Annotated in this window: 417 protein-coding genes, 13 tRNA genes, 1 other RNA gene, 4 pseudogenes and 1 riboswitch (2 of these 436 cut by a window edge); of the genes and pseudogenes, 161 read left to right on the top strand and 274 right to left on the bottom strand. The window is 63.6% G+C overall.

Annotation, left to right across the window (positions count from 1 at the left end; all coding sequences use genetic code 11):
- The 37 genes from pnp to EYV96_RS02845 all read right to left on the bottom strand — a co-directional run.
- Positions 1–1764 carry the 5' portion of a polyribonucleotide nucleotidyltransferase gene (pnp, locus tag EYV96_RS03025; protein WP_131150024.1) on the bottom strand. 342 nt of this gene lie to the left of the window's left edge, so 1764 of the gene's 2106 nt are visible here — the first part of the coding sequence; it begins with the start codon at positions 1762–1764; its stop codon lies off the left edge, out of view.
- Between the two features lie 18 nt (positions 1765–1782).
- On the bottom strand, positions 1783–2052 hold the full coding sequence (gene rpsO, locus EYV96_RS03020; protein ID WP_131150023.1) for a 30S ribosomal protein S15: 270 nt from the start codon (positions 2050–2052) through the stop codon (positions 1783–1785).
- A 210-nt stretch (positions 2053–2262) separates the two neighbouring features.
- Positions 2263–3201 carry a tRNA pseudouridine(55) synthase TruB gene (gene truB, locus EYV96_RS03015; protein WP_131150022.1) on the bottom strand — a complete coding sequence of 313 codons (939 nt, stop codon included), beginning with the start codon at positions 3199–3201 and terminating at the stop codon, positions 2263–2265.
- Between the two features lie 136 nt (positions 3202–3337).
- Positions 3338–3706 carry a 30S ribosome-binding factor RbfA gene (gene rbfA / locus EYV96_RS03010; RefSeq protein WP_131150021.1) on the bottom strand — a complete coding sequence of 123 codons (369 nt, stop codon included), beginning with the start codon at positions 3704–3706 and terminating at the stop codon, positions 3338–3340.
- Positions 3707–3875: 169 nt separating this feature from the next.
- Complete coding sequence (infB, locus tag EYV96_RS03005; protein ID WP_131150020.1) at positions 3876–6680, bottom strand: translation initiation factor IF-2; 2805 nt, start codon at positions 6678–6680, stop codon at positions 3876–3878.
- A 130-nt stretch (positions 6681–6810) separates the two neighbouring features.
- Positions 6811–8316 carry a transcription termination factor NusA gene (gene nusA, locus EYV96_RS03000; protein WP_131150019.1) on the bottom strand — a complete coding sequence of 502 codons (1506 nt, stop codon included), beginning with the start codon at positions 8314–8316 and terminating at the stop codon, positions 6811–6813.
- A 48-nt stretch (positions 8317–8364) separates the two neighbouring features.
- Complete coding sequence (locus tag EYV96_RS02995) at positions 8365–8883, bottom strand: ribosome maturation factor RimP (RefSeq protein WP_165488566.1); 519 nt, start codon at positions 8881–8883, stop codon at positions 8365–8367.
- Between the two features lie 224 nt (positions 8884–9107).
- Positions 9108–9184 (bottom strand) — tRNA-Met (locus EYV96_RS02990).
- A 150-nt stretch (positions 9185–9334) separates the two neighbouring features.
- Positions 9335–10777, bottom strand: coding sequence for an NADH-quinone oxidoreductase subunit NuoN (gene nuoN / locus EYV96_RS02985; RefSeq protein ID WP_131151470.1), 1443 nt, complete (start codon positions 10775–10777; stop codon positions 9335–9337).
- An 8-nt stretch (positions 10778–10785) separates the two neighbouring features.
- Positions 10786–12294 carry an NADH-quinone oxidoreductase subunit M gene (locus EYV96_RS02980; protein WP_131150017.1) on the bottom strand — a complete coding sequence of 503 codons (1509 nt, stop codon included), beginning with the start codon at positions 12292–12294 and terminating at the stop codon, positions 10786–10788.
- Between the two features lie 14 nt (positions 12295–12308).
- Positions 12309–14360, bottom strand: coding sequence for an NADH-quinone oxidoreductase subunit L (nuoL, locus tag EYV96_RS02975; protein ID WP_131150016.1), 2052 nt, complete (start codon positions 14358–14360; stop codon positions 12309–12311).
- A gap of 4 nt (positions 14361–14364) precedes the next feature.
- A complete protein-coding gene (gene nuoK, locus EYV96_RS02970; protein WP_131150015.1) occupies positions 14365–14670 on the bottom strand; it encodes an NADH-quinone oxidoreductase subunit NuoK in 306 nt (101 codons plus the stop codon).
- Positions 14667–15320: an NADH-quinone oxidoreductase subunit J gene (locus EYV96_RS02965; protein ID WP_165488658.1), complete on the bottom strand. Its 654-nt coding sequence runs from the start codon at positions 15318–15320 to the stop codon at positions 14667–14669. Before EYV96_RS02965 ends, nuoK begins: the two co-directional genes overlap by 4 nt.
- Positions 15321–15333: 13 nt before the next feature.
- Positions 15334–15825: an NADH-quinone oxidoreductase subunit NuoI gene (gene nuoI / locus EYV96_RS02960; RefSeq protein ID WP_131150013.1), complete on the bottom strand. Its 492-nt coding sequence runs from the start codon at positions 15823–15825 to the stop codon at positions 15334–15336.
- Between the two features lie 7 nt (positions 15826–15832).
- Positions 15833–16861 (bottom strand): NADH-quinone oxidoreductase subunit NuoH, encoded by a 1029-nt coding sequence (gene nuoH, locus EYV96_RS02955; RefSeq protein ID WP_131150012.1) that lies wholly within the window; start codon positions 16859–16861, stop codon positions 15833–15835.
- 4 nt (positions 16862–16865) lie between these two features.
- Positions 16866–19193: an NADH-quinone oxidoreductase subunit NuoG gene (nuoG, locus tag EYV96_RS02950; RefSeq protein WP_131150011.1), complete on the bottom strand. Its 2328-nt coding sequence runs from the start codon at positions 19191–19193 to the stop codon at positions 16866–16868.
- A complete protein-coding gene (gene nuoF, locus EYV96_RS02945) occupies positions 19190–20500 on the bottom strand; it encodes an NADH-quinone oxidoreductase subunit NuoF (RefSeq protein WP_131150010.1) in 1311 nt (436 codons plus the stop codon). Before nuoF ends, nuoG begins: the two co-directional genes overlap by 4 nt.
- A 12-nt stretch (positions 20501–20512) precedes the next feature.
- The gene (gene nuoE, locus EYV96_RS02940) at positions 20513–21040 is read right to left on the bottom strand and encodes an NADH-quinone oxidoreductase subunit NuoE (RefSeq protein ID WP_131150009.1); all 528 of its coding nucleotides are present in this window, start codon (positions 21038–21040) and stop codon (positions 20513–20515) included.
- 19 nt (positions 21041–21059) lie between these two features.
- Positions 21060–22313 carry an NADH-quinone oxidoreductase subunit D gene (locus EYV96_RS02935; RefSeq protein ID WP_131150008.1) on the bottom strand — a complete coding sequence of 418 codons (1254 nt, stop codon included), beginning with the start codon at positions 22311–22313 and terminating at the stop codon, positions 21060–21062.
- Between the two features lie 2 nt (positions 22314–22315).
- On the bottom strand, positions 22316–23044 hold the full coding sequence (locus EYV96_RS02930; RefSeq protein ID WP_131150007.1) for an NADH-quinone oxidoreductase subunit C: 729 nt from the start codon (positions 23042–23044) through the stop codon (positions 22316–22318).
- A gap of 11 nt (positions 23045–23055) precedes the next feature.
- Positions 23056–23613: a NuoB/complex I 20 kDa subunit family protein gene (locus EYV96_RS02925; protein ID WP_131150006.1), complete on the bottom strand. Its 558-nt coding sequence runs from the start codon at positions 23611–23613 to the stop codon at positions 23056–23058.
- Complete coding sequence (locus EYV96_RS02920) at positions 23604–23960, bottom strand: NADH-quinone oxidoreductase subunit A (protein WP_131151469.1); 357 nt, start codon at positions 23958–23960, stop codon at positions 23604–23606. The genes EYV96_RS02925 and EYV96_RS02920 overlap by 10 nt, the downstream gene beginning before the upstream one ends.
- Before the next feature lie 379 nt (positions 23961–24339).
- Entirely contained in the window at positions 24340–24696 is a 357-nt protein-coding gene (locus EYV96_RS02915) for a PilZ domain-containing protein (protein ID WP_131150005.1), read from the bottom strand.
- Positions 24697–24855: 159 nt separating this feature from the next.
- A complete protein-coding gene (locus tag EYV96_RS02910) occupies positions 24856–25779 on the bottom strand; it encodes a PIG-L deacetylase family protein (RefSeq protein ID WP_165488565.1) in 924 nt (307 codons plus the stop codon).
- On the bottom strand, positions 25770–27425 hold the full coding sequence (locus EYV96_RS02905; RefSeq protein WP_131150003.1) for an ArnT family glycosyltransferase: 1656 nt from the start codon (positions 27423–27425) through the stop codon (positions 25770–25772). Before EYV96_RS02905 ends, EYV96_RS02910 begins: the two co-directional genes overlap by 10 nt.
- Positions 27426–27493: 68 nt before the next feature.
- Complete coding sequence (gene holB, locus EYV96_RS02900) at positions 27494–28429, bottom strand: DNA polymerase III subunit delta' (RefSeq protein ID WP_131150002.1); 936 nt, start codon at positions 28427–28429, stop codon at positions 27494–27496.
- Positions 28426–29064 carry a dTMP kinase gene (tmk, locus tag EYV96_RS02895; protein ID WP_131150001.1) on the bottom strand — a complete coding sequence of 213 codons (639 nt, stop codon included), beginning with the start codon at positions 29062–29064 and terminating at the stop codon, positions 28426–28428. The genes holB and tmk overlap by 4 nt, the downstream gene beginning before the upstream one ends.
- On the bottom strand, positions 29061–30098 hold the full coding sequence (mltG, locus tag EYV96_RS02890; protein ID WP_131150000.1) for an endolytic transglycosylase MltG: 1038 nt from the start codon (positions 30096–30098) through the stop codon (positions 29061–29063). The genes tmk and mltG overlap by 4 nt, the downstream gene beginning before the upstream one ends.
- Positions 30095–30919: an aminodeoxychorismate lyase gene (gene pabC / locus EYV96_RS02885; protein ID WP_131149999.1), complete on the bottom strand. Its 825-nt coding sequence runs from the start codon at positions 30917–30919 to the stop codon at positions 30095–30097. Before pabC ends, mltG begins: the two co-directional genes overlap by 4 nt.
- Complete coding sequence (locus tag EYV96_RS02880; RefSeq protein WP_131149998.1) at positions 30919–32268, bottom strand: aminodeoxychorismate synthase component I; 1350 nt, start codon at positions 32266–32268, stop codon at positions 30919–30921. Before EYV96_RS02880 ends, pabC begins: the two co-directional genes overlap by 1 nt.
- Positions 32269–32275: 7 nt before the next feature.
- Positions 32276–33514 carry a beta-ketoacyl-ACP synthase II gene (fabF, locus tag EYV96_RS02875; RefSeq protein WP_131149997.1) on the bottom strand — a complete coding sequence of 413 codons (1239 nt, stop codon included), beginning with the start codon at positions 33512–33514 and terminating at the stop codon, positions 32276–32278.
- 219 nt (positions 33515–33733) lie between these two features.
- Positions 33734–33973, bottom strand: coding sequence for an acyl carrier protein (gene acpP, locus EYV96_RS02870; RefSeq protein WP_114823364.1), 240 nt, complete (start codon positions 33971–33973; stop codon positions 33734–33736).
- A 378-nt stretch (positions 33974–34351) separates the two neighbouring features.
- Complete coding sequence (gene fabG, locus EYV96_RS02865) at positions 34352–35095, bottom strand: 3-oxoacyl-ACP reductase FabG (RefSeq protein ID WP_131149996.1); 744 nt, start codon at positions 35093–35095, stop codon at positions 34352–34354.
- Between the two features lie 40 nt (positions 35096–35135).
- Positions 35136–36083, bottom strand: a complete 948-nt coding sequence (gene fabD, locus EYV96_RS02860) for an ACP S-malonyltransferase (RefSeq protein ID WP_131149995.1) — start codon at positions 36081–36083, stop codon at positions 35136–35138.
- 451 nt (positions 36084–36534) lie between these two features.
- The gene (locus EYV96_RS02855) at positions 36535–37509 is read right to left on the bottom strand and encodes a beta-ketoacyl-ACP synthase III (RefSeq protein WP_131149994.1); all 975 of its coding nucleotides are present in this window, start codon (positions 37507–37509) and stop codon (positions 36535–36537) included.
- Positions 37510–37668: 159 nt separating this feature from the next.
- Positions 37669–37863, bottom strand: a complete 195-nt coding sequence (rpmF, locus tag EYV96_RS02850; protein ID WP_131149993.1) for a 50S ribosomal protein L32 — start codon at positions 37861–37863, stop codon at positions 37669–37671.
- Positions 37864–37884: 21 nt separating this feature from the next.
- Positions 37885–38364, bottom strand: coding sequence for a YceD family protein (locus EYV96_RS02845; protein WP_131151468.1), 480 nt, complete (start codon positions 38362–38364; stop codon positions 37885–37887).
- Positions 38365–38552: 188 nt separating this feature from the next.
- Between EYV96_RS02845 and EYV96_RS02840 the strand changes: the two genes are divergently transcribed.
- The 3 genes from EYV96_RS02840 to EYV96_RS19015 are packed head-to-tail and all read left to right on the top strand — an operon-like array spanning position 38553 to position 40839.
- Complete coding sequence (locus EYV96_RS02840; RefSeq protein WP_131149992.1) at positions 38553–39002, top strand: RND family efflux transporter; 450 nt, start codon at positions 38553–38555, stop codon at positions 39000–39002.
- Positions 39002–39583: a Maf family protein gene (locus tag EYV96_RS02835; RefSeq protein WP_131149991.1), complete on the top strand. Its 582-nt coding sequence runs from the start codon at positions 39002–39004 to the stop codon at positions 39581–39583. Before EYV96_RS02840 ends, EYV96_RS02835 begins: the two co-directional genes overlap by 1 nt.
- Before the next feature lie 59 nt (positions 39584–39642).
- A complete protein-coding gene (locus tag EYV96_RS19015; RefSeq protein WP_131149990.1) occupies positions 39643–40839 on the top strand; it encodes an RDD family protein in 1197 nt (398 codons plus the stop codon).
- On the opposite strand, the gene EYV96_RS02825 is transcribed toward EYV96_RS19015, so the two are convergent.
- Positions 40827–42368: an ArnT family glycosyltransferase gene (locus tag EYV96_RS02825; protein WP_240732325.1), complete on the bottom strand. Its 1542-nt coding sequence runs from the start codon at positions 42366–42368 to the stop codon at positions 40827–40829. The two genes, EYV96_RS19015 and EYV96_RS02825, sit on opposite strands and share 13 nt — an antisense overlap.
- A 98-nt stretch (positions 42369–42466) precedes the next feature.
- Here EYV96_RS02825 and EYV96_RS02820 point away from each other — a divergent pair, with 98 nt between their 5' ends.
- Genes EYV96_RS02820 through EYV96_RS02805 form a run of 4 tightly spaced genes read left to right on the top strand, consistent with a single transcriptional unit; the run spans position 42467 to position 46987 of the window.
- On the top strand, positions 42467–43408 hold the full coding sequence (locus tag EYV96_RS02820) for an AAA family ATPase (protein ID WP_131149988.1): 942 nt from the start codon (positions 42467–42469) through the stop codon (positions 43406–43408).
- A complete protein-coding gene (locus EYV96_RS02815; RefSeq protein ID WP_131149987.1) occupies positions 43408–44373 on the top strand; it encodes a DUF58 domain-containing protein in 966 nt (321 codons plus the stop codon). The genes EYV96_RS02820 and EYV96_RS02815 overlap by 1 nt, the downstream gene beginning before the upstream one ends.
- A complete protein-coding gene (locus EYV96_RS02810; RefSeq protein ID WP_131149986.1) occupies positions 44370–46337 on the top strand; it encodes a transglutaminase TgpA family protein in 1968 nt (655 codons plus the stop codon). Before EYV96_RS02815 ends, EYV96_RS02810 begins: the two co-directional genes overlap by 4 nt.
- A gap of 59 nt (positions 46338–46396) precedes the next feature.
- Positions 46397–46987: a Slp family lipoprotein gene (locus tag EYV96_RS02805; RefSeq protein WP_131149985.1), complete on the top strand. Its 591-nt coding sequence runs from the start codon at positions 46397–46399 to the stop codon at positions 46985–46987.
- Positions 46988–47058: 71 nt separating this feature from the next.
- Here the strand turns inward: EYV96_RS02805 and EYV96_RS02800 are convergent, their stop codons facing one another.
- The 9 genes from EYV96_RS02800 to EYV96_RS02760 all read right to left on the bottom strand — a co-directional run bounded on the left by EYV96_RS02800 (position 47059) and on the right by EYV96_RS02760 (position 52572).
- On the bottom strand, positions 47059–47403 hold the full coding sequence (locus EYV96_RS02800; RefSeq protein WP_131149984.1) for a histidine triad nucleotide-binding protein: 345 nt from the start codon (positions 47401–47403) through the stop codon (positions 47059–47061).
- A 17-nt stretch (positions 47404–47420) separates the two neighbouring features.
- Positions 47421–47837, bottom strand: coding sequence for a GNAT family N-acetyltransferase (locus tag EYV96_RS02795; RefSeq protein WP_131149983.1), 417 nt, complete (start codon positions 47835–47837; stop codon positions 47421–47423).
- Between the two features lie 2 nt (positions 47838–47839).
- Positions 47840–48433: a recombination mediator RecR gene (gene recR, locus EYV96_RS02790; protein WP_131149982.1), complete on the bottom strand. Its 594-nt coding sequence runs from the start codon at positions 48431–48433 to the stop codon at positions 47840–47842.
- Between the two features lie 49 nt (positions 48434–48482).
- On the bottom strand, positions 48483–48806 hold the full coding sequence (locus EYV96_RS02785) for a YbaB/EbfC family nucleoid-associated protein (RefSeq protein WP_131149981.1): 324 nt from the start codon (positions 48804–48806) through the stop codon (positions 48483–48485).
- Between the two features lie 29 nt (positions 48807–48835).
- Positions 48836–50500 (bottom strand): DNA polymerase III subunit gamma/tau, encoded by a 1665-nt coding sequence (dnaX, locus tag EYV96_RS02780; protein ID WP_131149980.1) that lies wholly within the window; start codon positions 50498–50500, stop codon positions 48836–48838.
- Positions 50501–50672: 172 nt separating this feature from the next.
- Positions 50673–50769: signal recognition particle sRNA small type (gene ffs, locus EYV96_RS02775), an RNA gene on the bottom strand.
- A 69-nt stretch (positions 50770–50838) separates the two neighbouring features.
- Positions 50839–50931: transfer RNA gene (locus EYV96_RS02770), tRNA-Ser, on the bottom strand.
- Positions 50932–51040: 109 nt separating this feature from the next.
- On the bottom strand, positions 51041–51799 hold the full coding sequence (locus EYV96_RS02765) for an MBL fold metallo-hydrolase (RefSeq protein ID WP_131149979.1): 759 nt from the start codon (positions 51797–51799) through the stop codon (positions 51041–51043).
- A 23-nt stretch (positions 51800–51822) separates the two neighbouring features.
- Positions 51823–52572 (bottom strand): 3-deoxy-D-manno-octulosonic acid kinase, encoded by a 750-nt coding sequence (locus EYV96_RS02760; RefSeq protein WP_131149978.1) that lies wholly within the window; start codon positions 52570–52572, stop codon positions 51823–51825.
- A gap of 57 nt (positions 52573–52629) precedes the next feature.
- Here EYV96_RS02760 and EYV96_RS02755 point away from each other — a divergent pair, with 57 nt between their 5' ends.
- Positions 52630–53670 carry a glycosyltransferase family 9 protein gene (locus EYV96_RS02755; protein WP_131151467.1) on the top strand — a complete coding sequence of 347 codons (1041 nt, stop codon included), beginning with the start codon at positions 52630–52632 and terminating at the stop codon, positions 53668–53670.
- Positions 53671–53748: 78 nt separating this feature from the next.
- Here EYV96_RS02755 and EYV96_RS02750 read toward each other — a convergent pair whose 3' ends face one another.
- Entirely contained in the window at positions 53749–54147 is a 399-nt protein-coding gene (locus tag EYV96_RS02750) for a DUF6165 family protein (RefSeq protein ID WP_131149977.1), read from the bottom strand.
- A 238-nt stretch (positions 54148–54385) separates the two neighbouring features.
- On the opposite strand from EYV96_RS02750, the gene EYV96_RS19010 reads away from it, so the two are divergent.
- Complete coding sequence (locus EYV96_RS19010; RefSeq protein WP_131149976.1) at positions 54386–54880, top strand: glycine zipper 2TM domain-containing protein; 495 nt, start codon at positions 54386–54388, stop codon at positions 54878–54880.
- Positions 54881–55005: 125 nt separating this feature from the next.
- On the opposite strand, the gene lpxK is transcribed toward EYV96_RS19010, so the two are convergent.
- From lpxK to EYV96_RS02675, 14 genes are all read right to left on the bottom strand, one after another.
- Complete coding sequence (lpxK, locus tag EYV96_RS02740) at positions 55006–56001, bottom strand: tetraacyldisaccharide 4'-kinase (protein WP_131149975.1); 996 nt, start codon at positions 55999–56001, stop codon at positions 55006–55008.
- 9 nt (positions 56002–56010) lie between these two features.
- The gene (gene msbA / locus EYV96_RS02735) at positions 56011–57783 is read right to left on the bottom strand and encodes a lipid A export permease/ATP-binding protein MsbA (RefSeq protein WP_131149974.1); all 1773 of its coding nucleotides are present in this window, start codon (positions 57781–57783) and stop codon (positions 56011–56013) included.
- Positions 57780–58211, bottom strand: coding sequence for an ExbD/TolR family protein (locus EYV96_RS02730; protein WP_131149973.1), 432 nt, complete (start codon positions 58209–58211; stop codon positions 57780–57782). The genes msbA and EYV96_RS02730 overlap by 4 nt, the downstream gene beginning before the upstream one ends.
- Before the next feature lie 6 nt (positions 58212–58217).
- Positions 58218–58871, bottom strand: coding sequence for a MotA/TolQ/ExbB proton channel family protein (locus EYV96_RS02725; RefSeq protein ID WP_131151466.1), 654 nt, complete (start codon positions 58869–58871; stop codon positions 58218–58220).
- A 296-nt stretch (positions 58872–59167) separates the two neighbouring features.
- Entirely contained in the window at positions 59168–61471 is a 2304-nt protein-coding gene (locus EYV96_RS02720) for a DNA internalization-related competence protein ComEC/Rec2 (protein WP_131149972.1), read from the bottom strand.
- 155 nt (positions 61472–61626) lie between these two features.
- Positions 61627–62325, bottom strand: a complete 699-nt coding sequence (lolD, locus tag EYV96_RS02715; protein WP_240732324.1) for a lipoprotein-releasing ABC transporter ATP-binding protein LolD — start codon at positions 62323–62325, stop codon at positions 61627–61629.
- A 4-nt stretch (positions 62326–62329) separates the two neighbouring features.
- On the bottom strand, positions 62330–63574 hold the full coding sequence (locus EYV96_RS02710) for a lipoprotein-releasing ABC transporter permease subunit (protein WP_131149970.1): 1245 nt from the start codon (positions 63572–63574) through the stop codon (positions 62330–62332).
- 122 nt (positions 63575–63696) lie between these two features.
- A complete protein-coding gene (locus EYV96_RS02705) occupies positions 63697–64143 on the bottom strand; it encodes a protein YgfX (RefSeq protein WP_131149969.1) in 447 nt (148 codons plus the stop codon).
- A complete protein-coding gene (locus EYV96_RS02700) occupies positions 64115–64363 on the bottom strand; it encodes an FAD assembly factor SdhE (RefSeq protein WP_131149968.1) in 249 nt (82 codons plus the stop codon). The genes EYV96_RS02705 and EYV96_RS02700 overlap by 29 nt, the downstream gene beginning before the upstream one ends.
- Before the next feature lie 277 nt (positions 64364–64640).
- Positions 64641–65426, bottom strand: coding sequence for a succinate dehydrogenase iron-sulfur subunit (locus EYV96_RS02695; RefSeq protein WP_131149967.1), 786 nt, complete (start codon positions 65424–65426; stop codon positions 64641–64643).
- Positions 65427–65450: 24 nt separating this feature from the next.
- Positions 65451–67238, bottom strand: coding sequence for a succinate dehydrogenase flavoprotein subunit (gene sdhA / locus EYV96_RS02690; RefSeq protein WP_131149966.1), 1788 nt, complete (start codon positions 67236–67238; stop codon positions 65451–65453).
- A gap of 5 nt (positions 67239–67243) precedes the next feature.
- Positions 67244–67636 carry a succinate dehydrogenase, hydrophobic membrane anchor protein gene (sdhD, locus tag EYV96_RS02685; protein ID WP_131149965.1) on the bottom strand — a complete coding sequence of 131 codons (393 nt, stop codon included), beginning with the start codon at positions 67634–67636 and terminating at the stop codon, positions 67244–67246.
- On the bottom strand, positions 67633–68028 hold the full coding sequence (gene sdhC / locus EYV96_RS02680; RefSeq protein WP_131149964.1) for a succinate dehydrogenase, cytochrome b556 subunit: 396 nt from the start codon (positions 68026–68028) through the stop codon (positions 67633–67635). The genes sdhD and sdhC overlap by 4 nt, the downstream gene beginning before the upstream one ends.
- Before the next feature lie 79 nt (positions 68029–68107).
- Positions 68108–68275 (bottom strand): DUF1674 domain-containing protein, encoded by a 168-nt coding sequence (locus EYV96_RS02675; protein ID WP_131149963.1) that lies wholly within the window; start codon positions 68273–68275, stop codon positions 68108–68110.
- A gap of 211 nt (positions 68276–68486) precedes the next feature.
- On the opposite strand from EYV96_RS02675, the gene ygfZ reads away from it, so the two are divergent.
- Both ygfZ and EYV96_RS02665 read left to right on the top strand, forming a co-directional pair.
- On the top strand, positions 68487–69194 hold the full coding sequence (ygfZ, locus tag EYV96_RS02670; RefSeq protein ID WP_240732323.1) for a CAF17-like 4Fe-4S cluster assembly/insertion protein YgfZ: 708 nt from the start codon (positions 68487–68489) through the stop codon (positions 69192–69194).
- Positions 69195–69651: 457 nt separating this feature from the next.
- Positions 69652–70086, top strand: coding sequence for a cell wall hydrolase (locus EYV96_RS02665; protein WP_240732322.1), 435 nt, complete (start codon positions 69652–69654; stop codon positions 70084–70086).
- Positions 70087–70187: 101 nt separating this feature from the next.
- Here EYV96_RS02665 and EYV96_RS02660 read toward each other — a convergent pair whose 3' ends face one another.
- The gene (locus EYV96_RS02660; RefSeq protein WP_425478691.1) at positions 70188–70667 is read right to left on the bottom strand and encodes an outer membrane lipoprotein; all 480 of its coding nucleotides are present in this window, start codon (positions 70665–70667) and stop codon (positions 70188–70190) included.
- A gap of 22 nt (positions 70668–70689) precedes the next feature.
- The gene (locus EYV96_RS02655; protein WP_131149962.1) at positions 70690–71268 is read right to left on the bottom strand and encodes a glycine zipper 2TM domain-containing protein; all 579 of its coding nucleotides are present in this window, start codon (positions 71266–71268) and stop codon (positions 70690–70692) included.
- Positions 71269–71407: 139 nt separating this feature from the next.
- Here EYV96_RS02655 and EYV96_RS02650 point away from each other — a divergent pair, with 139 nt between their 5' ends.
- The 21 genes from EYV96_RS02650 to EYV96_RS02550 all read left to right on the top strand — a co-directional run bounded on the left by EYV96_RS02650 (position 71408) and on the right by EYV96_RS02550 (position 89219).
- Positions 71408–72172: a TatD family hydrolase gene (locus tag EYV96_RS02650; protein WP_205746074.1), complete on the top strand. Its 765-nt coding sequence runs from the start codon at positions 71408–71410 to the stop codon at positions 72170–72172.
- Between the two features lie 158 nt (positions 72173–72330).
- Entirely contained in the window at positions 72331–72795 is a 465-nt protein-coding gene (locus tag EYV96_RS02645; RefSeq protein WP_240732321.1) for a MarR family winged helix-turn-helix transcriptional regulator, read from the top strand.
- Positions 72792–74309, top strand: coding sequence for an efflux transporter outer membrane subunit (locus EYV96_RS02640; protein ID WP_131149960.1), 1518 nt, complete (start codon positions 72792–72794; stop codon positions 74307–74309). Before EYV96_RS02645 ends, EYV96_RS02640 begins: the two co-directional genes overlap by 4 nt.
- Entirely contained in the window at positions 74296–75495 is a 1200-nt protein-coding gene (locus EYV96_RS02635; RefSeq protein WP_131149959.1) for an HlyD/EmrA/EmrK family protein, read from the top strand. The genes EYV96_RS02640 and EYV96_RS02635 overlap by 14 nt, the downstream gene beginning before the upstream one ends.
- 11 nt (positions 75496–75506) lie before the next feature.
- The gene (locus EYV96_RS02630) at positions 75507–77060 is read left to right on the top strand and encodes a DHA2 family efflux MFS transporter permease subunit (protein WP_131149958.1); all 1554 of its coding nucleotides are present in this window, start codon (positions 75507–75509) and stop codon (positions 77058–77060) included.
- 101 nt (positions 77061–77161) lie between these two features.
- Positions 77162–77647, top strand: a complete 486-nt coding sequence (phaR, locus tag EYV96_RS02625) for a polyhydroxyalkanoate synthesis repressor PhaR (protein WP_131149957.1) — start codon at positions 77162–77164, stop codon at positions 77645–77647.
- Positions 77648–77755: 108 nt separating this feature from the next.
- Complete coding sequence (phbB, locus tag EYV96_RS02620) at positions 77756–78502, top strand: acetoacetyl-CoA reductase (protein ID WP_131149956.1); 747 nt, start codon at positions 77756–77758, stop codon at positions 78500–78502.
- Between the two features lie 108 nt (positions 78503–78610).
- Positions 78611–80005, top strand: a complete 1395-nt coding sequence (locus tag EYV96_RS02615; RefSeq protein WP_131149955.1) for an FAD-dependent oxidoreductase — start codon at positions 78611–78613, stop codon at positions 80003–80005.
- Entirely contained in the window at positions 79998–80393 is a 396-nt protein-coding gene (locus EYV96_RS02610) for a DUF3293 domain-containing protein (protein WP_131149954.1), read from the top strand. Before EYV96_RS02615 ends, EYV96_RS02610 begins: the two co-directional genes overlap by 8 nt.
- Before the next feature lie 69 nt (positions 80394–80462).
- Entirely contained in the window at positions 80463–81101 is a 639-nt protein-coding gene (gene ccmA, locus EYV96_RS02605) for a cytochrome c biogenesis heme-transporting ATPase CcmA (RefSeq protein WP_131149953.1), read from the top strand.
- Entirely contained in the window at positions 81098–81784 is a 687-nt protein-coding gene (ccmB, locus tag EYV96_RS02600; protein ID WP_131149952.1) for a heme exporter protein CcmB, read from the top strand. The genes ccmA and ccmB overlap by 4 nt, the downstream gene beginning before the upstream one ends.
- Positions 81785–81926: 142 nt before the next feature.
- The gene (locus EYV96_RS02595) at positions 81927–82685 is read left to right on the top strand and encodes a heme ABC transporter permease (RefSeq protein ID WP_131149951.1); all 759 of its coding nucleotides are present in this window, start codon (positions 81927–81929) and stop codon (positions 82683–82685) included.
- Positions 82682–82867, top strand: a complete 186-nt coding sequence (ccmD, locus tag EYV96_RS02590; protein WP_131149950.1) for a heme exporter protein CcmD — start codon at positions 82682–82684, stop codon at positions 82865–82867. Before EYV96_RS02595 ends, ccmD begins: the two co-directional genes overlap by 4 nt.
- A gap of 21 nt (positions 82868–82888) precedes the next feature.
- Complete coding sequence (gene ccmE / locus EYV96_RS02585; protein WP_131149949.1) at positions 82889–83353, top strand: cytochrome c maturation protein CcmE; 465 nt, start codon at positions 82889–82891, stop codon at positions 83351–83353.
- Positions 83350–85332 (top strand): heme lyase CcmF/NrfE family subunit, encoded by a 1983-nt coding sequence (locus EYV96_RS02580; RefSeq protein ID WP_131149948.1) that lies wholly within the window; start codon positions 83350–83352, stop codon positions 85330–85332. Before ccmE ends, EYV96_RS02580 begins: the two co-directional genes overlap by 4 nt.
- Positions 85329–85871, top strand: a complete 543-nt coding sequence (locus tag EYV96_RS02575) for a DsbE family thiol:disulfide interchange protein (RefSeq protein ID WP_131149947.1) — start codon at positions 85329–85331, stop codon at positions 85869–85871. Before EYV96_RS02580 ends, EYV96_RS02575 begins: the two co-directional genes overlap by 4 nt.
- Positions 85871–86314, top strand: coding sequence for a cytochrome c-type biogenesis protein (locus EYV96_RS02570; RefSeq protein ID WP_131149946.1), 444 nt, complete (start codon positions 85871–85873; stop codon positions 86312–86314). Before EYV96_RS02575 ends, EYV96_RS02570 begins: the two co-directional genes overlap by 1 nt.
- The gene (locus EYV96_RS02565) at positions 86311–87354 is read left to right on the top strand and encodes a tetratricopeptide repeat protein (protein ID WP_131149945.1); all 1044 of its coding nucleotides are present in this window, start codon (positions 86311–86313) and stop codon (positions 87352–87354) included. Before EYV96_RS02570 ends, EYV96_RS02565 begins: the two co-directional genes overlap by 4 nt.
- The gene (gene metX, locus EYV96_RS02560) at positions 87355–88458 is read left to right on the top strand and encodes a homoserine O-acetyltransferase MetX (RefSeq protein ID WP_131149944.1); all 1104 of its coding nucleotides are present in this window, start codon (positions 87355–87357) and stop codon (positions 88456–88458) included.
- 67 nt (positions 88459–88525) lie between these two features.
- Complete coding sequence (locus EYV96_RS02555) at positions 88526–89107, top strand: cysteine dioxygenase family protein (protein WP_131149943.1); 582 nt, start codon at positions 88526–88528, stop codon at positions 89105–89107.
- A 26-nt stretch (positions 89108–89133) separates the two neighbouring features.
- A tRNA-Leu gene (locus EYV96_RS02550) sits at positions 89134–89219 on the top strand.
- Between the two features lie 87 nt (positions 89220–89306).
- Here the strand turns inward: EYV96_RS02550 and EYV96_RS02545 are convergent.
- From EYV96_RS02545 to rlmE, 8 genes are all read right to left on the bottom strand, one after another.
- Entirely contained in the window at positions 89307–90068 is a 762-nt protein-coding gene (locus EYV96_RS02545) for a DoxX family protein (protein ID WP_131149942.1), read from the bottom strand.
- Positions 90069–90238: 170 nt separating this feature from the next.
- A tRNA-Lys gene (locus tag EYV96_RS02540) sits at positions 90239–90314 on the bottom strand.
- A gap of 15 nt (positions 90315–90329) precedes the next feature.
- Positions 90330–90406: transfer RNA gene (locus tag EYV96_RS02535), tRNA-His, on the bottom strand.
- A gap of 18 nt (positions 90407–90424) precedes the next feature.
- A tRNA-Arg gene (locus EYV96_RS02530) sits at positions 90425–90501 on the bottom strand.
- Between the two features lie 26 nt (positions 90502–90527).
- Positions 90528–90604: transfer RNA gene (locus EYV96_RS02525), tRNA-Pro, on the bottom strand.
- Positions 90605–90776: 172 nt separating this feature from the next.
- Positions 90777–90853, bottom strand: a tRNA-Arg gene (locus EYV96_RS02520).
- Positions 90854–91170: 317 nt separating this feature from the next.
- Positions 91171–93117 carry an ATP-dependent zinc metalloprotease FtsH gene (gene ftsH, locus EYV96_RS02515; RefSeq protein ID WP_205746073.1) on the bottom strand — a complete coding sequence of 649 codons (1947 nt, stop codon included), beginning with the start codon at positions 93115–93117 and terminating at the stop codon, positions 91171–91173.
- Positions 93114–93764: a 23S rRNA (uridine(2552)-2'-O)-methyltransferase RlmE gene (rlmE, locus tag EYV96_RS02510; protein WP_131149941.1), complete on the bottom strand. Its 651-nt coding sequence runs from the start codon at positions 93762–93764 to the stop codon at positions 93114–93116. The genes ftsH and rlmE overlap by 4 nt, the downstream gene beginning before the upstream one ends.
- Before the next feature lie 84 nt (positions 93765–93848).
- Here rlmE and yhbY point away from each other — a divergent pair, with 84 nt between their 5' ends.
- Entirely contained in the window at positions 93849–94145 is a 297-nt protein-coding gene (gene yhbY / locus EYV96_RS02505; protein WP_131149940.1) for a ribosome assembly RNA-binding protein YhbY, read from the top strand.
- Between the two features lie 9 nt (positions 94146–94154).
- Positions 94155–94529, top strand: a complete 375-nt coding sequence (locus tag EYV96_RS02500) for an Mth938-like domain-containing protein (RefSeq protein ID WP_131149939.1) — start codon at positions 94155–94157, stop codon at positions 94527–94529.
- A gap of 49 nt (positions 94530–94578) precedes the next feature.
- Here the strand turns inward: EYV96_RS02500 and EYV96_RS02495 are convergent, their stop codons facing one another.
- The 4 genes from EYV96_RS02495 to surE are packed head-to-tail and all read right to left on the bottom strand — an operon-like array spanning position 94579 to position 97734.
- The gene (locus EYV96_RS02495; protein ID WP_131149938.1) at positions 94579–95577 is read right to left on the bottom strand and encodes a peptidoglycan DD-metalloendopeptidase family protein; all 999 of its coding nucleotides are present in this window, start codon (positions 95575–95577) and stop codon (positions 94579–94581) included.
- A 49-nt stretch (positions 95578–95626) separates the two neighbouring features.
- Complete coding sequence (locus tag EYV96_RS02490; protein WP_131149937.1) at positions 95627–96235, bottom strand: YqaA family protein; 609 nt, start codon at positions 96233–96235, stop codon at positions 95627–95629.
- Positions 96236–96260: 25 nt separating this feature from the next.
- Entirely contained in the window at positions 96261–96896 is a 636-nt protein-coding gene (locus EYV96_RS02485; protein WP_425478690.1) for a protein-L-isoaspartate(D-aspartate) O-methyltransferase, read from the bottom strand.
- A gap of 46 nt (positions 96897–96942) precedes the next feature.
- Positions 96943–97734 carry a 5'/3'-nucleotidase SurE gene (surE, locus tag EYV96_RS02480; RefSeq protein ID WP_131149935.1) on the bottom strand — a complete coding sequence of 264 codons (792 nt, stop codon included), beginning with the start codon at positions 97732–97734 and terminating at the stop codon, positions 96943–96945.
- A gap of 219 nt (positions 97735–97953) precedes the next feature.
- Here surE and EYV96_RS02475 point away from each other — a divergent pair, with 219 nt between their 5' ends.
- The gene (locus tag EYV96_RS02475) at positions 97954–98499 is read left to right on the top strand and encodes a Smr/MutS family protein (protein WP_131149934.1); all 546 of its coding nucleotides are present in this window, start codon (positions 97954–97956) and stop codon (positions 98497–98499) included.
- Positions 98500–98734: 235 nt separating this feature from the next.
- On the opposite strand, the gene truD is transcribed toward EYV96_RS02475, so the two are convergent.
- The 8 genes from truD to pyrG all read right to left on the bottom strand — a co-directional run bounded on the left by truD (position 98735) and on the right by pyrG (position 106642).
- Positions 98735–99742: a tRNA pseudouridine(13) synthase TruD gene (truD, locus tag EYV96_RS02470; RefSeq protein ID WP_131149933.1), complete on the bottom strand. Its 1008-nt coding sequence runs from the start codon at positions 99740–99742 to the stop codon at positions 98735–98737.
- Between the two features lie 57 nt (positions 99743–99799).
- Positions 99800–101242, bottom strand: coding sequence for a magnesium transporter (gene mgtE, locus EYV96_RS02465; protein WP_131149932.1), 1443 nt, complete (start codon positions 101240–101242; stop codon positions 99800–99802).
- Complete coding sequence (gene ispF, locus EYV96_RS02460) at positions 101239–101712, bottom strand: 2-C-methyl-D-erythritol 2,4-cyclodiphosphate synthase (protein ID WP_131151460.1); 474 nt, start codon at positions 101710–101712, stop codon at positions 101239–101241. Before ispF ends, mgtE begins: the two co-directional genes overlap by 4 nt.
- Before the next feature lie 18 nt (positions 101713–101730).
- Entirely contained in the window at positions 101731–102420 is a 690-nt protein-coding gene (gene ispD, locus EYV96_RS02455; protein WP_205746071.1) for a 2-C-methyl-D-erythritol 4-phosphate cytidylyltransferase, read from the bottom strand.
- Positions 102421–102422: 2 nt separating this feature from the next.
- Entirely contained in the window at positions 102423–102755 is a 333-nt protein-coding gene (ftsB, locus tag EYV96_RS02450) for a cell division protein FtsB (protein WP_131149930.1), read from the bottom strand.
- Positions 102756–102773: 18 nt separating this feature from the next.
- A complete protein-coding gene (gene eno / locus EYV96_RS02445; protein ID WP_131149929.1) occupies positions 102774–104072 on the bottom strand; it encodes a phosphopyruvate hydratase in 1299 nt (432 codons plus the stop codon).
- 69 nt (positions 104073–104141) lie between these two features.
- A complete protein-coding gene (gene kdsA, locus EYV96_RS02440) occupies positions 104142–104975 on the bottom strand; it encodes a 3-deoxy-8-phosphooctulonate synthase (RefSeq protein ID WP_131149928.1) in 834 nt (277 codons plus the stop codon).
- Positions 104972–106642 carry a CTP synthase gene (gene pyrG / locus EYV96_RS02435; protein ID WP_131149927.1) on the bottom strand — a complete coding sequence of 557 codons (1671 nt, stop codon included), beginning with the start codon at positions 106640–106642 and terminating at the stop codon, positions 104972–104974. Before pyrG ends, kdsA begins: the two co-directional genes overlap by 4 nt.
- A 144-nt stretch (positions 106643–106786) precedes the next feature.
- Here pyrG and EYV96_RS02430 point away from each other — a divergent pair, with 144 nt between their 5' ends.
- The 4 genes from EYV96_RS02430 (at position 106787) to EYV96_RS02415 (ending at position 112442) form a co-directional block, all read left to right on the top strand.
- Positions 106787–108586 (top strand): aminopeptidase P family protein, encoded by a 1800-nt coding sequence (locus tag EYV96_RS02430; protein ID WP_131149926.1) that lies wholly within the window; start codon positions 106787–106789, stop codon positions 108584–108586.
- A gap of 154 nt (positions 108587–108740) precedes the next feature.
- Positions 108741–110630, top strand: coding sequence for a DNA topoisomerase IV subunit B (gene parE / locus EYV96_RS02425; RefSeq protein WP_131149925.1), 1890 nt, complete (start codon positions 108741–108743; stop codon positions 110628–110630).
- Positions 110631–110727: 97 nt separating this feature from the next.
- The gene (locus EYV96_RS02420) at positions 110728–111255 is read left to right on the top strand and encodes a 3-hydroxyanthranilate 3,4-dioxygenase (protein WP_131149924.1); all 528 of its coding nucleotides are present in this window, start codon (positions 110728–110730) and stop codon (positions 111253–111255) included.
- A gap of 293 nt (positions 111256–111548) precedes the next feature.
- Positions 111549–112442, top strand: coding sequence for a hypothetical protein (locus EYV96_RS02415; protein WP_165488564.1), 894 nt, complete (start codon positions 111549–111551; stop codon positions 112440–112442).
- A 29-nt stretch (positions 112443–112471) separates the two neighbouring features.
- On the opposite strand, the gene EYV96_RS02410 is transcribed toward EYV96_RS02415, so the two are convergent.
- Positions 112472–113026: an NUDIX hydrolase gene (locus EYV96_RS02410; RefSeq protein WP_205746070.1), complete on the bottom strand. Its 555-nt coding sequence runs from the start codon at positions 113024–113026 to the stop codon at positions 112472–112474.
- 168 nt (positions 113027–113194) lie between these two features.
- Here EYV96_RS02410 and EYV96_RS02405 point away from each other — a divergent pair, with 168 nt between their 5' ends.
- Both EYV96_RS02405 and EYV96_RS02400 read left to right on the top strand, forming a co-directional pair.
- Positions 113195–114676 carry an amino acid permease gene (locus tag EYV96_RS02405; RefSeq protein WP_131149922.1) on the top strand — a complete coding sequence of 494 codons (1482 nt, stop codon included), beginning with the start codon at positions 113195–113197 and terminating at the stop codon, positions 114674–114676.
- Positions 114677–114763: 87 nt separating this feature from the next.
- A complete protein-coding gene (locus EYV96_RS02400; RefSeq protein ID WP_131149921.1) occupies positions 114764–116206 on the top strand; it encodes an amino acid permease in 1443 nt (480 codons plus the stop codon).
- Positions 116207–116710: 504 nt separating this feature from the next.
- Here the strand turns inward: EYV96_RS02400 and EYV96_RS02395 are convergent.
- On the bottom strand, positions 116711–117043 hold the full coding sequence (locus tag EYV96_RS02395) for a high-potential iron-sulfur protein (RefSeq protein ID WP_131149920.1): 333 nt from the start codon (positions 117041–117043) through the stop codon (positions 116711–116713).
- Positions 117044–117264: 221 nt separating this feature from the next.
- On the opposite strand from EYV96_RS02395, the gene EYV96_RS02390 reads away from it, so the two are divergent.
- From EYV96_RS02390 to EYV96_RS02375, 4 genes are all read left to right on the top strand, one after another.
- Complete coding sequence (locus tag EYV96_RS02390) at positions 117265–117912, top strand: methylthioribulose 1-phosphate dehydratase (RefSeq protein WP_131149919.1); 648 nt, start codon at positions 117265–117267, stop codon at positions 117910–117912.
- Positions 117909–118475 carry a 1,2-dihydroxy-3-keto-5-methylthiopentene dioxygenase gene (locus tag EYV96_RS02385; protein WP_131149918.1) on the top strand — a complete coding sequence of 189 codons (567 nt, stop codon included), beginning with the start codon at positions 117909–117911 and terminating at the stop codon, positions 118473–118475. The genes EYV96_RS02390 and EYV96_RS02385 overlap by 4 nt, the downstream gene beginning before the upstream one ends.
- Before the next feature lie 129 nt (positions 118476–118604).
- Positions 118605–119291 carry an acireductone synthase gene (gene mtnC, locus EYV96_RS02380; protein WP_131149917.1) on the top strand — a complete coding sequence of 229 codons (687 nt, stop codon included), beginning with the start codon at positions 118605–118607 and terminating at the stop codon, positions 119289–119291.
- A gap of 10 nt (positions 119292–119301) precedes the next feature.
- The gene (locus EYV96_RS02375; protein ID WP_131149916.1) at positions 119302–120300 is read left to right on the top strand and encodes a C13 family peptidase; all 999 of its coding nucleotides are present in this window, start codon (positions 119302–119304) and stop codon (positions 120298–120300) included.
- Between the two features lie 6 nt (positions 120301–120306).
- On the opposite strand, the gene hisIE is transcribed toward EYV96_RS02375, so the two are convergent.
- From hisIE to EYV96_RS02330, 9 genes are read right to left on the bottom strand one after another with little or no spacing between them, the layout of a single operon-like run.
- Positions 120307–120951 carry a bifunctional phosphoribosyl-AMP cyclohydrolase/phosphoribosyl-ATP diphosphatase HisIE gene (gene hisIE, locus EYV96_RS02370; RefSeq protein ID WP_131149915.1) on the bottom strand — a complete coding sequence of 215 codons (645 nt, stop codon included), beginning with the start codon at positions 120949–120951 and terminating at the stop codon, positions 120307–120309.
- Positions 120948–121739, bottom strand: a complete 792-nt coding sequence (gene hisF, locus EYV96_RS02365) for an imidazole glycerol phosphate synthase subunit HisF (protein ID WP_131149914.1) — start codon at positions 121737–121739, stop codon at positions 120948–120950. The genes hisIE and hisF overlap by 4 nt, the downstream gene beginning before the upstream one ends.
- Positions 121733–122461, bottom strand: coding sequence for a 1-(5-phosphoribosyl)-5-[(5-phosphoribosylamino)methylideneamino]imidazole-4-carboxamide isomerase (gene hisA / locus EYV96_RS02360; protein WP_131149913.1), 729 nt, complete (start codon positions 122459–122461; stop codon positions 121733–121735). The genes hisF and hisA overlap by 7 nt, the downstream gene beginning before the upstream one ends.
- A complete protein-coding gene (gene hisH, locus EYV96_RS02355; protein WP_131149912.1) occupies positions 122458–123048 on the bottom strand; it encodes an imidazole glycerol phosphate synthase subunit HisH in 591 nt (196 codons plus the stop codon). The genes hisA and hisH overlap by 4 nt, the downstream gene beginning before the upstream one ends.
- Complete coding sequence (hisB, locus tag EYV96_RS02350; RefSeq protein ID WP_131149911.1) at positions 123048–124112, bottom strand: bifunctional histidinol-phosphatase/imidazoleglycerol-phosphate dehydratase HisB; 1065 nt, start codon at positions 124110–124112, stop codon at positions 123048–123050. The genes hisH and hisB overlap by 1 nt, the downstream gene beginning before the upstream one ends.
- Positions 124109–125170: a histidinol-phosphate transaminase gene (gene hisC / locus EYV96_RS02345; RefSeq protein ID WP_131149910.1), complete on the bottom strand. Its 1062-nt coding sequence runs from the start codon at positions 125168–125170 to the stop codon at positions 124109–124111. The genes hisB and hisC overlap by 4 nt, the downstream gene beginning before the upstream one ends.
- Entirely contained in the window at positions 125167–126474 is a 1308-nt protein-coding gene (gene hisD, locus EYV96_RS02340) for a histidinol dehydrogenase (protein WP_131149909.1), read from the bottom strand. Before hisD ends, hisC begins: the two co-directional genes overlap by 4 nt.
- The gene (gene hisG, locus EYV96_RS02335; protein WP_131149908.1) at positions 126471–127364 is read right to left on the bottom strand and encodes an ATP phosphoribosyltransferase; all 894 of its coding nucleotides are present in this window, start codon (positions 127362–127364) and stop codon (positions 126471–126473) included. The genes hisD and hisG overlap by 4 nt, the downstream gene beginning before the upstream one ends.
- The gene (locus EYV96_RS02330) at positions 127361–127699 is read right to left on the bottom strand and encodes a YerC/YecD family TrpR-related protein (protein WP_131149907.1); all 339 of its coding nucleotides are present in this window, start codon (positions 127697–127699) and stop codon (positions 127361–127363) included. The genes hisG and EYV96_RS02330 overlap by 4 nt, the downstream gene beginning before the upstream one ends.
- Positions 127700–127903: 204 nt before the next feature.
- On the opposite strand from EYV96_RS02330, the gene EYV96_RS02325 reads away from it, so the two are divergent.
- Positions 127904–128536, top strand: coding sequence for a DUF998 domain-containing protein (locus EYV96_RS02325; RefSeq protein WP_165488563.1), 633 nt, complete (start codon positions 127904–127906; stop codon positions 128534–128536).
- On the opposite strand, the gene EYV96_RS02320 is transcribed toward EYV96_RS02325, so the two are convergent.
- Both EYV96_RS02320 and hisS read right to left on the bottom strand, forming a co-directional pair.
- The gene (locus tag EYV96_RS02320) at positions 128521–130407 is read right to left on the bottom strand and encodes an HAL/PAL/TAL family ammonia-lyase (protein ID WP_131149905.1); all 1887 of its coding nucleotides are present in this window, start codon (positions 130405–130407) and stop codon (positions 128521–128523) included. The genes EYV96_RS02325 and EYV96_RS02320 overlap by 16 nt on opposite strands.
- Before the next feature lie 106 nt (positions 130408–130513).
- The gene (gene hisS, locus EYV96_RS02315; protein WP_131149904.1) at positions 130514–131887 is read right to left on the bottom strand and encodes a histidine--tRNA ligase; all 1374 of its coding nucleotides are present in this window, start codon (positions 131885–131887) and stop codon (positions 130514–130516) included.
- A gap of 166 nt (positions 131888–132053) precedes the next feature.
- Here hisS and EYV96_RS02310 point away from each other — a divergent pair.
- Positions 132054–132130, top strand: a tRNA-Pro gene (locus EYV96_RS02310).
- A gap of 148 nt (positions 132131–132278) precedes the next feature.
- On the opposite strand, the gene EYV96_RS02305 is transcribed toward EYV96_RS02310, so the two are convergent.
- The gene (locus EYV96_RS02305) at positions 132279–132737 is read right to left on the bottom strand and encodes a response regulator transcription factor (protein WP_131149903.1); all 459 of its coding nucleotides are present in this window, start codon (positions 132735–132737) and stop codon (positions 132279–132281) included.
- Positions 132738–132963: 226 nt separating this feature from the next.
- The gene (locus tag EYV96_RS02300) at positions 132964–135459 is read right to left on the bottom strand and encodes an autotransporter family protein (protein WP_131149902.1); all 2496 of its coding nucleotides are present in this window, start codon (positions 135457–135459) and stop codon (positions 132964–132966) included.
- A gap of 644 nt (positions 135460–136103) precedes the next feature.
- Here EYV96_RS02300 and EYV96_RS02295 point away from each other — a divergent pair.
- The 3 genes from EYV96_RS02295 (at position 136104) to EYV96_RS02285 (ending at position 141523) form a co-directional block, all read left to right on the top strand.
- Positions 136104–137870, top strand: a complete 1767-nt coding sequence (locus EYV96_RS02295) for a hypothetical protein (protein ID WP_131149901.1) — start codon at positions 136104–136106, stop codon at positions 137868–137870.
- The gene (locus EYV96_RS02290; protein ID WP_131149900.1) at positions 137867–138760 is read left to right on the top strand and encodes a hypothetical protein; all 894 of its coding nucleotides are present in this window, start codon (positions 137867–137869) and stop codon (positions 138758–138760) included. The genes EYV96_RS02295 and EYV96_RS02290 overlap by 4 nt, the downstream gene beginning before the upstream one ends.
- Positions 138761–138928: 168 nt before the next feature.
- Positions 138929–141523: a hypothetical protein gene (locus EYV96_RS02285; RefSeq protein ID WP_131149899.1), complete on the top strand. Its 2595-nt coding sequence runs from the start codon at positions 138929–138931 to the stop codon at positions 141521–141523.
- A 40-nt stretch (positions 141524–141563) separates the two neighbouring features.
- Here EYV96_RS02285 and EYV96_RS02280 read toward each other — a convergent pair whose 3' ends face one another.
- The 9 genes from EYV96_RS02280 to EYV96_RS02240 form a co-directional block, all read right to left on the bottom strand.
- Entirely contained in the window at positions 141564–142211 is a 648-nt protein-coding gene (locus EYV96_RS02280; protein WP_165488562.1) for a response regulator, read from the bottom strand.
- Between the two features lie 164 nt (positions 142212–142375).
- Positions 142376–143140: an N-acetylmuramoyl-L-alanine amidase gene (locus tag EYV96_RS02275; RefSeq protein WP_131151458.1), complete on the bottom strand. Its 765-nt coding sequence runs from the start codon at positions 143138–143140 to the stop codon at positions 142376–142378.
- Positions 143141–143238: 98 nt separating this feature from the next.
- Positions 143239–144048: a ferritin-like domain-containing protein gene (locus EYV96_RS02270; RefSeq protein ID WP_131149897.1), complete on the bottom strand. Its 810-nt coding sequence runs from the start codon at positions 144046–144048 to the stop codon at positions 143239–143241.
- 48 nt (positions 144049–144096) lie between these two features.
- Positions 144097–145572: an amidophosphoribosyltransferase gene (purF, locus tag EYV96_RS02265; RefSeq protein ID WP_131149896.1), complete on the bottom strand. Its 1476-nt coding sequence runs from the start codon at positions 145570–145572 to the stop codon at positions 144097–144099.
- Between the two features lie 17 nt (positions 145573–145589).
- Positions 145590–146198 carry a CvpA family protein gene (locus EYV96_RS02260; protein WP_131149895.1) on the bottom strand — a complete coding sequence of 203 codons (609 nt, stop codon included), beginning with the start codon at positions 146196–146198 and terminating at the stop codon, positions 145590–145592.
- A 16-nt stretch (positions 146199–146214) separates the two neighbouring features.
- Positions 146215–147267, bottom strand: coding sequence for an SPOR domain-containing protein (locus tag EYV96_RS02255; RefSeq protein ID WP_131149894.1), 1053 nt, complete (start codon positions 147265–147267; stop codon positions 146215–146217).
- A 77-nt stretch (positions 147268–147344) separates the two neighbouring features.
- Entirely contained in the window at positions 147345–148622 is a 1278-nt protein-coding gene (folC, locus tag EYV96_RS02250; protein ID WP_131149893.1) for a bifunctional tetrahydrofolate synthase/dihydrofolate synthase, read from the bottom strand.
- A gap of 62 nt (positions 148623–148684) precedes the next feature.
- Complete coding sequence (locus tag EYV96_RS02245) at positions 148685–149155, bottom strand: hypothetical protein (protein WP_131149892.1); 471 nt, start codon at positions 149153–149155, stop codon at positions 148685–148687.
- A 101-nt stretch (positions 149156–149256) separates the two neighbouring features.
- Positions 149257–151242 carry an acetyl-CoA hydrolase/transferase C-terminal domain-containing protein gene (locus tag EYV96_RS02240; RefSeq protein WP_131149891.1) on the bottom strand — a complete coding sequence of 662 codons (1986 nt, stop codon included), beginning with the start codon at positions 151240–151242 and terminating at the stop codon, positions 149257–149259.
- 134 nt (positions 151243–151376) lie between these two features.
- Between EYV96_RS02240 and EYV96_RS02235 the strand changes: the two genes are divergently transcribed.
- From EYV96_RS02235 to EYV96_RS02220, 4 genes are all read left to right on the top strand, one after another.
- Complete coding sequence (locus EYV96_RS02235; protein ID WP_131149890.1) at positions 151377–152852, top strand: phospholipase D-like domain-containing protein; 1476 nt, start codon at positions 151377–151379, stop codon at positions 152850–152852.
- 114 nt (positions 152853–152966) lie between these two features.
- Positions 152967–154325 (top strand): exodeoxyribonuclease VII large subunit, encoded by a 1359-nt coding sequence (gene xseA / locus EYV96_RS02230; RefSeq protein WP_131149889.1) that lies wholly within the window; start codon positions 152967–152969, stop codon positions 154323–154325.
- Positions 154326–154439: 114 nt separating this feature from the next.
- Positions 154440–156086 (top strand): acetolactate synthase large subunit, encoded by a 1647-nt coding sequence (locus tag EYV96_RS02225; RefSeq protein WP_131149888.1) that lies wholly within the window; start codon positions 154440–154442, stop codon positions 156084–156086.
- An 11-nt stretch (positions 156087–156097) separates the two neighbouring features.
- A complete protein-coding gene (locus EYV96_RS02220) occupies positions 156098–157528 on the top strand; it encodes an aldehyde dehydrogenase family protein (RefSeq protein ID WP_131149887.1) in 1431 nt (476 codons plus the stop codon).
- 38 nt (positions 157529–157566) lie between these two features.
- Here EYV96_RS02220 and EYV96_RS02215 read toward each other — a convergent pair whose 3' ends face one another.
- The gene (locus EYV96_RS02215) at positions 157567–158490 is read right to left on the bottom strand and encodes an AraC family transcriptional regulator (RefSeq protein WP_131149886.1); all 924 of its coding nucleotides are present in this window, start codon (positions 158488–158490) and stop codon (positions 157567–157569) included.
- A gap of 180 nt (positions 158491–158670) precedes the next feature.
- Here EYV96_RS02215 and EYV96_RS02210 point away from each other — a divergent pair, with 180 nt between their 5' ends.
- The gene (locus EYV96_RS02210; RefSeq protein WP_131149885.1) at positions 158671–159732 is read left to right on the top strand and encodes an NAD(P)-dependent alcohol dehydrogenase; all 1062 of its coding nucleotides are present in this window, start codon (positions 158671–158673) and stop codon (positions 159730–159732) included.
- Positions 159733–159843: 111 nt separating this feature from the next.
- Here EYV96_RS02210 and EYV96_RS02205 read toward each other — a convergent pair whose 3' ends face one another.
- Positions 159844–160602, bottom strand: a complete 759-nt coding sequence (locus tag EYV96_RS02205) for a YdcF family protein (protein ID WP_131149884.1) — start codon at positions 160600–160602, stop codon at positions 159844–159846.
- Between the two features lie 196 nt (positions 160603–160798).
- On the opposite strand from EYV96_RS02205, the gene EYV96_RS02200 reads away from it, so the two are divergent.
- A complete protein-coding gene (locus tag EYV96_RS02200) occupies positions 160799–162217 on the top strand; it encodes a sugar porter family MFS transporter (protein ID WP_131149883.1) in 1419 nt (472 codons plus the stop codon).
- Positions 162218–162305: 88 nt separating this feature from the next.
- Complete coding sequence (locus EYV96_RS02195) at positions 162306–163742, top strand: lipase family protein (protein ID WP_131149882.1); 1437 nt, start codon at positions 162306–162308, stop codon at positions 163740–163742.
- A 4-nt stretch (positions 163743–163746) separates the two neighbouring features.
- Here EYV96_RS02195 and EYV96_RS02190 read toward each other — a convergent pair whose 3' ends face one another.
- Both EYV96_RS02190 and EYV96_RS02185 read right to left on the bottom strand, forming a co-directional pair.
- Positions 163747–166053: a heavy metal translocating P-type ATPase gene (locus EYV96_RS02190; protein ID WP_276320316.1), complete on the bottom strand. Its 2307-nt coding sequence runs from the start codon at positions 166051–166053 to the stop codon at positions 163747–163749.
- A gap of 149 nt (positions 166054–166202) precedes the next feature.
- Entirely contained in the window at positions 166203–166628 is a 426-nt protein-coding gene (locus EYV96_RS02185) for a heavy metal-responsive transcriptional regulator (protein WP_131149880.1), read from the bottom strand.
- 475 nt (positions 166629–167103) lie between these two features.
- Here EYV96_RS02185 and EYV96_RS02180 point away from each other — a divergent pair, with 475 nt between their 5' ends.
- Entirely contained in the window at positions 167104–167781 is a 678-nt protein-coding gene (locus EYV96_RS02180; protein ID WP_131149879.1) for a hypothetical protein, read from the top strand.
- Between the two features lie 1351 nt (positions 167782–169132).
- On the opposite strand, the pseudogene EYV96_RS02175 reads toward EYV96_RS02180, so the two are convergent.
- A pseudogene (locus EYV96_RS02175) lies at positions 169133–169864 on the bottom strand (HlyD family type I secretion periplasmic adaptor subunit); the annotation flags it as partial.
- A pseudogene (locus EYV96_RS02170) lies at positions 169860–170240 on the bottom strand (ATP-binding cassette domain-containing protein); the annotation flags it as partial. The pseudogenes EYV96_RS02170 and EYV96_RS02175, both read right to left, overlap by 5 nt.
- 959 nt (positions 170241–171199) lie before the next feature.
- On the opposite strand from EYV96_RS02170, the gene EYV96_RS02165 reads away from it, so the two are divergent.
- Positions 171200–174259, top strand: a complete 3060-nt coding sequence (locus EYV96_RS02165) for an autotransporter outer membrane beta-barrel domain-containing protein (RefSeq protein WP_165488561.1) — start codon at positions 171200–171202, stop codon at positions 174257–174259.
- A gap of 70 nt (positions 174260–174329) precedes the next feature.
- Here the strand turns inward: EYV96_RS02165 and EYV96_RS02160 are convergent, their stop codons facing one another.
- The 3 genes from EYV96_RS02160 to EYV96_RS02150 all read right to left on the bottom strand — a co-directional run bounded on the left by EYV96_RS02160 (position 174330) and on the right by EYV96_RS02150 (position 177028).
- On the bottom strand, positions 174330–175505 hold the full coding sequence (locus tag EYV96_RS02160; protein ID WP_131149876.1) for a helix-turn-helix transcriptional regulator: 1176 nt from the start codon (positions 175503–175505) through the stop codon (positions 174330–174332).
- A 626-nt stretch (positions 175506–176131) separates the two neighbouring features.
- A complete protein-coding gene (locus EYV96_RS19060; RefSeq protein WP_165488560.1) occupies positions 176132–176536 on the bottom strand; it encodes a pyridoxamine 5'-phosphate oxidase family protein in 405 nt (134 codons plus the stop codon).
- Between the two features lie 105 nt (positions 176537–176641).
- The gene (locus EYV96_RS02150; RefSeq protein ID WP_131149874.1) at positions 176642–177028 is read right to left on the bottom strand and encodes a hypothetical protein; all 387 of its coding nucleotides are present in this window, start codon (positions 177026–177028) and stop codon (positions 176642–176644) included.
- Between the two features lie 337 nt (positions 177029–177365).
- On the opposite strand from EYV96_RS02150, the gene EYV96_RS02145 reads away from it, so the two are divergent.
- Complete coding sequence (locus tag EYV96_RS02145) at positions 177366–177929, top strand: OmpA/MotB family protein (protein ID WP_131149873.1); 564 nt, start codon at positions 177366–177368, stop codon at positions 177927–177929.
- Positions 177930–178068: 139 nt separating this feature from the next.
- On the opposite strand, the gene EYV96_RS02140 is transcribed toward EYV96_RS02145, so the two are convergent.
- The 3 genes from EYV96_RS02140 to EYV96_RS02130 form a co-directional block, all read right to left on the bottom strand.
- Complete coding sequence (locus EYV96_RS02140) at positions 178069–181470, bottom strand: autotransporter family protein (RefSeq protein WP_165488559.1); 3402 nt, start codon at positions 181468–181470, stop codon at positions 178069–178071.
- 315 nt (positions 181471–181785) lie between these two features.
- Complete coding sequence (locus EYV96_RS02135; RefSeq protein WP_131149871.1) at positions 181786–182364, bottom strand: OmpA family protein; 579 nt, start codon at positions 182362–182364, stop codon at positions 181786–181788.
- Positions 182365–182644: 280 nt separating this feature from the next.
- Entirely contained in the window at positions 182645–184360 is a 1716-nt protein-coding gene (locus EYV96_RS02130; protein WP_131149870.1) for a SulP family inorganic anion transporter, read from the bottom strand.
- 318 nt (positions 184361–184678) lie between these two features.
- On the opposite strand from EYV96_RS02130, the gene EYV96_RS02125 reads away from it, so the two are divergent.
- On the top strand, positions 184679–185812 hold the full coding sequence (locus EYV96_RS02125; RefSeq protein ID WP_131149869.1) for an alpha/beta fold hydrolase: 1134 nt from the start codon (positions 184679–184681) through the stop codon (positions 185810–185812).
- A gap of 20 nt (positions 185813–185832) precedes the next feature.
- Here the strand turns inward: EYV96_RS02125 and EYV96_RS02120 are convergent, their stop codons facing one another.
- The 4 genes from EYV96_RS02120 to EYV96_RS02105 all read right to left on the bottom strand — a co-directional run bounded on the left by EYV96_RS02120 (position 185833) and on the right by EYV96_RS02105 (position 189477).
- The gene (locus EYV96_RS02120) at positions 185833–186528 is read right to left on the bottom strand and encodes a VIT1/CCC1 transporter family protein (protein ID WP_131149868.1); all 696 of its coding nucleotides are present in this window, start codon (positions 186526–186528) and stop codon (positions 185833–185835) included.
- A 21-nt stretch (positions 186529–186549) separates the two neighbouring features.
- Positions 186550–187089, bottom strand: a complete 540-nt coding sequence (locus tag EYV96_RS02115; RefSeq protein ID WP_205746068.1) for a cytochrome b — start codon at positions 187087–187089, stop codon at positions 186550–186552.
- A 163-nt stretch (positions 187090–187252) separates the two neighbouring features.
- On the bottom strand, positions 187253–188380 hold the full coding sequence (locus tag EYV96_RS02110; protein WP_131149867.1) for a fatty acid desaturase family protein: 1128 nt from the start codon (positions 188378–188380) through the stop codon (positions 187253–187255).
- Between the two features lie 5 nt (positions 188381–188385).
- Complete coding sequence (locus EYV96_RS02105; RefSeq protein ID WP_131149866.1) at positions 188386–189477, bottom strand: flavin reductase family protein; 1092 nt, start codon at positions 189475–189477, stop codon at positions 188386–188388.
- An 89-nt stretch (positions 189478–189566) separates the two neighbouring features.
- Between EYV96_RS02105 and fabR the strand changes: the two genes are divergently transcribed.
- From fabR to EYV96_RS02085, 4 genes are all read left to right on the top strand, one after another.
- Positions 189567–190211, top strand: coding sequence for an HTH-type transcriptional repressor FabR (gene fabR / locus EYV96_RS02100; RefSeq protein WP_131149865.1), 645 nt, complete (start codon positions 189567–189569; stop codon positions 190209–190211).
- Between the two features lie 120 nt (positions 190212–190331).
- A complete protein-coding gene (locus EYV96_RS02095) occupies positions 190332–190997 on the top strand; it encodes a hypothetical protein (protein ID WP_131149864.1) in 666 nt (221 codons plus the stop codon).
- 2 nt (positions 190998–190999) lie between these two features.
- Complete coding sequence (locus EYV96_RS02090) at positions 191000–191650, top strand: helix-turn-helix transcriptional regulator (RefSeq protein ID WP_131149863.1); 651 nt, start codon at positions 191000–191002, stop codon at positions 191648–191650.
- A 125-nt stretch (positions 191651–191775) separates the two neighbouring features.
- On the top strand, positions 191776–194601 hold the full coding sequence (locus EYV96_RS02085; protein WP_131149862.1) for a ThuA domain-containing protein: 2826 nt from the start codon (positions 191776–191778) through the stop codon (positions 194599–194601).
- Positions 194602–194626: 25 nt separating this feature from the next.
- Here the strand turns inward: EYV96_RS02085 and EYV96_RS02080 are convergent, their stop codons facing one another.
- A complete protein-coding gene (locus EYV96_RS02080; protein ID WP_131149861.1) occupies positions 194627–196297 on the bottom strand; it encodes a HEAT repeat domain-containing protein in 1671 nt (556 codons plus the stop codon).
- A gap of 405 nt (positions 196298–196702) precedes the next feature.
- Here EYV96_RS02080 and EYV96_RS02075 point away from each other — a divergent pair, with 405 nt between their 5' ends.
- Positions 196703–197887 (top strand): glycoside hydrolase, encoded by a 1185-nt coding sequence (locus EYV96_RS02075; RefSeq protein WP_131149860.1) that lies wholly within the window; start codon positions 196703–196705, stop codon positions 197885–197887.
- 58 nt (positions 197888–197945) lie between these two features.
- Here the strand turns inward: EYV96_RS02075 and EYV96_RS02070 are convergent, their stop codons facing one another.
- Both EYV96_RS02070 and EYV96_RS02065 read right to left on the bottom strand, forming a co-directional pair.
- Positions 197946–199640, bottom strand: coding sequence for a hypothetical protein (locus EYV96_RS02070; RefSeq protein ID WP_240732315.1), 1695 nt, complete (start codon positions 199638–199640; stop codon positions 197946–197948).
- A 598-nt stretch (positions 199641–200238) separates the two neighbouring features.
- Positions 200239–201717, bottom strand: a complete 1479-nt coding sequence (locus EYV96_RS02065; RefSeq protein WP_165488557.1) for an alpha/beta hydrolase — start codon at positions 201715–201717, stop codon at positions 200239–200241.
- A gap of 227 nt (positions 201718–201944) precedes the next feature.
- Here EYV96_RS02065 and EYV96_RS02060 point away from each other — a divergent pair, with 227 nt between their 5' ends.
- The gene (locus EYV96_RS02060) at positions 201945–202676 is read left to right on the top strand and encodes a YoaK family protein (RefSeq protein WP_205746067.1); all 732 of its coding nucleotides are present in this window, start codon (positions 201945–201947) and stop codon (positions 202674–202676) included.
- A gap of 239 nt (positions 202677–202915) precedes the next feature.
- Positions 202916–204937, top strand: coding sequence for a BCCT family transporter (locus EYV96_RS02055; RefSeq protein ID WP_131149857.1), 2022 nt, complete (start codon positions 202916–202918; stop codon positions 204935–204937).
- Between the two features lie 9 nt (positions 204938–204946).
- On the opposite strand, the gene bla is transcribed toward EYV96_RS02055, so the two are convergent.
- From bla to EYV96_RS02025, 6 genes are all read right to left on the bottom strand, one after another.
- Positions 204947–205813: a class A beta-lactamase gene (bla, locus tag EYV96_RS02050; protein WP_131149856.1), complete on the bottom strand. Its 867-nt coding sequence runs from the start codon at positions 205811–205813 to the stop codon at positions 204947–204949.
- 123 nt (positions 205814–205936) lie between these two features.
- The gene (locus EYV96_RS02045; RefSeq protein ID WP_165488556.1) at positions 205937–206977 is read right to left on the bottom strand and encodes an alpha/beta hydrolase; all 1041 of its coding nucleotides are present in this window, start codon (positions 206975–206977) and stop codon (positions 205937–205939) included.
- 73 nt (positions 206978–207050) lie between these two features.
- Positions 207051–207791 (bottom strand): 4'-phosphopantetheinyl transferase family protein, encoded by a 741-nt coding sequence (locus tag EYV96_RS02040; RefSeq protein WP_131149854.1) that lies wholly within the window; start codon positions 207789–207791, stop codon positions 207051–207053.
- A 15-nt stretch (positions 207792–207806) separates the two neighbouring features.
- Positions 207807–210119 carry a putative bifunctional diguanylate cyclase/phosphodiesterase gene (locus tag EYV96_RS02035; protein WP_131149853.1) on the bottom strand — a complete coding sequence of 771 codons (2313 nt, stop codon included), beginning with the start codon at positions 210117–210119 and terminating at the stop codon, positions 207807–207809.
- Positions 210120–210410: 291 nt separating this feature from the next.
- A complete protein-coding gene (locus tag EYV96_RS02030) occupies positions 210411–211367 on the bottom strand; it encodes an alpha/beta hydrolase (protein ID WP_240732314.1) in 957 nt (318 codons plus the stop codon).
- A gap of 63 nt (positions 211368–211430) precedes the next feature.
- Complete coding sequence (locus EYV96_RS02025; protein WP_131149852.1) at positions 211431–212300, bottom strand: aldo/keto reductase family oxidoreductase; 870 nt, start codon at positions 212298–212300, stop codon at positions 211431–211433.
- A gap of 110 nt (positions 212301–212410) precedes the next feature.
- Between EYV96_RS02025 and EYV96_RS02020 the strand changes: the two genes are divergently transcribed.
- On the top strand, positions 212411–213310 hold the full coding sequence (locus tag EYV96_RS02020) for a LysR family transcriptional regulator (RefSeq protein WP_131149851.1): 900 nt from the start codon (positions 212411–212413) through the stop codon (positions 213308–213310).
- 93 nt (positions 213311–213403) lie between these two features.
- Here EYV96_RS02020 and EYV96_RS02015 read toward each other — a convergent pair whose 3' ends face one another.
- The 3 genes from EYV96_RS02015 to EYV96_RS18700 form a co-directional block, all read right to left on the bottom strand.
- Positions 213404–214033 carry a response regulator transcription factor gene (locus EYV96_RS02015; protein ID WP_131149850.1) on the bottom strand — a complete coding sequence of 210 codons (630 nt, stop codon included), beginning with the start codon at positions 214031–214033 and terminating at the stop codon, positions 213404–213406.
- 97 nt (positions 214034–214130) lie between these two features.
- The gene (locus tag EYV96_RS02010) at positions 214131–214769 is read right to left on the bottom strand and encodes a response regulator (protein ID WP_131149849.1); all 639 of its coding nucleotides are present in this window, start codon (positions 214767–214769) and stop codon (positions 214131–214133) included.
- A 206-nt stretch (positions 214770–214975) separates the two neighbouring features.
- Positions 214976–216646, bottom strand: coding sequence for a response regulator (locus EYV96_RS18700; protein WP_165488555.1), 1671 nt, complete (start codon positions 216644–216646; stop codon positions 214976–214978).
- A 646-nt stretch (positions 216647–217292) separates the two neighbouring features.
- Between EYV96_RS18700 and EYV96_RS18695 the strand changes: the two genes are divergently transcribed.
- Both EYV96_RS18695 and EYV96_RS02000 read left to right on the top strand, forming a co-directional pair.
- Positions 217293–217478, top strand: coding sequence for a hypothetical protein (locus tag EYV96_RS18695; RefSeq protein WP_165488554.1), 186 nt, complete (start codon positions 217293–217295; stop codon positions 217476–217478).
- A 448-nt stretch (positions 217479–217926) separates the two neighbouring features.
- Positions 217927–218002: transfer RNA gene (locus EYV96_RS02000), tRNA-Thr, on the top strand.
- A gap of 75 nt (positions 218003–218077) precedes the next feature.
- Here EYV96_RS02000 and ispH read toward each other — a convergent pair.
- The 5 genes from ispH to murJ all read right to left on the bottom strand — a co-directional run bounded on the left by ispH (position 218078) and on the right by murJ (position 225236).
- Positions 218078–219040: a 4-hydroxy-3-methylbut-2-enyl diphosphate reductase gene (ispH, locus tag EYV96_RS01995; RefSeq protein WP_131149847.1), complete on the bottom strand. Its 963-nt coding sequence runs from the start codon at positions 219038–219040 to the stop codon at positions 218078–218080.
- Positions 219041–219093: 53 nt separating this feature from the next.
- Positions 219094–219594, bottom strand: a complete 501-nt coding sequence (gene lspA, locus EYV96_RS01990; RefSeq protein WP_131149846.1) for a signal peptidase II — start codon at positions 219592–219594, stop codon at positions 219094–219096.
- A 76-nt stretch (positions 219595–219670) separates the two neighbouring features.
- Positions 219671–222532, bottom strand: coding sequence for an isoleucine--tRNA ligase (gene ileS, locus EYV96_RS01985; protein ID WP_131149845.1), 2862 nt, complete (start codon positions 222530–222532; stop codon positions 219671–219673).
- Between the two features lie 105 nt (positions 222533–222637).
- Complete coding sequence (locus EYV96_RS01980) at positions 222638–223591, bottom strand: bifunctional riboflavin kinase/FAD synthetase (protein ID WP_131149844.1); 954 nt, start codon at positions 223589–223591, stop codon at positions 222638–222640.
- Positions 223592–223628: 37 nt separating this feature from the next.
- The gene (gene murJ, locus EYV96_RS01975; protein ID WP_131149843.1) at positions 223629–225236 is read right to left on the bottom strand and encodes a murein biosynthesis integral membrane protein MurJ; all 1608 of its coding nucleotides are present in this window, start codon (positions 225234–225236) and stop codon (positions 223629–223631) included.
- Positions 225237–225494: 258 nt separating this feature from the next.
- On the opposite strand from murJ, the gene rpsT reads away from it, so the two are divergent.
- Entirely contained in the window at positions 225495–225758 is a 264-nt protein-coding gene (gene rpsT / locus EYV96_RS01970; protein ID WP_017460878.1) for a 30S ribosomal protein S20, read from the top strand.
- 167 nt (positions 225759–225925) lie between these two features.
- Here the strand turns inward: rpsT and EYV96_RS01965 are convergent.
- The 7 genes and pseudogenes from EYV96_RS01965 to EYV96_RS18840 form a co-directional block, all read right to left on the bottom strand.
- Positions 225926–229324, bottom strand: a pseudogene (locus EYV96_RS01965) (ATP-binding protein); the annotation flags it as partial.
- A gap of 214 nt (positions 229325–229538) precedes the next feature.
- On the bottom strand, positions 229539–230207 hold the full coding sequence (locus EYV96_RS01960; RefSeq protein ID WP_131149842.1) for a DUF4194 domain-containing protein: 669 nt from the start codon (positions 230205–230207) through the stop codon (positions 229539–229541).
- Positions 230194–231663 (bottom strand): DUF3375 domain-containing protein, encoded by a 1470-nt coding sequence (locus tag EYV96_RS01955; protein ID WP_131149841.1) that lies wholly within the window; start codon positions 231661–231663, stop codon positions 230194–230196. Before EYV96_RS01955 ends, EYV96_RS01960 begins: the two co-directional genes overlap by 14 nt.
- 46 nt (positions 231664–231709) lie before the next feature.
- The gene (cgtA, locus tag EYV96_RS01950) at positions 231710–232789 is read right to left on the bottom strand and encodes an Obg family GTPase CgtA (protein WP_131149840.1); all 1080 of its coding nucleotides are present in this window, start codon (positions 232787–232789) and stop codon (positions 231710–231712) included.
- A gap of 173 nt (positions 232790–232962) precedes the next feature.
- Positions 232963–233220, bottom strand: coding sequence for a 50S ribosomal protein L27 (rpmA, locus tag EYV96_RS01945; RefSeq protein WP_131149839.1), 258 nt, complete (start codon positions 233218–233220; stop codon positions 232963–232965).
- A gap of 20 nt (positions 233221–233240) precedes the next feature.
- The gene (gene rplU / locus EYV96_RS01940) at positions 233241–233555 is read right to left on the bottom strand and encodes a 50S ribosomal protein L21 (protein ID WP_131149838.1); all 315 of its coding nucleotides are present in this window, start codon (positions 233553–233555) and stop codon (positions 233241–233243) included.
- 130 nt (positions 233556–233685) lie between these two features.
- Positions 233686–234453 (bottom strand): DUF2059 domain-containing protein, encoded by a 768-nt coding sequence (locus EYV96_RS18840; protein WP_240732313.1) that lies wholly within the window; start codon positions 234451–234453, stop codon positions 233686–233688.
- Between the two features lie 178 nt (positions 234454–234631).
- On the opposite strand from EYV96_RS18840, the gene uvrA reads away from it, so the two are divergent.
- The 4 genes from uvrA to EYV96_RS01915 all read left to right on the top strand — a co-directional run bounded on the left by uvrA (position 234632) and on the right by EYV96_RS01915 (position 240366).
- A complete protein-coding gene (gene uvrA / locus EYV96_RS01930) occupies positions 234632–237523 on the top strand; it encodes an excinuclease ABC subunit UvrA (protein WP_131149837.1) in 2892 nt (963 codons plus the stop codon).
- Positions 237520–237969 carry an acyl-CoA thioesterase gene (locus EYV96_RS01925; protein WP_131149836.1) on the top strand — a complete coding sequence of 150 codons (450 nt, stop codon included), beginning with the start codon at positions 237520–237522 and terminating at the stop codon, positions 237967–237969. Before uvrA ends, EYV96_RS01925 begins: the two co-directional genes overlap by 4 nt.
- A 112-nt stretch (positions 237970–238081) precedes the next feature.
- Complete coding sequence (locus tag EYV96_RS01920; protein WP_338068481.1) at positions 238082–239545, top strand: DUF4139 domain-containing protein; 1464 nt, start codon at positions 238082–238084, stop codon at positions 239543–239545.
- 65 nt (positions 239546–239610) lie between these two features.
- Entirely contained in the window at positions 239611–240366 is a 756-nt protein-coding gene (locus tag EYV96_RS01915) for an enoyl-CoA hydratase/isomerase family protein (RefSeq protein WP_131149834.1), read from the top strand.
- A gap of 36 nt (positions 240367–240402) precedes the next feature.
- Here EYV96_RS01915 and EYV96_RS01910 read toward each other — a convergent pair whose 3' ends face one another.
- The 3 genes and pseudogenes from EYV96_RS01910 to bamJ all read right to left on the bottom strand — a co-directional run bounded on the left by EYV96_RS01910 (position 240403) and on the right by bamJ (position 242815).
- Entirely contained in the window at positions 240403–241251 is an 849-nt protein-coding gene (locus EYV96_RS01910; RefSeq protein WP_131149833.1) for a sulfurtransferase, read from the bottom strand.
- Positions 241248–242041: pseudogene (locus EYV96_RS01905) on the bottom strand (NUDIX hydrolase). Before EYV96_RS01905 ends, EYV96_RS01910 begins: the two are co-directional and overlap by 4 nt.
- 57 nt (positions 242042–242098) lie before the next feature.
- A complete protein-coding gene (gene bamJ, locus EYV96_RS01895) occupies positions 242099–242815 on the bottom strand; it encodes a BamJ family beta-barrel-assembly machinery protein (protein WP_131149830.1) in 717 nt (238 codons plus the stop codon).
- A gap of 231 nt (positions 242816–243046) precedes the next feature.
- On the opposite strand from bamJ, the gene EYV96_RS01890 reads away from it, so the two are divergent.
- Positions 243047–243829: an enoyl-CoA hydratase/isomerase family protein gene (locus EYV96_RS01890; RefSeq protein WP_131149829.1), complete on the top strand. Its 783-nt coding sequence runs from the start codon at positions 243047–243049 to the stop codon at positions 243827–243829.
- Between the two features lie 65 nt (positions 243830–243894).
- On the opposite strand, the gene EYV96_RS01885 is transcribed toward EYV96_RS01890, so the two are convergent.
- The 5 genes from EYV96_RS01885 to EYV96_RS01865 all read right to left on the bottom strand — a co-directional run bounded on the left by EYV96_RS01885 (position 243895) and on the right by EYV96_RS01865 (position 250447).
- A complete protein-coding gene (locus EYV96_RS01885) occupies positions 243895–244806 on the bottom strand; it encodes a DUF1684 domain-containing protein (protein WP_131149828.1) in 912 nt (303 codons plus the stop codon).
- Positions 244807–244870: 64 nt separating this feature from the next.
- Complete coding sequence (mutL, locus tag EYV96_RS01880; RefSeq protein WP_131149827.1) at positions 244871–246697, bottom strand: DNA mismatch repair endonuclease MutL; 1827 nt, start codon at positions 246695–246697, stop codon at positions 244871–244873.
- Positions 246698–246755: 58 nt separating this feature from the next.
- Complete coding sequence (locus tag EYV96_RS01875) at positions 246756–248333, bottom strand: N-acetylmuramoyl-L-alanine amidase (RefSeq protein ID WP_131149826.1); 1578 nt, start codon at positions 248331–248333, stop codon at positions 246756–246758.
- 171 nt (positions 248334–248504) lie between these two features.
- The gene (gene tsaE, locus EYV96_RS01870) at positions 248505–248969 is read right to left on the bottom strand and encodes a tRNA (adenosine(37)-N6)-threonylcarbamoyltransferase complex ATPase subunit type 1 TsaE (protein WP_131149825.1); all 465 of its coding nucleotides are present in this window, start codon (positions 248967–248969) and stop codon (positions 248505–248507) included.
- Positions 248966–250447 (bottom strand): NAD(P)H-hydrate dehydratase, encoded by a 1482-nt coding sequence (locus EYV96_RS01865; protein WP_131151453.1) that lies wholly within the window; start codon positions 250445–250447, stop codon positions 248966–248968. The genes tsaE and EYV96_RS01865 overlap by 4 nt, the downstream gene beginning before the upstream one ends.
- A gap of 57 nt (positions 250448–250504) precedes the next feature.
- On the opposite strand from EYV96_RS01865, the gene queG reads away from it, so the two are divergent.
- Positions 250505–251578, top strand: a complete 1074-nt coding sequence (gene queG, locus EYV96_RS01860; protein WP_131149824.1) for a tRNA epoxyqueuosine(34) reductase QueG — start codon at positions 250505–250507, stop codon at positions 251576–251578.
- A gap of 12 nt (positions 251579–251590) precedes the next feature.
- Here queG and pgi read toward each other — a convergent pair whose 3' ends face one another.
- The 6 genes from pgi to pcnB all read right to left on the bottom strand — a co-directional run bounded on the left by pgi (position 251591) and on the right by pcnB (position 257502).
- A complete protein-coding gene (gene pgi / locus EYV96_RS01855) occupies positions 251591–253219 on the bottom strand; it encodes a glucose-6-phosphate isomerase (protein WP_131149823.1) in 1629 nt (542 codons plus the stop codon).
- 218 nt (positions 253220–253437) lie between these two features.
- Positions 253438–253824, bottom strand: a complete 387-nt coding sequence (gene panD, locus EYV96_RS01850) for an aspartate 1-decarboxylase (RefSeq protein WP_131149822.1) — start codon at positions 253822–253824, stop codon at positions 253438–253440.
- Between the two features lie 101 nt (positions 253825–253925).
- Positions 253926–254771, bottom strand: coding sequence for a pantoate--beta-alanine ligase (panC, locus tag EYV96_RS01845; RefSeq protein ID WP_131149821.1), 846 nt, complete (start codon positions 254769–254771; stop codon positions 253926–253928).
- 9 nt (positions 254772–254780) lie between these two features.
- Positions 254781–255611, bottom strand: coding sequence for a 3-methyl-2-oxobutanoate hydroxymethyltransferase (gene panB, locus EYV96_RS01840; RefSeq protein ID WP_131149820.1), 831 nt, complete (start codon positions 255609–255611; stop codon positions 254781–254783).
- Positions 255612–255667: 56 nt separating this feature from the next.
- A complete protein-coding gene (gene folK / locus EYV96_RS01835) occupies positions 255668–256147 on the bottom strand; it encodes a 2-amino-4-hydroxy-6-hydroxymethyldihydropteridine diphosphokinase (RefSeq protein WP_131149819.1) in 480 nt (159 codons plus the stop codon).
- The gene (gene pcnB, locus EYV96_RS01830; protein ID WP_131149818.1) at positions 256144–257502 is read right to left on the bottom strand and encodes a polynucleotide adenylyltransferase PcnB; all 1359 of its coding nucleotides are present in this window, start codon (positions 257500–257502) and stop codon (positions 256144–256146) included. Before pcnB ends, folK begins: the two co-directional genes overlap by 4 nt.
- A 156-nt stretch (positions 257503–257658) precedes the next feature.
- Between pcnB and EYV96_RS01825 the strand changes: the two genes are divergently transcribed.
- Positions 257659–257734, top strand: a tRNA-Glu gene (locus tag EYV96_RS01825).
- Between the two features lie 58 nt (positions 257735–257792).
- Positions 257793–258116: a ferredoxin FdxA gene (gene fdxA / locus EYV96_RS01820; protein WP_131149817.1), complete on the top strand. Its 324-nt coding sequence runs from the start codon at positions 257793–257795 to the stop codon at positions 258114–258116.
- A gap of 77 nt (positions 258117–258193) precedes the next feature.
- Here fdxA and EYV96_RS01815 read toward each other — a convergent pair whose 3' ends face one another.
- The 4 genes from EYV96_RS01815 to dapA form a co-directional block, all read right to left on the bottom strand.
- Positions 258194–259195, bottom strand: coding sequence for an NAD-dependent epimerase/dehydratase family protein (locus EYV96_RS01815; protein ID WP_131149816.1), 1002 nt, complete (start codon positions 259193–259195; stop codon positions 258194–258196).
- 69 nt (positions 259196–259264) lie between these two features.
- Positions 259265–259810 carry a helix-turn-helix domain-containing protein gene (locus EYV96_RS01810; RefSeq protein ID WP_131149815.1) on the bottom strand — a complete coding sequence of 182 codons (546 nt, stop codon included), beginning with the start codon at positions 259808–259810 and terminating at the stop codon, positions 259265–259267.
- Positions 259811–259907: 97 nt separating this feature from the next.
- The gene (locus EYV96_RS01805; RefSeq protein ID WP_131149814.1) at positions 259908–260540 is read right to left on the bottom strand and encodes a hypothetical protein; all 633 of its coding nucleotides are present in this window, start codon (positions 260538–260540) and stop codon (positions 259908–259910) included.
- Between the two features lie 36 nt (positions 260541–260576).
- Positions 260577–261470, bottom strand: coding sequence for a 4-hydroxy-tetrahydrodipicolinate synthase (gene dapA, locus EYV96_RS01800; RefSeq protein ID WP_131149813.1), 894 nt, complete (start codon positions 261468–261470; stop codon positions 260577–260579).
- Positions 261471–261643: 173 nt separating this feature from the next.
- Here dapA and EYV96_RS01795 point away from each other — a divergent pair, with 173 nt between their 5' ends.
- The 7 genes from EYV96_RS01795 to EYV96_RS01765 all read left to right on the top strand — a co-directional run bounded on the left by EYV96_RS01795 (position 261644) and on the right by EYV96_RS01765 (position 267869).
- Positions 261644–262186, top strand: a complete 543-nt coding sequence (locus EYV96_RS01795; protein ID WP_240732311.1) for a glycine cleavage system transcriptional repressor — start codon at positions 261644–261646, stop codon at positions 262184–262186.
- Between the two features lie 279 nt (positions 262187–262465).
- On the top strand, positions 262466–262927 hold the full coding sequence (locus EYV96_RS01790) for a peroxiredoxin (protein WP_131149812.1): 462 nt from the start codon (positions 262466–262468) through the stop codon (positions 262925–262927).
- A 151-nt stretch (positions 262928–263078) separates the two neighbouring features.
- The gene (locus EYV96_RS01785) at positions 263079–264458 is read left to right on the top strand and encodes a PhoH family protein (protein ID WP_131149811.1); all 1380 of its coding nucleotides are present in this window, start codon (positions 263079–263081) and stop codon (positions 264456–264458) included.
- 126 nt (positions 264459–264584) lie between these two features.
- Positions 264585–265367 carry a bifunctional hydroxymethylpyrimidine kinase/phosphomethylpyrimidine kinase gene (gene thiD, locus EYV96_RS01780; RefSeq protein WP_131149810.1) on the top strand — a complete coding sequence of 261 codons (783 nt, stop codon included), beginning with the start codon at positions 264585–264587 and terminating at the stop codon, positions 265365–265367.
- Positions 265368–265458: 91 nt separating this feature from the next.
- The gene (locus tag EYV96_RS01775; protein WP_425478727.1) at positions 265459–266385 is read left to right on the top strand and encodes an aspartyl/asparaginyl beta-hydroxylase domain-containing protein; all 927 of its coding nucleotides are present in this window, start codon (positions 265459–265461) and stop codon (positions 266383–266385) included.
- A 73-nt stretch (positions 266386–266458) separates the two neighbouring features.
- Positions 266459–267373, top strand: a complete 915-nt coding sequence (gene sigJ, locus EYV96_RS01770) for an RNA polymerase sigma factor SigJ (RefSeq protein WP_131149808.1) — start codon at positions 266459–266461, stop codon at positions 267371–267373.
- A 37-nt stretch (positions 267374–267410) separates the two neighbouring features.
- Positions 267411–267869, top strand: a complete 459-nt coding sequence (locus EYV96_RS01765; RefSeq protein WP_131149807.1) for a carboxymuconolactone decarboxylase family protein — start codon at positions 267411–267413, stop codon at positions 267867–267869.
- 68 nt (positions 267870–267937) lie between these two features.
- Here EYV96_RS01765 and EYV96_RS01760 read toward each other — a convergent pair whose 3' ends face one another.
- From EYV96_RS01760 to grxC, 3 genes are all read right to left on the bottom strand, one after another.
- On the bottom strand, positions 267938–268951 hold the full coding sequence (locus EYV96_RS01760; RefSeq protein WP_131149806.1) for an isocitrate dehydrogenase: 1014 nt from the start codon (positions 268949–268951) through the stop codon (positions 267938–267940).
- A 219-nt stretch (positions 268952–269170) separates the two neighbouring features.
- Entirely contained in the window at positions 269171–269566 is a 396-nt protein-coding gene (locus EYV96_RS01755) for a carboxymuconolactone decarboxylase family protein (RefSeq protein WP_131149805.1), read from the bottom strand.
- The gene (grxC, locus tag EYV96_RS01750) at positions 269563–269838 is read right to left on the bottom strand and encodes a glutaredoxin 3 (RefSeq protein ID WP_131149804.1); all 276 of its coding nucleotides are present in this window, start codon (positions 269836–269838) and stop codon (positions 269563–269565) included. The genes EYV96_RS01755 and grxC overlap by 4 nt, the downstream gene beginning before the upstream one ends.
- Before the next feature lie 125 nt (positions 269839–269963).
- Between grxC and EYV96_RS01745 the strand changes: the two genes are divergently transcribed.
- From EYV96_RS01745 to EYV96_RS01715, 7 genes are all read left to right on the top strand, one after another.
- Positions 269964–271652, top strand: a complete 1689-nt coding sequence (locus EYV96_RS01745; protein ID WP_131149803.1) for a M48 family metalloprotease — start codon at positions 269964–269966, stop codon at positions 271650–271652.
- A 139-nt stretch (positions 271653–271791) separates the two neighbouring features.
- Positions 271792–272481, top strand: a complete 690-nt coding sequence (gene phoB, locus EYV96_RS01740) for a phosphate regulon transcriptional regulator PhoB (RefSeq protein WP_131149802.1) — start codon at positions 271792–271794, stop codon at positions 272479–272481.
- A 95-nt stretch (positions 272482–272576) separates the two neighbouring features.
- A complete protein-coding gene (gene phoR, locus EYV96_RS01735; RefSeq protein WP_131149801.1) occupies positions 272577–273839 on the top strand; it encodes a phosphate regulon sensor histidine kinase PhoR in 1263 nt (420 codons plus the stop codon).
- 231 nt (positions 273840–274070) lie between these two features.
- On the top strand, positions 274071–276173 hold the full coding sequence (gene ppk1, locus EYV96_RS01730) for a polyphosphate kinase 1 (RefSeq protein WP_131149800.1): 2103 nt from the start codon (positions 274071–274073) through the stop codon (positions 276171–276173).
- A 93-nt stretch (positions 276174–276266) separates the two neighbouring features.
- Positions 276267–277784, top strand: a complete 1518-nt coding sequence (locus EYV96_RS01725; protein ID WP_131149799.1) for a Ppx/GppA phosphatase family protein — start codon at positions 276267–276269, stop codon at positions 277782–277784.
- An 87-nt stretch (positions 277785–277871) separates the two neighbouring features.
- Entirely contained in the window at positions 277872–278588 is a 717-nt protein-coding gene (locus EYV96_RS01720; protein ID WP_131149798.1) for a peptidylprolyl isomerase, read from the top strand.
- A gap of 7 nt (positions 278589–278595) precedes the next feature.
- Complete coding sequence (locus tag EYV96_RS01715) at positions 278596–279327, top strand: UDP-2,3-diacylglucosamine diphosphatase (RefSeq protein ID WP_131149797.1); 732 nt, start codon at positions 278596–278598, stop codon at positions 279325–279327.
- Positions 279328–279382: 55 nt separating this feature from the next.
- Here the strand turns inward: EYV96_RS01715 and EYV96_RS01710 are convergent, their stop codons facing one another.
- Positions 279383–279793 carry a hypothetical protein gene (locus tag EYV96_RS01710; RefSeq protein WP_131149796.1) on the bottom strand — a complete coding sequence of 137 codons (411 nt, stop codon included), beginning with the start codon at positions 279791–279793 and terminating at the stop codon, positions 279383–279385.
- 88 nt (positions 279794–279881) lie between these two features.
- Entirely contained in the window at positions 279882–280148 is a 267-nt protein-coding gene (locus tag EYV96_RS01705) for a metal/formaldehyde-sensitive transcriptional repressor (RefSeq protein ID WP_131149795.1), read from the bottom strand.
- Positions 280149–280207: 59 nt separating this feature from the next.
- On the opposite strand from EYV96_RS01705, the gene dmeF reads away from it, so the two are divergent.
- On the top strand, positions 280208–281209 hold the full coding sequence (gene dmeF, locus EYV96_RS01700; protein WP_131151451.1) for a CDF family Co(II)/Ni(II) efflux transporter DmeF: 1002 nt from the start codon (positions 280208–280210) through the stop codon (positions 281207–281209).
- Positions 281210–281817: 608 nt separating this feature from the next.
- Here the strand turns inward: dmeF and EYV96_RS01695 are convergent.
- The 6 genes from EYV96_RS01695 to EYV96_RS01670 all read right to left on the bottom strand — a co-directional run bounded on the left by EYV96_RS01695 (position 281818) and on the right by EYV96_RS01670 (position 287477).
- A tRNA-Ser gene (locus tag EYV96_RS01695) sits at positions 281818–281910 on the bottom strand.
- 76 nt (positions 281911–281986) lie between these two features.
- The gene (gene csrA, locus EYV96_RS01690) at positions 281987–282193 is read right to left on the bottom strand and encodes a carbon storage regulator CsrA (RefSeq protein ID WP_131149794.1); all 207 of its coding nucleotides are present in this window, start codon (positions 282191–282193) and stop codon (positions 281987–281989) included.
- 258 nt (positions 282194–282451) lie between these two features.
- A complete protein-coding gene (gene alaS / locus EYV96_RS01685; protein ID WP_131149793.1) occupies positions 282452–285088 on the bottom strand; it encodes an alanine--tRNA ligase in 2637 nt (878 codons plus the stop codon).
- 51 nt (positions 285089–285139) lie between these two features.
- Positions 285140–285646 carry a regulatory protein RecX gene (locus EYV96_RS01680; protein WP_205746064.1) on the bottom strand — a complete coding sequence of 169 codons (507 nt, stop codon included), beginning with the start codon at positions 285644–285646 and terminating at the stop codon, positions 285140–285142.
- A gap of 148 nt (positions 285647–285794) precedes the next feature.
- A complete protein-coding gene (gene recA, locus EYV96_RS01675; RefSeq protein WP_131149791.1) occupies positions 285795–286835 on the bottom strand; it encodes a recombinase RecA in 1041 nt (346 codons plus the stop codon).
- Between the two features lie 132 nt (positions 286836–286967).
- A complete protein-coding gene (locus tag EYV96_RS01670; RefSeq protein ID WP_131149790.1) occupies positions 286968–287477 on the bottom strand; it encodes a CinA family protein in 510 nt (169 codons plus the stop codon).
- A gap of 92 nt (positions 287478–287569) precedes the next feature.
- On the opposite strand from EYV96_RS01670, the gene mutS reads away from it, so the two are divergent.
- On the top strand, positions 287570–290146 hold the full coding sequence (gene mutS, locus EYV96_RS01665) for a DNA mismatch repair protein MutS (protein WP_131149789.1): 2577 nt from the start codon (positions 287570–287572) through the stop codon (positions 290144–290146).
- 66 nt (positions 290147–290212) lie between these two features.
- On the opposite strand, the gene EYV96_RS01660 is transcribed toward mutS, so the two are convergent.
- Positions 290213–290842 (bottom strand): glutathione S-transferase family protein, encoded by a 630-nt coding sequence (locus EYV96_RS01660; protein WP_131149788.1) that lies wholly within the window; start codon positions 290840–290842, stop codon positions 290213–290215.
- 148 nt (positions 290843–290990) lie between these two features.
- On the opposite strand from EYV96_RS01660, the gene EYV96_RS01655 reads away from it, so the two are divergent.
- Positions 290991–291578 (top strand): TetR/AcrR family transcriptional regulator, encoded by a 588-nt coding sequence (locus EYV96_RS01655; RefSeq protein ID WP_131149787.1) that lies wholly within the window; start codon positions 290991–290993, stop codon positions 291576–291578.
- Positions 291579–291592: 14 nt separating this feature from the next.
- On the opposite strand, the gene EYV96_RS01650 is transcribed toward EYV96_RS01655, so the two are convergent.
- The 5 genes from EYV96_RS01650 to htpX form a co-directional block, all read right to left on the bottom strand.
- Positions 291593–292147: a response regulator gene (locus tag EYV96_RS01650; RefSeq protein WP_131149786.1), complete on the bottom strand. Its 555-nt coding sequence runs from the start codon at positions 292145–292147 to the stop codon at positions 291593–291595.
- 96 nt (positions 292148–292243) lie between these two features.
- Complete coding sequence (locus EYV96_RS01645) at positions 292244–292633, bottom strand: RNA-binding S4 domain-containing protein (protein WP_131149785.1); 390 nt, start codon at positions 292631–292633, stop codon at positions 292244–292246.
- A gap of 45 nt (positions 292634–292678) precedes the next feature.
- Positions 292679–293578, bottom strand: a complete 900-nt coding sequence (locus EYV96_RS01640) for an AEC family transporter (protein ID WP_205746063.1) — start codon at positions 293576–293578, stop codon at positions 292679–292681.
- A 73-nt stretch (positions 293579–293651) separates the two neighbouring features.
- Positions 293652–295520, bottom strand: a complete 1869-nt coding sequence (htpG, locus tag EYV96_RS01635) for a molecular chaperone HtpG (protein WP_131149784.1) — start codon at positions 295518–295520, stop codon at positions 293652–293654.
- A 113-nt stretch (positions 295521–295633) separates the two neighbouring features.
- Positions 295634–296533, bottom strand: a complete 900-nt coding sequence (htpX, locus tag EYV96_RS01630; RefSeq protein ID WP_131149783.1) for a protease HtpX — start codon at positions 296531–296533, stop codon at positions 295634–295636.
- A gap of 162 nt (positions 296534–296695) precedes the next feature.
- Here htpX and gluQRS point away from each other — a divergent pair, with 162 nt between their 5' ends.
- Together gluQRS and phbB (EYV96_RS01620) are read left to right on the top strand one after the other, a co-directional pair.
- Positions 296696–297571 carry a tRNA glutamyl-Q(34) synthetase GluQRS gene (gene gluQRS / locus EYV96_RS01625; RefSeq protein ID WP_131149782.1) on the top strand — a complete coding sequence of 292 codons (876 nt, stop codon included), beginning with the start codon at positions 296696–296698 and terminating at the stop codon, positions 297569–297571.
- A 139-nt stretch (positions 297572–297710) separates the two neighbouring features.
- Positions 297711–298451 (top strand): acetoacetyl-CoA reductase, encoded by a 741-nt coding sequence (gene phbB / locus EYV96_RS01620; RefSeq protein WP_131149781.1) that lies wholly within the window; start codon positions 297711–297713, stop codon positions 298449–298451.
- A gap of 56 nt (positions 298452–298507) precedes the next feature.
- Here phbB (EYV96_RS01620) and EYV96_RS01615 read toward each other — a convergent pair whose 3' ends face one another.
- Complete coding sequence (locus EYV96_RS01615) at positions 298508–299302, bottom strand: tRNA threonylcarbamoyladenosine dehydratase (RefSeq protein WP_131149780.1); 795 nt, start codon at positions 299300–299302, stop codon at positions 298508–298510.
- Between the two features lie 175 nt (positions 299303–299477).
- Between EYV96_RS01615 and EYV96_RS01610 the strand changes: the two genes are divergently transcribed.
- Positions 299478–299867, top strand: a complete 390-nt coding sequence (locus tag EYV96_RS01610) for a cytochrome c (protein ID WP_131149779.1) — start codon at positions 299478–299480, stop codon at positions 299865–299867.
- A gap of 50 nt (positions 299868–299917) precedes the next feature.
- On the opposite strand, the gene EYV96_RS01605 is transcribed toward EYV96_RS01610, so the two are convergent.
- The 6 genes from EYV96_RS01605 to EYV96_RS01580 form a co-directional block, all read right to left on the bottom strand.
- Positions 299918–300220 (bottom strand): Mpo1-like protein, encoded by a 303-nt coding sequence (locus EYV96_RS01605; RefSeq protein ID WP_131149778.1) that lies wholly within the window; start codon positions 300218–300220, stop codon positions 299918–299920.
- Positions 300221–300264: 44 nt separating this feature from the next.
- Complete coding sequence (locus tag EYV96_RS01600) at positions 300265–301125, bottom strand: pirin family protein (protein ID WP_131151449.1); 861 nt, start codon at positions 301123–301125, stop codon at positions 300265–300267.
- 34 nt (positions 301126–301159) lie between these two features.
- Complete coding sequence (locus tag EYV96_RS01595; RefSeq protein WP_131149777.1) at positions 301160–302218, bottom strand: NADH:flavin oxidoreductase/NADH oxidase; 1059 nt, start codon at positions 302216–302218, stop codon at positions 301160–301162.
- Between the two features lie 63 nt (positions 302219–302281).
- The gene (locus EYV96_RS01590; RefSeq protein WP_240732310.1) at positions 302282–303157 is read right to left on the bottom strand and encodes an alpha/beta hydrolase family protein; all 876 of its coding nucleotides are present in this window, start codon (positions 303155–303157) and stop codon (positions 302282–302284) included.
- Between the two features lie 111 nt (positions 303158–303268).
- Entirely contained in the window at positions 303269–303478 is a 210-nt protein-coding gene (locus EYV96_RS01585) for a cold-shock protein (protein WP_131149776.1), read from the bottom strand.
- A 271-nt stretch (positions 303479–303749) separates the two neighbouring features.
- Entirely contained in the window at positions 303750–303959 is a 210-nt protein-coding gene (locus EYV96_RS01580) for a cold-shock protein (RefSeq protein WP_131149775.1), read from the bottom strand.
- 407 nt (positions 303960–304366) lie between these two features.
- Between EYV96_RS01580 and EYV96_RS01575 the strand changes: the two genes are divergently transcribed.
- The gene (locus EYV96_RS01575) at positions 304367–304834 is read left to right on the top strand and encodes a hypothetical protein (protein ID WP_131149774.1); all 468 of its coding nucleotides are present in this window, start codon (positions 304367–304369) and stop codon (positions 304832–304834) included.
- Between the two features lie 9 nt (positions 304835–304843).
- On the opposite strand, the gene EYV96_RS01570 is transcribed toward EYV96_RS01575, so the two are convergent.
- Positions 304844–306142 carry a winged helix-turn-helix domain-containing protein gene (locus tag EYV96_RS01570; protein ID WP_338068480.1) on the bottom strand — a complete coding sequence of 433 codons (1299 nt, stop codon included), beginning with the start codon at positions 306140–306142 and terminating at the stop codon, positions 304844–304846.
- 115 nt (positions 306143–306257) lie between these two features.
- Between EYV96_RS01570 and EYV96_RS01565 the strand changes: the two genes are divergently transcribed.
- Positions 306258–306674, top strand: a complete 417-nt coding sequence (locus tag EYV96_RS01565) for a hypothetical protein (protein WP_240732309.1) — start codon at positions 306258–306260, stop codon at positions 306672–306674.
- Between the two features lie 187 nt (positions 306675–306861).
- The gene (locus EYV96_RS01560; RefSeq protein WP_131149773.1) at positions 306862–307947 is read left to right on the top strand and encodes a phospholipase A; all 1086 of its coding nucleotides are present in this window, start codon (positions 306862–306864) and stop codon (positions 307945–307947) included.
- Positions 307948–307961: 14 nt separating this feature from the next.
- Here EYV96_RS01560 and EYV96_RS01555 read toward each other — a convergent pair whose 3' ends face one another.
- Positions 307962–309146: an FAD-dependent oxidoreductase gene (locus EYV96_RS01555; RefSeq protein WP_131149772.1), complete on the bottom strand. Its 1185-nt coding sequence runs from the start codon at positions 309144–309146 to the stop codon at positions 307962–307964.
- Positions 309147–309226: 80 nt separating this feature from the next.
- Complete coding sequence (locus EYV96_RS01550) at positions 309227–309709, bottom strand: FKBP-type peptidyl-prolyl cis-trans isomerase (RefSeq protein ID WP_131149771.1); 483 nt, start codon at positions 309707–309709, stop codon at positions 309227–309229.
- Positions 309710–309846: 137 nt separating this feature from the next.
- On the opposite strand from EYV96_RS01550, the gene EYV96_RS01545 reads away from it, so the two are divergent.
- Both EYV96_RS01545 and dacB read left to right on the top strand, forming a co-directional pair.
- Entirely contained in the window at positions 309847–311202 is a 1356-nt protein-coding gene (locus EYV96_RS01545) for an MATE family efflux transporter (RefSeq protein ID WP_131149770.1), read from the top strand.
- A gap of 50 nt (positions 311203–311252) precedes the next feature.
- The gene (gene dacB, locus EYV96_RS01540) at positions 311253–312743 is read left to right on the top strand and encodes a D-alanyl-D-alanine carboxypeptidase/D-alanyl-D-alanine endopeptidase (protein WP_165488552.1); all 1491 of its coding nucleotides are present in this window, start codon (positions 311253–311255) and stop codon (positions 312741–312743) included.
- On the opposite strand, the gene EYV96_RS01535 is transcribed toward dacB, so the two are convergent.
- Positions 312740–313219 carry a glutathione peroxidase gene (locus tag EYV96_RS01535; RefSeq protein WP_131149768.1) on the bottom strand — a complete coding sequence of 160 codons (480 nt, stop codon included), beginning with the start codon at positions 313217–313219 and terminating at the stop codon, positions 312740–312742. The genes dacB and EYV96_RS01535 overlap by 4 nt on opposite strands.
- A gap of 102 nt (positions 313220–313321) precedes the next feature.
- Between EYV96_RS01535 and EYV96_RS01530 the strand changes: the two genes are divergently transcribed.
- The 3 genes from EYV96_RS01530 (at position 313322) to EYV96_RS01520 (ending at position 315909) form a co-directional block, all read left to right on the top strand.
- Entirely contained in the window at positions 313322–314332 is a 1011-nt protein-coding gene (locus tag EYV96_RS01530; protein ID WP_131149767.1) for a methionine ABC transporter ATP-binding protein, read from the top strand.
- Positions 314329–315012 (top strand): methionine ABC transporter permease, encoded by a 684-nt coding sequence (locus tag EYV96_RS01525; protein WP_131149766.1) that lies wholly within the window; start codon positions 314329–314331, stop codon positions 315010–315012. The genes EYV96_RS01530 and EYV96_RS01525 overlap by 4 nt, the downstream gene beginning before the upstream one ends.
- 90 nt (positions 315013–315102) lie before the next feature.
- Complete coding sequence (locus EYV96_RS01520) at positions 315103–315909, top strand: MetQ/NlpA family ABC transporter substrate-binding protein (RefSeq protein ID WP_131149765.1); 807 nt, start codon at positions 315103–315105, stop codon at positions 315907–315909.
- A gap of 58 nt (positions 315910–315967) precedes the next feature.
- On the opposite strand, the gene pncB is transcribed toward EYV96_RS01520, so the two are convergent.
- The gene (gene pncB / locus EYV96_RS01515) at positions 315968–317161 is read right to left on the bottom strand and encodes a nicotinate phosphoribosyltransferase (RefSeq protein ID WP_131149764.1); all 1194 of its coding nucleotides are present in this window, start codon (positions 317159–317161) and stop codon (positions 315968–315970) included.
- A 353-nt stretch (positions 317162–317514) separates the two neighbouring features.
- Between pncB and EYV96_RS01510 the strand changes: the two genes are divergently transcribed.
- Positions 317515–318312 carry a c-type cytochrome gene (locus EYV96_RS01510; protein ID WP_131149763.1) on the top strand — a complete coding sequence of 266 codons (798 nt, stop codon included), beginning with the start codon at positions 317515–317517 and terminating at the stop codon, positions 318310–318312.
- A 3-nt stretch (positions 318313–318315) separates the two neighbouring features.
- On the opposite strand, the gene EYV96_RS01505 is transcribed toward EYV96_RS01510, so the two are convergent.
- The 5 genes from EYV96_RS01505 to EYV96_RS01485 all read right to left on the bottom strand — a co-directional run bounded on the left by EYV96_RS01505 (position 318316) and on the right by EYV96_RS01485 (position 322861).
- The gene (locus EYV96_RS01505) at positions 318316–319593 is read right to left on the bottom strand and encodes a dicarboxylate/amino acid:cation symporter (RefSeq protein ID WP_131149762.1); all 1278 of its coding nucleotides are present in this window, start codon (positions 319591–319593) and stop codon (positions 318316–318318) included.
- Between the two features lie 124 nt (positions 319594–319717).
- Positions 319718–320782, bottom strand: a complete 1065-nt coding sequence (locus tag EYV96_RS01500) for an aminopeptidase (RefSeq protein ID WP_240732308.1) — start codon at positions 320780–320782, stop codon at positions 319718–319720.
- Positions 320783–320819: 37 nt separating this feature from the next.
- A complete protein-coding gene (locus tag EYV96_RS01495) occupies positions 320820–321188 on the bottom strand; it encodes a hypothetical protein (RefSeq protein WP_131149761.1) in 369 nt (122 codons plus the stop codon).
- Between the two features lie 135 nt (positions 321189–321323).
- Complete coding sequence (locus tag EYV96_RS01490) at positions 321324–321962, bottom strand: histone H1-like repetitive region-containing protein (RefSeq protein ID WP_205746061.1); 639 nt, start codon at positions 321960–321962, stop codon at positions 321324–321326.
- Positions 321963–322255: 293 nt separating this feature from the next.
- On the bottom strand, positions 322256–322861 hold the full coding sequence (locus tag EYV96_RS01485; protein ID WP_131149759.1) for a rhomboid family intramembrane serine protease: 606 nt from the start codon (positions 322859–322861) through the stop codon (positions 322256–322258).
- 161 nt (positions 322862–323022) lie between these two features.
- On the opposite strand from EYV96_RS01485, the gene EYV96_RS01480 reads away from it, so the two are divergent.
- Both EYV96_RS01480 and EYV96_RS01475 read left to right on the top strand, forming a co-directional pair.
- Positions 323023–323907: a PhzF family phenazine biosynthesis protein gene (locus EYV96_RS01480; RefSeq protein WP_131149758.1), complete on the top strand. Its 885-nt coding sequence runs from the start codon at positions 323023–323025 to the stop codon at positions 323905–323907.
- Complete coding sequence (locus EYV96_RS01475; protein ID WP_131149757.1) at positions 323904–324371, top strand: YaiI/YqxD family protein; 468 nt, start codon at positions 323904–323906, stop codon at positions 324369–324371. Before EYV96_RS01480 ends, EYV96_RS01475 begins: the two co-directional genes overlap by 4 nt.
- A gap of 6 nt (positions 324372–324377) precedes the next feature.
- Here EYV96_RS01475 and EYV96_RS01470 read toward each other — a convergent pair whose 3' ends face one another.
- From EYV96_RS01470 to EYV96_RS01460, 3 genes are all read right to left on the bottom strand, one after another.
- Entirely contained in the window at positions 324378–324665 is a 288-nt protein-coding gene (locus tag EYV96_RS01470) for a hypothetical protein (protein ID WP_131149756.1), read from the bottom strand.
- Positions 324666–324740: 75 nt separating this feature from the next.
- The gene (locus EYV96_RS01465) at positions 324741–325622 is read right to left on the bottom strand and encodes an NAD(P)-dependent oxidoreductase (RefSeq protein ID WP_131149755.1); all 882 of its coding nucleotides are present in this window, start codon (positions 325620–325622) and stop codon (positions 324741–324743) included.
- 70 nt (positions 325623–325692) lie between these two features.
- Entirely contained in the window at positions 325693–326871 is a 1179-nt protein-coding gene (locus EYV96_RS01460; protein WP_131149754.1) for a BaiN/RdsA family NAD(P)/FAD-dependent oxidoreductase, read from the bottom strand.
- A gap of 114 nt (positions 326872–326985) precedes the next feature.
- Here EYV96_RS01460 and EYV96_RS01455 point away from each other — a divergent pair, with 114 nt between their 5' ends.
- The gene (locus EYV96_RS01455) at positions 326986–327468 is read left to right on the top strand and encodes a YajQ family cyclic di-GMP-binding protein (protein ID WP_131149753.1); all 483 of its coding nucleotides are present in this window, start codon (positions 326986–326988) and stop codon (positions 327466–327468) included.
- A 158-nt stretch (positions 327469–327626) separates the two neighbouring features.
- Here the strand turns inward: EYV96_RS01455 and EYV96_RS01450 are convergent, their stop codons facing one another.
- Positions 327627–328295, bottom strand: coding sequence for a DUF1345 domain-containing protein (locus EYV96_RS01450; RefSeq protein WP_131149752.1), 669 nt, complete (start codon positions 328293–328295; stop codon positions 327627–327629).
- Positions 328296–328309: 14 nt separating this feature from the next.
- Positions 328310–328594, bottom strand: a complete 285-nt coding sequence (locus EYV96_RS01445; RefSeq protein ID WP_131149751.1) for a GNAT family N-acetyltransferase — start codon at positions 328592–328594, stop codon at positions 328310–328312.
- Positions 328595–328736: 142 nt separating this feature from the next.
- On the opposite strand from EYV96_RS01445, the gene EYV96_RS01440 reads away from it, so the two are divergent.
- The gene (locus EYV96_RS01440) at positions 328737–329159 is read left to right on the top strand and encodes an OsmC family protein (RefSeq protein ID WP_131149750.1); all 423 of its coding nucleotides are present in this window, start codon (positions 328737–328739) and stop codon (positions 329157–329159) included.
- Here the strand turns inward: EYV96_RS01440 and EYV96_RS01435 are convergent.
- Positions 329156–330250 carry a 3-deoxy-7-phosphoheptulonate synthase gene (locus EYV96_RS01435; protein WP_131149749.1) on the bottom strand — a complete coding sequence of 365 codons (1095 nt, stop codon included), beginning with the start codon at positions 330248–330250 and terminating at the stop codon, positions 329156–329158. The genes EYV96_RS01440 and EYV96_RS01435 overlap by 4 nt on opposite strands.
- Positions 330251–330500: 250 nt before the next feature.
- On the opposite strand from EYV96_RS01435, the gene EYV96_RS01430 reads away from it, so the two are divergent.
- Complete coding sequence (locus EYV96_RS01430) at positions 330501–331421, top strand: oxygenase MpaB family protein (RefSeq protein WP_131149748.1); 921 nt, start codon at positions 330501–330503, stop codon at positions 331419–331421.
- 3 nt (positions 331422–331424) lie between these two features.
- On the opposite strand, the gene EYV96_RS01425 is transcribed toward EYV96_RS01430, so the two are convergent.
- On the bottom strand, positions 331425–331889 hold the full coding sequence (locus tag EYV96_RS01425) for a VOC family protein (RefSeq protein ID WP_131149747.1): 465 nt from the start codon (positions 331887–331889) through the stop codon (positions 331425–331427).
- Between the two features lie 190 nt (positions 331890–332079).
- Here EYV96_RS01425 and EYV96_RS01420 point away from each other — a divergent pair, with 190 nt between their 5' ends.
- Entirely contained in the window at positions 332080–333951 is a 1872-nt protein-coding gene (locus tag EYV96_RS01420) for a 3'-5' exonuclease (protein WP_131149746.1), read from the top strand.
- A 106-nt stretch (positions 333952–334057) separates the two neighbouring features.
- On the top strand, positions 334058–334828 hold the full coding sequence (locus EYV96_RS01415; protein ID WP_131149745.1) for an SH3 domain-containing protein: 771 nt from the start codon (positions 334058–334060) through the stop codon (positions 334826–334828).
- Between the two features lies 1 nt (position 334829).
- Here EYV96_RS01415 and EYV96_RS01410 read toward each other — a convergent pair whose 3' ends face one another.
- On the bottom strand, positions 334830–335366 hold the full coding sequence (locus tag EYV96_RS01410; protein ID WP_240732307.1) for a hypothetical protein: 537 nt from the start codon (positions 335364–335366) through the stop codon (positions 334830–334832).
- On the opposite strand from EYV96_RS01410, the gene trxC reads away from it, so the two are divergent.
- Complete coding sequence (gene trxC / locus EYV96_RS01405) at positions 335365–335808, top strand: thioredoxin TrxC (RefSeq protein WP_131149744.1); 444 nt, start codon at positions 335365–335367, stop codon at positions 335806–335808. The two genes, EYV96_RS01410 and trxC, sit on opposite strands and share 2 nt — an antisense overlap.
- A gap of 6 nt (positions 335809–335814) precedes the next feature.
- On the opposite strand, the gene EYV96_RS01400 is transcribed toward trxC, so the two are convergent.
- Positions 335815–337371 (bottom strand): protein adenylyltransferase SelO, encoded by a 1557-nt coding sequence (locus EYV96_RS01400; protein ID WP_131149743.1) that lies wholly within the window; start codon positions 337369–337371, stop codon positions 335815–335817.
- A 294-nt stretch (positions 337372–337665) separates the two neighbouring features.
- Between EYV96_RS01400 and EYV96_RS18690 the strand changes: the two genes are divergently transcribed.
- Positions 337666–337803 carry a hypothetical protein gene (locus tag EYV96_RS18690; RefSeq protein WP_165488551.1) on the top strand — a complete coding sequence of 46 codons (138 nt, stop codon included), beginning with the start codon at positions 337666–337668 and terminating at the stop codon, positions 337801–337803.
- An 18-nt stretch (positions 337804–337821) separates the two neighbouring features.
- Here EYV96_RS18690 and EYV96_RS01395 read toward each other — a convergent pair whose 3' ends face one another.
- From EYV96_RS01395 to EYV96_RS01385, 3 genes are read right to left on the bottom strand one after another with little or no spacing between them, the layout of a single operon-like run.
- Entirely contained in the window at positions 337822–338526 is a 705-nt protein-coding gene (locus tag EYV96_RS01395; RefSeq protein WP_131149742.1) for a pseudouridine synthase, read from the bottom strand.
- Positions 338523–339587 (bottom strand): class I SAM-dependent methyltransferase, encoded by a 1065-nt coding sequence (locus EYV96_RS01390; protein WP_131149741.1) that lies wholly within the window; start codon positions 339585–339587, stop codon positions 338523–338525. Before EYV96_RS01390 ends, EYV96_RS01395 begins: the two co-directional genes overlap by 4 nt.
- Positions 339588–339642: 55 nt before the next feature.
- On the bottom strand, positions 339643–340548 hold the full coding sequence (locus EYV96_RS01385) for a pseudouridine synthase (RefSeq protein ID WP_131149740.1): 906 nt from the start codon (positions 340546–340548) through the stop codon (positions 339643–339645).
- Positions 340549–340671: 123 nt separating this feature from the next.
- Here EYV96_RS01385 and EYV96_RS01380 point away from each other — a divergent pair, with 123 nt between their 5' ends.
- The 3 genes from EYV96_RS01380 to EYV96_RS01370 are packed head-to-tail and all read left to right on the top strand — an operon-like array spanning position 340672 to position 342969.
- Positions 340672–341127: a ribonuclease domain-containing protein gene (locus EYV96_RS01380; RefSeq protein WP_165488550.1), complete on the top strand. Its 456-nt coding sequence runs from the start codon at positions 340672–340674 to the stop codon at positions 341125–341127.
- A 47-nt stretch (positions 341128–341174) separates the two neighbouring features.
- Complete coding sequence (locus tag EYV96_RS01375; RefSeq protein ID WP_131149738.1) at positions 341175–341723, top strand: YaeQ family protein; 549 nt, start codon at positions 341175–341177, stop codon at positions 341721–341723.
- Positions 341724–341727: 4 nt separating this feature from the next.
- On the top strand, positions 341728–342969 hold the full coding sequence (locus EYV96_RS01370; RefSeq protein WP_131149737.1) for a TIGR03862 family flavoprotein: 1242 nt from the start codon (positions 341728–341730) through the stop codon (positions 342967–342969).
- 426 nt (positions 342970–343395) lie between these two features.
- Here EYV96_RS01370 and EYV96_RS01365 read toward each other — a convergent pair whose 3' ends face one another.
- Both EYV96_RS01365 and EYV96_RS01360 read right to left on the bottom strand, forming a co-directional pair.
- On the bottom strand, positions 343396–343926 hold the full coding sequence (locus EYV96_RS01365; RefSeq protein ID WP_131149736.1) for a hypothetical protein: 531 nt from the start codon (positions 343924–343926) through the stop codon (positions 343396–343398).
- 130 nt (positions 343927–344056) lie between these two features.
- The gene (locus EYV96_RS01360) at positions 344057–345607 is read right to left on the bottom strand and encodes a POT-type proton-dependent oligopeptide transporter (protein ID WP_131149735.1); all 1551 of its coding nucleotides are present in this window, start codon (positions 345605–345607) and stop codon (positions 344057–344059) included.
- A 128-nt stretch (positions 345608–345735) separates the two neighbouring features.
- Here EYV96_RS01360 and EYV96_RS01355 point away from each other — a divergent pair, with 128 nt between their 5' ends.
- The 3 genes from EYV96_RS01355 to EYV96_RS01345 are packed head-to-tail and all read left to right on the top strand — an operon-like array spanning position 345736 to position 346863.
- Positions 345736–346179 carry a guanyl-specific ribonuclease gene (locus EYV96_RS01355; protein WP_131149734.1) on the top strand — a complete coding sequence of 148 codons (444 nt, stop codon included), beginning with the start codon at positions 345736–345738 and terminating at the stop codon, positions 346177–346179.
- Positions 346176–346625 carry a barstar family protein gene (locus tag EYV96_RS01350; protein WP_131149733.1) on the top strand — a complete coding sequence of 150 codons (450 nt, stop codon included), beginning with the start codon at positions 346176–346178 and terminating at the stop codon, positions 346623–346625. The genes EYV96_RS01355 and EYV96_RS01350 overlap by 4 nt, the downstream gene beginning before the upstream one ends.
- A gap of 7 nt (positions 346626–346632) precedes the next feature.
- Entirely contained in the window at positions 346633–346863 is a 231-nt protein-coding gene (locus EYV96_RS01345; protein ID WP_131149732.1) for an RNA-binding S4 domain-containing protein, read from the top strand.
- Here the strand turns inward: EYV96_RS01345 and EYV96_RS01340 are convergent.
- Positions 346860–347681: an arylamine N-acetyltransferase family protein gene (locus EYV96_RS01340; RefSeq protein ID WP_131149731.1), complete on the bottom strand. Its 822-nt coding sequence runs from the start codon at positions 347679–347681 to the stop codon at positions 346860–346862. The two genes, EYV96_RS01345 and EYV96_RS01340, sit on opposite strands and share 4 nt — an antisense overlap.
- A gap of 201 nt (positions 347682–347882) precedes the next feature.
- Here EYV96_RS01340 and msrA point away from each other — a divergent pair, with 201 nt between their 5' ends.
- Complete coding sequence (gene msrA, locus EYV96_RS01335; protein WP_131149730.1) at positions 347883–348593, top strand: peptide-methionine (S)-S-oxide reductase MsrA; 711 nt, start codon at positions 347883–347885, stop codon at positions 348591–348593.
- 15 nt (positions 348594–348608) lie between these two features.
- On the opposite strand, the gene EYV96_RS01330 is transcribed toward msrA, so the two are convergent.
- Both EYV96_RS01330 and EYV96_RS01325 read right to left on the bottom strand, forming a co-directional pair.
- Entirely contained in the window at positions 348609–351335 is a 2727-nt protein-coding gene (locus EYV96_RS01330; protein ID WP_338068479.1) for a putative bifunctional diguanylate cyclase/phosphodiesterase, read from the bottom strand.
- An 89-nt stretch (positions 351336–351424) separates the two neighbouring features.
- The gene (locus EYV96_RS01325; RefSeq protein WP_131149729.1) at positions 351425–352201 is read right to left on the bottom strand and encodes an iron-containing redox enzyme family protein; all 777 of its coding nucleotides are present in this window, start codon (positions 352199–352201) and stop codon (positions 351425–351427) included.
- Between the two features lie 115 nt (positions 352202–352316).
- Here EYV96_RS01325 and EYV96_RS01320 point away from each other — a divergent pair, with 115 nt between their 5' ends.
- On the top strand, positions 352317–352742 hold the full coding sequence (locus EYV96_RS01320; protein ID WP_240732306.1) for a DUF1428 domain-containing protein: 426 nt from the start codon (positions 352317–352319) through the stop codon (positions 352740–352742).
- A gap of 57 nt (positions 352743–352799) precedes the next feature.
- Here the strand turns inward: EYV96_RS01320 and hutU are convergent, their stop codons facing one another.
- Positions 352800–354470 (bottom strand): urocanate hydratase, encoded by a 1671-nt coding sequence (gene hutU / locus EYV96_RS01315; protein ID WP_131149728.1) that lies wholly within the window; start codon positions 354468–354470, stop codon positions 352800–352802.
- Positions 354471–354613: 143 nt separating this feature from the next.
- Between hutU and EYV96_RS01310 the strand changes: the two genes are divergently transcribed.
- Together EYV96_RS01310 and EYV96_RS01305 are read left to right on the top strand one after the other, a co-directional pair.
- Positions 354614–356116, top strand: a complete 1503-nt coding sequence (locus EYV96_RS01310) for a DNA-3-methyladenine glycosylase 2 (RefSeq protein WP_131149727.1) — start codon at positions 354614–354616, stop codon at positions 356114–356116.
- Positions 356113–356616 carry a methylated-DNA--[protein]-cysteine S-methyltransferase gene (locus tag EYV96_RS01305; protein WP_131149726.1) on the top strand — a complete coding sequence of 168 codons (504 nt, stop codon included), beginning with the start codon at positions 356113–356115 and terminating at the stop codon, positions 356614–356616. The genes EYV96_RS01310 and EYV96_RS01305 overlap by 4 nt, the downstream gene beginning before the upstream one ends.
- Positions 356617–356622: 6 nt before the next feature.
- On the opposite strand, the gene EYV96_RS01300 is transcribed toward EYV96_RS01305, so the two are convergent.
- Positions 356623–357093 carry a hypothetical protein gene (locus EYV96_RS01300; protein ID WP_131149725.1) on the bottom strand — a complete coding sequence of 157 codons (471 nt, stop codon included), beginning with the start codon at positions 357091–357093 and terminating at the stop codon, positions 356623–356625.
- 52 nt (positions 357094–357145) lie between these two features.
- Here EYV96_RS01300 and EYV96_RS01295 point away from each other — a divergent pair, with 52 nt between their 5' ends.
- Positions 357146–358429: an alkaline phosphatase family protein gene (locus EYV96_RS01295; RefSeq protein WP_131149724.1), complete on the top strand. Its 1284-nt coding sequence runs from the start codon at positions 357146–357148 to the stop codon at positions 358427–358429.
- A 42-nt stretch (positions 358430–358471) separates the two neighbouring features.
- Here EYV96_RS01295 and EYV96_RS01290 read toward each other — a convergent pair whose 3' ends face one another.
- The 5 genes from EYV96_RS01290 to EYV96_RS01270 form a co-directional block, all read right to left on the bottom strand.
- Positions 358472–359737, bottom strand: coding sequence for an MFS transporter (locus tag EYV96_RS01290; RefSeq protein ID WP_131149723.1), 1266 nt, complete (start codon positions 359735–359737; stop codon positions 358472–358474).
- A 156-nt stretch (positions 359738–359893) separates the two neighbouring features.
- Positions 359894–362899, bottom strand: a complete 3006-nt coding sequence (locus EYV96_RS01285) for a glycoside hydrolase domain-containing protein (protein WP_131149722.1) — start codon at positions 362897–362899, stop codon at positions 359894–359896.
- Positions 362900–363164: 265 nt separating this feature from the next.
- A complete protein-coding gene (locus EYV96_RS01280; RefSeq protein ID WP_131149721.1) occupies positions 363165–364151 on the bottom strand; it encodes a multidrug resistance efflux transporter family protein in 987 nt (328 codons plus the stop codon).
- Between the two features lie 129 nt (positions 364152–364280).
- Positions 364281–365630 carry a sensor histidine kinase gene (locus EYV96_RS01275; protein WP_131149720.1) on the bottom strand — a complete coding sequence of 450 codons (1350 nt, stop codon included), beginning with the start codon at positions 365628–365630 and terminating at the stop codon, positions 364281–364283.
- A complete protein-coding gene (locus tag EYV96_RS01270; RefSeq protein WP_131149719.1) occupies positions 365627–366310 on the bottom strand; it encodes a response regulator in 684 nt (227 codons plus the stop codon). Before EYV96_RS01270 ends, EYV96_RS01275 begins: the two co-directional genes overlap by 4 nt.
- Before the next feature lie 150 nt (positions 366311–366460).
- Between EYV96_RS01270 and EYV96_RS01265 the strand changes: the two genes are divergently transcribed.
- A complete protein-coding gene (locus tag EYV96_RS01265; protein WP_131149718.1) occupies positions 366461–366961 on the top strand; it encodes a Spy/CpxP family protein refolding chaperone in 501 nt (166 codons plus the stop codon).
- Positions 366962–367017: 56 nt separating this feature from the next.
- Here the strand turns inward: EYV96_RS01265 and EYV96_RS01260 are convergent, their stop codons facing one another.
- Entirely contained in the window at positions 367018–368133 is a 1116-nt protein-coding gene (locus tag EYV96_RS01260) for an aldo/keto reductase (protein ID WP_131149717.1), read from the bottom strand.
- 95 nt (positions 368134–368228) lie between these two features.
- Here EYV96_RS01260 and EYV96_RS01255 point away from each other — a divergent pair, with 95 nt between their 5' ends.
- Complete coding sequence (locus EYV96_RS01255; protein ID WP_131149716.1) at positions 368229–369128, top strand: LysR family transcriptional regulator; 900 nt, start codon at positions 368229–368231, stop codon at positions 369126–369128.
- 40 nt (positions 369129–369168) lie between these two features.
- Here EYV96_RS01255 and EYV96_RS01250 read toward each other — a convergent pair whose 3' ends face one another.
- On the bottom strand, positions 369169–369570 hold the full coding sequence (locus tag EYV96_RS01250; protein ID WP_131149715.1) for a DoxX family protein: 402 nt from the start codon (positions 369568–369570) through the stop codon (positions 369169–369171).
- Positions 369571–369632: 62 nt separating this feature from the next.
- The gene (locus EYV96_RS01245; protein ID WP_131149714.1) at positions 369633–370994 is read right to left on the bottom strand and encodes a formimidoylglutamate deiminase; all 1362 of its coding nucleotides are present in this window, start codon (positions 370992–370994) and stop codon (positions 369633–369635) included.
- A gap of 132 nt (positions 370995–371126) precedes the next feature.
- Between EYV96_RS01245 and EYV96_RS01240 the strand changes: the two genes are divergently transcribed.
- The 3 genes from EYV96_RS01240 to hutI are packed head-to-tail and all read left to right on the top strand — an operon-like array spanning position 371127 to position 375321.
- Entirely contained in the window at positions 371127–372701 is a 1575-nt protein-coding gene (locus tag EYV96_RS01240) for a carbon-nitrogen hydrolase family protein (protein ID WP_131149713.1), read from the top strand.
- Positions 372698–374095 carry a chloride channel protein gene (locus EYV96_RS01235; protein ID WP_131149712.1) on the top strand — a complete coding sequence of 466 codons (1398 nt, stop codon included), beginning with the start codon at positions 372698–372700 and terminating at the stop codon, positions 374093–374095. The genes EYV96_RS01240 and EYV96_RS01235 overlap by 4 nt, the downstream gene beginning before the upstream one ends.
- Positions 374092–375321: an imidazolonepropionase gene (gene hutI / locus EYV96_RS01230; RefSeq protein ID WP_131149711.1), complete on the top strand. Its 1230-nt coding sequence runs from the start codon at positions 374092–374094 to the stop codon at positions 375319–375321. Before EYV96_RS01235 ends, hutI begins: the two co-directional genes overlap by 4 nt.
- A 6-nt stretch (positions 375322–375327) precedes the next feature.
- On the opposite strand, the gene EYV96_RS01225 is transcribed toward hutI, so the two are convergent.
- The 4 genes from EYV96_RS01225 to EYV96_RS01210 all read right to left on the bottom strand — a co-directional run bounded on the left by EYV96_RS01225 (position 375328) and on the right by EYV96_RS01210 (position 377578).
- Positions 375328–375660, bottom strand: coding sequence for a YegP family protein (locus tag EYV96_RS01225; protein WP_131149710.1), 333 nt, complete (start codon positions 375658–375660; stop codon positions 375328–375330).
- A gap of 195 nt (positions 375661–375855) precedes the next feature.
- Positions 375856–376017: a 30S ribosomal protein THX gene (locus EYV96_RS01220; protein ID WP_131149709.1), complete on the bottom strand. Its 162-nt coding sequence runs from the start codon at positions 376015–376017 to the stop codon at positions 375856–375858.
- Between the two features lie 116 nt (positions 376018–376133).
- Entirely contained in the window at positions 376134–377096 is a 963-nt protein-coding gene (locus EYV96_RS01215; RefSeq protein WP_131149708.1) for a cation diffusion facilitator family transporter, read from the bottom strand.
- A gap of 53 nt (positions 377097–377149) precedes the next feature.
- Positions 377150–377578 carry a MerC domain-containing protein gene (locus EYV96_RS01210; protein ID WP_131149707.1) on the bottom strand — a complete coding sequence of 143 codons (429 nt, stop codon included), beginning with the start codon at positions 377576–377578 and terminating at the stop codon, positions 377150–377152.
- A 128-nt stretch (positions 377579–377706) separates the two neighbouring features.
- Between EYV96_RS01210 and EYV96_RS01205 the strand changes: the two genes are divergently transcribed.
- Complete coding sequence (locus EYV96_RS01205) at positions 377707–379761, top strand: TonB-dependent receptor domain-containing protein (protein WP_131149706.1); 2055 nt, start codon at positions 377707–377709, stop codon at positions 379759–379761.
- A gap of 46 nt (positions 379762–379807) precedes the next feature.
- Here the strand turns inward: EYV96_RS01205 and EYV96_RS01200 are convergent, their stop codons facing one another.
- The 3 genes from EYV96_RS01200 to gltX are packed head-to-tail and all read right to left on the bottom strand — an operon-like array spanning position 379808 to position 382037.
- Positions 379808–380323 (bottom strand): transcriptional repressor, encoded by a 516-nt coding sequence (locus EYV96_RS01200; protein WP_131149705.1) that lies wholly within the window; start codon positions 380321–380323, stop codon positions 379808–379810.
- Positions 380324–380348: 25 nt separating this feature from the next.
- Positions 380349–380627, bottom strand: coding sequence for a hypothetical protein (locus tag EYV96_RS01195; RefSeq protein WP_131149704.1), 279 nt, complete (start codon positions 380625–380627; stop codon positions 380349–380351).
- A 9-nt stretch (positions 380628–380636) separates the two neighbouring features.
- On the bottom strand, positions 380637–382037 hold the full coding sequence (gene gltX, locus EYV96_RS01190) for a glutamate--tRNA ligase (RefSeq protein ID WP_131149703.1): 1401 nt from the start codon (positions 382035–382037) through the stop codon (positions 380637–380639).
- Positions 382038–382513: 476 nt separating this feature from the next.
- Between gltX and EYV96_RS01180 the strand changes: the two genes are divergently transcribed.
- On the top strand, positions 382514–383044 hold the full coding sequence (locus EYV96_RS01180; RefSeq protein WP_131149701.1) for a helix-turn-helix transcriptional regulator: 531 nt from the start codon (positions 382514–382516) through the stop codon (positions 383042–383044).
- Positions 383045–383101: 57 nt separating this feature from the next.
- On the opposite strand, the gene EYV96_RS01175 is transcribed toward EYV96_RS01180, so the two are convergent.
- Complete coding sequence (locus tag EYV96_RS01175) at positions 383102–383536, bottom strand: DUF4399 domain-containing protein (protein ID WP_131149700.1); 435 nt, start codon at positions 383534–383536, stop codon at positions 383102–383104.
- A gap of 166 nt (positions 383537–383702) precedes the next feature.
- Here EYV96_RS01175 and EYV96_RS01170 point away from each other — a divergent pair, with 166 nt between their 5' ends.
- Together EYV96_RS01170 and EYV96_RS01165 are read left to right on the top strand one after the other, a co-directional pair.
- Positions 383703–384863 carry a glycosyltransferase family 4 protein gene (locus EYV96_RS01170; protein ID WP_131149699.1) on the top strand — a complete coding sequence of 387 codons (1161 nt, stop codon included), beginning with the start codon at positions 383703–383705 and terminating at the stop codon, positions 384861–384863.
- Positions 384832–385392: a phosphatase PAP2 family protein gene (locus EYV96_RS01165; protein ID WP_131149698.1), complete on the top strand. Its 561-nt coding sequence runs from the start codon at positions 384832–384834 to the stop codon at positions 385390–385392. Before EYV96_RS01170 ends, EYV96_RS01165 begins: the two co-directional genes overlap by 32 nt.
- 719 nt (positions 385393–386111) lie before the next feature.
- Here the strand turns inward: EYV96_RS01165 and accD are convergent.
- Genes accD through trpB form a run of 3 tightly spaced genes read right to left on the bottom strand, consistent with a single transcriptional unit; the run spans position 386112 to position 389037 of the window.
- Entirely contained in the window at positions 386112–386984 is an 873-nt protein-coding gene (accD, locus tag EYV96_RS01160) for an acetyl-CoA carboxylase, carboxyltransferase subunit beta (RefSeq protein ID WP_131149697.1), read from the bottom strand.
- A gap of 44 nt (positions 386985–387028) precedes the next feature.
- Positions 387029–387829: a tryptophan synthase subunit alpha gene (trpA, locus tag EYV96_RS01155; protein ID WP_131149696.1), complete on the bottom strand. Its 801-nt coding sequence runs from the start codon at positions 387827–387829 to the stop codon at positions 387029–387031.
- Positions 387826–389037 (bottom strand): tryptophan synthase subunit beta, encoded by a 1212-nt coding sequence (gene trpB / locus EYV96_RS01150; protein WP_131149695.1) that lies wholly within the window; start codon positions 389035–389037, stop codon positions 387826–387828. Before trpB ends, trpA begins: the two co-directional genes overlap by 4 nt.
- Before the next feature lie 131 nt (positions 389038–389168).
- On the opposite strand from trpB, the gene EYV96_RS01145 reads away from it, so the two are divergent.
- Complete coding sequence (locus EYV96_RS01145; protein WP_131149694.1) at positions 389169–390095, top strand: LysR family transcriptional regulator; 927 nt, start codon at positions 389169–389171, stop codon at positions 390093–390095.
- Here the strand turns inward: EYV96_RS01145 and EYV96_RS01140 are convergent.
- The 9 genes from EYV96_RS01140 to prmB all read right to left on the bottom strand — a co-directional run bounded on the left by EYV96_RS01140 (position 390067) and on the right by prmB (position 399248).
- Entirely contained in the window at positions 390067–390684 is a 618-nt protein-coding gene (locus EYV96_RS01140) for a phosphoribosylanthranilate isomerase (RefSeq protein WP_131149693.1), read from the bottom strand. The two genes, EYV96_RS01145 and EYV96_RS01140, sit on opposite strands and share 29 nt — an antisense overlap.
- Positions 390681–391448: a tRNA pseudouridine(38-40) synthase TruA gene (gene truA / locus EYV96_RS01135; RefSeq protein WP_131149692.1), complete on the bottom strand. Its 768-nt coding sequence runs from the start codon at positions 391446–391448 to the stop codon at positions 390681–390683. The genes EYV96_RS01140 and truA overlap by 4 nt, the downstream gene beginning before the upstream one ends.
- A gap of 141 nt (positions 391449–391589) precedes the next feature.
- Positions 391590–393962 carry a motility hub landmark protein FimV gene (locus EYV96_RS01130; RefSeq protein ID WP_131149691.1) on the bottom strand — a complete coding sequence of 791 codons (2373 nt, stop codon included), beginning with the start codon at positions 393960–393962 and terminating at the stop codon, positions 391590–391592.
- A 166-nt stretch (positions 393963–394128) separates the two neighbouring features.
- On the bottom strand, positions 394129–394371 hold the full coding sequence (locus EYV96_RS01125; protein ID WP_131149690.1) for a hypothetical protein: 243 nt from the start codon (positions 394369–394371) through the stop codon (positions 394129–394131).
- A 35-nt stretch (positions 394372–394406) separates the two neighbouring features.
- A complete protein-coding gene (locus EYV96_RS01120) occupies positions 394407–395435 on the bottom strand; it encodes an aspartate-semialdehyde dehydrogenase (protein WP_131149689.1) in 1029 nt (342 codons plus the stop codon).
- A 136-nt stretch (positions 395436–395571) separates the two neighbouring features.
- A complete protein-coding gene (locus tag EYV96_RS01115; protein WP_131149688.1) occupies positions 395572–396591 on the bottom strand; it encodes a 2-hydroxyacid dehydrogenase in 1020 nt (339 codons plus the stop codon).
- 35 nt (positions 396592–396626) lie between these two features.
- Positions 396627–397715, bottom strand: coding sequence for a chorismate synthase (gene aroC, locus EYV96_RS01110; RefSeq protein ID WP_131149687.1), 1089 nt, complete (start codon positions 397713–397715; stop codon positions 396627–396629).
- 31 nt (positions 397716–397746) lie between these two features.
- The gene (locus EYV96_RS01105) at positions 397747–398322 is read right to left on the bottom strand and encodes a GNAT family N-acetyltransferase (RefSeq protein ID WP_131149686.1); all 576 of its coding nucleotides are present in this window, start codon (positions 398320–398322) and stop codon (positions 397747–397749) included.
- A 2-nt stretch (positions 398323–398324) separates the two neighbouring features.
- Positions 398325–399248: a 50S ribosomal protein L3 N(5)-glutamine methyltransferase gene (gene prmB, locus EYV96_RS01100; RefSeq protein ID WP_131149685.1), complete on the bottom strand. Its 924-nt coding sequence runs from the start codon at positions 399246–399248 to the stop codon at positions 398325–398327.
- 135 nt (positions 399249–399383) lie between these two features.
- On the opposite strand from prmB, the gene asd reads away from it, so the two are divergent.
- On the top strand, positions 399384–400232 hold the full coding sequence (gene asd, locus EYV96_RS01095; RefSeq protein ID WP_131149684.1) for an archaetidylserine decarboxylase: 849 nt from the start codon (positions 399384–399386) through the stop codon (positions 400230–400232).
- A gap of 158 nt (positions 400233–400390) precedes the next feature.
- Positions 400391–400825, top strand: coding sequence for a hypothetical protein (locus EYV96_RS01090; RefSeq protein WP_240732304.1), 435 nt, complete (start codon positions 400391–400393; stop codon positions 400823–400825).
- Positions 400826–400878: 53 nt separating this feature from the next.
- Here EYV96_RS01090 and EYV96_RS01085 read toward each other — a convergent pair whose 3' ends face one another.
- The gene (locus EYV96_RS01085; RefSeq protein WP_131149683.1) at positions 400879–402393 is read right to left on the bottom strand and encodes a transglycosylase SLT domain-containing protein; all 1515 of its coding nucleotides are present in this window, start codon (positions 402391–402393) and stop codon (positions 400879–400881) included.
- 134 nt (positions 402394–402527) lie between these two features.
- On the opposite strand from EYV96_RS01085, the gene EYV96_RS01080 reads away from it, so the two are divergent.
- Both EYV96_RS01080 and greB read left to right on the top strand, forming a co-directional pair.
- Positions 402528–404033: a helicase HerA-like domain-containing protein gene (locus tag EYV96_RS01080; RefSeq protein WP_131149682.1), complete on the top strand. Its 1506-nt coding sequence runs from the start codon at positions 402528–402530 to the stop codon at positions 404031–404033.
- An 18-nt stretch (positions 404034–404051) separates the two neighbouring features.
- A complete protein-coding gene (gene greB / locus EYV96_RS01075) occupies positions 404052–404549 on the top strand; it encodes a transcription elongation factor GreB (RefSeq protein WP_131149681.1) in 498 nt (165 codons plus the stop codon).
- Between the two features lie 54 nt (positions 404550–404603).
- Here the strand turns inward: greB and EYV96_RS01070 are convergent, their stop codons facing one another.
- From EYV96_RS01070 to rimO, 4 genes are all read right to left on the bottom strand, one after another.
- On the bottom strand, positions 404604–405104 hold the full coding sequence (locus tag EYV96_RS01070; RefSeq protein WP_131149680.1) for a hypothetical protein: 501 nt from the start codon (positions 405102–405104) through the stop codon (positions 404604–404606).
- A gap of 65 nt (positions 405105–405169) precedes the next feature.
- A complete protein-coding gene (gene phnD, locus EYV96_RS01065) occupies positions 405170–406174 on the bottom strand; it encodes a phosphate/phosphite/phosphonate ABC transporter substrate-binding protein (RefSeq protein WP_240732303.1) in 1005 nt (334 codons plus the stop codon).
- A gap of 184 nt (positions 406175–406358) precedes the next feature.
- A complete protein-coding gene (locus EYV96_RS01060) occupies positions 406359–407165 on the bottom strand; it encodes a DUF3025 domain-containing protein (protein ID WP_131151439.1) in 807 nt (268 codons plus the stop codon).
- An 18-nt stretch (positions 407166–407183) separates the two neighbouring features.
- Positions 407184–408503 (bottom strand): 30S ribosomal protein S12 methylthiotransferase RimO, encoded by a 1320-nt coding sequence (rimO, locus tag EYV96_RS01055; RefSeq protein WP_131149679.1) that lies wholly within the window; start codon positions 408501–408503, stop codon positions 407184–407186.
- Positions 408504–408610: 107 nt separating this feature from the next.
- Between rimO and EYV96_RS01050 the strand changes: the two genes are divergently transcribed.
- Together EYV96_RS01050 and EYV96_RS01045 are read left to right on the top strand one after the other, a co-directional pair.
- On the top strand, positions 408611–409273 hold the full coding sequence (locus EYV96_RS01050) for a dienelactone hydrolase family protein (protein WP_131149678.1): 663 nt from the start codon (positions 408611–408613) through the stop codon (positions 409271–409273).
- Positions 409270–409686, top strand: coding sequence for an HIT domain-containing protein (locus EYV96_RS01045; RefSeq protein ID WP_131149677.1), 417 nt, complete (start codon positions 409270–409272; stop codon positions 409684–409686). The genes EYV96_RS01050 and EYV96_RS01045 overlap by 4 nt, the downstream gene beginning before the upstream one ends.
- 47 nt (positions 409687–409733) lie before the next feature.
- On the opposite strand, the gene EYV96_RS01040 is transcribed toward EYV96_RS01045, so the two are convergent.
- The gene (locus EYV96_RS01040) at positions 409734–410237 is read right to left on the bottom strand and encodes a hypothetical protein (protein ID WP_131149676.1); all 504 of its coding nucleotides are present in this window, start codon (positions 410235–410237) and stop codon (positions 409734–409736) included.
- A gap of 133 nt (positions 410238–410370) precedes the next feature.
- Positions 410371–410937, bottom strand: a complete 567-nt coding sequence (gene dcd / locus EYV96_RS01035) for a dCTP deaminase (RefSeq protein ID WP_131149675.1) — start codon at positions 410935–410937, stop codon at positions 410371–410373.
- Between the two features lie 356 nt (positions 410938–411293).
- Between dcd and EYV96_RS01030 the strand changes: the two genes are divergently transcribed.
- On the top strand, positions 411294–411899 hold the full coding sequence (locus tag EYV96_RS01030; protein ID WP_205746060.1) for a hypothetical protein: 606 nt from the start codon (positions 411294–411296) through the stop codon (positions 411897–411899).
- A gap of 72 nt (positions 411900–411971) precedes the next feature.
- Here the strand turns inward: EYV96_RS01030 and apbC are convergent, their stop codons facing one another.
- Positions 411972–413066, bottom strand: a complete 1095-nt coding sequence (apbC, locus tag EYV96_RS01025; protein WP_131149674.1) for an iron-sulfur cluster carrier protein ApbC — start codon at positions 413064–413066, stop codon at positions 411972–411974.
- A 137-nt stretch (positions 413067–413203) separates the two neighbouring features.
- On the opposite strand from apbC, the gene EYV96_RS01020 reads away from it, so the two are divergent.
- Positions 413204–413650, top strand: a complete 447-nt coding sequence (locus EYV96_RS01020) for a DUF2147 domain-containing protein (RefSeq protein ID WP_131149673.1) — start codon at positions 413204–413206, stop codon at positions 413648–413650.
- Positions 413651–413697: 47 nt separating this feature from the next.
- Here EYV96_RS01020 and EYV96_RS01015 read toward each other — a convergent pair whose 3' ends face one another.
- The 6 genes from EYV96_RS01015 to EYV96_RS00995 all read right to left on the bottom strand — a co-directional run bounded on the left by EYV96_RS01015 (position 413698) and on the right by EYV96_RS00995 (position 418682).
- Entirely contained in the window at positions 413698–414579 is an 882-nt protein-coding gene (locus tag EYV96_RS01015; RefSeq protein ID WP_165488548.1) for a class I SAM-dependent methyltransferase, read from the bottom strand.
- A gap of 37 nt (positions 414580–414616) precedes the next feature.
- A complete protein-coding gene (locus tag EYV96_RS01010) occupies positions 414617–415822 on the bottom strand; it encodes a YcaO-like family protein (RefSeq protein ID WP_131149671.1) in 1206 nt (401 codons plus the stop codon).
- 72 nt (positions 415823–415894) lie between these two features.
- A complete protein-coding gene (locus EYV96_RS19000; protein WP_276320303.1) occupies positions 415895–416020 on the bottom strand; it encodes a hypothetical protein in 126 nt (41 codons plus the stop codon).
- Between the two features lie 114 nt (positions 416021–416134).
- On the bottom strand, positions 416135–416917 hold the full coding sequence (locus EYV96_RS01005; protein ID WP_131149670.1) for a DeoR/GlpR family DNA-binding transcription regulator: 783 nt from the start codon (positions 416915–416917) through the stop codon (positions 416135–416137).
- Positions 416914–417537 carry an HAD family hydrolase gene (locus EYV96_RS01000; protein ID WP_131149669.1) on the bottom strand — a complete coding sequence of 208 codons (624 nt, stop codon included), beginning with the start codon at positions 417535–417537 and terminating at the stop codon, positions 416914–416916. The genes EYV96_RS01005 and EYV96_RS01000 overlap by 4 nt, the downstream gene beginning before the upstream one ends.
- Positions 417534–418682 carry an MFS transporter gene (locus tag EYV96_RS00995; RefSeq protein ID WP_240732302.1) on the bottom strand — a complete coding sequence of 383 codons (1149 nt, stop codon included), beginning with the start codon at positions 418680–418682 and terminating at the stop codon, positions 417534–417536. The genes EYV96_RS01000 and EYV96_RS00995 overlap by 4 nt, the downstream gene beginning before the upstream one ends.
- A 223-nt stretch (positions 418683–418905) precedes the next feature.
- On the opposite strand from EYV96_RS00995, the gene EYV96_RS00990 reads away from it, so the two are divergent.
- The 4 genes from EYV96_RS00990 to nth all read left to right on the top strand — a co-directional run bounded on the left by EYV96_RS00990 (position 418906) and on the right by nth (position 422951).
- Positions 418906–419433, top strand: a complete 528-nt coding sequence (locus EYV96_RS00990; protein WP_131149667.1) for a metal-dependent hydrolase — start codon at positions 418906–418908, stop codon at positions 419431–419433.
- A gap of 57 nt (positions 419434–419490) precedes the next feature.
- Positions 419491–421587, top strand: coding sequence for a methionine--tRNA ligase (gene metG / locus EYV96_RS00985; protein ID WP_131149666.1), 2097 nt, complete (start codon positions 419491–419493; stop codon positions 421585–421587).
- A 108-nt stretch (positions 421588–421695) separates the two neighbouring features.
- The gene (locus EYV96_RS00980) at positions 421696–422313 is read left to right on the top strand and encodes an RnfABCDGE type electron transport complex subunit B (RefSeq protein ID WP_131149665.1); all 618 of its coding nucleotides are present in this window, start codon (positions 421696–421698) and stop codon (positions 422311–422313) included.
- Entirely contained in the window at positions 422310–422951 is a 642-nt protein-coding gene (gene nth, locus EYV96_RS00975; RefSeq protein WP_131149664.1) for an endonuclease III, read from the top strand. Before EYV96_RS00980 ends, nth begins: the two co-directional genes overlap by 4 nt.
- Positions 422952–423594: 643 nt before the next feature.
- On the opposite strand, the gene EYV96_RS00970 is transcribed toward nth, so the two are convergent.
- The 3 genes from EYV96_RS00970 to EYV96_RS00960 all read right to left on the bottom strand — a co-directional run bounded on the left by EYV96_RS00970 (position 423595) and on the right by EYV96_RS00960 (position 426294).
- Positions 423595–425118: a SulP family inorganic anion transporter gene (locus EYV96_RS00970; protein WP_131149663.1), complete on the bottom strand. Its 1524-nt coding sequence runs from the start codon at positions 425116–425118 to the stop codon at positions 423595–423597.
- 12 nt (positions 425119–425130) lie between these two features.
- Positions 425131–425808 (bottom strand): carbonic anhydrase, encoded by a 678-nt coding sequence (locus EYV96_RS00965; RefSeq protein WP_131149662.1) that lies wholly within the window; start codon positions 425806–425808, stop codon positions 425131–425133.
- 186 nt (positions 425809–425994) lie between these two features.
- Positions 425995–426294 (bottom strand): hypothetical protein, encoded by a 300-nt coding sequence (locus tag EYV96_RS00960; protein ID WP_131149661.1) that lies wholly within the window; start codon positions 426292–426294, stop codon positions 425995–425997.
- Positions 426295–426720: 426 nt separating this feature from the next.
- Between EYV96_RS00960 and EYV96_RS00955 the strand changes: the two genes are divergently transcribed.
- Complete coding sequence (locus tag EYV96_RS00955; RefSeq protein WP_131149660.1) at positions 426721–428142, top strand: porin; 1422 nt, start codon at positions 426721–426723, stop codon at positions 428140–428142.
- Positions 428143–428303: 161 nt separating this feature from the next.
- Here EYV96_RS00955 and EYV96_RS00950 read toward each other — a convergent pair whose 3' ends face one another.
- Entirely contained in the window at positions 428304–429668 is a 1365-nt protein-coding gene (locus EYV96_RS00950) for a carbohydrate porin (RefSeq protein WP_131149659.1), read from the bottom strand.
- Positions 429669–429878: 210 nt separating this feature from the next.
- On the opposite strand from EYV96_RS00950, the gene rnt reads away from it, so the two are divergent.
- From rnt to phoU, 6 genes are all read left to right on the top strand, one after another.
- Positions 429879–430538, top strand: a complete 660-nt coding sequence (rnt, locus tag EYV96_RS00945) for a ribonuclease T (protein WP_131149658.1) — start codon at positions 429879–429881, stop codon at positions 430536–430538.
- 297 nt (positions 430539–430835) lie between these two features.
- Positions 430836–431870 (top strand): phosphate ABC transporter substrate-binding protein PstS, encoded by a 1035-nt coding sequence (gene pstS, locus EYV96_RS00940; RefSeq protein WP_425478688.1) that lies wholly within the window; start codon positions 430836–430838, stop codon positions 431868–431870.
- 166 nt (positions 431871–432036) lie between these two features.
- Entirely contained in the window at positions 432037–433050 is a 1014-nt protein-coding gene (gene pstC / locus EYV96_RS00935; protein ID WP_131149657.1) for a phosphate ABC transporter permease subunit PstC, read from the top strand.
- Positions 433050–433922 (top strand): phosphate ABC transporter permease PstA, encoded by an 873-nt coding sequence (pstA, locus tag EYV96_RS00930; RefSeq protein WP_131149656.1) that lies wholly within the window; start codon positions 433050–433052, stop codon positions 433920–433922. The genes pstC and pstA overlap by 1 nt, the downstream gene beginning before the upstream one ends.
- A complete protein-coding gene (gene pstB / locus EYV96_RS00925) occupies positions 433915–434730 on the top strand; it encodes a phosphate ABC transporter ATP-binding protein PstB (protein ID WP_131149655.1) in 816 nt (271 codons plus the stop codon). The genes pstA and pstB overlap by 8 nt, the downstream gene beginning before the upstream one ends.
- A gap of 96 nt (positions 434731–434826) precedes the next feature.
- Positions 434827–435558 (top strand): phosphate signaling complex protein PhoU, encoded by a 732-nt coding sequence (gene phoU, locus EYV96_RS00920; protein WP_131149654.1) that lies wholly within the window; start codon positions 434827–434829, stop codon positions 435556–435558.
- 55 nt (positions 435559–435613) lie between these two features.
- On the opposite strand, the gene sugE is transcribed toward phoU, so the two are convergent.
- The 4 genes from sugE to rnr form a co-directional block, all read right to left on the bottom strand.
- Positions 435614–435931, bottom strand: a complete 318-nt coding sequence (sugE, locus tag EYV96_RS00915; protein ID WP_131149653.1) for a quaternary ammonium compound efflux SMR transporter SugE — start codon at positions 435929–435931, stop codon at positions 435614–435616.
- A gap of 186 nt (positions 435932–436117) precedes the next feature.
- Positions 436118–436402: a CBU_0592 family membrane protein gene (locus EYV96_RS00910; protein WP_131149652.1), complete on the bottom strand. Its 285-nt coding sequence runs from the start codon at positions 436400–436402 to the stop codon at positions 436118–436120.
- On the bottom strand, positions 436399–437145 hold the full coding sequence (gene rlmB / locus EYV96_RS00905) for a 23S rRNA (guanosine(2251)-2'-O)-methyltransferase RlmB (RefSeq protein ID WP_131149651.1): 747 nt from the start codon (positions 437143–437145) through the stop codon (positions 436399–436401). The genes EYV96_RS00910 and rlmB overlap by 4 nt, the downstream gene beginning before the upstream one ends.
- On the bottom strand, positions 437142–439604 hold the full coding sequence (gene rnr / locus EYV96_RS00900) for a ribonuclease R (RefSeq protein ID WP_131151436.1): 2463 nt from the start codon (positions 439602–439604) through the stop codon (positions 437142–437144). The genes rlmB and rnr overlap by 4 nt, the downstream gene beginning before the upstream one ends.
- Before the next feature lie 316 nt (positions 439605–439920).
- On the opposite strand from rnr, the gene EYV96_RS00895 reads away from it, so the two are divergent.
- Positions 439921–440005 (top strand) — tRNA-Leu (locus EYV96_RS00895).
- A 55-nt stretch (positions 440006–440060) separates the two neighbouring features.
- On the opposite strand, the gene EYV96_RS00890 is transcribed toward EYV96_RS00895, so the two are convergent.
- Both EYV96_RS00890 and EYV96_RS00885 read right to left on the bottom strand, forming a co-directional pair.
- On the bottom strand, positions 440061–440831 hold the full coding sequence (locus EYV96_RS00890) for a bestrophin-like domain (RefSeq protein ID WP_131149650.1): 771 nt from the start codon (positions 440829–440831) through the stop codon (positions 440061–440063).
- Positions 440832–440945: 114 nt separating this feature from the next.
- Positions 440946–441365 carry a VOC family protein gene (locus tag EYV96_RS00885; protein ID WP_131149649.1) on the bottom strand — a complete coding sequence of 140 codons (420 nt, stop codon included), beginning with the start codon at positions 441363–441365 and terminating at the stop codon, positions 440946–440948.
- A gap of 223 nt (positions 441366–441588) precedes the next feature.
- Positions 441589–441683: riboswitch (glycine riboswitch) on the top strand.
- Between the two features lie 53 nt (positions 441684–441736).
- On the opposite strand from EYV96_RS00885, the gene gcvP reads away from it, so the two are divergent.
- The gene (gene gcvP, locus EYV96_RS00880; RefSeq protein ID WP_131149648.1) at positions 441737–444607 is read left to right on the top strand and encodes an aminomethyl-transferring glycine dehydrogenase; all 2871 of its coding nucleotides are present in this window, start codon (positions 441737–441739) and stop codon (positions 444605–444607) included.
- Between the two features lie 51 nt (positions 444608–444658).
- On the opposite strand, the gene EYV96_RS00875 is transcribed toward gcvP, so the two are convergent.
- Complete coding sequence (locus tag EYV96_RS00875; protein ID WP_131406529.1) at positions 444659–449470, bottom strand: DUF6543 domain-containing protein; 4812 nt, start codon at positions 449468–449470, stop codon at positions 444659–444661.
- Positions 449471–450224: 754 nt separating this feature from the next.
- On the opposite strand from EYV96_RS00875, the gene EYV96_RS00870 reads away from it, so the two are divergent.
- Complete coding sequence (locus tag EYV96_RS00870) at positions 450225–451979, top strand: chloride channel protein (protein WP_131151435.1); 1755 nt, start codon at positions 450225–450227, stop codon at positions 451977–451979.
- 73 nt (positions 451980–452052) lie between these two features.
- Here the strand turns inward: EYV96_RS00870 and EYV96_RS00865 are convergent, their stop codons facing one another.
- Entirely contained in the window at positions 452053–454716 is a 2664-nt protein-coding gene (locus EYV96_RS00865; protein WP_131149646.1) for a M1 family metallopeptidase, read from the bottom strand.
- Positions 454717–455356: 640 nt separating this feature from the next.
- Positions 455357–456041, bottom strand: partial view of an adenylosuccinate synthase gene (locus tag EYV96_RS00860; protein WP_131149645.1) — the 3' portion only. It continues 608 nt past the right edge of the window; only the last 685 of its 1293 coding nucleotides appear in the window; its start codon lies beyond the right edge, outside the window; its stop codon occupies positions 455357–455359.

Below are 456041 nucleotides of genomic sequence, written 5' to 3'. Positions count from 1 at the left end.
GATGGTGGTGCCGGTTTCTTCGGTGATCGAACGGATGGTCGCGCCACCCTTGCCGATGACTTCGCGGATCTTGTCCGGATGGATCTTGATGGTGAGCAGGCGCGGGGCGTACTCGCTCATCTCCGAACGCGGCGTGCTGATGACCTTGGCCATCTCACCGAGGATATGCAGACGACCACGCTTGGCCTGCTCCAGCGCCACCTTCATGATCTCTTCGGTGATGCCGTCGATCTTGATGTCCATCTGCAGCGCGGAGATACCGTCGGCGCTACCGGCCACCTTGAAGTCCATGTCGCCGAGGTGATCTTCATCACCCAGGATGTCGGACAGCACGACGAAGTCGCTGCCCTCCTTGACCAGGCCCATGGCGATACCGGCCACCGGAGCCTTCAGCGGCACGCCGGCGTCCATCATGGCCAGCGAGGAACCGCAGACCGAGGCCATCGACGAGGAACCGTTGGATTCGGTGATTTCCGAGACCACGCGCAGCACGTACGGGAACTCTTCGATGCTCGGCTTCACAGCCTGCACGCCGCGCTTGGCGAGGCGGCCGTGGCCGATTTCGCGACGCTTCGGCGCGCCGAAGCGGCCCGCTTCACCGACCGAGAAGGGCGGGAAGTTGTAATGGAACAGGAAGGGATCCTTCGACTCGCCTTCCGGCGCATCGATGATCTGCGAGTCACGCGTGGTGCCCAGCGTGGCAACGACCAGCGCCTGGGTTTCGCCACGGGTGAACAGCGCCGAACCGTGGGTACGCGGCAGAACGCCGACGCGCACGGTGATCGGACGGACGTCGTCCAGGTTGCGGCCGTCGATGCGGACCTTGGTCTTCAGCACGGAGTCGCGCATGGTGCGGTACTCGAGCTCGGCGAATTCCTTCGCGAGATCGGCAACCACCCAGCCCTTCTCTTCAGCCTGCGGCTTCAGCACGTCCAGGACGTCGGACTTGATCGCGGCGATCGCATCGCGGCGCTGGATCTTGTCGCGGATCTGGAAAGCCTCGTCGAGCTTGCTGCCGACTTCACCCTTCAGCGCGGCGATCAGCGACTCGTTGCGCTCCGGGGCAACCCAGCCGGACGACGGCTTGGCGGCTTCGGTGGCAAGTTCGGCGATGGCGCGAATGGCAGCCTGCAGCTGCTGGTGACCAAACACCACGGCACCCAGCATCACTTCTTCGCTGAGCAGCTTGGCTTCGGATTCCACCATCAGCACGGCGTTGGCGGTACCGGCGACGACCAGGTCCAGGTCCGAGGTCTTGAGCTCGGTCGCGGACGGGTTCAGCAGGTACTGGCCATTGACGTAGCCAATGCGCGCGGCGCCGATCGGACCCTTGAACGGGATGCCGGCGAGCGACAGCGCAGCGGAAGCACCGAGCATCGCGGGGATGTCGCCATCAACCTCGGGGTTGAGCGACAGCACCTGGGCGATGATCTGGACTTCGTTCTTGTACTCCTCCGGGAACAGCGGACGCACCGGACGGTCGATCAGGCGCGAGGTCAGCGTTTCCTTTTCGGTCGGACGGCCTTCGCGCTTGAAGAAACCACCGGGAATGCGACCGGCGGAGTAGAACTTTTCCTGGTAGTCGACGGTGAGGGGGAAGAAATCCTGACCCTCGCGCGCCTTGGCCGCAGCCACGGCCGTCACCAGGACGACCGTGCCGCCCATCGAGACGACAACGGCACCGGAAGCCTGGCGGGCGATTTCGCCCGTCTCCAGTGTGACTTCGTGATTACCGTACTGGAATGACTTGGTTACTTTCGCCACTGTGGTGTCCTTGTCCGATTAACGGCGCAGGCCGAGGCGTTCGATGAGGGCCTGGTAGCGGGCCAGATCGTTCTTCTTGAGGTAGGCCAGCAGGCTCTTGCGCTGATTGACCAGCTTAAGCAGACCACGACGCGAGTGATGATCCTGCTTGTGGGCCTTGAAATGGTCGGTCAGGTGCTCGATGCGGGCGGACAGCAGGGCAACCTGCACTTCCGGCGAACCGGTATCGTTCGGGACGCGGCCGAAGTCAGCAATGATCTTGCCGGTCTGTTCTGCGGTGAGGGACATGGGTATCTCTTCCTTAAAAACGGGTGCGAAGCTTGCGCAACGTCACCAATGGATGACGTTGCGCAAGCTTCGCCTGGATGAATGATTACTTTGGATCAAGCGCCCTATTGTACCGAGGCATGGCGCGCTACAACAAGACCATGACAATCACGCCATTAGGGCGCTGACCTCACGGTTTTCATGGGTCCTGCGACCCTGTGGAACGGCTTTTCACTCCACCGCCCCCGTCTCTGCCGGAGAAACCTTCGGCAAATTGAAGCCGCGCTGGATGAGGAGCTTTCCGTCGGAATTGACTTCACACAGTGCCAGCGGACGACCGTCATCGGCATAGGCGACGCAGGGGCCTTCCGCTGCGCCTTCCGGGAAAATCTGGCGCCCCTGTGAGACGCCGTGACTCTGTTCCGCATCCAGGTGCAAGGCTGGCCAGTCGACCAGGCCTGCCGCCAGCGGCAACAGGAGCGGCAAAAGTGCGGCATCACCCTGCTCCCTGGCCGCCGCAAGCTGATCAAGGGTCACCATGGCAACGGGCTCGCGGAACGGTTCTACCCAGAGCCGGCGCAGGCCCGTCAGGTGGGCGCCACAGCCAAGGTTGTCGCCGAAATCCACCGCCAGACTGCGCACATAGGTACCGGATCCGCATTCGACGTGAAGGCGGACGCTGTCGGCTGTACGGGACATGACCTCAAGCCTGAACACTTCCACCTCACGCGGCGGTACATCGACCACCTCGCCGCGCCGTGCCTTCACATACAACGGCTCCCCGCCCTGCTTGAGCGCAGAGTAAACCGGAGGCACCTGCAGGATGCGCCCCCGTAACGGAGCCAGCGCACGCTCGATCTCCCCGTCGCTGAACGAAGGTACGGGCCGCGTCTCGACGACATCCCCCTCCAGGTCGGCCGTCGTGGTCGTCACGCCGAGTCGGCAATCCGCTACGTACGCCTTCCGGGAACCGAGCAGGCTGCCCGCGATTTTGGTGGCTTCGCCAAGACACAGCGGCAACAACCCCGTTGCCAGGGGATCGAGCGCGCCAGTGTGACCGCCCTTTTCCGCACGGAACATACGCCGCGCCGCCTGCAAGGCCTGGTTGGAGCTCATGCCCAGGGGCTTGTCGAGCAGGACGATGCCGTGGAGGGCGCGGAAATGTTTCATGCGTGAAGCGAACAGCCGTTGGAAGATAAGGACGAGCGGGAGCCGGGATGACGCACCGGTGGGCTATGGCGGAAGCGTCCATGCGCCGCCAGCGCACGAACGCCTCTGCGCAGTGGCGCCATGGCATTCAGCTACGTTACTCGTTTTCAGGCTCGGCCGAGGTCGGGTTCTCGCGAAGCAATTGCTCGATTCGCTCGCCCTTGTCGACCGAGTCGTCGTACTTGAAGCGCAGTTCGGGGACGCGACGCAGCCGCATGGAGCGGGACAGTTCGCGGCGGAACTCCACGGCGAGGCCCTTGAGCTCCTTCACCAGTTCGGCGGATTTTTCCGGCATGAGGGCCGTGACCCAAACCGTAGCGACGTCGAGATCGCGAGTCACTTCGACGTCCGAAACGCTTGACGATGGCAAGCCGTGATCGCGCACGGCGGCGTGTACCAGCAAGCCGATTTCGCGGCGCAGCTCGGCGCCCACGCGGTCGGTTCGCTTGAAATCACGTGATGGCATGGGAGAACTCCTTTCGCGCCCCGTCATGCCCGGGACGATGAGCGGCCGGCCCGATGCCGGCGGCGATGTATTTCAAGCAAAAAGGCCCGGACAAGGTTGCTGTCCGGGCCCCTGCAAGTCCAGACGAAGGATGTTCGCGGCAACGCCACTCATCCCTCGCCTCGTGTCATTACAGCGTACGGGCCACTTCGATACGCTCGAAGCACTCGATCTGGTCGCCGACCTTGACGTCGTTGTACTGCTTCACGGCGATACCGCATTCCATGCCGTTGCGGACTTCGTCGACGAGGTCCTTGAAGCGGCGCAGCGACTCCAGTTCGCCCTGGAAGATCACCGTGTTGTCACGCAGCACGCGGATCGGCTTGCTGCGCTTGACCGTACCTTCGACGACCATGCAACCGGCCACGGCGCCGAACTTGGAGCTGCGGAAGACCTCGCGGACCTGCGCCACGCCAATGATCTCTTCGCGCACTTCCTTGCCCAGAAGACCCGAAGCGGCCTGCTTCACCTGGTCGATCACGTCATAGATGATCGAGAAGTAACGAACGTCGAGACCGGCCGTGTCGATGACCTTGCGGGCCGAGGCGTCGGCACGGACGTTGAAGCCGATGACCAGCGCCTTGGAGGCGGCAGCCAGCGTGGCGTCCGATTCGGTGATGCCGCCCACGCCCGAAGCGATGACGTTCACCTTGACGTTCTCGTTGCCGATCTGGCTCAGCGACTCGCGCAGTGCCTGCACCGAACCCTGCACGTCGGCCTTGACCAGGATGTTGAGCGTCTGCTGCTCAGCACCCTGGCTCATCAGGGCCATGATGTCTTCAAGGCGGTTCGCCTTGCTGACCATGCGGGTTTCACGACGCTTCAGCTGACGCTCGGCAGCCACTTCGCGCGCCAGGCGCTCGTCGGCCACGACGACGAAGTCGTCACCCGATTCCGGCACGCCGGACAAGCCGAGCACCTGCACCGGGATCGACGGACCAGCGGACTGCACGGTCTTGCCACTCTCGTCGACCAGCGCACGCATGCGACCGTATTCGATGCCGCACACGACGAAGTCGCCGCGCTTGAGCGTGCCCTGCTGGACCAGCACGGTCGCCACCGGACCACGACCGCGGTCGAGGCTCGATTCGATGACCACACCGGAGGCCGGACCGTCTTCGACGGCCTTCAGCTCCATCACTTCAGCCTGCACCGAGATGGCATCGAGCAGATCGTCGATACCCATGCCGGTCTTGGCCGACACCGGGACGAACGGCGTGTCACCACCCCACTCTTCCGGAATCACTTCCAGGTTGCCGAGGCCCTGCTTGACGTGGTCGGGATTGGCGTCCGACTTGTCCATCTTGTTGAGCGCGACGATGAGCGGCACCTTCGCGGCACGGGCATGCTGCACGGCTTCGGCCGTCTGCGGCATGACGCCGTCGTCAGCGGCCACCACCAGCACCACGATATCCGTCGACTGCGCACCGCGGGCACGCATCGAGGTAAACGCGGCATGGCCGGGGGTATCCAGGAACGTAATCACGCCCTTGGGCGTGTCCACGTGGTAGGCACCGATGTGCTGCGTGATGCCACCGGCTTCACCCGACGCCACCTTGGTGCGACGGATGTAGTCGAGCAGCGAGGTCTTGCCGTGGTCGACGTGACCCATGATGGTCACGACCGGCGGACGCGACTTCTTCTCGCCCTCGAGCTCGGCGTTCTGCGTGTGGGCAGCCAGCGCGGCTTCGGCGTTGTCGTTGCTTGCGGCAACGGCGGTATGGCCGAGTTCTTCAATCACCAGCACCGCAGTGTCATGGTCGATCGTCTGGTTGATGGTGGCCATCACGCCCATCTTGAAGAGGGCCTTGACCACTTCCGAACCCTTGACCGCCATCTTCTGCGCGAGATCGGCGACGACGTTGGCATCACCCACCACCACTTCACGCACCACCGGTGCGGTAGGACGGGAGAAGCCATGCGGGCCGGAGGACGCCGCACTGCTCGAACTGCGACCAGTGTCGCGCACGTTGCCACGGCCACTCTTGCCACCGCGCTTGTTGCGACGGGCACGGTCGGCATCGGACAGATGCAGTTCGCCGGCAGCGAAACGCTTACCGCCAGCGACTTCCTCGCGATCACGGCCAAACTTCGGCTTGTTGCGATCGCCAGCGGCGGCGGCAGCAGCCGCCGGGGCGGGTGCCGGAGCGGGCGCGGGCGCCGGGGCGGGCGCAGCGACGGGCTTTTCACGACGACGCGGCTCATGAATGCGCGGCAGAATCATGCCCAGCGCATTCGGATCAATCTTCTGTACGGTCGGCTGCACGGGTGCGGCCTTCTCCTTCGGTGCTTCAACTTCGGTTGCCGGCGCCGGGGTAGCGGCGACCTGCTCGACCACGCGCGTGGCGGCTTCTTCGGCCGCTGCGCGCTGCGCCGCTTCGGCCGCTGCCTGCGCAGCTTGTTCTTCAGCCTGGCGCTGACGCTCGTCAGCCTCGTCCTGCTTGCGCTGCTCGGCCTCGGCGTGCAGGCGTGCTTCTTCCTGGCGACGCTCTTCGGCTTCGACGCGCTGGGTTTCTTCATTGTCGCGCTGCTGCTGCGACTCCTGCAGCTTGCGCACGGCGTCTTCGCGCTCGTGATCGGCACCGGCCTCTTCGGCGATGACGCTGCGCTTGACGTAGGTGCGCTTGGCGCGGACCTCGACATTGACGGTCTTGGCGCCCGCAGCACCGCGGCCGCCCGGCGTGGCGACCTTCAGTTCGCTGACCTTGCGGCGCTTGAGGGTGATCTGGCGCGGCGAGCTGTCATCAGCATCCGTCGCTTCTTCGGCCTTGCCATGCGTACGACGCAGGAAGCCGAGCAGCTTCACCTTTTCGGTGCTGCTGATGACCTGCTCCGGGTCCGAGAAACTCATACCTGCATTGGCAAGCTGACCGAGCAGCTTGTCCACCGGCATGCCAAGGACCTTGGCGAGTTGTGAAATGGTTACGTCCGACATCGTGTTCTTTCTCCGCCGTTCCCGCGCTTATCGTGCGTACGGGGCCACCCCGTACGACTACCCCCGTCCCTGGTGGGAAACCGGTGAAGGTTTCCCTCGGCGCGCCCATCCAGGGCGCCGCCGCCCGCGGTTAGCCGCCCTTCTCCAGACGCGCAATCATCGGCGCGCGTGCAGCCATGATCAGCGCCGCAGCGCGTTCTTCGTCCATGCCTTCAATATCGATCAGATCGTCGACCGCCAAATCCGCCAGGTCGTCCGCCGTGGTGACGCCACGGGAAGCCAGCGCGTAAGCGGTGGACTCATCCATGCCGTCAAGACCGAGCAGCTCGTCCGACGGCTGATGCTCGTCAATGCCCTCTTCCACGGCCAGCGCCTCGGTAAGCAGCGCATCGCGGGCGCGGGCGCGCAGTTCCTCGACGATGTCTTCGTCGAAGCCTTCGACGGCGAGCAGTTCGGCGCTCGGCACGTAGGCGATTTCTTCGACGCTGGAGAAGCCTTCCTGCACCAGGATGTTGGCGATTTCCTGGTCCACTTCCAGCTTGTCCATGAACAGCTGGCGGGCCGCTTCCTGCTCGGCTTCGCTCTTGGCGGTGACCTGGTCCTGCGTCATCACGTTGAGCTGCCAGCCGGTGAGCTTGCTGGCCAGACGCACGTTCTGGCCGCCGCGGCCAATGGCCTGCGAGAGCTTGTCTTCTGCGACCGCGATGTCCATCGAGTGCTTTTCTTCGTCCATGATGATGGACTGCACTTCGGCGGGCGCCATGGCGTTGATGACGTACTGGGCCTGGTTTTCGTGCCACAGGATGATGTCCACGCGCTCGCCATTGAGCTCGTTGGACACGGCCTGGACGCGCGAACCACGCATGCCGATACAGGCGCCGATGGGATCGGTGCGGCTGTCATGGGCCACCACGGCAATCTTGGCGCGGTCGCCCGGGTCGCGGGCACAGCCCTTGATCTCGACCAGGCCCTGGCCGACTTCCGGCACTTCGAGCTTGAACAGCTCGATCATGAATTCCGGTGCCGCGCGCGACACGAACAGCTGCGGGCCACGCACTTCCGAGCGCACTTCGTAGAGATAGCCGCGAACGCGGTCGCCCACGCGGGCCGACTCACGCGGAATCGTCTTGTCGCGCGGAATGAACGCCTCGGCGTTGCCGCCCAGGTCCAGATAGACGTTGCCACGCTCGACGCGCTTCACGATGCCGGTGATCAGCTCACCCACGCGATCCTGGAAGGCATCCACGACCTGCTGGCGCTCGGCTTCGCGCACGCGCTGCACGATCACCTGCTTGGCGGCCTGCGCTGCAATACGGCCGAATTCGGCGTTTTCGATCTGGGCCTCGATGTAGTCGCCCACGACCGAGCCTTCACGCTCGTCGATGGCATCCATGAGACGCAGCTGGTGGAACGGCGACTCCATCTCGCCGTCGTCAGCGATGACTTCCCAACGACGATAGGTCTCGTACTCGCCGCTCTGGCGATCGATGGTCACGCGGATATCCGGATCTTCGTCCGGGTAGCGCTTCTTGGCAGCCGAAGCCAGGGCGGCTTCCATCGCCTGGAAGATCACTTCGCGCGACACGCCCTTTTCGTTGGCAACTGCGTCGACGACCAGCAACAGTTCTTTGCTCATTGCAGAAACTCCGTAGACACCATCCGGCGTCCGAATCGGTCTGATGAATTACTTGGCGGCTTTCTTGCCGGCCGGCTTCTTGCCCGGCTTGGGCTGCGGCTGATAACCCAGCGCTGCCCAGTCCGGCACGATGCGCGCGGTTTCCACGGCGTCGTGATCGAAATCGAATGTCTTGCCTTCGGCTTCCAGCGAAATACGCTCGCCTTCCACTGCCAGCACCTTGCCCTTGAGACGACGGCGACCTTCGATCGGCGCCTTCAATAGCACTTTCACTTCCTGGCCCGTGACCCTGCCGAACTGCTCAGCCGTGAAAAGTGGACGATCCATGCCGGGCGACGACACTTCAAGCAGGTAATGCCCCGGAATCGGGTCTTCCACGTCCAGCATGGCGGACAGTTCGCGGCTCGCGGCCTCGCAATCGTCGAGGGTGACTTCGCGGCCTTCCACGTCCAGGTAGATGCGCAGGGTACTCTGGCCCTGCGATGGGGAGAACTCCACGCCGAGGCATGACAGGCCCAGATCGGCCAGTACGTCGGTGAAGCGTTGTGCGAGTGCCTGCGTATCCATAAGAGCCTGTGTACCGTCTGCAGAAACAAAAAATGGGCTCAAGCGGCCCATTCCCTGCTCTCTTAACGAGAGCTGCCTCGCCGATGTCCCGACCCTTCCAGGCTCTTTCCGGGCACGTTCGGCAACTTTGAAGCTGTAGCAGCCAAAGCGTGACGAATGTGCGACGCATCCTTGCGCCCAACAAAAAAGCCTCACGAGGAGGCTTTCTTGTTCTAAGAAAGATCTGGTAGCGGGGGTAGGATTCGAACCTACGACCTTCGGGTTATGAGCCCGACGAGCTGCCAGACTGCTCCACCCCGCATCAGAGTTTGAAAAGTTTAACGAGGTGGCCGATTTCTTGCAAGCACCTTGTAGCAATTAATTTCACAGTACTTGAGAAAAAAGCCAAAAATCCCTGCGAAATCACAGGAATCGCAGGCATGGGCTCGTCATCCATGCCTGCGTAAATCGATCAGCCGCCGGGGAATACGCTCTTGCACCAGCCCAGCAGCGGGCCCCATGCGAAGCCCAGCACCAGCAGGGACAATGCATTGAGCGACAGCACCAGGCGCACCGACGGATCGGAGGTCAGCCTGGGCTCGACGCCCTCGCCCGGCTTGTCGAAATACATGACCTTGACCACGCGCAGGTAGTAGTAGATGCCGATGATGGCGAACACGGCACCCACAATGGCCAGCCACAGCATGCCCGCGTGAATGGCCGACTGCAGCACCAGGAACTTGGCGAAGAAGCCGAACAGCGGCGGGACGCCAGCCAGCGAGAACATCACCAGCAGCATGAGGAAGGCCATCCACGGCGAACGCTGGTTCAGGCCCTTGAGATCGTCGATCTCTTCGCACTCGAAACCGGCACGAGCCAGAGCCAGGATCACGCCGAACGCGGCGGTACCCATGAGCGCGTAGCTGATCGCGTAGAACAGGGCCGAGGCGTAGCCTTCCGGACCGGCGTTGACCAGACCCAGCAGCAGGTAACCCATGTGGGAGATGGTCGAGTACGCCAGCAGGCGCTTGAGGTTCGTCTGGACGATGGCGACCAGGTTACCGATGGCCAGCGACAGCACCGCCAGCACGGCCAGCATTTGCTGCCAGTGCGCCGACAGGTCGCCCAGGCCAGTTTCCAGCAGGCGATACGCCATGCCGAAAGCAGCCAGCTTCGGGGCCGAACCGATGAAGATGGTCACGGCCGTCGGCGAGCCCTGGTACACGTCCGGGATCCACATGTGGAACGGAGCCGCACCGATCTTGAAGCCGATGCCGACGATCATGAAGATCAGGCCGAAAATCAGCAGGTTCGGCATGCTGGTGCGCGCGGCAGCACCGTGCAGCATGGCCAGGTCCAGCGTGCTGGTGGCGCCATAGACCATCGACATGCCGTACAGCAGCATGCCCGAAGCCAGTGCACCCAGCACGAAGTACTTGATGGCGGCTTCGGACGAGAGCTTCGAATCGCGGTTCAGCGCCACCAGGGCGTACGAGGACAAGGTCAGCAGTTCGAGGCCAAGGTACACGGTGACCAGGCTACCGGCCGAAACCAACAACATGATGCCGATGACGGCGAAGATCATCAGCGTGTAGAACTCGCCGACGAACAAGCCGCGATCGGTCAGGTACGGACGACCGTAGACAAACACCAGGGCGGTGCTGAGCAGCGCGAAGACCTTGAGGATCTCGGCCACGCCGTCACGGACAAACATGCCACCGAAGGCGGTGACCGGCTGGCTGGGCTGCCCTGCCACGACCAGGTAGATGGCGATCAGCAGCACGGCGATCGAGAGCCAGTGCAGCATGCCGCGCTGTTCGGGCTTCATGAAGGCGTCGAGCAGCAACAGGAAGCATGCCGCCACTACCAGATACAGCTCCGGCAGCATGATCAGAATGTCATTGATATTCGGCATGGTCATTCTCAGATCTTGTGGTTGCCAAGCTGCTGCACGAGCTGCGTCACCGAGCTGTCCATCAGATGGATCAGCGGTTGCGGCCACACGCCCAGGATCAGCACGGCGGCAGCGAAGGCACCGAGCACGAACCACTCGCGGCCGTTGATGTCCTTCATTTCGGCCACGTGCGGGTTGGTGATGTCACCCCACAGCACGCGCTTGACCATCCACAGCGTGTAGGCGGCGCCGATGATCAGCGTGAAGGCGGCGAACAGCGCAATCCACGGATTGGCACTGAAGCTGGCCAGGATCACGAAGAACTCACCCACGAAACCGCTGGTGCCCGGCAGGCCGCTGTTGGCCATGGCGAACAGCACGTAGAAGAAACCGAACCAGGGCATGACGTTGATCACGCCGCCGTAGTCCTTGATCTGGCGCGAATGCAGGCGGTCGTACAGCACGCCGATGCACGAGAACATCGCGCCCGACACGAAGCCATGCGAAATCATCTGCACCATGGCGCCCTGCATGCCCAGCTTGGCTGCATCGGCGTTGTTGGCATCACGCACGAGCATGAAGGCGATGAAGATACCCAGGGTGACGAAGCCCATATGCGCGACCGAGGAGTACGCGACCAGCTTCTTCATGTCTTCCTGTACCAGCGCCACGTAGCCGATGTAGACCACAGCCACCAGGCTCAGGCCAATCACCAGCCAGGCATAGGCTTCGGACGCGTCCGGCACGATGGGCAGCGAGAAACGGAGGAAACCGTAGCCACCGATCTTCAGCATCACGGCCGCCAGCACCACCGAACCACCCGTAGGCGCTTCCACGTGGGCATCCGGCAACCAGGTGTGGACCGGCACCATCGGAACCTTCACCGCAAACGCGATGAGGAAGGCGAAGAACAACCAGGTCTGCTCCTGCAGCGTCAGCGGCAGCGCCGCCAGCGTGTTCAGGTCGAACGAACCGGCCTTCAGGTACAGGTAGATCAGGCCCACCAGCATGAAGATGGAGCCGAAGAACGTATAGATGAAGAACTTGAGGGTGGCGTAGACACGACGCGGACCGCCCCACATACCGATGAGGATGAACATCGGGATGAGCATGGCTTCGAAGAACACGTAGAACAGCAACGCGTCCGTAGCGCAGAACACGCCGATCATCAGGCCTTCGAGCACCAGCATGGCGGCCATGTACTGGTGCGGCTTGTCCTGGATGACTTCCCAGGCACCCACGATGACCAGGATGCCGACGAAGGTCGTCAGCAGGATCAGTGCGACCGAGATGCCGTCGACAGCAAGACCGTAGTGGACGCCGAGCGACGAGATCCACAGGTAGCTTTCGGTCAGCTGCTTCGCCGGGTCAACCGGGTTGTACTGCGTAAGCAGGAACAGGCTGAGGACGAAGGTGAGCACGGCCACCGCCAGCGCAAGCCAGCGCGCGGTGTTCGGACGACCGGACCCGGCCATCAGCACCGGGATGGCGCCAACGACAGGTAGCCAGATCAGCAGGCTGAGCAAGTGATTGAACATGGATCTGGGTTCCCTTATTGCCCGACCAGCCAGTACCCGCCAAGTAGCAGGATCAGGCCGAGAATCATCGCGAAGGCATAGTGATAGAGGTAGCCGGACTGCAGCGCGCGGAACATGCTCGCAATGCGCTTAACCAGCGACGCCGAGCCATTGACCATGGCACCGTCGATCACCGCGGCATCACCGCCCTTCCAGAACGCGCGGCCAAGCTTCACACCACCCTTGGCAAACACTGCGAAATAAACGTCGTCCACCCAGTACTTGCGGTCGAGGATCGTCCAGAGCGGCTTGAGGGCCGACTTGATGCGATCGGCCAGCGCCGGGTTGAACAGATAGATGTAGGTCTGGATGGCGAAGGCCGCCAGGACCAGGAAGAACGGCCACTGCGTAAAGCCGTGCAGCGCCATGGCAACGGCACCGTGGAACTCATGGGCCAGCTCACCGAGCACATTGTTCGACTCATGCACGGTAATCGCACTGCCGAACCAGCCGCCAAACAGCATCGGCTCGATCGCCAGGAAACCGATGATGACCGACGGAATCGCCAGCAGCACCAGCGGCAGCGTCACCACCCACGGCGATTCCTTCGGCGCGTGATGCAGCACGCCGGACTCATGGTGACCATGATCGTCGTGGTGATCGTCATGATGGTCATCGTGATGACCATGGCCGTGGCCGTGATCCGACACCACCGTGAAGCGCTCCTTGCCGTGGAACGTCAGGTACATCTGGCGGAAGGTGTACAGCGCGGTGACAAAGGCACCGGCCAGCACGCAGAAGTAAGCGTAGTTCGCACCCCAGCGATGGGACTCGCCCACGGCCTCGATGATGGCGTCCTTCGAGTAGAAGCCGGCGAAGAACGGCACGCCGCACAGGGCCAGCGAACCGATCCACATGGTGATCCAGGTCACCGGCATGTACTTGCGCAGGCCACCCATGTAGCGCATGTCCTGCTCATGGTGCATGGCGATGATGACCGAGCCGGCACCCAGGAACAGCAGGGCCTTGAAGAACGCATGGGTCATCAGGTGGAACACGGCACCGGCATAGGCGGACACGCCCAGGGCGACCGTCATGTAGCCGAGCTGCGACAGCGTCGAATAGGCGACCACGCGCTTGATGTCGTTCTGCACGATGCCGATCAGGCCGGTGAACAGGGCGCCGGTGGCACCGATGATCATCACGAAGCTCAGCGCGGACTCGGACAGTTCGAAGATCGGCGACATGCGCGCGACCATGAAGATGCCCGCGGTCACCATCGTCGCGGCGTGGATCAGTGCGGAGATCGGCGTCGGGCCTTCCATCGAGTCCGGCAGCCACACATGCAGCGGCACCTGCGCCGACTTACCCATGGCGCCGATGAACAGCAGGATGCTGATCACGGTCGCGGCATCCCAATGGGTGTTCGCGGTGATCTGCAGCGTGCGGCCGATCAGGCTGTCGGAATTGGAGAACGCCGTGGCGTAGTCCAGCGTGCCCAGGAAGTACAGGATCGCCGCAATACCCAGCAGGAAGCCAAAGTCGCCGACGCGGTTGACCAGGAATGCCTTGAGGTTGGCGAAGATCGCCGTCGGACGCTTGTACCAGAAGCCGATCAGCAGGTACGACACCAGGCCCACCGCCTCCCAGCCGAAGAACAGCTGCATGAAGTTGTTGCTCATGACGAGCATCAACATCGAGAAGGTGAAGAGCGAGATGTAGCTGAAGAAGCGCTGGTAGCCGTCGTCTTCGGCCATGTAGCCGATGGTGTAGATGTGCACCAGCAGCGACACGAAGGTGACCACCACCATCATCATGGCGGTGAGCTTGTCGACCAGGAAGCCGACGCTGGCGCTGAACTTGCCGATTTCGAACCAGGTGTAGATGTTCTGGTTATAGACCGGCACCGCGCCTGTGCAGAGCTGGTAAAGCACGTAGATCGACAGGGCGCAGGCGACGCCAACACCAAGGATGGTAGCGGTGTGTGCCCCTGCCCGGCCGATGAAGCGACCGAGGAAGCCGGCCAGCAAGCAGCCGACGAGTGGCGCCAGCGCGATGGTCAGCAGAATGGAAGTGGACATACCCATCGGCTCAACCCTTCATGCTGTCGATTTGGGCGATGTTGATCGTGCTGCGATTACGGAACAGCAACACGAGGATCGCCAGGCCGATAGCGGTTTCCGCCGCGGCCACAGTGAGAATGAAGAACACGAACACCTGGCCGGCCACGTCGCCGAGGAAGCGCGAGAAGGCCACGAAGTTGATGTTCACGGCCAGCAGCATCAGCTCGATCGACATCAGGAGGACGATGACGTTCTTGCGGTTGATGAACAAGCTGGCCACTGCGATGCAGAACAGCACCGCGCCAAGCACGATGAAGTGCGAAAGCGTGATCATGGCGTGGTCTCCTGATTCGGGGCCTGGCCGGCGACGTCAGCCGGTTGCTCGCTCGCCATCTTGACGAGGCGGACGCGATCGCTGGCCTGGACGCGGACCTGCTGGCTGGCGGCCTGATGACGCGCACCCTTGCGCTGACGCAGGGTCAGGGCGACGGCGGCGACGACACCGACCGTGAGGATCAGTGCGGCGATTTCGAACGGCAGCAGGAACTGGGTGTAAAGCGCATGACCCAGCCACTCGGTGTTGGAACCGGCCGACACGAGGGCCGGATCGGCGCCCATGACTTGGGAATGCATGGCACGCACGCCGATCATGGCAAGCATTTCGCCCAGCATGACCAGGGCGACGATGATGCCGACCGGCAGGTACTTGATGAACCCTTCGCGGACCTGCTCCTGCTTGATGTCGAGCATCATCACGACGAACAGGAACAGCACCATCACCGCACCGACGTACACGACGATCAGCGCAATGGCGAGGAACTCCGCTTCGGCCAGCATCCAGATGCAAGCAGTACTGAAGAAGGTCAGCACCAGCGAAAGCACGGCATGCACGGTGTTGCGCAGCGAAATCACGCCCAGCGCAGCGACCACCGTCACCGCGGCGAAGGCGTAGAAGCAAACGAGTTGGAACACAGACGGATCAATCACAGTTGTGTCCTCAGCGATACGCGGCGTCTTGAGTGCGGGCGGCAGCGATGTCCTGCTCGAAACGGTCGCCGATGGCGAGCAGCTGCGACTTGGTCACCACGTTTTCACCACGCTGTTCAAAGTGGTATTCGTGCACGTGCGTCTCGACGATGGAATCCACCGGGCAGCTTTCTTCGCAGAAGCCGCAGAAGATGCACTTGAACAGATCGATGTCGTAGCGCGTGGTACGGCGCTGGCCATCGCTCTCACGCGGGGCGGAGTCGATGGTGATCGCCAGTGCCGGGCACACGGCCTCGCACAGCTTGCATGCGATGCAACGTTCTTCGCCGTTGGCGTAGCGGCGCAGCGCATGCAGACCGCGGAAGCGGTTGGACTTGGGGATGTGCTCCATCGGGTAGCGCATCGTGTACTTCGGGCTGAACATGTAGCGCATGGTCAGACCCATGCCCTTCAGCAGCTCGATCAGGAGCAGGCTTTTGAAATAGTGCGTAACGCGTGACATGGTTTGCTCAGCCTCCCGTGCCGATGCTGACCCAGCCGAAATACTTCATGCAGCCGGCGACGAGGACCCAGACGATGGTGATGGGAATGAAGACCTTCCAGCCCAGACGCATGATCTGGTCATAGCGGTAACGCGGGAAGCTGGCGCGGAACCACAGGAACATGAAGGCGAAGGCGAAGGCCTTGACGAACAGCCACCAGAAGCTGCCCTGCCCCAGGAAACCCCAGGACGCCGGGAACGGCGAGAGCCAGCCACCGAGGAACAGGATCGCGGCCAGGAAGCTGACCAGGATCATGTTGGCGTATTCGGCCAGGAAGAAGATCGCGAAGGCCGAGCCCGAATACTCCACGTGGAAACCAGCGACGATTTCCGATTCGCCTTCGGCCACGTCGAACGGTGCGCGGTTGGTTTCGGCAACGCCCGAGATGAAGTAGATGACGAAGACCGGCAGCAGCGGCAGCCAGAACCAGTCGAAGATACCCTTGGCACCGGCCTGGGCATGCACGATCTCGGACAGGTTCAGCGAACCGGCGAGCACCAGCACGCAAACCAGGCACAGGCCCATGGCCAGCTCATACGAAATGACCTGCGCGGCCGAGCGCATCGCACCCAGCAGCGCGTAGCGCGAGTTCGATGCCCAGCCGGCGAGGATGATGCCGTACACGCCCAGCGAGGTCATCGCCAGCAGGTACAGCACGCCGGCGTTGACGTTCGCCAGCACCATCTTGTCGTTGAACGGGATCACGGCCCACGCGGCGAACGCCGGCACCAGGGCCAGCATCGGTGCCAGGTAATACAGGAACTTGTTCGCGTTGGTCGGAAGGATGACTTCCTTGATGAGCAGCTTCACCACGTCGGCGAAGGCCTGCAGCAAGCCCAGGGGACCGACCTTGTTCGGTCCCATGCGCACGTGCATCCAGCCGATGACCTTGCGCTCCCAGTACACGAACATCGCCACCGCGAGGATCACCGGAACGGCGATACACAGGATGTAGATGATCGGCCAGACGAGCTGGTTGAGGATCTGTTCGCCCATGTGCTTACGCCTTGCTCAGGGTGATGGCTGCGCCGTAAGGCGGCAGCGTGGCAGTGAGGTCGTGCGCGGCCTCGATCCACACCGCGCCATCGGGCACGGATGCATCGATGACCAGCGGCAGCGAGACGTTGGCAACACGCACCGAGGCGCCTTCGGCCAGACCCTGGCGCCCTGCCTCGTCCGCGTTCAGGCGCACGGCCGGAGCACGGTTGAGCGGGTGCGAGCTGAGTGCCGTGGCACGACGCAGCACGGCATCGGTACGGTAGATCGGCCACGTGGCGACGCGGGTCAGGCTAGCGACGTCGCCGCGGGCGGCCAGGCCGTCACGCACCGGTGCGTTGCGATCGGCGATGCCTTCGCGCAGACCGGACAGGTCATCGAACTCGAAACCGCCGAGCTTGAGCGCGCCGCCGAGGGCACGCAGGACCTTCCAACCCGGGCGCGCGTCGCCTGGTGCCTTCGAACCGGCCGCAACGCTCTGCGCCAGGCCATCGACGTTCACCAGGGTGCCGTCCATTTCCGGCAGCAGCGCGATCGGCAGGATCACGTCGGCCACTTCGCGCAGCGCAGCGCTGGCGAACGCGGTGAAAGCCACCACGCGCTCGGCAGCGTGCAGCGCCTTGATGGCGGCAGCACCGTCGGCGACGTCGTGCGGAATTTCCACGCCGTAAAGCAGGTAACCCTTGCGCGGCTGGGCCAGCATGGCCTGCGCGTCGAGGCCGCCATTGCCAGGGACTACGCCAACGCGAGCCAGGCCCAGCGCATTCGCGCCCACCGGAATCTCGTTGAAGCCAGCACCAGTCGCCTGCGCGATGAAGCGGGCGATGGCGCGCAGCCACGAAGCCTGCGGATGGGTGGCCGCCGCTTCGCCGAAGATCACGACCGCCTTGCCGTCCTTCAGCGTGGCAATGGCCTCTGCGTCACCCGCGTCAGCCGAAGCCGAACCGATGGCGTCAGCCAGCGCGCCCGGGGCCGAGGCACCGGCATCGACAGCGGCCTTGGCCAGGGCCAGCAGCGCGCCGACCATCGCCTGCGGTGCGACGACTTCTTGGCCGGCAAGCGCGTAGTTGAACGCGAAACGTGCCGGATTGACCGCGTAGACCTTGGCGCCCTTCTTGGTCGCCTGGTGCACGCGATGGTTGAGCAGCGGCATTTCGTGGCGCAGGTCGGAACCGACCAGCAATGCCGACTTGACCTTGTCGACGTCCGCAACCGGCAGACCAAAGGTCTGGGCGACGGCGCCGTCGGCGAAATCAAGCTGACGCAGGCGATGATCGATGTGTGCGCTGCCAAGGCCACGGGCAAGACGAACCAGCAGGTCGCCCTCTTCCGTGGTCGTGGCCGGATGCACCAGCACGCCGAGCTCATTACCCGGCGTGCGGGTCAGCGCTTCGCCGGCAACCGTCAACGCGTCTTCCCACGTCGTGGTCTGCCACTGGCCGTTGCGCTTGACCTGCGGGGCCGACACGCGATCAGCGGCGTACAAACCCTGGTGGCTGTAGCGATCACGATCCGACAGCCAGCACTCGTTGATCGACTCGTTGTCGCGCGGCACGGTACGCAGCACTTCGCCGCGGCGCGTATGCAGCCACAGGTTCGAGCCCAGCGCATCGTGGTAGGCGACGGACGGCTTGGCCACCAGCTCCCAGGCGCGCGCCTGGAACTGGAACGGCTTGTTGGTCAGGGCACCCACCGGGCAGACGTCGATGATGTTGCCCGACAGTTCCGTCTCGATGGTCTTGCCGATGTAGGTACCGATCTGCAGATTGTCGCCACGGCTCATGCCGCCGAGTTCGTACGTACCGGCGATTTCGCTGGTGAAACGGACGCAGCGCGTGCACTGGATGCAACGCGTCATCTCGGTGGCAACCAGCGGGCCGAGGTTCTCGTCGGCGATGGTGCGCTTGCGCTCGGTGTAACGCGACACGCTGCGGCCGTAGCCCAGGGCCACGTCCTGCAGTTCGCATTCGCCGCCCTGATCGCAGATCGGGCAGTCGAGCGGGTGGTTGATCAGCAGGAATTCCATCACGTCGCGCTGGAACTTCAGCGCGGTGTTGGTACGCGTCTGCACCTTCATGCCATCGGCCACCGGAGTGGCGCAGGCCGGCTGCGGCTTGGGCATGGGCTTGCCGCCCATTTCCACTTCCACCAGGCACATGCGGCAGTTGGCAGCGATCGGGAGCTTGCGGTGATAGCAGAAACGCGGGATGGCGACGCCGATGGCGTCAGCCGCCTCGATGATCATCGCACCCTTGCGGATCTGCGTCGGCTTGCCGTCGATCTCGATGTTGATCAGATCGGGGGCCGTGTGGTTGGCGGGCTGCGCACTCATGCGGCGGCTCCAAGCTTGTCGTCGACAATGGAGCGACCATTGACGATGTAGTACTCGAATTCATCCCAGAACTGGCGCAGGAAGCCCTGCACCGGCCACGCCGCGGCTTCACCGAAGGCGCAGATGGTGTGGCCTTCGATCTGGCCGGCAATGGCCTTCAGGCGATGGAGATCGTCCATGGTGCCCTGACCGTCCACGATGCGCGTCAGCACGCGGTGCATCCAGCCGGTGCCTTCACGGCACGGCGTGCACTGGCCGCAGGATTCCTTGTGGAAGAACTGCGAGATGCGACGGGTGAAGCGCACGGTGCAGACGGTGTCATCCAGCACCACGATGGCGCCCGAACCCAGACCTGTCTTGAGATCGCGCAGGGTGTCGTAATCAAACGGCAGCCCCTTGAGCTGTTCGGCGCGCAACACCGGCATGGACACGCCACCGGGAATCGCGCCCTTCAGCGTACGACCCGGACGCAGGCCACCGGCCATTTCCAGCAGTTCGTCGAAAGTGGTGCCGAGCGGCACTTCGAAGTTGCCGCCCTTCTGCACGCAGCCGGAGACCGAGAAGATCTTCGGGCCACCGTTCTTGGTCTTGCTCTGTGCCAGGAACCAGTCCGCACCCTTGCGCAGGATGGCCGGCACCGAGGCGTAGGTTTCGGTGTTGTTGATGGTCGACGGCTTGCCGTACAGGCCGAAATTGGCCGGGAACGGCGGCTTGAAGCGCGGCTGGCCCTTCTTGCCTTCCAGCGATTCCATGAGCGCGGTTTCTTCGCCACAGATGTAGGCACCGGCGCCCAGGGCGCCATAGATGTCGACATCAAGGCCGGTGCCCTGAATGTTCTTGCCCAGCAGGCCGGCGGCATAGGCTTCCTTGAGCGCTTCTTCGAAATGTTCGAAGGGCTCATGGTGGAACTCGCCACGCAGGTAGTTGTAGGCGACGGTCGAGCCGGTGCAGTAGCACGCGATGGCCATGCCTTCAATCACCGCATGGGGATTGAAGCGCAGGATGTCGCGGTCCTTGCAGGTACCGGGCTCCGATTCATCGGAGTTGCAGAGGATGTACTTCTGCATGTTGCCCTTGGGCATGAAGGACCACTTCAGACCCGTCGGGAAGCCCGCGCCGCCACGGCCGCGCAGGTTGCTCTTCTTGAGCTCTTCGATAAGCGTGTTCGGATCGGGCTTCTCGGCGAGGATTTTCTTCCACGCTTCGTAGCCACCGACCTGGGTGTAGCTGTCCATCGCCCACGGCTTGTCGAAATGCAGCGTGGTGTAGACGACCTGATGTTCCTGGGGTGCCGGACCGTATGCCATGACGCCCTGCCCTTACTTGAGACCGTCGAGGATCTCGTCGACCTTTTCGGTCGTGAGACGCTCGTGGTAATGACCATTCACCGTCATCGCCGGCGCGCAGGCGCAGGCAGCGATGCATTCTTCTTCGCGCTTGAGATAGACGCGGCCATCGGCGGTGCTTTCGCCCAGCTTGATGCCCAGCTTCTTCTCGCAGTGCTTGACCAGATCTTCCGCACCGTTCAGCCAGCACGAGATGTTCGTGCAGATGGCGACGTTGTTGCGGCCGACCGGCTTGGTTTCGAGCATCGAATAGAAGCTCGCCACCTCGTAGGCCCACACGGCCGGGATGTCCAGGTACTTGGCGACGGCGGTGATCAGCTCGTCGGTCAGGAAGCCCTGGTTCTGTTCCTGCGCGGCGAACAGGCCCTGGATGACGGCCGAGCGCTTGCGGTCAGGCGGAAAACGCGCAACCCACTCATCGATGTGATGGCGGGTGTGCTCGTTGAGGACGGCGAGCGGGTCGACGTTCTTGACCTGCTCGTAATTTCCGGTGGCTTTCATTGCGTATGCTCCCGTCGGCTCAGCGATCGACTTCGCCGAACACGAGGTCATAGGTGCCGATCATCGCCACCACGTCAGCCAGCATGTGGCCGCGCACGATGGGATCGATCGACGACAGGTGGGCGAAGCCCGGCGCGCGAAGGTGCACGCGGAACGGCTTGTTGGCGCCATCGGAAACCAGATAGCAACCGAACTCGCCCTTGGGTGCCTCGACGGCGCAGTACGTCTCGCCGGCCGGCACACCGTAGCCTTCGGTGAACAGCTTGAAGTGATGGATCAGGGCTTCCATGTCCTCCTTCATGGCCTCGCGCTTGGGCGGCGCGACCTTGAAGTTTTCCACCATCACCGGACCCGGGTTGGCCCGCAGCCACTTCACGCACTGCTGGATGATGCGGTTGGACTGGCGCATCTCTTCGACGCGCACCAGGTAACGGTCGTAGCAGTCGCCGTTGACGCCCACCGGGATGTCGAAATCCATCTCGGCGTACTTGGCGTATGGCTGCTTCTTGCGCAAATCCCAGGCCAGGCCCGAACCGCGCAGCATCGCGCCGGTCATGCCCCACTGCTGCGCCAGCTCCGGCGAGATCACGCCAATGCCGACCGTACGCTGCTTCCAGATGCGGTTATTGGTGAGCAGCTCCTCGTACTCATCCACCTTCGACGGGAAGTCGGCGGTGAAGGCTTCGAGGTAATCGAGCATGGAACCCTCACGCCACGCATTGAGGCGCTTGAGGTCGTTGCCCTTGTGCCAGGGCGACTCACGGTACTGGGACATCTTGCCCGGCAGGTCGCGGTACACGCCGCCCGGACGGTAGTAGGTGGCGTGCATGCGCGCGCCCGACACCGCCTCGTAGACGTCCATGAGCTCTTCGCGCTCACGGAAGGCGTACAGGAACACCGCCATGGCACCGAGATCGAGCGCGTTGGAACCGATCCACATGAGGTGGTTCAGGATGCGGGTGATCTCGTCGAACATGGTGCGGATGTACTGCGCACGCTCCGGCGCCTCGATCCCCATCAGGGTTTCGATCGCGCGCACGTAAGCGTGCTCGTTGCACATCATGGATACGTAATCCAGGCGATCCATGTAGCCGATCGACTGGTTGAACGGCTTGGCTTCGGCCAGCTTCTCGGTACCACGGTGCAGCAGGCCCACGTGCGGATCGGCACGGACGATGGTCTCGCCGTCCATTTCCAGCACCAGGCGCAGCACGCCGTGCGCAGCCGGATGCTGCGGGCCGAAGTTCATCGTGTAATTGCGGATCTCTTGCATGATCAGTTGTTCCGCCAGTTATCGGCCGCTTCGGCCTTCGCCTGCAGCAGGTCGGCGTCGTCACGGATGACGCGCGGCACCAGCACGCGCGGCTCGATCGACACGGGTTCGTACACCACGCGCTTCTGCTCGGGGTCGTAGCGCACTTCGACGTTGCCGATCAGCGGGAAGTCCTTGCGGAACGGATGGCCGACGAAACCGTAATCGGTCAGCAGGCGGCGCAGGTCCGGATGGCCCTCGTAGATGATGCCGTACAGGTCGAACGCTTCACGCTCGAACCAGTTGGCGCCAGCCCACACGCCCGTCAGCGAGGGCACCACCGGCAGCGAGTCGTCTTCGCAGAACACGCGCAGGCGAATGCGCTGGTTGTTCTCGAGCGACAGCAGGTGGACCACGGAAGCAAAGCGGCGCGGCTGGTCGACGTCACGCGGGCGATTGGCCCAGGTGAAACGCCCCATGGCCTCGCCTTCCACACCGCGTGAGAAGCCGGTACCGGATACGGACTCGGTATCCCATTCGGTCTGGCCGTAGCCGAGGTAGTCGACGCCGCAGATGTCGATGAAGACGCCAAAACGGAACGGCGCCTCGTCACGCAGCGCGGTAGCGACAGCGATCAGATCGGCAGCCGCCAGCTCGGCGGTGATTTCATTGCGAACAATGGAGAGCTTGAGCGTGTCGCCGAATCGCGCGGTGAGGCGCCCGGCCAGCGAGTTCGATTGCGTATCGGTCATGAGCGACGCCTTCAGGAACGCGCAATGGTGCTGGTGCGGCGGATCTTCTTCTGCAACTGCAGGATGCCGTGGATCAACGCTTCAGCCGTCGGCGGGCAGCCCGGCACGTAGATATCCACCGGCACGATGCGGTCGCAGCCGCGCACCACGGAGTACGAGTAGTGGTAATAGCCGCCGCCATTGGCGCAGCTACCCATGGAGATGACCCACTTCGGATCCGGCATCTGGTCGTAGACCTTGCGCAGCGCCGGGGCCATCTTGTTGACCAGGGTGCCGGCCACGATCATCACGTCAGACTGACGCGGGCTCGGGCGGAAGATCACGCCATAACGGTCAAGATCCAGACGCGCGGCGCCAGCGTGCATCATTTCCACGGCGCAGCAAGCGAGACCGAAGGTCATCGGCCACATCGAACCAGTACGCGCCCAGTTCATCAGGGCGTCGACGCTGGTGGTCACGAAACCGCGCTGGATGACGGGGTTGTCGCCAGCCGGACGAAGGATGTCGTCAACCAGGTTCAACGGCTGCGGGTTGTGCATCACCCGGTCAAGTGAGGAGATCACTCCCATTCCAGCGCTCCCTTCTTCCACACGTAGGCAAAACCGATCACCAAGAGCAGCAGGAACAGCGCCATTTCAATCAGCGCGATGATGCCGATCTTGTCGAAAACAACCGCCCACGGGAAAAGAAAGGCGATTTCCAGATCGAAGATGATGAAAAGAATGGCCAGCAGGTAATAGCGCACGTCGAAGCGCATGCGCGCGTCCTCGAACGCCTCGAAACCGCACTCGTACGGCGAGAGCTTTTCCGATTCGGGACGGCGGGGGCCGGCAAGAAGACCGATGATCAACAGCACCACACCGAGACCGGTGGCGACGCCGATGAACAGCAAGATGGGCCAATATTCGGCAAGCACGGTGTTTCGTACCTCCGCGCCGTCGAGGCGCATCAGTGACCGTTCGGGGAAACGGTCCGGCAACTAGGATCGGCAGGCCATCAGGCCATGGGCACCCGCCACGATCGCATGCGTTTTGTCGCCACGAACGTCCGACTTTCCGCGCTTCGTGCACGGCAATCGCGACATTGTATCAGTGCGCTTAACAACAACAAGCCTTGACGGCTATTTTGCAGGGCTGCGGCATTGATATTGCAGAATCAAAGCCCATGGCCGCGAGGCGTGCCCGAGCCCGCTCAGTGGCACGCCGCCCGACCTTTTCGCGCAGGGCGTGGCAAGGGGACGTCAACAGGGGTATCGAACCGTGATCGCGGTCACCGCTCGGGACCGCAGGCCGCCCTCACATCGTGTGGGTCGGACGCTCCGAACCGGCCATGCCGGCGAGAATGTTCTCAATGCGGGCACGCGCGACTTCGCCATCGGACGAATCGTTGAACTGCACGCCGATGCCGGCTGTACGGTTTCCCTGAGCCCCCACCGGGGTTACCCAGACCACTTTGCCGGCCACCGAAAGGCGCTCGCCCTCGTCGGCCAGGTTGACCAGCAGCACCACTTCGTCGCCCAGGGCATAGCTCTGCGCCGTCGGAGCAAACAGACCACCATGCTTCAGGAAGGGCATGTACGCGTTGTAAAGCGCGGGCGTGTCCTTGATCTTCAACGAAATAATGCCCTGGCGGGCGGGGATGGCCGGGTTCATGCCTGCTCCTGCGGACCTGCGAGCGGCCCTATGGGACGCATCCTAACTAGGCCTAGGCAAAGGCGTAAAGCGGCAGAAGCCACCGCGTGACATGGCGCAGATATCTCCCGGCCGCTCCGGCGATGACCGGGAACCGGGCCAGGCAATTCCTACCGACCGTCAGATTTCGGACCAACCCCAGCGGTCGAAGATCCAGGGCGACCGAAGGTCCATGTGCAGCTTGGCAAAGCGTGGCGATCCGGGGGGCGGTGGCGCCAGGTCGAGAACGACCCCGCCGCCCGGGGACGCCGTAACGGGGGCGGCCGAGCCGCGAAAGCTCCGTGCGCCGCCGGCATCGACAACCGTCAGGGTCAGCCACGGCTGGCGAATCGTCGCCAGCTGCCAGGGCAGGACCCTCGCCTCCCGACGCAGCGCTCGAATTTTCCGGAACTGCTCCGGGCGGTCCGCCAGTGCACGCATCCGTTCGCCACTGAGCGCCATCTGGCTGGCGTAGGCCTCCATGGCGGCCAGTTTCACCCCGTGCATGCGCAGGCCCGGGGTCAAGACGACCACCTCGCCCTCTCGGGGGTCGCGGCCATGCACGAGGTAGGTCAGGACCGCCGGGATGCTATCAGTCCAGTGCGCAAGTGCCAGGCGCATGAGGACATGGGCAGCGCCATGGTCCGGATGGCGATCACCCAGCGAAGGCATGGCCACGTGGGTGGGCTGGAACGTGCTCAGGCGCCCGGCGACGTGCTCGAGCAGGGCGTCAAGGTGAAACCGCAGCCACGCGGTGAGGCCCATGTCAGGCAACCCTAGTGGATGCAGGGCCTCCGGACGCACGCCAAGGGTCTTGAGCGCCTGCCCGACCTCGAGCCGCCGACGCCGCCCCCATCGCTCCCGTTCTGCCGGGCCAACCCAAAGGCGACGCTCAACCCAACGCTGCGGCCAGGGATTGTTGTCGCCATCGGTCAGCAAAAGAATCTCTACTTCACCGCCCGCCTGCTGGACGTGCTGGATCAGCTCGCCGGCCGAGATGGTTTCGTCATCAGGATGAGGCGCCACAACGAGCAGGCGCGTATGCGAACCGAAGGTCAATGGCATACGACCACCGCGGCCGGATGCCCGGCATCGGCAGGTGCCAGACTCACCGGACGCCATCCCCGTTGCCAGGCCCGTGTCCAGACCAGAGCCAGCGGACGGGTCACCTCGACACGAAGCTGATGGCGACCCGCCGCCAGCTTCCAGTGGTCGGACAGGGGAAGCCCGTCCATGGACGCCGGTACCGAACCGGACGCATCAACCAGGGTGTAATCCCCAGGCATGCCCACGACAATGTTCCGATCCATTCCCTGCCCCACGCACTGCCCCGCCATCCAGATATCGCCCTCGACGGGCAAGAAGTTCTTCCACACGAAGGCTTCGCTCGCGGGCGGCAGGCGCAGGTTGAAAACCAGCATGCTGCCCTCGCGAACCATGTCGCCGGCCACGCTGTCGTGCAGCAGCCCTTCGCGCATGCGGACCATGGCCAGACTTTCGATGATCGAAAAGTGGGCACGACGCCGAAAGATGGCATCGCCCTTCGGATCCATGACCGTATCCCCCTTATCAGTGTAGCGGAGCACCGTTCGCAATGCCTCGCGTTGCGGGGCCATGCGGTCGTGCCACGGCGGCTGTAACGCGAACAGGAACGCGCACTCGACCAGAACCGCCGTCACTGCCACGAAGCGGCGACGTGCAGGATGCCCATCGAGCCAGGGGACCTGCGCAAAGGCTGCACACAGGACCAGCATCAGCGGGGGTATCGCCGGCAGGAAGTCCTGCGCCGTCACCAGCGGCCAGACGAACCAGACAAGCAGCAGATATCCACTCGACTGAAGGAAAAGGAAGGCGGGTCCATCGAATCCTGGCGCGGCATCCGCGCGCAAGTAGCGCATCACCGCAAGCGTCAGCCCGGCGTAGATCATCAGCGCCAGCAGCAGCTTGGCCAGCGCATCCGTCTTGCTGACGCCGCCGACGTTGTAGGTCACCAGGGCATACCAGGCATTGCCCAGCAACCCGTGCCAGCCGAGCCAAAGGACGAACGCTCCGGGAACGATCATGAATCCAAGGAGCGCCGCTGCGGCATGACGCGCCCGGAACCTCACCGTGGAGGGCCTGACGGCAAGGCAAACCAGCAGTGCACTTACCGCGGACGTGGCAAGCAAGACCACCGTCTTCTGCGACACGGCGATGGCCACGCCCGCGCCGCATCCGAACAAGAACCACCGCCAGGCTCGCGAAGGCGCGCCCACCACCGCCGCCAGTGCGCACAACCACGCCGCAGCCCACATGTCGTCGGTTCGGAACTGGCCGCTGATGAGGAAGAAGCGCAGCTCGACCGCCGCCAGAAACATGCCGGCCCAGGCCAGGCCGGGTCCGAACATGCGACGCCCCATGCGCCACACAGCCCACAATGCCAAGGCATACCAGAGCTGCATCGCCAGACGCAGCCAGTACAGGACGTCCTCACGCTCGCCGATCAGACGCATGAGCCACGAGTTCAGCCAACTGAAAAGTGGCCCGTGGTTATCGAAGGTATCGCGATAAATCGTCCAGCCCTGCGTCCACGACCACGCCACGTGGGCATGCTGGGCTTCGTCGGAATTCAGCGGATAGGCGTCGAGCCACCACCAGCGCATCGCGGCCAGCAGCACGAGCCCGAAGACGGGCAACCATGGGAGGCGAAGCGAGGCGGCAAGCGAGCGCATCGCCGCAGGCTAGAAATCTCCACTGTCCCGTGGCTTTCCGCTGGCCTCGAACGCAGAGGCGATTCAGCTCAGCGCCAGCTGGCGAGCAACTCGAGCAACAGCAAGTCGCCACGCAGCGGCCCCCGCAAAGCATCGCGCGTGCGATTGGCGGCCAGGTACCAGTCGCCGAGCGCCTCGGTGTGCAAATTGCTGGACAAGGGACCGCTTCCGGCCGACGCACGAAGTCGCGATTCGTCAGCTACCGCCTGTGCGGCAAACCACAAGCGCTGAGCGGGCTCGTCATCCAGCCAGCGGCGCACCACTTCCATCGTTTCCCCGCGACCACCCGCCAGCGCAGCCAGGTCCTTGCGTACTTCCTGGCGGCGGGCGAGCGCACCTTCCCTGGACCAGTTGCGCGCCAGGCCCGGATTTCCGCCTGCCGCTTCAAGCGCCGCCCCGGGGTCCTTCACGCCTTCCGACTGAAGCCAGGCCAGTGCCTGCTCATGCGCCGGCAGATGGAACTCGATGCGCTGGGTACGACTGCGGATCGTCTGCGGCAAGCGCCAGGGCGCATCGGCCAGAAGGATCAGCATGGTGTTAGGTGACGGCTCTTCCAGCGTTTTGAGCAAGGCGTTGGCGGACGCTGCATTCATGGCGTCGGCCGGATCGATGATGGCGATCTGCCACCCTCCGAACTGACTGGCCATCGACAGGCGCGACGAGAGATCGCGGATCTGGTCGACGACGATCTCACCTCGCTGCACGCCATCCTTGCGAACGCCGAACGTAATGTTCACCACGTCAGGGTGCGTGCCCGCCGCGTAAAGCAAGCAGCTGCGGCACTGGCCGCAAGCGTCGCCCTGTTGCGGACGCTCGCAAAGCAGACCGCGCACGAAACGCTGCATGAAGTCCCGCTTGCCGAGGCCCTCAGGCCCGCAAAGCAACAGTGCGTGCGGGAGCGCACCACGCTCGCGCCGGGACTGCAGGCGCATCCAGTGCTCTTCATGCCACGGAGCAACGCTCACGCATGATCCTCCAGCAAATGCACAGTGCCATCGATAGCCTGCTGGAGCACCTGCTCCGGCGTCAGGCTGGCATCGATCACACGAAAGCGCGCGGCATCGGCGGCAGCGCGCGCCCGATACGTGCCGCGCACGCGCTCGAAGAACCCATCGGCCTCGACTTCGATGCGATCGGCGTCGCCACGACCGGCGGCACGCGCACGGCCCGTCGCCACGGGCAAATCCAGCAGCAAGGTCAGGTCTGGCCTGAGACCGTCGGTCGCCCACTGCTCCAGTTGCTCGATACGTTCGACAGGCTGCCCGCGGCCGCCACCCTGGTAAGCGTAGCTGGCATCGGTAAAGCGATCGCAGAGCACCCATCGCCCCGCGGCAAGCGCGGGCTCGATCACTTCGCGCACCAGCTGCGCGCGAGAGGCGAACATCAGAAGCAACTCGGCCTCGGCCGACATGTTCTTCAGCGCCGGATCAAGCACGATGGCGCGCGCCGCCTCGCCCAGCGGCGTACCACCCGGTTCACGCGTCAGCTGCAAGTCAATGCCCTGCCCTTCGAGAAACGCGCGCAGCCCATTGAGCAAGGTGCTTTTGCCGGCACCTTCGCCGCCTTCCAGGCTGATGAATTTTCCGCGCTTCTGGGTCATGGGCACCGCTTCAACTGATAACAGGCGACGTTGCGATTGTGTTCGTCCAGCGTACTGGAGAACACATGGCTGCCGTCGCCCCGGGCGACAAAATACAGCTCCTTGCCCTGAGCCGGGTGCAGCGCGGCCTCGATGGCCGGGCGGCCAGGCATGGCAATGGGCGTCGGCGGCAGGCCGGCGCGCGTATAGGTGTTGTAAGGCGTGTCGGTGGTGAGGTCGGCGCGACGGATATTGCCGGCGTAGCTTTCGCCCATGCCGTAGATCACCGTCGGGTCGGTCTGCAGCAGCATATGCAGCTGCAGCCGACGAATGAAGACACCGGCGATGCGCGGCCGCTCGTCGGCGCGCCCCGTTTCCTTCTCTACGATGGACGCCAGGATGAGCGCGTCGTAGGGCGTGGCCAGCGGAAGGTCCTTGTCGCGCTGTGCCCACAACACGTCGACGGTCTTGCTCATGGCCGCGTACGCACGACGCAGCACGTCAAGATCGCTGTCGCCCTTCACGTAGGCGTAGGTCTCCGGAAGAAAGCGTCCTTCGGGCGTTTCACCCGGGGCACCAAGCTTCGCCATGATGGCCGCATCGTCGAGTCCAGCGACGTCTTGTTTGAGCTTGTCCGCGCGCGCCAGCGCCTGGCGCACATCGCGGAAGCTCCAGCCATCGACGATGGTGAAGTTGCGCTGCAGAACCTTGCCTGCCGCCATGTTGTTGAGCATGTCACGCGGCGTCATCCCCGCGACGATGGCGTATTCGCCCGCATGCAGTTTGCCCGCGACGCGCATCTGCTCGGCCAGGGCACGCCAGTACAGCGGGTGATGCGCGTCGAGGCCTTGCTCGCGAAGTTGCCCGACCACGTCGCGCAGGCTGCTGCCCTTGCCCACGTCGATGCTCTGGCCGACCTGCGTTACGTGCAGCGGCGTGCGGCTGAAACGCGAAAAGTCCCACCAGCCGTAGGCCACCATGGCCGCCAGGGCCAGCAGGATGAGGACCGACAAGCCACGCCCAAAGGCGCGGCCATGCTTCTTGCGTGGACTCATGCGTGCTCCGTCGAATATCCCAACCCGCGCCAATGCGCCTGCAATGCGCGGGTGACCGGCCCGGGAACATACACGGTATTGCCCACGGCCTGAACAGGCACGATGCCCCGGACGCTGGAGCTGAGGAACACCTCACTGGCCCGTGCGAGCGCCATGAACGGCAGTTCGGCCTCGCGCGCATCCGGGCGCACAGAAAGTACTTCAGCCCGCGCCACACCGGCGACGCCGCAGCGCTCGATCGATGGCGTCACCAGGGCGCCGTCCAGCATCACAAACAGATTCGCCATGACTGTCGAAACCACCCGATCCTGCGCATCCATCATGACGCCATCGGCGAGGCCGGCATCGGTCCATTCATGGCGTGCAAGCACCTGTTCCAGGCGGTTGAGATGTTTGATGCCGGCAAGGAGGGGCTGTTCCGACCACCGTGTCTGGCAAACATGCAGACGCACGCCGTCGCGCCAGGTTTCCGCAGACAGCTTTGGCGCCGCAAACCCGGCGACGATGCGGGTCAAGCTGGCATTGGGCGCAAAGGCGTAACCGCGTTCACCGACGCCACGCGTCAAGGTGATTCGCACGACGGCGTCCGGCATGCCACCGCAGACCTGCAAGGCTTCCTGCAGAAGGATTTCTGGGTCGGGCTTCGTCAGGGCGAGTCGCTCGCAACCAAGCAGAAGACGCGCCATGTGGCGGGACCACAGCGGCGCCCGCCCCTCCATGAAGCGAATCGTTTCAAACAGACCGTCGCCGTAGCTGAGCCCGCGATCGAGCGCGGACACCCGGGTGTCCGCCTGCCCGTTCACCAGCACGCGAGGGGCCATCAGTCCCGCATCCCGAACGCCCGCAGCAGGCCGCGCGCCTTCGCCCGCGTTTCATCGAGCTCTTTCTCCGCAACGGAATCGGCCACGATGCCGGCGCCGGCGCGAAAACTGACCTTCGTGCCCGACTGCGTCAAGGTGCGGATGAGGATGTTCAGATCCAGATCGCCGGAGCGGTCGAGATAACCCAACGCACCGGTATAGGCACCCCGCGGCGCGTCTTCCAGCGCCGCAATGATCTCCATGCAACGCACCTTCGGGCACCCGGTAATGGTGCCACCAGGGAACGTCGCGGCAATCACCTGCCCCGGCGTGACGCCTGCGCGCAACTTGCCGCGGACGTTGGAGACGATGTGATGCACGTGCGCATAGCTTTCGATCACCATCAGCTCATCGACCTGCACCGTGCCCGGCACGCACACGCGTCCCAGGTCGTTGCGCTCCAGGTCGATCAGCATGACATGTTCGGCGCGTTCCTTCGGATGCGTCTGCAGCTCTCGGATGCGCGCCAACTCATCGTCGGATGCAACGCGCGGGCGCGTGCCGGCGATCGGTCGCGTTTGCGCGATGCCGCCACGCACTTCCACCAGGCGCTCCGGCGACGAGCTGACTACGGCCCAATCCGGCTGTTGCAACATGCCGGCGAAGGGCGCGGGATTGGCCTTGCGCAAGGCGGCATACAGCGACGCGGCGGCCGGTGCCTCGGCGAAATCGGCGTGCCATGCACGCGAGAGATTCACCTGGAAGATGTCTCCGGCGTGCAGGTGTTCGTGAATGCGTGCCACGCCATCGATAAACTGGCCCGGTTCGTCTTCGACGATGGCGCGCGGCGCTGGCAGCTCATCGACCTCTGCCGGCACGTCGAGATCCCGGACCATCTGATCCAGCAGATGCTCCTGGCCCGGCTCGGCGACAAGCACGGTTTCGTTGCGTTCGTGGTCGATGATGATGGCCGCCGGGCAACGCAGCGCCATCGCCACGGGAATGGCATCGGGTGCACGCAGGCGAAGGCGTGATTCGATCTCGCCGGCGAGCTCGTAGCTCAGCAGCAACACCCATCCGCCATGGAACGGCAGCGCGTCATCGTGTACGTGCGTGGTGCGCTCGGCCTGCCACAGGCGATCCAGCGCCTCGATGAAAGAAGGGCCATGCTCCGCCCCCTGATCGTCGATCAGGCGTCCGTCGGCCTGCAGCCAAAGACCCGACTGCGGAAACGCGAAAAGAAGATCGAAGCGCGCTTGCGGCGTCCCCCGAACCACGCTTTCCAGCAGGCAAGGATAGCGCTCCGGAAATGCAGCGGCCGGCGCGAGGAGATCGCGCCGGCCGCTCAGACGTCGAATGACGATACCCATCCGCCGCTCAGGCGCGACGGAAAGCGAGCGTACCGTTGGTGCCACCAAAGCCGAAGGAATTGGAGATCACCACGTCGAGCTTGGCGTCACGCGCGGCGTGCGGGACGAAGTCGAGGTCACAACCCTCGCTCGGGTTGTCCAGATTGATGGTCGGCGGCAGGACCTGGTCACGCAGCGCGAGGATCGAGAAGATCGCTTCGACACCGCCAGCGGCACCCAGCAGGTGGCCAGTGACCGACTTGGTCGAGCTCATTGCCAGCTTGTAAGCGTGGTCGCCGAAGACGCGCTTGGCGGCCATCACCTCACCCAGGTCACCCAGCGGCGTGGACGTGCCATGTGCGTTGACGTACTGCACGTCGGTCGGGTTGATACCGCCATCGCGCAATGCGTTTTCCATGCAGCGCGCCGCACCCTCACCGCCTTCGCTCGGGGCGGTAATGTGGTAAGCGTCGCCACTCATGCCGAAGCCAACAAGCTCCGCGTAGATCCTGGCGCCGCGCGCCTTGGCGTGTTCGTACTCTTCAAGCATCAGCACGCCAGCACCGTCGGACAGCACGAAGCCGTCGCGGTCCTTGTCCCACGGACGGCTCGCCTTGGTCGGCTCGTCGTTGCGGGTGGACATGGCCTTGGCCGAGCAGAAGCCCGCCATCGCCGTACCGGTGGTGGCGAACTCGGCGCCGCCGGCGATCATCGCGTCGGCATCGCCGTACTGGATCATGCGCGCGGCCAGGCCGATGTTGTGCGTAGCCGTGGTGCAGGCGGTGACGCAGGCGATGTTCGGGCCCTTGAGGCCGTACATGATCGACAGGTGACCGGAAACCATGTTGATGATCGAGCTGGGCACGAAGAACGGCGACACGCGACGCGGGCCCTTCTCATGCAGTTCGATCGAGGTGTGTTCGATGGTGTGCAGGCCGCCGATACCGGCAGCGACAGCCACGCCGATGCGCGGGGCATTGGCTTCGGTCACTTCCAGCCCGGAATCGCGCAGCGCTTGCGTGCCGGCCGCGATGCCGTAGTGGATGAAGGGATCCATCTTCTTGATGTCTTTCGGAGCAATCCATTGCGCCGGATCGAAATCGCGTACCTGGCCGGCAATGCGCGTGGCATAGCCCGTCGCGTCGAAATGGGTAACCTCGCCGATACCGCTGACGCCCTTGAGGATATTGTCCCAGGCGGTGGCGATATCGTTGCCGACCGGCGAAATAATGCCAAGTCCGGTTACAACCACACGTCGTTTGCTCATGCGAATCTTCCTTCGTGGTTCCGTTGTTCTGCCGCTCGGGCAGCGTCCCGCGTTACGCGGCGACGTCGTCCTGCCCACATGGCGTGCATCCGGCGCACCATACGGGATCGGACGTTGCAAAATGCAGAAACGAAAACTGCGCCAGAGTGGCGCAGCTTTCGATATCGCATCGTTGACGAACCGGGCAGCGCATGGCGCGCCAGGCCGCTACGAATACGATCACTCCTTGGTGTGGGCCTTGATGTAATCGACAGCCTGCTGCACCGTGGTGATCTTTTCCGCTTCTTCGTCCGGGATCTCGGTCTCGAACTCTTCTTCAAGAGCCATGACCAGCTCGACGGTGTCCAGCGAATCCGCGCCCAGATCGTCCACGAACGAAGCGTTCGCCGTGACTTCATCCTCCTTCACGCCCAGCTGCTCGATGACGATTTTCTTGACGCGCTCTTCGATGGTGCTCATGTTGCCAATACCTCCCAAGGACAAAATGCTGGCGGATTGTAGTGGCTTAGCCCTGAGGCCGCCATGGTCCGCCAACGTTGGTAAAGCGCAGGCCCTGGGGACCGGCGCGAAAGGCTAATTGTCGCCTAATTTTTTGCTGCTGGCGACAACCAGTGAAAAAAAGCCTGACGGCTTCGCCGGCGCTCCGCCCTGCCCGAGGCATGGCGATTCGCCCGGCTGAAAAAACCTTGTGGCGCATGAGCTTGGATCGTAAAGATCACCTCAAGTCCAGCGGCAAATTCAGCCTGAACCCGGGGAACCGGCCCGCGCCGGCACCACCGCGGCATCGGGTGAAGCCCGATGTTTCAAACGCTACGCGCCCGCATGGACGCGGCGGCGTCACGGCATGTACATGCCGCCATTGACGTGCAGCGTCTCACCGGTGATGTACGCGGCGGACGGCGAGGCCAGGAAGGACACCGCCTTGGCGATGTCCTGCGCCTCGCCGAGGCGGCCAAGGGCGATCTGGCCCATCAGCGCCTGCTTGGATTCTTCCGGCAGGGCACGCGTCATGTCGGTATCGATGAAACCGGGCGCCACCACGTTGACCGTGATGCCACGGCTGCCGATCTCGCGCGCCAGCGACTTGGAGAACGCGATGATGCCGGCCTTGGCCGCCGCATAGTTCGCCTGGCCCGGATTGCCGGTCAGGCCAATGACCGATGCGATGGAGATGATGCGGCCCTTGCGCGCCTTCATCATGCCGCGCATGACAGCCTTGGACGTGCGATAAACCGACGTCAGGTTGGTGTCGATAATCGCCTGCCAGTCCTCGTCGCGCATGCGCATCAACAGCTGGTCACGCGTGATGCCGGCATTGTTGACCAGGATCGACACCGCGCCGAACTCCTTGGCGATGCCTTCGATCAGACCGTCGACGGCACCCGGATCGGTGACATTGAGCACGCGACCATGACCGCCGTGGGGAGCGAGACGCTCGCCGATGGCAGCAGCGCCGGATTCACTCGTCGCGGTGCCAATGACGGTCGCGCCCTGGGCGGCGAGTTCGTCGGCGATCGCGGCGCCAATGCCGCGACTGGCGCCAGTGACAAGAGCGATTTCACCTTGCAGCGGAAGACTCATGGATATCGATTCCTGAAGCTGAAATTGGAAAAAGGACCGGTCAGACCCACTCGGAACGAGCGGATTCAAGCTCAGCCGGCGTACCGATGGCGCGGGCGTCCACGCTCTTGTCGATACGCTTGATCAGGCCAGCCAGCACCTTGCCCGGACCGCATTCGGCCACACGGGTGGCGCCGCCGGCAACGAGGGCCTGCACGCATTCGGTCCAGCGCACGGGCAGATAGAGCTGGCGCTGGAGCGCGCCCCGGATGTCATCAATGGACGCGTAGCTACGCGCTTCGGCGTTCTGGATCACCGGAATCGACGGCAGTTGCCACGAAAGCGCGGCCATGCGATCACCAAGCTTGTCGGCGGCATCGCGCATCAGTCCGCAATGCGACGGCACGGACACCGCCAGCTTGATGGCCTTCTTGACGCCAAGCTCAGCCAGACGCGCCAGCGCGCGATCGACGGCTTCGGCATTACCGGCAATCACCAGCTGGCCCGGCGAATTGAAGTTGGCGGGAGAGACGACCTGGCCCTGCGCGACTTCCTCGCACACGGCGGCAATCTGCGCATCGTCGCCACCCAGGATGGCCGCCATGGCACCGGTACCGGCAGGCACTGCCGCCTGCATCAGGCGACCGCGCTCCGCCACCAGTGCGGCGGCGTCATGCAACGAAATCGCACCCGCGCATACCAGCGCGCTGTACTCGCCCAGGCTGTGGCCGGCCAGCTGCGCCGGACGGGCGCCGCCGAGCTTCTCCCACACACGCCAGTTGGCCACGCTGGCGGCCAACAGAGCGGGCTGCGTGTTTTCGGTGCGATCGAGCTCTTCCTTGGGACCCTGCTGGCTCAGCGCCCACAGATCGATGCCAGCACCTTGCGATGCCTCGTCAAACGCTGCCTTCACTTCGCCATGGGCCTCTGCCAGCTCCGCCAGCATCCCCACGGACTGGGATCCCTGGCCGGGAAAAACAAAGGCGAGCGAGGCGACGTTCTGGGTCATGGAGGGCGTCAATGGATTGGCGAAAACGCGAATGGTGCCAGTAACTGCGACCGTACGCAGCTGTTTGGTCGTGAATTTGCTCGCATTGCGAGCTGTTTGGTCGCGCCTTTGGCGCTGTAAACGGTGAACGGTGAACAGAAAAAGCAGAGGGCCTCCGCCACCAAAGCACGCTGGGCGGGGTAAGAAAAAAGCCGGACATGCCGGCTTTTCCCTCTTAACTGTTTACCGTTCACAGGCGGCGCAGCCGACGCCTTCACCAATTAGTAACGCAAAAGCGCCGACGCCCAGGTTTGGTCGCGCCTGTGGCGCTGTAACCGAGGAACGGGGAACGGAGAAACGGGCTACGCCTATCGCCTTCATGTCCACACGGACAAGAAAAAAGCCGGACATGCCGGCTCTTCCCTCTTCACTGTTTACCGTTCACAGGCGGCGCAGCCGCCGCCTCCACCACTTAGTAACGCAGCAACGCCGACGCCCACGTAAAGCCACCACCAAACGCCTCGAGCAGCAGATTCTGCCCGCGCTTCACCTTGCCCGAACGCACCGCGTAGTCAAGGGCGAGCGGGACCGAACCGGCGGAGGTGTTGGCGTGCTGGTCGACGGTGACGATCACCTGTTCCATCGGCATGTTCAGGCGCTTGGCCGTCGCTTCGATGATGCGCAGGTTGGCCTGGTGCGGGATCAGCCAGTCGAGCTGGGACGCATCCATGCCAGCTGCCGAAAGGGTTTCTTCCACCAGCGAATCGAGCGTCTTGACGGCGACCTTGAACACTTCGCGGCCAGACATCTTCACGCGCACGCCGTGATTGGGCTCGTCGGTGAAGCCGACAGAAACGCCCACGGGGTTGTACAGCAGGTCCTTGAAGCCACCGTCGGCATGCAGGCAGGTGGCGTAGATGCCAGGCTCACTGGAGGCTTCCAGCACGACGGCGCCAGCGCCATCGCCGAACAGCACGCAGGTTTCGCGCTCGCTCCAGTCCAGCATGCGGGTCAGCGTTTCGGCACCGATGACCAGCACCTTCTTGGACTGACCGCTGCGGATGAACTTGTCGGCCACGCCCAGGGCGTAGACGAAGCCCGAGCAGGCGGCATTGACGTCAAACGCTGCGCAGCCGTTGGCACCCAGGCGGTGCTGCACCAGGCAGGCGGTGGACGGAAAAATGATGTCCGGCGTGGTGGTGCCCAGCACGATCAGATCGAGTTCGCTGGCCTTGACGCCAGCCGCCTCGAGGGCGCGCTGGGCGGCCATGAAGGAGAGGTCGCCGGTGGTCTGCCCTTCGGGGGCAACGTGGCGCTGGCGGATGCCGGTGCGGGTCTGGATCCACTCGTCGCTGGTATCGACGAACTTCTCCAGGTCAGCGTTGGTCAGGACGCGGTCGGGCAGCGCGCTGCCGGTACCGATGATGCGGGCGTAGATCGGGGCCATGGACTATCCATCAGTGAACGCACGCGGGTTGCATGCACGCGGCACCGTCCACGGACGGAACCGACACCAAGACCCGCAAAGTTACGTTCGTGAGCGCTGAAACGCAAAGCGGCGCGATAACGCGCCGCCATGCGGAACCGTATTCCCTAAGCGGGAAGCTCAGTCCTCTTCGACCACCGAGTTGTTGGTGTCGATGACCTTCTTGCCGCGGTAGTAGCCATCCTTGGTGACGTGGTGGCGCAGATGCACTTCGCCGCTGGTCGGATCGGTGGCCAGCTGCACGGTCTTCAGAGCATCGTGCGAACGACGCATGCCGCGGGTGGACGGGGTTTTGCGGCTCTTGGCAACGGCCATGGTGACTCTCCAGCTAAGCGATTATTTCTTGAGTTCGCGCAGAATCGCGAACGGGTTATCGGAACGAACCTCGCCACCAGATGACTCCCCCGGGGGCGATGCCACTACTTGGTCGGGCAACGTGCTGTCCGGATTGACCGGAACCAGCGGCAGCACCAACAGCAATTCATCTTCGATCACGTCCGCGAGGCTGAGCTTGCCATCGTCTGCGATGAGCAGGGGCTCGCTACCCGGCGGCAGGGCCGATTCCTCGCGTTCGTGCTTGATCAGGCCGAGTCGGCTGTCCACCGTCACCGGAAGCACGAAAGGCTCCAGGGTACGTTGGCAAATCAGCGAAAGCGGGGCCTGGACGCGAACGTCGAGGTATGCCGTGCCGAACTCGTCACGGCCGAAATCCAGCTCGTAACGGGCCTCGCCGTCAGTGTTCGCAAGGGCTCCACCAAGGCGCTCCAAGGCGGCAATGGGCAAGGCTCCCTCAAACGAACGCCGCGCCGAGACCATGCGCCAAGCGTCCACGGACTCTGGCAGTGTCACGGACATAATCGCGAAATCTTAGGTTTACAGTGAGTTGAAGTCAACCATGTCGTGGCCGAAACCACGACGCCCCACCCCGGCACCCGCCATTTTGCCTGAATGCCGGCTATGGGGCAGACTGCGCCCTCCACTGCCCACGAGCTGATTTCCACGCTGTGAACATCTATCAGACGCTCGTTCCGACCGTTGTGTTGGCCATCCTGGCGGGCGCCGTGGCGGGCGCGTGGCTCTACCGCCGCCGCACCTATCGTCGCACGGCGAGCATGCACACGCTGATCGAACTGGCCGACCGCCTGGAAGGCGATCTCAAGAGCTGTCGATCCGGCCTGCAGCAGGCCCACGCCGTGATGTCGCTCAATCCGGACCTTCCCGCCGCCAGCGAGCAGGAAGCCCATCATGCGGTGGATGCCGGCCTGCGCTCGTTACTCCAGCAACGTATCTGGATACGCGACAAGGCCGCCGGTGCCAGCCAGGCCCAGTTGGATGATGCCGTCTCAGCCATGACCGAGATGCGCGCGCAGCTCGCACCCCTGCTCCAGGCACTCAGCCAGGCCCAGCACGCCCTGGACGACGCGATGCGCGAGCACATCCAGCGGGGCCCGTAATGTCCGTTCGCCTCGTCCTGGGATCTACCTCGCGCTATCGCGCCGAATTGCTGCGCCGTATCTGGAGCACCTTCGAGCAGCGGGCGCCGGGCACGGACGAAACGCCGCTGCCGGGCGAAACACCCGATGGCCGCGCCCTGCGACTGGCCATCGCCAAGGCAGTGTCCGCGGCGGACGGCCTGCACGACGCCCTGGTCATCGGCTCCGATCAAGTCGCCGAACGGGATGGACACATGCTCGACAAGCCCGGCAACGCCGAGCGCGCTTTCGAGCAGTTGTCAGCGAGCAGCGGCAAGGTCGTGCGTTTCCACACGGCCATGTGCCTCCTCGACACGCGCAACGGCGAGCAACACACCCATCTGGATCATACCCGGGTGCAATTCCGTCATCTGACGGATGCCGAGATCCAACGCTATATCGAACGGGAACAGCCACTCGACTGCGCCGGCAGCTTCAAGTGCGAAGGCCTGGGCATCACATTGTTCGAACGCATTGAGAACGAGGATCCCACCGCCCTCATCGGCCTCCCCCTGATCGCCCTGGCCCGACTCCTTCGACAGGCTGGCGCCCGGCTCCCCTGACCCAGTGACAGCGCCGGGTCCGTTCGCCTATCGTTGGCGGGACACAGGGGGACAATCGAATGCATAAGGACGTCTGGTACTACGTCGACCGGCAGGGTAAGCAGCGCGGGCCCGTTACGCGTGCCGTCCTGTCCGACGCGATTGCTGAAGAAGCCGTGATCGGCAGCAGCCTGGTATGGCGCGACGGCATGGCGCAGTGGCAACCGCTAAGCAGTCTGATGAGCGAGTTCGAGGACGCCTTTCCTCCCGCGCCGCCATCGCCACCTGCGCCGCCAACGTTCGCCGCACCCGTCCGGGATATCCAGCACCCTTCTGAAAACATCGTCTACGCCGGCTTTGCACGCCGTGCCGCCGCCATGCTGCTGGACTGGGTGATACTTTGCGTGGCGACTTTCGTCATCGCTTTCATCCTGAGCCTGATTGTCATCATTGCCGGTGGCGGGATGAAACCGGGCACCAACGTCACGCTGGCGATCAACGCCCTCGTTCTCCTGTTGTCGCTGCTCTATTTCGCGCTCCAGGAAAGTTCCGTCCACCAGGCTACGCTGGGCAAACGCGCACTCGGCATCAAGGTCGTCAACTACGAAGGCAAGCGCCTCGGCTTCGCCCAGGCCGCCGGACGCTGGTTTGCCTCCACGCTTTCGTATCTCACCCTCATGGTGGGTTTCCTGATGGCCGCCTTCACCGGGCGCAAGCAGGCGTTGCACGACGTGGTTGCCGGAACGCTTGTCGTCGATCGTTTTGCTTACACCGATGAGCCGGAGCGACAGAAGCATCACACCTCGGCGCTGCTGATCATCCTGGCGATTCTTGGTTGCTCCGTTTTTCCGCTGGCACTTCTCGCGGCGATTGCGGTTCCTGCGTATCAGGACTACGTCGTGCGCTCGAACGTGGTGCGCGCCATGGCGGCGGCCGAGCCGGTGAAGGCCCTGGTGGCCAAGGCGTACAAAGCCGAACACCGTTGCCCTGCCAATGGTGAAAGCGGCATTGCCGCCGCTACCGCGTACGCACGCGACAACGTCGCCTCCATCAGCACCGGAAGCATGGGTGATGGTGGCGAGCCATGCGCCGTGGAAATCACCCTGAACCTGCCTAACCAGCAGGCCTTGCACGGCAAGCAGATCTGGCTGGAAATGCCGGTTTCGGACAAGCCTGGTCACGACAAGGCCTGGGCTTGCAGCGCAAACGTGCCGGATCGTTATCTGCCCGTGATGTGTCGCGCACCGAACACGTCGCAAGTACCTCAGCGGGAATAGGCGTCCACGGACCGGTGCCAGATGGGACATGACTCCGGCGCGATGGCGGGTGTCATGTCGCCGGATGGCACGGTGCCGCGATAAAACGAAATACGCCGTCGACCTTCGAAAAGATCGAGCCGTTGCACGGGCTGCGGATCGACGATGTGGTTGCAGAGTTGTCCCAGCCACGCCGAGCGTTCGCGGATGCGCAAGGCCGTTTCGTCGATGGCCAGCAGCATGGGCTGCCCCGCGTGCGTCGCACGCAGCGATGCCTCATCGAGCCGCCACACCGCCAGCTGCGGCGAACGACCGTGTTTGGTGTTCAGCGCGCTGTCCAGCGCATACACCGGCACGCGTCCGTCCAGCTGGAAATCCAGTTCCGCGGCCAGCATGAAATTGTCGGCGACAAGGAGGGTGGGCTTCTGACGCAGGAGCTGATCGGCCAGCGCACCGCTTTCGCGCCACCCCACGAACCGCGCGGGAAACGCCTTGAGATCGGCAAGCGTCGACGCTCCGCGCGGAGAAGCGGCCAGGCCCAGCCAGACCCCGCCCGCCACGACACAGGCCCCGGCCAGCGCAAAAGCCGCCACTGCCAGTCGGCGCCACCATGCGCCGGCCACGCGCTCACGCAGCAGCACCGGTAAAGCAGCCAGCAACGGCAGGTAGCCCGGCAAGGGCCAGTGGGCGCGAAAACGCAGGTCGTCGGCGAACAATCCCAGGACGAAATAAAGCACGATGAAGGACAACGAACTGATGGCGATCAGGTCCCATGGGCGACCTTCGCCACGCCTGCGCCAGGCGCACCAGGCGGCCCACAACAAGAAGGCGTAGAGCAGCGGCGAGCACGCCACGGCCTGTTCCACCGGCTGAATCAGCGACTCGGCATTGAAGACCCATGGATTGCGCTCGAGCACCTGGAAGGCGATGCCAGCACCACGTTGCTGGTAGTTGGATACCGCCAGCGGGACCAATCCCATCGCCGCGATAGCCATCGCGCACCAAAGTCCGGGACGCCGCCATTGCATGCGTCCACGTGGCGTGAGCACGAGCAGCAGAAGTCCCGCGATCATCGGCATCGCCGCGCGGTAGTGGGTCATCCAGCACAGCGCCAGGGCAACGCCAAGCACGCACCAATGCCGCATGCGGTTGTCGTCCATGGCGCGCAGCAGCGCCCACAGCGCAAGCATGCTGGCAACCGTCAAAGGAACATCCGGCAGCGCAAGCACGCCAAGGGTGCCCGCCAGCGGCAGCGCCAGGCAAAGCAATCCCGCCTGCCAGCCTGTCTTCTCGTCAAAAGCAGCGCGTGCAAAGGCGACCACGAGCCAAGGCAGCACGCTACCCATCACGAGGAACGGCCAACGCATGCCGAAGACGCCGTGGCCGGTTACCCATTCGCCAACATGAATCATCCAGGCTGTCATCGGCGGCAGGTCGCTGTAGCCCCACGCGAGGCGACGGCTTTCCTGCCAGTAGAAGGCCTCGTCACCGAACGGCGACAGGGTCGCGGCGATGGCGACCCGGGCCAGCAAGAGAACGACAAAAACCATGACGAAAGCATCTCGCCAGCGTGCGAGAGCCGGGGCTACACTGGCTTGGTTACGCATGCGTCCTGCCTTGTTCTGTCTTCATCCGCCAACGGATTCTCATGTCTGCGATTTCCGCGCTTCACGATGATGCCCTACGTGCCCGGCTCGATGCCGCCATCGCGCAAGTCAACCAGGTCCTGCTTGGCAAGCCCCGCCAGGTCAAGCTCGCTTTCACCTGCCTGATCGCGGGCGGCCACCTGTTGCTCGAAGACGTGCCCGGCGTGGGCAAGACCACGCTGGCGCACGCCCTGGCCGCTACGTTCGCCCTGGATTTCCAGCGCGTGCAGTTCACCAGCGACCTGCTGCCGTCCGACATTATCGGTGTGAGTGTCTACGAACGCGAAACGGGCGAGTTCCGTTTCCATCCGGGTCCCATTTTCACGGGTTTGTTGCTAGCCGACGAGATCAACCGCGCGACACCCAAAACCCAGAGTGCGCTGCTCGAAGCCATGGCCGAGGGCCAGGTAACGGTGGATGGCCAGACGCATGCCTTGCCACAGCCCTTCTTCGTGGTTGCCACGCAGAACCCGCTCGATCTGGCCGGCACCTTTCCGCTGCCCGATTCGCAGCTCGATCGCTTCATGCTGCGTCTGTCGCTTGACTATCCCGATCCGACGGCGGAACGCGCCCTGCTGACCGGCAGCGATCGACGCGACCTGCTGGCGCAACTGCAACCGCAGCTCGACGCCGCGTCCCTTGCCGCCCTGCTCCGGCAATCGCAAGCCATCACCACCAGCGGCGCGTTGCTCGACTATCTGCAGGCCTTGCTGCAGGCGAGCCGCCGCCATCCGGATATCCGGGTGGGTCTTTCGCCGCGTGCGGGGCTCGCCCTGCTCAGCGCGGCTCGTGCATGGGCCATGCTCAGCGGGCGCCAGCACGTGCTGCCCGAGGACATTCAGGCCCTGTTCGTCGGTCTCGCCGGGCACCGCCTCGTGCCCGCTCGCGGAGGCGATGGCGATTCGCTCGCGCGACAACTGCTGGCCGACGTCGCGGTGGGTTGATGGCCGCGTGGTCTGAGTCTGTGCAACGCCTGCTAGGCTGGGCCGAGGCCCGGCTGCCCGCGCTCACGCGCTATCGGCAACTCGAAGCCCTGCCGATCACGCTGCACCGGCGGCGCATCTATATCGTGCCCAGCGCATTCGGCCTGCTGTTCACGGTGCTGCTTGGCATCATGCTGATCGGTGCACTGAACTACGCCAACAATGCGGCGCTGTTGCTGAGCTGCTTGCTCGGCGGCGCCAGCGTGGCGAGCATGTTGATCGCTTTTCGCAATCTCGATGGCTTGCGGGTGACGTCCATTCAACCGGGCCATGCCATGGCCGGCGAGCCGGTCATGCTGCAAATCCATCTCGATGCGGCGACGCGCGTGCGGCAAGCGGTCATGGTCGATCTCAACGGTCAGACGGAGGCGACGTCGATCGTTCCGCCTCATGTTGCAACGATGAGCCTTGCGCTGCCGACGCGGCGCCGCGGCTGGCAGGCCTTACCGCGCATCCGCGTCTGGACGCACTGGCCCATTGGCCTGTTCCGCGCATGGAGCTGGCTGCATCCGTCCATGCAGGTCCTGGTGTGGCCACGCCCCGAATCGGGCGGCCCGCCGCCCACGTTCCTGTCGGATGACCCACTGCGCCAGCGCCTGCATCGCGGCGAAGACCTGGCCGCCTTGCGCGATTACCGCGCCGGCGACCCGCCGCGCCACATCGCCTGGAAGGCCAGTGCACGGCACGAGTCACTGCTGGTGAAGGATTTCGAACAACCCGCGCCGCATGAGGACTGGCAGCTCGACTGGCGCCAGCTGCCCGAACTTGGGCAGGAAGCACGCATATCGCGGCTGGCGCGTTGGCTCTCCGAAGCGGAAGCGAGCGGGCGTGCCACCAGCCTCTGGTTGCCAGAGGAGCGGATCGAGCGCGGCGTGGGTCCGGCGCATTTCGCCCGCTGCATGAACGCCCTGGCGAAACTGCCATGATCGGCTTCCTCCGCCGCAAGCCTGGGCCGCCCATCGATGCGCGTGCATTCGATCTGCTGTGCCTGACCATCGGTGTCGTCATTGCATTGCACGCCGCCTATCTGCCCGCGTGGCTGACAGCTTCGCTGGTCGTGGTGCTTGGCGTGCGGTGGTGGCAGCGGCGGCGCAAGCCGGGCAATGCGCCGGTTTACCTGAAGCTTCCGCTCGTCGGCCTGCTGGCCGTCGCGGTGATCTTCTACTACGGCAATATTTTCGGCCGTGAGCCGGGATCGGCCCTCGCAGTGGGCCTGCTCGTGCTCAAGCTGCTGGAAACCGATTCGGCACGCGACGCGCGCGTTTGCGTCGCCTTTGCCTGCTTCACCCTGATGGCGGCACTGCTGGCCGGCCAGGGCATGGTGGCGACGACAGGCGTGGCGCTTGGACTGCTGCCGGCGATGGCCGCATTGCGCGCGCTGCAACCGGGACGCATGGCATCGAGCTTCCTCGGCGACCTGCGGCCCGGCCTTGGCCTGCTGGCCGCCGCCATCCCGCTTGCACTCGTCGCCTTCGTTCTCGTCCCGCGTCTGGATTCGCCCATCTGGGGCGCGCCACCCGGCGCGCAGGCGCGAACCGGACTGAGCGATCGGCTCGCGCCGGGTGACATGGTCGACCTGCTGACCGACGACCACCCGGCGATGCGCGTTGCGTTCGACGGCCCCCTGCCCGACCCGGCGCAGCGCTACTTCCGCGCCTATGTCATGGGCCACTTCGATGGCAGAGGCTGGGCACAGCTGACCACCGGACGGACGGCCTCGCCACTGGAAGTGAGCAAGTCCATCCGTTACCGCGTTTCGCTCGAGGCGAACAACCAGCGCGTCTGGCCGGCGCTCGATGTGCCCATGGAGGCGCCCGCGGGGACGCGCATGGCAAGCGATCATGCGCTGGTAGCCGACCGGCCGGTCACCGACGCGCTGAGTTACGCCATGCAGTCGGCCCTGCAATACCGTCTGCAGCCGGATCTGGATGACCTGACCCGGCGCCAGACACTCCAGCTTCCAGCCGGCTTCAACCCTCGCACCCTGGCACTCGGTGCCCAATGGCGAGCGCAGTACGGTAATGACGACGCAGCGATCGCTCGCGCCGCGATGACGCTTTTCCACGATGGCGGCTTCAGCTACACGTTGGCCCCTGCCCCGCTGGGGCGTCATTCGGTCGATGACTTTCTCTTCAACACTCATGAGGGATTCTGCGAGCACTACGCGTCAGCCTTTACCGTGCTCATGCGCTCGGCGGGCGTACCGGCTCGCGTCGTCACCGGATACCTCGGCGGCTACTGGAACAAACTCGGCGAGTACCTGCTGGTCCGCCAGTCCGATGCACATGCCTGGGCTGAAGTCTGGCTGACCGGAAAAGGCTGGGTGCGTTTCGATCCAACCGGGGCCGTACGTCCTGAACGTATCAGTCTGGGTGCGGCCGCTGCGTCGGCGGCGGGTGGACAGGACGGTGGCGGTATCGGTTGGCTGAACGCCATGCTCGATCGTTTTGACGTGGTCAACCGCTGGTGGAGCGAGGGCGTTATCGGCTTTGACGCGCTCCGGCAGCGCGGCATGCTGACACCCTTCGGCATCCGCGACGCCGACACCACCCTGCTCGGTACGCTGCTGGCGATCAGCTGCGTGCTGTTTGCCGGTATCGGACTGGCCTGGGCGATGTGGCAACGTGGCGCTGGCGATCCCTTGCGCAACGCCATGCAGTCACTGGAGCACAAACTTGCAGGCGTGGGCATCGAAAGGCGTCCCAGCGAGGGCCCGCAGCATTACCTGCTGCGAGCGGCGCGGGCATTGCCCCACCAGCGGGATGCACTGGAACGACTCATGAAGGACTATCTCGACCTGCGTTACGCCCATGATTCACCCCCGGCTGAATCCGTTCGACGACTATGCCGTGCGGTACGGGATTTCCGACCGCGTCGCGTGGTCAAATGAGCCCAATGCAGTGGAACCGCGGGTGCAAGGGCACTCGCCCAACGATGGAGAAAGCGGTTATGTCCACTTACAAGACCCTGGGCCTGGCGGCAGCCATTGCCACCCTGGCCGGCTGTGCATCGATCCCCCAGCCGTTGCAGGGCACCTATACCCAAATCGACACTTCAGCAGCGCAACAAGGCGGCGCCGGCGGCTCGAAGGTGCGGTGGGGCGGCGAGATCATTTCGACCGAACCCGGTCCGCAGGAAACCTGCTTCTACATGCTGTCCCGCCCGCTCGACAGCCAGGCGCGCCCCAAGAGCAGCCATGACGTCGAGGGCCAGGGGCGCTTCGTCGCCTGCCGCGCCGGTTTCTATGACCCGGAAGTGTTCGCTCGCGGCCGCGAAGTGACCGTAACCGGCACGCTGCACGGTACGGTGTCGAAGAAGGTTGGCGATTTCGACTACGCCTATCCGCGCATCGAGGCCGACGTGGTCTACCTGTGGCCCGAGCGCACGTATGTGCAGTACCCGCCGGGTTACTACGATCCCTTCTGGGGCCCGGGTTGGGGTCCGTATTGGGGTGGTGGCTGGGGTTACCCGTACTACTACCAGCCACGCGTGATCGTCGTGCCGCGTCCGGTGCCGCCCGCACCCAGGCCGCATGGCTGATGGAACAAAAAAGGCGCTCCTCCGGGAGCGCCTTTTTTTTGCAGGACCTATCAAGCTATCGGCAGTTCGCCTCAGCCCGGCGGCCACTGCATCCGGCGGCCGGCCAGCAAATGCAGATGGACATGGAACACCGTCTGCCCACCGTGCTCATTGCAGTTCATCACCACGCGATACCCCTGCTCGGCCAGACCCTCGCTGCGCGCATAAGCGGCAGCGGCGAGCATCAGCTTACCCAGCAGCTCGGCATCGGCGTCGGTTGCCGCATCAAGCGTGGCTATGGCGCGCTTCGGGATGAAGAGCACATGCACAGGCGCCTGCGGATTGAGGTCGCGAAAAGCAAGGACGTTGTCGTCCTCATAAACAATGTCGGCCGGAATGTCGCGGCGGATGATCTTGCCGAAAATGGTGTCGCCCATGACTGCTCCTTCGTACGTTACAGCCGCAGCATCATGCCTTGCGATGCCGGTGCCGAGAGTGTGAATCCGAACTGCGCGTAGAGACGCCACGCTTCGCGGTCGGCAAACAGGCCGACAATCGATGAGGTCGGCGCGCGGGCACGCAGGTCATCCATGAGCGCGGCCATGATCCGCTTGCCGATGCCTTTGCCTTGCCAATCGGGCGATACGGCGATATCGACGACCAGGAAAAAGCAGCCACCGTCGCCGACGACGCGCCCCATGCCGATCAACTGTCCCTGATCGCGCACGCAGACGGCGCTCCAGCTTGCGGCAAGGCCGATGCCGGCGGCTTCGACCGTTTTGTCACTCAACCCGGTTGCCAGGCGCATCGCGCGGTATTCGTCGATGCCCGGGACTTCCATGCGCAGCGTTGGTGCCGTGCTGTCGCTCATGCTCAGCGCACCGTCTGCCGACTGCCGAACGCATGCGCCAGCGTGCTGCGATCGACGAATTCCAGTTCGCCGCCGAGCGGCACGCCATGGGCCAGGCGGCTGGGCTTCACGCCCGCAGCGCGCGCCAGCTGCGCGAGGTAATGTGCGGTCGCCTCACCTTCCACGGTGGGATTGGTGGCGATGATCATTTCCTCGATCTCGCCCGACCCCAGGCGTTCCGCCAGGAGATCCAGGCCCAGCTCCTCCGGACCCAGTCCGTCGAGCGGCGACAGACGGCCGAGCAGGACGAAGTACTGGCCCCGAAATCCGGTGGCTTGTTCGATCGCGGCCAGCTCAGTCGGCGACTCGACCACGCAAAGCACCTGCTTGTCGCGGCTGCTGCTGGCGCAGATCGGGCACACCGGATCTTCGCTGAAGTTGCGGCAGCGCGAGCAGTTGCCCACGCGCTGCATCGCCTCTTCCAGCGCATGCGCGAGGCGCATGCCCCGCTCACGGTCGCGCTCCAGCAAGTGGAAAGCCATGCGCTGGGCGCTCTTCCCACCGACACCGGGGAGACAACGCAGCGCTTCGATCAGATCGGTGAGGAGTTTGCTCATGCGTGCACGTCAGGTCGCACCCGAAGCTTGTGCCCGGGCGCGCCATTCATCAGAACGGCATCTTGAAGCCGGGCGGCAGGTTCAGACCCGACGTGACGCCACCCATGCGGCTCTTGCTGGCCTCGGCCACCTTGTTCACGGCGTCGTTCACTGCCGCAGCAACGAGGTCTTCCGCCATCTCCGGGTCATCCGCGAAAAGCTTGCGGTCGATCTGCACGCGACGCACTTCGTGCGCACCGGACATCACCACGCTGACCAGACCGCCACCCGACGAGCCCGTGACTTCGAGCTTGGCGATTTCTTCCTGCGCACGCTTCATTTCATCCTGCATGCGCTGGGCTTGCTGCATCAACTGGCCGATTTGACCTCTCATGACCTGTACTCCGACATCTTTGACTGTGATTACGGTTCGAACGGCTTGACCGACTGCGGCAACACGCGCGCGCCGAATTCGCGACGCAACGACTGCACCAGAGGATCCTCTTCGATGGATTGTTCGGCCGCCGACTGCGCGGCCGAACGCGCGCTGGCCGCGCGTGCGGCCGGTGTTTCAGCGCTGCCTGACTGGTCACCGACGAAGCGCAGTTTGATGCGCTCGCCCATGACCTGGCTGATGCGCTCTTCCATCTGACTGACCATTGGCTCGACGGCCAGGTGCATGTGCACCGGTTGCAGCGCGAGCACGAGGGTATTGCCTTCGCGGTCGCGTAAGGCGGCGTTCTGCGCCAGCTGACCCAAGGGACCGCGCAGGTTGGCCAGCTCGACCAGCTCGTCCCAGCGGGGCATCCCGCGTGCATCCACCTGCGCACGTGCGGCCGGCGGCGCTGGCGTGGACGGTGCCATGGGCGCCGGCTCCGGCATGCGTGGCGCTGCGGGGCGCTCGGGCATCGCCGGAGGCGCGCTGCGCACAGGTGCCGGCGGGGCAGGAGCACGTGCCGGTGCTGCGGCGGGTCGTTCGGCGCGAGCGGACTCTCCACCATCGCCCGGACGAAAGGCCAGCATGCGCAGCATGGCCATTTCGAAACCGGTGCGCGCGTTCGGGGCCATCGCCATGTCGCGGCGGCCCGTGGTGGCAATCTGGTAATAAAGCTGGACGTCTTCGGGCCCCATGCGCTGGGAAAGCGACGTCAGGGCGTCATCGTCACTGGCATCACCTTCGGGACGGTAGCCCGGTACCAGTTGCATGAGCTGAATGCGATGAAGCACGGCGGCAAGATCGTCGAGCACGCCGCCAAAGTCCGGCGAGAACGAGGCGATGCGCGTGCACTCGTCCATCAAGCGCGAGCCATCGCCTTCGGCCAACGCGTCCAGCACACCCAGCACCTGGCCACGCGCCACGCTGCCGAGCATGGCGCGCACGTCATCGGCGTGCAGTGAGCCGCCCCCGTAGGCGATGGCCTGGTCGAGCAGCGAGAGGCCATCGCGCAGCGAGCCATCGGCGGCACGCGACAGCTCGCCAATGGCGGCATCTTCGTACTGGATGTTTTCGGCGCCGAGGATATGGCGCATCTGGCCGGAGATCTGTTCCGGCAGCAAGCGCTTCAAGTTGAACTTGAGGCAGCGCGACAACACGGTGACCGGCAGCTTTTGCGGGTCGGTGGTCGCGAGCAGGAATTTAACGTGCGGCGGCGGCTCTTCGAGCGTCTTGAGCAGCGCATTGAACGCCGGCTTCGAGAGCATGTGCACTTCGTCGACCAGGTAGACCTTGAAGCGACCGCGGGCCGGAGCGTACTGCGCGTTTTCGATCACCTCGCGGACATCGTCCACGCCGGTGTTGCTGGCCGCGTCGATTTCGAGAAGATCAACGAATCGACCGGCGTCCACGGCAGTACAAACCGCGCACTCGCCACAGGGATCGGCTGACTCACCCCGCTCGCAATTGAGCGATTTGGCGAAGATGCGTGCGATGGTGGTCTTGCCCACGCCGCGCGTGCCGGTGAACAGGTACGCATGGTGCATGCGGCCGGTATCGAGGGCGTTGGTAAGCGCGCGCACGACGTGCTCCTGCCCGACCAGTTCGGCGAACTTGCGGGGGCGCCATTTGCGCGCGAGGACCTGATAGGACATGCGTTAGAGCCTGCTCATGACGCCCGGCCGACTGCACCGCAAGGCGATCGCAGCAGGTTCGGACGTTTCAGATGGGTGAAGACGGATACTAACTTGGGGCCGAAGATGATTGTGCCAAGTCGCATGAGGCAAGTCAGCCCGCAGGAGCGCAGCGGCCCCGAAAAGGCGGCGGCCCCGCCAGCCACACCCCGGCACCCGAATCATTCGCTACCGTTGCTCCCTTCCGGGCCTGGCGGGGTTTACGAACTATCGTCGCGGGGGGACCGACGGGGCCACCATAGACGTGGGCACCTGGACTGCCCTGGGATGACGGATCAACCGTCGACGATTTCACTCACTGGCGGAGAGGGCGGGATTCGAACCCGCGATACGGGGATAAGCCGTATACACACTTTCCAGGCGTGCTCCTTCAACCACTCGGACACCTCTCCGCGATGGTGAAATCGCCTTGCAGGGGCTTGCGACCCGGCAAAGAGGCGAAATGATAAACGCAGCCCCGAATCCGCACAAGACGTGATCTCCGATTGAGGGGAGATCGTCTCAGCCGGCGTCGGGCCGCAAAGGCGCCGGGGCCGTCAATAAGACACGCTCCCCGGGCTGCGCGACGCGATATCCCATGCCGGCCAGCGTGGCGCCGTCCGCGGCGCTGCCGTAGTGGTAAAGACACAGGCGCTGGCGCAGGACGGGCGAATATTCCCGCTCCAGGTCGTCAACACCGGTATGCGACGGATTGCCCACCAGTCCGCAGTCATGGGCAATCAATTCCCGCCCGCTGGCAAAACGTTCGAGCACCTCGGGCACCGGACGCGTGTCGCCGGTAAAGGCGAAGCACCCTTCCAGTGCAATGCCGTAGGACGTACCCAGCATGTGGTGGCGCGTGGGGAAGACGTCGAACCACAGGCCATCCAGCCAGAAGCCGCGCGTCACGGTGACAAGTTGAAACGCTTCCCAGAAATTGACGCCGCCCTCAGCCAGCACGTTGGGATAGTCGGCCACGCGCGTCTGCAGCCATGGCAAGAGACCCGCATGCACGAACACACGCGTCCTGCCCTTCAGGGCATCGTCGAACCAGAGACGGAAAAACAGCCGTTCCAGGCCACCAACGTGATCCATGTGCGTATGCGTAATGTAGACCGCGCCCGGCGGCTTGCCGTAGGCAGCCATGTAGCGATCGAGCACGTCGGGGCCGCAGTCGACCAACAACAGCGGCTCGCCATTGCGCTCCAGCACCACCGACGACGAGCCGAGCTCCACCGCGTGAGCCGCGCCTACGCCCAGGAAATGCAGGGTCCAGTTCATCGTGTCAGGGATCCAGGTCGGACTCAAAGCAGGCCAAGCTGCTCCGAACCCAGGGTGAGTTCGTAACGGTATAGCAGGGGCTTCCAGATCGTATCGTCAAAGACATGCTCGCCGCGTGGCGCCGCGCCCAGCTTGATCAGCGAGCGCCGCAGGCGCTGGAGATTGGCCAGACGCCAGCTTTCGGCGGGGCGGCGGCGTTCGCCGCGATCAAAGTCGATCAGGAACAGCTCGCTCCCCGTGACGAGGATATTGTGGGCATTCAGATCGGCGTGCCAGATACCCACACGATGGAAGCGCGCCACGAGCGCCCCCACCAGCTCCGCCAGTTCGGCGTCGAGCCGCCCCACCGCCAGCAGCTCCGCGAGGGTGGATGCATCTGCCAGGCGAACCGTGATCAGGTCGGCCCTGTAGAACAGCCCGTCCCGGACATAGCGAGCAGCCACGGCCCGGGGCACCGGGAGCCCCTCATGGGCCATGGACAGCAGCAGTCGGAATTCCGAGAAGGCCCGGGTGCGGTCGGCACCGGTCCAGAGGTAGTGATCGCCAAGGAGGCGGGCCACCAGGCCGCCACGGCGGTAGTGGCGCAGAACGCACTCACCTGCCGGTGTATCGATCAGGGCCACGCTGCCACGACCGCCCACCTGGGTCCGCAGGGCACCCAGGCTTTGCCAGTGATCCTGGTCGAACCACGCCGGTCCGACTTGTGGCGAGAGCGCCGGGTCGAACAGAATCGCCCCGCTGCTGCTCACAAGGAGCTGCTCATGATTCATCATGTCCGGCTCTATGGCGCCCTGCCCTTGTCCATGACTGACGATTCTATCCCAAGCCCTATGTCTGCTCCTGCTTCACTTTGCCTTCTTCGTACGTCGGCCATCGGCGACGTAACCCATGTCGTCCCGCTGGTTCGCACCCTCCAGGCCGCGTGGCCGCAGACGCGGCTGACCTGGATCGTTGGCAAGCTGGAGCGCAGGCTGGTGGGCGATCTGCCCGGCGTCGACTTCGTCACCTTCGACAAAGGGGCTGGCAAGGAGGGCTTCAGGGCCGTCCGCGAGGCGCTGAAGGGGCAGCAATTTGATGCCCTGCTCCACATGCAGGTAGCACTGAGATCAAACGTGCTGAGCCTGGCGGTCAAGGCGCGCCGGCGCATCGGCTACGACTGGGCGCGTGCGAAGGATCTCCACAGCCTGGTCATCAATGAGCGGATTCCGGCGCGCACCGGCGAGCATGTCCTCGACGCAACGGGTAGTTTCTGCGAGCCGCTGGGCCTCAAACAGACCCAGGTGCGCTGGGACATTCCTGTGTCCGAAGACGCGATGGCGTGGGCGCACGCGCAATGGCCTGGCGACAGGCCGACCCTGCTCGTCAGCCCCACCTCCAGCCATGCCTTGCGCAACTGGCGCCCGGAGCGTTACGCCGCTGTCATCGATCATGCGCACGTGCGTGGCTGGCGCACGGTTCTGGTCGGCGGCCCGTCGACCTACGAACGGACCATGGCCGATGCCGTCATGGCGGCGTGCAAAACACCGCCGCTGGACTTGACCGGCAAGGACACGCTCAAGCAACTACTGGCGATGCTGACCCGTGCGCAACTGCTGCTGACGCCGGATTCCGGCCCCATGCACATGGCCAATGCCGTGGGCTGCAAAGTGCTGGGCCTGCATGCCGCCAGCAATCCCGACCGTTCTGGCCCCTATTCCGACCGCCGCTGGTGCGCGAACAAATACGACGAAGCAGCGCGGCAGTACCTGGGCAAGCCGGCGAGCGATCTCCCCTGGGGCACGAAGATCGAGAAACCCGGCGTCATGGATCTGATCAGCGTGGATGACGTGATCGATCGCTTCGAAGCGGCGGCAGCCCAGATGGGCTACTGACGGACTGCTTGTCATGTTGCACCCGGGGCTGGCTAACGCCCGGCCAAACAGCGGTCCCCGGATCGCCCGGGAAGGCGCTCAGCGCGCCTTGTAATCCTCATAGGATTTCTCTTCCACCAGTTGTGACCCGAGCTTCAGGTTGATCGCGCGCTTGTGCGCAGCCCGCTCGTCATTGCGGAAGTAAACCGAACGCGCCAGCTCGACAAATTCCTGCTCGAAGGCCCCTGCCTTCTCCTTCAGGCGCACCTGATCCTCGATATCCCACAGGGCCTCATTGACCGCCAGCAAGCGCGCGCGCTCGTCGGAGATATCAATGCTCGAGACGGGATCGCTGCTCCAGGTGGCGTTAAGGAGCTCAAGCTCCTTGTGCACGTTCGCCAGCTTGGCCGGATCCTTGATCTGGCGAGACTTGATTTCCAGGATCGTGATCTTGTCGATCAACTCGCCGTAAGACACCGGAACTAGGATCAAGCTCATGGAAACTCCAGATCAAATGCGGGCAAAGTAGCGGGCGTGCGCGTCGGCCCTATCCGACGGCGACAGGGGTCATACCCTGCCCCGGATGCCTATTCTAAGGAATTGCCTCCCTCGCCGCTTGGCAAGTCGCGGAGCTGTCGACGCGCTGTCAGGCAAGCATGATCCACCGTCGGGCGATCCATCTGGCAGTCATGTTTCGCCACCTACACTTTCCATCACCTCATCGCACGGAACACCCATGAGCACCCAGCGTTATCTCGCCCTGACTTTCGGCACCATCTTTGCCCTGCTCGCCAGTGGCGCCTCCCTGGCGGCGACGCCTGCCAAGGCTCCGGTGAACAGTGGCAGCCTCAATGGCGATGTCCTGGTCCGCAATGACGGCATCTTCCTGCGCTGCAACCAGTGCGGCACCGTCGAAGCCATCGAACGCAACGTGACCGCGGGCCGCAACCACGGCACCGCCGGTGCCATCATTGGCGCCGTGGCCGGTGGCGTGCTGGGCAACCAGGTCGGCAAGGGTGATGGTCGCAAGCTGGCTACGGTTGCCGGCGCTGTGGGCGGTGGTTTCGCCGGCAACGCCATCGGCAAGGGTGGTGGCGGCGAAACGTTCACACTGCGCCTGCGCATGGGCGACGGCAGCTACTCGAATATCACGGTGGCCGATGCCAGCACGATCCGCGCCGGCGATCTGGTGCAGGTCGATCCGAATGGCAACGTGGTGCGCATCCAGTAACAGCCCGATGTGACTACTGGGTCATGCAGGACAATCAAAAGGCCGGCAGCCATGCCGGCCTTTTGATTGAATGGTCAACGACCAGAAGCCTCACGCATCCGGATACGACACATCAGGGTAGGCGCTTAAGGAAGATCGCGCGCCGTGTCCACGCGGTCAAGGCGCGCAGCCACATCGTCAAAAAAGGCTTCGGGCAATTCGGCGGTCACCGGCGCCGCCCACCAGTGTGGTTGCGCAAATGCCTGGCATTTGATCGCATCCTTCTCCGTCATCAGGACCGGCGAACAGTCGCCAAAGTCGATGTCGGATGCGACGTAGCGATGGTGGTCTGGGAACGGATGCGGCACCACCTCGAGCCCCCGGGCTCGCAGGCTGTCGAAGAAACGCTGTGGATTGCCGATCCCCGCCACTGCATGCACGCGATGGCCCCTCAGCTCTTCGAGCGGCCGCACATGCCCATCCACCAGTGCACGCAACGTTCCGCCCTCCAGGCGCATGGGTACCTCGCCGGCACCTGCCCGCTCTCCATTGCAGACCTGGAAGGTAGTTTGCGCGGCGCGCGCGGCGGATTCGCGCAGCGGGCCCAGTGGCAGGAGCCTGCCGTTGCCAAAACGCCTCGCGCCATCGATGACGCAGATTTCCAGGTCACGTGCCAGCCGATAATGCTGGAGCCCGTCATCCGCAATGATCACGTTGCATCCCGCTTCGATCAGCCGTCGTCCCGCCGCAGGGCGGTCGCGGCCGATGGCCACCGTAAGACCATGGGCCCGCATAAGCGCCGGCTCGTCGCCGACCTGGACAGGCGTCGATGCATCGTCCAGCAGGAGCGGCCCATGCTCGGTGCCGCCATAACCGCGACTGACCACGCCGGGCCGGAATCCACGCTGTTGAAGCGCGCGCGCCAGTGCGATGGTCAAGGGCGTTTTGCCCGTTCCACCGACGGTGACGTTGCCGATCACAATCACCGGGCAGGCCAGGCGAACACGAGAGAACACGCCGATCGCATAGAACGCACGGCGAAGCCGCATGACCGCCGCATAGAGCCACATCAGCGGCCAGGCCCACCATGGGGCCCGTGCGCCTTCATACCAGACCTTCTCGAGTGACTCGGCGAGGGCCACGTCCGAGCCTCAGTCGCCCGCGCCGTCGTGAAACTGCATGCGGTGCAGGTTCGCGTAGTGGCCGTTCATGGCCAGCAACTGCGCATGCGTGCCACGCTCCACAATCCGCCCCTGATCCATGACGGCAATCTGGTCGGCGTGCTCGATCGTCGAAAGCCGATGCGCAATCACCAGCGTCGTGCGATCACGCATGAGTCGCTGGAGCGCCTGCTGGATCAGGCGCTCGGACTCGGTGTCCAGCGCGCTGGTCGCCTCGTCGAGGACGAGGATGGGTGCGTTCTTGAGGATCGCCCTGGCAATGGCCAGCCGCTGGCGCTGGCCGCCCGACAGCATGTTGCCGGCCTGGCCGATATGGCTATGGATGCCCTTGGGCATGCGCTGGATGAACTCCATCGCGTTGGCCGCCTCGGCCGCAGCGATGATGTCCTTCTCGCTCGCACCGGACAATTCGCCGTAGGCAATGTTTTCCGCGACCGTACCGTCGAACAGCACCACGCTCTGCCCCACCCATGCGATCTGCTTGCGCAGCGAGGGCAACGTGTAGTTTTCGTAGTTGTCGTTGTCCAGCAGGATGCGACCGTCGCTGGGCGCATAGAAGCGCGGCAAGAGGCTTACGAGGCTGCTTTTGCCGCTGCCTGAGCGGCCGACCAAGGCTGTCACGGTACCGGGCGGACAATGCAGGTCCACCCCTCGCAAAGCTTCGGAGCGACTGCGCGGATAGGTCAGGCGCACGCCCTGGAAAAAGATGTCGCCGCGTGTACGCGTAAGGACGGATTTGCCCGTATCGACTTCCGGCGGCGCATCGATGACGCGGAACAGATCTTCCGCCGCGGCAAGTCCGCGCTGGATATTCGCCTGCACCGTGGTGAGGCGCTTGAGCGATGGCAGCATCGCACCCATCGCCGTCAGCACGGTGAAGAAAATACCGGGCGAGATCTGATCGATCTGATTCGGGCGCGTGCCGAGGTAGACCAGCAACGCCAGGGCGAGCGCGGCCACGGTCTGCACCGTGGCGCTCGACGCCGCATTGGTCGCGGAAATCTTGAGGTTCAGTCGCCGCGACTGGTTGGTGATCTGGTCGAAGCGGGCCGCCTCGTGAGACTGTCCGCCATAGATGCGCACTTCGCGATGCGCGCCCACCGATTCCTCGACCGCACCGGTCACCGAGCCCATCGTGCCCTGGATGCGACGGCTGATTTGACGATACCTTCGGCTCACTACCGTGGCCACCAGACCGATCGCCGGCACCATGACGAGCAACGCCAGCGTGAGGTACGCGCTATTGCTGAGCATCACCCACATCATGTAAGCGACGGTGAGGCCCTCGGTCACGGCCACCTTGACGGCGTCCGTGGCGGCCTGCGCCACCTGCTCGCTCGTGTAAGTGATACGTGACACCTGCTGGCCCGAGTGCTCATTGCCGAAGTAGGCGGCGGGCAGTCGCAGGTACGCATTGAAAACGTCGGTGCGCAGCGCCTGAACGACGTTGCGTCCGATATACGCGATGCCGTAGTCGTTGATAAAGGTAGCGATGCCACGCACGACAAAGATGCCAACGATCCAGATCGGCATCCAGAAGATCAGATACTGATCCTTCTTCGCGAACAGCTCGTCGATCATCGGACGCAGCAGATTCGTGAAGAGGGCTAGCGCGCCGCCCTCAACGGCCATGGCAACCAGCGTCACCAGACCAATGGCCCAATAGCGCTTCGAATAACCGAGCAGGCGCCGGTAGGTCAGCCAGGAACTGGCGGAATGTGGCTCTGCGTTCGCTTCGCTCACTTGCCCGGCTGCTCCTGTGTCGGCGTTGTAGCAATGGACAGACGCGTGAAGCCCAGCTGGCCCAGCGCATCCATGGCCGTAACCACGTTCTGGTGCGGCGTCATCGCGTCCGCACGAATGGTGACCTGGCGTTCGCGGTCATCGCCAGCGATGTTCGCGATAGCCTGCTTCAGCGGCTCGATGCCCTGACCGAGCACCTCATCGCTGCCCACGAAGTAATGCCCGTCGCGGTCCACCACCACGGTCAGCGCCGGAGCCTGCATGTCGCGCTCCTCGGCACTTGCCTTGGGCAACGTCACCTGCATGCGGGAGTGCTGGATGAACGTGGTGGTCAACACGAAGAACATGAGCAAGGTAAGCAGCACGTCGATCAACGAAATGACGTTGATCTCGAAGTCGTCCTGCCGACGGTCGTTGCCGATACGCATCGATGCTCAGCCCGCGCTCGACTCGGTCGGAGCCGCAGCCGCGCGACGAGCGCGCGGGGCTGCGGGAGCCGGTGCGTTGAGGGTCAGTTCGTCGAGCAGACTGGTGGCCTGCTTCTCCATTTCCACGCAGTAGCCTGCCACCTTGGAACGAAAGTAGCGGTGCAGGACATAGGCGGGGATAGCCACGACCAGACCGGTCGCCGTACAGATCAGGGCCTCGCCAATGCCGCCGGCCATCTTCATGGGATCGCCAACGCCGCCCTTCATGACATCGAGGAACATGCGGATCAGGCCGATGACCGTGCCAAGCAGGCCGAGCAGCGGTCCGATCAGCGCGATCGTGCCGAGCGTATTGAGGTAACGCTCCATGTTGTGGACGACGTGGCGACCGGTGTCCTCGATGCGTTCCTTGATGAGTTCGCGCGGACGGTTGCGCACCGCCACAGCCGACGCAAGCAGCTCGCCCAGCGGCGATCCGGCGGCCAGGGTGGCCAGGTGGGCGGGATCGAGCTGGCCCGAGCGCGCCCAGGTGCGCACTTCGTCGCCAAGGCCCGGAGGCAGCACCGATTTGCGGCGCAGGGTCCAGCAGCGCTCCAGCACGATTGCCAGGGCAACCGCGGAACAAATCAGGATAGGCAACATGGCCCATCCGCCCGCCATCAGGATTTCCAGCACGACGACTCCCACCCTTACGTTTCAAGCAGGCCGGCATCATAGCAGTCCAGCCGGGCGGTTCCGCGGCGTCGGTGGCATTTACGGCGTGTGCCTGGGCGGGCGAAGGGCTGGCCGCCAGCCGGGGTGTCGCGCCGACGGCATTCGGAGTCATTCACGCATCGGAATGCATGGGCCAGACCTCGGCGCAGCACGCCATGCACAGCGCACCTGAAGAATGCACCGGCCGCCGCTCCGGGCGCCCATGCCACATCGCGCGTCTCGCCCGTGGCTGGACTAGCCACCTATCGCTCCCTCCAATAGCGAGCGGCGTCTTGCCGCCAAGTTGCCGTGACGCGGGGCGGCGCGTTGGCCGGAAAATCCACGCGTATGGCGCCGGCCACAGCGGTATTGAGCAACGGGACCTCATGGCGCTCGAAGCGCTCGACCACCTTTGGATGGGGATGACCGAAACGGTTTCGCCAGCCGGCCGATATGAGCCCGAGCGCGGGTCGCGTCGATTGCAGGAACCCCTCACCGGACGAGGTGCGGCTGCCGTGGTGCCCCACCTGCAAGACCAGCGGCCGTCCGTCGGCCAGGCTGGCCGGCAGCCGGGTTTCTGCCCGCGTCGTGATGTCGCCCGTGAGGAGAAATCGCCCGCCACCATGCTCAACCAGGAGGACGCAGGACCGATCGTTCGGCGATGCGCCGGTCGGTGTACCGCCCGGCAGCAACATCTCGAAGCGCACGTGATCCCACTCCCACGATTGCCCGGCGGTACAGGCATCCATGGCCAGAGGCATCCGTTCAGGCTCGCCAGCCAACCTTCGCGCTTTCGGAAATGCTCTGACTACTGCCCCGGCGCCGCCGGCATGATCATTGTCGGCATGGCTGATTACGACGGCGTCGAGCCGATTGATCCCCATGCCTCGCAATGATCGCAACACAACCGCCTCACCCAGATCAAAGCCCGTGCGAAAGCGGGCGCCGGCGTCATAGAGAAGCGCATGCGACCGGGTACGTATCAACACGGCAAGCCCCTGCCCCACGTCAAGCGTCCACACCTGAAAGGCCCCAGCCTCAGGCCGATCCAGCGGCGGCATCAGCAACGGAGCAAATCCCAGCACACCCAGCCAACGGGCCGGCCAACCACGGGGCAGAAAAAGCCAGATCGCGCCAATCATCGCCAGCACCAGCGCCGCGATCGACACCTCCGGCAAAAACCAATGCGCGCCGGGCCAGCGCTCCAGCCACTCCAGCCACCACCACTGACCGTGCACCAGTCGACTGGCCGGCCACAGAACCCATCCGGTGCCAACAGGAAAAACCAATAAGAAGATCGCTCCCAGCAAAGCCAGGGGAACGATCACCAGACTGACGAGTGGTACAGCAATGAGATTGGACAACGCACCGACCAGGGACGACTCGCCGAAGAACCACATGGTCAGTGGCAGCAGGGCTGTGCTCATCAATAGCTGGCTCTGGAGCAGTCCCTTCGCAAATCCAGTCACGCCTTCCGATGCGCTGTTCAGCGCGAACATCAGAAAAGCCACGCCGACAAAGGAAAGCCAGAAGCCGGGCAACAGAACGGACAGCGGATCGCATGCGAGCAGAATCGTTGAGGCAAGCGCCATGGCGTGAGCACCCGACGGTGCTCGCCGAAGGCATCGGCACAAGGCAATGACAGCAATCATCAGCAGCGTGCGGACAGTCGCTATGCCGAACCCCGCCAGCGCACCGTAGGCAAATGCGACGGCGAATCCGCCGCAGGCCATCGCCTGGACTTTAGGCCACCGCTGCCCCATCCATGGCATCGCGAAATACGCCAGGGCAACCAGCCATGCACCACCCAAAGCGGCGACTCCCACGTGGAATCCCGATATGGCGATCAGATGGGACACGCCATTGCCGCGGGCGATTTGCCAATCTTCCAGGGTCAGGCTGCGCGTGTCGCCTACGGCCAATGCCGTGAGCAGTGCAGCGTCCCGCTCGACGGGTACACGCGCGGCGATGCCTCGCGCGATGCGCTGGCGCAGTGCGTCGACACACAAGGGCGTTGGGCTGCTCCGACGATTGGACGGCACATCACGGACGTATCCCGTCGCATCCATGCCACGAGCCAGCGCATTGCGTTCGGCATCCGCACCGCCTGGATTCACGAACCCCCTCGGCCGCTTAAGCCTTACCGTCAACCGCCAGGTTTCGCAGGGCCCCACGGCAGCGGGCCCAGCGTCAGCCGTGCGATACCAGGTCAACCGAGCCGTACCTTCCCAGGGCACGTCACGATCAAGGGACGTAACTCGCGCCATGAAACGTGTGGATTCGGAGGTCGATTCGGGCAGATCCTGGACGTGCGCCTCGACCTGCACGTCGCGACCCTCCCAATCGCCCGGCCAGCGATTCGCCATAGCCTGCTTGCCGGCAAATGCAGCCCAACAAAAACCGACGACCGCGGTGCCCACCCAGCCGACCCACGGAAAACGCCGCCAGGCAAAGACCATCAGCAGGCAGCCCGGCGGGCATATTCCCAGCAACACTTGCTGCGATGGCAGATCGGCAAGGCACTGAACACTGACGGCGCCCATCAACCAGGCCAGTGCGCCCACCATCCATGATGCGCGTCCCTTCACGATTCATCCGTGGTCGGAAACCCACAAGACTAACGGTGGTCGTGGGACAAAGGGGCTGAACTTGGGGAGAGCCCATGCCGCCGGTGACCATGCGCGCCGAACGACAGCCTGTAGGCGTTGGCTGAGCAACTGTTCTAGTTACGCGGCTTTTCCTGCAGCACTCCGTTATGGAGTTCAAGCGTGCGATCCATGCGGGCCGCGAGGCGACTGTCATGAGTCACCAGGATGAAGCTCGTCCCGATCTCGCGATTGAGTTCAAGCATCAGCTCATAGACCTGCTCGGCATTGCCCTCGTCCAGGTTGCCGGTGGGCTCGTCACCCAGGACACAGGCCGGGCGAGTCACGAGCGCGCGCGCCACGGCACATCGCTGCCGCTCACCACCTGAGAGTTCCGCAGGCTTGTGTTCCATGCGCTTGCTCAGGCCCACACGCCCCAGCAGCTCAGAGGCGCGGCTACGCGCTTCGGCAATTGGCGTACCGCGAATGAGCAGCGGCATGCAGACATTTTCCAGCGCGGTGAACTCCGGCAGGAGATGGTGGAACTGATAGATGAAGCCCAATGAACGATTGCGCACCCGGCCCCGCTGCGCGTCGGACAAGCTCGACAGAAGCTGACCTTCGACCTCAACTTCGCCACGCGTCAGCGTATCTAGACCACCGATGATATGGAGCAAGGTGCTCTTGCCCGAGCCCGACGCGCCTACGATGGCGAGCGTCTCGCCCCGATGCAACGAAAACGTGACGTCACTCAGCACATCGGTGTGCAGGCCACTTTCCTCGTAAGTCTTCGCGATGTGACTGGCGCGCAGGACGACCGACTGTTCGGATTTCATCGTGTTACTCATAGCGCAAGGCCTGCGCGGGCTGTGTGCGCGCAGCGCGCCATGCGGGATAGATCGTTGCGAGCAACGAGAACAGGAACGTTACCAGCGCTACGTTTCCAACGTCGCGCGCGACAAGCTGACTGGGCAACTCGCTAATGTAGTAAACGTCCGGAGAGAGGAACGTCACATGGAAGGTGTGCTCAATCCATTTGACTATTTGTGGCAGCCGCCACGACAAGAGGGAACCCAGACTGACGCCGAGTCCTATGCCGACAAAGCCCACCAACACACCCTGCACCATGAACATGCCCATGATGCTTCGCGGAGTCGAACCAAGCGTTCGCAGAATGGCGATGTCGGCCTGCTTGTCAGTCACCAGCATCATCAGCATGGAGATCAAGTTGATGACCGCCACGAGAATGATCAGCGAGAGAATGATGAACATCACCTTCTTCTCCATCGAAATGGCGGAGAAGAAGTTGGCGTGGCTATCCATCCAGGTTTCCACGCGATAGATCTGACCGAGCTGATCGGCCAGCTCGCGCGCGACCGGTCGCGCGTTGAAGAGGTCGTCCAGGCGTAAACGTATGCCCGTCGGACCGTCGAGCCCATTGAGCTTCTCGGCATCGCTCATATTGATGAGCGCCAGCCCTGAGTCAAACTCCTGCATGCCCAACTCAAAAATGCCCGTCACGCGAAACCCACGCAGCCGCGGCACGCTACCCATCGGCGTGGCACGGAATTCGGGAACGGCCATCGTGATCTTGTCGCCGACATTGACGCCCAGCGTCATCGCCAACTCGCGCCCGAGGACAATGTTCCACTCGCCAGGCACCAGGTCATTGAGGCTGCCCTCAACCATGTGCTTGTCGATATCAGAAACCTTCGGTTCCTCCGACGGTTCGATGCCGCGCACAAGGGCGCCACTGGGGCGACGGGCCTGCAGAAATGCCTGGGTTTCAACGTAAGGCGCCGCGCCCCGGACGTGCGAGTTCGCCTCGGCAATCTGCACAGCGCGCGGCCAGTTCTGCACGCTTTCGCCAGGCAATCCCGACACCGTGGCGTGGGAAATCGCGCCAAGAATGCGGGTACGCAGCTCGTTGTCGAATCCGTTCATCACCGACATAACGGTGATCAGGGCCGTCACGCTAATGGCGATGCAGACGATCGAGACGGTCGAAATAAAGGAAATGAACTGATTGCGCCGCTTGGCGCGGGTATAGCGCAGGCCGACAAATAGCTCGAGTGGTCGAAACATGGACGGGTCACTTATGTGTTCGTGGGGCATGCCGCCCAGCTTTGCCTATCGATCAGGCCAAACAGGGACCGCGCCAACGCGGCAGAGTGCCCCAAGCGCAGCCGGGCGGCAAGCGTGAAAACTCAGACCGGAGAAACGCCCGCCTGTTCCGTGATCGAGGGCGTCTGGGCCAGCCGGATGCGCATGTGCCGGCGGTGATGGGGCGCCAGATTGTCGGGGGTCAACACCAGGGGAATGACGCCCGACGTCCCGGTCCTGAGCCGAATGACGACGATTGACATAAGTGCGCGGTGCGAAACCAGGTGCGCACTCACCGGCTCCAGCCCCATTCGCGTCACCTCCCAGGGACCGTCGGACGGCCATGTGAAGCGCACACCGGCATGGCGGGAGCGATTCCGCTGCTCCAGGACGCCGGCCAACAGCACCACCAGCGACAACGCCACGACGAACAAGCGGTCAATGGCTGTGAGCCATAAGCTCAAACAGCCCAGAATCAGTACGAACGCAACCGCCCATCCGACGACCCGTGAGGGTCGATACTCAAAGGTGATTGCGGGTACGGATTTCATCGATGATGGCCTGCCAGTCATCGCGTGGCGCCCTGGCATGTCCCATGACCCAGTCCCAGAGGTCGGGGTCCTGTACGTCGAGCAGCTCGTCGAATGCCTGTTGTCTGGCCTCCCCGGCTGACGCAAAGCACTGCTCGAGCCAGCCGCCAAAGAGAGCGTCCAGTTCGCGGGTGCCTCGCCGGGTGCGCCAGCGAAGGCGTTTGATGCGGGATTCTTCCATCAGGCAACCTTTCTCTGGACTTCTGACAAGCCGGCACGGGAGTTCTGCCGAGCAGCCGGGGCGGTTCAGACATAGTGCCGCGACCTTCTCGCCAGCGCCACGGAACGAGCCCGACTTTGAGTGTAGTTCCTCGCCGCCAAGTCAGCTCAGCCTGGGTGACTGGACCCGTCTCCTTGACTGCGTCGCTCCCGCCGCCGCGCAGGCTTGCCTACACGTTGCTGCGGAAACGACAACGGCCGGACCCGAGGCCCGGCCGTCGTGCGTCAAACCGGGCGATTTACATCGCGCGGCGTTCGACGATCAGCTTCTTGATCTCGGCAATAGCCTTGGCGGGATTGAGACCCTTCGGGCAAGTACGCGCGCAGTTCATGATGGTGTGGCAACGGTACAACTTGAACGGATCTTCCAGATCGTCAAGGCGGGCACCGGTGTCTTCGTCACGCGTGTCGACAATCCAGCGATAGGCCTGCAGCAGGATGGCCGGGCCGAGGTACTTGTCGCCGTTCCACCAGTAGCTCGGGCAGCTGGTCGAGCAGCAGGCGCACAGGATGCACTCATACAGGCCGTCGAGCTTCTTGCGGTCTTCCGGCGACTGCAGGCGCTCCTTGTCGGCCGGCGCCGGGCTCTGCGTACGCAGCCAGGGCTTGATCGACGCGAACTGGGCGTAGAAATGGGTCAGATCCGGCACGAGATCCTTCACCACCGGCATATGCGGCAGCGGATAGATCTTGACGTCGCCGGAACCGCAATCGCTGATGGCCTTGGTGCAGGCCAGCGTGTTGGTGCCGTCGATGTTCATGGCGCAGGAGCCGCAAATGCCTTCACGGCACGAGCGACGCAGCGTCAGCGTCGGATCGATCTCGTTTTTGATCTTAAGCAGTGCATCCAGAACCATCGGGCCACACGCCGCCAGGTCGACTTCATAGGTGTCGATGCGCGGGTTCTGGCCGTCGTCCGGGGTCCAGCGATAGATGCTGAACTTGCGCGGCTTCTTGGCGTCCTTGGCGGGAAACTGCTTGCCCGGCTGGACCTTGGAATTCTTGGGTAGCGAAAACTCTGCCACGGTGATGTCTCCAATCCGGGTTCGTTAGTAAACGCGCTTCTTCGGCGGCACGACTTCGACATCCTTCGTCATGGTGTACATGTGCACCGGACGGAAATCGAAGCTGGCCTTGCCGTGATCATCCACGGCCACCAGCGTGTGCTTCTGCCAATTCGCGTCGTCGCGATCCGGGAAATCTTCGCGCGCGTGGGCGCCACGGCTCTCCGGGCGCTGTTCGGCCGAGTACATGGTCGCCACGGCCTGACCCAGCAGGTTCGACAGCTCCAGGGTCTCGATCAGGTCGGAGTTCCACACCAGCGAACGATCGCTGACGCCGACATCCTTGAACGACTCGTAGACCTTGGAAATCTTCTCGCAACCTTCCTTCAGCGACTCGCCGGTGCGGAACACCGCCGCGTCGGACTGCATGGTGCGCTGCATTTCCGCGCGGATCTTCGCGGTCGGCAGGCTGCCCTTGGCATAACGCAGGCCGTCGAAGCGACCCAGGGCCTGGTCCAGCGCGCTGGCCGGCAGGTCCTTGTGCGGCGCGCCCGGCTTGACGATCTCGGCGCAGCGATGCGCCACGGCGCGACCGAACACCACCAGGTCAAGCAGCGAGTTCGAACCCAGGCGGTTGGCACCGTGCACGGACACGCATGCAGCTTCGCCGATGGCGAACAGGCCCGGGACCACGGCGTCCACGTTGTCGCCGCGCTTCTGCACGACTTCACCGTGATAGTTGGTCGGGATACCGCCCATGTTGTAGTGGACGGTCGGGATGACTGGGATCGGCTCCTTGGTCACGTCCACGCCGGCAAAGATGCGCGCCGACTCGGCGATGCCCGGCAGGCGCTCGTGGATCACTTCCGAACCCAGGTGCATCAGGTTGATGTGGATGTGGTCCTTGTGCTCGCCCACGCCGCGGCCTTCGCGGATTTCCATCGTCATGGCGCGGCTGACGACGTCGCGCGATGCCAGGTCCTTCGCGTTGGGCGCATAGCGCTCCATGAAGCGCTCGCCATTGGAGTTGGTGAGGTAACCACCTTCGCCACGCACGCCTTCGGTGATCAGGCAGCCCGAACCGTAAATGCCGGTCGGATGGAACTGCACGAACTCCATGTCCTGCAGGGCCAGACCCGCGCGGAGCACCATGCCGCCACCGTCGCCGGTGCAGGTATGGGCCGACGTCGCGCTGAAGTAGGCACGGCCGTAGCCGCCCGTCGCCAGCACCACGGCATGGCCGCGGAACACGTGCAGGGTGCCTTCGTTCATGTCCAGCGCAAGCACGCCGCGGCACACGCCCTCTTCGTCGAAGATGAGGTCGGTGGCGAAGTACTCGATGAAGAACGTGGCGTCGTGCGCCAGCGCCTGCTGGTACAGCGTGTGCAGGATGGCGTGACCGGTACGGTCGGCAGCCGCGCAGGTGCGCTGGGCCGTGCCCTTGCCGTAATGGGTGGTCATGCCGCCGAACGGACGCTGGTAGATCTTGCCTTCTTCGGTGCGCGAGAACGGCACGCCGTAGTGTTCGAGCTCGATGATCGAGGGAATGGCCTCGCGGCACATGTACTCGATGGCGTCCTGGTCGCCCAGCCAGTCCGAACCCTTGATGGTGTCGTAGAAGTGGAAGCGCCAGTCGTCTTCGCCCATGTTGCCTAGCGCGGCGGAGATACCGCCCTGCGCCGCAACGGTGTGCGAACGGGTCGGAAACACCTTCGTGATGCAGGCGGCCTTCAGGCCCTTCTCGGCCAGGCCGAACGTGGCCCGCAGGCCAGCGCCGCCGGCGCCAACCACAATCACGTCGTACTTATGCTGTTGAATCTTGTAGCTTTCCATGGGCCTCAGGCTCCCAGCGCGATGCGCAGCACGGCCATCAGCGTTGCCAATGTGCCCAATACCGCAATGAACTTGACCAGAGCCAGCAGAGCGACCTCACGCCAGCGGGTGTGCACGTAGTCCTCGATGACCACCTGCAGACCGAGCACCGCATGCCAGCAGACGGTGAGCACGAAGGCGACCAGCAGCACGGCATTCCAGGGCTTGGCGATGATCGAACGGGCCGTGGCGTAGTCGGCGTGCAGCATGCCCAGCACAGTGCACATGAACCAGATACCCAGGAACACCAGGCCAGCTGCCGTCAGACGCTGCATCCACCAGTGGTTCACGCCGAACTGGGCCGAACCCAGGCCGCGGGCGCGCTTGAGCGGGTTACGCAGATCCTTGGGCGCGCTCATGCGGCACCTCCGGAAGTCAGGACATAGGCCCAGACGGCCAGGGTCAGGACGATGCTAACGATGATCGACGCCCAGCTCGAACGCACGAATTGCGGGATCTCGTAGCCGATGCCGCCGTCCTGAACCAGATGACGGATGCCGTTGCACAGGTGATAGAAGAGTGCCCAGCTCCAGCCGAACAGCAGGATCATGCCGACCGGGCTGCCGATGCAGGTCTTGAACTGGTTCCAGGTGTCTTCACTGTAGGCCAGTGAGAAGACGCCCCAAAGGACCAGCAAGGTGCCGACCGAGAGCGCGATGCCGGTGGCGCGATGCAGGATCGAGGTGATCATCTGCACTTGCCACTTATATATCTGTAGATGGGGAGAGAGCGGTCGTCGCGTGTCTGCCATGGCGGCTATCCTGTGTGGAATCGCTTATGTCCGAACCGTCCTCCCATGCCTTGCGCCGACGCACGTCGACGCGGCGGCATCAGAAGTCGATACAGCGCCCGTTCTTTTCCCAATCGCCGTAGCGCGTGGGGTCGGGTGCCGGCCGCTCTGCCGGAACCTTGTCGGCTGCCTTTTCGGCGGGCACGACGACTTGCTCCGCGGGCGCGGCAGCAGGCTTGGATTCGGTGTGAGTGGACGTGTCTGACATGGTTTTAGTTAGCCGGAGAAGGTTAATACTTGCGTTAAGACGGCACAACCTTGACGCCGGGCCGTTCTGTTGACCAAAGCATCACATTCCCTTGCAACAGGTGACCTTCACCCCCATTCCGCCCGCCATGCACCCACACCTCGCCGCCGAAACGCTCACCCTTGAAGGCCCCGATGCCATCGCCTTCGCCCAATCCCAGCTCAGCAGCAACGTGGCCGACCTCGCCGTCGGGCAGTGGCAGTTCAGTGCATGGCTGGACCCCCAGGGGCGCGTACGCGCCCTCCTCCAACTGGCCCGCACCGGCGAACACCAACTCGTCGCCCTGCTACGCGGCGGCAGCGCCTCGACTTTGGTCGAAGGACTGAGGCGCTTTGTCTTTCGATCCAAAGTCATCATCCAGTCGCAGGCGCGCCAGTCCATTGCCACCGGCGAACCGATGGACGCGCACGTCGCGCACAATCACAAGGAGCTTGTTCTTGGATGTGGCGATCACAGCATGGTCATCGGCGATATTTCCGCCGATGACACGTGGCGCGTTCGACAAGTGCAACTTGGATGGCCATGGTTGCCTGATGCATCGCTTGCGCAACATCTACCGCAAAGTCTTTCGCTCGAACGACTTCACGCCGTCGCGCTGGACAAAGGATGCTATCCGGGCCAGGAAATTGTTGCGCGACTGCATTATCGCGGCGGCAACAAACGCCATTTGCATTGCGTCGTAATGTCGCAGCACGTCGATGCAGGAAGCGATTTGCGCGGCGATGATCGAGAACTCGCGCACGTGCTGGATGTCATCGCAGTCGATGGACAGTACGTCGCACTCGCCGTGATGCCAGACAACATCATCAATGCTAATGACGACACGTTCTTAAGCGATGCGGGAGTGAAGATCACGACAACGCATCAGTGGCCTGCATGAACAATTGTTCATGCAGCGTCATCGTAACTGCTTAACATCGTGAGCATTTCGTGAATCGGTTGAGCTCGGCACTTGTCAGATCGAAAACACGCCACTAGGCTCCGCCGATCGAATTTGAGTGCACCTAACGCCCATGGTGCCCGCAGTACGCGACGAACCGGAGGGGTCCGGATCGGCGCGACCCGGTAGAAATACCGGAGAAAATCAACCGCAGATCATTGCGGAAAACCAGTTGCTGACCACGTGCTCCACTGCACGCTCAACGCTTCAGCAGCAGTATCGAATGGCACCGGATCAGCCGTTCAAAACGCCACAATCCCGTGGCAAACCGTAACGACCACAAGTTTCGGTCGATGCGAGTTCAATCCAGGTGGAACGGCCTGCCCGCCCGTCCACCGCAACGGCGTATCTGGTCTGCAGTATCGGCCTGCTACGTACAGCACGTTGGAGGCAGACAATGAAACTTTCCATGCTGTTGTGGCTTGCGTCCGTGCTGCCCCAACCCCTCGCGGACCAGACCTGCCTGGCCACGACGGTGTATCTCGAAGCTCGCAGTGAATCGACCATCGGCCAGTTTGCCGTGGCCGAGGTAGCCCTCCGTCGTCGCGATCGCGGCACCTGGGGCAACAATGTGTGTGCGGTTGTCACTTCGCCGCGCCAATTCGCCGTCACCACCACCGCACGCAGCTTTGAGGTCACCGATCTCAATGCATGGACGAAAGCGTGGAAAGTTGCTGGTGACTCCATCGTCAACTGGAGCCTGCCCACCGGTGAGCGTCAGGTCTATGTCCCCCGCGCAGACCACTTCGCCACCACCTCCGTGTCCCCCACATGGAGCAGCAGTCGCGTCGTTCGCACCATCGGCGACCACGCGTTTTACGCCGTGAACTGATACCCCAACATCATCATCACGCGAACAGAAAAGGCCCTCGCAAGAGGGCCTTTTCTTTTGAACAAGATCATTTCCGTTTAGCCGTCCAGACGGCCATATGATTATCGACGATAGACGCGGTTATTGCGCACCTCGACGTAATCGCCACGCCGCACCTGCGGATCATCAGCCTGCGTCACCGTAGCCACGCGACCGTCATCCAGCCGGATCGTGATCTGGAACGCCTGATCGGGATTGCCATTGTTTTTGCCCACCTGGTTACCAACGGCACCACCAGCAACAGCACCGACAACCGTCGCTGCCGTGCGGCCATTGCCCTTGCCGATGGTGTTACCAAGCAGGCCACCAGCGACGGCGCCGATGACCATGCCCATCGGCGATACATTCTTGTCCACGTTGACGATTTGCACGTCATTGACCACGCCACAGGTTTCGCAGCGACCCGAACCGCCACCACCGCCGCTATAGCTCGTCCCATAGGACGACGCACGCGGCTGCGGCTCGGCACAGGCTGCCAGAAGGGCAAAACAACAGGCCAACAGTAATGCGCCAACTACGCGTCCGTTAAGCAATGTCATCATGGCGTGATCCTCTCAATGGCGATCAATGGGCGTCGGAAACTGCCACCACACCTTCCTGGATTTGCACGCGATCGCCCGGATCGTGGTCCATGCGCACAGTGCGGGTAACTCCGTTGTACTCATAGGCAACATCGTAAGCAACGATCTTGTCACCGCTATTGCCCTGCACCGTCTGGCATTTGCGCTGCACCGACGACGTTACGTTGTTCTGCTGATGGTTCTTCTGGATCTCGTGACCCGCATAACCACCACCGACCGCACCGGCCACCGTGGCCAGGGTACGGCCCTTGCCGCCACCGACCTGGTTACCCAGGAGGCCACCGGCGACCGCACCGATCGCGGTACCGGCGATCTGATGCTGATCCTTCACGGGCGCACGTTGCGTGACGACTTCATCCTTGCAGACCTGCTTGGCCGCCTCGGCAGCCTCGCGGATCGGAGTGACACTGACCACGCGGCCGTACTTGGGTGCATTGCTGCCCGCGCTGGCTGCCATGCCCACGCCGCCGTCAGCGTTGGCGTCGCGATTACAAGCCGTGAGGCCCGTGGCGAGCGCAATGCCGAGCCCCAGATTCAGCGCGGTAATGACGAACTTGCTCATAATGCTCTCCTAATGGACCGTGGACGCGCCCCCGCGCCCTGCTACCGATCCGAAGTAATTGAATTGAACCCTCGGGCAACTGAATGTTTGCTTAGACCGAGCCGCCCCATGCTATCGATTTAGGTAATGGATTCCTGTGATGCAGCTAACTGATAGCCACGCCCATCTGGACGATGAATCGTTTGCCAACGATCGAAAGGAAGTTATTGATCGGGCAAGACAAGCTGGGGTAACGAATATCGTCGTTCCGGCGGTCGACAGGGCGTCCTGGAACCGCATTGCCGCACTGCAAGATCGTCAAAAAGGCGTGCATGCCGCGTATGGCATGCACCCCATGTTCCTGAACCAACACCGGCCGGAGCATTTGGATCAACTGCCCGAGTGGCTGGAAAACCATCCGGCCGTGGCCATTGGCGAGATTGGCCTGGACTATTTCGTCGAAGGCCTGGATGCCGAAAAGCAGCGCCATTACTTCCAAAGCCAGTTAGCCATCGCACGGGATCTGAAACTACCCGTCATCGTGCATGCGCGTCGCGCCGTCGACGAAGTGATCTCCAGCATTCGACAGATGGGCGGCCTCACCGGGGTGGTGCACAGTTTTTCCGGCAGCCAGCAGCAAGCCGAACAATTATGGAAGGCAGGGTTTCTCATTGGACTGGGCGGCCCACTGACTTACGAGCGGGCACAGCGACTTCGCCGCATCGTCACCGACATGCCTCTTGAATATCTCCTGCTGGAAACCGACGCCCCGGATCAGCCCGGCTCGAATCACCGAGGTGAACGCAATGAGCCGGCGCACATCGTGGATGTTCTGCAGACCGTTGCATCACTGCGCAACGAATTGCCTGACACTATTGCCGAAGCGACAACAAATAATGCCCGGCGGTTATTCCGCTTTCCCTGATTCACCCATAAACAACCTCGAGCATCACGCCTCTTGCGAATAGCCATGCGGCATTGCTAGCCTAATAGTTCATCAGCGAACTATTTCTTGGTGAAATGTCAGGACTGGTCGAACAGATTGCCCATATGGAGGCAGGCATCGCGCTTGCTTCCGAAACCGTGCCCGAACTGCCGGTGCGCGAAGTCGTGCTGTTGCGCCTGCTATTGAGCACCGGTACGGCCGCACTGGAAGAAGTCGAGCGCTGCCTTAAGCCCTACGGGATGAATGACAGCGATTTTCGCACGCTCATGATGATTTACTGCTCGCCCGGTGGTCGTGCCTCACCGGGTGAATTGTGCGATGCCGCGCAGCAGGGGCCGACAAACATGACCCGCATCGCGAACGTGCTGGTAAAACTTGGGTTTGTGACACGCTCGACCAGTGCCGAAGACCGGCGTCGCGTCGAACTGAGCATTACGCCGTCCGGCCGCAAATTCGCGCGCAAGGTTTTGCCCGGCTTATTCCCGCGTGTGCTGGGTGCGTTCGCCAATCTCACTGCCACCGAAAAAAAGACCCTGGCGCACCTCCTGCGCCGAGTCGCCGCCAACATCGACAACCTCACTGCATCGGATCCTCGTCCATGATCCCCACCCTTTCACGGCGCCCGGCGTTCGGTGCCCGCGTGGCCGTTGCGATGGCGATTGCCGTCGCATTGGCCGGCTGCGGCATACCGACCAAGCAGCAGCACCCCACCCTGCGCGACGATGTTCCTCTGGCAGGCGTCAGCGCCCCCGCGCGCGCCGGCTGGCCGTCTGCCGAATGGTGGCGCCAGTACAACGATCCTCAGCTCGACGATCTGATTGCTCGTGCAATGAAGGACTCGCCTGACCTTGCCCAGGCCATGTCGCGCGTCAACACGGCGGAGCAGAACATCCGCATCACCGCCGCGCAGGCTGGACTCAGCGTCAATGGCAGCGCGCAAGTCGCGCGTCAGCGCCTCAGCGAGACCGGGCTCATCCCACCCAAGTTCCTCGGATTCACCTGGTACAACCAGGGTGATATCGGTGTGCAGGCACAGTACGACTTTGACTGGTGGGGCAAGAAGCGCGCCGGCATTGAAGCTGCCGTCGATCAGGCGCACGCCGCCGAAGCACAACGCAGCGCTGCCGCGCTGACGATCCAGAATGCGGTGGCCGACACCTATTTCGGCTGGCTCGCCGACGAAGCGCGCATTGCACTTGCCCGCGAGCAGGTCGGTACCCAGGACAAGCTCACCCGCGTGGCCGAGCTGCGCGTGCACCAGGGCATCGACCTGCCTGACGATGCGCAGAAGGCGCGCACCCAGCAAGCGGCTGCGCGAGAAATGCTGGTGGCGCTCGAGGGCTCCGCGAAGATTCGCCTCGCCGCACTTGCCAGCCTCGTTGGCGTCGCCCCCGCCGATCTGCCGACACTGCAACCTCGCGCGCTCCCCACCGTGGACGCCGGCCTTCCTGCCAATGTCGGCATCGATCTGATCGCTCGTCGCCCGGACATCGCCGCCAGCCGGTGGCAGGTCGAGGCCGCGCTCAAGCAGACGGATGTCGCACGTGCCGAGTTCTTTCCGGACATCAGCATTTCCGCCATGGCGGGCCTGTCGAGCATCGATCTGGACAAGGTGTTCAACGCTTCCAGCCGCGTGATGTCGCTGACGCCCGCATTGCATCTGCCCATCTTCAACAACGGTCTGCTGCAGGCGAACTTCCGTGCCAGTCAGGCGCAACTTGACGCCGCAGTCGCGCAATACAACAGCACCATCCTGAGTGCTGCGCGTGATGTGTCGACGCAGAGCCTGACCGCCCAGCAGATCGAAGCGCGTCGCAAGGAACAGGCGACGCAGATCAGCGCGAACGAACGCCTCGTGGTCAACGCCCAGGCACGTGCGCGCCAGGGTGTGCGCGATGTTCGCGAAACGCTGGGTGCTCAGGCGCAGTTGCTGCAGCAACGCGACGACGCTGTCTCTTTGCAGGCCCAGGCCCTTTCCACCGACCTGTCGCTGATCAAGGCGCTTGGCGGCGGTTACCAGATGCCGACCTCTCCCGCGGGCGCCGCCGATGCGCAGGCCGCCTCTCCCTCCCCTTCAAATACCCCTGCCGGAGACGCTGATCATGAGCGCCACTGAAAACAACCAAGCCAAGGATGACAACGACAGCGGCATGGCGGCGAAGGATCCCGCCAAGCGCCGTCGCGCCTTGCTGATCGTCACGCTGTTCTTCGTCGTCCTGGGTATCGCATGGCTACTGCTGTGGCTGTTCGTGTTCTCCAAGCGCGAAAAGACCGACAACGCCTATGTCGGCGGCAACCAGGTCACCATTTCGGCCCAGGTCCCGGGCACGGTCGTAGCGATCCTCGCCGATGACACGCAACTCGTGGAAGCCGGCCAGGTGCTCGTTCGACTCGACAGCACGGACGGCGACGTGCGCCTGCGCCAGGCCAGCAGCGCGCTCGCACAGGCCGTTCGGCAGGTTCGCCAGCAGACCGATTCCGCCACTGGCGCCGACGCGCAGGTCGCGGCTCGCCGCGTCGATCTGAAAAAAGCACAGGCTGACCTCAACCGTCGCCTGCCGCTGATCGCCGCGCAGGCCGAGTCGCCGGAAATCGTGCAGCACCTGCGTGACGGCGTGGAGCAGGCGCAGGCCGCACTCGACGCCGCCGTGGCGCAGGCGAATGCCGCGCGCGCCGCTGTCGAAGGTACCGAGATCGAGCAGAACCCGGCCGTCCAGCAGGCACGCGCGAACTACCGGGCCGCCTGGGTTGCCGCCCAGCGCAATGCGATCTACGCCCCGGTTCGTGGCTATGTCGCACAGCGCAGCGTGCAGTTGGGTAACAGCGTGCAGCCGGGCCAGCAGTTGATGACGGTGGTGCCACTGCACGATCTGTGGATCGATGCGAACTTCAAGGAAAACCAGCTGCGCAAGATCCGCATCGGCCAGCCAGCCGAAGTTGTTGCGGATGTTTATGGCAGCGGCGTGAAGTACCACGGCAAGGTCGTGGGCCTGGGCGCCGGTACCGGCAGCGTTTTCTCGCTGCTGCCCGCGCAGAATGCCACCGGCAACTGGATCAAGGTGGTGCAGCGCGTGCCTGTTCGCATCGCCATCGACAACAAGGATCTCGACCAGCATCCGCTGCGCATAGGCCTCTCGACCGAAACCACCGTCGACATCACCGATGCCGAAGGCCCGGTGCTGGCAACGGCACCGGCCAGCCAGCCGGTGGCCGAGACGAATGTCTACGAGCAGATGGCCAGCAAGGCTGACGCTGAAGCCGACCGCATCGTGGCTGACAACCTCGGCCGCAAGTCGAACTGAGCCGGCAAGCCATGGCCTCCACGCCCGAAGAAGCAACACCCCTCAAACCCCTGCAAGGCGGTGCGCTGGTCTTTCTGACCATCGCCGTCGCGTTCAGCACGTTCATGGAAGTGCTGGACATGACCATCGTGAACGTGGCCGTCCCGCACATCGCGGGCAGCCTCGGCGTCAGTCCGAGCGAGGGCACGTGGACCATCAGTTCGTACGCCCTGGCGAGCGCCATCATGCAGCCGCTCACCGGCTGGCTCGCGCGCCGGTTTGGCGAAGTGAAAACCTTCATCGCCTCGGTCGCACTGTTCGTGGTGTTCTCGATGCTGTGCGGCCTGGCTACCAGCATGCCCATGCTCGTGATCTGCCGCCTGCTGCAGGGCGCCGGCTCCGGCCCCATGGTCGCCCTCTCGCTGACCCTGCTGCTGTCCAGCTATCCGAAGGCCAAGCAGGGCATTGCGCTGGCCTTGTGGGCGATGACCGTGGTGGTGGCGCCCATCTTCGGCCCGATCCTTGGCGGCTGGCTGACGGACAACTTTTCCTGGCCGTGGATCTTCTATATCAACGTGCCGGTGGGCGCGCTGGCGGCCGTCATCACCTGGGCACTGCTGCACAAACGCGAAACCAAGACCTACCAGACGCCGATCGACATGATCGGCCTGATCCTGCTGGTCGTGGGCGTGGGTGCGCTCCAGTTCATGCTCGACAACGGCAACGACCACGACTGGTTCGCGTCGCCGATGATCACCGTGCTGGGCATCACCGCCCTCCTTTGCATTACCTTCCTGATCGTCTGGGAACTGCATGCCAAGCATCCGGTGGTCGACCTGAAGCTCTTCAAGCAGCGCAACTTCACCGTGGGCGTGACCGCGCTGTCGCTGGGCATGATGGCGTTCTTCGGCATCAATGTCGTGTTTCCGCTCTGGCTGCAAACGACACTGGGCTACACGGCGACCTGGGCCGGCCTGGCGACGGCGCCGGTGGGCGTACTGGCCTTCCTGATGGCGCCGGTGATTGGCGCCAACATCAACCGCCTTGACTTGCGCGCGGTGGTGACAGTGGCCTTCCTGATCTTCGCCGGCACGTCGTTCTGGTTCGCCAGCTTCGACAGCTCCGCATCGTTCAATACCCTGGTGTTGCCGCGCTTCATCATGGGCGCGGGCATTGCGTGCTTCTTCATTCCGTTGAACCAGGTGTATCTGTCGGGCCTGCCACCGGAGGAAATCGCCAGCGCGTCGGGCCTGGCCAACTTCTGCCGCACGATGGGCTCGAGCGTCTCCACAGCGGTCACGGTGACCTTGTGGCAGCACCGGGGCGAATACCACCACGCCGTCTTGACCGAGAGCGTGAACCAGGCCAACCCGGCGGCGACGCAGTTCGTCCAGGGGCTGAGTCACGCCGGGTTCGCCGGCCAGAAGGGCCTGGGCCTCATGGACCAGCTGGTCACCCGGGAGGCCCTCACCCTGGCCGTAAACGACGTCTTCTGGCTCTGCGCCGTGCTTTTTCTTGCGATGATCCCGCTGCTTTGGTTCGCCAAGCCGCCCTTCGGCTCGGCCGGTGGCGCCGTAGGCCATTGATGCGAAAAGCCTGAATCGGAAAATGCTGCACCCGCCGGGTGCAGCAAATATATGTCCATGGCAACTGGTGCGGCGCAATACGTTCTGGTAGTTTCCGCCGCATGGCACAAACGATCCGCATCATCAAGAAGTACCCGAACCGTCGCCTTTACGACACGGAGATCTCCAGCTACATCACGCTGGAAGAGGTCCGTCAGCTCGTACTCGATGGTGAAACCTTCGAGGTTCGCGACGCCAAGAGCGGCGAGGACCTGACCCGCTCGGTGCTGTTGCAGATCATCTCCGAACACGAGGAGAAGGGTCAGCCGATGCTGTCCCCGCAGCTGCTCAGCCAGATCATCCGCTTCTACGGTGATTCGCTGCAGGGCTTCATGGGACCTTACCTGGAGCGCAGCCTGCAGGTGTTCCTGGACCAGCAGCAGCAGTTCCGCACCCAGCTCAACAGCCTGCTTGGACAGACGCCCTGGTCGATGCTCAACGAGCTGACCGAGCGCAACATGGAAGCCTGGAAAAACATGCAGCGCGGTCTTGTCGATGCTGCCGCCCAGGCCAATCCTGCCAATCGCGGCGGCAACACCAAGAAGTAGTTCGCTTTTTCTTCACGCGCCCCGGTCGGCCTGCCCACCGGGGCGTTTTCATGTCTCAACCGCTGCAATACAACATGTGTTGCCCTGCGGCATGTCCGGTGGTGTTCCATGCAAAAGCGCGTTGCAATCGTGACCGGTGGCATCGGTGGCCTGGGCACCGAAATCTGTCGCCAGCTCGCCAAAGCAGGTCGGACCGTCGTTGCCGTCGACCTGCCTTTGCGCGACGAGCGAATCGCAGCCTTTCACGCCGCCATGACGGAGTTCGCGGGCGCCGTCACGTTCGAACCGGCCGATGTGAGCGATTTCGACAGTTGCGAGCAACTGGTCCAGCGCGTGGAAGCGACGCATGGCCGCGTCGACATTCTCGTCAATGCCGCCGGCATTACCCGTGACACCAGCCTGCGCAAGATGTCTCCACAGCAATGGCATGAGCTGATGCGCGTGAACCTCGACGGCCTGTTCAACACCTGCCGCCAGGTCATCGACGGCATGAGCGCACGCGGCTTCGGCCGCATCGTCAATCTCAGTTCGGTCAATGGGCAGACGGGCCAGTTCGGGCAGACCAACTACTCTGCGGCCAAGGCGGGCGTGCACGGTTTCGGCATGGCGCTCGCACGCGAAACCGCGCGCAAGGGAATCACCGTGAACACGGTTTCCCCGGGGTACTGCGATACGGCGCTCGTGGCGGCGGTGCCGGCTGATATTCGCGAGCAGATCGTAGCGGACATTCCCGTGGGTCGCCTGGGATCACCGGCGGATATCGCGCGCGCTGTCCGGTTCCTGACGTCCGACGATGCCGGCTACATCACGGGTGCCAACCTGCCGGTCAACGGCGGCTATTTCATGAGTTTCTGATCACGCCGCACTGCGGCGGGCACCAGCAGGTCGAAGCGGCTAACCTTGGCGGATCACCGGTCTTCACGACCCATTCCTCCCTGACACTCACCGGCAACGATCAACTTCATGGCGATCACTCTCATTGGCGGCGGCCTGGTCGGCGCCCTGCTGGCCCAGCAACTGGCTCGTCGCGGGTTCTCTGTTGAAGTCTTCGAGAAACGTCCGGATCCGCGCGTCAGTGGATTCGCGGGCGGACGCTCGATCAATCTGGCGCTTGCCGAGCGTGGATTGCAGGCGTTGCGCACGGCAGGCCTGGCCGACGACGTGATGCAGCGCGCGGTGATGATGCGCGGTCGCATGGTGCACACGCGCGACGGCCGCTCCGGTCTACAGCGCTACGGCGTCGACGACAGCGAGGTGATCTGGTCGGTATCGCGTGGGGCGCTGAACATGCTGCTGCTCGATGCGGCCGAAGCGGCGGGTGTGCGATTCCATTTCGGGCACGGACTGGTCAACGCCGACTTCGAAGCGCAGCGCATTCGCCTGGCTGACGAACACGGCGTCGAACGTGACATCGATGCGCCGGTTGTGATCGGTGCGGATGGTGCGGGCTCGGCGTTGCGCGCTGCCTTGATGCGCCACGCCGACCTTGGCGAGCGCGTGGAGCCGCTCGGGCACGCATACAAGGAACTGGAAATTCCGCCCGCGCAACGGCTCTCCCCCGATCTGCTCCGAAACAGCGGCGGCCATGACCAGTTCGCGCTGGAACCCCATGCCCTGCATATCTGGCCGCGCGGCGGCTACATGTGCATCGCGCTGCCGAATACCGAAGGCAGCTTCACCGTCACGATGTTCCTTCCGGCCCATGGCGCGCATCCGAGTTTCGACACACTGCCGGATGCAGCCGCGGCGGAACGCTTCTTCGCCGATGACTTCCCGGACCTGCTTCCGTTAATCCCGGATTTCCGGGGCGACTACGGCAGCCATCCGGTCGGCACGCTGTCCACCCTTTACCTCGATCGCTGGCACCTCGACGGACGCGCCCTGCTGATCGGCGATGCGGCCCACGCCATCGTGCCCTTCCACGGCCAGGGCATGAACTGTGGCTTTGAAGACACCGTCGTACTGGCTCGCCTGCTGGCCGAGGCACCCAACGACACCGCAGACGTGTTCGCGGAGTTTCAGCGCATTCGCCAGCCCAATGCGAATGCCATCGCGGCCATGGCGCTGGAGAACTACATCGAGATGCGCGACTCGGTCGCCGATCCGCACTACCTCGCCAAACGCGAATTGGGCGCAAGACTGGCCGATCGCGCCCCGGAACATTTCATGGCGCGCTATCGCATGGTGACGTTCACGCACCTGCCCTACCGCTACGCCATGGATCGCGGCCGCGCGCAGGACCAGTTGCTGGAACAGTTACTGCGCGGCTCGACGGATGTCGAGTCGGTCAATCTCGAGGCCGCGGTCACGGCGCTGCGCGCCACCCTTCCCCCGCTTCCCGAGTTGCGGCATGGATGAGGCGCTGCTGCGCGCCTACCTCGCCACCGACTATCAGGTGCGACTGCCGGACGGTCGTCGCGCCAGCCTCCGCGTTGATGCCCCGGTACCGACCGCACTGGCACGGTGGCTCGGGATACGGCCCTGGGTGTACCTCACCGCATGGAACCCGCAATCCAGACCACGCGCCTTTCAGGTCAATCGCCTCGCGCAGCGGAGCCTTCTGGCTGCCCTCGAAGGCCGCCCCGTGCTCGCCGGCGTGGGTATCGGCCCTGACGGTTGGCGCGAATCCAGCCTCCTCGTGGCGGGGCTGGATGTGCCGGAAGCCGACGCGCTCGGCCATCGGTTCGGACAGCTGGCTTACCTTCACGGAAGCGAAGGCGGTCCGGCCCGGCTGCGCTGGCTCTGAGGGCCCGCGAACGTCGGCGGCACTTGGCCGCATGGACAAGTCCGCCGGGCATTTCGGACAATCACAGAAATGACTGCCCACGCCAGCCAGCCCCCTTTCCTGATCGAAGCCCGGGGCCTCTCCTTTTATCGTCAGGATGAGCCCGTGTTCGGGCCGATCGACTTCGCCCTCAAAGCGGGTGAAATCGCACTCGTTGAAGGGGATAACGGCAGCGGCAAGACCACCTTGCTGCGTATCCTGGCCGGCCTGCTGCACGTGGACGAAGGCGATCTGCGCTGGCGTGGCACCACCTGGCGCCGGGACGACCATCTGGGCGACACGATCTTCCTCGGCCACCATCTTGGCCTGAAATCCGATCTCAGCGCGCGGGAGAACCTGGCGGTTGCCGCTGGTCTGTACGGGACTCGCGAAGGGATGGATGTCGAAACCGTGCTGGCACGGATTGGCCTGAGTGGGTACGAAGACGAACCCGTCCGCCGTCTCTCCGCCGGCCAGAAGAAGCGCGTTGCGCTCGCACGCCTCCTGCTGACCCCGGCCACGCTGTGGTTGCTGGACGAGCCATACGCCAATCTGGACCGGATCGGCATCGACCTGGTCAATCGCCTGCTCGCCGACCATGCCGCCACCGGCGGTGCCGCGCTGGTGACCAGCCATGGCGCGGTGAGTTTCCTCGGCGGCGAGCCTCGCCGCATCCGGATGCACGCATGAGCCGGCCGACGCTTTCAGGTGCCTGCGCCGCCATGCTGCGACGTGATCTCACCCTGGCCTGGCGCCGGCGTGGCGACATCGCCATGCCGGTGCTGTACGCGCTGATCGTCGCGACGCTGTTTCCGTTCGCACTGGGGCCTGAGAACGCGCTGCTCGAGCGCATCGCCGGCGGCGTGGTGCTGGTTACCGTGCTGCTGGCCATGCTGCTCGCGCTGGATGCCATGTTCCGCAGCGATATCGAGGATGGTTCGCTGGAACAACTGGTCCTGGCGCCGCAACCGCTTGCCACCTTGCTGGCGATGAAAATCCTCGCGCACTGGATCACCACGGCCCTGCCGCTGATCGTGGTCGCACCGCTGCTGGCTGGCATGCTGCACCTTCCCGCCCAAGTGATGCCGGTACTCGTGCTGAGCCTGCTGCTGGCGACACCGCTGCTGAGTCTGCTGGGCGCGATCCTGGTCGCGCTGACGGCCGGGACACGTCGCTCTGGTATGCTGCTTGCCCTGATGCTGCTGCCTTTGTGCGTGCCCGTGGTGATCTTCGCGGCCGGCGCCGTTGCAGCGGCCCAACAGGGTTTGCCCTGGCTTGCGCCCATTGCCTGGCTGGGCGCCGCCCTGGCCCTCGCGCTGGTTCTCGCGCCGCTGGCCTGCGCCGCCGCCCTCCGCATCGCCCTGGACGCTTGAGAACGACATCATGACCGTCCTGACGACCATGCATCACCCAAGCCACGCATCGCGCAGCGCAACCGGCGCGCGCGTGCCCCACACCCACTTCGTTATCAAGACGGGCGCGCGCCGTTCGTCCCGCATCGACAGGCTTGCCTGAATGGCCAACTGGATTCCCCTCTGGATGCACAAGCTCGGCTCGCCGCCGATCTTCTACCGTTTCGCTGGCGTGCTGCGCCCGTGGATGATCGCGCTTGCGCTGCTGACCGGCATCATCGCGCTCTATGGCGGCCTGGTCCTGGCGCCGGCCGATTATCAGCAGGGTGATGCCTATCGCATCATTTTCATCCACGTACCCAGCGCCTGGATGAGCCTTTTCATTTATGGCGTCATGGCCGTGGCTTCGTTCATCGCGCTGGTATGGCGCCTGAAGCTGGCCGAGATCGTGGCCATGGAATCGGCTCCGATCGGTGCGGCATTTACCTTCATCACGCTGGTCACCGGCTCGCTCTGGGGCAAGCCGATGTGGGGCACCTGGTGGACCTGGGATGCGCGCCTGACCTCGGAGCTTGTGCTGCTGTTCCTCTACCTGGGCGTCATCGGGCTGTATCACTCGTTTGAAGATCGCCGTCAGGGCGCGCGCGCCGCGGCGTTCCTCGCCATCATCGGCATCATCAACGTGCCGATCGTGCACTTCTCGGTGAACTGGTGGAACACGCTGCACCAGGGTTCGACGGTGCGCATCCTCGGCCCTTCCAAGATGAGCGGCAACATGATCTGGCCGCTGCTCACGATGATGGCCGCCACCAAGTTTTATTACATCGCCAGCCTGTTCGGTCGCGTGCGCACTGATCTGCTGGCCATGGAAAGCGGCAAGGACTGGGTCAGGCAGATTGCCGAGAAGGAGGCTGCGCGATGAGCAGCTTCTTCGCCATGGGCGGTTACGGCGCGTATGTGTGGCCCGCCTACGCCGTGTTCTTCATCGTGCTCGCCGCCGACTACATCGCGCCGCAGCTGCGTCGCCGCCGCAACCTGCGCGAATTGCGCAGCCGCATGGCGCGCCAGGCCGCACGCCAGCAACGCACTTCCACGTCGCCCTGAGCGGGCAGGAACGCATCTTTCATGAATCCCACTCGCAAGCGTCGTCTCACCATCGTGTTGCTGGTTATCGCCGCGGCCGTCGTCGCGGTCAGCCTCACTGTGTTCGCCCTGCAGCAGAACATGAATTACCTCTTCACCCCGAGCCAGGTGCAGTCGGGTGAAGCGACCGCGTACAAGACCTTCCGTCTCGGCGGCATGGTCAAGGCAGGTTCCATCCAGCGCAGTCCCGATTCGCTGAAAGTGACCTTCACCGTGGTGGATGCCAGCGGCACGATGCCCGTTGAGTACAACGGCATCCTTCCCGACCTGTTCCGCGACAACCAGTCGGTGATCGCCACGGGCCACATGGACAACGCACGCTTCATCGCCACCGAAGTGCTCGCCAAGCATGACGAAACCTACATGCCGAAGGAGCTGAAGGACGCCATGGCCAAGGCGCACGAAGGTAAGCAGGTTGACGAAGCCGCGCAGGACAAATCGCAATGAACCCCGAAATCGGCCAGCTCGCCCTCATCCTCGCCCTGCTGCTGGCGTTCGCGCAAGGCGTGCTGCCACTGATCGGTGCGTGGCGCAACAACAGCGCGCTGATGGCCGTGGCACGTCCGGCTGCAGCGGGACAGGCGGTGTTCGTCGCGCTGGCGTTCGGCGTGCTGAGCTGGGCATTTCTGCAGTTCGATTTTTCGGTGCGCTATGTCGCCGACAACTCCAATCTTGCGTTGCCCTGGTACTACCGCCTCGCGGCCGTCTGGGGCGCCCATGAGGGTTCGCTGCTGCTGTGGATCTTCATCCTCAACATCTGGACCGTCGCGCTGGCCGCGCTGAGCCGCAATCTGCCCGACGTGTTCGTTGCGCGCGTGCTCGGCGTGCTTGGCCTGGTCGCCGTCGGCTTTCTCGCCTTCATCCTGTTCACGTCCAATCCGTTTGAGCGGCTGATTCCGATGCCGGGCGACGGCGGCGATCTGAATCCGGTATTGCAGGATCCGGGCATGACCTTCCACCCGCCCGTGCTGTACATGGGCTATGTGGGCTTCTCGGTGGCGTTCGCCTTCTCCATCGCCGCGCTGCTTGGGGGTGAGCTGGAGCAGGCCTGGGTGCGATGGGCGCGTCCCTGGACCAATGTCGCATGGGCGTTCCTGTCGGCCGGCATCGTCGCCGGCAGCTGGTGGGCGTATGCCGAACTGGGCTGGGGCGGCTGGTGGTTCTGGGACCCGGTGGAGAACGCGAGCTTCATGCCGTGGCTGGTCGGTGCGGCGCTGATCCACGCGCAAGCGGTGACGGAAAAGCGCGGCGCCTTGCGCGCGTGGACCATCCTGCTGTCGATCTTCGCGTTCTCGCTGTCGTTGCTGGGCACCTTCCTGGTGCGCTCGGGCGTGCTGACCTCGGTGCATGCGTTTGCATCGGATCCGAAGCGTGGCCTGTTCATCCTTTGCTTCCTGGCCGTCGTCGTCGGTGGGTCTTTGCTGCTTTATGCCTTACGCGCACCGAAAGTAGGGGGTGGCAAACCCTTCGGTCTCGTATCGCGCGAAACGGCCATCCTGATTGGCAACCTGATGCTCACCGTCGCCGCGGCGATGGTGTTGCTGGGCACGCTGTTCCCGCTGGTTGGCGATGCGCTGCACCTGGGCAAGGTGTCGGTGGGACCGCCCTACTTCGGTTTCCTTTTCACATTGTTGATGATTCCGATCGTGCTGCTGCTTCCTTATGGCCCCTATTTGCGCTGGGGTACCAAGGGCGATGCATCACTACTCAAGAACGTCACCGTCCGCGCGGGTATCGCAACCGTGGCGTGCGCCATCGTGGCCGCCTTTGTCACGAGCTTCGAGCTGAAAGCCATCGCCGGCACCGCCGCGGCCGTGTGGTGCGGCTTCGGCACGTTGCTTTACGTGTTAAAGCGCTGGCGCGAAATGCCCGCCGGACGCCGTTATCCGGCTGAGATGGCCGGCATGCTGCTCGCGCATTTTGGCGTGGGCGTGTTCCTTGCCGGCGTGCTGCTCACCGAATCGCTGAGCGTCGAGCGCGACGTGCGCATGGCGCCGGGCCAGACCCAGACCATCGGTGGCTATGACTTCCGCTTCGACGGTGTCCATGTCACGGAAGGTCCGAACTGGCACGGCGACCAGGGCGTCGTCACGGTGCTGCGAAAGGGTCGCGAGATCGCCGTGATGCATCCGCAGAAGCGCACCTATACGCGCGGCCAGGTTCAAACCGAATCGGCCATCGACCCGGGTGTGACGCGTGACCTCTATGTCGCACTGGGCGAGCCGATGGATCGCAACAATCCGGAAGGCGCCTGGGCGCTGCGCCTGTACCACAAGCCCTTCGTGCGCTGGATCTGGGCCGGCGGCCTGTTCATGATGCTGGGTGGGTTCTTCAGTGCGGCTGATCGACGCTTTCGTACGCGTCGCGCGGCGGAGACCGAGGCAGCACCCACGGTGATCGCCACTTCGCAGGAGTCGCGTGCATGAGTCGACTGGTTCCGTTCTTCGGTTTCCTTCTGCTGGTTGCCCTGTTCGGCTTCGGCATCTGGTGGAACACGCAGCACGACCAGCGCGAAGTCCCGTCGCCGCTGATCAACAAGGCCGCGCCAGCCTATGTGCTGCCGCGCCTTGATGATCCGACGCAGACCGTCAGTCGCGACAGCATGCTGGGCAAGCCCTACCTCATCAACGTCTTCGCCAGCTGGTGCATTGCCTGCGGCGAAGAACACCCTGTGCTGATGACCGAGGGCCAGCGCATCGGCGTGCCCATCGTCGGCTACAACTACAAGGACGAGCCGGGTGACGCGAAGGCGTGGCTCGACCGACACGGCAACCCCTACGCCATGGTCATCGCCGACCACGAAGGACGCACGGCCATTGATTTCGGCGTATATGGCGCACCGGAGAGCTTTCTGGTCGACGCCAAGGGCGTGATTCGCTACAAGCGCATCGGCCCATTGACGCCGGACGTGATCGAGAAGGAACTCAAGCCGGCCATCGCCGCGCTGCAGAAGGAGGCGCCCTGATGCGCGCCTTGCTCCGTTCGCTTGCGCTGGCGGCGCTGATGGCGCTCAGCACCGTCGTGCTCGCGCAGGCCATCGATCCGCTGCCTTTCAAGGATCACGCCGAAGAGGTGCGTTTCCAGAAGCTCACCCGCGAACTGCGCTGCCTCGTCTGCCAGAACGAGAACCTCGCCGACTCCAATGCCGACCTCGCGCGCGACCTGCGCCGCGAAGTATTCCAGCTGATGCAGTCTGGCAAATCAGACGCGGAGATCAAGCAGTACCTGGTCGACCGCTATTCGGATTTCGTGCTGTACGACCCGCCGGTGCAGGGCAGCACGCTCCTGCTCTGGTTTGGACCGCTGGCGATCTTGCTGGCCGGTGCCGCCGTGGTGGTCACGACCATCCGCAAACGTAATCGCAACGACGCCGGCCCTGCCGCGAACGACGAAGGGGACGACTGGTGAAGCTCGCTTTTTTCCTGGCCGCCGCGGTGATGATCGCCGTGGCGCTCGCCCTGCTGCTGCTTCCGCTCATTCGACAAGGACGCCGGCAGGGACGTTCGCGTGGCGTTTTCGTGCTCGCGCTCCTGGTAGCGTTCGTGGTGCCCTTGTCGGCGGCCGGCCTGTATCTGGCTGTCGGTACGCCAGCTGCACTCGACGGCGTGAAGGTGGCGGATGCCAATCCCTCCATGACGATCGACGAGGCGGTTGCCCAGCTTCGCCAGCACCTCGTCGAGAAACCCGACGATATCCAGGGCTGGTTGCTGCTCGGCCGTACCTACAGTGAAATGAAGAAGCCGGACGAGGCACGCGATGCCTACGACCGTGTCCTCAAGCTCGACCCGAACGTCACCGGCGCCATGATCGGGTGGGCCGAAGCCGATTCGATCGCCCGCACCGATCACCGCATCGAAGGTCGCTCCCGTGATCTGCTGGAGCGCGCTGTTCAGATCGAGCCGGACAACCAGCGCGGACTGTGGCTGCTGGGCATCAGCGATTTCCAACTGGGACAATACATCGACGCCGCCAACACTTGGCGCCGCTTGCAGCCCCTGCTCGACCCGGGCTCCAGCGTTGCCAAAGCCGTCCAGGAGCAGATCGCCGTCGCGGAGGCACGCGCTGGCGGCAAGGCCCCGTCGGAAACCGAAGCCGCACCAGCAGGGGCCTCGCTTGAAGTACGCGTGACGCTTTCGCCCGCTCTCAAAGAAAAGCTCGCGCCGGGCGCCACCCTGTTCGTCTATGCCCGCGCCGAACAGGGCCCGCCGATGCCGCTCGCTGTTGCCCGCCTGGATGCCACGGCCCTGCCCGCCACCGTGACGCTCACCGATGCCATGGCGATGACGCCGCAGCTGAAGCTCTCCACCGTGCCGCGCGTTTTTGTCGGCGCCCGCATCAGCAGCAGCGGCCAGGCCATCGCCCAGAGCGGCGATCTGGAAGGCGACGCAGGCGTGGTTGCCGTCGACAGCAAGACACCCGTTTCGATCATCATCGACAAGGTCCACTGAATGAGCCAGGACGCTCGCCGTTACTTCGAACTACCTTCGCCCTTCCCGATGAAGCGCGGCGGCGAACTACACGGCGCGCGTGTCGCCTACGAAACCTGGGGCGACCTGAACAAAGCGCGCGACAACGCCGTGCTGATCCTTACCGGCCTGTCACCGAGTGCCCACGCAGCATCGAACGCGGAAGATCCGTCGCACGGCTGGTGGGAAGCGATGATCGGCCCCGGCAAGGCGATCGACACCTCCCGTTGGTTCGTGATCTGCGTGAATTCGCTGGGCAGCGACAAAGGCTCCACCTGCCCCGCGTCGCCCGATCCGGCCACCGGCCAGCCCTACCGACTTACCTTCCCGGAGCTGGCGCTGGAGGACGTTGCCAACGCGGCACATGCGGCCGTGAGCGGTCTGGGCATCGATCAACTCGCCTGCCTGGTCGGCTGCTCGATGGGCGGCATGAGTGCGCTGGCCTACATGGTGCTCCACCCCGGCAGCGTCCGGACGCATATCAGCGTTGACACCGCGCCGCAGGCGCAACCTTTTGCCATCGCTATCCGCTCGCTTCAGCGCGAGGCCATCCGGCTCGATCCGAAATGGAACGATGGCCTGTACGACGACGCCAGTTACCCCGACACGGGTATGAGCATCGCGCGCAAGCTGGGCGTGATCACCTACCGTTCCGCCATGGAATGGAATGGCCGATTCGCGCGCATCCGCCTGGAAGCCGAACAGCGCGACGACAATCCCTTCGGCTTTGAATTCGAGGTTGAATCGTACCTGGAAGGCCACGCACGCCGCTTCGTGCACACCTTTGATCCGAATAGCTACCTTTATCTGTCGAGGGCCAGCGACTGGTTCGATATTTCCGAGTACGGCGGCGGCAGCATTCACGAAGGGTTGCGACGCATTCAGGTGGAGCAGGCCCTGGTCATCGGCGTCAGCACCGACATCCTGTTCCCGCTGGAGCAGCAAGAGCAGATCGCCGAGGGCCTGGAGGCAGCCGGCGCCGCGGTCGAGTTCGTGGCGCTGGATTCACCCCAGGGGCACGATGCCTTTCTGGTCGATATCGAGAACTACAGCCGGGCAATCGGGAATTTTCTGTCGCAAGTATGAGCGCTTTCCTGCCAGACCATGAACAGTCTGGTAAGATCAAGACGTTAGTCGCGCTCCCGAGATTGCCATGCTTACCCTGGAATTCCCCGGTTGTCGCAAGCTGATCGACGCCATCGACGAAGCCGTCAGCAAGCCGACCACGCCCGAAATCACCGACAGCCTGCGCAATAGCCTGTGCAAGCTCATTCGCGGCAAGGAAGTCACCTTGCCTGACTGCGTGTTCGAGACTGCCGAGGGCCGCTACGCCCGCCGCGAGCTGTACCGCAGCGATGAACACGGCTACTGCGTCGTCGCCATGACCTGGGGCCCCGGCCAGGGCACCCCGATCCATGACCATTGCGGCATGTGGTGCGTGGAAGGTGTCTGGAGCGGCGCATTGGAAGTGGTGCAGTACGAACGCCTCAGCGATGCTGACGGACAGTGGCGCTTCGCCCCGGTTGGCTCGATCCAGGCCGGCCCCGGCTCCGCCGGCAGCCTGATCCCGCCGCACGAATACCACACCATTCGCAACCCCAGCGACGACAGCGTCGCCGTGAGCCTGCACATCTACTCCGGCAACATGACCCACTGCGCCATCTTCCAGCCCATGGAACAGCCGCAGTGCTATTCGCGCACGGATCGCCAGCTAGGTCTCGACCCGGTTCACTAAACCCGGCATAATGCCCCGCTCGCAGTGCCGGTGTGGCGGAATGGTAGACGCGGCGGACTCAAAATCCGCTTCTGGCGACAGAGTGTAGGTTCGAGTCCTATCACCGGTACCACTGATTGAGGCCCCTATAAGGGGCCTTTTTCATGCCTGCGATTCAGTGAATCGTCCGCATGCGACGCCGACATTCCGGATCATCGACTCACAGACGCCTTAAGGTCGCCTGGTTTCGAGCGATAAGACACAGGACGAGCAACACCGCCAGATACGCCGCCTGGAACAGGGCATCGTAGGCATCGGACCACGGATCGCCATTGTGGACGTGCGTGAGGATTGCGCCGACCATGATGCCCAACAGCATCAGCGACGCAGTCACGCGGCCTTTCAGTCCAGCAAGCAACACCACCAGTGAGCCAGCGATTTCCAAGGCGACTATCGCGTAGTGAAACCAGGCCGGATATCCGGACGCGCGAAAAAAATCCTCCATCTCGACGTTATGGCGCAATTTGCCTACTTCGAACATGAAGAACTTGATGGACACCATGAGCGCGGCCGACGTGATGGATAGGGTCCAGCCCAGTCGCTGTTGCTTCGACCACATCAGTCCGTTCCTTGGCCATATGGCGGCACAGATCAGCACTGCCATGCAGCACCAAAGGACGCCACCAGCGACGACCCACTGATCGGCCATGGCCGCGAAACTGCGATACGTCGAGCGCGTGAACAAGGTCCAGAGTTGGGTGACAAGGATGATGATCGACAGTCCGAACAAGCCTTTCGCTGCAAGTTCGACACTTGCAGTCGAAGCGCCTTCGTTCAAAAGACTTATCCACGCGTCGTCCGGCATCGACTTGCCGGCATCGCCATCCGTGGATTCGGGTATTCCGTCGCGGTCGTGCGAAGTCAACCTGGTGGCTCCGTCAGCAGGGATGGATGCGCGCCGGAGATGCTCGTTGATATCCATACCCTACGTGCAGCAGACCAGCGCGCGCCATCAGTAGCGTCAGTCGGATTAATTCGCAAATGCAGCAAGTCATGTCGGGAGAAAGCATGACGCATCAGCATGCGATTGGCCGTCCATTTGCGCGAGGCCAAAGAAAAAGGCGCTTAGCTTTCGCTAAGCGCCTTTCCAGTTGGTGGGCCGTGTAAGATTCGAACTTACGACCAATTGATTAAGAGTCAACTGCTCTACCAACTGAGCTAACGGCCCGTAAAACTTTAAATTTGGGGTGAGCGATGGGATTCGAACCCACGACAACCGGAATCACAATCCGGTACTCTAACCAACTGAGCTACGCCCACCATAACTTTGTATTGTGTTGGCGCGCCCGACAGGAATCGAACCTGCAACCGTCGGCTTAGAAGGCCGATGCTCTATCCGGTTGAGCTACAGGCGCTTTGCACAATGTGCATCGCACTTGCTTGGTCGGGGCAGAGGGATTCGAACCCACGACTTCCAGCTCCCAAAGCTGGCGCTCTACCAGGCTGAGCTATACCCCGATTTCGAACCCTCGATCGCTTTCGCGACGTCGAAGCTTTGAAATGCTACGGGTGCGGCTTCGCCCAGTCAATCCGTATCGAAGCACACCGAACACATCTTTCGTCCGGTTCCGCATGACGATGTTCTGCCCTGCGGCGCAATCATGATGCGAACATCATGCCCTGCTTAAAATGGCGCGCCCGGAGAGATTCGAACTCCCGACCACCAAGTTCGTAGCCTGGTACTCTATCCAACTGAGCTACGGGCGCGCTGTAAAACGTTTGCCTTGTCGCCTTAACACCGAAGTGTAAAGCGCCGAAGCGAGAAGCGGAATTATTCAGGTTCGAGGCGTTGTCGTCAATACTTTTTGAAGAATTTTTTCATCGGAGGTGAAAGTGTTCATCTCGGATGAGGACGACCCGCCTCAGCGGACGCGCATTGTAGCCACCCCACGACACCTTCGCCTAGGGGTTTGACGCACTTTTGTTTCACTTTTTTGCACTGCCGTGCGCAACCCCATGCGTGCACGCAAAAAAAGAGGGCGACCTGATGGCCGCCCTCTTCTGCAACTTTGCTTTACTCGCCGTCAGGAATGCGTCTGGCGACTCTGCACCGCAGGATCACCCACCTTTCCCGTGTCGCTGCGCGGTGGCGGAGGCGGCGGCGTGGGACCCGGTGAGGCGGTCTTGCTCCAGTCAGCCGGCGGCCCCGGAATGCGACCCGACATGATTTCGTCGATCTGGTGCGCATCGATGGTTTCGTACTGCAGCAGCGCTTCTGCCATCACGTGCAACTTGTCGATGTTCTCGGTCAGCAGCTTCTCCGTGCGCGCGTAAGCGCGATTGAGAATGGCGCGGACTTCTTCATCGATCTTGCGTGCGGTCTCGTCAGAAACGTTCTTGTGCTGAGTGACGGCGCGACCAAGGAACACCTCGTCCTCTTCCTCGCCGTACGTCATCGGACCGAGCGTATCGGACAGGCCCCACTTCGTGGCCATATTGCGCGCCATGCGCGTGGCGCGCTCGATATCGTTCGAGGCGCCGGTGGTGACCTTGTCCTCACCAAAGATGATCGCTTCCGCAACACGACCGCCGTAGAGCGAGCACAGCTGCGACTCGATCGCCACGCGATTCATGCTGTACTTGTCGCCTTCCGGCAGGTACATCGTCACGCCCAGTGCGCGGCCGCGCGGAATGATCGTGACCTTGTAGACCGGATCGTGCTCAGGCACGAGGCGACCGACAATGGCGTGGCCCGCTTCGTGGTACGCGGTCAGCTTCTTCTCGTCCTCGCTCATGGCCATCGAGCGACGCTCGGTGCCCATCAGGATCTTGTCGCGCGCCTTGTCCAGGTGGCTCATGCGCACATCGCGCGCATTCTCGCGAGCAGCGAACAGCGCAGCCTCATTGACGAGATTGGCCAGGTCAGCGCCCGAGAAACCCGGGGTACCGCGCGCAATCGTCATCGGATCCACGTCCGACCCGGTCGGCACCTTGCGCAGGTGCACCTTGAGGATCTGTTCGCGACCCTTCACGTCCGGCAGGCCGACCACCACCTGGCGGTCGAAACGACCCGGGCGCAGCAGCGCGGGATCGAGCACGTCGGGACGGTTGGTGGCGGCGATGACGATGACACCCTCGGTGCCCTCGAAACCGTCCATCTCCACCAGCAACTGATTGAGGGTCTGTTCGCGCTCGTCGTGACCGCCACCCAGGCCGGCGCCGCGATGGCGACCGACGGCGTCGATTTCGTCGATGAAGATGATGCACGGCGCGTGCTTCTTGGCCTGCTCGAACATGTCGCGCACACGACTGGCGCCGACACCCACGAACATTTCAACGAAGTCCGAACCGGAGATCGAGAAGAACGGCACTTTGGCTTCACCCGCGATGGCCTTGGCCAACAGCGTCTTACCGGTACCCGGGGGCCCCACCATCAGCACGCCGCGCGGAATCTTGCCGCCGAGCTTCTGGAACTTGCCCGGGTCGCGCAGGAATTCGACCAGCTCGCCCACTTCTTCCTTGGCTTCGTCGCAGCCGGCGACGTCGCTGAAATTCACCTTGATCTGGTCCTCGCCCTGCAGCTTGGCGCGCGAGCGACCGAAGCTCATGGCGCCGCGACCGCCCGCACCGGCCTGCATCTGGCGCATGAACCAGATGAACACGCCGACGATCAGGATGATCGGCAACCAGTTGAGGAGGAGACCAAGCAGCGAGAAGCCGTTATTGGAAGGCTCCTGGCGCACTTCCACGCCCTTGTCCTGCATCTGCTTGACCACCTGGTTGGTGGAGAAGCCCAACACGGGGGCGACGGTACGGAAAGCGCTGCCGTCCTTCAGTTTGCCGGTGATCGCAGCAGGTTGATCCGCACTGATCATCGCCGTGGACACGTTGCCGTTGTCCACGTTCTGCACAAAGCTGCTGTAAGCAAGGTCGGACGACGACGCGCTGTGCGGATTGAAGCTCTGAAAAATCGTCAGCAGCACGACCGCGATAATCAGCCAGAGCAGCAGGTTTTTAGCCATTTCGTTCATGCACGGTTCTCGCCCGGTTGACCGCCACTGGCCTTCTTTCCCGTGGCCAGTGCATATACCTCACTCGAACGTGCGCGTGAGGCCTTTGGTTTACGCATAGTTACGCGCGAAAAGTCCGCGCGCAAGCTACGAAGGTAATCGTCGAATCCCACCCCCTGGAACAACTTGATCAGGAAGGCTCCCCCGGGTTTCAGCCATTGACGGCTGAAATCGAGTGCCAGCTCGGCCAGGTCCATTGCGCGGATCTGATCGGCCAGGGCGACACCACTCATATTGGGGGCCATGTCGGAGAGCACAAGATCGACCTTTTGGCCCTCCAGGAGGGCCTCCAGCTCGCGCAAGACGCTTTCTTCACGGAAATCGCCCTGCAGGAAGCTCACGCCGCCAATACCCTGCATGGGCAGGATATCCATGGCGATGATGGTGCCGTTGTCTCCCATGCGCTGGCGGACCAGCTGGGACCAGCCGCCCGGGGCGGCACCCAGGTCAACCACGCGCATGCCCGGCTTGAGCAGCTTGTCGCGGTCGATCAGTTCCTCCAGCTTGAAGGCGGCGCGCGAACGCATCCCCTCGGACTGGGCCTTCTTCACATAAACATCATCGAAATGCTCCCGCAGCCAGCGGGAACTGCTTTTGCTGCGAGACATGGTCGGCAACGGCCACAGATAGGGGGAGGGATGGGGCCATGATAACCTTTACGGTCCTGCTCCCGCGAATCTGAGACTGAACGCATGGCCATCTCCCCTTCACAACGCCGCTATCTGCGCAGCCTGGCGCATGACCTCAAGCCGGTCATCCTGCTGGGTAACAAGGGCGCGACCGACGCCGTGCTCAAGGAACTGGACCTGGCGCTGTCCCACCACGAGCTGGTAAAGATCAAGCTTTCCGGCGGCGACAAGGATGAGCGTCAGGAGCAGATCGATTTCCTCGCCAACGGCACGTCGGCCGAAAACGTCCAGCAGATCGGTCATATCGTCGTTCTGTTCCGCCGCAACGAAGACGAGCCGAAGCTCGCCCTGCCCCGCTGATCCACGCGCATGGACCTGTCCCTCGACCGCCCCGGCGAATACCTGTACGTCCGCCGCGTAGGCCCGAACAGCATCACCGTGGTGGACCGCGACTACAGCCGCAGTCTGGTGGTATCGCCCGCTCGCGTACTGGAAGACTGGCCGGTTTCGCATGCGAGCCAGCTGGACGCTGAGCATGTGTCCACGATTCTTGAGCTCAAGCCCGAGGTGGTCATCCTGGGTACGGGCGATCGACAGGTCTTCCCTGCCGCGGCGTTCCTCGCTGGCTTTCTCAAGAAGGGTGTCGGCGTCGAAGTGATGGACAACGCTGCCGCTGCACGCACCTACGACCTGCTGGCCGGCGAAAGCCGCCGCGTCGTCGCGGCGTTCATCCTTCCCGCCTAGAGGCGCCGCCGCGAGGTGATTGGGTGTCCCGCTCGCCCTCGCCACCGCATCAGCGCGGTGGCAGATAACTCATCGGGTCGACGGGATTGCCGTCCTTGCGGATCTGGAACTGCAGTTCCTCCCGCGGTGCGCTGGTCGCACCCATTTCCGCAATCTGCTGGCCAGCACTGACTCGCTGACCTTCTTTCACCAGGCGCTTGCTGTTGTGCCCGTAGGCCGACAGGAAGCTGTCGTTGTGCTTGATGATGATCAGCTCGCCGTAGCCCACCAGGCCATTGCCGCTGTACACCACCACGCCATCGGCGGCAGCACGGACGGGATCACCCGTCTTGCCGAGAATCTCGATGCCGGGAATGGCATCGCCACTCTGGAAACGTTTGCCGATCGTGCCATCGGCTGGCCAGCGCCAGTTGACGCCACCGCTTGAGCGACTGGCACCGGCGGGAACCGCTGCGGGCGGAGCCGGCGGCGGTGGCGCGGAATGCGCGCTGGCAGGCACGCCGGCCACCGGCACCACCGACGTGGTGCTGGCAACGGCGGTCGCAGGCGGCGTGGCCGGCTGCGGCGCCGGCTGGGCCGTCGTGGCGGTGGCTTGTGGCGACGACTCGACACTCTGGAAGCCGGGCGACGGCGTCGGAGCAGGCGTTACGGCATGGGCCGGCGCCGTCGAGGATGTCGCAGGGTGCGCCACGGGCGCGGCTGCCACGGTATGGGCCGGCGGTCGGGCGCCACCATTGGCGGACAGCTTCAGCGTCTGCCCCGGCCAGATGGTGTACGGCGCGGCAATGTTGTTCCAGGTCGCCAGATCTCGGAAGTCCACGCCATTGCGGAAAGCGATCGAATAAAGGGTATCGCCCTGGACCACCCGGTAGGTACCGCCCGGCGCGGATGCGCGCGGCGCAGGCGTCGGCGCCGTGCTCGTGCCTCGCGACGGGGCACGTTCAACGATGACCGAGCGCTGCGGTGGCGGCGTCACGCATGCCGCCAGCGTAAGCGCGATGGCGGCAGGTGCGAGGTAGCGGAGAAATCCTTTCATGGCGGTGAGCATAACGGGGTGACCGCGCATTTTCATGCAGCCAGCGGTCAGCCCTTCGTGATTACTTCAGCCACAGCCACCAGACAGCCAGCCCGGCAAGGATCACCACCGCCGCCCAGCCGATCCATTCGATGTGCTTGTGCAGGATGCGTTCGGCACGTTCGCCAAAGATGCGGATCAGCAGGGCCAGCAGCCACACGCGTTTGCCGCGGCCCACGGCCATGCAGACCAGGAACGGGATAATCGGCACGCCGACGATGCCCGACGCCCAGGTCACGAACTTCATCGGCACGACCGGCTGCAGCGCGGCCAGCGCCAGCACCAGCAGCAACCCAAGCCAATGCTGGTTCATCTGGGTGCGCAGGTTCTCCACGCCCTGTTCGATCGGCGCCAGCAAATGCAGGGCATCGAGCACCGGATGCAGCGCCTGGAAGGCCCAGTGGCCCAGCGCATAGCCGACCAGCGAGCCGAGCAGTGAGAACAGCAAGCTGATGTTGGCGTAGAAAAAGGCCTTGTGACGCTTGCCCAGCATCATCGGCGCCAGCATCACCTCCGGCATGATCGGGAAGATGAAGGCTTCCACGAAGCTCAGGCCGCAGAGGTAAAAGACCGCCTTGGGATGGCGCGCCCAGTTAAGGGCACGCGCATAGAGCGCTCCAAACAAACGCATCAGGGATTTCCTTTCGTGGAGCGCATCAACCGATGCCGCCGAGCAGCGGCACGAAACTTACCGCGCCCAGTTCTTCCTGTATGAAGTCGCCTTGCCCGTCGCCGCGCAGTCGAATCAGCATCTGGCTGCTGGGCGAACCCACCGGCGCCACCAGCACGCCCGTGGGGCTCAGCTGATCGAGCAGCTGCGTCGGAATGGCGTCACCGGCAGCGGTCAGAATGATGGCGTCGAAGGGGGCCTCATCCGGCCAACCCAGCTTGCCGTCATCGTGACGGGAGCGGATGTTGTTGAGGCCCAGCTGGCGGAAGCGGCGGCGCGCCTGCCGGAGCAGTTCCTCAATGCGTTCAACCGTGAACAACTGAGGCACCAGCGACGCCAACACGACCGCCTGATAGCCCGAGCCGGTACCGACTTCCAGCACCTTCTGCGGCATGCCGAATTCGAGCAGCGCCTCGGTCATGCGCGCCACCACCCACGGCTGGGAAATGGTCTGGCCGTGACCGATCGGCAGCGCGGTGTTTTCGTAGGCGCGCGAATGGAGCGCCTGGTCGATGAAATGGTGGCGTGGCAGGTTGCGAATGACATCAATGACGCGCTGGTCGCGAATGCCCTCTTCCTTGAGCTTGGAAGCCAGGCGGTCGCGCGCACGCTGGGAGGTCATCCCCTCCCCTCGCAATGCTGATGGCGGAAGTGGATGCACGTTCACCTCACGCGGCCTTGTCGTCGGCATCGACCATCGCATCGGTCAGGCCCTGCACCCAGGTACTGACTTTCTCCAGCGCCTGGTAGCGGGTCAGGTCGGTATGAATGGGCGTAATGGACACGTAGCCGCGATGGATGGCGTTGAAGTCCGTGCCAGGGCCGGCATCATCGACGTCGCCGGCAGGGCCGATCCACCAGATGGTCTTGCCGCGCGGGTCGGTCTGCTTGATGCAGGACTTGGAGCGGTGGCGCTTGCCCAGGCGGGTGACTTCGTAGCCATGGATCTCGTCCCAGGGACGGTCCGGCACATTGACGTTGAGAATGGTATCGGCGGGCAGCGGATCGACCACCAGGCGTTCCATCACCCGCAGGACGGACTTGGCGGCGGACTCGTAGTGTTCGCCCTTGTGATCCTGGCTGACCAGGGACACGGCAATGGCCGGCAATCCCAGGAAGCGACCTTCCATCGCCGCCGACACCGTGCCGGAGTAAATGACGTCATCGCCCAGGTTGGCGGAATTGTTGATGCCCGAAACCACGATGTCCGGCTCGAAATCGAGCATGCCAGCCAGGGCCAGATGGACGCAGTCCGTGGGCGTCCCGGCAACGCGGTAGTAGCCGTTGTCCATTCGCAGCGCACGAATAGGCGCATCCAGCGTCAGGGAGTTGCTGGCGCCCGATCGGTCCCGATCCGGCGCCACGACGGTCACTTCATGCCCGGCCGCAGCCAGTCGCTCAGCCAGGACGCGGATGCCCGGGGCATCCACACCGTCGTCATTACTAACGAGTACTCGCATCGCTATCCATCTGAATTTGTAGGAATGCCGCCCCAAACTGTCGGCATTCACCATAGACCCTGAAGTCTACCCGAGCGAGGCCCGGGTTTCATGCTGACAGGACGTCGCTTTGGCAGGCTCATCCCATTCTTTTCACCCCTCGGAATGCGCCTTGGGATTTAGGCGGCCACCCGCATAGACTTACAAGGATTACCTACGGCGTCTCCGGCATCCCGCGACATGAAGCGACGGCCTCCCAACCCTGTCTCCGACGACGACACCCGCTTGTTTCGCGAGTCGATCGGCGAGATTCGTCGCCTTGACGAGGTGGCCGCGCCACCGGAAGCGCCAAAGCCCGAACCACGGGCCCACATGCTCGAAGCTGACGAAGCCGCTGTCCCCGCCGAGTTGCTGGACATGGCGTTCGACCCGGGCCTCATGGAAGTCGGCGAGGAACTGAGCTATTTGCGCGACGGTTATCCGCCGAAGCTGCTCCGCCAGCTCAAACGCGGTCAGTTCAGCGTGCAGGACGATATCGACCTGCATCAGATGAATGCGGCCGCCGCCACGGCGACGATCGCGGACTTCCTGGCCGAGGCCCGGCACAACGGGATTCGCTGCGTGCGCATCGTGCACGGGAAGGGGCTGCGGTCGAAGGCGGCGGGGCCGGTGCTGAAGGCGCTGACCGATCGCCTGCTCAGGCGACGCGATGATGTGATTGCATTTGCATCGGCGCGGCCGATGCAGGGTGGGACGGGGGCGGTGGTGGTGTTGTTGAAGGGGTGAAAGTGAGACGAGGCGAGGCCATCACGTCCCCTTGTCTGGTCGTCATTCCCGCGAAAGCGGGAATCCAGGGGCGACCACATGGGGTTCTCGCCCCTGGCGAATAACTCGCCGGCCTTTGCTCAGCTTTGGCACCGTGAGTCACAACTCATTTCATCGCCATTGGATTCCCGCTTTCGCGGGAATGACGACCCTGGGAGGTGGCGACATGACTACGTCGAGTCGCCGACACGCTCCCTCAAACCACCGCCAGCTCCCGCACCACCACCGTCGCATACGCGCCCGCCGGCAGTTCGAAGCTCAACTCCAGCGCATCCTCATCCAACCAGCGCCATTTCAGATCGGTAGGCAGCAGACGCAGTGCACGTCGCTCCTGGTCCATTCGCGCGGCAACCAGCCCGTCGGCCAGATCCTGATTGGCCGCCGCCACCGCGTTCTCGACCTCGGCGGCAGGTCCTTGAGCGGGCGTATCGCCCTGCCCCCAGAGCGGCCCCGACGGATGGATATCGCCACGGGCAACACGATCGGCCAGCGTGGCATCGAACGGTTCCGGTCCGAACCACGAACGTGACCCGGCCAGCGACCAGATCTCACCTTCAAGCGGCTTGTCCCACGCATCGCGCTCGACGCGCTCAGCGAGCACGGCATTGAAGATGTGCGATCGCGCGGCAGACAGCAGAAAGCTGCGCTTGTCACGGTCCACACGCTTGCCACCGAACATGGCACGCGCCTGGGCGATATTGCTGCCCTCGCGCCCGAAACGCTGCTCGCCAAAATAGTTGGGCACACCGCGCGTGGCGATCTGCTGCAGTACGCGTTCAACGGCGTCCCGGTCGCCCTGCGCATTGCGCAGCACGATGACGAAGCGGTTGCCGCGCAACGCACCGCGCTTGAGCTTGCGCTTGTGCCGCGTGGCTGCAAGCACCCTCACTTCGGCGTGAGGAAATACCGACCAATCGGGATCGGGTTTGCCGGCGAGCTGTACGGTGAACGCCTGGCGCGTTACGGCGTGGCGATCCTTCATGCCCGCAAAACCCACGCCCACGGGTGACACTTCAGCGAACTTCGCAAGCTCGCGACCGACCCAATCGGTATTCGCGCCACGCTTTTCCACCCACAGCATGGCGTGCTCGCCTTCGCCGTCGGCCTCATAGCCAAGGAGTTCTTCAACCTGGAAGTCTTCAGGGGTGGCGCGCAGCTGCGCGGTCAACGGCGGCGCGCCGTAGGCGTAGGGAAGCTCGGACATCGTCAATCCTTCGGCCGCGACACGGCCATCATCCGGAAGCCGCTCGAGGCGACATCCTTACATCAGGAACAGGGTCGCCAGACCCAGGAAAATAAAGAAGCCACCGCTGTCGGTCATGGCGGTGATCAATACGCTCGATCCGAGTGCCGGATCGCGACCGGCTCGCGCCATCAGCATCGGGATGCCGACGCCGCAAAAGGCAGCGAGCAGCAGATTCAGTGTCATCGCCGCGGTCATCACCACGCCGAGTGCAAAATTGTCGTAGAGCATCCACGCGACGACGCCGATCACGCTGCCCCAGATCAGGCCATTCACCAGGGATACCGTAATTTCCTTGCGCCACAGGCGGCGCACGCTCTCCGTGCTGACCTGGTCCAGGGCCATGGCGCGGACGATCATCGTGATGGTCTGGTTGCCGGAATTGCCGCCGATGCCGGCGACGATCGGCATCAGGGTCGCCAGTGCGACCAGGTGCTGAATGGAGCCTTCAAACAGGCCGATCACGCGCGAGGCAACGAAAGCGGTCACGAGATTGATCGCCAGCCAGGCCCAGCGATTGCGGAACGACTTCCACACGGAGGCGAAGATATCTTCTTCTTCGCGCAGACCGCCGCGACTCAAGGCCTCGCTCTCACCTTCCTCACGAATCACGTCCACCATGGCGTCCACGGTGATGCGTCCGATCAGGTGGCCATGGTCGTCGACCACGGGCGCAGTCACCAGATCGTAGCGCTCAAACGCCTGTGCCACGTCGTACGCATCGTCGCCGGGGTGGAAGGTGTTGACGTCGGGCGCCATCACTTCGCTCACCATGCGCTCGGGCGAATTGACCAGCAGCCAGTGCAGCGGCAAAACACCGGTCAGCAAGTTGACGTTGTTCACTACGAACAGCTTGTCGGTCTGCGCAGGCAGCTCGTCGAAACGACGCAGGTATCGCAGCACCGTCTCCAGGCTCACATCCTCGCGGATGGTCACCATCTCGAAGTCCATCAACGCGCCGACCTGGTCCTCTTTCCACGACAGTGCCGACTGCAGCTGCTCGCGCTGCTGCGCGTCCAGGCTGGCCATCAGCTCCGGCAGCACTTCGGTAGGGAGGTCTTCGACCAGGTCCGCCAGCTCGTCAGCTTCGAGCGGCTCGACGGCGGCGAGGATTTCGCCCTGGTCCATGTCGGCGATCAGGGTTTCGCGTACCGAGTCCGACACTTCGAGCAGGATCTCGCCGTCGCGATCGGACCGGACCAGCTGCCAGACGGACAGGCGATCCTCTAGCGGCAAGGCCTCCAGGATATACGCGATGTCGGCCGGATGAAGGCCATCCAACTGCAACTGAAGCTCCGCCAGATGCTGGCGATGCAACAGATTGTCGACGATGTCCTGATGCACGCCGTGCTGGGCGTGGGCCACCTGCTCCACCAGCTTCTGCCGGCGTAGCAAATCGATGATGGCTTCCAGCTGCTCGTGCAACCGGTTAGCGGAGCCGCGGGCTTCGGCCTCGGTCATGCGACAACCAGCAGGACGCAGGCCTGGGCTGCAATGCCCTCGCCGCGCCCGGTGAAGCCCAGCTTTTCGGTCGTGGTGGCCTTCACGCTGATGCATTCCACGTCGCAGCCCAGCTCACGGGCAATGATTTCGCGCATGGCTTGGGCGTGCGGGCCTACCTTCGGGCGCTCGCAGATGACCGTGACGTCGGCATTACCCATCGCATAACCACGATCACGCATCATGCCGGCGGCATGACGGAGGAAGACACGGCTGTCCACGTCGCGCCACTGCTCCTGGCTCGGCGGAAAATGGCGCCCGATATCGCCCAGCGCCAGCGCGCCAAAGATGGCATCGCACAGGGCATGCAGGACGACGTCGCCATCGGAGTGGGCTTCCACGCCGCGATCATGCGGAATGCGCACGCCGCCCAGCATGACGTGGCCACCCTCGCCAAACGCGTGGACATCGAAACCCTGGCCGATGCGCATCATCACAATCCCTTCCCCTTAAAGCGTCTTTTCCAGCAGGAATTCAGCCAGCGCAAAATCGGCCGGCGTCGTTACCTTGATATTGTCTTCCGCCCCCTCGACAAGAAATGGCGAAAACCCCGATTTTTCCATCGCCATCGCCTCGTCGCTGACCACCACTCCCTGGGTCGCCGCCGACTGCAGCGCCCGCTCGAGTTCGGCACGGCGGAACATCTGAGGCGTGAACGCGCGCCAGCGATGATCGCGCGGTTCCGTGACTTCACTGCGACCATCGGCGTTTGCCCGCTTGAGCGTATCGCGCAACGGCGCGCCCAGCAGGCCGCCGCCGGCGGCTGCGCCCTGGGCAATCAGCCTGGCGATATCAGCCTTGCGCACGCAGGGGCGCGCGGCGTCGTGCACCAGCACGAAATCATGCCCGGCGACATCGGCAGGCAAGCCACGCAATCCCGCCAGGACCGAATCGCAACGCTCGGCACCACCCAGGACGGTATGTACGGGTTTACCGTGAAGTTCGGTCAGGCCCGGCCACAGCCCGTCATTGGCCCCCAGCACCACCATCAGCCCGGCGATCCCCGGATGCGACCCGAGCCGATCCAGGGTGTGCAGTATCAGCGGGCGCCCCGCCAACGGCAGGTATTGCTTAGGGATGTCTCCCCCTACCCGGGCGCCACGACCGGCTGCCGGCACGACACACCACAGACCGCTCATGCTTATGGCCCGTTGCTGGGGGTTGAGGGTGGCGGCGGCGCGACGCTGCTGGCCGCGCCCGGCTTTTCCACGACCTGGTAGAAGGTTTCGCCCGGCTTGACCAGGCCCAGCTCCGCACGCGCACGCGCTTCGACTGCCTGTTCGCCGTGCTTGAGGTCATCCACGTCAGCGCCAAGCGCCTGGTTGCGCTGGAGCAACCGGGCGTTATCGTCCGCCTGCTTCTTGACGGAAGCGCGAAGCGATTCCACTTCGCGCACGCCGCCGTTGCCGGTCCACAGTTTCACCTGCAGACCGATCAGCACGAGCAACAACACCAGAGCAATCCAGCGCAGCATGGCTCGTCCGTCTCCCGCTTAGCCCGGAAGGCTGCTCAGGTTCGGGAAGGCATGGCGACCGGCGTAGCGCGCGGCCGAGCCAAGCTGCTCCTCGATGCGCAACAGCTGGTTGTACTTGGCAACGCGATCGGTGCGGCACAGCGAGCCGGTCTTGATCTGCGTGGCCGTGGTTGCGACGGCAATGTCCGAAATGGTGGTGTCTTCGGTTTCGCCCGAACGGTGCGACACGATGGCCGCGTACTTGGCGGCGTCGGCCATGGCGATGGCTTCCAGCGTTTCCGACAGCGTGCCGATCTGGTTCACCTTGATCAGGATCGCGTTGGCGATGTGCTTCTCGATGCCCTCGCGGAAGATCGCCGGATTGGTGACAAACAGGTCGTCGCCCACCAACTGCACCTTCTTGCCGATGGCGTCGGTCAGCAGCTTCCAGCCGTCCCAGTCGCCTTCGGCCATGCCGTCTTCGATGGTGACGATCGGGTACTGGCGGCTCCAGTCGGCCAGCAGATCGACGAACTGGGCCGGCGTGTAGATCTTGCCTTCGCCTTCCAGGTCGTACTTGCCGTCCTTGAAGAACTCCGAGCTGGCCACGTCGAGGCCGAGCAGGATGTCGCTGCCGATCTTGTAGCCGGTCGTGTTGACGGCTTCGAGGATCGTGTCGAGTGCTTCGACGTTGGAACGCAGGTTCGGGGCAAAGCCACCTTCGTCACCCACCGCCGTGTTCAGGCCCTTGCCCTTCAGCACGCTCTTGAGCGCGTGGAAGATTTCGGTGCCGGCGCGCAGCGCCTCGGCGAAGCTCGGCATGCCGACCGGCAGCACCATGAATTCCTGCACGTCGACGTTGTTGTCGGCATGCGCACCGCCGTTGATGATGTTCATCATCGGCACCGGCAGCGTGCCCGGCTTGCCGTGCGACAAGTACTTCCACAGCGGCTCACCGCGCGAAGCGGCCACGGCGTGGGCAGCGGCCATGGAAACACCGAGCAGAGCGTTCGCACCCAGGCGCCCCTTGTTCGGGGTGCCGTCGAGGGCGATCAGCTTCGCATCCAGACCCTTCTGGTCAGCCGCATCGAAGCCCTTCAGCGCGTTGGCGATTTCGCCATTGACGTTGCCGACCGCCTTGGTCACGCCCTTGCCCAGGTATCGGGACTTGTCACCGTCGCGCAGCTCCACGGCTTCGCGGGTACCGGTGGACGCGCCACTGGGCACGGCCGCACGACCGAAGCCGCCATTGGACAGCGTGACCTCGGCTTCAAGCGTGGGATTGCCACGCGAGTCGAGGATTTCACGGGCGTGGATGCGGGTGATGTCAGTGCTCATGCAGATCCTGTCGTAAAGAGGTCGAAACGAAAGACGACAAACGGGAGCGCCGGCACCGGCGCCCCGGCATTACACGGTAGCTTCGAGGAAGGCGTGACGCTTGGTGACGGCGTCCAGCTCCATCAGCGTCTCCAGCAGGGCTTCCATCTTGCCCAACGGCCACGCATTCGGGCCATCGCTCAAGGCCTTTTCCGGATTCGGATGGGTTTCGGCGAAGAGACCGGCGACGCCCACGGCAATCGCCGCGCGCGCCAGCACCGGCACGAATTCGCGCTGGCCGCCCGAGCTCGCGCCCTGGCCACCCGGCAACTGCACCGAGTGGGTGGCGTCGAACACCACCGGGCACCCGGTTTCGCGCATGACGCTCAGCGAGCGCATGTCGGAGACCAGGTTGTTGTAGCCAAAACTCGCACCACGTTCGCAGACCAGGATGTCGTCGTTGCCGACGTCCTTGGCCTTGGCGACCACGTGCTTCATGTCCCACGGCGCCAGGAACTGGCCCTTCTTGATGTTCACCGGCTTGCCCGCGCGAGCGACAGCCTGGATGAAATCGGTCTGGCGGCACAGGAAAGCCGGCGTCTGCAGCACGTCCACCACCGACGCCACTTCGGCGAACGGGGTGTATTCGTGCACGTCGGTCAGTACCGGCACGCCGAGCTGGCGCTTCACTTCACCGAGGATGCGCAGACCTTCTTCCATGCCCGGGCCGCGGAAGCTGTTGCCCGAGGAACGGTTGGCCTTGTCGAAGCTCGATTTGAAGATGAAGTTGATACCGAGCCGGCCGGTGATTTCCTTGAGCGTGCCGGCCGTGTCGATCTGCAGCTGCTCCGACTCCACCACGCAAGGGCCGGCGATCAGGAACAGCGGCTGGTCCAGGCCGACGTCGAATCCACAAAGCTTCATGCCACCGACTCCTTGGCCAGGCGCTCGCCCTCGCGCACCGTCTTGAACTCGCGCGCGGCGCGCACGAAGCCAATGAACAGCGGATGGCCGTCACGCGGGGTCGAGGTGAATTCCGGATGCGCCTGGCAGGCCAGGAACCACGGATGCTTCTGCTGCGAGTACTCGACGATTTCGACCAGCAGGTCGTCCATCGACTTGCCCGAGATCACCATGCCGAGGTCCTCGAAGGACTGGCGATAGCGGTTGTTGAACTCGTAACGATGGCGATGGCGCTCGCGCACCACGTCCTGACCGTACATGTCGCGCGCCAGCGTGCCGGCCTTGAGACGGCATTCCTGCGCGCCCAGGCGCATGGTGCCGCCCAGGTCCGAGCGCTCGGTGCGCTGCTCGGTTTCACCCGTCGCCGTGGTCCACTCGGTGATGAGCGCGATCACGGGATTGGCGGTATTGCGATCATTCTCGCTGGAATCGGCGTCGGTCAGCCCCGCAACGTGGCGGGCGAAATCGACGACGGCAGCGTGCATGCCATAGCAGATGCCGAAATACGGCACGCCATGCTCACGGGCGTACTTGGCCGCCATGACCTTGCCTTCGAAGCCGCGCTTGCCGAAGCCACCCGGCACCAGCACGGCGTCGACGCCGCCCAGCACCTTGGCGGCGCCTTCGGCTTCCACCTGCTCGGAGTCGATCCACTTGAGGTTGACGCGGGTCAGCTGCTTGATGCCGCCATGACGCAGCGCCTCGCCCAGGGACTTGTACGCGTCCTTGTGTTCGACGTACTTGCCGACGATGGCGACGTTGACCTCGTCCTTCGGGTTTTCCACGGCATCGACCGTGCGCTGCCAGGCCGACAGGTCGGCCGGGCCGGCGTCGAGACCCATGCGCTTGACCACGATGTCATCGAGGCCCTGCTTGTGCAGCCACAGGGGCTGCTTGTAGATGATGTCCACGTCGGCCGCGCTGATGACGGCGTTCTCGGGCACGTTGGTGAACAGGGCGATCTTGCGACGCTCGCCATCGGGCAGCGGCTGCTCGCAACGGCACAGCAGGATGTCCGGCTGAATACCGATCGAGCGCAGCTCCTTGACCGAATGCTGCGTCGGTTTGGTTTTGATCTCGCCGGCAGCCTTGATGTACGGCACCAGGGTGAGGTGCATGAACAGGCACTTCTCCGGGCCATGCTCTATGCGCAGCTGGCGGATGGCCTCCAGGAACGGCAGCGATTCGATGTCGCCCACCGTGCCGCCGATTTCGACCAGCGCCACGTCAAAGCCACGGGTGGCCTCGTGGATGCAGTGCTTGATCTCGTCGGTGATGTGCGGGATGACCTGCACGGTCGCACCGAGGTAGTCACCACGGCGCTCCTTGCGGATGACCGATTCGTAGATCTTGCCGGTGGTGATGGAGTTCTTGCCGGTCAGGCGGGTGTGGACGAAGCGCTCGTAGTGGCCCAGGTCCAGGTCGGTCTCCGCGCCGTCGTCGGTCACGTAGACCTCGCCGTGCTGGAAAGGACTCATCGTGCCCGGGTCCACGTTGATGTACGGGTCGAGCTTCATCATGGTGACCGAGAGGCCACGCGCTTCCAGAATGGAAGCCAGCGACGCCGCGGCGATGCCCTTTCCGAGAGAGGACACCACACCGCCGGTGACGAAAATCAGGGGGGTCATGGGATGCAGCCGTGCTGGAAATCGGCATTTTAGCGGCAGTTGGTCTTTGCCGCGAGCCGTCCGGGAGAAATTCCTTCGACAGATTCATCTGACCCCTTCGAAATGGCGCGGCGAGGCCCATCCGGGATGGACTAACATGAACGAATGAGCACCCCCATCCCCTCCCGAATTGCCGCCCTGCGCCAGGCCATGCGCCAGCACCACGTGGCCGCCTGCCTCGTTCCCAGTGCCGACCCCCACCTTTCGGAGTACTTGCCCGCGCATTGGCAGGCCCGGGCATGGCTGTCGGGTTTCACCGGCTCGGCCGGCACATTAGTGGTGACCGCCGACCACGCGGGCGTGTGGACCGACTCGCGGTACTTCGCCCAGGCGGAGCAGGAACTGGCCGGGACGGGCGTGGAACTGATGCGCCAGCGCACTCCGCATGCGCCGGAGCACCTGGCATGGCTTGAAGATCACCTCGGAGAGGACGCCGTGCTGGCCGTGGCTGGCGACAGCCTGGCGGTGTCCACCCGGCGCACCATCGCCCGTCGCTTCGACGCAACCGGGGCCCGCCTGCGGACGGACCTGGACCTCCCGGCAATGGTGTGGACCGATCGCCCGGACCTGCCCACACAGCCGATCGTCGAACACGCCCTGCGCTACGCCGCGGAAACCCGCGCCGACAAGCTTGGCCGGATTCGCAACGCCATGCGCAAGGCCGGCGCCACCCATCACCTGATCTCAAGCCTCGACGACATCGCGTGGATCACGAACCTGCGCGGCAGCGACGTCGAGTGCAATCCGGTCTTTCTCGCCCACCTGCTCATCCGCCTCGACGGGTCGGGCACGCTGTTCGTCGGTCGATCCAAGCTGACCGACGCTACGGTTGCCGCCCTGGCCGCCGACGGCGTGCATCTGGCCGACTACTCAACCATTACTGACGCGCTGGGCGAACTGACGCCCGACGACCGCCTGCTGGTGGACAGCATGCGCATCGTCAGCGCCATCGGCGACAGCGTGCCGACCCCCGTCACCTGGATCGAAGGCGCCAACCCGTCCACGCTGATGAAGGCCCGCAAGGGCCCGGTCGAGCTGGATCACATTCGCGAGGTCATGCGCCGGGACGGTGCGGCGCTGGTGCGTGCATTCCGCCGTCTCGAGGAACGGGTTACCGCCGGCATGCCGCAGACGGAACTGGATGTTGACGCGCTGCTGCACGAGGAACGCTCTGCCCAGCCGGATTTCGTCGGCGAGAGTTTTTCCACCATCGCCGGCTACCAGGCTAACGGCGCGCTGCCCCACTATCGCGCCACGCCGGAACATCACAGCGCACTCAAGGCACAGGGCCTGCTGCTGGTCGACTCCGGCGGCCAGTACCTGGGGGGCACCACGGATGTCACCCGCGTCCTTGCCCTCGGTGAGACGACGGCTGAGCAGCGACGCGACTCGACGCTCGTCATGAAGGGCCTGATCGCCCTGTCGCGCGCCCGGTTCCCTCGCAACGCCAGCGGCCCCCAACTGGACGCCCTCGCCCGCGCTCCGCTGTGGGCCAGCGGCATGGACTACGGCCATGGCACCGGTCACGGCGTCGGCTTCTTCCTCAATGTGCACGAAGGGCCGCACAGCATCCGGCCGCCCATTTCCGGCGGCACGCTCGTCACCCTCGACCCCGGGATGATCACCTCGATCGAGCCGGGGCTTTACAAACCCGGCCGCCACGGCATCCGCCACGAAAATCTCGCCGTCATCGTCGACGCCGACAAGACCGAATTTGGCGAATTCCAGGCCTTTGAGACGCTGACCCTGTGTCCTTTCGACCGTCGTACCCTCGAACCGAGCCTGCTCAACCCCGAGGAACGTGCCTGGCTGGATGACTATCACGCCATGGTGCGGGCGGCGCTCGCCCCTCTGCTCGAAGATGCCGACGCGGCCTGGCTGGAACGGCATTGCGCGCCGATTTAGAAGAACGGTTAACAGTAAACGGTAAAAGAAAGTGCCAGTCCGCGAAGCCACCTCACCCTTCCATGGCTCTTACCGTTTACTGTTTCCCGTTAACCCTTGACCCCACCTGCACGTCACCCCATCCTCCCCCGACTAATTTCCAACGAAGCCCCCAATGAGCAGTCGTTACAACGCCGCCGACATTGAAGTCCTCTCGGGTCTTGACCCCGTCAAACGCCGCCCGGGCATGTACACCGACACCTCGCGCCCGAACCATCTGGCGCAGGAAGTCATCGACAACTCGGTGGACGAAGCGCTCGCCGGCCATGCCAGCGCCATTGATGTGGTGGTGCACAGCGACGGCTCGGTGGAGGTCTCCGACGATGGCCGCGGCATGCCGGTGGATATCCATCCGGAAGAAGGGATTCCGGGCGTCGAGCTGATCCTCACGCGCCTGCATGCGGGCGGCAAGTTCTCGGGCAAGAACTACAACTTCTCCGGCGGCCTGCACGGCGTGGGCGTGTCGGTGGTGAACGCGCTGTCGAGCCGCGTGGAAGTGACCATCCGCCGCGATGGCAACGAATACCGCATGGCATTCGAGCACGGCGATCGCGTCAGCGAGCTGGAAATCATCGGCAGCGTGCCGAAGAAAAAGACCGGCACCACGGTGCGCTTCTGGCCGGAAGCGAAGTACTTCGATTCGCCGAAAATCCTGCTATCGAAGCTCAAGCACCTCCTGCGCGCCAAGGCCGTGCTCTGCGCTGGCCTCAACGTGAAGCTTACCGACGAAGCGACCGGCGAAGTCTCCGAGTGGCATTACGAAGATGGCCTGCGCGATTACCTGCGCGGCGAACTTGAAGGCGCCGAAGCGCTGCCGCAGGATCTCTATGTGCACCATGTGGCCCGCGACACCGAAGGGCTGGACGTTGCGCTCGCCTGGCTGCCCGAGGGCGAGCTGGTCCAGGAAAGCTACGTCAACCTGATCCCCACCGCGCAGGGCGGAACGCACGTCAACGGCCTGCGCAGCGGCCTGACCAATGCCATCCGCGAGTTCTGCGACATCCGCAACCTGTTGCCGCGCGGCGTGAAGCTCGCCCCGGAAGACGTGTGGGAGCGCCTCGCCTTCGTGCTGTCGGCGAAGCTCCAGGACCCGCAATTCGCCGGCCAGACCAAGGAGCGCCTGTCGTCGCGCAACGCCGCCGCCCTGGTCGAAAACGTCGTGCACGACGCTTTCAGCTTGTGGCTCAACCAGAACGTCGAACTGGGCGAGCGTATTGCACAGCTGGCGATCGAGCGTGCGAGCGCACGCTTGAAAGCGTCCAAGCAGGTGGTCCGCAAAAAGATTACGCAAGGTCCCGCCCTGCCCGGCAAGCTCGCCGACTGCACGGCCACCGACCTGAGCCGCACCGAGCTGTTCCTGGTGGAGGGTGACTCGGCCGGCGGCAGCGCCAAGCAGGCGCGTGACAAGGAATTCCAGGCAATCCTTCCGCTGCGCGGCAAGATCCTCAACACCTGGGAAGTGGAGTCGACCTCGGTGCTCGCATCGGAGGAAGTCCATAACCTCGCCGTAGCCATCGGCTGCGACCCGGGCAAGGACGATCTCTCCAGCTTGCGCTACGGCAAGGTGGTCATCCTCGCCGACGCCGATTCGGATGGCCTGCATATCGCCACCTTGCTGAGCGCCCTGTTCTTGCGCCACTTCCCCGCACTGGTCCGCGAGGGCCACGTGTTCGTCGCCATGCCGCCGCTGTTCCGCGTCGACGTAGGCAAGCAGGTCTTCTATTGCCTGGATGAAAACGAAAAGACCGCGATGCTCCAGCGCATCGAGCGCGAAAAGATGAAGGGCCAGGTCAGCGTGACCCGCTTCAAGGGTCTGGGCGAAATGAATCCGGGTCAGTTGCGCGAATCCACTATCCATCCCGATACCCGCCGCCTGGTGCAGCTGACCGTCGACGATGGCGAAGGCACCACGAAGCTCATGGACATGCTGCTGGCCAAGAAGCGCTCCGGCGACCGCAAGTCCTGGCTCGAAGAAAAGGGCGACCTGGCTACGCTGGAAGTCTGACGCAGGCAAGAGGGGCCGGGCGCATGCCTCGCCCCTCTTCACTCCCTCACCCCGCAGCGCTACCGTAAGGCGACCCTCGCCACGCCTGCGCCCGCTCATGTCCTTGCTGCCCCCGCTCGACCTCCAAGCCTGGATCGACGAACACCGGCACCTGCTCAAGCCGCCGGTCGGCAACAAGTGCATCGTCGACGGCGACTTCATCGTGATGATCGTCGGCGGGCCGAACGCACGCACCGATTACCATTACGACGAAGGCCCGGAGTTCTTCTACCAGCTCGAAGGCGAGATGGTGCTGAAGGTTCAGGACGACGGCGTGCAGCGCGACATCCCCATCCGGGCGGGCGAGATGTTCTACCTGCCCGCCCGCGTGCCGCACTCGCCGCAACGCATGCCCGAGTCGATCGGCCTGGTGATCGAACGTCGCCGGCTGTCGCATGAGCAGGATGGCCTGATGTGGTTCTGCGAACGTTGCAACCACAAGCTTTTCGAAACCTATTTCCCGCTACAGAGCATCGAGCAGGATTTTCCGCCGGTGTTCGATCGTTTCTATCGCTCGATCGAAGCGCGCACCTGCGCGCAGTGCGGCGAGATTCACCCTGCCCCGGCGCGCTATCTGCAAGACTGAACGCCATCGCTGCGGATGATGAAGCCATGTCGAAGCAGCGACAGGGTTCTCTTCATGAACTACTCATCGATTGCTAACCGGCTCATCAAACTCCCCTGACAGGATCGAAACCGTCAGCGTAATTCACGCCTGACGCGCGCTTCGCGCCCACCTGTTTCGCCCATACCCGAGTCGGACACTTGCGATGCGCTGCGCGCGTGGCAACGACACGGGCAGGCCAAGGAGTTTCAGTGAGAAGGACGTTGTTCGCTGCCGCATGGCTGACGGCTGCATTCACGGCACACGCCACCCCAATGCGGGCCACCGCAAACTTCACCGGTCCGCTGGTCACACCGAATCCGTCAAATCTGCCGGCTGGCATGTTCAATGTGGAACCGTACCTCGTCTATCAGGAAAGTCGGGCGTACTACGACCATCAGGGCAAACGTCACCGTAGCGCGCATGCCGCCGAACAGTGGCAATGGCTCCTGCCCATGACGGCAGGCCTGACCGACCGGCTGCAGGCCCAACTCACCCTTGGCGCGGTACGCGCCCACGCCGGCCGCGACTCGTCCGACGGTCTGCGCAGTGCCGATACCAGTCTCAATTTCCAGTATCTGGTCCAGAAGTCAGCCGACGACGGACAGCGACCCGCCATCGCCGTCAACTATGCCCACCGCTTCCCGACGGGCCGGCACGACCGACTTGGCAGCAATCTGCTCAACGGCACCAGCCAGGGGGCGAATCTCAACACGCTCGCGGTGCTGGCGCAGCAGGTGATCTGGCTCAACAACGGACGCCCGCTGCGTTGGCGCGCCCGCCTCCAGTACGGGCAAGCGGCATCGCGCGTCCTGGTCGATGGCGCAAGCGTGCATGGCACGGAAGTCGGTTTTCGCGGTTTCGCGGATATCGGGCGCCAGATCGGCGCGTCCGCCGCGCTCGAATACAGCATCAGTGAACGATGGGTCGCCGTGATGGAAGCGACCTACGAGCATCGCGCCGGAGGACGCGTCTGGGGCACCATGCCCAACACGTCGACACCCATCGATCGACGCACACACGCCGGCTCGCTCTACACGCTCGCACCAGCGGTGGAGTACCACCTCAACAGCCGGTTCGGCTTCATCGGCGGCGTCCAGTTCAGTGTCGCCGGCCGCAACAGCGCTGCATTCGCGGCACCGCAACTCGCATTCAACATGGTGTTGTAATGTTGAACGCCACCGTTTCCGTGCCCTTATCAGGCGATGGCTCGCGCCAGCCATTTGTCGGCCATGCGCCTGAGCGACTCGTCCGTACCTGGCTCGTCAATCAGCACCGGGATCGGGCGCCATTCGAGCGCCAGGGACTCTTCGCTCACCACAAAAGCCTCCGTGCCCGTCGCGCGCACCACGTATCGCACGTCGTAGTGCCAGTGACCCGGCTCGCTTCCACGCTCGGGGATCCAGTGGCGATCAATGTCGAAAAGCTCGTCTTCGACGCAGAGATCCGTCAGCCCGGATTCTTCCTCGGCCTCTCGCAACGCGACTTCGGCAAGGTCTGGGCTGCCATCGGCGTGACCGCCAAGCTGCAGCCAGCGGTTGAGCTTGCGGTGATGGGTGAGCAGCAATCGCTCGCCATCCCCACTGACCAGCCAGGCCGACGCCGTGAAGTGACCGACCCGGTGGCTGCGCTCGAACACGGAAGGTGCCGACGCCAGGAACGCCATGAACTGGTCCGCGACCCCGGCCTCCTCCGGATGACGAGCTGCGTACCGCCGAAAATGACCCATCAAGGATTCAAAAGTGTCTTGCATGACTTGTGACAGGGGTAGCGTCGATACCGCCCATCATAGCTGCGGTGCGACTTGTCCCACCCAATTTGCTCCGCTAAGGTTCAGGACTTCCGTGCTTGGCGCAGCCTCGTGGGGCGCCGGAAACATTCATATAACTAATAAGCTGCCATTCCCGGAGGGGGGAACTACATGCTGAAGAACTTGTTTGCGACGACCACGGTGTCGTCGGGAGGAGCGAACGAGCTCCCCGACGGCGGCGCCCACGGCGAAGTGACGCTCAAGCGCGCGCTCACCGCCCGCCACCTGGTCATGCTTGGCATCGGCGCCATTATCGGTGCCGGTATCTTTGTGATTACCGGCCAGGCCGCCGCCCAACATGCCGGCCCTGCCATCACGCTGAGCTTCATCTTCGCCGGCATTGCCTGCGCCCTTGCCGCACTGTGCTACGCCGAATTCGCGGCCATGCTCCCGGTGTCGGGCAGCGCCTACTCTTACTCCTACGCCACGCTGGGCGAATATGTCGCCTGGTTCGTCGGCTGGAGCCTCGTACTGGAGTACCTGTTTACCGTCGCCACGGTGGCGGCCGGCTGGTCCGGATACTTCAACAAGCTTCTCTCCATCATCAGCGAATGGGTTGGCCGTGACGTGACCTTGCCGCAGGTGCTTTCCGCAGCGCCGTTCACCGTGGTCGAAGGCCATGTGCAGGCCACTGGCATGTTCATCAACCTGCCTGCGGTGGCGATCATCGCCGCCATCACTGGCCTGTGCTATGTGGGCATCACGCAGTCGGCGTTCGTGAACTCGATCATCGTGGCGATCAAGGTCACGGTCATTCTCCTGTTCATCGCCTTCGCCGCGAAGTACGTGAACCCGGACAACTGGCATCCCTTCATCCCCGCCAGCGAAGGCCCGTCGAAGTACGGCTGGAGCGGCGTGGGACGTGCGGCCGCGATCGTGTTCTTCTCGTACATCGGCTTCGATGCGGTCTCCACCGCAGCGGCCGAAGCGAAGAATCCGCAGCGCGACATGCCGATCGGCATCCTCGGCTCGCTGGTGCTCTGCACGATCCTCTACATCATCGTGGCCGGCATCCTTACCGGCATTGCCGACTTCCGCCTGCTGGGCACGCCGGAGCCGGTGGCTACCGCGCTGGACAACTACCCGTCGCTGCACTGGTTGCAGGTGGTGGTGGTGATCGGTGCGGTGACCGGCCTGAGCTCGGTGATCCTGGTGATGCTGATGGGCCAGCCGCGCATCTTCTATTCGATGGCGCGTGACGGTCTGATCCCGGCCTATTTCGGCCGCATCCACAAGAAGTTCCGCACCCCGCACGTGGGCACCGTCGTCGTCGGCGTGCTGGCCGCGGCACTGGGTGGCATGTTCAACATCGGCGTCCTGGGCGAAATGGTCGCCATGGGTACGCTGCTGGCCTTCGCCACGGTGTGCGTCGGCGTGCTTGTCCTGCGCTACAGCCGCCCCGACCTGCCGCGCGCGTTCCGCGTGCCGGTGCCGTGGCTGGTCTGCCCGCTGGGCGCCCTCGCCTGCCTCGCCCTGTTCCTGCAGTCCTTCGTCGAACATTGGCGCTGGATGCTGGCCTGGATCGCCATCGGCCAGATCATCTACTTCGGCTACGGCTACTCGCACAGCAAGCTACGCAAACCCGCCGCATAATGGCGTACCGAGGGCCGGCTCCACGCCGGCCCTCTGCTTTTGCCGGCCGGCCGCCGGATCCTTTTTCGCGCATTGCCAGGTTCACGCATGCTCAAGCAGCTTCTCGCCCGCAAGACTGATTTCTCCGACGCCGACGACAGTCACGGCGGCCCCACGCTCCGCCGTACGCTCGGCCCCTGGGGTGTCACCGCACTGGGTATCGGCGCCGTCATCGGCACCGGTATCTTCGTCGTCACCGGCCAGGCGGCCGCCGAGCACGCCGGTCCGGCCGTGCTGATTTCCTTCATCCTTGCGGCGATCTGCAGCGGCTTCACCGCGTTGTGCTACGCCGAATTCGCCACGCTCATCCCGATCTCGGGCAGCTCGTACTCATATGCCTATGCGACGCTGGGCGAGATGGTGGCCTGGTTCATCGGCTGGAACATGGTGCTGGAGTACGGCATTTCCGCGTCGGCCGTGGCAGCCAGCTGGACGGGCTACTTCACCAGCCTGCTGGACCATGTCGGCATCCATCTGCCGATTGCGCTTACGGAAGCACCGCTCGCTTTCCGCGACGGCACCCTGGTAACGACCGGGCACATCATGAACCTGCCTGCCGTCGCCATCGTGCTCGCCCTGACGTGGCTTTGCTACGTGGGCATTCGCGAGTCGTCGGGCCTTAACGTGCTGATGGTGATGCTCAAGGTCGGCCTGATCGTCATCGTCGTCGTTGCCGGCTATCGCTACATCGACCCGGCCAACTGGCACCCCTTCATTCCCGAAGAACAGGGACCGGGCAAATACGGATGGTCAGGCATCATGCGTGGCGCTGCGATGGTGTTCTTCGCCTACATTGGCTTCGAAGCGACATCCACGGCCGCGCAGGAGTGCAAGAATCCCCAGAAGGATCTGCCCTTCGGCACCCTCGTGTCGCTGGTGATATGCACCATCCTTTATCTGGCGATGGCCGCGGTGCTTACCGGCCTGATCTCCTACACCCAACTGGGCACCAGCGAGCCGGTCGTGACGGCGATTCGCAATCATCCTGAGCTGGGCTGGCTGCGACTGATCGTCGAGATCGGCGCGATGATCGGCCTGTCCTCGGTAATCCTGGTGATGATCATCGCCCAGCCGCGCATCTTCATGGTGATGTCGCGCGATGGCCTGATGCCGCCGGTCTTCAACCGCATCCATCCCAAGTACCGCACGCCGCACATCAATACCCTGATCACCGGTGCCGGCATCGCCATTCTTGCCGCGGTATTCCCGCTCGACCTGCTCGCCGACCTGACGTCGATGGGTACGCTGATCGCCTTCGTGGCCGTCTGCGCGGGCGTGCTGATCCTTCGCTACACCTCGCCAGACCTGCCGCGCATGTTCCGCGTACCGGCCGCGTGGTTCGTCTGCCCTGCCGGCATCTTCAGCTGCCTGGCCCTGCTCAGCACCATGGCCTGGTTCAACTGGACCCTGATGATCATCTGGACCGTCATCGGCCTGATGATTTATTTCGGCTACGGCCTGCGTCATAGCCGCCTGAGACAGCGCGGATAAGTAGGAATTTCGGCGATCGGCTTCAAATGAAGCCGATCGCCAGCCAACGGCGCTCAAAATCTGTGAAATATCACTAATGACGGCGAACGTAGGCTAATGGCTGAATTGTTGACCCGCAATCACAAATGATGCTGCAACTCGTTGAAATATCTATATTTAACGAGACTTTTTCGAGAAAAATTTTGTGCCCGGGCGCCCATTCCGCCGATCCGGGAGTATGATCGGTAGTCCGTGGGTAGATCACTTGGCAGTGGGCCCCGGATTGCCGCCCGGCGCGTCAGGCGGGTCAGCTCCTCGGCCTGACGCGTCTGGGCAGCACCTTCTCTCCGGTGAGTCATTCGACCACCGATGAATCACGCTTTCTCGCAACGACAGCATCGCTCAGGCGATGGGTTGTGCGTGCGCATGGCCATGCACGCAGCCGCGAACAACAACGAACGAAAGTCCCGCCAACAAAAAGGCCGGCACATGGCCGGCCTTCTGCAAGCAGCATGGGACGCTGAATCAGGCTTTCTTCGGTTGGTGCGATACGCACCAGCCCTTCGCGTTGACGGATTTGCCCGGGAACAGCTGGCACGGACCATAGCCCGACGGGCCGCCGGTATAGAACTGGCAATTGGCGCAGTCGTCGCCCGGCTTGCGCTTCGCGTCCTTGCTCTTGCTTGCGTCTTCGACGTAACCCAATGCCTTGGCGGTGGGATCGCTCTCAGCCACATGAGGCAGGTCAGCGGCGCGCGCGAAGCGCGGCAAGCCACCGATCACCACAGCTGCGGCAGCGGTACCCGCGGCGGCCTTGAGAAAGCGGCGGCGAGATTCGAGATCTTTGTCGTGCGACATTGGTAAAACCTCCGTCCTGGTAAAAATCGCCACACCTTGCGGCGAATCGGGGCGATGGTACGCCCTCACGCGAAATAGTTCCTGAAATGCGAGAATGGCTCGCATTTCGTGTTTTTGACCTCTCGTTCGACGGCGATCGCGACACCGGAATGACTTGCCGATATCACGGGGCCGCAAGGCCTCCATGCTATGCTTATCCACCGTTTGGACGTCCATAACGCATGAGCCAGACCCTTCCCGACAGCATCTCGCCCGCCCTGTTTGCCGAGCGCGCCGACGCCGTGGCCGATGCCGCGCGCGAGCTGGCCCTGTCCGGCTGGACGCCAGCCACGAGCAGCAACTTTTCCATGCGCGTCGACGCCGACCATGCCGCGATCACCATCTCAGGTCGCGACAAGGGCAAGCTCGGCCGCGACGACATCATGCTGATCGACATGCAGGGCAAGGCCGTCGGCACCAGCGCGCGCCCCAGCGCGGAAACGGAGCTACACACCCAGATTTATCGCCGCTGGCCCGAGATGAATGTCGTCCTGCACACGCACTCGCGCACGCAGAGCGTCGCCTCGCGCCTCTTCGCAAAGGACGGCGTGATCCGCCTTGAAGGCTGGGAGCTGCAAAAGGCCATCGCCGGCCAGACCACGCATGACGCCGAACTGCTGATCCCCGTCTTCCCCAATACCCAGCACATGCCAGAACTGGTCGCCCAGGTCGACGCCTGGATCGACGCCGGCAAGCCGCTGTATGCCTATCTGATCAATGGCCACGGCATCTACACCTGGGGCCGGGATATGGCCGAAACGCGCCGCCACCTGGAAGCCCTGGAGTTCCTGCTGGGCTGCGAACTCGATCTCAAGAGGTTGTCCGCATGAGCCGCCTGCGCATCTTTGACGAAACCCAGCCGCAATCCCCCTTGGCGGTACTCGACGACCACGACCGGATCTCTGCTGAGCTGGGCAAGGTCGGCGTCCGCTTCGAGCAGTGGGAAGCCTCTCAGCCGATCGCCCCCGGGGCCAGCCAGGATGAAGTGATCGCCGCCTATCGAAGCGACATTGATCGCCTGATGAGCCAGGAGGGTTACCAGTCGGTCGACGTGATCAGCCTCAAGCCCGATCACCCGGACCGCGCCACCCTGCGCCAGAAGTTCCTCAGCGAGCACACGCACAGCGAAGACGAAGTGCGCTTCTTCGTCGCCGGCGCGGGCCAGTTCACGCTGCACATCGACGGAAAGGTCTACGACGTACTGTGCGAGCAAGGTGACCTGATCGGCGTCCCGGACGGCACGCGCCACTGGTTTGACATGAGCGAATCGCCCTACTTCGTGGCCATTCGCCTGTTCACCAACAAGGACGGCTGGGTTGCCAATTTCACGGGCGAAACCATCGCTGAGCAGTTTCCGCGGATGATTCCGCACGATTCCGCGCGCGCCAGCTGACGGCCGGGCAGCGACGACAACGTCCGCTGCACGGCGCCAGGCTTACAACGTCTTCCATCGCTCGCCTGCCCCACCGGCGCAGGCTGCCAGCGCCACGGCGCTTTTCAGGATTTCAGGGACAAGGTTTCCATGACCACCATTCGCGCCATCGTCACCGACATCGAAGGCACCACCAGCTCGATCAGTTTCGTCAAGGATGTCCTGTTTCCGTACGCCCGCAAGCGCCTGCCGGCCTTCATCGAAACGCACATCGACAAACCCGAGATCCAGCACTGGCTGCACGAGGCGGCGAAGGAAGAAGGTCTGGTTGAAGCCAGTCGCCAGGACATCATCGACCTGCTTCAACGCTGGATCGACGAAGACCGCAAGTCCACGGCCCTCAAAGCCCTCCAGGGCATGATCTGGCAGGAAGGCTATGAGGCCGGCGATTATCGCGCCCATGTCTATCCGGAGGTCGCCGCACGCCTGCAGGCATGGCGCGGCGAAGGCCTGCACCTGTACGTGTATTCGTCGGGTTCCGTGCCGGCGCAGAAGCTGTTCTTCAAATACAGCGAAGCCGGCGACCTGACGCCGCTGTTCGCCGGCTACTTCGACACCGAAACGGGACCCAAGCGCGACCAGGCCAGCTATACCAGGATGGCCGAGGCCGTCGGCGAACAGCCTGCGCACCTCCTTTTCCTTTCCGACATCGTCGAGGAACTGGACGCGGCGCGTGCGGCGGGGTACCAGACCGCCTGGCTGATTCGTCCGCCGCTCGCCCTGCCGACCGAACCGCGCCACCCGACGTACACTGACTTCAACGCCATCGCGCCCTAAGAGCCTGCTCATGCGCAACGCCCTGCTCGTGCTGCTCGCCTTTGCCGCCGGCGTGGCGGTCATGCTGATGTTGCCGGGCCACGGGCCATCGTGGATGACCCATCGCGCCGCGCAGCCACACGCCATCGCCGAGGCGGCGCCGGCCACCGCCGACAGCGCCCCCGCCCCGTCTACGACTGCTCCGGAAGTCGACGACCTGGCGGACAACTGGCCCGGAAACGCGCCCTCGCCCGAGCAGGTCATTTACGCGCAGCCACGCATGGTGCGCGAGGCGTTGGAGAAGCTGGGGCATCGCGCAGCCGGCAAACCCAATCTCTACCTGATCGCCTTTGCGGGTGACGGTGGCGAAGACGTGTTCCGCAACGAAGCCGAGTTCGCCGGCAAGTTGTTTGGCGAGCAGTTCGGTGCCAATACCCACACCTTGATCATGGTGAACAACCCGTCCACCCTGCAAAAGTACCCACTGGCCACCTGGAGCAACCTGGAGCTGGCGCTCGACGGCGTTCGCGCGGCCATGCAGCCCGATCAGGACATCCTGATGCTCTATGTCACCAGCCATGGCGACGAAGACCATACCCTGCTGGTCGACATGGATCCGTTGCCACTCGATCAGATTGGCGCCGACGACCTTGCCACGCTGCTGGCCAAGCGCGATTTCAAGTGGAAAGTCATCGTGGTCAACGCCTGCTATTCGGGCGGTTTCGTGCCGCCACTGCGCGGGCCCGGGACGCTGGTGATGACGGCAGCGCGGACCGATCGAAGCTCGTTCGGATGCGGTGCCGACTCCGATTTCACTTACTTCGGTCGCGCCTGGCTGATCGACGCCCTGAAGGAAACGCCGGATTTCGTGCAAGCCTTCAACCGGGCCAGGCAAGAGATTTCGCAATGGGAAAAGCGCGACAGCGTCGTCCCGTCCGAGCCGCAGATCAACGTGGGCGCCGGCATCGCCGACCAACTGGCACGCTGGCGCGCGCCGGGCAGGTCAGCTGCCGCCCGACACTCACCGTAACGCCACTCAGGTCTCCTGCGACGACCTGACGACGTGACGCGCCTCGAGTACGCGCGCGACGTCGTCTAGTCCAAGCCCGCGCGCGCGCAAGGCCACGGACAGGTGATAGATCAGGTCGGCCGACTCACCCAGCAGGGCGTCGTCATCCTGGGCCACTGCCGCGAGCGCCACTTCAACGCCTTCCTCGCCAACTTTCTGCGCCATGCGCCGTATGCCACCTTCGAACAGGCGCGTGGTGTAACTGCCCTCGGGTCGCTCTGCGAATCGTCGCTCCACGAGGGCGTCCAGTTCGGCCAGAAATCCCAATGGCGGCCGCACTGCGTCACGGTCGCCGAAGCAGCTTGAGGTCAGCAGATGACAGGTCGGCCCGACGGGATCGGCCTGCACCAGCAAGGTATCGGCGTCACAGTCCACGCGTACGGACTTGAGCGTAAGCACATGGCCGGAGCTTTCGCCCTTCATCCATAAGCGCTGCTTGCTGCGGCTAAAAAAAGTGACGTGCCCACTAGCCAGCGTTTTCGCCAGCGCATCGGCGTTCATATAGCCAAGCATCAGCACTTCACCGCTCTGCCAGTGCTGCACGATGACCGGCACGAGCCCATCGCCCTTGTTCCAGTCAATGCGCGTCAGGTCAGTGTTGATCGTATTCATGCCGACGCCTGCCCAGGATTCAGGCGAACGCGAATGCCCTCGCCATCGAGATAACGTTTAAGAGCCGGGATGGCGATCGCCCCGCTGTGGAATACGCTCGCGGCCAATGCGCCGTCGACGTCCGCATCCAGGAAGGCATCGCGAAAATGGGTCTCGTCACCTGCGCCGCCCGAAGCGATCAGCGGCACTGAGCACGCATCCCTGGCCGCCCGCAACTGTTCGAGGTCGTAGCCTTCGCGCACCCCATCGCTGCCCATGCAGTTGAGCACGATCTCACCGGCGCCGCGCTGCTGCACTTCGCGCATCCAGTCGAGCGTGCGGCGAGCCAGCGCCTGCGTCCGGGAAGGATCGCCGGTGTACTGGCGCACGCGCCATTCGCCATCGCCATCCTGCAGGCTGTCGATACCCACCACGACACATTGCACGCCGAAAGCGTTGGCAATTTCGCCGATCAGCGCGGGGCGTTCGAGCGCCGGTGAATTGATGGAAACCTTGTCGGCACCGGCATGCAGCACTTCGCGTGCATCATCCACGCTGCGAATGCCGCCTGCCACGCAGAACGGAATATCGATCGCGCGCGCCACACGCTCGACCCAGCCGCGATCGACGCTGCGGCCTTCCGGACTCGCCGTGATGTCGTAAAACACCAGTTCGTCCGCGCCTTCGTCGCGGTAGCGAAGCGCCAGCTCGACGATCTCGCCCATCACGACATGGTCGCGAAAGCGGACTCCCTTCACCACTTTGCCGTCACGCACGTCCAGGCAGGGAATGATGCGACGGCTCAGCATGCCAGTGCCTCCTCGACGGTAAAGCGTCCCTCGAGCAGGGCCCGACCAAGGATCACACCGCGCGCACCGGCTTCACGCGCTGCGCGAATGTCATCCAGCGAGCGCACACCGCCAGACGCCTGCAATTTAAGCGACGGCGCGATGGACGCAAGGTGACGATAGAGGTCCAGGTTGAAGCCGGCGAGCATGCCGTCGCGGTCGATATCCGTGCACAGCAAGTGCCGCGCTCCGCGATCGGCGTACCAGGGTGCCAGCTCGTCCAGGCTGCGCGCCTCCATGGCCGTCCAGCCGGCGCTCGGCAGTGCCCAGCGGCCATCGATGCGGCGTGTATCGAGCGCGACGGTCAGCCGGTCGGCGCCATACGTCTCCAGCCAGTCCAGCACCGCGTCCGGCTCGCGAATGGCGACGCTGCCCAGCACCACGCGGCTGACACCCGCATCGAACAGGCGGCGCAGATCGTCCTCCGAGCGCACCCCACCCCCGGCCTGCACCATCAAGCCGGCATGGGCGATGGCCTCCATGACCTGCAGGTTGGCGAAAGCGCCGTCACGCGCGCCGTCCAGATCCACCAGATGCAACCACTGCGCGCCGGCGCCGGCATAGCGCTGCGCCAGGGTCGCAGGATGGTGGTCATAGGTCGTCTGCTGCGTGTAGTCGCCCTGCTTAAGGCGAACCACTTGCCCGTTGCGCAGATCGATCGCAGGAATGATGGCAAAGCTCATAGCTCGATGAAGTTCCTGAGTAGCCGGCTGCCGACGTCGCCCGATCGCTCGGGATGGAACTGCATGCCGTGGAAGTTGCGGGCCGACACCATGGCGGAGAACGACACGCCGTGCTGCGCGCTTGCCAGGGTGAATGCACCCAGCGGAACCGCGTAGCTATGGACGAAGTACGCCCAATCGCCATCGCGCACATCGCGCAGCAAGGGATGCGATTGTTCCAGCGCGAGCTGATTCCAGCCCATATGCGGTACGCGCAATCCGGGCTCATCGGGGATCAGGCCCACGCTGGCGGGAATCAGCCCCAGGCACTCGGTATCACCCTCTTCCGAATGCTTGCACAGCAACTGCATACCCAGGCAAACACCGAGCACGGGCTGCGCCAACGATCGCATCAGATCGACCAGACCCAGCTCGCGCAGGCGCGCCATGCCGGGGCCCGCCGCGCCGACGCCCGGCAGGATGACCTTGTCGGCCCCGCGAATCGTATCGGCATCCGCCGTGAGGCTGGCCTCGACGCCGAGGCGCTGCAGCGCATACCGGACCGATCCGATATTGGTGCCACCCGCATCGACGAGCACCACGCGCATCAGAGTGCTCCCTTGGTACTGGGCAGGTCGCTGCCTTCGCGACGCATGGCTTGCCGCAACGTGCGCGCGACGACCTTGAAGCAGGCCTCGACCATGTGGTGTGCGTTGTCGCCACTTACGCTCAGGTGCAGGTTGGCGCCGAGGGTCTCGCACAGCGAACGGAAGAAATGTGGCACCAGCTCCGTGGGCACGTCACCGACGCGCTCACGCGGGAAGTGGCCTTCGAACACGAAGTACGGCCGACCGGACAGATCCAGCGCCGCAGCGGCCTGCGACTCATCCATCGGCAGGGTGAAGCCATAGCGACCGATGCCGCGCTTGTCGCCCAGGGCTTCGCGCAGCGCCTGCCCCAACGCGAGCGCGCAGTCTTCGATCGTGTGGTGCTCGTCGATGTGCGTATCGCCATCGCAACGCAGGTTGAGGGCAAAGCCGCCGTGCTTGCCGATCTGCTCGATCATGTGATCGAAAAAACCCAAGCCGGTCGACACCTTGGGCTCAGCCACGCGATCCAGATCAACGGTGACGGCGATGCGGGTCTCCTTGGTCTGGCGCAGCACGCTGGCTGTGCGCGGCGCGTCCAGCAACTGGTGCGCCAGTTCATCCCAGGCGATGCCCTGCGGACCAACACGGAATCCACGCACGCCCATGTTGGCGGCAAAGAGCAGGTCGGTTTCGCGATCCCCGACCATCGCCGAGGCCGCGCGGCTCCAGCCATCGTCGGCCAGATAGTGACGCATCATGCCGACACCCGGCTTGCGGGTATCGAGTCCTTCATGCGGAAAGCTGCGATCGACCAGAACCTCGCGAAAGCGGATGCCTTGCGACGACAGGATGCGCATCAGCAAGTCATGCGGACCGGTGAACTGGTGCTCCGGAAACCGGTCCGTGCCCAGGCCATCCTGATTCGTCACCATCACCAGTTCGTAACCCGCAGCGACGCAGCGTTGCAGCGCAGCGATGACACCAGGAAGCAGCGCCAGCTTTTCGAAACTGTCGATCTGCTCGTCAGCCGGCTCCTCGATCAGGCACCCGTCGCGATCGATGAAGAGGATTTTGCGGCTCATGCCGACACCCCTTGCATGAGGGATATGACGCGCGCGTTCTCTTCAGCGGTGCCGATAGTGATGCGCAGCGCATCGGAGAGGCCCGGATAGCGACGCACATCGCGCACCACGATGCCGACGGATAACAAGCGCTGATAGACAGCACCCGCATCATCGAGACGTACCGTCAGGAAATTGGTCGATGACGGCAGCACGCCGCGCACGCCGGGCATCTGACGCATGACGTTCGCCAGGCGATCGCGCTCCTTGCGCACGAAGGCGATATGGTCGCGCGCCGCCGTTTCGCCCGCGGGCGACATGGCTTCGAGCGCCACGCGTACGCATGGCTGCGGCAACGGATAGGGGGCGATGACGCGACGAAGAAGCTCGATGACGGGCTCTTTCGCGACCAGGGCTCCGATGCGCGCTCCCGCCAGGGCCCATGCCTTGGACAGCGTGCGCAGCACGACCAGGTGCTCGTGGGTTTCGAGCAGCCTAATGGCGCTGTCGTTCGCAGAAAATTCGAGGTAGGCCTCATCCACCACCAGCAGTGCGCGACCTTCCAGCCGCTGCGCGAGAGATTGGATGGTCGCGAGTGGGACGACTTGCCCCGTCGGATTGTTGGGCGCGCAGACGAACACCAGCTTTACAGCCGGCGTCACCGCATCCAGCAGCTTGTCGGCATCGACCGAGAAGTCTTGCTCCAGCGGTACTTCGAGAACCGCCGCCCCCTGGATGCGCGCGCATACGGCGTACATGCCAAACGTCGGCGGCTGAATCAGGACCGCGTCCTGGCCTGCCCGGCAGAAGGCCCGCACGAGAAGATCGATGATCTCGTCGCTGCCTCGCCCCACGAGCAACTGGCCGGCTGGCACGCCATACAATGCTGCCAGGCGCTCGATCAGCGCGCGCGGTTGCGGCTCCGGATAGCGATTGCAGCCATTGCCCTCGGCACCTTCCGGTGACCAGGCCGACTCGTTGGCATTGAGGAAGATCTCGCCACCGCTGGCCTCCATGCGCGCCGATGAATACGGCTGCAAGGCGCGGATATCGGGGCGTGCCAGATCGAGCACACTCATGCTTTCTGCTCCAGGGTTGCCAGTCGCAGCGTGACGGCGCGACGGTGTGCTTCGAGTTGCTCGGCGGCCGCCAGCGTGGCGGTGCACGGACCAATGGTGCGAAGGCCCTCCGCGCTCAGTTCCTGCACGGTGATCTGTTTCTGGAAACTGGCGACCGATGCGCCGCTGTAGCTGCGCGCATAACCGTAGGTCGGAAGGACGTGGTTGCTTCCGCTGCAATAGTCGCCCACGGATTCCGGCGTCCAGGCGCCGAGAAAGACGGAGCCGGCACTGTCGATTTCCGGCAGCAGCGCACGGGGCTCGCGCACCTGGATGATCAGGTGCTCGGGCGCATAGCCATTACTGACGTCGATGGCCTGCGCAAGCGATTCGACCAGGATGAGGCGGCTTTCTCCAAGCGCCTGAAGCGCCACGTCCGCACGCGGAAGCGTCACGCGCTGGCGCTCCACTTCGTGCTCAACGCGTTCGAGAAGGTCCGCCGACGGGCTGACCAGGATGACCTGCGAATCGGGGCCGTGCTCGGCCTGCGAGAGCAGATCTGCCGCAACGAAGACCGGATCGGCATCGGCATCGGCGATAACCAGCACTTCCGACGGCCCCGCCGGCATGTCGATCGCGGCGCCCCGGGGATCGACCGACACCTGCAGCTTCGCCTCAGTCACCCACGCGTTGCCCGGCCCAAACAACTTGTCGCAGCGCGGCACGCTTTCCGTGCCATAAGCCATGGCCGCAATGGCCTGCGCACCGCCGAGCTTGAATACCTTGTGCACGCCCGTAACTCGCGCGGCAAACAGCACGGCTTCATCGCAGCGGCCGTCCGGACGCACGGGCGAACACAGCACGACCTGACGACAACCCGCCAGGCGCGCCGGTACGCCAAGCATCAGCGCGGTTGAGGGCAGCGGCGCAGTGCCGGCCGGTACGTACAGACCCACCGTCGTGATCGCTCGAAGCACGCGCTCGACACGTACGCCCGGCGCGGTGTCCACGGCGATGGCCTGGGGCGCCGCCGCGCGATGGAAAGCTTCGATGCGCGAGGCGGCCTCGATGATGGCCGCTTTCAGTTCGGGTGCGAGGGCGCTCTCGGCCGCCGCGAATTCGTCAGCTGTCACTTCCAGGGCATCGAGGTCGCAGCGATCGTAGCGGGCCGTCAGATCCCGCAAGGCGCTGTCGCCATGTGCACGTACCGCCGAGACGATGTCCTCCACGGCCAACCGCAGCGTCTCGGCCCGCGACTGCGCAGGGCGCTCGAGCACCTGCTTGCGCGCCTCGTTGCCAAGGGCATTCCAGTCAAACCGTTTCATGCCAGCATCTTCTCCACCGGCAGCACGAACATTTCGCGCGCACCGGCCTTCTTGATCTCTTCGAGCTGACGCCAGCTCACCTCGCCGGCACACAATGCCTGCAGCATCAGCTGATCGGGCTGGCCCGCCACCGGCAGCAGGGTCGGCTGCGGACCGCCGGGCAACAGGCGCGTCACCGCGTCGAGCGCATGCCGCGATGTCTGCAGCAACAGCAGGCGCGATTCGCGGACCTGGATGACCCCATCGAGACGCTTTAGCAAAAGGTCGATCATGTCGCCGCGTTCGTCCGTCGGCAGCACGGCCGGGCCGGCCAGCACGGCCTCGCTTTCAAGTAGTACATCGGCTTCGCGCAACTGATTGGCGACGAGCGTGCCTCCGCTCTGCACAAGATCGCAGATCAGATCCGCCGTCCCCAGGCGCGGCGCGATTTCCACGGAGCCGGCGAGGGTCACCACGCCCGCCTTGACGCCCTGCCGCGCCAGCCAGTCGCCCAGCAGGCCGGGATACGAGGTGGCAATGCGCATGCCCTCGAGCTGCCCGGGAAGCTCGTAGTTCAAGTCCTGCGGAACCGCGAGCGACAGGCGGCAGCGTCCGAAGCCGAGCTTGCGCCATTCGGCCAGCGGCGCGGCCTCGGTCCCGGCCGTCAGCTGGAATTCGCTCAGGACATTGCGACCCACGATGCCCAAATCGCATACGCCCTGGGCGATCAGCCCGGGAATGTCGTCATCGCGCACGAGCAGCAGGTCGACGGGCTCGCCTTCACCGAAGCAGAACAGCTTGTCGCGACTTTGCCGGAACGTCAGGCCACATCGATTGAGGAGCTCGAGCGCGGGCTCGGTGAGCCGGCCGGACTTCTGCATGGCAATTCGGAGTCGATCACGCGGCTTCATGCTTTAGCCTTCTTTGCGGCGGCGGCGCGACGACGCGACGCACGCGCGGCGGCAGCGAGATACCCGCCACTGCCCTGATTGAGATACCGCGCGACGCGGCCAATGGTGGTGATGCTCACCGCCGTCCGCTCGTGGATCTCGCGATACGACACGCCATCAAGCAGGAATGGCACGACGCGCCAGCGATCGACCATCACCTCGAGCTCAGCCGGCGTGCAGAGGTCGTGCAGGAAGGCCGACATCTCCTCGACGTTCTTAAGCGACAGCAACGCCTCGCAAAGACTGAGTTCGACGGATTCGGAAGAGGTCTCGGGATCGAGTGATCGGCGCTTCATAATGTACTAATGCGTTAATACAGTGGAGCGGATGATACGCGGGATGGTGCGTTGCCGCAAGCGAGGAGCAACACCGGGTTTACCAAGGCGTCACGGCAGCGGATGCCCTGCCCACCCGCCTCCATCGCGTGGCCGGACGGCCCCATCGACGCCATCAGCCCTGGATCGGCTACGCTTTGCGCGTCTCAGGCCACGCGAAACACCATGCATCCGACGCGCCTTCGCCTTGCAAGTCTGTTCCTGCTGTCCGCGTCGGCCTATTTCGCACTGGTCGCAGGAATCCTGCAGTGGACGCGCAGCGATCTGGATCCGGTCGCCATCCCCCTGAGCCCGTATCTCGTCGGACCCGGCGGCGCGTGGCTACGGAGCGCTTACTACGCCATGGCCCTGGCCATCCTCTGCATGGCCGTTGCCGGTTATCGCGCGACGATGCCGGCGAGCCGCAGCCTCCTGGCAGCAATCCTGTTTGGTGGGGCCGGCCTGGCCCTGCCCGTCGTCGCGGTGACCGAGCTCTATCTGGGAACGCCACACGAAAGCGCGGCGCAACTGATCCACGGCCTCGCCGCGCAGGCGACGTTCCTGTGGCTGAGCTTTGCGATGTTATTGGTGAGCGGCCGCTGGCGACGCGATCCACGCCTGCAGCGGGGCTCCGCCACGGGCGTGGCGCTGGCCTGGCTGGCCACGGCTGCCTTGTGGTCGATGGTCTTCGCTCGCAGCCTGCCCCACGGCCTCATGCAAAAGCTGACGATTGCGCTGGTGCTGCTATGGATGTGCTGGGCAGTGCGCCAGCTTTGGCGCACCACCCAGGATCCAGCCGACGCTCAGAGTGCGCGCTGACGCACCAGGTCGCAAACCGTACGGACTTCACCATCCATCGCGCGATCGCGCGACATGAAGCCGATATACCGGCGTAGCACGGCATGCGCCCCACGCACGGATTCGCCCGCATGGAAGTCGCCAACGCCTGCGAGCGCTGCCATAAGATCACGCACTTCGGACGCGAACTGCTCATAGCTTGGATGATCCTCGCGCGGCGCATTGGCGATCTTGGCGGCGATAGCCTTCCAGTCGCCACGTGATGCCAGTCGACGTGCGGCATTGAGCATGTTCTGGCGGAAATCCAGCGCCTGCGCCGCGGTGTAAAGCTCCAGCGCGATGACGTGGCTGAGGTCTTCCATCATCTCCAGCACGTGGCGCGCCTCGTTGGCGCCCATCGACACATGGTCTTCGGCATTCGCACTGGTCGGCACGGAATAGACGCTCGCCGGATGAGCGCGTGTCGCCAGATCATTGACCAGCGCAGCGGCCGTGTACTGAACGATCATGAAGCCCGAATCGGTGCCATCTTCGTTGCCGGTCAGAAAGGCCGGCAGGCCATCGTTGTTCGCCGGATCGACGAGCTTGTTGAGACGACGCTCCGAGATCGACGCGAGCACGGGAATGGCGGCCTTCACGTAACTCATCGCCAGGGCCAGTGGCATGCCATGGAAGTGACCCGCCGAAATCACCTGCTCCTCAATGAACTCGGCGTTCTCGGCATCCGGGAAGATCAGCGGATTATCGGTCACCGAGTTCAGCTCAATGTCGATCACGCGGCACGCCTGCGCCCAGGCATCGCGCACCGCGCCATGCACCTGCGGCATGCAACGCAGGCAGTAGGCGTCCTGCGGCTGGTGCTTCTTGCCGCCGCGGAACGGGAGGAAGCGCTTGTAGAAGGCTTCGCGACCATGGCGCTGATTCGCCGGCACCCAGTCCCAGCCGATATCAAAGCTCAAGGCCTGATCCTGCGGCTCGACCCAGGCCTCGGCTGACCACTGCTTGAAGCGCGGCACCAAGTGATACGGGATGTCGACCAGGGTGCTTCCGCTCAGCAGGCTGCGCACGTGCGCGGCGGCGTCGACCTGGCCCGGGTGCGGGCGCAGATCGTGGACCTCAGGACGCAAGGCGCCGCTGCGGCCGGCGAACGCATCCAGCGTCATCGCGGCGGCCAGGTCGGCTGTATCCAGCAGGTATTCCAGCGAATCCAGCGCCAGGGCGGCCGTTGCGAGCATCTGGGCTGTGCCGTTGTTCAGCGCCAGACCCTCCTTGAACGACAAGCGGATCGGCGTGAGGCCAGCACGTGCCAGGGCTTCGGCACCGGGCAGGCGCTCGCCCTGATAAAAGGCTTCGCCACCACCCAGCAGCACGATCGCCAGATGCGAGAGCGGCGCGAGGTCACCGGAGGCACCCACCGAACCTTTTTCCGGCACGACGGGCACGATGCCGCTGTTGAGCATCGCGGTCAGGGCTTGCAGCGTTTCGACACGAATGCCGGAATGGCCGCGCATCAGGGTGTTGATGCGGATGACCAGCATGGCGCGGACGACGTCCTCGGCAAAGGGCTTGCCGACGCACACGGCGTGCGTGGTGATCAGATTGTGCTGGAGTTCTTCCAGCAGCGTGCCTTCCGGCTTGTCCGGATGGCCGCCGGGAAGCTCGTCGCGCAGGCGATGCGCGCCAAGCAATTTGTCGGCATTGCTGCCAAAGCCCGTCGTGACGCCGTACGTCGGCTCTCCGCAACTGACCTTGTCGGCAAGGAAATCGGCGGCGCGCTGGACGCGCCTGAGCTGGGCGCTGTCGAGTTCGACAGGCAACCCCTGACGGGCCACGGCCACCAGCTGTTCGCGCGTGAGGCTGTTGCCGTCGAGAAGAATGGTCTTTGCGGTCATGCGTGTCTCACCCCAGAAAACGATGGAGGGCAAGCGACCCGCCGTGCCGGCCGGGTCATCTGCATGACCCGGCGCACGGGCGCCGTCGCAACGCCCATGCCTTGCCTCAGGCGCTGATTTCAGCCTGCGCCAGTTCGACGCGAAGGGTCTTGATCAACTCCGAACGCGCCACCTCGAACTGGTCTTCGCGGCGCAAATCTTTCACGGTCACGACACCCTTGGCGATCTCGTCTTCGCCCAGCACGACGACGAAGCGAATACCGGCGCGGTCGGCGTACTTGAACTGCTTGCCCAGCTTGCCGCCCTCGAGCACCACCTCGGTGGGAATGCCCGCACCACGCAGCTCCGAAGCCAGCGCCAGGTAGGCCGGCAGCTGCTTCTCGTCCATCTGCGTGATCAGCACATCGACCGTGCTGCGCGCCGTGCCGATCAGGCCGGCGTCTCGAAGCTGCCAGTACAGCCGCGTCAGGCCGATCGAGATACCCACCCCCGGCAGGCGCGACTTGGTGTACTGGCCGGCGAGGTTTTCATAACGGCCGCCCGAGCAGATCGAGCCGATCTGCGGGAAGTCGTTCAGCGTGGTCTCGTAGACCGTGCCCGTGTAGTAATCAAGGCCACGCGCGATGGACAGGTTCAGGACGAAGTGCGATTCGGGCACGCCGAAATCGCGAATCATCGTGAGCACTTCCTTGAGTTCCGTGCGCCCCTGCTCCATTGACTCCGTGCCGGCGCCAAGTGCATCCAGCTTGTCAAAGGCGTCCTGCAGCGAGGTCGAACGCACCTGGACGAAATCCAGGATCTTCTGCGCCACGTCGGAACTGAGGCCAAAGGCCTCGCCAGTGAGCGTATCGCGCACGTAATCAGCGCCACGCTTGTCCAGCTTGTCGACTTCGCGCAGCACCAGGGTCTGCTGATCGGGATCGGCCACGCCCAGGCTCTCAAAGTAGCCGCGCATGAGCTTGCGATTGTTCAGCTGGATGGTGAATGCGCCGATATTCAGGTCGCGGAACACGCTGTAGATCACGGCCGGAAGCTCGGCGTCATAGCGTACGGACAGGCTGTCTTTGCCGATCACGTCGATGTCGCACTGATAGAACTCGCGGAAACGACCGCGCTGGGCGCGCTCGCCGCGATAGACGCGCTGCATCTGGTAACGACGGAACGGGAATGACAAGTCGTGCTCATGCTCGGCCACATAACGAGCCAGGGGCACGGTCAGGTCGAAGCGCAGGGCCATGTCGGGCTTCTCGCCCTGCTCCATGGCGCCCGTGGACTGGACGAAATAGACCTGGCGCTCGGTCTCGCCGCCGGTCTTGGTCAGGAGGACATCGGCGTACTCAATGACCGGCGTCTCCACCGGCAGAAAGCCAAAGCGCTCATAGTTTCGGCGGATGACATCAAGCATCCGCTGGAAAGCGATCTGGTCGAGCGGCAGCAGCTCGAGTACACCTGGCATGGTGCGGGCCGGGGTAAGCGCCATAAATCCTCTGCTCAAAAAGGGGAATCACGCCCCGCGCCACGTGCGCGCGGCGGCAAACGCATAGGTTACCAGAACCCCTGCATCCCCCTTCCTACAAAAATCTTGCTGCCCGACCTTCACAAGTGTTGCCAAGCCGCAAATCCGCCATTAAGATACGCGGCTCCCACGGGGTGTAGCTCAGCCTGGTAGAGCGCTACGTTCGGGACGTAGAAGTCGCATGTTCGAATCATGTCACCCCGACCAATTGAGGTAACTCCCGAGTTACCTGAGAAAAAGCCCGCAAGCGCAAGCTCGCGGGCTTTTTTGTGCCCTCGGTTCGCCTGGCGCATTCATCCGGCCGAGCGCCCCCTCCTGCCCCATCTCGCGCGCGCCGATACCCGACACCTGCAGGCTAGCCGCCAGACTCCGCCATCTCCGAAGCCCGCTGGGGACAGAGTGCGGGATGCAGCGATGCGACACTGCTGCTGATGTACTTCTTCCCGGCCGTCACCTGATGAACCGCGGCGACCAGCTCGCCGGTCCCATCCCCCTTGCACACGAGCGCGTGAATATCGTGCCGCTCCAGCTCACGGACGACGCATGCGCTGCACGCTTCCGTGAATACCACGACGCGAGTGTCTGGATACGCCCGCCGAAGCTGGCCCAACAGCGACATGCCCGTCGTGAACATCTCGCCCGACTGGAACGGGTCGACGATCAGCAGTTCGCAAGAAACGATGCCGAGCAGACTGGGTAACTGAGCTGGTTTGCTGGTCGTCAGCGCGATTCGCCAGCCTGCACAAATCAGCGCGTGCTCCGCACCATAAAGAACCACGGGATACTCATCGGCAATGATGATTCTCGGCTGCATGTCTTCAACACCTCCCTGTCGATGCTACGCACACGCGGCGCACTCCGACGTTGCGATTTCCGCTGGCACTCCGGGCACTCCATGCATCCCTCATGCACGAGTACGCTTTCGACCTCACGCCGCCTGACCCCACGACGGCTCCCGCAACCTCCATTTAGTGCATGTCGTTGTGATGGCAGCGTACAAACCAAGGTTCGACGCCGCCGACACGCGACGGCATCACACGTCAAAACCGGACACGAACCCCGGCATGGCCGGACCAGCTACGCACGCCATAGCGACCAAGATGGTGTTGATAGGTCGCCTCGCCATAGACCTGGACGCGGCGACCCAGATCAGCGGTAGCTCCGGAAGCGACACGATAGGCATTGCCCAGCCGCCCCACGCGAAAATCATCGGAGACATTCCACGACGCGCTACCGATACTTGCGTTGGCGCGACCGCTGAACGAGCCGATCAACTCGACCCTGGCGTACGGCGTGAAACGCGCGGCCTGCTGCCGGGACACGGTGGCCCCCATTCGCAACTGCGTTTGCCTGATGCGGGAGACCTTCGTGATGACATCATCGACGTCGTGCACGTCATCGAAGGATTGCGATGCACGCTTCAGTCGCGCATGCGGCTCCACGGCCCAGGCATCCGCCAGGGCGAATCGATAGCCGGCCTCGACCGAAGTCGACCAGCCACTGCCGCGCACACGGGCCACGTCGGTACCGCGGGCCGCCGTACCCACGTCACCGCGAAATCGGGACCCGCGAACCACCGCATCAACGTACCAGGGCGCATCACCCGTCAAGGTCATCCATACGGATGCACCGTCGACGGTGTACTTGGCCTGGCTTGCGCCGTCGGCGGCTCGCGGCGTCACCCGGGACGTTCCCCGATCGGCCGCCCAGCCAGCGCGCAGCGTGGCGCTCCCCAGTTCACTGGTGACCAGGCCGGCTCCCAACTGAAGCACATTGACCTGCTGGCGAAAGTCGAACCCAAAGTCCTGGAATCCCAGGTCAGTCGTGTAATGCTGCTGGCCCGTCACGACGCGGGCGAAGACTTCGCCCTCATGCCCCTTTCGGAGCCGCGGTTGACGGACGTCGCCAAGCCGCTGCATCAAGCCATCATTGACCGCATCGTCGTACCCCAGCAGGGCCAGCGGCGCCACAAGGTATGACGGCGCCTGTGGAACGAGGCCTTTCCGTACCGCCGGAGGATCGATCACCGGTGGGTCGATCACCGGTGGATCGACGACGGGGGGCTCCGGATCCTTGCCCCCATCGTCCAGCAGCCTGCTTGCCAGTCGGTAGTCCCATTGCAGCGAACCCACGGGAAGAACGTTCTGCGAGGCATCGACTTCACCGGGCCCGAAAGCGTGCAGAGTGTATTGCCAGGGGCCTGCGGCAACGTAACCGCCGGCCAGCGCAAAGGCGTCCCGGCGCGAAGCGCCGCCCACCTGCACCAGGGACATGCCCTCGAATGCATCGACTTTCCCGTTGCCATTGCGGTCGGTATTGGCGCCAGCACCGATGCCATTGACGTCGAGCCACACGGTGCCCAGGGTTGTGACATCACCGCCAACCAGGACGCGATCCGTGAACTGAGTGCCGACATCACCGCCTTCATTCAAGCGTGAATGGAGGCGAATCACACCACCGCGCCCGACGACATCACCTGCGACGTACAACGACGCATGGGTTCCTGCCGTGCCTGCGCCAAGGCCGACGGTACCGCCATCAAGCGCAAATGACTGCAGCGTCACGTCACCACTCGGATGCCACTGACTGCGATCCGCCATGGCAAGGCTGACATTCCCCAGCAGGCGACCTGACAAGCTGGCATCGCCAAACAAGCCAAGCTTGATCGAGCTGCTCTCATCGGTGACAAGATCACCCGAGAGCGCACTGTCGTGAACCCGAATATCGGCCGTGGAGTACTTGCCCACTTTGACGAGCACACCCGTCTGGCTCAGCAATTCACTTCCATTGCGGATGGTGATCACGGGATGGGAACGTGTGTAGTCGACCGCAAAGTCATTCACCACAATGGCCGCTTCGCTACCACCCTCCACTTTTGACCGATCGAGATTCACGAACGTACCGTCGGAGTCATAACCGCGCACGTCTTCGACGACCCACACACCCGCCCTGTCGCCGCGCAAATGGCTGCCACTGAATGCATTGAGAGTGCCGCTGCTGATGACGGCGGCGTACCCCTCACTGCAAGTCCCGCGGTGACACCGCCCCACCACCGACGTGCCCTGAAACGTGGCACTTGAGTTTCTGAGGATGTTTACGCCCCGCTGCACGCCCTCGATTCTCGAATCGACGGCAACAAGCTGACTCGATAACCCGCCATCTGGCCCCATGCCAGCCCCTGTTCCCACGGCGATGGCCATGCCGCTGTCGCTGATGACGTCGGAGTTGACGAGGGTGGCCACCGACTCGTTCTCGATGGCGAGTGCGTAGCTATTGATGCTGTGCTCAAGACGCGCGCCCGTCATCTCAAGATAAGCGCCTCTCACCGCCACCGAGTTCATCCGGGCACCCGGCTGTGCCCGAAGCCGCGCATGGTCGAACACGCGCCAGCTTTCACTGGCATCGCCCTGCCTGATATCAAAGACACGACCCGGGCCGGCGAGATCACGCGCCTGGGCCGATGAAAAACAACCAGCCAAAGCCATGGCAATAGCGCCACGTGCCAGAGTGAATGGCGATCCATGTATGTGTTGCATGTGGAGCTGTCCCTGCCTGTGAAAAGGTCCTGACGCAGGGCCTGCATCATTGCAATGCAAGGTCGGCGGCGTCGGAGGTGCATTTCATCAGTGCACCTGACGCAGCTCCATCCAGAACAGTCCTAAATCTGAGTCGCGACTCACGTAGCGCGGCGTGATCGATGGAAGCGCATCGGAAGCGCATCGCGACGCCGTGCAAGCGCAAAGATTCTCAAATGCGAACTTCATGAGACGCGTGATTTCATGCTTAGGTCCCGGCGACCTTTGGTCGGTCGAGAGACGACTTGCCAACCGATGGCCGACGCAAGCGCCACGGCACTGACGACAGCATCACGCCCCGGCGTCGGTCATCCGCATCGGACCCAATCCCTGGAACAACCCAGGACTTCGCGCGCACAAACTACAGGACCCAGATGGACAAGGACGCATACCGACAACCTTCCCGCCGCCCCTCCCCCGAAGTCGAACGGCCCGTCCTTCGACGCATCGGTCGAACAGGACCCGCTGATTACGACTTTGCTGCCATCAAGATTCCCGATGCGCTGGACGACGGCACCCTTCCGCAACCCTACGTCGACCAGGATGTCGAGACGCGCATTCCGTTGTGGATGGAACTTCCCATCCACGTCAACGACAAATATTTCGTGACGATCGACGGCAAGCAAGTGGGCGATCGGGGAATCATCACGCAGGAGATCATCGATCGCGCGGAAGACCTTTCCGTCAAGATCGACAAAAAGGAATTCGCCGGCCCTGACAGGACCTATCAGGTCAGCTACGCCGTCGCAGTGTTCCCCGGGGGCGACATCTTCGACAGCAAGCACCCGTTTGCCTTGCGCATCGACCGCACGGCACCCGGTGGCGAAGGGCTCGGAGAAATCGACTTCCCCAATGATATTGAGGACCACGGACTGACCAGCGAGCGGCTCGATGAGCTCGGCGATGTTCTCGAAGGCGCGATACCGGACTATTTTGATCGCATGATTGGCGATGTCATCCAGCCTTATCTGGGTGATGACATTCCCGTCGACCCGATCAAAATCACCGCTGTCAATATCGACCAGTTTCCCGTGGCACGTTTTACCCGCAAGCACCTGCTGGATGCCGGCGGCAAAGGGATAGTGAAGTTCTACTATCGCGTAACGGACCGCGCGGGAAACATCTCGCAACGCTCGACTGAAACACGCCTGCGTCTTTTCCTTGTCGACGAACCCATCAACCTGACGGCACCTGGCATCGCTGCCATGCATGATGGCTCCACGCCCGGCGTGATCGTTGAAAAAGAAGCCCGCGATGGGGTGGCCGTCAGCATTCCACAGTACACCCATGTCGCGCCGGGGGACGAAATCATTCTGGACTGGGCCGGAGTTCGCCTGCCTCCCGTCACGGTACGGGCCAGCGACATCAAGCCCGGAGAACCCGCCACGCCACTGTTCTACATCATTGCAAGCTACGCCGACATCCAGGCGGCCAACGAACAAAGCAGGTACGCCGCCGAGGTGATGTACATCGTTCGGCGCGGTCGGGAAATCATGTCCGAATCGACACTAGTGGTGGTCAATCTGTCCATCCCCGGTGGACCCGACCCGGATCCCGGCACGCCCATCAATGAGAATCTTCACGCGCCACGCGTCAGGGGCAAGGCATCAGGCCAGGACAACAACCTGACGCCCGAAGACTCCATCGCAGGCGCCAACGTGTTTATCCGCACCACCACAACGGAGATGCCGCCAAGCGTGGCCTTTGCCAAGGATGACGTCATTCAGCTGAGCTGGCATGGAAGCCCGGCTGGCGCACCCTATGTCGTGCGGGAAGACGACATTGGCGGTGACATCGTGATCGAAGTCGATGCCGACACCATCGGATTGGGCGGGTCGGGCCTCATCGAGGTGCAGTACAAAGCGACGCGAAACAACGAACCCGATCCGGGTAGCAACACCGCGCTGTCACCCGTTCAAGGCGTCCGCGTCACGCTCAAGGGCGACCTGCCGGGTGGCGGCAAGCTGGATGTCGGCCTGTTCACCGAGGCCAACGAAAACAATGCCATCGGTTATGCCGCTGCCAATAGCGATGGCGGCACGCCGTTCGTCATGCCGCACTACCGCAACAAGAAGCCGGGCGACATTCTCTTCGTGCATTTCGTGGGCAACGACAGACTGGATGGCAGCGGAAAAATCATCGAAGGATCGCGCTTTACCCATACGCATTTCGTAAGTGGCAATGATGCGGACACGGCAAGCACCGTCGTCATTCCGACAGTTCATCTGCTCGAGATCGAGTACGGCTCGGCGCATGCCTACTACACCGCATCGAACGAGTACGGCGTCGTGCGCGCAGATGATGCCTTCGTCTATATGGATACGCGCCACGGATCCAATGACCTTCCTCCTTCTGTCAAGGCATTCGCATGACCAGCCACGTTGCAAGCATTCAAAGCCATTCTCCCGCCCTTCTCCCGGCTCCGCCGCAAGCTGCGCTGATCGTCGACGGCTATCTCGATGTCATTGACATGCCCGCCACAGGGTTGGAAGTCGTCATTCCGCTCTATGAAGGCATGCAGCGGGGCGATGAAATCGTCCTGACGTGGGACAGCCCGACGGGCGTGCGCCAGATCGCGCATCAGGTTCAATTCGTCGGTGCCGTCGAACTGCACGTTCCGCGCACGGACGTTCTCAATGCCATGCACGCCTCAGTCCAGCTCTATTACCTGGTCTCGCGTTCCGACAGCCAAACCAAATCCTCGGCGCTTGTTTTTGCCGTGGGCGGCGGCGCGCGTTCCGTCAGGGACGACTATGAAGGCGCTCCGCTGGGCAAGTTCACGGTGTTAGCCAGGCCGCAGCTCGTGCTCGTGTCGCATGGTGACTGGGAGGTCGGCCTTGTTCCGGGCGTTGCGCAAGGCGGCGCAAGTCATCAGGCGCAGGCCTCATCACCTGCACCGGCTCTCATTTCGCCGGCAACACCGAGTCTGCTTAGCGTCGATTTCAGGCGGGATTTCCGGGAAGTGCGTTTTCGTATTAACGGCCCCATCGCCTCGCACACGAGGGCCTGGGGGAACATCTGGATCCCCCTGTTCCCCATCAAACGACCCGAGACACCCCCGGCGCCCTCCATCTTTGCTGCCATCGTGATGTACGGCAAATCCGGCCAGGAGATCGGGCGCACGACGGTAAGCGGCGCGGGGCATATTGATGCCGACGTAGTGCTGGTGCCTGACGATGTCGGCAAGTCCATCAGTCGCTTTGAGATCAAGGCCACTGCGGGACATCGCATGGCCATCGGTCCGATGGAACTGCGTTACTGATCAGGCCACGGGTGCCGGCACTCCGCCGGCACCCAGCCCACACACATCCATTGAACCGTGCCCGCGACGCATGACCGCATGCGTCATCCACAACCGGCCGCTGCCATCCACCCGACAGCCCCGCCCATCTTGCCGCGGGCCGGCTCCACGATCTCCCAAGGCTGCACCATGCGAACGCTCATTCCTTTCCAGCGCGAAACGAACGCGCTTCAACTCATTCCACCATCCCTGCCGCGCGCCGAAGATAACGGTGGCATCGGCTGGGACGACATCCGCGATCCGGCGAAGCGCATTATCGTTCTCGTCGGCCCCTGGCAGCATATGGTTGAAGGCGATGTTGTCAGCGTGTACTGGCAACATGCCGGTCGACCCGTCACGACGTATGCCCTCGGCGCCGACGACAAGGGTGTCCTGGCGCTTGGGCTGCCTGTGCATGACCTGGACATCGGTACAAACTCCCTTATCAAGGTCTGGTACTCGGTGCGCCAGCGCCTGACCGGCGAAGTGTCCCAGTCGCCACCTGTCCACGTACATGTGGACATCACGGTCCCCGGCGGCCCGGATCCGGACGCGACCACGGATGCCATCAACGAAAACCTGGCGAGCATGCGCGGCGTGCCTCCGTACGTCCCTGCGGGACAGCCCGTCACCCTGACGATCCCCGCCTGGATCAACATGGAACCGGGCGACCTGTTGACGGTGGCCTGGGGCAGCTATCGCCATCGATGCCCTCCCATCAAGGATGGCGAGCCAGGCAGGCCTGTCACGGTTCACCTCACCGCGGACGACATCGCCCAAGGCGGCGATGGCCGGCTCGCAGTGACCTATGAGGTGCGCGACCGGGTAAACAACTGGTCGCTTTGGGCACCGCCCCACTACGTAGAAGTCGAGCTGGGCAACCGGTTGCCACGGCCGCTTGTCATCGATGCCGACGAATACGACACCGTGCACCTGGACCGGCTCAACGGGCAGGCGGTGCAGGCGCGCGTGGAATACACGCTGTCAGCCGCCGATCTCCGCGAATCGTCCGTACGCATCGAACGCGACGACCTTGTCACGTTCTATTGGGAGGGCTATACCGGAGAGGGCGCGCCGCTGCCCGTCCACCGCGACGCGCGCAAAGTCGAAGGACAGGTGGGGTTCCTCAGGTTCGATGTACCGTTCGATGTTGTTGCGGCGGCGGCGCAGGGCACGGCGATGGCCTATTACCACGTGCTGCCAGGCAAAGCGGGCGGCGAGCGACGCTCCTCCCGGCGCACGGTTCGTATCGTGGGGCAGTCTGTGCGCCTGGTTGCCCCCGACATCCTTGAAGCGAAGTCCGGCATGCTTGATCCCGTTGATGTTCCGAACGGCGCGACCGTTCGGGTCCCCCCTTATCGATTCATGCAGGCCGGTGACACCCTTGCACTGACATTTGATGGCACCGACGTCAACGGCGATCCCGTCGTCGATTACCAGTCGCGGCAAGTCTCTGCGGCCATGGTCGGCAAACCCGTCGACTTCGTGGTTGAAGGGGCGAAGATCGCGCGACTGAACCGGGGCTCAGCGAAGGTTTATTACAACGTGACTGCCTTCGAACGTGATGCGCGGGGACGCTTGACGCCAAGGCTGGTAGCGGGGCTGCGATCTGACACCCTGCACGTACAGATTCGCAATGCGTCACAACGCCTGGCGATGCCCACCGTTGAAGAAGCCCGGGGTGGCTGGCTCGATCCCGATCTCGTACCCGATCCCACCGGTGCCACCGTCGCTATCCAGCGCGCCGGAGTCATCAAGGGTCGCGACCATGTTCACCTGACATGGAGTGGCAGCAGAGCGGGCGAGTATAAGGACACCCTACCCGTGCGCGACGTACCGGGCGCGCCGATGGTTCGCTTTCAGGTGCCCAAACAGCATGTGACGGGCAACCTCGGGGGCACTGTCAATGTGAGTTATAGCGTGAGCCATCCCAGTGGCCCGGACAGCCATTCCGAGACCCTGCACCTGGGCATCGGCAAAGGTATCGGCGCACTTCCCGGGCCACGCGTCCCCCTGGCGAAGGACGGCTTCCTGGATCTGCGCGATCTTCCGGCACAGGGGCTGGATGTACACGTCGATGCCTATGACGGCATCCGCGTCGATGACGTGATCGAGCTGCGCTGGATAACGGCCGGAGGCGAATACCTCGTGGCACATCGCGTCGACCAACCGGTCCCGCAGAACATTCGCATACCCGCAGACAGGGTGACGCCTGCACGCGGTTCAACCGCGTCCGTGCATTACGGCATTCGCGGCCACGACCGGCAATCACCCACGCTCTCCTTCTTCATCGCCGAAGGCGGAAGCGAGCTGATTGAGAGCTATCACGACATGCCGCATGGCCCGGTCCAGTTCGCCCGACGCCCCCACGTCGACTTGAGCTCACCCGGCGACTGGTGGGTATCCACCGAGAGCATTTCCCAGCCGCGCCACTTGATCTTCCCATCAAAGCACTCGGTCCTTGCCGTGACATTTCGTGTGCCGTTTCGCGAGGTCATCTTCCCCTTGTGGTCGGGCCCGGACGCGTTTCCGACGCCTCAGCCGTTCGAGGCCGTGGTGAGGACCTACGACGTGCACGACGTGCTGATCGAAGAGAAGCGTGTATCGGGGGTGGGCCGTTCCGCGGAGCACTGGGTGACGCTGGCGCCGGTGAAACCCGGGGTACGCATGGCTCGCATGGAGGTCCAGCGCGTACTCGACAATGGCAATGGCATCAACATGGGCGCCATGCGCCTTCGATCCTGATCACGAGCGATGTGTGCCAGGCGTTGGCGACCCAGGTAACTCAATCACGACCTTCGTCGCCGCCCTGCTCCATCAGGGTCCCCTGAAGCTTGAACAGCTGGGCATTCGACTGAATGCCCAGCTTTCGAAAGGCAGCGGACTTCTGCGCACTCACCGTTTTCAGGCTGCGCTTGAATTTGGCAGCAATATCGCTGACCGACATGCCATCGAGGAAGCATCGCAGCACCTCCCACTCCCGCGGCGTCAGCGATGCAAGCTCCGTCTGACCCAGTTCGTCGGCAAGCTTGTCCGGCAGATACACGTGACCACGCATGACCCGCTGTATCGCCCGCTCAATATCACGCGCGCCCTGGCGCTTAGGGAAAAAACCGTGCGCGCCAGCGCGCAAGATCATGTTCACGGTGACGACATCATCGCGACCAGACACGACGAGGATGCGCTTGTCGGCATGACGGCGGCGCAGGCGTCGAATAAGCGGAAGGCCGTCAGCATCGCCCTCGGACAAGGCGTAGTCGAGCAGGATCAGGTCGACTTCGAGACGATCGAGGGCATCGATCAATCCGCGACTCTGCGCGAAAGCTCCGACGACCCGACAGTGAGGCAAGCGTTCGAGCTGCACGGTCAATCCCTGCAGGACGAACTCGTGATCATCCAGCAGTGCGATGCGAACCGGACATTCAGGCGTCATCTGCATGACGCGTGAGTATATCGGCGCACTGGGATAAACCCTATAGAACGCCACCGAAAGCGGTGTTTCTATGGTGCAAATAGGATGAATCTCTGCTGCGACAGCCCTAATCCGAACAGGCGACGCATGGCGTCAAAACGACGCCGAATCGATGTCGAAAATGCCTACGGGTTATCGGCAACGCGCATCCATTGCATGCTCAAGGTGTAAAGCACGCGCAGGTCATCGGCATCCAGTTCCTGGCCCTCCATGCCGCGGAAGTGATGTCGAAACGACTGGACGGCTGCGGCGCGATCATCGAGTGCGTAGCCGATCTGCGATAGCGCCAGCCATGGATCAAATCCGGGTGGTGGCTCGAGCAAGGGCTCTTTTGGCCACAGTCCATAGCCCGCTTGAGCGAGGGTGCGCCAGGGAAACAGGGGACCGGGGTCGTTCTTTCGCCCGGGTGCCAGATCTTCGTGACCGATCACTTGCGAGCGAGGAATGCGCAGCCGCGTCGTGAGGTCGCCCAGCAAGCGCAGCAGACTATCGATCTGCGCCTTCGCAAAGGGCGCGTGGCCGTCATTGTCGAGCTCGATGCCAATGGACGCCGAGTTCAGATCGGTAATCGTGCCCCACCGGCCCGACCCTGCATGCCAGGCGCGCTTGTCATCGTCGACCAATTGAAAGATGTCGCCGTTGGCGCCGATGAGGTAATGCGCGCTCACCTGCCCCTGGCTGTTCGAACTGCGCAGGGTATCGAGACTCTCCTGCACCGAATGCTGGTCGGTGAAATGCAGGACGATTATCACCGGCCGACGGATGTCGTAGTTGGGTGACTCGACCCAGCGTGCCATCGGATTGTGCACCGGTGCCGACGTGCATGCTGCCAGCGACAGGCCCATCGCCATCCACAGCAAACGCCAGGACGCCCAGCCCACCCTACGCATATCCATTGGAATCTCCCCGTGCCAGGCCCCCACCGGTCTCGGGACCAAGCGATAACGCTCGCTCACCCGTGCATCGGCGTCAAGACGGGACCGCTCGATCAGCCGAGCAGCGCCATCTCCGTCAGACGATCGAGTTCCTGCTCGTCGAAACCGGCCTCAAGCCTGGCGGGCCGGTTAAAGGGCCCTCGCAGGGTGCGGCCCATGTAGGTTTGCAGCAGGTCGAGGAAGGTTTGGCGCGGATCCACGCCATCACGCTGACAGCAATGGCGAAACCAGCGTGTGCCCGCGGCAACGTGGGCGACTTCTTCGCGCAGAATGACCTCCAGCACGGCCACTGTCGCTTGATCGCCCACGCTCAGCAGTCGCTCGATCATGCCGGGCGTGACGTCAAGACCTCGCGCCTCGAGCACGCGAGGGACCAGTGCCATGCGGGCCGTGTCGTGATGCGCCGTTTTTTCGGCCATTTCCCACAAGCCATTGTGGGCGTCGAAATCGCCATAGGCATGGCCCATGTCCGCGAGGCGCTTTGAGAGCATGGCGAAATGCCTGGCTTCATCGTGGGCGCAGCTCGCCCAGTCGTGATAGTACGCAAGCGGCATGTCGCGGAAGCGATAGACCGCATCCCAGGCCAGATTGATGGCGTTGAACTCAATGTGGGCGACGGCATGGACCAGCGCGGCGCGCCCCTCTTCCGTACCCAGTCCACGATGCGGCACCTGGCGCTGCGGCACGAGCCGCGGCAAGGCCGGGCGACCGGGAGCGCCCATCGGGGACGGTGGTGGCGACGATGCCGAAGGCGTCAGCTCGCCCGCCAGCCATTGCTGCCAGGCCTCGTGCGTCAGGCGCAACTTCTCCGCCGGATCGGCAGCTTCAAGGCAACGCCGGGCGGCCTGATGAAGATCGGACATGGTGGACGTCAGGAGACGTGGCCCGCACCAGCGTGCGGGCCATCGGCATCACGCGCTTCGGCGTGCGGCCTTGGCGTCGTCGGAACGCAGCATCTCGATCTGTTCGAGGTAGCTGCGGTCGAGGCCGGTGACGTACTCGCCGTTGAAGCACGAGGCATCAAACTGCTTGAGGCTCTCGTTGCCATCCTGCACGGCCCAGATCAGGTCCTTGAGGTCCTGGTAGATCAGCCAGTCGGCGCCGAGCAGCTTCTCGACTTCCTTCTCGCTGTGACCCGCAGCCACCAGTTCGGATGCCGCCGGCATGTCGATGCCGTAGACGTTTGGATAGCGCACCGGCGGTGCCGCGGAAGCAAAAAACACGTTCCTGGCTCCCGCATCGCGTGCCATCTGGATGATCTGGCGCGAGGTCGTGCCACGCACGATGGAGTCATCCACCAGCAGGACGTTCTTCTTGCGGAATTCCAGATCGATCGCGTTGAGCTTGCGGCGCACCGATTTCACGCGCTCGCCCTGCCCCGGCATGATGAAGGTACGACCGATGTAGCGATTCTTGACGAAGCCCTCGCGGAAGGGCACGCCCAGCGCCTCCGCCAGCGCGCTGGCGGCCGTGCGGGCGGTATCCGGAATCGGGATCACGGCATCGATGCCGTGATCCGGACGCTCGCGCATGATTTTTTCGGCGAGCTTTTGACCCATGCGCAGACGCGCCTTGTAGACCGACACGTTCTCCATCATGGAGTCCGGCCGGGCCAGGTAGACGTACTCGAAAATGCATGGTGCATGCACGGCGCCTTCGGCGCACATACGGGAGAACAGCTGGCCATCGTCGCTGATGAAGACCGCTTCGCCCGGCGCCACGTCGCGCAGGCGCTTGAAGCCCAGGATGTCCAGCGCCACCGATTCGGATGCCACGGCGTACTCGCGGCCTTCGGCGGAAACGCGCTCGCCCAGCACCAGAGGACGGATACCATTGGGATCACGGAACGCCAGCAAGCCGTAACCCAGGATCAGCGCCAGACAGGCATAGCCGCCACGAGCGCGCGCATGCACGCCGGCAACGGCCTTGAAGATGTGATCGGGCGTCAGCGCCATCCGGTCCTGGATCTGAAGCTCGTGCGCCAGCACGTTGAGGAGCACTTCGGAATCGGAATCGGTATTGATGTGGCGGCGATCGTCTTCGAACATCTCGCGACGCAGCGTCTCGGTGTTCACCAGATTGCCGTTGTGGGCGAACGCGATGCCGTAAGGCGAGTTCACGTAGAACGGCTGCGCTTCGGACGAGCCCTCCGAGCCCGCCGTGGGATAACGGCAGTGACCCAGGCCAATGCGACCGCGCAGTCCGCTCATCGCCGTCTGGCTGAATACGTCGCGCACGAGTCCGTTGCCCTTGTGCAGGCGCAGACGGGAGCCCTCCACGGTGGCAATGCCCGCCGCGTCCTGGCCGCGATGCTGAAGCACCGTCAAGCCGTCATACAGGGCCGATGCCACTTCCGTGGTACCGACAATGCCGATGATTCCGCACATGGTTGTGTTGCCCGTAGCTAATGATTCGTCGCCGCAGTGACCGCGCCCGCAGTCGCGTTCACCTGGGTACTGTGGGCAGGCGCTGGCGTTGCGCCCGGCACAGCCGCCGGAAGGGCGGGTAGATGATCCAGCACGGCGGGAGGATTCAGATAACGCCTCACGCTATCGGGCACCTTGTCGCCAAGCCACGCAGCTACTCCCTTGAACTGCGGCAATAACACCGACTGTTGCCACCAGGGATCGCGCGCAAACGCGGTAAAACCCAGCAGGAACACCGCGAGCGTCACCAGGAGCACGCCTCGCGCAAATCCGAACACCATGCCCAGCAGGCGGTCCGTGCCCGACAGGCCGGTGCCCTCCACCAGGCGACTGACCACAAAACGCAGCAGCGCGCCCGCCAGCAGGACGGCAAGGAAGCAAATGCCGTAGCCCACCAGGATCCGCGCCGACGGCAGCTCGATCCGATGCTCGAAGTAGCCGGAAACATCAGGACCAAAGGTCCAGGCCACCCAGAACGCGGCAATCCAGATGCCAAGCGCCAATACCTCGGAAATGAGGCCGCGCCACAGTCCGATCAAGACCGACAACCCCAGCACTGCAACAATGATGTAGTCGGTCCAGTTCACGCGTCGCTACCGTCTCTCAGGGTGCCGCGACGACGTTGCCGTCCAGGCCCAGCTTGGTCTTGATCTGGTCCCGCACGCGCACGGCGTCATCGCGCTGCGTCTGCGGACCGGCGCGAACGCGCCAGAGCTGCTTGCCACCCGCGTTGACCGTATCCACGTAACCGTCGAAACCGTTGGCGCGCAAGCGATCGCGCAAGGCATTGGCATCGCCCTGCGTGCCCATGGCAGCTACCTGAACAGCCCAGCCACCGGGCTTGCCCGGTGCAGCCGGTGCCTTGGCGGCCGCCGCCGGTGCCGGCGCGTCGCCAGCGGGCGTGGAAGCGCTGCCTTCCAGACGGGCGGGAGCACCGGGGATCGACTGGGTGATCTTCAGGCGCGCCGCTTCGGCGGCTGCACGGGTTTCAAACGGACCGGCAGTCACCAGCGTCAGCGGCTTGCCGCCCTGCGAGATCTGACGGCTGCTGGCCGGATAGCCCAGGCCCTGCACGCGCTGCACGAGGTTCTGCGCGCTGCTGGCAGAGGCATAGGCACTCAGGTTGAGCGTGAACTGGCCGCGCGCGGCCGTGGCCGGCGGGGTCGACGGGACGACCGGCGGGGCGGCTTTCGCCGGCTCGGCAGGCTTGGTCTGCGCCGGGATTACCGGCTGCGTGGCGGCTGGCTTGTTCTGAATCGGGATGACCGGCTGGTTCGCCGTGCTGCCATCGGCCCGCGTCACCGTGGTGGGCTCGGGCTTCTTGCCGGCGGCCGGATCGGTCTCGACGTCTCGCGGACGATTGGAGCCGATATTCACCGTGGCCAGCTTGTCGGAACTGACGGGCGCCGCACCGGGGGCGCTGGGCTCATTGACGCCCTCCGCCGGCCTGGGCGCTGCCGCGGCGGTGGCCGACGGCGCGGCCCCGGGGGTCAGGCTCATGGTCTTGGTCTGCAGGTCGCGATCCGGCGCGGGCGGGATCGCGAGACTCACCGACTCGTCGCCATTGGCAGCGGGCGGCGTGTTGGAGAAGAACATCGGCACGAACAGGACCGCCAGCGCGATAAGAACGGCGGCTCCGAGCAGACGTGTTTTCAAGACAGACTCCAAGGCGACAGGCGCAACGCGAAAACGGGCGGGATTATACCTGTCCCGGGGCCATCCCTTCCTAATGCTCAGCGATTCGATTCAGCCAGGGCGGCGGCGGCAACAAAAAACGAACCGAAGGCAAGGATGCGCGCACCCGCTCCAGCCTGTCCGCGCGCCGCATCCAGCGCCGTGGCCACATCCGTGTAAGTTGCGAACTCGGCGCCCGGCAGATTGGCCCCAAGCCGCTCGGCGAGCGCCGAGGCGGGCAAGCCGCGCGGCGTATCCCCGTCCAGCCCGGCAAGGTGCCATTTGGCGACGTGCGCACCGACAGCGCGCATGACGCCATCGACGTCTTTGTCCGCCAGCGCCCCATAGACCGCGTGCACCGGCGCCAGTCCCTGCGCCTCGAACCATTGAGCCAGGGCGCTGGCCGCTTGCGGGTTGTGACCGACATCGACGATGACTTCCGGGTCGCCTCCGAGCGACTGCAGGCGCGCCGGCACCCGGACGCGAGGCAGGGCCTGCCGAGCGGCGACGTGCAACTGCTGGATATCGAGCGGACCCGCTTCGCCCAGCGCATGCAGCGCGGCGATGGCCGTCGCCGCGTTGGCGATCTGGACCGGTGCCGCAAGTGACGGCTGCGGCAGGTCGAGTCGGGTCCCGTCACGATGGATCCAGCGCCATCCATCGGCACCCGGTTCGACCTGAAAGTCGATACCGGCCCGTTCCACGCGCGCCGCTGCCAGCGCCAATGCATCGAGCAAGCCTTGCGGCGGCGACATGTCGCCCACGATCACCGGACGCCCCGCGCGCGCGATGCCCGCCTTTTCCCGCCCGATCACGTCGCGATCCGGCCCCAGCCAGTCCATGTGATCAAGATCCACCGTGGTTACCACGGCCACGTCGGCATCGATGATGTTCACCGCGTCCAGGCGACCGCCCAGCCCCACTTCCAGCACGGCGACGTCAAGCGGCTCACGCGCGAACACGTCCAGTGCTGCGAGGGTGCCAAATTCGAAATAAGTCAGCGGCAGATCGCCGCGCGCCGCCTCGATGCGCTCGAAGCTGGCCACCAGTGCGGCATCGTCGGCATCCACGCCATCGATCCGGATACGCTCGTTGTAGCGAAGCAGATGGGGCGACGTGTAACACCCCGTCCGCGCGCCACCCGCGCGAAGGATCGCTTCGAGCAAGGCGACCGTCGATCCCTTGCCATTGGTGCCACCCACCGTGATGACATGCCGGGCCAGTACCGGAGCACCCATGCGCTGCCAGACCGTTCGCACGCGATCGAGCCCCAGCTCGATGCTGCGCACGTTGACGCGTTCCTGGAAGCTCAGCCATTCAGCGAGGGTGCGTGACATGGGCGACATGACCTGCAATGGGGCGCGAAGCTTAGCGCAACGACTCGTCCCCGGGGTGTCGGCTACGGGACCTCCGGCCCCTCATGGCGATGTGGCATCACCCCGACCCTGACGACCTCCGGCGTGACTTCGGGCGCCCTGACAGGTGGCTCTGCGCCATCACCGTGCGGCGCGGTGACAAATCGCAGCGCGTACAGGGATGGCGCCACGACCTGCCTGCGGTTGCTGACCCGAATGCCGCGCTCACGATGCGGCGCCAGCAGGAAGCGCGATGGCTCCACGACCAGGGCGTCATTCAAGGTACCCGGCAACAACTCGCCGATCACCGTCGCTGGAGCACCGTCCTCGACGTGCTCGACCTGTACCTGCACGACCAGGGTGCGATCTGCCAGCGAGCGCACCTGGACGCTGACTGACTCGCCTTCGCCACCCTTGAGCCTGACATCCACGGGCGCCTCATGGCCATCGGCGCAAGCCACCGTCATGAACAGCAGGAGGGCCGTGCCCGCATTCCTCACTACGCATCGACGCATTCAATCGCCTCCGGTCTTGCACCGACACGCGGTCGAATCGACGGCGCCTGGGTACTCAATACAGAGAGACGACCGACATGCCGCCGACATTCAGTGCGCCATCAAGCGGCCGGCAAAGACCGGTCCTCGCGACTGGCCGTGTGACGCATCGCAGCGACGACCAGACGCCGCTCAAAGCGCTCTGCCACCGAACCGGCCCCTTCCAACCCCATGCGCACGATCGCCTCGGCTTCCTGCGCCACCGGCTCCCCGCGCCTGAGCAGTTCGCGCAAGATGCCGAAGCGCCCCCGCCAGGTGGCCTGCCCGCCCTGCAACCACTGCAACGCGGGCAACAGGCGCTGCTCGATCCCGGTGAAGTCGCTGCCAAAGGGAAACGGTGTCAACGTCTTCGCTTGCATCAATGGCGCGAGCGCATCGCGCAGGTGCCCGGGCGTATTGCGCCGCCATTTCTCCGGGACCTGAAAATCAGCGGCCAGCTTGCCTTCGGCCTTGGCCTCGGCACACAGCGCGTCCTGAAAACGCGCATCGGAGATGGACAGCATGGCCTCGATGCACTCGGCATCGGTCTTGCCTCGCAGATCGGCCACGCCATATTCCGTCACAAACAGATCGCGAAGATGGCGCGCAATCGTCGTATGCCCGTAGTTGAAACGGATATTGGTTTCGACGGTGCCTTTCGACTTTCGCGTGGACCGCAACAGCAGCACCGATCGTCCGTCCGGCAACTCGTGCGCCATCGCCACGAAATTGAATTGCCCGCCAACGCCACTGACGACATGCCCGTTCTCCAGGCCATCCGACACGGCCGACCCCATCAGCGTCGCCATCATGCACGTATTGAAGAATCGGGCACCACGCCGTTGCAGGCTTGCCAGCGCCTGATGATCGCCATACAACTGGTTGACGTTTGATACGCGGCACATGTCGAGCGCATCGGGATCGCTGGCTTCCAGCTCACCGATCCATCGATAAAGATCACGCGAGCCGAGGAAGAATGCACCGCGCAGGTAATGCCCGCCCGGCGTACCCTCCGCCAGCCGACCCTGTGCAGAGGCCCGTTCAAGCGCCAGATTGTCCCAGCTGCGCCGTCGCAGGATGCCCGCACGCGCCAGATGCATGAAGCCATCCATGACCATCTCGCTGGAGCCGTAAAGCCCCGCCTTGAACGGTGCAAGCCCACCCATGCGCGCCGCCAGCGCGTGCGTTGCGCCACGAGGATCCAGCGCCACCAGCGCGCGACGCCACGCAACATTATCCTGCTCGCGAAGCATCAGCGACCGCACCAGCGCATCGGATAACGCACCGATGCCGATCTGCAGGCATCCGCCATCCTTCACCAGTGCGCTGGCGTGCAAGCCAAGCGCATATTCCGCGACATCGATGGGTTGCCGGGGCAGCGCGAACAGGGGTGCGCTGTGGGCCGGCCTCAGCTCGGCATCGAAGTAATCGGCACCGACTTCAGCGTGGCCGCTGACATAAGGCAAGCCCGGGTGGACCACCGCCACGCAAAAGGGTCGTGGCTTGCCGGAAGCCGCCACCATGTCGATGAAATCCAGGGTCAGGTCCGGATTGCACGACATGCTGTAGCGCACGCCATCAGGCGTGTCCCGCTTCGCCACCAACTGCACGAGCACATTGATGTCCTGGACCGCAAGATCGCGTGCGACGTGCGTGTAGTTCTGGCTGATGTAATTGCGCTGCGCCGAGCCCGAATGCAGCAATGCACCGGACTGCATGTAGAACTCGTGCACCGCCACGTTGGACGGAAGCTTGTCCCGCGCCTGGTCCAGGGCGTACTCGGGATCCTCCGCATCCTTGCCAAAATGGCGGTCGAGGAAAGGTTGCATGAAGCGGGCTTCCAGCCCGGGCGCCGGACGCGGCCTCGTCAGGGACAGCGCGGTATAGAGCGACAAGGAGCGCGAAGGGTCGTCGCGCGTCAACCGGTAAAGGGCATTGAGGAGCCCATGCGGTTTGCCCAGTCCCAGCGGCGCGGCGATGCGCAAGTCCGGGCCGACGCGTTCGGCTATGTGATGGGCACAGGCTTCGGTGTCGGTATGTCGGGATTCGGGCGGCATGCTCTGGATCATGGCAGAACCCTGTCATCGCCAACATGACTGTTTGCTGAGAGGCTCGCTTGCACGAAGTGCACGGCGCGTGGACGCCAGGTGAGCCTCCATCTGCCCGTTGAGGAATTCACCGGGGCATGTCCTACACTGGATCCATGAACCGACCCGTCTTCCCCACGTCACCCGGTCGACTCGTCGCCGAGCAGGCACTCAGCCGCGCCGCCGGCGCACCGCTGTTGCCAGGCAACCATATTGAGTTGCTGATCAACGGCAAAGCGCATTTCGATGCATGGCTCCAGGCCATTCGCGGGGCACAGCACCGCGTCCTGCTGGAGAACTACATCATCCGCGACGACGAGGTCGGGCGCGCGTTTCTCGATGCTCTGGTCGAACGCGCAAACGCTGGCGTATTTGTCGCCGTCATCTACGACTGGATCGGCTGCATGGGGCAGTCACGCTCGGGTTTCTGGGCACCCTTGCGCGCCGCCGGCGGCGAAGTGCGTGTGTTCAATCCGCCGCAACTGGGCAGTCCGTTCGGCTGGGTCAGTCGCGACCATCGCAAGGTTCTGGTGGTCGACGGCGAACTGGGCTTTCTTTCGGGCGTATGCATCAGCGCGAAATGGCTGGGCGATCCCGCGCACGATGTGTCCCCCTGGCGCGATACCGGCGTCGCCATGCGAGGCCCCGCCGTCGCGGAAATCGAACAGGCGTTTGCACAGAGCTGGGCATCCATCGGCCAACCGCTGCCCCATTTCCCCGAGCAGCCGGCCTATGCCCACGGCAACGTTGCGCTGCGCGTGATCGCCACGCAGCCCGCCACGGCCGGCATGTATCGCCTGGACCAGATGATCGCGGCGCTGGCCCGCAAGACGCTGTGGCTGACCGACGCCTATTTTGTCGGCGTGGCGCCTTACGTGCAGTCACTGGCTTCGGCGGCCCAGGACGGTGTGGACGTGCGCTTGCTGGTTCCTGGCAGCAGCGATATTCCCATGGTCGCCGGCATGTCGCGATCGGGCTATCGACCGCTGCTCAAGGCGGGTATCCGCGTGTTCGAGTGGAACGGATCGATGCTGCACGCAAAGACGGCGGTGGCGGACGGCCAATGGGCGCGCGTGGGTTCGTCCAATCTCAATATCGCCAGCTGGTTGAGCAATCGCGAGATCGACGTCGCGGTGGAAGACACGGGCTTTGCATCGCAGCTTGCCGAGCAATACCTGCGAGACCTGGAAAGCGCCACCGAAATCGTCCTCGCGCCGCGCCGCTACCATCCGTCCTCCGAAAGCGTGCAGAGCAGCAGGCCGCCGGAACGCCAGGGTCATCCGACGTTCCGGCGCATGGGTGGCAGTTCCAGCCGCGCCGCGGCCGGCGCACTGCGCCTGGCCAACAACATGGGCGCGGCGCTGACCGACCGCAGGGTGCTGGGTGACACGCAAACCACGCCCCTGGTCGTGGGTGCCTTCGCCCTGGTCGTCCTGGCCGTCATCGGCATCCTCTGGCCGGCCGTCATCGGCTGGCCGCTGGCCCTCATCGCGGGCTGGCTTGCCCTGAATCTGGCCATCAGCGCCTGGCGCACCCGCAAGCGACATCTCCAACGACAGCGCGAACTCAAGGAAAGCGATCAGCCACACTGACCGCAGCACTAACATCGCCATATCAAAGACTTAACAGCAACGCCTGAGAATCTTCCTCTTCAGCCGGCGCCAAGCGGATGTAATCCGAAGCGTTCGTGATAGTCTCGCGCGTTCATGCAAGCGCCTGACCAGACCACCCCGCCGACCCGGCACATCCTCACGCCCAGCACGCTGAACCGCCTGGTTCGCGACCTGCTGGAGGATGCCCTGCCCATGGTCTGGATCGAGGGCGAGCTCTCCAATGTCGCGCGCCCGGCTTCCGGCCACATTTACTTCACGCTCAAGGACGCCGGCGCCCAGGTTCGCTGCGCCATGTTCCGCCCCAAGAGCGGCTGGCTGAAATTCCGTCCGGCCGACGGCATGCATGTGTTGGTACGCGCCCGAGTCGGTCTGTACGAGCCGCGTGGTGAGTTCCAACTGGTGGCCGAACACATGGAGCCGGCGGGTGAAGGCGCGCTGCAACGCGAATTCGAGCAGCTCAAAGCCCGCCTTGGCGCCGAAGGCTTGTTTGACGACGAACGCAAGCGTCCCTTGCCCACCTTCGCCCGGCGCATCGGCGTGATCACCTCGGCGACCGGTGCTGCGGTTCGCGATGTCCTCAGCGTCCTGTCGCGCCGCTGGCCGTTAGCGCACGTCGACGTCCTGCCCGTGCCCGTGCAGGGTCGCGAAGCGCCGCCGGCCATCGTCAGCATGCTGCGCAAGGCGTCCAACAGCGGACGCTACGACGCGCTGCTGCTGACGCGCGGTGGTGGATCGCTGGAAGACCTGTGGGCCTTCAACGACGAACAGGTAGCCCGCGCCATTCACGCCAGTGCCGTGCCGGTGGTCTCTGCCGTCGGACACGAAGTCGATTTCAGCATCGCGGATTTCGTCGCCGATCTGCGTGCACCGACGCCGTCGGCCGCCGCCGAACTGCTCGTGCCGGACATCAACGCGCAAACGCGCCACCTGCGCCAGCTCCAGCAACGCCTGGCGACATTGCAGCAACGTCGCATGCAGGCACTGATCCAGCGCACCGACCACCTTTTTGCCCGGCTTCAGGCACAGCGCCCGCAAGCCCGACTGGCGCGCGATCGTCAACGCCTGGCTTACCTGCAACATCGCCTGCTGACCGTCGCCCAGAACGCACAGCGCGATCGGCGCATCCGCCTGGAACGACTGCACGCGCGCCTGCTTGCGCGCCACCCGCAACAGCAGCTCCCCCTGATGACGCGCCGCCTCGCCGAACAGGACCTGCGCCTGAAGCGCGCGATGACTCAAATCATCGAACGTCACCGCGCCCAGCTGAATCAACTGGCGCGCGCCCTGCACGCCATCAGCCCGCTGGCCACGCTCGACCGCGGCTACGCCATTCTGTTTGATGCGGAGGGGCGCGTGGTTCGCTCCGCGAAAAACGTACCGGAAGAGACACCGGTGCGGGCCCGCCTTGCCGATGGCGAGCTGTCGCTGAAGGTCACCAAGCCGGGCGACTGAAGCGCGCATGCGCCTTTCCAGACCGATACCTTGGTCTTCGTCAGCTTCACCCCTTCCCAACGCCCCATCCCCCATCCTGCCTCGCTGTGTTTAACCACGCAGAGTTGCTCCCCGATGAAAGCAGCAGCATTGTTCGTGAAGGCGCTCGAAGCCGAAGGCGTACGACGCATCTTCGGTGTCCCGGGTGAAGAAAACCTCGATCTCGTTGAAGCATTGAGGGAATCGCCCATCCAGCTGATCGTGACGCGCCACGAGCAAGCCGCCGGTTTCATGGCCGCCACCTGGGGACGCCTGACTGGCGAAGCCGGCGTTGCGCTGGCCACATTGGGCCCGGGTGCAACCAATCTCGTAACGGCCGCCGCCTACGCCCAGCTCGGCGCCATGCCGATGATGATGATCACCGGCCAGAAACCGATCCGCACGCACAAGCAGGGCCTGTTCCAGTTGGTCGACGTCGTCGACATGATGCAACCACTGACCAAGTACACCCGGCAACTGGTTTCCGCGCCGACGATTCCCGCACGCGTGCGCGAAGCCTTCCGTCTTGCCGAAGAGGAACGGCCAGGCGCCGTCCATCTCGAACTGCCCGAAGACATCGCACGCGACGACGTCGATGAAGTCATCATGCTTCCCACCGAGTACGCGCGACGCCCTTCGCCGGACGACGCCGCACTCCTGCAGGCGGGCGAGGCAATCACTTCGGCCAGGCATCCGATACTCATGATCGGCGCGGCGGCCAACCGTCAGCGCACTGCCGTTGCCCTGCGCGACTTCATCGACAAGCTTGGCCTGCCGTTCTTCACCACGCAGATGGGCAAGGGCGTCGTGGATGAGGACCATCCCCTCTGGCTCGGCAATGCCGCCCTCTCCGATGGCGACTTCGTCCATCGCGCCATCGATGCCGCCGACGTCATCATCAACGTCGGCCATGACGTGGTCGAGAAACCGCCCTTCTTCATGCACAAGGGGCGTCGCACCGTCATCCACATCAACTTCTCCTCCGCCGAAGTCGACACCGTCTATTTCCCGCAGATCGAAGTGGTGGGCGATATCGCGCATACGGTCGAACGTCTGACCGATGCACTCACACCGCAGGCCCACTGGGACTTCCGCTTCTTCGACAAAGTGCGCGCGGCGTTCGAGCAACAGTTGATCGATCATTCCGACGACCCGCGCTTCCCCATGCACCCGGTACGGGTGGTGGCGGATACGCGCCGCTACATGCCCGATGACGGCGTACTGTGCCTCGACAACGGCATGTACAAGATCTGGTACGCGCGCTACTACCGCGCGCGCCAGCCCAACACCGTCCTGCTCGACAACGCGCTGGCCACCATGGGCGCGGGCCTGCCGTCGGCGATGGCCGCAAAGATGGTCTTTCCGGATCGCAAGGTTCTGGCGATATGCGGTGATGGTGGCTTCATGATGAATGCGCAGGAGCTGGAGACCGCCGTGCGCCTCAAGCAGGATCTCGTCATTCTGCTGCTGCGCGACGACGCCTACGGCATGATCCGCTGGAAACAGGCTGAGATGGGCTATCCCGACTTCGGCATGCAGTTCAGCAATCCCGATTTCGTCGCCTTCGCCCAGGCGCACGGCGCCCAGGGCCACCGCCCTGAACGCGCTGAGGATTTCCTGCCGACGCTCAGGAAGGCTTTTGACGAGGGCGGCGTCCATCTCATCGACCTGTTGATCGATTACAGCGACAACCACCGCATACTCAGCGAAGAAATCCGTCAACTCAGTGCAGCGATTCGCTAACGGAGTCACCCATGCTTGCCAAGAAATACCCCTACTACCTCGCCAACAAGGCACAGCAGTCCAAGGAACAGATGGACGTGCTGGACAAGTACTCCGGCAAGGTCGCCACGCGGGTCGCCGTACCGGATGCGAAAGCCGTGGAGAAAGCGATCGCGGCCGCCGTGAAAGCCGCCGGCCCCATGCGCGAGTTCAAGCCATGGGCACGACAAGCCGTGCTGCAGCACTGCGTGCAGCGCTTCAGCGAGCGCAAGGATGAACTGGCCTATGCGCTTTGCGTGGAAGCGGGCAAACCCATCAAGGATTCCGCCGGTGAAGTTACGCGTCTGATCGAGACTTTCACCATTGCCGCCGAGGAATCGGTGCGCGTCAACGGCGAAACCATCAACCTGGAAATCGCCAAGCGCCTCAATGGCTATCACGGCTACACCAAGCGCGTACCGATCGGTCCCGTGTCGTTCATCACGCCGTTCAATTTCCCGCTGAACCTCGTAGCGCACAAGGTTGCCCCGGCCATCGCCGCAGGTTGTCCTTTCGTGCTCAAACCCGCGGAACGCACCCCCATCGGCGCGCTCATCATTGGGGAAGTGCTGGCTGAAACCGACTTGCCCGAGGGCGCGTTTTCCATCCTTACGCTCGACGGCAAGCACGCCAGCCCGCTGGTGGAAGATGCACGCTTCAAGTTGCTGTCATTCACGGGCGGACAGATCGGCTGGGATCTCAAGGCACGTGCCGGCCACAAGAAGGTCACGCTGGAGCTGGGCGGCAACGCAGCGTGCATCGTGGATGGGGATCAGGGTCCCAAGCTCGACAAGGTGGTCGAACGCCTGATCTTCGGCGCCTTCTACCAATCGGGCCAGAGCTGCATCAGCGTGCAGCGGATCTATGCGCACGACGCCATCTATGACGCGCTGAAAAAGAAGCTGGTCGCCGCCGTGAAAGCCCTCAAATCCGGCGACCCAAAGAAAAAGGAAACCTTTCTCGGCCCCATGATCGACGAAGCCGCCGCCGATCGACTGCATGGCTGGATCGACGAAGCGCGCAAAGCCGGCGGCAAGCTGCTTTGCGGCGGCAAGCGCAAGGGCGCGATGCTCGAGGCCACCTTGATGGAAGACGTGCCCACCGACGCCAAGGTCAACCGCCTCGAAGTCTTCGGGCCGTTCGCCCTGCTCTCCCGCTACAAGGACTTCGAAGACGCGGTCGCGCGGGTCAACGACTCGGACTTCGGTTTGCAGGCGGGCATTTTCACCGACAGCCTCGACCACGCCATGCGCGCCTGGGACGAACTCGAACAAGGCGGAGTGATCGTCAACGACATCCCCAGCTTCCGCGTGGACAACATGCCCTACGGCGGCGTGAAGCTGTCGGGCCTGGGACGCGAGGGCGTGCGCTACGCCATCGACGATATGTCGGAACTGCGCCTGATGGTGATGAAAGGCCGGTAACCCCTGAACGAAAGAGCCGCACGCGCGGCACTTTTCAATCAACCGGCAACGCGCAAGCGGCCCACGTCGCGCACCGGCGGGGAGCCGAACTGGCGAGAGTATTCGCGGCTGAACTGCGACGGGCTTTCGTATCCCACCCGATGTGCGGCCGTCGCGACATCGCAGCGCTCGGCGAGCAGCAAGCGACGAGCCTCCTGCAACCGGAGGCTCTTCTGGTATTGCAACGGACTCATCGCCGTCATGGCACGGAAGTGGTGATGCAGCGACGACGCGCTCATGTTCACCATGCCGGCCAGGTCATCGATCCGCAGCGGCTGGGCATAACACTCGCGCAGCCACTGGATGGCGCGCGCGATCTGGCTGCCCTGGGTACCCGCCGTGGCTATCTGTGCAAGACGCGCACCTTGCGCGCCGGTGAGCAGGCGATAGAAAAGTTCGCGCTCGATCAACGGCCCCAGAATCGGCAGATCCTCCGGCGTCGCCAACAGGCGAACGAGGCGCAGCAGCGGGTCGATCAAACCCGCATCCATCGGACTCAGTGCAATGCCTCGCGCCGGCCCGACCGGGGCGGGTTCCACCGGTACGTCGTGCAACAGTTCGCGGATGCGCTGGAGATCGAAGCGAAAGTTCAGGCACAGGCACGGCTCTTCCGGCGTCGCGTACGACACCTGGGCCGTCACGGGCACATCGACCGACGTCAGGAGATAGGTGGCCGGCCCGTGCGCCATGGATTCCTTGCCCACCAGGATCTGCTTGCGCCCCTGAAGGGCGAGACCAAGGCTGGGCTCGTAAAGCGCGCAGGTGGGCACGCTGTTCGAGTTGGCGCGGAACAGCGTCAGGGGCGCCCAGGCGGTCGGATGCGTGCCCTCGGCTGGGGCGAATCGTTCAACCAGGGCTGTCAGTTCCTCGCGATCCTGCTGGAGGCGTGAAACGGCAGAAACTTCTGAAAGCTTGGCATTCATGGGACTGACACAAAGACCGGACCCCCATAGCTTGCCTGTTCCTCCAGACCGAGGCGAGCCCTGCCCTGTGAGACTTGCAGAATCGGGCAAGGAACTCGCAGGAATCGGCTACCTGTCCTCCACACCCGATCCGCATACTTTGTCGCCTTGCTGTACCCGTTCACCTGGAGGAGAGACCCCATGACCCTGAGCATCAACGGCTACGCCGCCCAGTCGGCCACCACCCCGCTGGCGCCGCATCGCTTCGAGCGCCGCGACCCGCGCCCCAACGACGTGGTGATCGACATCGCTTACTGCGGCGTCTGCCACTCCGACATCCACCAGGCCCGCAATGAGTGGAAGAACAGCATCTACCCGATGGTCCCGGGCCACGAAATCGTCGGTCGCGTCAGCGCCGTCGGCAAGGACGTGACCAAGTTCAAGGTCGGCGACACGGTCGGCGTGGGCTGCATGGTCGACTCCTGCCTGGACTGCGCCTCCTGCAACGCCGGCCTCGAGCAGTACTGCGAAAAGGGGGCAGTCTGGACCTATAACGGCGTCGATCGCCGCGACAACATGCCGACCTTCGGCGGCTACTCCGAGCGCATCGTCGTTTCGGACAAGTTCGTCGTGTCGATCTCGGACAAGCTCGACCTGAAGGCCGCCGCGCCGCTGCTGTGCGCTGGCATCACCACCTACTCCCCGCTGCGCCACTGGAAGATCGGCAAGGGCAGCAAGGTCGCGGTGATCGGCCTGGGCGGCCTCGGCCACATGGGCCTGAAGTTCGCCAAGGCCATGGGCGCCGACGTGACTCTGTTCACGCGCACCCCGGACAAGGAAGCCGAAGCCCGTCGCCTGGGCGCCGACCACGTCGTGCTGTCCACCGACAAGGATCAGATGAAGGCGGTCTCGCGCCAGTTCGACTTCATCCTGGACACCGTCCCGTCGCCGCATGATCTCAATCCGTACCTGGCCACGCTCGCCGTCAACGGCATGCTGTGCCTGGTGGGCCTGCTCGAACCGATCGAACCGGCCGTGCAAGCCGGCATGGTGGTTTCGGGCCGCCGCTCGATCTCGGGCTCGGCCATCGGCGGCATCGCCGAAACGCAGGAAATGCTCGACTTCTGCGCCGAGCACAACATCGTCTCCGACATCGAAATGCTCGACATCCAGAACATCAACGAGGCCTATACGCGCATGCTCAAGAGCGATGTGCGGTATCGCTTCGTGATTGACCTGGCTTCGTTGAAGAAGGCGGGTTGATGTGCAGGGGGCGACCTGGAAAGCGTCGCCCCTTTTTGCGGCTCACAGACGCTGGATGGCAGCGTTCGCCGGAACCCCGACACCACTACGCACCCAACCGGATCGCGCCTGCTACTCCCGCGCGGGAATGGCCGGCGCATTCAGCCCCATTGCGTTGTACACGTAGTACCGCGCGATCCCGATGTACTCGTGCAATGCGGCATCGGCCACTGCGAAATTCCATCCCTGTGGATACGGCGTCCAGATGGCCTTCAACAGATCGCCGCGCATCGGCAGCGGCTTGATCCCGAAGTGCGCGAAGTACAACAGGCTTCGCTTCAGGTGCGTCGCTGAACTCACCAGCAAGATCTGCTGCGCACCATAGCCATCCAGCATCGGCTTGGTGAACTGCGCGTTCTGCCACGTACTCTGGCTGCGCGTCTCTACCTGCACGTCCGCCGCCGGCAACCCGGCCGCCAGCAAACTGTGCTGGTAGGTCTCCGCTTCCGACACGCCATGCGACTGCACGTCGCCACCCGTCACGAAAACCTTGCAGTCAGCCCCGGCCGACTTGCACGCGCGGTAAAGCTCGACAGTCTCCAGCAACCGACCTTGTGCGAAATAACTTGGCTCGACCCGGTCTTCGCCAGGCACCGTGTAGGTACCGGCCCCCAGCAGCACGATCGCATTGCGCTCTGACCACTGCGGCGGTGGCCGATTGTCAAAGCCACCCTGCAAGTGTTGCAGCATCCATGACGGCACAGGGCCACACCCCACGCCCAAGCCCATCACCACACCCAAACCCATGGCCCACGCTCCCGCGCTGCGCTTGCGCCGCCATCGCAGCGCAACACCAAGCAACACGAGCAGGACGACGATAAGCAAGGTCATGATCAGATAATCCCAAAGGGTTACGGATGCTTCCCACGCCATCGTAGGAAAACAGGCGACGAACTCAGGCATTCGCCGACTGGCTGCGCAGATATACGGCATTGCACCATCACTTGCATACGTATTCATGAAACAGACGTGCGCGGGCAAGCCAGAATCGGCCAACGTTTAGCGCGTCGATACCGGGGAGGGTTTGATGAGCGCAGTGGATATCAATGGTCTGGACCAGCGGGCTACGGCACGTGTCGTACTCATCGCCGCCGCAGCGGCACTGGGCGGATTCCTGTTCGGCTTCGACACGGCCGTCATCAATGGCGCGGTGGACGCCATTCGCGGCAACTTCGACCTGGGCGCCGGACACATCGGCTTCGCGGTTTCCTGCGCCCTGCTCGGCTCGGCGCTCGGCGCCTGGTACGCCGGCCCGCTGGCCGATCGCCTGGGCCGCGTGCGGACCATGCAGGTGGCTGCCGTGCTGCTGGCTGTCAGTGCGCTGGGCTCGGGCCTGGTCCACGGCGTGTGGGACCTGATAGCGTGGCGACTGGTAGGCGGCATTGGCGTGGGCATGGCCTCGGTCATTGCACCGACCTACATCGCCGAAGTCTCGCCCGCCCAGGTGCGCGGACGGCTTGGCTCATTGCAGCAACTTGCGATTGTGCTCGGCATCTTTGCCGCGCTTTTGAGCGATGCCTTTCTCGCCAATACGGCGGGTGGTGCGGCCAAAGCACTGTGGCTCGGCCTGGAAGCATGGCGCTGGATGTTCCTTGTCGCTGTCGTGCCTGCCCTGATCTACGGCTGCCTCGTCCTCGGCGTACCGGAATCGCCGCGCCACCTCGTCGCCAAGGGTCGCCTCGCCGAGGCCAGGAACGTCCTGCGCCAGGTACTCGACCTGCACAACGAATCGGCGCTGGACCACAAGGTCACCGACATCCAGCAGAGCCTGCGTTCTGAATACCGCCCGCGCCTGCGCGATCTTCGCGGACCGGTCGCCGGGCTGTTGCCTGTCGTGTGGATCGGCATCCTGCTGTCGGTGTTCCAGCAGTTTGTCGGCATCAATGTCATCTTCTACTACTCGTCCACGTTGTGGCACTCGGTGGGATTCAGCGAGGCGGACGCGTTCACCATCACAGTCGCCACTTCCATCGTGAACGTGCTGGTCACCCTGGTCGCCATCGCCCTGGTTGACCGCATTGGCCGCAAGCCACTGCTCGTGATCGGTTCGGCCGGCATGACCGTCACGCTGGGGCTCATGGCATGGTGCTTCTCGCAAGCTACCGGCACCGGCGCCGCGCTGACCCTGCCCGCCCCCTGGGGCCCGGTGGCGCTCGTGGCCGCCAACGCCTACGTCGTGTTCTTCGGCCTGAGCTGGGGCCCGATGGTGTGGGTGCTCCTGGGCGAGATGTTCCCCAACCGCATTCGCGCCATCGCCCTGGCGGTGGCGGCCTCGGCCCAATGGCTGGCCAATTTCGCCATCACCAGCAGCTTCCCGGCCCTGGCCGAAATCGGCCTGTCGTTCGCCTATGGCCTGTATGCGTTGTTCGCCCTGCTCTCGCTGGGCTTCGTGGTCTATGCCGTCCGCGAAACCAAGGGCATGGAACTGGAAGACATGCGCGACTGAGCGCACGCCTTCACGATCTGGCCGTCAGGCGGTGCCCTGACGGTCAGGTCTTTCATGGATACTCGACCCACTGACACGGAGTCGAGCCATGACGAGCCTGGTATTCGTACACGGCTGGAGCGTGACCAACACCTCCACCTACGGCGCACTTCCTCAGCGCCTGCAACAGCAAGCGTCTGCCACTGGCATGCCGATCAGCATCGCCAATATCTGGCTGTCCGAGTACGTCAGCTTCAACGACGCCGTCACGATGGGGGACCTGGTCCGCGCCTTTGATCACGCCCTGCGCGACCTGCATCTCACCGACGCCAGCTTTGCCTGCATCACCCACTCCACTGGCGGGCCGTTGGTGCGCGAATGGCTGCGCGCGCAACGGGAATTCCCGAACACCCACAGCACCATCCGGCTGAGCCACCTGGTCATGCTGGCACCGGCCAACTTCGGCTCGGCCCTGGCCCAGCTGGGCAAGAACTTCCTCGGGCGCGCCAATGCATGGTTCAACGGCGTGGATCCCGGCAAACGCATTCTCGACTGGCTCGAACTGGGCAGCAGCGCATCGCTGTCGCTCAATATCGATCACATTCATGGAAATGACCCGGCGACGCGCAACCAGTTCCTCTTCGTGCTGACCGGCGATCGCCCGGACCGCAAGCTCTACGACCACCTCAACAGTTACACCGGCGAAGACGGCTCCGATGGCGTCGTGCGCATGGCCGCTGCCAATCTCAATGCCACGCACGCCGTGCTGACACGTAGCGCCACCACCACGCGCGGCGACACGCTTGAACCCAATGTGACACACGCACCCCGCAGTGCATTCAAGCTCATTCCCGGTGCCGCGCATTCCGGTGACGAGCACGGCATCATGGCCGCCGCCCAGGACGCCGTCATCGAAGCGACGCTGCGCTGCCTGGCCATACGGGACAGTGCCGCCTATGCGCGACTCTGTGACGCGTTCGACCAGGAGAACGCGGCGCGCGACGCCAACAAGGTCGAGCTGGAAAGTGTCGGACCTTTCCCGGCGCGCGTGCACATTCACGACCCACGCAGCCTGCTGATCGTGCGACTGGCCGACGATGCCGGCGAAGCCCTTCAAAACGCACGCTTCCTGCTGGCCGCCGGCAATCCACCCAATCCCGACTGGATGCCCGAAGGCTTCATGCTCGATCGACAGGCAAACAAGCTCGCGCCCAACGTCATCTCGTTCTTTCTGAATTACGCGCTGCTTGCCGGCGATGATCGGGTTGCCGATCCCAGGTCACCCCGACGCAACCTGCGCGCCGCCGTCGCATCCCATCGCCCCTACACCGCCAGCATCCAGCCCATCGATCTGGATGGTCTGGTCCATCACGCGCTCGCCGCGATGTCGCCGGCGGACGATCTGCTCGACGCCCTGCGGCCGCATCAGACCACCGTGCTCGACGTCGTGCTTCCGCGCAAAGTGCACGAAGGCGTATTCCGCCTCACCCAGAACCTCGCACCGCACGACTTCGCGCCTACGGTGCCAGGCCCGGTCATTCCCTGAGGGATCAGTCGAGCGGAACGCGATTCAGGCGCAGCGCGTTGGTCACCACCGACACCGACGACAGGCTCATGGCCAGTGCCGCAATCATCGGCGACAGCGTGATGCCCAGCACGGGGTAAAGGACACCTGCCGCGAGCGGCACGCCCAACGCGTTGTAGATGAAGGCGAAGAAAAGATTCTGGCGAATATTGCCGACCGTGGCCCGCGACAAGGTACGTGCACGCACCAGCGCCGTGAGCTCGCCCTTGACCAGGGTCACCTGAGCACTTTCCATCGCCACGTCCGTGCCACCACCCATGGCGATGCCAATATCCGCGGCGGCGAGCGCCGGCGCATCATTGATGCCATCACCGGCCATCGCGACGCGATGACCCGCCGCACGAAGTTCGTTGACGACGGCGGCCTTGTCCGCCGGCGACACGTCCGCGCGCACCTCATCAATACCCAGTGTGCGTGCTACGGCCGCGGCGGTCACGGCGTTGTCGCCCGTCACCATGACCACGCGCAGTCCGGCGCGATGCAGCGCTTCGATCGCCCGAGGCGTCGTCTCCTTGATGCGGTCGGCCACCGCCATCAGGCCAGCGAGCTTTCCGTCCACGGCAAGGAACATCACCGTCGAGCCGTTCTTGCGCAATTCATCCGCCTGCGCTGCGGCAGCGTCGTTGACGGTGACGTGCAGCGATTCCATCAGGCGCAAGTTGCCCAGGGCCAGGCCACGACCTTCGACACGACCGCCCACGCCGCCGCCCGTCAAGGTGCCAAACTCGGCGATATCCGGCACGCGCACATCGCGCTCTTTCGCGCCGGCAAGAATCGCGCGAGCCAGCGGATGTTCGCTCGGCTTCTCCAGTGCCGCCGCCCATGCCAGCAGCTCGGCCTGCGTATAGACTGCATCGAGCACCACCACGTCGCGCAGTGACGGCTTGCCTTCGGTCAGCGTGCCTGTTTTGTCGACCAGCAAGGTATCTACATCACGCAAGCCCTCGATGGCACCGGCATCCTTGAACAGCACGCCATGACGCGCGCCGCGGCCGCTCGCGACCATGATGGAGATCGGGGTCGCCAGGCCGAGCGCACAGGGACAGGCAATGATCAGCACGGACACCAGTGCAATCAGCGCATGCGCCATGCGCGGCTCGGGCCCGATCACTGCCCAGGCCATGAATGCGAGCACGCTGGCTGCAACCACAGCGGGGACGAACCACGCCGCCACGCGATCGGCCACGCGTTGCAAGGGCGCCTTGCTGCGTTGTGCCTGCGCCACGAGGTTCACGATTTGGGCCAGCATGGTTTGCGCGCCAACCTTCTCGGCACGCATCATCAGCGCGCCATCCTGGTTGACGGTGCCACCGGTCACGGTGTCACCCTTCAGCTTCTCCACCGGCAATGGTTCGCCGGTGAGCATCGATTCGTCGACGTGGCTGCGTCCTTCCAGCACGATGCCATCCACAGGCACCTTTTCGCCCGGACGGACACGCAGCACATCGCCTTCGTGCACTTCGTCGAGCGAAACGTCGACTTCCTCGCCATGGGCCTCGACGCGACGCGCCGTCTTGGGGGCAAGCCCCAGCAAGGCCTTCAGGGCCGCACCCGTCCGGCGACGCGCACGCAACTCAAGGAAATCACCGAGCATCACCAGCGTGACGATCACCGCAGCCGATTCAAAATAGACGTCCACGCGACCGTGCGCGTTCCGGAATGCCTCCGGGAACATACCTGGCAGGAAGAACGCCACCATGCTGTAAATCCATGCCACGCCGGTACCCAGCGCGATCAGGGTGTACATGTTCGGCGACCACGGCTTCAGCGATTGCCAGCCGCGCTTGAAGAAGCTTGCGCCACCCCACAGGACGACGACCGTCGACAAGGCCATTTCGGTCCACGCCGCCACCTCGCCCCACGGCGAAGGGAGATGCCAGCCGAACAAGTGCGGCCCCATCGCCAGGAGGAATACCGGCAGCGTCAACGCCACGAGCGTCCAGAATCGCCGCGACATCTGCGTCACTTCGTGCCCGTCGTCCTCGTCAAGCGTGGGCATCATTGGCTCGAGCGCCATGCCGCACTTCGGGCAATGTCCCGGGCCAACCTGCTGGATCTCGGGATGCATCGGGCATGTGTAGATCGCGCCCGGGATCACGGGCTCAGGCTCGGCCGGTTGCAGGTACTTCTGCGGATCGGCGACGAACTTGTCGTGGCAACGCGCCGCGCAGAAGTAATAGGTCTGTCCATCATGATCGGCCTGGAACTTCGCCTTGGCCGGATCCACGGTCATCCCGCACACGGGGTCCTTGACGGTGTTCGCGTGATGCATGGCGTGATCGTGAAGCGCGTGATGATCGTGCCCGTGATGGTGATGGGCGTGATGCTCATCGCCGTGTGGCGATGGCGTGGTACCCGCCACCGTGGTCGGAGCGGCCTCGTCCCTGGATGCCGAACTGCAGCAAGCGTGCTTCTCCGTGCTCATGCCTGCGACTCCTCATCGACCAGCGCGCGCAGGATCGGGCACTGGTCCGGCGAACCATGTCCCGGACAGGCATCGATCAATTGTTCCAGCCCGTTGCGCACGCGCGTCAGCTCGGCAATGCGCTCGTCAATGGCAGCCAGGCGGTCCTGGGCCCGCTGCTTCACGGCCTTCACGCCCAGACTCCGGTCAGCGGACAGCGCCAGCAAATCCCGAATCTCTTCCAGCGTGAAACCAAGGTCCTTCGCGCGACGGATGAAGCGCAGCTGGCGGACCGCGCTCTCGTCGTAGCTGCGATAACCCGAAGCCCGCCGCAGCGGCTCCGGCAGCAGCCCTTCGCGCTCATAGAAGCGGATCGTGTCGATACCCACGCCGACGCGCTTGGCGACGGCACCAATAGTCAGGGAGGCGGAGGTTGTGTTCATGGGGCATAGTCTAGACCTTTGATCAAGGTCCAGGGTCAAGCCCTTTCCTTCCGCCCCACCTGTTGTCGACATCCCTTAACTCTGGCACTGACGCCCCTAACCTTGGCACTAGCCCCTAACGCTGGCACTGGGCGGCCCTATTACGCCCGTCGCGGGCTGCGGCGAACCAGAACACCCAAATGAGGCTCAGTGCGGGTTGGCTCGTGCGCAGGCATGAAACCGATAGATGACTTCAAGCGATACTTACAACGCATCATCGAACTTCAGCAAGTGATCACTCGCGATGGAACCAAGGGTCGAAGATCGGCTCACTCCACGACATTTGCACTGGATGCCCCACCGAATGACACACCCCAACCCACCAAACGCAGCCCCCACTACCGATTCTGCAGCCCCATCACCGCCGCCGAGCATGCTGCCTCCTCCGACCACCACTTCCTCGCAAACAGGATGGATACGATCGGACAAAATCTCCGTGGCAGCACTTATGGCTGCGGTCTTCAGCCTTTTCGTGGCTATCGCAAGCTTTGTCGAAACACATATCGCAGGACAGACGAGCGAAAAAGCGCTCGCCCTGGCCAAAGCCGCGGATGACAGAAGCAAAAATGCGGACGAAGCGTTGTTCCTGGCCACGGTTCTGCTAATCAAAGAGCGTCTAAACGAGATAGTAGATTCGACCAAAGACGCCGACTGGCGATTGAAGAGCATCGGATTGCGATCGCCCGACGCACTCATGATTCAGCCGAACAAGCGCGGCCTTGCCTTCATTCAACACCTAAGCGGTCGCATCGCATCAGCCGATCTATCCGCCGATCAGATCGCTTATTTAGCGAAAGGACCTTCGGACATCGCCGCTACGGTGGCACAGTGCATTCAAATGCGAAATCAATTGGTGGCGGACCTCAATGGGTACAAGAATGTGACTGCCGAGCGCATGACTGCCGAACAGCGAGTGACGTTCCCCATCTTGCCGAACCGAATCAGGCGTGTCAGCGACGCCTGCTCGACAGCGACGGGCAAACTATCAACACTGGTCCCGATCCAATTCAAGGACCACGTCATTCGAGGCACAGTGGCGGAGCTGGCTAACGCACAGGCTGAGGCGATAGAAATGAGGCACACAGCAACCGCGGCGAAGGCCACTAAGCCTTAGGATTGGTCATATCACCAACTACTGCCAAGTCACGACCTTCGACCGGCCGGGCGCAGTCCACCGAGTGCTCGCCTAAGAGAGAAAAGAACCTTGTCAGAACCCTTTGTCAATGCTGATTGCGCAGCTTATCCGGTGGATATCTGCGTGCCTACCTGAGCGATGTACTTGAATTCTCCGAGAGCATCGATCATGCCGTCGACTTCGCCATGCCACCTCGACCTGAGCTCCGCATTCCGATGACGCTCACAGGCGCTCTGGCAGGAATCACTACGGCCTCCATAACATCCGTTCCAAATGAATGGCCGGCCTTCGTGGCCGAGGGCTCGTCAAGGCGTGTTTAGCGCAATTGGCCAGCACCCGTTACGGCGCTGGATGATCTTCAGGTACCAATTCGGTAGCGCGAAGTGGCCTGAAGCCATCCCATCCGAGTGCCGCGGACAGCTTGAGTCAGATATCAATTCGGCTCTAGCGTGCCCAATACAACAAGGTCCCAACTTGCCAAGGAATGTCTCTGTTCCGCACTTGCAGGATGCCGTCAGTAATTCCGAGGGTTTCTTCGTCGTCCTATAACAAGCTCCGGGAGTTTTATTTACGTCCTCGCCACCATTTCGACAGGACAGGCCAGAAAGCCGTAATGGCGCCTCCGATCAAGACCGCGAGCGTAAACAACGTTTCCCAGCGAGACGGCGGATTGAGGCTATTCCATCGCAGATGAGACAGTACGATGCAGCCACTCAAGATGTCTAATGGCATCTGTGATATTACCCTCGACGACTTAAGCCCGGCTATTGGTTCCGGAGCGCCACATACGTGGGCGCTCCGGAACGACCACTTAGATGGTGTTGTGTACACCGTGTTCGTTGGCGAGCGGTACTTTGACGGGCATGGTCAACGAGGCGTATCCCAAGTCAACTGCATGATGGTTCAGCTTCCTTGAGGATTGAGTCAACCGCCCTTTTTTAGGGCTTTCCAGATGCAGGTACACGCCAGAAAGGCAACCATTACCATGCCTGTCGTTTGCGCAGAGACGGCCAGCCAGAACCACAGTGGATGTTCATCCCGATGAAACAGGAGATTTCCACCGCCTCGGGTTCCGGCAACAACATCACCTACTTCAAGTGCGTATATGAGTCCGAGGCTTCCTCTATACACTGCGCGCGCGAATGCGATCCCTACAAGGAACCAAGCGACGCGAGCAGCCCCATTCCTGGCACCGTCAGTGAGTCCCTTATTGAACATTGCTATCGCGATACCGCCGCATAGCGATCCGACCGCGGCGAAATCAATTGCTGTCATCGTTGCCATGCTTCCCATCTCCCCGTTTCTATTCTGGCGAGAAATGACCGTGGTATCATCGCTCGCGCATTGCCTCGCTTCGCATCTGAGTTAGTGGCGATAGGATGTAGTCAATCACACGACGCTTGTCGGTCTTGATCTCAACCGATAGCGTCATGCCGGGTGTCAAATCAACTAGCGATCCGTCTACAGCGATCGAGTTTTTCTCAATAGCCACCCGCGCCAAATAGATCAATCCAAGCTTCTCGTCTTGAATTGCATCGTGCGAAACGCTTTCAACTCGACCTTCTACCTGGCCATATCGGGTATAAGGAAAGCTGTCGATCTTAACGGCCGCCTCCTGGCCTGGCCGGATGAAGCCGATATCCTTGTTCAGGATGGTTACCTCGACCTCCAGAGGTTCATCATCTGGTACGACCGAAAGGATCGGTTGCGCAGGCGTGACTACACCGCCAATAGTGTGCACAACGAGCTGTTGGACGGTGCCGTTAGCTGGAGCGCGGAGCTCCATCTGAGCGTTGCGCTGCCTGGTCTTTGCGACCTCAGGTTCGTATTGTGCGATTTGCTCTCGCGCTTGACGCAGTTCATCTAAAGTCTGTCGTCGAAGATCGGCGACAGATAATGCCAATTCCTCACGTGCCCCCGTGATCGCGGATCTCAGTTCCTGTGCCTTGCTGCGCTGCGCGGCTAGGTCACGTTCCGCATTGATGCGTTCTTGCTTGCGGAGAAGGTATTCCTGCCGCGGCACATAGTTCTTGTCCAAGAGTGCTTCGTAGTCGGACACCCGATAGACTTGCACCATGTTCGCCCACCGTAGTGTCATAGCCCTGCGGAAGATCAACTATGAAGTCGTGCGCGCCCGCCAGCCGTGCAGCTTGTATGACGCGATCCATTGGCATGCCTGGATCGCCAATCGCGATGTTATCTCGCACACTTCGGTTAAAGAGAAAGTTCTCCTGGAGAACGACACCCAGTTGGCGCCGAAGCCAAGCGGGGTCCGCCAGCGCCAGGTCATGTCCATCAATCAGGACGCGCCCACGTTCTGGCACGTATAGGCGCTGCACCAATTTCGTCAGGGTGCTCTTACCTGAACCAGAGCGCCCAACGATGCCGATGACCTCGCCGGGCTGCACGTCGAAGTCGATGTCTGAGAGTACTTCTGCCGTACCGGCCGGTGATTGAGCCCCGACTACACGCCATTTGACCAACCCCTTTCGACATCCTTGTCGAGAACGGGAGGCGCAGCTAATTGCGCCTAGCGCTTTCTCTTACGATTAGTCTGCCAGCCAGCTACGGCGAATCGCAAGGTATACGCAAGGGACTGAGATCACAAAATCTGGGTAGTCCGTGCATCTGATTGCCCAATCTAAGCATTTGCTAAGTTTTCAAGAGGTGGCTGGGGGTCCCTTGCCAGAGGCCATCCCTGCCGACGTCGCAGGATCTTCACAGTGGGAATCCTCAGTCGCAAATGCCTCGTCTGGCCTCATACCGCTGGACCAGGTCGCCGGCAAAGCCCTCACCAAGGCCGTCGCGGACGCGGGAAGCTGCCCGCGCGCCTAATCAGATTGCACCTAAGGAGATTGGGGAGCACAACGATGCCTGAATTGGCCATTAGCGCTGACGCTAGGCGGCTATTCGCTCCTAGCGCTGACACTCAAGCACCGCAGTCACGTCCCCCAGCAAGAACAATCAGGCTATTTCAAACAACTGCGCCCAGTGACAGGGTTAGGGGATGACGACACCTGCCGAGCGTTCTTAACCTTGGCAGGGAAGCCCATGACTTGGGCGCTCGCCTTGACGTTGGCACGGCGCGAAAAAGCGCCTGTGACACCGATGGCCGTTTGGATCCGGGCCCCCACCCAGCCAACGGACTGCAAGGCACTCACAGCCAAGAGGGGCTAACACACTGCTGTGTGTATCGCGCCACCCGCCTGGCCCACTCATCGTGAAACAAATGCGTCTGTGGTGGCCATGTCTCCCTCATTTGAGGGAGGCGGTGGCATCCGCAACTGCTGATAGTTCCCGGCAACGAGCGTTCCGGGTCCGAAGCGTCGAGCTGTTCGCTCAGCTTCAAGGACCCCGGGATGGACAGAGGCGATCCGCCCTATCGTGGGGAACAACGATGAAGATACCTGCGGCGAAACTGTTGTGCCGTGCCCGGGCCGACCGAATCAGGACTGCACATCATCAGCCCTTGGCCATCGCCATTGGCCTGGTCCTGCTGCTGGGTGATGCCCGCATGGCCGCGGCGCAGACGGCACAATGGACGGGTGGTGTCTCTTCCGACTGGCATGAGCCGAGGAACTGGACGATTCCTCCGGGAGCCACGCTTGGCACCGATATTGATCGGTCCACCCCAAACATCGCCCGCATCGCTGGCAACGACGCCATCGGCTGGCTGATCGTGGGCAATTCTGGCAGCGGCGAACTGGATGTCACCCCAGGTGGGACGCTGCAAGTCGTCGGTGCCGAGCCAAGCGTCGGATTTGGCATGATCCTTGGTGTCTCAAAGAGCAGTTCCGGACGCGTGGCGTTAGACGGTGCGGGGGCCTCCCTATCGGTGAACGCCAATGCATTGATTGGTTACGCGGGACAAGGCTCGCTATCCATCACCAACGGCGCCACGGTCGAACTGGGAATCGCCAGTCCCGGTAGCGAACTTCTTGTCGGTTTCGGACTTGGAGGCAGGAGCGGCTGGAATGGCCAGAGCGATGTCAGCGGCGGCACCGGTGCGATCAGCGTATCCGGCGCAAATTCGACGCTCAGCTATGGAGGTGGGCTCAATTTGCTCAATGGCACCGTTGACGTTCGCGACGGCGGGCAGCTGATCAATCGTGCCCGCCCGGCGGAAGGCGTCGGTTACTTCGATAGCGTCATTGGCGTCGCCATGGCGGCAGACGCCAGGCGTGGTCAGGCCGAGTTGAACGGCCAGGGCTCGGTAACTGTTTCGGGAGCCGGATCCACCTGGTACAGCGACAACGGCTTGGAGATAGGGCGTGGCGGCAAAGGGGTGTTGAGTATCCTGGACGCTGGCACCGCCCGTTTTACGGGAAATACCTTCCTGGTTGGAAGTTCAAACGGCAGCAAGGTCGGCACGGGGACGGTTCTTGTATCAGGGGTCGGCTCCCTACTCGAGATCGGCTCGGGCGCCGTGAACAAAACCGTTCTTGTCGTCGGCCAGGGAAACAACGATCTGCTGGAGATTGCCAAGGGCGGCACGATGACGGTCACGGGATCCGGAACCGTCACGGGCAAGTCATCCGGGTCGGGTGGAACGGTGGCGGTACATGACGCCGACTCCCACTTGCAGGTTGCCGGCACGATGACAGCGACGAATGGCGGCACCCTGCAAGTCGCGGATGAGGGCCAGGTGATTGTCTCGGGCGGAATGACGCTGGGCGAGCTTGGCAGCATCGTCATTGGCAACCCGTCAGGCGCGGCACTCACCTCGACGCCGGGCTTGCTGAGTACGCCGACGCTGGTGTTCAGCGCCCCCACCAGCCGCCTGGCGTTCAACCACACGGCCGGTACTTACGATTTTGCGTCGGCCATGAGTGGCAACGGCACGATGGATGTCGACGCGGGATTCACTCGACTCACGGCGGACAGCCGCCTCTTCATTGGCGTTACCACCGTCCGGAATGGCGCAACCCTCTGTGTCGATGGTGCATTGGGAGGCGTCATCAACGTCGGGCAAGGTGGCACCCTGGCCTGCTCCGGTAGCGTCGGCACCGTCATCGCGGCGGGCGCTATCGCGCCTGGGCATTCGCCGGGCACTTTGCACGTCGATGGTGACCTCACCATGCAATCCGGGTCGACCTACGAGGCTGAAATCGATCCCGGCCGGGGCCTGCACGACAGCATCACGGTCGGCGGCAATGTCGTGATCGAGCCGGGCGCGACGTTGCAGGTAATCCCTATCGGCACCGCAGGCCTCACCCCGGGAACGCAGCTCCAACTTTTGCAGGTCGCCGGAACGACAAGCGGCCAGTTTGACGCCGTCGACGGCAGCATCACCCCTTTTCTTGGATATGGGTTGACCTATGGCAATGGCGGCATCCTGCTCACGGTACAACGCAATGACCTCACGTTCGCCAGCTTTGGCAGCAATGCCAATCAACGATCTGTCGGTGCTGCGTTGGATAGCCTGCCCGCCGACAGTGCGCTCATCACCGACTTGACCAATCAGCTGACAAATACCGCCCTGGTGGGTGGCGCGTTGGCATCACTGGCAGGCGACTTTCATCCCAGCGTGCGCACCGCACTGGTCGAAGACAGCTACTACGTCCGGCAAACCGTCAATGATCACCTGGCGGGCTCCTTGAACTCCGTCAATGGTCAAAGTGCCCATGGCGGTGACACGTTTTCCACTTGGATCGGTGCGTGGGGCCATCGCGGTGACCACGACGCCACCGCGCAACACCAGCAACTGCGAGCAAGCGGCAGCGGCTTTCTGGTGGGAGCGGACATGACGTTAGGTAGCACCCTGCTTCTGGGGGCGTTGGCGGGAGGTAGCCGAAACAACATTCACATGAATGACCCGTCTGCATCCACTGACGTCACGGCAACCCACTTTGGCATTTACGGCAGTACAAGCGTGAGTGCCTTTCGGTTTCGGGCTGCAGCGATATACGCCTGGGAACGACTGGATAGCCAGCGAACGGTGACCATCGGAAGTCTGTCGAGCGAACCCAGCGGGCGATATCACGCAAATCTCGCCCAAGGCTATATCGAGGCCAGCCATGTGACCGAGCTGCCACGGGGCATACTGGAGCCCGCGCTCAGCCTGGCGCAGGTGCGTGTGCATACCGACGCCATCCACGAGCGCGGTTCGAATGCAGCACTGAATGTGGATGCGGCTACGTCGCGGCAGACGTATGCGACGCTGGGCGTGCGAGGGCTTGCTGTACTCGGCGCCAAGGGTGAATTCGCGCTGGAGGGAAGTCTTGGATGGCAGCACGCCTGGGGCGATCACTTGCCGAAGGACACGATGCGCTTCCTGGATGGTGGAGATGCGTTCACTGTCACGGGCATGGCGGTGGCGAAAGATGCCATGGCCGTGTCGGCGGGCATCGATCTGGCGCTAACCTCCAACCTGATACTGAGCGGTGGCTATCGGGGTCAGTTTGCAGGTTCGGCAAAGGACCAATCGGTCAATCTGCTCCTGTCGCTTACCTTTTGAAGAAGCCATGCGATGGCGACAGCCATGAAAAAAGTCGGCAGACAGCGGACACCGGCAGAATCCACTTTCGCTAGACCTTGCTGGAAGGCGCCAAGGTAATGATCCGCTCGACAATCGCCAGCAGCTCGGCCTGGCCACTGGCTCCCGTTTTCGCAAACGCATGCTTCAGGTGAGTACGAACCGTGGAGGTTGCAACACCGAGTTCGGCAGCGGCGTCATCGACATCATGGTGTCGGCGCAAGGCGACAAGCACGCGCGCCTCCGCAGTGGTCAAACCGAGCCCGGTCCCAATCAGCTGCGCATTCCATTGGCCAGGATCGAAGCTGGCAAGAGGGCAAAGAAAAGCCACCAACCGAACCGCCGGACCAAAACAGGTAATCGAAGGCAGCGCGCACAAGTGAAGAAGCAAAGTCGGTCGCATGCCGTGATTCGATGCGGAAATGACCATGGTCAGCGTGTGGACACCGGCATCGGTGGCACACAGGGACTTCACGGCCTGATGAAAACGAAGCCTGTCACCATGGCAATCGAAAGACAGACTTCCCTTGCCTTCTCTCGCGACACCCATGTGGGACGAAACGATTTTTTCCGCTCTCTCGTTCGCCTTGAGCACCTTTCCATCCGTATCAAGCTGCATCATGCCAGCCGGCGTCATGTCCATGGCGGCCATCAGCGAACGGTTGCAGTCCCGAAGTTGGGCGGCGCCCTTGTAGATCATGAAGGCGTTGACGAGATGAGGCCTCATCGCTGCGACAAAACCCATCTCTTCCTTCGAAAACGGCCCTTCAGCGGGCGCACGATTGAATGATGCGACCACGACCCGTTCCGCTCCGGCATGCCACAGGCAAATGCCAAGGCCGTGACGAACATCCACTCGGCGCAGATAGTGCTGGTAGTAAGGCATGGCGAGGAGCTCTTTCTCACCCACCACTTCGTCACCGTCGCCGTAGCCACGGGTGATGAGCTTCTCAAGGCCTCGCTGCATCCACGTGTTTCCACCGCGCCACCGGCCTGCATAATCCTGGATGAGCGAGGCGATTTCAGGCGCACTTATCTCTCCAGTCACATCGACCCTGGATCTGCATTCAACAAAGTCGTCGAAGTGGACAGCGGAGATGTGGCTACGAAGATTGCCAGCCACCAAGTCCAGAATGTGGCAGAAGGACACATCCTCAGCGAGCGCGCCATACATGGCGCGCAAAATCGGCTCCAGTTCAGTACGTTTTCCACGAATCCGAGCATCCATGACGCTCCCCACCTTCGGCTTCGAGTGGCCCTACACGCAATCAATCTTTCGCCAGAGCCGCCGACCATTGCCATGGCATGCCGTGGCGTCTCGCCTTGCCTGCTTAACTTTCGCTCCTGAAAAGCACGATGGCCCGGCATTGGCCGGTAACAGCACGCTCTGCGTTTTCCGCCAGGAAACCGCAGGTAAATTCATGCGCGTTTGCGACACCACAGGGTTCGCCCGACATCACGAACGAAAGGGCCGCATGGTGCATGACGGTCCTCTTGGCAGAGTTCAATAACCAGGCAGGTACCTCGCAAGAGCTTGCGCGTTAACACCATGGTGAAACGCCCGGGTCGACGTGGCAATAATCCTCACGGCCGATCCGCCTGGGGTCCGGCAGCCATGATGGTGAAGATGCCTTCACATTTTCCGAGCCCCTGTGGGAACTGCCCGGATAGGGCATCGGCAACAAGGTGACCAACGCCAAGCGCGTGGTTCAGACCGCGACCCGATGTGCCAAGCCACGCGCGCGTAATGACTCTCCCGTTCCTGGCGCCCCCACCCGTAGGATCACCCCACTTGGCAAACGACGAAATCAACCACTCAATCAATCATCTTTACTCAGTGGCAGAGTTAAGGGACTACGACACGGCCGGCCAGCGAAACTCCCGGATCAGTGGGCCCTGATCGAAGTCCGAGTACCTCGCCCACCGCGGACTCACGCACCAGTGCGCCAGTTTTCCCGATGCGGCCCGCTCGCGCCCATCCGGCCAGACGGCGAAATAGACCGAACGCAGTTCATCCGTCCCGGCGTCATCGGGAGCCAGCCAGTGCGCTGTCCCCTGCAACTGGAGCGTCTGCTCGCCGGGCCCTTGAAGTACCACGGCGACACGAGGGTCCTTCAACAGGTTCGCGTGCTTGCGACCCCGAACGCCTGTATCGAAGATCACTTCGCAATTCGGCGAAACGGCAATGCCGACCAACGCCGCCTGCGGTTCCCCGTGCGGCCCAACAGAAGCAACCACACCCAGCCGCTGGCTCCGCATGTATGCAAGCAAAGCCGAATCATCGAACGCCATCGACGCAGTGCCCGTCGGGTGAGACGACGCACCATGCGCGGACTTTCATGATGGTTGCGTCAATCCTTTGGGCTATCGCATGCGCCAGACACGCACCAGCCCAACGACGGAGTTGGCGATAAAGCACGCCCAACCCAGTCCAACCAGCAGCTCCGACCGGGGCCAAACCCGCAACACCAGCAGCGAAGCTGCACCAAGACACACCATCAAAAACCCTGCGACGCAGAAGGCCTCCGTTGGGTAAAGCCACGTACTCGACAGCCATCGTGAATACGGAAACTGCACCAGGAGCGAAGCGAAACAGGCCGTCACTACGAACGCCAATCCGCCATTGAAACGGTAATGAGGGACGCAGGCGACGACGAACCATTCGATCATCACGGAAGCGGCCGCGATCACCAACACATGCAGAAGCAGCCTTCCGCCAAAGACGCCCCAAAATCCAAGCGTTCGCGTCATACGAGCCCCCTCACCCGACCTGATCGACCCTCTTCGCGTGATCGCAAGAACTCGCGCCCCAAGCTGCCGCACATAGTCTTGTCGTCCACCGCGCTCCCGGCCAGATCATAGGGCCTCGCCAGCTCGCGACATCACCATTACGAAGTAAAACTACTTACTCCGGCATCGAATTTTGCGGATGCGCGTGTAGCGGGATCGGAGCAGGCTGAGCCGGGCCGAATCTGCTGACCCTATAGAACTGCCGCACAGGCGTAAGCGTCACGCAAGCGTTGCCGCGCCTCGCCAAACCGGCTCAAGCCACGACCGAATCCGACATCTCTGTGCGAGGGGAATACCCATGATCAAGCTCCCGACCGTGTGCATCCTGGTGGCCGCTGTACTGATGGGCGGCTGCGTTTCCCAGAAGACCTATGACGAATCGCAGCAAAAGAATGCCGAACTCGAAGCACAGTACAAGCAGTTGAATGAAGCCATGGGTGCGGAAGTAGCCTCGCGCGACATGAGCATTTCGCGTATGCAGGACGCGATCAAGGTGTCGCTCAATGAGCAACTCCTCTTCCCGTCCGGTGGCTGGGAGATGTCGGACAACGCCAAGCGCAGCATCGCCAAGATTGCTGCCATCCTGGCGCCGCATCAAAAGAACAAGATCAACGTGAACGGTTACACCGACAGCACGCCGATCGGCCCTGGCCTGGCCAAGCAGGGCGTTACCACCAACCAGATCCTCTCGCAGAAGCGCGCGGAAAACGTCATGCAGTACATGATCTCGCAGGGCGTCAAGCCGTCGATGGTGTCGGCGCAGGGCTTTGGTGAGCAGAGCCCGGTAGCGTCGAACGACACCGCGGATGGCCGCTCGCAGAATCGTCGCGTCGAGCTGACGGTAGCCACTCCGGGCGCATAAGCGTTTCCAGGGGCGCGCATGCTTCATGCGCGCCCTTGCCATCGATGACATAAAGAGAAAGCGCGCGTGAGCGCGCTTTTTTGTGGCTTCAGTCCAGGCCCCGCTGCGCAGGGGTGACCCTGCGCGCGCTCCGTCGATCTCACCAGTTCCAGCGCATGCCCACCTTGGCATCCCAGGCATGGAACCCCCGGCTTCCAAAGCCGTTCTGGTAGCCGACATTGGCGTAGAACGACGCGTTCCGGTCCCACTCCCAGGTGACACCTCCATTGAGTTGCCACCACGAGCCCTTGATGCTTCCCTGGAACGGCACGTAGCCATCGGCGGACGAGAACGACGTCACGGGCTCGCCCTTGAATTCCTTCCATACGTTGGCCCGAAGCCAGCCCGTGAGCAGGCGCGGCGATCCGTCGCTACCGGGTTGCTGAATCCAGGTATTGGCCCAGCGCAAACCCACCCGACCAATCAACGACGTTATGTCACTGAAGCGAATCGTCGCGCCGATGTCGCTGGTGGTGCCGCTGTTGGCATGTTGATAGATCACCTGGGCCTGCGGCTCCCACACCTGGGTATCGTCGTGGAAGGGATACCCACCCTCGAGTGAGGCGGCCCATCCGAAACTGTCGTGATGCAGCTCGATGCCATCGTCCGACTTGGCGCTGTACTTGCCCCAGGTGCCCTGCCAGACCGCATCGAGGTACTGCCCTTCGGTCCAGAAGTGCGTCCAGTAAGCGCCCAGGCTCTGGCCCTTGACCACGTCATCGCCCGCATCGGTGCCATCGTAGTTGGCGACATCGCTGCGTATGCGTCCTGTACCCAGCGTCACGCCCACATGGTCACGCTGCCGGTCGTCGTGCTCCTGCGCATAGACGTCCATACCCGCCTGGAGCGCCATGATGTTGTAGTCGTATTTCGGGCTTCCGTTGTAGATGCCCTCGCTCGCGCCACGCACGTTGCCGTCTTCGCCGATGACACGCACCCAAAGCGCATTCAGATAATCGTCCTCGCGCAAATCGGAGCGACCGCGCAATTGCTCCTCTTCGCCGACACGCTCGTGCAGGTTGTCGAGCATCGCCCATCCGTAACGCAGGGCCATCGCAGGCAGCGCCGTGTAGAGCGACACTTCGGGGCGATACACCGGCGTCACCGGATCCTCTCCACCACCGGGGGCGACCGGATCGGGCACCGGCGGCGCAGGCGGCCCCGGATCGGGCGTCGGCGGGTTCACCGGGTCCGGCGGAGGTGCGGGCGGTGGCGGCGGTGGCGGCGGTGGGGGTGCGGGCGGATCCGGTGGATCGGGCGGCGCGGGACAACCGGGCGTCCCGGGTGTCGTGCATTCAATCGTATTGCGCAGGAACCAGTCGTTTTCCACGCCGGGAGAGACACCGCCACGATGCAGCAGATACGCATAGGGGCCCGCAATGACCGTACCTGCCAGGGCGAATGCATTGGCGCTGGTGGCGCCGCCATTGGCGACCTGCACCACCAGGATGCCGTTCCCCGTTGTCTCCGCGCCAGCACCCCCCACGTTGGTCACCGCGATTCGGCTCGTGCCTGTGGCGGTTCCTCCATCGATGATGAGTCGATCGGTGAGTGAATTGTCATCACCAAGCACCGTGTTGATGCCCAGGGTTCCGGCACCGGCGTAGGAGTGGACATAGAGCGATTTGAACTCGTTGGCGACCGGCGCCGTGAAGGCAACCAGGCCGTTATTGGTCAGGGTGCCTGACAACACCGAGCTGGCGGGAATGGACCACGAGCTGCTGCCGTCAACGGAAACGTTGCTCGCATAGAATGCCTTGCCGACCCAGGACGAACGATCAGTAAGCGTGACATTGGCGGTGCTGTCGCTGTCGGCCTCGACCAGCCCGCTCAGCCTGCTCGCACCCGAGGCAGACAGGTTGACGAGCGTCGCTGCATCACCGCCCGATGTGTTGATACCTTCGGCATAAAGCAACCACTGCCCACCCGTGATGCTGGCCCCGTTGGTTGCCGCGATGTCGCTAACGCCCTGCCCGAGCATGGCGTAACCATCACTCGACAAACCACCACCATCGAAGCTGATCGCATTCGCGTACAGGCCCTTGTTCTGGTTCACCGTCCACAGACCGGCCGCCCCGCCTGTCGCCGTGATGGTGCTGTTGGTGAACGACATCGTGGTGGCTGAAACGATCGGCTGGTTGTTTGAGGGATTGGCGTAGCTCCATGCATAAAGCGCCACCGAGCCGCCCGTGTTGGTGATTTGTGAGTCGCTCACGACGTACTGACTGTTGGTGTAGCCCATCATGCCGATCGTGCGCGAACCGGTGGCATTGATGGTGTTGTTGGCGAGGCTCATCGTGCTGTTGGACGTGCCATTGGCTCCGGCGTAAGCGCCATAGCTGCCCGAGGCATTGGCATTGATCGTCGTGCCCGTGCTCGTCATCTGGCCGCCAAGGTTGAGCAGGCCGGCACGCCAGGAGGGCGCGGTTACCTGGCCGAAGATGGGATTGACCAGGCTTGTCGTCGCTATCCGCCACGATTGCCCGTTGGTGGCCGAGTTGATGTCGATGCGACTTGAACCGGTCAGCGTTGCACTCGTACCCGCCTGCGTCCAGACGCCGACGGCAGCGGCAGGACCAGTCACTACAAAATTGCTCAGCTGCGCCGAACCATTGCGCATGACAATGGCACCCGAGCCACCTGAGCCCGACGTGGCCGTGAAGTTCACCGTCAATCCGTTGATGGGCGTTGCCATGGTGGTCTGGTCGACCGATACGCCAACACCACTGTTACCGGTGATCACAATCGTTTGTGGCTGTGAAAAATTGACCGCGCCCCCATCGTACAGATAGACGCCAAGTGCACCCAGCCCGTACATCGTCACGCCACTGAGGCCGCCCGAGAAAGTAAACGGGGTGTTGATGTTGATCGCGGATCCTGCGCCCGATGCGCCGAATGCGACCCGATTGGTGCCACTGGTAGCCATGGAGGAGGTACCGGCGACGGTGATAACGCCACCTGCGTCCGCCACCATGCCATTGCCTGCTGCACTTGCGCCCGAATAGAACGGATCATTGAAGTTGGAACTGGTGATCGAAACTTGGGCGCCATTGCGCGCGACAGCCGCATACCCTCCACCCAGAGACGTCACCAGGCCTCCGTTCAACGTCAACGAAGCCGCGGAACCATCCGCATAAAGTGCCGCACCGGTGCCTGTGGTGATGTTGACGCCCGCCGGCACCGAAATGATGCCGCCATTGGTGTACAGCGCGTTCCCGCCATTCGTGAGGAGACTGATGGCGCCGGGGCGCGAACCCGCACGCATGTCAACGACAAGGGTGCCACCGGATACGTTGGTGGCATTGTTGGCACCACTTCTGACGTCGACCGTGGTGTTACCAACGATCGTCGTCGTACCCGTAGTGACGTTGACGGGGGCCGTCACGGTGCCCGGGCCCACGGACTGCGCGTACAGATGCCCACTACCCAACGTTGACGTGGCCAGGGTACCGAGCAAGGCCACCTGGATGCTGTAAGTCAGGGAACGACGCGCAAGCTGCATGGCAAGAATTCGCGGGGCGGCGGAGCACTCAATCTCGGCCAAACCACCAACGACTGCCATCGCGTTTCTACTGCTGCACGCTAAGTAGTTTCACGAAGTAGCGCACTCGGAATGCGGAGCGCACCCATTCGCTCATTACTCATTGAGACATTTGCGCTCACGCTCCGGACAAGGCATTGGGCACGGCGCATGCGCACCATGCCAGGCATGGCGTCGATGATGTTCGAGTGGCGGCCGCGAAGCCAACGCAGCCGCCACTTGTGCAGGACTCAACGTCGTTACGCGCGATCAAGCCGCGCAGTGAAGGTCCCAGCTTCAGCTGTTGCCTGCAAAGTCGGTAACGATGGAGACACGCCGGTTGGGCTGCCCCTGTTCTCCCTTCGCTCCCTTCACCACCTGCCGGTTCTTGACCGATCCATAGGCCACGGCACGAACCTGATCCGCACTCATGCCCGCCTGCACCAGGTAATCGCGCACGGCATTGGCGCGTTTGAGCGCGAGCTTCTGGTTGTACGCAGGCGAACCGGATGGATCGGCAAAACCTTCGGCGGTGACGAGGGCCTGCGCGTGATGATCGCGCATGACTTTCGCAAACTCGTCCAGGCGCTGCTTGTCTTCATCCCGAAGGGTCGATTGGTTGGTGTCGAAATGCGCGATGTTGTCGACGCTGATGCGCCCTTGCAGCGCGGTGATCTTGGTGTCGTAGTCGGCAAACTTCTGATGCATTTCCTGCGCCAGCGCATCAATCTGCTGTTGCTGCTTCTGGTCATTCGCGCGCAATTCGGACACCGCAGTATCAAAATCCGCCTTCTTCACATAACCATTACAACCAGCCAGCGCAATGGCAATCACACCGACGAATCCATAGGTGATCCGCGATCCCAGAGTTGTCATTGTTTAGTCTCCTCTCGTTGACGGCGCGCGACGCGTAACCGTGACGATGAAGCTCTCCAGGCAACCAGTGACACGCACCCTCCGGGCCCGTGACCTGCCGACAATCCTTTTGACGCACCGCTACGTTCAGCTAGTCACGCAGCGAGATACCGCGGCAGCATTCGCGTGCCGCAGTCGTTTGAACATGCGCCAAGTGGGCAAAACATTTCGTGAACAGAAGCGTCATCGATGCCTTCCATGCGCCATCTACCCACACCTTGGGTACGTGGCTGGCCGGCACTTATCCCTCGGCACCCAGTGCATTCTGCATGCGCATGCCTTCGTAGTGACTGACAGCATCTTCCACGCGGGCGAACATGCGACCTCCCGCCAATACCTCGTAAAGCGGCGACCGACGGACCAGCTGCTTCACGCCCGGCGTCATGCCCACCAGCCACACCTCCCACCCGCTTGCCCGCGCCTTCGCCTCAGCTGCCACGAGCATCTTCAGCGCGGTGTATTCCAGATCGAATACCGCACCCAGATCGACGATGACGACGCGAGGACTTGCCTGCTCCACCTGTTCGAGCATCTTGCTGCCCAGACGCTGGGCATTGACGAAAAATATGCGTCCCTCGGGCCGAAGGACCAGCAGGCCATCCATGGATTCGTCATCCGGATAATCGGGCGAGGCCGGTCGGAAAAGCGTGGTTCCTCGCTTGCGTTTCAGCACATGAAGCGCCGGGTCCGACACCTGGTACGCCAATGCCAGCAGGGACACCATGATCGCCACGACGATGCCTCGCAACGTACCGAGGAAAACAACGCCCACCGCGGCCACCATCGCCCAGACAAACTCCGTCTTACGAATGGTGCGGATGGCCCGAAATTCGGCCGGCTTGATCAGCCCCATCGAGTAGACGATCACCACGGCCGCCAAGGTGGCCTGCGGCATCATCGCAATGAAGGGCCCCAGTACAAGCATCGTGCACAGCGCGCCGCCGGCCGTCACCAGCTCGGCCATCTGCGTGCGCGCGCCTGCCAGGCGGTTGACGGCGGTCTGAGAGGTACCGCCGCCTGCAGGCATCGCGCCAAGGAACGCTCCGCCCAGATTGGCCAGTCCCGTGGCGAGCAGCTCCCGATTGGCGATCGGCACGGGCTCATCGTCCCGGACAAATGCACGACCGGCGGCAATGGTCTCGGTGAAACTCATCAGCGCGATACCGACGGCGGCGGGCCATAGCTCGCCCACCAGGCTGCGGTCAGGCAGGGTCAGTGAAGGCAGCCCCGCTGGAATGGGACCGACCAGCGCGACACCTTGTGACGACAGATCGAACAGAGCGACGCTGGCGATGCACGCCGCCACGGCGACGAGCGGCGCCGGCGCCTTCGGCCAAACGTGCTCTATGCTCACCAGCATCGCGATCGTCGCTGCGCCGATCATGAAGGTTGCCAGCGACAGATGGGGCATCCCGGCCATCAGCGCATAGACATCGTGGAGAAAGGACCCCTTGTCGACATGCAGGCCGAAAAGCTTGGGCAGTTGATCGACCACGATCACCACCCCGATACCGGCCTTGAAGCCCGTAAGCACGGGATCGGAAATGAAGTTGGCGACGAAACCAAGTCGCAGCAGCGATGCCAGCAAGAGCGTCATACCCACCAGTGCGGTCAGTGTGGCCACCGCGACTGTCAGCGTTGCAAGGTTGCCGTCAGGAACCACGCGACCGAGTGCCGTCGCCGTCAGGATGGCAAGCGTGGTCGTCGTACTCACGCTCAGGGGCCGCGACGTGCCCAGAAACGCGTAGATGATCATCGGCAGGAAGGCGGTGTAGAGGCCGACCTGAATAGGCAGTCCTGCCACGGTCGCGTAAGCCAGTGCCTTGGGTATCACCACCGCTGCCGCAGTCAAACCCGCAACAATGTCAGCCTTTGCCCAGGAGCCGCTGTAGCGGCGGCTGCGCTGCCTCGCATGCGGTTGCGCAGGTATCTCGGAAACCCTGGAAGCATGTGGCATGGAAGAGCTCCTGCGACCATCGCCGGACATTCGCCCGACTTCGGATCACCCGCAAGAAAGTTCGATGCAATGACAAAGATGCTCGCGCGCATCGCGAAGCGCGGCCGAGTCTGATCCCGAATCCGGGTAGATTCAAGCGCGCAGGTCATGGGTACACGCGCGTTTCATGAGGCATCGCACCGGACGTCCGCGGACTGTCCACGGACAAGGCTTCGCCACCGCAAAAGGCGCTGGCACCCAACGAAACAGCCACTCCCGCGCTGGCATGCTCTTTGCCCTCCTCCATCAATGTTGCACTCATCAGGAGGAGTCGTGTTCATGCGTACTGGATGGCTGTCGTTCGTCGCCGTGCTTGGCCTGGGTGCCGTTGCCGGTTTGCATGCGGAAGATGCACCGGGCCCACGCAATCGCGCGGAAGCCGTGAAGATCATTGCCGACCTTCAGCAGATCGTTTCACCCGACGGGATCGACCAGCATGAAAAGGTCCGTATCGGTGGCATCGATCAATGGGTCAGCATTCGCGGCAATCACCGCAACAACCCTGTGCTGCTTATGCTGCATGGTGGCCCTGGCTGGGTATCGATGCCCACGAGCTGGTACTTCCAGAAGGGCTGGGAGGAGTACTTCACCGTCGTCCAGTGGGATCAGCGTGGCGCCGGAAGTACCTATGCCGCCAACGATCCGGCTGCACTGGCATCCACGGTCACACCCGACCGGATGATCGCCGACACGGTAGAGATGGCAGCGTGGCTTCGGAAGACCTTTGGCCAAGAGAAAATCTTCGTCCTTGGCCATTCCTGGGGTTCATTCCTGGGCCTGGAGCTTGCCCGCCGCCATCCGGACTGGCTCTACGGATATATCGGCATCGGGCAGATGACCAACATGCCCGAGAGCGAGCGCCAGGGCTGGGCCTTCGCGATGGACGAAGCGCGCAGGGCCGGCAACAAGGAGGCCGTCAAAGAGCTGCAGTCCATCGCACCTTATGCCAAGGGCACGACGCCCGAGCCGCTGTCTCGCGTGATGATCCAGCGCAAATGGCTCGATGAATACGGCGGCATGGTGTATCGGCGCACGGGTGGCTACGCAGAAAGCGGAGCGATGGCGCTGTCACCGCTTTACACCGACAAGGATCTGCTTGCTATCGATGCCGCCAGCGAATACTCGGTGACGAAGCTGCTCAATACTGCGCTTACGGTGGATTTCAGCAGCGTACGAAAGATCGACTGCCCGGTCTTGCTTTTCCTGGGAAGGCACGATCACAACGTGTCATCCAGCGTCGCCGAAGTGTGGTTCAACCAACTCCAGGCGCCGTCGAAGCGAATCGTCTGGTTTGAAGACTCGGCGCATGAAGTCATGGTCGAGGAACCGGGCAAGTTGCTGGTATCACTCGTGCAGTACGTTCGACCGCTCGCCGAAGGCACGCCAGCCACCGCGAAGCCAGCTGCAAAGTAAGCCAACGTCTGGCGCCGCGGTTACGCGGCGGCGCCAAACAACATGCCAACGGCGGTCGTGATGGCCATGGCAAGCGCACCCCAGAAGGAAATGCGCGTGGCGCCAACACGAACATTGGCACCTCCCGTGCGAGCCGCAATGCCGCCAAGCACGGCCAGGAAAACCAGCGACGTGGAGAATACCCACCACAGCAGCCCCGACCCTGGCGCGAGCGCCACGACAAGCAGCGGCAGCGCCGCGCCGGCCGCAAAGCTGACGGCTGACGCCGCGGCAGCCTGAATGGGCCGGGCTTTCAGTGCTTCAGTGATCCCCAGCTCGTCGCGCATATGCGCATCCAGCGCGTTATGCGCCATGAGCTGTTCGGCCACCTGGCGCGCAAGCGTCGGCTCCAGGCCCCGGCCGACATAAATGGCGGCCAGCTCCTTGTGCTCACCCTCCACATCGGTCTCCAGCTCGTTCTTCTCGCGCGCCAGATCGGCGTTCTCGCTATCGGCCTGGGAGTGGACCGACACGTACTCGCCCGCCGCCATCGACATGGCGCCGGCCACCAGGCCGGCGGTGCCTGCGACAAGGATCGACGAAGGGCTACCGTGAGCCGCCGCGACACCCATCACCAGGCTAGCGGTTGAAACGATGCCATCGTTGGCACCGAGCACAGCGGCGCGCAACCAGCCCATGCGCTCGGTGACGTGACGTTCGCGGTGACGGTGTGCCATGGAAATGCCTGCTCCTGTCCGTCAGGCCATGCGCCGAAGGGTGTTGTCCTTGCGACCAAAGTGGTGCCACAGCGCGGCAAGGATATGCAGGCCAATGACGTAATAGAAAATCTCGCCCACGAGACCGTGTACGTCCTCCCATGGGTGAGCGAGCTCACGGTCACCGGCACCGAAGAACGCGGGCAACACGGTCACGCCGAACAGGCTGACGGGCTTGCCGGCGATCTGCAGCGTCACGATACCCATGATGGGCTGCGCGATCAGGAATGCGTAGAGCGCGACGTGCGTGATCTTGCTCAGCGCCTGGCTCCACTTGTCCATGGCGGGAACAATGGGCGGTGACGGGTGTTTCAACCGCGTGGAAAGCCGTGGAAGCACCAGGAGCAGGACGGCAATGCCGGCAAGCGCGTGGATCGCCAGCGAGTCAGCGCGACCTTCACTGCCGCGCGGAAACAGGCCGCGTACATTGATCGCCACGTAGGCGATGAGAACCAGCGCGAAGCTGATCCAGTGAAGCCAGCGCAAGGCGGGCGCGTAACGATCACCTGCATTCATCTGCATCGGAAGGATCCCTGTAACCGAGGCGTGCCACGTGGGCACGGGGCGAACAGGTGAAATCTACCCCGTTAAAGCATTCGCTGATGAAATGGGACTCGCTCTTGTTTCGAACCCAATAGAAAAGCCCGCCCTGTTGCCAGAGCGGGCTTCATGCGCGAAGCCTTGATCAGCCTGCCGCCATAAGCGGCCGCACCGGCGCCGGCTTGCTGGGGAACGCATGACGCAGAATGCGCCAGATAACCGTACCAAACTGCTTTGGCAAGGAACCCGTGTTGTAGTGCTGGCCATAGCGGGCGCAGATCTCGCGCACTTCCACGGCCATCGCAGCGTATCGGTTCGCCGGCACGTCCGGATAGAAGTGGTGCTCGATCTGACGGCTGAGGTTGCCGCTCCACAGATCCATCCACCAGCCGCCGGTGAGGTTTGACGAACCGCGCAGCTGACGCAGATACCAATGACCGCGTGACTCGTTCTCCACGCATTCCTTCGGGAACACTTCGGCGTCGGCAGTAAAGTGACCGCAGAAGATGATCGTGTAGGTCCAGATGTTGCGGATCACGTTGGCGACGACATTGCCAAGCAGCACCGGCAGGAAGAACGGGCCCGCCAACAGCGGAAAGATCACGTAGTCCTTGAGCATCTGCTTGCCGGCTTTGCGAATCACCGGCACCGACAGCTTCCACAAGGTGCTACCGGTCATCTTGCCCTTGACCCAGTGACCGATACGCAGGTCCTGCATCGCGACACCCCATTCGAACAGCACGGCGAACACAACCGCCACGGCCGGCTGGATCAGGTAGTACGGCTTCCAGCGCTGTTCGGGAAAGATCCGCAACAGCCCGTAGCCGATGTCATCATCCATGCCACGCACGTTGGTCCAGGTGTGGTGGCTGTAATTGTGCGTCTTGCGCCAGTTGTCGCTGGTGCCCACGATGTCCCACTCGTAGGTGCGCCCCTGCAAGGCCGGATCGCCCATCCAGTCGTACTGGCCGTGCATCACATTGTGGCCAAGCTCCATGTTCTCGAGGATCTTGGACAGGCCGAGCACGACCGCGCCCAGGATGCACAACGGCCACAGCAGCACAGGCAACAGCGTGCCACCAAGGATCGCGCCGGCCATCAGCAGCACGCGACCGCTCAGGCCCAGCCAGCGCACGCCGGCAGCGACCTTGCGGATGTAGTTGGCGTCATCCTGGCCACGCGTCGCCAGGGTGCGTGCGCGCAGTGCATCCAGTTCCTCGCCGAAGCGATCCAGTTCTTCCGCGCTCAGCGGACGGCTATTGATCTTGGCCATGTCGTTCACAGATCCAGGGAGAGATCGCTTTGCGCGGCGTGAATGCACAGGCGCAAGGCGTGGGTGGGTTCGTGCTGCACGCTGCGGTCATGCAGGTCGCGCGTAGCGCCGCTGGACTTGCCGCAGGAACAGGTGTTGCAGATGCCCATGCGGCATCCATGGCGCGGAGTGAGACCCTGCTCCTCCAGCGCCTCGAGCAAGGATTTGTTGCGCGCAACGTCGATCGTTCGCCCGGTCTTGAGCAAGGTCACCCGCACGTGGCCTTCGTCGCTGGGGTCGATCACGCGCGGTGGCGGGCTGAACGCTTCGGCCTGGAACGATCGGCAGCGATCGCCGAGCAGGCCACGGGCGGTTTCAACGAAACCATGGGGACCGCAGGCGAGCACATGGGCCATCGCATGGTCGGCGAGCCACGCAGACAGATGACCCGACTCGATCCGGCCTTCGAGTTCATCAGCGGCCACGGCCCCTTCACCCGTCAGCACGAAATGCACGCTGAAGTTGGCATGCCGCGCGGCCAGCGCACGAAGCGCATCCGCCTGCACCCACTCGGCGCGCGTGCGCGCCCAGTACGCCAGTCGCACGGGCTTGGGAAAACCAGCCTCCGCCTGGGCATGGATCAACGCCAGCATGGGCGTGATGCCGCTACCGGCAGCAAGCATCAGGGACGGCACTGAATCATCGGGAACGCGCAGATCACCGAAGGCTTCGCTCAGGTACACGACGCTGCCAACAGCAAGGGATTGCAGGTGCGCGCCCACTTTGCCGCCTTCGACGGATTTCACCGTGATGCAAACGCGGCCGTCGGCGCGCGGCATATCGGAAGCGCTGTAGGACCGGGTGTAGCGGACACCGTCGATTTCAACGCCCACGTTGATGTGCTGGCCGGCGCGGAAGCCACGGAAGTGGCGGTTCGGGCGCAGGACCAGCGTGGTGACGCCAAGGGCTTCCTGGCGACGCTCGATCACCTTCGCCCGCGCCTGGTGCCATGACCAGAGCGGATTGAAGCGCGACAGCCAGAAGTCGAGCACGGCCGGGGGTGCCCATACGGCATTGAGGCGAGAGAGCCAGGAGGGTCGGCGAATGACAGTTTCCATGCCCCATTATACAAGCATATATACAACTGTATATACAATCGTCTATACAGTTGTCTGCTATCCTTCAGCCCGTCCCAACGGACCTGCCCATGCCCCAGACTCTCGCTCCCTACGAGGCCCCCGAGGCCGGACGCAAGCACCAGATCAGCCGGGATGACCTGCTGAAGGCGGCCTTGCGCCTGCTCGGTCCGCACCGGAGCGTGTCCAGCCTGGGCCTGCGGGAGATCGCCCGCGAGGCCGATATCGCCCCCAACAGCTTCTACCGCCACTTTCGCGACATCGACGAGCTGGCTGTTGCGCTGATCGAGCTGTCGGGCGAGGCCTTGCGCCGGGTGGTCGTCCAGGCACGCACGCACGTCGTCAGTGGCAACGCGGTGGTGCGAGGCTCGGTCGAGGCCTTCATGTCCCAGATGCGCTCGCGGGATGGACTGATGCAGGTGCTGCTGCGCGAAGGCACGGCCGGATCGGACGCCTTCAAGCAAGCCGTGGACCGCCAGCTCGATTTCTTCGAGGAAGAACTGAGGGTTGAACTGGAGCGCCTGTCCAGGGCTGCCGATCAACCCCTGCATGACCCCGCCATCGCCGCCAAGGCCATCACGCGCCTGATCTTCGCCATGGGTGCACACGCACTCGATCAGCCCGTGGACCACGACGCGCAGCTGGCTGACCAGATGACCCAGATGGTGACCATGATCCTGCTCGGCTCGCGCCAGTTGCGGACGCGCCAGGGCTGACTGGAAGCCCGGCATCCCGAATCGTTGCGGGAAGCGCTTTACACATACACACCTTGCGTCACAATGGGGCCGGAACAGACTGTCGGTCGTCGCCGCTTTGCGACTTTCCGGAGCTTCCCCATGAAGACCAGCATCAGGCTTTTCACCCTGTCGGCGGCGTACTTCGCCACCATCGGCATGGCCATGGCCGCCTCCCCTGCCACGCACGACATGGGATCCATGGCACAGGCCGCGCCCGCCACTTCTGTGACCGCCCCCAAACTTGATGCCGCGCTGCGCCAGCTGTGGCATGGCCATGTGGTCCACACGCGCGAATACGCCATGGCCATTCACGCGCATGACAGCGCCAAGGCAAAGGCCGCGGAAGACGTCGTGGTCGCCAATGCCAAGGAAATCGCCAATGCGGTGGCCGGTTTTTACGGCAAGCCGGCTGGCGATCAGACGCTCCAACTGCTTGCCGGGCACTGGGGCGGCGTAAAGGCCCTCACCGAGGCAACGGCCTCCGGCGACAAGGCGGCCGAGCAGAAAGCCATGAGCGACCTCAACGCCAATGTCACGGCCATCGCCAAGTTCTTCTCGGGCGCCAATCCCAACTTGCCGGAAAGCGCGGTGCAAAGCCTCTTTGCCGCCCACGTCGCCCATCACGCGACGCAAATCCAGCAGATCATGGCCGGTGACATGAAGGACGAGCAGACGACCTGGACGGCCATGCAGGCACACATGAACACCATCGCGGACGCACTGGCGGGCGGCATCGCCAAGCAGTTCCCGGACAAGGCCAGTTGAAAATGGGGGCGCTCAGGCAACTCGGTGCCACGCAACAGCGCCTACTGCGACAGCTGTTGAAGGGCGCCGGGCAAGGCACCGTTGAGGCGCTGTGCGAAACCCTGCACATCACGCACAACGCCGTGCGCCAACACCTGAGCGCCCTGATGGCACATGGCTATGTCGAGCGCGCGCAATCCAGGCCGAGTGGCGGGCGGCCGGTCGCCTGCTATCGGCTCACGGACGACGGTCGCGCGCTGTTCCCCCGCAACTACGGCATGATCTCCACTGCCCTGCTGACCGAGCTGCAAACGCGCCTTGGGCCAGCGGAACTGGAGACCATGCTCCGTGATCTCGGTACACGGCTGGGCTCAAACGAAGTCGTTCCGCCGGCATCGGCCACCCTGGCCGAGATCGCGACGCAACTTGCCTCGCAACTTGATGCCCTTGGGTACGAAGCCATACCCGCGCGACAAGGAAACCACTGGGAAGTGGAGGCATTCAACTGCGTCTTTCACGCCATGGCACGCCAGCATCCGCAGGTGTGCAAGTTCGATATCGCATTCATGGAAGCGGCCAGCGGTCGGCGCATCCAGCATCGGGAATGCATCATCCGTGGCGGCACGTGCTGCCGGTTCAGGATCGAACCGTCCGCATCGACACCTGATAAGTAGTGCCCAGTGCGCTGCATCGCATCAACGATCACCCCATAAACGCTCGTTGCAGAAGATAGCCAGCACGCGTTTCTTGCTGCGCGCGCGTTGATTAGGTTGGAGGACATCCCGCACCCTTCACGGAAATGGCGCACATGCCCGAGCCACGTACGCCTCGACGATGCATCCCGCTCTGGCTCGCCATGCTTTGCGCATTACTCGCATCCTGCGGTGTATCGGCCCCCAGAACCGTGGTCATCATCGGTGGCCCGCACAGCGAAGGCCCGGGAAAGCACGAATATCAACTCGGCGTCGCACGCATCGCCCGGATGATCGACGCGTCGCCGGAAGCCCGAACCGCGTTGAAGGTAAAGACGTATCCGGACGGCTGGCCCGTCGATCCCCATGCCCTGGACGACGCTGCCACGGTGATCTGGTACTTCGACGGCATGGATCACCACCCCATGACCAACCCAGGCAAACGGGCGACGATGGAAGCCGCACGCCAACGTGGTGTCGGCATCATTGCGCTGCATCAGGCGTCGACATCACCGGCAAGCGATTCGCTGGGCCTCGAACACTGGCTGGGTGGCGTGCGCCTGGGCATGGCCGACCGGACGACGGAATGGGCAGCACTGGAGCCTGCCATCGAGGGCCATCCCGTGGCGCACGGTCTCCGCGAGATGGCGTTGCGCGATGAGTTCTATCCCACATTCCGGTTCGCTGATACGGGTCAGCGCACGCCCATCCTTGTCGCCGAGCTTCATCCGCAATTTCGCAACGGCGACGCGGTGCTCGATGACCACGGCGAGCGCGTCGACGTGGCCTGGACTTACGAGACCAACGATGGCGCGCGCTCGTTTGTGTTCACGGGCGCGCATTTCATCGAGACACTCGACCGGCCAGATGTGGCGCGCCTGATCACGAATGCCGCGCTTTGGACGTCTCACCTCCCTGTACCCGATCAGGCCGTCGATCTCCCCACTCCGTTGGATGCGGCGCCGCCCGCAACCCTTGCCAGGGTGGAGCGCGCAACGTTCCACGCCGATAGCCGTCGCAGCGGCTGGTATGCGGAACAGGACGCGCTGGCACCCGACGATTTGCGCCAAGCCGCTTTCGGCATCGCCTGGGAATCACCGCCACTGGACGCCGTCGATGGCCACGATGCCCGCCTCTATGCCAGTCCGCTCTTCATCGACGCACTAACGCTGAAAAGCGGGCCGCTGCGCGGCGAAACCTTTGCCGTCGTGATCGCGGCGTCGAGCAATGGCTATGTCTACGCGATCAATGCCCGTCGCCATGGCGACCTCGCGCCGGGACGCATCCTGTGGCGCACGCGACTGGATGCGCCCTGCTATCTCAAGCCGGCGCCGCTGGATGGCGTTCCCACGGGCATCCTGAGCACGCCCGTGGCTGACGTACGTCGTGGACGCCTCTATGTCACGCATTGCGCCGCCCAGCAAGGCTGGCAAGCCTACGCACTCGAGCTTGCCACCGGCCAACTCATCGATGGATGGCCCGTACGCCTGGATGAGCCTACGCTCAATCGTGTAAATGCCAACGCTGGGCCAACGCTCCTGCCACCGACACGCAAGTTCGACTTTCGCGTGCAACGCGGCGCCCTGAACCTGAGTCCCGAGGGCGACGCGCTGTACGTCGTGTTCGGCGAGACCGAAACCGGCTGGATCGCGGCGATCGACACGAAACGCCCGCATGTCAGCAGTGCATTCGCCGCTGTCGCCATGCCGCACCGGGGATCCGGCGGCATCTGGGGCGCGGGTGGCCCGGCGGTCGACGAGGCAGGCCATGTCTTCGTGGTCACGGGCAGTGGATTCGATGGCTATCGCGATCTCGACCACGACTGGACGCAGTCCGTGCTCAAGCTCGCTCCGCCGTCGGGCGTACAGGGCTTCGTGCTTCAGGGAACTTACACGCCTTTCAACTATTGCCTCACGGCCAAGATGGATATCGATCTCGGCTCGGGTGGCGCAGCGCTGCTGAAGGGAGGCGCGACGCCGTTGATGGTGGTCGGTGGCAAGCAGGGCAATATGTATCTTCTCGATCCCGGGCACCTGCCCGGGCGACTCGATCGCAGGCCAGCTTGCACGACGAACTCGGCAAGCGACGGCTCGCTCCTTCCACCGGGACCGCAACCGCAATTCGGCAAGCGTGGCCCGCTCAACGTCTTCGGCCCTTACTCCGAAGAGGACGCGTCCATGGACGTCGCGAGGGCGCGTTCCGTGCCCGCCACCTTCCGTGACAAGGCAGGCGTGGAATACGTGTATGCAACGGGCAACAACAAGGCCGCCCGTGGATCGGCGGCAAGCGTTCCGCCCTCTTTGGTTCGCCTGCGTGTCGAACGCCCCTCGCATGGAACACCTTTCCTCCGCGTGGATGCGCGCGCATCGACCCTGGTGATGGGCAATCCTGGCTCGCCTGTCGTCACCAGCGGCGTCGACGGCCATCCCGTGGTGTGGGTGCTGGACGAAAACGCGCCGCGCTCTGCATCACTGAATGGTTCGGATGCACCCCGCCCCATCCTGTACGCCGTGGACGGCCTTTCCATGGAGGTGCTGTGGAAGAGTCTGCCGGGCGAGCTCTTCACCAGCGGCAAGTACAACGAACCGACCTTCGGCCAGGGTCAGGTCATGGTCGGCACGGATCGCATCCAGGCGTTTGGCGCAGGCGGAAAGCGCATGGGTGGTCGAGCCGTCGTCGCGCCCGTTCAGCCCGCGCCTGCCGTAACAAACATTCCGGCTGTGCCAGCCGACACTAACGCCAAAGACATCTTCCAGCAGCGCTGCGCGATGTGCCATGAGCATCCCCAGGGAAACATACCGCCGCGCGCCGTGCTCAAAACACGCTCGCATGAGCGGATCGTCGACGCCCTCAGCAAGGGCGTGATGCGGCAACAGGCCGCGGGCCTGAGCGCCAGACAGATCGAGGAGATCGCCGTGTTCCTGAAGGAGTAGCGACGCGCGCGTTCAACGCACCGGCTTAGATCCGCGTGGATGTAGCGGCGCAGTCGGGTACGCGCATGTTGCCCTTGCCGTCGACCAACACGTCGTAGCCGCCGCCCAGCGCCACCAGCAGCTCCCCATTCCGTTGCAGCCGCGCACCTTGAGGTGACCAGGGCAGCATGCGCCAAAGCGAGGCATGCCAGACGCCGTCATCGCTGCGCTTAATCATGTACAGACCACCGCTGCTGATGAGGTAACTGTCGATGGCAACGACCGCGACGATCTGCCCGTGAAAACGCTGCAGGCTGGTGATGCGCTGCTCAAGGATCATCTGATCCTGGCCGCCTGCCGGCTGAAAGGACAGGCTGGCGCCCCATTCCCCGTTGTCAACGACCACGAGGTCACCGCCGGGAACGGGCATTTTGGATGGACTGCCCGTGAGAGTCCGACTCGCCGAACACGTTGAAGACTGACGTTGTTCGCGCGCGAAGATGTGCGCAGAGACAAAGCCGAACTCGTCGTCTCGTCCAAGGGGGGCGTACGGCACACCGCTCGACAAGTGGCTGAGCGCTTCGGCCGCCCTGGCCCTGACGGGTGGAAACCAATGCGCTTGCGCGGCCCATTGCAGCGCCGGCCTGGCCGACGCATCGCCAAGGCGCCCCAGGCTTTCGGCGGCGGCGCCATTCAAGCGCACATTCGCCTCGTTCTTGAGCGCATCGATGAGGGCCGGCACGGCGGGGCGATAGCCAATCAGGCCCAGGGCCTGTGCTGCGCTGACCTGGAGTTCGCCCTCTTCGCGCAACAGGATCTTCAGCACCTCAGGCCCCGCGTCGTAACCGGCAGGTCCCAACAAGCCAAGGCGACGAAGGCTGGTGTAATCGGCACCGTGCGCGGCGAGGACACGGCCGACGATCGCGCCTGCCGCAGGTGAGTGAATGGCGATCAGAGCCGCGTCAATCCCTTGTGCGAGCGCCAGTCGATGCGAGCGCAAGGCGATCAATGCCGGGCCTGCCGATTGGGCGACCGGCCCCATGTTGGCAAGTGTTGCGATCGCCTCGCCGGCCGTTGCTTGAGGCACCCAGGGATCCCCTGCAATCCCAACCAGGGAAGGAATCGCGCTCATGGCCTCCGGCCCCATGCGGCCCAGCACTTCCCCGAGCTTGTATGCCTGGCCCGACTGACATCCTGACCGGCAATGTGCGATGTCGATTATGTAAGGTATGGCCCGCTTGCCTGACAGCTCCACGGCGTACGACGCCTGGTCGAGCGGCGCATCTGGCGAACGCATCAGCTCGTCGACGGCCCTTCGAGCAGCCTCGTCCGATGGGATGCGCCCCAATGCCGCAACCAACCAGGGCAGTCCGCGGTCCAGTCCTCGCTCGATGGCCGGGAGGTAACGAGGGTCAATGGCGTTCGCGTCTCTTAGTGCCGCTGCTGCGATGGTGGCCTTGCCGATATCTGCATCGCCAAGCATTTCGACGAGCCTGGGAACGGCGTCATCGAGCTGCAACAGCTGGTGACTCAACGCGATCTGCTCCTGCGTTTGCGCAGCGGGCGACGTGCCCACTCGAGAAGCCTCGATCTGACGGATGCAGTCGTCGAAGACCCGGCATGCCTGGCCAGGCTCTGCCGCCATAACCGGCATTCCCATCAGCGCGATGAGGAGCATCAACAACTGCTTCGCGGCACCGCAGCGTATCCAGCGCATCTCTCCCGCCCCCCGTCAGATGCCCATCGACCCAGGAAAATCGCCCCCGAAGTAGAGCATGTCGGCAGGCGAAGTCGCCAGCGCGCGACAAGGGCGCGCAGGCGACCCCGGGACGCCAGGGCTTCCATGAAGCGCTTGGGTAACTGTCCTCAAGGGCCACTGATCAAGGAAAGCCAAGCCACCAGCCCGGCGGGCTCCGCCTATGACCTTGGCGTGCTTCTCTTTTAAACTTCCGGGCATCCATCAGGGAACGATGCCATGCGACGTTCGGGACTTCTGATATGCATCTGCCTGCTGACAGTGTTGCTGGGTGTGCAGCGCTCCGCTCGCGCTGAAACCAGCCTCGAAAACCCAGTCCGACTAAACCCGGCAACCGTAGCGCTGAATGCCACGTGGCGCTTTCATGTGGGCGATGATCCCCGCTGGTCTTCGCCCGGGTTCGACGACAGCGGGTGGGAAGCGGTCGACCTTACGCCAGCGCCGGGTGCCCATGATGGCGACGTAGGCATCACCGGTTACGTCGCTGGCTGGAGTCGGCGCGGACACGCCGGCTATACGGGTTATGCGTGGTACCGCATCCGTGTCACCGTCGAAAGCGACAAGGGCGTGCCGCTGGCCATGTCTGGCCCGACCCTGGTCGACTCGACGTATCAGGTTTACGTCAACGGCAAACGGCTCGGTGGCCCCGGCGACTTCTCCGGCGCGACGCCGACTGCCTATAGCGTGCGTCCCACCGTATTCCCCCTACCGTCGTCCGGCTCGGGCCCACAGACTTACGACATCGCGTTCCGCGTCTGGATGGATCCGGTGGACGCCGGTGACGAAAGCGGCGGCCTGCACGTCGCGCCGGTCATCGGCCAGGCCGACAGCATCGATCATCTTGTCCGGTCACAGTGGATGACGACTTTCTGGGGCTACGTTGCCGATGGCATCGAGCCGCTGGGCTTTGTCGTGCTGGCCATGATCGCGGCCGCACTCGCCATCGCACGGACAAGTCGTCGCTATGGGTGGATGATCGCCGCGTTGTGCCTGCTCGCCCTTCTGCGCCTCAATCAGGTGCTGTACTACTGGGGCCACTTCCTTAGCCTGCGCAGCTCCGACATCGGCGTGATGATCTTGCTCCGGCCACTTGTTCTGGCAACATGGACGCTTGCCTGGCGCGAATGGTTTCGCATCGACGACCTGCGCTGGCTTGGCAAGGCTATCGCTGGGCTCACCGCCATCTACATGCTCACTGCATGGATCGCTCGGCCGTGGTTTTGGATGGATGGCCCGCATGCAATCAAAGCCATGGCCGAGGCTGCAGCCACCGGCGCTCGTATCGCATTTGCAGCGATCTATGCGTGGATCATCCTACTGGGCGTGATTCGAACCCAAGCGCTCGGCGCCTGTCTGGCTGCCCTCGCCGCAGTACTCGTCGGCATCGGCCTGTTCGCCACCGAGGTTAATGCCCTTGGCGTCCCGGGCATCTGGTTCCCGTATGGCATCGGCGTCGCGAGGGGCCAGTATGCGTATGCACTGTTCATCCCCTTGATGTTCGGATTGCTCCTGTCGCGCATAGTCCACTCCGCGCGACAACGTCAGGACTGAACCGGGTAAAAGGGGCGCGGCCCGCGACCGCGCCCCTTCCTGTCGCGACATGTACGACTCAGAGCCCAATGGCCGACACGCGCGTTGCCCAATTGCCCAACGCACCCCGCGTTCCGCCACACTGGAACAACGGAGCGGTCAGGTACTGCGCCAGCGTGCACGTTTGAGCGATGTACTCCGAAGCAATCCAGATCGTATTGCCGTCGGCCGAAGCCGCACCGTAGTCGCCCCAGCGAGGACGGTCGCCACCCAGGTAGGGGATACCCGTGAAGCCATCCCAGGGGCCGGCGCCAGCGGCCGCGAGATGGACATCGCCGGCACCGATCTTGGCGTCGAAGCTCGCATAGCCCGCGCTCGGGTAGTCATTGGGCCCGACGACGGTGAACGCGATGACACCACGCCCGCTTTGCGTTACGGCAGCCGAGCCGTAGGTCAGATTCGCATCAGGCAGCGACAGCGTGCCGTTGGCGAACAGTCCGCCGGAGTTCGGGTTGATGACGAAGAAATTGATGCCCGAACCATGGCTTCCGTCACCGAGCAAAACGTCGGTATCCAGGGTGCCCCACAGCTTCCCGTTGGCATAGCTCACCTGCTGCATGCGTGAGTCGTTGACCGCCAGGTCGCGCGGCGCGGGATAGACGTGGTTCGGATAGCCGAGGTAGTTCGGCGCACACCCTGGCACGGCAAAACAATCACGCAATGGCGTGCTGCCAGGCTTCTGGTGGGCCAGGCTGCTCGGAACGGCGTATTGCTGCACGCCGACGGACGACACGCTCAATGCCAACGTGCCGGGTGCGCTATCGATCGCCTGCGTGTTGGACACGGCCCACAACCAGATCGTGCTCGACACGCCCGAGTCGTAGAACACCGCGTCGGAGCTGAGCAGATACTCGGTACCGCCATGCGCGCCGGCATATTGCCCACCGGACGAGACGGCCGGCCAGACCGTGAAGGCCGGCGCGGGAATGCTCGGATCGCCGCCATTGAACAACACGACATTCACCGCCGCCGACCACGAGGCGAGCGCTTTCTTGGAAATGGCATAGATCTGCGAGCCGTAGAAGCCGTCGCCGAAGAACGAGAACTCGTTGGTGGTCAGGAAGATCGCGTTGGCATCCGCGCCTATATGCGGGTAATCGCCGAGGCAAAAGCCAAGGTCGCACTGGTGATCAGGCGTACCTTGCGTGCCGTTGTTCTGCACGGGAAGCTGATACACGATCCAGGCGCCCGTGGGGTCGGCTGTTTGGCTGACGGCGATATCCAGGTGATTCGTGCCGGCTAACGCGGAGGTTGTCCCGATGCGATCGAGCGTCAAGACCACCTGAAACCAGCGCTTCGTCGAGGCGTCGTAGTAGCACGATGGATCGGTGATGCTGGGACCGTACTGGCCATTGCTGCGATTGATCGCTGCCGGATAACCGTAGAACGTATTCAGATCGACCGGACCGACAAGCTGATGCCCCGAACTGTCATAGATCGCCAGCACATCGTTGACACTCTCGAGGACGAAGCCATTACCCGCACAAAGCCCCTGATCCGGCGGCTCGACCGAGAATTGATTGCCGTTGTTCGAGTAGCGCTGATCATGGAAGTTGAGTCCATCGAATCCACCAAGCAGTTCTGGGCTGGACTTTGCGCGCTTGGCGTTGCCCATGCGATTCACACCCGCGCGACCATGCGCAATGGAGCGATTGGTGACGGGCTTGTCACCGAGGTCGTTACCATCGCCTGAATCGGCATCACCTCCCGACATCGCCGGGTCCTGTTCAAGGGCCGTGATGGGCGCCCCGCCTATCTGCGATGACACGGGTGTCGTCGTTGCCCCTTTCTGAATTTTGAGCGTGACTGGCGTTGCACCCATGGCGCTCGTAGCGAACGCCATGACTGCCACCGCTAAAAGCAGTCGGTTCTTCATGACTATGGCCTCCCGTATTGCGTTAGGTGACCGCGCCCCCTGGCAAGGCTGCACATCGGCGGCACCGATGAACGCCTTCGCTAGTACGCATGGATTGCCCATGCGTTCGCGCACCTTACGCGCGAGAAAACGCAGGCGCCATCGGCCATTGGCATGATGCGATTTCAGGCGATTTCAAAGTGATGGCTAAGCGGCGAAGGTTCTGTCGATAGCGCTGCTTCCGCAGGAAACACAACGCAAGCTACGCGCAGGCTAAGCGCACGCTAAGCGGATGGAAGCGAGACAGCTTGCGCGATCCTGACGACAACATCTTGTCGTCGCACCGACGCAAATCGCACGCGCCAGATGACATTGCGTCACATTGGCATTCATCTCTATTCAGCGCTTGATCGCGACGATCGCAACGAAACATTCCGGCCGTGTGGCGATGGGTGATTCAGTGCCCATCGGCAACCTGCGGCGAAGGCTGGAACGTTGGCGTGGTGAAAACGATCTTCGGGGCATCAATGGTTGATGGAAGCTCAGGCATCACTCCGGTGCCGAGGAAACGATAGATCGCCGCCTTGGTGCCACTGTCTTCACGCAACAAATAGAACGTACCGTCATGACCGCCACGATGCACGATGATCGCGTGGGAACGAACAAAGTAAGGCAACAGCCCCAGCGTGTTTTCCACGGGGGTGGAAGTATCGAAATCGCCGTGCACGAAAACGACGGGGATGGTCGTGGTAACGGGTAACCGCAATTCATCGCCCATGTCCGGCGTCGGCCATGCGCTCCTTGAGCCCAGATAGGGCTCAAAATTCCAGGTACCCAGCATGTCCAGCGCCGGATCGGTCCGCATCTGAAATTCGCGTGCTGCACTGACGCCAAGACTCTGGTCCATCAAGGGGCCAATCAAGGTGACCGCCGAAGGCTGTCGATCCCGGGCTACTGAAGTTGCCCAGGACGTGTAGTGCCCGTAATAGATCGCCAGCACCAGCGCCGGCCAGTCATCGGCCACGGACGAGTTGTCGACAAGGAACTGCTGGAAATCGCCCACGCCGAGCGTGACGCGCTGTGACTTGCCCGTGGCCTGGTCGACGAGGTCGATCGTCACCGGCGCTTTGGCCAGACGATCGCGAACGACGCGAACCGCGGCCATCAAGCCTCCCTTGGGCATCCACGGTGCGAGGCCGGGATCGCGATCGGCGTCAAAGGCGATGCGCTGCATGGCGGCGTAGACGTGCGAGGGCATGTCATAGCCGTTGTCCAGCGGCTCGACACCGGAGAGCACGGCGCGCGCCACTCGGTCCGGATGCCGCCGCATGACGGCCATGCTCCACTGAGAGCCAAAGCTGCCTCCGAAAAGACTGATCTGCCGGTAGCCCAGCGCATGGCGAAGATCGTCGACGTCGTCGGCGCATGCGGCGATGGTGTAACCGGCAAGGTCGGCAGCTGGGTACGCCTTGCGGGCGGCTTCCGCCAAGGCAGCGTACCGACGAATTTTGGCTGCCGGCGTTTCCGGCTCGTCGAGCGGAAGTGGCGAGTTGTTGGCTCGGAGCATTTCCCCCATGGCCGTATAGCCGCGCTGCTCGATGATGACGACATCCGCCACATGGGTGAATCGCTCCCACATCGCCACGCGCGCCTGTGCACTCTCTGTCTTGCCTTCGAAATCATGCAAGACGCTCAGGCCAGGCCCACCAGGCAACCAGAATACCGGAGGCACGCCAACCGCTGCCCCGGAGGAGCGAATGCGCGCGAACCCCACCGGGATCAGCCGGCTATGCGCGACCTTGCGATTCTCGGGGACATAGAGGGTGCCTATTTCGTACCGCACGCTTCTGCCATCGGTCGTATGCAACGTCTTGACGGTGGATTCAATCGATCCCGCCTTGCGCTCCCCGGCCTGGAGACACTTTATCGGCAGCATGCATAACGCGAGCGCGAGCACCAACGGGGACCACCGGAACAGACGGGCCATGGGGATATCCAGCGCCGGATTGGGGTATGCCGATCCTTTTGGACGGCCAAACGACTGTCAAGTGCCAATGCCGCCCGATCGCCATAGGTCATGGTTTGACGGGCGACGTGGCACGGGGCCATTCACCACGCCTCTACCGGCGCGAGGGACAGTAGAATGGTGGGCGCCGATACCCCATGCACGAGGCCACGATGCTCATTCGCCAGGGAACTGCGCGCGACCACGCGACGGATCGGCGTCTTGCCTGCATTCTCGCGGCGATCGCCGGCGCCGTGAATACCGCGGCCTTCCATGCAGTGGGCTTCTTCTCAGCCAATATGACCGGCAACGTATCGGCCCTGTCCGATCATGCGTCCCGCGCGGACTGGATGATCGGCGTGTTCTATCTTGCAATCATCATCGTTTTCATCATCGGCGCGGCGTTTTCATCACTGGTGATCAATTCCGGACGCCGGCGTCAGATGCCAGGCATTTACGCGTGGGTCGTGATGATCGAGGCCCTGTTGATGGCCGCACTTGGGGCCGCCGAACTGGCGCTCCCGGGCGCCCAACGGGGGCCGATGTTGGTGCTTGGACTTGCGTTTCTCATGGGCCTGCAGAATGCCGTCGTGACTCAGATTTCCGATGCTCGCGTGCGTACAACACATGTATCGGGCATGTCGACGGACATCGGGATAGGCCTGAGCATGCTGTTCGATATCGCGCGGCGACGCGAACCGCGTACCGAACTGGCGGCCCACGTCACCCGGTTGCGACTGCATACCCAGACTGTGCTCTCTTTCCTCGCTGGCGGCGTGGCCGGCGTACTTGCGTACCAGAGGATCGCAACGAATGTCCTGTTCGTCGCCGCCGCGATTCTGATGCTCATAGCGACGCTGGGACTCCATCGTTCGCGCAGGGCTCGTTGAATCGTCGCGTAATCTTCACGTCATCGTTTCGCGGCGGCCTCATGCGTGCCAAACTTGGGCCGAGATGAGACCGGGCCTGAACGCCCATGAGACAAAGCCTTAAGGTGGCTTGCGGGTCTTGCGGCTTAGGCGCAGTTTGCGGCCCTAGTCGCGCCCCCTGTCATCGGGAGTCAGGCGTTATCGCCAGACTGCATGGCGGTGTATGGAGCCCGCTCCCTGGCATTGACGGGAATGATTCAATGCAAACTCCACAGCGAACACACCACACCACCTTCAAGGCACCCGTGGTCGTGCCGTCATTGATCGTCGTCGGACTGCTCCTGCTTGTCTGCTCACTTTGGCCGGCCGCATCGGGCGCGCGCTTCATGGCTGCGCAGGCGTGGGTGATTGCGCGATTTGACTGGTTCTTTGTGCTGTCGGTGGCGATCTTCGTGATCTTCCTCCTTGTTGTCGCACTCAGTCGCTTCGGCAGCATCAAGCTGGGCCCTGACGACGTGGCTCCGGAGTTCAGCTTCGTATCATGGACCGCCATGCTTTTCGCGGCGGGCATGGGCATTGGCTTGATGTACTTCGGTGTCGGCGAGCCGATCCAGCATTTTGTCTCTCCGCCCAACGCCGTGGCGGCGACGCCGGAAGCGGCCCGCGAAGCCATGCTGATGACGTTCTTCCACTGGGGCTTCAGCGCATGGGCCGTTTACGGGGTCATGGGACTGGTGCTGGCGTACTTCGGATTTCGTTACAACCTTCCCCTGACCTTCCGCTCGGGCCTCTACCCCATCTTGCGCGAACGCGTGAATGGCGTGCTCGGTCATGCCGTGGATGCCTTTGCGCTGGTGGGCACGATTTCAGGCATTGCCACTACGTTGGGCTTTGGCGTCATGCAGATGAGCGCCGGCATGCACCTGGTTGCCGGATGGCAGGTGGACGGGCTGGGATTCAAGCTCGGGCTAGTTGCTGTCGTCGTAGCGCTGGCTGGCTTGTCGGCGGCGACGGGTCTCGACAAAGGCGTGCGGCGGCTGTCCGAAATGAACCTGATGCTGGCGATTGCGCTGATGCTGTTCGTGGCGATTGCCGGCCCGACCGCCTTCTTGCTTCGCGCGTTCGGAGACAATCTTGGGAACTATCTCTCCAGCCTGATAGAGCTTTCTTTCCACACATACGCTTACAAGGCGCCGAACGAAAAGGACTGGTTCGCGAACTGGACAATCCTTTACTGGGCGTGGTGGGTTTCGTGGTCGCCGTTCGTAGGCATGTTCATTGCGCGCATCTCGCGCGGCCGAACAATTCGACAGTTCGTCATCGGCGTGCTGCTGGTACCAACGGCGTTCAACCTGATCTGGATGACCGTGTTCGGCAACAGTGCCATCTGGCTCGATACGCACTCGGCCGCGGGCGCGTTGACCCAGACGGCCGCCAATGTCGATGCCCTGCTCTTCCGGTTCTTCGAATACTTGCCGATGACGTCGATACTGTCTGTTGCGGCCATCATCCTGGTCGGCGTGTTCTTCGTGACATCGGCCGATTCCGGCGCGTTTGTCATCGATTCCATTGCCTCGGGGGGCGCGCCGGAGTCTCCGGTTTGGCAACGCTTGTTCTGGGCCACCTTGCTCGGTGTCACGGCGGTGGTACTGATCGTCGCCGGCGGTTTGAAGGCGCTCCAGGCCGTGACGCTTATCGCCGCGCTACCAGTCACCGTGGTGATGCTCGCACTCTGCTATGGCCTTTGGCGCGGACTGATGGCCGACGACGCGCATTACTCACAAAGCATGGCGCCCGCGACCCAGTTCTGGACGGGGCAGCACTGGCGCCTTCGCTTGTCCCGGATGCTCAAAGACCACACTGAGGAGGACGCGAAGCAGTTCATTCGTCAGGTCGTCACTCCGGCGCTTCAGACGGTGACCAACGAACTTCGCACGTCGGATGTCGTCGCACGCGTCGTGAAGGATTCGGATGAGGTCGTACAGCTCTCGATTCCCTCGGCCAGCCAGCGTGACTTCGTGTATGGCGTTCATGTGCTGAAGAAAACCGCCCCCAGCTTTCTGCCACGCGATGCCGCGGAACCGGCTTCGGAGCAACCGCACACGTACGACATATCAACGTTCTTCGCCGACGGTCGCGAAGGCTATGTGATCAGCTATCTTCGTCCCGAAGAAATCATCGCTGACGTGCTTCGCCAGTATGAACGCTATGTTCTGCTCGCTTCCGACCACCGGACTGACCTCCTGAAAGGTGCCCCCGAGCATACGAACGCGCCCCGATGAGAGTGAGCGTCAACCGTCAACAACCATCCGGCCGATCTCCGCCAACACGTGGCTGCGAACATCGTCGCTGACATCTGGATGGGCGTAGTAGGCCACGATAAGCACCGGCTTGCGGCCGGGCGGCCAGGCAAGCGTGATGTCGTTCGTCTCGCCGTGCGAACCGCGACCGGTCTTGTCGCCAGCAAGCCATGCCGGGGGAAGTCCCGCACGGATGGCGGTCAATCCCGTCGTAGTTTGCTTCATCCACGCGGCGAGTTGCTCGCGCGATGCGGGTGACAGTGCATCGCCCAGCATGACTTTTTCGACGCTCCCGAGCATCGCCTTTGGCGATGTCGTGTCCAGATCGCCATGGGCGACGTTCAATGTGGGCTCGTTGCGATCGAGCCGGGTCACATGATCACCCAGGCTCCGCAGAAAGCCGTTGAAAGCCATCAGGCCACCCAGGCTTTCCAGCAGCAAATTCGCCGCCGTATTGTCGCTCACGGTGATGGCCGCCTGGCACAACTCACCGACCGTCATGCCTTCGCCACCTGCATGTTGCCGGGTGATCGGCGCGTGCGACAGCAGCACATCCGGCCCAAATACGATCCTGCGATCAAGGGACTCAGCCCCTTTGTCCACGCGAGCGAGGATGGCCGCCGCCTCGAGCAGCTTGAACGTGCTGCACATAAGAAAGCGCTCGTCCTGGCGGTGCCCTGCCTTCTGCCCGGTTTCAAGGTCGTGTATCGCCACACCCAGCCGGCCGCCAAAGCGACGCTCGAGGTCAGCGAACTTGTCCTGCTTGCCGGCGACCGGTTTCGCCGACGACACCCACGGAGAAGCTCCCAGGGCGAGGACCCCGTACACGCCACCTTTCAAAACGCTGCGTCGATCCATGCCATGGGTTCCTTCGAAGGCTTTTCCGCCGACCGATACTGTCGCCGGGATCGGCCCGCGCAGGGCCGACCTTGAGGAATTTCCCGGGCAAGCCGCGTACCAACCGTCTTGCACATCAGCAAGTCACTTCCTTCGCGCGATGCCTACCGCCTGCTCGATGGCATCGATCACCACCTGTGGCTTGTCGAACTGGATGTAGTGGCCGCTATGGGGCACGATGATGTTGATGCCTCGCGTAGACATGCTCGCCACCTGCGTATGCATATCCTCCCACAGCAGGGTCCGCTGGTTGCGCTCGACCTGGGTTTCGTCATCGCGCTTGGGAAAAGGCGAATGCGTCAGGACGATGATCGGCATGCTGCCGAAATCCTTGCGCGTCGCGCGCGTCTCGCGGGCGCTTTCGTAGAAGACGTTTTCACGCTCGGATGCCGCGGCCGCCTGATATGCCGGCAAAACTTCACGCCGGGTCCGCGCCTGGTTGATGGCATCGCTAATGCGCGTATCGCTCGTTCCCAGGCATGTGGCATACATGGGCGAGCCCTCGATCAGACCCTTCTGAGCCTCGGCAATGCAGGCATGCGTTTCCTTCAGCCAGGCATCCCACTTAGCCTGCGCACCTTCCTCGCCAATGGCCCAGCCGCGCACCGACTGATCCTCGTGCGAACCTTCGACCACCACCATTCCCACCACGTCGGCGGGATACTTATCGGCAAACACTCGCACGTTCATGCCTGCCATCGAGTGGCCGACCATCACGTACGGCGGCATCACCTTCGCCGCCCTGAGCAAGGCATGCAGGTCTTCTGACTGATTGACCGGCGTACTGGTTCGCCGCGCCGGATCGCTGAAACCCAGCCCCGCGCGATCGAACGAACAAACCCGGGTGATTTTCGCAAGCGAAGGCTGCACCAGCGCCCAGGACACCATCGAGTCACTCATGCCGGCATCAAGGATGACGGTGGGCGAACCCGAGCCCTGGCAATAGAGGTTCAGGCGCTGGCCCTGGCCAATATCGACCAGGCGAACCGGTTTGGTATAGATCTCATCCGTAATCAAAGGCGCCGGCCTGGCGGCATCCGCGGCGACGTGCGCCGAGAACGACAAAGCCACCCACGCGAATGCACACGCGCGCCCCATCGGACCGAACGTCCTACGCTTGCCCATGAATGTGCCTTCCCCTGTCGATGCCATCAAGCTTATCCCAGCACGTCCTGTTCGGGCATCGACAACGTTGCATTTACCACGCGATATGAGTGAGCAGCATGTTGCCGGCAATCCGACATGCACCGACGTCAATCACATCACCCTGGCGGAACGCGTCACACAGGTGCTCCGTCAGTTGCAGGCGCATCGTGCCACGGCCCGGCTGAAAATCGATAAGTCGAACCACACTGAAATCGAAGTAGTGGCCCACCACGTCAAATGCCGCCTTGAAGAAACTTTCCTTCGCGGAGAACACGGTGGTCAACGCAAGATCCAGCGACAACATCGCGACTTCGCGCTTCAGGTACGTCAGCTCACGGTCGTTGACCACCGTTTCCGAAAGCGCGTGACACGCTTCCGCGCTGGCGACCCGTTCGATATCGATGCCAATGCCCGAACGAGGTCCGCGACGCTCGACGGCGGCACCGACCACGCCATGGGCATGCGAGATGCTGCCAACGATGCCTTCAGGCCAGAGCGGTTGCCTGGACGCACCCATGCCGATGTCGCCCACGTCGAGTCCCAGCGCCGATAGTGCATGCCGCGCCATGAGGCGGCCATGGAAGTACTCGGCCTGCCGTTTGGGCACGCTGCGGGAAATCGAAGGCGGCTGCGCCACGCCGTGTTGCGCGAATGCCGAAGCATCGAAGGCCTGAGTATCGAACCGCATCAGGTAAGCGCGCAGACCGGCGCCATCGGCCACAGGCAGCTCGAGGTGAACCGGCTTGCCGGGCGCCATACCCTCCAGAATCAGATGATCGGGCAATGAACCCATTCGCCGGGTACTCCGTCAGAAACCCGGCCGCGTCGCGAGAAAATGCTTCACCTCGCTTTCTTCAAGCGGGTGGCCGATGAAGAAACCTTGCGCATAGTCACAGCCCATGTCCTTCACCTGACGAAGCTGCTCTGCGGTTTCGACGCCCTCGGCGACGACTTCAAAATGCAGCTTGTGGCTGAGGTTGACGATGGCGCCGACGATATCCGCCGCCATGCTTTCCTTGTGCATCGCCTGGACGAAACTCTTGTCGATCTTGATGCGATCGAAGGGAAAACGATAGAGATAGCCAAGGCTCGCATGACCGACACCAAAATCATCGAGCGCGAGCTTCACGCCGAGTGCCTTGAGCTGCCGCATCACCGAGATCACCACCTGATCGTCTTCAAGCAGCGCCGACTCGGTCACCTCGAAGTAGCAACGCGAAGGATCGATGCCGGTGCGCGCGATGCTGTCGCGCACGCGCTCGGGCAACGAAGGGTCGCGGAATTCGTAGGCGGGAAGATTGATGGACAGCGCGAGCTGATCTGGCCATTGCGCCGCCGCGTCGAACGGCGAACGGGCCACCATGCGCTCGATGGGCAGCATCAATCCGGTGCTTTCGGCAATGGGAATGAAAACATCCGGCGGTACCTGGCCACGGCGTGGACAGTGCCAGCGCAACAGGGCCTCGAAACCGGTGACCGCATCCTGGCGCAGCTGACAGATCGGCTGGTACATCATGTACAGCTGAGTGGTTCCGATCGCGCGGCGCAGGTCCTGTTCGATCGACACGCGCTCCTGGCGCGGGCGATCGGCGGCAGACTCGAACCAGCGATGGGCGCCAGCGCCCGCTTCCCGGGCGCGATACATCGCGGATGTCGCATCCTGGATTAACTGTGCCCAGTCACCAGGCCGCGCAAGCCTGGCCATGCCGATGGAGGCATTCAGTGCCAGCTCGCGTTCGCCAAAGGCGTACGGTGGTTGCAGAACGTGCAGCAGCTGCCGGGCAAGCGCCTCCGCACCGTCGCCGTAACGCACGATGCCGAAGTGCTCCGTGGCGAGCCGTCCCACCACGTCGTCGTCGTCGAGCACGCTGCGAACGCGCTCGGCCATCTCGGCAAGAATGCGTTCGCTCGCCTGGTGAGTAAGCGAGCGCGATACCGCCTGGAGTCGATTGATGCTGAGCATCAACATCTCTCGAGGCTCGCGACGCTCGTCGCGCAACACTTCTTCGAGCCCCGGCCGATTCAGGAAACCGGTCGCCTGGTCGTGGGTCAGGGTTTCCAGAAAGCGGTGCTGGGCATGCCATTCGGAGATGCCCTTTTGGTGCGTCATCCAGCGCTGGCGAATCCACAGCCCGAACATCGCGCACGCAATCAGCAGACCGATGGCGGCCGTGGCAATCACCACGGCCTCGAAGCCCGCCCTGCCCGCCAGGATGGCCGCCATGGGCTTCATGGCCGTGTAGACCACCAGCGAGTTGCTGGTGCCAAGCACCGTCACCAGCCAGCGCTGCCCGCGATCGTCGACGGCCTCGAAGTTGCCACCGTCCTGCGCCACGGCGTGACTCCACGGGGCGAGGAGCCAGTCCGGAATGCCAGGCGACATATCCGGGTGACTGAGCAATTCCGTGCCGTTGGGCAAAGAAACCACGGAGGAGATCGACTCGGCGGTGAGCGTACTGAAAGGCCGTTCGAGCGTGCGCTTCAACAGATAGGCAACGACCACGCCAAGAATGCGCCCGTCGCTGGACCGGACCACGCGACCAGCGGCAAGGCTTGGCATGCCCCACAGATCCGACGAACCAGCGTCCATGAGGAAGGTTCGCGTGATGGGTGTGCGAATCGCCTCGTTCCACAACTGCAACGTGCCGCCCAGCAAGGCTGGCGAAGGGTGCAGGGTCTGCGATGACACCGCCCACATACCCTGGCTGTCGAGCACGTTCATGCTGACCACCGACGGCAGCACGGCAGTCTGGTGGATCAGTTCCTCGCGCAGTTGGATGGAGACGTCGGCGTCATGGAGATCGCCGTGGGTGGCATCCAGCACGAGCAGGTGCCGCCCGATGCTGGCCAATGCCAGGTCAATATCCTGCAGGTCACGATTCGTTGCCGCTGCGGCAAGCGCCAGGGATGATCGCAATTTCAGCTGCTCTGCCTGGACGGCTTCGCGACGATGCTGGCCAATGATCCAGACCACCGCCCCTATGGCAACGGCCAGCCCGAGCAAAAGCAGCCCGACGTAGAGCCATGGGCGCCACGGAGCAAGTATTTGCGGTTGAAGTGCTGCCGATCGTCCCTGAGTCGCGCTCGATGCTTCAACGGATGGCGAGGGGGATGACGACATCCTGTCCCCTCACGAAATTTCGTGCTTCTGCAACGCAAATTCGGTCGTAAGGCTCCGAACGCAAACCACCCCTGCCCCCTTGTGACTCGACACGTGGCGCGCCCCTGCGCGCCATCCAAGCGCCTTAAAGTGCAGGCAGGCAGTCGGCACTGTCAACCAATGGTTTTGGTGACCGGCCATGAGGGGGCTCAAGTCCGTTCAAGGCCGGTGCAGCGGGCCCTGAATTCCATCGAAGGAGTAGCTCACCGCAAGGTGCCGATGGGCCCGCGGTCCCGGAACAGGTGCGAAGCGTCACCCACTCACGTAAGGCCCGGTCCCCGGAAACGTGGCCAGCAAGGCACGCGTGAGCACGGCGGGATAGACAGTGAAGTGGTCCTCGCCCTGGACGACGGAAGTACTCACCTTCAGGCCCTGGTAGCCCCGGGTTCGCAGTCGCCTGGCGAACTCGTTGTTGTCGCGCAGCAGATCGTTGTGCCGGAAATAGCGCGGGCCCGGCTTCACCGTTTCGTAGCTGCCCACCGAAAGCAGCACGTTGGCGGCGAGTACGCGATGGTCACGCGCATACGCTTCCTCGAACTTGCGAATGACGTGATCGTCGTACCACAGCGACGGGCTGGACAGGATGTACGTGTGGAACATCGCGGGACGCGTCAGCAGCACGAAGGCACCGAAGAGCCCGCCATACGAATGGCCAGCGAAGGCACGGCGGGAAGAATCGGTACGGTAGCGCGTATCGATCTGCGGCAGCACCGTATCGGCCAGAAAATCACGGTATGTCGCGGCGTCGCCGTATTCGGGAACACCGTAGTTGTCCGGATCGCTCAGATTGGGCACGGTCGGCGTGTAATCGCGCGAACGACTTTGCAAGGAGGTCAGCCCCTCCTGAGGCGGAAGCCCCACCAGGATGAAGTCTTCGATGTTGACGCCTTTCTGCCCAACCAGATTGCGCAGGCTGCGCACGAGCGGAAAGCTGTACAGCGCATCCGTGACATAGAGCACGGGGTAGCGCTGGTTGGGGTGCTCGGCGTAACGGGCCGGCAAGGCGACCCAGATCGGATAGGTGCGACCGTGCGGACCGGCGAGGGAAAACGATTCGGTGTCCGGCAGCACGACGCCGGCCACGGGCGGCGGCGGCGCGATGGTGGAACTGCGCGCCGCAGTCGCGGGGGCGCGATCGGCCGCCCAGCCGCATGCCATCACGCCACACAGCAACATTCCCCACAGCAGTCCCTGCTTTCCACGGCGCATCGTCGACGTCCATCCCGTATGAGAGCCGCGCATAGTGACATGGGCGGCTCGCGTACGGCGAGGTCAGTGCGCGGCGATGCGCTCCAGAGCATTCAACACATCGGGTGGGAGCACAAGGTCCGCGGCCGCCAGGTTCTCGCGCAAATGCCCCACTGACGACGTGCCAGGGATCAGCAACACGTTGGGCGACCTGGCCAGCAGCCATGCGAGCGCGACCTGCATCGGCGTCACCCGCAGACCCGCAGCGACCGCGTCGAGCGAATCCGATTGCAGCGGCGAGAAACCGCCAAGCGGGAAGAACGGCACGAAGGCAATACCTTTGCCCGCCAGGTCGTCGACCAGGGCATCGTCCCGTCGATGCACCAGGTTGTAATGGTTCTGGACGCACACCACCGGCGCGATGCGGCTCGCCTCGGCCACCTGCGTCGACGTAGCGTTGCTCAGGCCAAGGTGTCGGATCAGGCCCTGCTGCTGCAACTCGGCCAGCGCGGTGAACTGGGGCTCAATCGAACCTTCGCCGGGCTCGAAGACATTGCCCATGATGCGCAGGTTGACGACATCGAGTGCGTCGAGGCCAAGGTTGCGCAAATTGTCATGAACGGCGCTGCGCAGTTCGTCGGGGCTCTGTGCGGGCAACCACGAGGCGTCGTCGCCGCGCCGCGCGCCGACCTTGGTCACGATGACAAGGTCATCCGCATAGGGATGGAGGGCTTCCCGGATGATCTGGTTAGTGATGTGGGGCCCGTAGAAATCACTGGTGTCGATATGGTTGACGCCCGCCTCCACGGCGGCGCGCAGCACGGCCATGGCGGCGGCCCGGTCCCTGGGAGGCCCGAACACTCCCGGCCCGGCCAGTTGCATGGCGCCATACCCCATGCGGGCCACGGCGGCATCACCAAGACGAAAGGTTCCGGAATTCATCAGCTTGCTCATAGAGGCTCCACGCAATGAAGGGGTCGAAACGGGTACCGGAAAACTATAGGCGTGCCGTCATTGCGCGATAATCCGGTCAAATCCATACAGGCTGTACGGATATCAAAACAATGAACAACCAGCTGCAGGATCTTTTCGCCTTCCTCGCGGTAGTACGCGCGGGAGGATTTCGGGATGGTGCAAGGGCCAGTGGGACGTCGGCATCGAGCCTTAGTGAGGCCGTAAGGCGCCTCGAAAGCCGACTGGGCGTCCGCCTGCTCCATCGCACCACGCGCAGCGTGACGCCCACGGAAGCGGGCGCGCGCTTGGCGGAGCGCCTGCTGCCGGCCCTGGGTGAAGTCGAAGCGGCGCTGGATATCGTGAACAGCTTCCGTGACCGTCCAACCGGAACCCTGCGGCTAAATGTACCCGCCAGCGTGGCACGACTTACGCTTCCGCCCATCATCACGCCCTTCCTGGCGACTTATCCGGAGATCAAGCTGGAAGTCATCGTCGAGGACAGTTTCGTCGATGTACTGGCGGCAGGGTGCGATGCAGGGATTCGCTATGACGAGCGACTTGAGCAGGACATGATCGCCATTCCCATCGGTCCACGCAGGCAACGCTTCGCAACCGCGGCGGCGCCGGCGTATCTGGACGCGCATGGTCGCCCCGCACATCCCCGCGAACTGCTGCAGCACGCCTGCCTGCGAGGACAGTTCAACAGTGGGTCCATTCCACCCTGGGAATTCGAATGCGATGGCGAGGTGATCCGAGTGGATCCCGACGGACCCTTGCTCGTGCGCCTGGGTGCGGGCGTGGACCTGAAGGTCGATGCTGCCGTCAGTGGCCTCGGCATCGTCCATCTCTTCGAAGAATGGCTCCAACCCCATCTGGACAGTGGTGCACTCGAACCGATTCTGCAGCCGTGGTGGCAGACATTCTCCGGGCCGTATCTCTATTACCCCGGACGCCGGCATTTGCCCGCTCCGCTTCGCGCGTTCGTCGATTTTGTAAGGTCGCTGGCTTAGCTGGCCGAATGTCACGCCTGCGACATGTCAGCTGGATGCGCACGCCATCCTTCTGCCGCACGATGCCCCCGAACCTGCGCCGGGCATGACCGGCTAGCGAAGAATGCGGCTGCTTCGGGCCAGATCGATCAGGTCACGAATGTTGGCAAGCCCCAGCTTGTCCATCACGTTTTTCTTGTGTGCACTGACGGTCTTGTTGCTGATCATCATGTGGCGGGCGATATCGATATTCGACATGCCCTGCGCGAGACACCGGAATACTTCGAACTCCCGCTTTCCCAGCGAACTCAGTGGACCACCCTGGCCTACCGTGATGACATTCGCGGCAGCCGCCATGATTTCCTTATCGAAATAGATCTTCCCACGCACCACCAGTTGCGACGCCATACTGATGTCCGTCATCGCAGCACTCTTGTGCACGAATCCATCGGCTCCCGCGCGGAACGCACGCACGCCGTTGACGACTTCATCGCCCGCGGAAATCATCAGGATGGCCATGCTCTCGCCCGACTGTCGAAGTCGATGGACGACTTCGACGCCGCCAAGCAGCGGTATGTCCAGATCGATGATCAGCAAGTCAGGCCGCATCTCCCTCGCGGCAGCCAGACCGGACGTGCCACTGGTGCATTCGGCAAGCACGCGAAACTCCCCCACTTTCTCCAACAAGCCGCGAACGGCCCCGTTAATCATCGGATGGTCGTCGACAATGATTGCAGTGAACATATTCTGGCGTCCCTGTGTAATTGGCGAAACACGGACCGTCCACTTCCATGACGGCCGTTTCAGAAGCGGGCGCCCTCCCCGACGGGCGCCCTGTGAATCAGTAACCAGCCTCCACCGCGTAGGCGTAAATCTCCATGTCGGAGCGCAGCCCGAGCTTCTTCATCGCGTCGGTCTTCTGCTTGCTGACGGTCTTGACGCTTCGATCAAGCTTGCGTGCGATCTCAGTGACACTCATGCCGGCCACGAGCAAGCGAATGACTTCGCCTTCCCGATCGGTCAGGCGACTGACCGAATGGGCACCGAACCGCGCGAGTCTCCCCTCGAAAGTTGAACTGACAAAAATGTGTCCGGCTGTTGCCAATCGAATGGCCGTGTGCACTTCGGACATCGCCGTGCTTTTATCGACAATGGCACGCACGCCAGTCGCGAGCAAGGCCTGCAGGAGGCCGACATTTCGCAACATGGTAAGAACAATCACCGGAAGCTGCGGTCGCATCGAGCGCAAGCGCTCGATCAAACGAATGCCATCGGGCGAACTGTCACTGGGCATCACGTAGTCGGTGACCACCGCATCGCATTCGATCCTGTCGAGCAACGACAGCAACTCAACAGGACACGATGCCTCTCCCACTACTTGAATCTCGCTTCCTTCGAGCACGGCGAGCACGCCCTTGCGAATGATGGGGTGATCGTCCGCAAGAATGATTCGGATGCTTTGATCGGCAGGTACGGTCATGAGCAAACTCCTTTCCTTATTTTGGTTATTGTCCTCACGATGCTCCGCTGCGTGTCACGCGGCACGCTCCACCTGCGCGTGCCAGAAGCAGCGCGAAGGCAACCCGAGCCGACCATTTGCCCACGCGGCCAGGCACCCTTTGAAGGATTCTTGCGTCCATGCAGAACGGGTTTCCATGCGACGTTTCTGAATCTCCTTAGCGAATATCAATGCACACGTAGGAATGTGTCGTGCTTTTGATCTGCACCTGCCCTATCGCCGGATTCGATCAGGCCGCCCCTGCCCGACTTCATCCATGCGTCGATCTTGTCACCCAGCACCTTGAGGCGGAGTGGTTTGGATATGACGTCATCCATGCCCGCCTTCAGGCATCGCCTGACCTGGTCCGGCATGACGTTTGCCGTCAGGGCGATGATGGGTATCCGGCCACCCGATGGCATGGCGCGCACTCGAGTCGCCAGCTCGTAGCCATCCATATCGGGCATGTGGCAATCGGTGAGGAGCATGGCGTACTCCCTCGCCTCAAGCCGCTGCAATGCCATACGCCCATGCTCGGCCAGATCAAAAGTCCAGCCCAGGCGCTCAAGTTGCTGGCCGAGCACGTCGCGCACCAGCGGGTGATCGTCGACAACCAGAATGCGTCGAGTGGCAAGGCCATCCGAGATGCTTCGTTGAGCCGTAGGCGACCGACCCGCCAGGTGTTCAGATGCCTCGATCAACCCGGCTATTCGACCGAGTGCGTCACAAAGCGCACGCCAGGATGAAGGATCGCCATCGATGCGGATCGCATGGGCGTCGGTGGCTGCCGTTCGCGCGCTCAGGAGCAAATGCGTACGCGTTGTCTCGTCCTGCGGCGACTCAACGTCGATTCGCATGTGAGCATCTGACATCAGCGATGCATCGGGGGAAAGAATGACCTCTGCCCCCATCGCGAACAGATGCTCCACGAGGCCTTCGTTGGCAGCAGGCGATGGATGCTGCACGAGGATACGACGGCCGCGCACTGCGCCAAACGTTACGCGCTGTTCTGCGACCGGCACGACGCCGGACACGACGAAGCTCGTGCCATTGCCCGGCTCGCTCTCAAACGTCAGCTGCAGGTCCAGCAATTTGCAGAGCCGCTGAACAATGGCGAGGCCCAGGCCGGTGCCGCCGCATGACCGCTTGGCGGCCGATGGCTCCCGGGGAAAGAAAAGCTCCGCATGCCGTTCCAAAGCGATGCCGATTCCGGTGTCGACGACACGGAGCGCGACGCACTGACTGGCATCCCTGGCGGGCTCGGCATGCATTTCTATCCGAACACTGCCTTCGCGGGTGAACTTGATCGCGTTGCTCACCAGGTTGAAGATGATCTGTCGCCAACGGACGCTGTCGCCGACCAGCATGCCTGCCACGCTTCGACCGACAACCACCTGCACCGCCAGCCCCTTGCTGCGCGCCTGGGGAAGGAGAGGCGCCAGAACCTCATCGAGGTGCTCCCTGGGATCGAAGGGCATTCGATCCACGGTCATGCGGCCCGCCTCCATCTTCGAGAAATCAAGAATGTCGTCGATGATCCGAAGCAAGGTGCGGGACGATTCGCCGGCGACCCGAACGAGGCTGCGCTGGCGCGCATCAAGTCGTGAATGCTCCAGCAGTTCCAGCGTTCCCAACACCCCGTTCATGGGTGTGCGTATTTCGTGGCTCATGAGGGCGAGAAAGCGGATGCGCGCTTCGGCAGATCGCTCCGCCATGGATTGCGCGATGCGGCACTTTTCGGCCTCGCGACGCTCATCGCTTATGTCCAGCCAGCAGCCGATCCAGTCCCTTCCCGAAGCATCGTCGTGCGCGACTTCGCTGACGTGGGCCCGCAACCACCGCTCCTCGCCATCGATCAATGTCCGGAATTCACCATTCGCCAGGCGTCCATGGCTTAGCAGGTCGACGATGGGCAGATCGACCTCGGGAAGATCATCGGGATGAACGGCTCGAAGCGGACATCCGGCGTCGTCCATCCATTGTGCCGATGCACTGCCGAAGCAAGCTTCCACGGAACCCGCCACGTAGACGAACCCGCCTGGACCACCCGACTCCTGTCGATAATGGAAGAGTACGCCGGGAATGATCTGCGCAAGACGCGCCTGCCTGTCCTCCAGTGCGCGAAGGGCTAGCTTGAAAGCACGCACGTCGGAATCGTCCGTCCACCGACCCAACCATGCGATCCCGCTATCCGACAGGCGCAGGCTTCGGAATGTCTGATTGAAGAATCGCCCTGCTGTAGCGGTTTCCACCGTCGGAAACGGGCGCTCCACGGGTGTCCTTGAGCCGGGCGGAACCCACGCATAGGTCTCGCCGTCCATGGCCTCGGAAGTGCCACCAGCGCACGCGTCACGATCGGCATGCCATTTCTTGCATGCGCGGTTTGCATGGGGAACCTGACGGTCGTCGTCTTCGACATACAGCGGATGGGACGAAGCGTTGAGCCGGGAGCGATGCAGATGGCATTGCCGACGGGCCTGCAAGTGACGCGCGCGCATCCAGATCATGGATATGGCGCAGGACGCGATCACTCCCAACAAGATCCAGATCGCCCCGTACCCTTCCGGTGAAATGCCAAGCGGAGCCATGTACGAAGCCGACGGCCTGGCGGTCGACGGGCGAGCCTGTCGCCTGTTCGCCCTCGCCTGCCCATCCGATGCCCATGTCGGCACGTGCGCATTGCCACCATGACAGGCGGCGTAGTGCCTGGACTGAACCATCGGGTGACGCGTGAGCCATGTACGCAACCACCGGTGGTGCGACATCCATGTCGCCGTCCTTCCAGCTCTCCTGGCTGTCCACCCCATGCCACCACTCCGACCGCTCCGTGAACACTTGCCGTCCGACGGCCCTGAAGGCCTCAGGCACCTGTCGAATGGACGCATACCGGATCCTTCCGATGCCGGCCCCTCCGGGCAGCGAAATCGCAGATTCCGAAAGTTCCGAAGCGTGCAGGCATTGTCGGGCGATCCTCCCCCAGACGGGTATCAGGCACATCCCGAAAGAAAGACGGAAGGCTCTTGCTCAATCCGTGATTCTTAAGACGTTTCGCAACCGCCTCGTCTCACGCCGCATGCAAATCCGTTCGCCGGAACGGCTTGCACCTTCCGTCGCCGCCACGTAGAATTCGCGGCTCTCTGCCGGAATAGCTCAGTTGGTAGAGCGGCGCATTCGTAATGCGTAGGTCGCAGGTTCGACTCCTGTTTCCGGCACCAGCTCAAGAAAAAAGCCCGCCAATGGCGGGCTTTTTTTGTGGCCTTTCCAGCCGGTAATAGCCGGCCAGGCGCGCCTCAGAGGCGCGCGGAACCGCTGTTGCCGGCGATACGCAGCTCTTTGGGCAAGGCAAAAATAATGGTTTCCGCCTCACCGTCCAGCTCACGCACCTCACCCGCACCCCACGACTGAAGGCGAGCAATCACATCGCGGACGAGTTTTTCGGGCGCCGAAGCGCCTGCCGTCAGGCCGATGCGGCTCACGCCGTCGAGCCACGAGCGCTCGATGTGCTCTGCGCCGTCGATCAGAAATGAGCGAACGCCCTGCTTTTCCGCCAACTCGCGCAGCCGGTTGGAGTTGGAACTGTTGACGGAACCAACCACCAGCACGAGATCCACTGCCTCGGCCAGGCGGCGCACGGCGTCCTGTCGATTCTGCGTCGCATAGCAAATGTCGTCTTTGCGGGGCCCCTCGACGTCGGGATACTTCTCACGCAATGCCGCGATGATGGCCTTGGTGTCGTCGACCGAAAGCGTCGTCTGCGTCACATACGACAGCGCGTGGGGGAATCGGGGCTGCATGGCAGTCACGCATTCCACGGACTCGACCAGCAGGATTTCACCCTCATTGGCCGGATTCCACTGTCCCATGGTCCCTTCGACCTCAGGATGCCCCGCGTGGCCGATCAGCACCACGCTACGCCCGGTGCGCCCGAGGCGCGCCACTTCCATGTGCACCTTGGTCACCAGCGGACAGGTGGCATCAAATACGTTCAGTCCTCGCCGGTCGGCCTCTTCGCGCACGGCCTTGGACACGCCATGGGCACTGAAGATGACCGTGGATCCATCCGGCACTTCGTCCAGCTCCTCCACGAACACCGCCCCACCCGCGCGGAGCTTGTCCACGACATAGCGATTGTGGACCACCTCGTGGCGGACATAGATCGGGGCGCCATAGGCCTCCAGCGCACGCTCGACGATGGCAATGGCGCGGTCGACGCCAGCACAGAACCCACGGGGATTGGCGAGCAGAATGTCCAAGAAGCAGCCTCAGCGGTCAGACGAGTCGCGGCAAGTCGCCGCGCAGACAGGAATTATCGCACGCCCTCGGCGGCCTTGCCGGTGAACATGCCGAAGGCGATCAGCAGCACGGCGCCCACCGTAATGCCGCAATCGGCCACGTTGAAGACCGGATAGTGCCAATCGCGGTAATAGACCTGAATGAAATCGGTCACCTTGGCCTGGTGCAGCCGATCGACGAGGTTGCCCACGGCACCGCCAACGATCAGGGCCAGCGGCAGGGCCGTACGCCAGTCGGAGCGCGCCGTGCGCTTGAGCCAGACGCCGAGCACGCCGCTGATGACGACGGCCAGCGCCACGAAGAACCAGCGCTGCCAGCCTTGTCCGTCAGCCAGAAAACTAAAGGCGGCACCGGTATTGAAGGCCAGCGTCCAGTTCAGGAAGCCCGGGATGACTTCATGTGGCATGCCAGCCGGCTGGAGTGCATCGAGCGCCCAGATTTTGGTGACCTGGTCAAGCGCGATGACCAGCATCGACAGCCACAGCCAGGAAAGTGCGTTGGGTTTGATGCTCATGATGTTCCGTCAGAAATATCCGCGCGCCCTTCCCCATCCGCGCCGCGACAAGGCGCAGACGGGTCAATGGTCACGATCAGAACCAGCGCCGATCCTCGCCGGCTCCTTCCACATTGGTCACGCATCGACCGCAGAGTTCCGGATGCTCGTGGTGGTGGCCCACGTCATCGCGCAACTGCCAGCAGCGCACGCACTTGATCGCGCTGCTTACCGTAGCGGACACCCAGACATCGGCGCCTTCCAGCTCGGAGAGCACGGCGTTCTCGGGCTGCGCACCGGCCACGTCCAGACGCAGATCGGAGGTAATGAAGAAGAAGCGCAGCTCCTCCGCAGCCGGTGTGTAACGCGCCACCAGTGCCGGATCGGCATGGATGGCGAGCTTCGCTTCCAGCGAGGCACCGATGTCGCCCGCCTTGCGCATGCCTTCGAGCACGCGAGAGGCGGTCTCGCGGATAGCCAGCAGGTCGGACCAGTAGCGACGCTGCTCCGGCGAGCCCTGGGTGGGCGTGAGGCCTTCATACCAGGTTTCGAACAACACGCTTTCGCTTCGCTCGCCCGGCAGGGCCTTCCAGATTTCCTCGGCGGTGAAGCTCAGCACCGGCGCCAGCCAGCGCACCAGCGCTTCGACGATGCGGTACATCGCACTCTGCGCGCTACGACGGCCGCGGCTGTCGGTGGGCATCGTGTAGAGGCGATCCTTGGTGATATCCAGGTACAGCGCGCCCAGCTCGTTGGTGCAGTAGTTCTGCACGCGCTGGACGATCTCCGGAAAATCGTAGCGATCATACGCCGCCGCCACCGCCTGCTGCGTGTCGTAGGCCTGCTGCACGGCCCACTGGTCGAGCAGGATGCACTCTTCCACCGGCAGCAGGTGCTTCGCCGGATCGAAGCCGTCCAGGTTGCCCAGCAGGAAGCGAGCGGTGTTGCGGATACGGCGATACATATCCGACACGCGCTTGAGGATTTCGTCCGACAGGGACATCTCGTTGCGGTAGTCGGTGGAACAGATCCACAGGCGCAGGATGTCGGCGCCGAGGGTCTTCATGATGTCCTGCGGCTCGATGCCGTTGCCCAGCGACTTGGACATCTTGCGACCCTGCGCATCCACGGTGAAGCCGTGGGTGAGCACGTCATCGTAGGGCGCGCGGCCATGGATGGCCGTCGACGTGAGCAGTGACGACTGGAACCAGCCGCGATGCTGATCCGAACCTTCGAGGTACATCACCTTGTACGACTTGGCATCGCCCTGCTGCAGTTCCGGACGCTGGCCGATCACGGCGAAATGCGTGACGCCCGAGTCGAACCACACGTCAAGCACGTCGGTGACCTTTTCGTACTCGGAGGCCTGGTCGCCCAGCAGCTCAGCCGCGTCGAGCGCATACCACGCATCGATGCTGCCCTTCTCCACGTGCCTGGCAACCTGCTCCATCAGCGCGACGGAATCCGGATGCGGTTCCTGGGTGCGCTTGTGGATGAACAGAGCGATCGGCACGCCCCAGGTACGCTGGCGCGAGATACACCAGTCCGGACGATCGCCGACCATGCCGGCGATACGCTCCTCACCCCAGCCAGGCACCCACTTCACCTGCTTGATGGACGCCAGCGCCGTCTTGCGCAGGCCTTCCTTTTCCATGCTGATGAACCACTGCGGCGTGGCGCGGAAGATCACCGGCGTCTTGTGACGCCAGCAGTTGGGATAGCTGTGTTCAATCTTTGCATGCGCCAACAACACGCCACGATCGCGCAGCACGTTGACGATGATGTCATTGGCTTTCCAGATGTGCTGGCCAGCCAGCACGACGTCGCCCGCCGGCGGCGTGTCAGCACAGTAGGTGCCGCGCGACTCGACGAGATTCAGCGTATTGATGCCGTACTTGCGCGACACCACGAAGTCTTCCACGCCGTGATCCGGCGAAGTGTGCACGGCGCCGGTACCGTCTTCGGCCGACACGTGGTCGCCGAGCAGGACGGGGATGTCACGCGTGTAGAACGGATGCTGGAGCAGCACGTTTTCCAGCGCCGCGCCAGCCACGTGACCGAGCACCTTCGGTTGCTCGACCCCATACCGATGCATGGCCTTCTCGACCAGCGCCGAAGCGATCACCAACAGCACGCGCTGGCCGCCACGCGACACGCCTTCGACCAGCGAGTACTCGAGATCCTCGCCCAGCGAAACGGCCTGGCTTTCCGGCAGTGTCCAGGGCGTGGTGGTCCAGATCGGCACAGCGACGATGGCATCGCCCGCATCCACGCCGAACTTCGCCGCAAGCGCCTTCGGCTCAAGCGCGTCGTAGGCCACGTCGACAGCCGGGGAGACCTTGTCGCCGTACTCGATCTCGGCTTCGGCCAGGGCCGAGCCGCAATCGAAGCACCAGTAGACCGGCTTGGCACCGCGCACCACGTGCCCATTGGCGACGATGCGCGACAGCGCGCGGATCATGTCCGCTTCGAACTTGAAATCCATCGTGCGATAGGGGTTTTCCCAGTCGCCCAGCACGCCCAGGCGCTTGAAGTCGCCGCGCTGCAGATCGATTTGCTGCTGCGCGTATTCGCGGCACTTCTGGCGGAAGGCCACGGCGTCGAGCTTGTCGCCCGCCTTGCCGTGCTTTTTCTCGACCGCGATTTCGATCGGCAGGCCGTGGCAATCCCATCCGGGCACGTAAGGCGCCCGGAAACCGGCCATAAGGCGCGACTTCACGGTCACGTCCTTCAGCACCTTGTTCACGGCATGACCCAGGTGAATCGCGCCATTGGCGTACGGCGGGCCATCGTGCAGCACGAACACCTTGTCGCGGTTGGCTGTCTGCGCCTGGATCTGCGCATAGCGGCCCACCTTCTCCCAGTCGGCCAGCCAGCCCGGCTCGCGCTTGGGCAGATCGCCGCGCATGGGGAATTCCGTCTGCGGCAGGTTGATGGTGTTCTTGTAATCCTGGGTCATTGCTCGGGTGCCAATGGGGAGTCAGGACGCGGCCTGTGGGCCGTCGCCGTCAATGGGGGTGACCGGGGTCGGGCGAAAGCCCAAACGTTACCGGATTTGAGGCCGTTACGCCTCGGCCAGACGCGGATTCATGCCCAGAATCTCGCGTGCCTGGCGGGCGTCAAGATGCATCTGGGCGGTCAGAGCATCCAGGCCGTCGAATTTCATCTCGTCGCGCAACTTGGCCACGAACTCGACCGCCATGCGCTGGCCGTAGAGATCGCCCTCGAAATCGAACAAATGGACTTCCAGCAACGGCTCCGGCACCTGATTGACAGTCGGGCGTACGCCCAGGCTGGCCACGGCCGGCCAGCTGCATTCGCTTTCGCCCAGGCCCACGCGCACGGCGAAGATTCCGTGGATCGGACTGACGCGATCGCGCAGGTGGATGTTGGCGGTGGGAAAGCCCAGCGTGCGACCCAGCTGGTTGCCGTATTCCACCTTGCCTTCCATGACAAACGGGCGCCCAAGGAGCGGCGCCGTGCCCGCGAACTCACCGGCGGCGAGCAGCATGCGTACGCGCGTCGCCGAGACGCGGGTGCCTTCCAGCAGAACGGGCGGCATGGTGCGCGCCACAAAACCGCAGGACGGCCCCATGGCTTCGAGCATGGCGACATCGCCGCCGCGCTTGTGGCCGAAACGAAAATCACCGCCCACCCAGACTTCGCGGGCGCCAAGCCGGTCAACCAGAACCTGCCGGACGAAATCCTCCGCCGACATGGCGGTGAGGTCCTGGTTAAAGCGCATCAGCAGCGTGTGGTCGATGCCCGCCGCGGCGAAGCCAAGCAGCTTCTCGCGCACGCTCGACAGGCGCGCCACGGGTTCTTTCGAGAAAAAGGCACGCGGCAAGGGTTCGAAACTTACGGCCATGGGCGTGCAGCCGAGCACCTGGGCGCGCTCGCGCACCTGTGAAAGCAAGGCCTGGTGGCCCCGATGCAAGCCGTCGAAGGCACCCACGGCAACGACGCTGCCGCCGGGCGCCAGGCACGGGCCGGCGACATCCCTGGAAAGTCTCATCATCCCGGGAGTATAGCGGGCGTGACGCGCCTCGCGGGGCTTAAACGCCCCGCAGATCCCGCATCCGGAAGCCCGCTGCGAACAGCGTCCCCAGATAGGCCAGCCCACCGGCGCCGACCAGCACGGCCAGATGCCAGATGCGCGTCCACTTGGAGACATCCGTCCATTCCGGCCAGACCCAGAGCCCGACCAGCAGCACGGCGATCATCACACCGCAGGAAAGCGCCAATCGCACAAGATGGCGCGCCCACCCGGCTTGACGCTCGTAGACGCCCGCCTTGCGCAGCCAGTACCAGAGCAGGCCGAGATTCACATAGCTGGCGATGGCGCTGGCGATTCCCAAGGCCATGTGCAGGCCCGGCACGCTGGCGAGCCCATCAAGCAGGCTGCCCTGCCGCGCTTCGGCGGGCGCCCAGAGCCGAAACAGCAGCAGCAGGAAAATCACGTTCAGGACCATATTCGCCACGAGCGAGGCGACACCGGCCCGAACCGGCGTGCGCGTGTCCTGGCGGGCATAGAACGCCGGCAGCACGACCTTGACCAGCGCAAACGCCGGCAGACCAAAGCTCAGCGCCGAAATCGACAGCGTTGCCATGCGGGTATCAAACGCCGTGAAACGACCGTGCTGGAAAAGCGTCGCCACGAGCGGCTCGGCGAGCAACATCAGGCCAAACATGGCCGGGACGGCGATGATCAGCGTCGTACGCAGCCCCCAGTCGAGGGCTTTTGAGAACCCCGCGCTGTCCGTCGCCACATGATGGCGCGACAGCGACGGCAGGATCACCGTGCCCAGGGCCACGCCGAACACGCCCAGCGGCAGTTCCAGGAAGCGATCGGCCTGGGACAGCCAGCTCTGCGAGCCTACGAACAGCAGCGAGGCGATGACCGTATCCAGCAGCAGGTTGATCTGCGCCACCGACGAGCCGAACAGCGTTGGCACCATCAACCTGAGAATGCGACGAACGTCCGGATGGCTCCAGCCCCAGCGCGGCAAGGTAAGCAGGTCCAGCCGGGCCAGCGCGGGCAACTGGAACAGCAGCTGCAGGATGCCTGCCGCCAGGATCGCCCAGCCCATCGCCATGATCGGCGTATGCATGCGCGGCGCCAGCCACAGGGCGCCGCCAATCATGCAGAGGTTGAGGATCACCGGGGTGAGCGCCGGGAGACCGAAGCGATGGAAGCTGTTGAGTGCCCCGCCGCTCAATGCCGTCAACGAAACGAACAGGAGGAACGGAAAGGTCAGCCGCAGCAGGTCGACCGTCAGCTCGAACTTGTCGGGGGTTTCGACGGCACCGGGCGAAAACAGCGTCGTCACCTGGGGCGCAAAGATCACACCCAGTGCGGTGATGATCATCAGCACGCCGCCCAGGGTGCCTGAGACACGCGACATCAGCACCTTGAGGTCTTCGTGGGTCCGCTTCTCCTTCACCTCCGTGAAGACCGGCACGAAGGCCGTGGAAAAGGACCCTTCGGCGAACAGGCGGCGCATGAAGTTCGGGATGCGGAATGCCACCCAGAAGGCGTCGGTGGCCGCGCTGGCGCCGAACTGCATGTTGATCGACATGTCGCGGACCAGGCCGAGCACGCGCGAAACCATGGTCATGCTGCTGAACGACAGCAGGCCTCGGAACATGCTGGGGGACTTCATGCGAGCGCGAAAACCTTCTTTGGTGGACAATGCGCGGGAAGCCGGTGTGCCACGCCCCCTTCGAGGGCGCTAGTTTGACAGCCCCTCCGGGCAAGATGACAGCCACGCTCATGGCAATTTCGAGGCTTCCTCCAGGGACCCGGCCGTGCCGACGCCCGGTGCCAGAGCGGCCAATATTGGCTAAGCGGTTGACGTAGCGCCAACTTTGACCACATAATTACCGCCTTTTTCCAACCCCAACGATTTCGGAGTTCTACCTTGGCCAACATCAAGTCCGCGAAGAAGCGCGCGCGCCAGTCCGAGCAGCGCCGCCTGCGCAACGTCAGCGCCCGTTCCATGGTGCGCACTGCCCTCAAGAAGGTCGTCAAGGCCATTGAGGCCAAGGACAAGGCTGCCGCGGTTGAAGCGTTTGCCGCTGCCCAGCCGGTCATGGATCGCTACGCCGCTCGCGGCCTGATCCACAAGAACAAGGCCGCTCGTCATAAGAGCCGCCTCAACGCGAAGATCCGCGAGCTGGCGTAAGCCAGCTTCCACGCGACTCGGGTTGGACGAGAAAGGCCGGCTTTCGCCGGCCTTTTTCATGCCTGTACTCAGGCAGCGTCTTTGATGGACCCGTGTGGGCGGCCATCCACCGGGCGACCGCATGCGCGGGCACCCGGCACGATCAGCCCACAGGCCGTGTTTTACGCCGCAGCGCTTTCCGCCCGGGCCTTCTCAGGCAGCGCAAGTCGACGCTCCGACTCGTCGTAATCGATCAGCAGCACGCCCGAATCGTGGCGGCCATTGATGTCGACGAAGCAGGCGCCGCCAATGAATGGCTCCAGCGTCATCACCGACTTCAGCGGCGTTGCCACCACCATCTGGAAACCGAAGTTCTCGAAGATGTTCATCGCAAGCGCGGTGAACTCGTTGTCGGCCTTGTCGAACGCCTCGTCGAGCACCACCGGCGCGTAGCGCGGCAGATGGCCGTCTTCGCCACCGAGCTGGTAGCGCAGCGCCGCTGCGAGGCAGGTGGTCGCCAGCTTCTGGCGCTGGCCACCGGACTTGCCGGCACCGCTGCGGTACACCTCAACCTGGCGTCGCGTTTCCGCTTCCACTTCGACGCCGACAAACTCCACATGCAGGCGCACGTCCAGCACCTGCTCGCGCCAGCGACGATGCTCCGGATCCTCGGCACCCAGACGCTCGACCAGGCGGCGAAGCACGCCGAACTGGGACTCGGCCAGCTCGCGATCTTCCGTGGCACCCTGCATCAGCACATCGCGCAGTTGCGACTGGAAATCGCGCACATCCTGGACGCCCCGATCGGATACCTCGATCTGCAGCAGCGTGCCACGGTTGAACGGCACACGCTCCAGACTCTCGTTGACCTCTTCCATGCGCTGGCCAATGGCTTTACGCGCCTCGGTCATGTGCTTCTGCAGCACCAGCAAGTCCTGCTTGCTCTGGCTCTGGAGAAGCTCGAAGAAGCGCGACTCATGCTTGGGCAGGCCGTCAAGCTCCAGGCGACGAAGCCGCGCCAGGAAGCCTTCCACCGAATCGATGCGCGGCGTGAAATCCGCGCTGTCCTGCGGCCACTTGCGGCAGAACGTGCGGAAACACTCTTCGACGGCCTGCACCAGGCGGTTGTCCTGCGCCGCCTGACCGTTCAACAGATCGTGAAGTCCGCGCTCCAGGGTACGGAACTGGCTGTCGATATTGTCGAGCGACAACGTCGGTTGGGACGGTAGCTTCGACTGCAGGCCTTCCATCTGTACCGGCGTCAGCGATATCGCACCCACACGCGAGGCGCAAGCGTCTCGCTGGGATTGGAGGCCGCGTCGCTCGCGCTCCACTGCAATGCGCTCTGCCGAGGACTCCTCAAAAGCCATCGCCGCCTGCTGACGCTGGCGACGCTCGTCCTCCAGCTGCCGCGCCACCTGCGCGAGGCTTGCGTCGCCATGCGCCAGCTCGGCCAGACGCTCCTCGATATCGGCGATACGCTGCAGCTTCGGCGCGACGTCAATCTCATCCCACTCGGCCTGCGCCACCGTCGACGCGGCAAGGCGACGCTCGCCACCCTTGTCGCGCTCCTGGCGCAGCCCACCAAGCGCATCGCTGTTGCGCGCAATGGAGCCCGCCAGATCGGCACCCTCTTTCTCGAAGACCGACAGCTTGTCGCGATTGTCGAAGCCAAGGATCCAGTGACGACGGTCGTCGACGGCACGACGGTCGTCCTTCTCGAACCGGTCGCCTGGATGCTTGACCTGCCCCTCGCGCGTGATGGCGCGATCGGCGTTGCGAAGCTGCGCCGCGGTATCGACGCAAGCGTAGTCAAAACGGCGCGCAAGTTCCGCTTGCAGCCACTCGCCATGCGCGTGATCGCGCACAGCCAGGCGGTGCACCAGCGATCGCGCGTCGGGGCGATGACGACTGAATGCGTCACCCTTGCCCACGCGGTAATAAACCAGCTTGCCGCCGAGGTGCGTCTTGTTCACCCACGCGGCGACTTCCGCATGCCTCTGCTCGTCCACCAGCATCGACATGGCGAACCCGTGCAGCACGCGTTCGATGGCACCGCGCCACGCGGCGTGTTCATCCTTGACCTGCAGAAGCTCGCCAACGAATGGAAGTGCGTTTTCAGACCAGCCAAGGTCCTGACACAGGCGCGCACGCATGGCCTGCATGGGAGCCGGGATATTCGACGGATGTCGCTTGAGGGCTTCGATCTCCGAACGCACCGCCGCGAAGCGTTGCGCCACCGCACCGCCGTCGCGCTTGAGCGCGTCCATTTTTTCTTCCAGCGACGCGGCATGCCCGGATGCGCCTGACATCAGCTCACGCGCCTGTCCCGCCAGTTCGGCAAAGCCGCGTGCTGTGCCCGGCAGGGTCCAGCCCAGCTCAGCGCATGCGGTCTCGATGCGGGTACGGCGACGCAGGCGCTCGTCACGCTCGCGCTGCACGTGTTCGCGCTCGCGCTCTAGCTGATCGACGGCATCACCACCCTGCTCGCGGCGCTGGCGCTCCAGGTCGGCAAGTCGCTGGTCGTGATTCTCAAGCAGTTGCTTACGCTGCGACTGCTCGCCTTCCAGAGCCTGCGCCTGTACCTGCAATTCGGCCAGACGGCCATCGAGCAGCATCAGGCGGCGCTGTTCGCGATAGATGTCCACGCCCTGCTGCTGCTCACGGATTTCGCCCGTGGTTCGCCGCAGTGTCATCAGCGCTTCGTAGGCATCGCGCGCGGGCAACAAGGTGCCAACCTGCTCGCGCGCCAGCACGACCGCCTTGTGCGCCGCGTCCAGCTCGCCGAAGTCCGCCACGAGGCGATCGGCAGCATCGAAGGTCTGCGGCTCTTCGAGCATGAAGTTGCGCAGGAAGTGATTGAGGTCGCCCAGATTCTTCGCCGACTGCGTTTTGTGCAGCAGCTTGAGCGCCATGTCGTTTTGGATGCCCAGCAAACGACGGAAACGCTCGGCATAGCCGGCGAACGCGTCGAAGTGCTGGACGTCGTCACCCAGTCGTGACTTCAGCTGGCGCAGATCGAGATCGAAGCCCTGCATGTCCGTGGCGATGTCGAAGGGCCGCTCGCACACCATGTAGTGCTTGCGCACGTCGGCAGCGGCAGAGCCCGATCCGGCGATCCAGAACAGGCGCACCAGCGACACCACTTCGCCCAGCGCATTGCGGTATTCCATCGCCAGCGCCGACCAGGTCGTGCCCTTGCGCAGGTACTGCGTCGAGATTTCGCCCGAATCGCTGTCGTGCTGGTCAGCCCAGGCACCGCGCACATACGACGCGAGGCTGCGATCGCGCCCGCTGCGGTCAGCTTCGCGAGCGGCTGCGTTGAAGTCCACCAGACTCGGCGGCACCAGCAGTGCCGACATGGCATCGAGCAAGGTCGACTTGCCCGAGCCTGAGCGACCGACAAACAGGAACCCCTTCTCGGCAATCGGTACATCGACCAGGCCGCTAAAGGTGCCCCAGTTGAAGACCTGCAAGCGGCGCATACGGAACTGCTCGTCGCGCGGATCGGGCAGATCGGAAAGAAACAGCGAGTTGGCGACGGGCTTGGCCGCACGCGCCGGCTTGGCAACGACGGCGGGCGCCACGTCCGGGACGAGCGCAGCTTCAATCACCGGAGCAACCTCAGGGGCTTTCGCCTTGACGATCGCGGATGCCTTGGCTTTGGCGACAGGCACCTTTTTCGACGGCTTGGCTTTGGGCTTCGCCACCTTCACGGCAGCCGAGCCTGATTTGCGCGGGGCGCCGGGAGCGGCCTTCTTTGCCGCCTTGCCTGCGGCCTTCTTGGCCGACTTCTTCTTGTCACTCACCCGACAATTCCTCCACGACCGTCTCGCCACGCAGCTCGCGATACACCTGGGTCAACGCCAGCACATCCTCAGCGGAGAACATGAGCTTCAGGGCCGGAGTCACCTCATAGCGCTCTTCGCTGCCACGCAGGCGTTCCAGCACGCGGTTCTCGCGCATCTTGCCGATCGCCGCGACGACGCGTTTGGCGAAACCGGCACGATCGGTGGAAACGTTCTTTTCGTAAACGGACAGGGCATCCACCAGCGCGGCCTCTTCCACGACCGCGCGCACGCCCTGGGCATCGGCCTCTACCAACTGCTGGCGCAGATGCAGCAGCAGCACGGTATCGATGAAAGTCAGAGGGTGGCTGCGCAGCAGGACCGGCGTATCAAGCTCGCCGGTATCGGCCTGGCGCACGAAGGCGATACCCGCCTCGCGATCCATCACCAGTTCGAGGAACATCTCGCTCAGCAGCGAACGCAGGGTGGTTTCAAAGCGCTGCAAGGCCGCCCAGAGGGCCTCCTGGCGCATCGCATCGATGCTCGGACCGGCGAGCAACTGGCACAGCGCACGACGCGCCTCGACCGGCAGCACGCCCGTATCGCCCGCAAACAAGCCCGTCCCGGGTTCCGGCGCGGGTTCAACGACCACGTCGATGCGCTCGTCTTCAAGCAAGTTCATGTCGCTTTTCCTTGGTGAACCACACGAGCGGAATGCGGGCATGTCGCCACTGTCCATCGCCGCCCTGCCAGGAAACGTCTTCCGTCCCGCCTTCCGACACCACACCGTGGCGCGTCGCCAGCGAAAGGAAACCGATGATGCTGCCGAGGCCCTGCTCGGCGGGATGCGCGTCCAGTACCTGCGCAATCGACAGCTGATCGCGCGAGGCCAGCAGGCCGTGAATGTCGCGCTTGAGACCGCGGAAGTTGATTTCGGACTGCGCGACCAGTTCGCCCACGCTGTCGAGCGAGATCATCGCGCCGCCGCTGCGCTCGACGTTCCCGTCCACCCTGGCATGGCGTGGATCGTGGAGCCGCCACTGCGACAACGAGCGCAATCGCGCCGACGTCAGCGGAAGAATGAATGGCGTGCGCCGACCCGCGGCCGTTTCATCGCGCAACTGCAGGGCTTCGGCTTGCGCCTGCTTCAGCAGCTGATTCAGATGCCGCTGCTCAAGATAGCCACGACTTTGCACGAAACCGCGCAGGCCACGCACGAAATGCTGCATGACATCGCGCACCTGACTGCCACGCTCGAGCATCACGCCAGTAAAGCCGCGCAACAGGACGCGCTCATCGCGTTGCAGGCGTCGGGCGAAGTTGCGCGACAGAAGCGTTTCCATCGCGTTGTCGAGCTGGATGCTCTGCTCGACATTGTTGAGCAGGTTCCAGAAGGCCTGGAAGCTGCGCCCGGCGTCGCTCTCGCCGATCACATCCACGCCTTCGAACAAGCGATCCAGCAATTCGCCACGCTGCGCATCGTCATCGATGATGCGTTCGCGGAACTCGCGATTGAGCCTTTCGAAATCGTCGCGCACGCGGCGGAAATCTTCCACCAGCTCGTCGGCCAGCTGGATGATTTCGCGGGTACGCTCCAGCGCGCGCTGGCCGTTGATCGCATCGACCTTGCCGCTGCGAACACGCTCCATTTCCGCATCGATGCGGTCGCGTTCGGCCTGCAGGGCCTGCAGACGCGAGGCCGGATCGGTGTCGGTCTGTTCGGCGAGTTGCGCCACCTGCTGGATGACCAGAGAAAGCCGGCTTTCCGTGGCGGCCTGGCGTCGGGCACTCAGACCGCCAATGAAGCGCACCGCCTGCGCCGCGGCTGCGGACAGTTCGTACTCTTCCTCGCTGGCGCCTTCCGGCAGCCGGCGCTCAAGGAAGCCCTGGGACAGCCAGTGGGCGATGTAGGCCGGCGCAGTGCGCGGCAACTCACGCGGCAGGTCCGAGGCGTTGATGGCATCGAGGTGATGCTGGAGGCGTTCATGCAGCGCCGATGCCGGCAAGCGGCGATCGGCGTCGTGAAGCAGGGTTTGCAGCAGGCCGACCAGCTCGGGAGCGTGATCGGCGGCGAGGAGCCGCCACAGGGCCTGGTCACGCAGCCGACGGTAGCCGGCGATGCGGTCATGCAGCTTCATGCGTCAGTGGTGCTCCTGCCGGCGATGGAAACGGTAACGCGAAGTATCAGTCGCGCGACGCTTCCCCGCGCAGACGCACGTCACCCGGCGACATGTCAGTACGGCCCTCGTGCGCTTCGCGCTGCGACTCGAAGAAGCGCTGGATGTGCTGGCAGACGTTCATCGTGTTGTCGCGCGCAATGGCCGACACCAGGAACCAAGGCTGGGTCCAGCCCAGGCGCGCGACGATGTCTTCAGCCACGGCCTGGCGCTCGTCTTCAGGCAGGACGTCGGCCTTGTTAAGCACCAGCCAGCGCGGACGATCCAGCAGCTCGGCGTCGAACTTCTGCAGCTCGTGCTCGATGGCGCGCACCTGCTCCACCACATCCGTACCGTCGATCGGCGCGATGTCCACCAGATGCAGCAACAGGCGCGTGCGCGACACGTGGCGCAGGAACTGGATACCCAGGCCATGGCCTTCCGCGGCGCCCTCGATCAGGCCCGGGATGTCGGCGATAACGAAGCTCTGGTCCGTGCCCAGGCTGACCACGCCCAGGTTCGGGTGCAGCGTGGTGAACGGATAGTCGGCCACGCGCGGCGTCGCGGCGGACACGGCGCGGATAAAGGTCGACTTGCCTGCATTCGGGAAACCCAGCAGGCCCACGTCAGCCAGCAGCTTGAGCTCGAGCTTCAGTTCACGTACGTCACCCGGCGTACCCGGCGTCGACTTGCGCGGCGCACGGTTCACCGAGCTCTTGAAATGGATATTGCCCAGGCCGCCCTTGCCGCCCTGGGCGACGAGCAGGCGCTGGCCGTGCACGGTGAGGTCGCCGATGACTTCGTCGGTGTCGACGTTGGTGACCACGGTGCCGATCGGCACGCGGATGTCGGTGTCTTCGCCACCTTTGCCGTACATGTCGCTACCCATGCCGTTCTGGCCGCGCTGAGCCTTGAAGCTGCGCTGGTGCCGGAAGTCGATCAGGGTATTGAGGCCTTCGTCAGCCACGAGCCACACGGAGCCACCATGGCCGCCGTCGCCGCCATCGGGACCGCCGAAGGGAATGAATTTTTCGCGACGGAAGCTGATGCATCCGTTGCCGCCGTCACCGGCGTGGACCTTGATGATGGCTTCGTCGACGAATTTCATGGGAATAGCCGGGAATCGGGGGAAGGGAAAAGTGAATCGCGAGGCCGCAATAGCGACATGGTAGAGGAACGTGGCCGCTTGCGCCGATTCCCTGCTGCCCATTCCCTATGACTAAGCTTCAAAAAAACAAAAGCCCCGCGCGAGCGGGGCTTTCGCTGCATCGGGCAGAGCGATTAGCCCTGGGCGACGCTGACGTACTTGCGGTTGTTCGGACCACGGGTCTTGAACTCGACCGTGCCGTCGACCAGCGCAAAGAGCGTGTGGTCACGACCCAGGCCCACGCCGGTACCGGCATGGAACTTGGTGCCGCGCTGACGCACGATGATGTTGCCGGCTTCGATGGCCTGGCCACCGTAGATCTTGACGCCGAGATACTTGGGGTTCGAGTCGCGACCGTTGCGGGACGAACCTACGCCTTTTTTATGTGCCATGACTATTTAACTCCGGCTGATCAGGCGTTGATGCCCGTGATCTCGACTTCGGTGAAATGCTGACGATGTCCCTGCTGCTTCTTGTGGTGCTTGCGGCGGCGGAACTTGATGATGCGGACCTTGTCGGCGCGGCCGTGCTTGCGCACGGTGGCGCTGACGGTGGCACCGGCCACGGTCGGGGCACCAACGGTGATCGACTCACCGGCGCCAACCAGCAGAACCTGGTCGAAGCTGACGGCGGAGCCTTCTTCGGCGTTCAGCAGTTCCACACGCAGGACGTCGCCCTGCTGCACGCGGTACTGCTTGCCACCGGTCTTGATGACTGCATAACTCATGGGATTATCCCTTCTGTCGTTATTCTCTTGGGTTTCGCTCAGCCCTTTGTCGGGGCGGCGAACTGGGGATTATAGCCATCCCCAGGATTTCTGGTCAATTCCTGACCACCTGCCGACATCAGAATCCGGGTCAGCTTCCGCTGGCCGGGGTGGCGGCGGGGGTCGAGGCCGCCTTGGCGGCCGGCTTGTCCGCAGTGGTCTTGGACGTGCCGCTGGCCGGCTTGGCCGTTGACTTGGTGGTCGTTGCCGGGGCCTTGCTCGTGGTTTTCTGGGTCGTCTTGGCCGGAGTCTTGGGCTTGGCCTTGGTTGAGGGCTTTGCCTTGCTCTTCGTGGTTGCGGCCTTCTTTGACGTCGTCTTGGTTGCCGCAGCGGCCGCAGCAGTGTCCGCCTCGTCCTCATTGGCCTCGACATCGCCCGGCTGGTCGCCGGATGCCACGGTCGCCGGGCAGCGGCCATGGGTGTCCAGGCTGCCCTTCTGCTTGAGCTCGGCAAGCATCTGCTCGCTGCGCTCGTGGCTCCACTGCTGGCCGGCCTGGGTGGCTTCAGCCATGGTCGCGGGCATCTCGGCGATCACCTTCTGGCCGAGCGGGGAGCGATAGAACTTGAGCATGCCCTCCATCTCATCGGCCGTGAAATGCTTCTGCCAGATCGGCACGAGGCGGCCGATGAATTGCTGGGAGCCGTTGGCATCGACGTAGTTCTGCCAGTAGCTGGCCGGGATGCACGGCAGGGATTGCTGCATGACACCCACGGCCTGGGCGTTCATCTGGGTGAGCATTTTGCCAACACCCACCACCTCCATCAGCTGACGCACCTGCTCCTCGGTCGGAGCCTGCGTGGCCGCATGGCCCGCGGTCGCCCCGGCCGCCAGCAGCATGGCGACGGCCCACTTGCTCACTTTACCCATCCTCGCAACCCTCACATCCGATCCGACCAGGCCAGAAACCGGCCAAACAACTATTAAGCCATATCTGACCGACTCGTCACTGAAGACCAGACATTTCGGAGACCCCAAGGTAATAACTGACCTGATTAGTTTGGTATAGTGCAGTTTTTCCCCGACACCCCCAGTCGACATGGATACGATCCGCATCCGCGGCGCTCGCACGCATAACCTCAAAAACATCGATCTGGACCTCCCTCGCGATCAGCTGATCGTGATCACGGGCCTGTCCGGGTCGGGTAAATCGTCGCTCGCTTTTGACACCATCTACGCAGAAGGCCAGCGCCGTTACGTGGAATCGCTGTCGGCCTACGCGAGGCAATTCCTCTCGATGATGGAAAAGCCCGACGTGGACCATATCGAAGGTCTGTCGCCGGCGATTTCGATCGAACAGAAGTCCACTTCGCACAACCCGCGTTCAACCGTGGGCACGATCACCGAGGTGTACGACTACCTGCGCCTGCTGTTCGCGCGTGTCGGTACGCCTCGCTGCCCCGACCACGGCATCCCGCTGGAAGCGCAAACCGTGAGCCAGATGGTCGACGCCACGCTCGCGCTGGATCCGGACAAGCGCTTCATGCTGCTGGCCCCGGTCATTCGAGAACGCAAGGGTGAGCATGTGCAGGTGTTCGACCAGCTGCGCGCGCAGGGTTTCGTGCGCGCCCGCGTCGATGGCACCGTGTACGAACTCGACGCCGTACCACCACTGACGCTGCGCCAGAAGCACACCATCGAAGTGGTGATCGACCGCTTCCGTCCGCGCGACGACATCAAGCAGCGCCTGGCCGAATCCTTCGAGACCGCGCTGCGCCTGGGTGATGGCCTGGTCATCGTGGTGGACATGGACAACGCCGATGCGCCTGAGCAGTTGCTCTCGTCGCGTTACTCCTGCCCGGTCTGCGATTACTCGCTGCCGGAACTCGAGCCGCGCCTGTTCTCGTTCAACTCACCCATCGGTGCCTGCCCCAGCTGCGACGGTCTTGGCGTGACGCAGGTGTTCGACGCCGCACGCGTGGTCAACCATCCGGAGCTGCCGCTTTCCGGCGGCGCGGTGCGCGGCTGGGACCGCCGCAATGCGTACTACTTCCAGATGATTGTGTCGCTGGCGCAGCATTACGGCTTCGATGTCGACACGGCCTGGAGCCAGCTGCCGGCCAACGTACAGAACGCCGTGCTCCAGGGCAGCGGCAAGGAAAAGATCGCGTTCCGTTACATCACTGAACGCGGTGGTCGCGTCACACGCGAACACACCTTCGAAGGCATCCTGCCGAATCTCGAACGTCGCTACCGCGAGACGGAATCGTCCGCGGTGCGCGAAGAGCTGGCCAAGTACATCAGCGAAAAACCCTGCCCGGATTGCCACGGCCAGCGCCTGAATCGCTCGGCGCGCAACGTGTTCGTCGCCGACCACGCCCTGCCCTCGCTTACCTCGCGCTCGATCGATGACGCCCTCGCCTTCTTCGAGAAGCTGACCCTGGCGGGCTGGCGCGGCGAGATCGCGGTGAAGATCGTCAAGGAAATCCGCGAGCGCCTGAGCTTCCTCAACGACGTCGGCCTGAATTACCTGACGCTCGATCGCCAGGCGGACTCGCTCTCCGGCGGTGAAGCCCAGCGCATTCGACTCGCCTCGCAGATCGGTGCCGGCCTAGTCGGCGTCATGTACGTGCTCGACGAGCCGTCCATTGGCCTGCACCAGCGCGACAACGAGCGCCTGCTCGGCACGCTCACGCGTCTGCGCGACCTGGGCAACACGGTCATCGTGGTGGAGCACGACGAAGACGCCATCCGTCTGGCCGACCACGTGCTCGACATCGGCCCGGGTGCCGGTGTGCACGGCGGTGAAGTCGTCGCACAGGGCACGCTCAAGGACATCCTGGCCTCCAAGCGCTCGGTCACCGGCCAGTATCTGTCGGGTCGCCGCGCGATCAAGGTGCCGGAAGAGCGCCGCGTGCAGGAGGACGCAGAATCCTGGCTGCATCTCCACGGCGCCAGCGGCAACAATCTCAAGAACGTCGATCTCGACATCCCGGCCGGCCTGTTCACCTGTGTCACGGGTGTTTCTGGCTCGGGTAAGTCGACGCTGATCAACGACACGCTCTTCCGTATCGCCGCAACCGAACTCAATGGCGCCAGCGAACAGCCGGCGCCGTACAAGTCGGTCGAGAACATGGAGTTGTTCGACAAGGTCGTCGACATCGATCAGTCGCCGATCGGCCGCACGCCGCGTTCGAATCCGGCCACGTACACAGGCCTGTTCACGCCGTTGCGCGAACTCTACGCACAGGTGCCGGAAGCACGCTCACGCGGTTACACCGCCGGCCGCTTCAGCTTTAACGTGCGCGGAGGTCGCTGCGAAGCCTGCGAAGGCGACGGCATGATCAAGGTGGAGATGCATTTCCTCCCAGACGTGTACGTGCCCTGCGACGTGTGCCACGGCAAGCGCTACAACCGCGAAACGCTGGAAATCATGTACAAGGGCCACACCATCGCCGACGTGCTCGGCATGACGGTGGAGGACGCGCTGAAGCTGTTCGAGAACGTGCCGACCATCGCACGCAAGCTCGAAACGCTCCGCGCCGTGGGCCTGGACTACATCAAGCTGGGCCAGAGCGCGACCACGCTCTCGGGCGGTGAAGCGCAGCGCGTGAAGCTGTCCAAGGAACTGTCCAAGCGCGATACCGGCCGCACGCTGTACATCCTCGATGAGCCGACGACCGGCCTGCACTTCCACGATATCGAGCAGTTGCTCGACGTGCTGCATCAACTGGTCGAACAGGGCAATACCGTGGTGGTGATCGAGCACAATCTCGACGTGATCAAAACCGCGGACTGGATCGTCGACCTGGGTCCGGAAGGCGGTTCCGGCGGCGGTCGCATCCTGGTGTCCGGCACGCCGGAGGCCGTCGCCGCCACGCCGTCATCGCATACGGGACGTTTCCTGGCGCCGCACCTTAAAATCGCCAACGGCAAAATCGCCAAGAACAACGGGCGTGAGAAATCCGCCGCACGGAAAAAGATTGCATGAGCTCTGGCAGTACCGACACCCAGGCTGCAACAGAAGCCGCAGCCAAGACCGCCCCGCTGTTCACCGCCGACATTGGCGTGCGCTGGCGTGACCTGGACGCGTTCAATCACGTCAACAATTCGAACTACCTTACCTACCTGGAAGAGGCTCGCCTGCAGTGGCTGCGTCACGTGCCGGGCCCGTGGTTCGACGAGCACGCCATGCCGGTGCTGGCCGCCAACGAGATCAACTACCGCTATCCGATCGAGTGGCCGGCGCAGTTGCATGTGGAGCTCTTCTGCGAGCGACTGGGCAACAGCTCGATGACGATCGGCCATCGCATCGTCGATGCCGAAGACAACGATCGTCTGTACAGCGACGGTCGCGTGGTCATGGTGTGGATGGATCCGTCCACGGGCAAGCCCGTGCCGCTTCCACCGGCCATCCGCGAAGCCGTTGAGGCATGAGGGTTTGAAGGGCGCCGCAGGGCGCCCTTCTTGTTTGCGATGCTTCCGACACCTCTCCTTCAGTCGTCATACGTAAGATCCCCTTCGACTGACGTGACAAAGGAGTCTGACCGTGAGCCACCTTTCCCGCTCCATCCTCGCCCTGTCGTGTGCCGCCGTTATCGGCTCGGCGACCGCCGCGCCGGCCACTGGCCGCACCGAACTCACCCTTTACCGCAGCGACGATGGCGCGCTTTATAACGTCGGCGACGGCGGCTCTGTCGAGGCAGGCTATGCGATGGCACGCGAGCCGCGTCAGATCGACCTGAAGCAAGGCGTGCAAGACATCGTGCTGGGCGGCCTGCCTGCCTACCTCGATAGCGAGGCGCTGGCTCTCAACATCGACAACGGTGCCGGCAAGGTGCTGTCACAACGTCTGCGGATCGGCCAGGGTGCGGACGCCGCGCTGGGCAGCCTCGTCGGCCAGCCCGTCGATGTCGTGGGCAGCAGCGGACAAGTGATCGCCAGCGGCACCCTGCTGCGCGCGAGCAACGGCTTGCTGGTCAGCGATGCGCAAGGGCAGACGAGCCTGGTGCGCGAATACGCCGCGGTGCGTGCACGCGGCACGTTCAACACCGGCTCAAGCCTTGAGCTGCGCGTGGAGGGCGCCCGCGCCGGCAAGGCCACGGCCAGCCTCAGCTATCCCACAGGTGGCCTGGGCTGGCGAGCGGCGTACATCGGCACGCTGGCAGACGGCAACAGCTGCAAGCTGCAATTCGAATCGCGCGCCAGCATCGCCAACCGCAGCGGTCGCGACTGGAACGACACCCAACTCACTCTGATTGCCGGCGAGCCTCGCTTCGCCCGCAACTCCGGGCCGCGCCCGATGATGATGGCAGCCGCCGCACCGCGCGCCAAAGCCGCTTACGACGCCGCGCCGGAGCAGGACACCGTCGGTGACTATCGCAGCTACACCCTTCCCGGCCTCGTCACCCTGCCCGACGGCAGCGTGACGCAGACACCGCTGTACGCCACACGCTCGATCGATTGCGAACGCACCCTGATCTACGAAGCCGGCAATGCAGGCTGGTCGCCGAACCAGCCATTGATCGCACGCGACGTGGGCGGGAACAGCGGCAATACGATTACCAGCACGCTCGCACTGACGGCGTTCGACAGCCTGCCGGCCGGCAACCTCCGCGTGATGACACTCGACCGTCAGGGCTCGTCCCAGTTCATCGGTGAAGGCCGGATCGCCGACACGCCCAAGAGAGGCAAGGTCGACGTCACGCTGGGCAATGCCTTCGACCTTCGTGGTGAGCGGGAACGGACGGACTTCAAGGTCGATAAGTCGGCCCGGACGATGGACGAAGCCTTCCGTGTCACCCTGACCAATGCCGGCGACAGTGCGCGTACCGTCACCGTGCGAGAACACCCGTTCCGCTGGCGCGAGTGGTCCTTGGCGTCGTCCTCCGCCAAGCCTTCGGTGCAGAAGCCCGACCTGCTGGAATTCCGTGTACAGGTGCCGGCCAACGGCAAAGTCACCCTGGATTACACGCTTCACTACCAGTGGGCGGCCGACGTGCAGCCGCAGTAAAACACCGGCAAGCGCCCGCGAGTTTGCTACGCTCGCGGGCAAGCACCTCTACCTGAGTTTCCGCCATGCTCAAGATCATCCAGCACGACGCCATCACTGAGATCAACCTGGCGCGCCCGCCCGTCAATGCGCTGAACATGTCGTTGCTGGAAGCGATCCAGGGCGCACTGGCACAGGCGTTTGCCAGCGGTGCGCGAGGCATCGTGCTTTCCGGTGCCGAAGGTATGTTTTCCGCCGGTGTCGACGTGCCGGCCCTTATCGGCAAGGACCGCGCGGAAGTGCGCGCCTTCTGGCGCATGTTCTTCCACACGGCGGCGGCGCTGGCCAAGAGCCCGGTGCCCATCGTCGCAGCGATCACCGGTCACAGCCCGGCCGGCGGCGCCGTGTTGTCGCTGTTCTGCGATTACCGCGTGATGGCGCAGGGCCCGTTCCGTATAGGCCTGAATGAAGTGCAGGTCGGACTGACGGTACCCGAGTGCATCCAGATGGCCATGCGCCGCGTAGTCGGCACCTACCGTGCCGAACGCCTGCTGGTTGCCGGCGCGATGATCGAATCGGAGCAGGCTCTGGCCTGCGGACTGGTGGACGAGCTGACTGGCGTGGACCAGGTGGTGACGCGCTCGTTGCACTGGCTCAATGAGCTCCTCGCCCTGCCGCCGCGCGCCATGTCCGCGACGCGCGCCCTGGCCCGTGCCGACCTGATCGAGGTCTGGAAGGATCCGGATGCGCTGCCGATCGATGACTTCGTCGATGCGTTCTTCGGCGACGAGACTCAGGCTGTGCTGCGTCAGCTGGTCGAGCGTCTGAAGAACAAGAAGTAATCCGGCAAATCCCCCGTGTCGCGACGGGGGAGCCTTTCAGCCTTTGGCGACCGGACGCGCCGGATCGCTCACCCAGCCACTCCACGATGGCGCATAGAGGCGCGAGCCATGCAGCCCGGCGACTTCCATGGCCAGCAGATTGTGGCAGGCCGTGACGCCCGAGCCGCACATGTGCACGACATGATCGGGCTGGGTCGTACCGATCACCGCCTGGAACTCCTCCCGCAGGCGCGCCGGTGATTTGAAGCGCCCCTGATCGTCGAGGTTGTCGGCGAACGGACGGTTGAGCGCACCGGGCACATGGCCGCCGACGCGATCCAGAGGCTCGACGTCGCCGCGGTAACGCGGTGCCGCGCGGGCGTCGACCAGCAGCTGATCCGGACGTTCGCTGACGTCGCTGTGTTGCGTCGTAAAGGTGCGCGCGTCGTAGCTGAGCGAAACTGTCGTGGCCCCACGCTCGACCTTCCCGCTTTCCAGCGGATATCCCGCCGCTTCCCAGGCCTGGATACCGCCATCAAGAACAGCGACATCGTGCACTCCGACCAGGCGCATCATCCACCACAAGCGCGCCGCAGCGAGCGAGCCACCGGCGGAGTCATAGCAAACCATGCTCAGCCCCGGCTTCCAGCCGATGCGGGACAACACGGCCGAGAACGCCTGCTCCATCGGCAAGGGATGCCGTCCGAGGCCCTCTCCGATGCGCGACAGGTCGGACAAGTCGTCCTCCAGGCTCACGTACACAGCGCCAGGAATGTGACCGTCGAGATAGGCGCGTTCGCTCTTGCTACGGTCGCTCAGATCGATCCGGCAGTCGACGATCAACACATCCGACGGTGACATCGCACGCAATGCCGCGGCGTCGATCAAGGGAGTACGCAAAGTCATGATCGTCCCATCCTCTGCAACAGATTGAACAACATGGCAGCCGTCGCACCCCAGATGCGATGTCCGCCGTGCATGAATTCGACCATCTCGCGGCGGTGCCCGCGAAATTCCATCGTATAGCGCCGCAGATTGGCCGGGTCCATGAAGAAATTCATTGGCACCTCGAACACTTCTGCCACTTCGGCCGGCGCCGGATACAGGCGCGCGCTCCTATCGATCCGCGCCACGACGGGTGTAATCCGGTACCCGCTGATGGTTTCGAAGCTGTCGAGAAAACCCAGCGGGGTGACCAGCTTGCGATCCAGCCCGATCTCCTCTTCACTTTCGCGCAGAGCTGTCGCGATTGCGTCGGAATCCTCCGGGTCGGTCCGACCACCGGGAAAGGCAACCTGCCCGGCATGCGCCTGCAGATTGGCAGTGCGCACCGTCAACACCAGGCGCGGCTGCACGCCTTCACGCCACCCCAACAGCACGGCCGCAGGTCGACGCGGCGTATCGCCGATCAACTCGCTCATTTCGCTGTGGTTCCAGGAGGGCCCCTGGGGCGGGGTATTCAGCGGCAACAGGGCCGGAAGCAGTGGCGATAGCGGGTCGCTATCGCTCATGACGCTTCCCGCTCGGGCAGGATCTCGTCCATGTAACGCGTACGTTCGGCGTCGCTCATGCTGCGCCAGCGCGCGATCTCATCGCCCGTACGGAAACAACCTTCGCAAAGGCCACGCTCGTCCAGTCGGCAGATGCCGATGCAAGGACTGAGGATAGGTGCGGGGACAATGTAAGGGTTCGACATGAACCCCTATTTTAGCGACTGGACGGACGCTTGGGTGAATCGGCCGTGCGAGATGGCTTACTGCTTGATTTCCAGCAACTCGATCTCGAACACCAGGGCCTCATTTGGACCGATGCGCGGCAGATCGCCGCGCTCGCCGTAAGCCAGGGCCGGCGGAATGACCACGCGCCACTTGTCGCCGACATGCATGCGCTGGATGACGTCCTGCCAGCCGGGGATGACCTTGTTGTTGACGATGAAACTCACCGGCGCACCGTGTGCCCAGGAGCTGTCGAATTCGGTGCCGTCGATCAGCATGGCGCGGAAATTGACTGTCACGGTGCTGTTGAGCGCCGGCTGGTCCCTGCCGTCGCCCTTGTTGAGCACCTGGTATTGGATGCCCGATGGCAGCTGCACCACGCCCGGCTTCTGCCGGTTGCTGGCCAGGTAGGCCGCACTGCGTTGGGCATTCGCCTGCGCGACGCGCTGGAACTCCGCCACGGCCTTGTCGTGCATGTGCTTGTCCAGGGTGCGCAACTGCTCGTGCATGTCCTGCATGGACACCGTCGGCTTGCGCTTGGAATACGCGTCCTGGATGGCGCGCTGCATGACGGCGATATCCACGTCGGGATCACCGCTCGCGAACTGACTGCCGATCTGGTAGCCGATGGCATAGGACAACTTGTTCTTGTCCAACTTGCCACCCTGCGCGTCCGGCGCCGTGCCACTGCTTTGCGCGTGAGCTACCGCACCCAGCAGGGTCAAGGCCAAGGCCATCCAACGCAGTCGAGTCATGCCATTCCTCCATCGCGGCGCGCGAGCCCGGACATCCTAAGGGGTTTGCCGAGGTTGTGCAGCGAAAACGCTTGCACCTGCCAGGGACAACAACCCACAGAACCGCAGGCCGGCGCCGCGCCGTACCCGCCACAGGCTCCTGCCGGAGCCGTCGGACGGGTCTGAGAACACACACGGCGACAAAGGTTCCCGCTGCTACCATGGCGGTTTGCCCTTGCCGGAGTTCCGTACATGGCCTATCGCAACCTCGAAGTCAGCAACCGCGGTGCGGTCCGCACCATTACCGTGAACCGCCCGGACAAGCTCAATGCGCTCAACCGTGACACCCTCAACGAGCTGACCCTGGCCTTCAACCAGGCGGCCCAGGACGACAGCGTCCGTGCCGTGATCCTCGCGGGCGCGGGCGAGAAGGCCTTCGTCGCTGGTGCGGATATCAGCGAAATGAATGGCTACACACCGACCCAGGCGCAAGGCTTTTCCCGTGCCGGCCAACAGCTGATGACGCGCATCGAACGCCTGGGCAAGCCCGTGGTGGCGCGGATCCAGGGCTTTGCCCTTGGCGGCGGCATGGAGCTGGCCATGGCCTGCCACCTGCGCATCGCCAGCGAGAAGGCGAAGTTCGGCCAGCCGGAAATCAACCTGGGCCTGATCCCGGGGTTTGGCGGCACCCAGCGCCTCCTGCGCCTGGCCGGTCGCCAGGCCGCCCTGGAGCTGTGCCTGACAGGTGCGCTGATCCAGGCCCAGCGTGCTTACGAACTGGGCATCGTCAGTCGCGTCGTCGCGCCCGAGGCGCTGGACGAGACGGTGAACACCCTCGCCGATCAGCTTGCCGCGTCGGCGCCGCTGGCCGCAGCGGGCATCCTCGACGCCGTGCTGCAAGGGGGCGAGACCAGCCTGGATCAGGGCCTGGAGTTTGAAACGCAGGCGTTTGCGCTGGCCTTCTCGACCGACGATATGCGCGAAGGCACGTCGGCCTTCCTTGAGAAGCGCAAACCTGAATTCAAGGGCCGCTGAGCCCTCGACGCCTGATCCAGGAAAAAGACCCCGGTCAGCGCCGGGGTCTTTCGTTTGCAGGGCCGTCAGTGTCCGCCCGTGTACTTCTTCTCGCCCGCCCGGATCGCTACATCCAGCCGATTCTCCGGCGGCGCCAACGGACAGGTCGCGAACGGCGTGAAGGCACACGGCGGGTTGTAGGCCTTATTGAAATCCAGGATCACCTTGCCGTCTTTCGGCAATGCCGCGTACAGAAAGCGCGCCGCGCCGTAGGTCTCGCGACCGGATGTCTGGTCGGCCAGGACGAAGAACAGCTCGCCGCCCGGTTCCTCCTGGTACGGGAGCAGCTCGAACGTGTGGCCGTCATGATGGAACACCGCCTTGCCTGGCACGTCGACCTTCTCGATGGTGCCGATCACGGTGCCGATTTCCAGCGTCTGCGGCGGATCGAAGGGCACCCATTCCGCCTCGATGCGCCAGGCAGCGTCGACGGGGAAATAATCGATGCCGCTGAAGCTCTTGCGCGTCGGGGCAGCCGTATCCTTGATGCGCAGACCCTTGCGCCCCTCGCGGTCGATCACGAAGAAACTCGCTGAACCGAAGGCCACCAGAGTCGGGCCCGCTTCGCCCGCATGCATGTCATCGACCAGGGCGGACTCACGCACGGACTTGCCATCGATCGTGGCACCGGCATGGTCGGCCAGGACGATATGCATGGCGCCATGCGCATCCAGGTGGATGGCACCCAGATGGGCCGGACCGGCCGTCAGCACGATGTCGTTGTCCGCCGCGCTGCCGACGCGATTGTCGCCTTCCTTCAGCCACTCAAGGCCAATCAGGCTCAGCCAGCCGGTGGGACTGGTGAGATTGGCAACGCGCTTGTCGCGCCACTGCTGGATCTCCTGCTGATAAGCGGCAGGGACAGGCGAAGAGGTATCAGCGTGCACGTAGGTGACTCCGGATATCAGGGCAACGACAAAAGCAGCGCGACGCAGCATGGACCCATTCCCCTGTTGGTGAAATAGCAATATGGACGTCCATTTGCGGGCAGCACAAGTGCGATCAGCGACCGCGCAGGAACAGCTTGTCCAGCTCACCCAGACTCAGCTGGGTCCAGGTTGGACGACCGTGGTTGCACTGCCCGGAGCGTTCCGTGGCTTCCATTTCGCGCAGCAGTGCATTCATTTCGGGGAGGGTCAAACGGCGCCCTGCCCGCACGGACCCGTGGCAGGCCATGGTGGACAGCAATTCGTTCTCGAGCTCCTGCAGGCGACGCGAACTGCCGTGCAAGGCCAGCTCAGCCAGCACGTCTCGGCAAAGCTGCGCGACATCCGCGCCTTCCAGCAGCGCGGGAATCCGTCGCACGACAACGCCCGACGGGCCACTGCGGGACAGCTCCAGCCCCCACTCCGCCAACGCGTCGGCGTGTTCCTCGGCAGCAGCGGCTTCCCTGGCGCTGACGGCCACGTGCAAGGGCACCAGCATCAGCTGCGAACGAAGGTTGCTGCAGGCACGCCCGGCCTTCAGTTTTTCATAGGTGATTCGCTCATGCGCGGCATGCATGTCGACCAGCACAAGCCCGTGCGCATTTTCCGCCAGGATGTAGATGCTTTTGAGCTGGGCGATGGCGAAGCCCAGTGGAGGCACTTCATCGGCCTGCGCCGGCGGCATCGGCACGTAAGCCGGCGCTACGATCGACTCGCTGACGCTGGCCTGTTCACCGACAAGTGCCGCATAAGCGGCAAGCGGCTCGTCACGCACGCCCAGGCTCAAACGACTCTGATTGAACTGGCCAGACCAGGCAGGCGTGGTCGTCAGAGGCTCGCGGCCATAGGCTCCCGCGGCGACTGGCATAGTCTCAGACGTCGGCGAAGGCAGCGACGCGCCGGCGCGCGTTTGCGCCAACGCCTCGTGCAAGGTGCGAAACAGGAAATCGTGCACCAACCGCTGCTCGCGGAAGCGCACCTCATGCTTGGCCGGATGCACGTTGACGTCGACGCCGGCCGGATCGAGCTCCAGATACAACACGAACGCCGGGTGACGCCCGTGGAAGAGTACGTCGGCGTAAGCCTGCCGAACGGCATGCGCCACGATGCGGTCACGCACCAGCCGGCCGTTGACATAGAAGTACTGCGAATCAGCCTGCGAACGCGACGCGGTCGGCAACCCCACCCAACCGGAAAGGTGCAGCCCGGCCACGGCGTGATCGACATGCAGGCTCTGCGCCGGGAATTCGTCCCCCATCACTTCGGCGACGCGTTGCAGCGTGGACGCATCATCGCGCGCGGCCTTGAGGATGCGCGTCGGCTTGCCATTGTTGCTGAGGCGAAATTCCACCGAGCGACGGGCCAGAGCGAGTGACTTCAGCAAGTCGTCGATATGTGCGAACTCCGTGCGTTCAGCGCGCAGGAATTTCCTTCGCGCCGGCACGTTGTAGAACAGGTCCCGCACTTCCACGCTGGTGCCCTGCGGATGCTGCGCGGGCCGCGCGGTCTGGATCTTGCCGCCGTCCACTTCAATGCGAAATGCCGTGTCCTGGTTGCGTGCGCGTGACGTCAGCGAAAAGCGAGCGACCGAGGAAACGGAAGCCAGCGCCTCGCCACGAAAGCCCATGCTGGCCACGTGTTCAAGATCGTCAAAGCTGCCGATCTTGCTGGTGGCGTGCGAAGCCACGGCCAGCGCCAGCTCGTCCGGCGCGATGCCGGCGCCATCATCGCGGATGCGGATCAGGCGCGAACCGCCCTGCTCGATATCGACCTCGATGCGCGTCGCGCCGGCATCAAGGCTGTTTTCCACCAGTTCCTTGACCACGGACGACGGACGTTCGATCACCTCGCCGGCGGCAATCTGGTTGATGAGTTCGGGGGGAAGCGGACGAATGGAAGCCATCGCGCAAGCTTAGAGCCTGCGCGCGGGGGCGCCTAGTCCAAAAATCCAGCCGGGGAAATCAGGTCGAGGGGATGGCCAGGACCGTGCCGGCCTGCACCGTATCGGCACTGATGCGATTGGCCGACTTCAGCGCGCTGATGCTCACGCCGTACTGCTTGGCGATGCTGCGCAGGCTCTCGCCACGGGTGACACGATGGATGTCGCGCACGTTGTCGTCAGCGCGGGCGACAGCCTTGCCGGAACTGACCGCCACGGCCTTGGCGACCGCCTTCGTTGTCGCCTCGGAATCCGCATCGTCGCTGTCGTCACCGGCGGAAGCCACCGACGCCACGGCCGTGCCGTTTCTGCGCGCTGCCTGCGCGGCAAACCACGTACCCGGCGGTGGCGTGGCTTCGAAATAGTTGCGCACGCCGCCCATTACGGCTTCGGCCAGACGGGACTGGTGATTCGGATCGCGCAGCTTGCGCTCTTCGTCCGGGTTACTGATGAAAGCCGTTTCCACGAGGATCGACGGGACGTCCGGCGAGCGCAGCACGACGAAGTTGGCGCGCTCGACATAGCCACGGTGCGTCGGACCCATGCCGCCCAGGGCACGAAGCACGTTGCCGGCCACCGATTCGCTGGCCTGCATGGCGTAGCCCTGCTGCAGATCGAGCAGCACCGCGGCCAGGCTGTCGTCCTTGTCGTCCAGCGATACGCCGCCAATCAGGTCGGCGCGGTTTTCACGATCGGCCAGCCAACGGGCGGCTTCGCTGGTCTTGCCGCGGGGCGACAGCACCCAGACGGAGGAACCACGGGCATCGCCATTGATGAACGCATCGGCATGGATGGAAACGAAAAGGTCGGCGTTGTTCTGTCGGGCAATCTGGTAGCGCTGTTTCAGCGGAATGAAGAAGTCGCTGCTGCGCGTCAGCACGGCCTTCATGCCGGGCTGCTTGTTGATCTGGTCGGCCAGTTCGCGCGCCACGGCCAGCGTGACGTTCTTTTCCAGCGTGCCGCCGGGGCCGTGAGCGCCCGGATCCTGTCCGCCATGACCGGCATCGACGGCAATCACCACCTTGCGCTCGCCATTGAGCAGCGCCGCCGCCTGGCGCGTGGACGCCATGCCGCTCTGCGTGCTTTTGATGCTGTTGCGCGTCGGGGTGATCGGGTCCTTGACGGCCACCGGCAAGGTCACGGGGGCCGGCTCAGGTGCCGACGTGCTGGCCACCGGCGCTTCGGCAACGGTGCTGGATGACGCCGAGCCGGGGTACAGATCGACCACGAGCCGGTAGCCGTAGTCGGCCTGCGGCTTGAGCACGAAGGCCTTGAAGCGACTGGAGGGGGCCACTTTGGCCGTCAGCTGGAGCTTGCCGCCCTGCTGGCTCGATTCCATGCCTTTGAACAGGCCCTGCGCGCCGGGAGCGGAAAATCCGCCAGCCAGCTTGCTGCCTTCGAGATCAATCAGCACCTGATTGCCGTCCTGGCGCACCTTGTACTGGATGGCCGAACCCGCATCGAGCACCAGGCGGGTGTATTCGGGGCCGGCCCAGACGCGGGCGGACTGGACGTCAGCAGCAAAAACGGCACCAAACGGCGCGATCGCCGCAGCGGCGAAGCAGGCAAACAGCGCTAGACGAGTCTGATGTCCCCTCATGGCGCTGAATTGAAGCGCACCAGTTTTGTGAAATCAAGCCTTTTCCCTTGAAATTCCACAACCTGCAAAAGATTCGTCAGAATCCGATCAGGAATCGGCCGCAAACCGCGCTGCCAGAACGCTTCTTTCCCAACCGAAGCGAGGCCAAAAAATCTCAACCGGGATCGATACTTAGTTCGAATCCAGGCGCTTCACGAGGCCCTCGCCACGGGGACTGAGCGCGGTCATGAGGGCCTGGCGACCCCTTCCCTCATAGGACAGATCGACGCGGATATCAGCTGGGGGCAAAGCGCCCATGCCGCGCTCGGGCCACTCGACCAGCACCAGGGCCGACGGCTCGGCGAGCGCCTCCAGCCCCAGCCATTCCAGTTCACCGGGATCGGCGATGCGATACAGGTCGAGGTGCCAGGCGGTACGTCCCGGCAACGGATACGACTCCATGAGGCTGTACGTCGGGCTCTTCACCCGCTCGCCCACGCCCAGCGATTGCAGCAGTGCACGCGCGAAGCTTGTTTTGCCAGCGCCCAGATCGCCATGCAGATAGACGACGACGCCGCCATCAACCGCGCGCGCCACCGACTGCGCGAACGCCGTCGTCGCCGATTCGTCGGGCAGGTGCCAAACCTTGTCGCTCATGCTTCCCTTCCGTTGATCAGGCGGCGCAGTGGCACGAAAAGATCGCTCGCCAGCAAACCGCGTTCACCGTCGCCGACGGCCGCATCGCCCGCCCGCGCGTGCAAGGCGACACCGAGGCACGCGGCATGCCACGCATCGCCTCCCTGCGCCAGCAAGGCAGCAATCACACCGGTAAGCACATCGCCCATGCCACCGGATGCCATACCTGGATTGCCCCAGGGACACGCCACGACGCGTCCATCGTGATGCGCCACCAGCGAGCCGGCGCCCTTGAGCACCGCCACCGCCCGATACTTTGCCGCCAGCGCGCGAACGGCGGCAAACCGATCGGCCTCAATGTCGGCGACGGGCATACCCAGCAATCGCGAGGCTTCGCCCGGATGTGGCGTCAGCACGGCGGGCTGCTGAAATTCATGCGGTTCGTCGGCGAGCAGATTGAGCCCGTCGGCGTCGAGGACCAGCGCCTGGGCGCTATCGAGCGCCGTCAGCCATAGGGCGTGACCCCATGCGCCCTTGCCCAGCCCCGGCCCCACGGCCAGCACCGTCGCGCGGTCAAGCAGCGGCGCCAGCGCCTGGGGGCCTTCCACCGCATGCGCCATCAACTCCGGGCGCGCGGCATTGAGCGCGACGATGTTGGATTCGCGCGTAGCCACGCTGACGAGACCCGCACCGGCACGCAGGGCCGCCTCACCACACAGGCGGATCGCGCCCGCAAATCCCGCTTCGCCACCGATCGCAAGCACGTGTCCGTTGCTGCCCTTGTGGGCCACCCGCGAACGCCGGGGCAGGCTTTCCGGTTGCATGAGCGTGGCGTCCGGCGCTGAGCCCTCCCACAGTGATTCGGGCAAGGACAACGTGTGCAATTCGATCTTTCCCACGTATCCCGCTGCCTGCGCCGTAAACAGCCCGCGCTTGGCCGCAATGAAGCTCGTGGTCACGTCGGCCATGACGGCCTGCCCGGGGCAGGCGCCCGTGTCGGCATTCAGGCCCGATGGCACATCCATGGCCAGCACAGGCGTTTTCGACGCGTTGAGCGCGACCACCAGACGTTCGGCGCAGCCCGAGGGCGCGCGAGAAAGCCCGGTGCCATAGAGCGCGTCCACGTGCACGTCCACATCGACCAGGAAAGCGGCGTCATCCCAGTCATGCACCAGTCCACCGCCCTGGCGATAGGCGTCGCGCGCAAGGGCGGCGTCACCGTGAAGATCTCCAGGCAAGGCGAACAGAACCACGCCAAGGCCTGCATCGCGCGCCATGGCAGCGAGCAAATAGCCATCGCCGCCATTGTTGCCGGGACCGCAATACACACCGATACGCATGGCATCCGGCCAGTGCCGGCGCAGGCTCGCAAACGCCGCGGCAGCGGCGCGGCGCATGAGTTCGAAACCAGGAATGCCCAGAGCGTCGATGGCGCGACGGTCGAGCGCACGAACCTGCGCGACGGTGTACAGATCGTGGCTGTGCGGCATGGGCTTCATGGTGCCGAAGTATAGAGTGCGCACGGCCATGACAACCCGACCCTCTACAATAGGGCCATGACCGCCGCCCCGCCCGCCCACGACTACGCCGCCCTCGCCCGCGACATCAAGCGCTGGGCCCGCGAGCTCGGCTTTGCCGACGCGGGCATTGCCGGCACCGACCTGGGGGAAGACGAAGGGCATCTGAAGCGCTGGCTCGACGACGGGCTGCACGGCGAAATGGATTACATGGCTCGCCACGGCACCAAGCGCAGCCGCCCCGCCGAACTCGAGCCCGGCACCGCCCGCGTGATTTCCGTGCGCATGGATTACGTGCCTCCGGGCACGCGCAATGCGTGGGACGTGCTCGACCATCCTGAGGAAGGCTACGTCGCCCGCTATGCACTGGGCCGCGACTACCACAAGCTCATGCGCAACCGCCTGCAGAAGCTGGCGGAACGGATCCACGCGCAGGTGGGCGATTTCGGCTATCGCGCTTACGTGGATTCCGCGCCGGTGCTGGAAAAGGCGCTCGCACGCAACGCGGGCATGGGCTGGATCGGCAAGCACACTGTCCTGATCAACCGTCGCGCCGGTTCGTATTTTTTCCTTGGCGAGCTCTACACCGACCTGCCGCTACCCATCGATGAACCTGCCTCCGCGCACTGCGGCACCTGTCGCAAATGCATCGATATCTGCCCCACGCAGGCCATCGTCGCGCCCTATCGCCTCGACGCGCGCCGCTGCATTTCCTACCTGACCATCGAGCTGAAAGGCAGCATCCCGGAAGACCTGCGCGCGCCGATGGGCAACCGCATCTTTGGCTGCGACGACTGCCAGCTGATCTGCCCCTGGAACAAGTTCGCCCAGGACGCGCAGGAACCCGACTTCGCTCCGCGCCACAGCCTTGATGGCGCCAGGCTTGTGGAGCTCTTCGCCTGGAGCGAAGAGGAATTTCTCCGTCGTACCGAAGGCATGGCCATTCGCCGAACGGGTTACGAAGGCTGGCTGCGCAACATTGCCGTGGCGCTTGGTAATGCGCCTTCCGGCGATGCGATCATCGCCGCACTACAGGCTCGCGCGGATTCCCCGTCGGATGTGGTCAGCGAACACGTGGCCTGGGCGCTCCGCCGGCATGGCGCAGCGGCCTGAGCGCCACGGAACTCAACGCTCCCGAATCACCTCGATCAACGCGCGCGTGCCGGAGTCGAATGCGCTCAGGTCGTCCGACGAACCGTCGAGCGCCGGCATGATCTGACGGGCAATGGACTTGCCCAGCTCCACGCCCCACTGGTCGAAGGCGTTGATGCCCCACAGGTGACCGAGCATGAAAACCTTGTGCTCATAGAGCGCAATCAATGCGCCAAGACTCTCCGGCGCCAGGGAGTCGAGCAACATGACGGTGCTCGGACGATCGCCGGGGAACGTGCGCTGGGCGGCCAGCACGCGACGTGCCTGATCATCGCCAGCGGGAGACTCCTCAAGGGCTTCGTCGAAGGTCTTACCCAGGGCGAGCGCCGCAGCCTGCGCGAGCAAGTTCGACAACAGCGCATCGTGATTGCTACGCAGCGGATGCGCCGGGCGAACAACGCCGATGAATTCGAGCGGCACGACGTCGGTGCCCTGGTGCAGCGACTGGAAATACGCGTGCTGCGCGTTCGTGCCGACGCTGCCCCACACCACCGGCGAGGTCGACTGCGCCACGGGTTCGCCGGCCGGCGTCACCTGCTTGCCGAGACTTTCCATCTCCAACTGCTGCAGATACGACGTCAGGTCGGACAGCAGGTCGGCATACGGCACCACCGCCCGGCTCGTCGTGCCCATGCCATTGCGGTTCCAGAATTCGACCAGGCTCAGCACGACCGGCAGGTTTTCATGCCACGGCGCGCTGCGGAAGTGGTCGTCGATGCGCGCGGCACCAGCCAGCAGGGAGCGGAAGTGTTCCATGCCAATCGCAAGTGCAAGCGACAAGCCCACCGCCGACCACATGGAGAAACGACCACCGACGAAATCCCACATCGGGTAGATATGCGCGGTCGGCACGCCCCAGCGCTCGGCCTCGGCCGTGTTGGCACTGACCGCGAGGAAATGGCGCGCCGCGGCGCGCGGGTCGCCATCGTACGAGCGCATGATCCAGTCGCGCATGACGTTGCCGTTGAGCAGCGTTTCCTGCGTGGTGAAGGTCTTGGATACGACAATCACGAGCGTGCGGCTCGGATCGAGCTGACGCATCAATTCATGCGCGGCCTGGCCATCGACGTTGGTGAGGAAATGGCTGCGCAGATTCGGCACATGGAAAGGCGTCAAAGCACGCACGGCCAGGCGGGGACCGAGGTCCGAACCGCCGATGCCGATATTGACCACGTCGGTGATCGTCGTCGGCAGGCCCATGCTGGCGGCTTCGCCGCGCTCGATCGCCTGGATCAGGCGTTCGATGCGTTGCAGGGTCTCTTCGACTTCCTGCAGGACTTCGCGCGGCGCCGGCGACGGCAGGCGGGATCCGCTGGCGCGCAGCGCGGTGTGCAGCACCGCCCGGTTCTCCGAGGTATTGATCGGGGCACCACTGAACATGGCGTCACGAGCGCCCTGCCAGTCACTGGCCTCGACGTGCTCGCCCAGTGCCTTCCAGGCGAGGCCGTCGATTTTCTGGCGACTGAGGTCGAGCAGCACCGGGCCCACGCGATAGCGCAGGCGGTCACCGCGCTCGGTGTCCTTGAGGAGGTCGCGCAGATGGATGCGCGAAAGGCGCTCGACGTGCTCTGCCAGGAAGGACGGACTGCGCTGGGGCGACATGGGCTCTCGTTGCAATGCGGAACAGAACCCCGATCTTAGAACGGCTTTACCGTCGCTGCGTAGGGGGCAAGCCCCACCGATTTACGGTGCTGCGCACCAAGCGTGCTCCAGCCTGCCGCCCTCCTTCGCCACGGCGGGGCCCGGACAGCATGACGCCCGCATCAGCGGGCGTCATGTTCGAACGGTCACGGGCCGCTGGAGGCGGTCCGCCGGCGCGATCAGGCGGCGGCCATCTGCTTGGGGATGGAACGGTTCGTGTGCGAGATGCGGTTGTCGGCGTCCACGTACACCAGCATCGGCTGGAACTGCTCGACTTCGGCTTCCGAGAGCTGGCAGAAGGCCGCGATGATGACCAGGTCGCCCGGCTGGGCGCGGTGGGCGGCGCTGCCGTTCACCGAAATAATGCCCGACCCCTCTTCGGCACGCAGCGCATAGGTGACGAAGCGCTTGCCGTTGTTGATGTTCCAGGCATGGATCTGCTCGTACTCGCGAATGCCGGAGGCATCGAGCAGCAGGCCGTCGATGGCAATGGAGCCTTCGTAATGCAGCTCGGCATGGGTCACCGTCGCGCGGTGGATCTTGGCCTTGAGCATGTTCAGATTCATGACGTTACTTCCAGCAGAAACCGTCTGCGTAGCCCGCAATTATCTAGCCGTCGACCGTGCACCGCAACATCGGTGCCAGATGGCGGCTAATTGGGGGCGGGTCAGTCGAAGGACAAGTTGTCGATCAGGCGCGTCTTGCCGAGGCGGGCCGCGATCAGGGCCACCAGGCCGGTTTTCTCGTCATCGGCCGGCTCGGAGAGGTCTTCGACACGGCGGATGGCCGTGTAATCGGGCTCGAAACCCAGCTTGGTCAGTTTGGCCGTGGCGGCCTGCTCGACCACCCGCCAGGCATGCCCCTTGGCCATAAGGTCACGCATCTGCCCCAGCGTGGCGTGGATATGCGGCGCCAGGAGCCGCTCCTCGGCGCTGAGGTACTGGTTGCGGGAGCTGAGGGCCAGGCCGTCGTCGGCGCGCGACGTGGCCGAGCCCATGACCTTCACCGGCAGGGACAGGTCCTTCACCATGCGCTCGATGACCTTGAGCTGCTGGAAATCCTTCTGTCCAAAGACGGCGATATCCGGCTGAACCAGGTTGAACAACTTGCAGACCACGGTCGCCACGCCGTCGAAGTGACCCGGGCGATGGGCGCCTTCCAGCGTATCGGTAATGCCGGGGACGTGCAGTGACACGCTCTGTCCCATGCCGAACGGGTACATCGTGGCCACTTCCGGCGCGAACAGCAGGTCGCAACCGTTTTCGGCCAGGCCAACCTGGTCCTGGGTCAGGGTGCGCGGGTAGCGCTCGAAATCTTCGTTGGGACCGAACTGGGTCGGATTGACGAACACGCTCGCCACCACGCGATCGGCGCGGGCGCGCGCCACCTTGATCAGCGAATAGTGCCCGGCATGCAGGTTACCCATCGTGGGCACGAAGCCCACCGTCTGGCCCTGCGCGCGCCAGCCACGGATCAAGGCGCGCAGCGCGGCGGCATCTTGCACGGTTTGCATGGAGTTCTCTCAGTTGAAGCAGTGTTCGGGAGCCGGGAACGCGCCATTTCGCACGTCCTCGGCATAGGCGGCGAAAGCCGCCGCGACAGAGTCGCGTCCTGCGAGAAAATCCTTGCTGAACTTCGGGCGCTTGCCGGGCGTGACGCCCAGCATGTCGTGCAACACCAGCACCTGGCCATCGCAATCCGGGCCGGCGCCGATGCCAATGACCGGGATGGAAACGGCGTCCGTCACGCGCTTGCCCAGCGACGACGGCACGCCTTCAAGCACCAGCAACTGCGCACCGGCCGCCTCGACGGCCTTGGCTTCGGCCACCACGCGATCGGCGGCATCCTGGTCGCGGCCCTGGATACGGAAGCCGCCGAACTTGTGCACTGACTGCGGCGTCAGCCCGAGGTGCGCGCACACCGGAATCACGCGCTCATCGAGGGCCTGGATGATCTCGAGGATATGTGGTGCGGCACCTTCGATCTTGACCATGGCGGCACCACCCTCACCCACGATGCGTGCGCCAGCCTCCAGTGCGTGCGGCACGTCGCGATCGCTCATGAACGGCAGATCGGTGACCAGCAGGGTGGACTTGAGGCCACGGGCAACGGCGGCGGTGTGATAGACCATGTGGTCCAGCGTCACCGGCAGCGTGCTGCTTTGTCCCTGTACCACCATGCCGAGCGAATCACCCACCAGCACCACGTCGATGCCGGCCATTTCCATCTGCGAGGCGAAGCTGAAGTCGTAGCAGGTCAGCATCACGATGCGCTTGCCTTCGGCCTTCATGGCGCGCAGGCCAGGAACGGTCACGGTTTTGCGGGCGGGCGCCTGGGCATTCTGGACGTACACGGGGAATCCTTGCGGGGAAGGCAAGCCGGGATTATCGGCCTAGGGGTGTGAAAGGCTCAAGGAATGACCTCGCAGCCGGCCTGGTCGGCCACGGCCAGCAGGTCGGCGACGACGCCCTGCCCCGGAATGACCAGATTGGGCGCCACGTCGTTGAGTGGAAGCAGGACGAAGGCACGCTCGGCGATGCGCGGATGCGGCAAGGTCAGAACCTCGTCATGCAGCGACACGCCCTCCATGTGGAGCAGATCCAGATCAAGCGTTCTCGGCCCCCAGCGCTGGTCGCGAATGCGGCCGGCGGCGCGCTCGATTCCGAGCATGGATGCCAGCAGCGCGTGGGGGGACAGGCCTGTCTCGACGGCGACCACCGCATTGAGGAACGGCGGCTGCGCGATGGGGCCCCAGGGCGGCGTGCGGAAAAGGCGCGACGTCGCCGTCACGCGCGTATCCGGCAACTGGTTCAGCGCATCGGCGGCCTGCTCCAGATGCGCTTCGGAATCCCCAAGATTGCTTCCCAGGGCGATGTAGGCGGTGGTCACGCTGCGCCCGACTTTCCGCCACTGGGTTTGCGACGACGGCGGCGCTTTTTCGGCGCGGCACTGACCGCCTCACTCTTTCCGCCCGACTCCGGCGGCGAGGTGACACCCGCCAGCGCTGCGGCCAGCGTTTCATGCGGCAGCTGCTGGGCGTGCGCCCACCATTCACCCAATTCGCGAATGGCCGGCGACTCGGCGGCGCGCAGGGCCAGGAAATCGAAGGCGGCGCGGAAGCGCGGATGCGCCATCAGGCGGAACACCTTCTTGCGCTGCACCTGCTCGAAGCGCGGCTGCAGCGACCAGATTTCTTCCATCGTCAGCGTGAAGCGACGCGGAATCGCCACGCGCTGGCATTGCTCGGCAATCACATTTGCCGTCGCGCGGCCCCAGGCGTCGTTCGCATCCACGCCCTTGACCATCCAGGCGTGGGCGAGGTCACGCACTTCGCCCCACAGCAGCACGGCGAAGAGGAAGGCCGGGGTCACCGACTTGCCTTCCACGACGCGGGCGTCGGTATTGGACAGGCCTTGCTCGATCAGGATACGCAGCGCCTTGTCACCACGCTTCAGGGCGCGCGCCGTGGCCGGGAACATGAACTTGAGCAGGCCCGTCTGTTCGAGCATGCGGAAGCTCTTGAGACCATGACCGGCCAGGAACATCTTGAGCGATTCGTCGAACAGACGCGCCGGTGAGGCATCCAGCAACAGCGGGCCTAGTTCCTCGAACGGGGCCGAGGCGCGCTCGTCGATACGGAAGTTGAGCTTGGCGGCGAGCCTCACGGCACGCAGCATGCGCACCGGATCTTCGCGATAACGCGTCGCCGGGTCACCGATGAGGTGCAGCACGCGATCTTCCACGTCCTGTATGCCGCCGACGTAATCGCGCACCGAGAAATCGCTGATGTCGTAATAGAGCGCGTTGACGCGGAAGTCACGGCGAATCGCGTCTTCCTCGATCGTACCCCACACGTTGTCGCGCACGATGCGGCCATCGACGATGTGACGATCCCCCTCGCTGTCTTCCTCACCGGTACCACGGAACGTGGCCACTTCGATGATCTCCGGCCCATAGACAACGTGGGCGAGCCGGAAGCGTCTGCCGATCAGACGGCAGTTGCGGAACAGTTTCTTGACCTCATCCGGCGTGGCGTTGGTGGCCACGTCGAAATCCTTGGGGTGACCGCCAAGCAGCAGGTCGCGCACGGCACCGCCAACGAGATAGGCATCGAAGCCCGCTTCGTTGAGTCGGTACAACACGCGCAGCGCGGCTTTGCTGATGTTCTTGCGCGAGATGTTGTGCTGCTCGCGCGGAATGATGCGCAGCGTTGGCGTGGCGTCGTTCCTTGCTTTCAAGTTCAAGCGGTTTGAATCCTTGCAGCCAGAGGGCCCCACAAGCCGGAAGTGCTTCGGCGGCCAGGGGCACGCCATTGAACGACTTGCGGGCATGAATCCGTCGTGACCCGGGCATTGCCGGACCAGACAATTCCGCTATACTAGCGCGCTCCGGTGCTTTTCGCTCCCTTCGTCTAGTGGTCTAGGACACCGCCCTCTCAAGGCGGGAACACGAGTTCGAACCTCGTAGGGAGCGCCACTTCCCGGCCTGAACGGGCCCGGCCCGATTTGTATAGGCACGCACAGGCACGCTCAGCATGACCTTTGTCGTCACCGACAACTGCATCAAGTGCAAATACACGGATTGTGTCGAGGTTTGCCCTGTCGACGCCTTCCATGAAGGCCCGAACTTCCTGGTGATCAATCCGGACGAGTGCATCGACTGCACCCTTTGCGAGCCGGAATGCCCGATCAATGCCATCTATCCTGAGGACGACGTCCCCGCGGGCCAGGAGAATTTTGTCGCCCTGAACGCCGATCTGGCCAAGAGCTGGCCGGTGATCACCGAGCGCAAGGATGGCCTGCCCGACGCGAAGGACTGGGAAAACAAGCCCGGCAAGCTGGACCTGCTGCAGCGCTGAGTGCCCGCCTCGCCCCGGGAAAGAAGCCGCCCCATCGGGCGGCTTTTTCGTTGGGGACGGGTGTCAGTCCACACCGTCTATCTCCGGTCCGGGACTTGTTCGACCGGATAGGGCCCGTTCTCAAACGCGACGTCGTGGTAGCCCTTGCGCCCCACGGCCACGGCCAGGGGACTTCGGAAATCGCGCCCGGCCGCCACATGTGCGAGAGCATGGGCATAGTCATAACGAGGGCGCCAGCCCAGTGATTCGACAGCCGACTGGCTGACATAGACCCGATCCAGTTCATCGAACATGGACCAGCCCCGGTCCCCGTAAATCGACTGCGCGTCCGGAAACAGGCCGCGAACGACATCCCAGGGGTGCCGACGAAGCGTCGCGAGATGTTCGTGACGGAACGGACTGGGGGCCGAGACGATGAAACGCCCGAATCCGAGCCGGGCCGCGTGCTCCAGGGCCAGCAGGTGGGCCTGGACCAGATCGTCGAGGTCCACGCGCCGATACAGCAGCTCATTGAGCTGGGCATTGTCCAGACTGAAGCGCTGACGCACGCTGGCCGAATCGTCCTCTTCCGGAAAGAAGCGCGACGTCCGCAGCACCACCACTGGCAACCGTTTCTTGTGGGCAAACATCTCGCACAGGTGCTCGGCGCCAAGCTTCGTCGCGCCGTAGATGTTCTTCGGCACGGGCACTACGCCCTCCGTAATCCAGGCAGCAGGTTCGCCTGGCGCGGGGTTCAGCGCCGTCCCGAAGGTGCTGGTCGTGCTGGTGAATACGAAGCACCCGACCTTCGCCTCAACAGCGCACTCGAGCAGGCACAACGTGCCGCTGACATTGGTATCGATGAATTGCTGGTGGGCGTGCGTCACGACGTGGGGCTTGTGCAGCGTCGCCGCGTGGATCACCGAGCTGGCACCACGCAATACGTCGCGCACGACGTCCCGATCCGTGACCGAACCCACACGATCGGTGAAGGGCGAGGCTTTGATGTCGAGTCCAATGGCGTCGCGCCCTGCGGCACGCAACGTGCGCATCAGGCCTTCGCCAAGGTGCCCCGCACTTCCTGTAACGACAATCGTCATTGGCTGTTTCAACGTGGCTTACCGGGACCACCAGTCTAAGCACGCGTGGCCGGCGTCGAAACGCATGTTTTATGCGTGATCGGGCAAGGTCGTCACGAGGCGAACCGCCGTGCCATCGGCAAGCCACAATCGCTCCCACACGGCGCGGCTGGCAACGATCGGCACATCATCGCTTGCGTTGCTTCCGGTCTCCAGTTCGCGCATGACGGAGGGACGGTCGAACCAGTCCGTGTCGTGCAAGGCCGCCTCGGCGTCAAGGATCGAATCAGTCGCATAACGAAGCATCGAACTTCCGGCCAAATCGGCCACCGACAACCGCCAAGCCTCACAACGCGACGGCGAGGCGGCCAGCAGGCGATGCGTCCGATCGCAGATAAGGTGCATCCTGAGCGACGACGATTCCACCAGCCGGCGCAGCAAGGGATCGACGGCGGGGCCCTCGGACTGAAGCAGATCCAGGACCTGGTCGTACTGCGCCCCGGACACCGGCCACACGCCGTTCTCCCAGCGCGACAACGTCGATTGGGTGACCGACAGTCGGGCGGCAAGATCAACCTGTTTGATGCCGAGAAGTCGGCGCAGGCGCCGGATATGGCGCCCCGGTGTGACGGCCATGGTGGCAGCCCATGCGGAGGTGGAGCGTCGATTATCCCCGCCCGCCAACGAAAACGCCGCCCGAAGGCGGCGTCGTTCGAAACGATGTTGCCGGCGATCAGCCGCCGAGACGCGACTTCAGCGAATCGATGACCTTGGCCACGGCCGCAGCATCGCCCTGGGCACGAATCTCGCTGCCGGTCTGGCCGCTGGCGTTGATCGTGACCTGGACCTGGCGCGGGGCCGGCCCGGTCGCACCGCCGGCATCCTTGGCGGCCGGAGCCGTCGGAGCCGTTGCCTCGTCCTTCTTGCCGCTGCCGAACATGCGGCCGAAGAAGCTGGACTTCTGGGCGGGCGCGCCCGAAGCGACTACGGCGAGCGTGTACGTATGGGCATCGTCGTCGTGCGCGACGACCTGGCCGATATCACCTTGCTCCAGGGCCTGACCGACGCGGCGGTAGGCGCTGTCGACGCTGTCGCCCAGCACGAAGCCGTCAGCGATGACGGCGGCACCGGTGTTCTGGCCGACGCGAGCGGTCGCGCCATTGGAGGTCGGGTTGTTGGCGCCCGGCTCCGGGATCACCAGGGCGGCGCTGCTGTTGGGGGTGTCGAGGCCCGGCGGGATCTCAAGCGGCGATTCCTGCTTGGCGGTTTCCCACTGCTTCTGCGAGCGGAACATGCCGCAGCCGGAAAGCAACAAGGCGGAAAGAGCCAGGACCGGCAGGACAACGACGAGCGGGGATTTCTTCATTTAGGTGAGATTCCGTTGATAAATCGGGCAGCTCATTCAAGCCGCATTCGCCAAGGATGCCAGACCCGCCACCGCTTCGGTAATCCGGGCGCGGTCAGGGCCTTCCTGCAATTCAACCAGAGGCAGGCGTGGTGCCGCCGACCCCAGGCCCAGTTGCGGCAGGCCAGCCTTGACCGCTATGGGGTTGGGCGCGCAGTTCAGCGCCTCCACCAGGGGGGCCAGTTGCTGGTCGCAACGGGAAGTGGCCGCCTGATCGCCCGACGTGGCCGCATCGCAGAGCGAGCGGAACGCCTTGGGCGCCAGATTGGCCACCACGGAGATGGTTCCGGCGGCGCCGGACAGCATGGCCTTGGCCGCCGTACCGTCATCACCGGACAGATAGACGAAATCCGCGCGCGCAAGTTCCGCACAGGCGCGAATGCGCTCGTCCGATGCCACCGCTTCCTTGATGCCGATGATGGCCGGATGGTCGCGCAGCGCGGCCAGCGTCTCCGGCAACAGGTCGCACGAGGTGCGGCCGGGCACGTTGTAGACGATGACCGGCAGGCCGCCGTGATCGGCCACTTCGAGGAAGTGACGACGCAGGCCTTCCTGAGTCGGGCGCACATAATACGGCGCCACGACAAGGGCGACGTCCGCGCCCAGGGCCTTGGCGCGGCGGGTCAGGGCCACGGTCTTGGCCGTGCCCGCTTCGCCGGTACCGGCGATGACCGGCACGCGACCGGCCACGCGTTCGACGGCGAACGCCAGCAGGCGCTCGTACTCATCGTGCTCAAGCATGTGGGCTTCGCCCGTGGAACCCGCCACGACAACGGCCTGGGTGCCACCCGCCAGCTGGTAATCCAGCAAACGCCCGTAGGCGTCGAGATCGAGCGCCCCCTGGGCGTCGAAAGGGGTCGCCAGGGCGCAAATACTTCCGCGGATTTCCAAGAGTCACTCCGGACAAAGCCAAGCCCTGCATATTACTTGCGCCCTCGCAGGGGCGACAAGTAAGCCCGGGCGCTCCCTTCCCGACGTCGTGCCAAGGCTCTAAGCTGGCGTGACGTCCTCTTGCCGGAAACGGCGCGCCCAATCCCAGGTTGACTCCTTTGATCCGTTCTTCCGTGCGAACAGGCTCCGACAACCAGTTGCTGATCCAGACGCTCACGCCGTCGGCCCGTACTCCGCTGCGGAGCCTGGCCAAACGCCTGGCCGATGCCGGCTGCAACTTGGCCGACGCTCGTGTTACCTCCATCGGCACCGATACGTCGCTCACACTGCTCGCAACGGGAACGTGGGACGCGGTCGCCAAGCTGGAATCGGCGCTGGCGAAACTGGGACGCGAGGAGGATCTCCACCTGGTGCACTACCGAACCGACGGCCGGGCACCCACGACGCGTCACCTGCCGTATCTGATTGAAGTGATTTCCGCCGATCGACCCGGCATCCTGACCAAGATCATCGACTTCTTTGATCGACACGACATCGCCATCGACCAGATGAGCTCGATGCGCTATCAGGCACTGCAAACCGGCGCCCCGATGTTCCAGGCACAGATCACCGTCGGCATTCCCGCCGATACGCATATCGCGGCGCTGCGTGACGATTTCCTGGAGTTCTGCGATGGCCTGAACCTGGATGCCATCATGGATCCGGTCAAGTTTTGAAGTGCGGCTCGGGGGCGTTTTTCGCCCTGATCAGGGGGCCTGAGACGGCACGCCATCCGGACGCCCAGCATGCCCAGCCGCCGACCTCTCCGCAAGGGCTGTCATTACCCTTCGCAAGCAGTAGTCTTGGGGCCGTAGAGCACTTCCGGAGAATGGCGCGCATGCCGTCTGCAGCACGAGTGAAACCGCCTCAACCTGCGCCACGCCTGCACGCGCCACGCATCACCGTCCCCACTTCAACCGCACGACGGAGCCAGTGACGGCCCCGCAGGAGAAACCATGCCTGAAATCGGCAAGAAAGCACCCAAGCTCAAGGGTCCCACCGGCGACGGAAGCGAACTCAAGCTCGACAGCCTGAAAGGCCAATGGGTGGTGGTGTACTTCTATCCCAAGGACAGCACGCCCGGCTGCACCAACGAAGCCAAGGACTTCCGCGACCTGTACCCGAAGTTCCGCAAGCGCAACGCCGAAATCATCGGCGTGTCGCGCGACTCGGTGAAATCGCACGCCAACTTCACCGCCAAGCAGGAGCTGCCTTTTCCGCTCGTGTCGGACCCCGAGGAAATCTGGTGCCAGGCCTTCGATGTCATTCACGAAAAGGTGCTGTATGGAAAACGTCACATGGGTATCGTACGAAGTACCTTCCTGATCGATCCGGAGGGGAAGCTCGTGCAGGAATGGCGAAGTGTGAAGGTGCCTGGCCATGCCCAGGCCGTGCTCGACGCTATCCCGACGAAGTGACCCCATCCCCCGGTATTCGCCAGCTCGACCATCCGCACTCCGCGTGCGGCATGGACGGCTGGCGTTTTTGCGCCGGTCGCACGAACCGGCACGCCACGGTGCGCCACGCACCGCGTTTCATCCACCAGCCAGCCAGCGAGGCAACTTCCGTATGACCGGAAGCAAGCGCATTTACGCTCTCGACACGAACGTCCTGCTGCACGATCCCACGTCGCTGTTCCGGTTTGAAGAACACGACGTGTTCATCCCCATGACCGTGCTGGAAGAACTGGACGAAAAGAAAAAAGGTGGTTCCGAAGTCTCGCGCAACGGTCGCCAGGTCAGCCGCTTCCTCAATGAACTGATCGAACAGGGGAACGGCCACGGCATCAGCAATGGCATCGAACTGATCAGCCCCCAGGGCATCAAGCTCAAACGCGGCAACGCCGTCGGCAAACTGTATTTCCAGCAACGCACGACCAACGGCCACGGCAAGGCCGACAATCTGATCCTGGCCGCCGTGATCGATCTGCGCGACCAGAATCCGGATCGCGCGGTGATCCTGGTCACCAAAGACATCAACCTGCGCATCAAGGCCAAGATCTACGGCATCGATGCGGAAGACTACGAAAACGATCGCGCGCTCGACGATTTCGCGCTGCTCTATACGGGCTCGACGGAGCTCACTGAGGACTTCTGGGATCACCACCCGGAAGTGCAATCGTGGAACGAACGCGGACGCACCTTCTACAAGCTCAAGCGCCGTGAGGACGAGGCGTGGTACCCCAATCAATGTCTGTTCCTGCCCGGCGAGAACAGCGTCGAACTGCGCGTACTGCACGTCGACGAGGAAAACGCCACGCTGGTGCTGCTCGACGATCACAGCCATGCCAATCACAGCGTGTGGGGCATTGCGGCGCGCAATCGCGAACAGAACTTTGCGCTCAACGTACTGATGGATCCGGACGTCGACTTCGTCACCCTGCTTGGCACGGCGGGCACCGGCAAGACGTTGCTGGCGCTGGCCGCCGGCCTCGCGCAAGTGATGGACCAGCAGCGTTACCGCGAAATCATCATGACGCGTGCAACGGTGTCGGTGGGCGAAGACATCGGTTTCCTGCCCGGCACCGAAGAGGAAAAGATGACACCGTGGATGGGCGCGCTCACCGATAACCTCGAAGTGCTCGCCAATCCGGAGGAAGGCGGCAGCTGGGGTCGCCAGGCCACCAATGACCTGCTGGCTTCGCGCATCAAGATCCGTTCGCTCAACTTCATGCGTGGCCGCACTTTCCTGTCGCGCTACCTGATCATCGACGAAGCGCAGAACCTCACGCCGAAGCAGATGAAAACGCTGATCACGCGCGCGGGTCCGGGCACGAAGATCGTGTGCCTGGGCAACGTCGAGCAGATCGATACGCCTTACCTGACGGAAACCACGTCGGGCCTGACGTATGCGGTGGACCGGTTCAAGGACTGGGAGCACTCGGCGCATATCACGCTGCGGCGTGGCGAGCGGTCGAGGTTGGCGGACTTTGCGTCGGAGGCGCTGTAACTAAAATCGTCATTCCGGCGCGAGACGGATGAGTCGATTTCCCACTCAACTGCCGTCATTCCGGCGCAGGCCGGAATGACGCAGTAAAGAGGTATGCTGCCATCCCGATTTCGATAGCCGCATGCCGTGACCCACACACCACCTATCGCCCTCACCATCGCCGGCTCCGACTCCGGCGGCGGTGCCGGCATCCAGGCCGACCTGAAGGCCTTCCATGCCCGCGGCGTCCACGGGCTCTCCGTCATCGCGGCCATCACCTCGCAGAACACGCGCGGCGTCACCGCCGTCCACGCGGTGCCACTCAGCCACATTCGCAGCCAGATCGACGCCGTCTTCGACGATTTCCCGATTGCCGCGGCGAAGACCGGGATGCTTGGCAATGCCGCTATTACGCGCCTGGTGGCGCGCGAGATGCGCAAGCGCAAACCGGCATGGCTGGTGGTCGACCCGGTGATGATCGCCACCAGCGGCGCCCGCCTGCTGACCGAAGACGCCGTCGCGGCGATGGTCAATGACCTGATTCCGCTGGCCGATGTCCTCACGCCCAATCTGCCCGAAGCCGAGGCCCTGTTGGGACGCGAGCTGCGCACGCGCAAGGATCTCGACCAGGCCGGCGAAGACCTGCTGAGCCTCGGCGCCTCGTCAGTGCTCCTCAAAGGCGGCCATGCCCGCGGCGGGGAAGTGGTCGACCGGTTCTTTGACGCGAAGGGCGTGCTCGAACTGCGTCACCCTCGCCTCAAGATCGAAGGACACGGCACCGGCTGCACGCTGGCGTCGGCCATCGCCGCCGAGCTGGCCAAGGGCAAGACGCCCCGCGCCGCCGTGAAGGCCGCCATCGGCTACGTCCAGCGCGCGCTCCAGGGCAGTTATCGCCCGGGTGGCGGCCCCGTCCACGTCCTGGCGCATTGACGGGAAGCAAGAGCGGTTCACCGGCGGGGAGTACAATGGCGGGGATATTTCCGAACCGGCCTGACGCCCCGACATGATCCTCGCTCCGCGCCTGATCCTGCTGCTCATCTTCCTGCTGTTCGCCCTGTGCGTCCTGGCTGTACACCTGCGCGGCCGCGCGAAGCTGCGCTTTGATCGCCAGTTGGTCGATCACTCGGCCGTCTTTGCGCCGTACAACCTGCTGATGTACGCGTTTTCAGCGGTGCCGGCGCGTCCAATTCTGGACCGCAGCGGCTTCCCGCAACTGGACCTGCTGCAAGCAAACTGGAAGGCCATCCGCGAGGAGGCCATGCACCTGTTCGACGAGGGCTATATCCGCGCGGCGGAAAAGCACAACGACGCCAGCTTCAACAGCTTCTTCAAACAGGGCTGGAAGCGGTTTTACCTGAAGTGGTACGGCGAGCCGCTGGCCTCCGCCGAGACGCTTTGCCCGGAAACGGTGAAGCTGCTCAACGCCATCCCAAGCGTCAAGGCAGCCATGTTCGCCCTGCTTCCGCCGGGCAGCAAGCTCAATCCTCATCGCGATCCGTTCGCCGGTTCGCTGCGTTACCACCTGGGCCTGATCACGCCAAACTCCGAAGACTGCCGCATTTTTGTTGACGGCGAGATCCACGCCTGGGGTGACGGCAAGGACGTGGTGTTCGACGAAACCTACGTCCACTGGGCGGAAAATCGAACCGACCAGACCCGCGTGATCCTGTTCGCCGACGTCGAGCGCCCGCTGCGCACGCGCTGGATGAGCGCGATCAACCATCGCGTCGGCGCCTTCATGGGCAAGATCACGGCGTCGCCGAATACCGACTCCGAGCAGGAGAAAGTTGGCTTCGTGAACCGCATGTTCGCCCTGAACAAACAGGGCCGCGAGCGCAGCCGCGCCTTCAAGAAGAAGCACCCCAAACTCTTCCGCGTGCTCAAGTACATCGGCATCGTGCTGATGATCTGGCTGGTCTTCCTGGCGCCCTACCCGTTCGTGCGCTGAGTCGCTCCACGCGCCTGTCACGTTCTGGCAGGCTGGCGCGTCCTTAGGAGTTGAGACCACCAAGGAGTACGCCATGGACGCCCAGACTGCCCTGTTCCAGCAACACCGCCAGCGCCTGTTCGGCCTGGCCTACCGCATGCTTGGCCGCCCGGCCGATGCCGAGGATGTCCTGCACGATGCCTGGCTGCGCTGGCACGATCAGGACGTGGACGCCCTGGACGATCCCGAGGCCTGGCTGGTGACGGTCACCACCCGTCTGTCGCTGGACCGCCTGCGCCGGGCCAAGACGGAGCGCGCGCACTACACCGGCCCCTGGCTGCCCGAGCCGCTGACCGAAGACTTCGAAGCCATCGCCGACGACGAACCGTCGGGTGCGCTCGAACGCGCCGAGTCGCTGAGCCTGTCTTTCCTGCTCATCCTGGAACGCCTGAGTGCCGAAGAGCGCGCCGCGTTTTTGCTTCGCGAGGTGTTCGACTACAGCCACGCCGAAGTGGCGAGCATGCTCGACATGACCGAAGACGCCTGCCGCCAGCGCGTTCATCGCGCCAAGGTGCGCTTGAAGGAAGATCGCCCGCGGTTCCAGGTCGATCCGGCGCAGCAGCGACGCATGCTCCAGCGATTCATCGAAGCGATGGAAAAGCCGACGCTTGCCTCGCTGCAGGCCCTGTTCGCCGAAGACGCCATCCACGTGGCCGACGGCGGTGGCCTCGCGTCCGCCACACTTCGCCCGCTGCACGGCGCCGAGCGTCTCGCGCGCCTGTACCTGCAGATTGCGAACAACACCCGCCCCTACGCGATGCTGCGCGAAATCCGCATGCTCAATGGCGTGCCAGCCATCTTCCAGTGGCTGGGCGACCAGCTCACGTCGGTGATGTGGATCGAGTCCGACGGCGACAAGATCACCGGCACCCTCGCCATTCGTCATCCGGAAAAACTCGCGCGTATCGCGGCTGTCACGAATCCGCCGGCTGCCGCGTCCTTGCATTGAACGGCTCATTCGAGCCGCACCATCCAAGGAGTTCGTCATGTCGCGTTTTTCCGTCCCGAAGCACTTCAAGTCGTTCAAGCCCCTGATGGACCTGAGCGCGCAGATCCACGCCAGCTCGCTGGAAGGCCCGCTGCGCGAACTGGTGCTCATGCGCGTGTCGCAGATGAACGGCTGCGCCTACTGCCTGGACATGCACAGCAAGGACGCCCTGGCGGCGGGTGAAACTTCCCAGCGTTTGTTCGTGCTGCCGGCGTGGCGCGAGGCGACCTTCTACAGCGAGCGCGAACGCGCCGCACTGGCCTGGGCCGAGGCGCTTACCAGGCTCGATGGCGCTATCCCGGTGACGGACGCGTTGTACGAAGAAGCGAGCAAGCAGTTCAGCGAGGACGAACTGGTGATGCTCACCTTGCTCGTCACCATGATCAACAGCTGGAATCGCCTCAACATCGCAGCCCACACGCCGTCGGGCACCTACCAGCCGGGCAAGTCCTGGTAAGCGCCGGAACCGGGCACAAAAAAAGCCGCGGCATGCCGCGGCTTCTTTTATGGATCGAGCCGGGAGGCTCAGGCCTTGACGCGCTTGACGATCGCGTCACCGAAGCTACCGGTGCTGCCCTTGCCACCGATGTCCGGCGTCACTACATCACGGTCGTTTTCCATCGTGTCGCGAATGGCCTGACGCAGCTTGTTGCCCTTGTCGACCATGCCCAGGTGATCGAGCATGTCGGCAGCGGCCAGCAGCAGCGCGCACGGATTGGCGATGCCCTTGCCAGCGATGTCCGGTGCCGAACCGTGCACGGCCTCGAAGATGGCCGCTTCGGTACCGATGTTATCGCCCGGAGCCAGACCCAGGCCGCCGACGAGGCCGGCGCACAGATCCGACAGGATGTCGCCGAACAAGTTGGTGGTGACGATCACGTCGAACTGCTCGGGCTTCATCACCAGCTGCATGCAGGTGTTGTCCACGATCATTTCGTTGAATTCGATCTGCGGGTATTCCTTGGCGATCTCACGCGCCACGTTCAGGAACAGGCCCGAACTGGTCTTCATGATGTTCGCCTTGTGCACGGCAGTGACCTTCTTGCGGCCCTTCTTGACGGCCATTTCGAAGGCATAGCGCACGATGCGCGAGCTGCCCTTGCGGGTGTTGCGCACGATCGAAGTGGCGACTTCGCCATCGTCCGAGAGGGTCTGGCCTTCGGACAGGTAGGCACCTTCGGTGTTCTCGCGAACGGTGATGATGTCGATGTTGTCGAATCGCGCCTTGGTGCCCGGGAAGCTGATCGCCGGACGCACGTTGGCGTACAGGTCGAAGTGGCGGCGCAGGGTGACGTTGATCGAGGTGAAGCCACCGCCGATCGGCGTGGTCAGCGGACCCTTCAGCGCGATCTTGTGCCTGGCGATGGTTTCCAGCGTGGCGGCCGGCAGCAGGTCGCCATGCTTCTCGAGCGCGACCATGCCGGCATCGACGAACTCATACGACAGGCCGCAATCCAGCGCGTCGAGCACGCGGATGGTGGCGTTCATGATTTCCGGGCCGATGCCGTCACCAGGAATAACGGCGATGGTCTTGCTCATGGGGGAACTCCTAGGTATCCAGGCAGCCCGCCGAGGGATGTGCAGGCTGCAAATCCCCTCAATTATCGCCGATGGCCCCATGCGCAGCCAGTGAAGAGGCCGCTTCCGGCGATGCAAATCCTCGCATGGAGCGATGAATAAACTCGCACGCGCCGCCCGCCCGGAAACGACAAAGCCGCCGCCAGGCGGGTGCCGGGCGGCGGCTTCGGGATCGCATGCTCAGGCGTGGTCGTCGCAGCAGGCGGCGTCGTCAGCCGTGCCGGATTCGAGCTGGTCCAGGAAGTCGACGGCGCGACGCAGATGCGGAATCACGATCGAACCACCCACCACCAGGCCCACGCTGAAGGTTTCGAAGAACTCTTCACGGGTGACGCCGGCTTCCTTGCACTGGGCAACGTGATAGGCGATGCAGTCGTCGCAACGCAGCACCATCGAGGCCACCAGGCCCAGCAGCTCCTTGGTCTTCACATCCAGGGCGCCGGGCTTGTAGGTCTGGGTATCCAGCGCGAAGAAGCGACGGACGACCTGGTTGTCTTCGGCCAGGATCCGTTCGTTCATGCGCTTGCGGAATGCCGTGAATTCGGCAACGCGGTCCTTCTCGCTGCCACCGCTCATGCGGCCACCTCAAGCAGATCGGCCAGCTTGCCGCTGCGATCGGCGGCGACGAGATCGTCGAAACCACCCACATGCTGGTCGTTGATGAAGATCTGCGGCACGGTGCGGCGACCGCCGCTGCGGGTCAACATGGCGTCGCGCTGGGCCGGATCGGTATCGATGCGCACTTCCTGCCATTCCAGACCCTTGGACTTGAGCAGGTTTTTGGCCGAAATGCAGTAGGGGCAGACGGCGGTGGAATAGATCTCGATCTTGGGTGCAGCCTTGGACACGACGGACTCCGGTAGAGGGATTACCTTACACGTCAGCTAAGTGGGGGCAAGCCCCGGGAAAGCAACCCGGCTGACACTGAACTGCCGCCATGACTGGCGGTCTCAAGTGATATTGTCTCCCACCTATGCGCATGGCACCACGCACCCTACCAAGCCGTCTCCTGACCACCCTGGTTTGCGCCAGCCTGGCCTTCGCGGCGGGCGCGCAGGACAACGGTGGCGTCCGCCTGCCTGATCTGGGCAGCTCCGCCAATGCCCTGGTGTCGCCGCAGGAGGCCCAGGACTACGGCGCAGCCATGCTGAGACAGATGCGTGGCCTGGACATGGTGGTCGATGACGCCATGCTCGACGACTACATCAACGACCTCGGCTACCGCCTGGTCGCGGCCAGTGACAAACCCAAGGATCACTTTTCGTTCTTCATCGTGAAGGACTCGGTGATCAATGCCTTCGCGGCGCCAGGCGGTTACATCGCGGTCAACTCCGGCCTGATCGACATCACCAACAGTGAAAGCGAACTGGCCGGCGTCATCGCGCATGAAATCGGCCATATCACCCAGAACCACCTGCAGCGCGCCTTCGAGTCGTCCAAGAAAGACGCTCCGCTGATGGCCCTGGTGCTGTTGGGCGCCATCGCCGCGGGTGCGGGCGCGCATGCCGGCGATGCGGCCGGTGCCGTCCTGATGGGCGGCCAGGGCCTGATGATGCAGCGGCAGATCAACTTCACCCGCAAGGATGAAGTCGAGGCAGACCGTGTCGGCATCCAGACGCTGGCCAAGGCTGGCTTCGACCCTAACGCCATGGCGGGATTCTTCGAACGCATGCAGGACACCATGCGCGCGGGCGCCGGTGGCGACAGCGATGTGCCGGAGCTGCTGCAGACCCACCCGGTGAACCTCTCGCGCATCAGCGACGCGAAGTCGCGCGCGCAGGCGCTCGTCGCCGAACAAAAGCAGCGCCCGACCTCCTCCACACTGGTAAAGGCGCAGTGGGAGAAATCGACGGCGCCCATCGCCTTCGTCAAGGACCCGACTTCCCTCACCACCCGTGGCGGCAAGGATGGGCTCGACAGCTACGCCCTGATGCGTGAGCGCGTCCGCGTGTTGTCCGACGACGCGCTGCAGATGACCAAGTACTACGCTGCAAATTTCGACCATCAGCGCGAGTTCGATACCCCGGCCAATCGCTATGGCTACGCGCTGGCCCTGATGCGCAGTGGCAATGGCGGCAAGGCCGTGGAGCAGATCCAGCCCCTTTTGACCGCCCACCCGGACAACCAGATCATCCAGCTGGCCATGGCCGATGCAAAGCTCCAGGCCGGGCGCCGGGGCGAAGCGCTGGTGATCTATGCCGACCTCAACCGGCAGTCACCCCGCAACCGCGCCATCGCCCTGGGCTACGCCAAGGCCCTGACCGACAACGGCAGCACGGCGGAGGCCACGCAAGCCGCCGACATGCTGCGCCCGATGCTCGACAGTTCCGACGAGCCCGAGCTCTACCGCAGTTTTGCCCGTGCCACCGAGAAGGCGGGTGACGCCATTCGTTCGGGCGAGGCCTACGCCGATGCCAGCTACCTGTCCGGCCGGCCCTTCGACGCCATGGAGCAGCTCAAGCGCCTGCTCAAGCGACCGGACCTGGACTACTACGCCCGCGCCCGCATCCAGGCTCGCATCAGCGACCTGACCCCGCTGGTGATGGAGCTGCGCAAGCGCAAGGTGCAGACGGAGGACAACCCGGACGGTCGCACCCAACAGCTTCAGCGGGAAGGGGAAAATTGCGCCGGGCGACTGTGTTTCAGCGCCGGACAACGCTGATTGACGCCCGAATCCGGTCTTCCGGGTGCCACCGTCTCCAGATCAATTTGCGCAAACGCCGTGAAATGTCATCGCGGCGTAACATAACCCCGCTGCAATATTTGCGTCACAGGCCCCTACCCCCAGCGGACCCATACGCGTGCACAAGCGCATTCTGATCGTCGAAGACGAAGCATCGATCCGCGACATGGTCGCCTTTGCCCTGCGCAAAGCCGGCATGGACGCGGCCCACGCCGCCGACGCGCGCGCCGCCCAGCTATCCATCGCGGAACAGGTGCCCGACCTGATCCTGCTCGACTGGATGCTGCCCGGCACGAGCGGCCTCGAACTGGCCCGCCGCCTGCGCAAGGAAGAGCTGAGCCGGGAAATCCCGATCATCATGCTCACCGCGCGCGGCGAGGAAATGGACCGCGTCAATGGCCTCGAAGCCGGCGTCGACGACTACGTGGTCAAGCCGTTCTCCACCCGCGAGCTGGTTGCCCGCATCAAAGCCGTACTGCGACGCAGCCAGGGCGACGACGGCTCCGGCATCGTCGAACTCGGCGGCCTGCGCATCGACGGCCCCGCGCACCGCGTCTTCGCGGGCGACGATGCCGTGCCGATTGGCCCGACCGAGTACCGGCTACTCTATTTCTTCATGACCCATCCCGAACGCGTCTATTCGCGCGCACAGCTGCTCGACCACGTGTGGGGCGGCAGCGTGTACGTGGAGGAACGCACGGTCGACGTGCATATCCGCCGACTGCGCAAGACGCTCGAACCGTGGAAGCTCGACGACATGGTGCAGACCGTGCGCGGCGCGGGCTATCGCTTTTCGGCCAGCATCTGAAGCGGGTTGCGCCCCGCGGGACCGGGGGCTTGCGGGCATGTCGGGCGAAACCGATATGCTTGCCTGCCCTTTGGAAGCTCTTGAGCTGATTCCCCATGCCACAGCCTTTCGACCGCACCTGGAAACTGACGGCCGCCGCCGCGGCCGGCCTGCTGCTGGGTGCGCTGCTCGGATGGCTGGCGGGTGATCTCGCCACGGGCCTCGCCGTGGCCGGCGTGGTGGAAACCGTCTTGCTGTTGTCCCTGATTCGTCATGAAACGCGGCACATGATGCCGCAAACACCCCCTATCAGCCCTCTCCAGCATGACCGTTTCATGACGCGTTCCCGTCGAATCGCCTCCAGTTTGCGCGATCTGCGCAGTGCAGCCGGCAGCCTGCCAGATGCCGTCGTCCTCCTCGATAACGAACAACACGTGCGCTGGTTCAACCACGCCGCCGAAGATCTGCTCGGCCTGCGCCGACCGCAGGACCGCGGGGCAATCCTGGAAGAACGCCTGGGCACCACGGAACTGGCCGGCTGGCTGCGCGACGGCGCGCATGAGCCGCTTAACGATGTCGTGGCGCCGGGTCACCCCAATCGCCACATCAATGTAACGTTGCTGCCCTTCGGTCGTCGCCAGCGACTGCTGCTGGCGCGCGATATCAGCCACCTCACGCGCCTCGAACAGATCCGCCGCGACTTCGTCGCCAACGTGTCGCACGAACTGCGCACGCCGCTGACGGTGATCCACGGCTATCTCGAACTGATCGACCCGGAAGACATTCCGGAACTCGCGCCGGTGATTGGCGAAATGCGTGCGCAGTCCAAGCGCATGGGGCAGATCGTCGAAGACCTGCTGACGCTGTCGCGCCTGGAAACCCAGGATCATGTCACCGACGAACGCGTGCCGATGACACCTTTGCTCGCCACGATCCGCAAGGAAGCCGAAGCACTCAGCCAGGGACGCCACCACATCGCCGTGGAGTCCACTGCCGACGCCGACCTGCTCGGCTCGCCGAAGGATCTGCACAGCGCGCTGTCCAACCTGGTGAGCAACGCCGTGCGCTATACGCCCACCGGCGGCAGCATCGTCATCCGCTGGCGCCGCACGCCGGAAGGCGCCGCCTACTCCGTCACCGATACAGGTTTTGGCATTCCCGCCACGCACCTGGCCCGTCTGACCGAACGCTTCTACCGCGTCTCGTCCAGCCGTTCCCGCGACAGCGGTGGCACGGGCCTGGGCCTGTCGATCGTCAAACACGTCCTCAACCTCCACCAGGCCCGCCTGGACATCCAGAGCGAGACGGGCAAAGGCTCCACGTTCACCTGCCTGTTCGGGCACGAACGTCTGCTCAAGCCCGGCACGGACGAGGTGTGAGGCCGGGCCGCTAGCGCGCGCCTGTGAATTCGCCCGCGGTGCGGGCTGTAAACGGTCAACAGTAAACGGAGAAATGCGTAGAGCCGCCCGAGAGGGAAAGCTCTGCACCTGTTTACTGTTCACCGTTTACAGCCCGCGCCGCGGGCGCCCCACAGCGAACAAAGTGAGCGCCATCACAACTACGCGGCACTGCCGCATGTACTCCTCGTCACGTTCGGCCAGAATGGCCGGATGCGTCGTAAACCAGCCACACCTACCGCCTTGATCGATCGTGCTGCCCCCGAGCTTTTCCTGAGCCGCGAGCTGGCGGCGCTCGAATTCAATTTCCGCGTGCTTGCCCAGGCGCGCGATGTGCGCGTGCCGCTGCTGGAGCGACTGCGCTACCTGAGCATCGTGGCGAACAACCTCGACGAGTTCTTCGAAGTCCGCGTGGCGATGCTCAAGCACCACCACCACTTCGGTTCGGCAGCCCCGGGCCCCGACGGGCTCGCCTCGGGCGAGTTGCTCACCCGCATCCGCAAGCGGGTGTTAACCCTGGTGGCCGCGCAGTACGCAACTTGGCGCAACGAGCTGGGGCCGGCGCTGGATGCCGAAGGCATTCGCTTCCTGACGCGCGACCGCTGGACCGACCGTCAGAAGCGCTGGTTGCAGGGTTACTTCGAAAACGAAGTGCTGCCGGTGCTTTCGCCGCTGGGCCTCGACCCGGCGCATCCGTTCCCACGCATCCTCAACAAGACGCTCAATCTCGCCGTGGTGCTCAAGGGCCGCGACGCGTTCGGTCGCGAGGGACACATGGCGCTGGTTCGCGCGCCACGCTCGCTGCCGCGCATCATCCGCCTGCCCGACGAGGTCTGCGAGCCGGGCGAGCATTACGTCTTCCTGGCCGAGCTCCTGCAGGGCTTCGTCGACCAGATGTTCCCCGGCTTCAAGGTGGCCGGCTCGTACCAGTTCCGCGTCACGCGCAACAGCGAGCTGATGGTCGAGGAAGCGGGCATGGAAAACCTCGCGCGTGCGTTGAGCGAGGAACTGCTCGGTCGCGGCTATGCGCGGCCGGTACGCCTGGAGATCGGCAACGACTGTCCGAAGTCGATCGCCTCGATGCTGATGACCAACTTCGAACTCGAGGAAAGCGACGTCTACCGCTGCGATGGCCCGGTCAACATCATCCGCGCCGGCACGGTGTACGACGGCCTGGATCGCCCGGACCTCAAGTTCCCCCGCTTCACGCCACAGCTGCCCAAGGCCTTCGACGCCAGCAAGTGCAAGTTCGAGGTGCTGCGCGACCGCGACGTGTTGCTGCATCACCCGTACGAATCCTTCGCCACCGTGGTTGACCTGCTGCGCCAGGCGGCGCAGGACCCTGCCGTACTGGCGATCAAGCAGACGCTGTACCGCGCCGGCGCGGACACGCCGCTGGTCGACCTGCTGGTCGAGGCGGCGCGCAACGGCAAGGACGTCACGGTCGTCATCGAACTGCGCGCGCGCTTCGACGAAGAGGCCAATATTCGCCTGGCGACGCGATTGCAGGAAGCGGGCGTGCAGGTCGTCTACGGTGTCGTCGGCTTCAAGACGCACGCCAAGATGCTGCTGATCGTGCGCCGCGAAGACGACGTGCTCCGCCGCTACGTGCACCTCTCGACGGGCAATTACCACCAGGCCAACAGTCGCGCCTACACCGACATCGGCCTGATGACGTCCGACGCGGAGATCGGCGACGACCTGCACAAGGTTTTCCAGCAGCTCTCGGGTCTCGGCCCGATGATCGAGCTCAAGCGCCTGCTGCATTCGCCTTTCACGCTTTACAAGAGCGTGATGGCCAAGATCGATCGCGAGACGGCCAACGCGCTGGCCGGCAAACCCGCGCGCATCGTGGCGAAGCTCAATGCGCTGAACGAAGCCCATGTGATCGAAGCGCTTTATCGCGCGTCGCAGGCTGGCGTCGAAATCGACCTGATCGTGCGCGGTGCCTGCACCTTGCGTCCGGGTATCCCGGGGATTTCCGAGCGCATTCGCGTGCGTTCGATCGTCGGACGCTTTCTGGAACACAGCCGTGTCTACTGGTTCGCCAACGACGGCACGCCTGAAATCTACTGCGCCAGCGCCGACTGGATGGAGCGCAACCTCATGCGCCGCATCGAAGTCGCCTTCCCGATCCTTGACCCGGTGCTGGCGGCCAGGGTGTACGAAGAGACCCTGGCCAATTACCTCGACGACAATACGCAGGCGTGGCTGCTGCAGAGCGACGGCAGCTACGTGCGCGCCGATCCGGGCAACGCGACGCCCCACACGGCCCAGCAATTCCTGCTCGACAAGCTGTGCCCGACGCCCGCCTGACCGGCGGGACTGCGGTTTAAGCCTGGAGGGGATGCCGCTTTCACACCCGTGCGTGCGAGAATTCCCGGACAAACTGCAAGGAACCACCCCCGCATGAGCCTAGGCGACCAGATCCAGATCAAGGACGGCGAACTGATCGCCGCCGTGGACATGGGATCCAACAGCTACCACATGGTCGTCGCTCGGGTGGAACACGGGGAGCCGCGCGTCATTGACCGTTTGCGCGATACGGTGCGCATGGCCGCTGGCCTGCGCGCCGATGGCACGCTGGACGCTGAGCACCGCGCCCGCGCACTCAATTGCCTGGCCCGCTTCGGCCAGCGCATTGCCGGCCTGCCCTCCATCCGCGTGCGCGCGGTCGCCACCAATACGGTGCGTCGCCTGGCGTCGCCGCAGTCCTTTCTGACCGCCGCGGAGGCCGCACTGGGCCACCCTGTGGAAATCGTGTCAGGTCGCGAAGAGGGCCGCCTCATCTTCCTTGGGGCCTCGCACGACCTGCCCTCCTCGCGCGAAAACCGCATGGTGATCGACGTGGGCGGCGGCAGTACGGAGTTCATCATCGGTCGCGGCCTGGCGCCCCTGCACACAGAAAGCGTGCAGGCCGGCTGCATCGCCTCGACCCTGCGCTTCTTCCCTGGCGGCAAGCTCAATCGCAAGCGCTGGCAGCGCGCGCGCAGCGAGATCGGCGTGTTGCTGCAGCAGTTCGCGGAGGATTACCGCGAGGCAGGCTGGGTCGAGGCCTTCGGCTCGTCGGGCACCGCCAAGTCGATCGGGGCGGTGGTCCAGGCGATGAAGTTTTCCGACGATGGTGTCACGCCATCCTCCCTGGCCTCGTTGCGCGATGCGCTGATTGACCAGGGCCAGATCAGCGCGATCAAGCTGCCCGGACTGACCGAAGACCGCGCCCCGGTGATTGCAGGAGGGGTCGTTATCTTCGAAGCGGCCTTCGAGGCCCTCGGCATCGAGCGCATGCGCGTATGCGAAAGCTCGATGCGTGAAGGCCTCCTGTGGGACCTGCTCGGCCGTGCCGGAGGCACCGATCCGCGCACCGCTAGCATCGACGCCATGGCCAACCGCTACGGCGTGGACCGGGCGCAGGCCCGCCGCGTGGAATCCACGGCCCTGATGTTGTTCGACCAGGTCGCCAAGGCATGGAAGCTGGACGCGGAAGATCGCGAGTGGCTGTCCTGGGCGGCTCGCGTGCACGAGATCGGCCTGGCCATCGCGCACAGCCAGCACCATCACCACGGCGCCTATATCCTGCGGCATGCCGATATCGCGGGCTTCTCCCGCCAGGAGCAGCAGTTCCTGGCGGCCATCGTGGAGTCCCACCGCCGCAAGCCCGACCGCTCGCTGTTCTCGGCCCTTCCGCAGCGTTATCGCGTGCTGGCACGCCAGATCACGGCCCTGCTCCGACTGGCCGTCCTGTTCCGCCGCGCCCGTCGTCCCGAGTCGCTGCCCCAGATGCAACTGGCCGCGACCGCCCAGCGTCTGCGTCTGAGCGTCCCGTCGCAGTGGCTGGACCAGCATCCGCTGAGCGAAGCGGACCTGGAGCAGGAACAAGGCCCGATGGCCGAACTGGGCCTCGTTCTCGAAATCCTGGCGGCTTGAACCATGCGCAGCGACCTGCAGCACTTTAAGCGCAGCCTCACCCGCTTTGCGTATCATGGCCCGATGCGCGCCGCGGCCCACACTGTCATGCAACGAATCCTGCTCTCCGCCTTTCTCCTCCTGCTGCCCTTCGCCGTGTTGGCGCAGGCCGCCAAGCCGGCAACCACGCCCGCACCGGCCGCCCAGCCCCATCCGCAAGTGGTGGTCCACACCTCGATGGGCGACATAACGCTGGAGCTGTATCCGGACAAGGCGCCCAAGAGCGTGGCGAATTTCCTGCAGTACGTGCGTGATGGCTACTACGGCGGCACGGTCATCCATCGCACCATTTCCGGCTACATGATCCAGGGTGGCCTGTACACGCGCGACCTGCAGCCCAAACGCACGCGCTCGGCCATTCCCAGCGAAGCAGACAATGGCCTGTCCAATCTGCGGGGCACCATCGCTGTCGCACGTGGAGGCGATCCGAACTCGGGCACGTCGCAGTTTTTCATCAACCTGGTCGACAACCGTCGCCTCGACTACGCCGGCAACCAGAGCACGCTGACCTGGGGTTTTGCCGTATTCGGCAAGGTCATCAAGGGCATGGACATCGTCGACAAGATCGCCCAGTTGCCCACGCGCGCCCTGGGTCCGTTCGCCAATGACGTGCCAAACCCGCTGGTGATCATCAGTGGCGCGAACGTCGTTGGCGAAGAGCCGGCCAATGCTCCGACGCCGGAACCGGCCAAGACACCCGCTGCCGAGCCCGCCAAGGCACCTGCAGCGCCGGCCAAGGCCGACAAGAAAAACGCGAAGGCCTGATCCATCCATGCACACGCTTTTCATTGCCGACTTGCACCTGGACGCGAGCCGCCCGCAGATCACCGAGCTGTTCGAGGCTTATCTCGCCAGTGACGAAGCGCGCTCGGCCGACGCTGTATACATCCTTGGCGACCTTGTCGAAGCCTGGATCGGCGATGACGATGACGCGTCCCTGCCGGAACGCATTGCCATCGCCACGCATGCACTGCGCGATGCGGGCGTGCCGGTGTATTTCATGGTCGGCAACCGCGACTTTCTGCTCGGCGAGGATTTTGCCCGCCGCGCCGGCTTCGATCTGCTGGAGGACGGCACCGTCCACAAGCTATACGGTCAACCCACGTTACTGATGCACGGCGACGTGCTGTGCACGGATGATCTGGCCTACCAGGCGGTGCGCAAGCAGGTTCGCACGCCGGAATGGAAAGCGCAGATCATGGCGATGCCGCTGGAAGCCCGTCGCGCCTTCGCCGCCAAGGCGCGTGCCGACAGCAAGGCGCATACCGGCAGCACCATGGAAACCATCATGGACGTGAACGCCGACGCGGTGGCAGAAGCCATGAACAAAGCCGGGGTTAGCCGGCTGATCCACGGTCACACGCATCGCCCGGCGATTCATGACTTCGATCTTGGCGGTCAATCAGCTCAGCGCATCGTGCTGGGCGACTGGTACGACCACGGCTCGGTCTTGCGCGTCTCGCCTGAAGGCGTGAACCTGCGTGGATTCAACAGCAGTACCTGAGCGATTTCGCCGGAAGTTACCACGCCGGCCCGACACGCCACGCCCTCCTGACGGCTCAAGCGCTCGTATTCACCAGCGCACCGCTCGCCTGGCTTCCCGCGCTCATCATCAGCTCCGCCAGCGCGGCCACCGCTTTCTGCAGCGCCGCAGTTACCGAGGCAATCTGCGACTGAAGCGCCATGACGGTGGCATCGGGACCCTCGTCCTTTCGATGCGTTTGGACAGCATGGGCCAACTGACGCTGGAGTTCAGCCAGTTGCTTTTGTAAGCGCTCGATCGACTTCTTGAGCATTTCAATGGGGCCGTCCACCGAGCTGCCCGTCGACGAAGCCTTGGAGCCCTGCTCCGTTTGCGTAGCGCTGCGCAGATTCTGCGCTGGCTCCGATGGAGTAGCGTTGCCATCGCTGGCCAAGCTGCTATTGATATGCGCGACGCCGCTGGAACCGGTGATGCCTGCCAACTGCATGGGGAGCCTCGGAAATCCATTCTCCGATGGGATATCGGCCGGCATCGCAAGAAATTGAGCCCGCCGCAGGTGATGCGGCGCTCCCCGATCAGCGCAGATAACTCCGCAGTATGGCCATCACAGGCTCCAGCTCTTTGAGTGCATCGGGATGGCTGCCCGCCACGTGCTCTCGCAGGTGGTCCTCGAGCAGCAGGCTCATTAGCCCCTGAACGGCGCCCCGTATCGACGCGGCCTGCTGCAGCACGCTGTCGCAATCGGCATCACTCTGCAAGGCACGTTCAAGCGACGCCACTTGTCCGCCGATACGGCGGACGCGCGTGATCAGCGCCTTTTTGTTCTGCGTCGTGTGCGACATCGCCATCTCCAGACTATTCATCATAGTATAGGGGGGTATCCTATATGAGTCGAATCGACGTGAGTACCCCTGATCCCGCACCGTTCCTGCACTCCCACCAGTTCAACGAAGGCAATCCGCTGGCTGAAAAGAACACGTTGCGGGCTGTGATCATTACCGCCGTGATGATGGTGGTAGAGATCGTTGCCGGTTACACACTCAACTCGATGGCGCTGCTGGCAGATGGCTGGCACATGAGTTCACATGCCCTGGCGCTGGGTGTTTCGGCCGGCGCTTATGTCCTGGCGCGCCGACTGGCAACCGATCGACGCTTCGCTTTCGGCACGTGGAAGATCGAGGTGCTTGGCGGATACAGCAGCGCTCTCCTCCTGGGCGTCGTTGCCATCCTTATGCTGGTCCAGTCGATCGCACACCTGGTCCATCCAGCCGCCATTCACTACGACCAAGCCATTCCCATTGCCGTCGTCGGCCTGATGGTCAATCTGCTGTGTGCCTGGCTGCTGAAGGATGGGCATCATCACGGCCATGATCATGGCCACGCGCACGCGCATGACCACGGCGCTGTCCATTCACACTCCGGCCACGATCACCACCACGACCTGAACCTGCGTTCGGCCTATTTGCATGTCGTGGCGGATGCGGCAACGTCAGTGCTGGCCATCCTTGCGCTGGTCGGCGGCAGGTTCCTCGGCATCGGCTGGCTGGATCCGGTGATGGGCATCGTCGGCGCCGTACTGGTGGCCCAATGGGCCGCCAGTCTTCTCAAGCAATCAGGACGCGTCCTACTCGATGCCGATATGGATGCGCCGGTTGTCCAGGAAATTCGAGACGTTATCGCTGAGAAACTGCCGAGTTCCGCCATCACAGACCTGCATGTGTGGCGTGTTGGCAAGGGACGTTATGCCTGCATTCTTGGGCTCGTTAGCGATCAAGGCCTGACGCCAGCGGCCGTTCGGGCCTATCTCTCGGTGCATGAGGAGCTTGTGCACGTGACGGTGGAGATTGCACGTGCAGGAGCGCCAGGGATGGTGTTCGTGCCGGCAGGGAATGTGCTGGGGTGAACAGTGCGCCAGCCTTCGACGTAAGCGATGTGCGTCGCCATTTCGCTTTGGCTGGGACCTGGCATGTCGTCTTTGGGTACGTGCGCCTCTGGTGAATCCAATGGAGTCGCGTGACGGAGATTAAGGGTGGTGAGGTGCTGCGCACCTCATGCATTCGCGCTGCACGCTAAGGGACCGGCGTGTGGCCGTCCCGATGCGCGTTGCATATCGGCCGCCCCCCCCTCTTCCAAAGACGTCCGTGGACACTTGAGGTCGTTGGCGCGGCCTTTTAAGGCCGATCCAACGACGGAGAGAGAGGGATGGTGAGGTGCTGCGCACCTTATCCTTTCGCGCTGCGCACTACAGGACCGGCCTGCGGCCGTCACGATGCGCGTTGCGCATCGATCGAACCTCGCGCTGAGGGGACGCCACCACGACGGAGAGAGAGGGATGGTGAGGTGCTGCGCACCTCATCCTTTCGCGCTGCGCGCTACAGGACCGGCCTGCGGCCGTCCCGATGCGCGTTGCGCATCGGTCGAACCCGGCCATACTTTTTTATCGAGGGTTCTTGAATCCCTCTCTCTCCGCCAGAAACGCAAAAACGCCCACTGGGGGCGTTTTTGCGTTTCTGGCGGAGAGAGAGGGATTCGAACCCTCGATAAGGCTTTTGACCCTATACTCCCTTAGCAGGGGAGCCCCTTCGGCCTCTCGGGCATCTCTCCGAATTTCTTGGTCCGCACTTCTGCGGAGCCGGCAAGCATACTGTCCGGCAGTGCTCACGTAAAGCTTTTTTGCTTATCAGTGGTCGCCGGAACCGTCTGCTGCTCCACCATCGGGATCATTTTCGTTCTTGATCCGCTGGTAAATTTCTTCGCGATGCACGGCTACGTTCTTGGGCGCATTGATGCCAATTCGCACCTGATTGCCCTTCACGCCCAGGACGGTGACGGTCACCTCGTCGCCGATCATCAGGGTTTCACCGACCCTGCGGGTCAGAATCAACATGTTTGCCACTCCATGAAAGCTATGTGGTCACAGGCCAGCAATTAGCGAAACCTCACCCCTGAGTTTCACTAACCGTTGTTCGACGAACGTCCATCGAAGGCCCTACCGCCTTCCCCGGCTCAGCGGCAGGATGCCCCAGAGCGCCCTGCCACCTGACTGCACCAAAACAGCACAATCAACATTCATCCGATACTAGCCGAGCGTTAGCGGGCTGCGCAATGCGCCCGGGCTAGTTCATGCGGACTATTCGAATAGGAATTATCTGTTCAGGCGTTCAGCGATCCATTGCGGCAAACCGGCCAGCAAACCCGGCAATTGCGGGGCATCGGAGCCGCCGCCCTGGGCCATGTCCGGGCGGCCGCCACCCTTGCCGTCGATCTGGCTGGCAATGTGAGCAACCACTTCACCGGCTTTCACCCGACCGAGCGCTGAACCGTTCACGCCAGCGACCAGGGACACCCGGCCCTCAGCGGCACCGGCCAGGAGGACCACGCAGTCCACCAACTGCTGCTTGAGCTGGTCCATGCCATCGCGCAGGGCCTTGGCGTCCAGTCCCTCCAGGCGCGCCGCCACGACCTTGATGCCGTCCACGTCCTGGGCGGAGGCGGCCAGATCGGCGGTCGCGGATCCCGCAGCCTTGGCGCGCAGGGACTCCAGTTCGCGCTCAAGCTTCTTCTGCTTGTCGAGAAGCTGACGAAGCTTCTCGACAACATCGTCACCACTGGTCGAGAGCAACTGGGACAGCTCACCCAGGCGACGCTCTTCGTCATTCACATAAGCCAGGGCACCGGCACCCGTCACGGCCTCGATACGACGTACGCCCGAGGCGACGCCCGCTTCGCTGACGATCTTGAACAGGCCGATGTCGCCGGTGTGGCCGACATGGGTACCGCCGCACAGCTCGGTCGAAAAATCGCCCATGCGCAGCACGCGCACTTCGTCGCCGTACTTTTCACCGAACAACGCCATGGCGCCGAATTCAATCGCGTCGTTGTAGCCCATGTGATGGACTTCGGCCGGCGCGTTACGGCGCACTTCGGCATTGACCATGTCCTCGATGCGCGCAAGCTCCTCCCGGCTGAGCGGCTTGAAGTGCGCAAAGTCAAAACGCAGTCGCTCAGGCGCCACCAGCGAACCCTTCTGCGTCACGTGATCACCGAGGACGCTGCGCAGCGCGGCATGCAGCAAGTGCGTGGCCGAGTGATTGAGCACGATGGCCTGGCGGCGCACGCCGTCGACCAGCGCATCGACGACATCGCCCGTACGCAGCGGCGCACTGCCCTGCCAACGGCCAGCGTGACCGAAGAACACGCCGCCCATCTTCAGCGTATCGCTGACGTCGAGGCGACCACTGGCATTGGCGAGCGAACCCATGTCACCTACCTGGCCGCCGGATTCGGCGTAGAACGGCGTGCGGTCAAGGATGACCAGGCCTTCTTCGCCTTCACCCAACTGTTCGATCTGCTTGCCGGCGCGCACGATGCCGACGACCTTGCAGCCCTGGGCCGACAACGCGTCGTAGCCCAGGAACGCCGTTGCCTGCAGCTTGCTGGCAAGTTCGGCAGGCATCAGGCCCTTGGCTTCAAAGCGGCTGGCACCGCGCGCGCGCTCGCGCTGCTGCTCCATCGCCTGGTCGAAACCGGCCATGTCCACCGACATGCCGCGCTCGCGCGCGATGTCGGCGGTAAGGTCCACAGGAAATCCATAGGTGTCGTAAAGGCGGAACGCGTCTTCGCCCGGAATGACGGTGCCGGCACGCGAAGCCACTTCATCGAACACGCGCATGCCGTGCTCGAGGGTTTCGCCGAATCGCTGCTCTTCCGTACGCAGCGCTTCTTCGACGAAGGACTGCTTGGCTGCGAGTTCCGGATAGGCTTCGCCCATCTCCTCGACCAGCGGCTTGACCATTTTCCAGAAAAAATCACCACGCACGCCAAGCATCCAGCCGTGGCGCAGCGCGCGACGGATGATGCGACGAAGCACGTAACCGCGACCTTCGTTGGACGGCAGCACGCCATCGACGATCAGGAATGAGCAGGCGCGGATGTGATCGGCGATAACGCGAAGCGACTTATTGCCTAGGTCGGGAGTTTTGGTCAGTTCCGAAGCAACCTTGATCAGGTGCTGGAACAGGTCGATCTCATAGTTCGAATGCACATGCTGCAGGACTGCGGCAAGGCGCTCCAGGCCCATGCCGGTGTCGACGCACGGCGCCGGCAGCGGCGACAGCATGCCGTCGGGCGCGCGGTCGAACTGCATGAACACGAGGTTCCAGATTTCGATGTAGCGATCGCCATCTTCATCCGGCGAGCCGGGCGGACCACCGGCGATGTCCGCGCCGTGATCGAAGAAGATTTCCGTGCACGGGCCACAGGGGCCAGTATCGGCCATCTGCCAGAAATTGTCCGAAGCGTACGGCGCACCCTTGTTGTCGCCAATGCGAACAATGCGCTCGGCGGGGACGCCGACTTCCTTGTTCCAGATGTCGAAGGCCTCGTCATCGGTGTGATAGACGGTGACCCAGAGCTTTTCCTGCGGCAGCTTGAACACGCCGGTGAGCAGCTCCCACGCGAAGGCGATCGCATCGCGCTTGAAGTAGTCGCCGAACGACCAGTTGCCGAGCATCTCGAAGAAAGTGTGGTGACGCGCGGTGTAGCCGACCGAGTCAAGGTCGTTGTGCTTGCCGCCGGCACGCAGGCAACGCTGGACATCGGCCGCGCGCACGTAGGGGAGCTTTTCGCTGCCCAGGAAAACGTTCTTGAACTGCACCATGCCCGAGTTGGTGAACAACAGGGTCGGGTCGCTTGCCGGGACCAGCGAGCTGGACGGCACGATGGTGTGGCCCTTGGAGCGGAAGTATTCGAGGAAGGTCGAGCGGATTTCGGCAGTTTTCATGGGGTCGTGGAGGCAAGCTGCGTTGTCCACGCCCCGGCGGAGCTGCCGCGATCAGTCGCTTTCGTCGGCCAACTCGTCCACTTCGGCGTGGGTAAGACCCCTTACTGTGGCGGCGGGAAAGCCTCTACGCAAGAGAAATTGCGCGCGGCGCTGCTTTTCCGCGGGATCGGCCGAGCCCAGACCGCCATAACGGCGCCGCAGCTGGTTTGCCGCGGACGCGGTCCAGTCCATATCGGCCTCGTCGAGCAGCTGCCGGATGCGGGTTTCGGACAGTCCGTGGGTCTTGAGTTCCGCCCGCAGTCGCAGGGGCCCATACCCCTGGGAGGCTCGGCTGCGGATCAGCACTTCGGCAAATCGGAGGTCGTCCTGATAGTGCTGCTCCCCCAGGCGATCGATCGCCTCGGAGGACTCCGCGCCCTCATACCCGCCCTGCCTGAGCTTGCGTTTCAGCTCGACGCGGGAGTGCTCGCGCCTGGCCAGCAAGCCGAGGGCTTTGCTATAGGCCGAGGCACGTTCAGCTTTCCCGGACTTTGGGGTCTTTTCCGAATCGCGAGGCATGGCAAGTAAGTCGTTTCGGCGATCCATCTTAGCGCCGGCACGGGCCGCAAACGGAAGACGCCCGCATGGTGCGGGCGTCATTCCCGGTCCGGCCCACCGGGCACCTCACGGCTGAGACCGAAGAGATACCCTCAGGCGCCGACGGTGATCAGGCTTCTTCCAGCGCTTCCTCGGACGAAGCCGGGGCGGGCTTGCCACCACTGGGAACCAGCAGGCGCGCGCGAAGCTCCTGGTCGACCTCGTTGGCGATAGCCGGATTGTCGCGCAAGAACTGGCGGACGTTTTCCTTGCCCTGGCCGATGCGGTCACCCTTGTAGCTGTACCAGGCGCCGGATTTGTCGATCAGGTTCTGGGCCACACCCAGCTCGATGATTTCGCCTTCACGCGAGCTGCCCTCGCCGTAGAGGATTTCGAACTCAGCCTGGCGGAACGGCGGCGCCACCTTGTTCTTGACCACCTTGACGCGGGTCTCGGAGCCAATGACTTCCTCGCCCTTCTTGACCGCACCGATGCGACGAATGTCCAGGCGAACCGAAGCGTAGAACTTCAGCGCGTTACCGCCGGTGGTGGTTTCCGGGCTGCCGAACATCACGCCGATCTTCATGCGGATCTGGTTGATGAAGATCACCAGGCAGTTCGACTTCTTGATGTTGGCGGTGAGCTTGCGCAGCGCCTGACTCATCAGTCGGGCATGCAGACCCACGTGGGAGTCACCCATTTCGCCTTCGATTTCAGCCTTGGGCGTCAGCGCGGCGACCGAGTCGACCACGACGACGTCCACGGCGCCGGAGCGCACCAGCATGTCGGCGATTTCCAGGGCCTGCTCGCCCGTGTCCGGCTGGGAAACCAGCAGGTCGTCGACATTCACGCCCAGCTTGGCAGCGTAGGTCGGGTCCAGAGCGTGCTCGGCGTCCACGAAGGCCGCCGTGCCGCCGTTCTTCTGGCAATTGGCGATGACCTGCAGGGTCAGGGTGGTTTTACCCGAGGACTCCGGGCCGTAGATTTCGATCACGCGACCGCGCGGCAGGCCGCCGACGCCCAAAGCGATGTCCAGACCCAGCGAACCGGTGGAAACGGTGTCGATGACGTCGTCCGAACGATCGCCCATGCGCATCACGGCACCCTTGCCGAACTGCTTTTCGATCTGGCCGAGGGCGGAGGCAAGGGCCTTGCGCTTGTTGTCATCCATCGTCTTGTTTCCCGGTTTCATTAGTTGTCTTTGGTGGCGAGCATGATGCGCCGGCCTAGTCTCACGGGCTGCGATCACTCAGGACGCCCAGTATCCCACACCGGTCAAGGCCCTCCGACCGGCACACGCCACTTACTCTGTCAGTGCCTTGCGCAATCCCACGAGCGCGGCCGCCACGGTCTGGCGTCGGACAGCTTCCCGATCGCCGCCGAACCGGAAGTGGCGCGCATGCGCGTAACCGCCACGGCACTTCCAGCTGATCCACACGGTGCCCACGGGCTTGTCCGGCGTCCCGCCCGTGGGTCCGGCAATGCCAGTAACCGCCACGGCCACACCCGCGCCGAAACGCGCCAGCGCGCCAGACACCATCTCCAGCGCCGTCTCTTCGCTGACGGCGCCGGTCTGCTCGAGCGTGCGCAGATTCACGCCCAGCAAAGCCTCCTTGGCCTCGTAGCTGTAAGTGACCACGCCGGCATCGAACCAGGCCGAGCTACCAGCCAGGTCGGTCAAGGTCTTGGCGATCCACCCACCCGTGCACGACTCGGCCGTCACCAGCATCAGTTTGGCGGCCTGTACGGCCTCCGCCACGCCTTGCGCCAGCTCCGTCAGTTCGGCGTCGGTAGGAACAGACAACGACTCCATGCGAGACTCCCGCTATTGAAACGACGCAGCGAACCGCCGCGTGAAGCTGCCCGTTCTACCTCTTTACCGCCGTAAGGCCAAGACTTGACCGCATGACTGCTGACGATCTTTCCCTGCATACCCCGTTGATGCGCCAGTACCTTTCGGCCAAGGCCGAGCACCCGGACGTGCTGCTGTTTTTCCGTATGGGTGATTTCTACGAGCTGTTCTACGACGACGCCCGCAAGGCGGCGCGACTGCTCGATATCACCCTGACGCAACGCGGGCAATCGGCTGGCCAGCCCATTCCGATGGCCGGCGTGCCTTACCACGCCGCGGAAAACTACCTTGCCCGCCTGGTGCGCCTGGGCGAGTCCGTCGCCATCTGTGAACAAGTCGGCGACCCGGCCCTGGCCAAGGGTCCGGTCGAACGAAAAGTGGTGCGCATCGTCACCCCGGGTACGGTCACCGATGCCGCCCTGCTCGAGGAGCGACGTGACAACCTGCTGCTGTCGATCGCCGCCGGCCCGCAAGGCGCCTATGGACTGGCCTGGGTCGATCTCGCCAGCGGCCGGTTCCTGCTGAGCGAAGTTCCGACCGCTGAAACACTGGCTGCTGAACTGGCGCGCCTGCAACCGGCCGAGACCCTCGTCGACGATTCCGTCGCCTGGCCCAAACTGGTCAGCGCCCTGCCCGGCGTGCGTCGTCGCCCGCCGTGGCATTTCGACAGCGATGCCGCACGTCGCGAACTGAACCGCTTTTTCGGCACGCGCGACCTCGGTGGTTTCGGTGTCGATGGCATGCCCTTGGCTATTGCCGCCGCCGGCTGCCTGCTCGGTTACGTCGAGGAGACTCAGAAGGCCGCGCTCCCGCATCTCTCCGGCATGTCCGTGGAAAGCGCCAGCGAGACCATCGCCCTGGACGCCGCCACGCGCCGCAATCTGGAACTGGACACGCATCCGACCGGACGCACCGAACACACCCTGCTCGGGGTGCTCGATGAAAGCGTGACACCCATGGGCGCCCGCCTCCTGCGCCGCTGGCTGAATCGCCCGCTGCGCTCGCGCGACGTGCTGCGCCATCGTCACCAGGCCATTGGTGCGCTGATCGAAAGCCGTCGCTTCGAAAGCCTGCGCGAAAAACTGCGAGGCATCGGCGACCTCGAGCGCATCCTGGCACGCGTGGCACTGCGTTCGGCGCGCCCGCGCGATCTTTCCACCTTGCGTGATGGCCTGGCCGCCGCACCGACCTTGCGCGACGAAATTGCTGCCCTCGACAGCCCCCTGCTTCATGCGCTCGTCGCGCGCATCGGGGATCATGCCGACAACGCCGCCTTGCTTGCCCGAGCCGTCGTCGCGCAACCGCCCGTGCTCCAGCGCGATGGCGGCGTCATCGCCGATGGCTACGACGCCGAACTGGATGAACTGCGCCGCCTCGCCACGAATGCCGACCAGTACCTGGTTGAACTCGAGGAGCGCGAAAAGGCCGCCAGTGGCATCGCCACCCTCAAGGTCGGATACAACCGCGTCCACGGCTACTACATCGAAATCAGCAAGGGCCAGGCCGACAAGGCGCCGACGCACTACACGCGCCGCCAGACGACCAAGAACGCCGAACGCTACATCACCGAAGAACTGAAAACCTTCGAAGACAAGGTGTTGTCGGCGAAGGAGCGCTCGCTGATGCGCGAACGCGCCCTGTACGAGGCCTTGCTCGACGAACTGACGGTGAAGCTCGAATCGCTCAAAGCCGCCGCCGCGGCGATGGCCGAGCTCGACGTCATCACGACGCTCGCAGAGCGCGCCAGCACGCTGGACTGGAGCGAACCTACGCTCACTGACGAACCCGGCATCCACATCGAACGCGGCCGCCATCCCGTGGTGGAAAAGGTGCGCGCCGAGCCGTTCGAGCCCAACGACCTGCAGTTGAACGATGCGCGCCGCATGCTGGTGATCACCGGCCCGAACATGGGCGGTAAGTCGACCTACATGCGCCAGAACGCCCTCATCGCCCTGCTCGCTCATATCGGAAGCTACGTGCCGGCCAGCGGTGCGCGCATTGGCCCGGTCGATCGCATCTTCACGCGTATTGGCGCGGGCGATGACCTGTCGCGCGGCCAGTCCACTTTCATGGTGGAAATGAGCGAGACGGCCAACATCCTGCACAACGCCACCGAACACAGCCTGGTACTGATGGACGAAGTGGGCCGCGGCACGAGCACCTACGACGGCCTGGCGCTCGCGCGTGCCGCCGCCGTGCATCTGGCCGCAGCCAGTCGCGCGTACACGCTGTTCGCAACGCACTACTTCGAACTGACCGAACTGGCCAACGAGTATCCGACCATCGCCAACGTGCACCTGGACGCCGTCGAGTACGGCGACCAGTTGGTGTTCATGCATGCCGTCAAGGAAGGCCCGGCGAACCGCAGCTTCGGCCTGCAGGTTGCCGCGCTGGCAGGCTTGCCGAAGTCGGTCATCGCCGACGCGCGGCGCACGCTGGCCGAACTGGAGCGCGGCATGCATCAGCAGGCCTCGGCGCCTTCGCCGAAAACAGATACGTCGCCGCAGCTTGGTTTGTTCGCGCCGCCGGCACCCTCTGCGGTGGAAAAGGCGCTCGATGGAATCGATCCGGATGCGCTGTCGCCGCGCGATGCGCTGGAGGCGTTGTACCGCTTGAAAGCCCTTGCGTGATTGACTGCCGCCGCCTGACAGCCCTCCCCCGTGAGCGGGAGAGGGCAAAGCCCTGGATTGCCGGGCTTAAGCAGCGATCGAGGCCGGGGCGGGGAACGGATCCCGCCATGCCGGAATAGCCATCAGGCGCTCATGCCAACGTACGATGTGCGGGAAGTCGTCCACCGGCAGGTGCGATTCCTTGGCCCATGGCAGCAGGACGCCGACGCCGAAATCGGCAATGCTCAGCTTCTCGCCGACCAGGTAACTGCGACCGGCCAGGTGCGTGTCGAGCACCTTTGCAAATCGACGCCAGAACTTGCTGGCCTCTTCAACCGCCGCCGTATTGGGTTCACCGAGCCCGAATGCTGGTTTGACGTGATGTTCGAAGTACAGCGAACCGCCATGGCGCGAGAAATGCGCCAGATCCCAGGACAACCAGCGCAGCACTTCCACCTGCGCTTCGGGCGCGTTGGGCCAAAGATCCGAACCGGCCTTCACGGCGAGATAGGCCATGATGGCCGTGCTCTCCCAAAGGTGCATGTCGCCGTCGACCAGCAAGGGCACCTTGCCGTTGGGGTTCTCGGCCAGGTATTCGGGTGACAGGTGCTCGCCCTTGGGCAGGTTCACGTAGATGTATTCGACCGGGGAGTTCAGGTATTTGGCGACAGCGCAGGCTTTGCGCGGGTTCATCGTCTGTGCGTAGTAGAGCTTCATGCGACTTCTCCGTTTTGACAGGGCGCCATGGCGGCCGGGGCCGCCAACCGTGGGGACACCTCCGGAGTCTGTCACCCCGCTTGATATGTTCAAGAACATTTGTCGCGCCAGGAGTACGCTGAGCTCCCTTTCCCCGGGCCCTTACGCCATGCCTCTGTCGGCCGCCCACAAGCAGAAGACGCGCGATCGAATCGTCGAATGTGCCCGAGAACTGTTCAATCGACGAGGCTTCGCGGAAGTGTCGATCGATGAAATCATGCAGCGCGCGGGCCTGACGCGCGGCGGCTTCTACAACCACTTCCGCGCGAAGGAAGAGCTTTTCGCCGAGGCGATTGCCGCCTACCAGAACTTCGACGCGACCCAGCGCTGGAAAGAGCTGCCCGACGACGTGCCTGGCTGCATGCCGGGCCACGCGCGGTTCGTCATCAATGCCTACTTGTCCGATGTGCATCTCAACGACATCGAAGGCCATTGCCCGATGATCGCCTTGCCCTCGGATTCGGCGCGCTCAGGACCCGTTGTCAGGCAGGCTTATCACGCCCTGCTTGAGCGAATGGTCGGCATGCTGTCCAACGATGTCGATCCCGCCGACCATCCGCAGGCCCGCGAACGTGGCGTGGCGGCAGCGGCGCTCCTGGTGGGCGCCATGGTGCTTGCGCGCACCGTCGAAGACGCAACGTTCTGCAAGGAAATTCGCGATGCGGCGCGCAAAGCCGCTCTCGATCTGGTGGATTGACCGCCCTCAGCAGCTCAGGCTGCCAATCCTGCGACCGACGCCGGCGTCGGCTCGATGACGTCGATCGGCATGGCGACGGCCTCCGGCGCAATCGCCAGATCGCGAGCCGGCAGACGACCGGCAAGCACCAGCTTGTGGATGCAACCCATCACTTCGGCACGGCCAAAAGGCTTCTTGATGAAGTCGTCGGCACCAAAGCGCTGCACATAGAACTGCTCGGTCGCCTGCTGGTTTCCACTGATCATCACGATCGGAATATCGCGCGTGGCCGGATCGTGACGAAGCTCACGCAGCACGGCGAAGCCGTTCTTACCCGGCATCACGATGTCCAGAAAAATCAGCGAAGGTTGCTCATCGCGCGCCATGGCCAGGGCGGTGTCGCCGTCGGCCGCGCGCAAAGGTGAATAGCCTTCCTGCTCGACCATGCGACCCAGCACGGCCAGCAAGGTGGGAGAGTCATCGACCATCAGCACCCGCATGCCTGTCGGCGCCTGCAGGTGGCGCGCCGTTTCCTGGGCGGGTGCCGATGGGCCGCCCAACAGACGCTTGAAGAAGTCGATGCCGCTCATGCGTACTCCCCTGTGCGGATGCACTCTGGACGGCAACGACTTGCCGTGTGCTGGGCATGCTCCTCCAGTTTTAGCCGGGAAACTGCGATGTATTGCTCACCCAGCGTCCTTCAGGCGCCGCAAAGCCCGCCTGTCTTGCTTGTCCGGGCGATGCAATGGCGCAGCCGCGCCAATAAGTCGACGCTCTTCACGATGCGCTTCACGAATACGGCGACTTTCTTCGGTTTCGCGATACAAGGCTTGCGCCACGCTTGCGGCGCCACGCCTGTCGGAAAGCTCAAGGACTTCCACCTCGAGGCGTTCCTCACCGCGCGTGATGCGCAGCATATCGCCGACCTGCAGGGCCTTGGCCGGCTTACAGCCGGCACCATTGACGTCGATTTTGCCGCCGTCGATTGCCTGCTTGGCGAGGCTGCGCGTTTTGAAAAAGCGCGCGGCCCAGAGCCAGACGTCGACGCGAACGGAGGTGAGGGAAATTGGAGGCATCAGGCAATGAACAGACGCTGGTCGAGGTTGGCTTGGATGCGCAGGTCAGGTCAGCAGCACGTTGGCCCATGGCACGGTGATCAAGGACAGGACGATGCCCGCCCCCAACACCGAGTTGGCGAGTGGCGGCTCCAGTCCATATTCATCCGCCAGGATGGCCGCGGAAATCATCGGCGCCATGGCCGCCTGCAACACGCCGACGATAAAGGTCACGCCGCTCACGCCCGCTGCTACGCCGAGCCCGACACAGGCCAGGGGCGCCAGGACCATCTTCCAGCCGAGCCCCAGGCCCACGGCGGCCACCTGCTTTTCACCCAGCTTGAACTTGAACTGCATGCCCACCGAGAAAAGCGCCAGCGGCGTCAGCGTGCCCCCGATGGGAATCAGCGCGTTCTGGATAAGCTCCGGCCACCCTCCCAGCGCGCCAACGATCACACCGAGCACCAGCGCTATGAACGCCGGAAAAGTCAGGATGCGGCGCACGATGATGGCCGGCTGCGGCGTACACCCGGCATAAAGAGAGGCGACGACCACGCCTGCCGATGCAAGCAGCGGGAAGCAACCCAGCTGGTCCGCGACCACGGCCATGGCCAGTCCCTCCTTGCCATGAAGGGCCTGCATCATCGGGTAGCCCATGAACGAGGTATTGCCCAGACCGCATACCAGGGTCAGGCAGCCGATCCGGGCGCGCGACCAGTGAAGCCAGCGTCCCAACACGGCAAATACCAGCCACGCCCCGAAGAACACGACCCACATCGCCGCGACGGGAAACCACAGCTGCGATTCAAACTTGATCTGCGGGATGAAGGCCAGCACGAGCGCCGGCAAGGCGATCTGGATCACCCACCAGTTGATGCCATGGACGATGCCCGACGGCGGCTTGCCGAAGCGCGCCACCAGCACGCCAAGCGCCAGGCAGACAAACAGCATCAACAGCGAACTCATGGGTTTCCTTCGCGCAAAAAAGCGGCCGCATTATAGCGGCCGCCTTGTGTGTAGCATCTTGACGCCGAATCGATCAGCCCAGCAGCACCCGGTTCATCCGCTGCACGAAGGCCGCCGGATCGGGCAACGGAGCGCCCGCGGCGATCTCGGCCTGTTCGAGCAGGAGGTTCGACAGGTCGGCCGCCTTGCCGTCATCGGACTCGGCGTCCAGGCGCTTGAGCAGCGGATGCTGCGGATTGATCTCGAGCGTTGGCTTGCTGTCCGGCATGTCATGACCGGCCTCGCGCAGCAGCCGCGCGAGATGCGGCGCCATTTCGTAGTCGGACAAGGCAAGGCACGACGGCGAATCCGTAAGACGCGCCGACACGCGAACGTCGCCCACGCGATCACCCAACAGGCGCTTGATCTTCTCGATCAGCGGTGCCGCAGCCGCGCTCGCCTCTTCCTGCTTCTGCTTGTCGGCCTCATCGAGCGCCAGCTCGCCCTTGGCGACGTTCTTGAGTTTCTTGTCGGCATACTCGGTGAGGCTGCCGATCATCCACTCGTCGACGCGGTCGTACATCAGCAGGACTTCGATGTCCTTGGCCTTGAACGCTTCCAGCTGAGGGCTGCCCGCCGCTGCCGCGTAGCTATCGGCCGTGATGTACCAGATGGTGTCCTGGCCCACCGCCATGCGACCGACGTAATCGTCCAGCGAGACATTCGGCGAACGGCTGTCGCTCCTGGTCGAGGCGAAACGAAGCAGTTTGGCGATGCGCTCGCGGTTGCCCTGGTCCTCGGCGATGCCCTCCTTCAGCGTGTTGCCGAAGGCTTTATAGAACGTCGCGAACTTTTCGGGCTCATCGCGCGCAAGCTTCTCCAGCAGGTCCAGCACGCGCTTCACGCAGGCGGCTTTGATGCGCTCAAGCTGACGATTGTGCTGCAGAATTTCGCGACTGACATTGAGCGGCAGGTCGTCCGCATCGACCACGCCGCGCACAAAGCGCAGGTAGTTCGGCAGCAGCTCCTCGGCCGCATCCATGATGAAGACGCGCTTGATGTACAGCTTCAGGCCCTTGCGCTCGTCACGTCCGCCCATCATCAGATCGAACGGCGGCTGCGACGGGATGTAAAGCAGGGTCGTGAAGCTCTGGCTGCCTTCGACGCGGTTGTGTGTCCAGGCCAGTGCGTCGTTGAAATCATGACCGAGCGACCGATAGAAGCTCTGATAGTCCTCGTCACTGATGTCCGACTTCGGCTTGGTCCAGAGCGCCGAAGCGGCATTGACGGTTTCCCACTCGTCACTGGCCTTGCCATCTTTTTCCAGCGGCATGCGGATCGGGAATGCCACGTGGTCGGAGTAGCGCGTGATCAGCGACTTGAGCGTCCACGGGCGCAGGAATTCGTCTTCGTCGGCCTTCAGATGCAGGACGATCGACGTGCCACGTTCGGCAAGCTCCACCTGCTCCAGCGAATACTCACCCTTGCCATCACTTTCCCACTTCACACCTTCGCTGGACGCATCGCCAGCGCGGCGGCTGAGCACCGTCACGCGGTCAGCAACGACGAAGGCGGAGTAGAAACCCACGCCAAACTGGCCGATCAGGCGGGCGTCGGTTTTCTGCTCCGCCGACATCGCCTCGAGGAACCGGCGCGTGCCGGAGCTGGCGATGGTGCCGAGGTTGGCCACGATGTCCTCGCGGTCCATGCCCACGCCATTGTCACGGACCGTGACGGTACGGGCATCGGCGTCCCAGCTGACGTCGATGTGCAGCTCGCCTTCGCCCGCCAGCAACTGTGGCCGGGCAATCGACTCGAAGCGCAGCTTGTCGCAGGCGTCGGAGGCGTTGGAGATGAGTTCGCGCAGGAAGATTTCCTTGTGCGAATAAAGCGAATGCGTCACCAGGTGCAGGACCTGGGCGACTTCGGCTTCGAATTTGCGGGTTTCGGTCGAGGAGCTCATGCGGGTATCCATCCACAAGTACAAAGGTATGAATCTGAGAAACGGACATCCCGGCCAGCGCCGGGATGTCGGGGGGCATCATGCACGTGACACCCGGCGCCCTGCCGCCGGCATCAGGCGTGCGGCGAGGCGTTCCGCAGGGCGGCGATGCGCTCTTCCAGCGGCGGGTGGCTCATGAAGAGGCGCTGCAGGCCCGTGGCGATATGACCGGAAATGCCGAAGGCGGCGATGGTCTTCGGCAAGGTGTTTTCCCCGTGGTCGGCCTTGAGGCGTTCCAGCGCGGAGATCATCGAGGCACGCCCTGCCAGGTTGGCACCAGCGGCATCCGCACGGAACTCGCGCCAGCGGGAAAACGCCATGACGATCATCGAAGCGAACAAGCCAAACACCATCTGCAGGACCAAAACGCTGAAGAAATAGCCCATGCCACCACCGCCTTCGCGATCGCGACCGCCCGACAGCCAGCTGTCGACCAGGCGACCGACAACGCGCGAGGCGAGGATCACGAGCGTGTTGAGCACGCCCTGGATCAACGTCAGCGTAACCATGTCGCCATTGGCGACGTGGCCGATCTCGTGCCCAAGCACGGCATTCACCTGTTCGCGATTCATCTGCTGCAGCAGGCCGGAACTGACCGCGACCAGCGCGCTGTTCTTGCTCATGCCGGTGGCGAAGGCGTTCATTTCCGGGCCGTCGTAAATGGCGACTTCCGGCATGCCAATGCCCGCCTTGTCGGCGTGGCGACGCACGGTGTCGACCAGCCAGCGCTCGGTCTCGTTCTGGGGCTGATCGATGACCCGGGCGCCGGTGGACCACTTGGCGGTCCACTTGGATATGGCCAGCGAAATAAAGGAACCCCCCATGCCGATCACGGCGGCGTACAGGAGCATCCCGCCCATGCCCCCGTAACCGCGGGCGGCGGCCCACTGGTCCACGCCAAAAATGCGCATGACGATGGACAGCAGGAGGAGAACGGCAATATTGGTAAGCAGGAACAATGCGATGCGACGCATGGCTGTCTCTCGGGCAGTCATGAAAGGGAATACGGCGTACTCGCCGTGAGACAAGGATCGTGGCGGATCGTTCATGTTTCAAGGCGCCCTGGCACCAGATCGTGATGCAGTGCGTCGTCGATTCATCGAACCGCCGCGTCGTTCCGCCCATTCCCGTTTACCATGCCACCCCTCATGTACATCGGACGATTCGCCCCCTCACCCACCGGCCTGCTCCATTTCGGCTCCCTCGTGGCGGCCGTGGGCAGCTGGCTGTGCGCGCGGCATGCCGGCGGCCAGTGGCTGGTCCGGGTGGAGGACATCGATCCGCCACGCGAAGTGGCCGGCTCGGCGCAGGCCATCCTGGCGGCGCTGGCCAGCTTCGGGCTGCAAGCCGACGGGCCGGTGGTTTATCAGTCTCAGCGAATCCAGGCCTACGAAGCCGCATTCGCATCATTAAAGGCGCGGCGTGTTGCCTTTCCCTGCTGGTGCAGCCGCGCCGATCTGGCACTTCGGGGCGGCATGCATCGTGACGGGATCTGCGTCGCCGCCCCCGATCCGGATCGGCCACCCGCCTGGCGCGTGCGCACGCCGGATCGGGACATCGCCTTTGACGACGCCCTCCAGGGGCCGCAACGACAGCATTTGCGCGACGAAGCCGGTGATTTCGTGATCCGGCGGGTGGAGGGCTTCTTCGCCTACCAGCTGGCCTGCGTCGTGGACGATGCCTGGCAAGGGGTCACCGAGGTGGTGCGGGGCTCGGACCTGCTCGACTCCACGGCGCGGCAGATCTGGCTGCAAGAGGAACTTGGCCTGCCCACGCCCCGGTACGTCCATTTGCCGCTGGCCCTGGACGGTGACGGACGCAAGCTGTCGAAGTCCGATCAGGCCCATCCGGTCGACCCGCTCGATCCCCTTCCTGCGCTGCGTCAGGCCCTGGCCTTCCTCGGCGTGCCACCCTCGCTCAGGGCGGCGACGCCGGCGGCGCTGCTCGCGCATGCACTTGCGGCATTCGAACCACAGAAAATGCCGCACTGCAGCGCCCGTTCGGCCGCATAAACCGCTATAAAGAATCGGCATTCACACATCGGTTGGCATGATGCGCGCCGTCGACGAATTGCCATGTTGATCGTGTAGACATGGCCTCGTTCGACCGTATCGATGGATCGACATATCAGAGCATTCTTGGAGAATTGGCATGACGCAACGCACGGCATTGGTCACGGGTGGCACGGGCGGCATTGGCACCGCCATCGTTCGGTATCTGGCCCGTCAGGGGCATCGCGTCGCCACCAACTATCGTGACCCGGCCAAGGCGGACGCCTGGCGCAAGGCGATGGCCGCCGAAGGCATCGAGGTGTACATGGCTCAGGGCGACGTTGCGGAACCCGACGCCAGCGAGACCATGATCCAGGACATCGAACAAAACTTCGGCCCGATCGAGATCCTCATCAACAACGCCGGCATCACCCGCGACACCACGTTCCACAAGATGAGCTACGCCCAGTGGATGGACGTGGTCAACACCAACCTCAACGCTTGTTTCAATGTCACCCGCCCGGTGATCGACGGCATGCGCGGTCGCAAGTGGGGTCGCATCGTGCAGATCAGCTCGATCAACGGCCAGAAGGGCCAGTACGGCCAGGCCAACTACGCCGCCGCCAAGGCCGGCATGCACGGCTTCACCATCTCGCTGGCCCAGGAAAACGCACGCTTCGGCATCACGGTCAACACGGTATCGCCCGGCTACGTGGGAACCGACATGGTGATGGCCGTGCCCGAGGAAGTGCGCGAAAAGATCATCGCCCAGATTCCCATCGGCCGACTTGGCAAACCCGAAGAGATTGCGCACGCCGTGGCGTTCCTGACGGGCGAGGAAGCGGGCTGGATTACGGGCACCAACCTGGCCATCAACGGCGGCCACTACATGGGCTGGTAAGGCGGCTTCTCGCCGTGCCTCCCGAAGCCGGTCGCCTCGCGGCCGGCTTCTTTCATTCAGGCGCCCGCTTTGTCGAACAGCTTTTCCAGTACCTTGCCCACGGCGGCAAATGCGAACGCGCCAGTCACATGCGTCGCCGCGCCCAGCCCACCGCCACAAGCAAGATTAAGCGCATCGCCGCCCGGCGGGCGCGTGCCACAAACGGTGCCATCGGGCTGCGGATATTGGACGTTCTGCAGCGAATACACCGCTGAAATGCCGAAGTAGCGATCGGGATTGCGCGGGAAGTTGAAGTCCTGGCGGAGCTTCTTGCGAATCAGGCTGAACATCGCATCGTGCTCGGTGCGCGACAGGTCACGCACGCGGATCTGGGTGGGGTCGGTGCGACCACCAGCCGAACCGACACTCACCATCGGCAGCTTGCGGCGACGACACCAGGCAATCGCCTCCAGCTTCACGCGGAAAGCATCGCAGGCATCGAGTACAACGTCGTAGCCACGATCGAGCAGTTCATCAAGCGTCGAGGTCGTGAGGAAGCGTTCGATGGCATCGATCTGCAGCGCAGGGTTGATCGCCTGCAAACGCTCCGCCATCACTGCTACCTTGGTCTTCCCGAACTGGCCATCCAGTGCGTGCAGCTGGCGATTCGTATTGGAGACGCAGATGTCGTCGGCATCGATCAGCGTGATCCGGCCCACGCCGCTGCGGGCCAGCGCCTCGGCAGCCCACGAGCCGACGCCACCGACGCCGATCACGCACACGTGTTTGCCCGACAGCGTATCAACGCTTCCGGTGCCGTAAAGGCGCTCCACGCCCTGGAATCGCTCCTTGGGAAAGACTTGTTCGCTCATGGCCGTTCGCTGGGGACTGCCACGCCAGATCGGGGCGGCAGACGCGTTGTTCAATGGAAGGGATCGGCGGCCGCAGGGGCTCGCCAGGTGCTCATTGTACTGGTGAGTCCCGCTGGGTGTCGGCATGCCTGTGCTAACCTCGCCCGTTCTTCAGCCAACGCCATGGAAACAACGCATGCGTGCAGCCATCTTGCTCGTCCTGGGCCTGGTCATCGGCGTGATCGGTACCGTTTTTGCCATGAACGCCCTGAAACAGCGCAACCCCTTCCCGCACGCGGTCATGAATGTCATGGCGCATCACGCGGGTGAGCTGCGCGGGGCGATCAAGGCACAAAAGTGCGATGCGGTGCAGACGCGCGAGCACCTGACCCGCCTGCTTTCGACCTCGTCGGATATCGTCCCGGCCTTCCCAGGCGTGGATCAGCCGTTTGTCGATGAAGCCCACCAGTTGCAGACCCGACTCGATGCTGCCGTGCAGGCCGCTCCGGCCGATTGCGCCGCGCTTGCCGCTGCACTCAAGCCCGTAGGCGAAACCTGCCAGTCCTGCCATCAGAAATACCGCTGAACCGTCCACGGTAGCAGGCAAGAAAAAGGCGCCCTTGAGGCGCCTTTTCTTTAGATGCGGATCTTGCCGCGCAGGATGTCTCCGTACATCACCCAGTCGCCCAACAGGCTGTAGAGGGGATGTCGAAACGTGGCTGGCCGGTTGTGCTCGAACGCAAAATGCCCGACCCAGGCGAATCCGTATCCGGCCACAGGCACGAGCCACAACCAGGCCAGGTGCCCACTGATTACGGCCGCGACGACTATCAGCAAGACCAGCGTACTGCCCGCAAAATGCATGCGCCGGCAGTTCCGGTCGCTGTGCTCGGTCAGGTAATACGGATAGAAGTCGCGAAAGCTTTTGAAGGCGGCCATGGTCTTCTCGCTGGATGCGGGCCGAGGATAGCGCGTATCCGCCCTCACCTCACCGGCAAGGGAATGAATTCCACATCATCGCCGGCCACCTTGCCGTAGGCCTGCTCCTGCCACTCGCGCTTGGCCTGCTCGATGCGCTCCTGGCTGCTGGACACGAAATTCCACCAGAGGTGGCGTTCGCCATCCAGCGGTGCGCCGCCAAACAGCATCACACGGCTCGCCCTCGTCGCCTTGATGGGGGCGGCGTCCGGCCCTGCCTGCGCAGCGGCCTGATTCGGAGGAACCAGCTGACCATCCCAGCTCACTTCGCCGTCGATGACGCATACGCCGCGCTCTGTATGCTCAGGCGGCCACGACAATTCGGCACCCGCTTCGAGATTGGCCTCGAGGAAAAACATCGGCGCGAATACCTTGACCGGCGACGCCTGACCGTAAGCGGTGCCGGCGATCAGCACCATCGACACGCCAGGCTGCTCGATGCGAGGAAGTTCGTGCGCCTCATGATGATGGAATTCCGGCGCCACCTCTTCGTCGTGCTGCGGCAGCGCCACCCATACCTGCACGCCATGCAGCCGCTGCCCGTCCCTGCGCTGCTCGGGCGGCGTGCGCTCCGAATGCGCGATGCCGCGCCCGGCCGTCATCCAGTTCACCTCGCCGGGACGGATGTCGGCAAGGCTGCCGACGCTGTCGCGATGGCGGATGGCACCGTCAAACAACCAGGTGACCGTGGCCAGGCCGATGTGTGGATGAGGGCGCACGTCCATGCCCTTGCCAGGGGCGAATTCCACCGGCCCCATCAGGTCGAAGAACACAAACGGCCCGACGTGCCGCGCCAGCAGTACCGGCAACAGGCGTCGCACCTGGAAGCCGTCGCCAAGGTCATGCACGCGACCTTCGATCACCATCGGGTTCTGTTCCACCACCTTTCTCCTTCGTTGATTACCACGCACGCTGATATTGCACTGGCGCGTCGATGGACGCACCCAGTTCGCGTGCTGCACGACGCGGGAAATACGGATCGCGCAGGCTCTCCCGTGCGATCAGCACCACGTCGGCGTCGCCAGCGTCCACAATCGCCGCAGCATGTGACGGCTCCGTGATGAGGCCGACGGCGCCGGTGGGCATGCCCGTGTCGCGACGAATACGCGCGGCGAACGGCACCTGGTAACCGGGTGCCAGGGGAATCTTCACGTGTGGCACAACGCCACCCGTTGATACGTCGATCAGGTCGACACCTAGCGAGGAAACCATTCGCGCGAGCGCGACGCTCTGCTCGATATCCCAGCCGTCGTCGCGCCAGTCCGTGGCCGAAATGCGCAGCCACAGTGGCAGGGATTCCGGCCATACCTCGCGCACGGCGACCAGCACTTCGCGCACCAGCCGCGTACGGTTCTCGAAGCTACCACCATAGGCATCATCGCGAAGGTTGCTTAGCGGCGAAAGAAACTGGTGCAACAAGTAACCGTGCGCCGCGTGCACTTCGATCAACTGGAATCCCGCATCCAGCGCGCGAATGGCGGCGGCGCGGAAATCATCGATCACCGCCTTGATCCCGGCCTCATCGAGGGCGACCGGTGTGTGCCAATCGCGATCAAAAGGTACGGCCGACGGTGCGAACGTTTGCCACGCACCTTCGCCTTCGCCCAGCGGGCCGCCACCCATCCACGGCTGGTGCACGCTCGCCTTGCGACCGGCGTGTGCGAGCTGCACGCCGGCGATGGCGCCATGCTCGCGCACGAAGCCCGTGATGGGCTTCCAGGCATCGCGCTGCGCATCATTCCACAGGCCAACATCCTGCGCGGAAATACGCCCTTCGGCGGAGACCGCCGTGGCCTCGGCAATGATCAATCCCGCGCCGCCGACGGCGCGACTGCCCAGATGCACGCTATGCCATTCATTGGGAACGCCTTCGCGGGCGGAGTACTGGCACATGGGGGCGATCACCAGGCGATTGCGCAGACTGAGACTGCGTTGCTGGTAGGGCGTGAACAGATTCATGGTGTGACCTTGGAAAACCGAAGCGAACCACATGCCGCCACCACGGCCGTAGTTCAAGGGCCATCAATGTCGATGGATCCACTGAGCCAGTCGCGCGGACACCGCGACAGGCGATTTCATCCAACTGAAATGATCGGCTCGCGTACCCAATTGCGCGGCATCCAGCTCCACCATTTCGTAGGGTGCCATTGGCATCTTGCCGAGCAGCCAGTGCAACGATGCGGCAGGTCCAAGCCAGTCGTCGCGCATGCGCAGCGCGAGAATCGGCACACGCACATCGTGCATGGCCATCTCGAGATCAACCGCCAGACCCGACGCTGCATAGCGCCCTGTCCTTCCGCTGCGGGCCCAGTCATCAATCACGCCGCGCGCCTCATTCCCGCCAAATCCGATGCGCCGTCCGGGCAAGTGCCCGACCAGTTTTGCGAGCCACGGCGCAGCGATGTAAGCGAAGCGCACAAGACCCGCGAACCGGAATTGCCGCCAGTAAGGTGCGCCGCTGGCGACAAGGGCGACACCATGAAATGCGTGGCGGTGCAGCCCTGCATACAGCGATGCCAGCTGTCCGCCAAGGCTATGACCACCGAACCAGAGGCGCGCCTGCGGTGCGTGGGCGCGCGCGGCTTCAAGGCCCGCCGGAAAATCCACTTCCAAAAGGTCGCGATAACGCCAGTCGTGATGCCGATCCGCTCGCAACGAGCTTGAGCCGATGCCGCGCCATTCATGGATCGCTACGGCCACGCCCTCGCCGGCCAGCGACTCGGCAAGCGGCAGATAATGTCTGGCGGCGATACCCATGGCGGGCACCCAGTAAATCAGTTCGCGTGGCTGCGACGATGGCAGAACCATGATCAGGTCAAACGTGGACCCGTCACCCAGCGAGACCGTCTGGCTGAAAGTCGATGCATTGGATTCGGTGATGCCCATTCCGTCTTGCACGCCGCGAAGCTCCCTGAATGAAATTAGCGCATCGATTATCTATGGCCATGGCATGAAAAAGGGCCGGCTATTAACCGACCCTTTTTCTGCACGCGATTTTCACGTGGTAACTCAGGCGGGCGTAACCTCGTCGGCCTGCAGGCCCTTCTGGCCCTGCACCACCTTGAAGCTCACCTTCTGCCCCTCTTTGAGGCTCCTGAATCCCGTGCCGCTGATGGCTCGAAAATGCACGAACACGTCAGGGCCAGACTCCCTGCTGATGAAGCCAAAGCCCTTGGCGTCATTGAACCATTTGACGGTGCCAACTTCACGATCCGACATGACTCACTCCGATGAACTCGATACTGAGACAAGTCAGCCTCCCCTTTGGCCGACGACTTACTGGGCATGCAGGGAATCGGGGTGAGGCGGTGGAGGTCATGGAACCGAACACCGGGGCACGCACGTGGCCTGACAAACACAGTGGATTGAGCATAACGGATTTTTTGACCGTGCAAGTAGGAATTAGTCAAATAATGGGATCGGTCCAAATCAGGCAATAAAAAAGCCAGGCAAGGCTGCCTGGCTTTTTCGATAACGCTGGCAATCCGGATCAGACGGCCTGAACCTCATCGGCCTGCAGACCCTTCTGGCCCTGCACAACCTTGAAGCTGACCTTCTGGCCTTCCTGGAGGCTCTTGAAGCCGTTGCCCTGGATGGCGCGGAAATGCACGAAAACGTCCGGGCCATTGTCACGGCTGATGAAGCCGAAACCCTTCGCGTCGTTGAACCACTTGACGGTACCGATCTGACGATCAGACATGTAAATCACTCCGTAGGATTTTGTAGAGACTCGCCCGGATTCCCCGAATGCGGGGCCGGGCGTCTTACTGGTGTGCAAGGAATACCCTAGGGGTGATGCGATGAAGCAGATCTAGATCAGCGGCATCGGGTCACAAAACTCTGGTGACCCCGGCAAACTCAGTGGCGCGCATCATACCGGCTTCCCTGAAACGTGTGCGAAGGCACCTTCACATACCTGAATAAGCGAATGAATATCCATTCTCTTGTCGAATGAAACGGTCAAAAGTCTTAATGAATCCTGATACCGTTCAGTTTTCCTTTACGACACACGGTGTTTAGTCGCATGCAGCTTTGGCGCCCGGCAGCTGGCCGCCGCGTCATCCCGCCCCGCCCGCGGGGCTCGCCAGCATGAGGAGTACCACTGCCATGAAGCCCCGTTATTCGCACCTGACGCTTGCCAGTGTCTGTGCTGTTTTCCTGCTGGCTGCCTGCGCTGAAAAACCGGCACGCACCACGAGTTCAAGCACATCAACCACGGTGACTTCCGCCCCGTCGGGCAAAACCACATCGACCACCAGGTCGACGACGAAGACGACCAAAAGCACGACCGCGCCCGCCGCAAAATTGCCCGAAAACACTGGCATCCCCGCTTGCGACGATTATCTGTCCAGCTACATCGCGTGCCATCAGGCGGCGAACATCTATGCGCCCGACCAGATTGAGGGGCGCTATGAAATGATGCGCAACAGCTTGCTACGCGACTCCATCGATCCGGATATTCGCCCGCAACTGGGCGCACGTTGCATGTCGCTTTCCAACCAGCTTAAGCAAGCCTTGCATGGCAAGTCCTGCAACGCATCGCCAGCAACGACGTCGAGCGTACCCGTCAAGTAACGCGACGGCTTATCTCAACAATGCCCGAAGGGGCGCGGCCACATGCGTCGGCCGCGCCTGTCGCAAGCGCACCGCAGGCGTCCCATGCCACTGGGCGGTTTCAGCAACGGCCGCGGCAATGTCTTCAAGCATCGCGTCGGTCGCCTTGACATCGGGTTCCAGGAAGAATCGCTTTACCTCGAACTCGCCGGTCGAGCGATGCGCCTTGGCATCGAGACGCCCCACCAGTCGCCCGCGATGCAGGATGGGCAGTACGTAATAGCCGAACTTGCGCTTGGCTTCCGGCACATAGCACTCGATGGTGTACTCAAATCCAAACATGCCAAGCGCACGGGCGCGATCCCATACGAGCGGATCAAAGGGCGAGAGCAATGCGGTTCGCGTTGCTCGAAGCAGACCCTTCGACGCGCGCGTGAGTTCATCGCGCCAATCAGGGTGCACGTAGCCCGGGACGCCCCAGCCATCGACATCGACGCGAAGCAGCCTGCCTTCTTCCACCAGCGGCGCGAGCTCGGCGTCGGTGACCGCAGGCCTGAGTCGAAAATAATCGGCGATCCACCGCGACTGCGTGATACCCAGGGCCCGCACGGTGTCCAGGATGAAATGTCGGCGTAGCGAAACCTCGTCGATGCTTTCCTGCGCCACATCAAAAGCAGGATGAAGTTTGGCGAGTACACGCTCGGAGAGATCGTAGATACGCTGGAACCGTTCGCGGCGCGTCACCATCACTTCGCCGCGCGCGAAGAGCGCTTCCAGCCATCGTTTCTCAGGCTTCCAGCTCCACCATCCGCTCGCACCCTTGTCTTCGCGACTGAAGTCCGACGCGCGCACGGGACCCGATTCGCGCATGCGCGCCAGCAGGGCATCCATGCCCTCGCGCTGCTCGCTGTCCATGCGCGCTGCGTGCTTGTGCGCCCAGTGACCGTCGCGTCGCAAACGCCAGGCGCGATGCAGCGCAACATCTGCCGCGGGGACGAAGCAGGCCTCATGGGCCCATGTTTCCGCGATGCGCCCCTGCTCGAGCGCTTCATCCAGCCATGCTTGCTGGTAGTGGCCAAGGCGCGAATGCAGTACGAGATAAGGGCTGCGCGCGACGACGTGGATGGTGTCGATTTGCAACAGGCGCATGCGCTCGATCGCCGCAACGACATCCGCTTTGCGCGCACGTTTTCGCGCTGTCGTCAGCATGCCTTGCGACAGCAGATGCAGTCGTTGTGCCTGGGTGTGCGACAGCCGCGCGGCGAATGAAGGAACCGACAACGGCAAGGGATTTTTCACGCTTTCACGACGCTGATATTGAGGAGGCATTTAAGGTGTCTTTGCTAGCGTGACGTTGTGCGGCAGGCACGACGATGATGCATATCTCTCATCGAACGACTCCGCTCTTTCCGTCCTCGAGCCAGCGTTCTGGCATGGAGTATCGATGATGAAGTCGCGTAAACCACTACTTATCTTGCTGGTGTCCGGCTCGCTGTTCGCGGGCTCATTGATGGCACAGGATCAGACTGGCACCATGCCACCGCCGCCTCCCCCGCCGCCCGCGCAGCAGCAAGGCACCATGCCTCCGCCGCCTCCGGCGCCGTCCCAGGCACCTGGCACGCCGACGGGCCAGGCCGGACCGATGAATACACCGCAGGGCGAAGTCACCGTCAAATCGAGCATGCCGTCGGTGAACTACGGGCCGCCGCCGGATTTCGCCACCTTGTCCGGCGGCAAGAACTGCATCAATGAAGATCAGGCCGCAGCTTATCCGCTACTGGCCAACGACTTCATCCATGCCGATCGTAATCGCAATGGCTGTATTACGAAGGCCGAGTACAACGCCTGGTCCAGGCACTGATGCTTCATGCGTGATCGTCATGACCGGCCGGATCAATTCCGGCCGGTTTCTTTTTGTCCGGTCGAATCCTGTCGACCGCGCATGCACGGGGCGTTGGTCATGGTGTGATGTGCCCACGCTTCGCCCGGATCGTTCACCCCTCTACAATGCCGTCGTTCTCAGCCCGGATGGGCTCCCGGAGTACGCAATGAAGCGATCGACCGTCCTGGCGACCATGCTGCTGGCTGCCTGTTTCACTCACGCGGCGCAGGCCCAGAACCCCGACCCCATGGATATCCGTGCCTGCACCGCCATCGAATCGGATGCGCAACGCCTGGCTTGTTATGACCACGCCACCGGTCGCGTGAACCTTCCGGCCGCGCAGAAGAAAGTCGATGAATCGACCATTCCGCCAGGCATCTTCGACAAGGAAAAGTCGGCGCGCGATGTCGCCGCGGAAGGCAATGCCGAGGTGAGTCGCCCCTTGTCGCTGCTCGATTCGCGTTGGGAGCTGTCGCGCGAGAGCAAGCTCGGCACGTTCAATGTGCGTGGCTACAAGCCTGTTTTCATCACCGCCTTCGCCACCAGCAATCCCAACGAAGCGCCGCACAGCCCCAACCCCCAGAACACGGTGACCGAACCCCAGCCGCTGCAGAACACCGAACTGAAGTTCCAGCTGAGCCTCAAGACCAAGGTGTGGCAGGGAGTCTTCGGCGATGCGGGCGACGTCTGGGTCGGCTACACCCAAGCCTCGCACTGGCAGGTGTTCAACAAGGACATCTCCCGTCCGTTCCGCGAGACCAATTACGAACCCGAGGTGATGCTGGTCTTCAACACCCACTACAACCTGTTCGGCTGGGATGGGCGCCTGCTGGGTATCGGACTCAACCATGAGTCGAACGGCCGCGCCGACCCCCTTTCACGCAGCTGGAATCGCGTCATCGGCAGCTTCGGCTTCGAGCGTGACGGCTGGACGGTCATGCTGCGCCCCTGGTGGCGCGTGCCGGAAGACAGCAAGCACGATGACAACCCGAACATCAGCGACTACATGGGCCGCGGCGACATGCAGATCGTGCGCGAGTGGAAGGGCCAGGAATTCGGACTGATGCTGCGACATTCACTGCGTGGCGGCGATCGCAGCCACGGCGCCGCGCAATTCACCTGGGCATTCCCGATCGCCGGCAACCTGCGCGGCTACATGGAGCTGTTCAAGGGCTATGGCGAGAGCATGATCGATTACAACCACAACGCCACTTATCTTGGCCTGGGTGTGTCACTGCTCGACTGGTATTGACGAAGCCGACGCCGTCAGCGCCACCACGCCTTCTTGGTCCCGGTAAGAATCTTGAGCATCTGTCCGCGCGCCAGCGGCATGCGTCCGAGCGGGCCGAAGGCAAGGTCACGGCAGCGCCCCAGCCAGGTGCGATCGGACTGAAACAGAGGCGTCAGCCAGCGGCTCATCGCCTGGTACGCGGCCAGGTGGTGATGGCGGCGGCGCCGATAGTCCTCCAGGGCGATGCCGACGTTGTCGGAGGTCTCGAGTGCATCCGCCAACGCCTCGGCATCGAGTAACGCCATGTTGACGCCCTGTCCCAGCTGCGGACTCATGGCATGCGCAGCGTCCCCCAGGAACACGGTGCGTCCCTGGACCGGCCGGGAGAGGACGACGTCGCGGTAACGGGCGCGATGCAACTGGGCCGGCTCCGTCACGTGATCGAGCAGCGACCGGGCCTCGGGCCACATGGCCGCAACGCGCGCGCGAAGCCGCTCCAGCGCATCGCCATCAAAGGCGTCGACCCGTGCTCCGGGCAAACTGAAATAGAAGGTCAGCCAGCGACCCTCACGATCAGCGCGGTGCCCGACGGGCAGCAGCCCGATCATTTCGCGCGTGCCCGCATAGCGCTGGCGCAACTCGTCGGCATGCGGCCAGTCTTCCGCAGGGAGCAGGCACCACATGGCACCCCAGGGATACACCGACTGGCGCTTCACATGCAGGCAGGCGTTCTGCCGCAACCGCGAGTGCGCGCCGTCGGCGGCGACGATCAGGTCGAACGGGCCATGCGCGCCACCGTTCGTATCGAGCAGATGCGCGCCGTCACCGGCTATCGATTCCATGCATACGCCGGTATGCAATTTTGAGGCGTCGGCGTAAGCATCGCGCAGGATGGTGAACAGGCTTCCACGGGTCAGACCCAGGCCAAAACAGCCCGCGTCGTGATCCTGGTAGCGCATGTCCATGACAGTTCGACCACGCGAAGTGGCGCCATGGAGGCGTGTGATGCGCTGGCCGCGCGACACGGCCGTGTCGTGCAGGCCAAGTCGTGCCAATACGCGCAACCCGGTAGGTTGCAGGAGAAATCCCGCGCCGACCGGACCAGGCGATGGCGCCTGCTCGAACACGCTGAGCGCGTGACCTTGCGCCGAGAGAAACAGGGCGGCCGCTTGTCCGGCAGCACCATAACCAACAATGGCAATCCGTAGCGGCCCGCGCATGGGTGACTCGATCCTTGAGCGAAGGTGTTTACTGCGCGGGAGAGCGTGCCGGCAGGGATGCCGGCACGCACGGGCAACACTTAGTGGTGATGACCGCCCGGGCCGTGCACATGGCCGTGCGCCAGCTCTTCTTCACTGGCGTCACGCACCTCGACCACTTCGATGGCGAAATGCAGGGTCTGGCCAGCCAGCGGATGGTTGCCGTCGATGTGCACCTGGTCGTTGTCGACCTTGGTGACCGTCACGTTGATCACGCCCTGCGGGCCATGGCCCTGGAACTGCATGCCCGGCTGGATGTCCTCGACGCCCTGGAAGGCCTCGCGCGGCACGGACTGCATGAGCTCCGGATGGTGCACGCCATAGCCCTCTTCCGGGGCCACGTCGACCTTGAACTGGTCGCCCGGCTGGCGACCTTCCATGGCCTTCTCAAGGCCCGGAACGATCTGGCCAGTGCCATGCAGGTAGGTCAACGGCTCTCGGCCTTCGGAGCTGTCGATGACCTGGCCCTGGTCGTCGGTCAGCGTGTAATGAAAAGAGGCGACGGAGCGCTCGGCGATCTGCATGGGGTTCTCACTATTGCGATTACGCCGGTCAGCGCCGGCAAGAGGCGCAAGATTACCATCCCGGGCTCGCCCTGACGAAAAGGCGGACTCGGGCAGACCGAGGCACAATGCCCTCTCCCGACCCTCCAGGCATCCCCATGTCAGCCCTCGTCGACGCCTGGCACCACCGCCCCACCCATCGCCAGGTCTGGGCATTGGCCGTTCCGATGATCCTGTCCAACCTGACGGTGCCGCTGGTGGCGCTGGTCGACAGCGCCGTGGCGGGACACCTTCCGCAGACGCAGGACCTCGGTGCCGTGGCCATCGGCAGCGCCGTGTATGCCCTCCCCGTCTGGAGCCTCGGCTTCCTGCGCATGGGCACCACCGGCTTTGCCGCGCAGGCCCTGGGCGCCAACGACATGACGGCCCTGCGCACGGTGCAGTGGCAGGCCCTGATGCTCGCCGTGCTGTTCGGACTGGCCGTGGGTGCGCTGATGTATCCGCTGCTGCCCTGGTTGATTGCGCAGATGCATTCGACGCCATTGCAGACGACCAGGAGCATGGACTATCTCCACCTGCGCCTGCTCGGCCTCCCCGGCGCCCTGCTCAATTACGCGCTCGCCGGATGGTTCATTGGCGCGCAGCGAGCGCGCACAACGCTATCGCTGCTACTGGTCACCAACCTGATCAATATCGCGCTCAATCTGCTCTTTGTCCTTGGCTTAGGCTGGGGCGTGCAAGGGATTGCCCTCGCTTCCGTGGCCGGTGAATGGTGCGGCAGCCTGTACGGACTCTGGGCGGCGCGGCGCGCCGTGCACGGGCTCGCCGGTCACGTCGACTGGGCGGCGCTCCGGCAGTTTTCCCATTGGCGACCGCTGCTGTCGGTCAATCGGGACATCTTCATTCGAACCCTTGCGCTGGAAGCCGTGTTCTTCAGCGTGTCGCTGTTGGGCGCGCGAATTGGCGATTCGACCGTGGCGGCCAATGCGCTGCTCCTGAATGGCCTGATGCTCACGGCTTTCGGACTCGATGGCCTGGCCAATGCCGTGGAGGCCTTGTGCGGGCATGCCATTGGCGCGCGCGACCCGCTCGCACTGCGGCGTGCATTGGTGGTAGCGGGCGGATGGTCGTTGATCGGCAGCATCGGCTACGCGCTGCTGTTCGTCTTCGCAGGCCACGAGTTCGTCAATTTGCAGACGAATCTTAGTGAAGTGCGCGAAGCGGCCTATCCCTACCTGCCATGGCTGGCCGCGCTGCCCGTCGTCGCGGTGTGGAGTTATCTGCTCGACGGACTGTTCATTGGAGCCACGCGCGGGAGCGATATGCGCAATGCGATGCTGGTCTCGGTGATCGCCTTCTTTTTCACCGCGTGGCTGGCGCGTGGCCTCGGCAACCATGGTTTGTGGATGGCGTTCATCGCCTTCATGCTCGTCCGCGGCGTAAGCCTTGGCTGGGCGAGCTGGAAGATCCATCGCCGCGGAGCATGGACAACCGCCTCTGCGGTGAACTTCTGAGCGTCACCCACCCGCGTTGTGATATGACTGCACGACGACGAGGAGAACCCATGCGCTTTCGCCCCTGCGCTGCCTGGCTGTTTGCTGCCGCACTGACCACGCCCGTGTTTGCCGGCACGCTGGCCCAGGACATCGATGCGCATATAGCGCAGCCACGCTTCGAACACGCGCGCTGGGGCATTGAAGTGATCGAGCTTGGCTCAGGACGCGTGGTGTACGCGCATGATGCCGGCAAGCTTTTCACGCCCGCGTCCACCAACAAGCTCTACACCGCTGCCCTTGCGTTGCATGTTCTTGGCCCGGCGTTCCGGTTTCCGACGCGCGTTTTCGGCGCAGCACCCGATCATGGCGGCACCATCACCGGCGACGCGGTTCTGTATGGCATGGGCGACCCTACGCTGGGAACGGCGACATTGACCGCCGACTGGTCCGACCAGATGGCCGTCCAAATGACCTCCCTCGGCATCAGGCGAATCAGGGGCGACCTCGTTGCCGACGACACATTTTTCAGCACGCCGCCTTACGGCTCGGGCTGGGAAGCGGACGATCTGCAAGCAGCCTACGGCGCTCCGCCATCGGCGCTGACCGTGAACGACAACGTTGTGCAGGTCACCGTCGCGCCGGGAGCCAGCGAAGGCCTGCCCGCTGACCTCACGCTGGCGCCATCGGATGGCATCGCCCAGTTGGCGAATCAACTGGTCACCACGACGGCGGGGACCCGTGCGAACGTCAATCTGGTCCGTCCCGCAGGCGCCCGTAAGCTCTATGCATTCGGGCAGGTTCCCGCAGGCTCGTCGCGATCGAGCTATCGCCTTGCGGTGGACGACCCGGCACGGATTGCCGGTTCGCAGTTGCTGGGCGCCTTGCAGCGGCATGGCATTCGCGTCGACGGCATCGTGCGCGTGGCGCACTGGCCCCAGGACAGCGGTGCCTTGCGCCATAACACAACCATGCTGGCCGAAGTGCAATCGCCGCCAGTGATCGACATCCTGCGCGATGCGCTCAAGCGCTCGCAGAATCTCTACATGCAGAACCTGCTGCTGATGGCAGGCGTGCGCACCCAGGCCACTGAGCCTGCGCCGGCTGACCGCCCCGGCTTCATCAACACCGAAGACTGGGGCATCATCGGCCTGCGCAAGCTGCTGGATGCCGCCGACGTTCCGGCTGACGAGTACCAGTACAACGAAGGCTCGGGCCTGGCGCGCGCCGATCTCACCACGCCGCACGCGATGAACCGCCTGCTGGCGCTGCTCGCTGCACAACCGAATGCCGGGCAGATCATGGATACGCTTCCCGTTGCCGGCATCGACGGGACGTTGAAGTCGCGCATGAAAGGCACGGCTGCCGAAGGCAACGTGCGCGCCAAGACGGGAACGCTGTCCCAGGTTCGCAGTCTCGCGGGCTACGTCACGACGGCGCATGGCCAACGGCTGGCGTTCACCATTTTCCTCAATCACTACGACTCACCCGAAGGAGCGCCGGCGGCAACGGCGGATATCGACGCCATTGCTGTCAGGTTGGCCAACGAAGGACGCCCTTAGAGCCGGGCGGCCAGGTCCCTGGCAATTTTCTCGGGCGTGTCCGTGGGCGCATAGCGCTTGACCACTTCGCCCTGGCGGTCGACCAGGAACTTGGTGAAGTTCCACTTGATCGACTCGCTGCCCAAAATGCCCTTGCCTTCGCTCTTGAGCCACTTATACAGCGGATGCGCGTCCGCGCCGTTGACGTCCACCTTGGCGAACATCGGGAAGCTCACGTCGTAGCTCGTGCTGCAGAAGTTCTTGATTTCCGCTTCGTCACCGGGCTCCTGGTGGCCGAACTGATCACAGGGAAAGCCCAGCACCACCAGCCCCTTGTCCCGATCGGACCGCCACAGGGCCTCGAGGCCCGTGTACTGAGGCGTGAAGCCGCATTTGGAGGCCACGTTGACGATCAGCATGACCTTGCCCTGCCATTCGCTGAGCGAGCGTTCATGACCGTCGATGTCCCGGGCGGAGAAGTCATAGGCGGTCGTCATGGCGTCGTTCCTGGTGAGTAAGGGCACCAGCATACGCCACCCATGGCAACCCTACTCCCACCCGCCTAGAATGCCGCCTCCGGTCACTGTCCAAGGTCCGCCGTGATCCGCTTTGTCGATGTTCGCAAGTCCTACCGCGTGGGCGGCCAGGACATCCCTGCCCTGAAGCCCTTCAACCTGGAAATCGCCGACGGTGAGGTCTTCGGGATCATCGGGCATTCGGGTGCCGGCAAATCCACACTCATTCGCCTGATCAACCTGCTCGAGCGCCCGTCCGGCGGCCGCATTCTGATTGGCGACACCGACATGACGGCGCTCGACGACGCGGGCCTCCGTGCCCAGCGTCAGCGTATCGGCATGATTTTCCAGCATTTCAATCTGCTCGCTTCGCAGACAGTGGCCGACAATATCGCCTTCCCGATGCGCCTGGCCGGCGAGCGCGACGCCCGGGCCATACGCGCGCGCGTGGATGAGCTGCTGACCCGCGTAGGCCTGTCGGCACACGCGGACAAATACCCGTCACAGCTTTCCGGCGGCCAGAAGCAGCGCGTGGGCATCGCGCGTGCGCTCGCCAATCGGCCATCCATACTGCTATGTGACGAGGCCACCAGCGCGCTCGACCCGCAAACGACTGCCTCGGTGCTGGAGCTCCTGGCGGAGATCAACCGCGAGCTCAAGCTGACAATCGTGCTGATTACCCACGAAATGGACGTCGTCCGCCGCGTGTGCGACCGCGTCGCCGTGCTCGATGCCGGTCAGATCGTGGAAATGGGCTCGGTCGCCGATGTGTTCCTTCACCCGCAGCACGCCACCACGCGTCGCTTCGTCAACGAAGCCCTGCCCGAAGAAGCCGCCAGCGAGCACAGCCACTACGCGCACGTACCGGGCCGCATCATGCGCCTGTCGTTCCGCGGCGAGGCCACATGGACACCTGCGCTGGGCCGCGTGGCCCGGGAAACCGGCGTGGACTTCAATATCCTCGCCGGCCGCGTTGACCGCATCAAGGACCTGCCCTACGGACAGCTGACGCTTGCCATGCAAGGCGATGGCGTGGATCGCGCGATGGCCACGCTGCGCGACGCCGGCATCGAGATCGAGGAGTTGCCGCGATGACCCTTCCCTTCTTCCAGAACCTTTTCCCAAACATCGACGACTGGTCGGAGCTGGGTCGCGCCTGCATCGACACCCTGCTGATGCTGGGGGGCTCCCTGCTCCTGACCGTAGCGATCGGCCTGCCGCTTGGCGTACTGCTGTTCCTTACCGGCAAAGGCCAGCTGCGGGCCATGCCCAAGCTCTACGCCGTGCTTTCGCTGCTGGTGAACATCCTGCGCTCGATTCCGTTCATCATTCTTATGATCGTGCTAATGCCGCTCACGTACGTGCTGGTCGGCACCAAGCTCGGCATTCGCGGCGCCATTCCGCCTCTGGTCATCGGCGCGGCGCCGTTCTTTGCCCGTCTCGTCGAAACGGCGCTGCGTGAAGTGCAACAGGGCGTGATCGAGGCCAGCCAGGCCATGGGGGCCAGCACCTGGCAGATCGTCCGCCACGTCCTTCTGCCCGAGGCGCGCGGCGGCCTGATTGCCGGCACGACGGTCACCGCCATTGCTCTGGTGGGTTACACCGCGATGGGCGGCGCGATCGGCGCCGGCGGCCTGGGCGACCTGGCGTATCGGTACGGTTACCTGAGCTACAAGTCCGACTACATGTTCGTGACCGTCGTGCTGCTCATCGTACTGGTGCAGCTGTTGCAAATGGCCGGAGACCGGGCCGTTCGCCGGTATTCCCAGAAGTGAACGGGCGGGCGCGAGGCGGCCGTCCCACGGTCCTTTTGCATCCAGCCGTATGGACGGCTATTCTGGTGCGCCGCACCACGAGAGACCGCCATGAAGAAACTGCTTGTCGCCCTGGCCGCCCTGCTGGCGCTCGCCGGCTGTTCCGCGCCCGGCAATGAAGGCGGTAACCAGGCCGATAGCCAGAAGCTGACGGTAGCGGCCACCGCCGTGCCGCACGCGGAAATTCTAAAGCAGGTCAAGCCGATCCTGGCGAAGGAAGGCGTGGAGCTGGAGATCAAGGTCTTCGCCGACTATGTCCAGCCCAATCTCCAGGTGGTCGAAAAGTCCATCGACGTGAACTACTTCCAGACCAAGCCGTACCTGGATGCCTTTAACCGTGAGCGCGGCACGAACCTCACCATCATCACCGGCGTGCACATCGAGCCCTTCGGCGCCTACTCGCGCAAGCTCAAGAGCATCGATGACCTGCCCGACGGTGCCACCGTCACGCTGCCGAACGATCCGAGCAACAACAGCCGGGCCCTGCTCCTGCTGGCCAAGCACGGCATCATTGCGCTAAAGGATCCGTCGAACGAACTGTCGACGCAGAAGGACATTACGGCCAATCCGAAGCACCTCAAGTTCCGCGAGCTTGAAGCTGCCATGCTGCCGCGCACGCTGGACGAAGTGGATCTGGCACTGATCAACACCAACTATGCACTGGCTGCGGGCCTCAATCCCACGCACGACGCCCTGCTCATCGAAGACAAGGATTCGCCGTACGTGAATTACCTCGTGGGCCGCCCCGATAACAAGGACGATCCGCGCGTGCAGAAGCTGGCCAAGGCCCTCAACAGCCCCGAGATCAAGGCTTTCATCGAACAGAAGTACCAGGGCGCGGTGCTGCCGGCCTTCTGACGGCATGCAGGTGAAGGTGCAAAAAAGGGGGCGCCTCGGCGCCCCTTTTTCGTGTCGCTCATGCCGCCTCATCCGACGGCACAGGGATGTCGAAAACCTGCCGCAGATAGGCGACATAAGCCGGGTCTTCGCACATGTTCTTGCCGGGTGAATCGCTGAGCTTGGCCACCGGCTGACCATTGCAGCGAATCATCTTGATCACGATGTTCAGTGGCGTCGGACCGACGTCATTGGTGAGATTGGTGCCGACGCCGAACGCCAGCTGGCAGCGACCCTCGAAATGACGATAAAGCTCCATCACCTTGGGCAAATCCAGGCCATCGCTGAAAACGAGGACCTTGTTGCGCGGATCGACGCGATTGGCGCGGTAATGCGCCAGCACGCGTTCGCCCCACGCAAACGGATCGCCGGAGTCGTGTCGGGTACCGTCGAACAGCTTGCAGAAGTACATGTCGAAATCGCGCAGGAAAGCACTCAGGCCGTAAACATCGGAAAGCGCGATACCCAGATCGCCGCGATATTCCTTGGCCCAGGTCTCCAGCGCGGCCACCTGTGAGTCGCGCAGGCGCGGCCCGAGCGCCTGATGCGCCTGGAGGTACTCGTGCGCGAGCGTGCCCAGTGGCGTAAGCCCCATCTTCCAGGCCAGCCAGACGTTGCTCGTGCCGGCCAGTTGCGGGCCCAGACCATCACGCAGCGTGGCAACCACCTCGCCATGCCATTCCCTGGAGAACCGGCGACGCGAACCGTAGTCCGCAATCTTGCAGTCGGTGAATCCCGGGGTATCCCGCAGCAGCGCAATTTTCTCGCGCAAGCGGCGCCGGCCTTCGGCCAGGTCCAGCTGAGGATGCTGGTTGCGGAAGTACACCTCGTTGATGATCGACAGTAGCGGCACCTCGAACAGGATCGTATGCAGCCAGGGCCCCTCGATGCGGATCTCGATTTCGCCGTTGCCACTGGCCGCCGGTTCGATGCTTACGTACTTGGCGTTGAGCTGGAACAAGCCCAGGAAATCGACGAAGTCACTCTTGATGAAACGCCAGCTGCGCAGGTACTCGAGTTCATCTTCGGTGAAACGCAGGCTGCACAAGCCATGCAGCTCGTCGCGGATCTCGTCGATATAGGGCACCAGGTCGACACCCGGGTTGCGGCATTTGAAGCGGTACTCGACCTGCGACGCCGGATAGTGATGCAGGACGACCTGCATCATGGAGAACTTGTAGAGGTCAGTGTCGAGTAGCGAAGTAATGATCATGGGTGATCCGGACGCAGGGATTCGGCGGGCCATGAAGCCCAGGTGCCGATTATCGACAGCGGGCGCGTGATGCGCGAGTCGGTAAACCCCGAAAAATAAAAACCCCGGTAGCCAGGGGAGGGGCTACCGGGGCTTTGTCAGGCCGCCACACAAAGAGGGGGAAAAGAGGCGGCCCCCGATGACGCGATGACTTGCACCATCTCTTGTCGCCTCACGGCGATACGAAGGGTTAGTGTGGTCCGCTGTCCCTTAGTTCAAGGCGCCCATCGAATCGGTTCAGCTTTCCGCCAGTTTCGACAACGCCGATGTGCTGCGACAAAATGTCCGCATAACGAATCCTTTAGAGAATTCCGATGCTGCGTCGCCTGTGCCTGCTCCTGATCGCCCTGCCCTGCGCGCTGCAAGCGGCTGATCTGACAGTCAAGTTGCACGGCAGGACGATCACCTACACCGACTCGCAACTGCGCCAGCGTCCGGACGTTCGTTCGATCGACCTTCCCAATGACGTCGCCTACCACGGCGCGACCCACTATCGCGCCGTTCCCTTGAAAGCCCTTTTGCCCGGGCTCAAGCCGACCGATCACCTGCAGTTCGTCGCCCTGGATGGTTTTGCGGCAGAGGTGCCGTCCGGCGTGCTCTTGAATGACAAGGGGTCAGAAGCCCTGCTTGCGATCGAAGACCCGGCGCATCCCTGGCCGAACTTGCCCGGAAAGGATGTCAGCGCCGGCCCCTTCTACGTCGTCTGGCTTCGCCCGCGCGCGGCGGGCATCAATCCCGAACAGTGGCCGTATCAGTTATCGACGATTCGCCAGCTCGAGAACGCGGCGGAACGTTTTCCGGCGATGCAACCGGGACACGATGCCTCAGCCCGCGTGCAGCGCGGATTCGAAGTGTTCCAGCGAATCTGCCTTGCTTGCCACACCCTCAACGGACAAGGCGATGCGCGCCTCGGGCCCGATCTCAATGCCCCGCGCAGCCCCACCGAGTACATGCAGGCCGGTTACCTGCGTCAGTACATTCGAGACCCGCAGTCGCTGAGGCATTGGCCCCAGGCGAAGATGCCGGGCTTCAAGGCGCAGGTGCTCAGCGATACGGACCTCGATGCCGTGATCGACTATCTCGGCCACATGGCAAAGCAACGCAAGCCCTGAGTTTCAGCCAGGCACACGTTCGCGCACGGCGGAAGTCTCCGCAGGTTCGCCACCGCGATAGACCGAAAGGTCCAGCAGGCCTTCTTCGCGGGCCACGATTACCGGCACCAGCATCTGCCCGGTGACGTTGGTCATCGTGCGCATCATGTCGAGCACGCGATCGATGGCGACCAGATAACCCACGCCTTCGACGGGAAGACCGGCGGAGCTGAGCACCAGCGTCACCATGACCGTGGCCGTGCCCGGCACGCCGGCTGTGCCGAATGACCCCAGCACCGACGCCAGCAGGATGACGAAGTACTGCGACGGCTCGAGCGGGACGCCGAAGTATTGCGCTACGAAGATGGCGCTGATCGCCGGATAAATGGCTCCGCAGCCGTCCATCTTGATACTCGCACCCAGCGGCACGGCGAACGAGGCGTACTCCGGTGCAACGCCAAGGTTCTGCGTGACGCTACGCAGCGCCACAGGCATGGATGCAAAGCTCGACGACGACGTGAAAGCCACCTGCATGGCGGGGAATACCCCGCGGAAGAAGCGGCGCGGACTCAAGCCATGCGCCATCAGCAGACCGCCGTAAACCACCACGATCTGGATCGCGCAAGCCAGATTCAAAGCAATGACGAATTTCCCCAGCGGCACCAACTTCTCAAAGCCATAGCCGCCCACCAGGGCAGCGATGAGCCCAAAGGTACCGATCGGCGTCACTTCCAGCACGAAGCGCGTCACCTGGATCATCGCGTCATTCGCTTCGCCGGTCAGAGCGCGCAGGCGCGATGACTTTTCACCGAGCTTCACCAGCGCGAGGCCCAGCAGAGCCGCAAAGAAAATCACCTGGAGGATCTTGCCTTCGCTAAGCGCCTTGAACGGATTGGTCGGCACCACGTCGAGCAGCACCTTGACCGGCGAAGGCAGTTCGCGCACGTGATATCCAGCGGCCATCGCCAGCTCACCGACGCCCTCACCCGGTCGCGCCACCAGCGCCACCGCGAGGCCCACACCGACGGCCAGCGTCGCCGTGACAGCGAACCAGAGAAATGTCCGGCCGCCAAGCGCCGCCATGCGCTGCACGCCATGCAGACTCGACACGCTGTTGATGACCGCAAAAAACACCAGCGGCACCGCGATCATCTTGATCAGCGAAACGTAGACATCACCCAGCGGCTGAAAGAACGGAACACCGGCAGGACCACACAACCAACCGGCCGCGGCACCCAGCACGAAGCCCGCCAAAACGCGCTTCCAGAATCGAATGCCCAGCCAACGTTGGATGATCTGCAATGTCGTACTCCTGCCTGCCAAGGTGGGGACCTTACAGGAGCGATGGCCATCCAGACGTCCAAGTCGCAACACAGTGTTTCCTGTCGGAAACAATTTCGACGGGTATAAACAAATGGGAATAAGCTTATGGCATCAGTGCCTTGAGTTCTGTCAGGCGCTGGTCCACGGGCAATGACGCCAGATGTCGCACGCGATCGTAGAAGGCATGCCACTGCTTGCCCGATTGCTCAAACAACCTTGCAAAAGCGGGTTTCCATCCGTCGTAAAGGCCAAAGGGCACCAGACGCGCATTGTTGATCGGTGCCTTCACCCATCCGTCGTAGCGATGATCATTTGGCCACTGCCCGGACTGCCAGTCGCGATAGCGCTCGCGAAACTGTTCGATCTCGCGATCCTTTGACGCCTGCAAATGTTCCGCATCGCCACCAGCCGAATAGGCTTTGCGCAGGCGATCACGCAGGTCCAGTACGAGCCGGGTAAATCCGTCACTCATTGCCTGGGCGTCCGGCTCGACCATCGGCAACCCACGCGATGCACGCCATTGCCGCAAGCCCTCCTCCTGCACGAAGCTTGCGAAGGATTCGTTGAAGGCGCTGTCGCCTTTCACGTAGATGAGCTGATGCGCCAGCTCATGAAAAATGGTGCCGGCCAGCTCGTCATCGTCCCAGCGCAGCATGCTGCTGAGAATGGGATCAGAGAACCAGCCAAGCGTCGAATAGGCCGACACGCCGCCAACGGACACATCGTCGCCCTGCGCCTCCAGCCGCTTGGCCTCGGCGCGCGCTTTTGACTCGTCGAAGTAGCCGCGATACGCCACGCAACCGGCGACGAGAAAACAGTAGGAAATGGGATCGACGGAAAAGCGCGGCGCGGCAAACACGTTCCAGACTACGAACGAACGATGCAGCTCGACGTAGCTTGTGTAGCTGCGGTTATCGGGAAGCCCCAGGGCGTCGCTCGCAAATCGACGCGCCCGCTGCGAAAGTTCGAGCCGCGCGACGACATGGGGATCCGTCTTCGGGTCGGCAACAACTTTTGCCACCTCGCGCTGACTCGTTACCAGGCTGGCCTGACCGTGCGCCACGTGAGCGTAGTAGCCCACTGTCCGACAGGCGCCAAGCAAGAGGCCCGCCGCCATGACGACGACGAGCCTCAGTGGTCTTATCAAGCCCGGCGCAGGTGCATCCATGCGATGCATTGTGCCCGAGTCTCAGCAGGGGCGAGCGTCAATGACCGTGGTAGCCGCCGCTGTATCCCCGGCCGCTCCAGCCTCCGCCGTGACCATGGTAACCACCGTGGTAGTAGCCGCCACCGTGATACCCACCGTGTCCGTAGTAATGCGAGCCGCCATACCAGATTCCGGAGATGCCGATGGCCACCGGCGCGTAGCAGCAGCCGTAATAGCCACCGTAGTACCCACCGTAATAGGCAGGCCCGTAATAACCGCCCCCGTAAACCACCGTAGTACCCGTACCGTAATAAGCGTCGCCCGCGTAAGTCGTCGGGCGCACGTAGCTATAGCCAGGGTCGTAATAACAACCGGACAGGCCGGCGGTCATCACCACCATCAGCACGCCAGCAAGTACACGTTTCATGACACACCCCGCCGGGTGAAAAGACGTTGCCGGCGACGTCCGCCGACAACACTACGGTAGGCCGATGGCGTTGAATGACAAGTGAGCTTTCAGCCGATGGCTGGCGGGCATTTACCCGCCAGCCATTCAGCTGATTCAGTCTTTGCCGTTGCGCGAAGTGACGTTGAACTCGTACATCTGCCGGTGACCGGTCGTATTGTCGGCGGGCAAGCCCGGAGAGCTCGACGGATCGCCGTGAACGTCCGGTCCGCTGCCTGGCGTGTCCGCACCGGGCCAGGGCGGTGTCTGCCGTTCACGTTCGTGTTTGGCCTCCACGAGGGCCTGCAACTGGGCGACCGACTCTTCGGTGGTGAGGCGCCGGCGCCGGGCAGGTGCCTTGCGCGCGACGGTCTTGCGAACGGCTACCCGTTTGGCGACGGCCTTCTTGGCGGTTGCCTTTTTGGCGACGGCCTTCTTCGCGACCGCCTTCCTGACCGCTTTCCTGACGGCCGCCTTCTTGACGGCCTTCTTGACGGCAGCTTTCCTGACCACGGCTTTCCTGGCAGCCGTCTTCCTCACCGCAGCCTTCTTTGCCAGCGCTTTTTTCGCCGTCTTGCGTGGCGTCACGCGCCTGGCAACCGCCTTCTTCACGGCGCTCTTGCGCACCGCCTTTTTCACGGCCACTTTCCGGGCTGCCTTTTTCACGGCCACTTTTCGCGCCGCCGACTTGCGCACGGCCTTCTTGACCGCCGTCTTCCTGGCACTGGTGCGGGCAGCCGCCTTGCGCGCCGCCACCTTGCGGGCCGCGGTCTTGCGCGTGGCGACCTTGCGAGCAGGTGATTTGCGGGCAGTGGTTTTCTTGCTGGCAGTGGGCTTCTTGGTGGCGGCCTTGCGCGCCGCCGTGGTTCGCGTCGTCTTGCGAGTTGCCTTCTTGGTCGCGGGTCGTTTCGCAGCCGACTTGCGGGTCGTTGCCATGCGTCTCTACTCCTGCGCTGTTTGGGAAGGCCTGGCGCCCTGTAAGGACGCCGGCGTTTCCTGCTTTAGCACCGAATAGATGTATCTGCGGTGAGCATCCCCCCGCGGATTTGTCAGAACCGCGGCCGACCGATCTGTTCCAGGAAATGCGGCAGCACGCCCGGAGCAATGAAAATCGTGAACAGGATGCCGAAGGCCGCACCCCACAGATGCGCACTGTGGTTGATGTTGTCGTTGGCCTGGCGCTCCATGTAGATCGAATACATCACGTAGAGCACGGCATAGATGATGGCCGGCATCGGTATGAACACGACGAAGATGCGCGACCAGGGCGACAGCAGGATGAAGGCGAACAGCACGGCCGAAACCGCCCCTGACGCGCCAAGGCTGCGGTAGTTCGCGTTGTGCCGGTTCTTCAGATAGGTCGGAAGGATCGAGACAATGATCGCTGCCAGATAGAACAGCGGAAAGCCAAACGTTCCCAGTGCCCGCGTGTAAAGCTTCTCCATCTGCATGCCAAAGAAGAACAAGGTGAACATGTTCGCGAACAGGTGCCCGAAATCGGCATGGATAAAGCCATAGGTCACCAGCCGGTAGTACTGCTTGCTGCGCTCGATGGCCGGCGGCCAGAGGATGAGATCGTTAAGCAGGCGGCTGTTGTTGAAGGCCATCAGCGAGACGCCGACGGTGATGCCGATGATGACCAGGGTAATAACCATGTGTTCGCGAAAGTCCGTGGTACGTGAACGGGCATCTTGGGGGCGAGGCGCGTGAAAGTCGATGGGTGGCGGTGCCCCAGCCCGCCTGTGGTATCCCCCGGTGCGCCCGCGCCGTATGATGCGCGGCTCCCCTCGCCTCCTGGCGGCCTCCCTCTTCCATCATGCCCGTGCTTCGATACCTTCATCTGGACGTCTTTGCCGCCACGTACGGCGGCGGTAACCACCTTGGCGTTGTCACCGACGCCCGCGGCTGGACTGACGAGCAGATGCAGCGCTTTGCCCGCTGGACCAACCTGGTCGAAACCACCTTCCTGCTGCCACCAACCGATCCGTCGGCCAGCTACCGCGTACGCATCTTCACGCCGCACAAGGAGATACCGTTCGCCGGCCACCCGAGCATCGGTAGCGCCCACGCGGTACTGGAATGCGGTATCGCGGCACCTCGCGACGGCGTCCTCTGGCAGGAATGCGGGGCCGGCGTGCTGCCCATCCGCGTCGAAGGCCAGGGCTCGCAGCGTCAGCTGTTGCTGAAGTCACCGCACGCCGTCGTCGAAAAGACCGGCACCGATGCGCACCCCCTCCTTTCCCCGGCGCTCGCGGGCATTCGGCTTGGGGAGCTGCCTCCCGCTTACGTCGCCGGCGGACGCCACTGGTGGCTCGCCGAATGCGCCGATGAAGCCAGCCTGCGTGCCTGGCGCCCCGATGTCGCAGCCATCAAGGCGCTGGCCGATGCTACCGACAGCCTGGGGCTTTGCGCCTTCGCGCGAAGCGGTGATCCGGCCTACCAGCTCGTGGTGCGCGCATTCCCGGCCGGCGTCGGCATCGTCGAAGATCCAGCGTCAGGCGCCGCCAACGGCCTGATCGCCGCCTACATCGCGCATGCCCAACCCAACGGCCCGCTGGCCCGCGGCTACACCGTCAGCCAGGGACGCGAAATCGGCCACGATGCGGCGTTGCTCGTTCAGATGGACGGCAAGTCGGGCTGGATCGGCGGCCGCACGCACACCATCGTGGATGGCACCCTCCATTGGGAACACAAGGCGTGACCGGCACGGCGCAAATCTGGGTCGATGCGGACGCCTGTCCGGCGGCGATCAAGGAGATCCTGTTTCGCGCCGCCGAGCGAGAGCAAGTTCAGGTCACCCTGGTCGCCAATCAGTTCCTGCGCACGCCGCCATCGCGCTTCGTACGCGCGATCCAGGTAGCTGGTGGCTTCGACGTGGCCGACAATGAAATCGTCCAGCGTGTTTCAACGGGCGATCTGGTGGTGACCCAGGACATTCCCCTGGCGTCCCAGGTGATCGCCAAAGGCGCCCTGGCCGTGCATCCGCGTGGCGAGCTGTACACGCCGGACACCATTGCCCAGCGCTTGAGCATGCGCAATTTCATGGACGAGTTGCGCGGTTCCGGCGTCGATACCGGCGGCCCTTCCGCGTTCCATCCCCGCGACAAACAGGCCTTCGCCAATACCCTGGACGGCTGGCTCAACCGTCGGCGCCAGGCCCGCTGAACCCCTTCAGGCGGGACGTTCCGCCTCCGCCATCAAGGCCGATACGGCCTCGGCGGAAAAATGCAGCTCACGCATGGCTTCGGCCAGGCTGTCCAGCGACATCACCTCACTTTCGACCGCCTCGCCGGCACTGCTCGGCGACACATGCACGTAGGTGGGCCCGTCCTGATAGGCAATGCCGACGTCATTGAACTTCTGTTGCGTCAGCACTTTGTAACTGCCGTGGCTGGCCTGCAGGAGCGTCAGGTCACGGCCGTCGAGCGTGCCGGTGTAGAGCGTGGTCCAGGTGGTCATGGGCAAATACCGTTCGAGCGCGGGGCGCGCACGGCCATTGTGCGAGGACCAGGTGACGAGTGGGTGATTGGCGACCTACGTCGCGGTGAGGTTGGCCCGCCGACGAGCGGTCTGCGACATCGCCGACCAATCGACCTCCGGGTCACCCTGCGCCAGCGTTTCGAGCAGGCTGTCGCGCAGCACGCTGGCGAAGGGCAGCGGCACGCGGGCGGCGTCGCCCGCGGCAAGGGCCAGACTGATGTCCTTGTACCCCAGCGGCAGCGCGAAACCCGCCGGCTTGAAGCGCTGCCCGGCGATCAGGGGCGCGTAAACCTTGTAGGCAGGCGCGGCGAACAAGGTCTGCGTCAGCATGCCGAGGAAATCCGCCGGGGACACGCCATGCGCTTCGACCAGGGCACCGGCCTCCGCCATGCTTTCGATCGCTGCACCCAGCATGAAATTGCCGGCAATCTTGACGACATTGGCATGCGTCGGCTCCTCGCCCATGGGCCAGATGGCCGCCGCCATGGCGTCAAGCAAGGGGCGAATACGTGAAATGACGCCCGGATTGCCCGCCACGAGCATGTTGAGTTTTCCCGCAGCGGCGACGTCCGGGCGGCCGAATACGGGTGCCGCTACGTAGGCCAGGCCTCGGTCCGCATGCGCCTGCGCCAGCTCTTTGGCCAGGGCGACGGAAATCGTGGCGTGGTTGACGTGCACCGTGCCCGGATCCATGGCATCGAGCAGCCCGCCATCGAGCATGACATCACGCACCGCCTGGTCATTGGCAAGCATGCTCAGCACCGCATCGCCTTGCGCCGCGCGATCGGCCGTCCGTGCGAATTTGGCTCCGAGCGAGACCAGGGGCTCCGCCGCCTCAGGCGAGCGGTTCCATACCGTTACCGCGTGTCCCGCGCTGATGAGATTGCTGGCCATGGCACTGCCCATGGCGCCAAGGCCAATGAAACCGACTTTCATGCAGCACATCCGTCCCGAAAAGAGATCATCGACCATGCCCCCGACGCAGTCGACGGGGCGTGACTGAGGCTCAGACTACCTGCCCCGCCGCCTGCCCCGACGCCCAGGCCCATTGGAAGTTGTACCCACCCAGCCAGCCGGTGACATCCACGACCTCCCCGATGAAGTAGAGGCCGTCCACATACCTGGACTGCATCGTGCTGGACGACAAGCCATCGGTGTTGATGCCCCCCAGCGTGACTTCGGCCGTGCGGTACCCCTCGGTGCCGCTGGCCACCATGGGCCAGTCATGCAGTTGCGCACCGATCTGGCTGAGTTCGGCATCGCGGTACTGGCGCATCGGGCGACTCTCGAACCAAAGCTCGCACAATCGCTGCGCCAGCCGCTTCGGCAAAACGTCCGAAAGCACGTTCTTCAGTTCCATCGCAGGACGCGCCTGGCGCTGCGCCAGCAGCCATTCGCCGGCATCCTGGTCGGGCAGCAGATCGAACCGAAGATCGTCACCCGGCTGCCAGTACGAGGAGATTTGCAGCACCGATGGCCCGCTGATACCGCGATGCGTAAACAGCATCCCTGCGCGGAACTGGCGCTTGCCCACCCTGGATTGCACGATCGGCAAAGCTACGCCAGCCAGATCGGCATAGCGCTCCTGGTGCTTGCCGCTCAGCGTCAGCGGCACGAGGCCGGCACGCGTGGGCAAGATCTGGTGACCGAACTGTCGCGCCAGCTCATAGCCCAATCCGGTAGCCCCCATGGACGGAATGGACAGGCCTCCGGTGGCCACGACCAGCGACTGGGCATGCACTTCGCCACGGGACGTCATCACCGTGAAACCGCCGTCGACCTTGCGAACTTTTTCAACGCCGCAACTGGTTTCGATGCGCACGCCGGCCTGCGCGCATTCGTCGAGCAGCATGCGCACGATCAGCTTGGACGATTCGTCACAGAACAATTGCCCCAGTTCTTTCTCGTGGTAGGCGATGCGATGCTTTTCCACCAGTTCGATGAAATCGGCCGGCGTGTAGCGCGCCAGGGCGGATTTGCAGAAATGTGGATTGGCGGAAAGGTAATTGGCCGGCGTCGCGCCGGTGTTGGTGAAATTGCAGCGACCGCCGCCAGACATCAGGATCTTCTTGCCGACCTTGTTGGCGTGGTCGACCACGAGCACCTCGCGACCGCGCTGCCCGGCCGCGATCGCACACATGAGCCCGGCGGCGCCGGCACCAATGATCAGGACATCCACTTTCACGTCCGCACCCGCCCGCCTGTTCCATGCCACCCCGGTTCGCGGGGCCGAAAGGGCGCATTATCGCCCAAGCGCATCGCGTACACTTGCCCCTTGTTACCCCTGCGAGACAGTCCCATGCCCTCCTTTGACGTCGTTTCCGAAGTCGACAAGCACGAACTCACCAATGCCGTGGACCAGGCCAACCGTGAACTGGGCACCCGCTTCGACTTCAAGGGCACGGACGCGAAGTTCGAGCTGGAGAAGGATGTCATCACCCAGACCGCCCCGAGCGAGTTCCAGCTCCAGCAGATGCTCGACATCCTGCGCGCCCGCCTGATTTCACGAAAGATCGACGCCCGCGCCCTGGACATCGCCGACCCGGAAACCAATCTCGGCGGCTCACGCCAGAAGATCACCGTCAAGCAGGGCATCGAACAGCCCATCGCCAAGAAGCTGGTCGCCTCGCTCAAGGAAGCCAAGCTCAAGGTCGAAGCCCAGATCAACGGCGACAAGCTGCGCGTCACGGGCAAGAAGCGCGATGACTTGCAGTCGGCGATGGCCGTCCTGCGCAAGGCCGACGTCGAGCTTCCGCTGCAGTTCGACAACTTCCGCGACTGAGCGTGGGGCCGGCTGCTGCGCAGCCTGTGAAGTCGGCGCTGCGCGCCTGTGAACGGTGAACAGGTAAGAGCCAGGGCGGAAAGTGCTCTTACTGTTTACTGTTTACTGTTCACTGGCCGCGAAAGCGGACAAATTCACTGCGAGCGCAGCGAGCGGCCTCACGCTTTACCCGCCACCACGTTCACGCTCAACGCAATGATGAACACGTTGAAGAAGAACGCGATCACGCTGTGCAGCAGTGCCACACGACGTAGATAGCGACTGGTGATCTGCACGTCGGATACCTGGAACGTCATCCCGATGACGATGGCAAAGTAAGCGAAATCCCAGTAATCCGGCTCGGGGGTCTTGGGAAAGTCCAGGCCCTCGTGCTGCTTGCCATAGTCGCCGTAATAACCATGCGCGTAGTGCAACGCAAACATGGTGTTCATGAACAGCCACGCGAGCACGATGCTTATGGCGGCAAGTGCGATTGCCAGCGTCCCTCCGTTGCGATCATCGTGCAACTCCACGCCCAGCGACACCATCACCACGCCCGTCACCAGGATGGCGGCCCAGAGAAAGCCCCAGCGCCCCGTGTCCTGCGTGCGCGCCTGCGAACGCATGTCGTCCGGCGTGGCTTCGTTGAACAAGGTCGCCAGCAATATCAGGTAAACCAGCGCGGCCATATCAAACGCCAGCAACAAGGCGAGTATCGGGCGCATGTGCAGCGCGATCATCGTGCCCAGCGCGGCCACCATGATGGCGATCGATATCATCAGGCGCGGCCGTGCGCGCAAGTAGCGGAAATGCGCGCGCGACGCCGGCTTGGCAGTGGAATCCCCCATGCAATGCTCCTCGGTCACGCCAGGCGAAGGTCGTCGTACTCGGGATGTTTCTTCATCCAGGCCTGCGCGTAGGAGCATGCGGGGATGACTTTCCAGTGCGAGGCCCGGGCGTGGTCGAGCGCGGCCCTGACCAACTGCGCGGCAATGCCACGACCACCGACGGCATCCGGCACCCCGGTATGGGTGATGGACATGACATCGCGATCGAGATGGTATTCGAGCTCACAGGTCTGGCCATCGACGACGGTGACGAATCGGTGGTGACCTGCCTCGTGGCGGATGTTGTAGGCATCGGACATGACGTACTCCCGGGCGGCTGACACGGGTGAGCATAGTCAGGTGTCGCTGAAGATGGGAGAGATGGCGAAGCGAAAGGCGCGTCCACCTGCCTGTCACCACGCGCCCGTCAGACTCGGCCATTCACCCCACCGGAGCTCGACCATGAAACGTTCCGCATCGGCCGCCTGGAGCGGCAACCTGAAGGACGGCAAGGGCAGCGTTTCGACCGAGACGGGCGTACTCAAGGATGCGCCATACGGCTTCAGGGCGCGCTTCGAAGATGGTCCCGGCACCAATCCCGAGGAGCTGCTGGGTGCGGCCCATGCGGGCTGTTACACCATGGCGCTGGCGGCGGGCCTGGGCCAGGCAGGCTTTACCGCCGAACACATCGATACGCGAGCCACGGTCACCCTCGAAAAGGAAGGCGACGGATTCACGATCACCACCGTTGATCTGGTATGCCGCGCCAAGGTGCCCACCATCGATGCTGCTGCCTTCGATCAGATCGCCCAGGCAACCAAGGCCGGTTGCCCGGTGTCCAAAGTGCTCAAGGCACACATCACGCTCGACGCCGCGCTGGCTTAGCAGCCACCGACCACTTTGCGGAACATGGCGCCCGAGCCCGCGCGGCGACGGCGCACCGCGTCGTCCAGGCGTTCCAGCACGGCGACGGTTGCCTCCCAGTCGATGCAACCATCGGTGATGCTCTGGCCATAACGCAGCGGCTGGCCCTCGACCAGTTCCTGGCGGCCACCGACGAGGTGGCTTTCGACCATCACGCCCATGATGCGTCGCTCACCTTCTTCCAGCTGGCAGGCGACATCGTCGACGACGCGCGGCTGGTTTTCCGGCTGCTTGGCGCTGTTTGCATGGCTGGCATCTATCATCAGGCGCGGCGTGACGCCAGCGCGCGCGATGGTTTCACAGGCCACCTCCACGCTCGCGGCGTTGTAGTTCGGCAACTTGCCGCCGCGCAGAATCACGTGGCAGTCCTCGTTGCCGCTGGTGCTGGCCACGGCCGTCAAACCTTCTTTCGTCACGGCCATGAAATGATGCGGTTGCGATGCTGCCTGCACCGCATCGACGGCAATTTTCACGTTGCCGTCGGTGCCATTCTTGAAACCCACCGGACAGGACAGCCCGGATGCCAGTTCGCGATGCACCTGGCTTTCGGTCGTGCGCGCGCCGATCGCGCCCCACGCCACCAGGTCGGCGATGTATTGCGGCGTAATCATGTCCAGGAACTCGGTGCCCGCCGGCACGCCCAGATCGTTGATGTCGCACAGCAAGCCGCGCGCCAGGTGCAGGCCCTTGTTGATCTGGAAGCTGCCATCAAGATCGGGGTCGTTGATGAGGCCTTTCCAGCCCACCGTCGTGCGCGGCTTCTCAAAATACACGCGCATGATGATTTCCAGGGTCCCCGCAAAGCGCCCGCGCTGCGCCGCCAGGCGCGCGGCGTATTCCATGGCTGCACGGGTGTCATGGATCGAACAGGGGCCGATGACGACGATCAGTCGATCGTCGCGCCCTTCGAGAATGTTGTGCACGTGCTCGCGCGATTCACGCACGGTGCGCAGCGCGCGCTCACTGGCGGGCTGGGCGTGCATCACCTGGCCCGGCGTATGCAGGGTGGTGATGGCGCGAATGCGAAGATCGTCGGTGGCGGGGAGGTTCATGGCGGCTTCCTGGTGGGGTTTCCCGGCGGCCATAAAAAAAGCCGCCAGGTTGTCTGGCGGCTTTTTGGGTATTCGTGGATCGTTTATGTCGATCGCGCCCCAAGCGCCGCCCTTGGCATCGGATAGCCAAAAAACCAAAAGTAATAGCGGGCGGGGGAAAGGGTCATGGGAGGTAGTGATAACACAGCGCGACTACAATGCAAACAGGAAACATCTGAAACTAATTTCCACCATCGTTGACAGACGCACCATGACTTCTGCTTTCCAACGACTCACCCGCCCTGCCCGCGAACCCATTCGCCGTTGGGTTTTAAGCGCCTTTCCGCGCCATGGCGGCGGCTCGCTGGACTACGAACACCCCGCCGGCGACGCGGGCTTGTTCGGTCCGCAGAGTGCCACGTGGCGCATTCATTCGGACTTCCCTGGCATGCTTGCCGGTGGGCTGGCCGCTCTTATGCTGCAGACCTTGCACCCGCTGGCCCTGGCCGGCGTGTGGGACCACTCCAACTTTCGCGAAGACCTGGTCGGCCGCCTGCGCCGCACCACAGCCTTTGTCGGCGGCACGACGTATGCACCCACCGAACAGGCGCACGGGCTGATCGAGCGCGTGAAGACCATCCATGCGCAGGTCGTCGGCCATGCCGCGGATGGACGTCCATATGCCGCAGACGATCCGCATCTGCTGACCTGGGTGCATGTCACCGAGGCGCACAGTTTCCTGCAGGGGTACCGGCGATACAGCCATATCGCGATGCCTCCGGGCGCAGGCGATCGCTACTACGACGAAGTGCGTCGTGTCGCCGAAGCCCTGGGTGCGCGTGACGTGCCAGCATCCGAGCGAGAGGTCGCGCAATACTTCGAGAACGTGCGCAACGAACTGGCGTTCAGCGAACGCTCGCGCATCGTGCTGGATGTACTTTCGCGCGTGCGGCTGCCCGTGCCTGCCGCCGGCTTTTCGCGCGACGCCTTCCTTCATGCCGGTGCCGCCCTGCTGCCCGACTGGGCCACACACATGCTTGGGCATTCGCCGGTGCGACAGTGGCGGGCACGCGTGGCATCGCGGGCCTTGTGGTCACTGTCGCCGGTTTTTCGCGCGGCGCTCGATGACGGGATCGTCGCCAAGTCCTGTGTGCGCGTCGGCTACGACCCGGAGCGGCTTCATCGCTGGTAATCCTCAGCTCCCGGCCATGAGCGCATCGTAGCGACGCTGCATTTCCTCGGGGCTGACCTGCTCGATGCTGTGGCCAATCAGCCACTCGTGGCCGAACGGATCGCGCACGGTGCCGCCACGCTCACCATAGAAGGCATCCGCCGCCGGACGCACCAGGGTCCCGCCGGCTTCGACGGCGCGCGCCAGCATGGCATCGGCATCGTCCACGTGCAGGTGAATCGACACGCTGGTGCCACCGATGCTCTGCGGTCCCACGATGTCGCACTCGGGATACTCATCCGACACCATGATCACCGCCGGACCCAGTTCCAGTTCTGCATGGCCGATACGCCCGGTGCCGGGCTCAATCAACTGGAAGCGCAGACGGGCGCCGAAGGCACGCTGGTAGTACGACAGGGCCCTGGCGGCATCGCGGACGCGCAGGTAAGGAAAAGCCTCATGGACGGTGTAACTGGGCGACTGGCTCATGGCGTGCTCCGGGGAGATTCGGGCCGATCATGGCACCGGCTGGCGGCGGGTACTTGTAGAAAATCGTGGCCTGGCCCGACGAGGGGGCGTCGCACGCCAATTGACACGCCCGGACAATTCGATAACGTCGCCGGGATATGTCTCAGGACCGGGCCTCGCCTGCCCTCCGGACCGGCAACCAGGAAGCCCGATGGCAACACTCATCCCGACCCGCAACAGCTGCCTCAACCGCATGACCAGCGGCGAGAAGCGCTTTTCGGAACGCCTGGAGCAGAAGCTCGAGGACGACTACCTCCTTTGGTACGACGTCGCCATTGGGCCGCGCCAGCGACGCCCTGACTTCATCGTGTTCCATCCGCGCCGCGGACTGCTGGTGCTGGAAGTAAAGGACTGGAAGGCCGACAGCATCCAGGCGGCCGACGCCACCCAGTTCACCCTCCTGACCGCTCGCAGCTCGGTCAAGGAACACAACCCGCTGATGCAGGCGCGTGAAGGCGCCACCGAGGTTTACAAGGTCCTTCAGCACGATCCGGCGCTGCGCTATCCGCCGGGCCATCACTACGAAGGCAAGCTGCTGATGCCCTGGGGCTATGGCGTCGTGCTGTCCAACATCAGCCGCAAGAACTTCGAGGCGGGCGGCCTGGACGCCGTCATGCCGGCGCACCTGGTGATCTGCCAGGACGAGATGTTCGAGTCCAGCGAGGCTGAGCAATTCCAGGAGCGACTGTGGGCGATGTTTCCGCAGGTCTTCCCCACCGCGTTGACCCTGCCGCAGATCGATCGCGTGCGTTGGCACCTCTTCCCGGAAATTCGCGTCGAGCCCGGCAGCGGCCAGTTTGGCCTGTTCGACCAGTCAACGTCCGGTAGCGTGGCCAAGGTCGAGATTCCCGACCTGATCAAGGTGATGGACGCGCAGCAGGAACAACTGGCCCGTTCGCTCGGCGACGAGCACCGCATCATTCACGGCGTGGCCGGCTCAGGCAAGACGATGATTCTGGGTTTTCGCGCGATGCAACTGGCGCGCGCGCTCAGCAAGCCGATCCTGATCCTTTGCTATAACAAGACGCTCGCCGCCCGCCTCGACCAGCTGATGGGCGAACGCGGCCTCAGCGACAAGGTGCAGGTCTACAACTTCCACAAGTGGTGTCGTCGCATGCTCGACGCCTACCACGTGCCGCTGCCGCCCGACGGCAACGATTTCTTCGATGCACTTCCACCGGCCGTCATCGAAGGCGTGGACAAAGGCCAGATTCCACGCTTCCAGTACGGCGCCGTGCTGATCGACGAAGGGCACGACTTCGAGCCGGACTGGTACAAGCTGATCGTCCAGATGATCGATCCCAACACCAACTCGCTGCTGGTGCTGTACGACGACGCGCAGAACATCTACGGCAAGCAGGGTCGCAAGCAGATCAGCTGGAAGAGCCTCGGCGTGCAGGCGCAGGGCCGCACCACGATCCTCAAGCTCAACTATCGCAATACGCTGGAAATCCTCTCGGTGGCGCGCGGCTTCGCCAACGAACTGCTGCTCGGTCGTGACGAGGACGACGATGGCGTGCCGCTGATCTCGCCGGAAAGCGCGGGACGCCGCGGCGCACTGCCCGAACTGATCCGCGTCGAACACACCAACGACCAGTTGCCTGCGATCATCGAGCGACTGCGCGAAGAGCACACACTCGGCCGCCCGTGGTCGGACATGGCGGTGATCTTCCGCAATCAGTGGGAAGGCGAAAAACTGCACGAAGCGCTGAATCGAGAAGACATTCCCAATCATCTGGCCGAAGGCCGCGGCAAGCACACGCTGTTTGCCGACGAGAATCGCGTCAAGCTGGTGACCATGCATTCGAGCAAGGGCCTCGAGTTCCCGCTGGTCATCATTCCCGGCCTGGGCTCGCTGCCCATGCCCGGCAAGGACGAAGGCGAGGAAGCGCGCCTGCTCTACGTCGCCATGACGCGCGCCACCGAACGGCTGGTGTTGATTCATCACGCCGACTCGATCTTCAGTGCACGCATCCGTCACTCGATCAACGAGGTTCAGGGGCAGTTGGGTCGCTGGGAGTAAGTGTTCAGGACGCCTCCCCGGGCGTCTGCGAAGGCATCAGACCATCTGGAAGGACGTGCGCCCGGACACGTCCGCCGTACCTTCATCGCTTTACGGGAGCAAGGCCATGAAACGCTTTGCGCAATACCTGGCGGGCCTGGCATTCGTTGCGTCGACCGGCGCATTCGCGGCCGACGGCTATGTCGTCGGCAATGTGAATCTGCGCGCCGGACCCGATCTCGACTATCCCCGGATACTCACCGTGCCAGCCGGCACCGTCGTTTCCATTCAGGGCTGCCTGGACGGCTGGGGTTGGTGTGACGTCATCACCATGGGCGCGCGCGGCTGGGTCGCCGGCAGCTACGTCCAGTACCTGTATCAGAGCCAGCCGGTGATCGTGCAGGACTACGGCCCCCGCATCGGCATTCCGATCATCACCTTCACGATCGGTGCCTATTGGGGCAACTACTACCGCGACCGCCCGTTTTATCGCGAGCGCGATTACTGGTACCACCGTCCGATCGTGTCACGTCCGCCACCGCGTCCGCCGCGGCCACCGGCGTATCGCCCGCCGCCGCGCCCACAGCCGCCCGTGAACCGACCACCCGGCCACGGCAATTACCCGAACCCCGGTGCGCGCCCGCCCAACCAAAACCATCGACCGCCTTCACAAGGACAGCGTCCACCCTCGTCCGGCCACCGCCCCAGCCCCGGGAATCGACCGCCAGACACCAGTCAGGGCGGCCGCCCCCCGGGCAGCCACGCGCCCGGCCAGGGTCAACGACCGCCTCAGAGCCAACGACCGCCCCAAAGCCAGCGGCCACCCAGTGGACACCAGGGTCAACGACCGCCGGGACAAGGCGGACGGCCTCCACAGAACAGTCAAGGCGGCCCGTAATCTAAGGAAAGGGAGCAGCGAACGGCCACCAGCCTCGCTGCTCCCGCGCGTAACGATCGGCGGCCCGTTCGAAAACGTTGCGGACACTGACACCGCCACACAGCAAATAGGCCGGAAGGAAGAATGGCCCAAGCGCCATGTATTGCAGGACGTGCGCGCGCTCGTGCAGCGCAAGCGAAACCGGCGGCTCGATACATTGGCCCGCGCGGTGCGCATAGGTGCGGCACGTCGTGTCCAGCGACGGCAAAGTGCACAGCACCGTGTTGCCGAAGGTGATGGCACCGCCCGGACCACGCCAGGGCACCCCTTCGAACACCCATGCCCACAGGTCGCCGCGCCATCGCACGCGCGCACCCAGCAGCAGGAACAACAGTCCGAGCAGGCTGCCCGCCAGCGTGTTGGGCAACGTCCAGAGCGCTCCCAGGCAGGCCCACGCACCACGCCACCATCGTACGAATCCGACGGATGGCGATCGGACCTGCTTGTTTCCCGGCATCGCGGCACCATCTGGCAGCGGAGCGAACCTGGAGTCTGACATGTCCGACCTGATGAATATCCCCTGCCCCCATTGCAGCGCACTCAATCGCGTGCCGGCAGAACGACTGGGACAGAAGCCCGTGTGCGGTCGGTGCAAGCAGGCGTTGTTCGATGGCAAGCCTCTCACGCTCACCGAGTCGAACTTCGATGCCGTCGCGATGCGGGGTGACCTCCCGCTCCTGATCGACTTCTGGGCACCTTGGTGCGGGCCTTGCCGTCAGTTCGCTCCGGTGTTCGAACAGGCGGCGCGATCACTCGAACCCCAGCTCCGCTTTGCCAAGCTCGATACCGAGGCGCAGCCGGCCATTGCCAACCGGTTCGGCATTCGCAGCATCCCCACGCTGATTTTCCTGAAGGGTGGCCGCGAGGTCCTGCGTCAACCCGGCGCGCTCAGTCCGCCGCAGCTCAAGCAGTTCATCGACCACGCCATGGGGCTTGGCTAGGCGTCCCTAGGAACTGCACGAAAGCATGGAGCAGCCCACTTTCGTGCGCGCCCAGTCCGGACGCTTCTGCGCAAAGCGCTCGCGCCCGGGCTGGTCCTCGTAAGGACGGCGCATCACGTCCAGCAACTCACTGACGCCCGAAACGTCGCCCTGCTCCGCACGGTCGATGACTTCCTGCACCAGATAGTTGCGCAGCACATAGCGCGGATTGGCTGCATGAAGGGTCGCGATGCGCTCGGCAGGACTCAGCGGATCGTCCACCAGGCGAGCGGTGTAGCGTGCGAGCCAGGCGAGGAAGCCTGCTTCAACCTGCCAGTATTTGCCTTCGTCGTAGAAGGCATGGCGGAAGGGTTCCAGTGACGGCACATACGGATCCACCGACGACAGGGCGCGGAAGAACAGGGTCATGTCGACTTCGCCCTCCTGCATCAGCACCCGCAGATCGCCCATCAGCACCACATCGTCGTCGAGGCATTCGGCCAGCCCGAGCTTGGCGGCTGTGTTGCGACGATCCTCGGCGGTATAGACGGCCGTGTACCGATCCAGCCCCCGACGCAAGGGTTCGACGTCAGTGAATAGTGACGACAAGGCCCCGGCCAGTCGCCCGAGGTTCCACCACGCCACGCTGGGCTGATGCCCGAAGCGGTACCGGCGATGCGTCGCGTCGGTGGTATTGGGCGTCCAGTCCAGGTCGAAGTTATCGATCCAGCCGTACGGGCCATAGTCGATGGTCAGGCCCAGAATCGACATGTTGTCGGTATTCATCACGCCATGAACAAAGCCGACGCGCATCCAGTGCGCCACCATTCGCGCCGTACGCTCGCATACCTGGCCAAACCATTCGGCATAGAGCGACTCGCCCTCGCCCTGCAACTCGGGAAAGTCGCGAGCGATGGTGAAGTCCACCCATTGTTTCAGCAGCGTCGTATCGCCACGCGACCCCGGCAATTCGAAATGCCCAAAGCGAGTGAACGATGGCGAGCAACGACAGACGATGGCGCCGGGCTCTTCGCGCGGGTGGCCGTCGTAAAGCATGTCGCGCACGACCAGGTCGCCGGTCGACACCACGCTCAGCGCGCGCGTGGTCGGCACGCCCAGGTGATGCATGGCCTCGCTGCAAAGGAATTCACGGATCGAAGACCTGAGCACCGCCCTTCCGTCGGCGCCACGTGAATAAGGTGTTTTACCGGCGCCCTTGAGCTGGAGCTCCCATCGCTCCCCGTGGTCAGTGATCAGCTCGCCGAGGGATATGGCACGCCCGTCGCCAAGCTGCCCCGCCCACACGCCAAACTGATGACCGCCATAGTTGGTCGCCCATGCTTGCATGCCGGGAGCCAAGGCATTGCCACTGAAGACCTGCGCGAAGCGCTTGCTCGCGACATCCGCCTGGGTCAAACCCAGCCGGGCCGCCATGTCCGCGGAGTGCGCGACCACGTGCGGCGCCGACACGGGCGTCGGCGTGACGAAGGACCAGGCCTCGGCCACTTGCCGGGGCGGCCCGCCGGCCTGCGTATCGCCCGGCAGCTCGCGGAGGAAGCGGTTATCGAAGTGCAACGAGGGCATCGGGGATGGGTGCCGGGATGAGGGTTCTCTCCATATCCGGGCTGGGGCCACCATAAGCAAGTCCGGGACCGCGGCGACGTCTCAATGGCAAGAATGTGAAATGGGCGCACCCATGACTCTCGTCACATTTCACACACTTTCAGAAGAATCTGTTTACACTCCGTTCACGGCTACACAGGGGTAGCCCGGAGTAACCAAACCATGCAAATGCCTCTTGCTCGTTCCGCTCTGGGTCGCGGGATGCAGCGGGTCGCAGGGATGCTAGCCGCGAAAGCGGGCTTCCAGGTAAAGCCCGTGTACGACCAGAAAGAAAGTGGGTTTCAGCTCGTTTCCTGGGCTTCTGAAGCGCGCTCTCGCCGGGAAGACGAGTTGGCGCGCCATCGCGAACTGGAAGCTGCACAGCAGACGCTGGCAACGCCCGTCGACGCCTGATCGCAAGTTCCTTCGAATTCAACTACCACGGAAGAGGCTCGACACCTCTTCCGGCGACAGCGCGCGCCAGTCACCCGGAGCCAGATCTCCCAGGGTCAATCCGCCCACCGACACGCGCGTAAGCGCTTCGACGTGGTTGCCCACGGCAGCGAACATCCGACGCGCCTGGTGGTAGCGCCCTTCCGTCAAGGCGAGCTGCGCCAGCTTCGGGCCCAACACGGTCAGTCCCGCCGGCGCCAGCGGTTCGGTCTCCGACTCCAGCATCAGCGTGCCGCTGCCGAAGATCTCGCCTTCATCGCCACGCAGGTCCTGCGCAAGGGTTGCCTCGTAAACCTTGGTGACCTGCGCCTTGGGCGAAATGATCCGGTGCAGCAGCGCGCCATCGTCTGTGAACAGCAGCAAGCCTGAGGTTTCCCGGTCCAGTCGGCCCACGGTCGAGAGTGCCGGATCGCGCATGCGGTATCGCGGCGGCAACAGGTCGTACACCACGCGCCCCTGGTCCTTGCGCGAACAGGTCGCGCCCAACGGCTTGTTCATCATCAGCACCAGACCGGCCGGGGGATCGAGCGGTTCACCGTCGACACGAATCTGGTCGGCCGTCACCTTGTCGTCGGCGTACAGCACCTCGCCCTGGGGGTCGGTGATTCGCCCCTCGCGGAACATCAGGCTGACGTCCTTGCGACTTCCGTAGCCCAGGTTGGCAATGAGTTTCACCAGCTTCACGCGCGTGCACCTCGAGCTTCCATCACTTTGAATCCTTCTTGCGTCACTACCGTGCGCACGTCGTTAAATCGTTCGGCCAGCGTCGCCTCGTAGGGAAGATGCCGGTTTGCCACCATCCAGAACCGGCCTTCCGGCACCAGCGCCTGCGCGGCCGCATGAATGAAGGCGCGCCCGAGTGAGGGAAGGTCCTCCCTTCCCTGATGAAACGGCGGGTTGCTGACGATGACGTCGTAACGCCCCTTCAGACCCACGGTGACGTCATGCCAGAAAACCTCACTGGGCACCGTGCGGCCCATGGCCTGGACGGTGTCGGCCATATTGCGCCGCGCCGGCTCGATGGCTCTGGCCTCGGCTTCGTACAGATCGATCGATTCCACGCCCGCACACTGCGCGAGGACCTGCGTCGACAAGTAACCGTAACCGGCGCCGATATCGGCAAACCTTCCGCGCAGGTCGCCAGGCAGGCTCCCCGCCAGCAAAGCGGAGGCCAGATCGACGCGATCCCACGCGAAGAGGCCCGGGCGACTCCAGTATCCCGCTGCATTGCGCCGGACTTCGTCGTCATCCGACCACGCCCGCAACATCGCTGCATCGATGCGCTCCGTCACGGGCCGGGCCCAGAAGATGCGGCATTTGTGTTTGGACACCGATGCCACCGGACCCGCCAGTTGCTCCAGATCCGATTGCGCCGACTTCGCGCCCTCCGCATTGGGGACGCACACCAACACCACGCCAGCATCGCGGGCATGCTCGACCGCACGGGCGAGCACGGCGCGCGCTTCATTGCGCTGGCGAGGCGGCAGAACCAGCGTCATTGAAAACCGCTCTTGCCGGGCCGGATCCCCGACCTGGAATCCGCTGCGCGCCAGCTGATCGGCAAAGGGCCTGAAGCTTTGTTCGCAGACCCAGCCCGCCTGGGCCATTTCACGCAGGCGAAAACCATCGCGGGCGCGAAGGAACAGCACGCGACGATCGTCGGGCAGCGGCAGGGCACCCGAGGCGATGGGATAAAACAGCGCTTCGAGCACCGTTTCGGCGGAGGAGAACTGGGATGCGGACACGTGCCGGAACCTGGGAATGTCGGCCTATTCTACGCGGCGACGGCCTTGGCGCCGATCACGGCGGGGCGCATCGCGATGACAGGGGTTCCTCTGGCGGGCCCGAGAGATCCAGTCCACTAACGAACTCACGCGGCTCACCCGAGAGCGGATCGACAAAACGCAACCGTTTTGCCAACAACTGCAGCGGGCGATCGTTCCAGCCACCGCCGGCGTCGGTGAGCTCCGGATAGAACGTATCGTTCATCAGGGGCGCGCCCAGTGCTGCCATATGCACGCGCAATTGATGCTTGCGACCCGTCACCGGATGCAGTTCGTATCGCCACCAGCGTGAGCCGCGTTCAACGGCCTCGATGCGCGTTTCGCTGTTGGGGGCACCTTCCGCCTCACGCATCAGGAAGAACGGCTCGCCCCGGATCACACGGGACCGGCGCACCAGCGGAAACGTCGCCCCGGGCAAGGCTGGCGCCCACGCCTCATAAACCTTGTCGATGCGCCGCTCCCGGAAGAGCGCCTGATAGGCCGATCGCGAATCCGGGCGGGAAGAGAACATCACCAGGCCAGCCGTGGCGCGATCGATCCGATGCAGTGGCACCAGGTCCGGATTGCCCAGTCGCTCGATCAAGCGCGCCAGCAGCGTCTCCCGCACGAAGGCGCCGGCAGGCGTCACCGGCAGGAAATGCGGCTTGTCGGCGATAACCAGGTGCTCATCGACATGCAGCACTTGCTCCGTGAAAGGAATAGCGACCTCATCGGGCACCTCGCGGAAGTACTGCACCACCATGCCCACGCGAAACGGTGCATCCACCGGAAGCGGGCAATCGCCTTCATCGAGGACACGACCGCGTTCCATGCGATCACGCCAGGTATCGCGGGTGACTCTTGGGAACTGGGCGCAGAGCGCATCGATGACCCGGTGCCATGGACCGGGAAGCAGGCTCGTGCGGCTGGGAGGCGTCGTCATCGAGGCATTATCCACCGCCCCACGGAAAAGCTGCTGCCGCCGCATGCAAAGCATGATCGCTGCCTGATGGCCGGCAAGCATCACGTGTCCAAACATACGGCCTCATGACCCGGAGGCATGCGAGTGGACATCGCCAAGACAAATCCCGCTGCGCCATCCAACCTCCGGAGCGGGGTCTCGTTCGCGAAGGCGTGCGCCCAGCCGGCGAGGCCGGCGAAAGTTCTGAATGCTCCGTCCCGCCCGCCGCTGGTGTCGCCAGACCTCCCTTCGGTCCGGCTGGCGAGCCTTCCACGCAAGGCCGGGAGACTGATCACCGGCGTACAGAACGCCAGCATCATTTCCACCGGCCATAACGGCTCCACGTATCGCAACGCCAATGGAGCTCTGCCAGGTCTTCCGCCTGGAACCTATCGGCGTTATCACTTCTGCGAGCCTCAGCACCGTAAAACGGGGGCGCACCGCATCGTCATTGCCTTTGAACATCGCGTTCCCGGGGCGATCTACTACAGCCGGGATCACTACGCGACCTTCGAACGCGTTGTGCTCCCGCCGCCCGCCACGGCCCCCGCGAGCCAGTGAGGCCCGATGGCCCTACAATGCCGCCTCACACGCTCAGATTGCCCCCCATGGCCCTCACCGCCACCATTCATAAAGCCGAACTCCAGATCAGCGATCTCGATCGCCATTACTACGCCACGCACGCACTCACCCTCGCGCGCCACCCCTCGGAAACCGAAGAGCGGCTGATGGTGCGCCTCGTTGCCTTCGCGCTGTTTGCCGATGACCGGCTCGAATTCGGCAAGGGCCTGAGCACCGATGACGAACCCGATCTCTGGCGCCGCGACTACAGCGGCGACATCGAGCAGTGGATCGACCTCGGCCAGCCCGACGAATCACGCGTTCGCAAAGCGTGCGCACGGGCGCGCGATGTCGTGGTGATCAACTACGGCGGCCGCGGCGCGGATGTATGGTGGGACAAATGCGGTCGCACCCTCGCCCGCCATGACAACCTCACCGTGATCAACATCGACGAGTCGACCGTGAGCAGCCTCGTGGCACTTCTCGCACGCGGCATGCGCCTGCAATGCCTGATTCAGGACGGGCATCTGCAATTGATGGACGAGCGCACCCATGTCAGCGTCGAACCGACGCACCGCATGCGCGTGGCGGCGTAGTTTGATGGGCACGCAGGCCATGCGCGCCGAAGGCCTGGTCATCATCGGTGGTGGCCCCGCCGGCCTCATGGCTGCCGAAGCGGCGCGCGCCGCCGGCATGTCGGTGGATGTGTTTGAAGGCAAGGGATCCGTCGGCCGCAAATTCCTCATCGCGGGAAAGGGTGGCATGAACATCACCCACAGCGAACCGAAGCCCGCCTTCACCGAACGCTATGGCGAACGTGCCGGCGACATTGCGCGCTGGCTGGCCACATTCGACGCAGACGACGTGCGCACCTGGACGGCGGAGCTCGGCGTGGATACGTTCGTCGGCTCATCGGGCAGGGTTTTCCCGATGGACATGAAGGCGGCACCGTTGCTGCGCGCCTGGGTCCATCGGCTGCGCGAAAGCGGCGTGCGATTTCATGTCAGGCATCGCTGGACCGGGTGGAACGCCGAAGGCCGCCTGATGTTCGATACGCCGGATGGCCCGCTGCAGTTGGAGGCACCAGCCACCGTACTCGCCCTGGGCGGGGCCAGCTGGCCCCAGCTGGGATCCGACGGTGCCTGGCAGGACTGGCTTGCCGCGCGTGGCGTGGACATCGCACCACTTAAGCCCGCCAATGGCGGCTTTGACGTGGCATGGAGCCCCTACCTCGCGCAACGCTTCGCCGGTGCGCCGCTCAAGCCCGTGGTGGCGCACTGGCGCGATGCCGAAGGTCGCGGACACGAGCGACAGGGCGAGTGCGTGATCAGCGAATACGGCATCGAAGGCAGTTTGATCTACGCCCTGTCAGCGACCTTGCGCGATGCGATCGAACGACACGGCCAGGTCACCCTGCAGCTGGACCTCGCACCGAATCGCACGCTCGAACGCCTCGAGCGCGATCTCGCGGCATCGCGCGGCAAGCGCAGCCTGTCCGACCACCTGCGTCGACATGCCGGCATCAGCGGCGCCAAGGTCGCGCTGTTGCACGAAGTCCTGGACAAGACGCAGCTGGAAGACCCCGTCATCCTGGCGCGGACGATCAAACGTGTGCCCTTGCATTTGCAGCATGCCCGCCCAGTGGCCGAGACCATCAGCAGTGCCGGCGGCGTGCGCCTCGAAGCACTCGACGACAACCTGATGCTCACGGCGCTCCCCGGCGTGTTCTGCGCCGGAGAAATGCTGGACTGGGAGGCTCCGACAGGGGGCTATCTGCTCACGGCATGTTTCGCCAGCGGACGCGTGGCAGGCATCGGCGCGGTTGACTGGCTGGGTCGCTGACGACTCCGTCCGCGCGGGATGCATCCATCCTTGCGGCCCGGCAAGGAAACCGCCCGTTTCACGCATCGAAGATTGCGCACATACCGGTTTCGCATCGCATGAAAGGCTGCGTCCGTGCCATTCGCGCCCTTGAGTTAACCAGCCCGATTTACTTGGGATGGTTAGCTATCGGCGCCAACGAAGAACAGTAACGAAGGACACTGCCGCGGCTAGTGCCCATCGATCTGATCGTCGCCTTCCCACGACCCATCGGGTTGCCACTGATCATGAGGGCAGCCGCTTAAGCAACGCTTTTACATGAAATGCCCATTCCGCCAACCCGCGTTCGCGAATGGCGTGATCACTGACGCAAGGACCTCGATGCCGCCACGGCCAATCATTGCCCGGGTCAGGCGCCCCATGGTTTGGACGCCCGACAGGCCAGGGTCAGCGCAGGTTGCTCTTGCTGGTGGCGATATCCGCCCGAACCTTCTCGATCATGTCCTTGGATGCGCTATCGACCAGGCTGACGAGGAGCTTGCTGTAGTCGGTCTGAGCATTCACGGGCGCCGAGGGCTGTGCACGCATGTCGTTGCGCGTGATATAGCCACGTGCATTGGTGATGCAGCGCATGCTTACCTCAAAGATCGCGGTGGACGGCACATCGTCCTCACGCTTCACGCGCATGTCCGCCTTCATGCCCTCGCATGCCACGGTCAGGTTGGCCGTGTACTCCGACTGCAGCGCCTGGCGCAGCTGCGCCTGGATCACTTCGGAGATCGGAAGCGACGGCGTCAGGATGAGCTTTTCGTCCAGCCCGCGCACCGGGAGGTCGCCCGAAGTGGCAGCCACGCTGATCCACGGCGCAGACGACGGCCCGACCAGTGGGTCAAGAGGCACTTCGGTGCGGGTTTTCTGGCTGCCGCAGGCGCTAAGACTCAACGCGGCAATGCCGATCATTGCGATTTGCTTGAACATGGTTTCCCCCCACGACAAAGCGCGGGAATGTACCGCGCGATGTCCATTGGATCAATGCCTTGGCTGCGCTGATGTGCGCCGGTTGGCAGCTTTGCCCTGGATGTTGGTCCAGGGTCCCGGGCACGCCAGCTTACGTTCGATAGTTGTCCACTTCGCGGTATCGGCGCGCGTACAAGCCGAAGGCCAGGGCCGCCAGCAAGGCAAAACCCGCGAAGAAGAACATCTGGAAGGCCGTCACGCTCATACCGCTGCGGGCGATATGGCCGGTCACGGCGTCATTGCGAACGGCAAAGTTCGCCAGCAGCACCCAGAGGTTGCCCACGGTCGTGGTGAGATTCCAGAAGCTCATCACCACGCCCTTCATCGATGGCGGCGCCTGGCTGTAGGCAAACTCCAGGCCGGTCGCCGACACCAGCACCTCGCCAAAAGTCAGGAACGCATAGGGCAGGATCTGCCAGACGATCGATAGCGCGTCGCCACCGTCGAGCAGCAACTGGAAGGCACCGACCACGATCCAGGCCACGCCGCTGAAGGCGATGCCCGCCGTCATGCGCCGCAGGGCCGTCGGCTCCCAGCCCATCCGGCGCAATGCCGGATACAGCACAAGGTTGTTGAACGGGATGAGCAGCATCACCAGCAGCGGGTTGAGTGCCTGCATCTGCGCCGGGTGGAACCAGTCCGGCGTCGTCATCTCGCCACCCTGCAGGACCCAGGTCGATGCCTTCTGGTCGAACAGCGAGAAGAATGGCGTGGTCAGCGCGAAGATCAACAGCACCCGCAGGACATTGCGCGCACCATCCACCGCAGCATCGGGATGAAGGCCACGCGCGCGCTCCATCTGCAGCCACGCACCTCCACCGACGCCACCGATCAGCGCCACCAGTGCCAGGCATGCCGAAATGACGAAACCGAGCTGCGTCATGCACGCAAAGGCCGTCATGGCCAACAGCAGACCCGCGACGGCGACATACAGTCCCGGTCGGCCCTCCCCTGCCTTTCTTTCCAGCAGCGCCGTGCGGATGACACGCGAAAACGCATGCGGATCGGGGGGCGACGGCGGCACGCGCACATACTTGTTTCGCCCCAGCCAGAACACGAACGTGGCGACGAACATCAGCGCACCCGGTATGCCAAAGGCCACCGCCGCACCGTAATGGCGCAGGAAGATCGGCATCAGCAGCGATGCGAACAACGAACCGAAATTGATGATCCAGTAGAAGGCGTCAAATACCACTTTCGACAGGTGTTTGTTGGTCTGGTCGAACTGGTCGCCGACGAAGGACGCCACCAGGGGTTTGATGCCTCCTGCACCGAGCGCAATCAGCCCCAGACCGATGTAGAAGCCCGTCGGATGGTGCTCGAACAGCGCCAGGCACAGGTGGCCGACGCAGTACACGAGGCTCATCCATAGCACGGTGTTGTACTTGCCGAAGAACCGATCGGACAGCCATCCACCCAGCAGCGGGAAAAAGTACGCGCCGATCACGAAGGTGTGGAAGACGTCCTTGGCGGCACCCGGACGCGCCTCCTCGGGCATGTACATCAGCAAGGACGTGATCAGGAACGGCGTGAGGATGTTGCGCATGCCGTAGAAGGAAAAGCGCTCGCAACCCTCGTTGCCGATGATGTAGGGGATCTGGCGTGGCAGACGGCCGCGCTCGGTCTGGGTGGCGGTGCTCATCCACGGTCCTGCCGACGAAACGTCTGAGTTTGCCGCAAGTTCTTGCGCCAACCAAGCGAATTGTCGGTGCCACTTGCGGCAGGTGGCGCGCTGATAAGCTGCGCGTCTCACCGCCAGGGGACCTCGTCATGCGCTCACCCAAGTCATTGATCGTCATCATACTTCTGGCGATGGCGGCCTTTGCATGGCAACGACTTGCACCCCATCAGGCGCCTGAAGCCGCACCCCCGGCAGCCGTCCAGCCTCATCGGACCAGTCCGAATGACGACCCCCGTGCCGCTACCAACATCCCCGCCTTGCCCGCGTTCCTCCCGACCGAGGCCGCCGAGACAGTGGGTCGCATCGTGCGTGGCGGCCCCTTTCCCTACCGCCAGGACGGCGTGATCTTCGAAAACCGCGAAGGTCGCCTGCCCATGCAGCCGCGCGGTTACTACCACGAGTACACAGTTGAAACACCGGGACTGGATTATCGGGGCGCACGCCGCATCATCACGGGCGGCAATCCCCCCGTGGAGTACTACTACACGGATGACCACTACCGGACTTTCCGGCCTTTCCAGGTGAGCCCATGAACGACCACGACGAAAACCACGACGGCGAACTCGATCTGACCAATCCCGCGCGCGGAGGCGTGTTCTTCGTGGTTGAGGAGGACCTGGACGGACTCAGCGGCTCGGCCAGGGACCATGGCCAGTTCTCCGCCCGCATTTCGCTTGAAGGCTGCGAAGGCAAGGCGACGCTGCTTGAGCGACTGCAGGCCGGCCTCTCGCTGCCGGCCACGTTCGGTCACAACTGGGACGCCCTGACCGATGCGATGCGCGACCTTTCGTGGATCAAGGCACCGGGCTATGTCATCCTTTTCGACCACGCCCAGGACTTGCGCGAAGGCAACCAGGACGATTTCGATACCTTGCTGGACATCCTCGACGAAGCCGCCGAGGAATGGCTGGACCAGGGCATCCCGTTCTTCGCCTTCTTCGCCTTGCCCGAAAGCGCCTTCGACGATCCGGACTACTGACCCGCCCATGCAGCAAACCATCGACTTCGAACTCGACGCCCGCCACGAACACGTCGAACTGAACCAGCTGCTCAAGCTGGTTGGCCTGTGCGACAGCGGTGGCGCCGGCAAGGCCATCGTGGCCAGCGGCGTGGTGTATGTCGACGGTCAGCAGGAACTGCGCAAGACGTGCAAGATCCACCCGGGCCAGGAAGTGACGCTGGAGGATTTCCTCATCCGCGTCCTTCCGGCCAACTAAGCCTCCGGATACGGCAAGGCATCCAGGCGCGCATCCAGTTCAGGATGCTGCGGCAGGCGAATGCCGAACACACTCTCCAGCGCGTCGCGCAACTCCTGCACGGATTGCAGGGTGCGGCGCCGCGTTTCGCTGCCGGTGATGTGTTCGCCCAGATCGCGATTGCGCAGGACGTGGCGCCTGCCGGGGACAGTGCGGGTCACGATCAGCGTGTGCAGGAAATGCGATTCGGGGAACGTCGACGTGTAGTGGTTCGCCAGCACATAGTCGATGTCGTAGCGTGGCTGCAGGTCAAAGCGATACAGCGTTGACCACTGGTCGCGCACGAGTGCCTGCATGCGCCACTCGCCATCGCGTTCGATCAGGCGGTAAGGCTCATGTGCGGTCAGTTGCGGCTCTTCGGGGATCAGCGCCAGCGCGCCCGACAAGGCCATGCTGCCGTAGCCGACGTCGACCAGGTAGCTGCCCTCCGGCAGTTCAACGCGCAGCAGCATGTGCGTCTGCGCCGTAATGGCGTCCTCGTCCCGACCCCACAACACCCGGGCGATCAAGCCGTGCACATCGAAGCCGACCTCGCGCAACACTTCGCGGAACAGAAAATTCTGTTCGAAGCAGTAACCACCGCGATGATCAACCACGAGTTTCTGTTCAATGGCCGGCAGATCGAGCTGCACGGGCACGCGCAGGAAGGGATTGAGGTTTTCGAAAGGGATGTTCGCGACATGGGCGATCGCCAGCGAACGCAAGGTTGCCAGATCGGGACGAAGTGGTGTCGTGATGCCGGTGCGACGCGCGTAAGCCTGGAGGTCGATCGTGGACATGGGCCTGGGACGGTGGGCGGGGAACCCGCACGATAGCATCGGTGCCGCGCTTCGATGAGACGCGGCAGGGCATATGGAAGGGCCGTCGTCTGATCATGCGTTCACGCCCGCGGGCGCAATGTAACTTTGCCCAGCCATCCGTCGAATAACAGACAGACCCCGCCGATACGGGACCCTCAACCTTCGTTGCCGGAGCACCCCATGTCTGTCATCACGCGCTACACCCTGCGCGGCCTGGCCGCCGCGCTGACCCTGGCCCTGCTCAACGCCTGCAGCTCGCCGGCACAAGCGGCTGACGGCGCCCTGCCCGCCCCCAGGGTGGACGACGCGCTCGCCGCCACGCACGGCGAAGCAACCGCCGTATTCGCGGGCGGGTGTTTCTGGGGCGTCGAATCCGTGTTCGATCATGTCAAAGGCGTGCGCAAGGCGTGGAGCGGCTACGCAGGCGGGCAGGCCTCCACCGCCCATTACGATGCCGTCAGCGATGGCGACACGGGCCACGCCGAGTCGGTGAAGGTGGTTTATGACCCCGCACAGGTCACCTATGGGCAGCTCCTGCAGGTGTTTTTCTCCGTGGCCACCGATCCCACCGAACTCAATCGACAAGGGCCTGATGTCGGGACGCAGTATCGCTCGGCCGTGTTTTACGGCAGCGACGAACAGAAGCGCATTGCCACGGCGTATATCGAACAACTGACGAAGGCGCATGCTTTCAGCGATCCCATCGTCACCCAGGTCGTTCCGCTGCAAGGCTTCTACAAGGCCGAGGACTATCACCAGGACTACGCCAGGCAACACCCGGACCAGCCGTACATCCTGATCAACGATGCGCCCAAAGTGGCGCGCCTCAAGTCCTGGTTCCCGTCGATGTACCGGGCGGAAGCAACGGTGGTGAGCGTCCAGCTGCACTGAACGCACCCACGCGGATCAGGTGGCCTTCGGCGGCACCAAATGCAGCTTTGCCGCCGTGGGCCGGAGGCTGGGCCTCAGCATCCCTTCGATGTCTTGCGCCGGCTGCGGCCGCGCATAGAAATAGCCCTGCCCTTCGGAGCACCCTGCCCGAAGCAGGAAGTCGTGTTGCTCCTGCGTTTCGATGCCCTCGGCGATCGGCCGCAGCCCGAGGCTTCGCGCCATCGCCAGCATCGCCTGGGTAATGGCTGCGTTGTTGGCATCGCCGGGAAGCCCGGCGATAAATGAGCGATCGATCTTGAGGAACGCGATCGCCGAAAGCTTCAGGTAGGCAAGCGACGAATAGCCCGTGCCGAAATCGTCGATGGCAACACCCACGCCAAGGCCATGGATCGCCTGCATCGTGCGTTCGGTTTGCTCGCCGAGGCGCAGGATCGCGCTTTCCGTGATTTCGATGAGCAGGCGCTCACCGGATAGCCCGTTCGCTTCGAGCGCTTCGGCCAGTCGATCGACAAATGCGCGCCGGCCAATCGTACTGGCCGACACGTTCACCGCCATCCGCAACGAAGGCAAGCGCAATGCATCCCACCGACGCAGCTGTGCGCAAGCCTCTCCAAGCACCCATTCGTCAATCTCGCGAATGAGGCCAAGGTTTTCCGCCATGGGAATGAAGTCATCCGGATAGAGCATGCCCCGCTCCGGATGCTGCCAGCGAACCAGCGCCTCCACGGCCATGATGCGCCCGGTACGAAGCTCGACATTCGGCTGGAAGACCAGGCGAAACTCCTTGCGCGCGAGCGCCTGGCGCAGATCCACCGCAAGCGACAGCCGGCGACGCGCGTCGGCATGCATCAGCGGCGAGTACAGGCGGTAAGCATTGCGCTCTTCGGTCTTGGCGACGTACATCGCAGCATCGGCGTTGGTAATCAGCGTCATCGGATCGCCGCCATCCAGCGGGAAACCGGCGATGCCAATGCTCGCGCTCAGCGCAATTTCGTAATCCTTGACGCGCACCGGTTCGGCCAGGCACGCCAGCAAACGATTCGCCACCTCACGGGCATCTTCCCGCGTCGCCAGCTTGCCCACCAGCACCGTGAACTCGTCGCCGCCAATGCGACCGGCGATCTCGTTATCACCCAGCACGCTGTTGATGCGCTCGGCCACCTTGATCAGCAGGCTGTCACCGATGGCGTGGCTGTAACTGTCGTTGACCGCCTTGAACGCGTCGAGATCGACGAAGAGCACCGCCACGGCGTTGCGTTCGCGCGTGGCCATCAGAATGGCCTGTTCGCACATGCGTTCGAACTGCGAGCGATTGACCAGGCCCGTCAGCGCATCGTGCGTCGCCAGGTGTTCGAGTCGCTCGCGCGCTGCCTTGCTGGTGGTGATATCGGTAAGTACGGCGACGTAGTGCTGGATGCGACCGTACGTGTCGCGAATCGTGCTGATGCTAAGCAGCTCCGGATACAGCGTGCCATCGCGTCGCTGGCTGATCACCTCACCCTGCCACGTTCCCACGACCATGAGGGTGGCCCAGATGCTGTCGGGCATGGGCGAGCCATCGAGCATGGTGCGCGATTCATCGAAGCGCATCGGACGCAGGCTGCGCATGTCGTAACCGGTGATGCGCGTGAAGGCTTCGTTGACGGTGGTTACGTAGCGGTCGGCATCGGCGATGATCACGCCTTCGGCAATGCCGGCCAACGCTTCGGCCGCAATGCGCCGCTCCTGTTCCATCACGACGCGTTCGGTGATGTCGGTGATGATCGCCTGCCGCACGAAGCGGTCACCCCACATCGCCAGCGTGCTCTGCATCTCCACCGGACGCGTGTGACCTTCCACGTCACGTAACAGGCTCATCATGCCGTCCTGCGGCAGTCCGATACGCGCGAAGAGATGGGAGAACTTTTCGCCGATGAGATCCTTCGTCTCACGCCCCGTCCACACCGACGTCATGCGATTGACGTCGAGGATCTCGCCCGAGTGCTCGTCCACCATGACGATGGCTGACGCGGCGCTGTCGAAAAGCAGGCGATAGCGCTCCTCGGTACCGCGAATGCCGGCCAGGATGCGACGCGCCATGCGCAGCCACAACAACGACGCCAGCAAGGCGACCAGGAAAACGCTGGCGAACAGGACGTGCCCCAGCCAGGTCGCACCCTTGGCGATATAGAGGGAAAACCGGTCGCTGCGCGGCTGGATGAACTGGTTGAGCGCATTGATGCGTTCGCGATAGCGCTGCTGTTCTTCGGGCGGCGGCGTCCCGTGCGCGTAGACCAGCTGCAGCGTGTCCGCCATCGTGCCGAGTTCGGCAATCTGCTTCTCGACCGAGTACCAGGCGGCCATGGCCTCGCGCATGTTCGGCGCGTCGGAAAAATACTGCAGCATGAAAACCATGCCCGGAATCGCCGACGGGATAACGCCGCCCCGCCGGAACGATTCGTAGACGTCCTCACGCTGGAAATGACCACTGGCAATGGCGTCGCGTGCCGCCTTGTCCGACATCACCACCTGGTAATTGCGACGGAAACTGGCCAGGGCTTCCGGGTCGCCGGTGATCGCGTAGTTGTCCAGGTCGATGACGGACTGCTTCTGCGCCTTCGACCACAGGCTCTCTCCATTGAGGAAGCCGGCCAGCGTGACCTGCACTTGCAGCGCACCCCAGGTGAGCAGCAACACCAACCCGATCACCACCGCGAGCGCGTACGCCAGCGGCATCAGTCGCTGCAGGAGGGGCTTTCTCAAGCCAGTACGAGCGGTACGCATCGAGGTTCACTTCCTCTTCACGAGAAGCGTTCGACCCCAACGCGCACCACTCGCATGGCAAGCGTCATTTAGGCCGCAGCTTCGCTAACTGCCCACGGTTCCATCCGGACATCAAGGCAACGATCGAGAGTGATACTCATGCTCATGTAGCTGCGTCGCACACACTCACTCAAGAACGCCACATCGGTGGTCGACGGCGCCGTGCCCATTAGGGTACAGACAATTTCCAGAGCCTCCCATGGATGCGTATCGTCATAGGCCGCGTGCAACTGTAGCCAGCGCAGACTTTGGATCCGGTTGGTTTCCGCGAAGCTTTCAGCGTAGGCAGAACTTTCGTAGATGCGCTGGGACCATTCACCCGTGGCGCCCTCCACCGCGTAGTTGGTCGCAATGATGCCTGCGGCCAGCGAGGCCTTGCTGCTGACCTGTTCACACCATTCAGCCAGCGCTTCCGTTCCGTGGGGGGCACGCCCATGCAGGACTTCGTCCCTGCTGACGCCGGCGCCCTCGGCCCAGTTGAGCCAGTAATCGGCATGGTTCTGCTCCACGCGAATATTCCGCACCAGCCAGCGGCGGGCCATGTTCTCGCCCACGCTCCTGCCGTACTGGGTTTTAAGCAGGTTATGTGCCATGAAGGCCGGAAAACGCTCGATCACCGGCCACACACCCACCATGAAATCGCGGGTGGCGGTGGCTGGCAGGCGGCCTTCCCGCATGATCGACCAGATCTCGTGGTCGACCACGCGCTGCTTGGTGCTCTCACATTCGCTAACCATGTCCTGCGCCCACTGCGGGTAGCTGTTCAGGTTTTCCAGGTCACCGGTGCGTTCGAAAATCGTGCTCATGATGTCACTCCACTATGTCGTTCAGGATCGCCAGCCCCTGTGTGGCTGGCGCCCGGTCCCAGGGCGGTCCCGGAACCTCATAGTGTTCGCCACGTCCCCTCAAGGCGACATCCGCATGGATGCGTCGCAAGCCTCGCGAAACCGGCGCATGATCGAAACCTCCTCAGAACCTGGAGGCTTTCCCATGTACGTGGATGGTTTCGTCCTTCCCCTGCCGGTAAAGAACCTGGCTGCGTATAAACGTCTTGCACGCAAGGCAGGAAAAATCTGGCTGGAGCATGGGGCACTGGCCTATCGCGAATGCGTCGCGGATGACGTGCAGGGAGGCGAATTGACGTCTTTCCCTCAGGCGGTTCAGCTCAAGCGCGGTGAGACCGTCGTCTTTTCATGGGCCGTATACAAGTCACGCGCGCATCGCGACCGCGTGATCAAGAAAGTGATGTCCGATCCGCGCCTGGACCTCAAGCCCAGGGAGCTACCGTTCGATGGCATGCGGATGTTCTGGGGCGGGTTCAGGACCATCGTCAATCTGGACGCATAAGCCATCAGGAAGTGAGACCCGGCGACCCGGCGTTCTCACTTCCCTCCGTGCACTTACTCAGATCATCGGCAGCTTAAGGCCCTGCTCGCGCGCGCAGTCGATCGCGATGTCATATCCGGCATCCGCATGACGCATCACGCCCGTACCCGGGTCGTTCCAGAGCACACGTGCCAGTCGTCGATCGGCCGCTTCGCTGCCATCGCAGACGATGACGACACCGGAGTGCTGCGAGTAGCCCATGCCAACGCCGCCACCATGGTGGAGCGACACCCATGTCGCGCCGCCAGCAACGTTCAGCATGGCATTGAGCAGCGGCCAGTCACTGACCGCATCGCTGCCGTCCTTCATGGCTTCGGTCTCGCGGTTCGGGCTGGCCACCGAACCGGAGTCCAGGTGATCGCGACCGATCACGATCGGCGCCTTCAACTCACCGTTGCGAACCATCTCATTGAACGCCAAGCCCAGCTTATGGCGAAGACCAAGGCCAACCCAGCAAATGCGCGCCGGCAGGCCCTGGAAGCTGATGCGCTCGCGCGCCATGTCCAGCCAGCGGTGCAGGTGCGGGTCATCGGCGATGATCTCCTTCACCTTCTGGTCGGTCTTGTAGATGTCTTCCGGATCGCCGGAAAGTGCCACCCAACGGAACGGGCCAACGCCACGACAGAACAGCGGACGGACGTACGCCGGTACGAAACCCGGGAAATCGAAGGCGTTCGCGCAGCCTTCGTCCTTCGCCATCTGGCGGATGTTGTTGCCATAGTCGAAGGTCGGCACGCCCATTTTCTGGAACGCGAGCATCGCTTCGACGTGCGTGCGCATCGATGCCTTCGCGGCTTTGGCCGTGCCCGCAGGATCGCTCTTTCGACGCTCGAACCACTCCTCGACCGTCCAGCCCGACGGCAGGTATCCGTTGACCGGATCGTGCGCGCTCGTTTGATCGGTGACGCCATCCGGCCGCACGCCGCGGCGCACGAGTTCGGGCAGGATATCGGCGGCATTGCCGAGCAGCGCGATGGATTTCGCTTCGCCTGCCGCGGTGTATTTGGCCATGCGCGCAAGCGCGTCATCGATGTCCGTTGCCTGCTCGTCGACGTAGCGGGTTTTCAATCGGAAATCGATGCGGCTCTGCTGGCATTCGATGTTGAGCGAACACGCGCCAGCCAGCGATGCCGCGAGCGGCTGCGCACCGCCCATGCCACCCAGGCCGGCCGTCAGAATCCATCTGCCGGCGAGGTTACCGCCGTAGTGCTGGCGACCCATTTCGACGAAGGTTTCGTACGTGCCCTGCACGATGCCCTGGGAGCCGATGTAGATCCACGAACCGGCCGTCATCTGGCCGTACATCATCAGTCCCTTCTTATCGAGCTCGTTGAAATGCTCCCAGTTGGCCCACGCCGGCACCAGGTTGGAGTTGGCCAGCAGAACGCGCGGCGCATCGGGATGCGAGGGGAAGACACCGACCGGCTTGCCGGACTGGATCAGCAGCGTCTCGTCGTCGTTGAGGTCGCGCAGTGCCCGCAGGATCGCGTCAAAGCATTCCCAATTGCGTGCCGCGCGCCCGATACCGCCGTACACCACCAGCTCGGCCGGGTTCTCCGCCACCTCGGGATCGAGGTTGTTCTGCAGCATGCGGAACGGCGCCTCGGTCAGCCAGCTCTTGCAGCTCAGCTCACTGCCGCGGGGAGCGCGGATGGTGCGGGTGGTATCGATGCGTGTCGGGGCATTCATAGGCGGTCCTGAACAGCGGGAGACAAGCTCCCGATTATGGGCGCGCGCCGCAAAGTAGGCTAATTGCAGTGCGGCAAACCGGTCGGGCCATTGATGTCCGAAAACGGCGAGTACATCCGGAAACCCGGTGCTAGGCTGTCTTTATGGAAACCGCCCACACCGACGTCCCCGACCGTCGCATCTGCGACCAGGCCCGCCTGAGCCGCGACGCCCGCTTCGACGGACTGTTCTTCACGGCCGTCACCAGCACACGCATTTACTGCCGCCCGGTCTGCCCCGCCCCGTCGCCCAAGCCGCAGAACGTACGTTATTACGCGAGCGCGGCGGCGGCCGAAGCCGATGGCTTTCGCCCCTGCCTCCGCTGCCGTCCGGAATTATCCCCGGGCAATGACATCTGGCAGCGCGGCGACCACGTCATCGCGCGGGCGCTGAAGTTGATGGATCAGGGTGTGCTGGATGAGGGCTCGATGGAGGACCTTTCCGCCCGCGTGGGACTGGGTGCACGGCAGTTGCGACGGATCTTCGTAGAACGACTGGGTGCGCCACCGATGGCGGTTCACACTACGCGGCGCCTGCTGTTCGCCAAGCAACTACTGACCGAAACGCATCTTCCCGTCACGGATGTGGCCCTCGCCTCGGGCTTTGGCAGCCTGCGTCGGTTCAATGCGGCCTTTCAGCTGGCCAATCGCATGCCACCCCGTGACATGCGCCGGCATCCGAGAGGCGCCGCCAGCGACGCGCTGACCCTGCGACTGAACTATCGCCCCCCTTACGATTTCGACGCCATCCTGGGATTTCTGCGAACACGCGCGCTGCCAGGCGTGGAAGCCGTTGACGACACGAGCTATGCGCGCGTCTTTGGCCCCGGCAATGCGCCGGGCTGGCTGAAACTCACCCACTGGCCCGGCCAGGAGCATGCGCTTCAACTGCAGCTGCATTGCCCGCGACCGGCGATGATGCTCGGTATCGTGGCGAAACTTCGACGCATGTTCGATCTCGATGCCGACCCGCTCAACATTGGCGACGTGCTCGGCCAGAGCCAGGTGCTGAAACCGCTGCATGCCCGACGCCCGGGCCTTCGCCTGCCCGGGGGATGGGATGGCTTTGAGATCGCGGTCCGGGCCATCCTCGGTCAGCAGGTCAGCGTGGCGGCGGCTCGCACGCTGGCCGCGCGCATTGCACAGCGTTACGGCACGCCGATTGCAACGAGTCTTCCGGCTGGACTCGAACGGCTTTTTCCCGGCCCGGATGCGCTGGTCGATGTCGACTTGCGCGAACTGGGCCTGACCAGCGCGCGCGCGAATACGGTCCGCGGCGTGGCGCGCGCCCTGCTCGACGGACGCATCGATTTTCGCCATGAGCAGCCGCTCGACGAATTCGTAGCGCGCTGGGTGGAGCTTGCAGGCATCGGCGAATGGACGGCGCACTACATGGCGATGCGCGCCATGAGCCACCCCGATGCCTTCCCTGCCGCCGACCTGATCCTGCGACGCGAAGCCGCCGCCGGTGGTGCCGAACTCAGCACGAAAGCCCTCACCACACTCGCCGAATCCTGGCGCCCCTGGCGCGCCTATGCGGTGATGCATCTGTGGCGCAACGCCAGCGATGCGGCGCATGCCAAAGCCGCGACGAAGGGACAACGATGATCTGGTACGACTACATGCCCAGCCCCGTGGGCCAGCTTCGACTCATCGTGGATGAAAACGGCGTGCGGCAGATCTGGTTCGAGCGCGAGAGGCATCCCAAGCAGGCGTCGCCTGCCTGGGTGCGCGATGCATCGAAAGTTGCGTTCGTGCGCGAGCAGCTCGAAGACTATTTTGCCGGCGAGCGCCAGGCTTTCGACCTGCCACTCTCGCCCGAAGGCACGCCGTTCCAGCTGCGCGTGTGGCACGAACTGGCACGCATCCCGTACGGAAGCACCATCAGCTACGGTGAACTGGCGCGACGCATTGAACAGCCGCAAGCGATGCGCGCGGTCGGAGCCGCGAACGGACGCAATCCGATCCCGATCGTGCTGCCCTGTCATCGCGTGATCGGCAGCAACGGAAGCCTCACCGGTTTCGGCGGCGGACTGCCGACCAAGCAGTACCTGCTGTCACTGGAGGACCGCATCGCACGTGGCGACCTGTTCGGCGCCTCGCGCTGATCAGCGTCATGGCTGAGACGGCGGCACCTTTTGTGGCGACGCGGGCGGCTTCTTCGGCTGCTGCGTCGGCACGACCGCCGGGGTGACACCCACGGCACTTCGATAGCGATCCACCGCGTCGCGCTGGTTGGCATCGAAGCGGTCGCGCTGGGCCTGATCCGCGGCGTTGATGGCATTCATCGCCGCAGGATCGTTCGCATACGGACGAGCGACGGCGGCGGCCTGGCGCTGGCGTTGCTGCTCCTGCACCTGATTCTTCTGCAACTGATTCAGCACGTGGGCCTGCTGCGTAGCCTGCTGCGCCTGATAGGTGCGCTGGGCCTGCTGGACGGCGGCGGCATTATTGGCGGCCGTGCTGTTGGCCGGTGGCCTGGGCGGCTGCGTGGTCTGCTGGCCCATGGCGGGTGAAGCGAGAGCCAGCACCATCGCAAGGGACAACCACAACCGGCCCGACCCGTAAAGAGATGTAATGGTCATATGTCTGCGCGATCATGTTCGGATTGCTCTCTGAAATGATATGGATCCGCGCATGAAAATCCCGTTTCGCCTGGCGCTGAGTGCGGTTATCGCGTTCAGCTCAGGGTGTGCCACCCAGGCGCCGACGCCGGCTACCGCACCGCCCGCCCCCGTCCAGACCGCCACCGCAGGCGCGCGCACGCCGCTGCTGCTGATCTCGATCGACGGCTATCGCGCCGATTACATCGACCGGCACCTGAGCCCCACGCTTGCCACGCTGGCGAAGGATGGCGTGAAGGCCTCGGCGCTGATTCCGTCGTTTCCGTCGCTGACCTTCCCCAACCACTACACCATCGTGACGGGCCTTCGCCCGGATCACCACGGCATCGTCAACAACACGATGTCCGACCCCAGGCTGGGCAATTTCAGCCTCAGCAACCGCAAGGCGGCTGCGGATGGCAACTGGTGGGCCGAAGGGACCCCCATCTGGGAATCGGCGGGCCGCCAGGGCTTGCACACGGCAACGATGTTCTGGCCGGGCAGCGAGGCTGACATCCACGGCTATCGCCCCGATCACTGGCTTCCTTACGACGGCAAGATCACGGCCGACCAGCGCGTCGACCAGGTGCTTGCATGGCTCGACCTCCCGCCCAGCGAGCGCCCGGGCTTCCTGACGCTCTACTTCGACGACGTCGATCACGCCGGCCACAGCCATGGGCCGGATTCGAAGGAAGTCAACGAGGCACTGGGCATCGTCGATACGGCCATGGCGCGGCTCGTTGCTGGACTGAAGCAGCGCCAGATGCTCGACGCGATCAACATCGTTGTCGTGTCCGACCATGGCATGGCGGCCACGCCGGTGAAGAACAGCGTCATGATCGACCAGATCATCACGCTCGATCACGTGCAGCAGGTCAGCCTTGGCGTGCTGGCCGGGTTCAATCCCAAGCCGGGATTCGATTTTGAACGCGTCAAGGCAAAGCTCGTACAGCCGCACGAGCACATGCAGTGCTGGGACAAGGCGAGCGTGCCTGCCCGATTCCAGTACGGCAGCAATGCACGCGTGCCGCAGGTAGTGTGCCTCGCACAGACCGGCTGGCGCATCACCACGAACGCCTACATGGCCAAGCGCATGAAGGACGGCAGCGTCTCGCTGGGCGACCACGGCTACGACAACCAGGATCCGAACATGCGCGCCATGTTTATCGCGCACGGTCCGGCGTTCCGCAGCGGCGTGAACCTGCCTGATGTCGACAACGTGGACATCTACCCGATGATGACGCGCATCCTCGGCATCCAGCCGGCAACGAACGACGGCGACGTGTCGCACGTGCAGTCGGCGCTCAAGCCCCACTGACCGACACGCATGGCCTGGCGGTGCCACACCGCCAGGCCATGCTTACATCTCCGGAAGCACCGGCTCGGTGCCCGGCGACGGCGGGCCTGGCAGCGGTGGCAGCTGATACAGGCGCCACGAAATCAAAAGTCCCGCAACGACCAGCGCACCCACGAACAGCGCCACGCCAGGCCACCCGTGCGAGGCGTAGAACAGGCCACCACCCGCACCGGCCAGGCTTGATCCCATGTAGTACGAAAACAGGTACATCGACGATGCCTGCGCCTTCGCTGCTCCCGCGCGTCGCCCGACCCAGCTGCTGGCGATGGAATGGCCGCCGAAGAACCCGAACGTCACCGCGACGATGCCCAGGACGATCAGCCACAGCGATTGCGCCATGGTCATCATCACGCCAACCAGCATCAGCGCAAAGGTCGTCCAGAGCACCTTGCGGCGGCCCAGCTTGCCAGCCAGATGCCCCATCCAGGCCGAACTGAACGTGCCAATGAGATACACGCTGAAGATCAGGCCGACAATCGCCTGACTGAGGTTGTACGGCGGCGCCAGCAGGCGGTAGCCGATGTAGTTGTAGACGGTAACGAACGCACCGAGCAGAAGGAAACCTTCCGCAAACAACCACGGCAAACCAGGGTCTCGAAAGGCGCCGGTGAAGCGGGCATGCAACGTGCGGAGATCGAGGGCCTGCACGGTGAAATGGCGTGACGGCGGCAGGCTCACCCAGAACACCAGGCCGGACGCGAGCCCGATCACGCCAACCGTCGCAACACCCGCGCGCCATCCCACGAAATCGGCGAGCACGCCGGCCACCAGACGGCCACCCATGCCACCGATCGCATTGCCGGCAATGTAGAGACCCATGCCCAGACCGATGGAGTCCGGATGCATCTCTTCACTGAGATAGGTCATGGCGACCGCCGGCAAACCGCTCAGCGTCAAACCCAGCAAGGTGCGCAGGATCAGCAGCATGTGCCAGTCGGGCACCATGGCCGTCGCCAGCACCAGCAAGGACGAGGCGACCAGCGATACGGTCATCACCACCTTGCGACCCCAGGCATCCGAGATCGCGCCTGCAATCAGCATGGCAAAGGCAAGCACCCCCGTCGTGAGGGAGAGCGACAAGGCGCTCGCGGCCGCGCTGACATGGAAGTCCGCGCTGAACTCGGGCATGAGCGGCTGGATGCAGTAGAGCAAGCCGAAGGTGGCGATACCCGCCGCGAACAGGGCGAGATTGGTGCGCCTGAAGAGGGGCGTGCCGTGACGGATGTAATCGTCTGCTGCGCTCACCGCCAACTCGTCACGTCGCACCATGGAACTGTTCTCGCGCTTGCACCCGGGCCGGGCGCCGCGCGTAAGAATAGTGGATGGAGAAGCGCCGGGCGTTGAGGGGGCGTGATGTCGTTGCTTCAGGCACCCCGTGCACCCTTCTCCCCCGACAGGGAGAAGGGACGGGATGTGCCGCTGCGATCAGCCCGCGGGCTCCACCGTGATCAACCAGCCCTTGCCGGGCTCGACGGGAATCGCGGCTCCTGGCGCAAAGCTCGCTTCCGGCTGAAACGCGTCGATCGCGTGCGCGTTGAGCTTCACTTTGCGTGGGTCCAGGCCCAACTGTTTCCAATCGATGTCGAGCTTGACGCCCACCTTCTCCGGAGCCCACGACGCGATGGAAAGCAACGTCGACTTACCCTTGCGTACGTAGCTGGTCACCAGCACGTCCTTGCGGTCTGTCCTGACCGGTGTGTCGTGCACCCACCAGCCGATCATCTGCGCCTGACTGATGCCGAATGCGTCCCATGCCTTCCACAGCGGCCGCGGATCGCTGCCCTCGGACCAGCCCAGGCGATTGGTCATGCCAAACAGCATGCCGCGCCAGGGATTGCCATCGTGCTGGAGCATTTCACCCATGAGGCCATACGGAATGCCTGAGATCTCGGTCAGCCAGTAGTTGGCCGAGGTCTTCTCGTAATCGAACTCTTCGCCGAACCACAGTCGATCGATGTACGGCATCAGCTCCATGTAGAGCAGCACACTGTTGATATAGCCGTCGCGCGGGTTGTACTGACTGGCCGAGTGCAGATCGATGAAAGGTTCGGCGCGATGTGCCTGCAGCACTTTGCGCACGCGCTTCATCGTGGTGCGATCGTAGGCGACATCGTCCAGGTACAGGCCATCGATGCCTTCGTTGCGCGCGAGCCAGTCGAGGCCTTCGATGTAGTAGTTGTGCCAGCGGCTCTGGCCGGCATTGATCACGGCCGCATCGCGATTCTCAGGAACATGCCAGGCGGCGATGTAGTCGCCATCCAGATGCTCCTGCAACCACGAGAAACCGCCACCCTTGCCGGCACTGATCACCTCATGCCCGAGTGACTCGAGCATGGGCAGCTCGGGAGCACGATCGGAGACTTCACGCACCGTGTCGTAGATCTTGACCTTGATGCCGCGCTGATGCGCCGCATCGACGTACTCGCGCATGGCCTTGGCTTCAAGGAACGGATAGTTGATCCACGGATTGATTGGCGTCGCGTGGTGGATGTTCACCACGTTCGCGCCATCGGCCTTGATGGCATCCAGGTCGGCATACTTGTGAAAGAACCGCTCCGCGAAGTGCTTCGACGGATCGATGGTCTTGAACGGCGTGACGCGCATGACGATGTCGTAATGCAGCGACTCGCCCGCCTTCATGCTACGCGCGCCACTGAAGGCGTCGATGGCATAGCTGCCCTGCCCCGCACGCAGGCGGATGCCCCCCTGGCCACCATTGCTCCATGACGTCGGCATGCGCAGCGGTTGCTGGTGATAGAAGTTGGTATTGAGCGGTCGCTGGTAGTTTTCGTCGCGCAGATGGAACTCGAGGCCAGCGTTGACCGTGCCGATCCACGCACCATCCTGGTTCTTCTGTACGTCCCACTTCCAGTCATAGCTCGCCGGGGCCAGTTCGCCCTGGCGCCCAAGGCCGAGCTGGTAACGCGCGATGTCATTGCGCGGACGAAGCTCCAGGCGAATATCATCCAGCGTCGCCGCTTGCGTTGCCGTCAGCGTCACGGCGAGCGTGAGCGTGCCATCCGCTTCGAGGGTGCCTGTCAGCTCACTGCGCAGCGCGCCAGCCTGACCTTCGCTCTGCCAGTGCACCTTGCCCGGCCCGTCCTGTACCACCTTCGGCAGCGCACCCGTCGAGGCGTTCAGGGCGTGCTTGCCCGACGCGTCCTGCACGACGATGGCCATGGGCGATGCAAGCATCGGCTGCCATTGTTTGTTGAAGCCGGTCATGCGCTCGTCGAAGCGCGTTGCCATCTGCGCGGGAAGGCCATTGGCTCCGAGGGTGATCTGGCGCCCCAGGATGCCCAGCGTGCCCTTGTCGGCGGTGATTGCCGTGAATGGCTTGACCAGAGTGTCATCCTGGGCAAGCGTCGAGTTCAGCCAGCGCAAGCGCGTGAGCTTGAAAGGATCGTCATCGCCGTGAGCCACGGCCTGACCATCGCCGACGGTAACGCTGATCGGCACGACCTGGGCCGGGACACCTTCTGCGGCGATGGTGACTTCGCCGCGGTAGACACCCGGATGAGCATCCGCCGGAACATCGACACCCATCCACAAGGGCTGCACGCGCCCCTTCGCAACATCCACGCGCGTGGTGAACGGCTTGCCCGTGAAATCCACGCCACCGAGGTTGAAACTTGTCAGAGCCTGCGCGGGAATCTCAGCATCCGAAGGCCCCTTAAGCGCCGTGAACGTCGCCGTGACGTTCGAAAGCGCCCGCTCGGGCGCCCACACGCCGACCTGGAAGCTCAGATACTCGCCGCGCAGGGCTGTATCGCTGAATGCGCCGCCGGCACCGCGCTGCGCCCACCGCTCCGGAATCGCGTCGAACATGCGCACTGAGTTATCGCGTGTCTCGGGAAACAGCAGCATGGCCTGGTTCGCGTGCTTCGCCAGCAGCGCCTGAAGCTCCTGAGGCGTCGCGGTGCGCTCCATCAGCGTGTAGGCATCAAAATCATCCACGGCCTCGTAACGCAGCACCTCGGCCTTCGGCAGCTTGTCCCAGCGCTTGCCGACCTTGCGGGCCCAGCCCGCGTCCGCCGTTTCGGCGGGCTTGGCGTAGGTCACCGTGGGGTAGTTGCTGCGGCCATTGCTCACGTAGGGCTGGTAGTAGATCGCGTAGGTGCCGGGCTGACTTGCCTCGAAAACGAGCTGGCCCTGGGCCTGATCGATAACGCCGCGCAACACGTTGCCCACGACCTTGCCATCGGGGCCGGTAACGATGACGGCCACCTGCTCCGGATGCACATCGCGACGGCGCCATGGCAAGGTGACTGCAACGGCACGCTCGGCTGCCGACACCTTCACCAGATACCGATGATTACCAAACGCTTGTGCATCCCAGCGCAGGTGTACGCCATCCGTCTGCGCGGACAGCACCATCGGCGCCGCGAGCAGCACCCCCATCATCACCCACGCACTGCGCTGCACAAGCATCGATGCGACACTCCCTCGGAACCAAAGATGCAGTGTTTACCGCGTAAGCGCCGCGTCAGGCAAGTTCCGATAGTGATGCCAAATGGGCCGATGCGCCACGCGCCTTTCAGGTCACGGGCAAATGAAAGGAACCCATGACGCGCGATGTTTGCCGCGCAACATAACGCTCATGCGATACGTTGAAGGCGCCTCAGCATCAATCAGGATGCTCCGTTGTCACGCGGCACTTTCGAAAACACGACAATCGAAATGCTCCATATGTCGATCAGGCACCACGATCCGTTCGCATGGCACGCACTTCCCTGGCGTGCCCCGCTGCCGAGCGACCGCTCATCCATCCGAACAAGGCAATGCCTACGACGATCAGCACGGCGCCGATGGCCGCAAATCCATGGGGACGCGATTCGCCGAGCAGCACAACACCCATGAGCGTCGCAAAAAGCAGTTCAGCGGCCTGCATGGCCTCCACGGCCGCAAGCGACGTCGGTTCGCTGCGAACCATGTCGGTGGCACGAAAGAACAGAACCGTCGCAATGACGCCTGACGACAATGCAACACCGCCCGCGAGCATCACCTCCCTCCATCCGGGCGGACCCACGCACCACCAGGTAACACCCGCGAGTACCAGCCAAAGAGGCCAGCTACACAGTGTCATACCGAAGACGCGCTGCAGCGCGGTCAGCGTCGTGCCGGTTTTCTCCAGATGAAGGAGCAGCATGCGATTGCCCAGCGGGTATGCGAAGGCCGACACCACCACCGCCGACACAGCCAGCCAGTCACCGACGGACAGATGGCCGCCTGCATGCCCCCATTGAAGGGCGAACACGCCGGCAACGATCAGCCCGCCGATGGCGAGACTTCGCCAGGCCAGATGCGCGCGCTCGTCGCGATAGATCAGCGGTGCCATCAGCGGTCCTGCCAGCACCGTCGTCTGGAAGCTGCCCGCGATCAGCCACGACGGACCACTGCCTGCGGCCCAGGTCAACGGCACGCCGAACAGCACAAAGCCCACGCTACTCCACACCAGCCACTGGCGAGGGAACGTCCGCAACTCCCGCGGCAAGTCGCCCAATCCGCCCTGAAACGGAAGCACGATCGCCAGCAGCGGCAGCGTCATCAGGTAACGCAGGACGCCCGCCCATGCCCAGTGTCCGCCACCCGCAACGAAGCTGCGGTTGAGTACGTAGGTGAAGGTGAAGAACAAGGCCGAGCACAGGGCCAGGCCTACGGCGGCAAGGGCGGTAGAGCGCATGATCGGTCCGCGTGCGAAAGGAGACTAGTGTGGCAAAGGAGAGCCCGGGGAGGAATGGCAACGGCCCCGCGCCTGCGCACCGTCATAACACCGCCCCGCGAGCATCCGCAGAACGCCCGAATCCGGTCGTCACGCCAGCGGTAGATTCAGGCGAACCGCCAAACCACTATCGGCCATATTGCTGGCGATGATGTCCCCGTCGTGGACCTGCGCGACACGGCGCACGATGGCCAGCCCGAGACCATGGCCTTCCGCGCGCGCGGCATTGCTGCCGCGAAAGAAGGGGCGGAACAACTGCTCAAGCTCGCCCTCGGGAACACCTGGCCCCTGATCCTTGACACTTACCTCGGCGCGTCCGCCAGCCTTCCGCACGATGACGTCCACTACGCCCTGCTTCGGGCTGAACTTGATCGCATTGGCCAGCAGGTTGCCCACGGCGCGCTCAAGCAAGGGCACATTGCCGAACACTTGCACGCTTTCGTCCAGATCGATCTTCACCTGCACCTGATGCGCGCTGGCATCAAGTTCCGCGCGTTCAACGCACTCCCGTACCACGTCGGCAAGCAACACCTTGTCGCGCTCGAGCCCCGGAATGCCGGCCTCAAGGCGCGAAAGCGCGAGCATCTCGCCCGTCATGCGGTCGATCCGTTCGATCTCCTGTTCCGCCTGCAGGAAATACGGCGCCGACACGTCACCCCGGCTTCGCTGCGCCAGATCGAGAATCAACTGCAAACGCGCGAGCGGCGAACGCAGTTCATGCGACAGGTCCTGAAGCACGGCGCGGTCGTGCGCGACCAGGGCCTCAATCCGCTCGGCCATCGCATCGAAATCGCCGGAAAGCGCGGACAGCTCGCCCGGACCCTTTTGCCCACGCGGCCCCACGCGCGCCGACAACTCGCCCGCGGTGATTCGACGTGCCGCGTCGCGAAGCGCCTCGACGGGACGCGCGACGCTTCGCGCCACCCACCATCCGACGAAGCCGATCATCACCAGTGAAAGACCGAACTGGATGGCCAGGAAAATCTGCTGACGCGCCTGGGGTGCAAGGCGCACATGCGTACGGCTCAGAGCGACCAGTTGGCGCGGCTTGCCGTCGGCACCCGTCACGTTCTGCACGGCGAGATACAAACGCGGGTACGGCTGCGTCACCAGCTCGTGTCCCGACGCCAGCCACTCCGGCAGCGACGCGCGAACCGTCGGAGGGAGCCGCATGGGCACCAGGGCGTTGCCGTTTTCGTAAAGCGTGGCGTCGATGCCGTCCTGCCGCTGATCGTTGCGCCATTTCTCCAGCCCACTTTGTCCACCCCGGTCGAACGCTTCATTTGCGCCCTGGGCCAGCGACACCCAGTTGATTTCGACTTCCGTGGTGTACTCGATCAACCGGCGCGTGAGGAATCCGCCCAGCACCAGTACCAGCAGGTTCACGACAAAGAACCACACCAGCAGGCGCCAGAACAGCGATGTGCGAAACGGGCTCACTGCGCAGCTCCCAGCGTCATGACATAGCCGGCACCGCGCACCGAATCGATGCGGGGTGCCTGGTCCGATGCCTCGGCGAGTTTGTGGCGCAAGCGGCTGACGTGGACATCGACGCTGCGATCGAAGCGCTCAAGCTCGCGCCCCAGCGCCGCTCGCGTCAGCGTGGCCTTGTCGACCAGCTCCCCCGCGCGCTGCGCCAGCGCAAGGAGCAACAGAAATTCCGCCCCGGTCAGCGAGATTTCCCGGTCGCCCGCGAATGCCCGGCGCTCGCCGGGCAAGAGCTTGAGTACGCCCACTTCCACACTGCCCGCCGTCACCGGCGCCGAGCGGCGCAATTGCGCACGGACGCGCGCGAGCAACTCGCGCGGAACACAAGGCTTGCTCAGGTAATCGTCCGCGCCAAGTTCCAGGCCGATCACGCGATCGATCGGTTCTCCGCGGGCCGACAGCATGATCACGGGCAAGCGATGCTGCTGGCGTATCTCGCGCAACGTCTCGAGCCCGTCCTTGCCGGGCATCATCACATCGAGGATCAAGAGGTCAGGTCGCTGGGAGCGGAGCATGGATAAGGCCGTGTCGCCGTCGTATGCGATGTCCACCGTAAACCCTTCGTGCTGCAGGTATTCGGCCAGCAAGGCAGTGAGCGCGCGATCGTCGTCAGCAAGGAGAATTCGGGACATAAGGCTCGGCGTGGGTTTTGGCCATTCAAACCGGCGCCCGCCTGCGACGCCACGGGCTTTACGCATCTTTACGCTTTGGCAAAGAACATATACGCGGTGCCGTCGTCAAATAGTTCGCAAGTCCCCCAACCCACGACGAAGGTACACACCATGCGCAAGAATCTCCTCCTCGGCCTGGCCCTGGCCTCGGCCATGACCCTCACCACGGTGGCGTTCGCTGCTGGCCAGGACGGTGGCCCGCACGGCGGCTGGCACGGTCGCGGCGGTCATCACGGCATGATGATGGGCATGCAGAAGCTCAATCTGACCGACGCCCAGAAGGCCAGCATCAAGCAGTTGGTGAAGGACAGCTTCGCCAAGAACAAGGGTCAGTTCCAGAACCTGCGCCAGCAGCGCCAGGCGTTCGAAGCGATGGCCCCGGACCAGGTCGGCTACCAGCAGGCTGCCTCGAACCTCGCACAAGCTGAAGCTGCCGCCACGCAGCAGCGCGTCACTCAACGCGCCGCCCTCCGCGCGCAGATTTATGCGCTGCTGACCCCGGCGCAAAAGCAGCAGATGGCTCAGCTGAAGGCTGACCGTCAGGCCCGCATGGAGCAGTGGCAGCAGTTCCGCGCCCAACACCCGGTCTCGGGCGCGTCGACTGCCCAGTAAGCGCTAAGGAAAGCTTGAAGCGCCGCCTGATCCTGTGCAGGCGGCGCTTTTTTGGCTCAGTCTGCGCTGAAGTCGCGCACCTCGGTCGACGGCACCCAGACCGGCGGTGCATAGCCAACAGGCTTGCTACCCACGGCCACGCCACCGTGAAGCCGCGTCTGCTGGCGGTCGGCGAACATGTAGTACGGGAAGGGTGCGTCGGGCGCGCTGGCCTGGTCGAGCCATGCGCGATGCGCATCGGACAGCCTGAAATCCAGCGACGCAAGATTCGCATCCAGTTGTGCCTCTTTGGTGGCACCCACGATCAGCGATGCGATGCCGGGCTGATGAGCGGCCCAGTTCAATGCCACTTGCGCCATGCCATATCCCGTCTCATTAGCAACCTTCTCCACTGCAGCAACGATCCGCCAGTTGCGCTCAGTAAATCGATCGAATCCCGGCGCGCCGCTAACCTTGGCAAGACGACCCTCGCCCGCACCACCTGCCTCGCCCGGGCGATATTTTCCGGACAGCAGTCCCATGCCGAGCGGGCTCCATGCGGTGATGCCCATGCCCAACTCGGCCCCCATCGGCACGAACTCGTGCTCGATATGCCGCTCGATCAGTGAGTACTCCAATTGCAGGTTCACCAGCGGTGTCAATGCGTGGGCTTCGGCGAACGTCTGGGCACGTGCTGCGTACCATGCCGGCACGTCGGAAAGCCCCGCGTACCGAATTTTGCCGGCTCGCACCAGGTCATCGAGCGTGCGCACGACTTCTTCCGCGGGAGTGATGCGATCCCAGGTGTGCAGCAGATAGAGATCGATGTAATCCGTGCGCAAGCGGCGCAGTGAGCCTTCGACCGCGCGCAGGATGTTCTTGCGACCGTTGCCGCCGGCATTCGGATTGCCGGGTTGGGCGTTGTAGCTGAACTTGGTCGAGAGCACGACGCGATCGCGCACGCCGGCTTCCTCGACGAATTTGCCCAGCATGGATTCGCTGGTGCCTTCGGTGTACATGTCCGCGGTGTCGATGAAGTTGCCGCCAGCAGCCAGGTAGCGGTCGAACATGCTGCGTGCCGTCGTCTCGGCGGCGCCCCATCCCCAGTCGTCTCCGAAGGTCATGGTGCCCAGGGCCAGGCGGCTGACGCGCAGGCCGGAACGGCCGAGGGTGAAGTAATTGTCGAGCGACATGGGACGTCCTCCGGTTGGAATGGGGGCAGTCTCCGCCTTGCCATTGCCCGGAAAAAGCGTAATTTTGTACATGCTTTTATTAGGCCAACTAACAAATGCGCGACGACGCCCCGGCTGCCCTGCGAGCCTTTCATCTCATCGCCCTGCGTGGAAGCTTCACGCGTGCCGCGACGGAGATGGATGTCACGCCCTCCGCACTTAGCCAGACGATGCGCCAACTCGAAGAACGCCTGGGCGTGCGCCTGCTGCAGCGGAGCACGCGGCGCGTCGGGTTGACCGAGGCGGGCCAACAGTTTCTCGACCGCATCGCTCCCGCGCTTACCGCCATCGATGACGCCATCGAGGATCTGCGCCAGCATGCCGACCGCCCCGCCGGCACCCTGCGCATCACCGTGCCACGCATCGTGCTGGACTGGCTGGTGGCCCCCTTGCAGGTCGAATTCCTGCAACGCTGGCCTGAGCTCAAACTGGACATCGACGTCAATGACGGGCTCGTCGACCTGGTCGCTGGCGGTTACGACGCCGGCATTCGCCTTGGCGAGCGACTTGCGCGCGACGTAGTGGCCATGCCCCTGCAACGACAGCTGCGCTCGATGCTGGTCGGCTCGCCCGCGTACTTTGCCACGCATGGAAAACCGCAGCATCCGAAGGACCTTCAGCAACACGTCTGCATTCGCAATCGTTACACGTCCAGCGGCGCCATCTACCGCTGGGAGTTTGCCGAGCGCCAGCGATGGTTCGAGATCGATGTCGACGGGCCGCTGATCGTCAACGATCCGGCGCTTGCCATTCGAGCAGCCTGCGATGGCGTCGGGCTGGCCCATACGCTGGAGCCCGCAGTGCGCGAACTGGTTGCGCAAGGCGCGCTGGAAAGCGTGCTTGAACGCTGGCTACCACCTTACGAAGGGTTCTTCCTCTACTACCCGAGCCGCTTCCAGGTGCCGCCCAAGGTGCGCGTGCTGATGGACTACCTGCGCGAGCGCCTCAACGATTGATGCGCCTGGCCACCAACGGCGCCAGGCGCACCGCACCGACTTAGTTGAACCGCCCGTTGGCCCCACCGACGCTGAAACGCCCGGCACCGAGGAACAACACGGCGAGGGCCGCGCCCAGGTACATGCCCTGCAGTTCCAGCGCCCAGCCACCCGTATCGGCCAGCTGCGCCAGCTGGCTCATGTGCACCAGCCCCAAAGCAAACAGCATGTTGACCACGATGATCAGCGCGCCGATACGGGCCCAGAGCCCGGCGATAAGCAGGACCGGCGCCAGCACTTCACCCACATACACACCGTAAGCGAGGAACGACGGCAGCCCCGCCTGTCCCAGCACTTGCAGCACGAAGCCCGGGCCGTGAATCAGCTTCGACACGCCATGAAACAGGATAAGCACGCCCAGTACCACGCGAAGAATCAACTTTCCCAGATCGTTGTTTCCCATGGAGCCTCCCCCTGATGAGCACGCCGGCACCATGCCGGCATGCATTCAAGCCAATCCCAACGTTACGGCGCGGCCAGGCGTGCGACCGTCGCACGGTAACGTGCGCTGATGCGCTCTTCATCACGATGCCTGAAGTCGCGCACCACCCATTGACCGCCGCACATGACATGGCGCACCAGCGGCGCATTGCCGGCGAAAAGGAAACTGTCGATCAGCGACCGCTCGTCACGGGCCGCGAGCAGTGCAGCCGTATCGTCGAGCACGATGACGTCGGCACGCGCACCCTCGCGCAGCGCGCCCACTGGCAGGCCCGATGCCACAGCGCCACCCTTCAGGCTGGCCCGCCACAGGGTTTCGCCCACGCTGTCGCCTTCGTGCCGCGCCGCGATATTGCGGTGGCGCGTGGCCAGGCGCTGTCCATATTCGAGCCAGCGCAGCTCTTCCACCGGCGACACCGAAATATGCGAATCCGAGCCAATACCCAACGTACCGTGCGCATCGAGGAAATCGGCCAGGGGAAACAGGCCGTCGCCCAGATTGGCTTCGGTCGTTGGACACAGGCCCGCCACGGCGCCGCTGCGCGCGAGCCGCGAACATTCGTGTCCGCTGAGGTGTGTGGCATGCACGAGCGTCCAGCGTGCATTGACGTCCGCGTGGTCGAGCAGCCACTCCACCGGACGTGCGCCTCGCGTCGCCAGGCAGTCCTGCACTTCGCCGATCTGTTCGGCGATATGAATATGCACGGGACAATCGGCCGCCGCCGACGTTGCCAGCACGGCACGCATCGATGCCTCGGGCACCGCGCGCAGGGAATGCAGGGCCACGCCGACGCGCAGCGCCGGACCTTCGAGGGCACGCAAGGATTCCAGCAAGCTGACGTAATCGCCCACCGCATGCCCAAAGCGACGTTGCCGCGGCGCCAGCGGGCGACCATCGAAACCGCCGGTCATGTAAAGCACGGGCAGCAGCGTGAGAGCGATACCGGTTTCCTTTGCCGCTTCGATCAGTGCGAGCGACATGGCCTCGGGCTGCGCATACGGCGTGCCGTCCGGTTGGTGATGCAGATAATGGAACTCGCAGACCTGCGTATAGCCCGCCTTGAGCATTTCCATGTATAGCTGGGCGGCGATGGCCTGGAGCTCGTCGGGCCCGATGCGCGCGGCGAAGGCGTACATGGTTTCGCGCCAGGTCCAGAAGCTGTCGTCGCTGCGCCCCTTGCGCTCGGCCAGTCCCGCCATGGCGCGCTGGAACGCATGCGAGTGCAGGTTGGGCATGCCCGGCAACGCCCATGCACCTACCGACGTGGCGTTGCCCGAGGCTGAGGTCAAATATCCTTGCCCGCTGACGCCAAACGTCGCGTCAGGCGTCCACCCGTCGCCGGTCCAGATCCGATCGGCAGAAAAAGACGGCGTGGCTGCGGTCATGACATGACTCCGGGAAGGTTGGCCAAAGTGTAGGCGTCTGCTCCGGGCAGGTGAAGGCCATGCACCTTCGGGGCGCCTGCCATTCGTTCACGCGTGAAAGTGCCATCACACCGGCACCGGCATACTTCAGCCATGGCCAAGAAGTCGCTTGAGAATGCTCCCAAGCTGCTCGTTCGCCTGGCAACACCGGCGGACGTACCGGCATTGGTCGACCTGACCGGACGTGTCTACACGCCCGAGTGGGGACACTCCGCTGAGATGCTGCGCTCGCAGCAGACGCATTTCCCGGAAGGTCAGTTCGTGGCGGTCTACGAAGGACGCGTGGTCGGCTATTGCGCCACCTTCCGCATCGGTGAGGCAGCGGCACTGTCCCCGCATACCTGGATGCAGATCACCGGTGGTGGCATGGGCTCGCGCCACGATCCCGATGGCGACTGGCTCTACGGCATGGAAATGGTCGTGCATCCCGACTACCGGGGCATCCGCATCGGCCAGCGCCTTTATCTGGCGCGCAAGCGATTGTGCACCGACCTGAAACTGCGCGGCATCGTGTTTGGCGGACGCATTCCGGGACTTGCCCGCAATATCCAGCGTTTCGGCAGCGCCGATGAATACGTTCAAGCGGTGATCGAAGGACGGCGCCGCGATCCCACGCTCAGTTTCCAGTTGCACAACGGCTTTGAGCTGATCGGCCTGATACGGGGTTACGTGCCGTCGGACTATGACTCGCTGGGCTATGCCGCGCATCTGGTCTGGCGCAATCCACAATTGCTGAACCAGCCGGATATCCCACCGGTACCCACGCCGCAGCGCCTGCCCGACTCGGTGCGCGTCGCTTCGGTGCAATACCAGCAACGCCGCATCAAGTCCTTCGAAGAATTCGCCACCCAGGTGGAGTACTTCACCGACATCGCCGCCGATTACAGCGCCGACTTCGTCACCTTCCCCGAACTGATTACGCTGCAACTGCTTTCCATCGAGAATGCCGAGCTTCTGCCGGTCGATGCCATTCGGCGGCTCAGCCAGTACACGCCGCTGGTGAAGGAACTTTTCAGTGGCCTGGCCGTGCGCTACAACATCAACATCATCGCAGGCTCCCATCCCACCGAGCAGGCCAACGGCGACATCCACAACGTGTGTTACGTCTGCTTGCGCGATGGCTCCATCCACGAACAGGAGAAGCTGCATCCCACGCCGAGCGAGCGCACTGTCTGGAACATCACCGGTGGCGACACGGCGGCCACGATCCAGACCGACTGCGGCCCCATCGGCGTGATGATCTGCTACGACTCCGAGTTTCCCGAAGTTGCGCGCCATCTCACCGACCAGGGCGCACTGATTCTGTTCGTGCCCTTCTGCACGGATGTGCGCGAAGGCTACCTGCGCGTGCGCTACTGTTCGCAAGCCCGTGCGATTGAGAACCAGTGTTATGTCGTGCTGTCGGGCAATGTCGGCAATCTGCCTGGCGTGAACAACTTCGACATTCAGTACGGCCAAAGCTGTATCCTCACCCCCAGCGATTTTCCTTTCGCGCGCGATGGCGTGGCCGCCGATTCGCAACCGAACATCGAAACCGTGCTGTTCGCCGATCTGCGTCTGGAGAGCATCGCCCGGGCGCGCAACGCCGGTGCAGTACAGAATTTGAAGGACCGGCGCTTCGACCTTTACGAGACGCGCTGGACCCCGCGCCGCGACAAGAGCTCATGAGTGATTACCGCCGTTTCCAGCGACTTGCCGAACTCGACATCTTTTCTCCCGTGCAATGGCGACGCCGTGTGCTGTTCTGGACCGGCGCCGTGGTGGTTGGCCTCGCAGCCGTAGGATTCGCCCAGGCGGCGGACTTCGCGTTCGGCCTGTTCCACCGGATGGTCGAACACAGCCGCTGGTGGGCCTTCATCGTGACGCCCGCCACCTTCGCCCTGCTGGCGTGGGTGACGCAAGGTGCACTGAAGCCGACACGGGGCTCGGGCATTCCGCAGGCCATCGCGGCACTGCACGTGGAAGACGAGGGTTTTCGTCGCAGCCTGCTTTCATTGCGCGTGGCCATGGGCAAGATGGCACTCACGCTCGTCGCATTGCTGGGTGGCGCCTCCGTCGGTCGCGAAGGCCCGACGGTACACGTCGGCGCAGGCCTGCTTTATTCGCTGGGCAGACGCTTCGGCTTTGCCGATCCCGCGGCGGCCGGCCGTTTCATCCTGGCCGGCTCGGCGGCCGGCCTCGCCGCCGCATTCAATACGCCGCTGGCCGGCGTCGTGTTTGCCATTGAAGAGATGAGCGGCGCCTTCGAACATCGCATGAGCGGCATTCTGCTCACCGCCGTGATCATTGCCGGCGTGGTGTCGCTGGGCATCCTTGGCAACTACGCCTACTTCGGCCGGCTCGACATGACGCTGCCGCTGGGACAAGCGTGGTGGGCCGTGCTCGCCACCGGCGTGGTCTGCGGACTGGCCGGCGGGCTCTTCGCACGCCTGATCGTCCCTCACAACCACGGCCTTCGCGGTGTCATGGGCCGGCTTCGTGCCCGCTCGCCGGTGGTGTTCGCCGCGTGCTGCGGCCTGGCACTGGTACTTCTCAGCCAGCTGACGAATACCGGGCTTTACGGCACCGGATACGCGCAAGCCAGGGCCATCCTCGAAGGCCATGGCGATACGGTTGCCAGCTTCGGCGTGCTGAAATTCTTCGGCAATATCGCGTCATTCTGGGCGGGCATCCCCGGTGGCATTTTCTCGCCCGCCCTGGCGGTGGGCGCGGGCCTGGGCCAGAACATCACCGCGCTCGTTCCAGGCGCAGACGGCTCGGCAGTCATCCTCCTTGCGATGGCCGGTTACCTGGCCGGCGTCACCCAGGCGCCGCTGACCGCGACGGTGATTTCCATGGAGCTCACGGCCAACCAGCAGATGGCACTGCCGATCATGGCAACGTGTCTGATTGCCCGGCTATGCTCGTCCCTTTTCAGCCACAAGCCCGTCTACAAGGCGCTGGCCGATAAACTGATCGAACAGTTCGAAGCCGAGAAGGCCCGGCGCGAAGCCGAGCCGGATCCCGACGACGTGTCGGAGGCTGCCGCCCCTACTCGAAACGACTCACCCGATACGCCATGACGCACACTCGCTGGGATACGCTCTTCACGCATGCCACGCTGGCCACCTTTGTCGGCGCCGAGCCTTACGGCCTGATTCGTGACGGCGCCCTCGCGGTGAAGGACGGGCGCATTGCCTGGGTCAGCCCGCACGCGGACCTGCCGCACAACGCGTCGGCGGCGCAGGTCATCGATGTCGGTGGCGCCGTCATGACGCCGGGACTGATCGACTGCCACACACACCTCGTCTTTGGCGGCAACCGCGCCCATGAGTTTGACCTGCGGTTGAATGGCGCCAGTTACGAAGCAATCGCACGCAGTGGCGGCGGCATCGTGTCAACGGTCGCCGCAACGCGCCATGCCAGCGAAGACGAACTGCTCGCACAGTCGATGGGCCGGGCACAGGCGCTGCTTCGCGATGGCGTGACTACCATCGAGATCAAGTCCGGCTACGGTCTGGACCTGGCCACCGAACGGCGCATGCTGCGTGTTGCGCGACGCATTGGCGAGGAACTGGGTGTTACCACGCGCGCCACATTCCTTGGGTTGCACGCCCTGCCGCCGGAGTACAAGGAACAGCGCGACGCCTACGTGGCGCTGGTGTGCGACGAGATGCTTCCCGCGCTTGCCGCTGAAGGGCTGATTGATGCCGTGGACGCTTTTTGCGAAAGCATCGGCTTCACGCATGGCGAAACGCAACGTGTGTTCGAACGCGCCAGGGCGCTGAGGCTCCCTGTCAAGCTGCATGCCGAACAGTTGTCCGATCTCGACGGCGCGGCCCTGGTCGCGCAGTACGGCGGCTTGTCCGCCGATCACCTGGAATACCTCAGCGACCACGGCATCGACGCCATGGCGCGCGCCGGTACGGTGGCCGTACTACTCCCAGGCGCGTTCTATGCCTTGCGCGAAACGAAGTTGCCGCCGATTGCCAACCTGCGCCATCGCAGCGTCCCGATGGCCGTGGCAACCGACTGCAATCCGGGCACGTCGCCCTTGTTGTCGCTGCGCATGGCGGCCGGCATGGCCTGCACCTTGTTCCGGCTGACGCCCGAAGAAGCGCTGCGGGGCATCACCACGCACGCCGCACGCGCGCTGGGCCTCGACGATCGCGGCACGCTGGCACTGGGCCAGCGCGCCGACCTTGCCGTGTGGAATGTCCAGCAACCGGCCGAACTCTGCTACTGGATCGCCGGTGACTTGCTTCGGGCCGTCTACGTCGAGGGCAAGGCACACCCCCTGGCGACCTGAAACGACTCAGGCCTCGTCGTCGAGTGCAGCACCCGGCGCGTTCTTCTTGACCGACTCAATGCCTTCCTCACGCGCCCGCTCGCTTGAATACATCTCGCTGGAACCAATCACCTGGTGATTGGCCGCCTTGAGATTAAACATGGGCTGGCCATTTTTGGCGTTCTTTCGCTCATAGCGCTCGTCGGTGGGCGCGTTCTTGCGCACCGACTCGATCCCGTTCAGCGCTGCCGCATGCGTCGTGTACATCTCGCTGCTCAGGATGATTTCGCCATTGCCGGCCTTCAGATTGAAATGAAACTGGCCGTTGCTGGATTTTTTCAGTTCGAACTTGCCACTCATCGTCCCTCTCCCTGACGTCAATGGAAGGTCTGACTGGCCGCCCTCTTGATGCCCCTGGCGGCCTCTTGCGCGCCGTGGCCATGCAGATGCCACCAAGGGCGTGAAGGCGGTGTGGAACGGTTGTGCCCGCTTTGCGCAGGACAAAAAAAAAGCCCCCGCGAGGCGGGGGCTTTCTTCACCGAAGTCGCCGGATGATCAGGCGGACTTCTTCTTCGGCGCGGCCTTCTTCACGGCAGCCGACTTCGTCACGGTTTCCTTGGCGCCGGCCACTGCCGGCTGCACACCGTGCGCACGGGAGTTGCCGTAGCTGCCACGATAGGTCTTGCCACGACGGGTTCTGCGATCGCCCTTGCCCATGGGGAAACTCCTTGAAAATACGTTGATTGGACGGCCCGCCATGCTATCAGTGGGCCGTCAAAGTGCAAGAGCGGGCCTGTCGCAGCAAGGACTGCGATACCAGTCAGTGAGCCGAATCAATGGCTTCCGCAACCATGGGCCGCATCACCACACGGGCCTGGGTCGATCTGGACCGTCACGTGGCGGATGCCGAACTTCTCGTCCAGCACGCGATTGATGGCGCGAATGGCGTCGTCAGCCGTGCCCTGGACGGTCAATTCGGCATGCACGGTCGCCATGCGGGAGCCGGAGGCCAGTTGCCAGACATGCAGGTGATGGACATCGCTGATGGACGCATCTGCCGTTCGCAACGCCATTTCGATGTCGGCCGTATTCAGCCCCTCCGGCACGCCTTCGAGCAGGATGTGCGCCGAGCGGCGCAACAACCGCCACGCGCTGTTGAGGATCAGCAGCGAAACCAGGATCGACAGCGCCGGGTCTGCCCAGAGCCAGCCCATCCAGCGCACGGCAAGCGCGGCAAGAATCGCAGCGACCGAACCCAGCAGGTCGCCCAGCACATGCAAGGCAGCACCCGCGACGTTCACGTCGTCATGGTCATGCCCGTGCAGCGTGCGCAACACGATCAGGTTCACCACCAGGCCGAAGCTGGCGACGATCAGCATCACGCCCGAGAGAATCGGTGCCGGCTGGAACAGACGCACGACGGCCTCGTAAACAATGAAGGCCACGAGCGCGAATTGCGTCAGTGCGTTGAGAAAACCCGCAAGCACCTCGACGCGACCGTAACCGTAGCTGCGACGGGCATCGGCAGGTCGTCGCGCCATCCACGCACCGAGCACCGCCAGCAGCAGCGCGAGCGCGTCGACCATCATATGTCCCGCATCGGCCAGCAGCGCCAGCGAACCCGACCAGAGTCCGCCCACCACTTCGGCGATCATCATCAGCGTCGTCAGGACGAAGGCAAACGCGAGCTTGCGCTCCTTGCCGCTGAAGCGGGAATGGCCGTGCGCATGATCGTGATCATGGTCGTGAGCATGTCCATGGGCGTGGTCATGCGAATGGGCGTGCGTTGAGCTCATGGGGCGAATGCTAGGAAGTGGCCGCGGCGTTACACAATCACCAGCCGGGGCGGCTAGTGCGCGCAGTCCGACGTGTGGACGTGTCCGCGATGACCATCTGCACGCAGATTGATGAAGTGCGCTGCTGCCACGAGCAGGCCACCGCAGGTGACGAGTGCGCTGTGCAGGCCGATGGAATAGCGCTCGGCGAACGTGACGCCGATGAGCAGAAGCGCCAGCCCGGGAAACGCCAGACGCAACGGCAAGGTTCGCCGATGGCGTCGATAGCCGCCAAGCAGACTGGCAAGCGCGAGCACGCAGGCAAAGATCACGAAGCCCCGTTCGAAGCGGTGATCCGCCAGGAACTCAAGACCCAATAGCGGCAGCAACGCGAGAACGAATGGCAATGCCGCGCAGTGAAGCGCGCATAGAAACGACGCGGTTGCACCGACGCGATCTGCGGCATGCCACCAGCGCGTTTTGTTCACTTGCGGTTGGTCCATTCGGGGCTCCGGGGGGCGAAGCGTGACTTCATGCAGGGGTGCATGGCAAGCGATGTTACATTATAACGTAACGGTTCGCCAGTCAGACTGACACCCCTCCCTCCATGCCCCCAAGGAGCTTCACCCGCATGCGCAAGACGTTGATGGCCCTCGCCCTGAGCACCTGCCTGGGCGCCCTAGCCCTTCCCGCCCAGGCAGCCGATGCCGACACCATGGCCGACGCCACCACCGACAAGGACACCGATAAGCACGGCCATAAGGCCAAGGAACTGGAAGGTGTCACCGTCAACGCCGTCCCGCTGGGCCAGCAGGCCGACCAGATTGTGGCGCCGGTCGCCGTCCTGAGCGGCTCAGCCCTGGATGATGCCAAGGCCGGCACGTTGGGCGAAACGGTCGCAGGCATTCCCGGCGTGCAGACCACGGGCCTGGGCAAGGCCGTGGGCCGCCCGGTCATCCGCGGCATGGACGGTCCCCGTGTCGCCGTGCTGGAAAACGGCCTCGGTTCGCAGGACGTCTCCAACATCAGCCAGGACCACGCCACGTCGGTGGAGCCCTTCCTCGCCGACCAGATTGAAGTACTGAAAGGTCCCTCGACGTTGCTGTACGGCTCCGGCGCCATCGGCGGCGTGGTCAATGTCGTCGACGGCCGCATTCCGATGCGCGCGCCGGCGAACGGCTTTGCCGGACGCGCGGAGGGTCGCTACGACTCTGGCACGGACGGGAAGACCGGCCTGTTCCGCGCCGATGCGGGCAACGATCGTTTCGCCCTGCACGTCGACGGCATGCGTCGCAATGACGGCAACTACGACATCCCCGGTGGCACGCAGGCCAACAGCCAGGTGAAAACGACATCGGGCGCTGTCGGCGCGTCCGTACTTGGCGATTGGGGATACTTCGGTGCGTCAGTATCGCGCTATCTCGACACCTACGGCAGCCCCGCCGAACCGGGCGACGTCGACGATCATGGCGATCATGATCACGACGAACACGACGGCCATGACCACGGCGAAGAAGCGGCCACGATCAAGCTGGCCCAGACGCGATATGACGTCAAAGGTGGCTTCTACGATCCGGTTGCCGGCATCGCCAAGGCCGAGGTGAGTTTCGGCCACAACGATTACCAGCACGTTGAATTCGAAGGCAGCGAAGTCGGCACGACGTTCCGCACGCAAGCGAACGAAGGCCGTATTCTGCTGACGCACGAACCACTCGCCGGCTGGGAAGGCGCCTTTGGCGTGCAGTACATCCGCCGCAACTTCAGCGCCATCGGCGACGAGACGTTTGTCCCGCCGACGACGACCAAAGCCTGGGGCATCTTTCTGACCGAACAGCGCGAATTCGGCCCCATCAAGGTCGAACTGGGTGCCCGTACGGATCGCCAGACAGTGTCGCCGGATGATCAGCCGCGCCGATCGTTTTCGCCGTCGAGTTTCTCAGCGGGTGCATCCTGGCGCTTCGCCGACGCATGGCATCTGAGCCTCAACCTCGATCGCGCACAACGTGCCCCGGCCGAGGAGGAATTGTTCGCCAACGGCCCGCACCACGCCTCGGATACGTTCGAAATCGGCAACCCCAACCTGAGCAAGGAAACCGCGAACCAGGCGGAGCTGGCCCTGCATTTCCATGGTGAGCTCGTCGAAGGCAAGGTGGCTGTCTACACCAACCGGTACGACAACTTCATCTACCTGGCCGACACGGGCCTGGAAGAAGACGGCATGCCGGTGCGTACGTGGTCGCAGCATGACGCCACTTTCCGTGGCGCCGAAGCGGAAGCGACCTTCCATCTCGCGCGCAATGACTCCGGTGCGTGGGATCTGCGCGCCTATGGCGACACGGTGCGCGCCAAGCTGACCGATGGCGAAGGCAATCTCCCCCGTATTCCTGCCGGTCGCCTCGGCACGCAGCTCAACTGGAGCCGGGGCGATGTGCGCGCCAGTGTCGGTGCCGTGCGTTACTTCGCCCAGAACAAGACCGCCGATTTCGAAACGCGCACGGCAGGCTACACGCTGGTGAATGCGCATGCCGCGTGGACATTCCACAATGGCGAATCGAATCAGTGGGAGGCGTTCCTCGACGGCACCAACCTGACCAATCGCAAGGCGCGACTGGCGACGTCGCTGTTCAAGGACAGCGTACTGATGCCGGGGCGCAGCGTGTCGGTGGGCGTACGGGCGTTCTTCTAAACGGTACCCGGGAGGCGGGAAGCAAGAGCGTGCGCGCTCTTGCTTCTCACGTGTCCTTACGGCAGTTCTTGCAGATGCCGTGCACTTCGAGCGTCTGGGCCTGCGGACGGAAGCCAAAGGCCTTGGCCTGCGCCTCGATCAACTCGGCCACGCGCTCGTCGCACACTTCCTGAGCACTGGAGCAGACATCGCAGATCAGGAACGGTACCTGGTGCGCTTCGGCCGGATGGTGGCAGGAAACGAAAGCGTTGATCGACTCCAGCTTGTGGATGAAGCCGTTCTCGAGCAGAAAATCCAGCGCGCGATATACCGTGGGCGGCGCGGCATTGCCATGACGTTCGCGCAGCAGATCGAGCAGATCGTAAGCCTTGACCGGTTTGCCGGCGGCGGCCACCAGTTCCAGCACTTCCTTGCGCAGCGGCGTCAGGCGCAGTCCACGCTCTTCGCTGGCATGCTCGACCGCACGCACGAAGCTGTGAGCGTCGTCGTGGTGATCGTGATGATGATGCGAGTGCGTTTTGCTGGCGGGCTGGTTCACGGGATTCACCTCGGACACGATCATACACCGCCCGGGCGAACGCCCTTGTTCAGTGCGGCAAAGGCGGCGGCTCGGGCCGTTTCGGCGGGCGCGGGCGAAGCAGGATCACGACCCAGCCGATGGGCCCCAATATGGCGGCCCAGATGACCCCTTCCAAGGTGCGGCCGCGCAGCCAGCCCAATCCGGCGCCAACGACCAGGAAGACGACGCTCCAGATCGTCATCGCCTTCCACGGCACCATCGCCATCAGGTTGAGGAAGATGCGGATCGACGCATCAGGCGCGTCCGGATCCACTCCCTGCAAGGCCCTGGCGAGGAGCTCGTCCACGATGTGGAATCAGCCGCCCGCCTTGCCGATGGCCACGTCGATGCGGCTGAGCGCCTCCTCGCGCCCGGCCAGAAACACCGTGTGATCAATCGACGGCGACACCTGCGTGCCGGTCATCGCCACGCGCAGCGGCTGGGCAATCTTGCCCATGCCCAGCTCGAGCTTCGCGGCAATCTGCTCGACGGCCTGGTGGATCGCCTCCGGCGTCCACTCGCACCCTGCGACCAGTTCGCGCGCCAGCTTCAGCACGGCCAGTGCGGTCTCGTTCTGCAGGTGCTTGGCGACGGCCTTGTCGTCCCATTCGACGATCGGGCCATACCAGATCTTCGCGCGCTCAGCCATTTCCTTGAGCGTCTGCACGCGATCACGCAGCGCCACGATCACGTCGGCCGGCTTCGGGCCCTTGCTGTAGTCGATGCCTGCCAGCTGCAGCTGGTGCTCGAACTCCGGTGCGATGGCCTGCGGGTCATCGGACTTCAGGTAGTGCTGGTTGAGCCAGGACAGCTTGGTCACGTCGAAACGCGACGCCGCCTTGTTCACGTCGCCGACGTCGAACAAGCGGATCATCTCCTCTTCGGAGAAGATTTCCTGATCGCCATGCGACCAACCCAGGCGCACCAGGTAATTGAGCAGCGCGTGCGGCAGGAAACCGTCGTCGCGGTACTGCATGACGCTGACCGCGCCGTGGCGCTTGCTGAGCTTCTGGCCATCGGGACCGAGGATCATCGGCAGATGCGCGAATTCTGGCACCGGCGCACCGAGGGCGTGATAGATGTTGATCTGACGCGGCGTGTTGTTGACGTGGTCATCGCCGCGAATCACCTCGGTGATGCCCATGTCGATGTCGTCCACGACCACGGCGAAGTTGTAGGTCGGCCAGCCATCCGAGCGGAAGATCACCAGATCGTCCAGCTCGTTGTTGTTCCACTCGATCCGGCCCTTCACCTTGTCGTCGAACACCACCGTGCCTTCGACGGGATTCTTGAAGCGCATGACGCGGTTCGGATCGTCACGGTACGGCTCGTTGCGATCACGGTAATAGCCGTTGTAGCGCGGCTTCTCGCCACGGGCCATGGCGGCCTCACGCATCGCCTCGATCTCTTCCTTGCTCTCGTAGGCGTAGTAGGCCTTGCCTGCCTTGAGCAGTTCGTCCGCCACTTGCTTGTAGCGATCCAGACGATGGGTCTGGTAGATCGGGCCTTCATCGTGCGTCAGCCCAAGCCACGACATGCCGTCAAGGATGGCCTGCACGGCCGCGTCCGTGGAGCGCTCGCGGTCCGTGTCCTCGATGCGCAGGATGAACTCCCCGCCGCGACGACGGGCTTCCAGCCAGCAATACAGCGCGGTACGCGCGCCGCCAATGTGCAGGAAACCGGTGGGACTGGGGGCAAAGCGGGTGCGAACGGTCATGGGGATTCTTGGGAAAGCGCGGTGCGAAGCGGCGCATTTTAGCTGATCTGGACGCTGACACCGCGTGGGGTGCTTGCCCGATGGCGACGCGGCTCATGGAGCGGGAGCATGGCGGGTTTCGTCGCTTGGGTCGGGATGGCGCAAGCGCACAAGGTTGTCACTTGACAACATCTATCTACTTTCTTACCCTGCATGGAAGCCCGACACGTGCCACGAAAACCGCACCCCAAGCCCGAAATCGAATCAGCCCTGCGCCATGCCGAATCCCGCGGCTGGCGAATCCAGCCCGGTGGATCGCATGCCTGGGCAAAGATGTTCTGCCCCTACAACGACGACGGATGCCGTTGTGGCGAATTCTGCATCGCGTGCATCTGGAGTACGCCACGATGCCCCGGCACGCACGCCCGGCAGATCAGACGGGTCGTCGACCACTGCGCCATCGAAAAAACCATGCATGACCATCGGAAGGCCAAGCCATGAACAGCTACGAATTCACCCTCAAGTTTCAACTGCCCCATGAAGCAGCCGACCCGGAATCCTGGATCGAAGCGCTGGCCGATGCCGGATGCGATGACGCGCTCGTGGGCGTGGGACAGCAAGGCCGGATCGCTCTGGATTTTGCTCGGGACGCGGAGAGCGCGTTCGTCGCCGTCTCGTCGGCCGTTCGCGACGTGCAGAAGGCCATCCCCAATGCTCATCTGGTCGAAGCATCACCAGACTTCGTCGGCCTCACGGATGTGGCAGAGATGGCAGGTTTCTCCCGCCAGAACATGCGTAAGCTCATGACCGGACACGTCGCCACGTTTCCAGTTCCCGTCCATGAAGGCAATCCCTCGCTTTGGCACCTGGCCCCGGTTCTGGCATGGCTGGCCGAACACCAGCAACGACCCGTGGACACCAGATTGCTCGACGTGGCCCAGGTAACGATGGCTCTCAATATCGCCCGCGATGCAACGCGCCTGCCCGGCACCACCCTGCCCGAGCACCTGGCACCCCTGTTCGGCTGAGATCCGGATTCGTCCAAAGAAAAAGCCCCGCTCAATGGCGGGGCTTTTTCATCGGGATCATTTGACGTGGATCGTGATCTTCTTCGATACCACGGCCGGATCAAACGGAATGTGGTTTTCGTCCGCCAGCTCCAGCTGCAGCGTGTGCGTACCCGGAGTCAGTTTGATCGTCGTTTCGGTCTGGCCATTGCCGAAATGGACGTGATTGTCGTCCTTCGGAATCGGCTGGCCGGCGGCCGGCAGTTCCTTCACGTCGATCAGCAGGTGATGGTGGCCCGTACCTTCCTTCTTCACGCCAGCCGGAGCAACGCCCATGCCCTTGAGGCCGAAGCTGACGGTGACGTCCTGGCCAACCGTGGCGCCATCCTTGGGCGAGATGATGTAGACCTCGGCACCGGCCGGGGCCTTGGTGACCGGAAGCGCGGGCGTATCGGCCGCAAAGGTCGCGCCGGCCGCAGTGACGAGGGCCAGGGCAAGCAGGATGCGTTTCATCGGTCGGACTCCTTGGTGTGATGAGACTTGAGACTCCCGAGTGTATGCCGATTGGCGTGCACGTGCCCTTCACGGCAGCGCCGCCCGTCATGCGGGCGTCATCCACGCGCCATGGGGCCGCAACCGCCCGCGAGGACGATGCGTCAAGCCAGATCGAGTTCTGCTCATGCGCATCGGCATCGTCACAGAAACGTACCCGCCCGAAATCAACGGTGTTGCCCTCACCGTCCATAGCCTCGCCGCCGGACTGGCGTCGCGCGGGCATACCGTCGACCTGATTCGCCCCCGCCAGGCCAAGCCGTTCGATGACGAGCCGGGCATCGTCGCCACCGAAATGCGTGGCGCCGCGCTCCCCCGCTACCCGGGGCTCCGCTTTGGTTTACCCGCAGGACGCGCCCTGAAGGAACGATGGAATCGCTTGCGGCCGGACGCCATCTACGTGGCCACGGAAGGCCCTCTGGGCTGGTCGGCCGTTCGCGCCGCCAAACGCCTCGGCATTCCGGTCGCCACCGGTTTCCACACCCGCTTCGATACCTATGCCGATCACTACGGCGTGGGCTTCCTCACCCAGTTCGTGCGTCGCTACATGCGCAATTTCCACAATCGCGCCGTCGCCACGCTGGTGCCGACCCAGGCCCTGGCCAGTGAGCTTGGGCAGCTGGGCGTCACCACCGCGCGACTGATGCGACGGGCCGTGGATACGCAGCAGTTCCATCCACAGCATCGTGACGCCGCGTTGCGCGCTTCCTGGGGTGTCGATGGCAACACGCCGGTGGTCCTCTACGTCGGACGCATCGCGCCGGAAAAAAATCTTGACCTCGCCGTTCGCGCCTTTCGCGCCCTGCAACAGCACGTGCCGAAGGCGCGCTACGTGTGGGTGGGCGACGGTCCTGCGCGCCCGGCGCTCGAAGCCGCGCATCCAGATTTCATTTTTGCCGGCATCCAGCGTGGCGACGCGCTCGCCCGCTACTACGCCAGCGCCGACCTGTTCCCGTTCCCGAGCCTGAGCGAGACCTTCGGCAACGTCATCCTCGAAGCCCTGGCGACGGGCCTGCCGGTGGTTGCCTATGAAGAGGGCGCTGCGCGCGAACACCTCACCACCGGCATCAATGGCTACCGCATCGAAGCCGGCAACGAAAAGGCGTTCATCGAAGCCACCACCACGCTCGGCAGCAACGCCAGCCTGATTCGTCACATGGGCCGCGCGGCGCACGCCAGCATGGCCAGTCTTTCGCCCGATGCAGTGATCCGCGAGTTCGAAACCCTTTTGCGCGATATGGCCCAGGAGCACAGTCATGGACACCCTGCCACCGCTGCCCACGCCTGACGGCCCTCGCCTGGCCATCGACCGGCGCATCTGCGTTGCCGCCAATCATTGGGGTGCGCGACGCGCTGTCGGCGTCTTCTTCGGCATCATCAGCCGCTTGGGCGATGGTGTGTTCTGGTATTCACTGATGGCAGCGCTCGCCCTGGTCGACGGGCGTCGCGGTCTGCTCGCCGCATCGCAAATGGCCCTGACGGGTCTCACCGCCTTGTTTCTGTACCGCGTGCTCAAGCGCTGGACCAAACGGCCCCGCCCCTTCCGCGCCTGCCCGGGCGTCATCGCACATGTGCCACCCTTGGATGAATTCAGTTTTCCCTCGGGCCACACCTTGCAGGCGGTGAGCTTCACGGTCGTCGCTCTGGCCTGGTATCCCCTGCTCGCACCGCTGCTGCTGACCTTCACCACGCTGATCGGTGCCTCGCGCGTCATCCTTGGCCTGCATTACCCGAGCGATGTGCTTGCCGCAACGATCATCGGTGGCATGCTCGGCACGCTGTCGCTTTGGTTATTGCCGCTGATGCAGTGGGTGTAGCGCTCACCCACGACGACCTTACGATCACGCCCAGAACAACGCCTGATCAAAAAACCGTCAGTGCGTAACTCGCGCTTGCAGCATCAGCAAGTTACCTCACCTATCCACAGGCTTCTCCCAGCCACTTCCACAGCGGCTGTGGAAAACCTTGCATGCAAACGACTCCGACGCGAAGACGACGCATGTTTGGATGCCGTCGACACCGCTGCTCAATAAATCATCACGATGTCACACTCACCTGTCGCATCAGCAAGTTATCCCACCTATCCACAGGCTTCTCCCAAACGTCTCCACAAACGCTGTGGAAAACATGCCGTTTGCGCGCGCACATTGAGCACGATCTGCGCACTGTGTACTAAGTGCTTGACGTCGCACGGTGCATTTGGAGTTGTCCACATGCTTGTTCGCAAGTGATGCACAGCGACTGTGGACAAGTGCATCGCCGACGAAAAAAAGCGGGAAAAATACGCCACAACGATTGACAAATGATGATGCGCGAAGAGGCATCACGCGGGCGATTTGCGTGGACATTTTTTCGTCACGCTGTGCGCATGATTGTCGCGTCAGTGACTTAAAGTGGTTTTCCACAAGCTCATGCGAATTTCATCCACAGCCTCTGTGGATGAAATGACGAACACTCAAAACGAGACGATCACAGACGCACAAAAAAAGAAAGCCGCCCGAAGGCGGCTTTTCTACACTGCGACCGTTTGACGCGATCAGGCCGCGCGCGGCGCCTTCGCCAGCAAGCCAAGCACATCAGCCAGTTTGTCACGCATTTCGCGGCGGTCGACGATCATATCGACGGCACCATGCTCAAGCAGGAACTCAGAGCGCTGGAAACCTTCCGGCAGCGTCTCACGCACGGTCTGCTCGATTACGCGGGGGCCGGCAAAACCGATCAGCGCCTTCGGCTCGGCGACGTTGATATCACCCAGCATGCCCAGGCTGGCGGAAACGCCACCCGTGGTCGGATGCGTGAGCACGCTGATGTAGGGGACGCCCGCATCGCGCATGCGTGCCAGGGCGGCCGAGGTCTTGGCCATCTGCATCAGCGAGAACAACGCTTCCTGCATGCGTGCGCCGCCGGTGGCGGAGAAACACACCAGGGCACTGCGCTCGGCGAGCGCGCGTTCGGCAGCGCGGGTGAACTTTTCGCCCACCACCGAGCCCATGGAGCCACCCATGTAACTGAATTCAAACGCCACGGCCATCAGCGGACGGCTCTTGAGCGTGCCGCTCATGGCGATCATCGCGTCTTTTTCGCCGGTCGACTTCTGCGCGGCGACGATGCGGTCGCGGTACTTCTTGGAGTCACGGAATTTCAGCGGATCGGTGGGCTCCATGCTGGCCCACCATTCCTGCGTCGAGCCTTCGTCGAGGAAGGCCTTCAGACGCGCGCGTGCCTCGATCGTGTGGTGGTGGCCGCACTTGGGGCACACCATCAGATTGCGTTCCAGCTCCGGGCGGTACAGCACGGTGCCGCAGCCGCCGCACTTCTCCCACACGCCCTCGGGCACCTTGCCCTTGCCGTTGGTGGCCGTGCCCGGCGTGCGAACACGCGGAGTCATGATTTTCTGGAGCCAGTTCATCGCAACACCTCTAACGTTCCTGACCGAAACGGCCAGGAGCCGTTTCAGTGTGCATCGAGCGCCGTACGGATCGGTTGCAGGAATGCTTGCGCCCGGCTGGCGATATCGCCGGCCTGCTCCGCTCCCGCCAGCCGTTCGACCAGCGCACTACCGATGACCACCGCATCGGCAAACCCGGCGATGTCCTTCGCGCTTTGCGCATCGCGCACGCCGAAGCCCACCGCTACCGGAGCCTTCGCGCGGGCCCGGATGTCGGCCACCCGCGTGGCGATATCCTGGGTGCTCAGACGCCCCGCGCCGGTGATCCCGGCAAACGACACATAGTACAGGAAACCCTCCGCCAACCCGCACAACTGCGCCATACGCGAGGGTGCGGTGGTCGGCGCTGCCAGCAGGATCTGGCGCAGCCCCGCAGCCTTCAGCGGGGCCAGCACGGCCGATTCCTCCAGCGGGCAATCCACCAGCAGGACGCCATCCACGCCCGCCCCGACGGCTTCCCGCGCGAAGCGATCGTAACCGTGAATCTCTACCGGATTCAGATAACCCATCAACACCACAGGCGTCTCGTCATCCCGTTGACGGAATTCGGCCACCCAACGCAGGACGTCGGGAAGGCCTACCCCCTTGGCGATGGCGCGCTCACTGGCGTGCTGGATGACAGGGCCATCGGCCATCGGGTCGGAGAACGGCACGCCCAGCTCGATCACATCCGCACCGGCGTCAACCAACGCATGCATCAGCGCCACCGTATGAGCAGGCACCGGATCGCCTGCCGTAACGAACGGAATCAGGCCCGTACGGCCGGCTGCCTTGAGCGCGGCGAAGCGACGGTCGATGCGATTCATACCTGCACTCCTTCACGCGCTGCGATGGTATGTACGTCCTTGTCGCCACGACCTGACAGATTGCACAGCACACATTGGTCGGGCGACATCTCGCGCGCCAGCTTCATGGCCTGCGCGACGGCATGGCTGGATTCCAGTGCAGCCAGGATGCCTTCGGTGCGCGCAAGCAAGTGGAACGCCTCAAGCGCTTCATCATCGGTAACGCCTACGTATTCCGCGCGCCCCGCGTCCTTCAGGAAGGCATGCTCGGGGCCGACGCCGGGATAATCGAGCCCTGCCGAAACCGAATGGGTTTCGGTGATCTGGCCGTTGTCATCGCAAAGCACATAGGTGCGATTGCCATGAAGTACGCCCGGGCGACCGGCCGCCAGTGAAGCGGCGTGATGGCCCGTTGCAATGCCCTCGCCTGCGGCCTCGGCACCAACGATGCGCACATCGCGGTCGTTGAGGAACTCATGAAAGAGGCCAATGGCGTTGGAGCCACCGCCGACGCACGCCGTTATCGCGTCAGGCAAACGCCCGTATTGCGTGAGCATTTGCTCGCGCGCTTCCCGCCCGACGATGGCATTGAAATCGCGCACCATCATCGGATACGGATGTGGACCGGCAACGGTGCCAATGATGTAGAAGGTATCGGCGACGTTCGTCACCCAGTCGCGCATGGCTTCGTTGAGCGCGTCCTTGAGTGTTTTCGAGCCGGATGTCACCGGCACGACGTCGGCGCCCAGCAGCTTCATGCGATAGACGTTGATCTTCTGGCGCTCGATATCGACCGCGCCCATGTACACCACGCACTTGAGCCCGAATCGCGCCGCCACGGTCGCGCTCGCAACGCCATGCTGACCCGCGCCGGTCTCCGCAATGATGCGTGGCTTGCCCATGCGCTTGGCCACGAGCGCCTGGCCGATCGTGTTGTTGATCTTGTGCGCACCGGTGTGATTGAGGTCTTCGCGCTTGAGCAGGATCTGCGCACCACCGACATGCCGGGAGAGACGCTCGGCGTGATAGATCGGGCTGGGGCGACCGACGTAGTACTTCAGGTCGCGATCCAGCTCAGCGAGAAAGTCCGGATCCTCGCGCAGGCGCAAATAGGCCTCGGTGAGTTCGGCCAGGGGAGCCATGAGGGTCTCGGCGACGTACTGGCCGCCGAAATCGCCGAAGCGACCGTGTTCGTCGGGCCAGCGGTGGAAGTCCTGGGGTGCGGACATGTGCGGAATCCTCTTATGTGGCGGCCGCGATCGGAGTGACATGGCTGCCCGGGCCATCAACCATAGCGCCGAACTACCTCAATGGAAAAGCGATATGATCTCCCACATCTGTGAGTTTTAGTCACACTAATATGACCCGTGAACTGCCGCCACTGAATGCCCTGCGCGCCTTCGAGGTCGCCGCCCGCCTGGAAAGCCTCAGCCGGGCCGCCGACGTCCTGCACGTTACCCATGGCGCGGTAAGTCGCCAGATTCGGTCGCTCGAAGTCGCCCTGGGCAAGCCGCTGTTTGCGAGGCAGGGGCGCGGCCTGGTGCTGACGCCCGCCGGACGCGAACTACTTCAGCTTTCAAACGAAACCTTTGAACGACTGCGCGATGGCTGGCAGACCCTGCAACGCGGTGGCAGCGACGCGCCGTTCGTGCTCGGCTGCCCGGGCAGCCTGCTTGCGCGCTGGGTGATTCCCCGGATGGATGCCCTGCAGGACGGCCTTCCCGGCCTGAAGCTGCATATGGCGGCACAGGACAGCCCCTTCCTGGCCGCCCTTCCCGGCCTCGACGCGGCGCTCATGCTGGCGTCGCCGCCATGGCCATCCGAATGGCGGGCCTATCCGCTGGCAAAAGAACGTATCGGGCCGGTCGTCAGCCCCCGCTTCGCGGACTTGAAAACCCTGGTGGATGGCGGCGTAAACGCCCTGCGCCACATGCCCGTCCTGCACACCTCGTCGCGCCCGCAGGCCTGGCCGGACTGGGCGCAGTCGGCAGGCATCGAACCCGGGGCCATTCCGATGGGCCGGGCGTTCGACCACCTGTATTACCTGCTCGAAGCGGCGGTCGCCGGCCTGGGTGTCGCGATCGCACCTGCGCAGCTGGTCGCCGAGGATCTGTCATCAGGCCGGCTTATCGCCCCCTGGGGATTTCGCGAAACCGGCGGCTGGTGGGTACTGGCCGCACCGGCACGCGTTCGCGATGAGCGGGTAACCCAACTCGCTGCATGGCTCGAGCGCGCCCTCACCGCCGAGGACACCGACGTCAGAGCGCTCCGCGAACCGCCTCGATAAAGGCGTGCATTTTTGCCCGGTCCTTGATGCCGGGGAAGGACTCGATTCCACTCGACACATCCACGGCCCAAGGTCGCGCGGTGCGGACGGCGTGGCCGACGTTCTCCGCCGTCAGGCCACCGGCAAGGATCAAAGGTTGCGTCAAATGCTGCGGCATCAGCGACCAGTCGAACGACTTGCCACTGCCACCGGCCTCGCCCAGCCCATGTCCATCAAGCAGCAGCCCCGCGGCGCTCGGATAAGCATGCAGCTGCTCGAGCGCCTTGGCGCCCTCGCCCATCGCGATCGCCTTCAGGTACCGATGTCCGAACTGCCTGCACCAGTCTTCGGATTCCTGACCGTGGAACTGGAGCAGGTCGGGCTGAACTTCCCGTTGCACATCGCGGACCAGCTGAGCATCGTCGTCCATGAAGAGTGCAACCGTGCTGACAAAGGGAGGAAGCGCCGCGCAGATGGCACGCGCCTGGGCGATATCGACCCGTCGCTTGCTGCGCGCCGTGAAGATCACGCCGATCGCATCGGCGCCCCATTGCGAGGCCAGCACCGCGTCTTCGACGCGCGTCATGCCACAGCATTTGATGCGCGTCATTGGCTCACCTCCGGGATGAGTCCCCAGTGAGCCTCATAGCGTGGACCGAGGAAGGTGAGGCCCGAAGCCGGCGCCGTCGGGCCAGCCACCTCGCGATTGCGCCCGGCCAACAACGCCGCGATCCAGGCAACGGATTGCTCTCCACGACCCACCATCAGCAGTGAACCCACAATATTGCGGACCATGTGATGCAGGAAAGCATTCGCTTCGATCTCGACGATCACCTGCTCCTCTTCGCGACGAACACTGACGGCCAACACTTCGCGACGCGCATGCCTGGCCTGGCAGGAAATGGCACGAAAAGCGGTGAAATCATGCTCGCCGATCAGCACCTGGGCAGCGTCATGCATGCGCGCAGCATCCAACGGATGCCGCTCCCAGGTTACGTAACGCGCATCGAGCGCTGCGCGCACGGGACGATTGAGGATGCGATAGCGATAGCGGCGACTTCGAGCCGAAAACCGCGCATGGAACCCATCAGGCACGGGCTGTGCCCACAGGACCGCCACCGAGGTCGGCAAATTCGAGCAGGTACCCAGCACCCAGCCGCGCATGTCGCGCTGCACTTCCGTATCGAAATGCACGACCTGGCACCGGCCATGCACACCTGCGTCTGTGCGACCGGCGCAAGTGACGTCGACGGGATAGTTGGCGACGAAACTCAGGGCCTTTTCCAGCGTGCCCTGCACGGTGTCACCGTGGGTCAGGCGCTGCCAACCCAGGAAATCGGTGCCGTCGTATTCGATGCCGAGGGCAATGCGCATGATCGATCGCGTCGCTGGAGGGGCTGGAAGGTTAGCAGGGATGACGTGAGGGGGCTTGCCGGAACCGGAAGTTCTCACGCGCGGGCATGAAAAAGGCCGGCGAAGGCCGGCCTTTTTCGTTCACGAGGAAGTACCGCCACCTCAGTGAATGTTCTCGAGCAGCTTGCGCGCCACTTCCTTCTGCATCTGCGTGCCTTCGTGCATGACCTCTTCCAGCATGGCGCGTGCGCCATCCGGATCGCCCATGTCGAGGTAGGCGCGCGCCAGGTCCAGCTTGGTGTCGACCGGATCGTCACTGAACTGGCCATCGTCGTGCAGGTGCGTGCCAGCGTCCGAATGGAAGGACGGCTCGTCAGCCGGCGCATCTTCCTCATCCAGTTCGGCGAACTGCCAGCTGGACACCGATTCCGGCGCCTTTTCGCCAGCGGTTTCCGCCGTCGGCTCGGCGGTGTACGACGAGGAGGTCAGCGGACGCGGCGTCAGGTCGAAATCGAAGTGGTATTCGCTGACTTTCTTGTTCGGAACCGGGGCAGCCGGGATCGGCGGCAAATCCGATTCCTGGTTCTCCACGTACCGGCCAAGATCGAAATCGTCGAGCGCGGCGTGCTCGTCATCATTCTGCGGCGGGATCGGCGGCGGCACGGGCGCACCGCCGGCAAACAACGGATGGCCCGGCACCAGGTCTTCACCCATGTGCACCACATCCTGCCACTCCGGCTGATCCGGGCTGGCGATATGGGCGTGCATGGCTTCCGCGGCAGCTTCGAAATGATCGACGTCGCGACGGCTGTAGTACAGGCTCACCAGTTCCAGGTGCAGGCCGATGTCATCCGGATGCTCGGCCAGCTGGTCAAGCAACTCGTCCTGGTCGGGATCGACATGACCCACGGCCGGCGAGGCGCCAAAGCGGTCGGCCAGCGACGACGCGGAAGCCGAAGCGCCGGTCGCGGCTGCGCCGGATTTGCGACGACGGCTGAGCAGGCCAAGCAAAAGCAGCACGACGGCACCACCGCCTGCGGCCAGCGCCCAGGTCTGCGTGTACCAGGGCTCTTCCGCTGCCGGAGCCGGTGCGGAAGCGGCCTTCTTCGGCGCAGGCTTGGCCGGAGCGGCCGGCTTGCTGGCAACAGGCTGGGCCGCAGCGGCGGTACTCGCGTGGGCCGGCACACTGCTTGCGCCGGCCGGCGTGACAGCCAACGTCGGGCCGACGTCAGTCGACTTGGCGACGGCCGGCGTCTGAGCCGTGTCGGCCGCCTTGCTGGCTTCGGCAGGCTTGGGGGCTGCGGCGACCGCAGGGGTAGCCTTGGTGGCATCGGACGGCTTGGCCGCCGGCTCCGCCGGGGCACCCGCGGACTTGCGCGCCTCGGCCAGCTTGCGCTGCAGTTCGGCGATTTCGTTGTCCTTGAGCGACAGCAGACGCGCATTCTTCGCGTTGATGTCTTCGAGGTCCTTCAGGCGCGACTTCAGTTCATTGCCCTGCTGTTCCAGAGAGGCCAGTGCCTCCTGGCTGCGGAGCAGGTCCTGATGCATGCCGGCCACGGCAGCCTTGTCGGACTTGCCACCCTTGCCTTCGCCACCCTGACCGCCTTCCTTCGCCGGCACCAGGGCCAGGCGATCGGCGCTTTCATGCTTGGTCGAGCTGGGCGCGGTGGATGCCGCCGCTCGCGTGCCTGCATCGGCCACGGCGGTCGGCGTACGGGCGGCGCCGGAGCGCCAGTCGCTGTTCTGGTGGCGCACTTCCTCGACCGCGGCCGCCACGGCCATGGCCTGGGCGTCTTCGCGTGACGGAACGCGAAGCACCGCGCCGGACTTCAGCGCGTTGATGTTGTCGCGATAGAAAGCATCGGGATTGGCCTGCTTGAGGGCCAGCAGCATCTGGTTGATGTCGACACCCTGCGGCGCGACTTCCTTGGCGATGCCCGACAGCGTCTGGCCACGTTCGACCGGACCGAACTCGCCACCTGCTGCAGCCACCTGGCGAGTTGGCTTGGCGGCGGGCTTAGGCGCGGCAGGTGCTTCCGTCGTGGTTGCTGGCGTGCTGCTGGCGGCGGGCGCCGGCGCGGCAGCCCGCTTGGGCTTGCCCGACGAAGCCACCGGCGCTTTGGTCGCCGGAGCGGCAGCGGGACTGTTCGGCGGATCGAGCAGGATCGTGAATTCGCGAACACTCTTGCCCGTGGCGTTGTCGACTTCGACCAGCAGATCCAGGTAAGGATCGTTCACCGGCACGCTGCTGGTGATGCGAATGGCCTTGCCGCCACCGGCAGCGTCCACCACGGTGAACTGCAGCGGGATAGTCGGCGCACCGCCCAGGCCGGCGCGAGCGAATTCGTCGCTCGAGGCCAGTCGTGCGGAGAGGTTCTGTAGTTCGGCAGGACTTTCCGGGCGAACGGGGATCTCCGCTACCAGAGGCTGACCCAGGGCCGATTTGATCTGGATCTGGCCCAGGTCGAGCGCGGCCGCCTGGGCGCTGCCCAGCGCAAGTGCCAGCAGCACCGACAGTTTCAACGTACGATTCATCGCGTGTTCCCCCGAACTACCCCGTGACGTTTCTTATTGGGTCGCCGCGCCAAACGCGGTGACTACCCTCTATGAGCCGCCACTTTAAGTTAGACAAAGGCCACCAACAATAGGCGTGGCCGGTATTTACGACGCATTTCTGCGACTTGTTCTTGTATCTGGCGCCTCAGGGGTGCCTGGCCTGGGCCGCCGGTGCCGCCTTCACCTCGTTCAACTGCTTCTGCAGGTCGGCGATGGCCTTGTCCTGCTCCTGCAGGCGCTGGTCGGCCTGCCGGCCCTTGTCTTCCTCGGCCGCCACATCATGCTTGAGCCTGGCCACCTCGGCCGATTTGGCCTGGGCCTTTTGCTGGTTGCCGGCGGCCTTCGCCTGTGCCGGAGTGCCGGCCAGGACGTGGCCGGCAAGGAACATCAAAGCTGACCCGAGAAGGGCCGACGTACGAGGCTTCAAAGGTATTCCTCGATCAGGATCTCGGCGATCTGCACGGCATTGAGCGCAGCGCCCTTGCGAATGTTGTCGGAGACGATCCACATGTTCAGGCCATTGTCGTGCGAGATGTCTTCGCGGATGCGACCCACGAACACCTCGTCCTTGCCTGCCGCGTCGGTCACCGGCGTGGGATAACCGCCCGCCACGCGCTCGTCGCGAACGACGACGCCCGGCGCCTGCTCCAGCAGCTCACGCGCACGTTCGGCCGTGATCTTGTCGCGGGTTTCGATGTGGACTGCCTCGGAGTGGCCGTAAAACACCGGCACGCGAACAGCGGTCGGATTCACTTGGATGGTGTTGTCTTCCAGGATCTTGCGCGTCTCCCACACCATCTTCATTTCTTCCTTGGTGTAGCCATTGGCAAGGAATTCGTCGATGTGCGGGATGACGTTGAAAGCGATCTGCCTGGAGAACTTGTTGGTCTCCACTTCCTGGAAGCTCAGCAGCGCGGACGTCTGCTTGCCGAGCTCTTCCATGCCCGAACGACCGGCGCCCGAGACGGACTGGTACGTCGCCACGTTTATGCGCTCGATGCCCACCTCCCGATGAATCGGGGCCAGCGCGACCAGCATCTGCATGGTCGAGCAATTGGGATTGGCAATGATGCCGCGCGTCGTGTACTGCGCGATGGCGTGCGGGTTGACCTCGCTCACCACCAGCGGGATATCGTCCTGGTAGCGGAACTCGGAGGTGTTGTCGATCACCACCGCGCCCGCGGCGGCAGCGCGCGCTGCATGCGCCTTGCTGACCGAGCCACCTGCCGAGAAGAAGGCGATATCCACGCCGTCGAAGTCGTAGTCGGCAAGGTTTTTGACGGTGATGGATTTTCCGCCGAACTGGATTTTCTCGCCCGCCGAACGCTCGCTCGCCAGCGGCACAAGCTCGCTGATCGGGAAATCGCGCTCGGCAAGAATGCCCAGCAGGGTTTCGCCCACGGCGCCAGTCGCGCCCACCATCGCCACCTTGTAGCTACTCTTCTTGCTCATGTTCCGTTATCAGTCGAGGGACATCGGAAAACCGTCCGAAACGGGGCCGAATTCCGCGTCAGCGGAAATCTAGCCGGGGTAGCCTGCAAAACAATACGCGGATATGCCTCGGCGTGAGTGAGATCACGCTTTGGCCTCACCGCGGGCCGCCGGCAGGCCAGCGAGCCATCACTTCGGGGTTCAGTGCGGTCGGGGGACGACCGGCCCTGGGACCGAAACCCAGCGCAGCCAGCACATTATCAGCTGCGAGGCCGGCCATGGCGCGGCGCGTATCTTCGCTGGCGCTGGCGATATGCGGGCTGAGCACGACATTGTCCAAATCCAGCAGGTCGGGATGGACCGCCGGCTCGCCCTCGAAGACGTCCAGCGCCGCCGCGGCCAGGCGGCGCTCCCGCAGCGCCACGGCCAGGGCTGCGTCATCCACGATGCCACCCCGGGCCACGTTCACCAGCACCGCCGATCGCTTCATCAGGCCCAGTTCCGCCGCGCCAACGGCGTGATGGCTCTCGCGGGAGTACGGCAGGACAAGGATCAGGTGGTCGGACTGGCGCAGAAGGCTGGCCTTGTCCACGTAGACGGCCCGGCTCTCGCGCTCGACCGCCTCGGGGAGCCGCGAACGGTTGTGATAGATCACCGGCATGTCGAACCCGGTGGCGCGCCGGGCGATCGCCTGGCCGATGCGGCCCATACCCAGAATGCCCAGCGTCTTGCCATGGACGTCGACGCCCAGCCAGTCATCGAAGCGCATGCCGCCGCTCCATTGCCCTGCCCTCAACCAGCGCTCGGCGGCCCCGACCCGCCGGGCCGCGGCCAGCATCAGGGCCCAGGCATAATCGGCGACGCTTTCGTTGAGAACATCAGGCGTGTTGCAGGCAAGGACGCCGCCCCGCGTCAATGCAGGCATATCGAGATTGTTGTAGCCGACGCCCAGGTTGGCGACGACTCGCAGGCGCTCATTGCCCTCCAGTGTCTGCGCGTTCACCCGATCGGCCAGGCCAAGCAGCGCTGCGTCGACACCGAGCAGCTTCTCGCGTACCTGTTCGGGGCTGTGCTTGCGCTCGATCGCCTCTGCGTCAACATCGAAGTGCTCGGCAAGGCGGGCCAGCACATCGGGAAACAATGGGCGAGACACCCAGATCTTCAGCTTGCCGGTCATCGGTACGTCACTTCGTCACTACGGGAATGCCTGCCTCAGGGCAGGCGTGGCTGCATCACACCGACATCGCCGCACTGGGCGCGATGGCGCAAGGCATGATCAATCAGCACCAGGGCCATCATCGCTTCGGCGATAGGCGTGGCGCGGATGCCCACGCACGGATCATGGCGCCCTTTGGTCACCACGTCGACCGCCTCGCCGGCAAGGTTCACACTGTGCCCTGGAATCAGGATGCTGGACGTCGGCTTGAGCGCCATCGACGCCACGACGGGCTGTCCGGTGCTGATGCCACCAAGAATGCCGCCAGCGTGATTGGACGCAAAGCCGTCCAAATGCATTTCGTCGCGATGCTGACTGCCTCGCTGGGTGATCGCGCCAAAGCCGTCACCGATCTCCACGCCTTTGACCGCGTTAATGGACATCAGCGCAGCCGCAAGGTCGCCGTCGAGCTTGCCGTAGATCGGCTCACCCCAGCCCGGCGGTACGTTCTCAGCCACGACGTTGACGCGCGCACCGACCGAATCGCCCGACTTGCGCAGCGCATCCATGGCCTTTTCCAGCGCAGGAACCTGTTCGGCATGCGGCCAGAAGAACGGATTCTGCTCGACGGCATCCCAGTCAAATCCTTCCGGCGCGATATCGCCCAGTTGCGCGAGGTAACCGCGCACCGTCACGCCATGGCGCTCCGCCAGCCACTTTTTGGCAATCACGGCTGCCGCGACACGCATCGTGGTCTCACGCGCCGACGAACGGCCGCCGCCGCGGGGATCGCGAATGCCGTATTTCTGCCAATAGGTGTAATCGGCGTGCCCGGGACGGAAGGTCTGGGTGATCTCGCCGTAATCCTTGCTGCGCTGGTCGGTATTGCGGATCAGCAGGGCGATCGGCGTGCCCGTCGTCTTGCCTTCGTAGACGCCCGACAGGATTTCCACTTCATCCGCTTCTCGGCGCTGCGAGGTATGACGACTCTTGCCCGTCGCGCGTCGATCGAGGTCGGCCCGAAAATCCCCCTCTTCGATCGCAAGGCCCGGCGGACACCCGTCGATCACGCAACCGATGGCTGGCCCGTGGCTTTCGCCAAACGTGGTGACGGTGAAGAGCTTGCCGAAGGAATTGCTGGACACGGGCGGGGATCCGGGAAGAAACCGCCACAGCTTAGCGTGTCGTGCCGCCCCGGTCTTCCACGGTGTCGCCACGAAGCGCAGCCCATTCATGGGCAAGCATGGCCCACACGACATCGTCTGCCCAGCCGCCTTGCCAGGGGATGCTTTGGACAAAGTGGGCTTCCTGTCGAAATCCGAGGCGGCCCATCAGACGCATGCAGGCCTGATTGCGAGGGTCGACGGAGGCAGTCACGCGACGGACGAGTTGCCCGGCAAAAAGCCATGCGAGGAATCCGGCCAGGGCCTCACTGGCGAAGCCCCGCCCCTGCGCCGACGGCGCCAGCGTGATACCGATGTCGACCCACATGCCAGGCTCTGCGGGCATGCAGGCACCGAGATCACCGATGAGCGCGCCCGATTCAAGCCGCCGTATCGCACGCTGAAACCACTGCCCGGGTGCAGGGGTGTCAGTGGGGTTCTGGCCTGCGATCCAGCGCCGGGCTTCGTCCAGCTGTGTAGGCTGCCACCCCTGATAACGCGCCACGTCCGGGTGCGACCGGTACATGAACAACGCAGGTGCGTCATCGTCCCGCAGGGCATCGAGCCGCAAGCGGGACGTGACGATCATGCTCAGGCGCGGCGAGCCAGTGCCGCTGCATGGATGGCCGCAGCGTGCTCAATAAGATCGCGACGCTCAAGGGCAAAGATGCCCATCTGACCGACCTTGAACTCGATCCACACAAAAGGCACTTCCGGCAGCAACGCGGCCAGCGCGTGTTCGCTCTCACCCACTTCGACGATCAGCAGACCATCTTCCGTCAGGTAATCGGCGGCTTCATCGAGGATGCGCAGGCAGATATCCAGGCCGTCTTCGCCCGAGGTCAGGCCGAGCTTGGGCTCGTGGCTGTACTCGCCTGGCAGCGCGGCGTATTCGTCTTCGGTGACGTATGGCGGGTTGGAGACGATCAGGTCGTACTGGCGACCGTGCAGCGCATCGAACAGATCTGACTTCACGGCCTCGACGCGGCCTTCAACGTGCTGGAAGGCGATGTTTTCGCGCGCCAGCGACAGGGCGTCATCGCTGATATCGACGATATCCACCTGCCAGCCGGGGTTGTACTCGGCCATGGCGATGCCGATGCAGCCCGAACCCGTGCAGAGGTCCAGTGCGCTTTCGACGTTGCGATGGTCGAGCCAGGGCTGGAAGCCAGACTCGATCAGTTCGGCGATGGGCGAACGCGGCACCAGGGCACGGCGGTCGCTCTTGAACTTCATGCCGGCGAACCAGGTTTCACCCACAAGGTAAGCCACTGGCAGGCGCTCGGCAACGCGGCGTTCGATCAGCGTCAGCACGCGTTCGCGTTCAGCCTGGGTGAGCTTGCCTGCGCCATAGGCGGGCGGGATGTCCGGCGGGAGGTGCAGGCTGGCCAGCACCAGGTGGGTCGCTTCGTCGATGGGGTTGTCGTGGCTATGACCGAACGTCAGCCCGGCTTCCGAAAAGCGGCTGGCGCCGTAGCGGATGAAGTCGATGATGGAGGCAAGTTCGGCGGTCACGGGCGGGGCCTTGCATAAGGGACCGGGGATTATACGGGCCACCGGCGCGGAAGGGGCGTCGGCGCGCCGTCTACCCGCGCGTCGGGCCCGGCCGTTCATCGCCTTCCGCCCCCGCCGCTCTTCTATACTTGCCGGATGACCTTCAACGTTCTCCTCCAATACATCCTTCCGCACCGGGCCCTTTCCCGGGTGGTCTACTGGGCCACGCGCTGGACCTTCGCGCCGTGGAAGAATTTCCTGATCTCCCAAATCGTGCGGCGCTACAACGTCGACATGACCCAGGCAGCCCAGCCCGATCCGCTGGCATACCAGCACTTCAATGCGTTCTTCACACGCAAGCTGCGCCCCAATGCGCGTCAGGCTGATGCCAATCCGTCGACCCTGCTTTGCCCGGCCGACGGCAAGATCAGCCAGTCCGGCCCGATCGTCGAAGGTCGCATCTTCCAGGCCAAGGGCCAGGAATACACGGCCGCCGAGCTGCTGGGCGGCGATGAAGCGGCTGCCGCACCCTATAAGAACGGCCGGTTCGCCACGGTGTACCTCTCGCCCCGCGACTACCACCGCGTCCACATGCCGATGACCGGCACGCTGAAGGAAACCGTCCACGTGCCGGGCCGCATCTTCAGCGTCGCCCCGTTTGCCGTGGAAGCCATTCCGCGCCTGTTCGCACGCAACGAACGACTTGTGTGCCACTTCGAAGGACCGCACGGTCCGTTCGTCGTGGTGATGGTGGGCGCCATCCTGGTGTCGTCGGTCGCCACCGTGTGGGATGGCCTGGTGATTCCACCGTACGCCTCGTCCATCCGCCGCAAATCGTTTGCAGGTCAAAACATTACGCTGGAGCGCTTCGCCGAGATGGCCCGCTTCAACATGGGCTCCACCGTCATCATGCTGCTCCCCGACGGCATGGCTGACCTGGATGCCCTGGCGCCGCAGCAGGCCGTGCTGGTGGGACAGAAACTGGGCTCTCTCGCGACGGGCTGATCCCGAGCGGGCCCGCGCGAAACGTGCGGGCCCCGCTCAAGGTGACGCATTGCGTCGTTTTGTGACCTTTTTGGCGCAAGGCAAGTTCAACCGTCGCTATCCTCGGTGGCTTCATGGTGCGCCCGGCACCGTCCTTCGAGCCCTCTGAGGAGATAGCGATGCGCTTCGTCACCCAGATCCTGGCCATGAGCCGCGCCCATCAACTTGGCCGCCAGCTGCGCGAGATCGAGAAGAGCGTGCATGGCCTGCCCCGCCGCACCCGCGCGCGCCTGGGCACCTTGACCCTGCGCGAAATTGGCCAGGCATCGCGAAGCGAGTTCCCCCATCTGTACGGCACCTCGCCGGACCAGCGTTACCTGCCATGGGGTCAGGGCACCGACATCGGCTACACCCGCGCCCGCTCGGATAACCCGGAAGTCGCCATGCGCGGCATTGCCTTGTGGCTGGCCGTAGCGTTCCACGAGACCAAGGACGCCACCCATCTGAAGCTCCAGCTCCACCATCGCCAGCTTCTGCGCCTGCTACACGAACTCAAGCAGGTCCACCGCGGCGACACGCAGCAGGAAGACTGGATGGGCAGCGCGGCGGCCTGACGAGCAAGGGGAGTCAGGGAGGGCACCCCGAATCCTTCCCTGGCTCCTCCACGTCAACGACAGGTCGGCAGACGCAGCACCTGTCCCGGCTTGATGTGCTGATGCTTGATGCCGTTCATCTCGGCCACTTCCTGCACGTCCGAGCAGCCGATCTTCCGCACGATGCCGACCAGCGTATCTCCGCGCTTCACGGTGTAATTGCGCGTTTTGCTGCTCGATGACGCGCTCCGTGGCGCAGGCGACGGTGTCGGCGACGACGGCACCACCGGGACGACCGCCGTATGCAGGTCGTTGGCCAGAATGGGCCATGGCCCGCTGACGCATCGCGAGCCATAGGGCTTTTCCAGCATCTTCGGCACCACCAGCTTCACGCCTGCGGGCTGGCTCACCTGTGGATCCAGCCGAGGGTTGAGGTTTCGCAGCGTGCGGAACCAGCCATCGGCCAGGCCACCCGCCGAACCAAGGCACACGGTCAATTCAGTGAGCGAAGCCGGTCGCGCCAACGTAATGCTGCCCGGCGTGGCGTCCACCTTGGGGAAACGCAGGTTGTAACTGTCCGGATGCAGGAACAACCAGGCGGCCGCCAGCACAGCCGGCACGTAGTCGCGGGTTTCCTGCGAAAGCTGATTGTAGATGCGCGGATCGTAGAAGCTGGTCGAAGTGTCATCGCCCACCAACCGACGCATGCGTCCCTCGCCACCGTTGTAGGCCGCCAGCGTGACTTCCAGATTGTTGTTGAAGATGCGCAGCTGCTCGTCCAGATATTCCGCGTTGGCGCGTGCCGCCTGCGCGGGATCGAAGCGTTCGTCGAAGCCATCCTCCGTACCCAACCCGAAGCGCATGCCGGTGGCATACATGAACTGCAGAGGACCAGCGGCACCGGAACGCGACACGGCATGCACCTTGCCACCCGACTCCTTCGCCATGATGCCGAACAAAATCGCTTCGGGCAGATCGCGGTTCTGGTAGGCGGGCCACATCTGGTAGCGCATGTACTGATAGTTGACCCATGCGTCCATCAGGTTGGGACGCCATTGGGTCAGCCACATTTCCAGCGCAGCTTTCACCGGACCGTTCATCGCGATGAGTTCGGAGAGTTTCTGCCCATGCAGCAGCGTCACGCTGCGCTGGGCTTCGGGGAGACTCGCCGCACCGGTCTTGCCCGCGTTGCTGCCTTCGGATGTCTGCTCGCCGGCGACATCGACATCGTCGCCAATGGACAAGCCGCCATCCTTGAGGCGCAGCAGGCGGTCGTACACCGAGAAGAATCGCTGCGGATCGCAACCGGCAACCGTGCTGCACTGGGCCGCACCCTGCTTCAACTGATCCAGGGTGGCGCTCGCGGTTTGAGCGGCGGCCTGGCTGTCGCCTTCACGCGCCTGCTGCAGTGCTGTCTCGTAACTCTTGCTGGCCTGATCGAGCTGCGTATACAGCGCGTTCACCTGCGGCGTCGGCGCGGGTCGGTTCGGCGTACTGCTGCAGGCGCCGAGGGCGACCAGGGCGGCGAACAACGGAGCAGCGCGCAAAACACGAAGAGGCGAAACACGATCAGGAACGGGCTGAGGCATGACGAGCATCACAATCAGAAAGGCCCGACAATAGCCCTCGAAGCCGACCGACTCAACACAAATCCGCACCGGCTTGCGCACGCGGATTCAGCCACTGTGGCTACAATCGCCTCGCCCCTTCCGGACGGATCCACATGACTGACATTCTGATCGGCCGCAACGACAGCACCAGCGTCAATCTGGACGCGCGCTACGGCAATCGCCACGGCATGATCGCCGGCGCCACCGGCACCGGTAAATCCGTGTCACTGATGGTGCTGGCCGAAGGATTCTCGAAGCTTGGCGTGCCCTGCTTCCTCGCCGACGCCAAGGGTGACCTGGCCGGACTATCGATGGCCGCCGGGGAGCCGGGCGACAAGCTCAGGGCGCGCCTGGCCAGGCTGGCCCTGAACGACTGGAAGCCGCAGGCCAATCCGGTCATTTTCTGGGACATCTACGGCAAGCTCGGCCATCCTGTGCGCGCCACCATCAGCGAGATGGGCCCGACGCTTCTCGGCCGCGTCCTCGAGCTGAACGACACGCAGGAAGGCGTGCTTGAAGTCATTTTCAAAGTGGCCGACGACAACGGCTGGCTGCTGCTGGATTTGGATGACCTTCGGTCCATGCTCGGATTCACCTCCGAAAACGCGAAAGACATTTCTGCCAAATATGGCCTGGTCAGCACGCAGAGCATCGCGGCGATTCAACGCGCCGTACTCAAACTCGAACAGGACGGCGCCGATCAGTTCTTCGGAGAGCCCGCACTGGAGCTCGCCGACCTGATGCGCCAGGACATGAGCGGCCGCGGCGTCATCAACATTCTCGCCGCCGACCAGCTCATACTGAAACCACGCCTCTATTCGACTTTCCTGTTGTGGTTGCTGTCCGAGCTGTTTGAACAATTGCCGGAAGTCGGCGACCTCGATCAACCGAAGATGGTGTTCTTCTTTGATGAAGCGCACCTGTTGTTCGACGACGCGCCGCCCGCTTTGCTCCAGCGCGTGGAACAGGTCGTTCGACTGATCCGGTCCAAGGGTGTCGGTGTCTATTTCTGCTCGCAGAATCCGGACGACGTGCCAGGCAACATCCTTGGCCAGCTTGGCAATCGCGTCCAGCACGCCCTGCGCGCCTTCACGCCGCGCGACCAGAAGGCCGTGAAAGCCGCCGCGGAAACCTTCGTCACGAATCCAAAACTGGACGTCGCCCAAGCGATTACCCAGCTCGCCGTCGGTGAAGCGCTCGCCTCAACCTTGCGCGACGGCGGCGTGCCCTCGCCCGTGGAACAAGTGCTGGTGACCTCGCCCTGCGCGCGCATCGGCGCGATCACCGAGGCCGAACGCAGTGCCGTGCGCCAGCGATCCCCCGTCGGAACGAAGTACGACACGGCGATCAATCGCGAATCCGCCGCCGAGCTCCTGGCAGCACGCGCGAGCGAGAAAGTGGCCGCGCCGGTCCCGGCAGGCAAACGCACGACCAGTGCACAGGCCACCGAAGAAGGCACCGGCTGGAGCGACACCGTCAAGGATGTACTGCTGGGAAGCGGCCGCCGCCAGGGCATGATCGAGGCCATGGCCAAATCTGCCAGTCGCACCATCGGTTCTCGCCTGGGCCAGCAGATCGTGCGCGGCGTGCTGGGTGGCATTTTCGGCGGCAAGCGCTGACAGATCGGTGCACGCATCATGAGTCGTTGGCGCCCACCCTCCCCTTCATCCACCGCGATCATCACGCGCGATGGGTTTGAAAAGCTGAAATCAGAACTCGATCACCTCTGGCATACGTTACGGCCAGAGGTGGTAAAAGCGCTTGCCGCCGCGGCCGCCGAAGGCGATCGCTCAGAGAATGCGGAGTACACCTACCGCAAAAAACAACTCGGGGAAATCGACCGCCGCGTACGCTACCTGAGCAAACGCATTCCGGTACTCAAGGTGGCCGAGGGTTCGCCCGCCGACCAGGAAGTGATTTTTTTCGGCGCGCGCATTGAACTGGAGAATGCGGCAACGGGCGAAAGCGTCATCTATCGCATTGTCGGACCGGACGAAACCGACGCAAAACTGGGCTGGATCAGCGTGGATTCGCCGCTGGCGCGCGCCGCGCTCAAGAAGCGGCTCGATGACGAGTTCGAGGCGGAACTGCCCGGCGGAAAGACACGCTTCGTCATCATCGACGTGAGCTACTGAGGCTTACGCCGAAACGGTGTCACTCCGGCACCCGGAGCGACACCGCCACAGGCATTACTGCTGCATCATCGCCTGAATCTGCTGCTGGTGCTGCTCGATGAACACCACGTTGTTCATGTTGACCTTGGACTGGTCGATCGACTTGGCCATGTCCGGGTTGCTGCGCGACTGCACCACGATGATCGCATTGACCAGCGCGATATTGGCGATCATGAAATCGCGCGGCGTAAATCCGTACTTCTTGATCAGCGGGCCGATCTTCGGATCGCTGGCAATCGCCTGGTTGGCCAGATCGTCCAGGTTATGGACCTTGCTCGGATCGGGCGCAGCCTGCGGCTTGATGCCCATCTGGCGCGCGTCCTTGGTGGCGGCGGCGAGGCGCGTGAGCACGTCTTCGGTGAGGTTGTAATCCTTGATCGCCTGCTTGTCGGAATCAGGCAAGGTCGGCTGACCCGATTGCGCGAAGCTGACGGCAGGCCCCATCGCCCATGCGACGAGTGCGGCGATCGCCAGACGGTGGAAGGACTTGCGGACAGCGGGCCAAAGCGTGGTCACGATAGATTCTCCAGGTAAACCGGGCGCGCAGCATCGCACATGCCACGCCACCTACGATGAACGGCTTAGCGCGATTGCAGCAGGGCCAGGGTGTTCTTGTGGTCCACCTCGATCTGCTGCAGTCGTGCTGCGCGAGCCGATTCGCTCACCCACCGACCGTGCTGCACCTGCTGTCGTTGCAATGTGTACTCCATGTCCACAAACGGCTGAAGAACCCGACTGCTGGCCGGGGCAAAGCCGGCCAGATCGGGGACCCGACCGAGGTTGGCCCGCTCACGGTCGCCTCCTGCGCCAGCGCTTTTCCCATAGTTCTGCATGAAGGCGATCAACTGGCTCTTGAGCGGCTCTTCCATGCCATCGCGCACCACCAGGACGCCGGACGGGATCAGGGTCGAACGCCAGATCACTTTCAACTGGGCGCCTTCACTGGGAAAGGTGCGGCGGAACAGATCGAGGTCGGGATTGTTGCCACTGGCGATGTCCACTTCGCCGTTGACGACGGCCAGGGCGTTGTTCTGGTGGTTGCCCACCCGCACGCTTGCGAAGAACGTATCGGAATTGAGTCCGCGCGGCGCAAACACTTCCGCCTCCGGCGCAACATAGCCCGTCACGGAAAGCGGCTCACCACGTGCGTATCGCCATTTGCCGGGATGGGCGAGCACGTCCTGCAAGCTGCGAATCGGGCCATCCGCCCGAACGATGAGCAAGCCGACATTTCCCTTCGCACCATCGTTGCGCACGAACTGCGCGATCACACTCATGTGCTGCTTGGTAACCGCCTCGATCGCCAGTCGCCCGGAAAGAAACGCCATGTCCACGCGCTGTTCGCCGATCGCCGACGACAGACCGCTGTAGCTGCTCACGGACACCGCCGTCACCGGATGGCCCAGGCGCTTTTCCAGATCCTCCAGCAGAGGCCGCCATTGATCACGTGACTCGGACGCACTGCCGATCGGCAGGATGCCGAAGCGGATCGGGGACTGGGGAGCGATTCCCTTGCCCGCGTTCTGCGCGTGCGCCACGGGCACAGCCAACCCGGCCATCATGGCCAGGCAGACCCAGGAGCGCACCGCGGCCTTCCATCGTGCGCGCAACGAGCGCGGCCACGACGCTGTCATTTCCATATCGACCCTTCCCCAACAGACCATCCCCCGTGGGCTTTATATAGCCGTGATACGGGTTGAGGGCAATGAACCCCTGCCGGGCGTCATGACAACGTTGGACTTGCCAGAGACGCGGCGGACAAGCCCGGCGTCACGTGATCAGGGGCGGCGGGTAGATCCTGTCCGCCCGCCTGGGCTGGTAACAGGCGACCGTGCGATGAAAGACTTCGATCTCGCTGTCCTCGCGCCAGCCCGGCAGGCCGGACAGTGGCAAGGGGCGCAAGTCCAGCGGGTCGTTCAGAATGTCACCGCGCTGGATGGCCCCGGCGCACTGATCGATGATGACGTCTAACGGCCGGCCGTTGGCATGGACAGCAATCGCCTTGCCGACCAGCAGCTTATCCGGCGTCAATGCATGCTCCAGCAAGGCGTGTCCGAACACGCAAAGTCGCGCACGACCGTCCCGCCATGCGTCGCGATGACGCCAGAACAAGCCGTGCCAGTCGTGGGCATCCCAAAGCGACATCAAGCTGAGGTCGTCGAGCGCAACGATGACCCCTGCTTCGTCGAAGTGGGTCAGCGCGTACTGCGCGCGCGAGCGCATTTGCGGCCCCATATGGGCGATCTCGGCCACCTGCCTGGCGTTGAGCGCGCGCTTGATGGCCGGATAGCGAATCCAGATCAGCGCATTGAACAGGTCATGCCAGTTCGCCTCGCGCGTTGCGATGGCACCCTGCGCGTGAATCCGCGACTCGTAATGCAGGCCATCGTCCAGCAAGTCACGCGTCTGGGCGACGAAACGATGGCCGGCACCGGGAGGCAGCAAGGCATTGAGCTCCACGACGGAGGGCCATGCCGGCCGCCGCAGGCAATCGGCGTAGGCATGCCAGTCAGCCAGGGGCTGCCTCGCATGCACCACGGGATCGACGGACTCCCGCGCCGGCGCCACATAGCGCATCGCGGAAGCCACGGACGTTTAGATGGCCAAACGAGCGTGCAGGTCGTGCTCGTCGGCGGACTCCACCACCACGTCCACGAACTGACCAGGCTTCAGCAGCACGCCCTGGGGGATATGCACCACGCCGTCAATTTCCGGCGCATCGGCGGCGGAGCGTGCCACGGCACCCGCGGCACTCACTTCATCGACGAGCACCTTGAGCGTCTTGCCCACCTTGCGCTGCAGCTTCGCCGCAGAAATCTCGGCCTGCACAGCCATGAACTGCTCAAGGCGATCTTCCTTGAGTTCCTCGGACACAGCGCCCGGCAACTCGTTGGCCTTGGCACCATCGACCGGCGAGTAGGCGAACGCACCCACGCGATCCAGCTCGGCTTCGCGCAGGAAGTCGAGCAATTCCTCGAATTCCTCGTCCGTTTCGCCAGGGAACCCCACGATGAAGGTGCTTCGAATGGTGAGATCGGGGACGGCCTTGCGCCAGTTGCGCACGCGCTCCAGGGTCTTCTCGATGTTGCCCGGACGCTTCATCAGCTTGAGGATGCGCGGGCTGGCATGCTGGAACGGGATGTCCAGGTACGGCAGCAGCTTTCCGTCGGACATCAACTGCATGACTTCGTCGACATGCGGATACGGATAGACATAGTGCAGTCGCGTCCAGACACCGAGTTCGGACAATCCTTCGCACAGTTCCGTCATGCGCGTGCGATAGCGCTTGTCGCGCCACTGGCGCTCGGCATACTTGAGGTCGACGCCATAAGCGCTGGTGTCCTGCGAAATCACCAGCAGCTCCTTGACGCCGCCCTTCACCAGCTTCTCGGCCTCGATCAGCACCTCGTCCACCGGGCGCGATACCAGATCACCGCGCATCGACGGGATGATGCAGAAACTGCAGCGATGATTGCAGCCTTCCGAGATCTTCAGATACGCGTAATGCTTGGGCGTCAGCTTGATGCCGGTGTCCGGAATGATGTCCAGCAGAGGGTTGCGCTTCTGCGGCAAGGCCGAATGCACGGCACTCATCACGCTGCTGTAGTCCTGGGGACCGGTGATCGCGAGCACGTCCGGATAGGCCTCCCGGATCAACTCCGAACGCTTGCCCAGGCAACCGGTGACGATCACTTTGCCGTTTTCGTGCAGCGCCTCGCCGATCGCATCAAGCGACTCCTGCACAGCGGCATCAATGAAGCCACAGGTGTTGACCACCACGGCATCGGCAGCGTCGTAACTGGGCACGATTTCGTAGCCCTCGACCTTCAGCTGGGTGAGGATGCGCTCGGAATCGACCAGGGCCTTCGGACAACCGAGGCTGACGAAGCCGATCTTGGGGGACGCCTGGGACATGGGCTGATCAACCGTAAACATGCAGGAAACCAGACATTATACGTCAGGGCGGGCCCATTGCCTGCGTCGGTAGAATTCCCGATTTCGCCCCTTCCAGGAGCCTCACCATGGGCCAGACGCTGTCGCTCAATACCACCCGCATGCAGTGCATCGGCGCCTATATGGCCAAACCCGACGGCAAGCCCAAGGGGGGCATCGTGGTCATCCAGGAGATTTTCGGGGTCAATGACCACATTCGTCGGGTCACGGATCGCTTCGCCGAAGCCGGTTATGTAGCCATCGCGCCGGCATTCTTCGACCACCTTGAGACGGGGCTGGAGCTTGCCTACGATCAGGAAGGCATGCAGCGCGGCAAGGCCCTTGTCACCGAGCTGGGCCTGGACCGGGCCGTGGAAGACGTCGCCAGCGCCGCGGAAGCCATCGCCTCGGCCGGGAAGATCGGCACGGTCGGCTATTGCTGGGGCGGGACTGTGGCGATGCTCTCAGCCTTCCGCCTGGGGCTGCCCTCGGTGAGCTACTACGGCGCGCGCAACGTGCCGTTCCTGGGCGAAACACCCAAGGCGCCGGTGATGTTCCACTTCGGCGAACACGACAAGAGCATTCCGCCGGACATGGTGGAGAAGCACCGCCAGATGCTGCCTCAGATGGACATCTTCACCTACCCCGCCGACCACGCCTTCAATCGCGACATCGGCGCCCAGTACGACCCGGCCAGCGCCAGCCTGGCCTGGGAGCGCACCCTCGGCTTTTTCGGACAGCATCTGGCATGAGCACCCCCGGCTTTGTTCTCGACACCCGGCTTGCCGCCGACACTCGCGCCGTTGGCCAGCTGCCGCTTTGTGACGTGCTGCTGATGAACGACACTCGCTTCCCCTGGCTGGTGCTGGTGCCCCGGCGCACGGGACTGGTGGAGATTGCCGACCTCCCCGAAAGCGCGCAGATCGAGCTGTGGCAAGAGGTGAATGCAGCGGCTGCCGCGCTGCGCAGCGTTGCACCGTTCGATAAGCTCAATATCGGTGCGCTGGGCAACATCGTGCGACAGTTGCATGTTCACGTCGTCGGCCGTCGCGAGGGCGACGCTGCGTGGCCGGGCCCCGTCTGGGGCAGTGGTCCTGCGCACTCGTACGACGACGAGGATCGCGACGCCCTCCTGGGCGAACTGAGGAACGCACTGAGGATATGAACAAAAAAGGCCCGCTTTCGCGGGCCTTTTCCTGGGAAGCGGCAGCCTTACTGCTGCTGACGCTGCGACGGGTCGTAACCGCTGTCGCTGGCGCTCTTGCCCTTCAGTTCGTCATTCATCTTGACCGGCGCATGGTAATCCTCAAGCTCGCGAGCCTTGGTCTCGACCGGGTTGATTTTCTTCAACTGGCCACCGTCGTCGTAATACACGGTGAAACCATAGTCGAGCTGCATGCGCGCCATGAATTCGAGATGCTGCTTGCGGATCTTCGAATCATCGCTGCGCTCGAGCAGCACGGTCTTGGGCAAGCGACCCTGGTCCTTCAGGTAGGCGAAGTGGCTGCCCGTATCCAGCGCCGACAGCACGGCGCCGTCCACCAGGAACTGGCCGCTCTTGTAAGCCTGGATGGTGGTATCGAACTGGCTCTTGACCGAGTCCGTCTTGACTTCGGCGCTCTTGGTGTCGCCGCGATGGCAACCGGCAAGCACCAGCATGCTGCCCAGCAGGATGGCAGCGGCGACGCGGCCCAGCAGCGTGGTTGAACGGATCATGCGTGTCTCCAGCAATCAATCGGTGTGTGTGTAATGAACGGAGTGTAACGCTGTGCGGGCCGGGCATCGCGAAGCCACATGGCCTGCATTCAGCTGCGTCGCACCGCGCGTGACGCGATGGACGCAAGATCCTTCAGGTGCGCGGCAGGGTGACGCCCGTCTGGCCCTGGTATTTGCCGCCGCGATCGCGGTAGCTGGTCTCGCACTCTTCGTCCGACTCCAGGAACAGCATCTGCGCCACGCCTTCGTTGGCGTAGATTTTCGCGGGGAGCGGCGTCGTGTTGGAGAATTCCAGTGTCACGTGGCCCTCCCACTCCGGCTCGAGGGGCGTCACGTTGACGATGATGCCGCAACGCGCGTAAGTGCTCTTGCCCAGGCAAATGGTGAGCACGCTGCGCGGGATCCGGAAGTACTCGACCGTGCGGGCCAGCGCAAAGGAATTGGGCGGGATGATGCAGACGTCCGACTTGATGTCGACGAAGTTGCCCTGCTCAAAGTTCTTCGGGTCGACGATGGTCGAGTTGATGTTGGTGAAGACCTTGAACTCGTCGGCGCAACGCACGTCGTAGCCGTAGCTGGAGGTGCCGTAGGACACGATTTTGTCGTTGTTGCGGATCTTGATCTGCCCCGGCTCGTACGGCTCGATCATGCCGTGCTGCTCCGCCATGCGGCGGATCCACTTATCGGATTTGATGCTCACTCGGGCTCCCAATGCCTTGGCTTCGCCCACCGCGCGAGGGTGGACGGACACAAGCCCCGGAAAATAGCGGATCGGTCGATACCCCGCCAGTCGGCTTCGGACGATTTCACAAGGAGGGGACTTCGTCAGCAGCCCCGCGCAACACTCCTTCACTCACCGAATTTTCGTCAGCGGACCGCAAGTCTCGCGCCACAAGCCATTGATATACCTATTTTTTTTCGACGCCACAGGATCTCATCCAAACTGAGCGAGCGCTAAATATCGCCCGTCAACCTACGTCAACACGGCTCCGCGGCCCCCGTTCTCCGCAACACCCGGGTTAGCAAATCCACCTCGGACACTCACAGGAGAGCGTCATGTCGAACCGTTCCACCCTCACCCGCATCGCCCTGGCCGCCGCCATCCTCACCAGCCTTGGCTTCACGGCCGTGGCCAGCGCCCAGGAGGCGCCGGTCAATCACGACGTACAGCGCAATGTCGATCAGCAGGAACGCATCGAGAACGGCGTCAAGGACGGCCAGCTCACCACCAGGGAAACCTCCCAGCTGGAACAGGGTCAGGCACACGTCGACCGGATGGAGCAGCACGATCTCAAGAACGGCCCGCTGACCCAGAAGGAACAGGCGCAGATCCAGCACGCCGAAAACGTGCAGAGCAAAGACATCTATCGCGATACGCACAACAACCGCGGCCAGAACCCGGACTCGAAGTCGTCGCGTCGCATGGCCTCGGACGTCCAGCGCGATGTGAACCAGGAAAAGCGCGTCGACCAGGGCGTGCGCAGCGGTTCACTCAATGACGCGCAGACCGCCAAGCTGCAGGGCCGTGAAGCGCATATCGACCATGAAGAGCGCGTTGCCGGGGCCAACGGCCACGTCAGCCGCGGGGAGCAGAAGCAGATTCAGCGCTCCGAAAACCACACCAGCCGCGCCATCCATCACCAGAAGAAGCTTGGCGCGTAACCCGGAAGGGCGTGCCGATGGCCGGCACGCTGCTGATACGAGACGGGCGCCCCAGGGCGCCCGTCTTTTGCGTCAGGTTGACGGTGCGCCTTGCACCACGATCTTGCCCAGGCCAAGAGACTTGTTCCGTGGCTGCTTCGACAGTCGACCCGCCGCATTGCGCGCGATGTCGCGATAGCGCGCCGTAAGATCCGAGGTCGGCAGGGCCGCGACGACGGGCGTACCGCTGTCGGCCTGTTCGCGGATGCGGATGTCCAGCGGCAACGAACCCAGGTACGGCACGTTGTACTGACCGGCCATGCGCTCGCCGCCACCCGCGCCGAAAATGGGTTCTTCGTGTCCGCAGTTCGTGCAGATATGCGTCGCCATATTCTCGACGATACCCAGCACCGGCACTTCCACTTTCTCGAACATCTTCAGCGCCTTGCGCGCATCGAGCAATGCGATGTCCTGCGGCGTGGTGACAATGACCGCGCCAGCCACGGGCACCTTTTGCGAGAGCGTGAGCTGGATGTCGCCCGTACCCGGCGGAAGGTCAATGACGAGGTAGTCGAGCTGTTCCCAGCGGCTGTCGGTCAACAACTGCATCATGGCCTGCGTGACCATCGGGCCGCGCCAGATCATCGGCGTCTCTTCGTCCACCAGGAAACCGATCGACATGGCCTGCAAACCGTGCGCCTGCATCGGCGTGATGGTCTTGCCGTCCGGCGACTCCGGCTTGCCGCTGATACCCAGCATGCGCGGCTGGCTGGGGCCATAGATGTCGGCGTCGAGGATGCCCACGCGCGCGCCTTCTGCCTGCAGGGCCAGCGCCAGGTTGGCCGACACGGTCGACTTGCCCACGCCACCCTTGCCCGACGCCACCACGATGATGTTCTTCACATTGGGCAGCGGCGCGAGCGCACCCTGCACCTTGTGGGAGTAAACGCGGCTGGTCAGCGACACCGAAGCGCTGTCGATGGCCGGATCGGCTTCAAGGGCTTGCTTGATGCGCTGACTGAGTTCCGCCACGCCGCCCTGCGCCGGATAACCCAGTTGCAGATCCACCGACACGCGCGCGCCGTCGACACCGACCGCCCGCAGGCTTTCGGCAACCGGTGCACCGGTATGGGAATCGGAAAGTTCGCCGAGAATCTGGCGAACCAGGGCTTCACTTGCCTGGGTCATGGGAATGGTCTGAAAGCACGAAGGGGGACGACATTATGCCAGCCATGGCGACCCAGCCGGGCCTTGCGCATTGCAGCTTGACGGGGGAACGGCGGCTCGTCAGTCTCCATCCATACTCTTTCGTACGGGAGGACTCCATGAAGTCAGTGCTTCGCTTTGCCATCGCCACCGGCCTGTTGCTGGGCGCCGCCGCCGCGTTCGCGGCCAACAACTCACCGGTCGGTACCTGGAAGACCATCGACGACAAGACCAAGCAGCCCAAGTCCATCGTGCAGATCACCGAAACCAATGGCGAACTGCAAGGCAAGGTGCTCAAGGTGCTCCAGTCCGACGACGGTCCGCATCCGGTCTGCAAGGAATGCGACGGCGACCGCAAGAACCAGCCCGTGGAAGGCATGGTGATCATGTGGGGCGTCAAGGCCGATGGCGACGAATGGGATGGCGGCAAGATCCTCGACCCGAAGAACGGCAAGGTCTACAAGGTCAAGCTCAAGACCATGGAAAACGGCACGAAGCTCGACGTGCATGGCTACATCGGCTTCTCGCTGATCGGCCGCAGCCAGGTGTGGGTGCGCGAGGAATAATGCGCCGCGAGGCGACGGTCATGTCGATGACCGTCGCCTCGCTGCACTCAGGTTGCCTCCAGGATGTAGAACTGGAACAACGCATTTTTTCCAGGTAATCGCCCCACGCGCGCCAGCAGGCGCAAGCCAAGCTCAGCCGCATGAGCCTCGGGGTTGATAAGCACCGGCGTATGCCCGAAGACAAACATGCGGCCACCTCGGCGCAGCAGCGTCGCCAGCGAGCGAAAGTAGACCTCCGCCTCCTTTCGTGTAACGACTTCGGCGTTGAGAAACCGCACGATCAGCGCATCGCAACTCCCGGCGATACAACGCGGCTGACTGGCGCAGGCGACGGCGAAATCAAGATTCGGTTCGCTAAAGCGCGCGGTCGCGAGGGCCACCATTGGCGCGGATACGTCTGAACCCAGACACCGAAGATTCGGAAATGCGCGCGCCACGGATGCGATGAATGCGCCCGTCGAACAAGCCGGATCGTAAACAAGCGAGCCCGGCCCGGCGAATGATCGCAAGCAGGCAATGGCAAACTCGCGAAAATGCTGTTCGCCCGCATCCAGTGTCTCGACCAGCCTCGCGGTGGGCTCCCATGCCGTCGAGGGAACGACAAATTCGCTGCCATCGTCCGCCATGCATGGGTGAGGAAACACCAGGGACGTATCGCTGCATGCCTCTGCCTCATTGAAGAAACGCACGCAGGCAGACCGTTCGGCAACTTCATAGGCCACATGAAGATCGCCGCCGTGCGCGGACATGGCGAGAAGCCTTCCCCGAAGCATGCTCGCATCGACCAGGCTGAACGCGCACCCGCTTTTCATTGGCGCAGCGAGCGCACGCCGACCCACCCAATCCTGCCCTTGCGCGCGAAGCACGAACCATGGATGCCAGCCGGCGTAACCATGCTCGATCGAGACCGCATGGGTGACGGCGCGCATCGCTTCGGCATCCGTTATCGACATCGCCAGCGGCCACTCATGCCGTCTGCGCTGCCAACTTCCCACGCCCGCCGGGCAGCACGACGTTGCCGCTTCCCACGACGAAAAAGCGCTCGAAACCCGGCACCGTGACGTTGACGAGTGCCAGCCCTTCATCCGTCTCGCCAAGCACGCAGGCAGCCGCGTGAAACCCACGGCCGGCCAGGGCTTCGACAATCGTTTCGATCTGATGATCAAGTGGCCGACGGACATCGCCGTCGAGCCGCTCCGATTCCATGGAAGACCCCTGGAGCGCGTTCACGCTGAACATCAGTGCACGGTACAGCGCCGGAAACCCACGCAACGACGCTTGCGCCAGTGCAAGATCGTCACCGCACCAGCCATTCGAGACGGCCAGGTGCACCTGCAGCAGTTCGGACAGTGCCCGAAAAGCCGCGTGGATGGGGCTCAGCGACGCGCCGGCGCCATAGACATGCGGTCCGTCATACGTCGCATGCGCGAAAGCGAGGCAAGTCGTCACGCCAAAACCCGTGGAGATATTGAGGAGGACCAGCTCGGCCCCGATGATGCCGCGAATATCATCGATCAGCACGCCAAGGTCATCCGGAACCTGGCTGAGATCGACCCTGCGCAAGGGGCTGCCGGAGCGGTAGTAGAAGTGGGTAAGCAGGAACAGCGACAGTGCATCACGTTCGATGCACTCATTGAGAGCGTGCAGCGTCGCTTCGGCGACGTTGCCGCCCATCGCGGTGCCACTGTTGCTTGCGTAACGGCGCAGATGCCGATAGTCGAAGGTGTCACCCGCAAGGCGCTGGCGCTCATACCCGGGCAGAGCCAGTGACAAAGGTTGAAGCGTCGTCGCGCCGTCACCGAGCCGGGTGTATGTTCGGCAGGCAATCCGGGCGCCCGGCTGTTCGCGCAGCAGCGCCATCGGAAGGTGGTCGGTCGTTGCCTGTTCTGCGGCCTTATCCACGGGAACGACGCAGGCATGGCGCCCTCCCCAGCGTTCGGTGAGCCAGTGCTCGACGGCTTCGTATTTGCCCCCGACGAGAGCCGACCGAAGCTTCCCTTTGCCGGCACCGCGATGGATGACATCCTGCCCGCGGGTGAGCCGAGCCAGGCATACGCCGTGCCGCTCACCGTGCATGCGCAGGCGCCACGACAAGCCCTCGGCATGGACAAATCGATCGATACGACGCTCGGCCTCGTCCAGGCTGAATTCGCGCTCGACATCATTCGACATGGTGCAACTCACGTGGCGGGCATCAGAGCCCCCTCGAACGAGGGGGCTGCCTTCTGAGGCTGGATCCAGCCATCAATCCTGTCGCTGAAGCTCGGCGAGCTCTTCGGCGGACAACTCCACGTCCTGCACCACACCCTCGGCGTTGACGACCTGCTCGCGATTGAGCGGGTTCGAGAGGCCACTCATGACATAACCCATGATGCTTGCTCCTTGTGGTTTGCGCCGCGGCGTTGCGGCGAGAACCATCATCGCTGCTGGCGATGGCTGCGCAACGCCAAGACATGAAGCCTCAATGAGCATTACATGAAGGGATCACCCCTCATCGGCGCGATGCACCTGCGGTCCCCGCGCGGTCAGTGATGCGACGATCGACCCATCCGTATCGCCTTCCACGACGATGTGCTGGACATCGGCGGTCTCTGCGATGCGATAAGTGGCCACCGTGTTGATTTTGTCCGACGTGACGACCACGACCGTTTCGCCGCACGCACGGACCATGGCGCGCTTGAGCCGCGTCTCCTCGCTGTCGAATCCCCACAGGCCACTCTCGGCATCCATGGCGCAGGCGCCAGGAAAGCAAATGTCCGCTCGAATCTGTTCGATTTCCTGCAGAGCCTGAGCGCCGACCGTCGCACCCACACGAGGATCAATGCGCCCCCCGATGAGCAGGATCTCGAAGCCTTCCCGCTCCATCAGGACCTGCGCGATGTCCGGTGCATTGGTGACCACCGTCAGGTCCAGATGGTCTGGCAAGGCTGCGGCAATGGCGGAGTTCGTCGTGCCCGCGTCGATCATCAGGATCTGGCCGGCGCGCACGAGCGTCGCCGCCTTTCGCGCCAGCGCCTGTTTGCGCATGACGTTTTCCTGGCGACGCTCTTTCAGCGGAGCAACCGCGGCAGACAGCGGCAGTGCACCGCCGTAGACGCGTTTGCACAAACCTTGCGCAGCGAGCTCGCGCAGATCTCGTCTGATGGAATCTTCCGAAACGTCAAACTCGCGAGCCAGCTCAACGGCAACAACACGTCCTCGCTGACGCAAACGCTCGATGATCAACCGCTGCCGCTCCTCCGGCAGCGCGTCCACGGGCGTATTCATGGCACGCCTCCTGCGCGGGCCAGAACGCCATGCGCGACAAGCCAATCCCGAAAGCCGCCCGCACCCTGGAACTGCCACGCGCGCATACCCAGTGCGCGGGACGCGTCCACGTTGCGAGCCGAATCGTCGACATACAACGCCCGATCCGGATCGATAGCGTAGCGCTGGAGCAGCACGTCGAAGATGCGTGCGTCTGGCTTGATCAGATGCTCCTCGCCCGACACCACGATGCCTTCGAACCACTGCAGGAATTCGTAGCGCTCCAGCGCGATAGGAAAGGTTTCATGCGACCAGTTGGTCAGCGCATAGAGGCGGATGCCCGCGGCGCGGAGTTCGGCAAGGATATCGATCGTGTCCTGAAACACGCCGCCGAGCATCTTTTCCCATCCTGTCCGATAGGCTTCGATCATCGCCTGGTGCTCCGGGAACTGGCTGACCAACATCGCCGTCGCCTCATGCCACGAGCGGCCAGCATCCTGCTGCTCGTTCCATGCCTGATTGCAGACGTGCGCGAGAAAATGCTCCATCGCCTCGTCGTCGTTGAAAACCGGGCGGAAGAAGTGGCGAGGGTTCCAGTCGATCAGAACGCCACCCAGATCGAAAACCACCGTATCAATCATGCCGTTTTCTCCTGACGAGGGCGTACGATGCGCGCCGCGCCTGCGACCAGCATGAGCATGCCGGACACTGTGCCGAGCGCCATCGGCAGGCTGCTGCCGTGCGAAATGAAACCGATCAAGGCGGGACCACTAAGCAGACCCGCATAGCCAAGCGTCGTCACTGTCGCGATGGAGATGGCCGGCGAGGCGCCCGGCATGTGGCCGGCCGCACTGAACATAACGGGCACGATGTTGGATGCGCCCAGGCCGATCAGCACGAATCCGAACAAGGAGGCTCCCGGCCACGCGATGCCAGCTGCGAGAAGGAAGCCGGTTGCTGCCAGTAGTGCACCGCCTCGCACGGCCCACTCGGGACCAATTCGCTGCACGACCTGGTCGCCCGTGAGGCGTCCTGCGGCCATGGCAACGGAGAAGCAGGCGTAGCCAATGCCCGCGCCTGCCGCAGTGAAGCCGCGGAAATCCCTGAGGAACACCGCACTCCAGTCAAGCATGGATCCTTCTGCCAGGAAACTCACGAAGCACAGCATGCCCAGCAGAATGACCAGCAGACCCGGCACCCGGAACACGCTGTCTTTCACGTCGTCCCTGGCGACGCCCGGAAGCAATCCCGAACGTTGCGTCAGCACGATGACGACGATGAGCGCGGTGACCACGACACTGGAGGCCATCAAAGGGACGCCGAGCGCCAGCATGGCACTCATCCCCGCTGCGCCAGCGAGGCCGCCTACGCTGAAAAGCCCGTGAAAGCCCGACATCAGCACGCGTCGCTCCATGCGCTCCACTTCCACTGCATGCGCATTCATCGCCACGTCCACCGCACCAAGCATGACGCCGAAGTAGAGCAAGGCGACCAGCAAAGTGATCACATGGCTGGCCGTGGCCAGCGCCGGCAGGGCCAGGCTGAGCAACAAGCCGCAGGTGACGATGACCCGGCGGTTGCCGAAGCGATGACTCAGCCAGCCGACGAAGGGCATTGAAACCATCGAGCCACCGCCAAACGCCAGCAGGAGGAGGCCCAGCTGGGCGTCGTCCAGACCGAGGCGCGTCTTGGCGTAAGGCACCATGGGCGCCCAGGCCGACATGGCGATGCCGGATAGCAGGAAGATGAGTCGCGTGGCCCGGATCGCGGTCGGGCCTGAGGGCATGGGGATACTCGGCGGGGGCATGAGGGTCCAAAGAAATCGGAAACTTCGTGCATGACTATACACAATCATGCACACATCAGCAACCGACGCAGGGCGAGCTCGACCCACCTGCCCTTTCCGTGCCCCCGACGGCGGCCATCGACTGGGAACAAAGACCCGGACATCATGGCCACGTTCCGGCGATAACCGGACGAAGGCATCCGTCACAAGGAACCCGACCGCCATGCCAACCATCATCACGCATGCCCTTTTGCCACTGACGGCCGGACTCGCCGCCGGCCCGCATCGCGTATCCCGACAGTTGATGGTGGCCGGAGCCGTTGCAGCGATGCTTCCCGATGCCGATGTCGTGTCGTTCTGGCTGGGCATTCCCTATGCCAGCGACTTCGGTCACCGCGGCGCCACGCACTCGGTGGTGTTCGCGGCATCCCTCGGGCTACTGGCGGTGCTCGGCCGACGCAGTCTTCGCGCACCGGGCTGGCTGGCGGGACTCTTTGTGGGCGCCTCCGCGCTCTCCCACCCATTGCTGGACGCCATGACCAACGGCGGGCGCGGCGTCGCGCTCGCATGGCCCTTCGAACCCGATCGCTTCTTTTTTTCCTGGCGCCCGATTGAGGTATCTCCGATCGGGGCGCGCTTCCTCAGCACCGCTGGCCTGCACACGCTCGTTTCGGAGATGGCCTGGGTCTGGCTGCCCTGCGTGCTACTGGGTGCACTCGCCTGGGCCGTGGGACGCGCGAAACGACGCTGACGCCCTCATTTGGCACCCCATGCCATAATGTTCAATCCACTCACCGCCCACGAAGCCATGTCCCGCCGACTCCTCGTTACGAACGCCCTGCCCTATGCCAACGGCCCGCTGCACCTGGGTCATATGCTGGGCTACATCCAGGCTGACATCTGGGTGCGCGCGCAGCGAATGCAGGGCAACGAGACGGTGTACGTGTGCGCGGACGATGCGCACGGCACGCCCATCATGTTGGCGGCCGAGAAGGCCGGGCTCACGCCAGAGGCGTATATCGAAGGCATTCGCGTCGAGCACGAGGCGGACTTCGCCGCGTTTGGCGTGGCCTTCGACCACTATCACTCGACCCACTCGGAAGAAAATCGCGAGCTGGCGTCGATGATCTACACGCGCCTGCGCGATGCCGGCTATATCGCCCGCCGCAGCATCCAGCAGCTGTTCGATCCGGAAAAGGACATGTTCCTGCCGGATCGCTACATCAAGGGCGTCTGCCCCAATTGCGGCACGGCCGACCAGTACGGCGACAACTGCGAGAACTGCGGCGCGACGTACGCCCCGACCGACCTGATCAACCCGTACTCGGTGATGTCCGGCGCCACGCCAGTGCTTCGCGATTCGGAGCACTACTTCTTCGAACTCAGCAAGTTCGAGCCACTGCTGCGCGACTGGTTTGGCGGCAAGTTCACCGACGGCAAGCCGGTCGCCAACAGCAGCGTCGTGGCGAAGCTGGCCGAATGGCTGGACGGTGGCCTGAAGGACTGGGACATCTCACGTGATGCGCCCTACTTCGGCTTTCCCATTCCCGATGCGCCGGGCAAGTACTTCTATGTCTGGCTGGACGCACCGATCGGCTACCTCGCCAGCTTCAAGGCCCTGTGCGATCGCACGGGCCTCAAGTTCGACGATTTCCTGGCGGCCAGCAGTCGCGCGGAAATGCATCACTTCATCGGCAAGGACATCATCAACTTCCACGGCCTGTTCTGGCCGGCCATGTTGCATGGCGCGGGTTTGCGCACGCCCACGGCGTTGCACGTCAATGGATACCTGACGGTCAACGGCGCGAAGATGTCCAAGTCGCGCGGCACCTTCATCAAGGCGCGCACTTTCCTCGACAACAACCTGCACCCGGAATTCCTGCGCTACTACTTCGCCACGATGCTCGGCGACACGCCGGTCGACGTCGACCTGGACCTTAAGTCGTTCGAGGATCGCGTCAATTCGCATCTGGTCGGCAAGTGGGTAAACATCGCCAGCCGTACCGCGGGCTTCATCGCCAAGCACTTCGAAGGTCGCCTTGCGCCCGCATTCGGCAAGGAAGAAGCGGAGCTGTGGCACGTCTTGCTGAGCCACTACAGTGACGTCGCCGCGCTTTACGACCAGGGCGAGTTCGCCGAAGTGATGCGCAAATTCGTCCTGATGGCCGACCTGGTCAACGGGCACATCGCCACCAAGGCGCCCTGGGTCATGGCAAAAGATCCGGCCCGCACGGAAGAGCTCCATCAGGTGTGCTCGTTTGCGCTGGCCGCTTTCCGCATGCTTGGCGGCCTGCTCAAGCCCGTGCTGCCGGAGACCGTCGCCGCTGCCGAGCGCTTTCTCGCCGCACCGATCAACGGATTCGACGATGCCTGCGCCGAACTGCACAATCACACTGTCAACGCGTTCGAGCCTCTGCTCAGTCGCATCGACAGCAAGAACATCGAGGCCATGGTGGAGGCGTCCCGCGAGTCGCTCGGCGCCCCGGAAGTTCAACCCAAGCCTCTGTCCAGGAAATCCAGGGAGTCCAGCAAGACCATGACCGACACTGCCCAGCCAGCCGCCGAAGGCGTCGCCACCATCAACATCGACGACTTCGTCAAGCTCGACCTGCGCATCGGCAAGGTGCTTGCCTGTGAGTTTGTCGATGGCTCGGACAAGTTGCTGCGCTTCCAGCTCGATGCCGGCCCGCTCGGCGAGCGCCAGATCTTCTCGGGCATTCGCGCCGCTTACGGCGAGCCCGAAAAGCTGGTTGGACGCAACGTCGTCTTCATCGCCAACCTGGCGCCGCGCAAGATGCGCTTCGGCTTGTCGGAAGGCATGATTCTTTCCGCAGGTGAGGGTGGCGCCGATTTGTTCCTGCTGGACGCTGATCAGGGCGCGCAGCCCGGCGCTACGGTTCGTTGATATCGCGGGGAGCGCGCCGATCGCGCTCCCCCATCCGTTTATTGTTCATCGTTTTCAACGGGGGCAGCGATGCCACCGTACTCGCCAGGCACTTCCGCCAAGCACGTCATGAGCCCATCGGCACCGACCCTCGCAGATCGTATCGACGCCATACTGCCGCAGACGCAGTGCGAGCAATGTGGTTTCCATGGCTGCCGCCCCTATGCCGAGGCCATCGCGCTGGGCGAAGCACCGATCAATCGTTGCCCGCCCGGTGGGGCCGAAGGTATCGCGCGACTGGCCGCCCTCCTGACTCTGCCCGCGCTTCCACTCGATCCTGAGCATGGCGTGGAAAAGCCGCGCATGCTTGCGCGCGTGGTGGAGAACCAGTGCATCGGCTGCACCAAGTGCATCCAGGCCTGTCCGGTGGACGCTATCGTCGGCGCTGCCAAGTTGATGCATACCGTGCTTTCGGACGACTGCACGGGCTGCGAACTATGTGTACCCGCCTGCCCCGTCGACTGCATCGTGCTGGAGCCCATGTCGCTCTCTCAGGTCAACGATCCGGACCATGCCGATGCGGCACGTTCGCATTTCCAGCGACGCGAAGCACGATTGGCGGAGGAGCGCGCTGAACGCGAAGCGGCCCTGGCTGCCCAAAAGGCCCAGGTAGCTGCCATCAAGGAGAACCCGGTACTGGCCGCGCTCGCTCGTGCCAAGGCCCGGCAACAGGAACGCAAGCCGTGAAGAAAGCCGACATCGTCGAACTGTTCACCCGCCTGCAAGAACTTGATCCGCACCCCACGACGGAACTCGAATACAGCACGCCTTTCGAGCTGCTGGTCGCCGTGGTGTTGTCAGCCCAGGCGACCGACGTGGGTGTCAACAAGGCCACGCGCAAGCTTTATCCCGTGGCCAACACACCTCGTGCGATCCTGAAGCTCGGCGAGGAGAAGCTGAAGAAGTACATCAGCACCATCGGCCTGTTCAACAGCAAGGCGAAAAATGTCATCGCCCTGTGCCAGATCCTGGTCGATCAGTACGACAGCGCGGTGCCGGATACGCGCGAGGCGTTGGAAGCCCTTCCCGGCGTGGGTCGCAAGACGGCGAACGTCGTACTGAATACCGCCTTCGGCCACCCAACCATTGCCGTCGACACGCATATCTTTCGCGTCGCCAACCGCACGGGCCTCGCGCCAGGCAAGGATGTCCGCGCTGTCGAAGACAAACTGGAAAAGGTCATTCCCAAGGAATTTAAGCAGGACGCCCATCACTGGCTGATCCTGCACGGGCGTTACGTGTGCAAGGCACGCAAGCCCAATTGTCCCGAATGTGTGATTCGAGATCTTTGCCGGTTCAAGGACAAGACCGTCGCTGCGGAGTAAGCAAGCACCGCCGCACGACATCAGACCTACGCGAATGCATCATGGCTGCACGTCACTTCCCAACGTTGGCGCGGCAAGCTCGTCTTCCCAGACGCGACGCCGATGGTTCGGGTGATGTGCTCGATGGCGCGTTTCAGGGCGTTCCTGCGTAGCGCATGACCTTCGGCCATGTGGCCTTGTTCAAGTGACTCGATGCTGTGCGCGCGCAAGTGCGGTCGCGTCCAGGCCGTTGCTGACGCAGGCAAGACGTTGCGGCGAACAGATCGCATGCGGATATCCGACAAGGGCCGTGTGATCAAAAAATCACCGTCCGTTCCGCCGATCGGTGCCAAGGGGGAGGCACTGGGGGTGATGCAACGGAACGAACGGCTACCAAAGTCGGCGAGCTGCACCCATGCAACGGCCGCCGACACTTACTACAAGTGCAACAAGGGAAAAGCGTAAGAAGTAAGGAGCAAGCAGTGCGGGTCGGGCGTGGCAGAGACACTTCCGGCCAACCCCTTACCCCTTGCCTCGGGTGCCTTTGAAAAAACCGCCGTCCGTTTCGATGTCCATGCCAAGGGGGAGGCAGTCGGGGAGGAAACATCGAAACGGACGGCACAAGTCGGTAGCCCGCACCCATGTAACGGGCTACCGATGCTCATCAGGCAGCCTTGGCGGTAACGCCAGCCTGCCCTTCGACACGACGCTCCAGCTCGTGCCAGTCCACTACCAACTCGCATCCACGCGACTTGGCATTGCGACTCCAGTCGCGCAGCAGCTCAAAGCTGGCCTGATCGACATGCTGCAGCTCGTCCATCACGACGTGCAGACGCGTGTTCGGCGGAACCTGTTCCAACGTGCGCGCCATCGACGGCACCTTGAGGAAGGTGGCGATGCCCGTCAGATGCAGCGAACGCGAGTCCGGTTCGGCGTGCTCGCCCAGGTTGACCTTCAGGCGCGAGGAAAGCAGCGCAAGACGGAACAACGACAGCGCGAAGCCCACCAGCACACCTGCCAGCAGATCGGTGGCCACAATGGCAACCGTGGTTACCACGAAGATCAGTGCCGTGCCCTTGCCGTAGGCGGCGAACTGCTTCACCTGCTTGAAGTTCACCATCTTGATGCCGGTGAACACGAGGATGCCGGCGAGGCAGGCGACGGGCGTCATGCGCATCAGCCACGGAAGCAGCATCGCAAAGACCAGGATCCAGCCACCATGCATGATCGCCGCCATGCGCGTCGCGGAACCTGCCTGCACATTGGCCGCACTGCGCACGATGACGCCGGTCATTGGCAAGGCGCCGAGGAAGCCACACAGCATGTTGCCCACGCCCTGCGCCGTCAGCTCACGGTCGTAGTTGGTACGGGCACCGTCATGCATGCGATCGACCGCAGCAGCGGACAGCAATGTCTCAGCACTGGCGATGAATGCGAAGGTGAGCGCGGCAATCAGCAACGAAGGCTCAAGCAGGCTGCCGAGGCTAGTGAACGTCGGCAATGACACGGCCGAGAACAGATTGCTCGGCACATCCACCTTATTCACGTTCACGCCCTGGAACTGCACGAACGCCGTCACTGCCACCACGGCAAGCAACGCACCCGGCACGAAGCGGAGCTTCTGCGGGCGCAGCTTTTCCCAGCCCAGCATGATCGCGATGGTGGCAAGGCCAACTCCCAGCGCGGCCATGCCGGTGCCCTGACCCGAGAACGCTGTCTGCAAGGCACTCGGCAACGCGGTGAAGTTCTCGAGACCGCGCGCCATAGGCTTGGCGTCCAGCATCACGTGCGCCTGCGACGCCACGATCAGGATGCCAATGCCCGACAGCATGCCGGCGACAACAGCGGGGGATGTCATGCGAAACCAGATGCCGACGCGACAAAGGCCCGCGGCAACCTGGATCAGACCGGCGAGCAAGACAACGGGACCCAGCGCCATGATGCCGTGCTCGCGCACCAACTCGAACACCAGCACCGCCAGGCCCGCTGCAGGTCCGGAGACCTGCAGCGGCGAACCCGCAATGAAGCCCACCACGATGCCGCCGATGATGCCGGTGATCAGGCCCGCGGCGGGCGGCATGCCCGAGGCAATGGCGATACCCATACACAGGGGCAGCGCCACCAGGAAAACCACGATCGAGCCAAGGAAGTCACGGCTGAACAGGTTTGAAGTGAAGTAACCACGCATGGATTGTTCTCCTTACCCAACCGCCACGCTGGCGAAACGCGCATGCGGCGTCGCCACGGGCATTTCGTTGCTGTTGGGATCGAACGTCACGAAGCGACCCTTGTTCGGGTCGAACATGTGCAGGTCAGCGTTCGCAATGTCATACACCCAGCCATGGATGCTCAGCGTGCCGTTGGCCATGCTGGCGGCAACGGCGGGCAACGTGCGCAGATGCTCCAGCTGACCGACGACGTTTTCCTCGGTCAGGCGACGCAGCGCCTCATCGCCCTTGAGTTCCGGGCAGTTTTCGGCAACGACATAGCGCGCGACGTCCGCATGCTTCATCCACGCCGCCACCGACGGCATGTGCTGCACCTTGTCCGGCGCCTGGAGCGCTTTCATCGCGCCGCAGTCGGAATGACCGCAGATGACGATGTGGCGGACATTGAGGACTTTCACCGCGTACTCGATGGCTGCGACGACACCGCTGACGTGCTGGGCGTACGGCGGCACGATGTTGCCGATGTTGCGGTAAACGAAAATCTCGCCCGGCAGCGCCGAAAAGATCATCTCAGGCATCACGCGCGAATCGGCGCACGTAATGAACAAGGTATGCGGGCTCTGGCCCGTCGCCAGTTTCTTGAACAGCTCACGCTGCCCCGGAAAGACGGTGCGACGAAAATTTTCAAAACCGGCAAGCAAACGTTCCATGGTCTTACTCCAAGCAAAGGGGGACTTGGGCGGCCAACGGCCACCACAGGGGAATTCGGATAGGAGGAGCCTTCTGGCAGCGCGCGCAGGCGCACGAAGGCACAGGCAGTACGGCTGCCTGGAAAACGCGCACGCAACATCTCACTGCGACAGCCGAGCTGCCGACAATGAGCCTACGCGCGGGGATTACACCTCAGGAGGTGGGGATACGAGGCCCAGAGGGCTCTCACGGAGCACGGGTGCGTGTCCGATGGCAACGGCGGGAGCGCGCACATGCGAGGCCTCCCACGGGAATGGCTCGACCATGATGTCGTCGAGGCATTGATCGTCGACAACAAAACTGCCGCCGTCCAGATCACCGGCCTTGTCGGCCGAATCCTGCCCCACCCACGACACCGAGGTCAGCGAGGAGCCGGAGGTCGGCCACTTGCTGATGCTCTGCGTCATCGAGGCAAGCGTCACCAGCACGCCGAAGAGGCATGCCATCCAGACGACTAGGACTCGGGAGGGACGGGGAAGATGCATCGCAAAAAGATACGAATAACCTGATGTCTATGGCAAGGGACTTTACCTGACTTTTGTGACAGAAAACGACGATCCTGAAGAATCGGACTCGCCCTATTCAGATTCACATCGCCGAATTCAGCCTAAAGACAATCAGTTAACGAAGATGGTTCCGCGCCACCCGATGTGATTGCGACTCCCGGATGTCACAAAAGAGACATGCGCGCACCCTAGTCTCCCGCCCGGTTTCCGCAAGTTCTTGCGCTCTGTCGTCGGGGCAGAGCCCATCGAACAGCGAAAGCCATGCCACCTGCATCGCAAGCATGACCACCGGTGAGCGCCGAAAGGACTCGCCCCGGGACCGTTTGCGCCTCCAAACCGGGCTGAACCTACTTCCCAGGACCCAGCATGAAACCCAACAAACTTGCCCTGACAATCGGGTTGGCTACGGCCGGCCTCTTCACTCAGGAGCTCTTCGCCAACACCATCGACTTGTACGTCGACCGCAAGACGCAGCAGATCTACGCACAGCCTGGCCCGGACAGGGTCAAGCTCGGTACGTTCAAGCAGGTGGAAGAAGGTTCAGCCGGGCCTGCTGAGGTCACAGCGATCGCCGCATCGCCCGCATCCAGTACACACGTGCAAGCCAGCCCCACCGTAGCCAGCACACCCACGCCCGGCACCACCTCGTCAAAGAAGTGGTACGACAAGCTCTCCCTGCGCGGCTACACGCAGCTGCGCCTCAACCAGGGCGTCGGTGGCGATGCCGCGGATCTTCGCGCGCCCGGTGACCGCTTCCTCGGCGACAACCAGAATTTCGGCATTCGCCGTGCGCGCCTGGTGGTCAGTGGCGACGTCGCTGACAACGTATCGATCTATCTGCAACCCGATTTCGCGAGCACCCCGTCAGGCTCGAGTACGAGCAACTTTGCCCAGCTGCGCGACGCCTATGCCGATATCTATTTCGACAAAGACAAGGAATTCCGCGCACGCGCCGGACAATCCAAGGTGCCCTACGGCTGGGAAAACCTGCAGTCCAGCCAGAATCGCATTGCGCCGGACCGTGCCGATGCGCTCAATTCAGGCGTTCGCGACGAACGCGACCTGGGCGTCTTTTTCTACTACGCGCCCAAGGAAACACGCGAACGCTTCGGATACCTGGTCAAGTCGGGCCTGAAAGGCTCCGGCGACTACGGCGTCGTTGGCCTGGGCTTCTACAACGGCCAGGGCGCCAATCGCGCTGAACAAAACAACAAGCTGCACACCGTGCTTCACCTGACCTACCCGTTCAAGCTTGCCAATGGGCAGTACTTCGAAGTCGGCGCCGACGCATACTCCGGGCGCTACAAGGTAGGTACGCCGACGGCGGTCAGCATCGGCGGCCAGACGTTTACACCCACGGTTGCCGCCTCGGCGAACGGGTCGCTCGATCAACGCGTTGCCGTGCACGCAATCTATTACCCGCAGCCTTTTGGCTTCCAGGCGGAATGGACTGTCGGACGCGGCCCCGAGCTGGATGTCGCGCGCAAGCAGATCCGGACGCAGTCCCTGCGCGGCGGTTACGTCCAGGCGATGTACAAGCTGGATGGCTCGTACGGCACGCTGATGCCTTACGTGAAATGGCAGACGTACAACGGCGCATCCAAATTCGATACCAATGCGCCGTCGATGCTGGTCAACGATCTGGAATTTGGCGCCGAATGGCAGCCTAACGCTGCGCTGGAAATCGCCTTGCTCTACGCCAACATGCGCCGAACGAATGTCACGGCCGCGCCGTATGCGCGCATCAAGGGAGATCTGGTGAGGCTGCAGCTGCAGGTCAACTACTGATTCATTTGATCGCGGAATGGGAAAGGCGGGCTTCGGCTCGCCTTTTCCGTTCCCGATGTTCAAACCTGCCATCGCCAAGAAAAGAAACGGCGAGCCGAGGCCCGCCGTTCCGAAAAGCTCCATCCGTGGGTAGAACTCCCTTCCGATACCCGTAAAACCGATCAGTAGGTCAGCAGACCCCAGAAACCGATTTCGTTCGTCTTGTAGGGGAAGTTGACCGTCGGCCCTTCCATCTTGTCGTACTTGTATGCAAACGCCAGCTTGAAATTCTTCAGCACGTCGTACGAGACACCGGCATTGTAGTAGGTGTCCTTCAGCTCATTGTGCGGACCGGTATTGGCCCAGTACTTGTATTCCACGTGATCGTAGCGAGCGAACAGAGCCCACTGCGGTGCGAAGCTCCAGTCGCCGAAGACCGAATAACCCTCGGCCTTGTCGCGGTTCACGACAGCGGTCGGCACGTTGTTCTTCAGGACATCGTCCCAGTTCTTCGCATTGAAGTACTCAGCACCCACGCCGAACGTCTTGTCGCGGTAGGCCACGAGCAAGTCGCCACGCGTGGCGTTCTGCGTCGGGGCACCGTTCTGGACGTCATTGCCGCGCTTGCCGCTGTAGCCACCGACGGCGATGACCATCTGCTCAATCGGCTGGTAACCGAAGCGGCCTTCCACGTCGACGCTCTGCGAGCGGCTCGGGTTGCGGAAGCCGCGACCGTTGACGACCGACAGCTGGTAGTTGATCGCGTTGTCACCGGCGGTCGCGCCCAGGGCATGCAGACCCCAGTCGGACGAGTTGCCGAACGAACCCACGCCCTGCGGCGCCACGCCCACCGTACCGCGACCACCGTCGATGCTGCGATCGGTGATGGTGTTCTCGAGGAAGCGGTAGCCGTACCACTTCTCGACGAACGGAATCCACGGCATGTCGGCCGCACCGAAGCGGACCGTGAAGAGCGGATCGAACTTGCCCTGCACGTAGGCCTTCTTCACGAAGAGGCTGGTCTGGCTCAGGGTCGACTGGTAGTTGAAGTCGGTGGTCAGGTTAGCCGACCAGACGTCGTCGAAGGTGTGATCAACCGACAGGTAGAAGCGCTTGACGTCGTAGCCCACGCCGTTCACCGAGCCATGGCCGTCCTTCTCCTGCATGCCGTTGGCGGTGTGTTCCTTGTGGTTCGCATTCGTCAGGTCGAAGAACATGGTGCCGCTGATCTTCGTGTTGTTGACGAACTTCTCGACGCTCGACACCTTCTTGTCGCTGGCCGCCTGGGCCTTCTGCACGGCCTCGACGTTCTGACCGGTGCTGACGTTGATGTCGGACTGAGCGTCCGTGCGCTCTTCAAGCTGAGCGACCTTGGCCTGAAGCTCGGCGAGCTGGGCCTTCAGTGCTTCGATTTCGGCATTCTTGGACGACTCCGCCTGGGCAGCCGGCTTCGCGACCTTCTTGGCCTGGGCCGGTTCAGCGGCCACGTGGAAGCTGACGACGCCCAAACCGGCAGCAATTGCCACCGCGAGCAACTTGGAACGCATGGGTGTTCTCCGCATGTTGGTAGTTGTGACCTGGACCGCCCCCTTTCGGCGACCAGGCTTGTAGGAATTGTCGGAAAGTCTGGAATCGACCCTTTACGCTTCGATGCCAGTTGTGTGACAGATCGAAGACAGCGCCGCCCTTTTTGAAACATCCCCATGACGCCGTGCTAACGGTTGGGGCCATCCGGGGGCCGCTGGTATGCTTCGCCGATGGAGAATCTCTGCAACAGCATGGCCGGCCGCATGGCCGAGCGCTTCCGCGGCTTCCTGCCGGTCGTCGTGGACGTGGAGACGGGCGGCTTCGACGCCGAGCGGGACGCCCTCCTGGAGATTGCGGCCATCACGCTCGACATGGATGCCGATGGCTACCTGCGCCCACGCCCGGCCGTATCGGCCCATGTGGAGCCCTTCCCCGGCGCCAATATCGACCCGCGAGCACTGGAAGTAACCGGCATCGATCCGGACAACCCGCTGCGTGGCGCACTCGATGAACGCCTCGCGCTGGACCATATCTTCAAGGCCGTTCGCGAGGCCATGCGCCACGCCGATTGCCAGCGCGCCATCCTGGTGGGCCACAACTCGGCGTTCGACCTGGGTTTTCTCAACGCCGCAGTGCGTCGCGTCGGTCACAAGCGCAATCCTTTCCATCCCTTCAGCAGTTTCGACACCGCGACCCTGAGCGGCCTGGCCTTCGGGCAGACCGTACTGAGCAAGGCCGTCCAGGCATCGGGGCACGTCTTCGATACCCGGGAAGCCCACTCGGCCATCTATGACGCCGAACGGACCGCCGAGCTGTTCTGCACTATCGTCAATCGGTGGCGCCGACTTGAGACTTTCGAGCGCGAGCACATCGGCCTGGGCGTCATCTGACCCCCCGCCCGGGCGCGCCGCCCCCGTTTGCGGCCGGCCCATCGCAAGAAACACCGTTACAGAACGTGCGCCATCGCATCGCGTGACGGCTCGCGGGCACGCGCCACAAAGCCAACGCAAGCGACTGTACGGCAACGAAAAACAGGGCTTCGAAACACCCTTGCACAGGCCAGGCTCCGGCTCGCCCGGGGCGCGATGTCATATAGCTGAAACAATTAACTCATTTCATTGCAACACGGCGCGCATGAAATACGGCCGGGCGGGAATCCCCCGAGACCCTTTTCCTAAGGAGCCACCGTGTTGACCTCTAAGCATTCTCTGACTCGCCTCGGCGCGACCGTCGCGTTCGCCGCGGCATCCATGTTTGGCATGTCGGCCCACGCCACGGACATCACCGGCGCGGGTTCGAGCTTCGTGTACCCGGTGCTTTCCAAGTGGTCCGCCGCGTACGCCGAGAAGACCGGCAACAAGCTGAACTACCAGTCGGTGGGTTCGGGCGCCGGCGTTGCGCAGATCAAGGAAGGCACCATCGACTTCGGCGCGACCGACGCTCCGCTGAAGGCTGAAGACCTCGAGAAGTTCGGCCTGGGCCAGTTCCCGGTCGTCGTTGGCGGCATCGTGCCGGTCGTGAACATCGACGGCATCAAGGCCGACTCGCTGCAGCTCGACGGCACCACCCTGGCCGACATCTTCCTGGGCAAGATCACCACCTGGAACGACCCCAAGATCACGGCGCAGAACCCGGGCCTCAACCTGCCGGCGAAGAAGATCACCGTCGTGCATCGCTCGGACGGTTCGGGCACCTCGTTCAACTTCACCAACTACCTCTCCAAGGTCAACAAGGAGTGGGCTGACAAGGTGAAGTTCGGCACGGCCGTCGAGTGGCCGACCGGCGTGGGTGGCAAGGGCAACGAAGGCGTGTCGCAGTACGTCAAGCAGATCAAGGGCTCGATCGGCTACGTCGAATACGCCTATGCCGTGAAGAACCAGATCGCCTGGGTTGACCTGAAGAACGCTTCCGGCGCCGTCATCAAGCCGAACGCCGAAGCCTTTGCCGCTGCCGCCGCCACCGCGGACTGGACCAGCGCCAAGGACTTCAACGTCATCATGACCAACGCCCCGGGCGCGCAGGCATGGCCGATCACGGCCACCACCTGGGTGGTCATGTACAAGAAGCCGAAGAACGCCGAGCACACCAAGGTGGCTTTCGAGTTCTTCAAGTGGGCGCTCGAGAACGGCCAGAAGGACGCCGCCTCGCTCGACTACGTCGCTCTGCCGGACACCCTGGTCAAGAAGATCCAGGCGTACTGGGGCAGCGAGTTCAAGCACTAATCTCCACCATGCCGGCGCCGTCATGGCGCCGGCAGGCCGGATGCACTTCCAGGCCGCCCCCTCGGACGATGGGGCGGCTTGTTGCTGAAAGAGACGCCACATACGCGTCATGTCGACCGGTTAGCGTGTACAACCGGCCCCGCAGAGATGGATGGACCGATTCCCCATGAACCAGGTTGCCGCAGCCGTACCGATCGCCCAGGAAACGCGCGCCCGCAAGGACGCCCGCGATGACAAGCTGTTCGGGTGGATGCTCAAGGCCTGCGCCCTGCTGGTGCTGGCCAGCCTGCTCGGCGCCGCCGGCGCTACCTTGTGGGGCGGCCGCGAAGCCTTCTCGACGTTTGGATTCGGATTCCTCACCAGTGGCGAATGGAACCCCAGCGACGACCGCTACGGTGCGCTCGTTCCGATCTTCGGCACTCTGGTTACCTCGTTTGTCGCGCTGCTGATCGCCGTTCCGGTGAGCTTCGGCATCGCGCTGTACCTCTCGGAGGTCGCGCCGGCATGGCTGCGCACCCCCGTGGCCTCGGCCATTGAACTCCTGGCGGGCATTCCTTCGATCATCTACGGCATGTGGGGCCTTTTCATCTTCGCCCCGTTCTTCGCCGATCACATCAAACCCTGGCTGACCAATTACCTCGGTAACGAACCGGACGACGGCAAGGTGTCGTGGGTCGCCGAGCACATCCCATTTATCGGCAAGATGTTCGGCAACGACAACCCCTTCGGCGGCAGCGTGCTTACCGCGGGCATCGTGCTGGCGGTGATGATCATCCCGTTCATCTCCTCGGTGATGCGCGAAGTGTTCCAGACCGTGCCGACGCGCCTGAAGGAGTCGGCCTATGCGCTGGGCTCCAGCACCTGGGAAGTGGCATGGGACATCGTGCTGCCCTATACGCGCTCGGCGGTGATCGGCGGCATTTTCCTGGGCCTCGGCCGCGCGCTCGGCGAAACGATGGCCGTGACCTTCATCATCGGCAACAAGATGAAGCTCTCGCCGTCCCTGCTCGATCCGGGCGCGTCGATCGCATCCACTATCGCCAACCAGTTCGGTGAGGCCGCTGGCCTCCAGAAATCCTCGCTGATGGCGCTGGCCTTCCTGCTCTTCGTGGTGACCTTCATCGTGCTGCTGATCGCCCGCCTCATGCTGCGTCGCCTTGCCCACAAGGAGGGTCGCTGATGAAATCGTCCGCGCTCTATCTCAAGCGTCGCATCACGAATGTCGTTGCGCTTGGCCTCAGCTCTTTCGCCACCCTGATCGGCCTGGTTTTCCTGGCCTGGATCCTGTGGGAAACGCTGCGCCAGGGCATCGGCGCGATGAACTGGAACCTGTTCACCAAGATTTCGGTGTATCGCGAAAACGGCGGCCTGGCCAACGCCATGGTCGGCAGCCTGATCATCAACTTCATCGGCATCGCCATCGCCACACCCATCGGCGTGATGGCCGGTGCGTGGCTGGCCGAATACGCCAACCGCACGCGCCTGGGCGAAGCGATCCGCTTCCTCAACGACATCCTGCTGTCGGCCCCGTCGATCGTGCTAGGCCTGTTCGTCTACACCATCATCGTGTTGCCGACGACCGCGCTGACCAACGGCTCGACCACTTTCTCCGGCTTTGCCGGCGGCGTGGCCCTCGCGCTCATCGCCCTGCCCGTCATTGTGCGCACCACGGATGAAATGCTGCGTCTGGTGCCTTCGACCTTGCGCGAAGCCGCGCTGTCGCTGGGCGTGCCGCAGTGGAAGCTAACCACGCAGATCCTGATGCGCGCATCGATGTCGGGCATCATCACCGGCGTACTGCTGGCCCTGGCGCGCATCAGCGGCGAAACCGCGCCGCTGCTGTTCACCGCCTTCGGCAACAACTTCATGACCTTCAACCCGATGGACAAGATGCCCTCGCTGCCGCAGGCGATCTACGAGTACACCAAGGACCCGGATCCGGCGATCAACGCCATCGCCTGGGCCGGTGCATTCGTGATCACCATGTTCGTGCTGGCGTTGAGCCTCGTTTCCCGTCTGATCCTTTCTCGCAACAAGGTGTCCCATGACTGAGTCCGCCGCCGCAGGCATCCATCCGCAGCCGACGGCCACGTCGACGCCGCTGGCACCGACCAAGCTGCAGGTGCGCGACCTGCACTTCTACTACAACGGTTTCCATGCGCTGAAAGGCATCAACATGGATATCCCGGAGAAGAAGGTCACGGCCATCATCGGTCCGTCCGGTTGCGGCAAGTCAACGCTGCTGCGCATCTTCAACCGCATCTACGCGATCTACCCCAAGCTCGAAGCCAAGGGCGAGATCATCCTGGACAACGAGAACATCCTCGACTCGCGCTACTCGATGAACAAGTTGCGCAGCAAGGTGGGCATGGTGTTCCAGAAGCCGGTACCGTTCCCGATGACCATCTTCGAGAACGTGGCCTACGGCATTCGCCACCACGAGCGCCTGTCGCGCGCCGACATGGACATTCGCGTCGAGCAGGCCTTGCGCAGTGCCGCGCTCTGGGACGAAGTGAAGGACAAGCTCAAGCAGAACGCGCTAGGCCTCTCCGGCGGCCAGCAGCAGCGTCTTTGCATCGCCCGCGGCATTGCGCTGAAGCCCGAAGTACTGCTGCTCGACGAACCAACTTCCGCCCTCGACCCGATTGCCACTGGCCGCATCGAGCAGCTGGTGGAAGAGCTCAAGAGCGAGTACACGATCGTCATCGTCACGCACAACATGCAGCAGGCGGCGCGCGTGTCCGACCTGACCGCCTTCATGTACCTTGGCGAGCTGATCGAGTTCGATCGCACCGAGAAAATCTTTACCAAGCCGACCAAGAAGCAGACCGAGGATTACATCACCGGACGCTTCGGCTAAGAGAGCCGGGAATAGGAAATCGGGAATCGGGAATCGCAGAAGCCCGCCCTGCTGTACCTATTCTCCATTCACCATTCCCTCTTCTCGAGAAGACTTATGAGCGGCAGCAGCAAGGAACACATCATCAAGAGTTATGACGACGAACTGACCCGTCTGACCGGCGAGATCGTGCGCATGGGCCAGCTGGCCGTCGGTCAGCTTGAGTCGGCCATCGACGTGGTTGAACGTCGCGATGAGCGCGCCGCCCAGCGCGTGGTCGCCAACGATGACGCGATCGACCTGCTCGAGCAGGAAATCAGCCACGACGTCGTGCGTCTGCTCGCCCTGCGCGCGCCCATCGCCGGTGACCTGCGCAACGTGTTCGCAGCGCTGCGCATCGCCGCCGATATCGAACGCATCGGCGACTACGCTGCCAACGTGGCCAAGCGCTCGATTCCGCTGTCGATGGTGGCACCGATCGCCCCGACCAACGGCCTGGCCTATCTCGCCGAGCTGGCCGCCGCGGAAGTGAACGAAGTGCTGATCGCTTACCGCGACCGCGATGCCGAACGGGCCTACCAGGTATGGAAGGACGACGCTGACCTGGACGAAGCGTATACCGGCTACTTCCGCCAGCTGCTGACCTACATGATGGAAGATCCGCGCAACATCACGCCATGCACCCACCTGCTGTTCATGGCGAAGAACATCGAGCGCATCGGCGACCACGCCACCAACATCGCCGAGAACATCTGGTTCCAGGTGCACGGCGAGCCGCTGAACACCCAGCGCAGCAAGCGCGACTTCACCTCCAGCCCGGAGATGACGAAGCTGGGCGGCAAGGAGTAAAGCTCTGGCACCTCCCCCTTCGGTGCGAACGCACCGAAGGGGAAGCTTTCGCCGATCACGCGCTCGTCAGCTTCAGGCCAATGATGCCGACCAGAATAAAGGCCACGCACAGCAGGCGCAGCGGCGTCGCCGGATCACCAAACAGCGCGATACCGAGAATCACGGCACCCAACGCACCGATGCCCGTCCAGATCGCATAAGCGGTACCGATCGGCAGCGTTTTCACCGCCATCGCCAGCAGGATGATGCTCGCCGTCATCGCGGCAAGCGTGCCGATCGTCGGCCAAAGCTTCGAAAAGCCCTCGGTGTATTTCAGGCCGATGGCCCAACCGATTTCGAACAGACCGGCAAAGAAAAGATAGATCCAGGCCATGACGCCACTCCTTGAGAGCCGTCAACGCAGGTCCAGCGGAAGTCATTCAACGCGACCGGGACGGCTGTCTTGCATGAGCAGGGCCGTCCCCGCGGAAACGAAACGCAGCAGGGTCGTCCCCGCCGGACCGGACTGCGCCGGTCCGCTTATTTTATCACCCGCGGCGACGCCTGCCTGACCCGCTATTCAGGTCGAGATCTTGCGCTCGACATCCCGCAGCTCGCGACGCACGCGCGCGCTGTTGAGGATGCCGTAAACGCCGATCGCTAACCAGGCCACCTGCATCATGAAGGACGGCCAGTTCATCACGCCAAAGAGCAGCGACAACATCACGCCGATCGCCCCCAGCACATTCATCAGCTGGAAGACGATGCCATTGCCATGCACCTTGCGCGCCTGCAGGAGCAGGAACGCAAGCAGCACCAGTACGACGCCGATGTAACCGGCCCAGTCATGCCACAGGAAGGTCATCGTGTTTTCCCTCGTTGGCGCAAGGCTTCGAACAGGACAACGCCAGTGGCCACGGAGACATTGAGGCTCTCCATGACGCCGGGCATCGGGATCCGCGCGACGAAGTCGCAGGTTTCGCGGGTGAGTCGACGCATGCCCTCGCCTTCGCTGCCGAGCACGAGGGCCACGGGGCCCTTGAGGTCCACGTCGTAAATGGATGTGTCGGTTTCACCGGCCAGACCGGTGATCCAGACACCCGCATCTTTGAGCGTGCGCAACGCACGAGCCAGATTGGTCGCGGCAACCAGCGGCACACGGTCAGCGCCACCGGCGGAGGCACGTCGCACCACCGGCGTCAGGCCGACGGCGCGATCCTTCGGAACGATGACCATCGTTGCGTTGGCGGCAGCCGCGCTGCGCAGGCAGGCACCGAGGTTGTGCGGATCGGTCACGCCATCGAGCACCAGTACCAGCGCTTCGCTGCCAGCTGCCTCCAGGAGGCTCTCGATATCGTTTTCACCCCGCATCGGCGGGGCCACATACAGCGCGACCACACCCTGGTGACGCGCTTCGCCGGCGACCTTTTCCAACTGCTCGCGCGGACGGTGATGCACCGGAATACGCAGCGCCTTGGCGCGCTCGGCCAGTTCATGCACGCGCGCATTGCGCTGGCCATTCTCGACCAGCACTTCCTTGATGCGCTCCGGATCATTACTCAGCGCACCTTCCACGGGATTGATCCCGACGATCCAACTCTCGCTCATCGTTTGCCTTTGTTCTTGCCGGGCTTGGCCGCTTTTGGCGGCTTGGGCTTGCTTGCCTTGTCGATCCTGGTGGCCTTGGGCTTGGGTTTGGGTTTGCCTTTGTCCTTGCCCGGTGCCGCCTTGGCCTTTACGCCGCTTTTGGGTGTTTTCTTGTCGCGGAACGGTGGCGCTCCATCGCGCGCATTATCCCGCGCAGGCGCCCCGCCTGTCGCGCGCTTCGGCAAGGAATAGCGCTCGCCGGCATTGGCGTAGTCATACGAACGCGCCGCACGCGCCGGCGGCACGAAGGCTTCGCGTCGACCGACCAACCGGAAGTCGATCTTGCGATCCTCCAGACTCGCGCGCAGCACCTGCACGCGCACATGGTCGCCCAGGCGGAACTGAGCGCCGGTGCGCTCACCTTTGAGCAAGTGGCGAACCGGATCGAAGTGGTAATAGTCGTTGCTGAGCTGGCTGATATGCACCAGGCCAGACACTTTCGACTCATCCAGCTCCACGAACAAGCCGAACGACGTGACGCCCGTGACGGTGCCATTGAACTCGCTGCCAATATGCTTGGACATCCATGCGCATTTGTAGCGCTCGTCCACATCGCGCTCCGCCTCTTCCGCACGACGTTCGCGCTGCGAGCAATGAATCGCCATCGCCGCCATTTGCGCAGGGCTGTACGCATAGTCGGACGGCTTGCCGCCCGTCAACGCGTAGCGAATGGCCCGGTGGACAAGGAGGTCGGGATAGCGGCGGATGGGCGACGTGAAGTGTGCGTATGCGTCCAGTGCCAGGCCGAAATGCCCGCGATTTTCGGGCTGGTAGGCCGCCATGCTTTGGGCACGGAGCAATACCGACTGAATCAGCTCGCGCTCGGGACGGTCGTGCACCATGCGCAGGACATCGGCGAAATCGCCGGGCGTTACTTCGCTTACCGGAGGCATGCGCAGCTTGAACTCGCGCAGGAACTGCTGGAGGTCTTCGTACTTCTCTTCCGGCGGCGGCTCGTGGGCGCGGTAGAGCGCAGGAATTTTGCGTTTCTCCAGGAACATGGCCGCCTGCACGTTGGCGGCGATCATGCACTCCTCGATGAGCTTGTGCGCATCGTTACGCTCGGTCGCACCCATGGCAACCACGTCGCCCGTGTTGTCGAGTCGGAATTTCACTTCAGGTGTTTCGAAATCGATGGCGCCACGGCGCTTGCGCTGCGCAGCCATCGATTTGTACAGATCGTGCAGATGTCGCAACTGCGGCATGACGTCCGCCAGCTCGTGCTGGGTGTCGGCGTCCTCGAGACCGACGGCTGCCCACACCTTGTCGTAGGTAAGGCGTGCGTGTGAATACATCACCGCCTCGTAGAACTTCGACTTGGTGACTTCGCCCTCTTCGTTCACCACCATGTCGCACACCATGCACAGGCGGTCGACTTTCGGATTCAGCGAACAAATGCCGTTGGACAGCGTCTCCGGCAGCATCGGCACCACGAAGCCGGGGAAATAGGTGGACGTGCTGCGCTCGTAACCTTCGCGATCAAGTGGGGCGCCAATCTTCACGTAATGCGACACGTCGGCGATCGCCACGATCAGGCGGTAACCGCCACCGCGACGCGGCTCGGCATAGACGGCATCGTCAAAATCACGGGCATCGGCACCGTCGATGGTCACCAAAGGCAACGAACGCAGATCGACGCGCCCTTCGCGCTCGGCCGCCGTCACCTGAGGTTCGACCCGCGCGGCATCGCGAATCACATCGTCCGGCCACTCATGGGGCAGGTTATGGCTGGCAATGGCCATCTCGACCAGCAGCGACGGCTGCAGGCGTTCGCCCAGTACGGAAAGGATCGTGCCCAGCGGGCCACGGTAGTTGGTCGGCGGATCGGTGATCTCGGCGACCACGATCTGGCCGTTCTTCGCCCCCATGTCCTTGCCGGGCGGAATCAGGATGTCCTGGTGCAGGCGACGATCGTCCGGCGCCACCACGGTCACCCCGTTCTCGACCACGACACGCCCGACCAGACGGGGCGAGCGACGTTGCAGCACTTCGACAATCGCACCCTGCTTGCGGCCGCGACGGTCCATGCCCACCACGCTGCACAGCACGCGATCGCCGTGCAGCACGGATCGCATCTGTTGCGGCGAAAGATAGATATCCTCGCCACCGTCATCCGGCCGCAGGAAGCCGTAGCCCTCGGCATTGGCCAGCACCTGGCCCTGGATCAGGTCGAGCTTGTTGGTCGGCGCGTAGCCACCACGACGGCCCAACAGTAACTGGCCGTCACGCACCATGGCGCCCAGGCGCTTGCGCAGTGCATTGAGATCGTATTCGTCGAACAGTTCCAGCGCCTCGGCGATGCGCGCTTCGGTCAGCAATTCGCCGCGCTCGGACAGCAGCGTCAGAATCGCCTCGCGGCTGGGAATCGGGCGCTCATAGCGCTGCGCTTCGCGTTCGGCCTGCGGATCGTTGCTGCGCATGGGCGCGGCCGGCGCGATGGCCGATGCTTTCTTCGCGCGCTTGCCAGCGAGCGGCGGCAGCGGCGGCAGCGCGGGCAAACTGTCGCCCCAGGCGCCCTTGGCCGCAGCCTTCGGAGCCTTGCTGGCGCTACGTCCTGCCTTGACGGCAGGGATCTTCTTGTCCTTGTTTTTCTTGGTCACTTATCAGCCTTGATGGGGAGCGCCGGCGTAGTTCGAACCCGGCGCGATAAAAATCGAGTGAAAGAATAGTTGACAACCCCTCCCACTGTGCCTAATCTACGCGGCTCACGCAGCTTGAATTAAGCGCGGGACACCTGCCCAGGTGGCGGAATTGGTAGACGCACTAGTTTCAGGTACTAGCGGGTAAAACCGTGGAGGTTCGAGTCCTCTCCTGGGCACCAATAATAAACGAAGCCCGCAGCGATGCGGGCTTTGTTGTTTCTGGCGTTTGGAAAATCACGGCGCCGGTTTCAGTGAATCCATCACCGCGATCAGATTCTGCGGCACCACCCGGATCAACCCGCCACGCGGTGCATCGATGTCTGCGATAAACGCAAAGGACATCGCCGCAAAGAACGGCATGATCACCAGCAGACTCGGCGCCTTGCGCGCGTTCTTTGCTCCCATGCCCACCAGCAGGTTCGCGAACGTGCCCAGCACCAGCAAGAGCAGCCACGCCGAACGCGGTATCCGGTTCCACCACGCAGCCTGCGTGTAACCCGATGCATTGAGCACATCGTTCATCCCAGCGACGGCCAGGCCCGTGATGGGATCCCGGCGTTCCCGGCCGGCATCGACCACGCTTTTCCACAGCTGGGTTTCGATCCCCGCCTGGATGACGAGAACCCGCGAGGCCTCGGTTTCATTGGGTGCCTGATAGAACGCGATGCGCTGTTGCAGATATTTGGCCAGCAGTGCTTTCGCCAGCGGCTGGGCTTTGTCGTCGATCAGATCCAGGCGCGCCATCTCGGTGCCGATGGCGTTGGCCTCCTCTTCCTCGTAGGTCTTGCGCTGGTCGTAGCGACTGATCGCCATCGAAAACGTAAAACCGATGAGCAGCGCCAGCAGAGTCAGCGAGGCCGCCTGCACGACGCCAAACGTCTCGCTTGCTTCGTCGAGCAACTCCTTGCGCCGCGAGGTCCAGCGCCGGCCCGCGAAGGCGGCGCAGGTGAGGATGACGAAGCAGATGACGAACAGCAGCAGCGGGTAATCGCTCAACCGGACCATGACCGTCGGCCATCGAGGGGGTTGCAACCACTGTCGGCGCCGGGCTCTACCGGTACAACGGTAGAAGCACCGGCGCGAAGGTAAGCAGTTCTACCTAAGCCGCGCCTGGCGGCCTCAGACCGCCGGTGGCCCCTTCAACTCGATCATGTTCCCCTGCGGGTCGTAGAGGTACAGCGACGGGCCCTCGCCCTCCGCGCCGTAGCGCGAGCCCGACTCGCCGATCCGAGCCCCCTTGGCGTCCAGATAAGTCCGGATCGCCACCTCGTCATATCCCTCCACGGCCAGGCAGATGTGGTCAACGTTGTGGCCTTCCGCTCCGGGCCCCTGCCCGCCCATGCGGCCGAGTTTCCCGTCCAGGGGCACCAGGTCGATCAGCGACGAACCCGCCCGCAGCTGATACAGCCCGATCTCCTCCTGCCGCCGCTCCTCGGTGCAGCCGAGCACGTTCAGGTAGAAATCCAGCATGGACGGCAGGTCGATGACCCGCAGGACGATGTGGTCGATGTGGCGGAGCTTGAAGGGTGCGGCACTCATATACGGATAAATCCTTTGATCTCGTGATGATTTGAGAACCCGGGCGCCGTGGGGTCGGCGTCCCGGTTCCTTACATGGGGTCGGCCCGCCCCGGCATCCAGCTGAGCCAAATCCGACAACCGGCAGGTATAATCGCCCGCTTAAGCGCATGGTGGGAGAAGCGGCTGGATCCGCTGCCGAAGGCGCAACGCCCGTAATCGCTCAGGCTCCCATACCACCACGCGCTAAACACTCTGGAGAGACCGGTTCAATCCGGCGCCGAAGGGGCACGAAGCGATCCGCTTCCAAACTCTCAGGCAAAAGGACAGAGGGGCGCCCCACGTGCGGCACGCACGTCCAGCCTTTGCCGGCTATTTTCGGACGCCCCAGTCATGAGCCAGAACGCCAACCCCACCCTGCGCGACCTCGAGCATCATCACGCCTTCATCGAACGTCACATCGGCCCGAACGACGCCGAAATCGCCGATATGCTCAAGGTGGTCGGCCACGCCTCGCTGGAGACGATGACCGACGCCATCGTGCCGTCGAACATCAAGTCCGCCGCGCCGCTGGCCCTGGCCTCGCCCATGACCGAGCAGGACGCGCTGGCGAAGATCCGCGCCATCGCCAACAAGAACCGCGTGTTCCGCAGCTTCATCGGCCAGGGCTACTACGGCACGCTCACGCCGAACGTCATCCTGCGCAACATTCTCGAGAACCCGGCGTGGTACACGGCCTACACGCCGTACCAGGCCGAGATCTCCCAGGGCCGCATGGAAGCCCTGATCAACTTCCAGACGATGGTCGCCGACCTCACGGGCATGGATATCTCCAATGCCTCGCTGCTGGATGAAGCCACCGCCGCGGCCGAAGCCATGACCCTGGCCAAGCGTTCGGCCAAGTCGAAGAGCAACATCTTCTTCGTCGCCGACGACGTGCACCCGCAGACCATCGAAGTGCTGCACACCCGCGCCGATGGCGTGGGTATCGAAGTGAAGGTGGGCCCGGCCGCTGACGCCGCCACCACCGACAGCTTCGGCGTACTGCTGCAGTACCCCAACACTTTCGGTGCGATTCACGACCACAAGGCCACCGCCGATGCCGTGCACGCGCGCGGCGGCCTGGTCTCGGTCGCCACCGACCTGCTCGCCCTCACGCTGATTGCCTCGCCGGGCTCGTGGGGCGCCGACATCGTCATCGGCAACAGCCAGCGCTTTGGCGTGCCGTTCGGCTTCGGTGGCCCGCACGCTGCCTACCTCGCCTGCCGCGACGCCTACAAGCGCTCCATGCCGGGCCGCCTGATCGGCGTGTCGGTCGATGCAGAAGGCAAGGCCGCTTACCGCCTGACCCTGCAGACGCGCGAACAGCACATCCGTCGCGAGAAGGCCACCTCCAACATCTGTACCGCACAGGTGCTGCTGGCCGTCATGGCGAGCATGTACGCCGTGTACCACGGTCCGGAAGGCCTCGCCCGCATTGCGCGCCGCACGCATCGCCTCGCCGCGATCCTCGCCGTTGCGCTACGCCAGGCCGGCGTGACGCTGGAGATGAACTTCTTCGACACGCTGCACGTCACCGGCATCGACGCTGACGCCGTGCACGCCAAGGCCCACGCCGCCGGCATCAACCTGCGCGCTATCAACGGCACCAGCGTCAGCATCAGCCTGGACGAAACCACCACGCGCGACGACGTCTGCAAGCTGGTGGCGCTGTTCGGCGGTTGCATCGACAACATCGACGAGCTCGATGCGCAGGTGCACGACGCCATCCCGCAGGCACTGCTGCGCCAGGGCAAGTTCCTCGAGCACCCGGTGTTCAACACGCATCACAGCGAACACGAGCTGCTGCGCTACATGCGCTCGCTGTCGGACAAGGACCTGGCCATGGATCGCACCATGATCCCGCTCGGCTCCTGCACCATGAAGCTCAACGCCACCGCCGAGATGATCCCGGTGACGTGGCCGGAATTCGGCAACATCCATCCGCTCGCCCCGGCCGACCAGACGCAGGGTTACAAGCAGCTGATCGACGAGCTGGAAGCCATGCTGGTGGAATGCACCGGCTACGACGCCGTCAGCCTGCAGCCGAACTCCGGCGCCCAGGGTGAATACGCCGGCCTCCTCGCCATTCGCGCTTACCACCGCTCGCGCGGCGAAGATCACCGCGACATCTGCCTGATCCCGGAATCGGCCCACGGCACCAACCCGGCGTCCGCGCAGATGTGCGGCATGACCGTGGTGGTGACCAAGTGCGACAGCAACGGCAACGTTGATGTCGAAGACATCCGCCGCGCTGCCGAAAAGTACAGCGATCGTCTCGCCGCACTGATGATCACCTACCCCTCCACGCACGGCGTGTTCGAGGAAGACGTGGTCGCCATCTGCGACATCGTGCACAAGCACGGCGGTCAGGTGTACACCGACGGCGCCAACATGAACGCGCTGGTCGGCGTTGCCAAGCCGGGCAAGTGGGGTTCGGACGTTTCGCACCTCAACCTGCACAAGACCTTCTGCATCCCGCACGGCGGCGGCGGCCCCGGCGTCGGCCCGTGTGCGGTCAAGTCGCACCTGGCACCGTTCCTGCCGCGCACCTTCGGTGGCGAAGGCGACGTCGGCATGGTGAGCGCGGCCAGTTTCGGCAGCGCCAGCATCCTGCCGATCAGCTGGATGTACATCGCCATGATGGGCGCCGAAGGCCTGCGCCACGCCACCCAGGTGGCCTTGCTCAACGCCAACTACATCGCCAAGCGCCTGGCCCCGCATTACGAGACGCTCTACACCGGGCGCAATGGCCTGGTGGCGCACGAGTGCATCCTCGACCTGCGCCCGCTCAAGGACAGCACCGGCATCAGCGCGGAAGACGTCGCCAAGCGCCTCATCGACTTCGGCTTCCATGCGCCGACGCTGAGCTTCCCGGTGGCGGGTACGCTGATGGTCGAGCCGACCGAAAGCGAATCGCAGCACGAACTCGATCGCTTCATCGACGCGATGATCCAGATCCGCGACGAGATCCGCGCGATCGAAGACGGCCGTTTGGATCGCGAAGACAACCCGCTGAAGAACGCCCCGCACACCGCCACCATGGTGACGGCAAGCGAGTGGACGCACGCCTACCCGCGTGAACTGGCCGCCTTCCCGCTGCCCAGCCTCAAGCTGCAGAAGTACTGGTCGCCGGTGGCTCGCGTGGACAACGTCTACGGCGACAAGAACGTCATGTGCGCGTGCATCCCGGTGGATGCGTACAAGGACGAAGTGGAAGCGTAAATACCCTGATGAATCACGCCCCGCAAGGGGCGTGATTCATTGTGGCGACGACTATTTCTTCCTGGCATTCCGCCAGCTGTTTTCACTGCCCATATTGACGTACCCCAAGCCCACCGTGTCGGATGCATCCTTGAGCAGCTGCGGTGCCAGGATCACACCGTGCTCATACGCGGCACGCTGAACATCCACGCGAACTTTAGCGATCGGGACCGGGGAATTCTCGCCAACGATCACCAGATCGAGCGCGAGCGGGCCACCAAACACCTTGGCGCGAACGGCTGCGTACTTCGCATAAGCCGGCGTGCCAGGCGCAGGCTTTGGCTGATCGAGGTACGGGCCGTGAATGTCGAGGAGCCTGAGGCACTTATCGAGTACCGCTTTCGCCAAGGGGTGCCCGGCCCGCATGCCAAATGCGTTGGTGTTGACCATGGCCTGCATGCCAAGACCCTCATGCGATACCAGCCCGCCCAACAACGCATCGCCTCGAAACGCACTGACATCCGCCTCGGTCAGCGGCCGGGTGAATACGTCATCCATATCTCCCCACTGCCCGCCACCCGACCACAACAGGTTCCCATCCTTGTCGAGCCATTGTGCCGCCGCGAACCAGCGTACAAAGTCGGCAACGGCCGATGGACCACCGGTTTTCTTTGCCGCGTAGTAGAGCTTCGAGTATTTGCCGTCCTCAACCTGATGAATCAGGGTGTGAAGCGGGGACGTCTCGAATTCAATCACCTCAAGGCCTGGCACCTTTGTTTCCAGGATCAGCTTGTTCCGGTTGAAAACCTCGCGGTATTCCGATGAAAGGTAGATGTGGTGCTCGACGTTGCCCGGTAGATCCTTGAATCCCGCCCTGAAGCTCTCGCCGGCGCCTTTCAAGTTGCCATAGAAATCCTCCGGTATGTCGAGCGGCCCCCACCATCCGTGATAAAGCAGCGGACGGATGGGCTGTTTCATCGGCTGCCCGTCCGCATCACGCGTGAGCTTTCGTATCAAGTCCGGATCGGCATAACCCGGATCGACGCCCAGCGCTTCCAGCGCCGCCCGGCGCTCCTCCAACGTGGGCACCTTCTTCGACCGATACCACCTGTCTGGCGGGACCATCTCGAAATTGTCGGTTCCGGCCTTGGTGAGCCGATACCGCTGAATGCCCGAGATGATCTCCTTGATCTGTTCCCTCGGAGCATTGGGTTGGCTAAAGACCTTCTGGGTCCGTTCGCGCCACTCTTTCAGAGTGATCAGCCCTGAACCGCCAGCCGCGCCCGGGACAGCTCCTTCAAACGGATTCACGCCGCCCCCGCGTTCCAGATGCGCCAAAAGTCCGCGATTGAGCATCAGCTCTTTGACATCGAAACGTCGAATCCAATGGCCGGTTTCCACCTCGTAAACCACCTCGATGGCCCGATGCATCCCATCTTCCTTGATCGAGCCCACGCGATAGGCAGGCCCCTTGAAGTCGACACCCTGGATGGGCAGCATGCGCACGTCGCTCGCCATGGTGATGGCGACGCCTCCCACGACACCATCGATCGGGTGCCAGAGTTGCATTTCACGCGACATCTCGACACCCGTGCCTCGCCCCGCCGCATCCGTACGCGTGTTCAGGATTTCGTAGGTGCGTTGAGCCCCGATACTCACGCGGAAGTACGTATCCCGGCCTGATGTCGAACCAACACGCGCATAAGTTTGCGCACCTACCGTTACCGTCGCCACATGGGCATCGATTTCCCGGGCAAACAAATCATCCAACTGCGCGATGAGTTTGCTGTCGGTTACGGCAAAGGGACTGAAGCGCGGCGACAAGGCAAAGTTCGCATGCTCAATGCGGATATCCAGAATCGCGGCGGCCAGTTTCTCAAACTCGTGCGGCGTGATGGCGAGGCCGGAAAGCACGGCGCTCTTTCCACCCATCGCAAGCGCAGAAACAAGCGGCGAACCCTCCCAACCTTCCGCGCTGCGGAAATCCTGGGACGAGTCATCAAAATGCTGGTAGGTGATGGCCCTGCCCTGTGCATCCGTGATGGCACGCAGGCGAATGGCCGACGTGGCGTCCTCAGGCCCGTAAACCGTATCTGGGACGCCCTGCTTTCCACTGTTTGAACCCATGGCGGCATCGGCGCTCGCCAGGCGCTCGATTTCAACGCGGACGACACGGTCACCCAAATCCAGTGCGCCACGGACAATGTCCGATTCGGTTTGGACGTCCATGGGTCGATGTGATGAATGCATCGCGCGATTCATGCTACCCATGCGGGAAATCAGTTCACCCGAAGATCCCTGCCACTGCGAATCCGGCAAGAGCGACGTTTTGATCCGGGAGATCAAGGCCTCCGTGTCGCCCACGGCGATGGCATGACCCACTTGCCTGCGAAGCTTGGCAGCCTCGTCAACGACGGACGCGATGAAGGCTTCATGCATGACAGGCTCGTCGGCAGCCGAGGTTCGCGACGGCAACAACTCGGCCCGCATCACCCCACCGAAGACGTCCGAATGCGCGTCGGGGAGATGGGTCGGCACATCGGCTTCCGACAAGAACACATCCGGCAGGATTTCCTGGACTTCGATGGCGTCCCTCCCTCCAAATGCCTGACCGACACGCGTGGACGCGTCATAGATGTCCGGTGACAGCGCCTGACCATCCGCGTCATAGCCGGCGAGGAAGCGCGACTGCTTCCCTGGCGCAGGGTTGCCCGTCCGCGGTGCCAGCACGACAACCGGCTTTTTACGCCCCTTGGCAATCTCCGGGAGCATCCAGTCACGCAGAACGGAGGTGCCGATGCGAACCGGCTTTCCATCCTGAAGTCGTGTAGCGGCGTGCCTGAGCGTCGCATCGGCGATACCAGCCGCCATGGGCGTCAAGGCATGCACGCCACTGGCATCGTTGTGCAGAACATGCAGGATGTCTTCGCGGTCGACACCCAGGGACTTGAGACCTGCCGCAAGCTCCGTCCATTCGTCGGGTTTCAGCTCAAACTCACCGCGCCGGCGAAGCATGCTTTCGAGTATCTGCCCATCCGACGCCTCCCTCGCCCAAAGATGCAGATCAGGCTTCCAAACCTTCGCGAGCCGGTCAAAGCGAACGGGCTCGGCCAAGACCCCGTCCTTCACCAGGCGGTAGCTTTCCCACTGGGGGTCCCACTCGACCGTGGCGAACCGCTCCCTGCCATCGCTGCCACGAATGGCGATATACGATTTCCCCTGATGGGTGCGCAGGCCTGTCTGGGCATCCATCGGCAATCTGGCAAGCCTGCTGGAGGGTTTCCCAAGGCCCGTCAGGGGCCGGATGGCCGTTTGCAATCCCTGACCGAAGCGGGCGATGGACAACTTCCCGACCATGCTCCCGACGGGAACGTCGAGAACCAGGGAAAGCGCCGCGCCAAATGCATTCATCCGCATTTCGCGCTCAAACTGGCTGGCTTGCTCCGGGTCGCCGAAGCGATCCAGGACATAGGCACTCATGCCACTGTTGACCGCCGATGACACGTCGAAACCAAACCCGATGACCGGCACCATCGATGCGGCAGTATTGAAGTAGCTGAATCCAGAAATCACTCTCTCGATATGCGACTCGTGATCCTTCGATTCATTGGATTTGAAAGCCTGCTTGACGCCGGAGACAAGCTCCTCGGAAAGTAGCCTTGCACGCTCATCCCAGACGTTGCCCTGGAGATTCGCAAGGCCGATCAGCGATGCGTCACCATCCCTGGCGAAGCGATCGACAGCGTTCCGGTAGCGATCCTGGGTAAAAGGCGAGCCGCTACGCATGAGAATGGCATGGAGTGGATGATCCGCGCCCGTCATTGCCTTGAGTTCGCGGGCAAGCTCCGCCGCCGAATCAAACTGACGCAGGAGGCCCGCGCCGGCTTCGGCCCTCTGGTCGTCATCCAGCGTCATTCGACCCGGCATGTACAGAATCACGGGTTCCGCAACAGCCGCATCGGAAAGCCCTTCCGGTTCGAGAACGGCGGCGCCAACCACGGGAACGTCGGCGATTCGCAGACTGCGAAACCGATATTCTTTCCCGCCGATCAAGAGTGGCTCGCTGCCGTTGGTTGCCCAGCGTCGCAATGCCGTGCCGGTTGCTTCGGGAATGTCACGGGTGATCGACGCTGCAATCACATGGAAGTCGAAGACCGCCGCATCCTGATCCGCCAGGATGCGATGACCTTCCAACAGCGATGCTTGAAAGTCCCTGACCACCCGGTCACCCAGGTCAAATTCACGCAGGGCATTGAGCATCGTATCGATGTCGACATTCACGGGCTTGCCTTGTGCATCGACGATCCGCGAGCCGTACCTCAAGGTATCGAGCTTCGACGTGTACTCCCGTGGGACCGGCTCGCCGTCATGTGCCTGCATGGCAACGCCCCACAAGGGAACCTGTTGCCGCGTTTCGGGCCCATAGATGGGCAATCGCACGGATTTCCTCGGGCCACCCACCGTTTTCTGGCCAACCGGTTGCCTCGTATAGATCTCGACGAAGAGATCATCGATTTTCGTTCCCGGCGTGAGCGAACCGGAAAGCCAGTTGGCCAGATGACGTTCGAGATCTGACTTTCTCGCCGCCAGGCCCTCAGCGCTCAATGACTTCATGACCTGAGACAGGGAAGGTTCTTTCTGCTGCACGCGCTCAGTGGCACGCAAGAGCTCGGCAAGCTGCACGCGATCGGCACCCATCAGCGAAGGAGGGAGGATCTGGCCCACGTCGAAGTGATCACTCCCGGCATGAAGCCATGAAGGACGTTTCCACTCCGGCGCATCCATCGGTGCGGGTACCGGATCTGTCTCTGCATCGACCCAAGCCGATGGCGTCGAGACCGACGTTTCACTTGCGCTTGCCGATTCATGAGGCGCTTCAGGCACAGCCGAATCCAAGCTCCTTTTGGTTCGATCGCCAGTTGCGCTCCGGCTGAACCAATTTCCCAAGTTCCACCGCGTCCTGGGTCCCGGCGGCGACTCCGGAATGAGGTGCCAGCTTTCGGGCAATGCGTGGGGTCGATTGTCAGCAAAGCTCGGTTGGGATGAACCAACCCTTGCGTCGGGCCGCATGGACGGCATCGGGTCGGACCACGATGGGGTCAATGAATGTATGGGCATATACGAATGTGTCGCTGTAAGGGGTGAACGCGCGCGCCATTGACCCCGCCAGTCAATGGCGAGGCATTGAGGAACGAGTGGGGAAAAATCAAGGCATCGGCATCGCGGGCTGATGTCATCGCGTGCCGATAGGGCAAGTCATCGTAGACAGGCTTCGTGAGCTCGTGATGGCCACCTCCCATCGACCGCATGAGCACTTGTCCAGCGCTTCATGGCTCGCACCATGAAAGTCATTCGGTGCGTGACGGGAACATCCCGGGAAACCGGAACTATCCATCATTCAACTCAACCAGCGCGGCGTCGTATCCATGCCGATGGTCGATCACATCGCAATATATTGCGCATGGTTGGATCGGCCTTCGCCCTCGTTCATTTCCCAGCCAGCTACTGCCCGGAGAAACACGTAGCCTTGTAGGGATTCCTTGAGAACATTCCCATGCATGACCCTGACCAGGGCCCGCACAGCCGTGCGGCCCTTTCGCTCGCCCCTTCACTGGATTCCACGCTATCCAACGCGCACATGCCGCGGACATTCCGTCCGCTGGATCGTCGCGTGGTTTACGTGGCTCTGCTTTCCGTCGCGCTTGGTGCTGCCGTCGCTGGCATTGCGTGGTGCCTGACCGCCCTTATCGGCCTGGTGACCCATCTTGCGTTCTATGGGCGGATCAGCACCGATTTCGTGAGTCCCGCCGGTCACCATCTTGGCGCCTGGGTGATCGTCGTACCGGTGATCGGTGGCTTGATCGTCGGCGCCATGGCGCGATGGGGCTCGCGCGCCATTCGTGGACATGGCATTCCCGAAGCGATGGAACAGGTGCTGCTCAATGAAAGCAAGATTCCACCGCGCATCACCTGGCTTAAACCGGTGTCTTCCGCCATCGCGATCGGCACGGGCGGTCCATTCGGCGCGGAGGGCCCCATCATTGCCACCGGCGGTGCGCTGGGCTCATTGATCGGCCAGCTGCTCCACGTGACGGCGGATGAGCGCAAGACGCTGCTCGCCGCCGGTGCCGCAGCGGGCATGGCGGCGATCTTCTCCGCGCCGGTGTCGGCCGTACTTTTGTCCATTGAACTGCTCCTGTTCGAACGCCGCGCGCGCTCCCTGATTCCTGTCGGACTTGCAGCGGCAACCGGTGCAACGCTGCGGATGCTTTTCGAAGGCACCGGACCGGTGTTCCCGATGCCGGACGTCGCCGCCCCCACGCTTGCGGCCATGCTGATGTATCTGCTGATGGGGCTGCTGCTCGGCGTCGTGAGCGTGGGCATCACGCGGCTTGTCTATGCGATCGAAGACGGCTTCGAAAAGCTGCCGATCCACTGGATGTGGTGGCCGGCGCTCGGCGGCCTTGCGGTGGGCGTGGTGGGTTACTTTGCGCCGCGCACGCTCGGTGTGGGCTACGACAACATCAGCGCCGTCATCAGCGGCCAGCTGGGTCTCGCCGCCATGGCATCGCTATGCGTGATGAAGCTGATCTCGTGGTCACTGGCGCTCGGTAGCGGTACGTCCGGAGGCACGCTGGCGCCGCTGTTCACCATTGGCGGTGCCCTGGGTGGCGTCCTCGGTCTGGCGCTGTCGCATGCCGCTCCGGGTTTGCATGTCGATCCGCGCGTCGCCGCACTGGTGTGCATGGCGGCAATGTTTGCGGGCAGCTCACGTGCATTTCTTACCTCGGTGGTGTTCGCGATGGAAACCACGTTGCAAGCGCATGCGCTGCTGCCCTTGCTCGCTGCGTGCGTCGCGGCCTACCTGGTATCGGGCCTGCTGATGCACAACACGATCATGACTGAAAAGATCGCGCGGCGTGGCGTCCGCGTGCCGGCCGAATACACCGCCGACTTCCTCGAGCAAGTCCTTGTACGTGATGCATGCAGCCGCAACGTGGTAAGCCTGCGCGACAGCCTGTCCATCGCCGACGCGCGCGCGTGGTTGCGAAGCGGCGGCGACGCGTCGCGGCATCAGGGCTTCCCGGTGATCAACGACCAGGGACAGGCCATCGGCGTGGTGACGCGGCGTCAGCTGACGGACGAAGCTGTCGACCCGTCGGCACGCCTGGTGACACTCATTACCCGTGCCCCCTTGGTCGTTCGCGAGGATCACTCCTTGCGCGAAGCCGCCGATCACATGGTGGAAGCCGACGTCGGCCGCCTGATCGTGCTCGGCAAGAGCGAGCCGCATGCCATGGTGGGTTTCATCACACGCGGCGACCTGCTCAAGGCGCACTCGCGGCGTTTGCGCGAAGCGCGCGATGCGCACCGGCATTTCAGGTTCCGCTGAGTCGATCCATACATGACAAAGGCCCCGCCGAAGCGGGGCCTTTGTTTTCTTGCGTCCTGCTGAAACGGAACGCTTACGCGCCGTGCTGCTTCAACCAGGCATCGATCGCCGGCATACGATCATCGCGCACCTTCACGCGGTACTCGATGTTGGCGATGGCCGTTTCGGTGTCGCGACGCGAGCCTTCGGCAATGTACTTGTCAGCGAAAGCCTTGAGCTTGCCGACCATGGCCGGGTTCAGCGAGCGGCCGCCCAGTGCCGGGTAGTAACGGCTGCTCGACGTGGAGTCGACCAGCTTGTCCACCTGTGCCTTGTGAGCCACGGCGAAATCGAAGGCCATTTCCGGATGACGACCCGAGACGGCGCCGATCATGCCGGCACTGTTGGTGGCACCCGGCTCATCGGTGAGCGCGAGGTCCAGCGCACGCTGCGCGAGCGCCTTGTCCTGCGCGACCGACAGCAAGGTGTACAGCTGGTCCTTCACCATCGGCGTCTTTTCGGCCTTGGCGGCGGCGTGCAGCTTGTCCCAGGTAGCAGCATCGGCATTGCGGGCGACCACAGCGAGCGTCACGCGGCGGATCGCGCCCGGCAGAGCCTTCGAATCCTTCTCGGAGGCGGCGTAGCGGCGGCGGGCTTCCTTGATCACGTCCTGGTCGCCCAGCGTGCCAAGCACACCGATCAGCTGGTTGCGCAGCACCTTCACCGGATCGGCTTCGCCGGCCTTCTCTTCCCAACCCACCTTGGCAAAGACGGGCTTGAGCTTGGCCACGGCGAACTTGCGGAACGCGCCCTGGCGAGCAGCGTCGCCATCGTAGTAGCCGTCCAGCGCCGTCAGGTCACCGGCGATGTCACCCCAGATCTGCGGGTCGGCATCGGCGGGCGTTGCCTGCACCAGGTCCAGGAACGACGAGGACGACTGCAGACCGGCCATGCCCAGCGCCCAGCTGTCGCCGAGCACGCCCAGCTGATCGATCGGCTGCAGCTTCGCGAAGCTGCCCTTGAGCGCATCGAACTGCTCGGTGCCGTACAGCGTGCGGTAGTAACCGCTCTGACCGGCGTTGACGAGCACCGGGCCGCAACCGGCCAGTTCCATCGTGGCGGTGCCATCCACCACCGTGCGAGCGGGTTCGCCGCCGACGGTCTGCGCGATCACCGGCACATGCCACTTCAGTGCCGTCTTGTTCGGACGATCACGGGTGAATTCGCCCTGGCTCAGCTTGATCGTGGTCTTGCCCGCGTTGCAGGTGGCGCTTTCCACCTTGATCATCGGGATACCCGGCTGCAGCGTGAAGTCATGCGCGATGGTCGTCACCGGCTTCTTCGACGCCGTTTCCACGGCCTTCCACAGATCGTCGGACACCGTGTTGCCGTAGGCGTGCTGCTTCATGTACAGGCGCACGCCATCGCGCCAGCCATCGGCACCGACGTAGCCTTCCAGCATGCCGATCACGGCCTGGCCCTTCGAGTAGGTGATCGCGTCGAAGGCCTGGCTGGCCTGCTCCACCGTTTCGATGTGCTGCACGATCGGATGCGTGGTGGCGATGGCGTCACGGCCCATCGCGCCTTCGCGCACGCCGACTTCTTCGAGCTTGGTGTTCCACTCCGGATGCAGCTTGGCGGTGGTGCGGCCCTCCATCCACGAAGCGAAACCTTCGTTGAGCCACAGGTCATCCCACCAGCGCATGGTCACCAGGTCGCCGAACCACTGGTGGGCCATTTCGTGCGCCTGCACCGAGAACACGGCCTGCTTGTCCGACTGCGTGGAGATGGTCGGATCGAGCAGCAGGATGTACTCGAAGGTGTAGATCGCGCCCCAGTTTTCCATCGCGCCGAAGAACTGGCTGCGGCCCGGCGAGGCGATGTTGTCGAGCTTGGGCAGCGGGAACGGCGTGCCGAAGTAGTCGTTGTATTCGTCGAGGATGATCTTGGCCGAATCCAGCGCGAAGTCGGCCTGGCTGAGCATGCCCTTCTGCGTGATCACGCCCACTTCGGTCTTGCCGGCCATCTTGGTGGCGCGCTCGAAGTCGCCCACGCCGAAGAACAGCAGGTAGGTCGACATCTTCGGCGACGGCTGGAAGGTGACTTTCTCCAGGCCCTTGCCTGCGTCTTCCTTCTTGGCGATCGGCATGTTGCTGACGGCCATCTGGTCGGCAGGCACGTTAGCGACGAGGTTGAAGGTCGCCTTGTAGTTCGGCTCATCCCACGACGGGATGAAGCGGCGGGCGTCGGAGTTCTCGAACTGGGTGTACAGCGCGCGCTTCTTGCCGGCCTTGGTGTCGTAATCGATCGCGAACAGGCCGTTGGCCTGGGTGCCGATCTTGCCCGTGTAATCCATGGACAGCTTGTAGCTGCCCTTGGCGAGCGGCTTGGCAAACGTGAACGTGGCGGTCTGCTTCTCGGCATCCACCGCGACCTTGGGATCCGCCAGCGCCTTGCCGCTGGCCGGCGTCAACGACACCTTCGAGAAGCTCATGTCGATCGCGTTGAGCGTGATGCTGCTCGTCGGCTCCAGCACGTCGACGGTAATCGTGACCTTGCCGTCGAACGTGAGCGACTCGGCGTGCGGCGTCACCTCAACGTCGTAGTGCGACGGGCGCACCGAAAGCGGCAGCTGCGTGGTGACCTTGTTGGCGGTGGCGGCGACCGGTGCCTTGTCGGCAAACGCAGACGGTGCGGCGGTCAGGGCGGCGCCTGCCAGCGCCAGGACAATGGCAGAACCCAGAAAAGTGCGACGCATGATTTCCCCTCGAAGTGGTTCCGGCGCATGGCCGGCGAGCCTGAAGATGCTCTGACAGGATCATCACCCGGTGGAGGCGTATGGCATCACCGCTCACGCGTGGGAAGATCCCGTCAGAGCATCCTTGTGAACAACCGGATGGTGGCGGTGCGCGTGGGTTGCCGGCACGGGCCGGAAGTCATGCCAGCCATGCGGCGGCGCGGCATGATTCCAGCCCGATATTGCCCGACTGCCGGGGAGACAGTCGCTGTGAGGGGAGTTGGGCGCGGGCGAGCGTCGCAAGGACTCTCGACCCGCTGACCACGGTTGGCCGCCTAGAGCCGCCCCTGGCTGCGCGCAAACTTACGTGCTGCGCGCCGCGCCTGCTCGTACCGCGCTCACAAAGCTGTCCATCGGAAGCTCAGGACGTCAGTCGATTGCTGCAATTGTGCGATCGCGCACACGTGGTTCACGCGCTGTATCGCGCCTCGACGGCGCATCCGATGAGCCGCGGCCACCTTGAAGCATAGGCAGACGCGAAGGTGTGCCACGCAAAGGCGTTCACTTCCGCGCGGACTTCGGTCACCGCTATCAAGCTGTGCCATGAACGACAAAACAAAAGGCCCCCAGCGGGGGCCTTTTGCGTGCTGCGATCGGAGGTTCAGGCGAAGGGATCGTCGAGGATGATGGTGTCATCGCGATCGGCGCCGGTGGCCACCAGCGACAGCTTGCAGCCGGAGAGTTCTTCCACGGCACGCAGGTAGGCGCGCGCGGCCGGCGGCAGCTTGTCCCATTCGCGGATACCGGCAGTGGACTCTTCCCAACCCGGGAATTCCAGGTACACCGGCTTGCACTCGGCCCAGCCGTCGGCATCGAGCGGCGCGAGTTCACGGCGCTTGCCGCGGTATTCGTACGCGATGCAGACCTTGATGGTCGGCAGGCCGTCGAGCACGTCGAGCTTGGTGATCGCCAGGCCGTTGATGCCGTTGATCTGCACGGCGCGCTTGAGCGCGACGAGGTCGATCCAGCCGCAGCGACGCGGACGACCGGTGCTTGCACCGAATTCATTGCCAACCTTGCGCAGGCGCTCGCCCATGTCGTCGTGCAGCTCGGTCGGGAACGGACCGCCGCCGACGCGCGTGGCGTAGGCCTTGCAGATGCCCAGCACGTAGTCGATGTCACCCGCGCCCACGCCGGTACCGGCCAGTGCGCCACCGACGGTGGTGTTGGAGGACGTCACGTACGGATACGTGCCGTGATCGATGTCGAGCAGCGCGCCCTGCGCACCTTCGTACAGGATGTGACCGCCTTCCTTGCGCACGTCGTGCAGGATGGTGGCGACGTCG

The sequence above is a fragment of the Dyella terrae genome, from assembly GCF_004322705.1.
GTDB lineage: Bacteria > Pseudomonadota > Gammaproteobacteria > Xanthomonadales > Rhodanobacteraceae > Dyella_D > Dyella_D terrae.
The sequence above is the reverse complement of the archived record's forward strand: the minus strand, read 5'-3'. Positions and strand labels throughout refer to the sequence as shown.

What these genes read in the sequence shown, in the direction of transcription:
- EYV96_RS01140 (WP_131149693.1), bottom strand. Translation starts at nt 390,684, where the DNA reads ATGACGCGCATCAAATGCTGTGGCATGACGCGCGTCGAAGACGCGGTG.
- EYV96_RS02270 (WP_131149897.1), bottom strand. Translation starts at nt 144,048, where the DNA reads ATGTCCGATCTTCATCAGGCCGCCCGGCGTTGCCTTGAAGCTGCCGAT.
- EYV96_RS01885 (WP_131149828.1), bottom strand. Translation starts at nt 244,806, where the DNA reads ATGCTGCGTCGCGCTGCTTTTGTCGTTGCCCTGATATCCGGAGTCACC.
- hisG (WP_131149908.1), bottom strand. Translation starts at nt 127,364, where the DNA reads ATGAAGCCGCGTGATCGACTCCGAATTGCCATGCAGAAGTCCGGCCGG.
- sdhC (WP_131149964.1), bottom strand. Translation starts at nt 68,028, where the DNA reads ATGGCAGACACGCGACGACCGCTCTCTCCCCATCTACAGATATATAAG.
- EYV96_RS01465 (WP_131149755.1), bottom strand. Translation starts at nt 325,622, where the DNA reads ATGAAAGTCGGTTTCATTGGCCTTGGCGCCATGGGCAGTGCCATGGCC.
- EYV96_RS02610 (WP_131149954.1), top strand. Translation starts at nt 79,998, where the DNA reads ATGGATGAGGCGCTGCTGCGCGCCTACCTCGCCACCGACTATCAGGTG.
- fabR (WP_131149865.1), top strand. Translation starts at nt 189,567, where the DNA reads ATGCCCCAGACTCTCGCTCCCTACGAGGCCCCCGAGGCCGGACGCAAG.
- purF (WP_131149896.1), bottom strand. Translation starts at nt 145,572, where the DNA reads ATGTGCGGAATCATCGGCATTGTCGGTACCACGGAAGTGGCATCGGCC.
- EYV96_RS02130 (WP_131149870.1), bottom strand. Translation starts at nt 184,360, where the DNA reads ATGCCACATGCTTCCAGGGTTTCCGAGATACCTGCGCAACCGCATGCG.
- tmk (WP_131150001.1), bottom strand. Translation starts at nt 29,064, where the DNA reads ATGACCCAGAAGCGCGGAAAATTCATCAGCCTGGAAGGCGGCGAAGGT.
- EYV96_RS01510 (WP_131149763.1), top strand. Translation starts at nt 317,515, where the DNA reads ATGCTGCGTCGCCTGTGCCTGCTCCTGATCGCCCTGCCCTGCGCGCTG.
- ccmB (WP_131149952.1), top strand. Translation starts at nt 81,098, where the DNA reads ATGAGCCGGCCGACGCTTTCAGGTGCCTGCGCCGCCATGCTGCGACGT.
- pabC (WP_131149999.1), bottom strand. Translation starts at nt 30,919, where the DNA reads ATGGCCCCTCGCGTGCTGGTGAACGGGCAGGCGGACACCCGGGTGTCC.
- EYV96_RS02755 (WP_131151467.1), top strand. Translation starts at nt 52,630, where the DNA reads ATGTCTGCTCCTGCTTCACTTTGCCTTCTTCGTACGTCGGCCATCGGC.
- rimO (WP_131149679.1), bottom strand. Translation starts at nt 408,503, where the DNA reads ATGTCCCAGGCGTCCCCCAAGATCGGCTTCGTCAGCCTCGGTTGTCCG.
- murJ (WP_131149843.1), bottom strand. Translation starts at nt 225,236, where the DNA reads ATGAAGTCCCCCAGCATGTTCCGAGGCCTGCTGTCGTTCAGCAGCATG.
- htpG (WP_131149784.1), bottom strand. Translation starts at nt 295,520, where the DNA reads ATGAGCTCCTCGACCGAAACCCGCAAATTCGAAGCCGAAGTCGCCCAG.
- EYV96_RS01125 (WP_131149690.1), bottom strand. Translation starts at nt 394,371, where the DNA reads ATGTTCCTTGCCGGCCACGTCCTGGCCGGCACTCCGGCACAGGCGAAG.
- EYV96_RS01225 (WP_131149710.1), bottom strand. Translation starts at nt 375,660, where the DNA reads ATGAGTGGCAAGTTCGAACTGAAAAAATCCAGCAACGGCCAGTTTCAT.
- EYV96_RS02060 (WP_205746067.1), top strand. Translation starts at nt 201,945, where the DNA reads ATGCACGAGGCCACGATGCTCATTCGCCAGGGAACTGCGCGCGACCAC.
- EYV96_RS02805 (WP_131149985.1), top strand. Translation starts at nt 46,397, where the DNA reads ATGTCCACTTACAAGACCCTGGGCCTGGCGGCAGCCATTGCCACCCTG.
- EYV96_RS02420 (WP_131149924.1), top strand. Translation starts at nt 110,728, where the DNA reads ATGTCCTTGCTGCCCCCGCTCGACCTCCAAGCCTGGATCGACGAACAC.
- EYV96_RS01325 (WP_131149729.1), bottom strand. Translation starts at nt 352,201, where the DNA reads ATGAGCACGATTTTCGAACGCACCGGTGACCTGGAAAACCTGAACAGC.
- EYV96_RS02405 (WP_131149922.1), top strand. Translation starts at nt 113,195, where the DNA reads ATGCTGAAGAACTTGTTTGCGACGACCACGGTGTCGTCGGGAGGAGCG.
- EYV96_RS01720 (WP_131149798.1), top strand. Translation starts at nt 277,872, where the DNA reads ATGCAACGAATCCTGCTCTCCGCCTTTCTCCTCCTGCTGCCCTTCGCC.
- EYV96_RS02760 (WP_131149978.1), bottom strand. Translation starts at nt 52,572, where the DNA reads ATGATGAATCATGAGCAGCTCCTTGTGAGCAGCAGCGGGGCGATTCTG.
- fabD (WP_131149995.1), bottom strand. Translation starts at nt 36,083, where the DNA reads ATGACCCAGAACGTCGCCTCGCTCGCCTTTGTTTTTCCCGGCCAGGGA.
- EYV96_RS02395 (WP_131149920.1), bottom strand. Translation starts at nt 117,043, where the DNA reads ATGTCGCACGACAAAGATCTCGAATCTCGCCGCCGCTTTCTCAAGGCC.
- EYV96_RS01105 (WP_131149686.1), bottom strand. Translation starts at nt 398,322, where the DNA reads ATGATCGTCACGTCCCGCTTGCGGCTCGATGCCCTGCGGGACGATGAC.
- EYV96_RS02570 (WP_131149946.1), top strand. Translation starts at nt 85,871, where the DNA reads ATGCGCGCCTTGCTCCGTTCGCTTGCGCTGGCGGCGCTGATGGCGCTC.
- EYV96_RS02430 (WP_131149926.1), top strand. Translation starts at nt 106,787, where the DNA reads ATGAGCACCCCCATCCCCTCCCGAATTGCCGCCCTGCGCCAGGCCATG.
- rnr (WP_131151436.1), bottom strand. Translation starts at nt 439,604, where the DNA reads ATGCGCAGCAACGATCCGCAGGCCGAACGCGAAGCGCAGCGCTATGAG.
- panC (WP_131149821.1), bottom strand. Translation starts at nt 254,771, where the DNA reads ATGCAAACCGTGCAAGATGCCGCCGCGCTGCGCGCCTTGATCCGTGGC.
- EYV96_RS01165 (WP_131149698.1), top strand. Translation starts at nt 384,832, where the DNA reads ATGGACACCCTGCCACCGCTGCCCACGCCTGACGGCCCTCGCCTGGCC.
- EYV96_RS02010 (WP_131149849.1), bottom strand. Translation starts at nt 214,769, where the DNA reads ATGACCGTACCTGCCGATCAAAGCATCCGAATCATTCTTGCGGACGAT.
- EYV96_RS01535 (WP_131149768.1), bottom strand. Translation starts at nt 313,219, where the DNA reads ATGACGACCGCCTATGACTTCTCCGCCCGGGACATCGACGGTCATGAA.
- EYV96_RS02720 (WP_131149972.1), bottom strand. Translation starts at nt 61,471, where the DNA reads ATGGTGGGCGCACTGGCCTGGTTGATGGGCGCCGTCAGTGTTCAGTGC.
- EYV96_RS01470 (WP_131149756.1), bottom strand. Translation starts at nt 324,665, where the DNA reads ATGACCACCTGGACCACGCTCTACACCGGCACGCTCGACGGCCGTGAC.
- ispD (WP_205746071.1), bottom strand. Translation starts at nt 102,420, where the DNA reads ATGAGCGGTCTGTGGTGTGTCGTGCCGGCAGCCGGTCGTGGCGCCCGG.
- EYV96_RS02545 (WP_131149942.1), bottom strand. Translation starts at nt 90,068, where the DNA reads ATGGATATCAACGAGCATCTCCGGCGCGCATCCATCCCTGCTGACGGA.
- EYV96_RS02055 (WP_131149857.1), top strand. Translation starts at nt 202,916, where the DNA reads ATGCAAACTCCACAGCGAACACACCACACCACCTTCAAGGCACCCGTG.
- EYV96_RS02730 (WP_131149973.1), bottom strand. Translation starts at nt 58,211, where the DNA reads ATGCGTATCGGCAACGACCGTCGGCAGGACGACTTCGAGATCAACGTC.
- EYV96_RS01520 (WP_131149765.1), top strand. Translation starts at nt 315,103, where the DNA reads ATGAAGAAACTGCTTGTCGCCCTGGCCGCCCTGCTGGCGCTCGCCGGC.
- EYV96_RS02165 (WP_165488561.1), top strand. Translation starts at nt 171,200, where the DNA reads ATGAAGATACCTGCGGCGAAACTGTTGTGCCGTGCCCGGGCCGACCGA.
- EYV96_RS01255 (WP_131149716.1), top strand. Translation starts at nt 368,229, where the DNA reads ATGCGCGACGACGCCCCGGCTGCCCTGCGAGCCTTTCATCTCATCGCC.
- EYV96_RS02810 (WP_131149986.1), top strand. Translation starts at nt 44,370, where the DNA reads ATGATCGGCTTCCTCCGCCGCAAGCCTGGGCCGCCCATCGATGCGCGT.
- EYV96_RS02205 (WP_131149884.1), bottom strand. Translation starts at nt 160,602, where the DNA reads ATGACCTTGCTTATCGTCGTCCTGCTCGTGTTGCTTGGTGTTGCGCTG.
- EYV96_RS01670 (WP_131149790.1), bottom strand. Translation starts at nt 287,477, where the DNA reads ATGGAGTCGTTGTCTGTTCCTACCGACGCCGAACTGACGGAGCTGGCG.
- EYV96_RS00955 (WP_131149660.1), top strand. Translation starts at nt 426,721, where the DNA reads ATGAAACCCAACAAACTTGCCCTGACAATCGGGTTGGCTACGGCCGGC.
- EYV96_RS02820 (WP_131149988.1), top strand. Translation starts at nt 42,467, where the DNA reads ATGTCTGCGATTTCCGCGCTTCACGATGATGCCCTACGTGCCCGGCTC.
- EYV96_RS02800 (WP_131149984.1), bottom strand. Translation starts at nt 47,403, where the DNA reads ATGGGCGACACCATTTTCGGCAAGATCATCCGCCGCGACATTCCGGCC.
- EYV96_RS01790 (WP_131149812.1), top strand. Translation starts at nt 262,466, where the DNA reads ATGCCTGAAATCGGCAAGAAAGCACCCAAGCTCAAGGGTCCCACCGGC.
- mutS (WP_131149789.1), top strand. Translation starts at nt 287,570, where the DNA reads ATGACTGCTGACGATCTTTCCCTGCATACCCCGTTGATGCGCCAGTAC.
- EYV96_RS01080 (WP_131149682.1), top strand. Translation starts at nt 402,528, where the DNA reads ATGACTGACATTCTGATCGGCCGCAACGACAGCACCAGCGTCAATCTG.
- hisD (WP_131149909.1), bottom strand. Translation starts at nt 126,474, where the DNA reads ATGAAACGGTTTGACTGGAATGCCCTTGGCAACGAGGCGCGCAAGCAG.
- EYV96_RS19000 (WP_276320303.1), bottom strand. Translation starts at nt 416,020, where the DNA reads ATGGGTTATGTCATGAGTGGCCTCTCGAACCCGCTCAATCGCGAGCAG.
- EYV96_RS01445 (WP_131149751.1), bottom strand. Translation starts at nt 328,594, where the DNA reads ATGTCCGATGCCTACAACATCCGCCACGAGGCAGGTCACCACCGATTC.
- EYV96_RS01345 (WP_131149732.1), top strand. Translation starts at nt 346,633, where the DNA reads ATGCAGCAAACCATCGACTTCGAACTCGACGCCCGCCACGAACACGTC.
- eno (WP_131149929.1), bottom strand. Translation starts at nt 104,072, where the DNA reads ATGAGCACTGACATCACCCGCATCCACGCCCGTGAAATCCTCGACTCG.
- EYV96_RS02580 (WP_131149948.1), top strand. Translation starts at nt 83,350, where the DNA reads ATGAACCCCGAAATCGGCCAGCTCGCCCTCATCCTCGCCCTGCTGCTG.
- EYV96_RS01525 (WP_131149766.1), top strand. Translation starts at nt 314,329, where the DNA reads ATGACCCTTCCCTTCTTCCAGAACCTTTTCCCAAACATCGACGACTGG.
- EYV96_RS01280 (WP_131149721.1), bottom strand. Translation starts at nt 364,151, where the DNA reads ATGCGCTCTACCGCCCTTGCCGCCGTAGGCCTGGCCCTGTGCTCGGCC.
- nuoN (WP_131151470.1), bottom strand. Translation starts at nt 10,777, where the DNA reads ATGCCGAATATCAATGACATTCTGATCATGCTGCCGGAGCTGTATCTG.
- EYV96_RS01350 (WP_131149733.1), top strand. Translation starts at nt 346,176, where the DNA reads ATGAACGACCACGACGAAAACCACGACGGCGAACTCGATCTGACCAAT.
- EYV96_RS02020 (WP_131149851.1), top strand. Translation starts at nt 212,411, where the DNA reads ATGAACAACCAGCTGCAGGATCTTTTCGCCTTCCTCGCGGTAGTACGC.
- EYV96_RS02195 (WP_131149882.1), top strand. Translation starts at nt 162,306, where the DNA reads ATGACGAGCCTGGTATTCGTACACGGCTGGAGCGTGACCAACACCTCC.
- folC (WP_131149893.1), bottom strand. Translation starts at nt 148,622, where the DNA reads ATGTCACGCACCCTCGCTGAATGGCTGAGCTTCCAGGAACGCGTCAAC.
- metG (WP_131149666.1), top strand. Translation starts at nt 419,491, where the DNA reads ATGTCCCGCCGACTCCTCGTTACGAACGCCCTGCCCTATGCCAACGGC.
- gltX (WP_131149703.1), bottom strand. Translation starts at nt 382,037, where the DNA reads ATGACCGTTCGCACCCGCTTTGCCCCCAGTCCCACCGGTTTCCTGCAC.
- EYV96_RS02105 (WP_131149866.1), bottom strand. Translation starts at nt 189,477, where the DNA reads ATGGAAACTGTCATTCGCCGACCCTCCTGGCTCTCTCGCCTCAATGCC.
- hutI (WP_131149711.1), top strand. Translation starts at nt 374,092, where the DNA reads ATGACGCACACTCGCTGGGATACGCTCTTCACGCATGCCACGCTGGCC.
- trpB (WP_131149695.1), bottom strand. Translation starts at nt 389,037, where the DNA reads ATGTCCGCACCCCAGGACTTCCACCGCTGGCCCGACGAACACGGTCGC.
- EYV96_RS02290 (WP_131149900.1), top strand. Translation starts at nt 137,867, where the DNA reads ATGACCAGCCACGTTGCAAGCATTCAAAGCCATTCTCCCGCCCTTCTC.
- EYV96_RS02700 (WP_131149968.1), bottom strand. Translation starts at nt 64,363, where the DNA reads ATGGAAGAATCCCGCATCAAACGCCTTCGCTGGCGCACCCGGCGAGGC.
- EYV96_RS02655 (WP_131149962.1), bottom strand. Translation starts at nt 71,268, where the DNA reads ATGAGCAAGTTCGTCATTACCGCGCTGAATCTGGGGCTCGGCATTGCG.
- EYV96_RS01810 (WP_131149815.1), bottom strand. Translation starts at nt 259,810, where the DNA reads ATGGCCGTCACACCGGGGCGCCATATCCGGCGCCTGCGCCGACTTCTC.
- EYV96_RS02575 (WP_131149947.1), top strand. Translation starts at nt 85,329, where the DNA reads ATGAGTCGACTGGTTCCGTTCTTCGGTTTCCTTCTGCTGGTTGCCCTG.
- EYV96_RS01295 (WP_131149724.1), top strand. Translation starts at nt 357,146, where the DNA reads ATGAAAATCCCGTTTCGCCTGGCGCTGAGTGCGGTTATCGCGTTCAGC.
- EYV96_RS01205 (WP_131149706.1), top strand. Translation starts at nt 377,707, where the DNA reads ATGCGCAAGACGTTGATGGCCCTCGCCCTGAGCACCTGCCTGGGCGCC.
- fabF (WP_131149997.1), bottom strand. Translation starts at nt 33,514, where the DNA reads ATGAGCAAACGACGTGTGGTTGTAACCGGACTTGGCATTATTTCGCCG.
- nuoF (WP_131150010.1), bottom strand. Translation starts at nt 20,500, where the DNA reads ATGGCATACGGTCCGGCACCCCAGGAACATCAGGTCGTCTACACCACG.
- EYV96_RS01570 (WP_338068480.1), bottom strand. Translation starts at nt 306,142, where the DNA reads ATGCCTCCTCAATATCAGCGTCGTGAAAGCGTGAAAAATCCCTTGCCG.
- EYV96_RS02705 (WP_131149969.1), bottom strand. Translation starts at nt 64,143, where the DNA reads ATGAAATCCGTACCCGCAATCACCTTTGAGTATCGACCCTCACGGGTC.
- EYV96_RS02750 (WP_131149977.1), bottom strand. Translation starts at nt 54,147, where the DNA reads ATGAGCTTGATCCTAGTTCCGGTGTCTTACGGCGAGTTGATCGACAAG.
- EYV96_RS01710 (WP_131149796.1), bottom strand. Translation starts at nt 279,793, where the DNA reads ATGCAGTTGGCAGGCATCACCGGTTCCAGCGGCGTCGCGCATATCAAT.
- EYV96_RS02235 (WP_131149890.1), top strand. Translation starts at nt 151,377, where the DNA reads ATGAACCGACCCGTCTTCCCCACGTCACCCGGTCGACTCGTCGCCGAG.
- EYV96_RS02980 (WP_131150017.1), bottom strand. Translation starts at nt 12,294, where the DNA reads ATGTTCAATCACTTGCTCAGCCTGCTGATCTGGCTACCTGTCGTTGGC.
- EYV96_RS02200 (WP_131149883.1), top strand. Translation starts at nt 160,799, where the DNA reads ATGAGCGCAGTGGATATCAATGGTCTGGACCAGCGGGCTACGGCACGT.
- bamJ (WP_131149830.1), bottom strand. Translation starts at nt 242,815, where the DNA reads ATGACTCGACTGCGTTGGATGGCCTTGGCCTTGACCCTGCTGGGTGCG.
- EYV96_RS02090 (WP_131149863.1), top strand. Translation starts at nt 191,000, where the DNA reads ATGGGGGCGCTCAGGCAACTCGGTGCCACGCAACAGCGCCTACTGCGA.
- EYV96_RS01805 (WP_131149814.1), bottom strand. Translation starts at nt 260,540, where the DNA reads ATGAAGAAATCCCCGCTCGTCGTTGTCCTGCCGGTCCTGGCTCTTTCC.
- EYV96_RS02125 (WP_131149869.1), top strand. Translation starts at nt 184,679, where the DNA reads ATGCGTACTGGATGGCTGTCGTTCGTCGCCGTGCTTGGCCTGGGTGCC.
- hisB (WP_131149911.1), bottom strand. Translation starts at nt 124,112, where the DNA reads ATGAGCCGCAAAATCCTCTTCATCGATCGCGACGGGTGCCTGATCGAG.
- EYV96_RS02650 (WP_205746074.1), top strand. Translation starts at nt 71,408, where the DNA reads ATGCAGCTAACTGATAGCCACGCCCATCTGGACGATGAATCGTTTGCC.
- EYV96_RS01450 (WP_131149752.1), bottom strand. Translation starts at nt 328,295, where the DNA reads ATGGGGGATTCCACTGCCAAGCCGGCGTCGCGCGCGCATTTCCGCTAC.
- hisH (WP_131149912.1), bottom strand. Translation starts at nt 123,048, where the DNA reads ATGCGCGTGGTGCTCGTCGATGCGGGTGGCACCAATATCGGATCGGTC.
- EYV96_RS01785 (WP_131149811.1), top strand. Translation starts at nt 263,079, where the DNA reads ATGACCGGAAGCAAGCGCATTTACGCTCTCGACACGAACGTCCTGCTG.
- EYV96_RS02035 (WP_131149853.1), bottom strand. Translation starts at nt 210,119, where the DNA reads ATGTCGTCATCCCCCTCGCCATCCGTTGAAGCATCGAGCGCGACTCAG.
- EYV96_RS02040 (WP_131149854.1), bottom strand. Translation starts at nt 207,791, where the DNA reads ATGGGTTCATTGCCCGATCATCTGATTCTGGAGGGTATGGCGCCCGGC.
- EYV96_RS01270 (WP_131149719.1), bottom strand. Translation starts at nt 366,310, where the DNA reads ATGTCCCGAATTCTCCTTGCTGACGACGATCGCGCGCTCACTGCCTTG.
- htpX (WP_131149783.1), bottom strand. Translation starts at nt 296,533, where the DNA reads ATGCGTCGCATCGCATTGTTCCTGCTTACCAATATTGCCGTTCTCCTC.
- EYV96_RS02640 (WP_131149960.1), top strand. Translation starts at nt 72,792, where the DNA reads ATGATCCCCACCCTTTCACGGCGCCCGGCGTTCGGTGCCCGCGTGGCC.
- rlmB (WP_131149651.1), bottom strand. Translation starts at nt 437,145, where the DNA reads ATGAGCGAGAGTTGGATCGTCGGGATCAATCCCGTGGAAGGTGCGCTG.
- EYV96_RS02375 (WP_131149916.1), top strand. Translation starts at nt 119,302, where the DNA reads ATGCGCAACGCCCTGCTCGTGCTGCTCGCCTTTGCCGCCGGCGTGGCG.
- EYV96_RS01765 (WP_131149807.1), top strand. Translation starts at nt 267,411, where the DNA reads ATGTCGCGTTTTTCCGTCCCGAAGCACTTCAAGTCGTTCAAGCCCCTG.
- EYV96_RS01370 (WP_131149737.1), top strand. Translation starts at nt 341,728, where the DNA reads ATGGGCACGCAGGCCATGCGCGCCGAAGGCCTGGTCATCATCGGTGGT.
- bla (WP_131149856.1), bottom strand. Translation starts at nt 205,813, where the DNA reads ATGGATCGACGCAGCGTTTTGAAAGGTGGCGTGTACGGGGTCCTCGCC.
- EYV96_RS02150 (WP_131149874.1), bottom strand. Translation starts at nt 177,028, where the DNA reads ATGACGCGAACGCTTGGATTTTGGGGCGTCTTTGGCGGAAGGCTGCTT.
- mtnC (WP_131149917.1), top strand. Translation starts at nt 118,605, where the DNA reads ATGACCACCATTCGCGCCATCGTCACCGACATCGAAGGCACCACCAGC.
- EYV96_RS01120 (WP_131149689.1), bottom strand. Translation starts at nt 395,435, where the DNA reads ATGAGCAAGAAGAGTAGCTACAAGGTGGCGATGGTGGGCGCGACTGGC.
- uvrA (WP_131149837.1), top strand. Translation starts at nt 234,632, where the DNA reads ATGGATACGATCCGCATCCGCGGCGCTCGCACGCATAACCTCAAAAAC.
- EYV96_RS01745 (WP_131149803.1), top strand. Translation starts at nt 269,964, where the DNA reads ATGCGCATGGCACCACGCACCCTACCAAGCCGTCTCCTGACCACCCTG.
- hisC (WP_131149910.1), bottom strand. Translation starts at nt 125,170, where the DNA reads ATGAGTGTGCTCGATCTGGCACGCCCCGATATCCGCGCCTTGCAGCCG.
- rpmA (WP_131149839.1), bottom strand. Translation starts at nt 233,220, where the DNA reads ATGGCACATAAAAAAGGCGTAGGTTCGTCCCGCAACGGTCGCGACTCG.
- EYV96_RS00965 (WP_131149662.1), bottom strand. Translation starts at nt 425,808, where the DNA reads ATGGAACGTTTGCTTGCCGGTTTTGAAAATTTTCGTCGCACCGTCTTT.
- ccmE (WP_131149949.1), top strand. Translation starts at nt 82,889, where the DNA reads ATGAATCCCACTCGCAAGCGTCGTCTCACCATCGTGTTGCTGGTTATC.
- xseA (WP_131149889.1), top strand. Translation starts at nt 152,967, where the DNA reads ATGCAAGCGCCTGACCAGACCACCCCGCCGACCCGGCACATCCTCACG.
- EYV96_RS01585 (WP_131149776.1), bottom strand. Translation starts at nt 303,478, where the DNA reads ATGTCGGATCGTGAAGTTGGCACCGTCAAATGGTTCAATGACGCCAAG.
- EYV96_RS01640 (WP_205746063.1), bottom strand. Translation starts at nt 293,578, where the DNA reads ATGAGTTCGCTGTTGATGCTGTTTGTCTGCCTGGCGCTTGGCGTGCTG.
- EYV96_RS01680 (WP_205746064.1), bottom strand. Translation starts at nt 285,646, where the DNA reads ATGCCTCGCGATTCGGAAAAGACCCCAAAGTCCGGGAAAGCTGAACGT.
- EYV96_RS01980 (WP_131149844.1), bottom strand. Translation starts at nt 223,591, where the DNA reads ATGATGAGACTTTCCAGGGATGTCGCCGGCCCGTGCCTGGCGCCCGGC.
- EYV96_RS02070 (WP_240732315.1), bottom strand. Translation starts at nt 199,640, where the DNA reads ATGTCGGGAGGTGATGCCGATTCAGGCGATGGTAACGACCTCGGTGAC.
- sugE (WP_131149653.1), bottom strand. Translation starts at nt 435,931, where the DNA reads ATGGCCTGGATCTATCTTTTCTTTGCCGGTCTGTTCGAAATCGGTTGG.
- EYV96_RS02635 (WP_131149959.1), top strand. Translation starts at nt 74,296, where the DNA reads ATGAGCGCCACTGAAAACAACCAAGCCAAGGATGACAACGACAGCGGC.
- EYV96_RS02210 (WP_131149885.1), top strand. Translation starts at nt 158,671, where the DNA reads ATGACCCTGAGCATCAACGGCTACGCCGCCCAGTCGGCCACCACCCCG.
- EYV96_RS02995 (WP_165488566.1), bottom strand. Translation starts at nt 8,883, where the DNA reads ATGGATACGCAGGCACTCGCACAACGCTTCACCGACGTACTGGCCGAT.
- EYV96_RS01660 (WP_131149788.1), bottom strand. Translation starts at nt 290,842, where the DNA reads ATGAAGCTCTACTACGCACAGACGATGAACCCGCGCAAAGCCTGCGCT.
- EYV96_RS01545 (WP_131149770.1), top strand. Translation starts at nt 309,847, where the DNA reads ATGTCAGCCCTCGTCGACGCCTGGCACCACCGCCCCACCCATCGCCAG.
- phaR (WP_131149957.1), top strand. Translation starts at nt 77,162, where the DNA reads ATGGCACAAACGATCCGCATCATCAAGAAGTACCCGAACCGTCGCCTT.
- EYV96_RS02305 (WP_131149903.1), bottom strand. Translation starts at nt 132,737, where the DNA reads ATGCAGCCGAGAATCATCATTGCCGATGAGTATCCCGTGGTTCTTTAT.
- EYV96_RS02190 (WP_276320316.1), bottom strand. Translation starts at nt 166,053, where the DNA reads ATGCATCACGCGAACACCGTCAAGGACCCCGTGTGCGGGATGACCGTG.
- EYV96_RS02030 (WP_240732314.1), bottom strand. Translation starts at nt 211,367, where the DNA reads ATGCGCCGTGGAAAGCAGGGACTGCTGTGGGGAATGTTGCTGTGTGGC.
- EYV96_RS02905 (WP_131150003.1), bottom strand. Translation starts at nt 27,425, where the DNA reads ATGCGCTCGCTTGCCGCCTCGCTTCGCCTCCCATGGTTGCCCGTCTTC.
- EYV96_RS01495 (WP_131149761.1), bottom strand. Translation starts at nt 321,188, where the DNA reads ATGAAACGTGTACTTGCTGGCGTGCTGATGGTGGTGATGACCGCCGGC.
- EYV96_RS01320 (WP_240732306.1), top strand. Translation starts at nt 352,317, where the DNA reads ATGGATGCGTCGCAAGCCTCGCGAAACCGGCGCATGATCGAAACCTCC.
- EYV96_RS01600 (WP_131151449.1), bottom strand. Translation starts at nt 301,125, where the DNA reads ATGGTGATCGAAGGTCGCGTGCATGACCTTGGCGACGGCTTCCAGGTG.
- EYV96_RS01655 (WP_131149787.1), top strand. Translation starts at nt 290,991, where the DNA reads ATGCCTCTGTCGGCCGCCCACAAGCAGAAGACGCGCGATCGAATCGTC.
- asd (WP_131149684.1), top strand. Translation starts at nt 399,384, where the DNA reads ATGACCTTCAACGTTCTCCTCCAATACATCCTTCCGCACCGGGCCCTT.
- EYV96_RS01560 (WP_131149773.1), top strand. Translation starts at nt 306,862, where the DNA reads ATGAAGCGATCGACCGTCCTGGCGACCATGCTGCTGGCTGCCTGTTTC.
- alaS (WP_131149793.1), bottom strand. Translation starts at nt 285,088, where the DNA reads ATGAAAACTGCCGAAATCCGCTCGACCTTCCTCGAATACTTCCGCTCC.
- EYV96_RS02675 (WP_131149963.1), bottom strand. Translation starts at nt 68,275, where the DNA reads ATGTCAGACACGTCCACTCACACCGAATCCAAGCCTGCTGCCGCGCCC.
- pgi (WP_131149823.1), bottom strand. Translation starts at nt 253,219, where the DNA reads ATGTCGCCCCAGCGCAGTCCGTCCTTCCTGGCAGAGCACGTCGAGCGC.
- EYV96_RS01385 (WP_131149740.1), bottom strand. Translation starts at nt 340,548, where the DNA reads ATGACGACGCCTCCCAGCCGCACGAGCCTGCTTCCCGGTCCATGGCAC.
- EYV96_RS02935 (WP_131150008.1), bottom strand. Translation starts at nt 22,313, where the DNA reads ATGCAAGAGATCCGCAATTACACGATGAACTTCGGCCCGCAGCATCCG.
- ispF (WP_131151460.1), bottom strand. Translation starts at nt 101,712, where the DNA reads ATGCGCATCGGCCAGGGTTTCGATGTCCACGCGTTTGGCGAGGGTGGC.
- rpmF (WP_131149993.1), bottom strand. Translation starts at nt 37,863, where the DNA reads ATGGCCGTTGCCAAGAGCCGCAAAACCCCGTCCACCCGCGGCATGCGT.
- pncB (WP_131149764.1), bottom strand. Translation starts at nt 317,161, where the DNA reads ATGATCATTACTTCGCTACTCGACACTGACCTCTACAAGTTCTCCATG.
- EYV96_RS02930 (WP_131150007.1), bottom strand. Translation starts at nt 23,044, where the DNA reads ATGACCGATACGCAATCGAACTCGCTGGCCGGGCGCCTCACCGCGCGA.
- surE (WP_131149935.1), bottom strand. Translation starts at nt 97,734, where the DNA reads ATGCGAGTACTCGTTAGTAATGACGACGGTGTGGATGCCCCGGGCATC.
- EYV96_RS01090 (WP_240732304.1), top strand. Translation starts at nt 400,391, where the DNA reads ATGCGCTTCGTCACCCAGATCCTGGCCATGAGCCGCGCCCATCAACTT.
- EYV96_RS01960 (WP_131149842.1), bottom strand. Translation starts at nt 230,207, where the DNA reads ATGAACTTGCTTGAAGACGAGCGCATCGACGTGGTCGTTGAACCCGCG.
- EYV96_RS02880 (WP_131149998.1), bottom strand. Translation starts at nt 32,268, where the DNA reads ATGGGTATCGTCATTCGACGTCTGAGCGGCCGGCGCGATCTCCTCGCG.
- EYV96_RS01650 (WP_131149786.1), bottom strand. Translation starts at nt 292,147, where the DNA reads ATGAGCGGCATCGACTTCTTCAAGCGTCTGTTGGGCGGCCCATCGGCA.
- EYV96_RS01415 (WP_131149745.1), top strand. Translation starts at nt 334,058, where the DNA reads ATGAAACGCTTTGCGCAATACCTGGCGGGCCTGGCATTCGTTGCGTCG.
- EYV96_RS01485 (WP_131149759.1), bottom strand. Translation starts at nt 322,861, where the DNA reads ATGGTTATTACCCTGGTCATCATCGGCATCACCGTCGGCGTCTCGCTG.
- EYV96_RS01175 (WP_131149700.1), bottom strand. Translation starts at nt 383,536, where the DNA reads ATGAAACGCATCCTGCTTGCCCTGGCCCTCGTCACTGCGGCCGGCGCG.
- queG (WP_131149824.1), top strand. Translation starts at nt 250,505, where the DNA reads ATGACCGCCGCCCCGCCCGCCCACGACTACGCCGCCCTCGCCCGCGAC.
- EYV96_RS01180 (WP_131149701.1), top strand. Translation starts at nt 382,514, where the DNA reads ATGAACAGCTACGAATTCACCCTCAAGTTTCAACTGCCCCATGAAGCA.
- EYV96_RS02495 (WP_131149938.1), bottom strand. Translation starts at nt 95,577, where the DNA reads ATGCTCACCGCCATGAAAGGATTTCTCCGCTACCTCGCACCTGCCGCC.
- EYV96_RS01040 (WP_131149676.1), bottom strand. Translation starts at nt 410,237, where the DNA reads ATGATCCGTTCAACCACGCTGCTGGGCCGCGTCGCCGCTGCCATCCTG.
- EYV96_RS02245 (WP_131149892.1), bottom strand. Translation starts at nt 149,155, where the DNA reads ATGCGTCGATGCGTAGTGAGGAATGCGGGCACGGCCCTCCTGCTGTTC.
- EYV96_RS02085 (WP_131149862.1), top strand. Translation starts at nt 191,776, where the DNA reads ATGGCGCACATGCCCGAGCCACGTACGCCTCGACGATGCATCCCGCTC.
- EYV96_RS01610 (WP_131149779.1), top strand. Translation starts at nt 299,478, where the DNA reads ATGCGTGCAGCCATCTTGCTCGTCCTGGGCCTGGTCATCGGCGTGATC.
- EYV96_RS02595 (WP_131149951.1), top strand. Translation starts at nt 81,927, where the DNA reads ATGGCCAACTGGATTCCCCTCTGGATGCACAAGCTCGGCTCGCCGCCG.
- EYV96_RS02080 (WP_131149861.1), bottom strand. Translation starts at nt 196,297, where the DNA reads ATGCGCTGGATACGCTGCGGTGCCGCGAAGCAGTTGTTGATGCTCCTC.
- EYV96_RS02660 (WP_425478691.1), bottom strand. Translation starts at nt 70,667, where the DNA reads ATGATGACATTGCTTAACGGACGCGTAGTTGGCGCATTACTGTTGGCC.
- hisS (WP_131149904.1), bottom strand. Translation starts at nt 131,887, where the DNA reads ATGGCGCTTACCCCGGCCCGCACCATGCCAGGTGTACTCGAGCTGCTG.
- EYV96_RS02095 (WP_131149864.1), top strand. Translation starts at nt 190,332, where the DNA reads ATGAAGACCAGCATCAGGCTTTTCACCCTGTCGGCGGCGTACTTCGCC.
- EYV96_RS01290 (WP_131149723.1), bottom strand. Translation starts at nt 359,737, where the DNA reads ATGGTGCGACGTGACGAGTTGGCGGTGAGCGCAGCAGACGATTACATC.
- EYV96_RS02025 (WP_131149852.1), bottom strand. Translation starts at nt 212,300, where the DNA reads ATGAGCAAGCTGATGAATTCCGGAACCTTTCGTCTTGGTGATGCCGCC.
- recR (WP_131149982.1), bottom strand. Translation starts at nt 48,433, where the DNA reads ATGAGCAAACTCCTCACCGATCTGATCGAAGCGCTGCGTTGTCTCCCC.
- EYV96_RS02280 (WP_165488562.1), bottom strand. Translation starts at nt 142,211, where the DNA reads ATGACGCCTGAATGTCCGGTTCGCATCGCACTGCTGGATGATCACGAG.
- EYV96_RS02065 (WP_165488557.1), bottom strand. Translation starts at nt 201,717, where the DNA reads ATGCTGCCGATAAAGTGTCTCCAGGCCGGGGAGCGCAAGGCGGGATCG.
- EYV96_RS01580 (WP_131149775.1), bottom strand. Translation starts at nt 303,959, where the DNA reads ATGTCTGATCGTCAGATCGGTACCGTCAAGTGGTTCAACGACGCGAAG.
- hisF (WP_131149914.1), bottom strand. Translation starts at nt 121,739, where the DNA reads ATGCTGAGCCGTCGCATCATTCCCTGCCTGGACGTGCGTGACGGCAAA.
- EYV96_RS01425 (WP_131149747.1), bottom strand. Translation starts at nt 331,889, where the DNA reads ATGAGCCAGTCGCCCAGTTACACCGTCCATGAGGCTTTTCCTTACCTG.
- EYV96_RS02330 (WP_131149907.1), bottom strand. Translation starts at nt 127,699, where the DNA reads ATGAAGCGCCGATCACTCGATCCCGAGACCTCTTCCGAATCCGTCGAA.
- EYV96_RS02915 (WP_131150005.1), bottom strand. Translation starts at nt 24,696, where the DNA reads ATGAACCCGGCCATCCCCGCCCGCCAGGGCATTATTTCGTTGAAGATC.
- infB (WP_131150020.1), bottom strand. Translation starts at nt 6,680, where the DNA reads ATGTCGGACGTAACCATTTCACAACTCGCCAAGGTCCTTGGCATGCCG.
- tsaE (WP_131149825.1), bottom strand. Translation starts at nt 248,969, where the DNA reads ATGAGCGACAAGGTTTGGCACCTGCCCGACGAATCGGCGACGACGGCG.
- EYV96_RS02785 (WP_131149981.1), bottom strand. Translation starts at nt 48,806, where the DNA reads ATGAGAGGTCAAATCGGCCAGTTGATGCAGCAAGCCCAGCGCATGCAG.
- EYV96_RS01145 (WP_131149694.1), top strand. Translation starts at nt 389,169, where the DNA reads ATGACCCGTGAACTGCCGCCACTGAATGCCCTGCGCGCCTTCGAGGTC.
- EYV96_RS02490 (WP_131149937.1), bottom strand. Translation starts at nt 96,235, where the DNA reads ATGCGTTTGTTTGGAGCGCTCTATGCGCGTGCCCTTAACTGGGCGCGC.
- EYV96_RS01575 (WP_131149774.1), top strand. Translation starts at nt 304,367, where the DNA reads ATGAAGCCCCGTTATTCGCACCTGACGCTTGCCAGTGTCTGTGCTGTT.
- EYV96_RS02300 (WP_131149902.1), bottom strand. Translation starts at nt 135,459, where the DNA reads ATGCAACACATACATGGATCGCCATTCACTCTGGCACGTGGCGCTATT.
- EYV96_RS01235 (WP_131149712.1), top strand. Translation starts at nt 372,698, where the DNA reads ATGAGTGATTACCGCCGTTTCCAGCGACTTGCCGAACTCGACATCTTT.
- EYV96_RS01060 (WP_131151439.1), bottom strand. Translation starts at nt 407,165, where the DNA reads ATGCGCTATGTGGCGCCGGCGCGGGAGTCCGTCGATCCCGTGGTGCAT.
- nuoL (WP_131150016.1), bottom strand. Translation starts at nt 14,360, where the DNA reads ATGGGTATGTCCACTTCCATTCTGCTGACCATCGCGCTGGCGCCACTC.
- EYV96_RS01480 (WP_131149758.1), top strand. Translation starts at nt 323,023, where the DNA reads ATGCCCGTGCTTCGATACCTTCATCTGGACGTCTTTGCCGCCACGTAC.
- EYV96_RS02485 (WP_425478690.1), bottom strand. Translation starts at nt 96,896, where the DNA reads ATGACCTCCCAGCGTGCGCGCGACCGCCTGGCTTCCAAGCTCAAGGAA.
- EYV96_RS01375 (WP_131149738.1), top strand. Translation starts at nt 341,175, where the DNA reads ATGGCCCTCACCGCCACCATTCATAAAGCCGAACTCCAGATCAGCGAT.
- EYV96_RS01400 (WP_131149743.1), bottom strand. Translation starts at nt 337,371, where the DNA reads ATGCCCTCGTTGCACTTCGATAACCGCTTCCTCCGCGAGCTGCCGGGC.
- EYV96_RS01360 (WP_131149735.1), bottom strand. Translation starts at nt 345,607, where the DNA reads ATGAGCACCGCCACCCAGACCGAGCGCGGCCGTCTGCCACGCCAGATC.
- EYV96_RS02410 (WP_205746070.1), bottom strand. Translation starts at nt 113,026, where the DNA reads ATGCAAGACACTTTTGAATCCTTGATGGGTCATTTTCGGCGGTACGCA.
- lolD (WP_240732324.1), bottom strand. Translation starts at nt 62,325, where the DNA reads ATGAAATCCGAACAGTCGGTCGTCCTGCGCGCCAGTCACATCGCGAAG.
- EYV96_RS02320 (WP_131149905.1), bottom strand. Translation starts at nt 130,407, where the DNA reads ATGACCGCAAAGACCATTCTTCTCGACGGCAACAGCCTCACGCGCGAA.
- EYV96_RS01925 (WP_131149836.1), top strand. Translation starts at nt 237,520, where the DNA reads ATGAGCTCTGGCAGTACCGACACCCAGGCTGCAACAGAAGCCGCAGCC.
- msrA (WP_131149730.1), top strand. Translation starts at nt 347,883, where the DNA reads ATGTCTGTCATCACGCGCTACACCCTGCGCGGCCTGGCCGCCGCGCTG.
- fabG (WP_131149996.1), bottom strand. Translation starts at nt 35,095, where the DNA reads ATGAGTCTTCCGCTGCAAGGTGAAATCGCTCTTGTCACTGGCGCCAGT.
- gluQRS (WP_131149782.1), top strand. Translation starts at nt 296,696, where the DNA reads ATGCCACCCCTCATGTACATCGGACGATTCGCCCCCTCACCCACCGGC.
- EYV96_RS02160 (WP_131149876.1), bottom strand. Translation starts at nt 175,505, where the DNA reads ATGGATGCTCGGATTCGTGGAAAACGTACTGAACTGGAGCCGATTTTG.
- EYV96_RS01595 (WP_131149777.1), bottom strand. Translation starts at nt 302,218, where the DNA reads ATGAATCTGTTCACGCCCTACCAGCAACGCAGTCTCAGTCTGCGCAAT.
- EYV96_RS02140 (WP_165488559.1), bottom strand. Translation starts at nt 181,470, where the DNA reads ATGCAGCTTGCGCGTCGTTCCCTGACTTACAGCATCCAGGTGGCCTTG.
- EYV96_RS00995 (WP_240732302.1), bottom strand. Translation starts at nt 418,682, where the DNA reads ATGCCCTCAGGCCCGACCGCGATCCGGGCCACGCGACTCATCTTCCTG.
- phbB (WP_131149956.1), top strand. Translation starts at nt 77,756, where the DNA reads ATGCAAAAGCGCGTTGCAATCGTGACCGGTGGCATCGGTGGCCTGGGC.
- EYV96_RS01890 (WP_131149829.1), top strand. Translation starts at nt 243,047, where the DNA reads ATGGCCTATCGCAACCTCGAAGTCAGCAACCGCGGTGCGGTCCGCACC.
- EYV96_RS01420 (WP_131149746.1), top strand. Translation starts at nt 332,080, where the DNA reads ATGGCAACACTCATCCCGACCCGCAACAGCTGCCTCAACCGCATGACC.
- EYV96_RS01550 (WP_131149771.1), bottom strand. Translation starts at nt 309,709, where the DNA reads ATGCAGATCGCCGAGCGCTCCGTCGCCTCTTTTCATTACACGCTGACC.
- EYV96_RS01910 (WP_131149833.1), bottom strand. Translation starts at nt 241,251, where the DNA reads ATGACTTTGCGTACTCCCTTGATCGACGCCGCGGCATTGCGTGCGATG.
- EYV96_RS00960 (WP_131149661.1), bottom strand. Translation starts at nt 426,294, where the DNA reads ATGGCATGCCTCTTCGGCGTGCTGGTGACGCTTGCCTCGATGACGCAG.
- trpA (WP_131149696.1), bottom strand. Translation starts at nt 387,829, where the DNA reads ATGAATCGCATCGACCGTCGCTTCGCCGCGCTCAAGGCAGCCGGCCGT.
- EYV96_RS01865 (WP_131151453.1), bottom strand. Translation starts at nt 250,447, where the DNA reads ATGAAGCCCATGCCGCACAGCCACGATCTGTACACCGTCGCGCAGGTT.
- EYV96_RS02215 (WP_131149886.1), bottom strand. Translation starts at nt 158,490, where the DNA reads ATGAATGCCAAGCTTTCAGAAGTTTCTGCCGTTTCACGCCTCCAGCAG.
- phbB (WP_131149781.1), top strand. Translation starts at nt 297,711, where the DNA reads ATGACGCAACGCACGGCATTGGTCACGGGTGGCACGGGCGGCATTGGC.
- phoR (WP_131149801.1), top strand. Translation starts at nt 272,577, where the DNA reads ATGCCACAGCCTTTCGACCGCACCTGGAAACTGACGGCCGCCGCCGCG.
- nuoH (WP_131150012.1), bottom strand. Translation starts at nt 16,861, where the DNA reads ATGGGCGAACAGATCCTCAACCAGCTCGTCTGGCCGATCATCTACATC.
- EYV96_RS02135 (WP_131149871.1), bottom strand. Translation starts at nt 182,364, where the DNA reads ATGACAACTCTGGGATCGCGGATCACCTATGGATTCGTCGGTGTGATT.
- EYV96_RS00950 (WP_131149659.1), bottom strand. Translation starts at nt 429,668, where the DNA reads ATGCGTTCCAAGTTGCTCGCGGTGGCAATTGCTGCCGGTTTGGGCGTC.
- EYV96_RS02185 (WP_131149880.1), bottom strand. Translation starts at nt 166,628, where the DNA reads ATGAACACAACCTCCGCCTCCCTGACTATTGGTGCCGTCGCCAAGCGC.
- EYV96_RS00865 (WP_131149646.1), bottom strand. Translation starts at nt 454,716, where the DNA reads ATGCGTCGCACTTTTCTGGGTTCTGCCATTGTCCTGGCGCTGGCAGGC.
- EYV96_RS02415 (WP_165488564.1), top strand. Translation starts at nt 111,549, where the DNA reads ATGCGGGCCACCGCAAACTTCACCGGTCCGCTGGTCACACCGAATCCG.
- EYV96_RS02815 (WP_131149987.1), top strand. Translation starts at nt 43,408, where the DNA reads ATGGCCGCGTGGTCTGAGTCTGTGCAACGCCTGCTAGGCTGGGCCGAG.
- cgtA (WP_131149840.1), bottom strand. Translation starts at nt 232,789, where the DNA reads ATGAAATTCGTCGACGAAGCCATCATCAAGGTCCACGCCGGTGACGGC.
- EYV96_RS02390 (WP_131149919.1), top strand. Translation starts at nt 117,265, where the DNA reads ATGAGCCAGACCCTTCCCGACAGCATCTCGCCCGCCCTGTTTGCCGAG.
- EYV96_RS02925 (WP_131150006.1), bottom strand. Translation starts at nt 23,613, where the DNA reads ATGGGAGTGATCTCCTCACTTGACCGGGTGATGCACAACCCGCAGCCG.
- rbfA (WP_131150021.1), bottom strand. Translation starts at nt 3,706, where the DNA reads ATGCCATCACGTGATTTCAAGCGAACCGACCGCGTGGGCGCCGAGCTG.
- rlmE (WP_131149941.1), bottom strand. Translation starts at nt 93,764, where the DNA reads ATGTCTCGCAGCAAAAGCAGTTCCCGCTGGCTGCGGGAGCATTTCGAT.
- EYV96_RS02120 (WP_131149868.1), bottom strand. Translation starts at nt 186,528, where the DNA reads ATGGCACACCGTCACCGCGAACGTCACGTCACCGAGCGCATGGGCTGG.
- EYV96_RS00980 (WP_131149665.1), top strand. Translation starts at nt 421,696, where the DNA reads ATGAGCCCATCGGCACCGACCCTCGCAGATCGTATCGACGCCATACTG.
- EYV96_RS02475 (WP_131149934.1), top strand. Translation starts at nt 97,954, where the DNA reads ATGAAGCGACGGCCTCCCAACCCTGTCTCCGACGACGACACCCGCTTG.
- fdxA (WP_131149817.1), top strand. Translation starts at nt 257,793, where the DNA reads ATGACCTTTGTCGTCACCGACAACTGCATCAAGTGCAAATACACGGAT.
- EYV96_RS01875 (WP_131149826.1), bottom strand. Translation starts at nt 248,333, where the DNA reads ATGAGGGGACATCAGACTCGTCTAGCGCTGTTTGCCTGCTTCGCCGCT.
- EYV96_RS02710 (WP_131149970.1), bottom strand. Translation starts at nt 63,574, where the DNA reads ATGTTTCGACCACTCGAGCTATTTGTCGGCCTGCGCTATACCCGCGCC.
- EYV96_RS01365 (WP_131149736.1), bottom strand. Translation starts at nt 343,926, where the DNA reads ATGTTCAAGCAAATCGCAATGATCGGCATTGCCGCGTTGAGTCTTAGC.
- EYV96_RS00970 (WP_131149663.1), bottom strand. Translation starts at nt 425,118, where the DNA reads ATGCGTGGTTACTTCACTTCAAACCTGTTCAGCCGTGACTTCCTTGGC.
- EYV96_RS01645 (WP_131149785.1), bottom strand. Translation starts at nt 292,633, where the DNA reads ATGCCTCCAATTTCCCTCACCTCCGTTCGCGTCGACGTCTGGCTCTGG.
- EYV96_RS02240 (WP_131149891.1), bottom strand. Translation starts at nt 151,242, where the DNA reads ATGATCCAGAGCATGCCGCCCGAATCCCGACATACCGACACCGAAGCC.
- EYV96_RS01200 (WP_131149705.1), bottom strand. Translation starts at nt 380,323, where the DNA reads ATGATCGTGTCCGAGGTGAATCCCGTGAACCAGCCCGCCAGCAAAACG.
- EYV96_RS02385 (WP_131149918.1), top strand. Translation starts at nt 117,909, where the DNA reads ATGAGCCGCCTGCGCATCTTTGACGAAACCCAGCCGCAATCCCCCTTG.
- EYV96_RS02555 (WP_131149943.1), top strand. Translation starts at nt 88,526, where the DNA reads ATGCTTACCCTGGAATTCCCCGGTTGTCGCAAGCTGATCGACGCCATC.
- EYV96_RS02285 (WP_131149899.1), top strand. Translation starts at nt 138,929, where the DNA reads ATGCGAACGCTCATTCCTTTCCAGCGCGAAACGAACGCGCTTCAACTC.
- lspA (WP_131149846.1), bottom strand. Translation starts at nt 219,594, where the DNA reads ATGAGCATCAAACCCAACGCACTTTCCTGGCTGTGGCTGTCGATGCTG.
- EYV96_RS01305 (WP_131149726.1), top strand. Translation starts at nt 356,113, where the DNA reads ATGATCTGGTACGACTACATGCCCAGCCCCGTGGGCCAGCTTCGACTC.
- EYV96_RS01130 (WP_131149691.1), bottom strand. Translation starts at nt 393,962, where the DNA reads ATGAATCGTACGTTGAAACTGTCGGTGCTGCTGGCACTTGCGCTGGGC.
- EYV96_RS01440 (WP_131149750.1), top strand. Translation starts at nt 328,737, where the DNA reads ATGAAACGTTCCGCATCGGCCGCCTGGAGCGGCAACCTGAAGGACGGC.
- hisA (WP_131149913.1), bottom strand. Translation starts at nt 122,461, where the DNA reads ATGAGCTTTGCCATCATTCCTGCGATCGATCTGCGCAACGGGCAAGTG.
- EYV96_RS01285 (WP_131149722.1), bottom strand. Translation starts at nt 362,899, where the DNA reads ATGCTTGTGCAGCGCAGTGCGTGGGTGATGATGGGGGTGCTGCTCGCG.
- EYV96_RS01615 (WP_131149780.1), bottom strand. Translation starts at nt 299,302, where the DNA reads ATGAGCGAACAAGTCTTTCCCAAGGAGCGATTCCAGGGCGTGGAGCGC.
- EYV96_RS01015 (WP_165488548.1), bottom strand. Translation starts at nt 414,579, where the DNA reads ATGCGCGCCGTCACCCATGCGGTCTCGATCGAGCATGGTTACGCCGGC.
- pstB (WP_131149655.1), top strand. Translation starts at nt 433,915, where the DNA reads ATGACTGAGTCCGCCGCCGCAGGCATCCATCCGCAGCCGACGGCCACG.
- nusA (WP_131150019.1), bottom strand. Translation starts at nt 8,316, where the DNA reads ATGAGCAAAGAACTGTTGCTGGTCGTCGACGCAGTTGCCAACGAAAAG.
- mgtE (WP_131149932.1), bottom strand. Translation starts at nt 101,242, where the DNA reads ATGACCGAGGCCGAAGCCCGCGGCTCCGCTAACCGGTTGCACGAGCAG.
- ccmA (WP_131149953.1), top strand. Translation starts at nt 80,463, where the DNA reads ATGACTGCCCACGCCAGCCAGCCCCCTTTCCTGATCGAAGCCCGGGGC.
- panD (WP_131149822.1), bottom strand. Translation starts at nt 253,824, where the DNA reads ATGAATCTGAACATGCTCAAGGCCAAGATCCACCGCGCGACGGTGACC.
- EYV96_RS01115 (WP_131149688.1), bottom strand. Translation starts at nt 396,591, where the DNA reads ATGACCGGCAAGCTGAAGATCTGGGTGTCTCGCCCATTGTTTCCCGAT.
- EYV96_RS01715 (WP_131149797.1), top strand. Translation starts at nt 278,596, where the DNA reads ATGCACACGCTTTTCATTGCCGACTTGCACCTGGACGCGAGCCGCCCG.
- gcvP (WP_131149648.1), top strand. Translation starts at nt 441,737, where the DNA reads ATGAGCCAGAACGCCAACCCCACCCTGCGCGACCTCGAGCATCATCAC.
- EYV96_RS02630 (WP_131149958.1), top strand. Translation starts at nt 75,507, where the DNA reads ATGGCCTCCACGCCCGAAGAAGCAACACCCCTCAAACCCCTGCAAGGC.
- EYV96_RS02325 (WP_165488563.1), top strand. Translation starts at nt 127,904, where the DNA reads ATGCATCCGACGCGCCTTCGCCTTGCAAGTCTGTTCCTGCTGTCCGCG.
- EYV96_RS01725 (WP_131149799.1), top strand. Translation starts at nt 276,267, where the DNA reads ATGAGCCTAGGCGACCAGATCCAGATCAAGGACGGCGAACTGATCGCC.
- sdhA (WP_131149966.1), bottom strand. Translation starts at nt 67,238, where the DNA reads ATGGAAAGCTACAAGATTCAACAGCATAAGTACGACGTGATTGTGGTT.
- nuoG (WP_131150011.1), bottom strand. Translation starts at nt 19,193, where the DNA reads ATGAGTGCGCAGCCCGCCAACCACACGGCCCCCGATCTGATCAACATC.
- EYV96_RS01355 (WP_131149734.1), top strand. Translation starts at nt 345,736, where the DNA reads ATGCGCTCACCCAAGTCATTGATCGTCATCATACTTCTGGCGATGGCG.
- metX (WP_131149944.1), top strand. Translation starts at nt 87,355, where the DNA reads ATGAGCCAGGACGCTCGCCGTTACTTCGAACTACCTTCGCCCTTCCCG.
- ftsB (WP_131149930.1), bottom strand. Translation starts at nt 102,755, where the DNA reads ATGCTGCGCTGGATTGCTCTGGTGTTGTTGCTCGTGCTGATCGGTCTG.
- EYV96_RS01250 (WP_131149715.1), bottom strand. Translation starts at nt 369,570, where the DNA reads ATGGGAAACAACGATCTGGGAAAGTTGATTCTTCGCGTGGTACTGGGC.
- mutL (WP_131149827.1), bottom strand. Translation starts at nt 246,697, where the DNA reads ATGGCTTCCATTCGTCCGCTTCCCCCCGAACTCATCAACCAGATTGCC.
- EYV96_RS02725 (WP_131151466.1), bottom strand. Translation starts at nt 58,871, where the DNA reads ATGGCGGGCGGATGGGCCATGTTGCCTATCCTGATTTGTTCCGCGGTT.
- sigJ (WP_131149808.1), top strand. Translation starts at nt 266,459, where the DNA reads ATGGACGCCCAGACTGCCCTGTTCCAGCAACACCGCCAGCGCCTGTTC.
- EYV96_RS02845 (WP_131151468.1), bottom strand. Translation starts at nt 38,364, where the DNA reads ATGGTCTCGGCGCGGCGTTCGTTTGAGGGAGCCTTGCCCATTGCCGCC.
- hutU (WP_131149728.1), bottom strand. Translation starts at nt 354,470, where the DNA reads ATGAATGCCCCGACACGCATCGATACCACCCGCACCATCCGCGCTCCC.
- EYV96_RS01565 (WP_240732309.1), top strand. Translation starts at nt 306,258, where the DNA reads ATGATGAAGTCGCGTAAACCACTACTTATCTTGCTGGTGTCCGGCTCG.
- EYV96_RS02825 (WP_240732325.1), bottom strand. Translation starts at nt 42,368, where the DNA reads ATGGTTTTTGTCGTTCTCTTGCTGGCCCGGGTCGCCATCGCCGCGACC.
- EYV96_RS01455 (WP_131149753.1), top strand. Translation starts at nt 326,986, where the DNA reads ATGCCCTCCTTTGACGTCGTTTCCGAAGTCGACAAGCACGAACTCACC.
- dnaX (WP_131149980.1), bottom strand. Translation starts at nt 50,500, where the DNA reads ATGTCCTATCAGGTCCTCGCGCGCAAATGGCGCCCCCGCAAGTTCGCC.
- EYV96_RS02045 (WP_165488556.1), bottom strand. Translation starts at nt 206,977, where the DNA reads ATGGGCAAGCGTAGGACGTTCGGTCCGATGGGGCGCGCGTGTGCATTC.
- EYV96_RS01430 (WP_131149748.1), top strand. Translation starts at nt 330,501, where the DNA reads ATGACTTCTGCTTTCCAACGACTCACCCGCCCTGCCCGCGAACCCATT.
- dacB (WP_165488552.1), top strand. Translation starts at nt 311,253, where the DNA reads ATGCGCTTTCGCCCCTGCGCTGCCTGGCTGTTTGCTGCCGCACTGACC.
- EYV96_RS01260 (WP_131149717.1), bottom strand. Translation starts at nt 368,133, where the DNA reads ATGTCGCTCGACAATTACTTCACCCTCGGCCGTTCCGGCCTGCGCGTC.
- rnt (WP_131149658.1), top strand. Translation starts at nt 429,879, where the DNA reads ATGGAGAATCTCTGCAACAGCATGGCCGGCCGCATGGCCGAGCGCTTC.
- hisIE (WP_131149915.1), bottom strand. Translation starts at nt 120,951, where the DNA reads ATGAATACGATCAACACTGACCTGACGCGCATTGACTGGAACAAGGGC.
- EYV96_RS19015 (WP_131149990.1), top strand. Translation starts at nt 39,643, where the DNA reads ATGCATAAGGACGTCTGGTACTACGTCGACCGGCAGGGTAAGCAGCGC.
- EYV96_RS01020 (WP_131149673.1), top strand. Translation starts at nt 413,204, where the DNA reads ATGAAGTCAGTGCTTCGCTTTGCCATCGCCACCGGCCTGTTGCTGGGC.
- EYV96_RS02835 (WP_131149991.1), top strand. Translation starts at nt 39,002, where the DNA reads ATGTCCGTTCGCCTCGTCCTGGGATCTACCTCGCGCTATCGCGCCGAA.
- EYV96_RS02225 (WP_131149888.1), top strand. Translation starts at nt 154,440, where the DNA reads ATGAAAGCAGCAGCATTGTTCGTGAAGGCGCTCGAAGCCGAAGGCGTA.
- EYV96_RS01915 (WP_131149834.1), top strand. Translation starts at nt 239,611, where the DNA reads ATGCTCAAGATCATCCAGCACGACGCCATCACTGAGATCAACCTGGCG.
- EYV96_RS02500 (WP_131149939.1), top strand. Translation starts at nt 94,155, where the DNA reads ATGGACCTGTCCCTCGACCGCCCCGGCGAATACCTGTACGTCCGCCGC.
- EYV96_RS01030 (WP_205746060.1), top strand. Translation starts at nt 411,294, where the DNA reads ATGTCGAACCGTTCCACCCTCACCCGCATCGCCCTGGCCGCCGCCATC.
- EYV96_RS01500 (WP_240732308.1), bottom strand. Translation starts at nt 320,782, where the DNA reads ATGGATGCACCTGCGCCGGGCTTGATAAGACCACTGAGGCTCGTCGTC.
- truA (WP_131149692.1), bottom strand. Translation starts at nt 391,448, where the DNA reads ATGCGCATTGCCCTCGGCATCGAATACGACGGCACCGATTTCCTGGGT.
- EYV96_RS00910 (WP_131149652.1), bottom strand. Translation starts at nt 436,402, where the DNA reads ATGACCTTCCTGTGGCATGACTGGGCCGGTTACATCGGCGTCGTACTG.
- EYV96_RS01310 (WP_131149727.1), top strand. Translation starts at nt 354,614, where the DNA reads ATGGAAACCGCCCACACCGACGTCCCCGACCGTCGCATCTGCGACCAG.
- EYV96_RS19060 (WP_165488560.1), bottom strand. Translation starts at nt 176,536, where the DNA reads ATGCGGAGCCAGCGGCTGGGTGTGGTTGCTTCTGTTGGGCCGCACGGG.
- accD (WP_131149697.1), bottom strand. Translation starts at nt 386,984, where the DNA reads ATGAACTGGCTCCAGAAAATCATGACTCCGCGTGTTCGCACGCCGGGC.
- acpP (WP_114823364.1), bottom strand. Translation starts at nt 33,973, where the DNA reads ATGAGCACCATCGAAGAGCGCGTCAAGAAAATCGTCATCGAGCAGCTG.
- EYV96_RS01010 (WP_131149671.1), bottom strand. Translation starts at nt 415,822, where the DNA reads ATGTCGAATGATGTCGAGCGCGAATTCAGCCTGGACGAGGCCGAGCGT.
- EYV96_RS01000 (WP_131149669.1), bottom strand. Translation starts at nt 417,537, where the DNA reads ATGATTGATACGGTGGTTTTCGATCTGGGTGGCGTTCTGATCGACTGG.
- EYV96_RS01240 (WP_131149713.1), top strand. Translation starts at nt 371,127, where the DNA reads ATGGCCAAGAAGTCGCTTGAGAATGCTCCCAAGCTGCTCGTTCGCCTG.
- ftsH (WP_205746073.1), bottom strand. Translation starts at nt 93,117, where the DNA reads ATGAACGAAATGGCTAAAAACCTGCTGCTCTGGCTGATTATCGCGGTC.
- EYV96_RS01760 (WP_131149806.1), bottom strand. Translation starts at nt 268,951, where the DNA reads ATGAGCAAGACCATCGCCGTTATTCCTGGTGACGGCATCGGCCCGGAA.
- recA (WP_131149791.1), bottom strand. Translation starts at nt 286,835, where the DNA reads ATGGATGACAACAAGCGCAAGGCCCTTGCCTCCGCCCTCGGCCAGATC.
- EYV96_RS02400 (WP_131149921.1), top strand. Translation starts at nt 114,764, where the DNA reads ATGCTCAAGCAGCTTCTCGCCCGCAAGACTGATTTCTCCGACGCCGAC.
- nuoK (WP_131150015.1), bottom strand. Translation starts at nt 14,670, where the DNA reads ATGATCACGCTTTCGCACTTCATCGTGCTTGGCGCGGTGCTGTTCTGC.
- rpsO (WP_131150023.1), bottom strand. Translation starts at nt 2,052, where the DNA reads ATGTCCCTCACCGCAGAACAGACCGGCAAGATCATTGCTGACTTCGGC.
- ileS (WP_131149845.1), bottom strand. Translation starts at nt 222,532, where the DNA reads ATGACCCAGGATTACAAGAACACCATCAACCTGCCGCAGACGGAATTC.
- EYV96_RS00870 (WP_131151435.1), top strand. Translation starts at nt 450,225, where the DNA reads ATGCCGCGGACATTCCGTCCGCTGGATCGTCGCGTGGTTTACGTGGCT.
- yhbY (WP_131149940.1), top strand. Translation starts at nt 93,849, where the DNA reads ATGGCCATCTCCCCTTCACAACGCCGCTATCTGCGCAGCCTGGCGCAT.
- EYV96_RS01170 (WP_131149699.1), top strand. Translation starts at nt 383,703, where the DNA reads ATGCGCATCGGCATCGTCACAGAAACGTACCCGCCCGAAATCAACGGT.
- csrA (WP_131149794.1), bottom strand. Translation starts at nt 282,193, where the DNA reads ATGTTGATTCTGACCCGCAGGGTCGGTGAAACCCTGATGATCGGCGAC.
- EYV96_RS00890 (WP_131149650.1), bottom strand. Translation starts at nt 440,831, where the DNA reads ATGGTCCGGTTGAGCGATTACCCGCTGCTGCTGTTCGTCATCTGCTTC.
- EYV96_RS01705 (WP_131149795.1), bottom strand. Translation starts at nt 280,148, where the DNA reads ATGTCGCACACGACGCAGAACAAAAAGGCGCTGATCACGCGCGTCCGC.
- nuoI (WP_131150013.1), bottom strand. Translation starts at nt 15,825, where the DNA reads ATGTCACGCGTTACGCACTATTTCAAAAGCCTGCTCCTGATCGAGCTG.
- EYV96_RS01410 (WP_240732307.1), bottom strand. Translation starts at nt 335,366, where the DNA reads ATGTCAGACTCCAGGTTCGCTCCGCTGCCAGATGGTGCCGCGATGCCG.
- EYV96_RS01755 (WP_131149805.1), bottom strand. Translation starts at nt 269,566, where the DNA reads ATGAGCGGTGGCAGCGAGAAGGACCGCGTTGCCGAATTCACGGCATTC.
- apbC (WP_131149674.1), bottom strand. Translation starts at nt 413,066, where the DNA reads ATGACCCAGGCAAGTGAAGCCCTGGTTCGCCAGATTCTCGGCGAACTT.
- EYV96_RS02115 (WP_205746068.1), bottom strand. Translation starts at nt 187,089, where the DNA reads ATGCAGATGAATGCAGGTGATCGTTACGCGCCCGCCTTGCGCTGGCTT.
- EYV96_RS01555 (WP_131149772.1), bottom strand. Translation starts at nt 309,146, where the DNA reads ATGCGCGGGCCGCTACGGATTGCCATTGTTGGTTATGGTGCTGCCGGA.
- pstA (WP_131149656.1), top strand. Translation starts at nt 433,050, where the DNA reads ATGAAATCGTCCGCGCTCTATCTCAAGCGTCGCATCACGAATGTCGTT.
- EYV96_RS01085 (WP_131149683.1), bottom strand. Translation starts at nt 402,393, where the DNA reads ATGCCTCAGCCCGTTCCTGATCGTGTTTCGCCTCTTCGTGTTTTGCGC.
- EYV96_RS02665 (WP_240732322.1), top strand. Translation starts at nt 69,652, where the DNA reads ATGAAACTTTCCATGCTGTTGTGGCTTGCGTCCGTGCTGCCCCAACCC.
- EYV96_RS02615 (WP_131149955.1), top strand. Translation starts at nt 78,611, where the DNA reads ATGGCGATCACTCTCATTGGCGGCGGCCTGGTCGGCGCCCTGCTGGCC.
- EYV96_RS01045 (WP_131149677.1), top strand. Translation starts at nt 409,270, where the DNA reads ATGAGCACCCCCGGCTTTGTTCTCGACACCCGGCTTGCCGCCGACACT.
- EYV96_RS02795 (WP_131149983.1), bottom strand. Translation starts at nt 47,837, where the DNA reads ATGAGCGACAGCACGGCACCAACGCTGCGCATGGAAGTCCCGGGCATC.
- EYV96_RS02910 (WP_165488565.1), bottom strand. Translation starts at nt 25,779, where the DNA reads ATGCCATTGACCTTCGGTTCGCATACGCGCCTGCTCGTTGTGGCGCCT.
- pstC (WP_131149657.1), top strand. Translation starts at nt 432,037, where the DNA reads ATGAACCAGGTTGCCGCAGCCGTACCGATCGCCCAGGAAACGCGCGCC.
- EYV96_RS01605 (WP_131149778.1), bottom strand. Translation starts at nt 300,220, where the DNA reads ATGGCCGCCTTCAAAAGCTTTCGCGACTTCTATCCGTATTACCTGACC.
- EYV96_RS01210 (WP_131149707.1), bottom strand. Translation starts at nt 377,578, where the DNA reads ATGGACCAACCGCAAGTGAACAAAACGCGCTGGTGGCATGCCGCAGAT.
- EYV96_RS02275 (WP_131151458.1), bottom strand. Translation starts at nt 143,140, where the DNA reads ATGCGTAGGGTGGGCTGGGCGTCCTGGCGTTTGCTGTGGATGGCGATG.
- truD (WP_131149933.1), bottom strand. Translation starts at nt 99,742, where the DNA reads ATGTCCGAGCTTCCCTACGCCTACGGCGCGCCGCCGTTGACCGCGCAG.
- EYV96_RS01005 (WP_131149670.1), bottom strand. Translation starts at nt 416,917, where the DNA reads ATGAATACGCCCGTGGACGCGCTGCCGGAGGAGCGGCAGCGGTTGATC.
- EYV96_RS01955 (WP_131149841.1), bottom strand. Translation starts at nt 231,663, where the DNA reads ATGAAGCTGCATGACCGCATCGCCGGCTACCGTCGGCTGCGTGACCAG.
- EYV96_RS00990 (WP_131149667.1), top strand. Translation starts at nt 418,906, where the DNA reads ATGCCAACCATCATCACGCATGCCCTTTTGCCACTGACGGCCGGACTC.
- nuoE (WP_131150009.1), bottom strand. Translation starts at nt 21,040, where the DNA reads ATGAAAGCCACCGGAAATTACGAGCAGGTCAAGAACGTCGACCCGCTC.
- ppk1 (WP_131149800.1), top strand. Translation starts at nt 274,071, where the DNA reads ATGCGTCGTAAACCAGCCACACCTACCGCCTTGATCGATCGTGCTGCC.
- EYV96_RS18695 (WP_165488554.1), top strand. Translation starts at nt 217,293, where the DNA reads ATGGATATGGCGCAGGACGCGATCACTCCCAACAAGATCCAGATCGCC.
- EYV96_RS01435 (WP_131149749.1), bottom strand. Translation starts at nt 330,250, where the DNA reads ATGAACCTCCCCGCCACCGACGATCTTCGCATTCGCGCCATCACCACC.
- EYV96_RS02220 (WP_131149887.1), top strand. Translation starts at nt 156,098, where the DNA reads ATGCTTGCCAAGAAATACCCCTACTACCTCGCCAACAAGGCACAGCAG.
- pyrG (WP_131149927.1), bottom strand. Translation starts at nt 106,642, where the DNA reads ATGACCCCCCTGATTTTCGTCACCGGCGGTGTGGTGTCCTCTCTCGGA.
- EYV96_RS01220 (WP_131149709.1), bottom strand. Translation starts at nt 376,017, where the DNA reads ATGGGCAAGGGCGATCGCAGAACCCGTCGTGGCAAGACCTATCGTGGC.
- EYV96_RS01815 (WP_131149816.1), bottom strand. Translation starts at nt 259,195, where the DNA reads ATGACGATTGTCGTTACAGGAAGTGCGGGGCACCTTGGCGAAGGCCTG.
- EYV96_RS01300 (WP_131149725.1), bottom strand. Translation starts at nt 357,093, where the DNA reads ATGACCATTACATCTCTTTACGGGTCGGGCCGGTTGTGGTTGTCCCTT.
- EYV96_RS19010 (WP_131149976.1), top strand. Translation starts at nt 54,386, where the DNA reads ATGAGCACCCAGCGTTATCTCGCCCTGACTTTCGGCACCATCTTTGCC.
- parE (WP_131149925.1), top strand. Translation starts at nt 108,741, where the DNA reads ATGAGCAGTCGTTACAACGCCGCCGACATTGAAGTCCTCTCGGGTCTT.
- EYV96_RS01050 (WP_131149678.1), top strand. Translation starts at nt 408,611, where the DNA reads ATGGGCCAGACGCTGTCGCTCAATACCACCCGCATGCAGTGCATCGGC.
- truB (WP_131150022.1), bottom strand. Translation starts at nt 3,201, where the DNA reads ATGAAACATTTCCGCGCCCTCCACGGCATCGTCCTGCTCGACAAGCCC.
- sdhD (WP_131149965.1), bottom strand. Translation starts at nt 67,636, where the DNA reads ATGAGCGCGCCCAAGGATCTGCGTAACCCGCTCAAGCGCGCCCGCGGC.
- rplU (WP_131149838.1), bottom strand. Translation starts at nt 233,555, where the DNA reads ATGAGTTATGCAGTCATCAAGACCGGTGGCAAGCAGTACCGCGTGCAG.
- mltG (WP_131150000.1), bottom strand. Translation starts at nt 30,098, where the DNA reads ATGAGTCCACGCAAGAAGCATGGCCGCGCCTTTGGGCGTGGCTTGTCG.
- EYV96_RS02015 (WP_131149850.1), bottom strand. Translation starts at nt 214,033, where the DNA reads ATGTTCACTGCAATCATTGTCGACGACCATCCGATGATTAACGGGGCC.
- EYV96_RS02855 (WP_131149994.1), bottom strand. Translation starts at nt 37,509, where the DNA reads ATGGCCCCGATCTACGCCCGCATCATCGGTACCGGCAGCGCGCTGCCC.
- EYV96_RS01340 (WP_131149731.1), bottom strand. Translation starts at nt 347,681, where the DNA reads ATGTCCACGATCGACCTCCAGGCTTACGCGCGTCGCACCGGCATCACG.
- EYV96_RS01215 (WP_131149708.1), bottom strand. Translation starts at nt 377,096, where the DNA reads ATGAGCTCAACGCACGCCCATTCGCATGACCACGCCCATGGACATGCT.
- EYV96_RS02110 (WP_131149867.1), bottom strand. Translation starts at nt 188,380, where the DNA reads ATGGCCAAGATCAATAGCCGTCCGCTGAGCGCGGAAGAACTGGATCGC.
- EYV96_RS00885 (WP_131149649.1), bottom strand. Translation starts at nt 441,365, where the DNA reads ATGAGTGCCGCACCCTTCAAGCTCCGCCACATCGACCACATCGTCCTG.
- phoU (WP_131149654.1), top strand. Translation starts at nt 434,827, where the DNA reads ATGAGCGGCAGCAGCAAGGAACACATCATCAAGAGTTATGACGACGAA.
- EYV96_RS01265 (WP_131149718.1), top strand. Translation starts at nt 366,461, where the DNA reads ATGCGCAAGAATCTCCTCCTCGGCCTGGCCCTGGCCTCGGCCATGACC.
- ccmD (WP_131149950.1), top strand. Translation starts at nt 82,682, where the DNA reads ATGAGCAGCTTCTTCGCCATGGGCGGTTACGGCGCGTATGTGTGGCCC.
- kdsA (WP_131149928.1), bottom strand. Translation starts at nt 104,975, where the DNA reads ATGAAGCTTTGTGGATTCGACGTCGGCCTGGACCAGCCGCTGTTCCTG.
- EYV96_RS02765 (WP_131149979.1), bottom strand. Translation starts at nt 51,799, where the DNA reads ATGAACTGGACCCTGCATTTCCTGGGCGTAGGCGCGGCTCACGCGGTG.
- greB (WP_131149681.1), top strand. Translation starts at nt 404,052, where the DNA reads ATGAGTCGTTGGCGCCCACCCTCCCCTTCATCCACCGCGATCATCACG.
- EYV96_RS02145 (WP_131149873.1), top strand. Translation starts at nt 177,366, where the DNA reads ATGATCAAGCTCCCGACCGTGTGCATCCTGGTGGCCGCTGTACTGATG.
- EYV96_RS01245 (WP_131149714.1), bottom strand. Translation starts at nt 370,994, where the DNA reads ATGACCGCAGCCACGCCGTCTTTTTCTGCCGATCGGATCTGGACCGGC.
- trxC (WP_131149744.1), top strand. Translation starts at nt 335,365, where the DNA reads ATGTCCGACCTGATGAATATCCCCTGCCCCCATTGCAGCGCACTCAAT.